This window comes from Allobosea sp. Root670, assembly GCF_001429415.1.
Lineage (GTDB): Bacteria > Pseudomonadota > Alphaproteobacteria > Rhizobiales > Beijerinckiaceae > Allobosea > Allobosea robiniae.
Genome location: NZ_LMJU01000001.1, coordinates 341,624 through 793,418 on the forward strand (window position 1 = coordinate 341,624; position 451,795 = coordinate 793,418).

At 67.0% G+C, this 451,795-nt stretch carries 423 protein-coding genes, 4 tRNA genes, 3 pseudogenes and 2 riboswitches (2 of these 432 cut by a window edge); of the genes and pseudogenes, 185 read left to right on the forward strand and 245 right to left on the reverse strand.

Going from position 1 to position 451,795, the window contains the following annotated elements; all coding sequences use genetic code 11:
- Positions 1–674: the 3' portion of a fumarylacetoacetate hydrolase family protein gene (locus ASE61_RS01490; protein ID WP_061963951.1), read on the forward strand. It extends 175 nt beyond the left edge of the window; only the last 674 of its 849 coding nucleotides appear in the window; its start codon lies beyond the left edge, outside the window; the stop codon is at positions 672–674.
- Positions 675–978: 304 nt separating this feature from the next.
- Here the strand turns inward: ASE61_RS01490 and ASE61_RS01495 are convergent, their stop codons facing one another.
- The 6 genes and pseudogenes from ASE61_RS01495 to rplM form a co-directional block, all read right to left on the reverse strand.
- Positions 979–2,079 (reverse strand): helix-turn-helix transcriptional regulator, encoded by a 1,101-nt coding sequence (locus ASE61_RS01495; RefSeq protein WP_156406949.1) that lies wholly within the window; start codon positions 2,077–2,079, stop codon positions 979–981.
- 105 nt (positions 2,080–2,184) lie between these two features.
- A complete protein-coding gene (gene argC / locus ASE61_RS01500; protein ID WP_061963955.1) occupies positions 2,185–3,120 on the reverse strand; it encodes an N-acetyl-gamma-glutamyl-phosphate reductase in 936 nt (311 codons plus the stop codon).
- Positions 3,121–3,496: 376 nt separating this feature from the next.
- Positions 3,497–3,775, reverse strand: a complete 279-nt coding sequence (locus ASE61_RS01505; protein WP_061963957.1) for a hypothetical protein — start codon at positions 3,773–3,775, stop codon at positions 3,497–3,499.
- Positions 3,776–3,825: 50 nt separating this feature from the next.
- Positions 3,826–4,574, reverse strand: a pseudogene (locus tag ASE61_RS01510) (SDR family oxidoreductase).
- Positions 4,575–4,671: 97 nt separating this feature from the next.
- On the reverse strand, positions 4,672–5,151 hold the full coding sequence (gene rpsI, locus ASE61_RS01515) for a 30S ribosomal protein S9 (protein WP_061963959.1): 480 nt from the start codon (positions 5,149–5,151) through the stop codon (positions 4,672–4,674).
- Between the two features lie 2 nt (positions 5,152–5,153).
- The gene (gene rplM, locus ASE61_RS01520; RefSeq protein WP_061963961.1) at positions 5,154–5,615 is read right to left on the reverse strand and encodes a 50S ribosomal protein L13; all 462 of its coding nucleotides are present in this window, start codon (positions 5,613–5,615) and stop codon (positions 5,154–5,156) included.
- Positions 5,616–5,951: 336 nt separating this feature from the next.
- On the opposite strand from rplM, the gene ASE61_RS01525 reads away from it, so the two are divergent.
- Together ASE61_RS01525 and ASE61_RS01530 are read left to right on the forward strand one after the other, a co-directional pair.
- Complete coding sequence (locus tag ASE61_RS01525; protein WP_061963963.1) at positions 5,952–6,383, forward strand: MerR family transcriptional regulator; 432 nt, start codon at positions 5,952–5,954, stop codon at positions 6,381–6,383.
- A complete protein-coding gene (locus tag ASE61_RS01530) occupies positions 6,286–6,723 on the forward strand; it encodes a carboxymuconolactone decarboxylase family protein (protein WP_244492688.1) in 438 nt (145 codons plus the stop codon). Before ASE61_RS01525 ends, ASE61_RS01530 begins: the two co-directional genes overlap by 98 nt.
- A gap of 23 nt (positions 6,724–6,746) precedes the next feature.
- Here ASE61_RS01530 and ASE61_RS01535 read toward each other — a convergent pair whose 3' ends face one another.
- Positions 6,747–7,175 (reverse strand): PaaI family thioesterase, encoded by a 429-nt coding sequence (locus ASE61_RS01535; protein WP_061963967.1) that lies wholly within the window; start codon positions 7,173–7,175, stop codon positions 6,747–6,749.
- Positions 7,176–7,265: 90 nt separating this feature from the next.
- On the opposite strand from ASE61_RS01535, the gene ASE61_RS01540 reads away from it, so the two are divergent.
- The 3 genes from ASE61_RS01540 (at position 7,266) to ASE61_RS01550 (ending at position 10,085) form a co-directional block, all read left to right on the forward strand.
- Positions 7,266–8,078, forward strand: a complete 813-nt coding sequence (locus ASE61_RS01540; protein WP_061963969.1) for an enoyl-CoA hydratase — start codon at positions 7,266–7,268, stop codon at positions 8,076–8,078.
- A gap of 111 nt (positions 8,079–8,189) precedes the next feature.
- Positions 8,190–8,720, forward strand: coding sequence for a CoA-binding protein (locus tag ASE61_RS01545; RefSeq protein WP_061963971.1), 531 nt, complete (start codon positions 8,190–8,192; stop codon positions 8,718–8,720).
- 87 nt (positions 8,721–8,807) lie between these two features.
- Complete coding sequence (locus ASE61_RS01550) at positions 8,808–10,085, forward strand: O-acetylhomoserine aminocarboxypropyltransferase (protein WP_061963973.1); 1,278 nt, start codon at positions 8,808–8,810, stop codon at positions 10,083–10,085.
- 111 nt (positions 10,086–10,196) lie between these two features.
- Here ASE61_RS01550 and ASE61_RS01555 read toward each other — a convergent pair whose 3' ends face one another.
- Entirely contained in the window at positions 10,197–11,282 is a 1,086-nt protein-coding gene (locus ASE61_RS01555) for a COX15/CtaA family protein (RefSeq protein ID WP_413813523.1), read from the reverse strand.
- 116 nt (positions 11,283–11,398) lie between these two features.
- On the opposite strand from ASE61_RS01555, the gene ASE61_RS01560 reads away from it, so the two are divergent.
- Positions 11,399–11,608, forward strand: coding sequence for a DUF2842 domain-containing protein (locus ASE61_RS01560; RefSeq protein WP_061963975.1), 210 nt, complete (start codon positions 11,399–11,401; stop codon positions 11,606–11,608).
- Between the two features lie 6 nt (positions 11,609–11,614).
- On the opposite strand, the gene ASE61_RS01565 is transcribed toward ASE61_RS01560, so the two are convergent.
- The gene (locus ASE61_RS01565; RefSeq protein ID WP_413813515.1) at positions 11,615–12,676 is read right to left on the reverse strand and encodes a polysaccharide deacetylase family protein; all 1,062 of its coding nucleotides are present in this window, start codon (positions 12,674–12,676) and stop codon (positions 11,615–11,617) included.
- A gap of 137 nt (positions 12,677–12,813) precedes the next feature.
- Here ASE61_RS01565 and ASE61_RS01570 point away from each other — a divergent pair, with 137 nt between their 5' ends.
- Positions 12,814–14,040, forward strand: coding sequence for a GNAT family N-acetyltransferase (locus ASE61_RS01570; RefSeq protein WP_061963979.1), 1,227 nt, complete (start codon positions 12,814–12,816; stop codon positions 14,038–14,040).
- A gap of 14 nt (positions 14,041–14,054) precedes the next feature.
- On the opposite strand, the gene ASE61_RS01575 is transcribed toward ASE61_RS01570, so the two are convergent.
- Positions 14,055–16,217: a GumC family protein gene (locus tag ASE61_RS01575; RefSeq protein WP_162260050.1), complete on the reverse strand. Its 2,163-nt coding sequence runs from the start codon at positions 16,215–16,217 to the stop codon at positions 14,055–14,057.
- Between the two features lie 95 nt (positions 16,218–16,312).
- On the opposite strand from ASE61_RS01575, the gene ASE61_RS01580 reads away from it, so the two are divergent.
- Genes ASE61_RS01580 through ASE61_RS01590 form a run of 3 tightly spaced genes read left to right on the forward strand, consistent with a single transcriptional unit; the run spans position 16,313 to position 18,334 of the window.
- Complete coding sequence (locus ASE61_RS01580) at positions 16,313–16,591, forward strand: hypothetical protein (protein ID WP_156406950.1); 279 nt, start codon at positions 16,313–16,315, stop codon at positions 16,589–16,591.
- Positions 16,591–17,151 (forward strand): polysaccharide biosynthesis/export family protein, encoded by a 561-nt coding sequence (locus ASE61_RS01585; protein WP_061963985.1) that lies wholly within the window; start codon positions 16,591–16,593, stop codon positions 17,149–17,151. Before ASE61_RS01580 ends, ASE61_RS01585 begins: the two co-directional genes overlap by 1 nt.
- Before the next feature lie 16 nt (positions 17,152–17,167).
- On the forward strand, positions 17,168–18,334 hold the full coding sequence (locus ASE61_RS01590) for a glycosyltransferase family 4 protein (RefSeq protein ID WP_061963987.1): 1,167 nt from the start codon (positions 17,168–17,170) through the stop codon (positions 18,332–18,334).
- Between the two features lie 9 nt (positions 18,335–18,343).
- On the opposite strand, the gene mdtI is transcribed toward ASE61_RS01590, so the two are convergent.
- Entirely contained in the window at positions 18,344–18,679 is a 336-nt protein-coding gene (mdtI, locus tag ASE61_RS01595) for a multidrug/spermidine efflux SMR transporter subunit MdtI (RefSeq protein ID WP_061963989.1), read from the reverse strand.
- Positions 18,676–19,029: a DMT family transporter gene (locus ASE61_RS01600; protein ID WP_082617017.1), complete on the reverse strand. Its 354-nt coding sequence runs from the start codon at positions 19,027–19,029 to the stop codon at positions 18,676–18,678. The genes mdtI and ASE61_RS01600 overlap by 4 nt, the downstream gene beginning before the upstream one ends.
- Positions 19,030–19,551: 522 nt before the next feature.
- Here ASE61_RS01600 and ASE61_RS01605 point away from each other — a divergent pair.
- Genes ASE61_RS01605 through ASE61_RS01615 form a run of 3 tightly spaced genes read left to right on the forward strand, consistent with a single transcriptional unit; the run spans position 19,552 to position 23,503 of the window.
- Positions 19,552–21,105 carry an undecaprenyl-phosphate glucose phosphotransferase gene (locus ASE61_RS01605; RefSeq protein WP_061963993.1) on the forward strand — a complete coding sequence of 518 codons (1,554 nt, stop codon included), beginning with the start codon at positions 19,552–19,554 and terminating at the stop codon, positions 21,103–21,105.
- Complete coding sequence (locus ASE61_RS01610) at positions 21,102–22,346, forward strand: O-antigen ligase family protein (RefSeq protein WP_061963995.1); 1,245 nt, start codon at positions 21,102–21,104, stop codon at positions 22,344–22,346. The genes ASE61_RS01605 and ASE61_RS01610 overlap by 4 nt, the downstream gene beginning before the upstream one ends.
- Entirely contained in the window at positions 22,343–23,503 is a 1,161-nt protein-coding gene (locus ASE61_RS01615) for an acyltransferase family protein (RefSeq protein ID WP_061963997.1), read from the forward strand. Before ASE61_RS01610 ends, ASE61_RS01615 begins: the two co-directional genes overlap by 4 nt.
- A gap of 52 nt (positions 23,504–23,555) precedes the next feature.
- On the opposite strand, the gene ASE61_RS01620 is transcribed toward ASE61_RS01615, so the two are convergent.
- Positions 23,556–24,374 carry a class I SAM-dependent methyltransferase gene (locus ASE61_RS01620; RefSeq protein ID WP_061963999.1) on the reverse strand — a complete coding sequence of 273 codons (819 nt, stop codon included), beginning with the start codon at positions 24,372–24,374 and terminating at the stop codon, positions 23,556–23,558.
- A gap of 231 nt (positions 24,375–24,605) precedes the next feature.
- A tRNA-Pro gene (locus tag ASE61_RS01625) sits at positions 24,606–24,683 on the reverse strand.
- A gap of 588 nt (positions 24,684–25,271) precedes the next feature.
- Here ASE61_RS01625 and ASE61_RS26245 point away from each other — a divergent pair.
- Positions 25,272–25,514: a hypothetical protein gene (locus ASE61_RS26245; RefSeq protein WP_091855531.1), complete on the forward strand. Its 243-nt coding sequence runs from the start codon at positions 25,272–25,274 to the stop codon at positions 25,512–25,514.
- 52 nt (positions 25,515–25,566) lie between these two features.
- Here the strand turns inward: ASE61_RS26245 and ASE61_RS01630 are convergent, their stop codons facing one another.
- A complete protein-coding gene (locus ASE61_RS01630) occupies positions 25,567–26,190 on the reverse strand; it encodes an alpha/beta hydrolase (RefSeq protein WP_061964001.1) in 624 nt (207 codons plus the stop codon).
- 106 nt (positions 26,191–26,296) lie between these two features.
- Complete coding sequence (locus ASE61_RS01635; RefSeq protein WP_061964003.1) at positions 26,297–27,229, reverse strand: ring-cleaving dioxygenase; 933 nt, start codon at positions 27,227–27,229, stop codon at positions 26,297–26,299.
- Positions 27,230–27,431: 202 nt separating this feature from the next.
- Here ASE61_RS01635 and ASE61_RS01640 point away from each other — a divergent pair, with 202 nt between their 5' ends.
- The 4 genes from ASE61_RS01640 (at position 27,432) to ASE61_RS26250 (ending at position 30,331) form a co-directional block, all read left to right on the forward strand.
- Positions 27,432–27,857 carry a DoxX family protein gene (locus tag ASE61_RS01640; protein ID WP_061964005.1) on the forward strand — a complete coding sequence of 142 codons (426 nt, stop codon included), beginning with the start codon at positions 27,432–27,434 and terminating at the stop codon, positions 27,855–27,857.
- Positions 27,858–27,904: 47 nt separating this feature from the next.
- Complete coding sequence (locus ASE61_RS01645) at positions 27,905–28,870, forward strand: LysR family transcriptional regulator (RefSeq protein ID WP_061964007.1); 966 nt, start codon at positions 27,905–27,907, stop codon at positions 28,868–28,870.
- Between the two features lie 158 nt (positions 28,871–29,028).
- Positions 29,029–30,072 carry a peptidoglycan-binding domain-containing protein gene (locus ASE61_RS01650; protein ID WP_061964009.1) on the forward strand — a complete coding sequence of 348 codons (1,044 nt, stop codon included), beginning with the start codon at positions 29,029–29,031 and terminating at the stop codon, positions 30,070–30,072.
- An 88-nt stretch (positions 30,073–30,160) separates the two neighbouring features.
- On the forward strand, positions 30,161–30,331 hold the full coding sequence (locus ASE61_RS26250) for a hypothetical protein (protein ID WP_156406951.1): 171 nt from the start codon (positions 30,161–30,163) through the stop codon (positions 30,329–30,331).
- A gap of 10 nt (positions 30,332–30,341) precedes the next feature.
- Here ASE61_RS26250 and sugE read toward each other — a convergent pair whose 3' ends face one another.
- From sugE to ASE61_RS01685, 7 genes are all read right to left on the reverse strand, one after another.
- Positions 30,342–30,659, reverse strand: a complete 318-nt coding sequence (gene sugE, locus ASE61_RS01655) for a quaternary ammonium compound efflux SMR transporter SugE (protein ID WP_061964011.1) — start codon at positions 30,657–30,659, stop codon at positions 30,342–30,344.
- A gap of 155 nt (positions 30,660–30,814) precedes the next feature.
- The gene (locus ASE61_RS01660; RefSeq protein WP_082617018.1) at positions 30,815–31,354 is read right to left on the reverse strand and encodes a MerR family transcriptional regulator; all 540 of its coding nucleotides are present in this window, start codon (positions 31,352–31,354) and stop codon (positions 30,815–30,817) included.
- Entirely contained in the window at positions 31,351–31,665 is a 315-nt protein-coding gene (locus ASE61_RS01665) for an integration host factor subunit alpha (protein ID WP_047573001.1), read from the reverse strand. The genes ASE61_RS01660 and ASE61_RS01665 overlap by 4 nt, the downstream gene beginning before the upstream one ends.
- A 190-nt stretch (positions 31,666–31,855) precedes the next feature.
- A complete protein-coding gene (locus tag ASE61_RS01670) occupies positions 31,856–32,833 on the reverse strand; it encodes a beta-ketoacyl-ACP synthase III (RefSeq protein ID WP_061964013.1) in 978 nt (325 codons plus the stop codon).
- Positions 32,834–32,845: 12 nt separating this feature from the next.
- Positions 32,846–33,904, reverse strand: coding sequence for a phosphate acyltransferase PlsX (gene plsX / locus ASE61_RS01675; RefSeq protein ID WP_061964015.1), 1,059 nt, complete (start codon positions 33,902–33,904; stop codon positions 32,846–32,848).
- A gap of 114 nt (positions 33,905–34,018) precedes the next feature.
- The gene (locus ASE61_RS01680) at positions 34,019–34,576 is read right to left on the reverse strand and encodes a YceD family protein (protein WP_082617019.1); all 558 of its coding nucleotides are present in this window, start codon (positions 34,574–34,576) and stop codon (positions 34,019–34,021) included.
- Positions 34,566–35,111, reverse strand: coding sequence for a ubiquinol-cytochrome C chaperone family protein (locus ASE61_RS01685; RefSeq protein ID WP_061964019.1), 546 nt, complete (start codon positions 35,109–35,111; stop codon positions 34,566–34,568). Before ASE61_RS01685 ends, ASE61_RS01680 begins: the two co-directional genes overlap by 11 nt.
- Before the next feature lie 137 nt (positions 35,112–35,248).
- On the opposite strand from ASE61_RS01685, the gene ASE61_RS01690 reads away from it, so the two are divergent.
- Positions 35,249–35,743: an outer membrane protein assembly factor BamE gene (locus ASE61_RS01690; RefSeq protein WP_082617020.1), complete on the forward strand. Its 495-nt coding sequence runs from the start codon at positions 35,249–35,251 to the stop codon at positions 35,741–35,743.
- Positions 35,744–35,827: 84 nt separating this feature from the next.
- On the opposite strand, the gene ASE61_RS01695 is transcribed toward ASE61_RS01690, so the two are convergent.
- The 12 genes from ASE61_RS01695 to ASE61_RS01750 all read right to left on the reverse strand — a co-directional run bounded on the left by ASE61_RS01695 (position 35,828) and on the right by ASE61_RS01750 (position 47,676).
- Entirely contained in the window at positions 35,828–36,754 is a 927-nt protein-coding gene (locus tag ASE61_RS01695; protein WP_061964021.1) for a DMT family transporter, read from the reverse strand.
- Between the two features lie 226 nt (positions 36,755–36,980).
- Positions 36,981–39,137, reverse strand: coding sequence for a sodium-translocating pyrophosphatase (locus ASE61_RS01700; protein WP_061964023.1), 2,157 nt, complete (start codon positions 39,135–39,137; stop codon positions 36,981–36,983).
- A gap of 212 nt (positions 39,138–39,349) precedes the next feature.
- A complete protein-coding gene (allE, locus tag ASE61_RS01705) occupies positions 39,350–40,150 on the reverse strand; it encodes a (S)-ureidoglycine aminohydrolase (RefSeq protein WP_061964025.1) in 801 nt (266 codons plus the stop codon).
- Between the two features lie 33 nt (positions 40,151–40,183).
- Positions 40,184–41,386 carry an MFS transporter gene (locus ASE61_RS01710; RefSeq protein ID WP_061964027.1) on the reverse strand — a complete coding sequence of 401 codons (1,203 nt, stop codon included), beginning with the start codon at positions 41,384–41,386 and terminating at the stop codon, positions 40,184–40,186.
- A gap of 36 nt (positions 41,387–41,422) precedes the next feature.
- Positions 41,423–42,418, reverse strand: a complete 996-nt coding sequence (thiL, locus tag ASE61_RS01715; RefSeq protein WP_061964029.1) for a thiamine-phosphate kinase — start codon at positions 42,416–42,418, stop codon at positions 41,423–41,425.
- A complete protein-coding gene (gene nusB, locus ASE61_RS01720) occupies positions 42,418–42,885 on the reverse strand; it encodes a transcription antitermination factor NusB (RefSeq protein ID WP_061964031.1) in 468 nt (155 codons plus the stop codon). The genes thiL and nusB overlap by 1 nt, the downstream gene beginning before the upstream one ends.
- Entirely contained in the window at positions 42,882–43,391 is a 510-nt protein-coding gene (gene ribH / locus ASE61_RS01725; RefSeq protein WP_061964033.1) for a 6,7-dimethyl-8-ribityllumazine synthase, read from the reverse strand. Before ribH ends, nusB begins: the two co-directional genes overlap by 4 nt.
- A gap of 34 nt (positions 43,392–43,425) precedes the next feature.
- Positions 43,426–44,073: a riboflavin synthase gene (locus tag ASE61_RS01730; RefSeq protein WP_061964035.1), complete on the reverse strand. Its 648-nt coding sequence runs from the start codon at positions 44,071–44,073 to the stop codon at positions 43,426–43,428.
- Positions 44,073–45,170: a bifunctional diaminohydroxyphosphoribosylaminopyrimidine deaminase/5-amino-6-(5-phosphoribosylamino)uracil reductase RibD gene (ribD, locus tag ASE61_RS01735; RefSeq protein ID WP_162260051.1), complete on the reverse strand. Its 1,098-nt coding sequence runs from the start codon at positions 45,168–45,170 to the stop codon at positions 44,073–44,075. The genes ASE61_RS01730 and ribD overlap by 1 nt, the downstream gene beginning before the upstream one ends.
- 85 nt (positions 45,171–45,255) lie before the next feature.
- Positions 45,256–45,750 (reverse strand): transcriptional regulator NrdR, encoded by a 495-nt coding sequence (nrdR, locus tag ASE61_RS01740; RefSeq protein WP_061964039.1) that lies wholly within the window; start codon positions 45,748–45,750, stop codon positions 45,256–45,258.
- 41 nt (positions 45,751–45,791) lie between these two features.
- Entirely contained in the window at positions 45,792–47,090 is a 1,299-nt protein-coding gene (gene glyA, locus ASE61_RS01745) for a serine hydroxymethyltransferase (protein ID WP_061964041.1), read from the reverse strand.
- 121 nt (positions 47,091–47,211) lie between these two features.
- The gene (locus tag ASE61_RS01750; protein ID WP_061964043.1) at positions 47,212–47,676 is read right to left on the reverse strand and encodes a helix-turn-helix domain-containing protein; all 465 of its coding nucleotides are present in this window, start codon (positions 47,674–47,676) and stop codon (positions 47,212–47,214) included.
- 68 nt (positions 47,677–47,744) lie between these two features.
- Here ASE61_RS01750 and ASE61_RS01755 point away from each other — a divergent pair, with 68 nt between their 5' ends.
- The 3 genes from ASE61_RS01755 to ASE61_RS01765 all read left to right on the forward strand — a co-directional run bounded on the left by ASE61_RS01755 (position 47,745) and on the right by ASE61_RS01765 (position 50,131).
- Positions 47,745–48,956: an MFS transporter gene (locus ASE61_RS01755; protein ID WP_061964045.1), complete on the forward strand. Its 1,212-nt coding sequence runs from the start codon at positions 47,745–47,747 to the stop codon at positions 48,954–48,956.
- Positions 48,957–49,121: 165 nt separating this feature from the next.
- Positions 49,122–49,475, forward strand: coding sequence for a hypothetical protein (locus ASE61_RS01760; RefSeq protein WP_061964047.1), 354 nt, complete (start codon positions 49,122–49,124; stop codon positions 49,473–49,475).
- A gap of 272 nt (positions 49,476–49,747) precedes the next feature.
- Positions 49,748–50,131 carry an Ig-like domain-containing protein gene (locus tag ASE61_RS01765; protein WP_061964049.1) on the forward strand — a complete coding sequence of 128 codons (384 nt, stop codon included), beginning with the start codon at positions 49,748–49,750 and terminating at the stop codon, positions 50,129–50,131.
- Positions 50,132–50,207: 76 nt separating this feature from the next.
- On the opposite strand, the gene ASE61_RS01770 is transcribed toward ASE61_RS01765, so the two are convergent.
- The 4 genes from ASE61_RS01770 to ASE61_RS01785 form a co-directional block, all read right to left on the reverse strand.
- Positions 50,208–51,452, reverse strand: coding sequence for a L,D-transpeptidase family protein (locus tag ASE61_RS01770; protein ID WP_061964051.1), 1,245 nt, complete (start codon positions 51,450–51,452; stop codon positions 50,208–50,210).
- Positions 51,453–51,753: 301 nt separating this feature from the next.
- Positions 51,754–52,266 (reverse strand): transcriptional regulator LdtR, encoded by a 513-nt coding sequence (gene ldtR / locus ASE61_RS01775; RefSeq protein ID WP_061964053.1) that lies wholly within the window; start codon positions 52,264–52,266, stop codon positions 51,754–51,756.
- 230 nt (positions 52,267–52,496) lie between these two features.
- A complete protein-coding gene (locus ASE61_RS01780) occupies positions 52,497–52,937 on the reverse strand; it encodes a DUF6163 family protein (RefSeq protein WP_061964055.1) in 441 nt (146 codons plus the stop codon).
- A gap of 2 nt (positions 52,938–52,939) precedes the next feature.
- A complete protein-coding gene (locus ASE61_RS01785) occupies positions 52,940–53,995 on the reverse strand; it encodes an enoyl-CoA hydratase/isomerase family protein (protein WP_061964057.1) in 1,056 nt (351 codons plus the stop codon).
- Between the two features lie 224 nt (positions 53,996–54,219).
- Here ASE61_RS01785 and hemB point away from each other — a divergent pair, with 224 nt between their 5' ends.
- The 12 genes from hemB to ASE61_RS01845 all read left to right on the forward strand — a co-directional run bounded on the left by hemB (position 54,220) and on the right by ASE61_RS01845 (position 65,491).
- Positions 54,220–55,269 carry a porphobilinogen synthase gene (gene hemB / locus ASE61_RS01790; RefSeq protein ID WP_061964060.1) on the forward strand — a complete coding sequence of 350 codons (1,050 nt, stop codon included), beginning with the start codon at positions 54,220–54,222 and terminating at the stop codon, positions 55,267–55,269.
- Between the two features lie 169 nt (positions 55,270–55,438).
- On the forward strand, positions 55,439–56,779 hold the full coding sequence (locus ASE61_RS01795; RefSeq protein WP_061964062.1) for a branched-chain amino acid ABC transporter permease: 1,341 nt from the start codon (positions 55,439–55,441) through the stop codon (positions 56,777–56,779).
- Positions 56,780–56,821: 42 nt separating this feature from the next.
- Complete coding sequence (locus ASE61_RS01800) at positions 56,822–58,066, forward strand: threonine ammonia-lyase (RefSeq protein ID WP_061964063.1); 1,245 nt, start codon at positions 56,822–56,824, stop codon at positions 58,064–58,066.
- Positions 58,067–58,124: 58 nt separating this feature from the next.
- Entirely contained in the window at positions 58,125–58,598 is a 474-nt protein-coding gene (locus tag ASE61_RS01805) for an RDD family protein (protein WP_061964065.1), read from the forward strand.
- A 114-nt stretch (positions 58,599–58,712) separates the two neighbouring features.
- Positions 58,713–59,477, forward strand: a complete 765-nt coding sequence (locus tag ASE61_RS01810) for an arginyltransferase (protein WP_061964068.1) — start codon at positions 58,713–58,715, stop codon at positions 59,475–59,477.
- Positions 59,478–59,589: 112 nt separating this feature from the next.
- Positions 59,590–60,237 (forward strand): RraA family protein, encoded by a 648-nt coding sequence (locus ASE61_RS01815; protein ID WP_061965481.1) that lies wholly within the window; start codon positions 59,590–59,592, stop codon positions 60,235–60,237.
- Positions 60,238–60,267: 30 nt separating this feature from the next.
- Positions 60,268–60,582 (forward strand): UxaA family hydrolase, encoded by a 315-nt coding sequence (locus ASE61_RS01820; RefSeq protein ID WP_061964070.1) that lies wholly within the window; start codon positions 60,268–60,270, stop codon positions 60,580–60,582.
- Entirely contained in the window at positions 60,579–61,775 is a 1,197-nt protein-coding gene (locus ASE61_RS01825) for a UxaA family hydrolase (protein ID WP_061964072.1), read from the forward strand. Before ASE61_RS01820 ends, ASE61_RS01825 begins: the two co-directional genes overlap by 4 nt.
- Before the next feature lie 82 nt (positions 61,776–61,857).
- Positions 61,858–62,226: a hypothetical protein gene (locus tag ASE61_RS01830; protein WP_061964080.1), complete on the forward strand. Its 369-nt coding sequence runs from the start codon at positions 61,858–61,860 to the stop codon at positions 62,224–62,226.
- 35 nt (positions 62,227–62,261) lie between these two features.
- Complete coding sequence (locus ASE61_RS01835; protein ID WP_061964082.1) at positions 62,262–63,623, forward strand: PepSY-associated TM helix domain-containing protein; 1,362 nt, start codon at positions 62,262–62,264, stop codon at positions 63,621–63,623.
- Between the two features lie 154 nt (positions 63,624–63,777).
- Positions 63,778–64,800: a DUF2336 domain-containing protein gene (locus ASE61_RS01840; protein WP_061964084.1), complete on the forward strand. Its 1,023-nt coding sequence runs from the start codon at positions 63,778–63,780 to the stop codon at positions 64,798–64,800.
- Positions 64,801–64,891: 91 nt separating this feature from the next.
- Positions 64,892–65,491 carry an outer membrane protein gene (locus ASE61_RS01845; protein WP_061964086.1) on the forward strand — a complete coding sequence of 200 codons (600 nt, stop codon included), beginning with the start codon at positions 64,892–64,894 and terminating at the stop codon, positions 65,489–65,491.
- Positions 65,492–65,648: 157 nt separating this feature from the next.
- Here ASE61_RS01845 and parC read toward each other — a convergent pair whose 3' ends face one another.
- From parC to ASE61_RS01860, 3 genes are all read right to left on the reverse strand, one after another.
- Complete coding sequence (gene parC / locus ASE61_RS01850; RefSeq protein WP_061964088.1) at positions 65,649–67,895, reverse strand: DNA topoisomerase IV subunit A; 2,247 nt, start codon at positions 67,893–67,895, stop codon at positions 65,649–65,651.
- A gap of 121 nt (positions 67,896–68,016) precedes the next feature.
- A complete protein-coding gene (gene recO / locus ASE61_RS01855) occupies positions 68,017–68,778 on the reverse strand; it encodes a DNA repair protein RecO (RefSeq protein WP_061964090.1) in 762 nt (253 codons plus the stop codon).
- Positions 68,779–68,832: 54 nt separating this feature from the next.
- Complete coding sequence (locus tag ASE61_RS01860; RefSeq protein WP_061964092.1) at positions 68,833–69,216, reverse strand: tautomerase family protein; 384 nt, start codon at positions 69,214–69,216, stop codon at positions 68,833–68,835.
- Positions 69,217–69,328: 112 nt separating this feature from the next.
- On the opposite strand from ASE61_RS01860, the gene ASE61_RS01865 reads away from it, so the two are divergent.
- Positions 69,329–70,168, forward strand: coding sequence for a LysR family transcriptional regulator (locus ASE61_RS01865; RefSeq protein ID WP_061964094.1), 840 nt, complete (start codon positions 69,329–69,331; stop codon positions 70,166–70,168).
- Positions 70,169–70,216: 48 nt separating this feature from the next.
- On the opposite strand, the gene ASE61_RS01870 is transcribed toward ASE61_RS01865, so the two are convergent.
- The 3 genes from ASE61_RS01870 to ASE61_RS01880 all read right to left on the reverse strand — a co-directional run bounded on the left by ASE61_RS01870 (position 70,217) and on the right by ASE61_RS01880 (position 74,815).
- A complete protein-coding gene (locus ASE61_RS01870) occupies positions 70,217–72,427 on the reverse strand; it encodes a RelA/SpoT family protein (protein WP_061965483.1) in 2,211 nt (736 codons plus the stop codon).
- Positions 72,428–72,613: 186 nt separating this feature from the next.
- Entirely contained in the window at positions 72,614–73,003 is a 390-nt protein-coding gene (gene rpoZ / locus ASE61_RS01875) for a DNA-directed RNA polymerase subunit omega (protein ID WP_061964096.1), read from the reverse strand.
- A 102-nt stretch (positions 73,004–73,105) separates the two neighbouring features.
- Positions 73,106–74,815 carry an ATP-binding protein gene (locus ASE61_RS01880; protein WP_061964098.1) on the reverse strand — a complete coding sequence of 570 codons (1,710 nt, stop codon included), beginning with the start codon at positions 74,813–74,815 and terminating at the stop codon, positions 73,106–73,108.
- A 213-nt stretch (positions 74,816–75,028) separates the two neighbouring features.
- Here ASE61_RS01880 and ASE61_RS01885 point away from each other — a divergent pair, with 213 nt between their 5' ends.
- Together ASE61_RS01885 and acpS are read left to right on the forward strand one after the other, a co-directional pair.
- Positions 75,029–75,778: a pyridoxine 5'-phosphate synthase gene (locus ASE61_RS01885; protein WP_061964100.1), complete on the forward strand. Its 750-nt coding sequence runs from the start codon at positions 75,029–75,031 to the stop codon at positions 75,776–75,778.
- 70 nt (positions 75,779–75,848) lie between these two features.
- Positions 75,849–76,250 (forward strand): holo-ACP synthase, encoded by a 402-nt coding sequence (acpS, locus tag ASE61_RS01890; protein WP_061964102.1) that lies wholly within the window; start codon positions 75,849–75,851, stop codon positions 76,248–76,250.
- A 107-nt stretch (positions 76,251–76,357) separates the two neighbouring features.
- Here acpS and aqpZ read toward each other — a convergent pair whose 3' ends face one another.
- Entirely contained in the window at positions 76,358–77,071 is a 714-nt protein-coding gene (aqpZ, locus tag ASE61_RS01895) for an aquaporin Z (protein WP_061964104.1), read from the reverse strand.
- Between the two features lie 219 nt (positions 77,072–77,290).
- On the opposite strand from aqpZ, the gene lepB reads away from it, so the two are divergent.
- The 5 genes from lepB (at position 77,291) to ASE61_RS01920 (ending at position 81,031) form a co-directional block, all read left to right on the forward strand.
- Positions 77,291–78,058 (forward strand): signal peptidase I, encoded by a 768-nt coding sequence (gene lepB / locus ASE61_RS01900; protein WP_061964106.1) that lies wholly within the window; start codon positions 77,291–77,293, stop codon positions 78,056–78,058.
- The gene (rnc, locus tag ASE61_RS01905) at positions 78,010–78,786 is read left to right on the forward strand and encodes a ribonuclease III (protein WP_082617022.1); all 777 of its coding nucleotides are present in this window, start codon (positions 78,010–78,012) and stop codon (positions 78,784–78,786) included. The genes lepB and rnc overlap by 49 nt, the downstream gene beginning before the upstream one ends.
- Positions 78,779–79,696, forward strand: a complete 918-nt coding sequence (gene era / locus ASE61_RS01910; protein ID WP_061964108.1) for a GTPase Era — start codon at positions 78,779–78,781, stop codon at positions 79,694–79,696. Before rnc ends, era begins: the two co-directional genes overlap by 8 nt.
- Positions 79,697–79,713: 17 nt before the next feature.
- Positions 79,714–80,259: a sugar O-acetyltransferase gene (locus ASE61_RS01915; protein ID WP_061964110.1), complete on the forward strand. Its 546-nt coding sequence runs from the start codon at positions 79,714–79,716 to the stop codon at positions 80,257–80,259.
- A 139-nt stretch (positions 80,260–80,398) separates the two neighbouring features.
- Positions 80,399–81,031 (forward strand): NYN domain-containing protein, encoded by a 633-nt coding sequence (locus ASE61_RS01920; protein WP_061964112.1) that lies wholly within the window; start codon positions 80,399–80,401, stop codon positions 81,029–81,031.
- 12 nt (positions 81,032–81,043) lie between these two features.
- Here the strand turns inward: ASE61_RS01920 and smpB are convergent, their stop codons facing one another.
- Together smpB and dapA are read right to left on the reverse strand one after the other, a co-directional pair.
- On the reverse strand, positions 81,044–81,517 hold the full coding sequence (gene smpB, locus ASE61_RS01925; RefSeq protein ID WP_061964114.1) for an SsrA-binding protein SmpB: 474 nt from the start codon (positions 81,515–81,517) through the stop codon (positions 81,044–81,046).
- Positions 81,518–81,680: 163 nt separating this feature from the next.
- Complete coding sequence (dapA, locus tag ASE61_RS01930) at positions 81,681–82,574, reverse strand: 4-hydroxy-tetrahydrodipicolinate synthase (protein WP_061964116.1); 894 nt, start codon at positions 82,572–82,574, stop codon at positions 81,681–81,683.
- Between the two features lie 268 nt (positions 82,575–82,842).
- Between dapA and ASE61_RS01935 the strand changes: the two genes are divergently transcribed.
- The 5 genes from ASE61_RS01935 to ASE61_RS01955 all read left to right on the forward strand — a co-directional run bounded on the left by ASE61_RS01935 (position 82,843) and on the right by ASE61_RS01955 (position 88,997).
- Entirely contained in the window at positions 82,843–84,921 is a 2,079-nt protein-coding gene (locus ASE61_RS01935; protein ID WP_061964118.1) for a lytic transglycosylase domain-containing protein, read from the forward strand.
- Between the two features lie 228 nt (positions 84,922–85,149).
- Positions 85,150–86,304, forward strand: coding sequence for an amidohydrolase (locus ASE61_RS01940; RefSeq protein ID WP_061964120.1), 1,155 nt, complete (start codon positions 85,150–85,152; stop codon positions 86,302–86,304).
- Positions 86,301–87,596 (forward strand): MFS transporter, encoded by a 1,296-nt coding sequence (locus ASE61_RS01945; protein ID WP_061964122.1) that lies wholly within the window; start codon positions 86,301–86,303, stop codon positions 87,594–87,596. Before ASE61_RS01940 ends, ASE61_RS01945 begins: the two co-directional genes overlap by 4 nt.
- Positions 87,597–87,609: 13 nt before the next feature.
- A complete protein-coding gene (locus tag ASE61_RS01950; protein ID WP_061964124.1) occupies positions 87,610–88,035 on the forward strand; it encodes a MarR family winged helix-turn-helix transcriptional regulator in 426 nt (141 codons plus the stop codon).
- 71 nt (positions 88,036–88,106) lie between these two features.
- A complete protein-coding gene (locus ASE61_RS01955) occupies positions 88,107–88,997 on the forward strand; it encodes an alpha/beta fold hydrolase (protein WP_061964126.1) in 891 nt (296 codons plus the stop codon).
- 6 nt (positions 88,998–89,003) lie between these two features.
- Here ASE61_RS01955 and ASE61_RS27530 read toward each other — a convergent pair whose 3' ends face one another.
- From ASE61_RS27530 to ASE61_RS01985, 6 genes are all read right to left on the reverse strand, one after another.
- Positions 89,004–89,747: a hypothetical protein gene (locus ASE61_RS27530; protein ID WP_061964128.1), complete on the reverse strand. Its 744-nt coding sequence runs from the start codon at positions 89,745–89,747 to the stop codon at positions 89,004–89,006.
- A gap of 9 nt (positions 89,748–89,756) precedes the next feature.
- Positions 89,757–92,117 carry an OmpA family protein gene (locus ASE61_RS01965; protein ID WP_082617023.1) on the reverse strand — a complete coding sequence of 787 codons (2,361 nt, stop codon included), beginning with the start codon at positions 92,115–92,117 and terminating at the stop codon, positions 89,757–89,759.
- Positions 92,118–92,385: 268 nt separating this feature from the next.
- On the reverse strand, positions 92,386–93,681 hold the full coding sequence (locus ASE61_RS01970; RefSeq protein WP_061964132.1) for a porin: 1,296 nt from the start codon (positions 93,679–93,681) through the stop codon (positions 92,386–92,388).
- Between the two features lie 408 nt (positions 93,682–94,089).
- Positions 94,090–98,409, reverse strand: a complete 4,320-nt coding sequence (locus ASE61_RS01975; protein WP_061964135.1) for a translocation/assembly module TamB domain-containing protein — start codon at positions 98,407–98,409, stop codon at positions 94,090–94,092.
- A complete protein-coding gene (locus tag ASE61_RS01980; protein ID WP_082617024.1) occupies positions 98,409–100,421 on the reverse strand; it encodes an autotransporter assembly complex protein TamA in 2,013 nt (670 codons plus the stop codon). The genes ASE61_RS01975 and ASE61_RS01980 overlap by 1 nt, the downstream gene beginning before the upstream one ends.
- A gap of 105 nt (positions 100,422–100,526) precedes the next feature.
- The gene (locus ASE61_RS01985; protein ID WP_061964136.1) at positions 100,527–101,282 is read right to left on the reverse strand and encodes a hypothetical protein; all 756 of its coding nucleotides are present in this window, start codon (positions 101,280–101,282) and stop codon (positions 100,527–100,529) included.
- A 139-nt stretch (positions 101,283–101,421) separates the two neighbouring features.
- Here ASE61_RS01985 and ASE61_RS26755 point away from each other — a divergent pair, with 139 nt between their 5' ends.
- Positions 101,422–101,943 carry a DUF4142 domain-containing protein gene (locus ASE61_RS26755; protein WP_061964138.1) on the forward strand — a complete coding sequence of 174 codons (522 nt, stop codon included), beginning with the start codon at positions 101,422–101,424 and terminating at the stop codon, positions 101,941–101,943.
- A 13-nt stretch (positions 101,944–101,956) separates the two neighbouring features.
- On the opposite strand, the gene ASE61_RS01995 is transcribed toward ASE61_RS26755, so the two are convergent.
- The gene (locus ASE61_RS01995) at positions 101,957–103,222 is read right to left on the reverse strand and encodes an alkyl sulfatase dimerization domain-containing protein (RefSeq protein WP_162260052.1); all 1,266 of its coding nucleotides are present in this window, start codon (positions 103,220–103,222) and stop codon (positions 101,957–101,959) included.
- Positions 103,223–103,470: 248 nt separating this feature from the next.
- Between ASE61_RS01995 and ASE61_RS02000 the strand changes: the two genes are divergently transcribed.
- From ASE61_RS02000 to ASE61_RS02055, 12 genes are all read left to right on the forward strand, one after another.
- Complete coding sequence (locus tag ASE61_RS02000) at positions 103,471–104,607, forward strand: ABC transporter substrate-binding protein (RefSeq protein WP_061964142.1); 1,137 nt, start codon at positions 103,471–103,473, stop codon at positions 104,605–104,607.
- Positions 104,608–104,730: 123 nt separating this feature from the next.
- Positions 104,731–105,609, forward strand: coding sequence for a branched-chain amino acid ABC transporter permease (locus ASE61_RS02005; RefSeq protein WP_061964144.1), 879 nt, complete (start codon positions 104,731–104,733; stop codon positions 105,607–105,609).
- On the forward strand, positions 105,606–106,610 hold the full coding sequence (locus ASE61_RS02010; RefSeq protein ID WP_061964146.1) for a branched-chain amino acid ABC transporter permease: 1,005 nt from the start codon (positions 105,606–105,608) through the stop codon (positions 106,608–106,610). The genes ASE61_RS02005 and ASE61_RS02010 overlap by 4 nt, the downstream gene beginning before the upstream one ends.
- Positions 106,607–107,350 (forward strand): ABC transporter ATP-binding protein, encoded by a 744-nt coding sequence (locus tag ASE61_RS02015; RefSeq protein WP_061964148.1) that lies wholly within the window; start codon positions 106,607–106,609, stop codon positions 107,348–107,350. The genes ASE61_RS02010 and ASE61_RS02015 overlap by 4 nt, the downstream gene beginning before the upstream one ends.
- An 11-nt stretch (positions 107,351–107,361) precedes the next feature.
- Positions 107,362–108,099: an ABC transporter ATP-binding protein gene (locus tag ASE61_RS02020; protein ID WP_061964150.1), complete on the forward strand. Its 738-nt coding sequence runs from the start codon at positions 107,362–107,364 to the stop codon at positions 108,097–108,099.
- An 80-nt stretch (positions 108,100–108,179) separates the two neighbouring features.
- Entirely contained in the window at positions 108,180–109,304 is a 1,125-nt protein-coding gene (locus ASE61_RS02025) for a zinc-dependent alcohol dehydrogenase family protein (protein WP_061964152.1), read from the forward strand.
- A gap of 209 nt (positions 109,305–109,513) precedes the next feature.
- Positions 109,514–110,659 carry a CaiB/BaiF CoA transferase family protein gene (locus ASE61_RS02030; RefSeq protein WP_061964154.1) on the forward strand — a complete coding sequence of 382 codons (1,146 nt, stop codon included), beginning with the start codon at positions 109,514–109,516 and terminating at the stop codon, positions 110,657–110,659.
- The gene (locus ASE61_RS02035) at positions 110,656–111,510 is read left to right on the forward strand and encodes a MaoC family dehydratase N-terminal domain-containing protein (RefSeq protein ID WP_061964157.1); all 855 of its coding nucleotides are present in this window, start codon (positions 110,656–110,658) and stop codon (positions 111,508–111,510) included. The genes ASE61_RS02030 and ASE61_RS02035 overlap by 4 nt, the downstream gene beginning before the upstream one ends.
- Positions 111,511–111,621: 111 nt before the next feature.
- Positions 111,622–111,972: a hypothetical protein gene (locus ASE61_RS02040; RefSeq protein ID WP_156406953.1), complete on the forward strand. Its 351-nt coding sequence runs from the start codon at positions 111,622–111,624 to the stop codon at positions 111,970–111,972.
- Positions 111,973–112,075: 103 nt separating this feature from the next.
- Positions 112,076–114,019 (forward strand): putative bifunctional diguanylate cyclase/phosphodiesterase, encoded by a 1,944-nt coding sequence (locus ASE61_RS02045; protein WP_061964161.1) that lies wholly within the window; start codon positions 112,076–112,078, stop codon positions 114,017–114,019.
- Positions 114,020–114,060: 41 nt separating this feature from the next.
- On the forward strand, positions 114,061–115,098 hold the full coding sequence (locus ASE61_RS02050) for a hypothetical protein (RefSeq protein WP_061964163.1): 1,038 nt from the start codon (positions 114,061–114,063) through the stop codon (positions 115,096–115,098).
- Positions 115,095–116,000, forward strand: coding sequence for a hypothetical protein (locus ASE61_RS02055; RefSeq protein WP_061964165.1), 906 nt, complete (start codon positions 115,095–115,097; stop codon positions 115,998–116,000). The genes ASE61_RS02050 and ASE61_RS02055 overlap by 4 nt, the downstream gene beginning before the upstream one ends.
- A gap of 10 nt (positions 116,001–116,010) precedes the next feature.
- On the opposite strand, the gene ASE61_RS02060 is transcribed toward ASE61_RS02055, so the two are convergent.
- The 4 genes from ASE61_RS02060 to ccrA form a co-directional block, all read right to left on the reverse strand.
- Positions 116,011–116,751, reverse strand: coding sequence for an SIMPL domain-containing protein (locus ASE61_RS02060; RefSeq protein ID WP_061964167.1), 741 nt, complete (start codon positions 116,749–116,751; stop codon positions 116,011–116,013).
- A 100-nt stretch (positions 116,752–116,851) separates the two neighbouring features.
- Entirely contained in the window at positions 116,852–118,528 is a 1,677-nt protein-coding gene (locus ASE61_RS02065; RefSeq protein WP_061965489.1) for an acyl-CoA dehydrogenase family protein, read from the reverse strand.
- Positions 118,529–118,607: 79 nt separating this feature from the next.
- Complete coding sequence (locus ASE61_RS02070; RefSeq protein WP_061964169.1) at positions 118,608–119,489, reverse strand: DMT family transporter; 882 nt, start codon at positions 119,487–119,489, stop codon at positions 118,608–118,610.
- 191 nt (positions 119,490–119,680) lie between these two features.
- Positions 119,681–120,952, reverse strand: coding sequence for a crotonyl-CoA carboxylase/reductase (gene ccrA, locus ASE61_RS02075; protein ID WP_061964171.1), 1,272 nt, complete (start codon positions 120,950–120,952; stop codon positions 119,681–119,683).
- 200 nt (positions 120,953–121,152) lie between these two features.
- On the opposite strand from ccrA, the gene ASE61_RS02080 reads away from it, so the two are divergent.
- Positions 121,153–121,455: a hypothetical protein gene (locus tag ASE61_RS02080; protein ID WP_061964173.1), complete on the forward strand. Its 303-nt coding sequence runs from the start codon at positions 121,153–121,155 to the stop codon at positions 121,453–121,455.
- A gap of 36 nt (positions 121,456–121,491) precedes the next feature.
- On the opposite strand, the gene ubiG is transcribed toward ASE61_RS02080, so the two are convergent.
- A complete protein-coding gene (gene ubiG, locus ASE61_RS02085; RefSeq protein WP_061964175.1) occupies positions 121,492–122,253 on the reverse strand; it encodes a bifunctional 2-polyprenyl-6-hydroxyphenol methylase/3-demethylubiquinol 3-O-methyltransferase UbiG in 762 nt (253 codons plus the stop codon).
- Between the two features lie 132 nt (positions 122,254–122,385).
- Between ubiG and ASE61_RS02090 the strand changes: the two genes are divergently transcribed.
- Positions 122,386–123,624, forward strand: coding sequence for an aspartate kinase (locus ASE61_RS02090; RefSeq protein ID WP_061964177.1), 1,239 nt, complete (start codon positions 122,386–122,388; stop codon positions 123,622–123,624).
- A 240-nt stretch (positions 123,625–123,864) separates the two neighbouring features.
- Here the strand turns inward: ASE61_RS02090 and ASE61_RS02095 are convergent, their stop codons facing one another.
- From ASE61_RS02095 to ASE61_RS02110, 4 genes are all read right to left on the reverse strand, one after another.
- Positions 123,865–126,996: an efflux RND transporter permease subunit gene (locus ASE61_RS02095; protein WP_061964179.1), complete on the reverse strand. Its 3,132-nt coding sequence runs from the start codon at positions 126,994–126,996 to the stop codon at positions 123,865–123,867.
- Positions 126,993–128,186, reverse strand: a complete 1,194-nt coding sequence (locus tag ASE61_RS02100) for an efflux RND transporter periplasmic adaptor subunit (protein WP_082617028.1) — start codon at positions 128,184–128,186, stop codon at positions 126,993–126,995. Before ASE61_RS02100 ends, ASE61_RS02095 begins: the two co-directional genes overlap by 4 nt.
- A 15-nt stretch (positions 128,187–128,201) precedes the next feature.
- Positions 128,202–128,672, reverse strand: coding sequence for a MarR family winged helix-turn-helix transcriptional regulator (locus ASE61_RS02105; RefSeq protein ID WP_061964183.1), 471 nt, complete (start codon positions 128,670–128,672; stop codon positions 128,202–128,204).
- 109 nt (positions 128,673–128,781) lie between these two features.
- On the reverse strand, positions 128,782–129,573 hold the full coding sequence (locus ASE61_RS02110) for an enoyl-CoA hydratase/isomerase family protein (protein ID WP_061964185.1): 792 nt from the start codon (positions 129,571–129,573) through the stop codon (positions 128,782–128,784).
- Positions 129,574–129,744: 171 nt separating this feature from the next.
- Here ASE61_RS02110 and ASE61_RS02115 point away from each other — a divergent pair, with 171 nt between their 5' ends.
- The 3 genes from ASE61_RS02115 to ASE61_RS02125 all read left to right on the forward strand — a co-directional run bounded on the left by ASE61_RS02115 (position 129,745) and on the right by ASE61_RS02125 (position 132,882).
- The gene (locus tag ASE61_RS02115; RefSeq protein ID WP_061964187.1) at positions 129,745–130,836 is read left to right on the forward strand and encodes an NADH:flavin oxidoreductase/NADH oxidase; all 1,092 of its coding nucleotides are present in this window, start codon (positions 129,745–129,747) and stop codon (positions 130,834–130,836) included.
- A gap of 103 nt (positions 130,837–130,939) precedes the next feature.
- Positions 130,940–132,433 (forward strand): carboxypeptidase M32, encoded by a 1,494-nt coding sequence (locus ASE61_RS02120; protein WP_061964189.1) that lies wholly within the window; start codon positions 130,940–130,942, stop codon positions 132,431–132,433.
- A gap of 134 nt (positions 132,434–132,567) precedes the next feature.
- Positions 132,568–132,882 (forward strand): SelT/SelW/SelH family protein, encoded by a 315-nt coding sequence (locus ASE61_RS02125; RefSeq protein WP_047580587.1) that lies wholly within the window; start codon positions 132,568–132,570, stop codon positions 132,880–132,882.
- 33 nt (positions 132,883–132,915) lie between these two features.
- Here the strand turns inward: ASE61_RS02125 and ASE61_RS02130 are convergent, their stop codons facing one another.
- Genes ASE61_RS02130 through thiO form a run of 4 tightly spaced genes read right to left on the reverse strand, consistent with a single transcriptional unit; the run spans position 132,916 to position 135,487 of the window.
- The gene (locus ASE61_RS02130; protein ID WP_061964191.1) at positions 132,916–133,524 is read right to left on the reverse strand and encodes a thiamine phosphate synthase; all 609 of its coding nucleotides are present in this window, start codon (positions 133,522–133,524) and stop codon (positions 132,916–132,918) included.
- Between the two features lie 14 nt (positions 133,525–133,538).
- Complete coding sequence (locus ASE61_RS02135) at positions 133,539–134,309, reverse strand: thiazole synthase (protein WP_061964193.1); 771 nt, start codon at positions 134,307–134,309, stop codon at positions 133,539–133,541.
- A gap of 1 nt (position 134,310) precedes the next feature.
- Positions 134,311–134,508, reverse strand: a complete 198-nt coding sequence (gene thiS, locus ASE61_RS02140) for a sulfur carrier protein ThiS (RefSeq protein WP_061964195.1) — start codon at positions 134,506–134,508, stop codon at positions 134,311–134,313.
- Entirely contained in the window at positions 134,492–135,487 is a 996-nt protein-coding gene (gene thiO / locus ASE61_RS02145; RefSeq protein ID WP_061965491.1) for a glycine oxidase ThiO, read from the reverse strand. Before thiO ends, thiS begins: the two co-directional genes overlap by 17 nt.
- A 77-nt stretch (positions 135,488–135,564) precedes the next feature.
- A riboswitch (TPP riboswitch) is annotated at positions 135,565–135,666 on the reverse strand.
- Positions 135,667–135,878: 212 nt separating this feature from the next.
- Here thiO and ASE61_RS02150 point away from each other — a divergent pair.
- Positions 135,879–135,969: transfer RNA gene (locus tag ASE61_RS02150), tRNA-Ser, on the forward strand.
- A 222-nt stretch (positions 135,970–136,191) separates the two neighbouring features.
- On the opposite strand, the gene ASE61_RS02155 is transcribed toward ASE61_RS02150, so the two are convergent.
- Positions 136,192–136,650, reverse strand: coding sequence for an Lrp/AsnC family transcriptional regulator (locus ASE61_RS02155; protein ID WP_061964197.1), 459 nt, complete (start codon positions 136,648–136,650; stop codon positions 136,192–136,194).
- 166 nt (positions 136,651–136,816) lie between these two features.
- Here ASE61_RS02155 and putA point away from each other — a divergent pair, with 166 nt between their 5' ends.
- The gene (gene putA / locus ASE61_RS02160) at positions 136,817–140,518 is read left to right on the forward strand and encodes a trifunctional transcriptional regulator/proline dehydrogenase/L-glutamate gamma-semialdehyde dehydrogenase (RefSeq protein ID WP_061964199.1); all 3,702 of its coding nucleotides are present in this window, start codon (positions 136,817–136,819) and stop codon (positions 140,516–140,518) included.
- 70 nt (positions 140,519–140,588) lie between these two features.
- Here putA and ASE61_RS02165 read toward each other — a convergent pair whose 3' ends face one another.
- Entirely contained in the window at positions 140,589–141,143 is a 555-nt protein-coding gene (locus tag ASE61_RS02165) for a LuxR C-terminal-related transcriptional regulator (RefSeq protein ID WP_061964201.1), read from the reverse strand.
- A 118-nt stretch (positions 141,144–141,261) separates the two neighbouring features.
- On the opposite strand from ASE61_RS02165, the gene ASE61_RS02170 reads away from it, so the two are divergent.
- From ASE61_RS02170 to ltaE, 5 genes are all read left to right on the forward strand, one after another.
- Positions 141,262–141,984 carry a haloacid dehalogenase type II gene (locus ASE61_RS02170; protein ID WP_061964203.1) on the forward strand — a complete coding sequence of 241 codons (723 nt, stop codon included), beginning with the start codon at positions 141,262–141,264 and terminating at the stop codon, positions 141,982–141,984.
- 83 nt (positions 141,985–142,067) lie between these two features.
- Positions 142,068–142,343, forward strand: coding sequence for a hypothetical protein (locus tag ASE61_RS02175; protein WP_061964205.1), 276 nt, complete (start codon positions 142,068–142,070; stop codon positions 142,341–142,343).
- Positions 142,344–142,541: 198 nt separating this feature from the next.
- On the forward strand, positions 142,542–144,146 hold the full coding sequence (gene ggt, locus ASE61_RS02180) for a gamma-glutamyltransferase (RefSeq protein ID WP_061965492.1): 1,605 nt from the start codon (positions 142,542–142,544) through the stop codon (positions 144,144–144,146).
- Positions 144,147–144,176: 30 nt separating this feature from the next.
- Entirely contained in the window at positions 144,177–145,556 is a 1,380-nt protein-coding gene (locus ASE61_RS02185; protein ID WP_061964207.1) for an L-serine ammonia-lyase, read from the forward strand.
- Positions 145,557–145,635: 79 nt separating this feature from the next.
- On the forward strand, positions 145,636–146,667 hold the full coding sequence (gene ltaE / locus ASE61_RS02190; RefSeq protein WP_082617029.1) for a low-specificity L-threonine aldolase: 1,032 nt from the start codon (positions 145,636–145,638) through the stop codon (positions 146,665–146,667).
- Positions 146,668–146,677: 10 nt separating this feature from the next.
- On the opposite strand, the gene ASE61_RS02195 is transcribed toward ltaE, so the two are convergent.
- From ASE61_RS02195 to ASE61_RS02235, 9 genes are all read right to left on the reverse strand, one after another.
- Entirely contained in the window at positions 146,678–147,472 is a 795-nt protein-coding gene (locus ASE61_RS02195; RefSeq protein ID WP_061964210.1) for an ABC transporter ATP-binding protein, read from the reverse strand.
- Positions 147,469–148,512, reverse strand: coding sequence for a FecCD family ABC transporter permease (locus tag ASE61_RS02200; protein WP_061964212.1), 1,044 nt, complete (start codon positions 148,510–148,512; stop codon positions 147,469–147,471). Before ASE61_RS02200 ends, ASE61_RS02195 begins: the two co-directional genes overlap by 4 nt.
- The gene (locus ASE61_RS27010; RefSeq protein WP_061965496.1) at positions 148,509–149,546 is read right to left on the reverse strand and encodes an ABC transporter substrate-binding protein; all 1,038 of its coding nucleotides are present in this window, start codon (positions 149,544–149,546) and stop codon (positions 148,509–148,511) included. Before ASE61_RS27010 ends, ASE61_RS02200 begins: the two co-directional genes overlap by 4 nt.
- Before the next feature lie 212 nt (positions 149,547–149,758).
- A riboswitch (cobalamin riboswitch) is annotated at positions 149,759–149,971 on the reverse strand.
- A gap of 35 nt (positions 149,972–150,006) precedes the next feature.
- Entirely contained in the window at positions 150,007–151,185 is a 1,179-nt protein-coding gene (locus ASE61_RS02210; RefSeq protein WP_244492690.1) for a mandelate racemase/muconate lactonizing enzyme family protein, read from the reverse strand.
- Positions 151,186–151,196: 11 nt separating this feature from the next.
- Complete coding sequence (locus tag ASE61_RS02215) at positions 151,197–152,684, reverse strand: M81 family metallopeptidase (RefSeq protein WP_061964216.1); 1,488 nt, start codon at positions 152,682–152,684, stop codon at positions 151,197–151,199.
- A 17-nt stretch (positions 152,685–152,701) separates the two neighbouring features.
- Complete coding sequence (locus ASE61_RS02220) at positions 152,702–153,550, reverse strand: ABC transporter permease (RefSeq protein WP_061964218.1); 849 nt, start codon at positions 153,548–153,550, stop codon at positions 152,702–152,704.
- Positions 153,550–154,494: an ABC transporter permease gene (locus ASE61_RS02225; protein ID WP_061964221.1), complete on the reverse strand. Its 945-nt coding sequence runs from the start codon at positions 154,492–154,494 to the stop codon at positions 153,550–153,552. The genes ASE61_RS02220 and ASE61_RS02225 overlap by 1 nt, the downstream gene beginning before the upstream one ends.
- A 212-nt stretch (positions 154,495–154,706) precedes the next feature.
- The gene (locus ASE61_RS02230) at positions 154,707–156,245 is read right to left on the reverse strand and encodes an ABC transporter substrate-binding protein (RefSeq protein WP_061964223.1); all 1,539 of its coding nucleotides are present in this window, start codon (positions 156,243–156,245) and stop codon (positions 154,707–154,709) included.
- A 57-nt stretch (positions 156,246–156,302) separates the two neighbouring features.
- Complete coding sequence (locus ASE61_RS02235; protein WP_061964225.1) at positions 156,303–157,334, reverse strand: succinylglutamate desuccinylase/aspartoacylase family protein; 1,032 nt, start codon at positions 157,332–157,334, stop codon at positions 156,303–156,305.
- Between the two features lie 78 nt (positions 157,335–157,412).
- On the opposite strand from ASE61_RS02235, the gene ASE61_RS02240 reads away from it, so the two are divergent.
- Positions 157,413–158,171 (forward strand): GntR family transcriptional regulator, encoded by a 759-nt coding sequence (locus ASE61_RS02240; RefSeq protein ID WP_061964226.1) that lies wholly within the window; start codon positions 157,413–157,415, stop codon positions 158,169–158,171.
- Positions 158,168–159,361, forward strand: coding sequence for a mandelate racemase/muconate lactonizing enzyme family protein (locus ASE61_RS02245; protein WP_244492691.1), 1,194 nt, complete (start codon positions 158,168–158,170; stop codon positions 159,359–159,361). Before ASE61_RS02240 ends, ASE61_RS02245 begins: the two co-directional genes overlap by 4 nt.
- A 174-nt stretch (positions 159,362–159,535) precedes the next feature.
- Here the strand turns inward: ASE61_RS02245 and ASE61_RS02250 are convergent, their stop codons facing one another.
- Together ASE61_RS02250 and ASE61_RS02255 are read right to left on the reverse strand one after the other, a co-directional pair.
- Positions 159,536–160,903, reverse strand: coding sequence for a sigma-54-dependent transcriptional regulator (locus ASE61_RS02250; protein WP_061964228.1), 1,368 nt, complete (start codon positions 160,901–160,903; stop codon positions 159,536–159,538).
- On the reverse strand, positions 160,900–162,720 hold the full coding sequence (locus ASE61_RS02255) for a sensor histidine kinase (RefSeq protein WP_061964230.1): 1,821 nt from the start codon (positions 162,718–162,720) through the stop codon (positions 160,900–160,902). The genes ASE61_RS02250 and ASE61_RS02255 overlap by 4 nt, the downstream gene beginning before the upstream one ends.
- A gap of 207 nt (positions 162,721–162,927) precedes the next feature.
- Between ASE61_RS02255 and ASE61_RS02260 the strand changes: the two genes are divergently transcribed.
- Positions 162,928–164,262 carry a dicarboxylate/amino acid:cation symporter gene (locus tag ASE61_RS02260; RefSeq protein ID WP_061964231.1) on the forward strand — a complete coding sequence of 445 codons (1,335 nt, stop codon included), beginning with the start codon at positions 162,928–162,930 and terminating at the stop codon, positions 164,260–164,262.
- 75 nt (positions 164,263–164,337) lie between these two features.
- Here ASE61_RS02260 and ASE61_RS02265 read toward each other — a convergent pair whose 3' ends face one another.
- The 3 genes from ASE61_RS02265 to ASE61_RS02275 form a co-directional block, all read right to left on the reverse strand.
- Entirely contained in the window at positions 164,338–165,537 is a 1,200-nt protein-coding gene (locus ASE61_RS02265; protein ID WP_061964234.1) for a mandelate racemase/muconate lactonizing enzyme family protein, read from the reverse strand.
- A 72-nt stretch (positions 165,538–165,609) separates the two neighbouring features.
- Positions 165,610–166,377 carry an SDR family oxidoreductase gene (locus tag ASE61_RS02270; RefSeq protein WP_061965500.1) on the reverse strand — a complete coding sequence of 256 codons (768 nt, stop codon included), beginning with the start codon at positions 166,375–166,377 and terminating at the stop codon, positions 165,610–165,612.
- A gap of 7 nt (positions 166,378–166,384) precedes the next feature.
- Positions 166,385–167,134: a FadR/GntR family transcriptional regulator gene (locus tag ASE61_RS02275; RefSeq protein ID WP_061964236.1), complete on the reverse strand. Its 750-nt coding sequence runs from the start codon at positions 167,132–167,134 to the stop codon at positions 166,385–166,387.
- A 158-nt stretch (positions 167,135–167,292) separates the two neighbouring features.
- Here ASE61_RS02275 and ASE61_RS02280 point away from each other — a divergent pair, with 158 nt between their 5' ends.
- Entirely contained in the window at positions 167,293–167,499 is a 207-nt protein-coding gene (locus ASE61_RS02280; protein WP_156406954.1) for a hypothetical protein, read from the forward strand.
- Between the two features lie 409 nt (positions 167,500–167,908).
- Positions 167,909–167,984, forward strand: a tRNA-Phe gene (locus ASE61_RS02285).
- Positions 167,985–168,219: 235 nt separating this feature from the next.
- Here ASE61_RS02285 and ASE61_RS26260 read toward each other — a convergent pair.
- The 5 genes from ASE61_RS26260 to ASE61_RS02310 form a co-directional block, all read right to left on the reverse strand.
- Complete coding sequence (locus ASE61_RS26260; RefSeq protein ID WP_156406955.1) at positions 168,220–168,414, reverse strand: hypothetical protein; 195 nt, start codon at positions 168,412–168,414, stop codon at positions 168,220–168,222.
- Between the two features lie 138 nt (positions 168,415–168,552).
- Positions 168,553–169,515 (reverse strand): AMP-binding protein, encoded by a 963-nt coding sequence (locus ASE61_RS26265; RefSeq protein WP_156406956.1) that lies wholly within the window; start codon positions 169,513–169,515, stop codon positions 168,553–168,555.
- 75 nt (positions 169,516–169,590) lie between these two features.
- Positions 169,591–169,797 (reverse strand): DNA gyrase inhibitor YacG, encoded by a 207-nt coding sequence (yacG, locus tag ASE61_RS02300; RefSeq protein ID WP_061964244.1) that lies wholly within the window; start codon positions 169,795–169,797, stop codon positions 169,591–169,593.
- Positions 169,790–170,611 carry an SDR family NAD(P)-dependent oxidoreductase gene (locus ASE61_RS02305; protein WP_061964246.1) on the reverse strand — a complete coding sequence of 274 codons (822 nt, stop codon included), beginning with the start codon at positions 170,609–170,611 and terminating at the stop codon, positions 169,790–169,792. Before ASE61_RS02305 ends, yacG begins: the two co-directional genes overlap by 8 nt.
- A 97-nt stretch (positions 170,612–170,708) precedes the next feature.
- On the reverse strand, positions 170,709–171,317 hold the full coding sequence (locus ASE61_RS02310; RefSeq protein ID WP_061965502.1) for a Maf-like protein: 609 nt from the start codon (positions 171,315–171,317) through the stop codon (positions 170,709–170,711).
- A 303-nt stretch (positions 171,318–171,620) separates the two neighbouring features.
- Between ASE61_RS02310 and ASE61_RS02315 the strand changes: the two genes are divergently transcribed.
- The gene (locus tag ASE61_RS02315) at positions 171,621–172,004 is read left to right on the forward strand and encodes a hypothetical protein (RefSeq protein WP_061964248.1); all 384 of its coding nucleotides are present in this window, start codon (positions 171,621–171,623) and stop codon (positions 172,002–172,004) included.
- 20 nt (positions 172,005–172,024) lie between these two features.
- On the opposite strand, the gene ASE61_RS02320 is transcribed toward ASE61_RS02315, so the two are convergent.
- The 4 genes from ASE61_RS02320 to ASE61_RS02335 all read right to left on the reverse strand — a co-directional run bounded on the left by ASE61_RS02320 (position 172,025) and on the right by ASE61_RS02335 (position 176,456).
- Entirely contained in the window at positions 172,025–172,861 is an 837-nt protein-coding gene (locus tag ASE61_RS02320; RefSeq protein ID WP_061964250.1) for a CDP-alcohol phosphatidyltransferase family protein, read from the reverse strand.
- Between the two features lie 233 nt (positions 172,862–173,094).
- Positions 173,095–173,844 (reverse strand): phosphatidylserine decarboxylase, encoded by a 750-nt coding sequence (locus ASE61_RS02325; protein WP_082617032.1) that lies wholly within the window; start codon positions 173,842–173,844, stop codon positions 173,095–173,097.
- A 113-nt stretch (positions 173,845–173,957) separates the two neighbouring features.
- The gene (locus tag ASE61_RS02330) at positions 173,958–174,449 is read right to left on the reverse strand and encodes a hypothetical protein (RefSeq protein WP_061964254.1); all 492 of its coding nucleotides are present in this window, start codon (positions 174,447–174,449) and stop codon (positions 173,958–173,960) included.
- A 96-nt stretch (positions 174,450–174,545) separates the two neighbouring features.
- Positions 174,546–176,456, reverse strand: coding sequence for an ABCB family ABC transporter ATP-binding protein/permease (locus ASE61_RS02335; RefSeq protein WP_082617033.1), 1,911 nt, complete (start codon positions 176,454–176,456; stop codon positions 174,546–174,548).
- A gap of 177 nt (positions 176,457–176,633) precedes the next feature.
- Between ASE61_RS02335 and ASE61_RS02340 the strand changes: the two genes are divergently transcribed.
- Positions 176,634–176,972 (forward strand): hypothetical protein, encoded by a 339-nt coding sequence (locus ASE61_RS02340; protein ID WP_061964256.1) that lies wholly within the window; start codon positions 176,634–176,636, stop codon positions 176,970–176,972.
- A gap of 157 nt (positions 176,973–177,129) precedes the next feature.
- On the opposite strand, the gene cimA is transcribed toward ASE61_RS02340, so the two are convergent.
- Positions 177,130–178,728, reverse strand: coding sequence for a citramalate synthase (gene cimA / locus ASE61_RS02345; protein WP_061964258.1), 1,599 nt, complete (start codon positions 178,726–178,728; stop codon positions 177,130–177,132).
- A 103-nt stretch (positions 178,729–178,831) separates the two neighbouring features.
- The gene (cysS, locus tag ASE61_RS02350) at positions 178,832–180,292 is read right to left on the reverse strand and encodes a cysteine--tRNA ligase (protein WP_061964260.1); all 1,461 of its coding nucleotides are present in this window, start codon (positions 180,290–180,292) and stop codon (positions 178,832–178,834) included.
- Positions 180,293–180,621: 329 nt separating this feature from the next.
- On the opposite strand from cysS, the gene ASE61_RS02355 reads away from it, so the two are divergent.
- Positions 180,622–180,948 carry a hypothetical protein gene (locus tag ASE61_RS02355; RefSeq protein ID WP_061964262.1) on the forward strand — a complete coding sequence of 109 codons (327 nt, stop codon included), beginning with the start codon at positions 180,622–180,624 and terminating at the stop codon, positions 180,946–180,948.
- A gap of 107 nt (positions 180,949–181,055) precedes the next feature.
- Here ASE61_RS02355 and ASE61_RS02360 read toward each other — a convergent pair whose 3' ends face one another.
- The 4 genes from ASE61_RS02360 to ASE61_RS02375 all read right to left on the reverse strand — a co-directional run bounded on the left by ASE61_RS02360 (position 181,056) and on the right by ASE61_RS02375 (position 183,716).
- Positions 181,056–181,565, reverse strand: coding sequence for a CreA family protein (locus ASE61_RS02360; protein WP_061964264.1), 510 nt, complete (start codon positions 181,563–181,565; stop codon positions 181,056–181,058).
- A gap of 91 nt (positions 181,566–181,656) precedes the next feature.
- Entirely contained in the window at positions 181,657–182,055 is a 399-nt protein-coding gene (locus ASE61_RS02365) for a lysozyme inhibitor LprI family protein (protein WP_061964266.1), read from the reverse strand.
- A 23-nt stretch (positions 182,056–182,078) separates the two neighbouring features.
- The gene (locus ASE61_RS02370; RefSeq protein WP_061964268.1) at positions 182,079–182,612 is read right to left on the reverse strand and encodes a hypothetical protein; all 534 of its coding nucleotides are present in this window, start codon (positions 182,610–182,612) and stop codon (positions 182,079–182,081) included.
- Between the two features lie 93 nt (positions 182,613–182,705).
- A complete protein-coding gene (locus tag ASE61_RS02375; RefSeq protein ID WP_061964270.1) occupies positions 182,706–183,716 on the reverse strand; it encodes a fumarylacetoacetate hydrolase family protein in 1,011 nt (336 codons plus the stop codon).
- 62 nt (positions 183,717–183,778) lie between these two features.
- On the opposite strand from ASE61_RS02375, the gene ASE61_RS02380 reads away from it, so the two are divergent.
- Both ASE61_RS02380 and ASE61_RS02385 read left to right on the forward strand, forming a co-directional pair.
- The gene (locus ASE61_RS02380; protein ID WP_061964272.1) at positions 183,779–184,864 is read left to right on the forward strand and encodes a TRAP transporter substrate-binding protein; all 1,086 of its coding nucleotides are present in this window, start codon (positions 183,779–183,781) and stop codon (positions 184,862–184,864) included.
- Positions 184,865–184,884: 20 nt separating this feature from the next.
- On the forward strand, positions 184,885–185,382 hold the full coding sequence (locus tag ASE61_RS02385; RefSeq protein ID WP_061964274.1) for a MarR family winged helix-turn-helix transcriptional regulator: 498 nt from the start codon (positions 184,885–184,887) through the stop codon (positions 185,380–185,382).
- A 12-nt stretch (positions 185,383–185,394) separates the two neighbouring features.
- Here ASE61_RS02385 and ASE61_RS02390 read toward each other — a convergent pair whose 3' ends face one another.
- The gene (locus tag ASE61_RS02390) at positions 185,395–186,345 is read right to left on the reverse strand and encodes a phosphoribosylaminoimidazolesuccinocarboxamide synthase (RefSeq protein ID WP_061964276.1); all 951 of its coding nucleotides are present in this window, start codon (positions 186,343–186,345) and stop codon (positions 185,395–185,397) included.
- Between the two features lie 321 nt (positions 186,346–186,666).
- Here ASE61_RS02390 and ASE61_RS02395 point away from each other — a divergent pair, with 321 nt between their 5' ends.
- Both ASE61_RS02395 and ASE61_RS02400 read left to right on the forward strand, forming a co-directional pair.
- Positions 186,667–187,779, forward strand: a complete 1,113-nt coding sequence (locus ASE61_RS02395) for a DUF2865 domain-containing protein (protein ID WP_162260053.1) — start codon at positions 186,667–186,669, stop codon at positions 187,777–187,779.
- A 187-nt stretch (positions 187,780–187,966) separates the two neighbouring features.
- Positions 187,967–189,289: an MFS transporter gene (locus tag ASE61_RS02400; protein ID WP_061964280.1), complete on the forward strand. Its 1,323-nt coding sequence runs from the start codon at positions 187,967–187,969 to the stop codon at positions 189,287–189,289.
- A gap of 52 nt (positions 189,290–189,341) precedes the next feature.
- Here the strand turns inward: ASE61_RS02400 and gltX are convergent, their stop codons facing one another.
- Complete coding sequence (gene gltX / locus ASE61_RS02405; RefSeq protein WP_061964282.1) at positions 189,342–190,745, reverse strand: glutamate--tRNA ligase; 1,404 nt, start codon at positions 190,743–190,745, stop codon at positions 189,342–189,344.
- A gap of 153 nt (positions 190,746–190,898) precedes the next feature.
- Here gltX and ASE61_RS02410 point away from each other — a divergent pair, with 153 nt between their 5' ends.
- Positions 190,899–191,729 (forward strand): outer membrane protein, encoded by an 831-nt coding sequence (locus tag ASE61_RS02410; RefSeq protein WP_061964284.1) that lies wholly within the window; start codon positions 190,899–190,901, stop codon positions 191,727–191,729.
- Between the two features lie 77 nt (positions 191,730–191,806).
- Here the strand turns inward: ASE61_RS02410 and ASE61_RS02415 are convergent, their stop codons facing one another.
- The 3 genes from ASE61_RS02415 to ASE61_RS02425 form a co-directional block, all read right to left on the reverse strand.
- The gene (locus tag ASE61_RS02415) at positions 191,807–193,192 is read right to left on the reverse strand and encodes a class II 3-deoxy-7-phosphoheptulonate synthase (protein ID WP_061964286.1); all 1,386 of its coding nucleotides are present in this window, start codon (positions 193,190–193,192) and stop codon (positions 191,807–191,809) included.
- Between the two features lie 253 nt (positions 193,193–193,445).
- Positions 193,446–194,816, reverse strand: coding sequence for a glutathione-disulfide reductase (gene gor / locus ASE61_RS02420; protein WP_061964288.1), 1,371 nt, complete (start codon positions 194,814–194,816; stop codon positions 193,446–193,448).
- 9 nt (positions 194,817–194,825) lie between these two features.
- A complete protein-coding gene (locus ASE61_RS02425; RefSeq protein ID WP_061964290.1) occupies positions 194,826–196,082 on the reverse strand; it encodes an O-antigen ligase family protein in 1,257 nt (418 codons plus the stop codon).
- 225 nt (positions 196,083–196,307) lie between these two features.
- On the opposite strand from ASE61_RS02425, the gene ASE61_RS02430 reads away from it, so the two are divergent.
- The 3 genes from ASE61_RS02430 (at position 196,308) to ASE61_RS02440 (ending at position 199,364) form a co-directional block, all read left to right on the forward strand.
- Positions 196,308–197,273 (forward strand): Bug family tripartite tricarboxylate transporter substrate binding protein, encoded by a 966-nt coding sequence (locus tag ASE61_RS02430; protein ID WP_061965506.1) that lies wholly within the window; start codon positions 196,308–196,310, stop codon positions 197,271–197,273.
- A gap of 99 nt (positions 197,274–197,372) precedes the next feature.
- Positions 197,373–197,852: a tripartite tricarboxylate transporter TctB family protein gene (locus ASE61_RS02435; protein WP_061964292.1), complete on the forward strand. Its 480-nt coding sequence runs from the start codon at positions 197,373–197,375 to the stop codon at positions 197,850–197,852.
- A 12-nt stretch (positions 197,853–197,864) separates the two neighbouring features.
- Positions 197,865–199,364 carry a tripartite tricarboxylate transporter permease gene (locus ASE61_RS02440; protein WP_061964294.1) on the forward strand — a complete coding sequence of 500 codons (1,500 nt, stop codon included), beginning with the start codon at positions 197,865–197,867 and terminating at the stop codon, positions 199,362–199,364.
- Here the strand turns inward: ASE61_RS02440 and ASE61_RS02445 are convergent.
- Positions 199,345–200,388, reverse strand: coding sequence for an SDR family oxidoreductase (locus tag ASE61_RS02445; protein WP_061964296.1), 1,044 nt, complete (start codon positions 200,386–200,388; stop codon positions 199,345–199,347). The genes ASE61_RS02440 and ASE61_RS02445 overlap by 20 nt on opposite strands.
- Positions 200,389–200,562: 174 nt before the next feature.
- On the opposite strand from ASE61_RS02445, the gene ASE61_RS02450 reads away from it, so the two are divergent.
- A complete protein-coding gene (locus ASE61_RS02450; RefSeq protein WP_061964298.1) occupies positions 200,563–201,990 on the forward strand; it encodes an APC family permease in 1,428 nt (475 codons plus the stop codon).
- Positions 201,991–202,077: 87 nt separating this feature from the next.
- Here the strand turns inward: ASE61_RS02450 and ASE61_RS02455 are convergent, their stop codons facing one another.
- The 3 genes from ASE61_RS02455 to ASE61_RS02465 all read right to left on the reverse strand — a co-directional run bounded on the left by ASE61_RS02455 (position 202,078) and on the right by ASE61_RS02465 (position 203,886).
- Positions 202,078–202,575 (reverse strand): DUF2059 domain-containing protein, encoded by a 498-nt coding sequence (locus ASE61_RS02455; RefSeq protein WP_061964300.1) that lies wholly within the window; start codon positions 202,573–202,575, stop codon positions 202,078–202,080.
- 113 nt (positions 202,576–202,688) lie between these two features.
- Positions 202,689–203,390: a ribose-5-phosphate isomerase RpiA gene (gene rpiA / locus ASE61_RS02460; RefSeq protein WP_061965507.1), complete on the reverse strand. Its 702-nt coding sequence runs from the start codon at positions 203,388–203,390 to the stop codon at positions 202,689–202,691.
- 121 nt (positions 203,391–203,511) lie between these two features.
- A complete protein-coding gene (locus ASE61_RS02465; protein ID WP_061964302.1) occupies positions 203,512–203,886 on the reverse strand; it encodes a hypothetical protein in 375 nt (124 codons plus the stop codon).
- A 157-nt stretch (positions 203,887–204,043) separates the two neighbouring features.
- On the opposite strand from ASE61_RS02465, the gene gph reads away from it, so the two are divergent.
- Together gph and ASE61_RS02475 are read left to right on the forward strand one after the other, a co-directional pair.
- Entirely contained in the window at positions 204,044–204,742 is a 699-nt protein-coding gene (gene gph, locus ASE61_RS02470; protein ID WP_061964304.1) for a phosphoglycolate phosphatase, read from the forward strand.
- A 28-nt stretch (positions 204,743–204,770) separates the two neighbouring features.
- Positions 204,771–204,845 (forward strand) — tRNA-Val (locus ASE61_RS02475).
- Positions 204,846–204,913: 68 nt separating this feature from the next.
- Here ASE61_RS02475 and ASE61_RS02480 read toward each other — a convergent pair.
- Both ASE61_RS02480 and ASE61_RS02485 read right to left on the reverse strand, forming a co-directional pair.
- Positions 204,914–205,120: a hypothetical protein gene (locus ASE61_RS02480; RefSeq protein ID WP_061964306.1), complete on the reverse strand. Its 207-nt coding sequence runs from the start codon at positions 205,118–205,120 to the stop codon at positions 204,914–204,916.
- Between the two features lie 223 nt (positions 205,121–205,343).
- Positions 205,344–206,402: a hypothetical protein gene (locus ASE61_RS02485; protein WP_061964308.1), complete on the reverse strand. Its 1,059-nt coding sequence runs from the start codon at positions 206,400–206,402 to the stop codon at positions 205,344–205,346.
- Positions 206,403–206,556: 154 nt separating this feature from the next.
- Here ASE61_RS02485 and ASE61_RS02490 point away from each other — a divergent pair, with 154 nt between their 5' ends.
- From ASE61_RS02490 to ASE61_RS02500, 3 genes are all read left to right on the forward strand, one after another.
- A complete protein-coding gene (locus ASE61_RS02490; protein WP_244492692.1) occupies positions 206,557–207,489 on the forward strand; it encodes a lytic transglycosylase domain-containing protein in 933 nt (310 codons plus the stop codon).
- Positions 207,490–207,667: 178 nt separating this feature from the next.
- On the forward strand, positions 207,668–208,246 hold the full coding sequence (locus ASE61_RS02495) for a L,D-transpeptidase (protein WP_061964310.1): 579 nt from the start codon (positions 207,668–207,670) through the stop codon (positions 208,244–208,246).
- Between the two features lie 79 nt (positions 208,247–208,325).
- Complete coding sequence (locus ASE61_RS02500; protein ID WP_061964313.1) at positions 208,326–209,195, forward strand: hypothetical protein; 870 nt, start codon at positions 208,326–208,328, stop codon at positions 209,193–209,195.
- 42 nt (positions 209,196–209,237) lie between these two features.
- Here the strand turns inward: ASE61_RS02500 and ASE61_RS02505 are convergent, their stop codons facing one another.
- Positions 209,238–209,600, reverse strand: a complete 363-nt coding sequence (locus ASE61_RS02505) for a gamma-butyrobetaine hydroxylase-like domain-containing protein (RefSeq protein ID WP_061964315.1) — start codon at positions 209,598–209,600, stop codon at positions 209,238–209,240.
- 160 nt (positions 209,601–209,760) lie between these two features.
- On the opposite strand from ASE61_RS02505, the gene moaA reads away from it, so the two are divergent.
- The 4 genes from moaA (at position 209,761) to ASE61_RS02525 (ending at position 213,683) form a co-directional block, all read left to right on the forward strand.
- Positions 209,761–210,774: a GTP 3',8-cyclase MoaA gene (moaA, locus tag ASE61_RS02510; protein ID WP_170843325.1), complete on the forward strand. Its 1,014-nt coding sequence runs from the start codon at positions 209,761–209,763 to the stop codon at positions 210,772–210,774.
- A 75-nt stretch (positions 210,775–210,849) separates the two neighbouring features.
- Positions 210,850–211,449, forward strand: coding sequence for a hypothetical protein (locus ASE61_RS02515; protein ID WP_061964317.1), 600 nt, complete (start codon positions 210,850–210,852; stop codon positions 211,447–211,449).
- On the forward strand, positions 211,439–212,908 hold the full coding sequence (locus ASE61_RS02520) for a hypothetical protein (RefSeq protein WP_061964318.1): 1,470 nt from the start codon (positions 211,439–211,441) through the stop codon (positions 212,906–212,908). Before ASE61_RS02515 ends, ASE61_RS02520 begins: the two co-directional genes overlap by 11 nt.
- Before the next feature lie 10 nt (positions 212,909–212,918).
- Entirely contained in the window at positions 212,919–213,683 is a 765-nt protein-coding gene (locus tag ASE61_RS02525) for a hypothetical protein (protein WP_061964320.1), read from the forward strand.
- Positions 213,684–213,725: 42 nt separating this feature from the next.
- Here the strand turns inward: ASE61_RS02525 and ASE61_RS02530 are convergent, their stop codons facing one another.
- Positions 213,726–215,471: a methyl-accepting chemotaxis protein gene (locus ASE61_RS02530; protein WP_162260054.1), complete on the reverse strand. Its 1,746-nt coding sequence runs from the start codon at positions 215,469–215,471 to the stop codon at positions 213,726–213,728.
- A gap of 220 nt (positions 215,472–215,691) precedes the next feature.
- On the opposite strand from ASE61_RS02530, the gene ASE61_RS02535 reads away from it, so the two are divergent.
- A complete protein-coding gene (locus ASE61_RS02535; RefSeq protein ID WP_091855671.1) occupies positions 215,692–216,594 on the forward strand; it encodes a DMT family transporter in 903 nt (300 codons plus the stop codon).
- Positions 216,591–217,772: a multidrug effflux MFS transporter gene (locus tag ASE61_RS02540; protein WP_061964327.1), complete on the forward strand. Its 1,182-nt coding sequence runs from the start codon at positions 216,591–216,593 to the stop codon at positions 217,770–217,772. The genes ASE61_RS02535 and ASE61_RS02540 overlap by 4 nt, the downstream gene beginning before the upstream one ends.
- 23 nt (positions 217,773–217,795) lie before the next feature.
- Here the strand turns inward: ASE61_RS02540 and ASE61_RS02545 are convergent, their stop codons facing one another.
- A complete protein-coding gene (locus ASE61_RS02545; RefSeq protein WP_061964329.1) occupies positions 217,796–218,662 on the reverse strand; it encodes an NAD(P)-dependent oxidoreductase in 867 nt (288 codons plus the stop codon).
- A gap of 133 nt (positions 218,663–218,795) precedes the next feature.
- On the opposite strand from ASE61_RS02545, the gene map reads away from it, so the two are divergent.
- On the forward strand, positions 218,796–219,548 hold the full coding sequence (map, locus tag ASE61_RS02550; protein ID WP_061964331.1) for a type I methionyl aminopeptidase: 753 nt from the start codon (positions 218,796–218,798) through the stop codon (positions 219,546–219,548).
- Positions 219,549–219,555: 7 nt separating this feature from the next.
- On the opposite strand, the gene ASE61_RS02555 is transcribed toward map, so the two are convergent.
- The 4 genes from ASE61_RS02555 to ASE61_RS02570 form a co-directional block, all read right to left on the reverse strand.
- Complete coding sequence (locus tag ASE61_RS02555; RefSeq protein ID WP_061964333.1) at positions 219,556–220,272, reverse strand: ABC transporter permease; 717 nt, start codon at positions 220,270–220,272, stop codon at positions 219,556–219,558.
- Positions 220,269–220,979 carry an ABC transporter permease gene (locus ASE61_RS02560; RefSeq protein ID WP_061964335.1) on the reverse strand — a complete coding sequence of 237 codons (711 nt, stop codon included), beginning with the start codon at positions 220,977–220,979 and terminating at the stop codon, positions 220,269–220,271. Before ASE61_RS02560 ends, ASE61_RS02555 begins: the two co-directional genes overlap by 4 nt.
- Before the next feature lie 74 nt (positions 220,980–221,053).
- A complete protein-coding gene (locus tag ASE61_RS02565) occupies positions 221,054–221,827 on the reverse strand; it encodes a transporter substrate-binding domain-containing protein (protein ID WP_061964337.1) in 774 nt (257 codons plus the stop codon).
- A gap of 199 nt (positions 221,828–222,026) precedes the next feature.
- The gene (locus ASE61_RS02570) at positions 222,027–223,229 is read right to left on the reverse strand and encodes an MFS transporter (protein WP_082617037.1); all 1,203 of its coding nucleotides are present in this window, start codon (positions 223,227–223,229) and stop codon (positions 222,027–222,029) included.
- Positions 223,230–223,408: 179 nt separating this feature from the next.
- Here ASE61_RS02570 and ASE61_RS02575 point away from each other — a divergent pair, with 179 nt between their 5' ends.
- Positions 223,409–224,083: a hypothetical protein gene (locus tag ASE61_RS02575; protein WP_061965514.1), complete on the forward strand. Its 675-nt coding sequence runs from the start codon at positions 223,409–223,411 to the stop codon at positions 224,081–224,083.
- Between the two features lie 16 nt (positions 224,084–224,099).
- On the opposite strand, the gene ASE61_RS02580 is transcribed toward ASE61_RS02575, so the two are convergent.
- From ASE61_RS02580 to ASE61_RS02590, 3 genes are read right to left on the reverse strand one after another with little or no spacing between them, the layout of a single operon-like run.
- On the reverse strand, positions 224,100–224,879 hold the full coding sequence (locus tag ASE61_RS02580; RefSeq protein WP_061964338.1) for a hypothetical protein: 780 nt from the start codon (positions 224,877–224,879) through the stop codon (positions 224,100–224,102).
- The gene (gene speB / locus ASE61_RS02585; protein WP_061964341.1) at positions 224,876–225,928 is read right to left on the reverse strand and encodes an agmatinase; all 1,053 of its coding nucleotides are present in this window, start codon (positions 225,926–225,928) and stop codon (positions 224,876–224,878) included. The genes ASE61_RS02580 and speB overlap by 4 nt, the downstream gene beginning before the upstream one ends.
- A gap of 18 nt (positions 225,929–225,946) precedes the next feature.
- The gene (locus ASE61_RS02590; protein WP_061964343.1) at positions 225,947–226,459 is read right to left on the reverse strand and encodes a GNAT family N-acetyltransferase; all 513 of its coding nucleotides are present in this window, start codon (positions 226,457–226,459) and stop codon (positions 225,947–225,949) included.
- 188 nt (positions 226,460–226,647) lie between these two features.
- On the opposite strand from ASE61_RS02590, the gene ASE61_RS02595 reads away from it, so the two are divergent.
- The 3 genes from ASE61_RS02595 (at position 226,648) to ASE61_RS02605 (ending at position 229,594) form a co-directional block, all read left to right on the forward strand.
- Complete coding sequence (locus ASE61_RS02595) at positions 226,648–227,733, forward strand: TRAP transporter substrate-binding protein (RefSeq protein WP_061964345.1); 1,086 nt, start codon at positions 226,648–226,650, stop codon at positions 227,731–227,733.
- A 244-nt stretch (positions 227,734–227,977) separates the two neighbouring features.
- On the forward strand, positions 227,978–229,072 hold the full coding sequence (locus tag ASE61_RS02600) for a TRAP transporter substrate-binding protein (protein WP_061964347.1): 1,095 nt from the start codon (positions 227,978–227,980) through the stop codon (positions 229,070–229,072).
- A gap of 138 nt (positions 229,073–229,210) precedes the next feature.
- Positions 229,211–229,594, forward strand: a complete 384-nt coding sequence (locus ASE61_RS02605; protein WP_061964349.1) for a hypothetical protein — start codon at positions 229,211–229,213, stop codon at positions 229,592–229,594.
- A gap of 9 nt (positions 229,595–229,603) precedes the next feature.
- Here the strand turns inward: ASE61_RS02605 and ASE61_RS02610 are convergent, their stop codons facing one another.
- From ASE61_RS02610 to ASE61_RS02635, 6 genes are all read right to left on the reverse strand, one after another.
- Positions 229,604–230,230, reverse strand: coding sequence for a uracil-DNA glycosylase family protein (locus ASE61_RS02610; protein ID WP_061965516.1), 627 nt, complete (start codon positions 230,228–230,230; stop codon positions 229,604–229,606).
- Positions 230,227–230,694 (reverse strand): hypothetical protein, encoded by a 468-nt coding sequence (locus ASE61_RS02615; RefSeq protein WP_061964351.1) that lies wholly within the window; start codon positions 230,692–230,694, stop codon positions 230,227–230,229. The genes ASE61_RS02610 and ASE61_RS02615 overlap by 4 nt, the downstream gene beginning before the upstream one ends.
- Entirely contained in the window at positions 230,694–231,161 is a 468-nt protein-coding gene (locus ASE61_RS02620) for a hypothetical protein (protein ID WP_061964353.1), read from the reverse strand. Before ASE61_RS02620 ends, ASE61_RS02615 begins: the two co-directional genes overlap by 1 nt.
- Positions 231,161–231,772, reverse strand: coding sequence for a glutathione S-transferase family protein (locus tag ASE61_RS02625; protein WP_061964355.1), 612 nt, complete (start codon positions 231,770–231,772; stop codon positions 231,161–231,163). The genes ASE61_RS02620 and ASE61_RS02625 overlap by 1 nt, the downstream gene beginning before the upstream one ends.
- A gap of 96 nt (positions 231,773–231,868) precedes the next feature.
- On the reverse strand, positions 231,869–232,321 hold the full coding sequence (locus ASE61_RS02630; RefSeq protein WP_061964357.1) for a hypothetical protein: 453 nt from the start codon (positions 232,319–232,321) through the stop codon (positions 231,869–231,871).
- 99 nt (positions 232,322–232,420) lie between these two features.
- Positions 232,421–232,972 (reverse strand): thermonuclease family protein, encoded by a 552-nt coding sequence (locus ASE61_RS02635; protein ID WP_162260055.1) that lies wholly within the window; start codon positions 232,970–232,972, stop codon positions 232,421–232,423.
- A gap of 87 nt (positions 232,973–233,059) precedes the next feature.
- Between ASE61_RS02635 and ASE61_RS02640 the strand changes: the two genes are divergently transcribed.
- Positions 233,060–234,577 (forward strand): sensor histidine kinase, encoded by a 1,518-nt coding sequence (locus ASE61_RS02640; protein WP_061964359.1) that lies wholly within the window; start codon positions 233,060–233,062, stop codon positions 234,575–234,577.
- Positions 234,578–234,668: 91 nt separating this feature from the next.
- Complete coding sequence (locus tag ASE61_RS02645) at positions 234,669–235,787, forward strand: D-alanine--D-alanine ligase family protein (RefSeq protein ID WP_061964361.1); 1,119 nt, start codon at positions 234,669–234,671, stop codon at positions 235,785–235,787.
- On the opposite strand, the gene cobT is transcribed toward ASE61_RS02645, so the two are convergent.
- Positions 235,784–236,803 carry a nicotinate-nucleotide--dimethylbenzimidazole phosphoribosyltransferase gene (gene cobT, locus ASE61_RS02650; RefSeq protein WP_061965518.1) on the reverse strand — a complete coding sequence of 340 codons (1,020 nt, stop codon included), beginning with the start codon at positions 236,801–236,803 and terminating at the stop codon, positions 235,784–235,786. The two genes, ASE61_RS02645 and cobT, sit on opposite strands and share 4 nt — an antisense overlap.
- A 115-nt stretch (positions 236,804–236,918) precedes the next feature.
- On the opposite strand from cobT, the gene ASE61_RS02655 reads away from it, so the two are divergent.
- Together ASE61_RS02655 and ASE61_RS02660 are read left to right on the forward strand one after the other, a co-directional pair.
- Positions 236,919–237,764 carry an adenosylcobinamide-GDP ribazoletransferase gene (locus ASE61_RS02655; protein WP_061965520.1) on the forward strand — a complete coding sequence of 282 codons (846 nt, stop codon included), beginning with the start codon at positions 236,919–236,921 and terminating at the stop codon, positions 237,762–237,764.
- A complete protein-coding gene (locus ASE61_RS02660) occupies positions 237,761–237,964 on the forward strand; it encodes a DUF1289 domain-containing protein (RefSeq protein WP_061965522.1) in 204 nt (67 codons plus the stop codon). The genes ASE61_RS02655 and ASE61_RS02660 overlap by 4 nt, the downstream gene beginning before the upstream one ends.
- Positions 237,965–238,041: 77 nt before the next feature.
- Here the strand turns inward: ASE61_RS02660 and ASE61_RS02665 are convergent, their stop codons facing one another.
- The 8 genes from ASE61_RS02665 to ASE61_RS02700 form a co-directional block, all read right to left on the reverse strand.
- Positions 238,042–238,515, reverse strand: a complete 474-nt coding sequence (locus ASE61_RS02665; RefSeq protein ID WP_061964363.1) for a GNAT family N-acetyltransferase — start codon at positions 238,513–238,515, stop codon at positions 238,042–238,044.
- An 11-nt stretch (positions 238,516–238,526) separates the two neighbouring features.
- Positions 238,527–239,366: a sulfite exporter TauE/SafE family protein gene (locus ASE61_RS02670; RefSeq protein WP_061964365.1), complete on the reverse strand. Its 840-nt coding sequence runs from the start codon at positions 239,364–239,366 to the stop codon at positions 238,527–238,529.
- Positions 239,367–239,465: 99 nt separating this feature from the next.
- Positions 239,466–240,188, reverse strand: coding sequence for a DUF1428 domain-containing protein (locus ASE61_RS02675; RefSeq protein ID WP_061964367.1), 723 nt, complete (start codon positions 240,186–240,188; stop codon positions 239,466–239,468).
- 93 nt (positions 240,189–240,281) lie between these two features.
- The gene (locus ASE61_RS02680; RefSeq protein WP_061964370.1) at positions 240,282–241,034 is read right to left on the reverse strand and encodes a DUF899 domain-containing protein; all 753 of its coding nucleotides are present in this window, start codon (positions 241,032–241,034) and stop codon (positions 240,282–240,284) included.
- A 71-nt stretch (positions 241,035–241,105) separates the two neighbouring features.
- Positions 241,106–241,540 carry an SRPBCC family protein gene (locus ASE61_RS02685; protein ID WP_061964372.1) on the reverse strand — a complete coding sequence of 145 codons (435 nt, stop codon included), beginning with the start codon at positions 241,538–241,540 and terminating at the stop codon, positions 241,106–241,108.
- Between the two features lie 22 nt (positions 241,541–241,562).
- Positions 241,563–241,907: an ArsR/SmtB family transcription factor gene (locus tag ASE61_RS02690; RefSeq protein WP_061964374.1), complete on the reverse strand. Its 345-nt coding sequence runs from the start codon at positions 241,905–241,907 to the stop codon at positions 241,563–241,565.
- Between the two features lie 83 nt (positions 241,908–241,990).
- Positions 241,991–242,872: a PhzF family phenazine biosynthesis protein gene (locus tag ASE61_RS02695; protein ID WP_061964376.1), complete on the reverse strand. Its 882-nt coding sequence runs from the start codon at positions 242,870–242,872 to the stop codon at positions 241,991–241,993.
- A 207-nt stretch (positions 242,873–243,079) separates the two neighbouring features.
- Complete coding sequence (locus ASE61_RS02700) at positions 243,080–243,898, reverse strand: helix-turn-helix domain-containing protein (protein WP_061964378.1); 819 nt, start codon at positions 243,896–243,898, stop codon at positions 243,080–243,082.
- 143 nt (positions 243,899–244,041) lie between these two features.
- Here ASE61_RS02700 and hisD point away from each other — a divergent pair, with 143 nt between their 5' ends.
- The 6 genes from hisD (at position 244,042) to ASE61_RS02730 (ending at position 251,425) form a co-directional block, all read left to right on the forward strand.
- A complete protein-coding gene (gene hisD, locus ASE61_RS02705; protein WP_061964380.1) occupies positions 244,042–245,379 on the forward strand; it encodes a histidinol dehydrogenase in 1,338 nt (445 codons plus the stop codon).
- A 16-nt stretch (positions 245,380–245,395) separates the two neighbouring features.
- Positions 245,396–246,337: an ABC transporter permease gene (locus ASE61_RS02710; RefSeq protein WP_061964382.1), complete on the forward strand. Its 942-nt coding sequence runs from the start codon at positions 245,396–245,398 to the stop codon at positions 246,335–246,337.
- Positions 246,334–247,227 (forward strand): ABC transporter permease, encoded by an 894-nt coding sequence (locus tag ASE61_RS02715; protein WP_061964383.1) that lies wholly within the window; start codon positions 246,334–246,336, stop codon positions 247,225–247,227. The genes ASE61_RS02710 and ASE61_RS02715 overlap by 4 nt, the downstream gene beginning before the upstream one ends.
- A gap of 140 nt (positions 247,228–247,367) precedes the next feature.
- Complete coding sequence (locus ASE61_RS02720) at positions 247,368–248,864, forward strand: M81 family metallopeptidase (RefSeq protein ID WP_061964385.1); 1,497 nt, start codon at positions 247,368–247,370, stop codon at positions 248,862–248,864.
- Complete coding sequence (locus tag ASE61_RS02725) at positions 248,854–249,834, forward strand: aminotransferase class IV (RefSeq protein WP_244492693.1); 981 nt, start codon at positions 248,854–248,856, stop codon at positions 249,832–249,834. The genes ASE61_RS02720 and ASE61_RS02725 overlap by 11 nt, the downstream gene beginning before the upstream one ends.
- A 7-nt stretch (positions 249,835–249,841) precedes the next feature.
- Complete coding sequence (locus ASE61_RS02730) at positions 249,842–251,425, forward strand: ABC transporter substrate-binding protein (RefSeq protein ID WP_061964387.1); 1,584 nt, start codon at positions 249,842–249,844, stop codon at positions 251,423–251,425.
- A 100-nt stretch (positions 251,426–251,525) separates the two neighbouring features.
- Here ASE61_RS02730 and dusA read toward each other — a convergent pair whose 3' ends face one another.
- Complete coding sequence (gene dusA / locus ASE61_RS02735) at positions 251,526–252,551, reverse strand: tRNA dihydrouridine(20/20a) synthase DusA (protein ID WP_413813516.1); 1,026 nt, start codon at positions 252,549–252,551, stop codon at positions 251,526–251,528.
- Between the two features lie 298 nt (positions 252,552–252,849).
- Between dusA and ASE61_RS02740 the strand changes: the two genes are divergently transcribed.
- Positions 252,850–254,646, forward strand: coding sequence for an ABC transporter ATP-binding protein/permease (locus ASE61_RS02740; protein WP_162260056.1), 1,797 nt, complete (start codon positions 252,850–252,852; stop codon positions 254,644–254,646).
- Positions 254,647–254,680: 34 nt separating this feature from the next.
- On the opposite strand, the gene ASE61_RS02745 is transcribed toward ASE61_RS02740, so the two are convergent.
- The 4 genes from ASE61_RS02745 to ASE61_RS02760 all read right to left on the reverse strand — a co-directional run bounded on the left by ASE61_RS02745 (position 254,681) and on the right by ASE61_RS02760 (position 258,750).
- The gene (locus tag ASE61_RS02745; protein ID WP_061964391.1) at positions 254,681–255,511 is read right to left on the reverse strand and encodes an ABC transporter permease; all 831 of its coding nucleotides are present in this window, start codon (positions 255,509–255,511) and stop codon (positions 254,681–254,683) included.
- A 4-nt stretch (positions 255,512–255,515) separates the two neighbouring features.
- Entirely contained in the window at positions 255,516–256,406 is an 891-nt protein-coding gene (locus tag ASE61_RS02750) for an ABC transporter permease (protein WP_244492694.1), read from the reverse strand.
- On the reverse strand, positions 256,403–257,470 hold the full coding sequence (locus tag ASE61_RS02755; RefSeq protein ID WP_061965530.1) for an ABC transporter ATP-binding protein: 1,068 nt from the start codon (positions 257,468–257,470) through the stop codon (positions 256,403–256,405). Before ASE61_RS02755 ends, ASE61_RS02750 begins: the two co-directional genes overlap by 4 nt.
- Before the next feature lie 89 nt (positions 257,471–257,559).
- Complete coding sequence (locus ASE61_RS02760) at positions 257,560–258,750, reverse strand: extracellular solute-binding protein (protein WP_061964393.1); 1,191 nt, start codon at positions 258,748–258,750, stop codon at positions 257,560–257,562.
- A 178-nt stretch (positions 258,751–258,928) separates the two neighbouring features.
- Here ASE61_RS02760 and ASE61_RS02765 point away from each other — a divergent pair, with 178 nt between their 5' ends.
- Both ASE61_RS02765 and uxuA read left to right on the forward strand, forming a co-directional pair.
- Complete coding sequence (locus ASE61_RS02765; RefSeq protein ID WP_061964395.1) at positions 258,929–259,624, forward strand: GntR family transcriptional regulator; 696 nt, start codon at positions 258,929–258,931, stop codon at positions 259,622–259,624.
- A 47-nt stretch (positions 259,625–259,671) separates the two neighbouring features.
- Complete coding sequence (uxuA, locus tag ASE61_RS02770; RefSeq protein WP_061964397.1) at positions 259,672–260,868, forward strand: mannonate dehydratase; 1,197 nt, start codon at positions 259,672–259,674, stop codon at positions 260,866–260,868.
- Positions 260,869–260,926: 58 nt separating this feature from the next.
- Here the strand turns inward: uxuA and ASE61_RS02775 are convergent, their stop codons facing one another.
- From ASE61_RS02775 to ASE61_RS02800, 6 genes are all read right to left on the reverse strand, one after another.
- Positions 260,927–261,628, reverse strand: coding sequence for an urease accessory protein UreE (locus ASE61_RS02775; protein WP_061964399.1), 702 nt, complete (start codon positions 261,626–261,628; stop codon positions 260,927–260,929).
- A 110-nt stretch (positions 261,629–261,738) separates the two neighbouring features.
- Positions 261,739–262,767 (reverse strand): ABC transporter substrate-binding protein, encoded by a 1,029-nt coding sequence (locus ASE61_RS02780; protein ID WP_061964401.1) that lies wholly within the window; start codon positions 262,765–262,767, stop codon positions 261,739–261,741.
- Positions 262,768–262,840: 73 nt separating this feature from the next.
- Complete coding sequence (locus ASE61_RS02785; protein WP_082617042.1) at positions 262,841–263,728, reverse strand: DUF1003 domain-containing protein; 888 nt, start codon at positions 263,726–263,728, stop codon at positions 262,841–262,843.
- Between the two features lie 182 nt (positions 263,729–263,910).
- On the reverse strand, positions 263,911–264,258 hold the full coding sequence (locus ASE61_RS26270) for a hypothetical protein (RefSeq protein ID WP_061964403.1): 348 nt from the start codon (positions 264,256–264,258) through the stop codon (positions 263,911–263,913).
- A 125-nt stretch (positions 264,259–264,383) separates the two neighbouring features.
- Complete coding sequence (locus ASE61_RS02795; RefSeq protein WP_082617043.1) at positions 264,384–265,268, reverse strand: PfkB family carbohydrate kinase; 885 nt, start codon at positions 265,266–265,268, stop codon at positions 264,384–264,386.
- Between the two features lie 4 nt (positions 265,269–265,272).
- The gene (locus ASE61_RS02800) at positions 265,273–265,722 is read right to left on the reverse strand and encodes a VOC family protein (protein WP_061964405.1); all 450 of its coding nucleotides are present in this window, start codon (positions 265,720–265,722) and stop codon (positions 265,273–265,275) included.
- Between the two features lie 104 nt (positions 265,723–265,826).
- Between ASE61_RS02800 and ASE61_RS02805 the strand changes: the two genes are divergently transcribed.
- The 3 genes from ASE61_RS02805 (at position 265,827) to ASE61_RS02815 (ending at position 272,521) form a co-directional block, all read left to right on the forward strand.
- A complete protein-coding gene (locus ASE61_RS02805) occupies positions 265,827–267,275 on the forward strand; it encodes a cation diffusion facilitator family transporter (RefSeq protein WP_082617044.1) in 1,449 nt (482 codons plus the stop codon).
- A gap of 79 nt (positions 267,276–267,354) precedes the next feature.
- Positions 267,355–270,000: an aminopeptidase N gene (pepN, locus tag ASE61_RS02810; protein WP_061964409.1), complete on the forward strand. Its 2,646-nt coding sequence runs from the start codon at positions 267,355–267,357 to the stop codon at positions 269,998–270,000.
- Positions 270,001–270,361: 361 nt separating this feature from the next.
- Positions 270,362–272,521: a PAS domain-containing sensor histidine kinase gene (locus ASE61_RS02815; protein WP_244492695.1), complete on the forward strand. Its 2,160-nt coding sequence runs from the start codon at positions 270,362–270,364 to the stop codon at positions 272,519–272,521.
- 3 nt (positions 272,522–272,524) lie between these two features.
- On the opposite strand, the gene ASE61_RS02820 is transcribed toward ASE61_RS02815, so the two are convergent.
- The 23 genes and pseudogenes from ASE61_RS02820 to ASE61_RS02920 all read right to left on the reverse strand — a co-directional run bounded on the left by ASE61_RS02820 (position 272,525) and on the right by ASE61_RS02920 (position 294,593).
- The gene (locus ASE61_RS02820; RefSeq protein WP_061964413.1) at positions 272,525–275,479 is read right to left on the reverse strand and encodes a bifunctional [glutamine synthetase] adenylyltransferase/[glutamine synthetase]-adenylyl-L-tyrosine phosphorylase; all 2,955 of its coding nucleotides are present in this window, start codon (positions 275,477–275,479) and stop codon (positions 272,525–272,527) included.
- A gap of 16 nt (positions 275,480–275,495) precedes the next feature.
- Positions 275,496–276,998, reverse strand: a complete 1,503-nt coding sequence (locus ASE61_RS02825; RefSeq protein ID WP_082617045.1) for a sensor histidine kinase — start codon at positions 276,996–276,998, stop codon at positions 275,496–275,498.
- On the reverse strand, positions 276,982–277,665 hold the full coding sequence (locus tag ASE61_RS02830; RefSeq protein ID WP_061964415.1) for a response regulator transcription factor: 684 nt from the start codon (positions 277,663–277,665) through the stop codon (positions 276,982–276,984). The genes ASE61_RS02825 and ASE61_RS02830 overlap by 17 nt, the downstream gene beginning before the upstream one ends.
- Before the next feature lie 132 nt (positions 277,666–277,797).
- Positions 277,798–278,958 (reverse strand): annotated as a pseudogene (locus ASE61_RS02835) (trypsin-like peptidase domain-containing protein); the annotation flags it as partial.
- Between the two features lie 126 nt (positions 278,959–279,084).
- Positions 279,085–279,555, reverse strand: coding sequence for a cytochrome c-type biogenesis protein CcmH (locus tag ASE61_RS02840; RefSeq protein WP_061964417.1), 471 nt, complete (start codon positions 279,553–279,555; stop codon positions 279,085–279,087).
- 4 nt (positions 279,556–279,559) lie between these two features.
- Positions 279,560–281,536 (reverse strand): heme lyase CcmF/NrfE family subunit, encoded by a 1,977-nt coding sequence (locus ASE61_RS02845; protein ID WP_061964419.1) that lies wholly within the window; start codon positions 281,534–281,536, stop codon positions 279,560–279,562.
- Between the two features lie 7 nt (positions 281,537–281,543).
- Positions 281,544–282,059, reverse strand: coding sequence for a cytochrome c maturation protein CcmE (gene ccmE / locus ASE61_RS02850; RefSeq protein ID WP_061964421.1), 516 nt, complete (start codon positions 282,057–282,059; stop codon positions 281,544–281,546).
- Complete coding sequence (gene ccmI, locus ASE61_RS02855) at positions 282,056–283,159, reverse strand: c-type cytochrome biogenesis protein CcmI (protein ID WP_061964423.1); 1,104 nt, start codon at positions 283,157–283,159, stop codon at positions 282,056–282,058. Before ccmI ends, ccmE begins: the two co-directional genes overlap by 4 nt.
- A gap of 67 nt (positions 283,160–283,226) precedes the next feature.
- Complete coding sequence (locus tag ASE61_RS02860) at positions 283,227–284,606, reverse strand: ATP-binding protein (protein WP_061964425.1); 1,380 nt, start codon at positions 284,604–284,606, stop codon at positions 283,227–283,229.
- A 9-nt stretch (positions 284,607–284,615) separates the two neighbouring features.
- Positions 284,616–285,284, reverse strand: a complete 669-nt coding sequence (locus ASE61_RS02865) for a response regulator transcription factor (RefSeq protein WP_061964427.1) — start codon at positions 285,282–285,284, stop codon at positions 284,616–284,618.
- Between the two features lie 39 nt (positions 285,285–285,323).
- Positions 285,324–285,641, reverse strand: coding sequence for a PepSY domain-containing protein (locus ASE61_RS02870; protein WP_061964429.1), 318 nt, complete (start codon positions 285,639–285,641; stop codon positions 285,324–285,326).
- Between the two features lie 62 nt (positions 285,642–285,703).
- Positions 285,704–287,902 carry a baseplate megatron protein TIM-barrel domain-containing protein gene (locus ASE61_RS27460; protein ID WP_320409850.1) on the reverse strand — a complete coding sequence of 733 codons (2,199 nt, stop codon included), beginning with the start codon at positions 287,900–287,902 and terminating at the stop codon, positions 285,704–285,706.
- The gene (locus tag ASE61_RS27465; protein ID WP_320409851.1) at positions 287,883–289,637 is read right to left on the reverse strand and encodes a baseplate megatron protein TIM-barrel domain-containing protein; all 1,755 of its coding nucleotides are present in this window, start codon (positions 289,635–289,637) and stop codon (positions 287,883–287,885) included. Before ASE61_RS27465 ends, ASE61_RS27460 begins: the two co-directional genes overlap by 20 nt.
- Complete coding sequence (locus tag ASE61_RS02880; RefSeq protein WP_061964431.1) at positions 289,637–290,068, reverse strand: NlpC/P60 family protein; 432 nt, start codon at positions 290,066–290,068, stop codon at positions 289,637–289,639. Before ASE61_RS02880 ends, ASE61_RS27465 begins: the two co-directional genes overlap by 1 nt.
- Positions 290,065–290,946, reverse strand: a complete 882-nt coding sequence (locus ASE61_RS02885) for a DUF2163 domain-containing protein (protein ID WP_061964434.1) — start codon at positions 290,944–290,946, stop codon at positions 290,065–290,067. Before ASE61_RS02885 ends, ASE61_RS02880 begins: the two co-directional genes overlap by 4 nt.
- A 9-nt stretch (positions 290,947–290,955) precedes the next feature.
- Positions 290,956–291,594: a DUF2460 domain-containing protein gene (locus ASE61_RS02890; protein ID WP_061964435.1), complete on the reverse strand. Its 639-nt coding sequence runs from the start codon at positions 291,592–291,594 to the stop codon at positions 290,956–290,958.
- 11 nt (positions 291,595–291,605) lie between these two features.
- Positions 291,606–292,202 (reverse strand): phage tail tape measure protein, encoded by a 597-nt coding sequence (locus ASE61_RS02895; protein ID WP_061965538.1) that lies wholly within the window; start codon positions 292,200–292,202, stop codon positions 291,606–291,608.
- 36 nt (positions 292,203–292,238) lie between these two features.
- Positions 292,239–292,409, reverse strand: a pseudogene (locus ASE61_RS25835) (phage tail assembly chaperone); the annotation flags it as partial.
- A gap of 26 nt (positions 292,410–292,435) precedes the next feature.
- The gene (locus tag ASE61_RS02900; protein ID WP_061964437.1) at positions 292,436–292,777 is read right to left on the reverse strand and encodes a gene transfer agent family protein; all 342 of its coding nucleotides are present in this window, start codon (positions 292,775–292,777) and stop codon (positions 292,436–292,438) included.
- Positions 292,778–292,787: 10 nt separating this feature from the next.
- Complete coding sequence (locus ASE61_RS02905) at positions 292,788–293,198, reverse strand: phage major tail protein, TP901-1 family (protein ID WP_061964439.1); 411 nt, start codon at positions 293,196–293,198, stop codon at positions 292,788–292,790.
- Between the two features lie 80 nt (positions 293,199–293,278).
- Positions 293,279–293,689, reverse strand: coding sequence for a DUF3168 domain-containing protein (locus tag ASE61_RS02910; RefSeq protein ID WP_061964441.1), 411 nt, complete (start codon positions 293,687–293,689; stop codon positions 293,279–293,281).
- Positions 293,686–294,021, reverse strand: coding sequence for a phage head closure protein (locus ASE61_RS02915; RefSeq protein WP_061964442.1), 336 nt, complete (start codon positions 294,019–294,021; stop codon positions 293,686–293,688). The genes ASE61_RS02910 and ASE61_RS02915 overlap by 4 nt, the downstream gene beginning before the upstream one ends.
- 2 nt (positions 294,022–294,023) lie before the next feature.
- The gene (locus tag ASE61_RS02920; RefSeq protein ID WP_082617173.1) at positions 294,024–294,593 is read right to left on the reverse strand and encodes a head-tail connector protein; all 570 of its coding nucleotides are present in this window, start codon (positions 294,591–294,593) and stop codon (positions 294,024–294,026) included.
- Between the two features lie 112 nt (positions 294,594–294,705).
- Between ASE61_RS02920 and ASE61_RS02925 the strand changes: the two genes are divergently transcribed.
- Complete coding sequence (locus ASE61_RS02925) at positions 294,706–295,485, forward strand: S1 family peptidase (RefSeq protein WP_082617049.1); 780 nt, start codon at positions 294,706–294,708, stop codon at positions 295,483–295,485.
- A gap of 63 nt (positions 295,486–295,548) precedes the next feature.
- Positions 295,549–296,391, forward strand: a complete 843-nt coding sequence (locus ASE61_RS02930) for a S1 family peptidase (RefSeq protein WP_061964446.1) — start codon at positions 295,549–295,551, stop codon at positions 296,389–296,391.
- A gap of 6 nt (positions 296,392–296,397) precedes the next feature.
- Here the strand turns inward: ASE61_RS02930 and ASE61_RS02935 are convergent, their stop codons facing one another.
- The 9 genes from ASE61_RS02935 to ASE61_RS02970 all read right to left on the reverse strand — a co-directional run bounded on the left by ASE61_RS02935 (position 296,398) and on the right by ASE61_RS02970 (position 303,518).
- Positions 296,398–297,642 carry a phage major capsid protein gene (locus tag ASE61_RS02935; RefSeq protein ID WP_061964448.1) on the reverse strand — a complete coding sequence of 415 codons (1,245 nt, stop codon included), beginning with the start codon at positions 297,640–297,642 and terminating at the stop codon, positions 296,398–296,400.
- 22 nt (positions 297,643–297,664) lie between these two features.
- On the reverse strand, positions 297,665–298,165 hold the full coding sequence (locus tag ASE61_RS02940; RefSeq protein WP_061964450.1) for an HK97 family phage prohead protease: 501 nt from the start codon (positions 298,163–298,165) through the stop codon (positions 297,665–297,667).
- Positions 298,162–298,344 (reverse strand): hypothetical protein, encoded by a 183-nt coding sequence (locus ASE61_RS26275; protein WP_156406958.1) that lies wholly within the window; start codon positions 298,342–298,344, stop codon positions 298,162–298,164. Before ASE61_RS26275 ends, ASE61_RS02940 begins: the two co-directional genes overlap by 4 nt.
- On the reverse strand, positions 298,341–298,541 hold the full coding sequence (locus tag ASE61_RS02945; RefSeq protein WP_170843290.1) for a hypothetical protein: 201 nt from the start codon (positions 298,539–298,541) through the stop codon (positions 298,341–298,343). The genes ASE61_RS26275 and ASE61_RS02945 overlap by 4 nt, the downstream gene beginning before the upstream one ends.
- Entirely contained in the window at positions 298,538–299,719 is a 1,182-nt protein-coding gene (locus ASE61_RS02950) for a phage portal protein (RefSeq protein ID WP_061964452.1), read from the reverse strand. Before ASE61_RS02950 ends, ASE61_RS02945 begins: the two co-directional genes overlap by 4 nt.
- Positions 299,720–299,755: 36 nt before the next feature.
- Positions 299,756–301,018: a DNA-packaging protein gene (locus tag ASE61_RS02955; RefSeq protein ID WP_061964454.1), complete on the reverse strand. Its 1,263-nt coding sequence runs from the start codon at positions 301,016–301,018 to the stop codon at positions 299,756–299,758.
- Positions 300,996–301,397 (reverse strand): hypothetical protein, encoded by a 402-nt coding sequence (locus ASE61_RS02960; protein WP_061964456.1) that lies wholly within the window; start codon positions 301,395–301,397, stop codon positions 300,996–300,998. Before ASE61_RS02960 ends, ASE61_RS02955 begins: the two co-directional genes overlap by 23 nt.
- Before the next feature lie 160 nt (positions 301,398–301,557).
- Entirely contained in the window at positions 301,558–302,139 is a 582-nt protein-coding gene (locus ASE61_RS02965) for a TIGR00730 family Rossman fold protein (protein ID WP_061964458.1), read from the reverse strand.
- Positions 302,136–303,518 (reverse strand): M20/M25/M40 family metallo-hydrolase, encoded by a 1,383-nt coding sequence (locus ASE61_RS02970; RefSeq protein WP_061965542.1) that lies wholly within the window; start codon positions 303,516–303,518, stop codon positions 302,136–302,138. The genes ASE61_RS02965 and ASE61_RS02970 overlap by 4 nt, the downstream gene beginning before the upstream one ends.
- Positions 303,519–303,810: 292 nt before the next feature.
- On the opposite strand from ASE61_RS02970, the gene ASE61_RS02975 reads away from it, so the two are divergent.
- On the forward strand, positions 303,811–305,154 hold the full coding sequence (locus ASE61_RS02975) for an Nramp family divalent metal transporter (protein WP_061965544.1): 1,344 nt from the start codon (positions 303,811–303,813) through the stop codon (positions 305,152–305,154).
- A gap of 130 nt (positions 305,155–305,284) precedes the next feature.
- On the opposite strand, the gene ASE61_RS02980 is transcribed toward ASE61_RS02975, so the two are convergent.
- The gene (locus ASE61_RS02980; protein WP_061964461.1) at positions 305,285–306,829 is read right to left on the reverse strand and encodes a helicase HerA-like domain-containing protein; all 1,545 of its coding nucleotides are present in this window, start codon (positions 306,827–306,829) and stop codon (positions 305,285–305,287) included.
- Positions 306,830–306,983: 154 nt separating this feature from the next.
- Here ASE61_RS02980 and ASE61_RS02985 point away from each other — a divergent pair, with 154 nt between their 5' ends.
- The 4 genes from ASE61_RS02985 to scpA all read left to right on the forward strand — a co-directional run bounded on the left by ASE61_RS02985 (position 306,984) and on the right by scpA (position 312,507).
- On the forward strand, positions 306,984–307,367 hold the full coding sequence (locus ASE61_RS02985) for a DUF2267 domain-containing protein (RefSeq protein ID WP_061964463.1): 384 nt from the start codon (positions 306,984–306,986) through the stop codon (positions 307,365–307,367).
- Positions 307,368–307,534: 167 nt separating this feature from the next.
- A complete protein-coding gene (locus tag ASE61_RS02990) occupies positions 307,535–309,508 on the forward strand; it encodes a methylmalonyl-CoA mutase subunit beta (protein ID WP_061964465.1) in 1,974 nt (657 codons plus the stop codon).
- Positions 309,509–309,523: 15 nt separating this feature from the next.
- Positions 309,524–310,348, forward strand: coding sequence for a bifunctional hydroxymethylpyrimidine kinase/phosphomethylpyrimidine kinase (gene thiD / locus ASE61_RS02995; RefSeq protein ID WP_061964467.1), 825 nt, complete (start codon positions 309,524–309,526; stop codon positions 310,346–310,348).
- Positions 310,345–312,507, forward strand: a complete 2,163-nt coding sequence (gene scpA, locus ASE61_RS03000) for a methylmalonyl-CoA mutase (protein ID WP_061964469.1) — start codon at positions 310,345–310,347, stop codon at positions 312,505–312,507. Before thiD ends, scpA begins: the two co-directional genes overlap by 4 nt.
- Positions 312,508–312,569: 62 nt before the next feature.
- On the opposite strand, the gene ASE61_RS03005 is transcribed toward scpA, so the two are convergent.
- From ASE61_RS03005 to ASE61_RS03025, 5 genes are all read right to left on the reverse strand, one after another.
- Positions 312,570–312,842 (reverse strand): hypothetical protein, encoded by a 273-nt coding sequence (locus ASE61_RS03005; RefSeq protein ID WP_061964471.1) that lies wholly within the window; start codon positions 312,840–312,842, stop codon positions 312,570–312,572.
- 97 nt (positions 312,843–312,939) lie between these two features.
- A complete protein-coding gene (locus tag ASE61_RS03010) occupies positions 312,940–313,728 on the reverse strand; it encodes an ABC transporter permease (protein WP_061964472.1) in 789 nt (262 codons plus the stop codon).
- Positions 313,725–314,627 (reverse strand): ABC transporter permease, encoded by a 903-nt coding sequence (locus tag ASE61_RS03015; RefSeq protein ID WP_061964475.1) that lies wholly within the window; start codon positions 314,625–314,627, stop codon positions 313,725–313,727. Before ASE61_RS03015 ends, ASE61_RS03010 begins: the two co-directional genes overlap by 4 nt.
- Positions 314,624–315,778, reverse strand: coding sequence for an ABC transporter ATP-binding protein (locus ASE61_RS03020; RefSeq protein WP_061965546.1), 1,155 nt, complete (start codon positions 315,776–315,778; stop codon positions 314,624–314,626). The genes ASE61_RS03015 and ASE61_RS03020 overlap by 4 nt, the downstream gene beginning before the upstream one ends.
- Positions 315,779–315,804: 26 nt before the next feature.
- A complete protein-coding gene (locus ASE61_RS03025) occupies positions 315,805–316,917 on the reverse strand; it encodes a polyamine ABC transporter substrate-binding protein (RefSeq protein WP_061964477.1) in 1,113 nt (370 codons plus the stop codon).
- A gap of 165 nt (positions 316,918–317,082) precedes the next feature.
- Between ASE61_RS03025 and ASE61_RS03030 the strand changes: the two genes are divergently transcribed.
- A complete protein-coding gene (locus tag ASE61_RS03030) occupies positions 317,083–317,820 on the forward strand; it encodes a DUF3750 domain-containing protein (RefSeq protein WP_061964478.1) in 738 nt (245 codons plus the stop codon).
- A 13-nt stretch (positions 317,821–317,833) separates the two neighbouring features.
- On the opposite strand, the gene ASE61_RS03035 is transcribed toward ASE61_RS03030, so the two are convergent.
- Complete coding sequence (locus ASE61_RS03035; protein WP_061964480.1) at positions 317,834–319,117, reverse strand: cystathionine gamma-synthase family protein; 1,284 nt, start codon at positions 319,115–319,117, stop codon at positions 317,834–317,836.
- A 133-nt stretch (positions 319,118–319,250) separates the two neighbouring features.
- Here ASE61_RS03035 and ASE61_RS03040 point away from each other — a divergent pair, with 133 nt between their 5' ends.
- Complete coding sequence (locus ASE61_RS03040) at positions 319,251–319,721, forward strand: Lrp/AsnC family transcriptional regulator (RefSeq protein ID WP_061964482.1); 471 nt, start codon at positions 319,251–319,253, stop codon at positions 319,719–319,721.
- A gap of 6 nt (positions 319,722–319,727) precedes the next feature.
- On the opposite strand, the gene ASE61_RS03045 is transcribed toward ASE61_RS03040, so the two are convergent.
- The 3 genes from ASE61_RS03045 to ASE61_RS03055 form a co-directional block, all read right to left on the reverse strand.
- Entirely contained in the window at positions 319,728–320,612 is an 885-nt protein-coding gene (locus ASE61_RS03045) for a hypothetical protein (RefSeq protein ID WP_061964484.1), read from the reverse strand.
- Positions 320,613–320,623: 11 nt separating this feature from the next.
- Positions 320,624–321,631, reverse strand: a complete 1,008-nt coding sequence (locus ASE61_RS03050) for an alpha/beta hydrolase (protein WP_061964486.1) — start codon at positions 321,629–321,631, stop codon at positions 320,624–320,626.
- 134 nt (positions 321,632–321,765) lie between these two features.
- Positions 321,766–322,917: an alpha/beta hydrolase gene (locus tag ASE61_RS03055; protein ID WP_162260057.1), complete on the reverse strand. Its 1,152-nt coding sequence runs from the start codon at positions 322,915–322,917 to the stop codon at positions 321,766–321,768.
- A gap of 130 nt (positions 322,918–323,047) precedes the next feature.
- Between ASE61_RS03055 and meaB the strand changes: the two genes are divergently transcribed.
- Both meaB and ASE61_RS03065 read left to right on the forward strand, forming a co-directional pair.
- Positions 323,048–324,037, forward strand: a complete 990-nt coding sequence (meaB, locus tag ASE61_RS03060; protein WP_061964490.1) for a methylmalonyl Co-A mutase-associated GTPase MeaB — start codon at positions 323,048–323,050, stop codon at positions 324,035–324,037.
- 85 nt (positions 324,038–324,122) lie between these two features.
- Positions 324,123–325,493, forward strand: coding sequence for a TIGR03808 family TAT-translocated repetitive protein (locus tag ASE61_RS03065; RefSeq protein ID WP_061964492.1), 1,371 nt, complete (start codon positions 324,123–324,125; stop codon positions 325,491–325,493).
- A 4-nt stretch (positions 325,494–325,497) separates the two neighbouring features.
- Here ASE61_RS03065 and ASE61_RS03070 read toward each other — a convergent pair whose 3' ends face one another.
- Positions 325,498–326,496: an asparaginase gene (locus ASE61_RS03070; RefSeq protein WP_061965548.1), complete on the reverse strand. Its 999-nt coding sequence runs from the start codon at positions 326,494–326,496 to the stop codon at positions 325,498–325,500.
- A gap of 140 nt (positions 326,497–326,636) precedes the next feature.
- On the opposite strand from ASE61_RS03070, the gene ASE61_RS03075 reads away from it, so the two are divergent.
- From ASE61_RS03075 to ASE61_RS03095, 5 genes are all read left to right on the forward strand, one after another.
- Positions 326,637–327,461, forward strand: coding sequence for an alpha/beta hydrolase (locus ASE61_RS03075; protein ID WP_061964494.1), 825 nt, complete (start codon positions 326,637–326,639; stop codon positions 327,459–327,461).
- A gap of 52 nt (positions 327,462–327,513) precedes the next feature.
- Positions 327,514–327,750, forward strand: a complete 237-nt coding sequence (locus ASE61_RS03080; RefSeq protein WP_061964496.1) for an Lrp/AsnC ligand binding domain-containing protein — start codon at positions 327,514–327,516, stop codon at positions 327,748–327,750.
- Positions 327,751–327,963: 213 nt separating this feature from the next.
- Positions 327,964–330,264, forward strand: coding sequence for an NADP-dependent malic enzyme (locus ASE61_RS03085; protein ID WP_061964498.1), 2,301 nt, complete (start codon positions 327,964–327,966; stop codon positions 330,262–330,264).
- A gap of 144 nt (positions 330,265–330,408) precedes the next feature.
- The gene (locus tag ASE61_RS03090; protein ID WP_061964500.1) at positions 330,409–332,004 is read left to right on the forward strand and encodes a peptide ABC transporter substrate-binding protein; all 1,596 of its coding nucleotides are present in this window, start codon (positions 330,409–330,411) and stop codon (positions 332,002–332,004) included.
- A gap of 112 nt (positions 332,005–332,116) precedes the next feature.
- Positions 332,117–332,974, forward strand: a complete 858-nt coding sequence (locus tag ASE61_RS03095) for a D-amino-acid transaminase (protein WP_061964502.1) — start codon at positions 332,117–332,119, stop codon at positions 332,972–332,974.
- A 121-nt stretch (positions 332,975–333,095) separates the two neighbouring features.
- Here ASE61_RS03095 and guaD read toward each other — a convergent pair whose 3' ends face one another.
- A complete protein-coding gene (gene guaD / locus ASE61_RS03100; protein ID WP_061965550.1) occupies positions 333,096–334,421 on the reverse strand; it encodes a guanine deaminase in 1,326 nt (441 codons plus the stop codon).
- A gap of 117 nt (positions 334,422–334,538) precedes the next feature.
- On the opposite strand from guaD, the gene xdhA reads away from it, so the two are divergent.
- The 10 genes from xdhA to ASE61_RS03150 all read left to right on the forward strand — a co-directional run bounded on the left by xdhA (position 334,539) and on the right by ASE61_RS03150 (position 346,273).
- Positions 334,539–336,029, forward strand: coding sequence for a xanthine dehydrogenase small subunit (gene xdhA / locus ASE61_RS03105; protein ID WP_061964504.1), 1,491 nt, complete (start codon positions 334,539–334,541; stop codon positions 336,027–336,029).
- Positions 336,022–338,361, forward strand: coding sequence for a xanthine dehydrogenase molybdopterin binding subunit (xdhB, locus tag ASE61_RS03110; RefSeq protein WP_061964506.1), 2,340 nt, complete (start codon positions 336,022–336,024; stop codon positions 338,359–338,361). Before xdhA ends, xdhB begins: the two co-directional genes overlap by 8 nt.
- A complete protein-coding gene (gene xdhC, locus ASE61_RS03115; RefSeq protein WP_061964508.1) occupies positions 338,358–339,200 on the forward strand; it encodes a xanthine dehydrogenase accessory protein XdhC in 843 nt (280 codons plus the stop codon). The genes xdhB and xdhC overlap by 4 nt, the downstream gene beginning before the upstream one ends.
- Complete coding sequence (locus ASE61_RS03120; RefSeq protein ID WP_061964510.1) at positions 339,184–340,728, forward strand: ABC transporter ATP-binding protein; 1,545 nt, start codon at positions 339,184–339,186, stop codon at positions 340,726–340,728. The genes xdhC and ASE61_RS03120 overlap by 17 nt, the downstream gene beginning before the upstream one ends.
- Complete coding sequence (locus tag ASE61_RS03125) at positions 340,721–341,785, forward strand: ABC transporter permease (protein WP_142115050.1); 1,065 nt, start codon at positions 340,721–340,723, stop codon at positions 341,783–341,785. Before ASE61_RS03120 ends, ASE61_RS03125 begins: the two co-directional genes overlap by 8 nt.
- Positions 341,782–342,705 (forward strand): ABC transporter permease, encoded by a 924-nt coding sequence (locus ASE61_RS03130; protein WP_156406961.1) that lies wholly within the window; start codon positions 341,782–341,784, stop codon positions 342,703–342,705. The genes ASE61_RS03125 and ASE61_RS03130 overlap by 4 nt, the downstream gene beginning before the upstream one ends.
- Before the next feature lie 31 nt (positions 342,706–342,736).
- Positions 342,737–343,816, forward strand: a complete 1,080-nt coding sequence (locus ASE61_RS03135) for a BMP family ABC transporter substrate-binding protein (protein ID WP_082617050.1) — start codon at positions 342,737–342,739, stop codon at positions 343,814–343,816.
- Positions 343,817–344,136: 320 nt separating this feature from the next.
- Positions 344,137–344,409, forward strand: coding sequence for an HU family DNA-binding protein (locus ASE61_RS03140; RefSeq protein ID WP_061964514.1), 273 nt, complete (start codon positions 344,137–344,139; stop codon positions 344,407–344,409).
- A gap of 83 nt (positions 344,410–344,492) precedes the next feature.
- Positions 344,493–345,668, forward strand: coding sequence for a vWA domain-containing protein (locus ASE61_RS03145; protein ID WP_061964516.1), 1,176 nt, complete (start codon positions 344,493–344,495; stop codon positions 345,666–345,668).
- An 11-nt stretch (positions 345,669–345,679) separates the two neighbouring features.
- The gene (locus ASE61_RS03150) at positions 345,680–346,273 is read left to right on the forward strand and encodes a hypothetical protein (RefSeq protein ID WP_061964519.1); all 594 of its coding nucleotides are present in this window, start codon (positions 345,680–345,682) and stop codon (positions 346,271–346,273) included.
- A gap of 3 nt (positions 346,274–346,276) precedes the next feature.
- On the opposite strand, the gene ASE61_RS03155 is transcribed toward ASE61_RS03150, so the two are convergent.
- The 3 genes from ASE61_RS03155 to ASE61_RS03165 all read right to left on the reverse strand — a co-directional run bounded on the left by ASE61_RS03155 (position 346,277) and on the right by ASE61_RS03165 (position 347,642).
- On the reverse strand, positions 346,277–346,699 hold the full coding sequence (locus ASE61_RS03155) for a universal stress protein (RefSeq protein WP_061964521.1): 423 nt from the start codon (positions 346,697–346,699) through the stop codon (positions 346,277–346,279).
- Positions 346,700–346,899: 200 nt separating this feature from the next.
- Positions 346,900–347,220 (reverse strand): 2Fe-2S iron-sulfur cluster-binding protein, encoded by a 321-nt coding sequence (locus ASE61_RS03160; RefSeq protein WP_061965556.1) that lies wholly within the window; start codon positions 347,218–347,220, stop codon positions 346,900–346,902.
- 83 nt (positions 347,221–347,303) lie between these two features.
- Positions 347,304–347,642: an Hpt domain-containing protein gene (locus ASE61_RS03165; protein WP_061964523.1), complete on the reverse strand. Its 339-nt coding sequence runs from the start codon at positions 347,640–347,642 to the stop codon at positions 347,304–347,306.
- A gap of 262 nt (positions 347,643–347,904) precedes the next feature.
- Between ASE61_RS03165 and ASE61_RS03170 the strand changes: the two genes are divergently transcribed.
- Positions 347,905–354,147 carry a hypothetical protein gene (locus tag ASE61_RS03170; protein ID WP_082617051.1) on the forward strand — a complete coding sequence of 2,081 codons (6,243 nt, stop codon included), beginning with the start codon at positions 347,905–347,907 and terminating at the stop codon, positions 354,145–354,147.
- 88 nt (positions 354,148–354,235) lie between these two features.
- Here the strand turns inward: ASE61_RS03170 and ASE61_RS03175 are convergent, their stop codons facing one another.
- The 5 genes from ASE61_RS03175 to ASE61_RS03195 form a co-directional block, all read right to left on the reverse strand.
- The gene (locus ASE61_RS03175; RefSeq protein ID WP_061964527.1) at positions 354,236–354,949 is read right to left on the reverse strand and encodes a DNA helicase; all 714 of its coding nucleotides are present in this window, start codon (positions 354,947–354,949) and stop codon (positions 354,236–354,238) included.
- A gap of 195 nt (positions 354,950–355,144) precedes the next feature.
- On the reverse strand, positions 355,145–355,750 hold the full coding sequence (locus ASE61_RS03180) for an ABC-type transport auxiliary lipoprotein family protein (RefSeq protein ID WP_061964529.1): 606 nt from the start codon (positions 355,748–355,750) through the stop codon (positions 355,145–355,147).
- Between the two features lie 4 nt (positions 355,751–355,754).
- Positions 355,755–356,897 (reverse strand): MlaD family protein, encoded by a 1,143-nt coding sequence (locus ASE61_RS03185; protein ID WP_061964531.1) that lies wholly within the window; start codon positions 356,895–356,897, stop codon positions 355,755–355,757.
- A 3-nt stretch (positions 356,898–356,900) separates the two neighbouring features.
- Positions 356,901–357,731: an ABC transporter ATP-binding protein gene (locus ASE61_RS03190; RefSeq protein ID WP_061964533.1), complete on the reverse strand. Its 831-nt coding sequence runs from the start codon at positions 357,729–357,731 to the stop codon at positions 356,901–356,903.
- Between the two features lie 2 nt (positions 357,732–357,733).
- Positions 357,734–358,879, reverse strand: coding sequence for an ABC transporter permease (locus tag ASE61_RS03195; RefSeq protein WP_061964535.1), 1,146 nt, complete (start codon positions 358,877–358,879; stop codon positions 357,734–357,736).
- A 303-nt stretch (positions 358,880–359,182) separates the two neighbouring features.
- On the opposite strand from ASE61_RS03195, the gene ASE61_RS03200 reads away from it, so the two are divergent.
- The gene (locus ASE61_RS03200; RefSeq protein ID WP_061964537.1) at positions 359,183–360,040 is read left to right on the forward strand and encodes a hypothetical protein; all 858 of its coding nucleotides are present in this window, start codon (positions 359,183–359,185) and stop codon (positions 360,038–360,040) included.
- Between the two features lie 17 nt (positions 360,041–360,057).
- Here ASE61_RS03200 and ASE61_RS03205 read toward each other — a convergent pair whose 3' ends face one another.
- Genes ASE61_RS03205 through ASE61_RS03215 form a run of 3 tightly spaced genes read right to left on the reverse strand, consistent with a single transcriptional unit; the run spans position 360,058 to position 362,803 of the window.
- Positions 360,058–360,870 (reverse strand): ABC transporter permease, encoded by an 813-nt coding sequence (locus ASE61_RS03205; RefSeq protein WP_061965558.1) that lies wholly within the window; start codon positions 360,868–360,870, stop codon positions 360,058–360,060.
- A 59-nt stretch (positions 360,871–360,929) separates the two neighbouring features.
- Positions 360,930–361,736 (reverse strand): ABC transporter ATP-binding protein, encoded by an 807-nt coding sequence (locus ASE61_RS03210; RefSeq protein ID WP_061964539.1) that lies wholly within the window; start codon positions 361,734–361,736, stop codon positions 360,930–360,932.
- 35 nt (positions 361,737–361,771) lie between these two features.
- Entirely contained in the window at positions 361,772–362,803 is a 1,032-nt protein-coding gene (locus ASE61_RS03215) for an ABC transporter substrate-binding protein (protein WP_061964541.1), read from the reverse strand.
- A 148-nt stretch (positions 362,804–362,951) separates the two neighbouring features.
- Here ASE61_RS03215 and ASE61_RS03220 point away from each other — a divergent pair, with 148 nt between their 5' ends.
- On the forward strand, positions 362,952–363,752 hold the full coding sequence (locus tag ASE61_RS03220) for a creatininase family protein (RefSeq protein ID WP_061964543.1): 801 nt from the start codon (positions 362,952–362,954) through the stop codon (positions 363,750–363,752).
- A 3-nt stretch (positions 363,753–363,755) separates the two neighbouring features.
- Here ASE61_RS03220 and soxR read toward each other — a convergent pair whose 3' ends face one another.
- On the reverse strand, positions 363,756–364,211 hold the full coding sequence (gene soxR / locus ASE61_RS03225) for a redox-sensitive transcriptional activator SoxR (protein WP_061964546.1): 456 nt from the start codon (positions 364,209–364,211) through the stop codon (positions 363,756–363,758).
- 76 nt (positions 364,212–364,287) lie between these two features.
- Between soxR and ASE61_RS03230 the strand changes: the two genes are divergently transcribed.
- Both ASE61_RS03230 and ASE61_RS03235 read left to right on the forward strand, forming a co-directional pair.
- Positions 364,288–364,881: an NADPH-dependent FMN reductase gene (locus ASE61_RS03230; protein WP_061964548.1), complete on the forward strand. Its 594-nt coding sequence runs from the start codon at positions 364,288–364,290 to the stop codon at positions 364,879–364,881.
- 96 nt (positions 364,882–364,977) lie between these two features.
- A complete protein-coding gene (locus tag ASE61_RS03235; RefSeq protein ID WP_061964549.1) occupies positions 364,978–365,742 on the forward strand; it encodes an MBL fold metallo-hydrolase in 765 nt (254 codons plus the stop codon).
- 131 nt (positions 365,743–365,873) lie between these two features.
- Here ASE61_RS03235 and ASE61_RS03240 read toward each other — a convergent pair whose 3' ends face one another.
- Genes ASE61_RS03240 through otnK form a run of 3 tightly spaced genes read right to left on the reverse strand, consistent with a single transcriptional unit; the run spans position 365,874 to position 370,092 of the window.
- Positions 365,874–367,403, reverse strand: coding sequence for a malonate--CoA ligase (locus ASE61_RS03240; RefSeq protein ID WP_082617053.1), 1,530 nt, complete (start codon positions 367,401–367,403; stop codon positions 365,874–365,876).
- Positions 367,404–367,432: 29 nt separating this feature from the next.
- Positions 367,433–368,767 (reverse strand): malonyl-CoA decarboxylase, encoded by a 1,335-nt coding sequence (locus ASE61_RS03245; RefSeq protein WP_061964551.1) that lies wholly within the window; start codon positions 368,765–368,767, stop codon positions 367,433–367,435.
- A 59-nt stretch (positions 368,768–368,826) separates the two neighbouring features.
- On the reverse strand, positions 368,827–370,092 hold the full coding sequence (otnK, locus tag ASE61_RS03250; RefSeq protein ID WP_061964553.1) for a 3-oxo-tetronate kinase: 1,266 nt from the start codon (positions 370,090–370,092) through the stop codon (positions 368,827–368,829).
- A 302-nt stretch (positions 370,093–370,394) separates the two neighbouring features.
- On the opposite strand from otnK, the gene ASE61_RS03255 reads away from it, so the two are divergent.
- The 6 genes from ASE61_RS03255 to ASE61_RS03280 all read left to right on the forward strand — a co-directional run bounded on the left by ASE61_RS03255 (position 370,395) and on the right by ASE61_RS03280 (position 376,985).
- Entirely contained in the window at positions 370,395–371,900 is a 1,506-nt protein-coding gene (locus ASE61_RS03255; RefSeq protein ID WP_061964555.1) for an ABC transporter substrate-binding protein, read from the forward strand.
- A 27-nt stretch (positions 371,901–371,927) separates the two neighbouring features.
- Positions 371,928–372,872 carry an ABC transporter permease gene (locus ASE61_RS03260; protein WP_061964557.1) on the forward strand — a complete coding sequence of 315 codons (945 nt, stop codon included), beginning with the start codon at positions 371,928–371,930 and terminating at the stop codon, positions 372,870–372,872.
- Entirely contained in the window at positions 372,872–373,753 is an 882-nt protein-coding gene (locus ASE61_RS03265) for an ABC transporter permease (RefSeq protein ID WP_061964559.1), read from the forward strand. The genes ASE61_RS03260 and ASE61_RS03265 overlap by 1 nt, the downstream gene beginning before the upstream one ends.
- Before the next feature lie 17 nt (positions 373,754–373,770).
- On the forward strand, positions 373,771–375,570 hold the full coding sequence (locus tag ASE61_RS03270) for a gamma-glutamyltransferase family protein (protein ID WP_061964561.1): 1,800 nt from the start codon (positions 373,771–373,773) through the stop codon (positions 375,568–375,570).
- Between the two features lie 12 nt (positions 375,571–375,582).
- Positions 375,583–376,311, forward strand: a complete 729-nt coding sequence (locus ASE61_RS03275) for a DUF1028 domain-containing protein (protein WP_061964563.1) — start codon at positions 375,583–375,585, stop codon at positions 376,309–376,311.
- An 83-nt stretch (positions 376,312–376,394) separates the two neighbouring features.
- Positions 376,395–376,985, forward strand: a complete 591-nt coding sequence (locus ASE61_RS03280; RefSeq protein WP_061964565.1) for a hypothetical protein — start codon at positions 376,395–376,397, stop codon at positions 376,983–376,985.
- Between the two features lies 1 nt (position 376,986).
- Here the strand turns inward: ASE61_RS03280 and ASE61_RS03285 are convergent, their stop codons facing one another.
- The 10 genes from ASE61_RS03285 to ASE61_RS03330 all read right to left on the reverse strand — a co-directional run bounded on the left by ASE61_RS03285 (position 376,987) and on the right by ASE61_RS03330 (position 387,791).
- Positions 376,987–378,108 (reverse strand): alanine racemase, encoded by a 1,122-nt coding sequence (locus ASE61_RS03285; RefSeq protein ID WP_061964566.1) that lies wholly within the window; start codon positions 378,106–378,108, stop codon positions 376,987–376,989.
- Entirely contained in the window at positions 378,105–378,563 is a 459-nt protein-coding gene (locus tag ASE61_RS03290) for a RidA family protein (protein ID WP_061964568.1), read from the reverse strand. Before ASE61_RS03290 ends, ASE61_RS03285 begins: the two co-directional genes overlap by 4 nt.
- A gap of 47 nt (positions 378,564–378,610) precedes the next feature.
- Positions 378,611–379,120, reverse strand: a complete 510-nt coding sequence (locus ASE61_RS03295) for a GNAT family N-acetyltransferase (RefSeq protein WP_061964570.1) — start codon at positions 379,118–379,120, stop codon at positions 378,611–378,613.
- 6 nt (positions 379,121–379,126) lie between these two features.
- Positions 379,127–380,290 carry an amidohydrolase/deacetylase family metallohydrolase gene (locus ASE61_RS03300; protein ID WP_061964572.1) on the reverse strand — a complete coding sequence of 388 codons (1,164 nt, stop codon included), beginning with the start codon at positions 380,288–380,290 and terminating at the stop codon, positions 379,127–379,129.
- A 21-nt stretch (positions 380,291–380,311) separates the two neighbouring features.
- A complete protein-coding gene (locus ASE61_RS03305) occupies positions 380,312–381,247 on the reverse strand; it encodes an N-carbamoyl-D-amino-acid hydrolase (protein ID WP_061964574.1) in 936 nt (311 codons plus the stop codon).
- A 113-nt stretch (positions 381,248–381,360) separates the two neighbouring features.
- Positions 381,361–382,215, reverse strand: a complete 855-nt coding sequence (locus tag ASE61_RS03310) for an ABC transporter permease (RefSeq protein ID WP_244492723.1) — start codon at positions 382,213–382,215, stop codon at positions 381,361–381,363.
- 38 nt (positions 382,216–382,253) lie between these two features.
- The gene (locus ASE61_RS03315) at positions 382,254–383,195 is read right to left on the reverse strand and encodes an ABC transporter permease (RefSeq protein ID WP_061964578.1); all 942 of its coding nucleotides are present in this window, start codon (positions 383,193–383,195) and stop codon (positions 382,254–382,256) included.
- A gap of 133 nt (positions 383,196–383,328) precedes the next feature.
- Positions 383,329–384,924: an ABC transporter substrate-binding protein gene (locus tag ASE61_RS03320; RefSeq protein WP_061964580.1), complete on the reverse strand. Its 1,596-nt coding sequence runs from the start codon at positions 384,922–384,924 to the stop codon at positions 383,329–383,331.
- 213 nt (positions 384,925–385,137) lie between these two features.
- Complete coding sequence (locus ASE61_RS03325) at positions 385,138–386,550, reverse strand: amidase (RefSeq protein WP_061964582.1); 1,413 nt, start codon at positions 386,548–386,550, stop codon at positions 385,138–385,140.
- Positions 386,551–386,561: 11 nt separating this feature from the next.
- On the reverse strand, positions 386,562–387,791 hold the full coding sequence (locus ASE61_RS03330) for a M20 family metallo-hydrolase (protein ID WP_061964584.1): 1,230 nt from the start codon (positions 387,789–387,791) through the stop codon (positions 386,562–386,564).
- Between the two features lie 145 nt (positions 387,792–387,936).
- Here ASE61_RS03330 and ASE61_RS03335 point away from each other — a divergent pair, with 145 nt between their 5' ends.
- The 3 genes from ASE61_RS03335 to ASE61_RS03345 all read left to right on the forward strand — a co-directional run bounded on the left by ASE61_RS03335 (position 387,937) and on the right by ASE61_RS03345 (position 391,239).
- Positions 387,937–389,343 carry an MATE family efflux transporter gene (locus ASE61_RS03335; protein WP_061964586.1) on the forward strand — a complete coding sequence of 469 codons (1,407 nt, stop codon included), beginning with the start codon at positions 387,937–387,939 and terminating at the stop codon, positions 389,341–389,343.
- A 182-nt stretch (positions 389,344–389,525) separates the two neighbouring features.
- Positions 389,526–390,287: a L,D-transpeptidase gene (locus ASE61_RS03340; RefSeq protein ID WP_061964587.1), complete on the forward strand. Its 762-nt coding sequence runs from the start codon at positions 389,526–389,528 to the stop codon at positions 390,285–390,287.
- 154 nt (positions 390,288–390,441) lie between these two features.
- A complete protein-coding gene (locus ASE61_RS03345; RefSeq protein WP_082617176.1) occupies positions 390,442–391,239 on the forward strand; it encodes a DUF2076 domain-containing protein in 798 nt (265 codons plus the stop codon).
- 98 nt (positions 391,240–391,337) lie between these two features.
- Here ASE61_RS03345 and ASE61_RS03350 read toward each other — a convergent pair whose 3' ends face one another.
- Together ASE61_RS03350 and ASE61_RS03355 are read right to left on the reverse strand one after the other, a co-directional pair.
- Positions 391,338–392,156, reverse strand: coding sequence for a L,D-transpeptidase (locus ASE61_RS03350; RefSeq protein ID WP_061964591.1), 819 nt, complete (start codon positions 392,154–392,156; stop codon positions 391,338–391,340).
- A gap of 169 nt (positions 392,157–392,325) precedes the next feature.
- Positions 392,326–393,756, reverse strand: a complete 1,431-nt coding sequence (locus ASE61_RS03355; RefSeq protein WP_061964593.1) for a lipopolysaccharide biosynthesis protein — start codon at positions 393,754–393,756, stop codon at positions 392,326–392,328.
- Between the two features lie 217 nt (positions 393,757–393,973).
- Between ASE61_RS03355 and ASE61_RS03360 the strand changes: the two genes are divergently transcribed.
- Both ASE61_RS03360 and ASE61_RS03365 read left to right on the forward strand, forming a co-directional pair.
- Positions 393,974–394,465, forward strand: coding sequence for a GNAT family N-acetyltransferase (locus tag ASE61_RS03360; RefSeq protein ID WP_061964595.1), 492 nt, complete (start codon positions 393,974–393,976; stop codon positions 394,463–394,465).
- A complete protein-coding gene (locus tag ASE61_RS03365; RefSeq protein WP_061964597.1) occupies positions 394,462–395,304 on the forward strand; it encodes a DMT family transporter in 843 nt (280 codons plus the stop codon). The genes ASE61_RS03360 and ASE61_RS03365 overlap by 4 nt, the downstream gene beginning before the upstream one ends.
- On the opposite strand, the gene ASE61_RS03370 is transcribed toward ASE61_RS03365, so the two are convergent.
- Both ASE61_RS03370 and ASE61_RS03375 read right to left on the reverse strand, forming a co-directional pair.
- The gene (locus ASE61_RS03370) at positions 395,301–395,771 is read right to left on the reverse strand and encodes a PaaI family thioesterase (RefSeq protein ID WP_244492696.1); all 471 of its coding nucleotides are present in this window, start codon (positions 395,769–395,771) and stop codon (positions 395,301–395,303) included. The two genes, ASE61_RS03365 and ASE61_RS03370, sit on opposite strands and share 4 nt — an antisense overlap.
- A gap of 72 nt (positions 395,772–395,843) precedes the next feature.
- Positions 395,844–396,299, reverse strand: a complete 456-nt coding sequence (locus tag ASE61_RS03375; RefSeq protein WP_061964601.1) for a MarR family winged helix-turn-helix transcriptional regulator — start codon at positions 396,297–396,299, stop codon at positions 395,844–395,846.
- A gap of 228 nt (positions 396,300–396,527) precedes the next feature.
- Here ASE61_RS03375 and groES point away from each other — a divergent pair, with 228 nt between their 5' ends.
- The 5 genes from groES (at position 396,528) to ASE61_RS03400 (ending at position 403,165) form a co-directional block, all read left to right on the forward strand.
- A complete protein-coding gene (groES, locus tag ASE61_RS03380) occupies positions 396,528–396,815 on the forward strand; it encodes a co-chaperone GroES (RefSeq protein ID WP_061964603.1) in 288 nt (95 codons plus the stop codon).
- A 48-nt stretch (positions 396,816–396,863) separates the two neighbouring features.
- The gene (groL, locus tag ASE61_RS03385; RefSeq protein WP_061964605.1) at positions 396,864–398,501 is read left to right on the forward strand and encodes a chaperonin GroEL; all 1,638 of its coding nucleotides are present in this window, start codon (positions 396,864–396,866) and stop codon (positions 398,499–398,501) included.
- A 142-nt stretch (positions 398,502–398,643) separates the two neighbouring features.
- Complete coding sequence (phnD, locus tag ASE61_RS03390) at positions 398,644–399,558, forward strand: phosphate/phosphite/phosphonate ABC transporter substrate-binding protein (RefSeq protein WP_162260058.1); 915 nt, start codon at positions 398,644–398,646, stop codon at positions 399,556–399,558.
- A gap of 175 nt (positions 399,559–399,733) precedes the next feature.
- The gene (locus tag ASE61_RS03395; protein WP_413813517.1) at positions 399,734–400,846 is read left to right on the forward strand and encodes a branched-chain amino acid ABC transporter substrate-binding protein; all 1,113 of its coding nucleotides are present in this window, start codon (positions 399,734–399,736) and stop codon (positions 400,844–400,846) included.
- Positions 400,847–401,071: 225 nt separating this feature from the next.
- The gene (locus ASE61_RS03400; protein ID WP_061964609.1) at positions 401,072–403,165 is read left to right on the forward strand and encodes an ABC transporter ATP-binding protein/permease; all 2,094 of its coding nucleotides are present in this window, start codon (positions 401,072–401,074) and stop codon (positions 403,163–403,165) included.
- Positions 403,166–403,276: 111 nt separating this feature from the next.
- On the opposite strand, the gene ASE61_RS03405 is transcribed toward ASE61_RS03400, so the two are convergent.
- The 8 genes from ASE61_RS03405 to ASE61_RS03440 form a co-directional block, all read right to left on the reverse strand.
- Positions 403,277–403,762: an META domain-containing protein gene (locus ASE61_RS03405; protein ID WP_162260059.1), complete on the reverse strand. Its 486-nt coding sequence runs from the start codon at positions 403,760–403,762 to the stop codon at positions 403,277–403,279.
- 137 nt (positions 403,763–403,899) lie between these two features.
- A complete protein-coding gene (gene hisG / locus ASE61_RS03410; protein WP_061965564.1) occupies positions 403,900–404,877 on the reverse strand; it encodes an ATP phosphoribosyltransferase in 978 nt (325 codons plus the stop codon).
- A gap of 5 nt (positions 404,878–404,882) precedes the next feature.
- Entirely contained in the window at positions 404,883–405,995 is a 1,113-nt protein-coding gene (locus ASE61_RS03415) for an ATP phosphoribosyltransferase regulatory subunit (protein ID WP_061964614.1), read from the reverse strand.
- A gap of 135 nt (positions 405,996–406,130) precedes the next feature.
- Positions 406,131–407,705: a histidine--tRNA ligase gene (gene hisS / locus ASE61_RS03420; RefSeq protein ID WP_061964616.1), complete on the reverse strand. Its 1,575-nt coding sequence runs from the start codon at positions 407,703–407,705 to the stop codon at positions 406,131–406,133.
- A gap of 192 nt (positions 407,706–407,897) precedes the next feature.
- The gene (gene glcF / locus ASE61_RS03425; RefSeq protein WP_061964618.1) at positions 407,898–409,271 is read right to left on the reverse strand and encodes a glycolate oxidase subunit GlcF; all 1,374 of its coding nucleotides are present in this window, start codon (positions 409,269–409,271) and stop codon (positions 407,898–407,900) included.
- A gap of 3 nt (positions 409,272–409,274) precedes the next feature.
- Entirely contained in the window at positions 409,275–409,910 is a 636-nt protein-coding gene (locus tag ASE61_RS03430) for a DUF2585 domain-containing protein (protein WP_082617055.1), read from the reverse strand.
- Positions 409,910–411,097 (reverse strand): glycolate oxidase subunit GlcE, encoded by a 1,188-nt coding sequence (gene glcE / locus ASE61_RS03435; protein ID WP_061964620.1) that lies wholly within the window; start codon positions 411,095–411,097, stop codon positions 409,910–409,912. The genes ASE61_RS03430 and glcE overlap by 1 nt, the downstream gene beginning before the upstream one ends.
- Positions 411,094–412,530 carry an FAD-binding oxidoreductase gene (locus ASE61_RS03440; protein ID WP_061964622.1) on the reverse strand — a complete coding sequence of 479 codons (1,437 nt, stop codon included), beginning with the start codon at positions 412,528–412,530 and terminating at the stop codon, positions 411,094–411,096. Before ASE61_RS03440 ends, glcE begins: the two co-directional genes overlap by 4 nt.
- Positions 412,531–412,667: 137 nt before the next feature.
- Between ASE61_RS03440 and ASE61_RS03445 the strand changes: the two genes are divergently transcribed.
- Together ASE61_RS03445 and ASE61_RS03450 are read left to right on the forward strand one after the other, a co-directional pair.
- Positions 412,668–413,573 (forward strand): LysR family transcriptional regulator, encoded by a 906-nt coding sequence (locus ASE61_RS03445; RefSeq protein ID WP_061964624.1) that lies wholly within the window; start codon positions 412,668–412,670, stop codon positions 413,571–413,573.
- A gap of 60 nt (positions 413,574–413,633) precedes the next feature.
- The gene (locus ASE61_RS03450; RefSeq protein ID WP_061964626.1) at positions 413,634–414,569 is read left to right on the forward strand and encodes an SMP-30/gluconolactonase/LRE family protein; all 936 of its coding nucleotides are present in this window, start codon (positions 413,634–413,636) and stop codon (positions 414,567–414,569) included.
- Between the two features lie 9 nt (positions 414,570–414,578).
- On the opposite strand, the gene ASE61_RS03455 is transcribed toward ASE61_RS03450, so the two are convergent.
- The 4 genes from ASE61_RS03455 to mscL all read right to left on the reverse strand — a co-directional run bounded on the left by ASE61_RS03455 (position 414,579) and on the right by mscL (position 418,985).
- Complete coding sequence (locus ASE61_RS03455) at positions 414,579–415,934, reverse strand: protoporphyrinogen/coproporphyrinogen oxidase (RefSeq protein ID WP_061964628.1); 1,356 nt, start codon at positions 415,932–415,934, stop codon at positions 414,579–414,581.
- 134 nt (positions 415,935–416,068) lie between these two features.
- Positions 416,069–417,130, reverse strand: coding sequence for an AbrB family transcriptional regulator (locus ASE61_RS03460; protein WP_061964630.1), 1,062 nt, complete (start codon positions 417,128–417,130; stop codon positions 416,069–416,071).
- Positions 417,131–417,249: 119 nt separating this feature from the next.
- Positions 417,250–418,443, reverse strand: coding sequence for a pyridoxal phosphate-dependent aminotransferase (locus ASE61_RS03465; RefSeq protein WP_061964632.1), 1,194 nt, complete (start codon positions 418,441–418,443; stop codon positions 417,250–417,252).
- A 122-nt stretch (positions 418,444–418,565) separates the two neighbouring features.
- On the reverse strand, positions 418,566–418,985 hold the full coding sequence (gene mscL / locus ASE61_RS03470; RefSeq protein WP_061964634.1) for a large conductance mechanosensitive channel protein MscL: 420 nt from the start codon (positions 418,983–418,985) through the stop codon (positions 418,566–418,568).
- 272 nt (positions 418,986–419,257) lie between these two features.
- Between mscL and ASE61_RS03475 the strand changes: the two genes are divergently transcribed.
- Positions 419,258–422,830: a PAS domain-containing hybrid sensor histidine kinase/response regulator gene (locus ASE61_RS03475; RefSeq protein WP_061964637.1), complete on the forward strand. Its 3,573-nt coding sequence runs from the start codon at positions 419,258–419,260 to the stop codon at positions 422,828–422,830.
- 4 nt (positions 422,831–422,834) lie between these two features.
- On the opposite strand, the gene ASE61_RS03480 is transcribed toward ASE61_RS03475, so the two are convergent.
- Positions 422,835–423,395: a thioesterase family protein gene (locus tag ASE61_RS03480; protein ID WP_061964639.1), complete on the reverse strand. Its 561-nt coding sequence runs from the start codon at positions 423,393–423,395 to the stop codon at positions 422,835–422,837.
- Positions 423,396–423,501: 106 nt separating this feature from the next.
- On the opposite strand from ASE61_RS03480, the gene ASE61_RS03485 reads away from it, so the two are divergent.
- The 4 genes from ASE61_RS03485 to ASE61_RS03500 all read left to right on the forward strand — a co-directional run bounded on the left by ASE61_RS03485 (position 423,502) and on the right by ASE61_RS03500 (position 426,043).
- A complete protein-coding gene (locus ASE61_RS03485) occupies positions 423,502–424,014 on the forward strand; it encodes a tyrosine phosphatase family protein (protein ID WP_061964641.1) in 513 nt (170 codons plus the stop codon).
- A 148-nt stretch (positions 424,015–424,162) separates the two neighbouring features.
- Positions 424,163–424,627, forward strand: a complete 465-nt coding sequence (locus tag ASE61_RS03490) for an Lrp/AsnC family transcriptional regulator (RefSeq protein WP_185745280.1) — start codon at positions 424,163–424,165, stop codon at positions 424,625–424,627.
- Between the two features lie 76 nt (positions 424,628–424,703).
- Positions 424,704–424,961 (forward strand): exodeoxyribonuclease VII small subunit, encoded by a 258-nt coding sequence (locus ASE61_RS03495; RefSeq protein ID WP_082617056.1) that lies wholly within the window; start codon positions 424,704–424,706, stop codon positions 424,959–424,961.
- Between the two features lie 161 nt (positions 424,962–425,122).
- Complete coding sequence (locus ASE61_RS03500; RefSeq protein ID WP_061964643.1) at positions 425,123–426,043, forward strand: pirin family protein; 921 nt, start codon at positions 425,123–425,125, stop codon at positions 426,041–426,043.
- Between the two features lie 7 nt (positions 426,044–426,050).
- On the opposite strand, the gene ASE61_RS03505 is transcribed toward ASE61_RS03500, so the two are convergent.
- Complete coding sequence (locus ASE61_RS03505) at positions 426,051–427,280, reverse strand: MFS transporter (RefSeq protein ID WP_200959586.1); 1,230 nt, start codon at positions 427,278–427,280, stop codon at positions 426,051–426,053.
- A 181-nt stretch (positions 427,281–427,461) separates the two neighbouring features.
- Here ASE61_RS03505 and dxs point away from each other — a divergent pair, with 181 nt between their 5' ends.
- Together dxs and ASE61_RS03515 are read left to right on the forward strand one after the other, a co-directional pair.
- The gene (gene dxs, locus ASE61_RS03510) at positions 427,462–429,372 is read left to right on the forward strand and encodes a 1-deoxy-D-xylulose-5-phosphate synthase (RefSeq protein ID WP_061964645.1); all 1,911 of its coding nucleotides are present in this window, start codon (positions 427,462–427,464) and stop codon (positions 429,370–429,372) included.
- 10 nt (positions 429,373–429,382) lie between these two features.
- Positions 429,383–430,111 carry a TlyA family RNA methyltransferase gene (locus ASE61_RS03515; protein WP_061964647.1) on the forward strand — a complete coding sequence of 243 codons (729 nt, stop codon included), beginning with the start codon at positions 429,383–429,385 and terminating at the stop codon, positions 430,109–430,111.
- Here the strand turns inward: ASE61_RS03515 and ASE61_RS03520 are convergent, their stop codons facing one another.
- Positions 430,112–430,612, reverse strand: a complete 501-nt coding sequence (locus ASE61_RS03520) for a hypothetical protein (RefSeq protein ID WP_061964649.1) — start codon at positions 430,610–430,612, stop codon at positions 430,112–430,114.
- A gap of 87 nt (positions 430,613–430,699) precedes the next feature.
- Here ASE61_RS03520 and ASE61_RS03525 point away from each other — a divergent pair, with 87 nt between their 5' ends.
- Together ASE61_RS03525 and ASE61_RS03530 are read left to right on the forward strand one after the other, a co-directional pair.
- Positions 430,700–431,467: an SOS response-associated peptidase gene (locus ASE61_RS03525; RefSeq protein ID WP_061964651.1), complete on the forward strand. Its 768-nt coding sequence runs from the start codon at positions 430,700–430,702 to the stop codon at positions 431,465–431,467.
- Positions 431,468–431,520: 53 nt separating this feature from the next.
- The gene (locus ASE61_RS03530) at positions 431,521–433,116 is read left to right on the forward strand and encodes a gamma-glutamyltransferase family protein (RefSeq protein ID WP_061964653.1); all 1,596 of its coding nucleotides are present in this window, start codon (positions 431,521–431,523) and stop codon (positions 433,114–433,116) included.
- 105 nt (positions 433,117–433,221) lie between these two features.
- On the opposite strand, the gene ASE61_RS03535 is transcribed toward ASE61_RS03530, so the two are convergent.
- Positions 433,222–434,631 carry an FAD-binding oxidoreductase gene (locus ASE61_RS03535; RefSeq protein WP_061964655.1) on the reverse strand — a complete coding sequence of 470 codons (1,410 nt, stop codon included), beginning with the start codon at positions 434,629–434,631 and terminating at the stop codon, positions 433,222–433,224.
- A gap of 9 nt (positions 434,632–434,640) precedes the next feature.
- Complete coding sequence (locus ASE61_RS03540) at positions 434,641–435,879, reverse strand: class I SAM-dependent RNA methyltransferase (protein ID WP_061964657.1); 1,239 nt, start codon at positions 435,877–435,879, stop codon at positions 434,641–434,643.
- A gap of 141 nt (positions 435,880–436,020) precedes the next feature.
- Between ASE61_RS03540 and ASE61_RS03545 the strand changes: the two genes are divergently transcribed.
- Complete coding sequence (locus tag ASE61_RS03545; RefSeq protein ID WP_061964659.1) at positions 436,021–437,085, forward strand: cysteine synthase A; 1,065 nt, start codon at positions 436,021–436,023, stop codon at positions 437,083–437,085.
- Between the two features lie 28 nt (positions 437,086–437,113).
- On the opposite strand, the gene ASE61_RS03550 is transcribed toward ASE61_RS03545, so the two are convergent.
- A complete protein-coding gene (locus ASE61_RS03550; RefSeq protein WP_061964661.1) occupies positions 437,114–438,481 on the reverse strand; it encodes a dicarboxylate/amino acid:cation symporter in 1,368 nt (455 codons plus the stop codon).
- A 289-nt stretch (positions 438,482–438,770) separates the two neighbouring features.
- Between ASE61_RS03550 and ASE61_RS03555 the strand changes: the two genes are divergently transcribed.
- A complete protein-coding gene (locus ASE61_RS03555; RefSeq protein WP_082617057.1) occupies positions 438,771–439,829 on the forward strand; it encodes a magnesium and cobalt transport protein CorA in 1,059 nt (352 codons plus the stop codon).
- Here the strand turns inward: ASE61_RS03555 and ASE61_RS26280 are convergent.
- The 6 genes from ASE61_RS26280 to ASE61_RS03580 all read right to left on the reverse strand — a co-directional run bounded on the left by ASE61_RS26280 (position 439,826) and on the right by ASE61_RS03580 (position 446,281).
- Complete coding sequence (locus ASE61_RS26280; RefSeq protein ID WP_156406965.1) at positions 439,826–440,827, reverse strand: nucleotidyltransferase domain-containing protein; 1,002 nt, start codon at positions 440,825–440,827, stop codon at positions 439,826–439,828. The genes ASE61_RS03555 and ASE61_RS26280 overlap by 4 nt on opposite strands.
- Positions 440,820–441,488, reverse strand: coding sequence for an exonuclease (locus ASE61_RS25840; RefSeq protein ID WP_200959587.1), 669 nt, complete (start codon positions 441,486–441,488; stop codon positions 440,820–440,822). The genes ASE61_RS26280 and ASE61_RS25840 overlap by 8 nt, the downstream gene beginning before the upstream one ends.
- A 171-nt stretch (positions 441,489–441,659) precedes the next feature.
- Positions 441,660–443,438 carry an SLC13 family permease gene (locus ASE61_RS03565; protein WP_061964665.1) on the reverse strand — a complete coding sequence of 593 codons (1,779 nt, stop codon included), beginning with the start codon at positions 443,436–443,438 and terminating at the stop codon, positions 441,660–441,662.
- 33 nt (positions 443,439–443,471) lie between these two features.
- Positions 443,472–444,461 (reverse strand): magnesium transporter CorA family protein, encoded by a 990-nt coding sequence (locus ASE61_RS03570; RefSeq protein WP_061964667.1) that lies wholly within the window; start codon positions 444,459–444,461, stop codon positions 443,472–443,474.
- 103 nt (positions 444,462–444,564) lie between these two features.
- Entirely contained in the window at positions 444,565–445,425 is an 861-nt protein-coding gene (locus ASE61_RS03575; protein WP_061964669.1) for an SDR family oxidoreductase, read from the reverse strand.
- Positions 445,409–446,281, reverse strand: a complete 873-nt coding sequence (locus ASE61_RS03580) for an SDR family NAD(P)-dependent oxidoreductase (RefSeq protein WP_061965576.1) — start codon at positions 446,279–446,281, stop codon at positions 445,409–445,411. The genes ASE61_RS03575 and ASE61_RS03580 overlap by 17 nt, the downstream gene beginning before the upstream one ends.
- 89 nt (positions 446,282–446,370) lie before the next feature.
- Here ASE61_RS03580 and ASE61_RS03585 point away from each other — a divergent pair, with 89 nt between their 5' ends.
- Positions 446,371–447,165 (forward strand): class I SAM-dependent methyltransferase, encoded by a 795-nt coding sequence (locus ASE61_RS03585; RefSeq protein WP_061964670.1) that lies wholly within the window; start codon positions 446,371–446,373, stop codon positions 447,163–447,165.
- Positions 447,166–447,182: 17 nt separating this feature from the next.
- Here ASE61_RS03585 and ASE61_RS03590 read toward each other — a convergent pair whose 3' ends face one another.
- A complete protein-coding gene (locus ASE61_RS03590) occupies positions 447,183–448,958 on the reverse strand; it encodes an acyl-CoA dehydrogenase (RefSeq protein WP_061964672.1) in 1,776 nt (591 codons plus the stop codon).
- A gap of 187 nt (positions 448,959–449,145) precedes the next feature.
- Between ASE61_RS03590 and ASE61_RS03595 the strand changes: the two genes are divergently transcribed.
- Both ASE61_RS03595 and ASE61_RS03600 read left to right on the forward strand, forming a co-directional pair.
- The gene (locus ASE61_RS03595; protein ID WP_061964674.1) at positions 449,146–450,114 is read left to right on the forward strand and encodes an L-threonylcarbamoyladenylate synthase; all 969 of its coding nucleotides are present in this window, start codon (positions 449,146–449,148) and stop codon (positions 450,112–450,114) included.
- Between the two features lie 84 nt (positions 450,115–450,198).
- Positions 450,199–451,098 (forward strand): LysR family transcriptional regulator, encoded by a 900-nt coding sequence (locus tag ASE61_RS03600; RefSeq protein ID WP_061964675.1) that lies wholly within the window; start codon positions 450,199–450,201, stop codon positions 451,096–451,098.
- A 3-nt stretch (positions 451,099–451,101) separates the two neighbouring features.
- Here the strand turns inward: ASE61_RS03600 and ASE61_RS03605 are convergent, their stop codons facing one another.
- Positions 451,102–451,795, reverse strand: the 3' portion of a protein-coding gene (locus tag ASE61_RS03605) for an MDR family oxidoreductase (protein ID WP_061964677.1). The gene runs 293 nt beyond the window's last position; only the last 694 of its 987 coding nucleotides appear in the window; its start codon lies beyond the right edge, outside the window; it ends in the stop codon at positions 451,102–451,104.

Genomic DNA, 451,795 nt, shown 5'->3' on the forward strand with positions numbered 1-451,795 from the left:
GCTCGCCGCGCATCGGCGCCTGCGTCGCGGATGTCCGCAACTTCATCGCCGTCGGCCTGAACTTCGCCGACCACGCGGCGGAGACCGGCGCCGAGATCCCGAAGGAACCGATCCTGTTCAACAAGGCCCCGAACTGCATCGTCGGGCCCAATGACGACGTGATCATCCCGAAGGGCTCGCAGAAAACCGACTGGGAAGTCGAACTCGCCATCGTGATCGGCGATGGCGGCTCCTATATCGAGGAGAAGGACGCGCTTGCCGCGATCGCCGGCTTCTGCGTCTGCAACGACGTCTCGGAGCGCGCCTTCCAGCAGGAGCGCGGCGGCCAGTGGGCCAAGGGCAAGGGCTGCCCGACCTTCGGCCCGCTCGGTCCGTGGCTCGTCACCACCGACGAGGTCAAGGACATCCAGAATCTCGGCATGTGGCTCGAGGTCGATGGCGAGCGCGTGCAGAACGGCTCGACCAAGACGATGATCTTCGGCGCGGCCTATCTGGTCCACTATATCAGCCAGTTCATGCGCCTCGATCCGGGTGACGTCATCACCACCGGCACGCCTCCCGGCGTCGGCCTCGGCTTCAAGCCGCCGCGCTTCCTCAAGGGCGGCGAGGTCGTCACCCTCGGCATCGAGGGGCTCGGCGAGCAGAAGCAGAACTTCGTGCCCTACAAGGGCTGATCCAGGAGGGGCGCTACGGCGCCCCTTTTCATGTCAGCGGGAAGCCTCGGCATGCGGGCAGCGCGAAAAGGCACTGCCGAAGCTGCTTGACCCGGCTTCGGCAGTGCAAGCTGTGCCCGCCTCCAGGCCCTGCGGCCTTGTCGAGCCCCACCACCATGGCTGCACAGAACCGATTTTCCACCCCCAAATGGGGGCTTTTTTGCTTTCTAGACGGAATATCCGGCGGAAAAATCGGCTTACTCCGGCCGATCCACCGACTTTCCCGATGGTAGCGAACGGATTTCCCGATCTGCTCGCAACGACCTCAGCGCGGCCCGGCCGCGCTCTTCAGCAGGCCGACGAGATCGGCCTGCCGGCGCGTGCCGGTCTTGGCGAGGATGCGTTTCAGCGTCGTGCGCGCCGTGGCCTCGGTCACGCCGAGACGCACGGCCGCAGCCCGCGGCGGGTGTCCGGCGGCTATGGCCGCTGCCAGCCGCGCCTCGGCCGGAGTCAGATCGAACAAGCCGGCGATCAGGCCGGCATCAGGCCCCGCCCCCGCTGCAACCGGCGTGGCGACGATGATGGCCCCCGCAAAGGAGAAGATGTCGCGCGCGCGGCCCCGCACGGGCGCGACATGCACGACCATCGGATTCGTACCGCGCCAGGCCGGAATCGGCAGGGAACGGACGGGCTGGGGCAGGTCCGCGCGCGAGAAGCCCGCGATCACCGTCGCGAGCATGTCGTCGGCCGGGCCGTAGGCGAGGGAAAGGCGCGCCGCGCGATCGAGAAACACCCCTGGAATCAGGTCCTGGAACAGGGCGTTGGCATCGAGCACATGGCCACGCAGACCGAGAACCGCCGCCGGAAGCCCCATAAGCTCGAGAGCCTGCGAAGCGGCGCGCGCACGCTCCATCGCCAGCCGGCGCCCAAGCAGCCCGGCCCGGGCGAAATGCGGGCGCAAGCGATCCAGCGCGGCGATGGCCTGCCCATCGACGGTGCCTTCGGCAAAGGTCCGCTCGCAATGGACGATCGTGGTGTCGCCGGTCGGAGCCGCAATCACCGTCGCGACCCCGGAGCCGTATCCGGCCGGGATCAGGAAGTCCTGATAGACCGGCTCGCGCGCGAGCTCGTCGCGGCTGAAAACATCCTCGTCGGTGATAAAGCCGTGGCGTCCATGCGCGAGCAGGCGCTGCGCCCGCTCGTTGACCCCAAACGGGATGCGGCGCAGGACTTCCTCGTAGTCGTCACCGAATTCGGGCGACGAGGCGAGCAGACGCACGTCGTCATGCAGAACCGTTCCGAGCAGCGCCTCGCGGCAGCTGGCGATCCGGGCCGTGTCGCGGAGCACGGCGGGCCAACTCTCAGGCACGATCGCGGCTTCGTAGATGCCGTCGATCAACGCATTCTCGAACTCGCTGCCTGCCACGTCCATCCCTCTCGCGGGACCAACAATCTAACGCTCCGCGCGCAAATGTCTCCTTCAAATGATGGAGATCAGATGCATTTTTAGGTGAAAGCCACAGGCTGCGGCTCAGCCCTCCGGCAGGCCGAGCATCAGGCGGATGTTCTGCACCGCCGCACCCGACGCGCCCTTGCCGAGATTGTCGAGCCGCGCGACCAGCACCGCCTGGCCGAGATCGTCCTGCCCGAACACCGTGAGCTCCAGCTTGTTGGTGTCGTTCAGCGCTTCCGGCTCGATCTTGCCACCCTTCCCGTCCTGCGGGACGACGCTGACATAGGTCGAGCCGGCATAGCGCTCGGCCAGGGCGTGGTGGAGATCGGCGATGCCGGGCCGTCCGGGAAGCGCATCGAGGTGCAGCGGCACCGAGACCAGCATGCCCTGCCGGAAATTGCCGACGGAAGGCACGAAGATCGGCCGCCGGGTCAGGCGGGCATAGGCCTGCAATTCAGGCAGGTGCTTGTGGCGCAGGCCGAGGCCGTAAAGCTCGAAGGCCGGAGCGACGCCGGTCTCGAAATCCTCGATCATCGACTTGCCGCCGCCGGAATAGCCGGAGACGGCATTGACCGTGACCGGATGGTCCTGCGCCATCAGCCCGGCATCGACGAGCGGGCGCAAGAGCGCGATGGCGCCGGTCGGATAGCAGCCGGGATTGGCAACGCGGTCGGCTTTGGCGATCTTCCCGGCATGGCCGGGCTCGAGCTCGGCGAAGCCGTAGACCCAGCCCGGAGCGACGCGATGTGCGGTCGCGGCATCGACGATCTTGGGCGCATCGGAGCCAAGCTGATCAGCCAGCGCGACCGATTCCTTCGCAGCCTCGTCGGGCAGGCAGAGCACGACGAGATCGACGCTCGCCATCATGTCCTTGCGCGCGGCAGGGTCCTTGCGCTTGTCGGGGTCGATGCTCTTGACCGCGACCTCCGGCACCGCGGCCAGACGTTCGCGGATGCCGAGCCCGGTGGTGCCGGCTTCGCCGTCGATGAAGATGGTTTTCAGGTTCTGGCTCATCGGGATCCCCGGTGGCTGGGCAGACACAGCAATGGATGGGCTTCGGGCATAAAAAAACCGCGCCTCGGGCGCGGTCGCGGGCATTCGGGCTTCAGCCGAACGTCATCGCGGGCGCGCCGGGGCGGCCTGACAGGGGCGACGTCGGGTGAAGCTCGTCATCATGGCCTCGTATATGTTCGCGCTTGAGCGAGCTGTCAATCGGAGCTTGCGCTCCGGTCCCGTCACTGCGAGCACAGCGAAGCAATGACGATGGACTTGTCGGGCACGAAAGTTGAAGCGCGGGAATCGCTTCGCGGTCTTTCCTCGCAAAGCGATTCAATGCTTTCGCGGATCGTTTCGACATGCCGGTGGCTTCGTCCGTGGACGTCTCGAACGGTCAGCGGCGCGCGGTCAGCCAGACATAGAGGCACCAGGGCAGGATAAGGGCGAGCGCGGTCAGGACGAGCCGCAGCATCGTCCAGGCATTGGGGTTGTTGAGCGCCCGGCCATCGAGGTCCGACACGCCGTGGATCAGCCCGAGCGCCACCGCCGGAGCGAGGAAGACGAGTAGTGCCCGGCCGATGCGCTGCGCGCGCGGGAGTTCCTCACGCGCCAGCATGAGCAGGGCCGGCACCGCGATCATGCCGAAGGCGATCAGGACAAGAAGGACGCGCATGGGCATTTGCTACATCAGAGGCGCGGATTGCGCGAGGCCTGCCGCCGAAGCTAGCGCCCGCCAGCGACCTTGAGAATGATGCCGGTCGTGTAGCTCGATGCCTCCGAGAGCAGGAACAGCACCGCCTCGGCGATCTCTTCGGCGGTCGCAGCGCGCTTCAGCGGAATCAGCGGCGCGATCCGGGCGACGCGACCAGCCTCGCCGGTGGACAGCGCATGGATCTCCGTCTCGGTGATGCCGGGTGCCACCGCGTTCACGCGGACACCGTGCGGCGCGAGCTCCTTGGCGAGGCCGATGGTCAGGGAATCCACGGCTCCCTTCGAGGCGGCGTACCAGACATATTCGGCGAGCCCAGCTCGGCCGCAACGGAGGAGATGTTCACGATCGCCCTGCCCTGCACGCCTTCGTTCGCCATCAGCGCGCGGGCCGCCTCCCGCGCGACAAGGATCGCCCCGGTGACGTTGACGTCGATGCATTCGCGGATGAGGGCGGTATCGGCGTCGACGAGCGGCCCCGACTTGCCGGTGATGCCGGCATTGTTGACGACATGGGTCAGCGGGCCCAGCGCCGCCTTCGCCTCGGCAAAGATGCGGATGATGTCGGTGACATCAGCCATGTCGCCCTGCAGCGCCACAGCCTTCGCGCCTGCCGCCTCGCAGGCCGCGACGACTTCGGCCGCGGCCTTGGCGTTGCTCTGGTAGTTCACCGCGACGTCGTAGCCGCGCCCGGCAGCCATGATGCAGATCGCGGCGCCGATGCCGCGGCTGCCGCCGGTGACGAGAAGAACGGGGCGGCTCATGGCAGGCTCCTGCTGATTGGGCGCGACAGGGACAGCCAATACGAAAAGGGCGGCTCTTGCGAGCCGCCCTTCCGCATACCGGATGATCGGGAAACGATCAGCGCTTCGAGAACTGGAAGCTGCGGCGGGCCTTGGCCTTGCCGAACTTCTTACGCTCGACGACACGCGAGTCGCGGGTCAGGAAGCCTTCCTTCTTGAGCGGGCCGCGAAGCTCCGGCTCGTAGAAGGTCAGCGCCTTGGAGATGCCGTGGCGCACCGCGCCGGCCTGGCCGGAGAGGCCGCCGCCCTTGACCGAGACGACGACGTCGTACTGGGTCACGCGGTCGACGAGCTGCAGCGGCTGCTTGAGCACGAGGCGCAGCACCGGGCGGGCGAAGTAGACCTCCTGGTCGCGGCCGTTGACGGTGACCTTGCCCGAGCCGGGCTTGATCCAGACGCGAGCGATGGCGTTCTTGCGCTTGCCGGTGGCATAGGCGCGGCCCTGCGCATCGACCTTCTTGACGTGGACGGGAGCGGCGGGCTGCTCGGGCTTGGCGACTTCGCCGAGCTGGGAGAGAGACTGAAGAACCTCGGCCATCGTCAGACCCTCTTGTTCTTGCTGTTGAGCGCGGCGACGTCGAGCGCCTCCGGCGACTGAGCAGCATGCGGATGCTCCGCGCCCTTGTAGACGCGCAGGTTGCCAAGGATCTGGCGGAAGAGCGGCCCGCGCGGCAGCATGCGCTCGACGGCCTTCTCGAGGATACGCTCAGGGAAGCGGCCTTCCAGGATGAACTTGGCCGAACGCTCCTTGATGCCACCCGGGAAGCCCGTGTGGTGATAGTAGTTCTTCTGCTCGCGCTTGCGGCCGGTCAGGGAGACCTTCTCGGCGTTGATCACGATGACATTGTCGCCGCAGTCGACATGGGGGGTGTACGCCGCCTTGTGCTTGCCGCGCAGACGCATCGCCACAACGGAGGCGAGACGGCCGACGACGAGCCCGGAGGCGTCGATCACAACCCACTTCTTTTCGACATCGGCGGGCTTGAGCGAGACGGTCTTCATCGCGGCACCCTTCGGTTGCGTTAAAAAAGGACAAGCCGCCGGAGAGCCCGGCGGCGGTGTGGCGTCGGGATAGGGGCAAGGAAGCCGGCTGTCAAGCATTCACGAAAACGCAAAACCCGAAAAATGCAATTTTCTCATAGCGATGAACGAAATGGTATCAGGATACCGCTTTCATCTCCAACGCCGCACCATTCCCTGCCCCATCACGCGCTCGCCCGGCAAATTGGAACACAGGATGTGCTTGAGGCATCGCCAAACCAATGCCGTGGCCCGCCCTTGACTTAGAGTGCACTCAAAGATGTAGCTAGGTCTGCGTCACGACGAACAAGGCGAACCATGAAGATCGGGGACCTCGCGAGGCGCACCGGGCTGTCGGCGCATACGATCCGCTATTACGAGCGAATCAAGCTGCTGCCTTATGCCTCTCGCGCCTCGTCCCAACACCGCGAATACGACGCCTCCATTCTGTCCTGGATCGACTTCATCGGCCGTCTGAAGACGGCCGGAATGCCGATCCGCGACATGCTGCGATATGCACGCCTGCGCGAACGCGGCCCTGCAACGGAGGAAGACCGCCGCCTTCTGCTGATGGAGCATCGAGCCAAGGTCCAGGCTCATGTCGCCGAGCTTCAGGCCTGCCTTGCCGTCCTCGACACCAAGATCGCCGGCTATGCCGGCCTGGACACGGTGGAGACGAACCATGACGCAACAACAGAACGACACGAACGAGCGGTTCGAGAGAGGCTGGCAGGCCCTGGCGGCCATTGACGGCGAAGCCGGAACCAGGGTGATCGACCAGCTTGCCGATATCGCGCCCGACTTTGCACGCTACATCGTCGAATTTCCCTTCGGCGACATCTACACGCGCTCGGGCCTCGATCTCAGACAGCGGGAGATCGCGACGATTGCGGCCCTGGCCGCGCTCGGCAATGCGACATCGCAACTGAAGGTGCATATCGAGGCTGGGTTGAATGTCGGGCTCAGCCGCGACGAGATCGTGGAAGTGCTGATCCAGATGGCCGTCTATGCCGGTTTTCCCGCCGCCCTCAACGGGCTCTTCGCCGCAAAGGAGGTCTTTGCGGCGCGGGCTCTCCAGCAAGCGGCCTGAGGCGGCACAAGAGCGGCAAGCAGTTACCGCGCGACTGGGATCGAATAGGTCCCGGTCGCGTGGCAGACCAGCTCGGTCTCCCCTTGCGAATAGAGGCAGACCTCGCCGACCGCGAGCCGCTTGCCGAGCTTGAGCAGCTTGGCTTCGCCGATCAGCGCCGTCTGGCCGGGCTTGCGCAGGAAGTTGAAATTGAGGCTCGTCGTCACCGCAAGGCCGACCGGCCCGATCTGGGCGAGGATCGCCGCATAGAGCGCGAGATCGGCCAGTGCCATCATGGTCGGGCCCGAGATCGTGCCGCCCGGGCGCAGATGCTTCTCATGATAGTCGCAGCGCATCCGGGCCGTCATCAGCCCGACCGCCTCGATGAAATAGGTGCGCCCGCCATAATGAAGCTGCGGGAAGACCTCGTCGAGATAGGCATCGATCTCGGAGGCGCTCATGCGGGTCGTCATGCGGAAAACCGAAGGCTGAGGCGGGACTTCTCCCCTTGCAGCATGGCGGGCCGGCTCCGACAATAGGCGGAAATGCGGAAAGGAAGCGCCATGAACGCCCATCATCAGCCGGAGGCCGCGCCCGTCCTGCTGCGCCAGGACGCCGGCGGCATCGCGACGCTGACGCTGAACCGCCCGCAAGCGCGCAACCCGCTGAGCGAGGCGATGCTGGCGGCGCTGAGCGAGACCTTTGCCGCCATCGCCACCGATCGATCGGTCAAGGTCGTGATCCTCACGGCGGCCGGACCAGTATTCAGCGCCGGGCACGATCTCAAGGAGATGACCGCCCATCGCGCCGATGCCGATCGGGGGCGAAGCTACTTCACTGACATTCTCGGGCGCTGCTCGGCCATGATGCAGCAGATCACCGCCCTGCCCCAGCCGGTGATCGCAGCCGTCGAGGGCACGGCGACGGCCGCAGGTTGCCAGCTCGTCGCGAGTTGCGACCTCGCGGTGGCAGGCGAAGGCGCCCGCTTCTGCACGCCGGGCGTCCATATCGGGTTGTTCTGTTCGACGCCGATGGTCGCGCTCTCGCGCAACCTCTCGGCCAAGCATGCGCTGGAAATGCTGCTGCTGGGCGAGATTGTGCCGGCGGACGAAGCGGCCCGGATGGGGCTGGTCAATCGCGTCGTGCCGGCCGGCGACGCACTGGCGGAGGCGCGGCGGCTTGCTGCGATCATCGCCTCGAAGTCACCGGCGACCGTCAAGATCGGCAAGCGCGCCTTCTACGAGCAGAGCGAGATGGGGCTGAAGGCGGCCTATGATCACGCCTCAGCCGTGATGGTCGAGAACATGCTGGCGCGCGACGCCGAGGAGGGCATCGGCGCTTTCGTCGAAAAGCGCGCGCCGGTGTGGGAGGGGTGAAGGCCGTCGTGCCCGGGCTTGACCCGGGCATCTCGTAAACCAGAAACCCCTATCGAAGAGATTCTCGGGTCTGCGCTTCGCTCCGCCCGAGAATGACGCAGAGTGTCCCCCATGACCCACGACGCCTATCCCGACAGCCTGATCCGCGACATCCTGAAATCCGTGAAGCGGGTCGCGCTGGTCGGCGCCTCCGCCAACGAGGCGCGGCCAAGCTGGATCGTGACGAAATACCTGCTCGACCGCGGCTATGACGTGATCCCGGTCAATCCCGGCCTCGCTGGCCAGACGATCCTCGGCAAGACGGTCTATGCCGCGCTGAAGGACATCCCCGGCCCGATCGACATGGTCGAGATCTTCCGCAACTCGCAAGCCGCCGGACCGATCACCGACGAGGCGCTGGCGCTCGATCCGCTGCCCAAGGTGATCTGGATGCAGCTTTCGGTGCGCAACGACGAGGCCGCGGCCCGGGCCGAGGCGAAGGGCGTCACCGTGATCATGAACCGTTGTCCCAAGATCGAATACGGCCGTCTTTCCGGCGAGATCGGCTGGCAGGGCATCAATTCGCGCATCCTGTCGTCGAAGAAGCCGGTGCTCGCCGGCAAGGGCTTCCAGAAGCTGACGATCCACCGGCCGGGCACCTGACCCCGCCGCCTGCTCCGAATTGACGCCTCGCGAGCCGTTCGTTAAATCGAACGATCCGTTTTCGACGTCAGACCATAGGGAGCAGCCATGACCGACCGCGCACCGGGGTTCCACACACTCGCCATCCATGCCGGAGCGGCTCCCGACGCAGCGACCGGCGCACGCGCCACGCCGATCTATCAGACGACCTCCTTCGTCTTCGACGATGTCGACCATGCCGCCTCGCTGTTCGGCCTGCAGGCCTTCGGCAATATCTACACCCGCCTCGGCAACCCGACGAACGCGGTGCTGGAAGAGCGCGTCGCGGCGCTGGAGGGCGGCACGGCCGCGCTCGCCGTCGCCTCGGGCCATGCGGCCGAGTTCCTGTGCTTCCACGCGCTGCTGCAGCCGGGCGACGAATTCGTGGCGTCGCGCAAGCTCTATGGCGGCTCGATCAACCAGTTCAACCATTCCTACAAGAACTTCGGCTGGAACGTGATCTGGGCCGATCCTGACGATCTCGAAGGCTTCGCCGCCGCCGTGACGCCGAAGACCAAGGCGATCTTCATCGAATCCATCGCCAATCCCGGCGGTGTCATCGTCGATATCGCAGCAATCAGCGCGATCGCGAAGAAGCACAACATCCCACTCATCGTCGACAACACGATGGCCTCGCCCTACCTGCTGCGCCCGTTCGAGCACGGCGCCGACATCGTCGTGCATTCGGCGACCAAGTTCCTCGGCGGCCATGGCAACTCGATCGGCGGCCTGATCGTCGACGGCGGCTCGTTCAACTGGGTCGGCGACGACCGCTACCCGATGCTCTCCAAGCCGCGGCCGGAATATAACGGCATGGTGCTGGGCGAGACCTTCGGCAATTTCGCCTTCGCCATCGCGACCCGCGTGCTCGGGCTGCGCGATCTCGGCCCCGCGCTCTCGCCCTTCAACGCCTTCATGCTGCTGACCGGCATCGAGACCTTGCCGCTGCGCATGCAACGCCATTGCGAGAGCACACAGAAGGTCGCCGAGCACCTCCAGAAGCATCCGGCGGTAGAGTGGGTCAGCTATCCCGGCCTGGCCGGCGATAAATACGAGGCATTGGCCAAGCGCTATACGCCGAAGGGCGCCGGCGCGGTCTTCACCTTCGGCCTCAAGGGCGGCTACGACGCCGGCGTCAAGCTGGTCTCGAACCTCAAGCTGTTCTCGCATCTCGCCAATATCGGCGACACGCGCTCGCTGGTGATCCACCCGGCCTCGACGACGCATCGCCAGCTCACCGACGAGCAGAAGACCGCGTCCGGCGCGGGGCCGCAGGTGGTGCGCCTCTCGATCGGGCTCGAGGATGTCGAGGATCTGATTGCGGATCTGGATCAGGCGCTGGCCTAAGCGAGTGCGTCATTCTCGGGCTTGACCCGAGAATCTCATGACAAAGGAGGCGTCGGCAACGGCGCCTTTTTCTTTGGGAGATGCTCGGGTCAAGCCCGAGCATGACGCTCTTTAACCCCGCGACGCCTGCTCGGTGCGGGTGAGGTGGACCACGCCCATCGCCAGCACGGCGAAGCCGAGCGCCTGATGGGCGAGCCCGGCCCAGAGCGGCACCACCAGCAACAGCGTGACGACGCCGAGCGCCGATTGCGCCAGCACGAGCCCAGCGATGGCAGTCGAACGCTTGGCGCTGCCCGATCCTGGCGCCGCCCGGCGCAATCTCAGCACATTCCACGACGCGACGGCGAAAAGGATGTAGGCGCCGATGCGGTGGTTGAACTGCACCAGCGCGACATTGTCGACGAAGTTCTCCCAGAACGGCGTCCGGGCGAAGAGCTGTGAGCCGGGCGGCACCAGCGCGCCATCCATCAGCGGCCAGGTGTTGAAGGTGAAGCCCGCCTTGGAGCCGGCGACGAGCCCGCCGAGCGCGATCTGCACGAAGATCAGGAGCAGCAGGAGCCATGCGGTTCCCCTGCCTCGCGCCGGCTCGATCCGGCGCAGCGGCGTCAATGTCGTCGCGAAGGCGACGACCGAGGCGAAGAACAGGCCGGCGAAAGTCAGATGCAGCGTCAGCTTGACCGGTGCGACCGCGACCATGCCGGGCTGGAGACCCGACGCGACCATGATCCAGCCGATCGTGCCCTGCAGGCCGAGCAGCAGACCCATGCCGAACAGCGTCGCGATCTGCCGGGCCGGCAGAGCGCGGCGCAAGGCGACGACGAGGAAGCCGGCGAGATAGATCAGCCCGATGAAGCGGCCGAGCTGGCGGTGGCCCCATTCCCACCAGTAGATGAACTGGAACTGGCCGAGGCTCATGCCCTCGTTGAGGAGCTGGTATTGCGGGCTCGCGCGGTACTTGCCGAATTCCTCGGCCCAGGCATCGGCGGAAAGCGGCGGCATCGCCCCGGTGATCGGCTTCCATTCGGTGATCGAGAGGCCGGAGCCGGTGAGCCGCGTCGCGCCGCCGACCACGACCATCAGGAAGACGAGGCCGGCCACGATCCAGAGCCAGCGGCGGATGCCGGCATGATCGGCCTTCGCTTCGGCGCGTGTCTGATCGAGGGCGAGGGTCACGGGCGGGCTTTCGGTCGCAGGCAGGGATCTTTGGGCGCGCATCGCTTCACAAGCGCGGCTGCCGGTGACATAGACCCGTCGCTCCGGCGCGACAACGCCCGCATTGCCGCAGCAGCCAGGTCTGCCCCGTGGAGAGCCCGATGAAACAACGCAACCGCAAGCTGCTCGGGACCGTGCTGATCCTCGTCTTCGTCTGCGTCTATGCGCTCGTCGCGATGGCGCTGGCGCAGGGGCGGATCACCGAGGCGTCGAAGCCGGTGCAGACCATCGCCTATATCGTGCTCGGCCTCGCCTGGGTGCTGCCGCTGCTGCCGCTGATCAAGTGGATGGAGAGGAAAGACGAGGCTTGATCGTTATCAGGCGACGTCCAGTTTCCGCCCCCTACTCCGTAACCAGAACGGCAGCCCCGACAGCAGCGCCCGCAGCGCTGCATCGTTCTGGTGAAGGCCGTTGAGCGAGACCCGCGGCAGGGCATGGAGATGGGCGGCATGCTCGGGGAGGAGATGACCCGGCCGCGTGGTCACCGCGCTCTCGAAGCCCGCCTCCGCGACAAGCGCGAAATCGCGCGGCCCGGCCGAGCCGGGATCGCCGACCGGATAGGCGAAATGGCGGATCGGGATGCCCAGTTCCGCCTCTAACCGCTCCTTGCTCCCCACGATCTCGCGGCGCGCGACATCCGCGTCGTGCTTCGCCAGCATCGGATGCGTCAGGGTATGGGCGCCGATGGTCACGCCCGGTGCGCCGGACAAGGCCCGCAGCGTCTCCCAGGGCAGGCACTCGCGCTCGACGAGAGCGACCGAATCGATGCCGGCTTCGGCCGCAAGATCGGAAATCACTGAGAGCAGAATCGCTTCCGGGCCACGGCGCAGACGCCAGTAGAGTTTCGCAAAGGCGCGGTTCTTCTCGGCATCGGTCTCTGTCCGGGCGGTGAAACGGCCATCCGGCAAGGCGAGATCGAGCCGTCGCAAGGCCCGGATCGCCTCCTCCAGCTCCAGCCACCAGAGCCGCGCCGTGCGGTCGGCAAAACCCGGTGTCACGAACAGCGTCCAGGGCGCCTCGTGCCTGGCCAGAACTGGCCAGGCCTCCTCGACATTGTCGCGATAGCCGTCATCGAAGGTCAGCGCGACGAAGAAGCGGCCGGGCTTCGGATTGCGCAGGCGCGCCAGCGCCTCCTGCAACGAGACGATGTCGTAGCCCTCGGCCCGGATCAGGCGAAGCGCTCGGTCGAGGAAATCCGGGGTGATATCAAGCAGGGCGTTCGGCGCGAAGCCACGCGTCTGCGCCGCCCGGACATGATGCAGGGTCAGGATCACGCCCTGCCCTTGCGCGACGCCGCGGCTCCAGCGATCGGCGCCCGTCGCCGCCATCATCCGGAATGCGGCCGCGATGGCCCTGTGACGCCCGTTCATCGCCGCCAACTTTTGCCGCCCCTTTGCAACCCCCCGCTAACGCTATCGCGCGATCGCGCAGTCGGGCCGGGCGAGTGTGGCCGATCCGTTCACAATGACGGGTTAAGGACGCTTACATCTGTTCTGCTCGCATGGGCGAAGGACGCATGCCCACCATCGCCGCACCAACGCCGGCCCCGCCGGACGCGATCACCGCCAGCCGCCCCGCAACGCGCCCTTGGGCCTCGATCGCGATCGAGACAGATGTCGCCGCGCTGGCGGACACATGGCGCGCCTTCGAGGCGAGCGCGCTGGTGACGCCCTATCAGAGCTATGACTGGGTCAGGCATTTCGCCGAGACGATCGGGGCGGCGCATGACATGACCTTCCGCTACGCCCTGGTGCATGACGCCGCCGGGGCGCTCTGCGCCCTGCTGCCGCTTATCGTCACCGGGCGCAGTGGCTTCCGCTTCGCCGAGTTCATCGGTGGCAAGCACGCGAACTACCATATGGGGCTCTACGCTCCGGGTTTCGCCGCACAGCTCGATGCAGCGCTGACCGCGCAGATGCTGACGGAGATCGGCAGGGCGATCGGCGGGCTCGATGCGCTGGCCTTCGTCAACCAGCCTGTCACCTGGCAGGGCGTCACCAATCCCGCGGCGCAACTCGCCGCCGGTCCGAGCCCGAGCCGCGCCTACAAGCTCGCCCTGATCGCCGGGGACGGGGACGCGACGCTCAGGCGCTCGATGAGCAGCCATGCCCGCAAGAAGCTCAAGAACAAGCACAGCCGCTTCAAGGATTTCGGGCCATCGACGCTGGTACGAGCGGCAACGCCCGAAGAGATCACGCGCATCATCGACGCCTTCCTGTCACAGAAGGCCGAGCGCTTCCGCAGCATGGGCGTGCCCGACCCCTTCGCCGAGCCGGCGATGCGCGCCTTCCTGGAGCGCGCGGCGATAGCATGCGGCAGCGCTCGCCCGTCGATCGAACTCTATTCCCTCGACCTGGCCGGCCGCTCGGTGGCGACCTATGTCGGCACGATCCAGGGCGAACGCTTCTCCGGCATGGCGACCTCGTTCGACATGGCCAGCGAAACCGTCAAGACCAGCCCGGGGGAGTTGCTGCTGGCCGAACTGATCCGCCTGAAAGCCCGTGAGGGTGTCGCGGTCTTCGATCTCGGCGTCGGGGAGGCCCGCTACAAGACCACCTTCTGCGACGACCATGACGATCTCGTCGACAGCTTCCTGCCCCTGACCTTCAAGGGCCGCGTCTTCGCCCGGATCGCCCGGACGAAGCGCGACTTGAAGCGGCGGATCAAGCGCTCGCCGATGGCGCTGAAGCTCGCCCAGCGCGCATCGGGCTGGCTCAGGAGCAGGCGCTCCGAGGAGGAGTAGGGCCGCCCTGCTCCTCAGGCGCCGACGGGCATTTCCGTGCGCGAAACCGGGGGCATGGGCACGCCGCCCTCGGCGTCGAGGATCAGCGTGACCGGCGCTTCGGTCAGTTCGCTCAGGCGGTAGGCCGTCTCGAGGGCATGGCCGTTGCCGACCTGCCCGCTCATCACGAGCCCGGCCTGCGCCCGACGGGCGACCGGCGCCAGCACCGTGCCGTCGTCGTTGGAGGCGGCGGCGACCAGCACCCAGTCATAGGTTTCGCAGAGCGCATCGAGCGCGACGTCGACCAGATCGGGTGCCGCCAGAACCGCAGTGCGGCCGGCGCGGCCGGCGCCGATGCGATGCAGCCGCGAACCCGACGCGCGGGTGATGATGTCGGAGAACAGGGCCTCACCGGCAAGCAGCTCCGAGAAGCCGGCCTCCCCGCCCCCGTGATCCGATGACAGGTCGACGAGCACGCAGCGGCAGCGCTGGGCGAGCAGTTCGGCGAGATCGCGCGGCCTGGCGGCCCCGTCGCCGGCACCATCCAGGACCAGCGCCAGCGGCGCCATGCCGCGCGCCGGCTCATGGGTCCGCTCGGCGATCTCCGCCAAGGTCAGCTCGGGCCGGTCGAGGTCGAGCCGGGCCTGACCGAGCTTCCCGGCATGTGTGAGCAGACCGGCGACACGCGCATGGCGCGGCGCACCCGGCACCGGGTCAGGCGCCTCCATCTCATCTTCCGAGGAGCCGGCGGACACCCAGCGCGGTCCGCGCGGAGCGTCCGGCAGAGACCTGCCCTGGCCGTTGAGCAATTCGCGGGTCACGATCGTCGCAAGCGCGATCAGGAAGGTCGCGAGCGTCGCGACCAGCACCACCGGCACCTTCTTCGGGAAGGAAGGTTCGGTCGGCTCCACCGCGCGCGAGATGATGCGCGCATCGGCCGGCGTCGCATTCATCGTGTCGCGCGCGACCGCCTCGCGGTAGCGCTGCATGTACTGCTCGAGCTGTTCGCGGAGCGTGCGGGCCTCGCGCTCCAGCGCGCGCAGCTGCACCTCGCTGTCATTGGCGCTGGAGACGTTCTTCTTCTGCCCGTCGAGCGCGGCCTGGAAGCTCTCGACGCGCTGGCCGGCGATCTTGGCCTCGTTCTCCAGCGTGCGCACCGTGCGCTCGGCAGCGGCGCGGAGCTGGCCTTCGAGATCGAGAAGCTGGGCGTTGAGCTCCTTGATCCGCGGATGCTCCGGCAGGAGGCTGCGTGATTCCGCCGCGATCTGGGCGCGCAGGTTGACGCGCTGCTCGATCAGCCGGCGGACGAGGTCGTTATTGGCGACATCCGGAATCTCGAACGTACGCCCCTGCTTGATGGCGTCGCGGATCAACCCCGCCTTGGCCTGCGACTCCGCCTGCTGGCTGCGAGCGCTGGAGAGCTGCGCCGACAGGTCGGTGAGCTGCTGGGACGAGATGGTCGTGTTGTTGGGGCCGGAGAACAGACCGTTCTTCGAGCGGTAATCCTCGACCTTGGCCTCAGCTTCGGCGACGCGCTTGCGCAGGGGCTCGATCGTGGTCGAGAGCCAGTTCGAGGCGCTGCGGGCGTTCTCCTGCTTCGCCGCTTCCTGGAGCTCCAGATAGGTCTCAGCGATGGTGTTGGCGCCCTTGGCGGCGAGCGCCGCATCGCGCGAGGTGAACTCGACGGAGACGATGCGCGAACGGCCGACGGGGTAGACCAGCAACCGGTCATAATATTTCTCGAGGACACGCTCCTCCGGAGAGCGGTCGGCAGGATGGCCGCCGAGCCCGATCATCACGGCGAGCTTGCGCACGGCGCTCAACGCACCGACGCCCGAATCGAATTCGCTGTTGCCGACCAGCCCGATCCGCTTGATCGCCTCGCGCGCAAGGTCGCGGGACATGATGACCTGGACCTGGCTCTGCACGGCCTCCGAATCGAACTGGCCGCTATCGGTCTGGGCCTGGCCCGGCAGGGCATAGAAGCCGCCGCGGCTCTCCAGCAGCAGCTTCGCTTCGCCGGTATAACGCGGTGTCACCACGTTCACCGCGACGAAAGACAGGCCGAGCGCGGCGAGCGTCGGCGCAATGATCCAGAACTTGCGGCGCTTGATCGCCGCCCAGAGGGTGGAGAGATCGAGCATGTCGCCCCGGCCTTCTCCGGCGCCGCGCGCATCAATCCCAGCTTGAGCGGTCATGGGCCCACCTATCGACGCAAAACTCTCGCCCCCTGGAAGGGACGCGGGCGACATTGAACGCTCAGTAAGCCTAATGAACTGCTAACAATCTCAATTTGTTAATCATGATCACTGGCGGCATCGGGTATCTATCTGGAGGCATTCTACCTCAAGACTTGCCGTTGTCGGTGCAGGCGTTCGACTTGGCCATCGGGCTTATTGACGGCCGTCGCCAGTCCGCCGAGCGCGACATTCTGGGCCTTGATCTCGACGGCCGGACGGCGGCGCTTGAACCATCCTTCCGCCGCCCCGGCACCCAAAACGGCCCACGGGAAGCCTTTGTTAACCATACCGGGCCTAAAGATCGGGCGAGTTCTGCACGGGTAAGCCAGTGATGAGTCGACGTCTCGCCTCTCTCGCCTTGGCCGCCGCCATGATGGCGGGCGCTTGCGCGCCCCGCTATCCGGCGTCGGACTACGCGCTCGCCGAACCGGCGGGGCCTTATCGGCTCGCCAGTGGCGACCGGCTGCGCATCATCGTCTTCGGGCAGGACAATCTCTCCAATATCTATGCGGTCGACGGCGCCGGGCGCATCGCCATGCCGCTGATCGGCTCGGTCGAGGCGCAGGGACGCACGACGGTGCAGCTCGCCCAGGCGGTCGAGGCCAAGCTGCGCGGCGGCTATCTGCGCGAACCCAAGGTTTCGGTCGAGGTCGATACCTACCGGCCGTTCTTCGTGCTCGGCGAGGTCACCACGTCCGGCCAGTTCCCCTATGTGAACGGCATGACCGTGCAGACGGCCGTTGCCATCGCCGGTGGCTTCACGCCGCGGGGCCTGCGCTCCTCTGCCGAGGTGACGCGCCAGATCGAGGGACAGACCGTGACCGCGACCGTGCCGATCACCTATCCGGTCCAGCCCGGCGACACCATCGTCATCAAGGAACGCTGGTTCTGAGATCGCGCCGCGCCCCATGACGGACAGCCCGGCTTCCCGCCCCTTGAAAATCCTGCATGTCTTTCGGGCACCGCTTGGCGGGCTGTTCCGACACGTCCTCGACGTCGCCCGCGGCCAGGTCGAGCGCGGGCACGATGTCGGCATCTTCTGCGATTCCAGCACCGGCGGGGCACGAGCCGACGAAGTCTTTCGCGAGCTCGCCGGGCAGTTGACGCTGGGCGTGACGCGGGTGCCGATGTCGCGCTATCCGAGCGCCACCGACCTCAAGGCGCAGCTGTCGGAGATGTCGCTGCGGCGGCGCCTCGCGCCGGATGTCGTGCATTGCCACGGCTCGAAAGGCGGGGTCTATGGCCGCATCCCCGCCCTGTTCTCGCCCGGTAGGCGCTATGTCACCGCCTACACGCCCCATGGCGGCAGCTTCAACTACAAGCCCGGCAGCGTGGAGCATAAGGTCTATATGAGCGTCGAGCGCCTGCTCGAAGGCGCGACCGACATGTTCCTGTTCGAGAGCCGCTTCATCGCCGGGCGCTTCGAGGCCCATGTCGGCCATGTGCCGCGCACGGACCATCGGGTGGTGCTCAACGGCGTCTCCGACGCGGAATTCGAGCCGATCGATCATGGCGCGGCGGAATTCGACCTGCTCTATCTGGGTGAACTGCGCTCGGCCAAGGGCGTCGACACGCTGATCGACGCGCTGGCGTTGCTGCGCCGCCGCGACGGGCTGACGCCGCGGATCCTCATCATCGGCTCGGGACCGGACGAAGACGAATTGCGGCAGATGACGCGCGAACGCGGCGTCGCCGACCAGTGCGTCTTCGAGCCGCCGGCACCCATCCGCAAGGCCCTGGCTCGCGCCCGCGCCATGGTGATCCCGTCGCGGGCCGAATCCCTGCCCTATGTCATCCTGGAAGCAGCCGCGGCTGCCCAGCCGCTGATCTCGACCGATGTCGGCGGTATTGGCGAGATCTACGGCCCCAACCATCGCCAGCGATTGATCCAGGCCAACGACCCGACGATCCTTGCCGGGGCGATCCGGGCGATGCTCGATACGCCGGAAGCCGAGCGCCTCGCCCAGGCGGCCGACCTCGCCGGCCATGTCCACCAGAACTTCCGCCTGGACGTCATGATCGACGGCGTCATCGCCGCCTATCGCGATGCGCTGAAGACGCGCGGCATCGCCTGAAGCCTTGCTTCAAACCAGCTTGAGCGCGACGACGCCGCAGACCACCAGCAGGATGCCGAGCCAGCCCACCGGCCTGATGCGCTGGCCGAAGACCAGCGCGCCGATGATCGCGGTGATCACCAGACCCGCCCCGCCCCAGACCGCATAGGCGACCGACAGGTCCATGCCCCTGATCGCCTGGGCGAGCGCCGCGAAGGCGCCCATGACGAGCACGATACCGCCGGCGCCCATCGTGCGACGGGTCATGCCGTCCGAAAGCTTGAGCAGATAGGTGCCGCCGATTTCGAGCGTGACGGCCAGCAGCAGCCAGAGGAAAGGCGCAGCCTGCGTGAAGGAGGCGGTCACACGAGCCTCCCGTCGCCCTCGCTGCGTTCGTGCCCCACTCCGTTCTCGATGAGGAGAATGCCGGCCAGGATCGCGGCCAGGCCGGCCGCGCGGGCAGCCGTCAGATGCTCTCCGAAGAGCACATGGCCGATCAGCGCGATGCCGACGATGCCGAGCCCTTCCCAAACGGCATAGGCGACCGCCATCGGAATGACCCGCAACGCGATGCTGAGCAGGATGAAGGAGAAGCCGATCAGGATCAGCGGCAGCGTGCCGACGAGCCATGAGGTGGAGACAGCCGACTTCAGCGCGGCCGTCGCGACGATCTCGACGGCGATCGCCGCGAGCAGAACCAACCAATGAAAAGACATGTTGCACACGGGCGAAGCCGGCGCTGAACGTCACGGGTGCGACGCAGGGACAGCCAAGCAATCGTTAGAGTTTTAAATCGACAGATCCGAAAAGAAGACAGAGCCGGAGCTTAACTCCAGCAACCGACGCCATAGGCAAAAACACCTGTCGGGGCGCGGCGCTCTTCTTGAGCGTTATATGCTTCTCAGACACTCATCGACAGCCAATATGCCTACGCCACTCTATTCTGTCAACACACGATCACTTGCAATAACAATCACTTGCGGGAAATCGCAACTTTTTCAGACGGTTTAAACCTGTGCCAAATCACTGGCCGACCAAGACAAAATCCACTTTTTCGCCATCGCGTTTTGGCACCCTCCATAGAACATGCGGCAAGCGCCTTCGCGGCGCTCCGGAGCCTTACGAATCCGCCGAAACAGCAAGCGGTCGGGTTAAACGTTCCGAGAGCAATTTCGGATACAGCCGAACCGGGATCGCCGCACTCCGGCGCGACGCTCCGAGTTGAGGGTGTATGGGTCATGGGGACTTTCGACGTCCGCGATATGATGAAGGCGGATGCGGCCGCCTCGGCCTCGCCGACGATGTTCGGCGGGTCCGACAAGGGCCAGACGCGGCGCTTCCACCCGCTGGCCGAGCGCATCGCGGCCATTCCCGTCAAGCCGACGCTGTCGCCCGTGATGATCGAAGGCGCGGCCCGGCTGCTCGACCTGATCGCCGTGCTCGGGACTGGCGGGCTGATCTACTGGCTCTATGCGGCCGGCAAGGTCGAGTACACGCTGCCCTATCAGGTGACGGTCGCGGCGCTGGCTCTCGGCTCGCTTGCGGTCTTCCAGGCGCTGCAACTCTACCCGATCGGAGCTTTGCGCCATTTCGTCGGCAGCGGCGTGCGCCTGGTCGCCGGCTGGACGATGCTGTTCCTGGTCGCGCTCGCGGCCTTCTTCTTCCTGAAGATCGGCGATCAGGTTTCGCGCGGCTGGCTGATCGGTTTCTATTTCGCCGGTGCCGGCGCCCTGCTCGCCGGGCGCGTGGTCACCACGGCGGGCGTGCGCTATCTCACCCGCACCGGCCGGCTGGAGCGACGCACGGCCATCGTCGGCGGCGGCGAGGCCGGCGAAGCGCTGATCCGCGCCCTGGAAAGCCAGAAGGATACGGGCCTGCGCATCTGCGGCGTCTTCGACGACCGCAACGACGAGCGCTCGCCCGATCTCGTCGCCGGCTATCCCAAGCTCGGCACGATCGACGACCTCGTCGAATTCGCACGCCGCACCAAGCTCGACCTCGTCATCTTCACCCTGCCGATCTCGGCGGAGGCGCGGCTTCTGACCATGCTGCGCAAGCTCTGGGTGCTGCCGATCGACATCCGCCTCTCGGCTCATCTGTCGAAGCTGCGGTTGCGGCCGCGCTCCTATTCCTATTTCGGCGCCGTGCCTGTGCTCGACGTGTTCGACCGGCCGATCGCCGACTGGGACATCGTCGTCAAATGGGCGTTCGACAAGGTCGTCGGCACGCTCGCCCTGATCGCGCTCTCGCCGGTGATGCTGGTGACGGCGATCGCGATCAAGCTCGATACCACGGGGCCGGTGTTCTTCCGCCAGAAGCGCTACGGCTTCAACAACGAGACCGTCGACGTCCTGAAGTTCCGCTCGCTGCGCAACGACATGGCCGACCACGCCGCTGCCAAGCAGGTCACCAGGGACGATCCGCGCGTGACGCGCGTCGGCCGCTTCATCCGCAAGACCTCGATCGACGAATTGCCGCAGCTCCTGAACGTCGTGTTCAAGGGCGACCTGTCGCTGGTCGGCCCGCGGCCGCATGCCATCCATGCCAAGGCCTCCAACCGCGCCTATGAGCAGGTGGTGGACGGCTATTTCGCACGTCACAAGGTCAAGCCCGGCATCACCGGCTGGGCCCAGATCAACGGCTGGCGCGGCGAGACCGACACCGAGGAAAAGATCCAGCGGCGCGTCGAGCACGACCTCTACTATATCGAGAACTGGTCGGTGCTGCTCGACCTCTACATCCTGGTGAAGACGCCGTTCTCGCTCCTGACCAAGAACGAGAACGCCTATTGAGCGCGCTGGCGCAAAACCCGCCGCAGGCAGGCCGGGCCTCGCGCCTGGCGATTTCCTACGCCGCCATCAAGCGCGGCACCCTCTGGCTGCTCGGCGCCGCCAGCGGCCTCGCCCTGGTCGAGCCCTCGCCCTACGAGGTCGTCTTCCTGCTGGCGCTGTTCGTCTTCGCGCTCACCGGCATCCGGTTCTCGCAGAAGCTTCTGCCGCTCGCAGTCCTGCTGCTCGGCTACAATATCGGCGGCATCCTCTCGCTCATACCCTGGATGGGCGACGGCGACTCGGTGCGCTTCACCGCGGTGTCGGTCTATCTGATGATCACCTGCGTCTTCATCGCCGGGATCATGTCCCAGGATGCGGCCGGCCGGCTGGAGACCCTGCGCCGCGGCTGGCTGTTCGCCGCCTGGGTCGCAGGGTTTGCGGGGCTGCTCGGCTATTTCGACATTGCCGGGCTCGGCTCGATCTTCACGCTCTATGGCCGCGCCGCCGGAACGTTCAAGGACCCCAACGTGCTGGGCCCTTATCTGGCCCTGCCGATCGTCTATGTGCTGCAGCGCATCCTGACCGGCCAGGTCGGCATGGCGCGCGGCCTGGTCACGCTGAGCATCCCGCTCGCCGCGCTGTTCTTCACCTTCTCGCGCGGCGCCTGGGGCGTGCTCGTCGTCTCGACGGCGCTCATGATCGCCCTCACCTTCCTGACCGCTCCGAGCGCCGCCAGCCGGCGCCGGATCGTCACCATGTCGCTGGCAGCGCTCGTCGCCATGGTGGCCGCGCTCCTGGTCGCGCTGTCCTTCGAGGATATCCGCAACGTCTTCGACGCGCGCGCCAGCCTCGACCAGGAATATGACCAGGGCGTCACGGGGCGCTTCGGCAACCAGTTGCGCGCCATCCCGATGCTGCTGGACGCGCCGAACGGTTTCGGACCGCTGCAGTTCCGCTGGCTCTTCAACCAGGCCGACCCGCACAACGTCTATATCAACGCCTTCGCCTCCTATGGCTGGCTCGGCGGGCTGTCATGGATCAGCCTGATGGTGGCGACCTGCTATGTCGGCTGGCGGGTGGTGTTCCGGCCCGGCCCGACCCAGCTCCACGCCATCGCGATCTGGTCGGTGCTCTTCGTCACAATCCTGCAGGGCTTCCAGATCGACAGCGACCACTGGCGGCATCTCTACCTGATGCTCGGCCTGATCTGGGGCCTGGCGGCACTCGGGCCGGGCGACGGCGGCGCGGAGGGGCGCTCATGACGGCGGCTGCGCCATTGGCCAGCGGAACGGCGCCATCCGGCCAGATCGAGAGCATCCAGGCCCTGCGCGCGATCGCGGCGCTGCTGGTCGTCCTCGGCCATGCCGCCCATGAGACGGAAGCCATCGGCGCGCGCGTGGGCCTGCCCGCCATCGACCTGTCCTTCATGCGCTGGGGCATCGGCGTCGACATCTTCTTCGTGATTTCCGGCTTCATCATGGTCCACACCTCAGCCGATCTGTTCGGCCGGCCAGGGGCATGGCGGGTATTCCTCACCCGGCGGATCGCCAGGATCGTGCCGCTCTACTGGCTCCTGACCAGCATCCTGCTGCTCGGCGGCCTCGCCGCTCCCCAACTCCTGAACGTTCCGCTCGGCGACTGGCAGCACATCCTCGCCTCCTATCTGTTCATCCCGAGCCTGCGCGGCAGCGACGAGACCAGGCCCGTGATGGCGCTGGGCTGGACGCTCAACCTGGAAATGTTCTTCTACGTGCTGTTTGCCGGCGCGATGCTGCTGCCCCTGCGGCGCGGAATGGCCGCACTGACGCTCGTCATCGGCGGCCTCGCCCTGGCGGGGATGCTGCTGCAGCCGGCGCAGGTCCAGCTCGCCTTCTGGACGCAGCAGATCATCCTCGAATTCCTGTTCGGCTGCCTCCTGGCACTGCTCCACAGGCAAGGCGTGAGCCTTCCGGGGCCGGGCGCTGCGCTGCTCGTGGTCCTCGGCTTCGCCGCCATCCTCAGGATTCACGGCCTCGACGCCGGGGAAACGACCCTGCCGGCGCTGCGCTGGGGCATCCCGGCCGTGATGATCGTCGCAGGAGCGGCGCTCTATCGCGGCGCCACGCCGCGGCTGGCGCTGCTCCTCACCGGGCTCGGCAATGCCTCCTACAGCCTCTATCTGTTCCACCCCTTCGCGCTGCGCCCGCTCCGGGAGGTCTGGATCAGGCTGGTCGGCGGGGCGCTGCCACTGGAGATCTACATCGCGGTCGCCATCGCGGTTGCAGCCGTCGCATCCACCCTGCTCTACCGCTGGGTCGAACGTCCGATCGGGCGCAGGCTGCGTTTCCCCTCCACCACGGGTACGGCGCGCGAACAGCGTCCGGCCATGGACAGATCACGCTGGGCAAAAGACAGCGAAGCCGGCCATACCGCAGGCTGAGGCAGGTCTTCTCCAGCCGGGTTGATGCCGTCTCGAAGCTGGCGAAGCGTGCTCAGCCCCGGCCCTTGCGGACGACGACATAGGCATAGGTCGTCACGAAACTCCAACCGACACGCGCCGCCAGCGCATTGAAGACGTGGTCGACCTGCTTCAGACCCGGCATCCGGTCGAAATAGCCGTGCCCCCAGAAGCGCTGGACATGGGTTTCGGCGAAGCCCGCCCGCTTCAGCATCGGCTCGAGCAAGACGGGGTTGCCACGGCACCAATCGTAAAGCGCGGGGAATTTCGGATCGCCGCCGCCGTCGCGACGTGCCGGGAACAGGGCGTGGACGATGGCGTGCGAGACCTTCTCCGGCAGGACATGGTTGAGGGCAAAGACCGGCGCCCAGAGCGTCGGGAAGAAGGCCAGCGCCACGCCGCCGGGAGCCAGCAGTTCATGGATATTGGCCCAGGCCCGCTCGACCCCGTCGACATGTTCGAAGACCATGCGCGACACCATCATGTCATAGCCGCCACGCGTGACATCCGGCTCGCTCAGGTCCCCGGCGATGTCGAAGCGTGCGGTCTTGAGTCCGCGCGCCGTCAGCGCCAGCTCGCCGGCATCGATATCGTTGACGATGAGATCGATGCCGTTGCGGGCGGCCTGCTCCTGGGTGAACAGGGGATCGCGGCCGCCGCCGATCTCGCAGACGCGGCGCAGGCCGAACTGATGCGCCAGTCCGAGGATGGTCGCCTCATAGTGATCCCAGGCCCATTGCGAGTGCCAATCGGGCTTGATCCCGGTGAAGAAATTCGCAAGTGAACCGGCGGCTTCCGTCATCTCCCGACGGCCCGGCTCGGCGGCCGTGATCGCAAGACTCGCCATGGACATGATCGCTTCCGCCTCTTCGTGCCCTGCCCGCCCCGATCACGACATTGGCTGCGCGACGGCGCGAGAGCAACGACAAGCCTAAGGAAGGGTTAATCACGGGAGCCGCAACGGCGCGAGCGAAGGGCGAATCCATCGCCTCGAATCAGGCTCGGCTCATAGCACCGCAAAGGCGCCTCGCGACGCCCGAAAGCATGCGAGAGATGGCTGGCCGTTGATTTTCAGGGATTTGAATGGTCGGAGCGAGAGGATTCGAACCTCCGACCCCTTGTCCCCCAGACAAGTGCGCTAACCGGGCTGCGCTACGCTCCGACGGGTCGGCTTATAGTGGCGAGGCGCGGCAGATGCAATGCGCTTCGAGACGATCATGAACAATCCCGTCGCATGACGGCAACGGCTCGTATCGCCCAGGCGATTGCCGTCAGGCCGACGGCGCCGAACCCGCCTTCTAGAGCGCCGGATCGGCGATCAACGGGCGCGGCCCTGATCCTCATTCTCGGAACCGGATCCGGACATCGCATCGGCCTTTCGAAAGCGGACACCCCAAATGGGGGCTGCGCGAACACTTGCGTTGGAGCGATGATGAAAGTGCGGCTCCGGGTCATTCGATCATGAAACACAAGCAACAGATGTCGCTTATCGCGCGGCGTGCCCAAATCCGGCGTGCGGCCGCCGGGCGGAAAGATCTCGCTTCGGCGCAGCCGGCGGTCCGCCCGGTCCTGCGCCTGGTCTCTTCGCGCTCCGAAGCCGAGCGAAACCAGCATAACCAGCATCGCGAACTGACCTCCACCGTCGAATAGCCGCCGGCTTCCGATCACGAAGCGCGTTCAGGCAATGGTCATCTGCGATGGCCTTTGATGCCGACGCGGCACGCGGATTGCCGCTGCGTCGACGATCAGCATGGACGGTATCGCGTTGAGACAAAATGGTTTCCATTGCGGGGATTGCGGCTCGCCGGGCGTCTCGGTTCCGCACGCGCTCAGCGATGCGAGCGTGGTCTCCTGCGCCAATTGCGGATTGAGCCTGGGGTCCTGGGCGGAGTATCGCCAACGGATCGACATGGCCCTGATGGCCGAGCAGGCCGGGAAGGCGCGCCGCCTCATCGTGGCGGATCCGGTCGGAAACGTGCTCGCCCGGGCCTAGAGCACCGGACTGGATGCCGTAATCAGTCCGATGCTCCCGATGCCGCCCTTGATCAGTTGCGCGCCAGCCAGTCGCCGAGAAGGCCGATATCGGCCTGCCCGAGACCATGCCCCGCGGGCAATGCGCGATGCTCGACGGCGGCGCCGCTCTCACCGAGTTGGCGCGCCAGCGCTTCGGCATTGGCTGTCGGCACGATCGGATCGAGCGCGCCCGACAGGATCAGCACCGGCTTGCCCGTGAGATCGGCGCGCGGCGGCTCGGCGAAGGGAACCATCGCGCGCAGGAGCGCGGCACCGGCCAGGATCTCGGGCCGCTGCAGCAACAGCGCCGCCGCAATATTCGCACCATTGGAGAAGCCGAGCGCGATCGGCGCCGGCAGGCCGTAGCGCTCCCGGGCCAAGAGCACGAAATCGGCCAGCTCGTCGGTGCGCTGCCTGAGATCAGCCTCGTCGAAGACACCCTCGGCCAGGCGGCGGAAGAAGCGCGGCGCCGCTCCTTCGAGAACCTTGCCGCGCGGCGAAAGCAGGCTGGCGCCCGGTGCAACGGTGCGGCCGAGCGAGAGGAGGTCGCGCTCGTCGCCGCCGGTGCCGTGCAGGAGCAGGAGCGGCCTGCGGGCCGGATCGCTACCCGGCTCGAAGACATGGATGAAATCGGTATCGACGGTCGTGGCGGTCATGGTCGTCTCCCTTCATCGAGCGGAACCGCCCTGCCCCTTGCGATAAGCAGGCAGGGCGTCGTGGTCTCGCTCCGCCGCCCGCCTGAACGGCGGGCGGCGGGTCTCGTCAGCCGAGGTCGGGCAGGACCGCCTCGATCTCCTTGCGATGCGCTTCGTACTGAGGCGGCAGCTTCAGCGAACGGCCGAGTTCGGCCGCGGGCTCGTCGATCGCGAAGCCGGGGATATCGGTCGCGATCTCGAACAGGACATGGCCGGGCTCCCGGAAATAGACCGAGCGGAAATAGTTCCGGTCGCGCTGTTCCGTGGGGCTGATGCCGTGGTTCTGAACGAGACGGCGCACCATCTCCCCCTGCGCGGCGTCATCGGCCGCCCGGAAGGCGATATGGTGGACCGAGCCCGCGCCCTGCCGGGCCGGCAGGAAGCCGCCGGCGACGCGCAGGTCGATCACCCCGCCGATCGCCGTGCCCTTCGCGGCATAGCGGATCAGCGTGTCCTCGCGCCCGATCTCGGTGAAACCGAAAACGTCGCTCAGGATGGCCCCCGTCGGCGCGGCATCGGCCAGCAGCAGGCTGACACTGTGGAAGCCGCGCAGCGCATGTTCGACGGGAATGCCGCCGTCAGCCCAGGCCGGCTCCTTCTCGACACCGGGCAGGCCGACGAGGGCGAGCCTCATGCCGTCCGGATCGCGGAAGCTCAGCACGGTCTCGCCGAAGCGCTTGACCGGCACCTCATGCGGCACGCCCTGCTCGACGAAGCGATGCGCCCAGAAGCCGATCGAACCTTCCGGAACCCGGAAGACCGTCTCCTGCGTCTCGCCGACGCCGAGGCGGCCCGGAGCGGCATGCTCCCACGGGAAGAAGGTCAGGATCGAGCCGGGCGCGGCATCCGCATCGCCGAAATAGAGGTGATAGGTGCCGGGATCGTCGAAATTGACGGTCTTCTTGACGAGGCGCAGGCCGAGCACCCGAGCATAGAAGTCGAGATTGCGGCGCGCCGGGCCAGAGATGGCGGTGACGTGATGAAGGCCGTTGATCTGCATGGCAAGCTCCTCCGTGTTCTCGATCGCGATGGGCAGATATCCGCCCCGTTAGCTGGAAGATCGGCATGGAAGCGGCCGAGCGCCAGAGGCAATTCATTGCATTGATGCAATGTGACTATCGCCATTCTACAATTTGATTTGCGCACAAGTCCGATCGATCTTCTGCCTCGAGACCAACCGGTCCTGTTTCAGGAGACGTCCCATGATCGACAATCGCCTCGCTCCTTATGGCGCCCTGACCTTACGCGTCGCGCTCGGCCTGATGTTCATCGCCCACGCCTATCTCAAGCTCGTCATCTTCACGCCCGCCGGCTTCGCCGGTTTTCTTGAGCAGGTCGGGCTGCCCGGCTTCCTCGCCTGGCCGATCATGCTGGCCGAGCTCATCGGCGGCATCGCCATCCTCATCGGCTTCCATGGCCGTCTCGTTTCAGCCGCGCTGCTGCCGGTCCTGCTGGGCGCTCTCGCCATCCACGCCCCGAACGGCTGGGTCTTCAATGCGCCGAATGGCGGCTGGGAATATCCGGCCTTCCTTGCGCTCACCGCCTTCGCGCATGTGCTGATCGGCGATGGCGCGCTTGCCGTCACCGGCACGCGCTCGGCCATCAGCGCCAAGCCGGCCTTGGCGTGACGCGAGCCCGCCTTGAAGGGGAGCGTCCCTTGGCCGAGAGTGAGCGGATGAATCAAGCCGCGAAGCCTCTGGCCTGGGACGATTTCCGCCTAATCAAGGCGATCGCCGACAAACGGGCGCTGCCGGCCGCCGCGGCAGCGCTCGGCGTCAACCACTCGACAGTGTTCCGTCGCCTCGGCCAGATCGAGGAGGCGCTCGGCACCAAGCTGTTCGAGCGTCACCGCAGCGGCTATGTCGCGACGCCAGCCGGCGAGGAGATGATCCAGCTCGCCGGCCGCGTCGACGACGACATCACCGCTTTCTCGCGCAAGCTCGCGGGGCAGGAGATCAAGCCGGCCGGCGAGTTGCGCGTCGCCACCAACGACTCCCTGCTGGTCGACCTGCTGACGCCGCTCTTCGCCCGTTTCCTCGCGCAATGCCCGGACATCCGGCTCGATATCCTGATCGGCAACCAAGCCGCCAATCTCTCCAAGCGCGACGCCGATGTCGCGATCCGCGCCACCGACAATCCGCCGGAGACGCTGGTCGGCCGCAAGCCCGCCCGGATCGCCTGGGCGCTCTATGGCCGTGCCGCCGATTTCCCCGATGCGGAGCTGCCCTCTCGCGAAAGCCTGTGGGAGCGCAGCTGGGTTTCGCTCGGCGACCAGTTCACCATGCTGAGCGCGGTGCGCTATCTCGCCCGCCACGTCACGCCGGAGCGTGTCGTCTACAAGCTCAATACCGTGCTCGGCCTTGCCGAGGCAGTCGAGGCCGGGATCGGCATCGGCTTCCTGCCCTGCTTCATCGGCGACACGCGCCCCGGCCTCAGACGATTCGGCGAGCCCGATCCCGATCTCGCAGCCGACCTCTGGCTGCTGACCCATCCGGACATGCGGCATACGCCCCGCGTCCGGCTCTTCCTCGATTTCCTGGCGGTCGAGCTCGGGCGGTTGAAGCCGCTAGTCGAGGGGGAGCGCCCGATCGGCCGGACCGCGGCGCCGGCCGGTGCGCCTGCGGAATCCCAGCTTCCATAGCAGGGTCCCTCGCCGCTCATCCCTCATGTGAATGACGAGGCCGGAGCTTCCGCAATGTTAGCTCTGGACGAAGGCGGCAGCCTGTTTCGGGCGCTGCCGGAATCGCGGCGCTGGCGGCCGCCCGCGATTGTCAGGGCCAGCCGCGACGGGGGCCGAACATGCCGGAGCCTGCCAAGAAATCGATCGCCAAAGGGGCGCGCTGCAACAATACAGCCTCGGTCCAGCACACGATCAACATGGTCAATGGCGGCAAGAACAACCTCAAGGTCGACGGCATCTTCGGTGACAACACCGAAAGCGCGGTCAAGACTTTCCAGCGCGCCTGTGGGCTTGGGGACGATGGCAAGGTCGGCAACGACACCGCGACCCGTCTGTTCGACGAACATTCGCTGACGCAGACCATGACCTTGATGATTCCCGAGAAGGCCTTCGAGCTTACCGGGAAGAGCCTGCCGCCGCCGCCGCTGCTCGACGCGGCGGGCGCCCTGCTATCGCGCGACAAGCTGGTCAAACTCTGGACCGATGCGCCGCGGCTCGAAAAGACAGGGCTCGAACTGCCCCAACTGGAGCTACGGCAGCCGGGACTGCGCACCGCGACGATGATCGCCCACGGCGTCAAGCAACTGGGGCCGTTCCATGTCCTGGACAAGCTGCCGACATTCGACCCTCGGCTGCCCCATACCCTGTATCTTTACGGCGAGTTCAAGGATTTCAAAGGCTTTTCCGTCAGCTATTCGGTCGACAAGGTCCTGCAACCGCAGCTACCCGGTTTCATACGACCTTATTTCAAGAGCGAGTTCGTGCCTAAAGCCAGCATCGAAGATCGCAATCTCTCGGTCGAGTTTCGTTCGTCCGCCGGCATCTCGACACCTGTGATCAATGTCGCCAACCGCTTGCAGTTGGGAGCCCAGGCCAATTTCTGGACGACGATCAAAGGAGCCATCGGCCTGGGCGGGGCTATCGGCCAGGCCTCCGCGGGGGCCAAGATCGAGACGAAGGCAATCGCCAACATCACGAAATCGGAAGTGCGGCTTGGCCCAGTCCGGCAGATTCAGATCGATGCCGTCGTAGGCTTCGATGCGGGCGTCTCGATCCAGGCCTCGGTCTGGTCGGACCGGGCCAGGATCAACATCCTTCCGCCGGGCTTCGATTTCTCCTCCACCGTGGGCCTGCGCGTCGGAATCGAGTTCCAAAAAAAATAGCGCCGGCAGCCTTTGGCAGAATCCCGGCCGCCGAGCGAGGGCGACGGAAAATTTCCCATCGACCGGCTCCGTGCTGTAGGCTCGCCCGATGGAGATCGTCATTCCCCTGATCATCGGCCTCAGCCTGATCTGGCTGATCGGCCGCGGCGTGCCCTGGAACGCGAAGCTCATGACCATCCTGGTCACGCTGGCGATCATCGTCCTGATCGTCATGATCGAGCGCGGCGGCTACTGGCCGGAATCCTGGCGCCGGAGCTGAGCCTCGGCGCTTACGCCGAGACCAGCTTGAGTCCGACGATCCCGGCCACGATCAGGCCGATGCAGGCGAGCCGCAGGGCGCCCGCCGGCTCGCCCAGCAGAGCGATGCCGAGGATCGCCGTGCCGATCGTGCCGATGCCGGTCCAGACCGCGTAAGCCGTGCCGACGGGCAGCGATTTCAGGGCAAGGCCGAGCAGGCCCAAGCTGACGACCATGCTGGCGCCGGTGAACACGGTCGGGACGAGCCGGGTGAAGCCTTGCGTGTATTTCAGGCCGATGGCCCAGCCGACCTCGAACAGGCCCGCGATGAACAGATAAAGCCAGGCCATGCCGGCGCTCCCCAGTGATGAGGCGCGACGATCCGCGCCGGAAACGGGACGTGCCAGGTCGTCCTCGGCCTTGAAGCTATGGTCAGGAGCGGAGCGATCAACCCGCGTCGCGCCTGCATCGGCGCAAACGCCCCGGGCGCGACCGCAAGTCTGGATCAGGCCGTGTCCGGCGCCGGCTGCAAGGCCTGTTCGAGGATGCGTCGGCACTCGCCGAGTTCCTTCAGCACCGCCGTGAGGACCGAGATGTCGTCAAGCCCTTCGGGAACGGGCTGCCGGTAAGGCGCCAGCCGTTCGGGCCCCGCCTCTGCAGCGGCGCCAGGCATGGCGCCCGGACCGCCCGGCGTGACCGCCGGCGCTGCGCTGCTCATCGCCCCGATCGGCGCGCCCCGGCCGATCGCCTGGACATGGCGCGGCCCCTGCTCCTTCAGGATGCGCTGCAGGCCCTTGATCGTGTAGCCTTCGCCATAGAGCAGGCGCCGGATGCCCTTGAGCAGGGCGACGTCGTCAGGCCGGTAATAACGGCGTCCGCCGCCGCGCTTCAGCGGCTTGATCTGGCTGAAGCGGGTTTCCCAGAAACGCAGGACGTGCTGGGGTATGTCGAGGTCTTCGGCGACCTCGCTGATAGTCCGGAAGGCATCTGGGCTCTTGGTGTCCAATTCGGCCTCTGTATCGCCGGCGTGGAACTCCAGGCTCACTCAGTCTCACCCTCACCCGTCTGCCCGTTGATGCGGGCCTTCATCACGTTCGAGGGCTTGAACACCATCACGCGACGCGGCTCGATCGGGACCTCAACGCCAGTTTTGGGATTACGCCCGATTCGTTCGCCTTTGTCTCGCACGACGAACGATCCGAACGAGGACAACTTCACATTCTCGCCGCGCGCGACCGCGTCGCAGATCTCGTCGAGCACCGCCTCGACAAGCTTCGACGACTCCGTCCGCGACAAGCCGATCTTCTGGTAGACAGCCTCGCACAGGTCCGCACGAGTGACCGTTTGCCCCGCCATTCATATCCTCCAAGGCGTATTGCGGGCGGCGGCCTGAAACCGCCAACCCTTCGCCATTATGGACGGCGGACGCTAGGCGCCCCCGTCGCGCGGGTCAATCCTCAAGCGCGGCGATTGTGCCGGCTTAGGCCAGAACCGACCCGAAATGACGATGATTCATGACAATTTTCGTGAATTATCTACCGCTGGGTCACCAGCGGATCAGGGCCGAGCCCCAGGTGAAGCCGCCGCCCATCGCCTCGATCAGGACGAGCTGTCCGCGCTTGATGCGGCCATCGGCATGGGCTTCGGCCAGAGCAAGCGGGATCGAGGCCGCAGAGGTGTTGCCGTGGCGGTCGACGGTGACGACGACATGGTCGTGGCTGATGCCGAGCTTGTCGGCCGTGGCGTCGATGATGCGCCGGTTGGCCTGGTGCGGCACGAACCAGTCGATATCGGCGCCGGACAAGCCCGTCTGCTCGAAGGTGTGGCGTACCGTCTCGGCGAGGTTGGTGACGGCGTGGCGGAAGACCTCCTTGCCTTCCATGCGCAGGAAGCCGACCGTCTTGGTCGAGCCCGCGCCGCCGTCGACATAGAGCTTGTCCTTGTGGCGGCCGTCCGAGCGGATATGGGTGGTGAGGACGCCGCGATCGGCAAGCGTCCCCTCGCCCGGCGCGGCTTTCAGCACGACGGCGCCAGCGCCGTCGCCGAACAGCACGCAGGTGGCGCGGTCCTCCCAGTCGAGGATGCGCGAGAAGGTCTCGGCGCCGATCACCAGGGCGGCGCGGGCACCGCCCGTGGTCAGGAACTTGTCGGCGGTCGCGAGCGCAAAGACGAAGCCCGAGCAGACCGCCTGCAGGTCGAAGGCCGCGCCGCCGGTGATGCCGAGTGCCGCCTGGATCTGCGTCGCCGTGGCGGGAAAGGTGTGATCCGGCGTCGCGGTCGCGACGATGATCAGGTCGATCTCGGACGGATCGATGCCGGCGTCGGCGATCGCCGCCTGCGCCGCCTTGAGGCCGACCACCGAGGTCGGCTCGTCATCGGCCGCGACATGGCGCTGGCGGATGCCGGTGCGCTGGACGATCCACTCGTCGCTGGTGTCGACGCGGGCGGCCAGCTCGGCATTCGTGACGATGCGCGCGGGCAGGTAGGAGCCGCAGCCGACGACTTGAGAGCGCAGGATGGACAAGAAGGTTGTTCCCTATTCCGCCTCGGCGGGCTGCGCGGCCATCAGCTCCGGACGCGTGCTCGCGGCGACCATTTCGCGGACCTTCGCCATCAGGTCCTCGCGTGCCATCTCATAGCCCAATTCGGCGGCGCTGGCGAAGCCGATCGCATCCGTGCCGCCGTGGCTCTTGATGACGATGCCTTCCAGCCCGAGAAAGACGCCGCCGTTCGACTTGCGCGGGTCGAGCTTGTCTTTCAGCGCCGCGAAGGCGCCACGGGCGAAGACATAGCCGATCTTCGCCATCAGCGAGCGGCTCATCGCGGCGCGCAGGTAATCGGCGATCTGACGGGCGGTGCCTTCGGCCGTCTTCAGAGCGATGTTGCCGGTAAAGCCCTCGGTGACCACGACATCGACCGTGCCCTTGCCGAGATCATCGCCCTCGACGAAGCCGTGATAGGCGAGATGCGGCAGGTTGCTTTCGCGCAGGATGCGGCCGGCTTCCTTGACCGCCTCGACGCCTTTGATCTCCTCGACGCCGACATTGAGCAGGCCGACGGTCGGCCGGTCGAGATCGAGCACGACGCGGGCCATGGCCGCGCCCATCACGGCGAGGTCGACGAGATGGCGCGCATCCGCACCGATGGTGGCGCCGACATCGAGCACGATGCTCTCGCCGCGGGCCGTCGGCCACAGGCAGGCGATCGCCGGCCGGTCGACCTGCGCCATCGACTTCAGGCAGAATTTCGACATCGCCATCAGCGCGCCGGTATTGCCGGCCGAAACCGTGACATCCGCCTCGCCCGTCTTGGTCGCGTCGATCGCGCGCCACATCGAGGATTTGTAGCGGCCATAGCGCAACGCCTGGCTCGGCTTGTCGTCCATCTTCACCGAGACCTCGGTGTGGTGGAATGTCGTGACCGCCTTGAGCTTCGGGTGCTGGTCGATCAGCGGAAGCACCTGCTTCTCGTCGCCGAAGATGACGAATCGGGCATCCGGACGGCGCTCGAGCATCAACGCGGCGCCGGGTATGACGATGGTCGGGCCGTGGTCCCCGCCCATCGCATCGAGCGCGATTGTAACCGGTCTTGTCATGGAATTCTGGCGTGTCCCGGAGATGGCCGACCTTCAATCCGGGGCGGCTCAGTGCCGGCCGGACAATAGCGGTTTGGGCCAGCGCCGCAAGCCGCGCAAGGGCCGCGAAGCGCTTCAGTCACCGCGTTTCAACTTTGCCAGCGCCGCGAAAGGCGATTCCACGGCGGCGTCGCCCGCGGACGAGTCGAAGCTGGCACCGGGCTTGCGCGGATAGGGATCAAGCGCCAGCGCGAGGAACTCCAGTGTGACCCCGCCGAGATCGATCACGCCGTCGATGATCGGCTCGGGCGGATCGTCCTCGTTCAGCAGCACTTCGATATCGATCTCGGTATCGTCCCGCTCGTTGCGCCGGGCGAAGGCCGCGCTCTCCTCCTCCGATGTGAAATCGAGCTTGACGGGTATGTCGAGCTGAACCGGGAACGGCTCGAGCGTCACGACGCAGGCCTGGTGGAGCCGGGCCGCGATGCGCCCTTCGAGCTTCACGCGCTCGCCATTGCGCGACAGGACATGGCGCGCCTCCAGGAATTCGATGGACACGAGGCCGAGCTGCGCCGCGATGGCCGGCAGCTGCGCGGCCTCCGCCCGCACCACGACCTCGGTGCCGCGGGTGCGGATCGCCTCGATCCGGATCGGATGGCTGAGCGGCAAGGCTGGGGCACGATCAGGCGTCATGAGCGACCTCCCGGGCCGAGAAGGCGGGAAAGAGATTGTCCCGGTTCATGATGCCGTCCAGATCGGCGGTGGCGAGCGCCTCCTGTACGGCACGAGCATAGGCGGCCAACGCAGGCGCCGCTTCCGGTGCGCAGGCGTTGCGCCCCAGCGCTTCGGCCAGAGCCTCCAGACCGGGAGCGGCCAGCGCGGCCTCATAGGCCTGCACCCGGCCGTAGAACATCTGGCCGATCTTCTTCATCTTCTTGGGCACGGCGACATCGCTGATGCCGCCATTGCGGAAACCGAGCTCGAGATAGGCGAAGCAGGCATCGATGAATTCCTGCGCCAGTTCGGCGGCCGGAGGCGGCAATTCACGCAGCCGGCGCAGCACCAGCAGGACATGCAGGGTCAGCGATTCGAAACGGCCTTCGAAGCTGTCGGGAATCCCCCCATCGATATAAAGCGCAGGCAGGCGCGAAGCTTCGGCGACCCGCCCGAACAGCGTGTCCACAGGAGAGCGCCGATTGGCACGCTTGCCGAACAACCCGAAAATCACCTGTTTACTCCCGCCCGCTGCTGCCGGGGCGCACTCGCCTTGCCAAAGCCATTCTCGGGCGTTACGCCAACCCTTACCCTTTTGACAAGCGGCTTGGGATCGTCCCGGGCCGTGCTCGCCTTTCGGATCGTGCCCGCATGACCCAGATCACCCGCCGCACGGCTCTGCTCGGAGCCCTCGCGACCACCTCCCTCATGCTTGCAGGCTGCGGCCCCGATGCAGGTGGCTTCGTGCTGCCGACCTCGGCGGGCATCAACGAGGTGTTCAACCGCGGCTTCGTGATGGACGATGCGCTGATCGCGCAGGTCAAGCCGGGCATGGACGTGCAAGCCGTGCTGACGACGCTCGGCACCCCGTCGACGACCTCGACGATCGGCAACCGGACCTTCTATTATATCAGCCAGACGATGCGCCGCCGGTTCCAGTTCCAGGATCCGCAGACCATCGACCAGCAGGTGCTGGTGATCTATTTCAACAAGAGCTTCAAGGTCGAGCGCATCGCGCATTACGGCCTGCAGGACGGCATCATCTTCGACTTCATCAGCCGCACCACCCCGACGGGCGGCGAGGAGCAGAGCTTCCTGCGCAACCTGTTCAAGGGTGTCACCAAGTTCAACCCGCTCGGCTCGTAAGCGGGCGCCTTCAGGTCACCGGACATCAAAAGCCCGCGGTGCGAACCGCGGGCTTTTTTGCGCCTTCGCAGCACTGAGGGTCGATCAGGCTGCCGGCGAGCGACTGCGCAGCGGCAACGTCATCGCCAACACGCCGGCGATGACGAGGACGAGCCCGGCCCAGGCGGTCGGCACCAGCGCCTCGCCGAGGAAGACCATGCCGATCAGCACGCCGGTGGGCACCCGCAGATAAGCGACCGATGTCGTCGCGACCGAGCCCAGCCGCGCGATCAGCCGGAAATAGATCACGAAGGCCAGAGCGGTCGAGACCAGCGACAGCGCGACCAGCGCCTGGATCGATTGCACCGAGGGCGACAGCGTCCAGGGTCGGTCCAGCACCAGGCTGAGCGGCAGCAGGACGAACGCGCCGCAGAGGAGCGAGCCCGCAGCCGGCATGATCGGATCGAGCCCCTTGAAGCTGCGTCCGAACAAGGCCGCCCCGCCATAGCAGATGCTGGCTGCGACCAGGGCGAGCTGGGCCCAGAGCTGCTCGCCGAAACCCGACATCGCCTGCCTGCCGACGATCAGGACGGTGCCGGCGAGACCGGCGGCGATTCCGGCCAGGCGCAGGCGCGGCAGGCGTTCCGCCGAAGCCGACAGGCAGGAGAGCAGGACGACGAAGATCGGGCTGGTCGAGCTCAGGATCGTCGCCAGCCCGGCATCGACGCTGCGCTCGGCCCAGGCGATCAGAGTGAAAGGCACGACGCTGTTGAGGCAGGCCTGGACGATGAACAGTCGCCACGTCGCGAGGTCGCGCGGCAAGCGCAGGCCGCGCCAGCGGACGACCATGAGCAGAACGAGGCCAGCGATCAGGGTCCGGGCGGCGATCAGCGTCAGCGGCGGGATCGTCTCCACGCCGAGCTTGATGAAGGTGTAGGAGCCGCCCCAGAGCACGGCCAGCACCAGCAGGAGTGCGAACTCCACAGCGCGGTTGGGGGCAGCGGCGGGGCGGTCGAGCGTTTGCGTGGACATGGGTCCTCCTGGGGTTGGCGGGACCATGCCAGCGGGGCGGCACCGGCGCATGCGGGAACGCTACGGACCCGGCCGTAGCTTCGGAGCTTGATTCAAGAGGTTGTCGAACCGATTCAAGTCAGGTCCGCAAGCTATTGCCTTCAAACATTTTCCGCTCTCCGGCGAGCCCAAAGAAAAACCCGCGGCTTTCGCCGCGGGTTCGCGATCGTCTCGATGCTGCCTGCGATCAGGAATGCGCCAGGATCGCCAGGAGCAGCAGGGCAATGATGTTGGTGATCTTGATCGCCGGGTTCACGGCGGGGCCCGCCGTGTCCTTGTAGGGGTCGCCGACGGTATCGCCGGTCACCGAGGCCTTGTGCGCCTCGGAGCCCTTGAGATGGCGCACGCCGTCCTTGTCGACGAAGCCGTCCTCGAAGCTCTTCTTGGCGTTGTCCCAGGCGCCGCCGCCCGAGGTCATCGAGATCGCGACGAAGATGCCGGTGACGATCACGCCCATCAGCATGGCGCCGACGGCTGCGAAGGCGTTGTTCTTGCCGGCGATCCAGTAGATCACGAAATAGGTCACGATCGGCGCCAGCACTGGCAGGAGCGAGGGCACCACCATTTCCTTGATCGCGGCGCGCGTCAGCATGTCGACGGCGCGGCCGTAATCGGGCCGGTCCGTGCCTTGCATGATGCCGGGCTTCTCCTTGAACTGCCGGCGCACTTCCTCGACGACGGAGCCCGCAGCGCGTCCGACCGCCGTCATGCCCATGCCGGCGAAGAGGAAGGGGATCAGGCCGCCGAGCAGCAGGCCGACGACGACATAAGGGTTCGACAGGGTGAAATCGACCGTGACGCCCCTAAAATACTGGAAGGTCGTCGATCCCGCCTTGTTGGCTTCCCCGATGAAGAAGTTCAGGTCCGAAGTATAGGCCGCGAAGAGCACCAATGCGCCGAGGCCGGCCGAGCCGATGGCATAGCCCTTGGTGATCGCCTTGGTGGTGTTGCCGACCGCGTCGAGCGCGTCGGTGGAGTGGCGGACTTCCTTGGGCAGGCCCGCCATCTCGGCGATGCCGCCGGCATTGTCCGTGACCGGGCCGAAGGCGTCGAGCGCCACGACGACACCGGCCAGCGCCAGCATGGCCGTCGTCGCGATGGCGATGCCGAACAGGCCGGCGAAGCTGTAGGACACGATGATGCCGGCGATGATGACGATGGTCGGCAGCGCCGTCGATTCCAGCGAGACCGCTAGGCCCTGGATGACGTTGGTGCCGTGGCCGGTCACCGAGGCCTGGGCGATCGAGACCACCGGGCGCTTGCCGGTGCCGGTGTAGTATTCGGTGATGACGACGATGAGCAGCGTCACCGCGAGGCCGACCAGCGCGCAGGCGAAGAGGCTGCCCGAGGTGAAGGTGACGTTCTGCGTCGTAGTGAAGGAGGCCGAGAAGCCGCCGAACATGGCGTAGTTCACCGCCGCGATCGCGCCGACCGACAGCACACCGGCGGCGATGAAGCCCTTGTAGAGAGCCCCCATGATCGACTGGTTGGCACCGAGCTTCACGAAGAAGGTGCCGATGATCGAGGTGACGATGCAGGCCGCGCCGATCGCCATCGGGTAGAGCATCATCGTGCCGAGCACCGGCTGGCCGGCGAAGAAGATCGCGGCGAGAACCATGGTCGCGACCAGCGTCACCGCATAGGTCTCGAACAGGTCGGCGGCCATGCCGGCGCAGTCGCCGACATTGTCGCCCACGTTGTCGGCGATGGTCGCGGGGTTGCGCGGATCGTCTTCGGGGATGCCGGCCTCGACCTTGCCGACGAGGTCGGCGCCGACGTCAGCACCCTTGGTGAAGATACCGCCGCCGAGACGGGCGAAAATCGAGATCAGCGACGCACCGAAGCCCAGCGCCACCAGTGAATCGATCACCGTGCGGCTGGAGGGCTCGAAGCCGAGATAGGAGGTCAGGACGCCGTAGTAGACCGCGACGCCAAGGAGCGCGAGGCCGGCGACGAGCATGCCGGTAACCGCGCCCGCCTTGAAGGCGACGTCGAGGCCCTCGCCCAGCGACTGCATCGCAGCCTGGGCGGTGCGGACATTGGCGCGTACCGAAACGTTCATGCCGATGAAGCCGGCGACGCCCGAGAGCACCGCGCCGATCAGGAAGCCGATCGCCACCCATTTGCCGAGCAGCCAGGCGAGTGCGATGAAGAGCACGACGCCGACCATGGAAATCGTGAGATACTGGCGCTTGAGATAGGCCTGCGCGCCTTCGGCGACCGCACCGGAAATCTCCTGCATGCGCTGGTTGCCGGCATCGCGCTTCATCACATCGCCATAGGCCCAGACGCCGTAGGCTATGGAAAGCGCACTCAATATGATGATGAGAAGCAGAGCTGACATTCGATTTCCTGACCCTAGAGCTTGCAGTCGGCGGGAGCGCTGTCGCTCCTCATTTTGCAGCGTTGGACGTCAGGCAGCGAAAAAACGGGCCCTCAAGACTCAGGGCCCGCTCCGCGTCGCCAGTGTCAGGCAAATTTGTGGCAAGTTTCCGCGAAGAGCGCAAACGCTCCGGCTTACAAATTTGGTCGAATGTCAGGCGAACCGGTAGATCGTCAGAGCGCGAGGTCGCGATTGACGTTCTTGTAGAGCAGATAGCAGGCGTCACCGTAGCCGGTCGGATAGAATTGCTGCGGGCAAAAGCCGCCCATCCAGATGAAATCCCGCTCCCAGATCTCGTGCCAGTCGGCGCCGAGCAGGTAGAGTCCCTGCCCTTCCAGCATGTAGAGGCCGTGCTCCATCACATGGGTCTCGACCGCCGGGAAGCAGACGCCCGGCTTGAACCACATCAGGTTCATCTCGAAATCGAAGCGCATGTCGCCATAGGGCAGCAGGAACTGGAAGCCGCGCCCTTCCATGCCGGTGTGATTCGCCATCGGCACGGCGTCCTGATGCGAGACGATCGGCTCCGGCACGGCGAGCCCCGGCGCCGGCTCGTAGCGCTTGCGCAGGGCGAGCACGCGGACGCCTTCCGTCGATTCGTTGCGCAGGGTGAACGCGGTCGCCGGCGGCAGATAGGCGAACCCGCCCGCCGTGAGCGCCTGCATCGCACCGCCTGCGACGGCGATCCGGACTTCGCCGGAGAGGACATAGAAGAAGTGCTGGATGCCGTCTTCGCTGAAGGCGGCCGGCGTACCGCCGCCAGGCGCGATCTCGAGGACGTATTGAGCGAAGGCCGCGCCCATGACCGGCCCGGTGAGGACGCGCACGATCGTGTCGCGATATTGCGGCAGGCGGCTGACCAGCACGCCCTCCGGCGGCATGAAGGCGTAGTTGGATTTGATGACACCGCGATTATGCCCGATGGCGCCGGGCGGAACCTGGCCGGTCGCGGGCGGGAAGGCGCGGTTGTTCATCAGTTTGCTCCGATCGAGGTTAGCGGGCCTGGCTCAGGCCGTGGCGGGCCGCTGGAAGCGCTGCCATGCCACCAGCAGGAGTGCAACCATCACGGGCGGGAAGACCAGCCAGTTCACCGCGTTCCAGCCGCCATGGCTGAGCAGGCCGCCCGACGAGAAGGAGGCGATGGCGACCGAACCGAAGACGAGGAAATCGTTGGCCGCCTGGACCTTCACCCGCTCCTCCGGCCGGTAGCAATCCGTCACCAGGGCGGTGGCGCCGATGAAGCCGAAGTTCCAGCCGACGCCGAGCAGGATCAGCGCCAGCCAGAAATGGCCGACGCTCAAGCCGGTGAGGCCGACGACGGCGGCGAGTGCCGTCAGGCCGAGGCCAACCGCCGTAACCGTCCCCTTGCCGAAGCGGGCGATCAGGCGGCCGGTGAAGAAGCTCGGCCCGAACATCGCCAGCACATGCCACTGGATGCCGAGCGTGGCGTCGCCGACCGAATGGCCGCAGGCGACCATCGCCATCGGCGCGGCCGTCATGACGAAGCTCATCAGCCCGTAGGCGACGAGCGAGGCCGTGACCGAGGCGATGAATTTCGGCTGGCGCATGATCTCGCCGAGCGGACGCCCCCCGCCGGAACGGACTGCGGCCATCGGCGGCGCACGCAGGCGCGAGACGATCAGGATCGCGACCAGCGCGAGCATGCCCTGGGCGATGAAGCTGGCGGCAAAGGGCGCGGTCGGCGTCAGGTCGCGCGTCCAGTAGACCGATTGCGGGCCGATGACGCCTGCGGCAAGGCCGCCGATCATGACCCAGGAAATCGCGCGGGGCCTGAAATGATCGGTCGCGGTATCGGCCGCCGCGAAGCGGTAGCTCTGGACGAAGGAGCCATAGAGCCCGCAAACGAAGGTGCCGAGGCAGAACAGCCAGAACAGGCGCAGCGAGACACCGCCGGCCGCAATGCTCGCACCCGCCGCGCCGACGAGCGCTCCGATCAGGTAGCCGCGGCGCCGGCCCAGCCGGCGCATGATCATCGCAGCCGGGATGACGCCCGCAGCGATGCCGAGTTGAAGCAGGCTGACCGGCACGGTCGCAAAAGCCTGGTCGGCCACGAGCTGCGCCCCGACAATACCGCCGAGCGAGACGATGATCGCCGGATTGGCGCCGCCGAGCGCCTGGGCACCAGCGAGGACCAGCGCATTGCGCTTTGCGAGCCCGTCGCCATCAAGAGCCGGAACATGCTGATTCATCACAACGCGCCTCGCGGTCGCCGTGATGCGCCGCCGTCAGAAATGAGAGAAGGAGCCCTGCGCGAAGCTGTGCGCCCCACCCTTCCCGCGATAAGTCACCACGCCGGCCTCGTCCGATATCCGCCCGATCGGCGTCAGCAGAAGCATTGATCCTTCCGCCGCTGCAATCAGAGCAGGATATTCCCTTTCCGAGGCCGTGCAGAGAATTTCGTAGTCGTCTCCGCCGGTCCAGGCCAGTTCCGCCAGTGCGGGAGCGGCCATGAGCGCGGCGCGGGCCGGGCCCGAGAGCGGGATCGCGTCGAGATCGATCTCGGCGCCTGCACTCGAGGCTTTCAACAGCTTGGCGAGATCGCCGACGAGTCCGTCTGAGATGTCCATCGCCGCCGAAGCATGGCGCTGCAAGGCGTCCGCCAGAGCATGGCGCGGCTGCGGATGCAGATAGCGATCGGCGAGGAAGGCGCGATCCTCGGCGCCGAGCGTAGCGACCCAGTCCGGCTTGTCGGGGCCATGGACCTTGAGGCCAAGCGCGCCGTCGCCGATGCTGCCGGAGACGAGCACGATGTCGCCTGGCTTCGCGCCGGAGCGTTTCACCATCCGCCCGGCCGGAACCGTGCCGAATGCGGTGATCGAGAGGGTAAGGGGCCCGCTGGTCGAAACGGTATCGCCGCCGATGAGCGGGCAGCCCGCCGCCTCCGCCATGCGGGCGAGGCCGCCCGCGAAATCGGCGAGCCAGCCTTCGGTCCAGCCGCGCGGCAAAGCGAGCGTCAGGACGAAGCCTTCGGGCTTGGCGCCCTTGGCGGCGAGATCGGAGAGATTGACGGCGAGCGCCTTCCAGCCGATCGCGTCCGGCGGATCGTCAGGAAAGAAGTGGACGCCGGCGACGAGAGCGTCGGCGGTGACCACGACCTCGTAGCCGCGGCCGGGCCGCAGCAGCCCGGCATCGTCGATGAGACCAAGCCCGCCCGGCCCGGCGATCGGCGCGAAATAGCGGGCGATCAGCTCGAATTCGCCGGGGCGGGACGGTTCGGTCATCAGGCGCTGGCTGGGTCGAACTCTTCGGCGCGGAAGTCGCGGGCCATGCGGTCGAGCACGGCATTGATCATGCCGATCTCGTCGCCCTCGTAGAAGGCGCGCGCAACCGCGACATATTCGGAAATCACGGCGCGGGCCGGCACATCCTTGCGGAAGGCGAGCTCATAGGCGCCGGCGCGCAGGATCGCGCGCACCACCGCCTCGACCCGCTTCAGCGGCCAGTCCTTGGCCAGCAATTCGTCGACCGTGCGGTCCACCAGGCGCTGCTCGCGGACGACGCCGCCGAGGATGTCGCGGAAGAAGGCGATCTCGGCTTGCGGCAGTTCGATCTCCTCGACCTCCTTGCCGATCCAGAAATGCTCGAACTCGGCCATCGCCTCGACGACGCCGCGGCCGCCGATTTCCATCTCGTAGAGCGCCTGCACGACCGAGAGCCGCGCCCCGCGCCGCTTCTCGGCGCGGCTCATTGGGACGGCTCCGCCAGGGAGCGCTTGTAGCGCAGCACGGCGAGCGCCGCTTCGGCGGCCCCGCCGCCCTTGTTCATGTCCGAGCGGTTGGCGCGAGCCCAGGCCTGCGCCTCGTTCTCGACGGTGAGGATGCCGTTGCCGAGCGGGAGCGCAAAAGCGACCGAGAGGTCCATCAGCGCACGCGAGCTTTCGCCGGCGACGATGTCGTAATGGCCGGTCTCGCCGCGGATGACGGTGCCGAGCGCGACGACCGCCTCATAGGGATCCACTGACTCGTCGGCCGCACGCAGGCCGATGACGATCGCCGAGGGGATTTCAAGCGCGCCGGGGACGGTGACGACGTCGACGCGGCAGCCTGCCTCTTCCAGCACGGCGGTCGCGCCGGCCAGCAGTTCATCGGCAAGCTTATCGTAGAAACGTGCCTCGACGACGAGGACGCGGGCGCCGTCGATCTCGACGGCAGGAGTTGCGGCCTTGTCGGCCGAGGTCTGCCGGGGTCCGGCCATTTCTTGTGTCCTTCTTGGAACGTGATCGGGCTCGTTACCCTTGCGGGCGCGCCTCCGCAAGCCGCGCGGCATACCGTGCCATCAGATCGACCTCGACATGAACGGAGTCACCCTCCTTGCGCTCCCCCCAGGTGGTGACCGCGAAGGAGTGCGGGATCAGCAGCACGGTGAAGACATCATCCTCCACCGTGTTGATGGTGAGCGAGGTGCCGTCGAGGCAGATCGAGCCCTTGGTCGCGATGAAACGCTCCAGCCCCTGCGGGGCGCGGATGTGGAAGCGTGCCGTCGCACCCCAGGGCTCGTCGGGATCGGGCTCGATCGCGTCGATCTTCAGGATGCGGCCGGGGCCGTCGACATGGCCGACGACAAGATGGCCGCCGAGTTCGTCGCCAACCTTGAGCGAGCGCTCGAGATTGATGCGCGTGCCCGGCTCCCAGGTGCCGACGACCGTCTTCGCCAGCGTCTCGGCTGCAGCCTCGACCTGGAAGATGCAGCCGGGCTCGCCATCCGTGCGGGCGCGCAATGCGGTGACGGTGAGGCAGACGCCGGCGCAGGCGATCGAAGCGCCGATCGCGATGCCTTCGGCCTCATAGGGGCAGGCGATGGCGAGGCGCTTGAGGCTCGGCCCCTTGCGCTGCGCCTCCACGACCTCGCCGATGGCGGTGACGATGCCGGTGAACATCAGCCTCTCCTCGTGAAATGCTCGAAACGGTCGTGACCGATCTGACCGGCCTCGACAAGGGCGTATAGATCGGGGTCGGCCAGCGCAGCGGCAAGCCCCGGACGCACGGCAAGGATGCCGGGCTGCCCCAGCGTTTTCGGAGAGGTCGAGACGATGACCTCATCCGCTAGACCCGCGAGTGCCAGCTTCTCGCCGATGCGCGGGCCGCCTTCCGAAAAGACGCGGTTGATCCCGCGTGTGCCGAGCAAGGTCAGCGCCTCGCCGAGATCGAGATGGCCGTCGGAGGCCATCGAGACCCGCATGACCTCGACGCCGGCGGCGACCAGCGCCTGTTCCGGCTCGATCGGCGCGGTCTCGGCCGCGATCACCCAGACGGGAATCTCATGGGCCGTGCGGACGAGCTTCGAGGTCAGCGGCAGGCGCAGATGGGTGTCGAGGATGACGCGGATCGGCGAACGGTCAGCCATGCCAGGCAGGCGCACCGTGAGCTGCGGATCGTCCGCCAGCACGGAGCCGATGCCGAGCATGATGACATCGTGATGCGCGCGCTGGAGATGGACCCAGCCGCCGGCAACCGGGCTCGACACGGCGAGCGGAACGCCCCCTGCTCCGCCGGCATAGCCATCGGCGGTGCGGGCGATCTTGAAGGTCACCATCGGCCGCCCCTGCGTGATGCGCGTGAGATAGCCGCGGTGCGCCTGCCGCGCCTCTTGCTCCAGCACGCCGACCGTGACCTCGATGCCAGCCGTGCGCAGCAACGCATGGCCGAGCCCGGCGATGAAGGGGTTGGGGTCGGACATCGCCGAGACGACGCGCTTCACGCCCGAGAGGATGGTGTGCTCGACGCAAGGGATGCCGCCGCGCACCGAGCGATGCGAGCAGGGTTCGAGCGTGACATAGAGCGTGCCGCCCATCGAGGCGGCGCCCGCCCGCGAGAAGGCATGCGCCTCGCCATGCGGGCGGCCGCCGGGCTGGGTATGGCCACGCGCGACCACCACGGGACCGTCCGGCGTATCGCGGGTAATGATGGCGCCGACTGACGGGTTCGTCGAAGTCGTGCCGAGACCCCGCGCGCCATAGGCGAGCGCCTGGCGCATGAAGGCGCGGTCGATCGCAGATTTCTGTTCTGGCGCATTTTCCCGATGCGGAGCGGTGCCCGCTTCGCGCGAAAATGCTCTGGGATCAGTCATCGGCGCGCGGCGGCGGGGCGGAGATGCCCTCCTCGTCGATGGTGCCGAGCTGGCCGAGCAGTTCCTCGAAATCCTTCGCCTCGCGGAAGTTCTTGTAGACCGAGGCGAAGCGGACATAGGCGACGTCGTCGAGGCCTTTCAGCCCCTCCATCACCAGTTCGCCGACGGTCGAGCTCTGGATCTCCGCCTCGCCCGAGCTTTCGAGCTGGCGCACGATGCCGTTGACCATGCGCTCGATCCGCTCCGGCGTGACCGGGCGCTTGCGCAGGGCATGCGCGATCGAGATCTCCAGCTTGTCGCGGTCGAAGGGCGTCCGCCGGCCCGAACGCTTCACGACGGTGAGCTCGCGCAACTGCACGCGCTCGAAGGTGGTGAAGCGGCCGCCGCAATCGGGGCAGACCCGGCGGCGGCGGATCGAGGCGTGATCGTCGGTGGGACGGGAGTCCTTCACCTGCGTGTCGAGGGAGCTGCAATAGGGACAGCGCATTCCGGTTCGCCAGCCTTTCTCAGAGCCCCTTCAACGAAGCCTCAATAGATCGGGAAGCGCGCGGTGAGCGCCTTGACCTTGGCGGTCACAGCCTGCTCGACAGCGGCATTGCCTTCCTCACCATTCTGGCTGAGGCCGTCCAGCACCTCGGCGATCAGTTCGCCGACCTGCTTGAACTCGGCGATGCCAAAGCCGCGCGAGGTCGCCGCCGGGGTGCCCAGGCGGATGCCGGAGGTCGTCATCGGCTTCTCGGGGTCGAAGGGGATGCCGTTCTTGTTGCAGGTGATGTGGGCGCGGCCGAGCGCGGCTTCCGCCGCCTTGCCGGTCAGTTTCTTCGAGCGCAGGTCGACCAGCATCAGGTGGTTGTCGGTGCCGCCGGTGACGAGGTCGAAGCCCTTCGACTTCAGCGTCTCGGCCAGCGCCTTGGCATTGGCGACGACGGCGTGGGCGTAAGTCTTGAACTCCGGCTGCAGTGCTTCGTGGAAGGAGACCGCCTTGGCCGCGATGACATGCATCAGCGGGCCGCCCTGGATACCCGGGAAGATCGCCGAGTTGAACTTCTTGGCCAGAGCCTCGTCATTGGTCAGGATCATGCCGCCGCGCGGGCCGCGCAGGGTCTTGTGCGTCGTGGTGGTGACGACATGGGCATGCGGGAACGGCGAGGGATGCGCGCCGCCGGCGACGAGCCCGGCGAAATGCGCGATGTCGACCATGAAATAGGCGCCGACCTTGTCGGCGATCTCGCGGAAGCGGGCGAAGTCCCAGTGACGGGCATAGGCCGAGCCGCCGGCGACGATGACCTTCGGCTTGTGCTCGACGGCAAGCCGCTCCATCGCGTCGTAGTCGATCATCTGGTCGACCACGCAGACGCCGTAGGAGACGACGTTGAACCACTTGCCGGACTGGTTGACCGGCGCGCCGTGGGTCAGGTGACCGCCGGCGGCGAGGTCGAGGCCCATGAAGGTGTCGCCCGGCTGCATCAGGGCCATGAAGACGCCCTGGTTGGCCTGAGAGCCGGAGTTCGGCTGAACGTTGGCGTAAGTGCAGCCGAAGAGCCGGGTGGCGCGCTCGATCGCGAGCTTCTCGGCGATGTCGACGAACTGGCAACCGCCGTAATAGCGGCGGCCCGGATAACCCTCGGCGTATTTATTGGTCATCACCGAGCCCTGCGCCTCGAGCACGGCGCGGGAGACGATGTTCTCGGAGGCGATCAATTCGATCTCGTCGCGCTGGCGACCGAGCTCCAGGTCGATCGCGCGGGCGATCTCGGGATCGGCGTCATGCAGCGAAGCGCCGAAGAAGGAGTTCGAGAGGTGCTTGTTCAGCGCGGCGTCGGTCATGTCCGGCTCCTGAAGTTCAACGGCCGGTGGGCGCCCGGCTTCGTCGCGGCTCCCCTATCATGCGGCGGAGGGCTGTCCAAGCGATAGATCGCGCGCGGGAAAAGCTGCATCGCCGCAGCGGTCAATTGCCCGGAGCGCGCCGCTTCGACAGCATTTTCTTCTCCTTCTCCGGCCGGGACGGCGTGTAGGCGAGCTGGCGGCGCGAAGCCGTGCGCAGCAGCGCCCGGAAGGTCGGGCATTCCAAGTGAGTCGGCGCACGGCAATCCGCGACATGGCGCAGAGCATCGCGCAGGGTCCTCAGCCCGACCATCTGCCGCTGGAGCTCGTCGGCCCGGGCCCGCAACTGCTCGCGCGGGATGTTCGGCGTCCCGTCCGCGCCGAACATCGCGGCGATCTCGTCCAGCGAGAAGCCTGCGGTCTTGCCCAGCCCGATCAGCGACAGTCTGAGCAGGACATCGGGGTCGAACTGCCGCCGCAGGCCGCGACGCGCCTCCGAGCGAATGAGGCCGACCTCCTCGTAATAGCGCAGGGTCGAGGCCGGCACGCCCGAGCGCTCCGCGACCTTTCCAATATCCAGCAACAGCATGCTTGACCTCAAGTCGACTTGAATTCGTAGGCTCTGCCGAACGCATGAGCTCGGCAAGAGGAAAAATCATGGAAAGCATTGTCACAACACGAGAAAGTCCGATCTGGGCGGACTCGCGCGCCATCGCCCTGCTGATGGCCGCATCGCTCACCACCATGGCGAACGCGACGATCAGCCCCGCGCTTCCGGGCATCGAGCGCCTGTTCGCCGACGACCCCAACGCCGCGCTGCTGACGCGGCTCCTGGTGCCCGCGCCCTCGCTCAGCGTCGCTCTGTTTGCTCCGCTCGCGGGTTTCGCTGCCGACCGGATCGGCCGGCGTGCGATGCTTCTCGTCGGCGTCGTGCTGTTCGTGATCGCGGGCAGCGCCGGGCTTGTCCTGCCCGACCTGCCGTCGATCTTCGCGAGCCGCCTCGTGCTCGGCGTCGCCGTCGCGCTGATCATGACGGCGCAGACCGCGCTGATCGGCGATTATTTCACCGGCGACGACCGCAACGCCCTGACCGGCCTGCAGATCTCGGCGCGGAATTTCGGCGGGCTGGTCTTCATTTCGCTGGCCGGCTGGGCGGCGACGCTGTCACCTCGCCTGCCCTTCGCGATCTACGGGCTGGCCGCAATCTTCCTGCCGCTGATGTGGCTGGCCATCGTCGAGCCGCCACGCGTCGCTGCCGCTACGGGCGCCATGCCCGCCAGCGACCATGACGGACACCCGTCCTGGCGCAGCCTGCTCGCTGGGCTCGTCCTGCTGCAGGGCGCGACGAACATGATCTTCTTCCTGATGCCGACGCAGATCTCGTTCTTCCTGGAGAGCCGGGGCTATGAGAGCGCGGTGATGACCGGGACGGTCCTCGGCCTGCTGATGATCTCCGGCGGCTGCACCGCCCTGCTCTACCGGCATGTCCGGCGGGCGAGCGGTGCGGCGGGCGTTTTCGCGATCGGCTACGCGGCGATGGCGCTGGGCTTCCTGCTCCTGTCGCGCACGGCATCGATGCCGGGTCTGTTTGCGGCGGCGCTCCTGATCGGGGCCGGCTACGCGCTGGTTTCGCCGAGCTTCGTCGCCATGGCGCTCGATCTCGCGCCCCGGCGCTCAAGGGGCATGGCGGGAGGCATCCTGACCGCGTCGATCTTCATCGGCCAGTTCTGCTCGCCTCTGGTCAGCACGTCCCTGATCGCCGCCCATGGGTATGGCGAACTGTTCCGCGGGACGGCCTGGCTTCTGACGATCATGGCGCTTGCAGCCCTGCTGGCGAGATTCGGGGCGATCGTCCGCTCGAAGCGTTGATCGTCCTCTCGCAAGATGAGGAGCGGTCGGCCGGCTCCCCTCCTGCCCGCATCGCAGGAGCCGGAACCGGACGTCGACGCAAAGACATCGGGCCGCCATCATGGTTAACGATTTATGGCTTGCAGCTTGCTGCGCATGACCTAGCGCAACACTGGATGCCTCTCGATGACACAGAACGCCCCAAAACAGAACGCGAGCCGTGTTCCAGCTTCGACTCTGCCGATCTCCAAGCAGATCAGGAAGGCATTTCTCGGCAGTGCGAGCGTCTTCGTCCTGTCGATGCCGCTGATCAGCCAGGATGCCGCAGCCGAAGGCTGGCAGGTGACCACGCAATACTACCCGGGCGGCTCGACCAGCGTCCATCGCTGGTTCGACGGCGACGGCGACGGCAGCATCACACGCCTCGGCAACCCCGCGCCGCGAAACAACTGTCCCGTCCCGGCCTTCGAGGTCATGAATCCAGGGCCTGGAGAAGCGCGCTGCGTCGGTTACGTCATGCCGTCGTGGCTGACGCGCTGAAGCTTGCGGCACCGGTCTCGGAAGCAACCGGCACAGCTCAATCGCAGTGCAATATCTCATTGAGCCGCCTCTGGCCTGTCCTGTCGTAGAGTGCGGCAGTCAAGATCCCCGCCTCGCCAGCATCCTTGGCGGTGAACCCGCTATTGAGCGGGCGATAATCACTTTGTTGCCAGCCTTGCATTTCCGGCGTGGCCCCTCAACCTCACGAAACGCTTGCCGTTGCTCCTCTCCTGCCCGAAAGTAGTCTCTGTATAGATTCAGGGAGGAAAGATATGCGCGCACTCATCACCATGATCACCTACGTCGCCGTCGGATATTCGACACTTTCGGCCGCCCAGACGGCCTGCGCCGGAACCAACGGAAGGGGCTGGGGCACCGGCAACGGGGCCGGCCAATTCGAGATGAGCATGGCGGACAAGACGTGCCGCATAAGCTTCCCGGGTGTGATCAACGAAACCGCCAAGACGAGAATCCCGGCAACCCAGGTCACCGTCACCAGAGCACCCGGCTCGGGCAAGGTCGCTGTGACAAGGAGCGGACTGACCTACACGCCCAACAAGGGTTTCCAGGGCAGCGACACGTTCTGCACCAGCAACACCACGCCGAAGGTACCGGGCGTCACCCTTTCGGGATGCATCACAGTCACCGTGCGCTAAGCCCCGCGAAGCCGCTCTCAAAGAAAAACCCGCCGGATCACCGGCGGGTTCGAAAAGCACAGCCGAAACCGGAGCGTCAGATGTCCTGATCGCCCTGCAGCGCCGCGACGGGTGCCGGCCCGAGGCCGTCCTTGTTGTAGATGTCGTCGCGGAACTGCACGCCGCCATCGGGCGTGGCCCAGGCGGTGATATAGACCCAGTAGCACGCCACCGGATCGGCGATGCGGGCGTTGACGCGCTGGCCGGACTGGATCGTCTCGTCAATCTTGGCGCGATCCCAGCCGGGCGTGTTCTTCAGGAGCCAGGCGACGTAGTCGCGCACGTTCTGGACACGCATGCAGCCCGAGGAGACGAAGCGATAGTCGTCGCCGAAGATGCCCTTCGACGGCGTGTCGTGCATGTAGACGCCGTGCGGGCTCGGAATGTTGATGCGCACGAAGCCGAGCGAGTTGAACTCGCCGCCCGGGTCCTGCCGGAAGGTGTAGCGCGTCGCCTCGTCCGAATTCCAGTTCACGCTGGCGGGCGAAATCTCACTGCCGCTGGACGAGATGATGCGGATCTTGTTCTCGGTGAGATAGCCCGGCTCCTTGCGCATCTTCGGGATCAGATCCTTGCGGATGATCGAGGCGGGAACCGTCCAGGTCGGATTGAAATTGACTTCGGGGATCCGGGTCTGGAGCAAGGGCGACTGGCGGTCGATCTTGCCGACGCCGGCCGCATGGCGCGTCGCGACATGGCCGTTCTCGACGGTCTCGACCATAGCAGCCGGGATATTCGCGACGACATAGCGGCCGCCGAGATTGCCGGACCAGCTACGCAGCCGGACGACATTGGTCTCGAGCTGGCGGATACGGCGGTCGATCGGCACGTTGAGGGCAGCGACGGTCGCACGATTGATCGCGCCCGTCGTCGACAGGCCGACGCGCGACTGGAAGCGGCGCACGCCCGCCTCGACATAGGAATCATAGATGTTGCTGTCGCCGGCCGCGGCATCGAGATCGCCGGTGATAATCAGGCGGCGACGCAGGGTCACGACACCCTGCCCCTTGGCGCCCACGCCCATGCGATCGGGCAACTGGACCTGCGGCCAGCCGCCGCGTGCGGCGAGGTCACGATAGGCCACGATCGCCTGCTCGGTCGCCTGCAGAGCCTCGGCCGACAGCATCGGCGTCGAGGATCGCGCCACGGCATTGCGCGCGCCGGCATCGTAGCTCTGGCGCCACTCTGCCTGCTGGGCGAGCGCCGGTGCAGCGGCGACCGTGGCGGCGCCCGAAAGCAGGGCCAGCACCGTTTCGCGGCGGGTCAGGCTCAATTGCGACATCTCTTCCCTCTTCAAGGCTTCACGCTTGCAACGCAGGCCACAAGAAAACGCCGCCTGATGGGGCGACGCTGGCGACGCAATGGTGCGACGGCGACCTCTCGGCGATCGACGGTGTCCTAGCACAGTTAACGAGGCGTCATGACAGCGGCGATTTTAGGGCATGGCCACGTTTTGCCGCATGCATGGCAGCCAAACCACAGTCGAGGCTCAGCGCCGACCGAAAACGCGCCGGCGCGACCGGGACGTCGTCCCAGCCGCGCTCAGGCAGGCGGATATGATGCGGTCAGGAAAACCGCTTATCTCAGAGCTTGTAGCGGATCTGGTCGGTCCAGAAGCGCTCCAGGCGCAGCAGGGCGTTGTTCATCCGCTCGAAATCGTCGGCCGCGATGCCGCCGATCTGTTCGACCGTGCGGACATGCTTGTCGTACACGCCCTTCACGATATCGTGCACGCTCGCGCCCTTCTCGGTCAGGCTGATGCGAACCGAGCGGCGGTCGATGCGCGACCGGGCGTGGTGGAGATAGCCGAGCTCGACCAGCTTCTTGACGTTGTAGGAGACGTTCGAGCCGAGATAGTAGCCGCGGGTCCGCAGCTCGCTGGCCGAGAGTTCGGCATCGCCGATATTGTAGAGCAGCAGCGCCTGCACGCTGTTGACGTCGTCACGGCCGCGGCGCTCGAACTCATCCTTGATGACGTCGAGCAGGCGGCGATGCAGACGCTCCACCAGCGTGAGGGACTCAAGATAAAGAGGCTTCACGTTGAGATCTGCATCACCAGTCTTGGCAACCTCAGAAGTCTTGACGCTCGCTTTCATGGTATATCCCGCCTGTTGTGTGTCGGCCAGGATTTGTCTCCCGGTCCGCTTCTGAAACACACCATAAGCTGGACCGGATGAAAACGAGTTTAAATATCAGGATGAATCAGGGATTTACCCCTTTGGGTGAATCGTAAGTGAAGCCAGAAACGCTTAAGCTAAAGCGATTCTTACCATGACTCGGCGCAATCGACCGGCCGCGCGTGGTGGCCGGGCCGTCGCGGCACCCGCTATTCCGCCTCGTTCTCGGCCGCCCAGGTCGCCAGGAAATAGACGGCGATCAGCCCGATATAGAGGCCGACGAGCCAGGCCGTCATCGGCACGAAGCGCGGGAAGAGGAAGCCGAGCAGCATCTGGCTGATCGCGGCCAGCAGCCAGAGCACGCCACCCCAGGTCGAGGTCAGCCAGAGGCCGACGGCGGCGACGAGGTCGATCACCGCGAAATAGACGATGATCGCCTGATAGCTCAGCAGGCGGTTCTCGAAGGGCGGTTGCGGGTTTCCGGGCAGGCCGAAGATCACGGCCCAGGCCGTCAGTCCCTTGGCGAGCCAGAAGGCCGAGAGCAGGCGCAGGAACCAGACGAGGACAAGCCGCCACCGATTCGCCTGCCTGCCTTCGGCCTCGCCCGTCCCGGTGCCGCGCAGGGCCTCGCCGTTCCCACCCAAACCCAAGCTCAGCCCTCCAGCTTCAGTTCACCGGTGCCGAGCGGCGCGAAATAGGCAGCGATAGCGGCCGGATCGACCGCATCGAGCGTCGATGGCTGCCAGCGTGGCGCCTGATCCTTGTCGATCACCACGGCGCGCACGCCCTCATAGAAATCATGGCCGCGGGCGATGCGCGAGACGATGCGGTATTCGGTGCGCATCGCTTCCGCGAAATCGAGGCCGCCGCCGCGGCGCATCTGCTCGAAGGCGATGGCAACGCTTGTCGGCGATTTGACCGCGATGGTCTGCAGCAGCTTGCCGGCAAAGCCACTTCCGCTTTCGGCAGCCTGGCGCAGGCGCTGGATCACCTCCGGCAAGGTCGCTGCCGTGAAGGCCTCAGCCATCATCGCCCGCTCGCCATGCAGGGGGCCGGGCCCGCGCTGCAAGGTGAAGCCGGCGAGAATATCGTCGATCGCGCCCGGCCGGGTCAGCGCATCCGCGAGTTCCGCCATCCGCTCGCTGGGCACACCATGGGTCGCCAGCCCGGACGAAATCGCATCGGCCGCGCCGACGCGCTCGCCGGTCAGGGCCAGGAAGCTGCCGAAGCCGCCGTCGAGACGCGGCAGGGCATAGGTCGCGCCGACATCCGGGAAGAAGCCGATACCAACCTCCGGCATGGCGAAGAGATAGCGGTCGCCAGCGATGCGGTGGCTGCCATGCAGGGAGATGCCGACGCCGCCGCCCATGACGATACCGTCGATCAGCGCGACATAGGGCTTGGGATAGGTCTTGATGCGGTGGTTGAGGATGTATTCCTCGCCCCAGAAGGCCAGCATCTCGTCATGCCGCCCGGCCTTGCCACAATCATGCAGCCAGCGGATATCGCCTCCGGCCGAGAAGGCCTTCTCGCTGGTGCTGATGACGACGACACGCGCGACCTGCGGATCGTGCTCCCAGGCGTCGAGCGCACGGGCGAGCTCGCGGACCATGCCGAGGCTCAGCGCATTCAGCGCCTTCGGCCGGTTGAGCACCACGACGCCGGCGGCGCCGCGAATCTCGCAGATGATCTCGCGATCCTGAATCATGGTCCGATCCCGCTTCGATGGGCTGCGGTTCTGGAAGGCGGGGCAAGGCTTGTCAACGCGACGGATCGGCGGGCGGCAGGCGGCCATGACCAGGGCGACGCCGGTAAACTTGCGACCATGCGCCCTGTTTTGGAATCGTTCCGATGTGTTATGGAAAGCGTCGGCCGGTTTCGCCCGCATGACGAAAGCCGCGCCTGTACCGATTATCGCTTGAGGCAATTGCCATGGAATCCCGGGTCGTGCGGCCTTTCCCCACTCCCCTGTCCCGCCAGGATGAGGCGCCTTCGCTCGGTCTGACGCGCCGCATGCGGCGCAACCGCAAGGCGGATTGGTCGCGCCGGCTGGTGCGGGAATCGGCGCTGACGACCGACGACCTGATCTGGCCGATCTTCCTGATGGATTCGAGCGAGGCCCGCTCGCCAGTGGAATGGATGCCCGGCGTCGACCGGCTCAATATCGACGAGGCCGTGCGGCAGGCGGCGGAAGCCGCCGCGCTCGGCATCCCCGCCATCGCGCCCTTCCCCTTCGTGGACAAGGCCCTGCGCGACCCGACTGGCTCGGAGGCGCTCAATACCGGCAACCTGATGTGCCGCGCCGTGCGCGCGATCAAGCGCGAGGTGCCGGGGATCGGCATCATCTGCGACGCTGCGCTCGACCCCTATACCTCGCATGGCCATGACGGCGTGATGGAGGGCGAGCGCGTCCTCAATGACGCCAGCGTCCAGATCCTCGTCGGGCAGGCCTTGGCGCTGGCCGATGCGGGGGCCGACGTCATCGCTCCCTCCGACATGATGGACGGGCGCATCGGTGCGATCCGGGCCGCGCTCGACGGCGACGGCCATGAGGACGTGCAGATCATGGCCTATGCGGCGAAATATGCTTCGGCCTTCTACGGCCCGTTCCGCGACGCGATCGGCACCAATGCCACGCTCGTCGGCGACAAGCGCACCTACCAGATGGATCCGGCCAATTCCGACGAGGCGATCGCGGAAGTGATGCTCGATCTCGAAGAGGGCGCCGACATGGTCATGATCAAGCCCGGCCTGCCCTATCTCGACGTGGTGGCGCGGGTGAAGGACCATTTCCGCGTGCCGACCTTCGCCTACCAGGTCTCCGGCGAGTACGCGATGATCATGGCCGCCGCGAACAATGGCTGGCTCGACGGCGACAAGGCGATGCTGGAGAGCCTGCTCGCCTTCAAGCGCGCCGGGGCCGACGGTGTGCTCACCTATTTCGCGCCGCGCGTGGCGAAGAAGCTGAAGGCCGGCGCGTAACGGGGCATCCCGCACGCGCTGCGGCACGACAGTGCTGCTGCGCAGATGCGGGACCGTGCTCCGCAAAAGCGCCTTCTCGTCATACGGTCCCGTGTCTGCGGCGCAACGCTGCGCGCTGCATCGCCCACGGGATGACAGCGCGCCCCGGCAAGCGCTACCGTCGCCCGGCATGCGCCCGCTCCTCCTGTCGATTCTGGCCGTCGTCACGCTCGCCCTCGCGGGCTGCGGCAGCGATTTCGATACCGACCAGATGCGGCTCTGCCGGCAGGCGATCCCCCCGCTCAATCCGCCGAACGCCCGTATCGAGATCGAACGGACCACCAACGGTCCGGTGCCGCGGGCGCTGCGGCTGTTCTACCGGGTCGAGCTCGGCGACGGCCTCTCGCGCCACCGGAGCATCGACTGCCTCTTCGCCGGCGAGGGCAGCGGGCCGAGCCGCGGCGCGCTTGTCGGCATCGCTTCCGATGGACGGCCGATGGCCGATGCGAGCTTCTACCTGCTGCGACGCTTCTATCTGGAGGATCGGGCCTCGCCGCCGCCGGACCCGGCCGAACCCGCTGCCGAGACGCTGCCGGCGATCCCGGCCGGCCTCGCCTACGGCCTGCAGCAAGGCCTGAGCGCCCTGCCCTCTGCCGCGATCTACGGCATGCTCGCGGCGGCCTATGCGCTTGTCTACGGCCTGACCGGGCGGATCATCCTGAGCTTCGGCGAATTCGCTGCGCTCGGCGCGCTCGCCTCCGTCGTCGGGGTCGCGCTATTGCTCTCGCTTGCGATCTCGACGCCCATCTCGGGCCTTGTCGTCGCCTTCACCGTCGCGATCGCTGTCTGCGCCCTGCACGGCTTTGCCATGGGCCGCTTCGTGCTGCGTCATCTCGAACGCGCCACCGGCCAGCAGATGCTGATCGCCACGATCGGGCTCGCCATCGCGATGTCCGAATATCTCCGGCTGGCGCAGGGGCCTGAACTGCGCTGGCTGCCGCCGGTGTTCAACACGCCGATCGCGCTGGCGCATGCCGGCGATTTCGTGGTCACGCTGAATCCGCTCGCGCTGGCACTTGCCGCCATCGGCCTTGGTGCCACGCTCGGCGTCGTCCTGCTGATCCGGCGTACGGCCTATGGCCGGGCCTGGCGGGCGGTATCGGACGATGCGAAGACCGCCGCGCTCTTCGGCGTCGATGCCCGCGCCGTCCATGACGTCGCCGTCATCATCGCCTGCGCGGCCTGCGGCATCGCCGGTGTCATCGTCACCGCGATCTATGGCGGCATGGGCTTCGCCGGCGGCTTCTCGCTCGGGCTGAAGGCGCTCGTCGCGGCAATCCTCGGCGGCATCGGCTCGGTCAGCGGGGCGGCGCTCGGCGGCCTCTGCATCGCCGCCTTCGAGGCGGTCTGGTCGGCGACTCTGCCGATCGAGCAGCGCGACCTTGCCGTCTATTGCCTGCTTGCCATCGTGCTGATCTGGCGCCCCGGCGGCTTTTTCGGCGATGGCGAATTGACGCCGCGACGGGTGTGAGGCCTGTTCTCCACCTGCGTCGACCGGAATCGAGACCCGAGCATGAGCGAGAGCTTCGCGATCACCCCTGAGGATATCGACGCAGCCGCCGGCCGGATCGCGGGGCATGTGCTGCGCACGCCGCTGGTGCCGGCGCCGCGCCTGTCGGAGCTCACCGGCGCGACCGTACTGGTGAAGCACGAGAACATGCAGGCGACCGCCTCCTTCAAGGAGCGCGGCGCGGTCAACAAGCTGCTTTCGCTGAGCGAGGCCGAGCGGGCGCGGGGCGTCATCGCGATGTCGGCCGGCAACCATGCCCAGGCCGTCGCCTACCACGCCAGACGCTTCGGCACGCCTGCGACGATCGTGATGCCGGAGACGACGCCGCTGGTGAAGGTCGAGAATACCCGCGCCCATGGTGCCCGCGTCGTGCTGCATGGCGAGACCCTCTACGAATGCGCCGACAAGGCTCACGAGCTCGCAGGCAGCGAGCAGCTCACCTTCGTCCACCCTTATGACGACGCGGCGGTGATGGCGGGGCAAGGGACGATCGCGCGCGAGATGCTCGCCGACGAGCCTGATCTCGACGTGCTGGTCATCCCGCTCGGCGGCGGCGGGTTGATGGCCGGCAACGCGATCGCAGCCAAGGCGATCAAGCCGGGCATCGAACTGATCGGCGTCGAAGCCGCGCTCTACCCGTCCTTCTTCAACGCCGTGCAGGCGCAGGACAAGCCGATCGGCGGGCCGACACTGGCCGAAGGCATCGCGGTCAAGACGGTCGGCCAGCTCGCCCTGCCGGTGATATCGAGCCTCGTCGGCGACATCGTCCTCGTCGGCGAGGACCTGATCGAGCGCGCCGTCAATGCCTATGCGAGCCTTCAGCACAGCCTGGCCGAGGGGGCGGGCGCGGCGGGCCTCGCCGCGATGCTCAAGGAACCGGAGCGCTATGCCGGCCGCAAGGTCGGACTCGTGCTCACCGGCGGCAATATCGACACGCGCCTGCTCGCAGCGATCATGGTGCGCGAGCTGGAGCGCGAGGACCGCATCGTCGCCTTCCGCCTGACCACCAGCGACCGGCCGGGCCTGCTCGGCCGGATTGCGAGCCTGCTCGGCGAGGAAGGCGCCAATATCCTCGAGGTCAGCCATGGCCGCCTCTTCCTCGACGTGCCCGCCAAGGGCGTCTCACTCGACGTCACGGTGGAGACGCGCGGGGCAGCGCATTCGCGCGCGATCGAGGATGCGCTCGCCAAAAACGGCTTCGCACCACGGCGGATTCTGCCGCGCGGTCTTGCGGAACCGGCCCGTTGATCAAACATTATCTCCCGGGCGCCAATTTCCCGCGCGCCGATGGAGGATCGAAATCCCGATGAGCGATACCCGTTATGGCCAGCCGCCGATCACGGCGCTGGAGCCGCGTCCCTACCAGAACGTCAGCGGCGTTCTTGGCTCGCGACTGTTCGCCTGGCTCGTCGACATCGTCGCGTTGTTCTTTCTGGGCTGGCTGGTCTTCTTCCTGCTGTTCGCGCTCGGCATCGTCACCTTCGGCGCGACCTGGCTGCTGATTCCGATCGCCACCGTCGCGACCGCGCTCGGCTATGCCGCGCTGACGATCGGCGGGCGCAAGCAGTCGACCTGGGGCATGCGCATCGCGGGCTTGCGGGTCGAGACCGCTTCCGGCGGACGCCCCGACGGGCTCGCCGCTGCCGTGCATGCGCTGCTGTTCTATGTCGCGGCCGGCACCTTCCTGCTCTGGCTCGTCGACGTCGCCTGCGGCTTCGCCCGCGCGGACCGGCGCATGGGCCACGACCTGCTGACCGGACTGGTCGTCGTGCGCTCCTGACCGGTTGAGCCAGATCAAAAAGCCGAGAACCGCTTCCCGATCGGCCGCGCCGCGCTTGTTGCCGGTGCGGCCGATGCTACATTGAAGGTGGAAGCTTCCGGGGAGCCAGCCGACGTGACGCGCCCATTGCGGGATGCCCCGCAATTCTACCTGACCTCGCCGACCGCGTGCCCCTATCTGCCGGGGCGCGAGGAGCGGAAGGTGTTTACGCACCTCGTCGGCTCGCAGGCGCGCGAGCTCAACGACGTGCTCTCGCAAGGCGGCTTCCGGCGCTCGCAGAGCATTGCCTACCGGCCGGCCTGCGAAATCTGCCGGGCTTGCGTCTCGGTCAGGGTCTGCGTCGACGATTTCCGCCTGTCGCGTAGTTTCCGCCGCGTGCTTGCACGCAACAGCGACCTGATCGGCGAGGCCCTGCCGCCGCGACCGCGCTCCGAGCACTATTCCCTGTTCCGCTCCTATCTCGACGAGCGCCATCCCGATGGCGGCATGGCAACGATGTCGGCGCTCGATTTCGCGATGATGGTCGAGGACAGCCATGTCGAGACCAGCCTGATCGAATACCGCCGCCGCGGGCCCGATTCCGGCTTCACCGGACGCGGCGAAGGCGATCTCTTCGCGATGGCCCTGACCGATACGCTCAGCGACGGGCTCTCGATGGTTTATTCGGTCTATGACCCCGGTCTGGAGCTGCGCTCGCTCGGCACCTTCATGGTGCTCGACCATATCGCCCGGGCGCGCCGGCTCGGCCTGCCCTACGTCTATCTCGGCTACTGGGTCGAGGGCTCGCCCAAGATGGCCTACAAATCGCGCTTCCTGCCGCAGGAGCGCCTGATGCCGCAGGGCTGGGAGCGCGTCGAGCGCCACGATTCAACCGATTGAAACGCATTCGCGACGCGCGGAAAACGCGCTTGCCGCGCCTCGCTCCTCCCGACACTCTATCTCTAGCGGCCCGGCAGCAGATCCGCGCGACAGGGGCCGAACCGGAGGAATGATGAGCCAGGAACTGACCGACAGGCTGGAACGCTGCTATACCGGCATCATCCACGACACGATGCGGGCGATGGGCCTGAAGGACTTCGTCCTGCCGCCGGAACTGCGCCCGCTCCTGCCCGGCCAGAAGCTCGCTGGCCCCGCCTTCACGGTCGAGGGCAAGACCGGCGAGTTCGATGCGCATGAGACGCTACTGGGCTGGACCGGCCTGCTCTCGGCCGCCAAGCCCGGCCATGTCTGGGTCTGCCAGCCGAACACCAACGAGATCGCGCTGATGGGCGAGCTCTCGGCCGAGACGCTGAAGAACAAGGGCGTGCGCGGCTGCGTCATCGACGGGCTCTCGCGCGATACCGAATTCATGGTCGAGATGGGCTTCCAGGCCTATTTCAAGGCCTATACGCCGCGCGACATCGTCGGCGCCTGGCTGCCCAAGGCGGTCGACGAGCCGATCAAGATCGGCGAGGTCTGGATTCGGCCGGGCGACTACATCCTCGCCGACCGCGACGGCGTCGTCCGCATTCCCGTCGAGATCATCGAGGAGGTGCTGGACAAGTCGGAGACGGCGATCTCGGCCGAGAACAAGGTCCGCACTGCGATCCTCGCCGGCACCGATCCGCAGAAGGCCTATCTGCAATACGGCAAGTTCTGACGCGATCCCTCCTTCGAAGGGCGGCTCACCATGACCCACGATCCGCGCCTCATCCTGCTCGATCCGCGCGACAATGTCCTCGTCGCGCGGGTTCGGCTGAAAGCCGGCGAGAGCGTCGAGACCGGCGCCGGCCCGGCCGCGCTCGACCGCGACATCGCGCTTGCCCATAAAATCGCCCGCCGTGCCATCGCCGTCGGCGAGAAGATCCTGAAATACGGCGCGCCGATCGGCGTCGCGACCGAGGCGATCGCGCCGGCCGCGCATGTCCACGTCCACAACATGCGCAGCGACTACACGCCGACTTATCATCTCGAAGACGAACGCAAGGCGGGAGCCTCGGCATGAGCACGATGCGCGGCTATCTCCGGTCCGACGGGCGCAAGGGCATCCGCAACACCGTCGCGGTCGCCTATCTCGTCGAATGCGCCCACCATGTCGCCCGCGAGATCACCCTGCCCTGGCGCGAGGAAGGCGTCCACGCCATCGGCTTTCCCGGCTGTTACCCGAACCCTTATGCCGAGCGGATGATGGAGCAGCTCTGCACCCATCCGAATGTCGGCGCCGTGCTGCTCGTCTCGCTCGGCTGCGAGAGCTTCAACAAATACGCACTGGAGCGGGCCGTGCGCGCCAGCGGGCGGCCGGTGAAGACCATCATCATCCAGGGCACCGGCGGCACCCGCGCCTCGATCCGCGAAGGCCGCGCCTGGGTCGAGGAACAACGCGCCCTGCTCGACGCGCAGGAGACGGTGCCGATGGCGGTCTCCGAGCTCGTGGTCGGCACGGTCTGCGGCGGCTCGGACGGCACCTCCGGCATCACCGGCAATCCGGCCGCCGGACGCGCCTTCGACCAGCTCATCGCGGAAGGCGCCGCCTGCATCTTCGAGGAAACCGGCGAGCTGATCGGCTGCGAGCACATCATGGCGGCACGCGCGATCACGCCCGAACTCGGCGCCGAGCTGGAGAAATCCGTGGCCAAGGCGGCGCGCTATTACGCGACGCTGGGATACGGCTCCTTCGCCGCCGGCAATGCCGAGGGCGGGCTCTCGACCATCGAGGAGAAATCGATGGGCGCCTATGCCAAGTCCGGGGCTTCGCCGATCTCCGGCCTGATCAAGCCCGGCGACGTGCCGCCGCATGGCGGGCTCTATCTGCTCGATGTCGTGCCGGATGGCGAGGTCCGCTTCGGCTTCCCCAATATCAATGACAATGCCGAGATCGCCGAACTGATCGCCTGCGGGGCGCATTGCGTACTGTTCGTGACGGGGCGCGGCTCGGTCGTCGGCTCGGCGATCTCGCCGGTGGTAAAAATCTGCGCCAATCCCGAGACCTATCGCCGGATGTCCGAGGACATGGATGTCGATGCCGGGCGCATCCTCGAAGGCCGCGCCGGGCTCGACGAGGTAGGCACCGAGATCCGCGATCTCGTCGTCTCGCTCGGCCAGGGCGGCCGGACCAAATCGGAAGAACTGGGCCATCAGGAGTTCATCCTGACCTACAAGAGCTTCGAGCCGCTCGGCCCGGCCTGCCTGCCGGCTTAAGTCGAAGGCGCGTCACAGCGCCCGCTTCCGCCACTCGCGCGGATTGGGTAAGCGTCGTTCTATGACGGGAGCGACGGGACGGATGAACTGGCGGAGGAGCGCGATCGCGCTCGTCGCCGTCTATGTCCTCGTGCTGCAGACGACGCTGGTCGCGCTTGCGGCCGGCTTGTCGGCGCAGCCTTCGCCCGGCCTCCTGCATCCGCTCTGCGCGCCCGGCCAGACGGCCCCGTTCGACCCGGCTTCCGATAGCGGCGGCGCGAAGCTGCCGGATTGCTGCGCGACGCTGTGCCTGTCAGCGGCAATCGCCTTGCCGCCGCCATCTCCGGCCGCTGTCTTCGTGGCGCGCCGGCCCGCCGTCGCATTCGCCCGCCACCTGCCGTCCGAGCAAGTCTCGGCGCCGCCTGCGCCGGGCTATCCGCTCGGTGCCCGCGCTCCCCCTCTCCCGGTCTGAAGCCCTCCCCCTTCAGCTCAGACCAGGATTTATCCATGACAATCGTCTCAACGGCGACGGCCGCGCCCGAACGCGCGGGCCGACCAGTCGCATCCGTCTATCGCGCCGTCTGGCGCTGGCATTTCTATGCCGGCCTGATCACCCTCCCCTTCCTCATCCTGCTGGCCGTGACTGGCGGGCTCTACCTGTTCAAGGCCGAGATCGACGGCCTGATCCATCGCGACGTCAAACAGATCGAGGCCCGCATGACGGGCGAGCGGCCGCCCAGCGAAATCGTGACGCAAGCGGTGAAGGCCTTCCCCGGCCAGGCCGTGAAATATACCCCGCCGGAAAGCGCGACCGCCTCCGCCGAGGTCACCATCCGCGACGCGGGCGGGACGCGGATGGTCGTCTATGTCGATCCCTACGATGCCCGCGTTCTCGGCCAGATTCCGGAAAAGGGCACGGTGATGTGGGTGATCCGGCAGATCCACAGCCTCGCCTATTTCGGGCCGGTCGCGAACGGGGCGATCGAGATCGCCGGCGGCTGGGCGATCCTGCTCGTGCTGACCGGCCTCTATCTGTGGTGGCCGCGCAAGCAGAGCGGCGGCGTGGTCACGGTCAGGGGCAAGCCGCGCCAGCGCGTGTTCTGGCGCGATCTCCATGCCGTGACCGGGCTCGTCGCGGGCGGCTTCATCCTGTTCCTGGCGATCACCGGCATGCCCTGGTCGGTACTGTGGGGCAACAAGGTCAACCAATGGGCCAACGGCCATAATTTCGGCTATCCGGCCGGTGTCCGCGTTGCCCTGCCGATGTCGGACGAGCATCTCGCCCATGTCGCACCGACCACATGGTCGCTGGAGCAGGCCAAACTGCCGGTATCGCAGGTTGCAGGGGGCGAACCGATCGGCCTCGACGCCGCCGTCGCGGCCTTCGACCGCCTGGGCCTGACCCGCGGCTATGCCGTCAATCTCCCGGGCGGTCCGGGCGGCGTCTATACCGGCTCGGTCTACCCGAAGGACATGGCGCTCCAGCGCGTCATCCATCTCGACCAGTATAGCGGCAAGCCTCTGATCGACATGAGCTATGCCGATTACGGCCCACTCGGCAAAGCGCTGGAATGGGGCATCAACGTGCATATGGGCCAGGAATTCGGGCTGGCGAACCAGCTCGTGTTGCTGGCTGCCTGCCTGGCTATCGTCCTGCTCTGCGTCTCCGCGCTGGTGATGTGGTGGAAGCGGCGCCCGCAAGGGTCGCTCGGCGTGCCGCCGCTGCCAGCGGAGAAGGCGACGCTGCGGGGGGTCGTCGCACTGCTCGCCATCGGTGGGCTCGTCTTTCCGCTGGTGGGGCTGTCGCTCATCGTCATGGTCGCGGTCGACGGTATCTTGGTAAGAAAAATGCAATCTATAGGTGTATAAATGAAGGTGCCTGCCTCTCCGAGCGGCAGGCCTCCACGGTCTGAACAACGGGGCACCATCGCCCCGTTGTTCAGATAAAGAGCGTTGTCGCCTTAAGAGTAAATCAAGCCGGACCTGCGCAGAGTGCTGCCACTGCTTTGCCGTGGGAGCCATCATGCTGCGTAACCTGACCCGGATGCCGGCGGACATGTCGTCGGATTCGCGCCGGCAGCTTCTCCATGCCGTCACGGACCTGTTCCTGCTCGACCACGACCCCAACGAGGCCGCGAAGGAGCATTACGGGGAGATCGCGACGGGCTCGCTCGGCCATCTCGGCGACGAGGATCGCAAGGGCTATGCCGACCGCGTCGCCACCATGCCGACCCTGCCGCATAACGTCGCCGTCACGCTCGGCGGCGACAGCAATGCCGAGGTCGCGCGGCTGGTGCTGTCGCTTTCCCCGGTCCTGACCGATACCGACCTCGCCGCTATCGCGGTTACCCAGTCGCAGCAACACCTCGTCGCCATCGCCGAGCGTGCGCGCCTGTCCGAGGGCGTCACCGACATCCTGGTCGAGCGCGGCGACCAGAAGGTGCTGCACACCGTCAGCGCCAACGAAGGCGCGGCCTTTTCCGATCGCGGCTTCGACCGGCTGCTCGAACGCGGCGAGGGCGACGCCGCCATTACCGACGCGCTCGCCCGCCGTTCCGATCTCGCGCCGAACCGGGCCCAGCGCGTATTGCGGATCGTCGAGCAATTCTCTGACGGCGGCGGCGCGGCGCCTGCCTCGGACGCGAATGTCTCGCTCGCCCGGCAGGCCCGCCAGCAACGCCTCGAGGTCAAGCTCCTGCTCTCCGACCTCGCCGCCAAGGTGCGCGAAGTCGACGACGTGCTCACCATGCTGGCGGACGAGGATCGCGCCTATCACCTCTCGCAGGTGCTCGCGGAAATCGGCGGCATCTCGATCGAACAGGCGCTGCGCGTGCTGATGCAGCGGGATTCCAGCGGCATCGCCGTCGCCTGCCGCTCGCTCGGCATCGGCGCTACCGCGTTCCGCGCCATCCTGCAATTGCGGGCACGGCGGCTCTATTTCTCCTCCCGCGACGTCGACGACGATGTCGACGCCTATGACAAGCTCGACCTCGCGACAGCGGAACGCACCCTGCGCTTCCTCAAGCTCAGGACCAAGATCGCCTGAGCCGCGGTCGGGCCCGGCCACAAAACCGCGACATTCGCCCCGCTCCATGCTAGCTTCCAACGGGGCACGCTGTCGCGAGGACGCTTTCGACGTGAGATTTCCGCTTCTTTCCGCCGCGACGCTCGCCGCCTTGCTGGGAGCGGGCGCATCGGCTGAGGCGCAGGCGCTCCTGCCTCTCTCCGGCTTCGCGCCGCTGCCCTCCTTCGCCTGGGACCAGCCCAGCCTCTCGCCGAAATGGGAGGGGTCCTATGCCCGAATCTCCTCGGGCTTCCAGGTCACCAGCGGCAAGCACATGCGCACCAGCGCCGGGCCGACGATCGGGCTTGAGGCCGGGACGATGCGGCGGGAAGGCAATTTCGTCTATGGCATCGCCGGCGCGATCGACTACATGCCGGCCATGGGCGGCTACGGCTATCCGAGCTTCGGCAATGCCGCCTATACGCGCGACCTCGCCGGCGCCTTCAAGGTCAAGGCCGGCGTCCTGGTGACGCCTGACGTCATGCTCTACACCACGGTCGGCATGAGCGCGGCCAACGAGACCTGGCGCTTCGGCCCCACCAATTTCTCCTCGCCCTTCAGCCGCAGCAGCATCGCCGTGCGGCCCGAGGCGCGCGCCGGCGTGCTCTGGGCCGTCACCGACAAGATCACGATGGGTCTCGAAGTCGGCGTCGTCGGCGAGGCGATCCGCTGAGGATTTGATTCAGGCGGTTACGGGATTGATTCCGCTTTCCCGCATAAGCTTTTGATCTGGTGTCGTTCTCAGGCTTGACCCGAGAATCTCGTGCCGGGAGTGCGCTGGTTTCCGAGATGCTCGGGTCAAGCCCGAGCATGACGCGGGCGCCTCTCCCTCATCCCCCGAACGTATTGCTCTTCGGGAAGCCCTTGGGCGGCAGGCGGCCGGCTTCGGCGCGGTGGCCAAGCCATTCCAGCAGGTCGGCCTGCGTCACCGTCCAGGTCCGGCCGGAAGTGTCGAGCCAAGTCAGCCCCTCGGCAAGGTTGAAGGTCTTCGCGTCGGAGAGGCCGCCATCCTTGTAGCGCTGCAGGCGCACGCCCTTGCCGCGGCCCATCTCCGCGACTTCCGAGATCGGGAAGCAGAGCAGTTTGCGGTTCTCGCCGATGATCGCGACATGGTCGCCATCGGCCGGCACCGCCAGCACCGCGACCGTCTTGCCATCGACATTGAGCACCTGCCGCCCTTTACGGGTATTGGCGACGACATCGTCGGCCGGCGCGACGAAGCCCCTGCCCTCGCTCGTGACCATCAGCAGCTTCGAGCCCGGCTTGTACGGGAAGGCAGAGACGATCTCGGCCGTCTCCTCCAGTTCGATCATCAGGCGGATCGGATCGCCGAAGCCGCGCCCGCCGGGGAGCTTGGAGGCATCCAGCGTGAAGACCTTGCCGTTCGAGGCCAGCACCAGCACCTTCGCCGTGGTCTCGGTGAAGAAGGCCGTCTGGAGCGCGTCGTCGCCCTTGAAGGAGAAGCTGGAGCGGTCCTGGACATGGCCCTTCAGCGCCCTGATCCAGCCCTTCTTCGAGATCACGACCGTGATCGGCTCGCGTTCGACCATGGCCTGGGTCAGGTCGATATCGGTGGTGTCCGGCATGTCCGCGAAATCGGTGCGGCGCTTGCCGATCGCCGTTTCCGGGCCGAAAGTCTTCTTCACCTGCCGGATATCCCAGGCGATCGTCTTCCACTGCGTCGCCTCGGAGGCGAGCAGGCCTTCGACCTGCTCCTTCTCCTTGGTCAATTCGTCGAGCTCCGTCTTGAGCTGCATCTCCTCGAGCTTGCGCAAGGCGCGCAGCCGCGTATCGAGGATCGCGTTGGCCTGCACTTCCGTGAGCTCGAAATACCGCATCAGCTCGATCTTCGGCTCGTCCTCCTCGCGGATGATTTTGATCACCCGGTCGAGGTCGAGATAGACGATCAGCAGGCCGCGCAGGATTTCGAGGCGCTTGTCGATCTGGCCGAGCCGGAAGCGTGAGCGCCGCTGCAGCACCTCGCGGCGATGGTCGAGCCAGGCACGCAGCGCCTCGGCAAGGCCGAGCACGCGCGGCACCAGCCCACCGGTCAGCACGTTCATGTTCATCGAAATACGCGCTTCGAGCTCGGAGAGCCGGAACAGCGATTCCATCATCAGGTTGGGATCGACATTGCGGGCGCGCGGCTCGATGACGATGCGGATGTCTTCGGCGGACTCGTCGCGCAGGTCGGCGACCAGCGGCAGCTTCTTGTCGTTGAGCAGTTCGGCGATCTTCTCGATCAGCCGGCCCTTCGAGACCATGTAGGGGATCTCGGTGACGACGACCTGCCAGGCACCACGGTCGAGATCCTCCTTCACCCAGCGGGCGCGGGTGCGGAAGGCGCCGCGGCCCGTGCGGTAGGTCTCCGCCATCGAGGCGCGGGTCTCGACGATGATACCGCCGGTCGGGAAATCCGGGCCGGGGACGAAGGTCATGAGCTGTTCGGAAGAGGTTTCCGGATGCTGGATCAGGTAGAGCGCGGCGTCGCAGAGCTCGGCCGCGTTGTGCGGCGGGATCGACGTCGCCATGCCGACCGCGATGCCCTGCGAGCCGTTGGCGAGCAGATTCGGGAAGGCGGCCGGCAGCACGACCGGCTCCTCATCCTCGCCATTATAGGTCTCGCGGAAATCGACCGCGTCCTCGTCGATGCCCTCGAGGAGCAGGCGCGCGACCTCGGTCATGCGCGCTTCGGTGTAGCGGTAAGCGGCGGCGTTATCGCCGTCGATATTGCCGAAATTGCCCTGCCCGTCGACGAGCGGATAGCGCTGGGCGAAATCCTGGGCGAGACGCACCAGCGCGTCGTAGACCGACTGGTCGCCATGCGGATGGAACTTGCCGATGACGTCGCCGACGATGCGGGCGCATTTCTTGTGGACCTGGCCGGGGTCGAGCCGGAGCAGCCGCATCGCATGCAGGATGCGACGGTGGACCGGCTTCAGGCCGTCGCGCGCATCCGGCAGGGCGCGGTGCATGATGGTGGAGAGCGCATAGGCGAGATAGCGCTCTTCGAGCGCCGATTTCAGATCGATGCGCTCGGCTTCATCTTCCGGCGGCGGATCGACCGGTTTGCCCATGCTGCGTCAGCCCTCGTCTCGTCGTATTTCGCGCGGTCTCTATGGCACAGCGCGAGTCGCCCCGCCAGAACAATGCAGGTACGAAGCGGCCCGCGCAAACGCGGAAGCCGCTATTTCGCGCTTAGTCGGTGGATGATTCGGCCGAGGGCGAATTCGCCGCAGCGCGCGTCGCCAATTCGACCAGCCGCGCCCGCTCCGGAGGCTCGCGCAGGCCGCGCGGATCCAGGATGTGGCGGCGCAGGAAGAAGCCGGTCAGGGCGAAGCCCGCGAGGATATCGGCCGGCGAAGGGCGGCGCCCGCCCTGCCCCTCGACGAGGAACGCCGGCAGCTTCAACAGGCGATCGAGATAGGGTTGCGCTGCCCGCCGGCTGACGGCCTTGCCGGATTTCGGCGAGACATGGCTGAGATCGTCAGGCGAGCCAGTGACGGCGCAGCGCGCCAGATCGAGCCCGAAGCCGAGTTCGGTGAGCATCGCCAGTTCGAAGCGGATGACCAGGGCCGGTGCCATCTCCGCCTCGTCGAGATGAGCGACGAGAACGGAGAGCCCTTCATGGAGGCCGGGATGCGGATCGCGCTCCGGCAGGAGGCGCAGCAGGCCGGCGATCGTGCCGAGGCCGTAGAGCGCGACCGGCGCGGCGATCAGGCGGGCAGCGTGAGAGGTCAGGAGCTCGACCCTGTATTCGCCGAGATGCTCGTCGAGCCGGGCGCGCCAGGTCAGCGAGACATGGTTGCCTGGCTGGAGCGAGGCTTGCGCCTTGGCCGAGCGCCCGCCCCTGACCAGGCCGAGATGGCGGCCGTGCCCGCGCGTCATCGCCTCCAGGATCACGGCGCTCTCGCCATGAGCCTTGAGGCCGATGATCGTGCCCTCGTCGGTCCATTCCATGAGGACAGGATTTAGGGCAGGAGCGCTTCGGAGGGAACCGCGGGCGCAGCGCCTTCAGGCTACGTATTGCGCGATGCCGCCGCCGAAGGACCAGTCCTCGCGCTTGACCTCGACGAGGTTGATGAAGACGTCGTCGGGCCTGAGGCCCGGTTCGCGGGCGAGGTTCGCGGCGATAGCCGCATAGAGCTTCTTCTTCTGCGTCACGCCGCGGGTATTGGCGACGGTGAGCTGAATGATCACCAAGCTCTCGCTGCGGTTGAAGCCGAAATAGTTGGCGTCGAAGACGAACTCGTCGGCGTCGTGCTGGTGGATGATGGCGAAGAGGTCCTTCTCGGGAACCTCGAAGGTCTCGCGCAGCGCCTTGTAGACGCCGTCGACGATGGCGGCGGGCTCGGAGGCCGGGCGGCCACGGCGCATGGAAATCCGGATCAGGGGCATGGCTCGTTTCCTTGTCGAGACGCGACAGCGCCTTTCGAAGGCAACCCTAGGCCAGCTCCCATGATCTGAAAACCACATCTATCTCTATATCAATGATATGGTATCATGATGTATGACTTCACTGGATATCGACGCCGTCGCCTCCTTCCTGCGCGCGGCCGAATTGAAAAGCTTCACCCGCGCCGCTGAGGCGCTCGGCACGACGCAGTCGCTGATCAGCACGCGCGTGAAACGGCTGGAAGACGGGCTCGGCCGTTTGCTGCTGCAGCGTCATCCCCGGCTCGTCCGCCTGACGGCCGAGGGCGAGCGCTTCCTGCCTGCCGCGCGCGACTTGCTGGCGGCGCATGGCAAGGCGCTCTCGGCCTTCACGGTGGCGCCGGAGCATATTGCGGTCGGCATCAGCGAACAGGCTGTTGGTGCCGAGGTTCCGGCGGTGCTGGCGCGCCTGGCCGCCCATGATCCCGGCATCGTGATCAATCTCAGGATCGAGCCGTCACGGGCTCTGGAGGAGGCGTTCGAGCGGGGCGAACTCGATGTCGTGGTCGTCCGCCGGCTTGGGCCGGGCCGCACCGGAGAGGTCCTGCGCGATGATGCCGTCGGCTGGTTCGCGGCACCCGATCTCGTAAGGCAAGCCGACGCGCCGGTGCCGCTCGTCAGTCTCGTCGCCGAATGCCGCCTGCGCCGGCACAGCATGGATACGCTCGATCGCGCCGGCATCGCCTGGCGCGAGGCCTTCGTCGGCGGCGGCATGGCGGCGGTCGCGGCGGCCGTTCAGGTCGGGCTCGGCGTCTCGCCGCTGGCCGCGCGGATCGCGCCGGTGGGCAGCGTGGATGTCGGGCCCGCATGGGGCCTGCCGTCGCTCGGCGGGTCGCAGGTCGTGCTCAGAAGCAATGTCGCGACGCCACGCGCGAGCGCCTTCGTGCGCGAGCTGGCGGCGGCGTTCCGGGGATAAACCCGTCATGCTCGGGTCAAGCCCGAGCATGACGGCTGGACTTTGGCCCTACCCGACCACGCGCTCGACGCGGCTGATCACACGCTTCTCGCGCAACTCGCTGATGATCGCCGAGAGGTGCTTCAGGTCCCAGACCGTGAGGTCGATGGTGACGTCGGTGAAGTCCGGGTTCGGCCGGTTCATCGAAACGGAGTCGATGTTGCCGTCATGCTCCGCGATCGTCGTGGTGATCTGGGCGAGCGAGCCGGGCTCGTTGATCGACTTCAGGGCGATGCGGGCCGGAAAGCGCTGCGGCGCCTTGTCGTCCAGGTCCCAGCGGACATCGAGCCAGCGATCGGGCTCGTTGTCGAAGGCGGCGAGCGCCGGCGACTGGATCGGATAGATCGTCACCCCCTCGCCCGGCGTCAGGATGCCGACGATGCGATCGCCCGGCACGGCCCCGCCCTGCGGCGCGAAGCGCACCGGCAGGTCGCCGCCGAGACCGCGAATCGGGATGGCAGTGTCCGGCTCCTCGCCCGGCAGTTTGAACTTGAGGTTCTCGCCCTTGCGCAATTCGAACCAGCCCTTGCCATCGGCAGCGGCGCCCGGCTTGCCCTCAGTCGAGACACGCTTCTCCGGTTCGAGATCCGGGTAGACCGCCTTGACCACGTCGCCCGAATACATCTCGCCGCGCCCGACTGCTGCCAGCACGTCGTCCACGGTGTTGCGGGCGAGGCGCTTCAGCGCCGCCTTGAGCTTGTCGTCCGAGAAGGCGCGCTCGGCGCGCGAGAAGGCGCGTTCGAGAATCTGGCGGCCGAGGCCGGCATATTGGCGGCGGACCGCGGTGCGGGTGGCACGGCGGATGGCGGCACGGGCCTTGCCGGTGACGACGAGCGATTCCCAGGCGGCCGGAGGGGCCTGCCCGTCGGCGCGGGTGATCTCGACCTCGTCGCCGTTCTGCAACTCGGTCAGCAGCGGGGCGATGCGGCCATTGATCTTGGCGCCGACGGCGCCGTTGCCGACATCGGTATGGACAGCATAGGCGAAGTCGATCGGCGTCGCGCCGCGCGGCAGAGCGATGAGCCGCCCCTTCGGCGTGAAGCAGAAGACCTGGTCGTGGAAGAGCTCGAGCTTGGTGTGTTCGAGGAACTCTTCCGGGCTGTCGCCCTCGGCCAGCAGGTCGACGGTGCGGCGCAGCCATTGATAGGCCCGGCTCTCGTCAGCCAGGCTGATCGGCTCGCCGGCCCGGCCATCCTTGTAGTGGGCATGCGCGGCGATGCCGTATTCGGCGATGCGGTCCATGTTGTCGGTGCGGATCTGCAATTCGACGCGGCTATGGCCGGGGCCGACGACGGTCGTATGGATCGAGCGGTAGTCGTTCTGCTTGGGCGTCGAGATGTAGTCCTTGTAGCGGCCCGGCACCATCGGCCAGGTCATGTGGACGATGCCGAGCACGCGGTAGCAATCCTCCGGCTTCGCGACGATGACGCGGAAGCCGAAGATGTCGGAGAGCTGCTCGAAGGAGACGGATTTCCGCTCCATCTTCTTCCAGATCGAATAGGGCCGCTTGCGGCGCCCGAAGACCTCGGCCCGGATGCCGCTGGCGGCGAGCTTGCCCTTCAGGTCCTCCTCGATCTCGCCGATGACCTTGCCCTCCCGCACGGTCACCTCCTCCAGCCGCTTGGTCACGGTGGCATGGGCCTCGGGCTTGATGTGGCGGAAGGAGAGTTCCTCCAGCTCCTCGCGCAGTTCCTGCATGCCCATCCGCCCGGCGAGCGGGGCGTAGATCTCGATCGTCTCCTCGGCGATGCGCAGGCGCTTCTCGGGCGGGACGAAATGCAGGGTCCGCATGTTGTGCAGGCGGTCGGCGAGCTTGACCAGCAGGACGCGGATATCGTCGACGATGGCGAGCAGCAGCTTGCGGAAATTCTCGCCCTGCGCCGCCTTCTTCGAGACGAGGTCGAGCTTCTTGATCTTGGTGAGGCCGTCGACCAGCCGGCGGATATCCGGCCCGAACATGGTCTCGATCTCTTCCAGCGTCGCGGCCGTATCCTCGACCGTATCGTGCAGGACGGCGGCGACGATGGTGGCGTCATCGAGCTTGAGATCGGTCAGGATCGCCGCGACTTCGAGGGGATGCGCGAAGAACGGATCGCCGGAGGCGCGCTTCTGCGTGCCATGCGCGCGCATGGCATAGACATAGGCCCGGTTGAGCAGGTCCTCGTCGGTATTCGGATTGTAGCTCCTGACCCGGTCAACGAGCTCGTATTGCCGCATCATGCCCATGCGGGCCCCAGCCTCATCCTGCGATCATTGCAACACATTATTATTTGCACAGGCATTGGCGGCAGCAAGGCGTTTTCCGGAAGGGGGCCATGAAAAAAGCCCGGCACTGCCGGGCTTTAGCGGGAACCGGTGAACAATCGATTCACATTCGATCAGCGCACCGGATTTCCTGACCGAGGATCAGTCCTCGTCGTCGGCGCTCTCGGTCGGCGGCACGAGGCCGTCGAGGCCACGCAGAAGGTCTTCTTCGCTCATCCGGTCGAACTGGACTTCGCTGTCGGGCGTCGCAGCGCTGGTCGGGCTGGCGAGCAGCGGAACGGTCTCCAGCTCCGGCTCATCGACCTCGACATGCTTCTGCAGCGAGTGGATCAGGTCTTCCTTCAGATCCTCGGGCTTGAGCTTCTCGTCGGCGATCTCGCGCAGTGCAACGACGGGATTCTTGTCGTTGTCGCGGGTGACGAGGATCGACGAGCCCGACTGGATCATCCGCGCGCGATGGCTGGCGAGCAGCACCAGCTCGAAGCGGTTCTCGACCTTGTCGATGCAGTCTTCAACGGTAACGCGAGCCATGGCCGGCTTCTTCCGATCTCAGCGATGCAGGGAATGGATTGAGCACGGCCTTACAGGCAAAGCCACAGCGATGCAAGAATTTCACTCGCCGCCGGCACCGTGTCAGGAGCCCATGCGGCGCACCATGTCGTCCAGCGTCGGTTCGAACCGGCTCGTGACCTCGCCGCCGCGCGCGCCCATCGCCGGCAGCTCGTGCGGCTTGAGCTCGGCGAAGCGCATCCGCATCGTGGTGGCGACGCCCTCGCCGAAGGCGATCGCCTCGCGATTGCCGATCGAGGACAGGAAATTGATCGTGCTGGCGGAGGCGTCGGAGATCGCCGAGCGGATGATCTGCTGGTCGCGCTCGTTGGCCAGCCGCATCGCGAAGATGGTCGAGCATTGCGACAGGATGGTCGGGTCGAGCTCGCCGGGGCGCTGCGTCACGATACCGAGATAGGCGCCGTATTTGCGGCCTTCCTTGGCGATGCGGGCAAGGGCCTGGCGCGTCGGGGAGAAGCCGAGCGAAGGGTCCGAGGGGACATAGCGATGCGCCTCCTCGCACAGCACCAGGATCTCGCAGGCGCCCTGACTGGCGGTGGCGAGATCGAAGGCCAGGCGCGACAGCACCGAGGCCACTGCATTGACGACCTCGCCCGGCAAGCCGCCGAGCTGGAACGCCGTGATCGGCCGGCCATGCATCGGGATGCGGAAGATCTGGGCCAGGATCGGCGCGACGGTCTCGTACATGTTCGCCCGCCCGAACATGAAGCGGTAGCGCGGATCGGCATGCAGCGATTCCAGCCGCACCTTGAGCGAACGCAGGGCCGCGCGGGGCCAGCGCTGCTCGTGCAGGCCGATCAGCTCGTCGATGACCGTGAAGACGTCCTTCAGCCGATAGGGGGTGACCGCATCGACAGGCCCGACCTGCGGTGTATCGACCGACTGGCGCGCGATGCCGAGATCCAGCGGACGCTTCAACAGGCTCGAGCCGAGATCGCGCGCCCTATCCTGCGCATTGGGCATGCGGTAACGCGCCCGCGCGGCCGAGACGACCTCGCGCAAGATGTCCGGCTCGTCGTCGAGGGCGGCGCGCGCCCGAAACACGACATCGGCCAGCTCATCCTGCTTGAACATCCAGAATGGCAGATCGAGGCTTTCGCCGTCGATGGTCAGGGCGAGGTCGGGAAAGGCGCTGGAATATTCGTTGTGCGGATCGAGGATCAGCACGCGCAGGCGCGGCCGCACCGAGACGGCACGGCGCAGCAGCAGCGCAACCGCGCTCGACTTGCCGACGCCGGTCGTCCCGACCAGGGCGAAATGGCGCGAGAGCATGTCCTGGACGCTGACGGTCGCAGGGATGCTCGCGTCCTGCGTGACATGGCCGATCTCGACGCCGGCGCGGTCGCCGAGGTCGTGCACGAGCGCCAGATCGCCGGAGCGGATGCGATGGGCGATCGCGCCGATGGGCGGAAAGTTGCTGATGCCGCTCTGGAAACGCAGCCGGCCCTCGGCGCTTTCCAAGACCTCGCCAAGAAACTCCACCTCGACCCGGATCGGGTTCTCCTCCGCCTCGTTCCAGGCGTCGTCGACGGCCTGCAGCTTGTAGACCAGCGCGACGATGCGGCTCGAACCCAGGTTGATCGACACCATACGGCCGATGGCCCAGGCATCGGTCGCCAGCCAGTTGCCGGTCGAGACCGCGCTGAGGATCGTGGCACGCGAGCCGTCGCAAGCGATGACGCGGCCGAGCGCCCGATCCGGCGGCTGATGGCCATCGCGCCTGTCCGGCTGAACATCCGTGTGGAAAGTCGCGTTCTTCAGTGGGAGTTGCATCGGCCCGATTGAATTCTGCAATGTCGGATGTCGACGTTACGGAGTTCCGGTTACGATTACCTTCACGCGGAGCGTTTATTCCGCTTCATCGAATGGTAATGGTTCGGCACGCTTTCGGACCGATCACAATTCGTGAGCCCGGCATCACAATCCCTGCATTGAGCCGGTGCGCTGCTTTCGTCTAAGCAGGACGCAAGAACACAGGGGGGCATCATGGCCGATCGGCTGCGTCTTGGCATCAATATCGACCACGTCGCCACGGTGCGAAACGCGCGCGGAGGCGCCCTGCCCGATCCGGTCCGGGCAGCGCATCTCGCGATTGCCGCCGGCGCGGACGGCATCACCGCCCATCTGCGCGAGGACCGGCGCCATATCCGCGACGCCGACATGGAGCGCCTCGCCACCGAACTGACCAGGCCGCTCAATTTCGAGATGGGCGCCACCCCCGAAATGATCGCGCTGGCGGAGCGGCTGAAGCCGCATGCGGCCTGCCTCGTGCCGGAGAAGCGCGAGGAGCGCACCACGGAGGGCGGGCTCGATGTCGTCGGGCAGGAGAGCCACCTGACGCCTGCGATCGCCCGGCTGAAGGCGGCCGGCTGCCGCGTCTCGCTGTTCATCGAGCCGGACGAGGCGCCGATCGCAATGGCCGCCAAGCTCGGCGCGCCGGTCATCGAACTGCATACCGGGAGCTGGTGCCATGCCGTCCTGGATGGCGAGGCATCGAAGGCGAAGGTCGAGTTCCAGCGCCTGGCGGACGGCGCCGCTCTGGGTGCGAAGCTCGGCCTCGAGGTCCATGCCGGGCACGGGCTCGACTACGACACGGCCCGCTCGCTCGCCCGGGTACCGGCCTTCGTCGAGTTCAATATCGGCCACTTCCTGATCGGCGAGGCCATCTTCATCGGCCTCGAAGCCGCGATCCGCCGAATGCGGCAGGCGATGGACGAGGGCCGCGCCGGGGGCTGAACGACCGCTCCCCGCCTTTTCAGCTCCGGAAGCGGTTCCTGTCGGGCGAAAAGCGCGCTACATCGCGAGCATGATCCTCGGCATCGGCTCCGACCTCTGCGACATCCGCCGGATCGAGCGCTCGCTCGAACGCTTCGGCGATCGCTTCACCGAACGCGTCTTCACCGAAGGCGAGCGGACGAAATCCGATCGTCGCGCGACCCGTGCCGCCTCCTATGCCCGACGCTTCGCCGCCAAGGAGGCCTGCTCGAAAGCGCTGGGCACCGGCTTGCGCGCCGGTGTCTTCTGGCGCGACATGGAGGTGGTCAACCTGCCGGGCGGACGCCCGACGCTGCGCCTGACCGGAGGCGCCGCCGAGCGGCTGAAGGCCATGACCCCACCGGGCCATGAAGCCTTCGTCCATGTCTCGCTGACAGACGACCCGCCTTTGGCGCAAGCCTTCGTGGTGATCGAGGCCCGGCCGGTCGCCTGAGGCACCCTCGTTTCGTGCGAAAGCCGCCGCCATTCCGGGGCACCGCATCGCGATGCGCCCGGGACGACGACGGCTTTCCTCGAGGCTCTACCTGCCTGCCCGGCCGCTCAGCGGCCGGTGATTTCGCCTTCCGGCTCGTTGCTCAGCCAGCGATAGATCACGCCGCCGAGCACGCCGCCGATCAGAGGCGCCAGCCAGAACAGCCAGAGCTGCTGCAGCGCCCAGCCACCGACGAAGAGCGCCGGGCCGGTGCTGCGGGCCGGGTTCACCGAGGTGTTGGTCACCGGGATGCTGACGAGATGGATCAGGCAGAGACCGAGGCCGATCGCCAGCGGGGCGAAGCCGGCCGGCGCCTTGCCATGGGTCGAGCCCATGATGATGAAGAGGAACATCATGGTCATCACGACTTCCATGAGGAAGGCCGAGACGAGGTTGTACTTGCCGGGCGAATGCTCGGCATAGCCGTTCGAGGCGAAACCGCCGGCAAGATCGAAGCCCGGCGCGCCGCTGGCGATCTGATAAAGAACGGCCGCCGCCACGACGGCGCCGACCACCTGCGCAATGATATAAGGAACGACCTGCCCCGCCGGGAAGCGCCCGCCGGCCGCGAGGCCGACCGTCACCGCCGGATTGAGATGGCAGCCGGAGATATGGCCGATCGCATAGGCCATCGTCACGACCGTGAGGCCGAACGCCAGCGAAACGCCGAGCAACCCGATACCGACATTCGGAAACCCCGCGGCGATGACCGCGCTGCCGCAACCCGCAAAAGTCAGCCAGAACGTGCCGATGGCTTCGGCGGCTAATTTCTTCGTGCTCATGAATGATTCCCCCATTAACGCGCGATCGTGATGCTGTTGGCGAAAATCCGGGCCGTCAATCTGCGTCCGTGGCAAAAGCCGCCCTGATATCGCCACTCTCCCATTCTCGATTCGCATGCGCCATCCGCCGATGCCCTCCCCCCTCCCGCTCTTGCGCGTTGTCGCAGGCGCGATAGTCGGCTAGACCGCGCGCAGGATCGCAGCCTCAGGAGCGCCCGCGTGGCCAACGACGTCGACAGCAAAAGCAAGGCGGCCAAGGAAGAGGGCGGTGTCCTCGAGACGATCAAGGTCGTCGTTCAGGCGCTGCTCATCGCGCTCGTCATCCGCACGCTGCTGTTCCAGCCGTTCAACATCCCGTCCGGCTCGCTGATTCCGACGCTGCTGATCGGCGACTATCTGTTCGTGTCGAAATACACCTACGGCTATTCCAAGCACTCGATCCCGTTCAGCCCGCCACTGTTCTCAGGGAGGGTGTGGGCGGCCGAGCCGAAGCGCGGCGACATCGCCGTGTTCAAGTTGCCGAGCGACAATTCGACCGATTACATCAAGCGCGTCATCGGCCTGCCCGGCGACCGCATCCAGATGATCGACGGCATCCTGCACATCAACAACACGCCCGTGAAGCGCGAGCGCATCGCCGATTTCGTCACGACCGACAATTGGGGCCGCAGCGCTCCGGTGATCCAGTATCGCGAGACCCTGCCCAACGGCGTCAGCCACCAGATCATCGAGCGCGAGGGCGATACCGGCACCTTCGACAACACGCAGGTCTTCATCGTGCCGCCCGGCCATTTCTTCATGATGGGCGACAACCGCGACAATTCGCTCGACTCGCGTGATCGCAGCGTCGGCTTCGTGCCGTTCGAGAATTTCGTCGGGCGAGCCGAGATCATCTTCTTCTCGATCGACGACGGTGCCTCGGCCTGGAAGATCTGGGAATGGCCCTCCACGGTTCGCTGGAGCCGCCTGTTCAGCTCCATCAAGTGAGCAAGGTGGGCGACGGCGGGCGCAAGGCCCCGGATACGGCGCGGCTCGAGGCCGTGCTCGGGCATCGTTTCGCGGACCAGAGCCTTCTCGCGACGGCGCTGACCCATATGAGCGCAGAGGACTCGCGGCTGGCGAGCTACCAGCGTCTCGAATTCCTCGGCGATCGCGTGCTCGGCCTTTCGGTCGCCGAATTGCTGTTTCGGCAGTTTCCGCAGTCGGAAGAAGGCAATCTCTCGCGCCGGCTCGCCGATCTCGTGCGCAAGGAGACCTGCGCGGAGGTGGCCGAAGGCTGGAATCTCGGCCAGTTCATGCGACTCGGCGAAGGCGAGATCCTCGGCGGCGCCCGCAAGAACAAGGCGATCCTGGCCGATGCCTGCGAGGCGATCATCGGCGCGGTCTTCATCGATGGCGGCTACGAGGCGGCGCGCGCGCTGATCGAGCGCGCCTTCGGCGAACGCATGCTGAAGCCGGTCCGACCCTTACGCGACGCCAAGACCGCGCTGCAGGAATGGGCGCAAGGCAAGGGCTACCCGACGCCGACCTATAGCGAGCGCGGCCGCTCCGGCCCCGACCATGCGCCGGTCTTCGTCGTGGCCGCCAAGATCACGGGGCTTGCCGACGCCGAGGCGCGCGGCCCATCCAAGCGACTGGCCGAGCAGGCCGCAGCCGAAGCCTTTCTCAGGCGAGAGGGCCTGTGGAACGACAACCCGGAAGGCGACAATGTCTGAATCCGACCAAGCCACGCACTGCGGCTTCGTCGCGCTGATCGGCGCGCCCAATGCCGGCAAGTCGACCCTGCTCAACCAGCTCGTCGGCGCCAAGATCTCGATCGTCTCGCGCAAGGTGCAGACGACGCGCACGCAGGTGCGCGGCATCGCCCTTTCCGGCACGGCGCAGGTCATCTTCGTCGACACGCCCGGCATCTTCGCGCCCAAGCGCCGGCTCGACCGCGCGATGGTAACGAGCGCCTGGGGCGGCGCCACCGATGCCGACCTGATCGGCGTCCTCGTCGATGTCGCGCGCTTCGACCACGAGGAAAACACGGCGCTGTTCGAGAAGCTCGCCGAGCTGAAGCAGCCGAAATTCCTGATCCTCAACAAGATCGACACGGTGCCGAAGGAGAAGCTGCTCGAAATCACCGCCAAGGTGAACGAGCTCGGCAGCTTCGAGACAACCTTCATGGTCGCGGCGCTGACCGGCTACGGCGTCAAGGACATCCTGGCCTGGCTGGAGAAGCGACTGCCGCTCGGCCCCTGGCTCTATCCGGAAGACCAGATCTCGGACGCGCCCTTGCGCTTCCTCGCCGCCGAGATCACCCGCGAGAAGATGTTCGAGCGGCTGCACGACGAACTGCCCTATCGCTCCACCGTCGAGACCGAGAGCTGGCAGCAGAAGTCCGACGGCTCCGTCCGCATCGAGCAGACGATCTATGTCGAGCGCGAAGGCCAGCGGAAGATCGTGCTCGGCGAAGGCGGCCAGACGATCAAGGCGATCGGCCAGAAGGCCCGCGTCGAGATCGCGGAAGCCGCCGAGGCCAAGGTGCATCTCTTCCTGTTCGTGAAGGTGCGCGAAAACTGGAGCGACGACCCGGAACGCTATCGCGAGATGGGGCTGGAATTTCCGAAGGGCAAAGGCTGAGCGGCACGGAAGGCGCGATGCGCAGCGAGAAGGACAAGATGCTGGCCGGCGAGCTCTATCGCGCCGACAGCCCCGAACTCGTCGCGGATAATCTCCGTACCACCGCCTGGATGGAGCGCTTCAACGCGCCCGGTACGGCGCCAGAACAGCGGCTGCCGTTGCTCCGCGAGGCGCTCGGTCACGTCGGGCAAGGCGTCGTCATCCGCCCGCCCTTCCATTGCGATTACGGCTACAATATCAGCCTCGGCGACGGCGTTTTTCTCAACTTCAACTGCATCATCCTCGACGTCGTCGCGGTCACCATCGGCGACGGCACGCAGATCGGGCCCGGTGTCCAGATCCTGACCGCCGATCATCCGCGCGATCCCGGCCAGCGCCGGCAGATGCTGGAATTCGGGCGCCCCGTCAGCATCGGCAGCAATGTCTGGATCGGCGGCGGCGCGATCATCCTGCCCGGCGTCACGATCGGGGACGATGCCATCATCGGCGCGGGCAGCGTCGTCACGCGCGACGTGCCGGCCAGCGGCACCGCGGTCGGCAATCCGGCGCGCCTGCGGCCCTGACGTAGCGGAAAACCGAACTGCGTCAGTGTGCCACGGCTGCTCCTTGTAACTTGTCAAATTTCAGTCGCAAAACGACATTGTTAGAACGCGTTTGGTGCCCATTTTCATACCTAAAGATATTTTAGCAGGAGTGATTGCCATGAGCGCCGCACCGCGCATCGCGCTGTTCATCGACGGCGCCAATCTCTACGCGACTTCGAAGCAGCTCGGCTTCGACATGGACTATCGGCGCCTGTTGCGGGAGTTCCAGGGCCGCGGCAACCTGATCCGCGCGTTCTATTTCACCACATTGGTGGAAAGCGAAGAGTATTCCTCGATCAGGCCGCTGGTCGACTGGCTCGACTACAACGGCTACCGGGTCATCACCAAAGCGGCGAAGGAGTTCACCGACGCCACTGGCCGGCGCCGCGTCAAGGGCAACATGGATATCGAGCTGGCGATCGAGATGCTCGAACTCGCGCCGCATCTCGACCAGATCTACCTGTTCTCCGGCGACGGCGATTTCCGGCCGCTGGTCGAGGCCGTGCAGCGCAAGGGCGTCAAGGTCTCGGTGGTCTCGACGATCTCGACCAACCCGCCGATGGTCTCGGACGAGTTGCGCCGGCAATGCGACGAATTCGTCGACCTCGCCCAGCTCATGCAGAAGATCGGCCGCGACCCGGCCGAGCGCGCCAGCCGCACCGGGGCCGGCGCCGCACCGGGCACTCCCGGAAACCCGTCACTGGAGCGGCGCTACGGCATTCGCCAAGGCGACGAGCCGGTCGAGGGGTGAGGCCAGCGGCCTTTACCCGCCCGTCTTCAGCAGGCGCTGCTTGTCGCGGTTCCAGTCGCGCTCTTTCTCGGTCTCGCGCTTGTCGTGGAGCTTCTTGCCCTTGCCGAGGCCGAGCTCAACCTTCGCCCTGCCCCTGTCGTTGAAGTAGACCTTGAGCGGGATCAGGGCCATGCCCTCACGCTGGACCGCGCCCATCAGCTTGTTGATCTCCCGCCGGTGAAGCAGGAGCTTCCGCGGCCGGCGGACCTCGTGATTGAAGCGGTTCGCCTCGAGATATTCCGGAATATGGGCGTTGAACAGAAAGAGCTCCGTCCCCATCGGGCCGGCATAGCTCTCTCCGATCGTCGCCTTTCCGCCGCGCAGTGACTTGATCTCGGTCCCCTGCAAGGCGATGCCCGCCTCCACGGTTTCCTTGATCTCGTAGTTGAAGCGCGCCTTGCGGTTGTCCGCTGCTAGGCGATAGCGCTCCGGATCAGGTTTCTTCATGCCGTTCCGCTGAATCCATGCTGCTCGACCGGCGCTGCCAGAACCTGAGAATCCGATTCGCGATCGGCACCCAAGCGCCTGGAAACGCCGACCTTGTCGTTCTACCGCCCGCCGCGATCGGCCAGCGAATAACCGCGCCGGGCGGCGCGGCCACCTATCTCACTTAAGCATTCAACAGCCCGGCGAAAACCATGGCCTCGCGAATGACCTTGCCCGTCGCCGGGGTCACCGGCATCAGCGGCAGGCGGACCTCCTCCTCGATGCGGCCGAGCAGCGCCAGGCCATGCTTGGCCCCGGCGAGGCCGGGCTCCTTGAAGATCGCGTCATGCAGCGGCACCAGCCGGTCCTGCACCTTCAGCGCGCCGGCATAATCGCCCTTCTGGACGGCCTCCATCAGGTCGGCGCAGAGGCGCGGCGCGACATTGGCGACGACCGAGATGCAGCCATGGCCGCCGGCCGCCATATAGGACAGCGCAGTCATGTCCTCGCCAGAGAGCTGGATGAAATCCGCGCCTAAGGCATGGCGCTGCTGCGAGACGCGGGCGAGGTTGGCGGTGGCGTCCTTCACGCCGGCGATGTTCTTGAGCTCGTAGAGCCGCGCCATCGTCTCGACCGACATGTCCACCACCGAGCGCGGCGGGATGTTGTAGATGATGATCGGAATCCCGATCGCATCGTTCACCGCCTTGAAGTGCTGGTACATGCCCTCCTGGGTCGGCTTGTTGTAATAGGGCGTGACCACGAGCACGGCATCGGCGCCAGCCTTCTCGGCGTGGACGGCGAGGTCGATCGCCTCGATCGTGTTGTTCGAGCCGGCGCCGGCGATGACCGGGACGCGGCCCTTGTTCTGGTCGATGACGATCTCGACGACGCGCTTGTGCTCGTCATGCGATAGCGTCGGGCTCTCGCCGGTGGTGCCGACGGGCACGAGCCCGGTCGAGCCGTTGCCGATCTGCCAATCGACCAGCGCGCGCAGCGCCGCCTCGTCGACCTTGCCGGCTTTGAACGGCGTGACCAGAGCGGGCATCGAGCCGGTGAAGGCAATGTGCTTGGTCATGGGACGATCCTGGGACGAAAACGCGGGTTGCGGGGCCGCCACACATAAACCGTCATCCCGCCAAGGCAAAGCCGGCAAGCCATGAAAATGCGTGGCCTCATAGTTAAGCGTTCATCAACCCGCTTCCCCGACCATCACAGATATCCGCATTAGATCGCCGAGCGCCCTAACCGGCGCGAAGTGGCGATCTAGTTCTTGGTTCAGCATCGGATTGTTCCGAAAAGTGGATTCCACTTTTCGGTCCGATGCTCCAGCCTGGAGTTCCGCCATGGCCTCGCCTGCCGCCGCGAGGAGACTGATCGGCCTGCTGCTGCCTGCCCTGCTCTCCGCCTCGACGACGCAGGCGGGCGACGACGGCATGCTCGCCAGCCAGCGCAAGCTCGCCATGCTCGGCGATGTCGAGACGACGAGCGCGCTGCCGCCCTATCCCGCCGACGCCTTGCGTGGCGAAAGCCCGATCAATGCGGAGGCCGTGAAGGCGGCTGTCGCCGCCTATCGTCGCAATGCGCTTGCCGAGGGCGACGATCTCGCGGCACGCATCGATGACCGCACCGCGCGTTCGTTGCTCGAATGGGTGGCGATCCATGCCAATGCCGGCGCCGTTCCCTTCACGCGGATCGACGCCTTCCTGCGCGAGCATCCGAACTATCCGGCCACGACCCGTTTTCGACGCCGCGCCGAAGAGGCGCTGATCGCCGAGAAAAAGAGCCCGGCGATCGTGCGCGCCTTCTTCCATGGCCAGCAGCCCGTCTCGGCAGCCGGGCGGATCGCGCTGGCGCTCGCGCTCAAGGAGGAAGGCAAGGCCGAAGAAGCCGCCGACATCATCCGCCAGAGCTGGCGCAAGGATTTGTTTGGGCAGGCGCTCGAAAAGATCGTGCTCAAGGATTTCGAGGCGGCGCTGACCAAGGACGATCACCGCCTGCGCACCGAGCGCTTCCTGTTCCGGGAGAGCGGTCAGGCGGCTCTGCGCAATGCCGCCCGGGTCTCGCCCGATTATATCGTGCTGGCCAAGGCGCGGCTGGCGAGCGCCAAAGCGCGTCGGCCGATCTCCGAGAAACTGATATCGGCGGTGCCAGCCTCACTGCGCGGCGATGTCTCCTTCGCTTTCCTGCAGGCCCAGCAGGCGCGGCGCGGCGACAAGCTCGACGACGCCGTGAAGGCGCTGACCGCGATCCCGCGCGACCCGGCCCTGCTCGGCGACGGCGATGGCTGGTGGGAGGAGCGGCGCATCATCGCGCGCAAGCTCCTCGATGCCGGCCAGCCGCAGAAGGCCTATGAGGTTTCGTCCGGTCACAGCGCCGAGGATGCGGCCGAGCGGATCGAAGCCGAATGGAGTGCCGGCTTCGTCGCGCTGCGCTTTCTCAAGAAGCCGGATGTGGCGCTGAAGCACTTCGATGCCGCTGCCGGTATCGCCGAGACACCGATCTCGGTCGCACGCGCCACCTATTGGCAGGGCCGCGCCTATGAGGAACTGGGCAAGGCGGATGAGGCCAGGGCCGCCTATGGCAAGGCCGCGGAGCAGCCGGTCGCCTATTACGGGCAATTGGCCCGGGCGAAGCTCGGGCTTCCCGGCCTGCCCTTGCGGCGCACAGTCGCGGCTGGGCTCGAGACCCTGCCAGGGCACCGGGCCGTGCGCCTGCTCTATCGTATCGGCGAGCGCGACCTCGCCACGCTGATGCTGAAGGACCTGGCGCAGCGCCTGCATACCACCGAGGCGCTGGAGGCGATCGCCGCCATTGCCCGGCGCGAGACCGATGCGCGTGCGCTGGTCGGCATCGGCAAGGCGGCGCTGCAACGCGGCTTCCCGCTCGACATGGCGGCCTATCCGGTCGATGGCATCCCGGAATTCGACGTGCTCGGCGATCCGATGGAGCGCGCCATCGTCCATGCAATCGCAAGGCAGGAGAGCGCCTTCGACCCGACCGCGATGTCGCATGCCGGCGCGCGCGGGCTGATGCAGATGATGCCGGCGACCGCGCGCGAGACGGCGCGCCGCGCCGGCCTGCCCTTCGACTGGCAGAAACTGGGCCAGGATCCGCTCTATGCGGCGCGGATGGGCGCGGCCCATCTCAACGACCTGCTCAAGGAGTGGCGCGGCTCCTATATCCTGACCTTCGCCGCCTATAATGCCGGCTCGCCCAATGTGAAGAAATGGATTGCGGCCTATGGCGACCCGCGCGATCCCGAGGTCGACGCCGTCGATTGGGTGGAGCGCATCCCCTTCTCCGAGACGCGCAACTACGTCCAGCGCGTGATGGAGAACCTGCAGGTCTATCGCGAGCGGTTGAACCAGCGCACGGCCTACCTGATCGACTACGACCTGAAGCGCGGCGGCAAGCGGGACTAGCAGCGCTTCTTCCCAACCGCACGGTCATCCCGGACAAGCGGCGTCAGCCGCGCCGATCCGGGATCCATTCCGGAGCCTTTCCAATACTCGCTCCGGAATGGATCCCGGCTCTCCGCTTCGCTGCGCCCGGGATGACAACCGTCGTTGTCCAGCCCGGCAACGATCTTTCCTGACGATTGCAATATTTGAAACTTTCAACTATCTCTGCGGGGCAGCGGAGGAATTTCGATGCTGCAAGACATTGCCGATTTCGCGCCCACGCTTGAGGCCTGGCGCCGCGACCTTCACGCCCATCCCGAAATCGCCTTCCAGGAATTCCGCACCTCGGATTTCGTCGCGAAGACGCTCGCCTCCTTCGGCATCGAAGTGCATCGCGGACTCGGCGGCACCGGGCTCGTCGGCGTCATCAAGGGCGCGGCGGAGGGGCCGGCCATCGGCCTGCGCGCCGACATGGACGCCCTGCCGATGGAGGAGGATACCGGGCTCGACTACCGCTCGACCACCAAGAACCAGTTCCACGGCTGCGGCCATGATGGCCACACCGTGATGCTGCTCGCCGCGGCCCACCATCTCGCCGCCAATCCACCGAAGCGCGGCAAGGTGCATCTGATCTTCCAGCCGGCCGAGGAGATCGGCCAGGGCGCCCAGAAGATGATCGAGAATGGCCTGTTCGAGCGCTTCCCCTGCTCCGAGGTCTACGCGCTCCACACCATCCCGCTCTATGAGGAGGGTACCGCCGCTGTCCGCCCCGGCCCGACGCTCAGCGGAACGACCGTTTTCCAGATCACGATCAAGGGCAAGGGCGGCCACGGCGCGGCGCCCCATACGACCGACGACCCGCTTCAGGTCGCGGCGCGGCTGGCGATCGAAATCTCTTCCGTGGTTGGCCGGCATGTCGATCCGATGCAGCCGGCGGTCATCAGCCTCGGCAAGCTCGTCGCCGGCACCGCCTCGAACATCATCCCCGACTCGGCCGAGCTCAGCGGCACGATCCGCACCTACAACCCCGAGACGGAAGCCCGCATCGTCGACAAGCTCGACGCCGCCTGCCGGGGCTTGGCGCTGATGTCCGGTTGCACGATCACCTGCACGAATAAGGCGAGCTGCCCGCCCTGCCTCAACGATCCGCGCGCTGCGGCTGCGGCGGCCTCTGCCGCGGGACAGGTGCTCGGCGAGGCCAATGTGCAGACCGACCTGACGCCCCTGCCCTTCTCCGACGATTTCGCGCTGATGCTGCGGCAATGGCCCGGCGCCTATATCTTCCTCGGCCAGCCCGGCGCGATGTGCCACCATCCGACCTTCGATTTCGACGACCGCCTGCTACCGGTCGGCGGGAGCATCCTGTGCCGCCTCGTCGAGCGCCAGACCGGAGCCAACGCATGACCGCCGCCGCGATCCCGAGCGCCGAGCCGCGCTCCCCGGCCATGGTCCGTCGCGCCGTGATCTCCTCGGTGATCGGTAACGGCCTCGAATGGTACGATTTCCTGGTCTACGGATTCTTCGCCACGATCATCGCCCAGGTCTTCTTCCCGACCTCGGACCCTCTGGTCTCGGCCCTGCTGACTGCGGCAACCTTCGCAATTTCCTTCCTCGTCCGCCCCATCGGCGGCGTGCTGCTCTCGACCTATGCCGACCGCTTCGGCCGCAAGCCGATCCTGACGGTGATGATCCTGATCATGGGCTTCTCGACCGTGCTGATCGGGCTAACGCCGGGCTATGCGACGATCGGCATTCTCGCACCCATCCTCGTGATCCTCGCCCGCATCCTGCAAGGCATCTCGGTCGGAGCCGAGTTCGCCTCGGCCACCGCCATGCTGGTCGAATACGCGCCGCCCGGCCGCAAGATGATGTTCGGCAGCTTCCAGATGTGCTCGCAGGCGCTGGCGCTCGCGCTCGCCGCCTTCTCGGGTTACGCGCTGGCGACGCTGCTGACGCCGGAAGCTCTGCAGGGCTGGGGCTGGCGCATCCCCTTCCTGCTGGGCTCGCTGATCACGCCGCTCGGCTTCTACATCCGCCGCTTCGTCGACGAATCCCCGGAATACGAGAAGGACACCAAGCAGAGCACCGGCCAGACGCCGTTCCGCACAGTGCTGGCCGAGCACCGCAACGCGCTGCTGCGCTGCTTCGGCATCATGATCCCCGGCACGGCCTCGAACTATGTCTGGTTCATCTTCCTGCCGGGCTATGTGATCCGCCAACTCACGCTGCCCTTCACCAGCGCCATGCTGAGTTCGCTCATCGGCGGCATCCTGCTCTTCATCTTCGTGCCGATCATGGGCCATCTCGCCGATCGCTGGAGCGCCTTCCGCGTCTGGCTCCTGGGCATGCTGAGCTTCGCGCTGCTCTCCTACCCGCTACTCGCCTATGTCGTAGCGGAGCCGAGCTTCGAGCGGCTCCTGACCGCGCAAGCGATCTGCGCGCTCTCGATCGCCGCGATCTGGGCACCGACGCCGGGTCTCCTTGCCGGCATGTTCCCGACGCAGGTGCGCTCGACCGGCATGTCGATCGCCTACAATGTCGTGGTGCTGCTGTTCGGCGGGCTCGCGCCCTTCACCCTGACCTGGCTGGTGGCGAAGACCGGCTCGGACATGGTTCCGTCCTATTATCTCCTCGCTTGCACGGCAGTCTCCCTGCTTGCGCTGGGCCTGGCGAACCGGACGCGCACCCAAGGCTGAGCAAGGGAGCAAGATGGCCCGCGACTCGTTCCTGACCTTCCGGCTCGACCAATTGAGCCAGACCGCGATGGCGAAGGCCTCGCAGGTCTACAAGGAGCGGCTCGGCCTCAATATCCGTGAGCTCAGGGTGATGCGGGCCATCGGCGACCAGCCGGGACTGTCGTCCCGGGCCTTGTCGGAAGCGACCTTCATCGAGCAGACGCTTGTCTCGAAACACCTGCGCAAGCTGGTCGAGGCGGGGTTGGTCCAACGCGCGCTGGAAAGCGCCGATGCGCGGCGCGTGGCGCTGCATCTCACCGCGCAAGGCGAAGTCATCCGCGAGGAAGCCGACCGGCTGGGCAAAGAGATGGAGCGCGACTTCCTCTCGGTGCTGACGCCGGAAGAACTTGCCCAGTTCAACCATTGCCTCGCCAAGCTGCGCCGCTGGGGCGCCTCCTGAACCGAAAGCCGGCTTCCGCAGGCGCCGACGCCATGGTTAGGTGCGTCCCCCTGCATCCTTCGAGTCCCCTGATGCCCGAATCCGGTTTCACCTCCCGCTTCGTCAGCGCCAGCGACGGGCTCAAGCTGCATTTTCGCGATTACGGTCCGCTTGCCGAGACCGCGCTGCCGGTCGTCTGCCTGCCGGGCTTCGCCCGCACCGCGGCCGACTTCCACGAGCTGGCACTGGCCCTGTCCCAGGACGAGGCCAAACCGCGCCGCGTGCTGGCGCTCGACTATCGCGGTCGCGGGCTCTCCGGATACGACAAGGACTGGAAGAACTACGACATCCGTATCGAGCTCGACGACCTCGTCCAGGTGCTGGTCGCAAGCGGGATCGAGCAGGCCATCTTCGTCGGCACCTCGCGCGGCGGCCTCCTGACCATGGCGCTGGCGGCGGCACGGCCGGCGATGATCCGCGGCGTCGTCTTCAACGATGTCGGCCCGGTGATCGACGCGCGCGGCCTGCTGCGCATTCGCGGCTATGTCGGCAAGCTGCCGGTTCCACGGAGCTTCCAGGAAGGCGCCGAGATCCTGAAACGGCTCTCCGACCAGCAATTCCCGATCCTCGGCGAAGCAGAGTGGGAGATGATGGCGCGCCGCACCTGGACCGATCGCGACGGCGCCCTCACGCCCGATTACGACGTCAAGCTGATGAAGGTGCTGGAAGAGCTTGATCTCGAAGCGCCACTGCCGGTGCTCTGGACCTATTTCGACGCGCTCAAGACCGTGCCGCTGCTGGCGATCCGCGGCGCCAATTCCGATCTCCTGGCGGAGAAGACGCTGGAGGAGATGGCGGAACGCCATCCCGATTGCGAGATCTACACCGCGCCTGGACAGGGCCATGCCCCGCTGCTCAGCACGAAGGACATGATCCGGCGGATCGGCAAGCTGGTCGCGCGGGCCGAGCGGCGCGCGGGCTGATCCGTTTCAGGGTTTCGAACGCCCATCCTCGGCGATGTCGGCGACATTGCTCTGCCCCGCCGTGCCGTCATCGCGCGAGCTTTCGACCTCGCCCGCCTTGGCCCGCCTGGCGAACTCGGTCTCTGTTCCCGCCGCCAGGAGCTTTGCCTGGCCAACCCAGTCCTCGCGCTCGATCCGGCCGGGAAAGGCGAGATAGCCGCCAACCCATTCGACGTTCTCGGAGGTCCAGCCGGCGATCTGCTCGAAATGCCAGATGCCGAGGCCATGCAGACGGCCCTCGTTCTGCCGGCCGATGCCCTTGATCAGCTTCAGGTCATCGGCCTTGCCGTCGCGGGCCGCGACGAATCCCGCCGGTCGCTGGCCGGGCAGTTCAGCCTCGTTCTCGACAGGCGGCAGTTGGGCCTGTGGTCGCGCGGGCGATACTGCCGGCGAAGAGGCGGCCGCGACCGGCGCGATGTCAGCTTGCGAGGCGCGTCGGGCGGCCGGCTTGCGAAGAAGGCTCGCGCAGACGCAGCCCACCCAGTAGGCCGCCGTGAACAGCAGCGCGGTCTCGACCCAGGTCGCCGGCATGCCGTTCAGAAGCTGCAGCCAGGTCAGCGCGGCGCCCGCGATCCAGAATGCGGCGACCACCGTCCAGGCGCCGCTCCAGAAGCGGGCCTTGCCGCCATCATGGCTGATCCAGCCCATGGCGAAGCCGAGGCCGAAGGCGGCGACCAGGAACCAGAGGAACTGGCTGGCGAGATAGAGCATGTCGGACTCCTACTTCGCCACGGTGAACTGCACGCGGCGGTTCATCGCTCGCGCTTCCGGCGCTTCATGCGGCACAAGCGGCCGGGTACTGCCATAGCCTTTGACGGCAAGCTGGCCTGTCTCGATACCGCGCCGCGCCAGCTCGTCGCGCACGCGCAAGGCCCGGCGCAACGACAGATCCATATTGTCGAAGCCGCGCCGCTCGCCATCGCGATTGGCGTGCCCCTCGATCACGACAGGGGAGCCCGGGCACTTCTTGAGAATGGTCGCGGCCTCGCCGATGACGCGCTCGGTCGTGGCATCGAGTTCCACCACCGAAGTCCCCTGGCCGAACAGAACGGTGTTGCTTTTGGTCAGCCCGTCGAGATCGTTCTGGCAGCTTGCCGGCGGATCGACCACGCAACCGGTCTGGCGCAGGCTCACCACCGCATCGGCCTTGTAACCCGCTGGCAGGCCGGTTGCGGCGCTGGTCTCGATCTCGCTTCTGATCAGGTCACGGCAGGTCAATCCGCGCAGCGTCACGCGGTCGTCAACGATGGAGGCCGAACCGAGATCGAGCCGCAGCAGATCGGCGAGGACGGCGCGGGCCGCCTCGGCGAAGCCGGCCGGAGCGCCCGGAATGAGGGTCGTCGCGTCCTCGAAGCGGTCCTTCAGCGGGGAATCCGCGACCAATGCCCGCAACGCAGCCTGCGCTGCTCGGTCAGGCAGATATCCGGAGAGCCGCAAACCGGTCCGATCCGCCGATAGCGACAAGCCGTATGGTCGCACGACGACGCTCTCCGGCATGGCGGCCAATGCCAGGCCGGCGGGAGCATTGCGCGCGAACAGGTCGCGCAGCGCCGCAAGGCTCGCGGCATCCGCAGCCTCGCCGGCAATGGCAAAGACCTTGTCGCGGATGCTGACGGAGCCGGTCCGGAGCTTCGACAGAGCCTCGAGCGCAAAGGCGGTCGAGGCCGGCAGGTCGAGATCGGAGCGCAACGCCGGCTCGACGGTCATGCGATCGTCGACGGCCGTGTCGCCGAAGAGACCCCGCACCGTGGCGAGCAGGTTCGTGCGCGCCGCCTCATCCGGCAACTTCCCGTTCAGGCGCAGGCCGCTGTCACTGCGAGCCGCGCTCCATTCCAGCGGCACGGACGCCGCCACACGGGGCGGCACCACCGGCGTGCTCGCTGGCGGCGTGCTTGCCGGCGGCGGGACAGGGGTTTGCGGCGTTGCAGGAGCTGGTGCCGGAGCGGACGCAGAACCCTGCGGCTTGGGCGAAGCGGGCAGCACGTCATGCAGGATCAGCCCCGGCACCTCCGGCATCGGCACGACGACCGGCACTGGCGGTGAGGGCATTGGGGGACATTCGATCGCAGCCCGAGCCACCGAATCCGGCCCGTCCATCTGGGCGATCTGCAGGCGCAAGGCCTGGCAGGCCTCGTAGGTCTCGGGCCCCTTCCCGGTCAGGGCGTAATTCTCACCGTCGATCTCGGCTTTTCCTTGCCGAAGCCGCGCCAGATCGCCGAGGGCGCGCGTCACTTTCACAAGGAAGGCCGAAGGCGCCCCGAGCGCCGGCTTCATCTCGTCGCGAAGAGCAGCCCCGGCGCCGAAGGCCTGCCGCGCCGCCGCGAGCATCTGCTTGCGCGCGTCCTGATCGGGGTAGAAGCCGCGCACGACCAATGCTGCGCCGGCCTCATGCTCGGCGCTCCAGCGATAGGGGGCCACGGTCGGCGGCTCGATATCGCATTTGACGGAGCGGAAGCCCGGCCGCTGCGCCTGTGCCACCGCCGCCTCGAGGGCCAGGAACGAATCCGAGCTGGCCGCCTTGCCTTCGATGCAGAAGCGGCCGTCGTCGAGGGCGACGCGGCCCGAGGCCAGTTTCGGCAGCTCGGCGAGCATCGCCACCGCCATTGCGGCAAAGCCCTCGGGCGCGCCGAAGGCGACGGTCTGGCGATCGTCGATCCGCAGGCCGGGCAAGGCTGCCGATGCCACCGCCATATTGGCGGCCGCAGTGTCGAGGTCGGGCACGAAGCCGCCGAGCGTCACACTGTCGGACTGGCGGCTGGCGAACCAGGAATAGGGCTTCTGGGCGACGACCTGCGACAGCCCGCCGAGCGTCCTGCGCACGCCGAATTCGCCATGCAGCCGGGCCATCGCCTTGTTCGCCCCGTCCGAGGACAAGACCTCGCCGCCGATGGTGACGTCGCGGCCATCGACCTGGGCAACGACCGGGCGGGCACCAGGCGTCGTGCCGGCGACCGCAGCGACGGCCTGCTCGGCACGCAGCCCGACATCACGTTCGATCGCGGTATCGAGCGCGAGATTGCCGGCTCCCCACAACAGGCCCAATGGGATCAGGCCCCAGAGCCAACGCGCCGGTTGAGACATGCACAGCCCCCTGTGCCGCGCCGACCGAGGGCCTGGCGCGGTACCCCATGACCGGGATCACCCTCGTTTTCTCAAAGGCTTGTCGAGCGATCCGCAGATATCGATTCAACGGGCGCCCGTAGACGATCCCTGGCGGGATCGTGGCTGGGACGCCTATGCCAGATCAGGCCGGGGGACGGGCTCCCGTCAACAGTGAAGCCGGAACAACCCACATAAAAAAGAAGCCCCGGGTTTCCCCGGGGCTTCCTGACTAGAGATCGGAGACCGATCAGAAGTCGCGCTGAATGCGCAGACGGCCGGTCCAGGCGTCGTCCGACTTGATCGTACGACCGTTGACGGCGAAGGCCTTGGCGTCCGGAACGCGAACACCGTACTCGGTGCGCGAGTAGAGGACCTCGACACCGATGTCGAGACCGGCGACCGGCATCCAGACCAGGTTGGCGCCGAGCATCAGCTCCTTCGGGTCGACCGACTTGATCGCGAAGTCGTTCGTCTGAAGAGCCGAGTACGAAGCCAAGAAGTCCGAACGGATCGACGGGGTCCAGAAGTGGCGCAGAGCCGCGACCAGGTTGTAGCCGGTGTTCGACTTCAGGTTGCCGAAAGCGTTGGCGCCGAAGTTGTTGACCGTGTAGGCAGCCAGGCGGCCGTGACCGGCCGTGCCACCCCAACCGAGGTACTCGAGAGCGCCGTCGGCGTAACCGGCCTGCAGGAACAGGGCGTCGCCAGCAGCCAGCATCGGCAGGTTGAACTTCACGCCGGCCTGGATTGCCCAGCCCATCTCGTCCTTCTTGGCACCGTTGCCGGCGGGAACCGCCCACGGCGACGAGTAGATGCCACGGTCACCGATGGCGCCCGACAGCTGAGCCGAGCCCCAGCCCTGATCGACGCGCAGCGAAGCGACGACGTCAGGATAGGTCGTGCCCTGATAGGCCAGAACCGAGGCGCGACGGTTGGTCGTCTTCGGGTCTTCGAGCGAGATCGTGGCGCTGAAGCCGCCGCCGAACGTGGCGGTGTAGGCGAGCGTGTTGACCTGGCGGTCAGAGGTGCGCAGGACCTGGAAGCCGTAGTCGTTCGCGTAGAACGAGTAGAACGACTGGATCTTACCAGCGGTCAACGGGCCGAGCTGAACGAAGGCGCTATCGAGGAAGGCAGCGTCGTCGTTGACGCCGTTGACGCCCGAGAAGCGGTTGGCGCCAGCGTTCGAGCCGCCGTAGCGGTACGAGCCGGTGCTGGTCGTCAGGTCGTAACGAACGAACGTGCGCAGCGTGCCATAGGCAGTCTGGTTACGAGCGTCGATGTAGATACGGCCGCGAGCGCGGGTGCCGTACGAGTCCTGACCAGCGTTCCAACGCTCACCGAAGGTGTACTCGGCGCGAACACGACCACCGATGCGAAGGCAGGTGTCGGTGCCCGGGATGTAGAAGAAGCCGGCGCCGAAAGCGGAGCAGACACGAACGTATTCGACCGGAGCGGCCTTCCGCGAGGGAAGGTCGGCGGCCTGAGCCCCGGCGACCGCGGCGATGCCGGCGGCGGAACCGAGGAGGAGGCTCTTGACGAGCTTCATTTGGTAACCTCCAAAAGAGTTTCGAGACCCTCGGGCTTCAGCCTGCCCCCCGCCCCAAGCTTTCTAGCCTGATCGCAGAACCTGCCTGTTCCCGGTCTTTCGCCTGCGTCACCGACCTATTTCGGAGGCGAAGGCGAAAAACAGCGACCGGGAACGTCCCGACGCATTCCCACCATACGAAAGCCGCCCCGCCGATCAACCTCGATCCGCCGCCCGAGCCTGTGAATGGGGTGCTTTGGAAACCGGTGTTGCAGGGGAGCCACGCTTTGACCGGCAAAATTCACCAAGCATTAACCGAAACGGCACCGCACAAGAGGTTTTCGGCTTGCCTCGCCCGGGAATCGCATCTCTGAAAAGCAGAATCGGGCCGAATCCCTTCGCGCGCCCTTTTCGGGCGACGCGGCCTGCTCAGTACTCCCACTCGGCCCCGATTCCGACAGCAGCGCTGCCATCGGCCCCGGTCTCGGCCTGGAGCTTCAGGCGCTTGGTCACGTCGATGCCGACCGAGACGCCGCTATCCTCCGGCTTGGAGCCGACCTTCACGCCAACGGAGACATTGTCGCTGATATAGCGCGAGGCTCCCACGGTCGGCCCGCCCTCGCCCATCTGGATGTCGAGATTGTCGACGCCGAGCGATTTGCGCAGCCGCTCGAAGGTATCGTCACCGCCGCCGCCGGCGAACTGCGCCGCCGCCTGGGCGAGCTGTAGGGCCTGGAACGCCGAGAGCGAACCCGAGGCACGGGCGAAGAGCAGCCGCGACAGCACCTCGTCAGGCGGCAGTTCGGGCTGCGAGGTGAAGGCGAAGACCGGCTGGTCGGCCGGGCCGCTGATGATGATGCGAGCGGTGACGTCGCCGGCGCTGGTCTGGGCAATGAAGTCGAGGTCGGGAATCAGCCCGCCGGCAAAGGTCAGCCGGCCGCGGCTGAAATCGAGCCGCTGGGTCAGGACGCTGAGCCGCCCGCGGCGCAGTTCGAAGCCGCCGTCCAATGCGGGCGCGGAGGAGGTGCCGCCGACACGAATCTCGCCGCCGAGCTCGGCATCGATGCCGCGACCGCGGATGAAGACCTTGCTGGGAGCGGAGACCGTCAGGGCGAGCGCCGCATCGAAGGCCGGCGCTGCACGGCCACCGCGCCCCTTGGCCTTCTGCGCCTTGCGCGCGGCGGCGAGGCGGGCAGCCGCCGCGCCCTTGGCATTGACATGCTTGATGCCGTCGACCGGCCGAAGCGTCGCCGGCAGGCGATCGGGCACGGAGACTTCGAGCGAGGCGATATCGATCCGGCCGCCGAGGCGGGGACGCTGCGCCAGCGGGCCGGTGATTTCGAGGTTCAGCCCTGCCACGGCGGTGACCAGTCCGCTCGAGACGAGCTGGGCGCGATCGCCGCGAATCCGGATACTGCCGGGGAAGCCGGCGACCGGATCGACCTTGACCTGGCCGCTGGCGGAGATCGTGCCGCCATTCGGCGTCCGGGCGGAGGCGCGCTCGATCGTCAGGTTGTCGCCGTTGGCGGCGATCCGCGCTTCGATGGCATTGAAGCGGATGCCTTGCAGGGCGTCGGTGAAGCTGCCGCCCGTCAGGGTCGCATTGCCGCTGAGGCGGGGGGCGGAAGCGGTTCCGCCGGCGCGCATGTCGAGGGCGACCGCGCCCGTGACGCGCTGGCCGCCTGCGGCCAGCATGGTGTTGGCGAGTGCGGCATCGACCCGGCCTTGTGCGGTGAGGTCGAGCGGGCCGGTGGCGTTGAGCGGCGCAGTACCGCGCAATGTCAGACTGGCGCCCTTGCCGGCGTTGACGGTCGCGGAGATGCCGGCGGCATCGCCCTTGAGCGCGCCCTCGCCCTGGATCTCGACCGGCGGCAGGCCGGCCTGACGGGTTTCGGGCGTAACGAGCTGCGCGATCCGAAGCTTCCACGGCCCGGAGAGGTCGCCAGGCCTGCCCTTGATCTGCGCTTCGGCGTTCAGCGTGCCGCCGAGCTTCAGGCTGGGCACTGCGATGCTCGCGGCGGACAGCGGCACGTCACGGGCAGCGAAGCGCAGATCGAGCGTCTCACCGGCGCGACCGTCGAGCGTCACCCGCCCCTTGTCGATCCGCAGGGCGAGATTGGCGATCTCGACGCCGGAGGCCGGGAAGCTGAATGCAGCGGGATTGGCGAGCGTGATCGCGCGGCCATCGCGGCGCGCGTCGAAAGAGGCGAGCTCCAGCTTCAGCGGCTCGCCCGGAACCAGCCGACCCGCCCCCTTCAACGCGAAACCGCGGGCATTGGCGCTGAGCGTAAAGGCGCTGGCGTCGGGCGCGCCCTTCGAATCGAAGCGGATGCCGCTGATCGCCTCGCCAGCCGCAACGGCGCGGTCGATGGCGATCGCTGCGTCGAGCATCGGGCGGCCGTAGATATCCCTGGCATTGGCGCGGGCATCGAGCTTGTCGATGGTCAGCGAGGGACCGGCGAGACGCGAGCCGCGGGCCGTCAGGTCGATATCCTGCCGGCCTTCCGGCGCCGCCAGCACGATATCGGCATCGAGCTGGCCCCCGAGCTTGGTCAGCGCCAGGGCCGAGAGATCGTCGAGATTGCGGGCGGCCAGCGTCAGGCGGCCGGCGGCACGGCTCGTCGGATCGATGGTGAGGCCGCCATTCAGGCGGACCGAGCCGAGGGCGAAATCGAGCGTCGAGAGGCTCCAGCCATCGTCAGGTTGGCGCGCGAGATGCAGCGAGCCGGTCGCGGGCTTGGAATCGACCTCGCCGGCCAGGGTGACGCTGGCGTCGAGCGCGCCTTGCAGATCCTTCGCGACGGCATCGATGGTCAGGCGCGGGATCGGCCGGGCGAGCGCGGTGGCGTTGGCGACGGCGATGCGGGCGGTGGCATCGAGCCTGTTCTGCGGGCCGGTGATCTGGGCGGTGACGTCACCACGGCCGGACAGGCGCGGATCGGCGCGCTTGAGATCAGGCAGGTTCAGCGCAAGCTTCAGGTCGGATTGCTGCTGTCCGATCGAGCCGTCGGCGGTGAAGGCCGCGTGCTGGCCGGCGACGCGCAAGCCGCTCACCGTATAGTCGCCGGCGAGCGCATTGACGCGGCCGGCCAGCGTCAGGCTGCCGGCGAGCAGGCGGTCGAGCGCGGCTTCGCCGGTCGCAAGGCGCTCGGCCTTGCCCGCGAGCGACGCGGTGTAGTTGTTCGTGCGCGGGGTCGCGTCGAGATCGGCAGTGATATCCGCCCTGCCCCCTAGGGGTCGGCCGGCCAGGCCGCTCAAGCGGGCGAGATCGGGCAGCACCGCCTTGAGCTGTCCGAGCATGCGGGCCTGGCCGAGCTTGCCCTTGTAATCCAGCTCGACGCCGGAGAGCGCGAGCTTCAGCATCTCGAAATCGGCCGTGCCGTCATCCTGCCCGGTGCCGCGCAAGGTGAAGGTAACCTTGTCGCCGACCGCGCGCATCAGTGCCTTGTCGGCCAGCACGATGCCGCTGGCCTCTCCGTCAGAGGTCAGAGCGATACGGGTGCCGGGCTCGCCGATCGTGCCGGTCGGCGTCGCGTTGAAGGAAAGAGCGAGCTTGCCGAATTGCCCGGCCGGTAGCTTGGCGTCGTTTGCGTCGAGCTTCGCGACGACGGTCGGTCCGGCCACCGGGCCGCGGATCGTCGCGTCGAAGGCGAGCTTGCCGATCTCGGTGCCGGACGCGACCGTGCGGCCGCCCTCGTTGGGACGCGAAGCCGCGGTGACGCGCAGATCAAGCGTCTTGTCGGAATTGTAGCGGCCGAGCACGTCGAGCCGCGCCAGCGCCGAGACCAGCGCGAGATTGCGGATGTCGATGCCGCTATCGTCGCGGAAGCCGACCGAGCCATCGAGCCGGGTCGAGCCGGCGAAGACCGGCGCCACCGGCGCCGGCATCAGCCCTTCGATGCGGGCATCGAGGGCCAGCGCGAGCTGACGTTCGGTCCCGGCGCGGGTAAGCGTCGCGGAGCCGTCGGCGCCGATGGTCGGGCCCGCTGTGAAGACGAGACTGGAGCGGAAGGAATCGAGCGGGCCATCGCCCTTGAGGTCGAGCTTCACCGGCGGCTCGCCCGGCAGGCCGGCGACCTTCGAGATCAGGCCGCCCGCCGGCTCGTCGAGCTTGGCGGCGAGCTGCAGGCGCGTGCTTTCGGGCACGAAGGACATGGTGACGTCGAAGAGTCCGCCCATATCGAGCCGCTTCGCCTCGAGCTTGAGGTCGAGCCCCTCATTGGGCGGCCCCAGCCGCGCCGCGCCGCTGGCGCTCAAGCGGGCGGCGACGCCGAGCACCGGTTCGCCCAGTGCAAGCTCGTTGAGCTGGAGCGCCCGGATGATCACCTTGAGCGGCAATTCGGGCAGGATCGGCTCATTGCTCGGCGGAGCCGCGCCGGCCGGCTGCGGCGCCGGCTTGCGCAGGATTTCGAGCTTGCCGATCTCCAGCCGGTCGACATCGAGCCGGCGCAGCAGCAGGGCGCTGCGCGTCCAGATCAGGCGAACGCGGTCGAGCCTGAGCCAGGCGCCATCGCGATCCGAGAGCACGATGTCGCGGATCTCGACATCCGAGGAAAGCGCACCGTTGACCTCTCCGATCGAGACCTGGCTCGTACTGCTCGACAGGGCCTTGGAGATCAGGTCGGCGATGACGCCGCGATCGGTCTGGGCGTTCTGGGCGAAGCCACCGAAATGCGCCGAGAAGAGGAAGCCCGCCGTCAGCAGCAGGGCCAGGAGAGCGAGACGCGGAATGGTCAGGAGCCGGCGCATCAGAAGGCCTGCCCGATGCTGACATAGAGCGCGACCGGCTTGTCGCCCTTGCGCGGATTGAGCGGCGCGGCGATGTCGACCCGGATCGGCCCGATGCCGGTATAGTAGCGGAAGCCCAGGCCGGCGGCCATCTGCAGCTTCTGCTTGCCGTCCGGCAGGCTCGACTCGAAGGCGGTGCCGGCATCGAAGAAGGGCACGATGCCGATGGTGTCGGTGACCTTGATCCGGGCCTCGACCGAGGCTTCCAGCAGGCTGCGGCCGCCGGTGATCTGCCTGAAGGGGCCGAGCGGCGACAGGCTGCGATAGGCATAGCCGCGCACGGAGCCGCCGCCGCCGGCATAGAAGCGCCGCGTCGCCGGGATCTCGTCGAGGCTGGCGCCGGAAATCGAGCCGAAGCCGACGCGACCGGCGAGAACGTAGCGCTTGTCCTCGTCGAGCGCGTAATAGCCGGAGACCGCCGCCTTGGTCTGATAGATGCCGACCGTTGAGCCGAGGAAGGTCGGATAGGGCGTGAAAGAGGCCGTGGCGCGGAAACCGCGCGTCGGATCGAGCAGGTTGTCGGTGGAATCGTATTTCACCGAGAGGGGGATGCCGACCAGCGTGTAATCGACCTGCCCCAGCACGTCGCTGGTCTGGCCGCGCTCGACCTCGATGCCGGCCTGGACCGAGAAGGTATCGCTGAAGCGGTGGCGGATTGCCGAGGTGACGTTGCCGTAGCGCGCCGTATAGCCGCCATAGCGGTTGAGGCCGACGCGCTCGCGCGTCGCGACGCCGTCGAGCAGCCAGTCATTGCGGCTGCCGCCGAGCGCCGGCTTCATGAAGCTGAAGGCGAAGCGGCCGCCGAGATCGGATTCCTTGAAGTCGCCAAAGCGCTGGATCTTGGTGCCGTCGATGCGCGGCGCGAAGAAGACGCTGGCCTCCAGCCGCAGGCGCTCGGCGCCGCCGAACAGGTTGCGGTGCTCCCAATAGGTCTTCACCGCCGGGCCGTCGATCGTCGAATAGCGGGCCGAGAAGCCGAGCAGGCGCTTGGGCCGCTCGGTCACCTCGACGAAGATCGGCAGATTGCCGGCACCGTCGAGCTTGTCGCCCTCGCGGAACCGGACCGAGCCGACAGCGGGGATCGTCGCGATCGAGCGACGGGTATCGGCCAGCGCCTTCGGCGAGTAGGGATCGCCCGGTTCGAGATAGATGAAGGAGCGCACGACCTCCGGCGGGATCTCGTCGGTTTGGCCGACCGTGATGTCGCCGAAGCCGGCGAGCGGCCCGGGCGCGAGGACGTAGGTCACGTCCATGATGCCGGCGGCATGATCGACGACCGGGCGCAGCTCGACGACCTTGGCAAGCGGACGCGATTGCGCCCGCATATGATCGACCAGCGCCGCCTGCGCCGCCCGCAGCGCCGCAGCGGTGGCGGGATCGCCGGCCTTCAGACGAGAGACCTTGACCGCATCGGCGATCGCGGGGGAGCCGGACTCGTCGCGCTCGACGATGTCGATCCTGCGCAGGCCGAAGATCTTGCCGGGCCGGGCGACGACCGTGATCGGCACGGCGTCGCGGTTGCGATGCGCCTCCAGCGCCCGCACCAGCGTGGCGTTCGGCTCGGCCCCGACCTTGAGCGGGACGCCGTCGACGATCAACGTCACATCGGCGTTGAAATAGCCCTGCGACCAGAGCGCATCGAGCATCGGGTTGAGATCGGTCGCCATCCGGCGCGACAGGCTCTCGCCGTCGGGCGGGGCGTCCTGGCGCAGGCGATAGAGCAGCGAGGCGTCCTGCAGCGAGCGCGTCAGGGCCTTGGCATCATCGGCCTCGCCGAGATCGAATTCGAGCTTGTAGGGCAAGGCAGACGGGCTCGGCGCCGGCGGCTCGTCCTTCTTGGTGAAGAGGCCGAACACGTCGAGCGACGAAAGATCGAAAGCCCGGGCAGGTTCCGCCTGCAGGCTCAGCAGTGTGGCAAACGCACAGCCGCCGCTCAGCGCGACCGCATGCCTTGCCCTACGCCAGAACCGCATCCACCCTCCAAGCAACCCCCGCCACACTCAAAATCATGCCCATGCCCGCCGCCATCATAGGCAGCGAGCCCACATGCGCAATGCTCAAGGACTCGACCGTTCCCGCTAACGAACGGTTAAGGTCACCGTCGCGAGCGGCGAAAGTCGCGTCACGACCTCGCCCTTGCCCGGCGAGAGCACGCCGCCGCAGAGGCTGCCCGTAGTCACGATCTGGCCCGCCTTCAGGCTGCCGAGATCATCGCTCTTGCGGTTCGCCCAGGCGAGGAAAGGCGTCATCGGGTCGCCGTTACCGTGAACGGCCGGCTGGTCGTAGATCGTCACGCCGTTGAGCGAGATGAAGCAGCCGAGGCCAGTGAGATCGTCGAGCGTGGCGATGTCGAGCTCGGGGCCGACGAGGTAGCCGCCATGGCCCATCGCGTCGGCGAGCCAGAGCGGGAATGCGACATTGCCGGACCAGTTGGCGAGGCGGCTCTCGACGATCTCGATACCGAGATAGGCCTTGTCGCAGCAGCCCAGCAATTCGGCGCGCGACCAGGGCTGGCCCGGGCGGAACGGCACGTCGCGGGCAAGCCTGAGCGCGATCTCGATCTCGATGCGCAGTTCCGCGCCGATCGCGCCTTCATAGACATCGCCGGGCGCCAGATAAGGTCCGGGCATCAGGCCGGCGACCGCCGTGCCATCCTCGGCGATGCCGACCTTCCAGCCGGCCTCGGGCAGGCCCAGCGCCTCGCCCACGGCCGCCTGCGCCTTGAGCCCCTCGGACAGGGTCGCCGGCACCGGCAGGCTCGCGATCTCGGCCAGCGAGCGGTCGCGGCGGGCCTTCACCAGCGCATCGCGCACGGTCTCGACGGTAGTCGGCATGGGAATTCCTCTGCATCCGGACGGGCAAGCGCGTCACGTCCTGCTATCGCAGCCGGCCGGGCGCGACAAGGCGAGGCGATGCACCGGTGCCCGGCTTCGGCGCCATGGAACCTCCGGGCGGCTTTTCGGTTCCCCGAACATGACCCAGATGATCCTTCGTACCCGGCGGACGCTTTTGCAGGGGGTCGCCGGCCTCGTTCTGCTCGGCTCCGCCGCCACAGCGCAGTCCGCCGTTCCGGCCGCGGAATTCGTGCGCCAGACCGCGATCGCCCAGATGTTCGGCATGGAATCGGCGACACTGGCGCTGCACAAGAGCAGTTCGCCCGCGATCAAGGATTTCGCGCACGCTCTCGCCAGCGAACAGGGCGCGGTGACGAGCGGCCTGCGCCGCATCATCGCCAAGCGTTCGGATATCGCCCTGCCCGACCGGCCGGACGGGCGCCATCTCGACCTCCTGCGCGACCTCACCGACAAGCAAGGCGCCGCCTTCGACAAGGCCTATGTCGAAGCCCAGCGCAACACGCATCGCGAAGCCGCGCTGATGATGGAGCGCTATGCCAACGAAGGGGACGACGCCGAGTTGAAGAGCTTCGCAGCGCAGTCGCTGCCGGTGTTCCGCGCGCTCGACCGGAAGTCCCAGGAACTGGCGGTCACGCCATAGACAAAACCCGCCCTCAGCCCTTCGAGCGCCCTTCCGCCTCGCGCTCGTAGACGGCAAGGAAGGCCTTGCCCATCAGCGAGGATTCGCTGTCGATCAGCTTGCGCAACGTCGCGGCGCGGATCGCCTGGAGCTGCGGATCGCCCGGTGCGGCCGCCACCGCGAGTTCCGCCAGCGCCACGGCGAGCCGGCTCTGCCCCTGCCCCGCCAGAGCCTCGGCGCGCTCAGCCAGCTTGCGGGCGCCACCGGCCAGTTCGGCGAGTTCGGCGGCAAGTTCCGCAGTCCGGGCCGGTTTCAGATGGGCGGCGTTGCCGTCGAACCAGCCGGCATTGAGATGATAGATGCTGCGGACCAAGAACTCCGGATCATCGTATTTCGGCAGCAGGTAGGGCTTGGCGAGATAGCTCTCGGGAACCTTGACCTTGTTCAGGACGTCTTCGAGCGTCGCTCCCGCATTCATCAGCGCGAGCGTCTCGCGGACAAGATGCTCCAGCGCCTCGGCGCCGTCGCTCAGCATCCGCGACACCCGTTTCGCGCCGAAGACGACGGGCCCGTGGCCGGGGATCAGCGTTTCCGGCTTGAGCGCTTCCATCCGCCGGAGCGCCTGTGCCCATTCGGCGGCGTAACGCTGGACTTTGCGGGGGTTGCCAGCATTGGGGAACACCCAGATCACGAAATCGCCGCTCGCCAGCACGCGCCGCTCGGGCAACCAGACGAAGGTCGCGTCATCGGTCTCGCCGCGGCCATGGAAGAGTTCGAGCTTCTCTCCGCCGATCGAGAGCGACAGGGTGTCGTCATAGACCGCGTCCGGGCGGCGCTGGCCGATCGGGTAGACATAGCCGGGCATGTTGAATTGCTGGCCCTGGACGAAGCTGTTGAAGCCGTGCGTGTCGACATAGCGCTGCATGCGCCGGGCGACATTGCGATGGGCGACGATGCGCGGACGTGGAACGCCCCGGCGCTCGGCTTCCTCGTCGATCAGCTTGATGCCGCTGGTATGGTCGATATGGCCATGCGTGAAGATCACCGTGTGGATCGGAGCATCGTCCCAGGAGCGGATGACGTCGAGTGTCTGCTTGGCGGTGTCGGGCTTGGCCGTGTCGATCAGCACAAGGCCTTCCGCCGTGCGGATCGCCGTCACGCTGCCGCAGAAATAGGTCGTGTGAACGGTGATGATGTTGTCGTCCACCTGCGTGATCGCGCCATGCGAGACCGAGGCCGTCCATTCCTCCATCGCGGCGGTGCCATCCCAGAGGCGTTCGAACAACGGGTCCTGTTTCATGCGGGGTCCTCCGGCTAGGCTCCTTCTGTCTAGCACCATCGGCCCGTCGCGGCAGGCCGATCCGGCTACATGCTGACAGCCCGCGTCAGCGGCCGTTCCAGCGCCATCCCCGGCAAAGCGAAAGCCTCGACGCCGCCCGGCCTCGACGCCTCTGGACATCACGCCCCAAAGCCGCGCAAAAAGCCGACGAGCGCCCGCGGCATCAAGACCGCGCATGCGACAAGACACGTCCGGGAGGAAACAGGAACATGAAATCGCTTTGGGTCATGGCTGCCGCGCTCGGCGCCACCCTCAGCCTGCCCGTGCAGGCACAGGACAAGGTCAAGCTGGTCGACGTCATCGAATTGTCGGGTGCAGGCGCCGCCGCCGGGACCAACTGGAAGAACGGCGCCGACATGGCCGCCGCCGACATCAACGCCAAGGGCGGCATCCTCGGCAAGCAAGTCGAGATCGTGCATTACGACACGCAGACCAATCCGGGGAACACCCGCGCCGCTGTGCAGCGCGGCATCGACGAGGGCGCCTATGCCATTCTCGGCCCGATCTTCTCCGGCCCGATCGGCGCCTCCATGCAGATCTCGCAGCGTGCCGAGATCGCCCAGATCGTCGGCGGCGAGGCGGCCGGCTTCACCAAGCAGGGCAACCCCTACATCTTCCGCACCTCGCTCAGCCAGACGGCGGCGATGCCGAAGATCGCCAAGTACCTGAAGGACACCGTCAAGGCCGGCTCGATCGCCGTGGTCTGGGTCAATAACGATTTCGGCAAGGGCGGCCGCGACGCCATCCTGCCCGAACTCGAGAAGGCCGGCATCAAGGTCGCCGTCGACGTCGCGACCGAGCAGGGCCAGGCCGATTTCACCGCCGATGCGATCAAGGTGAAGAACGCCAATGCCGACGCCGTCTTCGTCTATCTGAACGAAGAGGAGAGCGCCCGCTTCCTGCGCGCCGCCAAGCAGCAGGGCATCGCCAAGCCGATGATCGGCGAGACCACCCTGCTCGGCGCCAAGGTGCTGGAGCTGGCCGGCGACGCCGCCAATGGCGCCAAGGGCCATGTCGGCCTTTCGACCGACGCGCCGATCCCGGCCTTGCAGGAATTCGGCAAGCGCTACCGCGAAAAGTACGGCTTCGCCTCCGACCATAACGGCGTGAAGGGCTACATGGCCGTGTTCATGGTGAAATGGGCGACCGAGAAGCAGAAGAAGCTCGACAAGAAGGGCCTCGCCGACACGCTGCGCGGCGCGACCATCAAGGCGAGCGAGGAGCCGGGCATCCTGATCGACACCGTGATCGAGCAGAACGGCGATCTCGACCGCGAGAGCTTCCTGGCTGAAGTCGTCAACGGCAAGCAGGTGATCAACACCACCCTGCCTCGGATCAAGCCGTAAGCTAAACCGTCATTCCCGGGCGGCGCGTAGCGTCGACCCGGGAATCTCAGGACTAGAAGCTGGTTTCCGAGATGGCCGGGTCAAGCCCGGCCATGACGCTTCCTGCACCACACAAGATCAGCCATGGCCGAATTCATCGCCTATCTCATTGCCGGCATCGCCACGGGCGCGATCTACGCGCTCGCCGCGATCGGCTTCACGCTGGTCTGGCAGACCTCGCAGACGATCAACTTCGCCCAGGGCGAGTTCGTCATGCTGCCGGCCGTGCTGATCCTGCTCGCGGTCAAGCTCCTCGGCCTGCCGCTCTGGGCCGGGGGATTGCTCGGTATCGCGGTCTTCCTGCTGATCTTCGGCGCGGGCTTCAAGCTCGTCGTCGTCGACCCGATGATCAAGCATGGCGTGCTGCCGCTCGCCATCGCCACCATGGCGCTCTCGATCGTGATGAAGGAAGGCGCCAAGGACGGCTTCTCGGCCGAGGCGCAAAGCTTCCCCTCGCTGGTGCCGACCGACATGATCAACCTGCTCGGCGTATCGATCTCGCTGCAGCATCTCGCGATCATCGTCGTCGCCTTCGCCGCGATCGGCCTGCTGCAATGGTTCGTCGGCGGCACGAAGCTCGGCCGGCAGATGCAGGCGACGGCGCAGAACCCGACGGTCGCGCGCATCCTCGGCATCCCCGTCGAGCGGATGGTGCTGCTCACCTTCCTGCTCAATGCCGCGCTCGCGGTCGTCGCCTCGCTCCTGATCTCGCCGATCTATCTGGCGAAGTTCTCGAACGGCGAGACCATCGGCCTCTTCGCCTTCATCGCGGCCATCGTCGGCGGCTTCAACCAGGTGCGCGGTGCCCTCGTCGGCGGCCTCTTGATCGGCGTCGCGGATTCGCTCGCTGCGGCTTATGTCTCGTCGCAATACCGGCTCGCCGTGCCGCTCGTCCTGCTCGTCGCCATCATCCTGGTCAAGCCAGAAGGGTTGATGGGTCGCAAGGAGGAGCGCCGCGTATGAGCGCCCCTGCCGTCCAGAATTCCGCGCCCCCGCGCCGCGTCACCGGCCGCATCGATGCCGCGCTGATCGGGCTCTTGCTTGGCGCCGTCATCCTCTGGTTCGCGCCTGTCGGGATGGGCCGCTACGGCACTTATGTGCTCTCGCTCTGGCTCGTCATGAGCATCGGTGTAATGGGACTCAACCTCACGCTCGGCTACGCCGGCCAGACCTCGCTGGCGCAGGCGGCCTTCATGGGGCTCGGCGCCTATACGACCGCGATCCTGACGACGAAATACGGGGTAAGCTGGTATGCCGCCTTCGCGCTGTCGGGCCTGCTCACCTTCACGGTAGGCCTCCTGCTCGGCTTCCCGGCGCTGCGGGTGCGCCACCATTACCTCGCCTTCGTCACGCTCGCCTTCTCGACGCTGATCTGGCTGGTGCTCCGCAACGAGCAATGGCTGACCGGCGGCGTCTTCGGCATCTCCAACATCAATCGCCCCGATTTCCTGGGCATCAAGCTGTTCGGTGCGCTGGAATTCCATCGCTTCGTCGTTGTCGTCACGCTGATCCTGTCGCTGGGGCTGTGGTGGCTCGTCCGCTCGCCCTGGGGGCGTGCCTTCACGGCGCTCCGCGAAAACCCGGTCCGGGCCGCGAGCCTCGGCATCGATACCCGCGCCTACACCTTGCTCGCCTTCGCCATCGGCTCGGCCTATGGCGGCTTCGCCGGCTCGCTCTATGCGCCGCTGGTCGAGTTCATCGACCCCTCCCCCTTCTCGCTGTCGCAGAGCCTGTTCCTGCTGCTGATGGTGGTCGCGGGCGGTGCCGGCTATCTCTTCGGCCCCTTCGTCGGCGCACTGCTCGGCGTCGTGCTGCCGGAATGGCTGCGCTTCGCCGGCTCGCTCTACCTGATCATCTTCGCGACGATCGTGCTGGCACTGCTGGTCATCTGCCCGCAAGGCGTTAGCGGCCTGATCGAGCGCGGCTGGAACGCGATACGACGCAAGGCCGGAGGCGCGCGATGAGCCCGGTCCTCGAAGTCCACGACCTGCACAAGGCCTTCGGCGGCATCAAGGCCGTGAACGGCGTATCCTTCTCGGTCAACGAGGGCGAAATCCTCGGCATCATTGGGCCGAACGGTTGCGGCAAGTCGACCCTGTTCAACTGCATCCTCGGCCAGCTCGAACCGACGCAGGGCGCGGTGAAGCTCGACGGCCGCGATGTCACCAACATGCGCCCGTCGGCGCTCAACCGGCTCGGCGTCAGCCGCACCTTCCAGCTGCTGCAGGTCTTCCCGGAACTCTCGGTGCGCGAGAATCTGATCCTCGCCGGCCAGGAGCATCAGGGCTCGATGCTCAGGCGCCTGTTCGGTGCGCGCGATTCCGGCCTCTCCGACAAGGCCGAGCAGATGATCGGCTTCTTCAAGCTCGGCCATCTCGCCGACGCCAAGGCCGGCGGGCTCTCCTATGGCCAGCAGAAGCTGCTCGACGCGGCGATGGCCTTCATGGCCGGCCCGCGCCTCGTGCTGCTCGACGAGCCGGCCGGCGGCGTGAACCTCACCATGCTCGGCGACCTGAAGGAGCGCCTGCGCGCGATCAATGCCGAGCAGGGCGCGACCTTCGTGGTGATCGAGCACAACATGGATTTCGTGATGTCGCTCTGCACCCGCGTGATCGTGCTGGCGGAAGGCAAAGTGCTGTCCGAGGGCACGCCGGCCGAGGTCCGCGCCAACCCGGCCGTGATCGAAGCCTATCTGGGTCATTGAGGAGCGCGGCGATGAGCACACCGATCCTCGAACTCGACAGCGTGGTCGGCGGCTATGGCGCCATGACCATCCTGAACGGCACCTCGTTTGCGGTGAAGCGCGGTGCGATCACCACGGTCATCGGGCCGAACGGTGCCGGCAAATCGACCGTGTTCAAGGCGATCTTCGGCCTGCTCAAGCTGCGCGAAGGCCGCATCCGCTTCGACGGTCGCGACATCACCGGCTGGAATCAGCGCAAGCTGCTCGAAGCCGGCATCTGCTATGTCCCGCAGGGGCGCAACATCTTCCCCGAACTCTCGGTGCGCCACAATATCGAGCTCGGCACGGTCGCCGCGGGCTCTGCGATCACCGACATGCCGCAACGGCTGGAAGCGGCGCTCGATCGCTTCCCGGCGCTTCGCGCCAAGGCCGGCCAGCAGGCTTCGACGCTGTCAGGCGGCGAGCAGAAGCAGCTCGAAATCGTGCGCGGGCTGCTGCTCGACCCCAAGTTGGTGTTGATCGACGAACCCTCGATCGGCCTTTCTCCGCTGATGGTGCAGGAGACATTCGGCATCCTGAAGGACCTTCGTGCCAAGGGCGTCTCGATCCTGATGGTCGAGCAGAACGCCCGCTCGGCGCTGGAGATTTCCGACGAAGGGCTGGTGCTCGAACTCGGCCGCACCCGCATGCAGGGGCCGGCGGCGGAGATCCTCGCCGATCCGCGCATCGGCCAGCTCTTCCTCGGCGGCACATTGACCGACGCGGCCTGAAGGCTAGCCCTGAGGCTTTGACAGCGGCGCCCTCTCCTGTCGGGATGGCGACGGATATCGAGACCGGAGCCCGACGCCCCATGAAGATTCGCGCCGCCGTCCTGAACGCGAGCCCGGTTGCGGCGCCCTATGCGCAAAGCCGCCCGCTGCGGATCGAGGAGCTCGACCTCGCCCCGCCCGGGCGCGATGAGGTTCTGGTTCGCATCCGCGCCGCTGGTCTTTGCCATTCCGACCTCTCGGTGATCGACGGCAACCGCCCGCGCCCGGTGCCGATGGTGCTCGGCCATGAGGCCGCCGGCGAGGTCGTCGAGACCGGCGAGGGCGTCAATGACCTGAAGCCCGGCGACCGGGTGGTGATGGTGTTCGTGCCGTCCTGCGGGCATTGCGCACCCTGCGCCGAGGGCCGCCCCGCCCTGTGCGAGCCCGGCAATGCCGCCAATGGCCGTGGCGAGATGCTCGGCGGCGGGCGGCGACTCTCGGTCGCCGGCCAGCCGGTACATCATCATATCGGCGTCTCCGCCTTTGCCGAGCATGCGGTGATCTCGCGCCACTCGCTGGTCAAGATCGAGGCCGATATTCCGCATGAGATCGCCGCGCTCTTCGGCTGCGCTGTGCTGACTGGCGTCGGTGCCGCCGTGAACACGGCGCGGATCAAGGCCGGCGAGACAGTCGCGGTGGTCGGGCTCGGCGGCGTCGGGCTCTCGGCCCTGCTCGGCGCCATCGCCTGCGGCGCCTCGCGTGTCGTTGCCGTCGATCTCGCGCAGGACAAGCTCGATCTGGCGCTGGCGCTGGGCGCGACTGATGCCTTCAAGGCCGACACGCCGGATGTCATCGAAGCGATCAAACAGGCAACCAAGGGCGGCGTCGATCACGGGCTGGAGATGGCCGGGTCGGTCAAGGCGCTAGATCTCGCCTATCAGATCACGCGGCGCGGCGGCACGACGACCACCGCCGGGCTCGCCAACCCTGCCCATACGCTCTCGCTCTCGCCTGTCAGGCTGGTCGCGGAGGAGCGGACGCTGAAAGGCTCTTACGTGGGCTCCTGCGTGCCCTCGCGCGATATCCCGCGCTTCATCGAGCTCTACCAACGCGGGCGACTGGCGGTGGACAAGCTCTGGACCAGCTCCGGCAGCCTCGACGAGATCAACGAGGGCTTCGACGCGCTGAACGAGGGCCGCACGATCCGGCATATCGTCAGGATGTGAGGCGGGCAAAGCCAAGCTTGGGCAGCGGCTCTTTCAGCATTCCATCAGTGACATAGCACCCATTCGTGACATGTTGATTCAAGTTGCGCCGGCCTCGCGGGCGCCGCGCTCCCATCTGTCGAGGCGCCACATCCCGCGCCAACCAGCCGCCCCATTTGACTTGCAGTCACCGGGGCGCTCTTCCTCTCCACTCTGCCCAGGGGATGCCGATGTCGAATGCGCTCGAAGGAATCGTCGTGGTCGCGCTGGAGCAGGCGGTGGCCGCGCCGGTCGCGAGCTGCAAGCTCGCCGATGCCGGCGCACGCGTGATCAAGCTGGAGCGGCCGGAAGGCGATTTCGCGCGCGGCTATGACGCCTTCGCCAAGGGCCAGTCCTCCTATTTCGTCTGGATCAACCGGGGCAAGGAATCCTGCCGGGTCGACCTGCGGCAGCCGGAGGACCTCGCGCTGGTCGAGGCTATGATCGCGTCGGCCGACATCTTCATCCAGAATCTGGCACCCGGTGCGGCCGACCGGCTCGGGCTCGGCAGCGGGACGCTTCGACAACGCCATCCGCGGCTGATCACCTGCGACATCTCCGGCTATGCGCCGGGCACGCCGCATGAGCGGCGCAAGGCCTATGACCTGCTGATCCAGGCGGAATCGGGCCTCTCCGCCATCACCGGCACGGCCGAATCCGGTCCGTCGCGCATCGGCGTCTCGATCGCCGACATCGCCACGGGACAGGCGGCCTATGCCGCAATCCTCGAGGCGCTGCTGAAGCGGGCGCGCACCGGCGAGGGCTCGGCGATCGCGCTCTCGCTGTTCGACACGCTCGCCGAATTGATGAACGTGCCCTATCTCACCCGCCGCTATGGCGGCATCGAGCCGGCGCGGGTCGGGCTCGCCCATCCCTCGATCGCGCCCTATGGCGTGTTCTCGCTCGCTGACGGCGAGGTTCTGGTCTCGATCCAGAGCGAACGGGAATGGCAGGTCTTCGCCCGCGACGTGCTCGAAAGCCCCGAGCTCGCAGCCGATCCGCGCTTCGCCTCCAATGTGCTGCGGGTGAAGGAGCGCGCGCCCCTCGATGGCGAGGTGCAGGTGCTCCTTGGCCGGCGGCGCTTTGCCGATATCGCCGCCGCGCTGGATCGCCATGCCATCGCCTATGGCACGGTGTCCACCGTGGGCGGACTGATCGACCATCCGGCGGCGACCGCCCTGCCCGTCCCGACACCGAACGGCCCCGTCGAGGTGCTGGCGCCATCCGCTATCGTCGATGGCGAGCGCGTTGCAATGCGGCCGGTTCCGGCGCTGGGCCAACACGACGCGGCACTGCGCGCCGAATTCGCCCGCCAGACAGAGGAAAGCCCCTCATGAGCATCGACATCGCCAAGCTCGCAGCCTGGACCGGCAGGACAGAGGAAGCGCAGGACATCGTCACGCCGCGGCTGGTGCAGAGCTTCGCCGCCACCTTCGGCCGCCATCTCGCCCCTCACCATCCCGGCGAGGCGCCGCTGGCGCTGCACTGGTGCCTGGCGCCGCCGATCTCGGATATCGACGCCTGCGGACCCGATGGGCATGCCGCCAAAGGCGAGTTCCTGCCGCCGGTGCCGTTGCCCCGGCGGATGTGGGCCGGCGGGCGGATCGAGACCCTGTCGCCGCTGCGCGAGGGCGACCGCGTCATCAGGCATTCCCGGATCGGCGAGATCTCCTACAAGGAAGGTCGCAGCGGCCCGCTCTGTTTCGTCGCCGTCCACCACGACTATACGACCGAGCGCGGCGTGGCGCTGCGCGAGCGGCACGACATCGTCTATCGCGAAGCGGCGCAACCGGGTGCTTCCGCGGCCGGCGCCCCGGGCCCCGCCGCCGAGGGCGAGCCTGCCGACCTCACCTGGGAGGTCGAGGCCAACCCGCTGCTGCTGTTCCGCTACTCGGCGCTGACCTTCAACGGCCATCGCATCCACTACGATTTCCCCTATGCGACCGGGACGGAAGGCTATGCCGGGCTGGTCGTGCACGGGCCGATCCAGGCGACATTGATCGCCAACATCCTGGCGACATTGACCGGAGGCGCACCGATCCGGCTCGACTACCGGGGCCTGAGCCCGCTCATCGCGGGCGGCACCTTCCGGGTGAAGGCGAAGCGGCAGGCGGATGGCAGCGTCCGGGGCTGGACCGAGGGCGCGGACGGGCGGGTGCGCATGGAAGGCTTCCACCGCCCGGCGTGACAGCGTCTCAACCGCCGCAGGACGCTCAAGGCCGGAGCCGCCATCCCCGCTGGCCCGCCGGCGCTGAAGAGTATCGCCGACATCTGCCTGTACCCGAATACGGTGCAGATCGTGAAAGTCAGCAACACTGACGTAAGGGAATATTCGGATCGCGTTGCCGGCATCTTCAACCGCATCGCCTCCGCTGAGAGAGACGAGCAGCCGCTGATCAGCCCAGTCTGCCCCGCATGCGATTTCGCCGTGATCGACGGCGTGACCTATCGGATCGATGTCACGCAAACCTCGCGCTACGGCGCCGATGGCCAGCGCATCGCGCCGGAAGCGCACCGCATCCTCGACCTCGCCCACGGCGCCGGAAAATGGCCCGCAGGCCTGAAGGCGGAGCCGATCAGAGGCGAGTTTGAAGATTTCGCCAAGTACCGTCTGCGCAGCCGGCCGCGCTATATCGGCGTAGAATTATAATTTGTCGGCGAAACCTCCGAAGCGACATACAGTTCTTTAATAGATTTTTAGCGAGAATAGCACCTACGCCGGCCAAAAAGCAGACACAGCGACGGGACGCCTGATGATCGTCGACGTTCACGAAAACGATCTCGCCATGAAATCGGAACTGGTGGCAGCACTTTATGCCACGCCAGGCACGATTTTCATCGGCACCGTCACGGTCGCGGCCGTGATGGCCGCGAGCGCGTTACTGACCGGCGGCGATATCGTCTTCCACCTCATGGCAGCAGCGATGGTCGCGATCGGCGTGTTCCGCTACCTGTCGCACCGCTACTACACGGGCATCCACCTCGCGACGTCGACGGAACGCCAGATCGGCACGCTCGAAAACCTGGCCATGGCCGGCGCCTGGTCGACCGCCGCCCTGATCTCGGCCTTCGGCTGCTATGCCATCCTGCGCTATACCTACGAGCCCGTCGCGGCGCTGGCGATCGCCCAGACGATCGGCTATCTCGCCGGCATTTCCGGGCGCAACAGCTCGCGGCCGGTGATCACCCGCGTACAGGTGCTGGCGGCGGCCACGCCTTTTACGTTCGCCCTGCTGTGGACGCGGGACCCCGCTTATCTGGTGATCGGGCTTTCAGTCGCGCTCACGGCCGTCCTGACCTTCTCGAGTGCCCAGGTGATCCACCGGATCTTCCTCGCCCGGCTGCGCACCATGCGCGAACTCGAGCATCTGGCCGTCAACGACACGATCACCAGCCTCTACAACCGCCGCGGCTTCATGCGCGAGATCCGGCAAATGGCCGCTTCCGGCCGCCCGGTGACCCTGATCTCGATCGATATCGACCGCTTCAAGAGCATCAATGACAGCCTCGGCCACGATATCGGCGATGCGCTGCTGCAGGGCTTCAGCGAAACTCTGCTCGCCGAGCTCGGCGTCGGCGACATCGCCGCGCGCACCGGCGGCGACGAATTCATGGTCGCCACCACGCGCGATGCCGAGGGTGCCAGCGCGCTGGCGGCCCGCCTCGTCATGATGCTCGCCAGCCAGCGCGTCATCGGCGGACGTCACGTCACCGCCACGGCCAGCATGGGAATCGCGCCCGCCGGCTGTGCCGCCTCGATCGACGAGGCCCTGAAATGCGTCGACATCGCCCTCTATCGGGCCAAGCTCGACGGGAGGAACCGCTTCGTCATGTATACCGATGCGATCCGCAATGAGCATGAAGACGGCGTGGCGCTCGAAACGGAACTGCGCGACGCCATTCGCCGCGGCGAGTTCGAGCTGCATTTCCAGCCGATCTACAACCCTCGCTCCGGCACCGCGACCATGGCCGAGGCGCTGCTGCGCTGGCAGCATCCACGGCGCGGCATGATCAGCCCCGCGATCTTCATCCCGCTGGCCGAGCGGACCGGGCTGATCACCGTGCTGGGCTCCTGGGTGCTCGGCGAGGCGATCCGGTCAGCCTTGTCCTGGCCGCGCAGCGTCGGCGTCAGCGTCAACGTCTCGGCGCGCCAGTTCGATCATGGCCACGACATCGTCGGCGTCGTCGAGGCGCTCCTGCGGATGAGCGGCATCGAACCTCACCGGCTGACGATCGAGATCACCGAAAGTTCGCTGATCGACGATCCCGACCATGTCGTCTCGCGCCTCGTCGCGCTGCGCGCGCTCGGCGTGCGGATCGCCCTCGACGATTTCGGCACGGGCTACTCCTCGCTCAGCTATCTCGCCCATCTGCCGATCGACACGATCAAGATCGATCAGGCCTTTACCCAGGAACTCGGGACCTCGCGCAAGGCGGATTCGCTGATGAACGCAATCGCCCAGCTCGCGCATGACCTGAAGCTGCGCCTGATCGTCGAGGGCGTGGAAACGCAGGAGCAGCTCACCGTCATCGAAAAGCACGCCGTCCACGGCATTCAGGGCTATATCTTCGCCCAGCCGATGACAGCGGAGGATTTGCTGCCCATGATCGGCGATCGTGTGGCGACGGGGCGAATGGGGTCGACGCGCTCGCGTTCCGGCTCGCGCAAGCCGGGCCGCTTCAGTCAGGTTGCCTGACGCGCCCCGGACGCAGACGATCGCGCGAGCCGGAGGCCTTGATGCGCCCGAACTATCCGAGCGGGAAGGATCTGCTGAGCGCCGATGCCGTCTCGCGCTTCGATCTCGACGACATCATCGCGCGTGCCGAGCGGCATCTCCACGAAGAAGAGCTGGAAAAGGCCGGACTGCCCCTGCCCGAGCAGCCGCCCGCCCCGCGCCGCCGGCCGAAGGTGATCGCCACCCTGTTCGACCAGCGCAGCACCCGCACCCGCCTCGGCTTCCAGACCGCGGCCGCCCGGCTCGGCCACCAGTCGATTGACGCCTATGACACCGACCGCAGCCGCATGGGCACCGATACCGGCGAATCGATCGAGGACCATATCCATACGGTCGAGCTCTACAGCGACGTGCTGATCGTGCGCTCGCATATGGAGGACATGCCCTACCGCGTCGGGCGGCTGAGCTATCTGCCGGTCATCAATGCCGGCAACGGAGCCGACGAGCACCCGACCCAGGCTCTGGTCGACATCTTCGCGATCCGGCAGATGCGCGGCGCGATCGAGAATCTCAGCATAGCCCTGTCGAGCGATTCACGCGCCCGCTTCGCGATCTCCTTCGTGAAGATGCTGCGCCTTTCCCCGCCGAAGCGCTTCACGCTGTGCTGCCTGCCGGATACGCCGCTCAACCCGGCGATGCGCGAGGCGATGACCGTGCTCGCCGATCTCGGCACGCAGGTCGGGCTCGTCCACGACATCCGCCATACGCTCGACCATGACGTGCTCAGCATCCAGATGCAGGACATGAGCAAATTCGCCCACGCCTCCCTCGGCAACGAAGCCGTCGACAAGGAAAAAGAGAGCGAGCCCTTCACACTGACCGCCCGCAAGGTCCTGGATGCCCGTTCGGACACACTGATCCTCAACCCTCTTCCGCGCTTCTCGGAGCTCGACACCTCATGCGACAGCCTCCCGAACGCAGGCTATTTCCGTCAGGTCCAGCTCTCCGTGCCGATGCGAATGGCCATCCTGGAGCGCATGTTGCTGGGCATTCCCTGGACGGGGCAGGTCGAGGATTTCCGGCCTTCCTCGGGTGGATGAGCGCCTATCTCGCCTCCTATCTCGCGATCGCTCTCTCCATCCGGCTGCTCTCGGGCTATCTCACCGTCATCGAGATCGGGCTCTTGCGCTCGATCGGCAGCCTTGCCATCGCAGGCTCGGCCGTCTGGGCCGGCGGAGCGGAACAGCGTCGCACCATTCTCCCCCCGAAGCTGCGCGAGGATATCGCCCGCAGCATCCTGCATCTCGTCGGCTCGCTCGCGCTGATCTGGAGCCTGGCACATCTGCCGCTCGCGCTCGTCACCACCATCGAGTTCACCGGTCCGCTCTTCGCAGGCGTGCTGCTCTTCCTGATCCTGCGCCGCCGACCCGGCACCGGTGCAACCGTCGGCCTTGCCGTGCTCGCGACCGGGATCGGCTTGCTGGTGTTCAGGCTCGACGCCGTCCCCAATCGCGACCTCGCCATCGCCATCGGCGCCGTCGCGGCGCTGACCAGCACCAATCTCATGCTGGCACGGCTGGCGGCACAGCGCAGCACGCTGTCCATCGTGCTGCTGATGCATACGATCCAGCTGCCGCTTTATCTGCTGCTCTGGTTCTTCGTGCCGGAGCAGTGGTCGCCGCCGCCGCAGCCGTACCGGCTGGCCTTCGCCTTGCCCGAGCTTGCCGTGATCGGCGGCGCCGTGCTCGCGCTGATCGTCGGCGGCTTCGTCTCGCAGGCCGCGCTGGCCAACGCCTCCCGCCATGCCACGCCGCTGCAACTTTGCAGCGGCGACACCCTGCGCGTGCCACTGATCACGCTCGCCGCCTATCTCCTGCTGGCGGAATTGCCGCCGGCCGAGCTTCTGCTGCCGGGGCTCTGGGTCCTCTGCGGCGTCGTCATCACCAGTTTGCCGGCCGCCCCCGGATCGAAGCTGCGCCCGGAACAGGCCGGGCGCGCCTAGAAACGCGAGGTCAGGGCGCGATCTCGAAGATCACGTTGACCTGCGTCCGGTAGGTGCTCTCACCGCTTTCCAGGGGCACGGAGGCATCCTTCGCCGCCATGCGCACGCCACCGCCATAAGGCATCGGGCGCGGCATGATCGACTGCTCCTCGATCGACAGGATCTTGCCGAGCTTCACATCGGCCGCTTCCGCCAGCGTCTTGGCACGTGCCACCGCATCGGCAACGGCGCGCTTGCGCGCCTCGGTGAGCGTCGGCTTGATATCGTCCTTGACGAAGGCGATGCCGCCGCCCTGGTTGACGCCGAGCCCCACCACCTTGTCGAGAATGCCGCCGGCATCCGCGAGATTGCGCACGCGCACGGTCAGCGCGTTGCTGACGCTGTAGCCCACGATCTTCGGTTCGCCATTGCGGTCCTTGCCGGGCTGGGTATAGCGCGGCTGGATGTTGAGGCCTGCGGTCTGGAGATCGCGCTCGGCGATTCCGGCTTCCTTCAGCGCGGCCAGCACCTGCTTCATCGCCTCGTTGTTGGCGGTGAGTGCAGCTCGGGCCGTATCGGCCTCGCGCAGGACGGTGAGGTTGAGGATCGCCATGTCCGGCGCGACGCCGACCTCGCCTTCCCCGATCACGCTGATGCGCGGGCTCGGCTGCTGACCGGCCGGATTCTGCTGGGCCATCGCGGGAGCGGAGAGCAGCGCGGCGGCGCCGACGAGCACGGTTCCGGCCAGAGCGAAGGCAAGGCGATTCGACATGATGTCTCCTGATCTGCCGGCTCCATCGGCCGGCCGCGCATCCGAGCAAGGACATCTTGTCGAAATTATCACGATGCGACGCGGCAGGCCGCCGCGCCGGCTATTCCTCCACCAGCCGCCGCGCGATCACCTGCGCCTGGATCTCGGCCGCGCCCTCGAAGATGTTGAGGATGCGGGCGTCGCAGAGCACGCGGCTGACCGGGTATTCCAGCGCGAAGCCGTTGCCGCCATGGATCTGGAGCGCGTTGTCGGCGGCTGCCCAGGCGACGCGGGCGCCGAGCAGCTTGGCCATGCCGGCCTCGAGGTCGCAGCGCCGGTCGGCATCCTTCTCGCGCGCCGCGAAATAGGTGAGCTGCCGGGCGATCAGGATCTCGGCCGCCATCATCGCGAGCTTGTCGGCGACGCGCGGGAAAGCGATCAGCGGCTTGCCGAACTGGATGCGCTCCTGCGCATAGCGCAAGCCGAGATCGAAGGCCGACTGCGCCACGCCGATGGCGCGCGCGGCAGTCTGGATGCGGGCCGCCTCGAAGGTCTGCATCAATTGCTTGAAGCCCTGGCCCGGCACGCCGCCGAGCAGGTTTTCGCCCTTGACCTCGAAGCCGTCGAAGGCGAGCTCGTATTCCTTCATGCCGCGATAGCCGAGCACCTCGATCTCGCCGCCGGTGAGGCCTGCGACCGGGAAGGGATCGGCATCGCTGCCGCGCGGCTTCTCGGCGATCAGCATCGAGAGGCCCTTGTAGCCGGGCTCCGTGGGATCGGTGCGCACCAGCAGCGTCATGATGTCGGCGCGGACGGGATGGGTGATCCAGGTCTTGTTGCCATGGACCTTCCAGACATCGCCCTCCTTCACCGCCCTGGTTCGCAGAGAGGCGAGGTCGGAGCCGGTATTGGGCTCAGTGAAGACGGCGGTCGGCAGGACCTCGCCGGAAGCGATCTTCGGCAGCCACTTCTCCTTCTGCGCGAGCGTGCCGCCGCACAGGATCAGTTCGGCCGCGATCTCCGAACGGGTGCCGAGCGAGCCGACGCCGATATAGCCGCGCGAGAGCTCCTCCGAGACGACGCACATCGAGACCTTCGACAGGCCCATGCCGCCGAATTCCTCGGGAATGGTCAAGCCGAAGACGCCGAGCTCGGCCATCTTCTCGACCACCGGCATCGGGATGTACTCGTTCTCCAGATGCCATTCATGGGCGTGCGGCGTGACCTCGGCGGCGCAGAAGCGGCGCATCTCCGAGCGGATCGCTTCCAGCGTCTCGTCGAGACCGGTATCGCCGATGCTGGCCGCACCCTGGTCCTGGCTGAACAGGGCGACGAAGCGGGCGCGGTTCTCGGGCGTGTTGCCCTCCGCGATCAGGGCATCGACGGCTGCCGAGCCGGCGGCGGCAATGGCTTTCTGCGAGAGGCCCAGCGCCGGCAGCCTGACGATCTCGCCCTGGCTCATCGGAATGCCGCCGAAGATCTGGGCGGCGAACTCGCCGGCGCCGATGCGCAGGGCGTAATCCTCGATTGCGCCGTAGCGGCCTTCGGCCTCAAGGCGTTCGCCATAGGCCTTGAGTTCGCGCAGGGCCGTGACGTAGGTCGCGAGCCAGGACAGCCCGTGGGCGGCGTGCTGCTCGGCCTCCAGGCGGGCGGAGGAGATGCGGCCATCGACCAACACCTTCTGCCGCACTGCCGCAACGGCCTCCTGGAACAGGGTCTCGAAGCCCGGCAGCGCCGCCGCGATCAGCGCGATCGCATTCGCGCGATTCTCAGCCTTTGCGGCCGTATTGGCGTTCATGGTCTTCGACCTCCCTTTGTTGCGACGCAGCATAAAGCGAGATCGAAGGAAACCGAAACCCTCCTTTTTGGGGAGAAGCCTACTTCCGGCTGGCGAGCACGACGCCGAGGATCGTCACCGCCATGCCGCCGATCTGGAGCGGGGTCAGCGTCTCTCCGAAAAGCAGCCACGCCTCGACCGCGACGAGCGCCGGCACGAGATAGAGGAAGGTGACGATGCGCGAGACCTCGCCGCGCCTGAGCATGAACAGATAGAGCCAGATACTGCCGATCGAGAGCACGATCACCGACCAGGCCAGCACGAGCAGCATGGTCAGATTCCATTCGATCCGCATCGGCTCGAAGGCGACGGCGAAGGGCAGCACGACAAGCCCTGCCGCGACATACTGGATCGCGGTGATCGTGCGCAGATCACCGGAGACGACCCGGGCCTTCTGGTAGAACGAACCGAAGGTCACCGCGAACATGCCGCCGATATTGATCAGCATCGGCACGGCGATGCCCCAGAGCGCGGCCGGCTCGACATTGGCGAGCTGCGGCTCCAGCACCAGTGCGATCCCGAGGAAGCCGCAGGCGATGCCGAGCCAGCGGATGCCCGAAATGCGCTCGCCGACGAGCGCGGGCGCGAAGAGCGCCGTCAGGATCGGCTGCAGCCCTGCGATCAGGCCGGAAATGCCGGCAGGCAGGCCATGGCGCACCGCCCACCAGACGCCGGCGAGATAGATGCCGTGCAGCAGGATGCCGGTGATCGCCACGTCGATGACGGCGCGGCGGCTGCGCGGCCATGGCGCGCCGGTCGCAAGCGCGATCAGCGTCAGCAGCGCCGCGGCGCAGGAGAAGCGCACGACGAGGAAGGTCAGGGCATCGGCATGACGGGCCGAATAGCCGGCGACCACCCAGCCCGTGGACCAGAGGAAGGTGAAGAGCAGCGGTATCGCGCGCAGAATGAGAGGCGAGGACATCGAAACCCGGAACCGCTGGACCTCACCGTCTCTAGCGCCAATCGACGGCACCTGACAGAGCGCCAGCGCCCCCACCCCATGCTTCCATCGTCGATGGGTTCAATCGCGGACCGACGACAATTCGCAGCCTCGGAACAGACAATCCGATTGCGTATTACAAGCCGTTTACGCCCGCGGCCCTTCCGCGACGCTCAGCCCGCCAGCGCCTCGGCAACATCCTCATAGGTCCGCAGGCCCGTGCGCGGCGCATAGACCAGCACGGACATGTTGCCCGGCGCATGCTCGTTCTTCCACATCTTGTGATGAGCGAGCGGGATTTTGTCCCAGGGGAAGACCTCGGACATGCAGGGGTCGATGCGCCTGTCGATGACGAACTGGTTCGCCGCGCTCGCCTGCTTGAGATGGGCGAAATGCGAGCCTTGCACGCGCTTCTGCCGCATCCAGACATAGCGGGCGTCGAAGGTGATGTTGAAGCCCGAGGTGCCCGCGCAGAACACCACCATGCCGCCGCGCTTGGCGACGAGGCAGGAGACGGGAAAGGTCGCCTCGCCCGGATGCTCGAAGACGATGTCGACATCCTTCTTGCCGGTGATGTCCCAGATCGCCTTGCCGAACTTGCGGGCCTCCTTGGTCCACTCGTTGTACTCGGGCGAATTGACCTTGGGCATCTGGCCCCAGCAGTTGAAGTCCTTGCGGTTGATCACGCCCTTGGCGCCGAGGCCGAGCACGTAGTCGCGCTTGGTCTCGTCCGAGATCACGCCGATGGCGTTGGCGCCGGAGGCCGCGCAGAGCTGGACGCCGAAGACGCCGAGGCCGCCCGAAGCGCCCCAGACGAGAACGTTGTCGCCCGGCTTGATCGTGTGCGGGGCATGGCCGAACAGCATGCGGTAAGCGGTGGCCAGCGTCAGCGTGTAGCAGGCGGCCTCCTCCCAGGCGAGGTGCCTGGGCTTTTGCATGAGCTGACGCGACTGCACCCGGCAGAACTGGGCGAAGGAGCCGTCCGGTGTCTCGTAGCCCCAGATGCGCTGGGTCGACGAGAACATCGGGTCGCCGCCATTGCACTCCTCGTCGTCGCCATCGTCCTGGTTGCAGTGGACGATGACCTCGTCGCCGACCTTCCAGCGCTTCACCTTGGAGCCGACGGCCCAGACGATGCCCGCGCAATCGGAACCGGCGACATGGAACGGCGCCTTGTGCACGTCGAAGGGCGAAATCGGCTGGCCCAGGCCCGCCCAGATGCCGTTGTAGTTGACACCGCCGGCCATCACGAGGAGCAGGACCTCCTCCTCGCCGATCGACCAGGTCGGCACGACCTCGACCTGGAACGAGTCCTGCGGCGGGCCATGGCGCTCGCGCCGGATCGCCCAGGCATACATCTTCTCCGGGACATGGCCGAGCGGCGGCAATTCGTCGAGCTCGTAGAGATCCTTGAGCGGCTTCACGGCGGCCTGCGACTTCGACATGGTCGTCTCCCTGCTCTGTTCCGTCGTTGCCCAGCCCGGAGCGTGTCGGCGGTATGGGATGCCGATCATGCATCTTATGCTGCGCTGCGCCATTACTCTAAGGAATCACATTGCAGCGCAAAACCCTTTCTTTCCGGCGCTTGCGCTTTCTTCATCGTTTGCTGAGATGCTGACGTCCTGCGCGGCGCCAAGGAGAAACGATGCGCGGCTTGTTCCTGATGGTCGGCCTGCCCGATATGCCCCTGATGTCCGTGGTCATCGTCCTCGCGATGATCGTGCTCGGCGCGATGCTGTTCGGCTGGCTCGCCGACCTGCTGCTCGGCGACGGCGGTTTCGGCGTGATGCTGAACACCGGCATCCTGCTGGTGGGCGCTTTCGCCGGCGCATGGCTCTGGCACCGCTACGGCATTCCGACGCGTTTTCCGGCCGAGGCCCTGCGGGTCGTGATCGCGACAGGGTCGGGCCTGCTGCTGCTGATCGGGATGGCCGTCATCCGGCCGTGAGAGGCATCTCTCACGCCCAAGCTCGGCCAGCCCGTGCTATGGCCGGCCACCCCGGCTGGCGGCGAGCATGTAGTTCACGTTCATGTCGCGCGCGGCGGTCCAGCGGCCGGTCAGCGGATTGAAGACCACCCCGGTCTGCGTTCCCAGCGCGAAGCCATTGCCTTCGATCGCGCCGCCGAGTTCAGCCGGCGTCACGAACTTTTCCCAGTCATGCGTGCCCTTCGGCAGCCAGCGCAGGACATATTCGGCGCCGACGATGGCCAGCGCATAGGATTTCAGCGTGCGGTTGAGCGTCGCCATGACGAGCAGGCCATCCGGCTTCACCGCGGCGCAGCAGGCGGCAACGAAGGCCTCGACATCGGCGACATGCTCGACGACCTCCATCGCCAGCACGATGTCGAAGCGCTTGCCGGATTCCACGACCGCCTCGATCGTCTGCTCGCGATAGTCGATCGAAAGCCCGCCCTTCTCGGCATGGGCACCGGCGACGGCGATATTGGTCGGCGCCGGATCGAGGCCGGTGACCTCTGCGCCGAGCCTTGCGAGCGGCTCGGACAGCACGCCGCCGCCACAGCCGATATCAACGAGGCTCAGGCCGTCCAGCGCCCGCATCCGCCTGGGATCGCGGCCGAAATGCGCGCAGGCCTCATCGCGGACGAAGGCGAGCCGGACCGGATTGAACTTATGCAGGACGGCCATCGGGCCCTTCGGGTCCCACCAGTCGCGGGCGATCGCATCGAAGCGCGCGACCTCGGCCGGGTCGATCGTCGAGCTTGTGCGCTGGGTCTCAGCCGCCATGAACCGGTCCTTCGCTGATGCGATGCCGCATTGACACCGCGCCTGACGCCCGTCATCTACACCCGCCCCGCTGCAAGTGCGAGGGCGACCTTTCGACCCGGCTTGCCGGGGACAGCTATCGAAAAGACCGTCATGGCCCGTCTGGTGATGAAATTCGGCGGCACCTCAGTCGCCAACGTCGAGCGCATCAGGAACGCGGCGCGCCACGTCAAACGCGAGTTCGACGCCGGCAACGAGGTCGCGATCGTGGTTTCCGCCATGTCCGGCAAGACCAACGAGCTGGTCGGCTGGTGCAAGGAAGCGGCCCCGGCCTTCGACCAGGCCGAGTACGATACCGTCGTCGCCTCGGGCGAGCAGGTCACCTCCGGGCTGATGGCCATCGTGCTGCAGGAGATGGGCCTGCCGGCGCGCTCCTGGCAGGGCTGGCAGATTCCGCTCTACGGCTCCGACGCGCATGGCTCGGCCCGGATCGAGAGCGTCGACGGCGCCGGCATTCTTGCGGGCTTCGACCGCAACCGCGAGATCGCGGTCTGCTCCGGCTTCCAAGGCGTCAATCCGCGCACGCACCGCATCGTCACGCTCGGCCGCGGCGGTTCCGATACCAGCGCGGTCGCGCTCGCCGCCGGCCTCAAGGCCGATCGCTGCGACATCTACACCGATGTCGACGGCGTCTACACCACCGACCCGCGCGTGGTGCCGAAGGCCAAACGCATGGACAGGGTCTCCTTCGAGGAAATGCTCGAAATGGCCTCGCTCGGCTCCAAGGTGCTGCAGGTACGCTCGGTCGAGATCGCCATGACGCAGCGCGTGCCGACCTATGTGCGCTCTTCCTTCGACGACCCCGAGAACCCCAATCCTGGCACCCTCATCTGCGACGAGGACGACATCGTGGAACAGCCCATCGTCACCGGCATCGCCTTCTCCCGGGACGAAGCCCAGATCACCCTCCGCCGCGTGGCTGACCAGCCCGGCGTCGCCGCGGCGATCTTCGGCCCGCTCGCCGATGCCAACATCAATGTCGACATGATCATCCAGGTCGTCTCGGACGACCAGGCGACGACCGACATCACCTTCACCGTGCCGACGGCCGATTACGAGCGCGCCAAGGCGCTGCTCGAAAGCAAGCACGACACGATCTCCTACCAGGAGATCCAGGGCGCGACCGATGTGGTGAAGATCTCGGCGATCGGTGTCGGCATGCGCTCGCATGCGGGCGTCGCCGCCCGCGCTTTCCGCGCGCTGGCCGAGAAGGGCATCAACATCCGAGCGATCACGACCTCCGAGATCAAGTTCTCGGTGCTGATCGACGCCGCCTATACCGAGCTTGCGGTGCGCACGCTGCACTCGCTCTATGGGCTCGACGCGGCCTGAGGCAGCGATCGGACTCATACCTCTCCCACGAGACCGGCTCGACACAGGCCGCGCGGGCCTTTCTCCGGCAAGAGGGAGAGAGGCGGGCGGCGAAATTTGGGCCGTTGGACTGGTAGAGCGTTCCCTCCTCGGTTGAGCGGGTGGGTTCCGGCCAAACTGTCCAACGGCCCCTCCCCCTATCCTGCCCTCTTTCTGCCGGAAGAGGTTTTCAACGCAGTCCCTTCTTGGCTGGACAACGGCTCACTCCGCCGGATGCGTGACGGGCGGAGCGTGCTTCGTGCCGCGGAAGAAGCCGCCGAGCTTCACCAGCCCTTCCGACAGCCTGTCCATGTAGAGGAACAGGACGGGCGTGATGAACAGCGTCAGCACCTGCGAGATCATCAGGCCGCCGACGACGGCGATGCCGAGCGGCTGACGCAGTTCGGCGCTGGCGCCGGCGCCGAGCGCGATCGGCAAGGTGCCCATGAGGGCCGCCAGCGTCGTCATCAGGATCGGCCGGAAGCGCATCACGCAGGCCTGGTGGATCGCCTCCTGTGCCGATTTCCCCTCCCGCCTGAGCACCAGCGCCACGTCGATCATCATGATCGCGTTCTTCTTGACGATGCCGATCAGCATCAGAAGGCCGATGATCGCGATGACCGAGAGTTCGAGGTCGAAGAGCCGGAGCGCTCCCAGCGCCCCGACCGCCGCCGACGGCAGGCCGGTCAGGATCGTCAGCGGGTGGATGAAGCTCTCGTAGAGGATGCCGAGCACGATATAGATCGTCAGGATCGCACCGGCGATCAGCAGGCCCTGATTGGCGAGCGAGTCCTGGAAGGTCTTGGCGGTGCCGGCGAGCGTGGTCGAGATTGACTTGGGCAGGCCGAGCTCGTCCTTGATCCCCTCGATGCGGTTGACGCTGTCGCCGAGCGCGACGCCGGCCGGCAGGTTGTAGGAGATCGTCACCGCCGGGAGCTGGCCGAGCTGGTTGACCGTGAGCTGGCCGGCCGTACGCTCGATCCGGGCGATGGCGCCGAGCGGCACCAGCGTGCCGGATCTGGTGCGGATGCGGATGGCGTTCAGCCGCTCGGGCGTCCAGTGCTCGTTCGGGTTGAACTCGACGACCACATCGTAGCTGTCGCCGGCGGTGTAGATCGTCGAGACCTGACGGACGCCGAAGCCGGAATAGAGCGTCGAGCGCAGGATATCGGAGCCGATGCCGAGCGCATTGGCCTTGTCGCGGTCGACGATGACGGTCGCCTGCAGGGCATTGTCCTGCAGGTCCGTGGTGACATCGACGAAGGCCGAGCGGTCGCGGCTCATCGCGTCGGCGAGGCGGACCGCCCAGCCGTTCATCTGCTGCTGGTCGAGCCCCTGCACGACGAGCTGGTACTGGCTCTTCGAGGAGCGCGCGCCGATGCGCAGATTCTGCACGGGGGTCATATAGGTGTTGATGCCCGCCACCTGGGCGAGATCGCGCCTGAGCGAGGCCAGCACCGCCTGGATATGAGGCCGCTCGTCGAGCGGCTTCAGCTCGACGAAGAGGCGGCCGGCATTGAGCGCGCTGCCGCCGCCGCCATTGCCGCCGACCGTCGAGGCGACATGCGCAACGTAAGGCGACTTGCGGAAGATATCCGCGACCTCGGCCTGCAGCTTCTGCATCGCCTCGAAGGAGATGTCCTGCCGCGCCTCGGTCGAGACCTGGAGCTGGCCGATATCCTCCTGCGGGAAGAAGCCCTTCGGCGCGCTCTGGAGCAGCCAGACGCTGCCGGCCATGGTCAGGAAGAAGGCGAGCAGCATCAGCGGCTGGAAGCGCAGGCAGAATTTCAAGCCGGCATCGTAGCCGGCGAGCAGCTTGTCGAAGCCCTTCTCCAGCCAGCGGCCGAGCGCGTTCTCCTGGTGGTGCTCGGAATAGCCCGAGAGCAGGCGCGAGCAGAGCATCGGCGTCAGCGTCAGCGAGACGAAGGCGGAAGCGAGGATCGAGACCGTCACCACCACCGCGAACTCGTTGAAGATGCGACCGATGACGCCGCCCATCAGCAGGACGGGGATGAAGACCGCGACCAGCGAAAGCGAGATCGAAATGATGGTGAAGCCGATCTCGCCGGCACCCTTCAGCGAGGCTTCGAAGGCGGACAGCCCGTCCTCCTCCATGTGCCGGACGATGTTCTCGAGCATGACGATGGCGTCGTCGACGACGAGGCCGACCGAGAGCGTCAGGCCCAGCAGCGAGATGTTGTCGATCGAGAAACCGAGCAGATACATCGCCGCCAGCGTGGCGATGATCGAGATCGGTACAGCCACCGCCGGAATGAAGGTGGCCGCCACCCGGCGCAGGAAGACGAAGATCACCATGACGACCAGCGCGATGGTCAGCAGCAGCGTGAACTGCACGTCGTCCACGGCCTGGCGGATCGAGGTCGAGCGATCGTTGAGCAGCGAGAGCGAGGCCGCTGCCGGCAACTGGCCCTCGAAGGCGGGGATCATCGCCTTGACGCGGTCGACCACCTCGACGGTGTTGGCGTCGGGCTGGCGCTGCACGGCGAGCACGATCGCCGGCGTGCCGTCATAGGTGCTGCGGGTCTGGGTGTTCTCGACGGAGTCGATGACCTTGGCGACGTCGCCGAGCCGCACCGGCTTGCCCGAGCGCGTGGTGATGATGACGTTGGCGAACTGCGCGGCATTGGCGAGCTGTGTTTTCGCTTGAATCGTCAGCTGCTGGGCCGTGTTCTGGATCGTGCCGACCGGCGTATTGGCGTTGGTCGCGGTGATCGCGGCTTGCAACTCGTCGAGGCCGATGCCGCGCGCGGCGAGTGCGGTCGGGTCGATCTGGATGCGTACCGCATATTTCTGGCTGCCCCAGATCAGCACCTGCGCGACGCCGTCCACGGTGGAGAGCGCTGGCGAGATGACCTGCTGGGCGAAGGCGTCGAGCTGCGACAACGGCACCACGTCGCTCTTCAGCGCCAGCAGGATGATCGGCGCATCGGCCGGGTTCACCTTGCGGTAGCTCGGCTGGGTTGTCATCTCGGCCGGCAATTGCCGCTGGGTGCGGGCGATCGCGGCCTGCACGTCGGCGGCGGCCGCGTCGATATCGCGGTTCAGCACGAACTGGATGGCGATCGAAGTGGAGCCCTGCGAATTCGTGGTCGAGATCGAGTCGATGCCGGCGATGGTGCCGAATTGCTTGATCAGCGGCGTCGCGACCGAGGTCGCCATCGTATCCGGCGAGGCGCCCGGCAATTGCGCGGAGACGTTGACGACCGGGAACTCGGCGCGTGGCAGCGCCGCGACCGGGAGGAAGCGGTATGCAAAAAGCCCCGCCAGCACCAGCGAGACCGACATCAGGATGGTCGCGACCGGGTGGCGAATGCAGAAACCGGAGACGTTCATGACCGCGCGCCCTCCGCGACCGGCGTGGCCTGCGCCGGCTTCTCGCCCGCAGCCGCCCGCTCGCGCACCCGCGTGCCCTGCTTCAGGCGCATCTGCCCGTCGGTGACGACGCGCTCGCCCGGCGCGATGCCCTCAGTGACCGCCGTGCGCTCGCCATCGCTGAGCGCGACCTTGATCTGGCGAAGATCGACCGTGGAATCCGGCTTGATGACGAAAGCGTAGGGCCCCTTCTGGCCGGTCTGCACGGCGACGGTCGGGATCACCGTGACGCCGGTCAGCGTCTCCGGGATGATCTCGACATCGACATATTGCCCCGGCCAGAGGCTCAGGTCGTCATTGGCGAAGGCGGCCTTGGCAGTGATCGTGCCGGAGGTGACGTCGACGGTCGAATCGACGAAATTGAGCTTGCCCTCGGCCGCCGTTCGGGCGGCATTCGGCACGCGCGCGGTGACCGGCACGGGCTTCGCGGCGGCGAGCGCGCCTTGCAAGGTCGGCAATTCGCTCTCCGGCATGGCGAAGGAGACGCGCAGCGGCTTCATCTGCGTGATGGTCAGGAGGCCGGTGCCGTTGCTGTTGGCGCTGGCATTGACGAGGTTGCCCGGCGTGACCTGCACCGTGCCGATGCGCCCGTCGATCGGCGCGGTGATGCGGGTGTAGCCCAGCTTGAGGCGGTCGGCATCGAGCGTCGCATGGTCGCCCTGGATGGTGGCGGCCGAGATTTTCTCGTCGGCCGTCGCCTGGTCGACCTGTTGCTGGGTGCCGGCATTGCGGGTGAAGAGCTGCCTGTAGCGGTCGAGATCGGCGAGATTGCGGGTATGGGTCGCCTCGTCGCGGGCCAGCATCGCCTCGTCCTTGGCGATCTGGGCCTTGAGGTCGCGATCATCGAGGGTGAAGAGCAGGTCGCCGGCCTTGACGAACTGTCCGTCCGTGACGTGCTGGGCCATGATCTGGCTGTCTATGCGCGAGCGCACGAGCACGCTCGCCGGGGTCTCGACGAAGCCGATGGCGTGCTTGCGCACCGGGAAATCGGCCTGGATCGCGGCGGCGGACACCACCGCCACGGCGGCCCCCTCGCCTCTCCCGCCACGCGCGCTGCGAGCGGCCTCTGGGGTGCGCGAATGCAAATACCAGGCGCCGCCGGCAGCGAGGCCGACGACGATGACGCCGATGATCAATCCTGAACGCTTCATTGTCTGTCCACTCGCTCAGGCTGCGTTGCCGGCAGAGGCCGGCGCCTTATCTTCGGATCGGGTACGGGTCTGTTCGCGGATCGCGGACAAGGTTTCGAGCGCCGACAGGATCGCCGCCTCTTCGACGCCGCCGAGCACCTCCTGAGCGATCTCGGTGCGCACCGAATCGAGATCGTCGACCAGCGCCCGGCCTTCCGGGGTGAGAAAGAGGCGGTAGGCGCGGCGGTCGGCAGGGTCTTCGCGGCGCTCGATCAGATTCTGGCTCTGCAAGCGGTCGAGCAGGCGGGCGAGCGAGATCGGCTGAAGGTCCATCTGCTCGGCAAGGGCGGCCTGGTTCAGCCCTTCCTGCCGCCTGAGCCGGGACATCACGCCCCATTGCGCCCGCGTCGTGCCGTGCTGGCGGGCGCGTTGCTCGACATAGGTCCTGAGCAGGCGCGAGGTTTCGACGAGCTGGAACATCAGCTCTCGCCGCAGGGGTCGTCTCATTCACAGGCCTCTCAACCGTAAGCCTGCTTATCATATGTCCGATTACGGCATTTTCAGGAGCGGGTTGTGCAACGCACGCAAAGGTGAACACGCGCTGCAGACATGCCCATCACCGGCCGGTGAAGGCGGCTGACCGCTTTTCCAGAAAAGCCGTCACGCCCTCGCGGAAATCGGCACTCGCCGTCGTCTCGCGGAAGGCGTCGCGTTCCGCATCGAGATGGGCTGCGAGATCGGCATCCGGCGCCTCCGTCAGGAGGGTGCGGATGCGGCCATAGGCGCCGGTCGGCCCCGCCGCGAGCTTGCGGGCCAGCGCCAAGGCTTCGTCACGCGCCTGAGCAGCCGGCACGACGCGGTTGACGAGGCCGATCTTCAGCGCGTCCTCCGCTCCGAAGGTCTCCGCCAGAAGCGCGATCTCGCGCGCCTTGCGCTGACCGACGAGGCGGGCGAGCCGGTAGGTGCCGCCGAGATCGGGCGTCGCGCCGATCCGGGCGTAGGCCATGGTGAAGCGGGCATCGTCGGCCGCGACGGCGAGATCGCAGGCCAGCGCGAGGCTGAAGCCGCCGCCGGCGATGGCCCCGTGCAGGCATGCAACCGAAGGCTGCGGTAGGGAATCGAGCAGACGCAGCGCCTCATGCAGCGGCGCCATGATCGCCTCGATGCCGGCCGCGATGTCGCTGCCCACGAGGAACTGCGAGACGTCGCCGCCGGCGCAGAACGCCCGGCCATTGCCTTGCAGCAGGATAGCACGCACGTCGCCGCTGGCCGCGATCGCCTTCACCTGCGCGAGGAAGCGTTCGGCCATCGGCGCGTCGATGGCGTTCAGCACGGCCGGCCGGTTGAGCGTCAGGATGGCGACGCCGCCGTCACGGGTGAGCTCAACGGAATCGGAAGCGTCGGACATGGCGGTCTCCAAGCGCGAAGGGTCGCGTCGAGGCTAGCATCGAGAGCGCCGGCGCCGCGAGGTGCATCTGCACGCATCGGGCATCGCGTTTGCGCGAGGGCCACTGGCCTTGCCGGCGCGAAGGCTTCTAGACTGTGCCGGAAACCTGCCCCTTCGAGACCCATTCCCGACATGAGCCAGCTCTTCAGCCCCTATCAGCTCGGCAGCCTTACGCTTGCCAACCGCATCGTCATCGCCCCGATGTGCCAGTATTCGGCACAGGATGGCTGCGCCAGCGACTGGCACACCATCCATCTCGGCCATCTCGCGCTGTCCGGCGCCGGCCTCCTGATCATCGAGGCGACAGCCGTCGAGCCGGATGGCCGGATCAGCCCGTTCGACCTCGGCCTCTGGTCCGATGAGACCGAAGCCGCGCTCGGCAAGGCGCTGGATTCCGCCCGCCGCTGGTCGGACATGCCGATCGCAATCCAGCTCGCCCATGCCGGGCGCAAGGCCTCTCTCGCCCAGCCCTGGAAGGGCGGCGGCCAGCTCGGCCTCGACCAGGGCGGCTGGACGGTCGAAGCCCCCTCGGAAATCGGCTTCGAGACCTATCCGCGGCCGCCCCGTGCCCTCACAAGCGACGATATCGGCCGGCTGATCGAAGCCTTCGCGGATTCGGCCCGCCGGGCCGTCCGGCTCGGCTTCGCCGCGATCGAGCTGCATGGCGCGCATGGCTATCTGATGCACCAGTTCCTCTCGCCCTTCTCGAACAAGCGCGAGGATGAGTACGGCGGCTCGCTGGAGAACCGGATGCGCTTCCCGCTCGCGGTGCTCGATGCTGTGCGAGCCGTGGTGCCGGCAGGCTATCCGGTCGGCTTCCGCGTTTCGGGCACGGATTGGGTCGAGGGCGGCTGGGACATCGAGCAGAGCATCGCCTTCGCCCAAGCCGCCAAGGCGCGCGGCGCCGATTTCATCGACATGTCCGGCGGTGGGCTCTCGGCCACGCAAAAGGTTCCGCTCGGCCCCAACTATCAGGTGCCGCTGGCGCGGGCCGTGAAGCAGGCGACCGGCATCGCCACCATGGCGGTCGGCCTGATCACCGAGGCCGAGCAGGCCGAGGCGATCATCGGCACCGGCGAGGCCGATTTCGTCGCATTGGCGCGCGGCATCCTCTACAACCCGCGCTGGCCCTGGCATGCGGCGGCACAGCTCGGCGCCACCGTCAAGGCGCCGAACCAGTATCTGCGCTCGCAGCCGCGCCAATATTCCAAGCTGTTCGCCTGAACCGGACCAGCATCGTCATTCCGGCCCGGCGCTGCTGACGCAGCTTGTCCAGGCCGGGAAAAACACTTCAATTGCGCCGCCCCTTCCCACATCAGAGAGCCGCATGACAGCCTATTCCGACCTCTCCGCCCATTTCGGCCGCATCGCTGCCCTGTCGAATGCCATCGGCATCCTGCAGTGGGACAACGACGTGATGATGCCGAAGGGCGCGGCCGAGACGCGGGCCGAAAGCATGGCCCTGCTCCAGGTCATGCGCCACGGTCTCTCCACCGATAGCCGCATTGGCGATTGGCTCGGCGAGGCCGAGAGCGACGGCAGCCTCGGCACCTGGGAGAAGGCCAACCTGCGCGAGATCCGACGCGTCTGGACGGTCGACACCGCCCTGCCCTCCGAACTGGTGGAAGCGTCGAGCAAGGCGATCTCCGCTTGCGAGATGCGCTGGCGCCAAGCGCGGGCCGATGCCGATTTCGCCGGTCTCCTGCCCTATCTCGCCGAAGTGCTAAATCTCCAGCGCCAGATCGGCCGGGCCAAGGGCGAGAAGCTCGGGCTCTCCGCCTATGACGCGCTGCTCAACGATTACGAGCCGGGCGGCCGTTCCGCCAAGATCGACGGGCTGTTCGACGATCTTGCCGCCTTCCTGCCGGGCTTCACGCAGGAGGCGATGGCGGTGCAGGCCCGCCGGCCTGCCTTGCCCGCGCTGGAAGGCCCTTTCGCGACTGAGACGCAGCGGGCGCTCGGCCTCAAGTTCATGGCGGCGCTCGGCTATGATTTCGAGCGCGGCCGGCTCGATATCTCGACGCACCCTTTCTGCGGCGGCGCCGACAACGATGTCCGCATCACCACGCGCTATGACGAGACCGATTTCACCAAGGCACTGATGGGCGTGCTGCACGAGACCGGACATGCGCTCTACGAGCAGGGCCGGCCTCAAGCGCATCTCAACCAGCCGGTCGGCGCCGCGCGCGGCATGAGCCTGCATGAGAGCCAGTCGCTGCTGATGGAGATGCAAGCCTGCCGCTCGCGCCAGTTCCTGGCTTACGCCGCGCCGCTGATGCGCGAGAGTTTTGGAGGTGTGGGGCCGGCCTGGGAAAGCGAGGCGATGTGGCATCGCTATACCCGCGTCGAGCCCGGCTTCATCCGCGTCGATGCCGACGAGGTGACCTACCCGGCCCATGTCATCCTGCGCTACCGGCTGGAAAAGGCGCTGATTGCCGACGAGATGCCGCTCGCCGAATTGCCTTCCGCCTGGAATGCCGGGATGAAGTCCTTGCTCGGCGTCACCGTTCCAAACGACCGGCTCGGCTGCCTGCAGGACATCCACTGGCCGTCCGGCGGCTGGGGCTATTTCCCGACCTATACGCTGGGTGCGATGACCGCGGCCCAGATCTTCGATGCCGCCTGCAAGGCGGAGGCCTCGATCCTGCCCGGCATCGGCAAGGGCGATTTCGGTCCTCTGGTCGGCTGGCTGCGCGCCAATATCCACGGCAAGGGCTCGCTGCTCCCGACCGACGAGCTGCTGACGGAAGCGACTGGTCGCCCGCTCGACGCCGCGGTGTTCAAGGCCCACCTGCGCCGGCGCTATATCGACGAGGTCTAAGCGAACTCATTTTATTTATTCGAAACAAAGACTTAGACAAACGCCTCGTGCCGATCGGCCATGCAGCTTTCGGACTTGCATCCGGGCTTCCGAAGCGGGATGTCGGAGACGACCTCCTGCTTCGGTGACCGCTCATGACCCAGACCAAGCCCGCCCCCCGCATCGCCATCACCTATTGCTCGATGTGCAACTGGATGCTGCGCTCGGCCTGGCTCGGGCAGGAACTGCTCTCGACCTTCGGGCAGGATCTCGGCGAGGTCGCGCTGATCCCGCGCACCGGCGGCATCTTCCAGATCCATTATGACGGCGAGCTGATCTGGGACCGCAAGGCCGATGGCGGCTTCCCGGATTCGAAGGTGCTGAAGCAACGCGTGCGCGATCGGCTCGATCCTGAACGCAGCCTCGGCCATGTCGACGGTCACACGATGTCGGCCGAGGCGGAGAGCTGAAGGCCCCTCGCCCCGCCCGAGACTGCGGCCCTCTCAGGCCGCGTGCTTCCGCGTCGCCGCGACCCAGGCCTTCAACCGTCCCTCGGGATCGGCGCTCAGCGTGATGTCGGTCACCGCTGCGACGATATCGGCGCCGGCCTCGAAGACGCCCGGCGCCCGCTCCAGCGAGATGCCGCCGATGCCGACCAGCGGCAGGTCGCCGATGCGGCGCTTCCACTCGCCGAGCCGCTCCAGCCCCTGCGGGCCGAAGCGCATCTGCTTCAGGATGGTCGGGTAGACCGGGCCGAGCGCGACATAATCAGGCTTCGCCGCCAGCGCGCGCTCCAGCTCGGGCTCGTCATGGCTGCTGATGCCGAGCTTGAGGCCGGCCTTGCGGATCGCATCGAGGTCGGCCTCGTCGAGATCCTCCTGGCCGAGATGGATGAAGTCGCAGCCCTCGGCGATAGCGAGCTTCCAGTAGTCGTTGACGACGAGCACGCAGCCGGCCGCAGCGCAGAGTGTCTTCGCCCGCGCGATCTCACGCGCGACCTCGGTCTCGGGCCGGTCCTTGACGCGTAACTGCACCAGCTTGACGCCGAGCGGCAGCATCCGCTCCAGCCAGTCGGCGCTGTCGAAGATGGGGTAGAACGGATCGAGCTTCATGCGGGAGCGGTCTTTCAGGCCAGGAAGGCTTTGCCCATGACGGGCGTGGAGGGAGCGGCCATGTCGCGCGCCTCGATCGGTTGCGCGGCAAAAGCCTGGCGGCCGGCGCGGATGGCGAGCGAGAAGGCCTCCGCCATCGCGGCGGGATCGCCCGCCTTGGCGACTGCGGTATTGAGCAGGATGCCGTCATAACCCATCTCCATCGCCTGCGCGGCATGGGACGGCAGGCCGATGCCGGCATCGACGACAAGCGGCACATCCGGGAAATGCTGGCGCAGGCTGCGCAGGCCATAGGGGTTGTTGAGCCCCCTGCCCGACCCGATCGGCGCACCCCATGGCATCAGCACCTCGCAGCCGGCATCGAGCAGGCGCCCGCCGACCACGAGATCCTCGGTCGTGTAGGGAAAAACCTTGAAGCCGTCATCGGCGAGAATGCGCGCGGCCTCGACCAGCGCGATCACGTCCGGCTGGAGCGTGTCGTCCTCGCCGATCACCTCGAGCTTGATCCAGTCGGTACCGAAGACCTCGCGCGCCATCTGCGCCGTGGTCACGGCTTCCTTGACGGTGTGGCAGCCGGCCGTGTTCGGGAGCACCTTGACGCCGAGCTCGCGGATCAGCGCCCAGAAGGCTTGTCCTGCGCCGCCCGACGATTCCCGCCGCAGCGAAACGGTGACGACCTCGGCGCCCGAGCGCTTCACGGCCTCGGCCAGGATGGCGGGCGACGGGTATTGCGCGGTGCCGAGGAAGAGCGGGTTGTCGGGCTCGAAGCCATAGAAGGATGCCATCTCAGCCTCCCTGCATCGGCGCGACGATCTCGATGCGGTCGCCTTCGCTCAGGGCCGTTTCGGCGCGCTTGCGGGCCGGCACGAAATCGCCGTTCACCGCGGTCGCGACGATGCGGCCGCCGAAGCCCAGCTCCGCCAGTGCCTCGGCCAGCGTCTTCGCCGCGACGTCCTGCGGGGCGCCGTTAAGCAGCAAGGTCATGCAGCATCTCCGGTGTTGCTTGCGGGTTCAGCACGGCATCCGCCGCCATCCGCGCCATGGCGGGACTGAGCAGGAAGCCGTGGCGATAGAGCCCGTTGACATGGATCACCCGGCCGCGACGCGTCAGCCGCGGCAGGTTGTCGGGAAAGGCCGGGCGGGCATCGGTGCCGATCTCGACCACCTCCGCCTCGCCGAAAGCAGGGTGCAGCGCATAGGCGGCGCCGAGCAGTTCCAGCATGGCGCGAGCGGAGATGCGACGCCGCTCGCCGCTCTCGATCATCGTCGCGCCGACCATGAAGAGCCCGTCCGCGCGCGGGACGATGTAGAGCGGAATGCGCGGATGCAGCAGCCGGACAGGGCGCGACAGGCTGATATCGTCGCTGCGCAGCAGCAGCATCTCGCCCTTGACGCCGCGCAGGTCCGGCAGGACATCACGCGCCGCCAGCCCCCGGCAATCGAGGACGATATCGGCATCGAGATCGACGGGCTCGACGGCGCTGTCGAAATGGATTGTGCCGCCGTTCGCGACGAGGCGCTCGGCCAGCGCGGCGATGGCTTCACGCGGATCGAGATGTCCTTCACCCGCAAAGAACAGGCCGCGCGAAAACCGTCCGGCGAGATCGGGCTCGAGCACGGCGACCGCATCGCCATCGATCTCCTCGAAATGGCTCGTGCGCTGCCCGAAGCGGCGCAATTCCGAACGATCCCGGCTCGGCGCGACCACGAGCGTGCCGTTGCGGACGACCCCGCCGGCATGGCGCTCCCACCAATCGGCCGCCTGCTGTCCGAGCCGGATCACAGGCTCCTCGGCGCTCTCGCCCTCGCACCACGGGGCGAGCATGCCGCCGGCATACCAGGAACAGGCCTCGGCGCCGATGCGCGGACCGCGCTCATGGATGGTGACCTGTGCGCCGCGCGCCAGCAATTCGGTGGCGCAGGCCAGGCCGACGACACCAGCGCCGACCACCGCGACCTTCAGGCTGGAATGAGGGCGTTCTGCCGTCATGCTCTTCCCTGCTCCCGGGAAGGCAGCGGCCTGGGCACGAGCAAAGTGTCTGCGAGCCGAAGACCGTTCCCTTCGCCGGCATTACCCGGATCAGGTACGATGGGTTGGCGCTGACCACGCCTCTCAGCCTCTCGGCACCCCAACGGACAGGCTCAATCTAATGGCTGCCCTGCGGCGGAGCAAGGCGAGCCGGCGCAGGGCTTGGTTGTCAGAGACGCCGCTTTGCGGAGACCAATTTCTGATGTGCCCTCCCTTCACACGGGAGTGCTCGGTGGCCCACTGAGGAGCATGCACAGGCGAAGCGAAGGAAGTTGCCGACGAGGCTTGTCAAACGGCTCTGCAATCGGGCATAGAGCCTCTCGCCGGAGACGTGGCCGAGAGGCTGAAGGCACTCGTTTGCTAAATGAGCATACCCCACAAGGGTATCGAGGGTTCGAATCCCTCCGTCTCCGCCACTCTTTTTCTGCCCCTCCTTCGTTCGCTTGAACTTGAATTCGCACGCGGTTGCGTCGCACGGGCGCGTGCACTCTCATGCATCGGCGAGCGTCCGGTCGGGCCTTGTTCATCGCTGCGGCGATCTCCCATCCCGGCAGGTGCGCTGGTCGGCGGCTGGATTGGGTCGTCGCGATCAAGCAGGGCCGCCGACCGGCGATGCCGACACTGCAAGCGCGAGGGCCTCACCAGGTTTCCTTGACCGTTTCCATCGCGACATTGGTCGAGGTGTTCGCGACATGGGGCAGGTTCGAGATCTTCTCGCCCAGCACGGCCCGGTAGCGCCGGATATCCGGCGTGCGGATCTTCAGGAGGTAGTCGAAGCGGCCCGCGATCATGTGGCATTCCTCGACCTCCCTGATCTTCTTGACCTCCTCGTTGAATTTCGTCAGCGCCTTTTCCGTGGTGTCGGACAGCTTGACCTCGGCGAAGGCGATGTGATCGAGCTTCAGCTTCGCCGGGTTGAGCGTTGCCCGGAAGCCCTCGATATAGCCGTCGTCGACAAGCCGGCGGAACCGGATCTGGCAGGGCGTCTTGGAGAGGCCGATCCGCGCGCCGAGCTCGGCGATCGAGATCCGGCCGTCCTCCCTGAGCACGTCGAGGATCTTGCGATCCAGCGCGTCCAGATCGCCTTCGATTGGCATTTCCTTAGGCTTTTTCACTTGCAATCCTCAAATCTGAAGTCTGAACGGACTGCAAGATAACAAAATTTAGACCGCCTGAGAATCGCGCTCATGATAAGCTCCCGCGCAAAGAACGGGAGAGGGTATCGCCCCCGGCCCGTCGCGTTCGAACCCGCCGGGACAAGCCATGAGCCAAGCCACCGCTGCCGCCGCCAACACCGCCTCCAGCCCGGCGCCTTTCGAGGGCTTCGCTCCGCCGATCCGCGAGCAGTCAGCGCTGCGCCAGGCGATCACCGCCGCCTATCGCCGTCCCGAGACTGAATGCCTTCCGCCTTTGCTGGAAGCGGCGAAGCTGGCGCCAGCGAGCAAGCAGGAGATCGCGCGCACGGGGCGCAAGCTGATCGAAGCGTTGCGGGCCAAGCACAAGGGCACGGGCGTCGAGGGGCTGGTCCAGGAATATTCGCTCTCCAGCCAGGAAGGCGTCGCGCTGATGTGCCTCGCCGAGGCGCTGCTGCGCATCCCGGACACCGCGACGCGCGACGCGCTGATCCGCGACAAGATCGCCGATGGCGACTGGAAGTCCCATGTCGGCGGCGGCAAGTCGCTCTTCGTCAATGCCGCGACCTGGGGCCTCGTCGTGACCGGGAAGCTGACCTCCACCGTCAATGATCGCAGCCTGGCCGCTGCCCTGACGCGCCTCATCGCTCGCGCGGGCGAGCCGGTGATCCGCCGCGGCGTCGACATGGCGATGCGGATGATGGGCGAGCAGTTCGTCACCGGCGAGACGATCGACGAGGCGCTGAAGCGCGCCCGCCCGCTGGAGGCGCGCGGCTTCCGCTATTCCTACGACATGCTCGGCGAGGCCGCGACCACCGCCGCCGATGCCGCGCGCTACTACCGCGACTACGAGAACGCGATCCACGCCATTGGCCGGGCCGCGAACGGGCGCGGTGTGTTTGAAGGCCCGGGCATCTCGATCAAGCTCTCGGCCCTGCATCCGCGCTATAGCCGCGCGCAGGCCGGCCGGGTGATGTCGGAGCTTCTGCCGCTCGTGCGCGAGCTCGCGCTGATCGCCAAGAGCTACGATATCGGTCTCAATATCGATGCCGAGGAAGCCGACCGGCTGGAGCTCTCGCTCGACCTGCTGGAGGCGCTGAGCTTCGATAACGCGCTGCAAGGCTGGAACGGCCTCGGCTTCGTGGTGCAGGCCTATGGCAAGCGCTGCCCCTTCGTTCTCGACTGGATCATCGACCTCGCCCGCCGCTCCGGCCGGCGCATGATGGTGCGCCTGGTCAAGGGCGCCTATTGGGATGCCGAGATCAAGCGCGCCCAGGTCGACGGGCTCGCCGATTTCCCGGTCTATACCCGCAAGGTCCATACCGACGTCGCCTATGTCGCCTGCGCCCGCAAACTGCTGGCCGCGCCCGACGCGATCTTCCCGCAATTCGCGACGCATAACGCCCAGACGCTGGCGACGATCTATCATCTCGCCGGCAGCGACTTCGCCGTCGGGAAATACGAGTTCCAGTGCCTGCACGGCATGGGCGAACCGCTCTATGACGAGGTCGTCGGCAAGGACAATCTCGACCGGCCCTGCCGCATCTATGCGCCGGTCGGCACGCATGAGACGCTGCTCGCCTATCTCGTGCGGCGCCTGCTCGAGAACGGCGCGAACTCGTCCTTCGTCAACCGCATCTCGGACCCGAAGGTGACGATCGACTCGCTCGTCGCCGATCCCGTCGATGTCGTCGAGGCGATGCCGGTCATCGGCATGCTGCACGACCAGATCGCGCTGCCGGGCGACCTCTACGGCGCCAACCGCGCCAATTCGAAGGGCATTGACCTCTCCAATGAAGCATCGCTGGCCGAGCTGGCGAGCAATCTCGCGGCGACGGTCGGTCAGAGCTGGCACGCCATGCCGCTGCTTGCGGACAACTCCGCCGCTGGCACGACGCGGCCGGTCCTGAACCCGGCGGATCATGCCGACATCGTCGGGCAGGTCACCGAGCTTGCGGTCGAGGATGCCGCCAGGATCGCGCGTCTCGCCGCCGAGGGCGGCAAGGCCTGGGCCGCCGTGCCCCCGGCCGAACGCGCCGCCTGCCTCGACCGCGCCGCCGACATCATGCAGGCGCGCATCGAGACGCTGATGGGCATCGCCATGCGCGAGGCCGGCAAATCGGCTGCCAACGCGATCAGCGAGGTGCGCGAGGCCATCGACTTCCTGCGCTATTATGCCGACCAGGCGCGCAAGACGCTGGGCCCGGCGCATGCGCCGCTCGGGCCGATCGTCTGCATCAGCCCGTGGAACTTCCCGCTGGCGATCTTCACCGGGCAGGTCGCCGCAGCGCTGGTCGCGGGCAACGCGGTGATGGCCAAGCCCGCGGGCGTCACCCCGATCATCGCGCATGAGAGCGTCAAGATCCTGCATGAGGCCGGCGTCCCGCGCGGCGCCCTGCAGTTCACGCCGGGCAGCGGGCGCCTCGGCGCCGCTCTGGTCGGCGCGGCGGAGACGGCGGGCGTGATGTTCACCGGCTCGACCGAGGTCGCGCGCGGCATCCAGGCCCAGTTGGCGGAGCGCCTCTCGGCCGAGGGTAAGCCGATCCCGCTGATCGCCGAGACCGGCGGCCAGAACGGCATGATCGTCGATTCCTCCGCGCTGGCCGAGCAGGTCGTCGCCGACGTCATCGCCTCGGCCTTCGACAGCGCCGGCCAGCGCTGCTCGGCCCTGCGCGTGCTCTGCCTGCAGCAGGACATCGCCGACCGCACGCTGCACATGCTGCAGGGCGCGCTCAAGGAACTCACCATCGGCCGCACCGACAAGCTCAGTGTCGATATCGGCCCGGTGATCAGCGAGGGTGCCCAGCGCGAGATCGACGAGCATGTCGCGCGCATGCGCGGCCTCGGCCGCAAGGTCGAGCAGCTCCCGCTGCCGGAGAGCGCGGTGAAGGGCACCTTCGTGCCGCCGACCATCGTCGAACTGAAGAGCCTGACCGACCTGAAGCGCGAGGTCTTTGGGCCGGTCCTGCACGTCATCCGCTATGAGCGCGAGGATCTCGACAAGCTGATCGACGAGGTCAACGGCTCCGGCTACGGCCTGACCTTCGGCCTGCATACGCGGCTCGACGAGACGATCGCCCATGTCACCAGCCGCATCAAGGCGGGCAATCTCTATGTGAACCGCAACATCATCGGCGCCGTCGTCGGCGTGCAGCCCTTCGGCGGCCGTGGCCTCTCCGGCACCGGGCCGAAGGCCGGCGGGCCGCTCTATATCCGACGCCTTGTGCGCAAGGCGCCGGTGCCGCCCCAGCACAGCTCGGTCCATATCGATCCGGCGCTGCTCGAATATGCCGCCTGGCTCGCGAGCAAGGGGCTGAAGGCGGAAGCGGATGCCGCCCGCGAGACCGGCGGCCATTCGGCGCTGGGCTTGCATGTCGAGCTGGCCGGCCCGGTCGGCGAGCGCAATCTCTATGCGCTGCACCCGCGCGGCCGCATCCTGCTCGCACCGCAGACGGAAGCAGGCCTCCATCGGCAGGTCGCGGCGGCGCTGGCGACCGGCAATCAGCTCGTCATCGACGCAGCTTCCGGGCTGAAGGGCGCGCTGTCGGGCCTGCCGGCTGCGGTGGAAGCGCGCGTGAGCTGGACTTCCGATTGGGAGGCCGACGGCCCGTTCTCTGGCGCGCTGGTCGAGGGCGATACCCAGCGGATCGGCGAGGTGAACCGCCGGATCGCCGGGCTTTCCGGCCCGCTCGTGCTGGTCCAGGCGGCGAGCACGGAGGAGCTGAAGCGCGATCCCGATGCCTATTGCCTGAACTGGCTGCTGGAGGAGGTCTCGACCTCGATCAACACCACGGCAGCCGGCGGCAATGCCAGCCTGATGACGATCGGCTGAGGCTCCCGGAGACGGAAAGCGCTCGAGCCGGCCCGGCCGTGGGCATCATCCCCCACGGCCTGCCGGACGGTCAGCCGCTCAGCAGAAGCTCGACCAGTCGCCTGGTGCTGTTGACGTTGTATTTCCGGAGCAGCCGGGCGCGATAGATGTCGACGGTGCGCGGGCTGATGCCCAGTGCCTTCGCGGCTTCCTTGCCCGTCCTGCCCTCGATCAGGAGCGCGGCGACGTCGCGTTCGCGCGGCGTCAGCGACGTTCGCAGCGACGGCCCGGCAGCTTCAGCCTTTGCGAGCTCGGAGAACACCCACAGCGCATGTCCGTGCGCATCATCAGGCGTATAGGTGAAGCCGCTGACCCTGACCCAGAACAGGCTGCCGTCGAGGCGCCGCATCACGCGGTCATCGGTATAGCTGCGCTCATCGGACAGGCGCGCGCCGACGCGCTTTCCGGTCTCCTCGTAATCGGATTGCGTCGGGTAGAACCGCTCGAAGGTCTGGCCGACGAGATCGCCGATCGATCCGCGGAATATCCTGGCGAACTCATGATTGCAGGCCAGGATGATGCGATTGCGGCCCACGACAAGCCCGACCGGGGCATTCTCGAAGGCCTGCCGGAAATCCACATCCATCGGAACCGCCTCCAGCCCGGTTTTCAGGCCGACAAGTCAGCCGCACACTTAAGTGTCCGATACCTATAGAATTAGGTATTTAGGTAGCCTAGCCTTTTTCGGAGAAGGGACAAGACCGATGCAACTGACCGACTTCAAGGCTCTGACCTTCGACTGCTACGGCACGCTGATCGACTGGGAAACCGGCATGTTCGAAGGGTTGAAGCCGCTCACCAGCCGGCTCGCGACCCCGCCCACGCGTGATCAGGTACTGGAAGCGCATGCGCGGCATGAATCGTCGCAGCAATTGCAGACGCCGACCCGGATCTACCGGGACCTGCTGCCGATCGTCTACAAGCGCCTCGCCGAGGAATGGGGCCTGTCGGCGTCCTGGGAGGAATGCGTGGCGTACGGGCAATCGGTCAAGAACTGGCCGGCCTTCCCCGATTCCGCTGAAGCGCTCCGATACCTCAAGCGCCACTACAAGCTCGTGATCCTGTCGAATGTCGACAATGAGAGCTTCGCCGCAAGCAATGCGAAGCTCCAGGTCGCCTTCGATGCGATCTACACGGCGGAGGATATCGGCTCCTACAAGCCGGCAGATCGGAATTTCGACTACATGTTCGAAAAGCTGGAGACGCTGGGCATCCGGAAGCACGAGATCCTGCACACCGCCGAGAGCATGTTCCACGACCATGGCCCGGCGAACCGGCACGGACTGGCCTCCTGCTGGATCTATCGCCGCCACGACAAGGACGGCTTCGGCGCGACGATGCATCCGGGCGACATGCCGAGATATGACTTCCGCTTCAACAGCATGGCCGATCTCGCGAAGGCGCATCGGGAAGCGCTCGGCGGCTGATCCCGCCGGCAGCCGGGCATCGGCAAGGCTTATTCGGAACCCGATCGGCCCCGCGGAGGTTCACCTCCGAGGAGGATCGATCGATGAGCAAGGTTTCCGATCAGGCGAGCGGCGTCCCGGCTGTCTTCAGCACGGCTCGCAGGCCCGGGCAGCCAGGAGACGAAAACGAAAGCCGCGCCGGCCCGAACCCGCGCTCGGCTCACGCCACCGGTCCCCATGCTCCCTACGAGCCGCACGATCCCGAAGGCCTGGCGGCCGAGAAACATCATTCGGACCCCGTCGAGATTTCCGAAGATGCGGTGAATGAACGCAAGCCGAGCGGAACGATCAAGATCGTCGACCTCAGGAAGCCGGCCTAGACCATCGGACCCGTGACGATGGTCCCGCTCGGCCGCCTCGCCCATGTTCCAGAAGGATGCCTGTCCCGCCGCAGGCCGCCGGCATCAGGATGGACCCCGCGCCGCATTATGAGGCAGTGATGGGGTCGCAGGATTCGCAGCGGTGCGGATGATGCCGCCAACGCGAACCGGGATGGGGAAACGCCACCGATGCCGACGATGAAGAACGCGATGATCGTCGCGCCGCAGCCGGAAGCCGCGGAGGCCGGGGCCGAGGTTCTGGAGCGCGGCGGCAACGCCATCGACGCGGCGATCGCCTGCGCCTTCATGCAGGGCGTGGTCGATCCGCTGATGTGCGGCATCGGCGGCTTCGGCTCGATGCAGGTCTACATGCCGCGCCGCGGCGTCCATGAGATCGTCGAGTTCTATGCAAAAGCTCCGCTGGCCGCGACGCCGGACATGTGGCTGCAGCATCTGCAGGGGCAGACGCGGGACGGTTTCGCCTTCCTGCTCAAGGGCGGGATCAACGAGTTCGGCCATCTCGCCGTCTGCACGCCGGGCAGCGTCAAGGGCTATGCCCATGCGCTCTCGCAATTCGGCACGATGAACTGGCGCGACGTGATGGCGCCCGCGATCAGGCAGGCGCATGAAGGCGTGCTCGTCCGGCCGCACATGCACTGGTTCTGGAGCCAGGACCAGAGCGGCGGCGGTGAGGTCAATACCGGCGACAAGCTGCGCTACAGCAAGACCGGACGCGACGTCTACTTCCGGCCCGATGGCAGCCCCAAGCGCGTCGGCGACACGCTGGTCAATCCCGATCTCGCCGCCACGCTGGAGCATCTCGCCAAGAGCGGCCCGGACGATTTCTACCATGGCGCGCTGGCCGCCCGGATGGCGGCGGATTTCGCGGCCCAGGGCGGGCTGATCAGCGAGCGCGACTTCGCGGCCTATGAACTCTCGGTCGCCGAGCCGATCTGGGGTTCCTATCGCGGCCACCGGATCTCGACCTCGCCGCCGCCGGCGAGCGGCATGTCGATGCTGCAGATCCTGCACATCCTCGAGAATTTCGACATCGGCGCGCTCGGGCATGGCAGCGCCGAGCATATCACCCTGCTCGCCGAGGCGATGCGCCGCATGACCATCGACAAGGACCGCTTCATGGGCGATCCGGCCTATGTCGACGTGCCCGTCGACCGGCTGATCTCGAAGGCGCATGCGGCCGAGCAGGCCGAGGCGATCCGGCGCGGCGAGCGCGCGGTCATCGACAGGCTGGACAAATCGCAGCGCGAGACGACGCATGTCACCGTCGTCGACCGCGAGGGCAACGCCGTGGCGCTGACCCATACCCTGGGTAGCCCCTCCGGCGCGATCTCGGACGGGCTCGGCTTCATCTATAACGGCACGATGAGCCGCTTCGACCCGCGCCCCGGCCGGGCGGCGTCGATCGCGCCCGGCAAGCGCCGCGCCTCTTCCGCCGCGCCGACCATCGTCTTCGACGGCGAGACGCCCCGCATCGTCATCGGCGCGCCCGGCGGCAGCTATATCGCGCCGGCGATCGCGCAGGGCATCATGAACATGCTCGATTTCGGCATGTCGCCCTTCGAGGCCGTCGCCGCACCGCGGGTCATGGCCGTCTCGAACACGATCGACATCTCCAACCGCATCCGCCGCAATGTCAGCGCCGAGCTCACCGCCGCCGGATATGACGTCAAACGTTCGGCCCAGACATTCCCTTTCGCAGCCCTTCATGCGATCGGGATCGTCGATGGCACATGTTCGGGCGGGGCCGACCCGCAGCGCGACGGAATGGCGATCTCCGTCTGATTTCCGGGCCGGCTTCGACAGGGGGCGGGAATGTTCCTGAGCGTATTCGACGTCTTCAAGATCGGTATCGGCCCCTCGTCCTCGCATACGATGGGCCCGATGACGGCGGCCGGGCACTTCCTCGACCTGCTGCGCCGGGACCCAGCGCGCGATCGCGCGGCAGCCGTCAAGGCGACGCTGTACGGCTCGCTCGCCTTCACCGGAAAGGGCCACGCTACCGACCGGGCCGTGGCGCTCGGCCTGCTCGGCTGGACGCCAGCAGCCTTCGATTTCGATGTGGCCGAACGCCAGATCGACGAACTCGGCCGCAGCCACCTGCTGCGCCATGACGGCCTGCCGTCACTGGCCTTCGATCCCGCGACCGACATCGTCTTCGACTACGGGCCGCCTTTGCCCGGACATGCCAACGGGCTCGTCTTCTGCGCCCGCGATTCTGCCGGGGCGGAGTTGTTGTCCGAGACCTATTATTCGATTGGCGGCGGCTTCGTGGTGACGGCGCAGGAGCGTGAAGCGCCGGCCGCTTCTACGCAGACATCGTCCTGGCCCTATCCATTCGCGAATGCGGCAACGATGCTGCGCATGGCCAAGGAGAGCGGCCTCTCCATCGCGGAGATGAAACGCGCCAACGAGATCCATCTCCAGCCGGCGGAAGAGGTCGACAGTGGCCTCGCCCGCCTCTGGTCGGTGATGAACGACTGCATCGAGCGCGGCATGAATCAGGAGGGCGAACTGCCCGGCGGCCTGCGCGTGCGCCGCAGGGCAGCGCATATCCACCGGCAACTGGCGGCCGAGAAACTGGCCAACCGCTCGCAGCCGCATGCGTCGACGGACTGGCTCAGCGTCTATGCGATGGCGGTGAACGAGGAAAACGCGGCCGGCGGCCGCGTCGTCACCTCTCCGACCAACGGGGCCGCCGGCGTCGTGCCGGCGGTGCTGCGCTATTATCTCGACCATTGCGTCGGGGCGGAGCCGGAAAAGGTCTCCGATTTCCTGCTGACGGCAGCCGCGATCGGCGGATTGATCAAGCACAACGCCTCGATCTCCGGTGCCGAGGCCGGTTGCCAGGGCGAAGTCGGCTCCGCCGCCGCGATGGCCGCGGCCGGGCTCTGCGCCGTGCTCGGCGGCTCGCCAGCGCAGATTGAGAACGCTGCCGAGATCGCGCTGGAGCACCATCTCGGCATGACCTGCGACCCTGCGGCCGGCCTCGTCCAGGTGCCCTGCATCGAGCGCAACGGCATCGGCGCGATCAAGGCAGTCGCGGCCGCGTCGCTGGCGCTGCGCGGCGACGGCTCGCATTTCATGCCGCTCGACAACTGCATCGAGGCGATGCGGCAGACCGGCGAGGCCATGAACGAGCGCTTCAAGGAAACCAGCCTCGGGGGGCTCGCAGTCAACCTGCCGGAATGCTGAGCCCTCCCCTGCCATTTTTGCATGATGGATCGGGCGAGCGCCCGATAGGGTGGACGCACAGCCTGCAAGGATCGGATCGATGATCGTGGATGACTTCCGTTCGGATACGGTGACGCGCCCTGGCGAGGGGATGCGGGCCGCCATGGCCGCGGCCGAGGTCGGCGACGCCGTCTATGACGATTGCCCGACGACGAAGCGGCTGGAGGCGATGACGGCCGAGCGGCTCGGCAAGGAATCGGCCCTGTTCTTCCCGACGGGTACGCAGGCGAACCTCGCCGGGCTGATGGCCCATTGCGGCCGCGGCGAGGAATATCTCGTCGGCCAGATGGCCCATACCTATCGGCTCGAAGGCGGCGGCGCGGCCGTGCTCGGCTCGATCCAGCCGCAGCCTCTTCCGAACGAGGCCGACGGCACGATCGCGCTCGATGCCATCGCCAATGCGATCAAGCCGAACGATTTCCACTTCGCAATGACGCGGCTTCTGGCGCTGGAGAACACCTTCAACGGCCTCGTCCTGCCCGATGCCTATCTGGAGGCTGCGACCGGGCTTGCCCGCTCGCGCGGCCTCGCCACCCATCTCGACGGCGCCCGCCTGATGAACGCGGCCGCGGCGAGCAACCGGGACGCCGCCTGGATCGCGGGGCAGTTCGACACGGTTTCGCTGTGCCTCTCCAAGGGCCTCGGCGCACCGGTCGGGTCGATCCTCGTTGGCCCGAAGGATTTCATCGAGAAGGCCCGGCGGATCCGCAAGATGCTGGGCGGCGGCATGCGCCAGACCGGCGTGATCGCCGCAGCCGCGATCTACGCGCTGAAGCACAATGTCACGAGGCTCAGCGAAGATCACCGGCGCGCGGCCGATCTCGCCAACGTGCTGGCGCGCTTCCCGGAGCTCGGCGCCGGGCCTGCCCGCACAAACATGGTGTTCATGTCGCCCAAGGCGCTCGACACCGCCGCCTTCGCCGCCTTCCTGCGCGAGCGTGGCATCGCCGTCAGCGGGCGGTACGGCACATTGCGCTGGGTGACTCATCTCGATGTCGACGACGCCTCCGTCGCGCGCGTCGCCGAGGCCTGCGAGCGCTTCTTCGACAAGCGGCAGGCGGCTGCCGAGTAAAAGCCCCGCCTCAACCGCTTCCGGGCACGCCTTTCCGCGGCTCGGCGTCGATCAGATACTCGATGTGCCGGCGGCCTGAATCTCCCAGTCGGATCGAGACCGCAACGCCGAAAATGTCCTTGATCGCTTCGGCGGTCAGGACCTCCTCCGGCGCGCCGGCCGCCTGCAAGCGCCCGTCATGCAGCAGCGCGATCTCGTCGCAGAACATGGCGGCGAGGTTGAGGTCGTGCAGCGCCATGATGCAGGTGATGCCGAGGCGGCGAACCAGGCTCAGGATCGAGAGCTGGTGCTGGATATCGAGATGGTTGGTCGGCTCGTCGAGGATCAGCTCGCTCGGCTCCTGCGCGAGCGCGCGGGCGATATGGACGCGCTGGCGCTCTCCACCTGAGAGTGTGTGCCAGTGCTGGTCATGGCGCTCCGTCAGCCCTACCCGCGCCAGCGCCTCGTTGACCGCAGCCTCGTCGGCCTCGCTCCAGGAGGCGAGCGCGGCGCGATGCGGCGTGCGGCCGAGGCGGACGACGTCGCAGACGGATAGCTGGATCTCGGTCGTCGCCTGCTGCTCGACGAAGGCGAGGCGGCGGGCAAGTTCGCGGCGCGGCACCCCGGCAATGTCATAGCCGTCGAGGGTGACGACACCGCTTGCGACATTGCGCAGGCGGCAGAGCAATCGGAGCAGGCTCGACTTGCCGGAGCCGTTGGGACCGATCAGGCCGAGCACCCGGCCGGGCGCCGCTTCCAGCGTCACGCCATCGACGATCATCCGGCCGCCGGCGCCCCAGCGGACCTCGCGGGTCGCGAGCGTCATGCCGGCCTCCGGGCACGGTAAAGGATGAGCGCGAAGACAGGGGCGCCGAACAGCGCGGTCACCACGCCGATCGGCAGGATCTGCTGCGGGATCAGGATGCGGGAGAGGATGTCGGCGAGGATCATGAAGATCGCGCCGACGACGAGGCAGGCCGGCAGCAGGCGGGCATGGCCGGAGCCGACGAGGAAACGGGCGGCATGGGGGATGATCAGCCCGACGAAGCCGACCGTGCCGACGATCGAGACCATCACCGCCGTCATCACCGCCGTCGTGGCGAAAAGCACGACCTTGACCCGCGTGACCGCTACGCCAAGCGAGGCTGCGGCATCGACGCCGAAGGCGAAGGCGTCCAGCGCCTTGGCGTGCAGCATGCAGATGCCGAAGCCGATGAAGGCGACCGGCGCCGCCATCCAGATATCGGGCCAGCGCACGCCACCGAAATTGCCGAGCAGCCAGAACATCACGCCGCGGGCCTGTTCGGCACTGGCGAGCGTCGTCACGATCGTCGCCGTCGCTGCGTTGAACAGCTGCGAGGTGGCGACGCCGGCGAGGATGACGCGGTCGCTCGCCCCGCCCGCCCCCGCCGCCAGCATGGCGACCACCACGAGCGCGGCGCAGGAGCCGATGAAGGCGCCGGTCGAAACCGACAGCACCGTGCCGCCGATGCTGATGCCGAGGATCAGCACCGCGACGGCGCCGGTCGAGGCACCGGCCGAGATGCCGAGGATATAGGGCTCGGCCAGCGGGTTGCGCAGCAGCGCCTGCAGGATCGCGCCCGAGAGAGCGAGCGCGCCGCCGCAGAGCCCCGCCATCAGCGCGCGGCTCAGGCGATAATCGAAGATCACGCCCTGCTGGATCGCGCTGACCGGGAAGTCGAGCTCGAACAGCCCGTTGCCGAGTGCCTTCAGGGCCGTGTCCAGCGGGATGCGCATCTCGCCGATCGTCACCGCCAGCGCGACCGAGACGATCAGCGCCAGCAGCGAGGCCAGCGCGATGCCGATCCGCGCCGGCCAGTTCGGCCCATGGGCGGCGTGGCTCAACGCGAAAGCCCGAAGCCGGCGATCGCCTTGGCGAGCGTCTCGATGCCGTCGATGGTGTCGAGCCCGGCGCGGGTCGCCCCGACATCCATGATGACGACGCGGTTGTTCCTGACGGCGTCGAGCTTGCTGGCGACCGGGTCGGTCTTCAGGAAGTCCAGCTTCTTCTCGATATCGTCGGCCGGGAAGCGGCGGCGATCCATCTTCACCGTGACGATCACGGCCGGGTTGGCGGCAGCGATGCTCTCCCAGCCGACCAGCGGCCATTCCTCGTTGGTCGCGATGATGTTGCGGGCTCCGAGCTTGGACAGGATATAGGCGGGCACGCCGTTCCTGCCGGCCATGAAGCCGTCGCCCTTGATGTCCTTGCTGGAGAACCAGACGACGACCGGCACCTCCTGCGCCTTCAGCTTGGCGACCTGCTCGACCGCCTTGTCCTCGCGGGCCTTGAGCTCAGCGACGAGCGTCTCGGCCCGGTCGGCGACATCGAAGATCGCGCCGAATTCGCGGATGTTGCGATAGACCAGCTCCATCGTGAACATCTGCGTACGAACGCCGTCGCCGGCACCGGAATTGTCCTTGCCGATGCAATCGGTCGGCGAGACATAGGTCGGCACCTTGACCTTGGCGAACTGGTCGCGCTTGCCGACGATGCCGTTGGGCCCGACATGCCATTCGAACATCGCGGTGACGAGATCGGGCTCCTGCGCCAGCACCGCCTCGAAGCTCGGATCGTTGTCGGCGAGGCGCTTCACCTTGGCGTTGACCGCCTCATAGGGCTTGGCGACCGGCGAGAACCAGACCGCGGTGCCGACGACACGATCGCCAAGACCGAGCGCATAGAGGATTTCCGTCTGGGTCTGACCGATCGCGACGACGCGCCTGGGCGCGGCGTTGAAGGTGATCGTCTCGCGGCAATTCTCCAGCGTCAGCGGATATTTGGTGGGCGCCGCAGTGGCCGTGCCGATGGCGAGAGCGCCGAACAGCGCGGCGGCAGACAGGCGAAGAAGTGAATTGAAGGGGCGCGCAGCCGGCATCGAGGCCATCCGAAATGTAACAATGTTGCATTTCTGATAGAGTGCGCGGCAGGCAAACGTCAAGCCGCCTTGAGTGGCCTGTGCAGTGGACTTCATGAACATGGACTTCATCGCTCCCCGAGATGACGGCCGGGGGAGCTTTGGGCATGTGGGGCGGACAAGCGGCGCAGGGCCACCATCGACACACAGGCTCCGGAACACCCCGTCCGAAAGACGTCTTCGACGACCGGGGCAGGTCTCCTGGCTCGCGGGTCGATGCCGGTTCCGCCCGGCCTTCCCGGCGCGGCAAGCGCCAGTGGACGATGGACGGAGAGCTCGCCGCTTACAGTTGCGGGGGCAGCCTCGGCTTTGGCACTGGAAGTGCCTCACCGAATTCCCTCTTAGCTCCGGGAGCAACCCGGAGAACCTCGATCGGCGCACACCCTATAAGGGTGCGGCGCGCCGTCAAGCGAACATCGCTTCAGAGGCGCGGCGTCCTGTAGAGCCGCTTGCCGCCGACGGATATCTCGACGTCCTGGAGATAGCCACGCAGCGCGGTGGTCGCGACCTCGATGCCGAGGCCCGGCGCATCGGGGGCCGCGACCTGCCCGTTCGCGTCGCGCTCCAGATGATTGGCGGAGATCGCGGTCGCGAGCGGCTTCGGCATCGCCGGGTATTCGCAGATCTCGTGGGCAGCGAGACCGGCATAGGGCTGGAGCGAGGCCGAGAGCGCGAGATGCGAGGTGAAGGTGTGGTTGACGAAGGTCACGCCCTTCGCGACCGCATAATCCGCCACCGCCTTGGACGGGCCGATGCCGCCGATCCGGCCGCAATCGATCTGGACATAGCCGATGCCGCCATAGTCGATGAGCTGCCGCGCCATCGACTCGTTATGGGCGCCCTCCCCGCCGGCCAGCCGGACCTTGGGGCTGCGTTTGGCCAGAGCGCCATAGGCTTCGAGCGCGCTGGCGTGGAACGGCTCTTCGAACCAGAGCACGTTGGCCTTCTCCATCGCGGGCAAGCGAGCGGCGGCGCGCTCGACATCCTCGATGAAGATCTGACCGGTATCGACGAGCAGGATGCCGTCCTGCCCCAAACCCTCGCGAGCGGCGACGAAATGCTCGGCATCGGCCTCGACGCTGCCCCGCCCGATCGGCCCCCAGCCGAACTTCGCGGCGCGGAAGCTGCGCTTGCGGGCATCGCGGGCGCGTTCGAGGGTTTCCTGCGCCGTGTCGCCGAAAAGGACCGAGGCATAGGGCGTCTTGGGATGGCTTTTCGTGTAGCCGAGCAGACGCCAGACCGGCTCGGAGCGCATCTTGCCGAGGATGTCCCAGAGCGCCATCTCGACGCCGGAGAAGGTGTGCGGTGCCTGGAGCAGGTCCATCGAGTTATAGGCGACGGCTGCGGCGATGCGGGCGATGTCCTGCGGGCTCTCCAGATTCTGGCCCAGCACGGAATCCGCGACCGGGCGGCAGACGCCATGCGACATCGGGCAGATGAAGGCGGCGATGGAAGGCAGCGGCGCCGCCTCGCATTCGCCCCAGCCGACATGGCCGCCGGCGGCGACCCTGACCAGCAGCGCATCCTGGCTGCCATCGGCCTCGTCGGTGACGACGGGCATGGCGAGATAGAAGAAATCGACGGCCTCGATCCTGGGCACGGGCTTCATCCTCACAGTTCGTAGATCGTGGCGCGCGGGGCGAAGGTGACGCCTTCGTCGAGCGGATAGATCGGCCGGGCGCAGATCGTGTGGCCGAGACTCCGGAGATTGGCGGAGGTCGCGCCGGGTGCGTCGATGTTGAAGTTCCGCGCGCACCACTGGTCGAACATGTGGAATTCGGTGTGGGGCGACTTCACCACGATCAGGTCGAAATCGGTCGGGTCGATGCCGTTGGCATAGTACATCGCCCGGTCGAACAGGCTGACCGAGCGGCTCATCACGACGACGGCGACATTGCCCCAGGTCAGCACGGCGGTCGGCCCGGCGCTGAGCGGCGCCTTCATCGTCTCCAGAGCGGCCTCGCCATCGGAGAGCAGCTTGACCTTGGCTTTCACCTGCATCGGCGGGAAGCGCGCGGGATCGATCGAGCCGCCGAGCGTGATCTCGATCGTCGCCCCAACGCCCGCCTTGTGCGCGGCAGCCGCTGCCGGCGCATCGACGATCTGGGCGAGCACGCGCTTGCCGTAGCCGGCCTTGCGCAGGGCCGCGAGGATCGCGTTGCTGTCGCCCGAGGCGCCGGACGAGGTCGCGTCGGCAGCGTCGGTGAAGATCACCGGGCCGTCGATGCTGCGGGCCTGCGCGATGGCGCGCTCCAGCGGGACGAGCTTGCCCTGCATGCGGAAGCGCAAGGGCCAGAATTCCTCGGCGAGCCGGATCGCCTCGCGCTCGGCCGTCGCCTTGTCGCCGTCGGTCAGGATCAGCACCTGCGAGCAGAGCTCGGGCACGTCGGTGAACGGGTTGCCGATCATGATGCCGGCCGCGAGCGCCCGTCCCTCCTCTTCCAGCCGGCGGCATTCGGCCAGAAGCTCGCCATAGCAGCCGGTCTTGGTGATCAGTTCGTCGCCGCGCACCAGCGCGGGAATGACGACACGGGCGGCCACCGGCCTGATCCCGCCAGCCATCAGCTTCAGCAGCAATTCGGCGGCGCGGCGGCCGGTATCGGCGAAATCAACATGGGGATAGGTCCAGTAGATCGCGAAGCCGTCGACATTGCGCAGCATCCGGTCGGTCAGGATGCCGTGCAGGTCGAGCGAGATGACGATCGGCATGTCCGGCCCGACGCGCTGGCGCAGCTTTTCCAGGAGGTAGCCTTCCGGGTCGAGCTCGCCATCGGCGCCCATCGCGCCATGCAGCGAGACATAGATGCCGTCGATGCGGTCGAGCTTGGCGAAGATCGCGGCGAGGATTTCCTCGGAGAGCTTCTTCCAGCCCGTAGCCGAGAGCGGCCCGGCGCTGCCGGAGCGGGCGCAGATCGTCGGGACGATCTCGATATCGGGCCTGGCCTCGAAGACCGCGAGCGCGCCGCCGAGTTCCTGGTTCTGGCCGCGCTGGACGTAGAGGCTCTCGCCATGGTGGATCAGGAAGTTCTCGTAATGCGACGGCAGCGGGTTGAAGGAGGAGATCTCCTGCTTGCAGTCGGCGATCAGGATGCGCTTCATCGGGCGGCTCCGGCGGGTCAGAATTTCAGGCGGGGGTCGAGCACGTCGCGCAGGCCGTCGCCGAGCAGGTTGAGGCCGAGCACGCAGGTGATGATCGCGAGGCCCGGGAACACCGTGATCCACGGCGCTTCGCGCATGAAATCGCGGCCTTGCGCGATGATCGAGCCGAAGGAGGCGGCCGGTGGCGGCGGGCCGGCACCGACAAAGGACAGAGCCGCTTCGGCGAGGATCGCGATGGCGAAGACATAGGTCAGCCGCACGATCAGCGGGCCGGCGACATTGCGCAGCACATGCTTGAACAGGATGGTCCATTCGCCGACGCCGATCGAGCGCGCCGCGGCGATGTATTCCTGCTCCTTCTCAAGCAGGACCGAGGCGCGCACGATGCGGGCGGTATGCGGCGTCGTGGCGATGGCGAGCGCGATCACGACATTGGTCAGCGATGCGCCGAGCACCGCCGAGACGACCATGGCGAGCACGATCGACGGAAACGCCATCAGCGCGTCCATGATTCGCATGATCGGCTGGTCGAGATGGTAGAAATAGCCGGCGATCGCGCCGCTCAGCGTGCCGGCGATCCCGGCCAGCACCACGGTGCAGGCGCCGATGGCGAGCGAAATGCGGGCGCCGATCATCACGCGGGAGAGGATATCGCGGCCGAAATGATCGGTGCCGAACCAGTGCACGGCACTTGGCGCGGCGAGCCGGGCGCGGACATTGCTCTTGAGCGGATCGAAGGGCGTGAGCCAGTCGGCCGCGAGCGCGACCGCGACCATTGCGAGCACCAGCGCCGCCCCGATCACGAACGAGCGGTTGCGAAAGAGGCGCCCCCAGAGGGCGCGGCCGACGAGTGGCGTGCCCTGCATCAGGCCAACCTCACCCGCGGATCGACCACGGCGTAGAGGATGTCGACGACGAGATTGATCGCGAGATAGACGACCGCGAGGAAGAGCAAGCCACCCTGCAGCACGGGAAAGTCGCGGGAGGCGATGGCACCGACGATCAGGCGCCCGATGCCGGGGATGGAAAAGACCTGTTCGACGATGACCGCGCCGCCGAGCAAGGCTCCGGAGACGATGCCGATGACGGTGAGGATCGGGATCATCGCATTGGGCAGCGCGTGGCGCAGCACGACATGGAGCTTGGCGAGCCCCTTGGCATCGGCAGTGCGGACATAGTCCTGCGAGAGCGTGTCCAGCATCGAGGCGCGCGCCATTCGGGCGATGAAGCCGACCTGAACCAGCCCCAGCGTCAGGGCCGGGAGGATCATGCCGCGCAGCCATTCGGTGGGCGATTGCAGGAAGGGCGTGAAGCCACCGCTCGGCAGCCAGCCAAGCGACACCGCGAAAACCAGCACCATGACGAGGCCGAGCCAGAAATCCGGGACCGAGAGCCCGAGCAGCGCCGTGGTCATCACGGCCTGATCGGGCCAGCGGTTGTGATTGACGGCGGCGATGATGCCGGCCGCTACGCCGAAGAACACGGCGAAGGCGAGCGCCAGTGCCGCCAGCGAGAGCGTGACCGGCAGGCGCTCGATCAGGGCCGCCGTCACCGAGCGGTTGAGCAGGATCGACTGGCCGAGATCGCCGCTGAGGATGCGCCCGTACCAGCCGAACATCTGCTGCGGCAGCGAGAGGTCGAGACCGAGCGCGCTGCGGAGCTTGGCGACCTGCTCGGGCGTCGCCGAGGCGTCGAGGAAAGCCGCCGCCGGATCCCCCGGCACCAGCCAGATCAGCGCGAAGGACATCAGCGAAACCAGGACGAGCACGAGAAAGGCGCCCGCGAGCCGGCGGATCAGGAAGCTTCCCATGCCGCCCTCCTTCCGAGCGTTAGGCCTTAGTTCTGATAAGTGCGCGTCATCCCGGGCGACCGAAGGGAGAACCGGGATCCATTCCGGAACGCTTCCGGCAAAGGTTCAGGAATGGATCCCGGATCTGCGCCGCTTTGCGGCTTGTCCGGGATGACACGGCTAATGTGACGGCGATCGATACTTACGACGGCTGGCATCGACCTCGCATGCGCTCAGGGCTCCAGCCAGACGCCCCACATGCGCGGGATGCGATAGGGCTTGAAGTTCTTGAGCTTGGACGTGGAGGCCTGGAAGATCCCGTAATTGCCGGCCTTCATCGCGACTGCCGCGTCGTACATGTGCTTCTGGAAGGCGTCGTAGAGCGCCTTGCGCTTGCCCTCGTCCATCTCGGCGTTGAAAGCGGCGGCGATGCGGTCGATCTCGGGGTCCTTCGCCTGCTGCGAGAGGCCGTTGACCCAGGGCGCCATCACCGAGCCCGGGCCTTCATAGGGCTCGATGCCGAAACCGTGCGTCCAGAAGGTCCAGCCCGTCGGCGTGAAGCCGATCTTCGAGACGGTCGGCCAGTCGGCGACGGAGATATCCACCTCGACGCCGATCTCCTTCAGCTTCTGCTGGACCAGCGTCGCGGTGTCGACATTGGGGCGCAGATTGTCGGTGATGAAGGTGACCTTGCCGCCCTTGTAGGACGACTTGGCGAGAAGCTCCTTGGCGAGCTTGACGTCGTTCTTGTTGTACTTGTCGCTGCCGACAGTCGAATGGAAGGCGGAGCCCGGATAGAGCCAGCTCGGGTCCATCTGGTAGATATCGGCATAGGAGATCGCCATGATCTCCTCCATGTCGAGCGCCGCCTGGACAGCCAGCCGGAAGTTCACGTCATTGGCGGGTGCCTGCGCCTGGTTGAACTTGATCACCTGCAGGCCGAACGGCACCATCTTGTGGATGGTGAAGCGGTTGTCGGTGCCGAGCCGCTTCGCGGTCGGGCCGTCGACCGTCTCGTTGAACTGGATCTGGCCGGCTTCGAGCGCCGCGGTGCGGGCGCCGCCTTCCGGCATGAAGCGGAAGGTGACGGTATCGAGGAAGGCTTCCTTCTTGCCGGCGAAGCCGTCGCGGCCGGTGCCCTTTGGATTGGGCGCATAGCCGTCATAGCGCGTCAGCTTGACATGGCTGTCCGGCTTGTACTCGACGAACTTGTACGGACCCGTGCCGATGATCTCGATCTTGCCGGCTTCCTTGGCCGCCTCGCTCGCGGGATAGATCGCGATCGGCGCGCGCGGCGAGGAGAGATTGTCGAGGAAGGTCGATTGCGCCTGCTTCAGCGTGACCGTGACCTCGTGCTCGCCGCTCGCCTTGATCGTGTCGATCGCGGCGACCAGCGCCGGCGAGGCGCCGACCTTGCGATAGCGCTCCAGCGAGGCGACGACATCGGCGGCATCGAGCTTCTTGCCGTTATGGAAGGACACGTCCTTACGGATCGGGAAGACATAGGTTTTGCCATCCGGCGAGACCGTCACGCCCTCGGCCAGCTCCGGCACCGGCTTGGCGTTCTCGTCGCGGGCATAGAGCGTCTCGAAGATATGGAGCGTGACGTTGCGCGAGGCCTGCGCCGAGGTGATCTGCGCATCGAGCGAAGGCGGTGCCTGGCTGATGCCGATGACGACGTCGCCGCCCTTGCGCTGGGCCAGCGCGCCTTGTGCCCCTCCGAGCATGAGCGCCGTCGCGAGAGCGGCGCCGACGATGATGTGCTTTGCCATGTTCTTGTCCCCTCAGGATTGATGGTCAGGCACGTGGTGGTTCAGGCGTAAGTTTGGTCAGGCGGCGGCGCGCACCGCGTCGTAATCCTCCATCAGGACGGCAACCGCATCGCCGCGCTGCACCCGGCCCGGGCCGGCGGACATCCAGAGCACGCCGTCGCGGCGGTAGCGCACCTCCAGCGGGTCGCGGTCGATGTCCTCGATGAAATGCAGGTAGCCCGCGAGATCGCCGGCGCGGCAGATATCGCCGACGACATTGCGCGGTTCGAACAAACCGCCGGCCGGCGCGAAGGAATAGCCGGCGGCATCGCGCACCATCATGTGGCGGGTGCCGGGCGAACCGTCGCGCTGCGTCGTGTCGGGTTTGCCGTCCATCAGGCCGAAATGCTTGAGGATGTTGGTCAGCGCCCGGTCGGCGATGCGCACACCCTCGACATTGACCCGGCCCCAGCCGCCGAGCTCGGTGCCGAGCGAGAGGATGCCGCGCCGCTCGACCGATGAGGTCAGCGTCGCGCCCTCATCGACGCCCCAGAACACGACATTGTAGGGCGCGCCGAAGGCCGCTGCGGCTGCCATGGTGCGCTCGCGCAATTTGGCGTCGGCGACGTAGTGCATGTTGGTCGAGAGCGCCGAGTCGCCGGAATGGCCGGCTGTGTGGAGATCGACGGAGACATCGACCAGCGGCAGCACGACGGTATCGACGAAATGCGCCAGCATCTCCGAGAATGTACCGCGCGGATTGCCGGGGAAGCAGCGATTCATGTCGCGGTTGTCGACCGGCGAGAGGCGCGTATCGTTCAAGACGGCAGGCATGTTGAGCGCCGGGATCATGATGACTCGCCCCTGCACCTTCGCCGGATCGAGGCTGCGGGCGAGGCGCGAGACAGCGATCTGACCCTCGTACTCGTCGCCATGGACGCCACCGGTGAGCAGGATCGTCGGGCCGGAGCCATTCTTCACGCTGATCACGGGGATTTCGACGACGCCCCAGCCGGACGTATTGCGCGACAGCGGCGCCCGCAGATAACCGGCCTGCCGCCCGGATACCTCGAAATCAATCTCGCAACGAACCCGGCTTTCGGACGCCATGGCGAACCCCTCTCGCTCTTGCGTTTCGTATGATTGTATACGATCATACGACCTGTCAAGCGAGAGGCAGAGAGCCGGATGACGGATACGGGCGGACAAGTGCGGGCAGCCGAAACAGCGACATCGGAGCGAGCGAAAAGCGCCGCCCTCGATTGGCAGCCGCTGCAGCCGCAGACGCTCGTCGACCATGCGATCGAGGCGATCATCGCCGGGGCCGCCGCCGGGCTGATCCTGCCGGGCGACCGGATCGTCGAGGTCGATCTGGCCCGCAAGCTCGGGGTCAGCCGCGTGCCGGTGCGCGAGGCTTTGCGCCTGCTCGAGAGCCAGGGCGTCGTGATCAGCGAGCCTTACAAGGGCATTCGGCTCCGCCCGGTGACGAACGAGCGCGTCTCGGACCTGATCGAGGCGCGCATTGCGCTCGAAGCCAGCGCGGTGGTGCGCGCCGTCGCGGCCGGTCGCAACCGCGGCCATCATCTCGACGAGTTGCGCCGCGCCGTCGCCGAGATGGAATTGATGGCAGCGCGCAGCAGCGCCTATGGCGTCGCGGTCGCCGATACCAACTTCCACCGTGCGCTCTGCCGGCTCGGCGGCAACAGCGTCACCTTCGACCTGTGGGAGACGCTGGCCCCGCAATGCACGATCATCTTCGGCCTCGCCACCTTCGGCAAGCCGATGGCCGGCGTGGTCGAGGAACATGTCGACCTGCTCGCCGCCTTCGAGGCCGGCGATATCGCGGTGATCACCCGCACGCTCGACGAGCACATCACCGTCATGAACCACGCGATGGATTACGAGACCATCGTCGCCCAGCGCCGCAGCGAAAGGGATTTGCCGTGAACGACCAGCCGATCCAGACGCGCGCAGCAAGCCGGGCGGGGTTGCCGCCCTTCCGCATCACCCGGATCGAGGCTGCTCCCCTCTTCGGCGAGAGCCCCAAGGGCGGCTGGTCGGCGGAGATCCGGCCGGAGGATTCGATCCATGCGCTGATCGCGGTGCATACCGACCAGGGCCTGATCGGCTATGGCAGCGTCTTCACCGATGGCCGGCTCGTTCAGGCAGGCCTGAAGGTGCTGGAGCCGCTCTTCCTCGGCGCCGATGCGCTCTCGCCCGATTTCGTCAGCGAGAAGCTGCACCAGAACACCTTCTGGATGGGGCGCGGCGGCACACTGACCCATACGATCAGCGGTATCGACATCGCGATGTGGGACATTCTCGGCCAGGCGACGGGGCTCAGCGTCGGGCGCCTGCTCGGCGGGCGCTACCGCGAGCGCGTGCAGCCCTATTGCTCGCTGCTGATGGAAGAGCCGGCGGCGATGAAGGATGTCGTCGCTGGTTATCGCGACAAGGGTTTCAGCGCCTTCAAGATCGGCTGGGGGCCGTTCGGCCGGGCGCTCGACGTCAAGCTCGACGAGGCGATCGTCCGCGCGGCGCGCGAGGCGGCGGGCGAGCGCTCGAAGCTCTTCGTCGATGCCGGCGCCAGCGACGCGCTCTGGCCGCATGGGCTGAAATGGGCCAAGCGCACGGCCGAGATGCTGGCCGATTACGAGGTCGGCTGGTTCGAGGAGCCGGTCAGGCCCGACGCCATCGACGATTACCGCGAATTGCGCCGCTCCTCGCCCGTGCCGATCGCCGGCTGCGAGGTCCTGACCCGTCGCCAGAGCTTCATTCCCTGGCTGACGACCGGCGCGCTCGACATCGTCCAGCCCGACGTCACCAAGGTCGGCGGCATCTCCGAGCAGCGCCGCATCGCCTGGATGGCCTATGATCTCGGCATCAAATATGTCGGCCATGGCTGGAACACGGCGCTCGGCCTCGCCGCGGACCTGCAGATGGCTGCGGCCTTCCCGGATGCCGATCTCGTCGAGTTCATCGGCGGCAGCCCCTATGTCGACGGTATCCTGGCCAAGCCCTTCGCACTCGATGCCGAGGGCTGGCTGACGATCCCGGACCTGCCGGGGCTCGGCGTCACGATCGATCGCGACAAGCTCGGGCGGTATACGCCCGACCCGCAGGCGCTGTTCGCCTGACGTCCCGAGAACTGGCCGTCTTGTAAGAAGGCGCGAGTCATCCCGGACGCAGCGAAGCGAAGATCCGGGATCCATGCCTGAACCTCAATCGGAAGCGTTCCGGAATGGATCCCGGGTCAAGCCCGGGATGACCCGCGTGTTTCCGAGAATAGTCGGCAGGTTATTGCGACCAATTCACTCCGTTATCGCGTAAGCCGCCCGATCGATGCCGTGCCGCGCGAGCTTGTCATAGAAAGTCTTGCGGGGGATACCGAGCATCTCCAGCGTCGCGCGGACATCGCCGCGATTGGCCTCCAGCGCCTCGCGGATCAGGTTCGCCTCGATCGCATTGAGGCGATCCGGCAGGCTCGCGACCGGAACGTCAGGGCGGGCTGATTGCGCCGGCAGATCGCTGGAGAGGCCAAGCGCGACACGCTCGGCGAAATGGACGAGCTCGCGGACATTGCCGGGCCAATCGTTCTCGACCAGATGGCGCTCGACCGCGCGATCCAGCGCCGGCACCGGCCGGCGGTATTTCTCGGCCGCACGAGCCAGGAAGCGGGTGAAGAGCAACGGAATGTCGCGGCGGCGCTCGCGCAAAGGCGGGATACGCAGCGTCACCACGTTCAGCCGGTAATAGAGGTCCTCGCGAAAATCGCGGCGCTGGGCGGGGTCTCCGAGATCGGCCTTGGTCGCGGCCACGACGCGGAGATCGACACGGCGCAGGTCGTTCGAGCCCAAGGGCGCGATCTCGCGCATCTCCAGTACCCGCAGCAGCTTGACCTGCGCCGAGGGCGGCATGCTCTCCAGCTCGTCGAGGAAGAGCGTGCCGCCGCTCGAATGCTCGATGCGGCCGATCCGCTTTTTCTGCGCGCCGGTGAAGGCGCCGGGCTCGTAGCCGAACAGCTCGCTCTCGATGACGCTGTCGGGCAGCGCACCGCAGTTCAGAGCAACGAAAGGTTTTTCCCGCCGGCGCCCAAGCCGATGCAGCAGGCTGGCGACGACCTCCTTGCCGGTGCCGGTCTCGCCGAGCACGAGCACGTCGACATCGACATCGGCGAGCTCGCGGATGGTCTGGCGCAGGCGGGTGATCGCGGCGGTCTCGCCGATCAGCGCGGTTTCCTCCTCGCCCTGCTCGGCCAGCGCCCGCAAACGCCGGTTCTCGAGGACGAGCGCCCGCTTCTCGGCGGCGCGCCGGAGCGTCTCGACGAGGCGCTCTCCGGCATAGGGCTTGGCGATGAAGTCATAGGCGCCCTCGCTCATCGCGCCGACGGCAGTGGCGATATCGGCATGGCCAGAGATCATGATCACCGGGATATCGGGATCGAGCGCCCGCAAGCGCCGGAACAGTTCGATCCCGTCCATGCCGGGCATGCGGATGTCCGTGACGACGATGCCCGCGTAATCCGGCCCGATCCGCTCCAGCGCCGCCTCCCCGGACGGCAGCGCCACCGCCCGGAACCCGGCGAGGCCCAAGGCCTGGACATTGGCGTCGCGCAGGTCGGGATCGTCGTCGACGAAGGAGACCTCGATCGCGGCGATGGAGCCTGCGGAATCGCTCATGCCGCCGCCCTTTCGAGATTGATGACGAAGCTGGCGCCGGCGCCGGGAGCGCTTGTCGCGGTCAAGGTGCCGCCGAAGGAGACGATCATGTCCTGCGAGATCACCAGCCCGAGGCCGAGCCCCTTGGGCTTGGAGGTGCTGAACGGCGTGAAGAGCTGCGCCAGAGCCTGCTCCGACAGGCCGGGGCCGCGATCGGTGATTGCAATCTCGACCCGGTCGTCGTGTGGAGTGACGGCAATCGCCAGCGCGGGCTCGCCGCCCTGCCCACCTTCCATCAGGGCCTCGATCGCATTGCGCAGCAGATTGACGAAAACCTGTTCGAGTTCGATCGGGCGGGCGATGACGTGGACCGGCTCCGGCGGAGCGATGACGTGCGGCGTCACGCCGGCCTGGCGCAGAGGGCCTTCGAGCAGGGTCAAAGCACCGTCGATGATCGTGCCGATCGGGACCGGGGCGAGCGGTTCCTTGCCGCGCCGGGCGAAACCGCGCAGTGCCTCGGTGATCGCGCCGATCCGGTCCGTCAGCGAGACGATGCGGATCAGTGCGCCGTCGGCATCCGCCGGCTCGGCGCGCTTGAGGAAGCTGCGCGCGTTCTCGGCATAGGTACGCAATGCCGCCAGCGGCTGGTTGACCTCATGGGCGACACCGGCCGTGATCTGGCCGAGCGTCGCGAGGCGGTTCGCCTTGGCCAGCTCCTCGCGGAGATTGGAGAGGCGCTCCTGCGCGCGGGCGCGCTTCGCCATCTCGGCCATGAGGCGCTCGTTCGCACCGGCGAGCTCGGCCGTGCGTTCGGCGACGCGGTCCTCCAGCTCGGCTTTGGAGCGGGCATCGGCCTCCTGCCGGGCGAGGTTGCGCTGGCGGCGATAGAGGGCGAAACCGGCCAGCGCCGCCCCCGGCATCAGCAGGAGCGCGACCAGCGCCTGCGATTGCGCCCGCCCGCCGGTGATCGCCGCATCGACGGGCTGAAGCACCTCGAGCAGCCAATCCGTCGTCGCGACGGGCTGGCGCATGCGGACATAGCGGCCGGCGAAGGCGCCGGCGCCCTGAACGAGATCGCCGCGCTCCTGCAGGGGCAGCAAGGTCAGCGGCGCGGTGCCGAACTGTAGCGAATCCCGGATCGCCGCCGCGGTCGCCGGATCGAGTGGCGCTTCGACCCCGAAACGCCAGTCCTCGACCGTCGAGAGCAGCACGACGCCGCGCTTGTCGACGACATAGGTCTGGCCGCCGAGCGCGCGCCAATCGGCCTCGACGCGATCGAACTCGGCCTTGACGACGATGACGCCGAGGCTGCGGCCGCCCTCCTCGATCCGCCGGGTGACATAGAGGCCGGGGCGCTGGCTGACGGTGCCGAGCGCGAACTGCTCGGCCGCTCCATTCGCGACCGCGCCCCTGAAATAATCGCGAAAGCTGTAGTCGTTGCCGACGAAGCTCGTCGGCTCGTTCCAGTTGCTGGCCGCGATCGCGACACCGTCCGGGCCGAGCAGATAGATCACCGCTGCCCGGGCCTCCTTCGCGATCGCCTCCAGCTTGAGGTCGAGCCCATGGCGGCTGCCGCCGGTCAGGGCCTGCCGCACATCGGGGTCGCGGGCGAGGATCACCGGCAGGGCGCGCTGCTTCTCCAGCTCGCCACGCAGGATCGCAAGCGCCAGCGTGCCGCCATCCGTCGCCCGGCTCTCCGTCGCGGCGATGGCGCGGCTGCGGCCGATCTCACCGGCGGTGAAAAGCGAGGCGACCGCGAGCCCCGCGACGACCAGCCCGAAGACCAGCCAGCGCAGCGTCGCGGCACTCTTCCACGGATCGCGCCCGGAACGGCTCATCCATCTGTCGTTGTGCGGAATCCCGCACAAATCAAGAGGCGGGGTGCGGAATTCCGCCCGCAACGCTCGCAAAACGATTCCGAAATGAACCGCAACTCATTGGTTTATTTGGATTTCCGGAAAACGGTCTGGTTGGCACGTGGGTTGCGAAAGAGGGGCAGCGGTTTCGAACAAAACCAAGACGACCGCCGACCCAAGGAGCAGAACATGGCGACCCCGATCGACATCGCGCCCGCTCATCCGGCGCATCCCAGAAAATTCTATCAGCATCTCTATGTGCAGGTGCTGTTCGCCATCGCGGCGGGCATCCTGCTCGGCCATTTCTGGCCGGACCAGGGCACGGCGATGAAGCCGCTCGGCGACTCCTTCATCAAGCTGGTGAAGATGATCATCGCGCCGGTGATCTTCCTGACGGTCTCGACCGGCATCGCCGGGATGACCGACATGAAGAAGGTCGGGCGCGTCGCCGGCAAGGCGATGATCTATTTCCTCTGCTTCTCGACGCTGGCGCTGATCGTCGGCCTGATCATCGGCAACGTGGTCCAGCCCGGCGCCGGCCTGCATATCAGCCCGGCCAGCCTCGATGCCAAGGCCGTCCAGGGCTATGCCGCCAAGGCGCATGACGCGAGCGTCGTCGGCTTCCTGCAGAACATCATCCCGGACACGATCGTCGGCGCCTTCGCCTCGGGCGACATCCTGCAGGTGCTGTTCTTCTCGGTGCTGTTCGGTCTGGCCCTGGCGATGGTCGGCGAGCGCGGCAAGCCCGTGCTCGACTTCCTGCAGGCACTCTCGACGCCGATCTTCAAGCTGGTGGCGATCCTGATGAAGGCCGCCCCGATCGGCGCCTTCGGCGCGATGGCCTTCACCATCGGCCGCTACGGCATCGGCTCGGTCGCCAATCTCGCCTTCCTGATCCTGACCTTCTACATCACGGCGGCGGTCTTCGTGCTCGGCGTGCTCGGCATCGTCGCGCGCTATAACGGCTTCTCGATCCTGGCGCTGATCCGCTACATCAAGGACGAGATTCTCCTCGTCGTCGGCACCTCCTCCTCGGAAGCGGCCCTGCCGAGCCTGATGGAGAAGATGGAAGCGGCCGGCTGCAAGCGCTCGGTCGTCGGCCTGGTCATCCCGACCGGTTATTCCTTCAATCTCGACGGCACCAATATCTACATGACGCTGGCGGCGCTGTTCATCGCCCAGGCCATGGACATCCATCTGCCGCTCGGCGACCAGATCCTGCTGCTGCTCGTCGCGATGCTCTCCTCGAAGGGCGCGGCCGGCATCACCGGCGCCGGCTTCATCACGCTCGCGGCGACGCTCTCCGTCGTTCCGGCCGTGCCGGTCGCCGGCATGGCGCTGATCCTCGGCATCGACCGCTTCATGTCGGAATGCCGCGCGGTGACCAACTTCATCGGCAATGCCGTCGCCACGGTCGTGGTGGCGCGCTGGGAAGGCGAACTCGACGAGAACCGCCTGAAGGCGGCGCTTGCCGGCAAGCTGCCCGATTTCCTCGACGAGCCGCTGATGGCTCCGGCCGAGTAAGCCGGGCCCGCTAAAAAGACGAAAGCCGCCGCCGGCATCCCGGCGGCGGCTTTTTTGTTTCCGAACGCTGCGCTCTCAGAGCGTCGAGCGGCGCACGGTCAGATCGGAGCGCTCGTAGACGGCCGGCAGCAGGTCGACGCCGAGGCCGGGCGCTTCCATCGGATAGACATAGCCGTTCTCGATGCGCGGCATCTCGGTGACCAGCTCCAGATACCAGCCGCGATAGAAGGCGCGCACCGATTCCTGGATCAGCGTGTTCGGCTGGCTGAAGGAGGTGTGGACCGCCGCGACGAAGCCGACCGGACCGATGCAGTCATGCGGCGCGAAGGGGCGGTGCCAGGTCTCGGCCAGCGCCGCGATCTTGCGGCCCTCGGTCAGGCCGCCGGTCCAGCACAGGTCGACCATCACGACATGGGCGGCGTCGCGCTCCAGCATGTCCTTGTAGGGCCAGCGCGAACCCAGCGTCTCGCTGGCGCAGACCCAGACATCGGTCGAGCGGGCGTATTCCGCCAGCGCCTGCGGCGAGTTCATCCGGATCGGATCCTCGTACCAGGTCGGCTTGTAGGGCTCCAGCACGCGGGCGATCTGCTTGGCGGTCGGCAGGTTCCAGAGCGAGTGGAACTCGACCATGATCTCCATCTTGTCGCCGACCGCCTTGCGAATCTTTTCAAAGGGCTCGACCGCCTTCTTCATCTGCTCGGCGGTGATGTGGAGGCCGTGGTTCTCGATCGCGGCGGGGTCGAAGGGCCAGATCTTCATGGCCGTGATGCCCTGCTCCAGCAGGCTTTCGGCAAGGACATCGGCGCGGTTCATGAAGCCGTCGAGATCCTCATAGGGGCTGGCCTCGTCGCCCAGGCTCCAGTTCGAGACCGGCTTGATGTTGGCGGAGCGGACATAGCGGGTGCCGGCGCAGGTGTTGTAGATGCGCTGCTTGTCGCGGCAGAGCCCGCCGAGCATCTGATGCACCGGCTGGCCGCAGACCTTGCCGAAATGGTCCCAGAGCGCGATGTCGATCGCCGAGGTCGCACGGGATTCCGCGCCGGTCGAGGACTGCGCCATCGGCAGGTTGGTCATCTCGCGATGCAACGCCTCGATATGCAGCGGGTTCTTGCCGAGCAGGCGCCCGGCCAGCGTGTCGTGGATATGCGCCTCGACCGAGCGGGCACCGTAGAAGGTCTCGCCCAGGCCGACATGGCCGGAATCGGTGTGCACGCGGACCCAGAGCACATTGCCGAATTCCTCGGCGCACAGGGTTTCGATGGCGGTGATCTTCATGGCGTTCCGTCCTGTTGGATCTTTTCGGGAGCGGGCGCCAAGGCCCCTCGCCGCTTGTTGGCTATTGGAGGCTCACAGCACCGAGATCATGCCGCCGTCGACATAGATGATCTGGCCGCTGACATAATCGGCGGCCGAGGAGGCCAGGTAGACGCAGGTGCCGGCAAGCTCGTCCGGGCGGCCCCAGCGGCGTGCCGGGGTGCGACCCTTCACCCAGGCGTCGAAGGTCGGGTTGTCGATCAGAGCCTGGTTCATGTCGGTGATCATGTAGCCGGGGCCGATCGCATTGGCCTGGATGCCGAGCTCGCCCCATTCGGCCGCCATGGCCTTGGTCAGCATCTTGATGCCGCCCTTCGCCACCGTGTAGGGCGCGACCGTGGCGCGGGCGAGCTCGCTGGTCAGCGAGCCGATATTGATGACCTTGCCATGGCCGCGCTTCGCCATCCGGCGGGCGGCCTCGCGGCCGACGACAAAGGCGCTGGTCAGGTTGGTGTCGAGCACGCGGCGCCAGTCTGCCGTCTCCAGCTCCAGCATCGGCTTGCGGAACTGGATGCCGGCATTGTTGACGAGGATGTCGACCGCAATGCCCTCGGCATCGAGCGCGGCGAAGGCGGCCACGACCGCCTGCTCGTCGGTGACGTCGAAATTCAAGCCGCGGGCCTTGTGCCCGGCCGCGTTCATCGCCGCCACCGCCTCCGCCAGACGACCAGCATCGGCACCGTTGAGGATGATGCTCGCGCCGGCTGCCGCGAGCCCTTCGGCCATGGCACGGCCGAGCCCGCGCGAGGAACCGGTCACGAGCGCGGTGCGCCCCGAGAGATCGAAAGGTGAGGTCACGATGGAGGTCCTATTTCGCTTTGGTCTGGAGCGCCGGGTGGGCCGGCATCGGGCCGCCCGCGGCGAGCTGGGCTGCGTAACGGCGATAGGATTCGCCGATATGCTTGCGCATCGCCTCGCCGGCCCCGGCCGGGTCCCTGGCGCGGATGCGGTCGAGGATCGCAGCATGATCGGCGCGGCGGATCGCGACGTTGGCCTCCTCGCCGCGATCCTTGTCGCGCATGCTGCGGATCGAGTTCAGCAGCGGGCTCGAGACGAACTGGAGCACAGTCAGGAAGAGCGGGTTATGCGCGGCCGTGGCAATGGCGAGATGGAGCGCCAGGTCATGGGCGGAGCTGTCCTCCCCCGCATCGTCGGCAGCATTCAGCGCGGCCTCGGCAGCGCCCATGTGCTCAAGATTCTCAGGCGTATGGCGCAGCGAGGCCAATTGCGCCGCCTCCACTTCCAGCCCGAGGCGGAACTCCAGGAATTGCAGGATCGACTGCTCGGAAGCCGCGATCTCCGCACGCCGCAGGCGCAGGGAATCCTGCTGGTTGACGAAGAGCCCGAGCCCCCGGCGGGTTTCAACGATGCCGTCGGCCTTCAGATAGGCGATGGCCTCGCGCACCACCGGCCGGCTGACGCCAAGCTGGCGGGCGAGCTCGGTCTCGGAAGGCAAACGCGCGCCGGGCTGCAAGGCGCCCGAGCGGATCGACGTCGCCAGCGCGGTGGCGGCATCGCTCGCGAGATTGGGCCTGGATCCGATGGACGACAGCTGCATGGCGGTTTCCTGCTGAGCGCAGCATTGTCATGTTATCAGTTGTCTGACAACCATACTTCTGCGTTTCGCAGGTTCCGAACGTCATGTCGGCTTATCGATCGAAGCCGGCGATGAACCTCGTTTGCGGGCAAAACTTGCCCGATTCCCGCATTGGGACCATGCTCATCCAGATGAAGCCCCTGCTCGTCCTCGGGATCGTCGTGAGCTGCGGCCTCGCGATCTGGCTGGCGCTGGAGGGCAACGCCGTGATCGCGTTGCCGCTGGTCATCGTCGTCAGCGCCCTCGTGCGGACCCTGGTCCGCGTCATCAACGGCAAGCATTTCCGCCCCGCCGAAACGCCGATCGCCCAGGATTCGGAAGACTGACCGGTCGCTCACGGTCGCCGGGGCCAGCCCGAGTTGACCGCCACCGGCTGGAGGCGCGAATCCTGCGAGCTGGACGAAGCTTCGTTCCAGGTCATGAGCCATGTCATCGGCTTCGCCCGGTCGCGTCATGGGGCCATGACGCGACCGGAGAATCGGGCAGGCCCGCGCGGCGCCTGCCGCCATCGATGGCCTCGCTACGGTGCTCGGCCGCAGCCGATCCCGGAAGCAGCGGCGCCTTCCTGGATCGCATCCGCCGCCAGGCGGCACCGGATTGCATCGATCCGATCCACAGGCCGGAAGCCCGTTGGCGGCCGCGGTGAAGAAAGCCGGCTGAAGTGACTGGACAGGCCGAGCGCCTGCCTCTATATCGCCCCCACCAACACGGACGGCCCCGCGCCGCTCCCGGTTCGCCCAGGTAGCTCAGTTGGTAGAGCATGCGACTGAAAATCGCAGTGTCGGCGGTTCGACTCCGTCCCTGGGCACCATTCCTTTTCAAGGCTTTAGGTGTCAGGATTTCAACGGTTTTATGAACCGTTGTTACCGCCGTCTGTTCTGGCGGCGTTCCGCTTCGCGGTTCTGAGCTCGGCAACGCTGCTCGACTGAACGACGGCGGCGCGGTTGTAGCCCATCGTCGCAGACATCTGCGTTTGGGTAGCAGCCTTCATGACGTCGGCCGGTTCTGCGCCAGCTTCGAACGCCTCGGACACTGCCCCGGCCCGGCTATCCATGTTCCAGACGCCCTTCGGCCAGCCCGACTTCGTCGCGAGCTTGCGGAACTCGCGCGAGAACGTCGGCCGGCGCTATCGGCTCGCGGTCGATGAGCGCGGCTATTTCAAGCGGCGAGAGCGCGGGGAGCGCGTCACGCCGGTGTTCGCCATGTCGAAGGGCTTTGATCTCGATGCGCTCGTCCCGCAAGCCGATTTCCCGACCACCGGCGCCTATGTCGTCAGCGACTTTTACTGGGAGGAGGGGAGAAGATCACCGGCTGGCGCCATGTCGCGGATGCCGCGCTGCTTGATGAGGGGCGGCGTGATGGCCGATATCATGAAGGAGCTAAGATGTGGCCTGAATCATCGAATCAATTTTGGATTTTGCAGCGAACAGATCATCAAGCTCTCTCGATTGAAATTCTCTAACTTTCTCATTCCATTTGAGCGCTTCTTCGAAAGCTTGCTGCAGCGGCCGCGCGCTGGCGTCAGGCGGAGTTCCGCTCGGTATGTTGATCATAATCGAGTACTCTAGGTCTCTAATCGCCTCGGCGTGATTTCGACGTGCGTTCGTCAGCGGCCTGTGATCTTCATCGGGAAATTGCCCGGAATAGGCAAAACCATTCCGAAGCGTGTTTTGGTCGTTAAAGAATTGCCCGCCGAAATCCTGTTCTGCATCGGTCAGCGCTCGGTAGTCCACTCTCTGATAAATGGCCTCGAAGCGACTAATGCAGGCTTGCAACTGCTTCGCGGCTCCCATGACGCCCAGGCCAGCTTGGATATCAGCGGCTAATTGTGTCCGATGGGCAAGCGCCGTTTGGAAAGAAACATCACGCATCTGCCGAATAGCCGTCATCACAATAAAAATAGCTACAACTACCGAAACCCCGGCCGCAACCAGGGTTTGATAGCGATTGAGCCAGAATTCGATGCAGCCATTGGCATCGACAATCTTCAGCGCCGCGCGCTTATTAACGTTGGCGCACGCCAAGCCTGCTTTATAAATCGCAAAAACCAGCAGGACCATAACGGCGGCAGTAAAGCCGCAGAGTGCAATCTTCTGCCACGGTTTCATACCTGTCCCCCCCGCCAGCATATTAGCGAGGCTCTCGCATTTGGCGAGGGCAGCGTGATGAATTGGCTCGGCTACGCCATGCCCGGCTTGATTGCTCTCGTATATGGCGGGTGGGGTCTCTACCTCCTGATCAGGAGGTCGTGTTGATGGCACGCGCGCCAGATTGCGCGCAGCTTCCAGTCTGCCGAAGCCGGCATCGACAATGACGATATGAGGTTCAGTGTTGTTGCTCATGATGTCGGATCGCTCGGGAGCTGGTGGATCGCCGCCGCGCTGACCCCACCAGCGTGTAACCCGCTCAACGCGTTCCTAGTCCTCGCGCTCGCGCTCCTGCGGCGCGCCCTCTTCCGCCTCGTCGACCGGCTCGCCGGGAATCACGTAGCTGCCCTTGAGCCAGCGGCCGAGGTCGATATCGGCGCAGCGCGCCGAACAGAACGGCTTGAAGCGCGCGACCGCCGGCTTGCCGCAGATCGGACAGGGCTTCGCGGCCGGCGGAGCGTTTTCGGTGTCAGTCATATTTGAGCGTGATTCCTCCATCCACGACGAGCTCGATGCCGGTGACATAGCGCGCCTCGTCGCTGGCGAGGAAGAGCGCGGCATTCGCCACGTCCCAGGCCTCGCCCATATGCCCCATTGGCACCTGCGCGGCGCGCGCCGCCCACATCGCATCGACATCGCCCTTGCCGTAGACGGCGGCGAGGCCGGCGGAATGCTCGACCATCGGCGTCTTCATCAGGCCGGGCAGGATCGCGTTGACGCGAATCTTCTGCGGGGCGTATTGCGCCGCCGTCGTGCGGGTGAGCTGGTTCAGCGCCGCCTTGGTCGCGGAATAGCTGGCATAAGGGACGCCAGTGTGGCGGATCGAGGCGATCGACGAGATGTTGATGATCGAACCGCCCTCGCCCGTCTCCTCGAACTGGCGCTGCATCACCGGGATGACGTGCTTCATCGCCAGGAACGGGCCGGTGAGGTTGACCCTGAAGACGCGCTCCCAGACCTCCTCCGCGAGATCGACGACGCTGCCGACTTCGGCGATGCCGACATTGTTGTCGAGGATGTCGATGCGGCCATAGCGGCCAAGCGCATGGGCGACGAGTTCGGCGACCTGCTCCGCCTTGGTGACATCCGCCTGCATGGCGAAGGCCTCGCCGCCCTCGTTGCGGATGATGCCGGCCGTCTCCTCGGCTGCATCCCGGTTGATATCGGCGCAGACGACCTTGGCGCCCTCGCGAGCGAAGGTCGTCGCCGTCGCCTTGCCGTTGCCCCAGCCCGGCCCGATCGATCCCGCCCCGGCCACGATCGCGACCTTGCCGCTCAGACGTCCCGTCATCTCCACTTCCCTCTTGTCGGCGCGTTCCAGCGCGTCGCGTTTCCCGGTGGCAGGATCAGCCGCGAGACGCGTTCAGGCAACCCGCATGGACGCTGTGTCAGGCTGCGTTCATCCAGCCGAAGCGGATGGGGAAGCCCTCGCCACCGAGGAGATTGACCGTCTCGTAGAGCGGCAGCCCGACGACGCCGGTATAGGAGCCGACAAGCTTGACGACGAAGGAGCCGGCGATGCCCTGCACGGCGTAGCCGCCGGCCTTGCCGCGCCATTCGCCCGAGGCGAGATAGGTCTCGATATCCTCGCTGGAGAGGCGCTTGAAGCGCAGGCGCGTCTCGACGATGCGGTCCCGGACCGTGCCTGAGGGCGTCACCAGCGCGACGCCGGTATAGACGCGATGCGCCCGCCCCGAGAGCAGGCGCAGGCACGCCGCCGCCTCGTCAACGATCTCGGCCTTGGGCAGGATGCGCCGGCCGACGGCGACGACCGTATCGGCGGCGAGGATATAGCAGCCCTCGAGATCGGCGCGGGCCTTCGCGCCCTCACGCGCGGCCTGCGCCTTCTCACGCGCCAGCCGGCGGGCGAGATCGCGCGGGCGCTCGCCCTTCAGCGGGGTCTCGTCGAGATCCGCGGGAAGCAGCGCATCCGGCTTCAGCCCGGCCTGTTCCAGCAGCGCGAGGCGGCGCGGCGACGCCGACGCGAGAACCAGCATCGGCCGCCAGCCGGAATGTTTGGGAGTGGAGAAAAGGCTCAACAGGCTGCTCGACAGGAATCCGGGCCGCAGGGTTTCGGCGCGGATCAAGCCTTAGAGCATTTCGGCAGGGCGATAAATCCATCCACGACGGTATCGGCCGGAACATCGCCTTCCGGGTTTCGGACGGAGCACGCCGGTTCCATGCGGTCACGGTCGACGGCTCTGGTATACTAGGCATTGCCAAGCCGGGCCTTTGACGGCAGACTCCCTTCCCCTCGGCGTTACGTCTCCTGGTTTCGTCGGCTTACCGGAGTCCTAACCATGCCGAGATCGCGCAAATCGACGGGCTCCGCCCTTGCGACCGGGGCGGAGGCGCAGGTTCTTGCGGCGCGCCTGATGTCGATGCAGGCCGACGCCGGCCTGACCATCGCCATGCGGATGCCGTTGCTGATGAAAGGCGCCTTCGGCGACAGTCGTGGTCAGCGCGAGGCCACCAAGGCCGTGATGGAGAAGGCCTCGGCCGTGTTCGAGAGCAGCCTTGCCGCCATGCAGGCGACGACCGCGTTCTGGTGGGGCCTTGCCCTCCACCCGCCCGGCCAGTTCGATCTGGCGACGGCGGCGGTCAAGGTTGCCGACAGCACGCTGGAGCCTTTCGCGCGACGCACCCGCGCCAACGCCGCCCGGCTCAGCGGATATCGCCGCTAAACCGACCTGTATTCAGACGGTCAGGCCTGGCTATCGGAGGCGGTTTCCGCGACCGGCGCCGGCAGGGCATGCGCGCGCTCCAGCTTGCGGTAACGCACCACGCTGACCGGAATCAGCGCGAGATAGGCGACGACGACGACCGTCAGGACCTCGAAGGTGTAGGCGAAGAGCAGGCCTGCGACGATCACGACCGCGACGAAGATCGGCAGCACCTGGGTGCGCGGCACGCGCGTGCCGAGCGTCTTGCCGGCATAGCAGGGAATCCGCGAGATCGTCAGGAAGGCGATGAACAGGATGTAGATGCCGACGAAGAGCGCGCCATATTCCTGCACGGGCACACCGATGATGTGCAGATAGACCGGCAGCATCGCCGTGATCGCGCCGGCAGGGGCCGGCATGCCGACGAAGAAATCCTTCTGCCAGTCCGGGCGATCGGGATCGTCGATCATCACGTTGAAGCGCGCCAGCCTGAGCGCCATGGCGCAGGCCAGCGTCAGCACGATGATCCAGCCGAAGGATTTCAGGTCGTGCAGGACGAAGATCCACAGGACATAGCCGGTAGCGACGCCGAAATTGACGAAATCGGAGAGCGAATCGAGCTCGGCGCCAAAGCGCGAGGTGCCCTTGAGCAGGCGCGCCAGGCGACCGTCTATGCCGTCCAGCGCCGCTGCGATCAGGATGCAGATCGTCGCCGTCTCCAGCTTGCCCTCGACGATGAGGCGCATCGCGGTCAGGCCGAGGCAGAGCGCCAGCAGTGTGATGACGTTCGGCGCCAGCAGCCGGAAGGGAATCGGCTTGAAGCGGGCGCGCTTGGACTCGACGCGCTCGGGCTCGAAGGGAGGAAACAGGTCGCTCATGTCAGCCGGAATACGCGGTTTTGGGAGCGCAGGCTAGGCTCCGCCAAGCGTCATCCCGCACGCGCTGCGGCGCGAAGTGCCGCTGCGCAGATGCGGGACCGTCATCAGGAGAGTGAGTTCTTCCCGGCAGCGTTCAGGTGGGGGCGCCCCTTTCGGGGGATGGTCCCGTGTCTGCGCAGCGGCATTCGCATGCCGCAGCGTGCACGGGATGCCCCTGCCCTTCGGTCGCGCCCTCAGATGTCGCGGAAGCTGCGCGTGACCAGCTCGTTGCCGCTCATGTCGGCGAGCACGGTCTCGCCGGCGATCGCGGTCTGGCCCTCGCCGACCAGCGGCACGACATGGGTCGGCAGATAGACGTCGACGCGCGAGCCGAAGCGGATCAAGCCGAAACGCTCGCCGGTGCCGAGCACATCGCCTTCCTTGACGAAGGGCACGATGCGACGGGCGATCAGCCCGGCGATCTGGACGACGCCGACGATGCCGGATGTGGTCTCGATCGCCAGCGCATTGCGCTCGTTGTCGTCGCTCGCCTTATCGAGCTCGGCATTGAGGAAGAGGCCGGGCGTATAGGCGATCTTGGCGATGCGGCCGGGCACCGGCGCCCGGTTCACATGGCAGTCGAAGACGTTCATGAAGATCGAGATGCGCGTCATCGGCTCGGCCGGCAGTTCGAGCTCCGGTGGCGGCAGGGCCTGCGCGATCTGGCTGATGCGGCCGTCGGCCGGCGAGATCACCAGTCCTTCGCGTTGTGGCGTGACCCGGACGGGATCGCGGAAGAAGTAGCAGATCCAGATCGTGACGATCGCGCCGATCCAGCCGAAAGGCGACCAGAGATTGGCGAGGATGATCGTCGCCACCAGGCCGATCGCGATGAAGACATAGCCCTCCTTGTGGATGGGCACGATCACCTTGCGGACGGAATCGACGAGGGACATGAAGCGGGTTCCGTTGGGCTGCCGGCGCCGGGCGCACGGGAATGGCATGGCCGCCGCCGGGGGCCGGCAGCAAGCGTTGCGCTGATTTAGGAGGTTCCGCCGCGAAGGGAAAGCCCCCGGCCGGCGTCGATGGACGGCGCGCGATGTCGCGGCTGCTCCGGTCAAGCCGCCCGGTGCGGGACCTGAACGAAGCGCACCGCCACCTTCCAGGTCAGCAGCGCGAAGATGACGAGGACGATCCCCTGGGCAACGGCAAAAGGCGGCCCGGATTGCGTCGGCGCCAGGGCATGCAGGGCCGGGACCTTTCCGAAGAGCTGCGCGATCAGCACGAAGATCAGCAGATAGAAGGAGAGCACGGCCATGATCGCATAGATGCGGCGCCAGCCGCCTTCCAGCCGCCGCCCATAGAGCGCGTAGCCCGCGATCGCGACCAGCACGATATGGATCGCCCCGACAATGTGGGAGGGCAACACGCCATTGAACGGAAAGCCGAAGCCGGTCGCGCTGGTGGCGAAGGCGGTGGAGAGGAAGACTCCCGTCCAGCCCGGCCGCGTGTGTCCATGGAGCAGCCCGGCCGTCACCGGGAATCCGGCAACGATGGCGACCAGGCTCAGCCAGGTGTGGAAACCCACGAATGTGGTCGGATCGAACATGGCAGCCCCCAGCTTCACCCTGCCGGAGCAGCATGCAGGAAAGGGGCCGTGCTTGCGAGCGGTTTCAAACTGGCCGGCGAGCCAGCAACCTGGCTCTTACGACAGCGTCACCCTGACGCTCTCGCCCTCGGCTTCGGTGGCGCGCTGGAGCGTGGCCTTGGCTTCGTCGACCTCGCGCTGGCGGTTCCACATCGCGGCGTAGACGCCGTCCGCGGCCAGAAGGTCGCGGTGATGGCCGCGCTCGACGATCTGGCCCTTGTCGAGCACGATGATCTCGTCGGCGTTCACGACAGTGGAGAGCCGGTGCGCGATGACCAGCGTGGTGCGGCCTTCGCTGACCCGGTCGAGCGCATCCTGGATCTCCTTCTCGGTGAAGGAATCGAGCGCCGAGGTCGCCTCGTCGAGGACGAGCACCGGCGGCCCCTTCAGGATGGTGCGGGCGATGGCGACGCGCTGCTTCTCGCCACCGGAGAGCTTCAGCCCGCGCTCGCCGACCGAGGTGGCGTAGCCTTCCGGCAGCGTGCGGATGAAGCGGTCGATCTGGGCGAGGCGCGCGGCCTCCGCAACCTCCTCCATCGATGCCTCGGGGCGGCCATAGAGGATGTTGTACTCGATCGTGTCGTTGAACAGCACCGTATCCTGCGGGACCATGCCGATCGCGGCCCTGAGCGAGACCTGCTGGACATCGGCGATCGGCTGGCCGTCGATCAGGATGCGGCCCTTCTGCGGTTCGTAGAAGCGGAAGAGCAGGCGCGAGATCGTCGATTTGCCGGCGCCGGACGGGCCGACGATGGCGATCGTCTGCCCCGGCAGGACCTTGAACGAGACGCCGCGCAGGATCGGCCGCTCCGGCACATAGGCGAAATGCACGTCCTCGAAGGCAACCTCTCCCGCCGGGACCGCGAGCGGCAGGGCGCCGGGCTTGTCCTGGATCTCGGGGTCGCGGCCGATCAGCGAGAACATCTGGGCAATGTCGAGCGTCGCCTGCTTGATCTCGCGATAGACGGTGCCCATGAAATTCAGGGGAATGTAGAGCTGGATCAGCATGGCGTTGATCAGGATGAGGTCGCCGACCGTGTTGGTGCCGGCCTGGAAGCCGCGCACCGCCATCACCATCGACAGCGTCAGCCCCACCGCGAAGATCGCGGCCTGGCCGAAATTCAGCCAGGCGAGCGAGGTGTAGGACCTGATCGAGTTGCGCTCGTAGCGCGCCATCGACTGGTCGTAGCGCGCGGTCTCGCGGGCCTCGGCGCCGAAATACTTCACCGTCTCGTAGTTGAGCAGCGAGTCGATCGCCTTGGCATTGGCGTCGGTATCCGACTCGTTCATCGCCAAGCGGATGGCGATGCGCCACTCCGTCGCCTTGATCGTGTAGGTCATGTAGGCCGTGACCATCGCGACCAGCACGGCGACATAGCGCCAGTCGAACAGATACAGCAGCACGGCGATGATCAGCGAAACCTCGATGATCACCGGCACGAGCTGATTGAGGCCGAGGCGCACCATCTCCTCGATGCCGTTGCGGCCGCGCTCCAGCACGCGCGTGAGCCCGCCGGTCTTGCGCTCGAGGTGGAAGCGCAGCGAGAGGTGGTGGAGGTGGCCGAAGGTCTGCAAGGCGAGCGTGCGCACCGCATGCATGAAGACCGGGGCGAAGATGGCATCGCGCAACTGCACGAAGGCAGCCGCGCCGACCCGGGCGAGACCGTAGAGGATCGTCAGCGCCAGCGGCGCGCCGACCAGCCAGGGCAGCCATTTCTCCAGATTCGAATAGGAACCGGCCAATGCATCCGTCACCCATTTGAAGGTGAAGGGCACGCCCATCAGCACGAGCCGGCCGGCCACCATCAGCGCAAAGGCCGCGACGACGCGGCCGCGCAGATCGGCGCGCTCCGCCGGCCACAGATAGGGCCAGAGCGCACGGAAAGTGGCGAAGAAGCCGGACCCGGGCTGGATCACGGCAGAGCGATGAAAGCTCGGCGCCGGGGACGGCGCAGACGGCGCGGACATTTTCAAACGATTCCAGTTAGAGCGCCCGTATAGACGCAATCGCGCGCCTTTGCATGGGAATGTCGTTGCGCCGGGGACATGCGGCAGGCTGCCCGAAAGCTGCCTTGCCAGCGCCCCATCCCGGGTATCTGATCCCGGCCATGGCGCTCGACGCCCGCCATCGGGGAAGGAAACACCATGAAGGCTCAACAGCTTGTCGCTTCCGGGATCGGCATCGCCGCCGCCCTCTTGCTCGCCCTGCCCGCCACGGCGCAGAATTCCCGGCCACATCCGCAGATCACGATCACCAACCAGCGCGCCGTGCCGCTGAGCACTTTCGCGATTGCCACGCCCGGCGATCAGCCGCGTCTCGTCGCCAAGCTTGCCAAGCCGCTGGCGCCCGGCAAGAGCATCGCGCTCAAGCTCAACAAGCCGCAGGGCTGCTCCTATACGGTGCAGGCGCGGTTCGACGATGAGGCCGAGAGCGACGCCGATATGGACCTGTGCAGGGACCGGGTCATTCGCCTAACGGAGTGAGCGTCTAACCGCCTCCCACACGGTCATCCCGGACAAGCGGCGAAGCCGCGCCGATCCGGGATCCATGCCAGAGCGCTCCCGGCAAAGGTTCAGGAATGGATCCCGGGTCTGCGCTTCGCTTCGCCCGGGATGACCAGCGTTTTCGGCGAGAGGCTCTTCACGCCGTCGCGCCGGCCTTCACCAGCTTGTAGGTGATCGAGTCGACCAGTGCCTGGAACGAAGCGTCGATGATGTTGGCGCTGACGCCGACGGTGGTCCAGCGCTCGCCGGTCTCGTCGCCGGATTCGATCAGCACGCGCGTCACGGCATCGGTGCCGCCCTGGAAGATGCGAACCTTATAGTCGACCAGGCGCAAGCCGCCGATCAGCGACTGATAGCGGCCGAGGTCCTTGCGCAAGGCGATATCGAGCGCATTGACCGGGCCGGCATCGCCCTCCGCCGCCGAGATCAGCACCTCGTCGCCGACCTTCACCTTCACGATCGCCTCGGAGAAGGTGACGAGCTCGCCCAGCGCATTGTGGCGGCGCTCGACATTCACGGCGAAACGCTCGACCGCGAAATAATCCGGGACCTCACCAAGAATGCGCTTCACCAGCAGGAAGAACGAGGCGTCGGCGCCCTCGAAGGCATAGCCCTGCGCCTCCTTGTCCTTGACCTCCTGCAGCACGCGATTGAGGCGGGGATCGTCGCGGCCGAGCGTGACGCCGATGCGCTCCAGCTCGGCGACGAGGTTCGACTTGCCGCCCTGATCGGAGATCAGGACCTTACGGGTGTTGCCGGTCGCCTCCGGTGCGACATGCTCGTAGGTGCGCGGGTCCTTCAGCACGGCGGAAGCGTGGATGCCGGCCTTGGTGGCGAAGGCCGAGGCGCCGACGAAGGGCGCATGGCGGTTCGGGGCGCGATTCAGCATCTCGTCGAGCGCGCGCGAGACATGAGTCAATTCGCCGAGTTGGTCCTCGCTGACGCCGAGCGCGAAGCGGTCGCGATAGCGCTCCTTGAGCTTCAGCGCGCCGATCAGCGTGACCAAGTTGGCATTGCCGCAGCGCTCGCCCAGACCGTTGAGCGTGCCCTGGATCTGGCGTGCGCCGGCCTCAACCGCCGCGAGCGAATTGGCGACGGCGCAGCCGCAATCGTCATGGGCGTGGATGCCGAGATTGCCGCCGGGCACGGTCTTGGCGACCTCGCGCACGATCGCGCCGACCTCGTCAGGCAATGTGCCACCATTGGTGTCGCAGAGCACGACCCAGCGGGCGCCGGCCTCATAAGCCGTGCGAGCGCAGGCGAGCGCGTAATCGGGATTGGCCTTGTAGCCATCGAAGAAATGCTCGCAATCGAGCATCACCTCGCGGCCGGCGGCCTTCGCCGCTTCGACGCTCTCGCGGATGCCGGCGAGGTTCTCCTCCAGCGAAATCTCGAGCGCGACATGGACATGATAGTCCCAGGCCTTGGCGACGAAGACGATGGCGTCGGCCTTCGCCGCCAGCAGGGCGGCGATGCCGGGATCGTTGGCGGCCGAGCGCCCTGCCCGCTTGGTCATGCCGAAGGCGGCGAATTTCGCCTGCTTCGTCGCTTTCTGCTCGAAAAAGGCGGTATCCAGCGGATTGGCGCCGGGATAGCCGCCCTCGACATAGTCGATGCCGAGCCGGTCGAGCAGCGCCGCGACCGCGCGCTTGTCGTCGAGCGAGAAGTCGACGCCCGTGGTCTGGGCGCCGTCGCGTAGCGTCGTGTCGAAGAGATGGACGCGTGCCGCGCTCATCGTTCCCGCCTCAATTTGAAGCGGACGATGCGCGGCACGACCATCGCCAGCATGACCAGCTTGATGGCGAAGGAGAGCGAGCCCGCCGGGCGGATCTTCGGGCTCATCGCTTCACCTCCCAGGCGGTCGTCGGCTCGCCGGTCACCGGGTCCTTGCCGTCCTTGAGCGCGATGCCCATCGCCGCGAGCTCGTCGCGGAGGCGATCGGACTCGGCGAAGTTCTTGGCGCGGCGGGCGTCGAGGCGGGTGGCGATCAGGCGCTCCACCTCGGGCGCGACGACGGCGGGGGCCGCCACCTCCGGCAGAGCGATGCCAAGCAGGTCGAGGCCGGCCAGCAGCGCCGGCAGGTCCCCCGCCTTGCGCAAGGCATGCAGCTCGGCCAGCACGCGGGCGGTATTGAGATCGTCCGCGAGCGCGTCGAGCAGTTCGGCCGAGGGCTTGGACGCCAGCGCGCCCTGCGCGGCCTCCGCCCAGTCCTGCAGCGTCTTCTCCGCCTCCTCCAGCGCCTTCACCGTCCAGTCGATCGGCTGGCGGTAATGCGTCTTGAGCATCGCAAGGCGCAGCACCTCGCCTGGCCATTTGCGGCCGCCGAAGACATCCGTTTCCAGCAGTTCGTTGATGGTGACGAAGTTGCCGAGGCTCTTCGACATCTTCTCGCCTTCGACCTGCAGGAAGCCGTTATGCATCCAGATATTGGCCATGCGCGGCTGACCCTCGCCACCGCCAAAGGCGCAGCAGGACTGGGCGATCTCGTTCTCGTGATGCGGGAAGACGAGATCGATGCCACCGCCATGGATGTCGAAGACGTTCTTCATGGGGTCGTCGCAGGCGAGCCCGCCGCCGAAAGGCGTCAGCAGCTTCGCCATCGACATAGCCGAGCATTCGATATGCCAGCCGGGACGGCCGGGCGTGGCGATGCCGGCCGGCGACGGCCAGCCGGGATCGATGCCGTCACGGCTCGGCTTCCAGAGCACGAAATCCATGGCGTCGCGCTTATAGGGCGCGACATCGACGCGGGCGCCGGCCAGCATCTCGTCGAGCGAGCGGCGGGCGAGCGTGCCGTATTTCGGCGCCTTCACCAGATGCGCGACGGCCGGGACGTGGAAGAGCACATGCTCCTCGGCGACATAAGCGACGCCGCGCGCGATCAGGCGCTCGATGATCGCCTTCATCTCCTCGACATGCTCGGTGGCGCGCGGCTCCGTCGTCGGCCTGAGCGTGCCGAGCGCATCGATATCGGCATGGAACTGCGCCGTCGTCGCCTGCGTGACCCTGGCGATCGCCTCGTTCAGGGGCAAGCCGGGATAGTCGCGCGCCGCGCGGGCGTTGATCTTGTCGTCGACGTCCGTGAGGTTGCGGGCATAGGTGACGTGCTCCGCGCCGTAGATATGGCGGAGCAGGCGGTAAAGCACATCGAAGACGATGACCGGGCGGGCATTGCCGATATGGGCGTAATCATAGACCGTCGGGCCGCAGACATACATGCGGACATTCGACGGATCGATCGGCGCGAAGTCCTGCTTCGTGCGCGTCAGCGTGTTGTAGAGCCTCAGGGTCGGCGACATCGGGGCGAAATCCTGGAACGAAACGAACGGCGAAATACGAAAAAGGGCCTGGCCGCTGGCCGGGGCGCTTTTGTCGGTTCGTTTTCAGGACGAGGACGTGAGCAGCCGGCCAGCGAAAGCTAGCGGCAAATAATGCAGAGGCTGTTGATGGCGGCTCGCGTCATGGGAGGAACTGATTGCCTTTCCGCGGGCTTTCCGTCAAGAGGGCGCCCGATTGCTGCAATGCAGCATCGCCTCGATATTGCCGCAGTTCATTCAAATTTAACCGGGCGGAACCATCCTCCCGATTCGCGGGCTCTCCGTCCGCGATCCATCAGGAACTTCACCTCATGCGCCGCGCCGTGGCCTTTGTCGGATTGCTCGGGGTCGTCGCCGCCGGCATCTCGCTCTCGATCATGCCGAGCAGCCGCTCAGCCGCCGCAAGCGAGCCGCGCACCTTCCTGATCCCGGCCAGCGACGGCTACGGCGTCGCCGACTGCATCTCCTCCAGGGCCGAATGCGGCCAGATCGTCGCGAACGCCTGGTGCGAATCGCAGGGCTTCGGCAAGGCGGTCACCTTCGGCGTCGCCGCCCGCGAGGATTTCACCGGATCGGTGACGAAGCAGAGCCCGGCGCAACTGGCCGAGCAGCCGCTCAGCATCACCTGCGGCGAATAACTCTCGCTAGATCGCGGCGTCCTGTCGGACGCAGAGTGGCGATCTAACTCTTTAGTCTGCGATCAGATTTATCCGAAAAGTGGAATCCACTTTTCGGTCTGATGCCTTCACCGAATCCACTCCGAGCATTTCGGCGGCTCACCCGAATTGCCCCAGGGCATGATCGGCACGGTCGAGGTCGAGTTCTGCGGCGAGCCGTCGATCAGCTTGTCTGTATAGACGAGATAGACCAGCACGTTGCGCTTGGCATCGCAGCCACGCACGATCTGCATCTTCTTCCAGACCAGCGAACGGCGCTCACGGAAGACGACATCGCCCTGCTCGGCCTTTTCCTTGAACTTGATCGGACCGACCTGACGGCAGGCGAGCGAGACCTCGGAGACCTCCTCGGCAACGCCGAACATGCCGGAGACGCCGCCCTTTTCGGGCACGGTGTAATGGCAGGCCACGCCCTCGACGATGGGATCGTCGACGCCATAGACGGCGAGCTTGTCGTTCGGCGTCAGCATCTTCCAGACGGTCGACTTGCGGAAGATCAGGTCTTCCTGCGCCATCGCCGGACCGGCGCAGGCGAGACCGAGGAGGAGCATGGCTGGCAGGCGGCGGGACAGGCTCATCGTGAACTCCGGCAGATCTCGAACGGGGCAGGCTTCGGGCCGACGCGATATGGTAGCGCTCGCGCCGGAATGCCAGCCTCGCAGCGCGCCGTCACTGCTTGAAGAAGGTGCCGTAACCTTCCAGCGCCTTGACGCGCTCGGCGATCACCGCCGCACGGCAGAGCGGGAAGTGCAGCACCTGCCCTTCCCGCCCCCAATCGTCGCTGCGGTAGAACAGGCAGCTCGTCTCCTTGAAGGCGTTCCAGGCGCGCTGCTCGTCGAGCAGGTTCTTTCGCGTCTCGTCCGGCAGCCCGGCAAAGACCCGCTTCCAGGCTCCGTTGAGTCGCCCGTCCTCGCGCTTCAGCAGGTCAGCGCCGCAGGTGGCCCAGGACGTGTTCGTGCCGTCGGACGCGGCGATGCAGCGGTCATGCTCGGCATCGGCCACCGCCGGCCGAGCCAGGCAGAGGCACAGGCCTCCCCAGAGCAGAAGCGCAGGCAGTCGTCGTCTCATCACGCATCTCCCTCGAGCGGCCATCAACCCGCCAGCGGCTTGAAGACGAGATAGGCGGCGGCGAGCGCACCGACGACGCCGAGGGCGAAGAGAACCAGCTTCAGCCGTGTCATGGTGCTGGCGAAGGCGACATTGCCGCCATCGACCTGGGGATAGCGATCGAGCAGCCGCGCCACGGCGAAATTCTCCGCGACATCGCAGAGCCCGCCCAGAAGCCAGCCGCCGCCACAGAGCGCCGCCACCCACCAGGGCTGGCCACGCAGGCTGAGGCCAGCGACGATGAGGGCGCCGACGATCGCATAGGTGAAGGCGCAGGCGACATCGGCCGGCAGCACGCGGTTGCGGTAACGCGCGCGCTTGTCCTCGCCATAGAGCGTGAAGAGCTTCTCGACATCGGCGACGCTGTAGCCGTCCCAGTCGCTTTCCAGCATGCGCGGCACGCCCTGACGGTTCGACCAGACGCCGACCGCCCAGAACAGCACCACCACCAGGACCGGCCCCCAGACGAAGAAGGCCAGCGGGATGGCGGTCGAATAGAACGGCACGGTCTCGGTCATGGCGTCTCGGCTCTCGCGTCTGGGATCGGCGCTGCGGTCGCAACGTTATCCGGCCGCCCGGCTGCCGCCAAGCCGTGGCAGCCGGGAACTCGATCAACCGTGGGGCAGGATTTCCTGCTCGATCGCACCGAAGATCGAATGGCCGGAAGCGTCCTTCATCTCGATGCGGACCGTATCGCCGAACCGCAGGAAGGGCGTTTTCGCCTCGCCCTGCCGGATCGTCTCCACCATGCGCTGCTCGGCGATGCAGGCATAGCCGCGCCCGCCCTCGGCGACAGGCCGGCCGGGCCCGCCATCGGCGTCGCGATTCGAGACCGTGCCGGCGCCGATGATCGTGCCGGCCGAGAGGCGGCGCGTCGCGGCGGCATGGGCGATCAGCGTGCCGAAATCGAAGGTCATGTCGGCGCCGGCATCGGGCTTGCCGAAGAGCGTGCCGTTGACCAGCGCGAGCAGCGGCAGATGCAGCCGGCCGTCGCGCCAGGCCCCGCCCAGCTCGTCCGGCGTCACCGTGACCGGGGAATAGGCCGAGGATGGCTTCGACTGAACGAAACCGAAGCCTTTCGCCAATTCGCCGGGAATTCGATTCCGCAGGCTCACGTCGTTGACGAGCATGATGAGACGGATCGACCCGAGCGCTTCCTCGCGGGTCGCGCCCATCGGCACGTCGCCGGTGACGACCGCGATCTCGGCCTCGAAATCGATGCCGTCCTCCTCGCTGCGGGCCTGCACGGCCTGGCGCGGGCCGAGCGAGGCGTCGCTGCCGCCCTGGTACATCAGCGGATCGGTCCAGAAGCTCTCCGGCATAGTGGCACCGCGCGCCTTCCGGACGAGCTCGACATGGTTCACATAGGCCGAGCCGTCGAGCCACTGATAGGCGCGCGGCAGGGGCGCGGCGCAGTCATGCTCGTGGAAACGGAAGGACGGGACAGAGCCGTGCTCGAGCCCTTCGGCAAGGTCGGCGAGGCGCGGGGCGTGGCGGGCCCAATCGTCAAGCGCCGCCTGCAGCGTCGGCACGACCGGAAAGGCATCGGTGGCGCGGGTCAAATCCCTGGAGACGACGACGAGACGGCCGTCACGGCCATGCGCGAGCGAGGCAAGCTTCATGTCTTTTCATTCCTTCCCGGACGCGCCAATAAAGGCATAACCAGCCTTCGGGAGGAAACCATATGGAACGTCGCAGCTTTTTGAAATCGGGGGCACTGGCCGCCGCCGCGACAACGGTCGCGATGCCGGCGCTCGCGCAGTCGCAGCCCGAGGTGAAATGGCGGCTGACGTCGAGCTTCCCGAAATCGCTCGACACGATCTTCGGCACGGCCCAGCAGTTCTCGAAGCTCGTCTCCGAGGCGACGGACGGCAAGTTCGAGATCCAGGTCTTCGCGCCCGGCGAGATCGTGCCCGGCCTGCAGGCACTCGACGCGGTCTCGTCCGGCACGGTCGAATGCGCGCATTCGCCGACCTATTTCTATATCGGCAAGGACCCGACGCTGGGCCTCGGCACCGGCATCCCCTTCGGACTCAACGCCCGCCAGCAGCATAGCTGGTGGTTCTTCGGCGGCGGCGAGCAGATCGTGAACGGCGTGCTCGACCGCTTCAACGCCTATGCGATCCCCTGCGGCAATTCCGGCTGCCAGATGGGCGGCTTCTTCCGCAACGAATTGAAGAGCATCGACGATCTCAAGGGCCTGAAGTTCCGTATCGGCGGCATGGGCGGGGCGGTTCTCGCCAAGCTCGGCGTGGTGCCGACCCAGATCGCGCCCGGTGACGTCTATCCGGCGCTGGAGCGCGGTGCAATCGATGCGGCCGAGTTCGTCGGCCCCTATGACGACGAGAAGCTCGGCTTCATCCGCGTCGCCAAATACTACTATTATCCCGGCTGGTGGGAGGGCGGCGCGATGCTGCACCTGATCATCGGCAAGGACGCCTGGGCCAAACTGCCGAAGCACTATCAGGCGATCGTCCAGAACGCCTGCGAGGCCGCCAATAACTGGATGCTGGCCAAATACGACTTCGTGAATCCCGGCGGCCTGCGCCGTCTCGTGGCGCAGGGCGCGCAACTCAAGGCCTTCCCGCTGCCGGTGATGGAAGCGGCGCTGAAGGCGGCCGAAGAATACTATGCCGAGACCAGCGCCAAGAGCCCGGACTTCAAGAAGGGCTATGATTCGATGGTCGCCTTCCGCGGCGAGAACCTGCTCTGGTGGCAGATCGCGGAACTGTCCTACGACTCGTTCATGAACCGGCTGAAGGCGCGCTGAAGCGTGGCCGGATCATCGCCATGACAAGGAAACCGTCCGCCCCCCCGGAAGAACAGGCGCTCCACCTGGAGCGCTTCCTGCCCTATCGCCTCAACGTCGTCGGCACGCTCGGCGGACGCGCGCTCGGGCGCATCTATGGCGAACGCTTCGGCATCGGCATCCCGGAATGGCGGGTGGTCGCGCAGCTCGGCGAGTTCGGCAAGCTGACCTCGCGCGACATCGGCGAGCTCGCCCAGATGCACAAGACCAAGGTCTCGCGCGCCGTCGGCGAACTGGAGAAGCGCGGGCTGGTCTCGCGCGCCGAGAACCGGCAGGACCGGCGCGAATCCTTCGTCGCGCTGACGCCGGCGGGAAAGCGCATCTACGACCAGATCGTGCCGCTGGCGCTCGGCTTCGAAGCCCGCTGGATCGACGGCATCGCGCCCGACGAGCTCAAGGTGTTCGAGCGCGTGCTCTCGACCCTGACCGAGCGGGGCCGCCACCTAGCCGGGAATTATCGCGAGGAAGACGGGGCTTAAGCGCCCCGCCGCTCAGAAGTACTGCGCCAGATTGCGCCGGATGCGCTGCGCCGGGTCCTCGCCCTTCGGCGGATAGGCGAAAGCCGTGCCCGTGATCGCCTCATAGGCCCGGACATAGACCGCCGACGTCTGGTCGATCAGCTCCTGCGGGATCGGCGGCAGGTCCTGCGTATAGGGATCGCAGCGCGCCACGACCCAGTTGCGCACGAAATCCTTGTCGAAGGATTCGGGCTTGCCACCGGCAGCGAAGCGCTCGGGATAAGTTTCAGCGAACCAGTAACGGCTGGAATCCGGCGTATGGATTTCGTCGGCCAGCACGATGCGGCCCTCGGCATCGGTGCCGAACTCGTATTTGGTGTCGGCGAGGATCAGGCCGCGCTCGCGGGCGAGCTTCTGGCCGCGGGCGAAAAGCGCCAGCGCATAGGCCGAAACTTCGTCCCATTGCTTCTGCGTCAGCAAACCCTCGCCGACGATCTGAGCGGCCGAGAGCGGCTCGTCATGGCCGCCGTCGAAAGCCTTGCTGGTCGGGGTGATGATCGCCTGCGGCAGCGCCTCGTTGTCGCGCAGGCCCTCCGGCAGCGTCATACCGTACATCTCGCGCCGGCCCTGCTTGTACATGGTCAGGATCGAGGTGCCGGTCGTGCCGGCGAGATAGCCGCGCACCACCATCTCGACGGGCAGGATCTCCAGCCGCCGGCCGACCACCACGTTCGGGTCCGGGTATTCCAGCACATGGTTGGGGCAGATATCGGCGGTCTGCTCGAACCAGTAGCGCGCCGTCTGCGTCAGCACCTGGCCCTTCAGCGGAATCGCGGCGATCGCCCGGTCGAAGGCGGAGAGCCGGTCGGTCGAGATCAGGATGCGGCGGTTGTCGGGCAGGTCGTAATTCTCGCGAACCTTGCCGCGATAATAGTTCGGCAGCTCCGGGATGACGGCTTCGTGAAGAGGCAGATAATCGGACATGGGCGGGGCTTGCCTCATTGGCGCTGCACGGAAGGCCGGCGCGGCCTTGCCGCTGCCACAGGTCTTCTAACCAGAACGGAAGTTTTCCACCATCGGCGCGGCGCATGCGTCCCCGGATTGCTGCGCCTGCCTGAATGTGGCATGCGAGGCCCTCGCGATGGAGCGTCCCCGCGGCCTATCAGGCGAGGCTCCGCTCCATAGTTCCGTCGTGTTTGGCGGGTGTTCTAGACCAAAGCTCCCGACCAGAGCCGGCCTGCCGGCTCGACCATGGATGACGTGACCCGACCCGCGATGATGCTGCGACTTTCCAGACGCTTCGGCATGGCCCTTCTGATGCTGGCGGCCCTCGGTGGCACCGCTGTGGCGCAGTCGGCGTCCTGCAATGCCTGGCGAGCCGAGCTGGACGGCCTTCAGGGCCGGAGTGGCAGCGATCCGCGTGCGGCGCAGGCCGCGCGGCGCGTCGGCGCCCAGCTCGCGCAACTGAGCAACCAGTACCGCTCGATGGGTTGCGACCGCGGCTTCAGCTTCTTCGATTCGGCGCCGCCGCAATGCAATTTCATCCGCCAGCAGCTCGGCCAGTTGCAGAACCAGTACGGCGCGCTGCAGCGCCAGGCGGAAGGCGGCGGCATCGAGCAGCGCCGGGCCCAGCTCGCGGCGGCCATCAACAACAACTGCCGGGGGCAGCCGCGCGGTTTCTTCGACACGATCTTCGGGCGCGATCCAGGCCCCGGCGAAATCGATTCGACCCTGCCCGAACTCGACCCCGAGCAGCCGATCGAGCCAGCCAAGCCGCGCCTGGGCGGCCCGCAGACCGTCTGCGTCCGCACCTGCGACGGCTTCTTCTTCCCGCTCTCGAACAATACCGGCAATGGCGACGAGATGTGCCAGGCGCTCTGCCCGGGCACCGAGACGCTGGCCTATGGCATGAGCACCGGCGGCGACATCCAGAACGCTGCCTCGCGCGCGACCGGCCAGCCCTATTCCTCGCTGGCCAATGCCGGCAAATATACCCGCAGCTTCGATCCCGCCTGCACCTGCCGCGGGCAGGGACAGAGCTGGTCGGCCGCCCTCAAGGATGCCGAATACCTGCTCGACAAGCGCAAGGGCGACGTCATCATCAGCGAGCAGCGCGCCGCCGAACTGTCGCGCCCGAAGCCCGATCCCAAGCGCAAGGGAGCGGCCGCCCAGGCGGTGGCGCCGGCGCCAGCGCCCGTTCCGGAGGTCCCGGACGAGAAGCCGATGCCATCCGAGGATTCGCCAACATCCGGCACCGAATCGGCCGGCGTCGGCCCCGATGCGGTGGGTGAGAAGGTGCTCGACAAGAAGGACGGACTGAAGAGCGAATCGCGCAGCACGACCGGCGAGCGCCGCGCGGTGCGGATCGTCGCGCCCAATCTCGCGCCCAACCTGAGCCCGCAGGTCGCGCGGCCCTGAAGGCGAAAAGTTCCATGCCAGCGACGCATGGAAGACCACCCCGGAACGGCACGCCGGCTGCTGGACGCATAGCCGAAACCGCCGCATAACAGGGCCATCCAAGCCGCCTCCGGGAGGCCGCCAGACCCGTCCCGCGGTCCTCGCGCCGCGCGCCCGCTTCTGACGCTCCCCAGCTCAGAAGGCCGCCATGTCCGAGACGACTGCGACACCTCCCGCCCATCCCATCGAATTCGGCGATGCCAAGCGCCGCCTCAAGGCGATCTTCATCGGCTCGGTCGGCAATCTCGTCGAGTGGTACGATTTCTACGCCTATACGGCGTTCGCGCTTTATTTCGCGCCGGCGTTCTTTCCCTCGCATGATCCGGTGGTGCAGCAGCTCAACGCCGCGACCTTGTTCGCAGCGGGCTTCATCGTGCGGCCGATCGGCGGCTGGCTGTTCGGCCATCTGGCGGATCGCTACGGGCGGCGGCTGTCATTGACCCTGTCGGTGGTGATGATGTGCTTCGGCTCGCTCATCATCGCGCTGACGCCGACCTATGCGACGATCGGCTTCGCGGCACCGGCCCTGCTGGCGCTGGCGCGCATCATCGAGGGCCTGAGCCTCGGCGGCGAATACGGGGCGAGCGCGACCTATCTCACCGAAATCGCCGATCCCGAGCATCGCGGCTTCTATTCGAGCTTCCAGTACGTGACGCTGATCGGCGGGCAGCTTACCGCGATCCTGGTGCTGCTGCTGCTCCAGAACGTCTTCCTGACGCATGAGCAGCTCGTCGACTGGGGCTGGCGCATCCCCTTCGTCATCGGCGCGATTCTCGCCGTCACCGCGATGTTCATGCGCCGGCATATGCACGAGACCGAATCCTTCGAGGCCGCCAAGGCGACGATGAAGAAGGAAAGCTCGCTCAAGGGCCTGCTGAAATATCCGCGCGAGGTGGCGATCGTGGTCGGCCTGACAGCCGGCGGCACCGCCGCCTTCTACACCTTCACCACCTATATGCAGACCTTCGTCAAGCAGACGGTCGGCCTCTCCGACATCACCACGACCTATGTCATCGCAGGCTCGCTGATCTTCGCGGCGGTGCTGCAGCCGATCTATGGCGCGATCTCGGACCGGATCGGCCGCAAACCGCTGCTGATCTTCTTCGGGCTCGCCGGCACGCTATTGACCGTGCCGATCCTGACCACACTGGCCGGGACGAAATCGGCCTTCGTCGCCTTCCTGCTGCTCTGCGGCGCCTGGCTGTTCACGGCGGGCTACACCTCGATCAACGCGGTGGTGAAGGCCGAGCTGTTCCCGACCGCGATCCGGGCCACCGGCGTCGCCGTGCCTTATGCCGTGACGGTCTCGATCTTCGGCGGCACCGCCCCGGCCATCGCGCTGTTCTTCAAGCAGCAGGGCCACGAGCAGTGGTTCTACTACTACCTCGCCGGCATCATCTTCCTGTCGTTCCTGGTCTATTCGACCATGCGCGACACCAAGCACGCCTCGGCGATGGAGCGGCACGAATGAGGAAAGAGCCGTCATGCCCGGGCTTGACCCGGGCATCTCGGAAACCACGGCTCTATCCTGACCGAGATTCTCGGGTCCGCTGCGCGGCCTGAGAATGACGGCGGGAGCGCTCAGGCGCTCTCGCCCGCCACGCCTTCTCCCGCCCGATCAGCGGCAGCAGCGCGGCGAGCTCCGGCCCGTGGTCGAGCCCGGTCAGCGCCTGGCGCAGCGGCATGAACAGCGCCTTGCCCTTGGCGCCCGTCGCGGCCGCGACAGCTTGCGTCCAGCTCTTCCAGGTCGTGGCATCGAAGGGCTCGGCCGGTAGCAACTCAGCCGCCGTCGCGGCGAAGCCGGCGTCGGCGATCACCGGTGTGACCGGTCCCTGCACGACGCGCCACCACTGGGCGGCCTCGTCCAGCTCGGCGAGATTGCCGCGCACGGCCTGCCAGAACGCCTCGTCGACCGGGAGGCCGAGCGCAGCCAACCGCTCCGATACCGCTGCCAGCGGCAACTGATGCAGCGTGCGGGCGCTCAGCGTCTCCAGCTCGTGCTCGTCGAACTTGGCCGGCGCGCGCGAGACATGGGCGAGTTCGACCAACCCGGCGAGTTCGTCGAGGCTCGCGACCGGGCGTACCGCATCGGAGGTGCCGACCAGCGTCGCGAGCGCCGCCACGGCCAGCGCCTCGACGCCGGTCTCGCGCAGGCCGCGCAGCGAGAGATGGCCGAGGCGCTTGGACAGCCCCTCGCCGCTCGCCGTGGTCAGCAGGTTGTGATGGCCGAAGACGGGCAGGCTCGCGCCGAGTGCCTCGAAAATCTGAGCCTGGACCGCAGTGTTCGTGACGTGATCCTCGCCGCGGATGACATGGGTCACGCCGGTCTCGATGTCGTCGACGACGGAGGGCAGCGTGTAGAGATAGCTGCCGTCTTCGCGGACCAGAACCGGGTCCGAAAGCGAGGCGCAATCGACATGCGAGGCGCCGCGGACCAGATCGTCCCAGGCGACCTCGCGGGCCTCCAGCAGGAAGCGCCAATGAGGTTCACGTCCTTCCGCCGCGAAGGCCGCCTTCTGCTCGTCGGTAAGCTTCAGCGCGGCGCGGTCGTAGATCGGCGGCAGGCCGCGGGCGAGCTGGCGCTTGCGGCGCCGGTCGAGTTCGTCTGCCGTCTCGTAGCAGGGGTAGAGCCGCCCTGCCCCGCGCAGGCGCTCGACTGCGGCGTCATAGATCGCTAGCCGTTCCGACTGGCGGATCACCTGATCGGGCACGATGCCGAGCCAGCCCAGGTCCTCGGCGATGGCCTCGGCATATTCGGCCTTCGAGCGGGCGATATCGGTATCGTCGTAGCGCAGCAGGAAGCGGCCGCCATGCCGGCGGGCGAACAGCCAGTTGAACAACGCCGGCCGGGCATTGCCGATATGGAGGTAGCCGGTGGGCGACGGCGCGAAGCGAACCAGAGGCCGAATTGCAGCAGACAGTGTCATGGCCCGGCTTATGGCGCGTTTGTCGGCACGCGACAATCGCGTCGTTGACCGAAGTTCCCCACCGTTAACCCGACATTAGGGTTACCGAGGCATGAATCATCCTCGGAGCAGGGTGAAACGGGTGGAACCGGACCGCTGCTCGGGGAGATCAGGATGCGCATCCGTTCCATCGCGCCAAGCTTCGGGCTCATCGCCCTCGCCGCCACGACACTTACCGCCCCCGCGCTGGCCGCCGATTATCCGGTGCTGCGCGGCTCGCAGATCGAGGACGCGCCACCGGCTCCTACATTCTCCGGCGGATCCTACAATTGGTCGGGTTTCTATCTCGGTGGCTTCGGTGGCCTCTCGCAAACACGTTTTCGCACCGACAAGGGCGTTCTCGACATCGCCAGAGGCGCCTATAACGGCACCACTGTCCTGAACGAGCTCGATCCAGGACAGCTCGTCCTCACCTCGCCCCGCAGCGATCGTGGCACAAGCTTCGGCGTGTTCGCCGGGTACAACATGGCTTTCGGCGATGCGGTCATCGGCTTCGAGGCGGAGTACTCCCGCATCGACCAGTCCACATCCGCATCCACGCTGGAAGCGCGCCTGCTGGGCTCTGGTGCAATGGCGATTGCCTCCGTCCAGAATGCGCGATTGAACGACTACGTCAACGCCCGTATCCGCCTCGGCTATGCCTACGGCATGTGGATGCCGTACTTCACGGCCGGCGCCGCCGCCGGCCGCTTCGACACCAACGTCGCCGTCGCTGCCGGTTGGGCAAACGCCAACGGAAACAATTACTTCGGCTGGCCGCGCATTCTTGGCGGGGCGAAGAAGGACGTCTGGGGCTACGGCTATTCGGTGGGCGGTGGTTTGGAAGCCGCCCTCACCGACAACTTTGTGGTCCGCGGCGAGTATCTGTTCAGCAGCTTCAACGACGTCGAAGGCGTGACGGTCAACGTCAATACCGCCCGTGTCGGCGCCGCCCTTAAATTCTGAGCGACCATCGACAGACTGCAAAAAAAGGCCGGGGCGAAAGCCCCGGCCTTATCTTTTTCGTTCGCTGGCGAAACGCCCTACTCGGCCGCCTCGACCTCGGGCCGCGCCCGGCCGGCGCGCTGGCGCTTGACCAGCTCGGCGACGATGAAGGCGAGCTCCAGCGCCTGCTCCGCGTTGAGGCGCGGATCGCAGAACGTGTGGTAGCGGTCGTTGAGGTCCGCATCGGTCATGCCGCGGGCGCCGCCGGTGCATTCGGTGACGTTCTTGCCGGTCATTTCCAGATGCAGGCCGCCGGCATGGGTGCCTTCGGCCTCATGGACGGCGAAGAAGTTTCTCACCTCGCCCAGGATCAGGTCGAAGGGCCGGGTCTTGTAGCCGCTCGCGGCCTTGACCGTGTTGCCGTGCATCGGGTCGCAGGACCAGACGACGTTGCGGCCTTCGCGCTTCGTCGCCCGCACCAGCGCCGGCAGATGGTCGAAGACCTTGTCGGCGCCGAAGCGCGCGATCAGCGTCAGCCGCCCCGCCTGGTTCTGCGGATCGAGCACGTCGATCAGCTTGAGCAGGCCATCGACCGTGGTCGAGGGGCCGCATTTCAGGCCGATCGGGTTCTTGATGCCGCGGAAGAACTCGACATGGGCATGGTCGATCTGACGCGTGCGGTCACCGATCCAGACCATATGGCCGGACGTGGCGTACCACTCGCCGGTCGTCGAATCCGTCCGGGTCATCGCCTGCTCGTAGCCGAGCAGCAGCGCCTCGTGGCTGGTGTAGAAGTCGGTCGTGCGCATCTCCGGATGGGTCTCCGGATCGATGCCGATGGCGCGCATGAAGTCCAGCGCCTCGGTGATGCGCTCGGCCACCTCCTGGTAGCGATGCGACTGCGGGCTATCCTTGACGAAGCCGAGCATCCAGCGATGCGCGTTGTCGAGATTGGCATAGCCGCCGGTCGCGAAGGCGCGGATCAGGTTCAGCGTCGCCGCCGACTGACGATAGCCCTCGAGCTGGCGGCGCGGATCCGGGATGCGCGCCTCGGCCGTGAACTCGTTGTCGTTGACGATGTCGCCCTTGTAGCTCGGCAGCTCGACGCCGCCGATCGTCTCGGTCGGGGCCGAGCGCGGCTTGGCGAACTGGCCGGCGATGCGGCCGACCTTCACCACCGGCGAGCCGCCGGCGAAGGTCAGGACGACCGCCATCTGCAGGAACAGCCGGAAGAAATCGCGGATGTTGTCGGCCGAATGCTCGGCGAAGCTCTCGGCGCAGTCGCCCCCCTGCAGCAGGAAGGCCTCGCCGGCGGCGACCTTGCTCAACGCCCGTTTGAGCTTGCGCGCCTCGCCTGCAAAAACGAGCGGCGGAAAGCCGGCGAGCTGCTGCTCGACCGCCTTCAAGGCTGCCTGGTCCGGATATTCCGGAATCTGCTGGACGGGCTTGGCCCTCCAGCTCTCTGGCGTCCACCGCTCGGACATGGGACTACGTGCTCCTGACTGTGAGATCGCGCAACGTTAACCTCTTGGTAGCGCGAAGGGGCGGCTATACACCGATGATGTGGGAATGACCACCATCTGGCGGAAGGCCGCGCTCCCGGCAGCGTCGCCGCCCAGCGAACGCATCGGGAAAGACGATTCTCCGCAACGGGATAGCGCAAGCCGTTGGCCTATCGCGGCAACGGCCTGCCATCCAGATTCAGGCGCTTCACAAGGCGATTCAACGCGGCGGACGCTAGCCCGCCCGCGGCGTGCGCATCGTTACCAGCTCTTCCGCTGCGCTGGGATGCAGCGCGACGGTGCGGTCGAAATCGGCCTTGGTCGCACCCATCGTCACGGCGATCGCGACGGCCTGGACGATCTCGCCGGCATCGTGGCCGAGGATATGGACGCCGAGCACCTTGTCCGACTGCGCGTCGACGACGAGCTTCATGTAGATGCGCTCCTGCCGGCCGGAGATCGTCGCCTTCATCGGGCGGAAACCGGATTCAAAGACGGTGACCTTGTGCCCCGCCGCCACGGCCTGAGCCTCCGACAGGCCGACGGTGCCGATCTCCGGCGTCGTGAAGACGGCCGAGGCGATGGTGGCATGGTCGACGGTCCAGTTCCGGCTGCCGAAGGTCGAGTCGGCGAAGGCGTGGCCCTCGCGGATCGCCACCGGCGTCAGGTTGACCCGGTTGGTCACGTCGCCGACGGCATGGATCGAGGGCACGCTGCTGGCTGATGCCGCATCGACCTTGATCTCGCCAAGCGAGCCCATCGCGACGCCGGCCTGCTCCAGGCCAAGGCCGCGCGTGTTCGGCCGGCGGCCGGTGGCAACGAGGACGATATCGGCGTCGATCGGCGCCCCCTTGGCGCAATGGGCGCGGCGGGCACCGTCCGGCAGTTCCTCGATCCGCTCGATCGTGCAGCCGAGCCGCAGGGTGATGCCGGCATGGACGAGCGCGTCGCGCAGGCGGTTGCGGATGTCCTCGTCGAAGCCGCGCAGGATGTTGTCGCCCCGGTGCAGCACCGTCACCGCGACGCCCAGGCGGGCGAAGAGGCTGGCGAATTCCAGCGCGATATAGCCGCCGCCGACGACCAGCAGGCGCTTCGGCAGCGCCGGCAGATGGAAGATCTCGTTGGAGGAGATGCCGAGCTCGCCACCGGGGATCGGGGGGTCGAAGGAGGGCCAGCCGCCGGTCGCGACGAGGATGTGACGGGCGCGGATGATCTCGCCGCTCTTCACCAGCCGGACCCGATGCGGCCCCTCGACGACGGCGCGCTCCTCGCGGATCTCGACCTTGGCGCCCTCAAGCCCCTTGCGATAGAGGCCCGACAGGCGCGTGACCTCGTTGGCCACGGCATCGCGCAATGTCGGCCAGTCGAAGACGGGCGCCTGGGGCAGCGTCCAGCCGAAGCCGGCAGCGTCCTCGAAATCCTCGGCGAAGCGGCTGGCATAGACGAAGAGCTTCTTGGGCACGCAGCCGCGGATGACGCAGGTGCCGCCGATCCGGTCCTCCTCGGCGATCATCACGCGGGCGCCGTGGCCGGCAGTGATGCGCGCCGCACGCGTGCCGCCCGAACCCGCCCCGATGACGAAGAGATCGACGTCGAACTCAGCCATGATATCCTCTCAATCGTGCCGATCGGCAGACGGCACGCCGCAGAAAAACCAGACGGCCGCCAGCGCCAGCGCGGCGATCCACCACCCCTGCCAGGCCCCGTGCGCCACCGTCGCCACCCCGAAGGCGCTGGCGGCCAGCGCCAGGCGCGGTGCGAGGTCGCGCGCCGGCAGATGCCTCAGGCGCCACAGCAGCGCCAGCCCAGCCAGCGTCAGCAGGGCCGCACCGATCGCCCCCGTCTCGACCCAGGCCTGGACCGGCGCACTGTGCGGATGACCGACCGCGAGCAATTGGCGGCGCGGCGGCGAAACTTCAAGCGCCACCGGATGACGATCCAGTGTGGGCGACGTGCCGAAACCGGAGCCCAGCACGGGGCGCGCCCGGATGGCCTCGCCGAAGCTCAGCCAGATGTCGACCCGGTCGCGCGAATGGGAATTGGCGAGCCGTTCATGCAGGGATTGCGGCAGCGCTTCATCACCGAGGCGCCCCATCACCGGCGCCAGCGCCATCGTGGCGACGAAACCCAGGGCGACGAGCGCGAGCATCAGGCGGGGCAGCAGTCGGGCGGCGAGCCAGGTCAGCGCGAGAAGCAGGAAACCGAGGCCGGCCGCCCCGCTCTCGGAATCGAAGGAGATCATGGCGACGACCACGACCGCAGCCGCCGCCAGCAGCCAGTCCAGCGCGCTGCCGCGCCACCGCAAGGAGAGCCCCGCAACCGCGACGGGCAGCAGGACAAGGCAGGTCAGCACGGGGCGGTTGAAGATGTAGGTGACCTGCTTGCCTATATCGAGCGCGATGCGTACGGACAGGTTGGTTGCGAGTTCTGCCATCATCAGGACCCCTGCAAGGGCGATCGCAACCGCCAGAGCGCGGCTTTCCCGCCGATCCGGATGGAAGCGGCCGCTGGCAGCGATGACGAGGCCGCTCGCCATCGGCAGGGCGAGCTCGCCCCACATCGCCAAGCTCGGCCCCATGCGGTGGCTCCAGGCGATGGTGGCCAGCGACCAGAGCAGGAAACCGCCGAGCGCCAGCCCGGCCGGCGCAAGCAGCCGTGCCCGGAGACGCGGCAGAAGCGAGGACCAGCCCTCGGCCGCGATCACCGACGCGAGAAAGCACAGGGCAGCCAATCCCAGGACAAGCGGAGCGGAGCGGTTCGCGAGCCACATGGCCAGCGGCAATGCGATCAACAGGCCCGTGCCGAGACGCACGAGACGCCGCGACAGAATCGGCTCAGAAGGCGGGAAGCCGGGAATTATCGGGAGGCTCATGGCCTGCGCTTACGCGATCCTGCCGGGCGCGGCCAGTGGCCGCCCTGAACAATCGATCGAGTCGTAGAACCAAAGGCATAGAAGATGCGGCGAAAACGCCCTGTCGTCGAAAATTCTTGACTTCCGATTATGCAATCAGGCGCAATTGACGACCGGCGCGGCAAGGTGCCACAGGCGGAGCGCCTCAAGAAACCCGGGGGCAAAGCCCCGCAAGCGGAGGAATTCATGCTGACATCCATCCTGAAGCGCACGGCCCTGACGGCGGTGGCCCTGGCTGCCCTCTCGACGGCGGCCTTCGCCCAGCTCGCCGAGCTGAAGATCATGGCCCCCGCGGCGCCGGGCGGCGGCTGGGACGGCACGGCCCGCTCGATGCAGCAGGCGCTGACGGCCGCCGGCATCGTCAAGAGCGTGCAGGTCAACAACGTGACCGGCGCGGGTGGCACCATCGGCCTCGCGCAGCTGATCGGCGCCAAGAGCGCCGGCGACCAGCTGATGGTCAACGGCTTCGTCATGGTCGGCGCCATCCTGCTCAACAAGTCGCCGGTCAACCTGACCCAGGTCACGCCGATCGCGCGCCTCACCGCCGAGGCCGAGGTCATCGTCGTGCCGACGGAATCGCCGCTCAAGACCGCCAAGGACCTGGCCGAGCGCCTGAAGGCCGACCCGGCGAAGGTGACCTGGGCCGGCGGCTCGGCCGGCGGTACCGACCACATCCTCGCGGCGCTGTTCGCGAAGGCTGTCGGCGCCGACGCCAAGAAGATCAACTACATCCCGTTCTCGGGCGGCGGCGAGGCCCTGGCGGCGATGCTCGGCGGGCGCGTCACGGCCGGCGTCTCCGGCTATGGCGAGTTCGAGGGTCAGATCAAGGCCGGCAAGCTGCGCGTGCTCGCGGTCTCCTCGCCCAAGCGCCTAGAGAACGCTCCTGACGCGCCGACGCTGCAGGAGCAGGGCATCGATCTCGAGCTCCTGAACTGGCGCTCTGTCGTGGCGCCTCCCGGCCTCTCCGCCGAGCAGACCAAGGCCCTGACCGACACGGTCGAGAAGATGGTCAAGTCGAAGGAATGGCAGGAAATCCTCAAGGCCCGCGGCTGGGACGATTCCTTCCTCGGCGGCGCCGCCTTCGACACCTTCCTGAAGGGCGAGATCGAACGCGTCTCCAAGGTCATGGTCGATGTCGGCCTGGTGAAGTAAGCCAGCATCGCACCAGAACCAGCAGGGGCCGGGAAACCGGCCCCTTTTCCAACCGCCAGAAGCGCCAAGAACGACGCCGGCCACCACTGCGGGAACGCCATGACCAACGACACGCGCACGCAAGGTGCCAACAAGCCGGCCCTGCTGGTGGGCGTCCTGCTGCTGATCGTCGCCGCCTTCGTCGGCTACGACGCCTCCCAGCAGACGATCACCTCCACATACGGCGTCGGCCCGACGGCCATGCCCTATGTCGTCGCGGCGGGGCTCGTCATCCTCGGCCTGGCGCATTTCGTGGTCGCCTTCCGCGAGGGCCTGCCGCGGCCCGAGGAGGCCGACAGCAAGGCCCTGCTCTGGATCGCGGGCGGCCTGATCTTCCTGATCGCCTGCATCGGGCTCGGCGGCGGCTTCATCATCGCCATCGCCGTGGTCTTCGCCTGCACCGCCCGCGGCATGGGCCGGCAGGGCCTGCTGGTCGACGCCGTGATCGGCTTCGTGCTCGGCCTCGTCATCTACCTCGTCTTCGCCAAGCTCCTGACGCTGATCCTGCCGTCGGGTCCGCTCGAGCGCCTGTTCCTCTGAGGAGAGCCCGACATGGATACGATGCTCTCCCTGATGCACGGTTTCGGCGTCGCCTTCGAGCCCGCCAAGCTGATGTTCTGCCTGATCGGCGTCTTCCTCGGCACGGCCGTCGGCGTGCTGCCGGGCATCGGCCCGGCGCTGACCGTGGCGCTGCTGCTGCCGGTGACGTTCAAGCTCGATCCGGCCGGGTCGCTGATCATGTTCGCCGGCATCTACTATGGCGGCATGTATGGCGGCTCGACCACCGCGATCCTGCTCAATGCGCCGGGCGAAAGCGCCTCTCTCGCGACCGCGCTCGAAGGTTCCAAGATGGCCAAGGCCGGCCGTGGCGGACCGGCGCTCGCGACCTCGGCGATCGGCTCCTTCGTCGCCGGCCTGATCGCGACGATCGGCCTTGCGTTCCTGGCGCCCTGGCTCGTCCAGATCGCGGTGAAATTCGGGCCGTGGGACTATTTCGCGCTGATGATCGTCGCCTTCGTCACGGTCTCCGCGACATTCGGCGACTCGCCGCTGCGCGGCCTGACGAGCCTGTTCCTCGGCATCACGCTGGGCCTGATTGGCATCGACAAGCTCACCGGCCAGGCGCGCCTGACCTTCGGCGTGCCGGAACTGCTCAACGGCGTCGAGGTCACGACGCTCGCCGTCGGTCTGTTCGCGGTGGGCGAGGCCTTCTACGTCGCCTCCAAGCGCTTCCGCGACCCCGAGGAGATCATTCCGATCAAGGGCTCGCTGTGGATGACCAAGGAAGACTGGAAGCGCTCCTGGGCGCCCTGGCTGCGCGGCACCGCCTTCGGTTTCCCGATCGGCGCCCTGCCGGCCGGCGGCGCCGAGGTGCCGACCTTCCTGAGCTATTCGACCGAGAAGAAGCTCTGCAAATACCCGGACGAGTTCGGCAAGGGTGCGATCGAGGGCGTCGCCGGGCCGGAAGCGGCCAACAACGCCTCGGCCGCCGGCACGCTGGTGCCGCTGCTGACGCTCGGCCTGCCGACCTCGGCGACGGCGGCGATCATGCTCGCCGGTTTCCAGCAATACGGGCTGAATCCCGGCCCGCTGCTCTTCGCCGAGAAGCCTGACCTGGTCTGGGGCCTGATCGCTTCGCTCTTCGTCGCCAACGTCATGCTGGTGATCCTCAACCTGCCGCTGATCGGGCTCTGGGTCCGTTTGCTGGCGATCCCGCAGCCCTGGCTCTATGCCGGCATCATCGTCTTCGCGACGATGGGCACGCTGGCGGTCAACAGCTCGCCGGTCGAGCTCGGCATGCTCTTCGCCTTCGGCTTCATGGGCTATCTGATGCGCCGCTACGACTATCCGGTGGCACCGATGGTCGTCGGGCTCATCCTCGGCCCGATGGCGGAGGCGCAGTTGCGCCGCGCGCTGCAGATCAGCCTCGGCGATCCGATGATCCTGCTGGAGAACCCGATCTCGGCGACGCTGCTCGGCATCGCCTTCCTGGCGCTGGTGGCACCGTTCGCGATGAAGGGGCTGAACCGCTTCAAGGCTTCCGAGGACTGACGAAGCCGAGCCGGATGAGGCTCTCGCCCGTGGCGACGAGAGCCTCCGCGGCCGGGCGCGGCTGCCAGCCCAGCATGGCCTGCGCCTTGGCGCTCGTCGCATTCTTGCTGCGGCCGAGTTCGGGCGTCGCCGCCTGACGCGCGGTCGCGCTGAAGCGCGCTGCAAAACGCACCAGCCAATCGGGCAGCACGCGGGTCGAAACCCGAGCCGCGTTCTCGCCAAGGCCATCCTTCAGCGCCTGGGCAATCGCCTGCATCGTCATGAAGTCGCCGGCCGTGGCCAGAAAGCGTTCGCCGGCTGCCGCCGCGTCGGTCATGGCGCGCAGATGCAGGTCGGCGACATCGCGCACGTCGACCACGCCGAACATCAGGCGCGGCACCGCCCATAGCCGGCCGTCCAGCATGGTCTTGACCAGCAGGATCGAAGCCGACAGGTCCCGACCGAGCAGCGGTCCGAAGATGCCGACGGGGTTGACGACCGAGAGCTCCAGCCCCTGCCCTTCGCCGTCGACGAAATCCCAGGCAGCCCGTTCGGCCAATGTCTTGGATTTCGGATAGGCAGCCAGCTCCGGCGCAGCCGCGTTCGTCCAGTCGCGCTCGTCATAAGGGCGCTTCACGGCGCGACCATAGCCGATCGCGGCAAAGGACGAGGTCAGCACGACGCGCCTCACCCCGGCCCGGTGCGCAGCCCGCAGGACGCGCAGCGTCCCGTCCCGCGCCGGGCGGATCAGTTCGTCCTCATCCTTCGGTGCGGCGGCGGCCAGCGGCGAAGCCACGTGCTGGACATAGGCGCAACCGGATGCTGCCTCGTCCCAGCCTTCGTCCCTCATCAGGTCTGCGACCGCGACCTGCAGGCGGTCGCCGGCATCCATCCCCGCCGAGCGCAACGCTTCCCGGAGAGGGGCTTCGCGGGCGGGGTCGCGCAGCGTCGCGCGGACGTCATAGCCGGCTTCGAGCAGCGACAGGATGCAGTGCCCGGCAAGGAAGCCGGAGCCTCCGGTCACGAGGACGAGATCGCGGGTCATGTCGCCGGCTCCGGTGTTTCAGTTCGAGCGTCCGGCCATAACGCCCGCTTCGCCATGACGCCAGAGCGCAACCGGCCAGTGGACAGAGCAGGCCAGCCGATGAACCATCGCGGCGAAACTGTGTTGTCCCAGAGCCGGCATCGCCATCGATGCCGCGGCAGAGGGAGACTATCGATGAGCGACACCACGCTTGGCGCTCCGGCCGGAAAAGGCCAGACCGCCGCCGAGCCCAGCCTGCACCGCGTCATGGGGCCATGGCTGCTCCTGCTCTTCATCGTCGGCGATATCCTGGGCACGGGCATCTATGCCCTGACCGGGCAGGTCGCGAACCAGGTCGGCGGCGTCGTCTGGCTGCCGTTCCTCGTCGCCTTCGCGGTCGCGATGGTGACGGCCTTCAGCTATCTCGAACTCGTCACGAAATATCCGCAAGCCGCGGGCGCCGCGCTCTACACGCACAAGGCTTTCGGGGTGCATTTCATCACCTTCATCGTCGCCTTCGCGGTGATGTGCTCCGGCATCACCTCGGCCTCGACCGCCTCGCGCGCCTTTGCCGCCAACATGTCCAACGCGTTCGGGCTGGGGCTCTCCGGCGGCATCGGCATCACGCTGATCGGACTGGGCTTCATGGTGATCGTCGCGATCGTGAACCTGCGCGGCGTCGGCGAGAGCGTGAAGGCCAATGTCGTGCTGACCTGCGTCGAGCTCACCGGCCTGCTGATCATCATCACCATCGGCATGATGGCGATCGCCGCCGGCCAGGGTGATGTCTCGCGCGTGATGCAGTTCAAGACGACGGCCGATGGTGGCGTGTTCTGGCCGGTGATCGCGGCGACGACGCTGGCCTTCTTCGCCATGGTGGGCTTCGAGGACTCGGTCAACATGGCCGAGGAGACCAAGGACCCGAGCCGCATCTTCCCCAAGATCCTGCTCGCCGGCCTCTTCATCACCGGCGTGATCTACGTGCTGGTCTCGGTCTCGGCGATCACGCTCGTCCCGCCCGAGCAGCTCGGCGAGGGCGAGACGCCGTTGCTCAAGGTGGTGCAGGCCGGCGCGCCGAACTTCCCGATCTGGATCTTCGGCTTCATCACCATGTTCGCGGTCGCCAACAGCGCCCTGATCAACATGCTGATGGCGAGCCGGCTGGTCTATGGCATGAGCCGCGAGCATGTGCTGCCGCCCATCCTCGGCAAGGTCCACCCGACCCGCCGCACGCCCTATGTCGCGATCGGCTTCACCAGTCTGCTTGCGTTCGCGCTGATCACCTTCGTCGGCGAGGTGCCGGCGCTGGGCGGCACGACGGCGCTGCTGCTGCTTTGCGTCTTCACCGTGGTCAACGTCGCCGTGCTGGTGCTGCGCAACGACAAGGTCGAGCACGGACATTTCCGCACGCCGACCTTCCTGCCGATCGTCGGCGCGATCTCCTGCGCCTTCCTGGCCGGGCCGTGGACCGGACGCGCGTCGGTCCAGTACACGATCGCCGGCGTGCTGATCGGTGTCGGCGTGGTGCTGTGGGTCGTGACCGTCATCGTCAACCGCAAGACCGGAACCCTGCCCAGCGACCCGCTGATGGAAGACATCGGCGGCCGCGGCCCGGTCAACTGACCGAAGCGGGACGCTCCGCAACGAGAAAGGGCCGGCGCATGCTCGCCGGCCCTTTTCGACATCGTGCGGCTCAGGCCACGCCTGGGCTCAGAAAGTGTGGCCGCGCTTGCGCATCTCCTGCGAGAAGCGGTCGAACAGATACTGGCTGGTCTGCACGGTCCAGGGCTGCAGGACGAGCAGCAGATCGTCCATCGCCTCGCGCCGCAGCGCATTGTAGCGCTGGCCGACCGGAGACTTGAAGAAGGCCGCGATCTCCTTGAGATCCGCCTCGGTCATCTTCCGGGCGAAGACCTCGGCCGCGGTCTTGGCCATCTCGTCGGCGCGCTTGTCGGCTTCCGGCTTCAGGGCGGCGACGACGGCGTCCGCGTCCTTCTTCATCTCGGGTCGGGTCGCGAGGATGTCCTGTACGCTCTTCTCGAACTCGCCGTAGATGTTCGTGATGCCGGCCGTGACGCCGGTCACGTCCGCGACCTCGCGCGCCACCTGCAGATGGCTCGGCGTCAGCGCCGGCGCCTGGGCAAAGGCGGGCGCTGCGCAGATGAGCGCCAGACCAAGGGCAGCCCGGGCGAGAGAACGACGGATCATGCGTTGAAACCCCTTTATCAGCGACCCACCGCCGGAGCGCGCGATTGCGCCTCCGACAACGATGAATCGGTCATTGTGGCGCGTTCCTTAGCGTGTCTTGCGCCGGAATGGAATCATTCGATCTTGCCGAGCAGCCGGAGCCCATCGGCACCGGCCAGGATGGCGCCCGAGGCCAGCCCGATGAACAGGCCGTGTTCGACGACGCCAGGCACGACGTTCAGCGATTGTGCGAGCAACTCAGGGCGCTCGATCGTGCCGAGATGGGCGTCGAGGATATAGTGGCCACCATCGGTGACGAGCGTCGTGCCGTCCGCCCGCTGGCGCAGCGAGAGCCGGCCTGCCGAGCCCGCGGCGGCGATGGCCGCCGCCACGGCCCGGCGCGTCGCCTCGAGCCCGAAGGGCACAACCTCAATCGGTAGCGGGAAACGCCCGAGCGTTTGCACCAGCTTGCCGTCATCGGCGATCACGATCATGCGGGCGGAAGCCGCCGCGACGATCTTCTCGCGCAGCAGCGCCGCGCCCCCGCCCTTGATCAGGCGCAGCTGGGGATCGACCTCGTCGGCCCCGTCGATGGTGAGATCCAGCTCCGGCGTCTCGTCGAGCGTCGACATCGGAATGCCCAGCGCAACCGCCTGGGCCTGCGTCGCCTCAGAGGTCGAGACGCAGAGAACCTCGAAGCCGGCTGCGACACGCAGGCCAAGCAGATCGACGAAATGCTTCGCCGTGGAGCCGGTGCCGAGGCCAAGGCGCATGCCCGGCCGCACGAGCTCGAGCGCGCGGGCGGCAGCCAGCTTCTTCAGGTCGTCGGCAGTCATCAGCTTCGTCCGGCTCAACTTGTGGAAAACACCCGCCGCCCATCCTAGCAGCCTTGGCGGACGACGGCGCTCTCCTGCCCCGCGGCCGCGTTCGAGTCCAGCGCGCGGAGGGCTCCCGGCTTCATTTCGTCTGGGGCGTGCACACCGTCTTGTCGTCGAAGACGTAGCAGATGCTCATCTCGCCGGTGCGGATATTGACACGGAAGATGCCGCCTTCCTTCTCATGGCGCGACGGCATCAGGCCGTAATCGCTGGGCGCCTGCGGGCCGGCCCCCTCGCCCGAGGGAAAGCAGACCGTCAGGCCGACACCGCCCTCCTTGAGCTGGAACTGGCAGGCGCCGACCTCGCCCGTCGCCTTGTCGATCCGATAGACGCGGTTGAGATCGTTCTGCGGCGCGGGCGCGAACTCGAAAGGACCGGCCCAGGCCGGCGCCGCGCCCAGCAGCGTGCCCGCAATCCCCAGCACCGCGCCTGCGATTCCCGTAATCTTCGACATGACAATCTTCCCTGTCGCCGGCCGCGCGACGAATCGCGGCAACGATACCATCCCGTGCGGCAAATTTGGGGAGGCGTCATCACGGGACTTGCCAGCCCGGCGCCGAAGACCTTTAACCGAAGCTCTTCCCCCTCGCATCGCCTCGAAAGTCCCGACCATGAGCCTGCCTCCCATCGTCGTCTTCGATCTCGACGGAACCCTTGCCGAGACGGCGCCGGACATCATGCGGGTCCTCAACGTGATCCTGGTGCGCGAAGGCCTCGCGGCGCTGCCGCTGGAGCGGGCGCGCGAACTGGTCGGCGCGGGCGCCCGGGCCCTGATCGAACGCGGCTTCAAGGTTTCGGGCCGGCCGCTCGATGCCGAAACGCTGGAGCGGCTCTTCGCGGATTTCCTGACGATCTATGCCGAGGATACCGCGGCAAACAGCCATCTCTTCGACGGCGTGCTCGAAGCGCTCGATGCGCTCGCCGCCGACGGGTATGCGCTCGCGGTCTGCACCAACAAGCCGATCCTGCACACACGGCTTATCCTTGACCATTTCGGTATTTCCGGGCGCTTCGCCGCGGTCGCCGGGCGCGACTCTTTCCCCTATTTCAAGCCGGATCCGCGCCATCTCACCCTGACGATCGCGGCAGCCAAGGCCGATCCGGCGCGGGCCGTGATGATCGGCGATTCCCGCACGGATATCGCGACCGCGCGCGCCGCCGGCATCCCGACGATCTGCGTGCCCTTCGGCTATACCGATGTGCCGATCGAGACGCTGGAGCCGGATTTCGTCATCCAGCATTTCGACGAGCTGGCCGGGGCAGTCGACCGCGTGCTCAAATCTCCTTCCCGCGCATCCTTGACGGCATGAGGCGCGCCGACTAGGAGAGGCCGGGTTCGGGCGATTAGCTCAGCGGTAGAGCACTCCCTTCACACGGGAGGGGTCACAGGTTCGATCCCTGTATCGCCCACCATTTTCCCGGACGCTCCCAAACCTCATCATCTATCGGCGTGCGGCGTCCAGCCGCAGTCTGCCTCGGCGTCAGCCGGCCTTATCCGACGACGCCCGCTCCAGGGTCGCCACGACCTCGTCGACACTCTCCCTGACGCCGAGAAGGAAGTCCTTCCGGAAGGCGATGATCGTGTCCGGCGGCTCACCCTTGAACTGATAGACGACCGCCACCTGCTCCGGATTGACGTAGACGGGCTTGCCATCGGCAGGCGAGGTGAACTTGCAGAGCTTCGGCATGATCGGTTTCAATCCTGTGCTGATGGGCGTCCGACGGCAGCACGGCAGAGTTCGGCATGCGCCACCCATCACGCTCCAATACCGGCCGCTCCCCGCGAACGCAAAAAGCCCGCCGGCGCGAGCCAGCGGGCAAAGTCAAAAACAGGATTGTGCATCCGTGAGGTAGTCGCTGCGGCAGGGTAACCGGTTCAACGCCGCAGCTCAGGCCTGCCGATCGACCCGGTCAGCGCAATACGATCGCTGCGCCATCGTCCCGCGCCGTACCACCCTTGCCGATCTGCGCGAGTTCCTCGCCGAAGCGAGCCGCGATCGCCAGCCGGAAATGCAGCGGGTCCCAATAATTGGCATCCTGCGCCGTGATCGGCGAGGCGTGGGCGTAGTCGACGACCACCGCGCCATGGCGGCGGGCCAGCGCGGCGATATCCGCCTTGCAGCGGACATAGCGCTGCCAGGCGGCCGAGCCCTGGCGCGGATAGGCCGCAAGATGAGCGGGCGGCAGCACCAGCATCACCTGCGTCGCCTTCGGAAAGGCTGCAATGCTCTCCTCCAGCCAGGACAGGGCCGGGAAATGCCAGCCGGCGCTCTCGGCCGGCGCTATGGCGGCCGCAGGCGACAGGGGCGCCAGATCGGCGATCGCGCCGCCATGGCTCGCATAGATATGGCTGCGCGCCCGGGCGAGATCGTAGCTCGCCTCCGGCGGTGTGAAGACCTCGTAGCCGTCGCCGCGGATGCGCTCCCGCGACCAGCCGAGCTTATAGGTCATCAGCCGGCCGGCGATCTCGAGATTGGTCAGGTTGAGCAGTTTCGGCCAGTCGCTCCAGCCGACCTCGCGGGAGAGCCAGCCCGGCACCGGTCGCGGTGTCAGGCGCCTGGCCTCATCGGTCGCGTCCGCCTCGCACCAGGTCGTGTCGATGCCCCAGATCAGGCGCTTGGGCACCTGGACATGCTCCCGGAAGAGCCGCGCCATCTGCACCTGCTCCCAGGGGGTTGCCGCATTCATCGCGAGATTGACGAAGCGGGCGTCGAGGCCGCGCGACAGGACTTGCGGGTCGAGCAGGCGCATCGTCGAGGTCCCGACCACCGCCGCGTCGAAGCGTCCGGAGCGGACGAGCTGCGGGTACATGAAGCGCTGGTTGATATCCATGATCGGCCGCGGCGCCTGCCCGGCATGAACGCGCATGCCGAAGGGATCGAGCGTCGCGACGAAGGCGAAGAGCACGCCTGCGCCGACGACCGCTGCCCCCAGGAACCATCGCGACCACTGAATCCAGGCCTTCGCCATTCCGGCCTTCCGCTGCGAGCTTCACCGAACCGAGGCACGGCCACTCGATGACCCGGCGACCGCGCGGCGTCCTCATCGCACAGGCCGGCACCTCGTCACAACGCGAAAGGCGCGCCTGATGGCCGCAAGCGACCGAACATGGCAGAGAGGGCGGATGATGCCGGGCCGTTTCCACCGTTCGATCCGCTTGCGGCGCGGGCTTGCAGCCCTGCTGCTCGCCTTCGCGCTGTCCTGCCCCGCACAGGCGGCGGAAGAGCCGTTGCCGGCATCGTCCGGCATCCAGGATGCGCTGTGCCGTCTGATCGACGATGCCGCGAAGGCGCAAGGCGTACCCGCCGCCTTCCTGACCCGCCTGATCTTCCAGGAATCGAGCTTCCGCTCTGGCGTCACCAGCCCGGCCGGCGCGCAGGGCGTCGCCCAGTTCATGCCCGGCACGGCGCGCGAGCGCGGCCTCGCCGATCCCTTCGATCCCGAGCAGGCCGTGCCCAAGGCAGCGCATTTCCTGGCGGAACTGCGCGACCGCTTCGGCAACTGGGGCCTTGCCGCAGCAGCCTATAACGGCGGGCCCAATCGCGTCGCGGGCTGGCTTGCGGCGCGCAAGGCCGGGCAGGCCCGATTCCTGCCGGGCGAGACCGAAAACTACGTGTTCGCCATCACCGGCCGGACCGCCGAGGACTGGGCCGACGAAGCGATCGACCGCGCCAATGGCGACGGGCGCTCGCCGCCGATGCCGCCGGCAACGCGCGACAGCGATGCGCAGGCGAGCTGTGCGCCGACGCTCGTCGCGATCCGACGGTCTCGCCCTGCCCTTCCCGCTATCGCGGAAGCGCCCTTCGCACCCTGGGGCGTTCAGCTCGCCGGCAATTTCTCGAAGGCGCGGGCGCTGGCGACCTTCCAGCGGGCCGGAGCCCGCCACCGCGCCATCATCGGGGCGTTGCCGCCGATGGTGATCGGGACGCGCCTGCGCAGCCGCGGCACCCGTGCCTTCTATCGGGTGCGCCTGCCGGCCGCGACGCGGGCCGAGGCGATCGCCTTGTGCCGGCGCATCCAGTCCGATCGCGGTGCCTGCGTCGTATTGCGGAGCTGACGGCAATCCAGCGATGTTGCATGCGCGCAACGCATCGCGGCAAAGCTCGATGGCTCCCGGCGATGTGATTGCGGCACGATTGCACGGTCACGGGGAAGCTGACAGGACGTTGATGAGACGTTGACTTTTCTGCGTCATTCTCGCGATCCGCCGTCCCGACCCGCCCGAGGTTCCTCCGATGATTCGCTCCCTCCGTCTGGCCTCGCTCGCGGGCCTTGGCCTGCTCGCTCTGGGCTCCGCCGCCCGAGCCGAAATCGACCCCCTGACCCGCCAGCCGCTGGTCCAGTATGTGGACCCGGCCAAGGCACAGGCCACAGCCATTCCGCGCGAGATCGTCGACTATCCGACGAAGCAGAGGCCGGGCACGATCGTGATCGATTCGGCCGAGCGGCGCCTGTATTTCGTGATGGCCGATGGCAAGGCGATGCGCTACGGCGTCGGCGTCGGCCGCCCGGGCTTCGACTGGGCGGGGACCCAGACCATTTCGCGCAAGCAGGAATGGCCGACCTGGACGCCGCCGGCCTCGATGCTGAAGCGTCGCCCCGACCTGCCGCGCTTCATGGCCGGCGGCCCGGACAACCCGATGGGCGCGCGCGCGCTCTATCTCGGCTCGACCCTCTACCGCATCCACGGCTCGAACGAGCCGGAGACGATCGGCCAGGCGGTCTCCTCGGGCTGCATCCGCATGCTGAACGAGGACGTGATCGACCTTTACGAACGCGCCAAGGTCGGCACCCGCGTCGTGGTCGCCCGCTGAGCGGAACGCACGGTTGGAACGAGGCCGGCGGCGACGCCGGCCTTTTTCGTTGGCCGCCCCTGCCCGGAACGACCATCCTATGGCGCTTGCCCGCTTTCTCACCAGCCGGCTGCATAAGCTGCTGGAACCCTGGCAATCCGCAGCGCGCAAGTCGCGGTTGCGGAATTTCGACCTCTCGCCCGGCGCCGCCCTGCCGATTGCCCATATCCGTGCGGAAGCGCCTCACCGCTGCGACCATCCGCTCTGCGGGCTCCTCGTCGACGACGCGATCCGGTTTCACAGCCGCAACGCCCCGCGGGCGGGTTTTCGGCGCCGGGGCGTGCCGACGGCGATGCTCCTCGACATGGGGCGCTATCCCACGGCCGAGGCCTATCTGCGCGCCGTGTCCAAGCGTTCGCACGGCAATATCCCGCGGGCTGCAAAGAAGGCGGCGCGCCTCGGGATCACCTGCGCGCCTATCCGCCCCGAAAGCTACAGGACGAGCATCGCGGCGATCGGCGCCTCCAAGCGCTTCCGCTCAGGCGGGCCGGTGCTGAGCGCATGGTTCCGCCCGGCTTCCGTCATCGCCGATACGCGGGAGCCGCCCTCGTCCCCGCCCTGTCCCAGCCACTGGACGATGGCCTGGGGCGCCTTCGTGCAGGAAGAAAGCGGCCCGCGACTGGTCGCCCATCTCTCGTTGCGGCGCGTCGGCGACCTCTGCCGCACGCATGACATCATGTGCCATGGCGACTACCTGCAATCGGGCGCGATGAAGCTGTTGTTCCTTGAGACCACACGCTGGCTGCTGGACCGGCAGGCGCCGGAAACCCAAGGCCTGCGCTGGTTCATGTATGGCGCCATGGAGCACGGCTCGCCCGGCCTGCATGAGTGGAAGCGGCTGATGTGCTTCGAACCCGCCAATCTCGCTTTCGAGCGCAATCTCCACTCCGGCGGCGTGGCACCATCCTGAGCTGGCGCCGAAGCGGCGTCGGCGGAAAGCCGGAGCCTTTCCTTACCGCCGCCGCTCGCGCGACAACCCCTTCTCGGCCAGGGCCGCGACATAAGCCCGCATCTTCTCCTCGCCCTGCTCGCCGAGATCGCGCAGATAATCCCAGGCATAGATGCCGGTATCGTGCATGTCGTCGAAGCCGAGCCTGACGGCGTAGTGGCCGACCGGTTCGACCCGGAGGATCTCGACCTCGGCCTTGCCGGGCACGATGGTCTTCTGGCTGGGATGGTGGCCCTGGACCTCGGCCGAGGGGCTTTCGACGCGCAGAAGCTCGGCCGGCAGTGCGAAATGCGCACCGTCCTCGAAGGCGACATGGAGGGTCCGGCGGTCCTTGGAGAGGCGCAGTTCGGTCGGCCAGGATGACATGGGCGGTATTCGTCCTTCGCAGGCTACCATGATCAGGCGCTTGACCTTCACGGGCGCAGTGCCAATGTCATGCTATAGCAATGTGAAGGCGCGCCCGCATCCTGTGCGGACCGGCCGCTCCACAATGCGGGAACGTGAGGCAGACGTGCTGCTCGACGACATGAAGCCGCTGACGCGGTCGCCCCTGGTCGACCCGTTCGGCCGCAAGATTTCCTATCTGCGCATCTCGGTGACGGATCGCTGTGATTTCCGCTGCGTCTATTGCATGTCCGAAGACATGAAGTTCCTGCCGCGCAAGGAACTGCTGACGCTCGAGGAGCTTGACCGGATCGCCAGCGCCTTCGTCGCGCGCGGCACCCGCAAGCTGCGCCTGACCGGCGGCGAACCGCTGGTGCGCCGCGATATCATGAGCCTGTTCCGCTCGCTCTCGCGCCATCTCACTTCCGGCGCGCTGGACGAATTGACGCTCACCACCAACGGCTCGCTGCTGCATCGCTATGCCGCCGAACTCGCCGGATACGGCGTGCGCCGCATCAACGTCTCGATCGACACGCTCGACCCCGACAAGTTCCGCGAGATCACCCGCCGAGGCGATCTCAAGGTCGTGCTCGACGGCGTCGAGGCGGCACGCAAGGCCGGCATGCGGGTCAAGATCAACGCGGTGGCGCTGAAAGGCGTCAACGACGACGAGATCGAGCACCTGATGCTGTGGTCGCATGGGCTCGGCATGGACCTGACCCTGATCGAGGTCATGCCGATGGGCGAGATCGAGGTCGGCCGCGTCGACCAGTACCTGCCGCTCTCGGTCGTGCGCGGGCGGCTGATGGACAAGTACACGCTGGTCGACGATCCCTACCGCACCGGCGGACCGGCGCGCTATGTCCGCGTCAAGGAGACCGGCGGGCTCGTCGGCTTCATCACGCCGCTGACCCATAATTTCTGCGAGAGCTGCAACCGCGTGCGGCTGACCTGCACCGGCACGCTCTATATGTGCCTCGGCCAGGAAGACGCCGCCGACCTGCGCGCACCCGTCCGGGCCTCGCAGGATGACGCCCTGCTCTTCCGCGCCATGGACGAGGCGATCGCGCGCAAGCCGAAGGGCCACGATTTCATCATCGATCGCCGCCATTCCGGCCCGGCCGTCGGCCGTCACATGAGCGTCACCGGCGGCTGAGCCCGCCGGGGCGCCCGCCCCTCGCTTGACCCTTCGGGCGAATGCGGTCACCGTCCCTGCGACGGGTGGAGTTGCATGCGGTCACAGTTCAAGGCGATGGCCCGCCGGATCAAGGCGGCCGCGAGCGCGATCGATGATGCCATCAGGCAGACCCATGCGGCGCGGCTCGCCATCATGGCTGCTAGCCTGCGGCGCGCCCTGCCCCTTCTCGCCATGCTTCTTCTCGCGACGCTGCTGTTCTGCCTGTTCCTGGCCTGGTCTTCGGCGCGCAGCGTCTTCTTCGTGCTGTCGCCAGCCTCCCCGACCGGAATCATGGCCGGTATCGCGGCTGTCGTTGCGGGGCTTGCCGTGCTCGAACTCTGCGCGGCCTTCGCCATCGTCATCATGACCGCGGCCCTGCAACTCGCCTACGACACCGGGCGCCACTGTGTCCTCGCCTTGCTGGCGATCGCGAGCGCGCTCGGGCTGGCGCTGATGGCTTCGCATCTGTCTGCCGAGGGAATTCCAGCTCTTGCCGGCGCGATCCTGCCGACGCTCGGCCTCTGCGGGCTCGTGGCACTGACGATCTGGTTCAAGCGCGCCTATCTGCGCCCGGCCTATCCCGGTTTCCGCGACTTCTGGGTCGATGTCGTCGAGGCCCGCCATTTCCTGATGCGAGCCGCCCATGGCGAATGACGATGGCGCAACTTCGCGGGTCGTGCGCATGACGCCTGCTCCGACGGCCCATCATCTGGCCGAGTCGGTCAAGGCCGGGCATCACGGCGCGAGCGATGCGGTCGAGAACCAGCCGCCTGCCCACGCGACGATGCTCTCGCAGACCGAGCAGACGCTGGTCGCCCGGGCGCGCGAGCATTTCGCCACGCTGCGGCAGGAGGCGGCGGAGCGGCTCAATGCCATCCAGGCGGAGATTACCAGCCGGCGCGAATTGTTCACGCAGCAGCGCTTCGAGGGGCGGGTGCGCGGCGTCGAGGCGACGATGCGCGCGATGCTGAGCAAGCATGGCGGCGAGCTGGAGCAGCGCGTCTACGATGCTCTCCGGGCCAAGCGCGAATACGCCTTCTTCAATTACGAGAACAAGCGCCGGGCCGATCCCAAGCTCGACAAGTGGCAGTTCATCCTGTTCTTCCTGGTCGTGCCGCTGGTGATCGAGAGCCTGCTCAACGGCAATTTCTTCGCCGAGGCCAGCGATTTCGGCCTGGTCGGCGGTGCTGCGACCGCGGTCATCATCTCGGCGCTCAACATCGCGCTCGGCTTCTTCATGGGTGTCGGCCCGGCGCGCTACTGCCAGCATGTGAAGAGCTCGCACCTGTTCTGGGCCCTGCCGGCCTATGCCGGAATGATCGGGCTGATCGTGCTGTTCAACCTCGCCGTCGGGCATTACCGCGAGATGCTGATCGCCAACCCGGATGCGCGCTCCTTCCAGGTCATGCCGCGAATGATGGAAAACCCGTTCGCGATCTACGACATCAAGTCGGTCGCGCTCGTTATCATCGGTTGCCTCGTCGCCTTCATCTCGGCGACGAAGGGCTATACCGCCTTCGGCACCTATCCCGGCCATGCCACCGCCTATAAGCGCTGGCGCCAGCGCTGGAGCGCGGTCGAGGAGGAGCGGCGCCGGCTCGATGCCGAATTGCTGCCGGAGCTGGAAGCGATCCGGACCCAGGTCGACGGCTTCCGCGAGGATTGCCGTGACGAACTCGGCAAGCTGCAGGGCGTGAAGGCGGCAGCCGAGAAGGCGCGCGACCTCTATACCTCCCGCCTCGGGCAACTGCGCGCCGCCAAGGACGCCGCGATGATGCAATATCGCGAGGCCAATCTCAGGGTCCGCACCGACCTGCCCCCGGCCTATTTCACGCAATCGCTCAATCTGGCCGAGATCGACCAGCCGGCGGAGCTGCCGGAATATGTCGCCGCTCGCCGCCAGATCGACGACTTCGAGCAGCAGCTCACCAGCATGCCGGCCCTGATCGAAGCCAAGCTCAAGGACCGGCTGGTATTGCTGCGCGGCGTCGACCTTGCCGGCGAGATCGAGCAGGTGAAGCTCAGGGCGGCGCAGGCGGGGCGCGAGGCCTTCGAGCAGGACGAGGCGGCCCAGAAGCAGGCGGCGGAGGATTTCGCCGCAATGCCGCGCTAAAGGTCGACAGATGAAGACCGAGAACTGGGCGATCGTCGCCTCCGTGCTCGCCGGGCTTGGCCTCGTCGGCTTCTTCGCGGCGCCCTCCCTGCTGCGCGGCCCGCCGCGCGACCAGGAAACCTTGTGCCCGAAGAGCGGGCCCGTCGGGCACACCCTCATCCTCGTCGACAAGAGCGATCCATGGAGCGAGGTGCAGGCCGGGCGTCTCAAGACATTGGTCAAGCAGGTCGGTGACGAATTGCCGACGGACAGGATGCTGTCGATCTATGTGTTCAACGACGTGTTCGAGCCGGGTTTTCCTGCGCTGGTCTCGCTCTGCAATCCCGGCAAGACCGCGAGCGAACTGATCGGCAACCCGCGGCGCGAATACGTCAAATGGGTCGAGAAATTCGGCCGCCCGCTCGACGAGGCCTTGACCGTGCTGACCCAGCCCGGAAAGGGCAATCAGTCCCCGATCGTCGAGGCGATCGGGGATGTCGTCTCGCGCCGCGAGAACCGCGTCCCGAGCGGAGACCGCAAGCTCCTGCTCGTCTCCGACATGCTGCAGAACTCGGGTCAGTTCACGATGTTCGGCAATGCCGCCGGCGCGCGCGATCCGGAGCGTTTGCGGCGGCTGCTCGGCAAGGTCTGGCAGGATTCGGGCGCAGGGACCTGGGAGCTGAGCGTACATCAAGTCCAGGGCGTCTACGATCCGGCCCGGCTCGAGCAGACCGCCACGCTGTGGAAACAAGTGTTCCAGAAGCTCAATATCAGCGTGAACTGGGACCGGTTGTAGACAGGCGAGACCGGGTCACGCCCTCAGCGCGACGATGTCCCATCAAAGCCGATAAGCCATCCGCACGCCGCCCCAATGGCGGCCGCGGACGCGCAGCGGGGCGTTGATCTCGCTCAGCAGTTCGGCGCGGCCATCCTCATGCTCGTACCGACTGAGCTGGACGAGGAAGGGACGGACGGAGCGCCCGGCGCTCAAGCCCGCGCGGCTGTCGACGATCCGGCGATTGCGGGCATACGCGGCGTTCCAGGCGGGATCGCCGGAGCGCGGCGACTGGGACCAGGCGGCATGATGCACCGGGACATAGCCGTTGCGATCGCTCGGCACGGCGAAGACCAGACGCCGGTCGGAGCCGAGCGCATCGGCGAGCAAAGGCGGCAGGACCGTTTCGAGCACCGGCAGGCTCGGGCTCAGATATTGCCGCGGCTCGACTTCGGGGACCGGCACATAGCGGAGATCGAACAGATCATTCTCGGAGAGCAAACCGCGGTCGATGGCGTCTTCCATCGCCGCCGCGGTATCCCGTGCGAAATCCTGGGCGCGCTCGATCAGCGGACGCCAGGAGCGTTCGATCTCCTCGATCATGCCCGCCAGTTCGCCGCAGCCGGCAGCGGCATCGCCCGCGAAGGCAAGGTGCAGGCCGAATTCGCTGGTGCCCGTCATGCGGCAAGGTAGCGGGGGCAAGCCCTCGATCGTGACCACGCCGGCGCCACCGATCGGCAACCGGGCCTGATGCGAGCCGGCCAGCAAGGCCCCGCCCCGGCCAAGGTCGACCAGCCGGCCGGACACATCGGCACTGCCGAGCGCAAGATGTGCGCTGCGGGCCGTGGGAAAGCGATCGAAGCGACGCCGGTCCGCGAAGGCCGAATGGCGCAGCACGGGCTTGAAGCGCCTGAGCATGTTGCCGACCAGGCGACTGCCCTTTTGAGTGGCCCGGCGGGCGCGCTCGCTCTCGGCCACCGTCTCATGCGCGACCCGGTCGATCTCGTCGGCCCGGCGCGCAACGCCCTCGACGAAGAGCGCCGTTTCCCGCGCGTTGCGGGAAAGTTCCGCGGTCGAATTCACCTGCTCCTGGGACGCCCGTCCGATCGTCGCCATGATCGGATTGACGCCCCGGACGATCTCCAGGGTGTCGTTGACGATACCGGTCGAACCCTGCGCGGCACGGGTCAGCCGGTCGACACGCTCGCGGATATGGCCGACGGCGTCGCTGACCTCCACGGCGAGGGTCTTGACCTCGTGGGCGACGACCCCGAACCCCCGCCCTGCCTCGCCGGCGCGGGCGGCCTCGATTGCCGCGTTGAGTGCAAGGAGATTGGTCTGGCGCGCGATCTCGGCGATCGAATCGACGATGCCCCTGATCTCTCCCGTTGCGTCGGCCAGGCCATCCAGCATCACCGCAGCCTCGCCAGCCCGCGACACGGCGGCATCAAGCCTGTCGCGAACGCTGACCATCGCTCCGTCGACCTGCTCCGCCGCCTGCGAAACCTGATGGGTCGCGGCAGCAAGAGCGGAGGCGTTCTCGCTGGCGGCACCGACGGCGCTGCGCATGCTGCCGGCATTCTCGAGGATGGCACGCGAGCCGCTTTCGGACTCGGTCGAACGCTGCTCGACCTCGCCCAATTCCTTCGTCAGTCGCTGCATCGCGAACAGGATGTCACGCTCGATATCGTCGACGGCATCGTGGGCGGACACGTCATAAGGCTGGGTCGCGGCGGCCTGCCGAGACGTGACGTCCTCCACAGGCAAGGGCGCCGCGGGGACTTCCTCCACCGGAGTTCGGGCGCCCAACCAGCGTCGAATCCTGCCCTGCATCCCCTACCCAGTCTCACCATAGGTCAAGCTCGGGTCCGGTTATGGTCCCGGCTGGTTAACAAAGGCTTCCACGCTGCCGCGCGCCGCCCCTGCCGGAGACGCATTGGACCCGCATCGCCAGCCCCTGTATGGCTGGGTTTCCGCGCCATACGGACAGGCTGCCGGCCTGAAGCCTCCCGAACAGGATTTTCATCCCTTGGCCAGCGCTGCCGAAAACCGCCGCGGCATCATCTTCATGCTCGTCGCGATGTCGCTTTTCGTCGTCAACGACGTGTTCATGAAGCTCGCTCGCGAGATCTATCCGGCCGGACAGGCGATCGCACTCAGGACCGGTTTCGCGGTCGTGGTCGGACTCGCGCTCGTTTTCGCGGCGCGGGAAAGCGACCGGCTGCACCTTGCGTTCCGTCCGCGCGTGCTGCAGCGGGGCGTTCTCGAGGCCTTCAGCGCGCTGACCTTCGGCTGGTCGCTGGGCCTGATGCCGCTCGCCAACCTCACCGCGATCAACATGGCCTCTCCGCTGCTCATCGTCGCGCTGGCGGTGCTGCTGCGGATCGAGAGCGTTGGCTGGCGGCGCGCGATGGCGCTGACCGTCGGCTTCATCGGCGTGCTGTTCGTGGTGCGCCCGGGTGCCGAATCCTTCAATGCCGCCGCCATCGTCGCCGTGATCAGCGCCTGTCTCGTCGCCGGCCGGGACCTGACGACCCGCACCATCGGCGCCGAAGTCCCCTCGACCGTGGTGTCGCTGACGACGACGATCCTCGTCGGCCTCGTCGCCCTCGCCTATGGCCTCACCGAAGAGTGGCTGCCGGTCTGGCGGCTGGAAACCGTCTATATCGCGCTCGCCGCCGTTCTGGTGACGATCGGCACCTTCTTCATCATCAGCGCCTTCCGGCGCACCGATGTCGGCGTGATCTCGCAATATCGCTACGCCATCATCGTCTTCGCGACCGTGCTGGGTTACGTCGTCTGGGGCGACGTTCCGGATCTCTACGCCGCCATCGGCGTCGCGCTCATCGTCGGCAGCGGCCTCTACACCATGCACCGCCAACGCGTGCGGCCGGATTCCAACCTGAAGCTCACGCGAAAGCCGGCGGCGTGACGGCGGCAGTCAAGCCGACACTCGCGATCCTCGTCGCGATCTCGGCGCTGCAGCCGATCGCACTCAACCTGCTCGCTCCGGCCACGCCGGCGCTCGCCCGGCATTTCACCACGAACTACGCCACCATCCAGCTAACGCTGACGCTGTTCCTGGTCGCCGTCGCCGTAACGCAGCTCATCATCGGGCCGCTATCGGACCGCTTCGGACGCCGCCCCTGCGTCAATGCCGGCGTGACCCTGTTCGTGCTGGGCTCGGTGCTCGGCGCGCTCGCTCCCTCGACCCATATCCTGCTGATCGCGCGGGTGCTGGAAGGCGCCGGCGGCGGCGCGGTCTTCGCCTTGTCGCGCGCCATCATCCGCGACACCGCCGACCGCGACCATGCCGCAAGCCAGATCGCCACGGTCACCATGGTGATGGTGGTGGCGCCGATGCTCGCGCCCTGGCTCGGCGGCCAGATCGAGACCGCCTTCGGCTGGCGCGCGATCTTCTGGTTCATGACGCTGTTCGGCGTCGCCGTGCTCGTCTTCACGCTCGCGCGCCTGCCCGAGACGGCGCCCAATCTCGGCCGGCAGAGCTCACTGCTCGGCGTCTTCCGCGTCTTTCCGGAGCTCGTGCGCAACCGCGACTTCACGCTGAACGTCGTGGCTGGGTCGTCTGCGTCCTCGGCCTTCTTCGTCTTCATCGCAGCGACGCCCTATATCGTCGTCGAGACGATGGGCCGCGGCTCGGACGTCTACGGCGCCTATTTCATCCTGAATGCGCTCGGCTACATGCTCGGCAATTTCGCGATGTCGCGGCTGGCGGTGCGCGTCGGCACGCAAACGATGGTGCGCCGCGGCCTCGTGATTTCCTTCATCGGAACGGCCGTGGCGATGGCCCTGTCGTTCACGCCCTGGTGGTCGCCCTTGGCGCTGTTCCTGCCGCTGGCCGTGAATGCGATGGGCAACGGCATGACCATCCCCGGCGCGACGGCCGAAGCGCTGTCGGCCCGCCCGGAACTGGCCGGCTCGGCAGCGGGATTATTGGGGGCTGTCCAGCTCGGCTTCAGCGCAGCGCTAACCGTGCTGATCAGCTGGCTCGTGACGCTCTGGCCACAATCGATGAACCTGATGATCTGGCTTCTGACGACGGCGGGCCTCGCCGCCGTCGGTTTCGTGCGGACGCGGCCCGGTCGCTGATGTGAGACCGGGCCAGCGTGATCTCAGCCTTCGAGGCGGGCGATCAGGCTCGACGTATCCCAGCGCTTGCCGCCCATCTTCTGGACCTCGGCATAGAACTGGTCGACCAGCGCGGTGACCGGCAGTTGCGCGCCGTTGCGGCGGGCCTCGTCGAGGACGATGCCGAGATCCTTGCGCATCCAGTCGACGGCGAAGCCGAAATCGAACTTGTTCTGGTTCATCGTCTTGCCGCGGTTCTCCATCTGCCAGGAGCCGGCGGCGCCCTTGGAGATGACCTCCAGCATGGCCTCGACATCGAGCCCGGCGCGCTTGGCGAAATGCACGCCTTCCGACAGGCCCTGCACCAGTCCCGCGATGCAGATCTGGTTGACCATCTTGGTGAGCTGACCGGAGCCGGCCGGACCCATCAGCTTGCACATGCGGGCGAAGCTCGCAATCACCGATTCAACCCGGGCATAGGTCTCGGGCTCGCCGCCGCACATCACGGTCAGCACGCCGTTCTCGGCGCCGGCCTGCCCACCGGAGACCGGCGCGTCGACGAAGCCGAAGCCGCCCTGCTTCGCGGCCTCGTAGAGTTCGCGCGCGACATTGGCCGAGGCCGTGGTGTGGTCGACGAAGACCGCGCCCTTCTCCATGCCGGCGAAGGCGCCGTTCTCGCCGATCGTCACGGCGCGCAGGTCGTCATCGTTGCCGACGCAGCAGAAGACGATCTCCTGGCCCTTGGCCGCATCGGCGGGGGTCGGCGCCGAGAGGCCGCCATGGCGGGAGACCCATTCCTGCGCTTTCGTCGGGTTGCGGTTGTAGACGGTGACCTCATGCCCCTTGGCCTTGAGATGGCCGGCCATGGGAAACCCCATCACGCCGAGACCGATGAATGCGACTTTGGCCATGCCGAGCTCCCGCTTTTCTCCGAAGATGTCCACGCTTTAGCGTGCGCACGCCGGACGGGGAAGGCGATTGCGCGCCATCCGCCCATGCGGCTTTTCCCTTGCGGCCGGAGGACCAGCGGCTTAGCTCCGGCTCATGACGATATCGAACGACGACGAATTGCAGGCGCTGAAAGAGATCGGCGGCATCGTGGCCCGCGCGCTCGCGGCCATGGGCAAGGCGATCGAACCCGGCATGACCACGGCCGAGCTCGACGCGATCGGCCGCGACTATCTCGAACGCCATGGCGCGCGCCCTGCCCCGGAACTCGCCTATGAGTTCCCCGGCGCGACCTGCATCAGCGTCAATGAGGAGGTCGCCCACGGCATTCCCGGCGAACGCCGCATCCTCGCGGGAGACCTCGTCAATATCGACGTCTCCGCCGAGAAAAACGGCTTCTTCGGCGATACCGGCGCGTCCTTCACCGTGCCGCCGGTCAGGCCGAAGCTCGAACGCCTGTGCCGCGACGGCCGCCGCGCCCTTTGGGCCGGCATCGGCCAGGTCGGCGCCGGCAAGCCGCTTGCAGGGATTGGGCAGGCCGTCGGGCGCTTCGCCGAGAAGAACGGCTACACGCTGGTGCGCAATCTCGCGAGCCACGGCGTCGGCCGCTCGCTGCACGAAGAGCCGACGGAGATCGCGACATGGCCGGATCGCAAAGAGCGCCGGACCATGACGAACGGGCTCGTCTTCACCGTCGAGCCCTTCCTGTCTCTGGGCGCGGACTGGGCCGAGCATGGCGACGGCGACCGCTGGACGCTCTACAGCGATCCTTGCGCGCCCACCGTACAGTACGAGCATACCGTCGTCGCGACGCCTCGCGGCGCGGTGGTGCTGACCCTGCCGGGTTGAGGCCGGGTCAGCGCAATGCCATGTGGCGGCTCAGCCGGATTTCGAGCCTGTCCCAGACACGCCGGATGATCTCGACCAGCACGAGATAGATCAGCGCGGCATAGAGATAGATCGAAAGATCGAAGGAGCGGGCGAAGGCCAGCCGCGTCGCCCCCATCAGGTCGAACAGGGTCACCAGCGAGACGATCGCGCTCGACTTGATCATCACGATCAATTCGTTGCCGAGCGGGCGCAGCGCCAGGATCATCGCCTGCGGCAGCACGACGCGGCGCAGGGTCGCCCAGCGATGCAGGCCAAGCGAAAGCGCCCCCTCGAACTGCCCGCGCGGGACCGACTGGATGGCGCCGCGCAGGATCTCGGCCTGATAGGCGGCCGTGTTGATCGTGAAGGTGAAGGCCGCGCAGTAGAACGGCTCGCGGAAGAACCACCACAGGCCGGTATCCTGCCAGAACTCGCGGAACTGGCCGAGGCCGTAATAGACGAGGAAGAGCTGGCAGAGCAGCGGCGTGCCGCGCAGGAAGGTGGTGTAGCCGCTGACCGCCATCCGCGCCCAGCGCGGGCCATAGAGCCTGGCAATGGCGAGGCCGAGCGCCAGCACGAAGCCGATGGCGACCGTGATCACCACCAGTTCGAAGGTGACCCAGAGGCCGCTCGCCATCCGGCAGCCGTAGTTCTGCAGGACCTCGCTGCCGACGAGATAACCGGGATATTCGCACCAGTTCATCGCGTCGCTCCGCCGAAGGCGGCCTGGCCGCGATTGGTGCGCTGTTCGAGCTTATCGATGCCCCAGGCGGAAACCAGCGAGAAAAAGAAATAGAGCAGCATCGCCGTGCCGAAGAACAGGAACGGCTCCTTGGTCACGACATTGGCCCGCGTCGCGATGAACATGATGTCCTGCAGCGTGATGACCGAGATCAGCGAGGTCTCCTTCAGCAGCACCATCCAGTTATTGCCGAGGCCGGGCAGCGCCACGCGGATCAGCTGCGGGAAGACGACGAGCCGGAAGGCCTGCGCCTTCGACAGGCCGAGCGCCGAAGCGGCCTCGCGCTGGCCCTTCTGGATCGAGTTCAGAGCGCCGACCCAGACCTCGCTGGAGAAGGCCGCGAGCACGAGGCCGAGCGCGACCATGCCGGCGACGAAGGGCGGGATCGAGAAGCCGGTCCAGATTCGCTGCATCAGCACCTGGATGCCGAAATAGATGATGTAGAGCGTCAGCAGTTCCGGCACGCCGCGGAAGACGGTGGTGTAGATCGTCGCCAGCGCGCGCAAAAACACGCTGTCGGAACGTTTCAACAGCGCGATGATCAGGCCGAGGGCCAGGCCGAACGGCAAGGTCGCGAGCGCGACGGATATGGTGTTGGCGGCACCTTGCAGCAGGGCCAGGCCCCAGCCGCCGGCCCCGAAGCCAAGCAGAGCGAATTTGTCGAACATGGGAGGGCCGGCGCGCGAGGAACTGAAGCCCGCCGGCCCGGTACGGCCGACGGGTGATCATCGTCGATGTCAGATCAGTCGAACTTGAACCACTTGTCCTCGAGCTTCTTGTGCGAGCCGTCGGCCATGGTCTCGGCGATGGCCTTGCTGATCATGTCCTTCAGCGCCGTGTCGGACTTGCGGACCGCGCCGGCGACGCCGGGACCGTGGATGGCGTCGTCGCGCTTCACCTCGGCGATCTTCTTGCAGCAATCCTTGCCCTTCCCCTTGAGGAAATCGGCAAGGGCGAGCGCGTCGGCGACGATATAGTCGAGACGGCCGTTGAGCAGATCGAGATTGGCCTCTTCCTGGGTCGGATAGAGGCGCGCGGTCGAATCCTTGTAGAATTTCTCGACGTAGTTGGCGTGGATCGTCGAGCCCTGCGCACCGATCGACTTGCCCTTGAGAGCGGCCGGCGAGATGTCGTCCGACTTGGTGGTCTTCGGGCCGATCACCCAGATCGGAGTCTTGCTGTAGACCGAGGTGAAGTCGACCTGCTTCTTGCGTTCATCGGTCGCGTTCATGCCGGCGAAGATGACGTCATACTTGTTGGCCTGCAGCGCCGGGATGATGCCGTCCCAATCCTGCACGACCCAGGTGCATTTCACCTTCATCTTCTCGCAGAGCAGGTTGCCGTAATCGATCTCGAAGCCTTCGAGCTCCTTCTTGGCATTCAGGTTGTTGTAGGGCGGATAGGCACCCTCCGTGCCGATCCGGATCTCCTTCCACTCCTTGGCCTGGGCGAGCGCCCCTGTCGCGCCGACGACCGTCAACGCCGCCGCCGCGATAAAACGAACGAAACTCTTCATGGGACCTCCGCAGATTCAGCCGGCCGGTCTTGCTGTTGTCCCGGTCCGGTTCTGTGGCGACAGATTGGGCGCAGTTTCATTCCACTCGCAAGAGGGAGCGATGCAGCTTTTCGCAGCTTGCGCGTCCAAATCCGCGCCTGGAGCCGGGATGCGACCAAAGAAGCAGGGCTATAGGCGGGGCGGAGACCCGCCGCCCTACTCAGCGGCGAGCGTCGAGAACCGCGACGATCCAGATCGCGAGCCCGCCGAGCGCCAGCGCCGCACCGACCCAGCCGGTCGAGGTCCAGCCGTAACCAGCGGCGATCGCCATGCCACCGAGCCAGGGGCCGAGCGCATTGGCGGTGTTGAAGGCGCTGTGATTGAGCGCGGCAGCCAGCGTCTGCGCGTCGTCGGCGACATCCATCAACCGGGTCTGCAGCATGGCACCGAGCCCGCCGCCGCTGCCGATCATGAAGATGACCAGCGACACCGCCCAGATATTGCCGGCAGCGAAGGGAAAGGCCGCCAGCCAGAAGGCGCTCCAGAGCAGCATGCCTGCGGTTGCGGGAACGAGCGCCCTGTCAGCCGCCCAGCCGGCGACGAGCGTACCTGCCGTCAGCCCCAGACCGAAGACTGCGAGCACGACCGGGACCAGCGCGGGCGAGACCCCGGTCACCGCCATCAGGGTCGAAGCGAGATAAGCGTAGACGGCGAAGAGCCCGCCGAAGCCGATGGCGCCGGTCGCGAGCGTCAGCCAGACCTGCCGGCGCCTCAGCGCACCGAGCTCCCGCAATGGGCTCGCGCCAGGCTGCACTGCATCGCGCGGCGCAAACAGCGCGATCAGGAGGGCCGTCAGCAAGGCGAGCGCGGAGACGATGGCAAAGCCCGAGCGCCAGCCCAGGACCTGCCCCATCCAGCTTGCGACGGGAACGCCGATGATCGTCGCGACCGTCAGACCGAGCATGACGCGCGCCACCGACTGCGCCCGCCGGTTCGGCGCCGAGAGGGAGGCTGCGACCAGCGCCGCGACCCCGAAATAAGCGCCATGCGGGAGCCCACTCAGGAAACGGAAGACCAGCATCCAGTGATAGTTCGGGGCGAGCGCGCTCAGCCCGTTGCCGAGCGCGAACAGGCCCATCAGCCCGATAAGCAGCGTCCGGCGCGGAATCCGCGCCGCCAGCACCGCGATCAGCGGCGCGCCAACGACGACGCCGAGCGCATAGACGCTGATGACGTGGCCGGCCGTCGGCTCGTCGACGCCAAGCCCCGCCGAGAAGTAAGGCAACAGGCTCATCGCCGCGAATTCGGTGGTGCCGATGGCGAAGCCGCCCATGGCCAGCGCGAACAGCACCAGCCCCACCGAGGCGGGCGTACGGGCGGATACCGGCGCATCCAGGCTGCGATCGTTCGCGGCGAGTGTCATGACGGGCTTTCACGGAGAAGCAGGCGCAATGCTGCGCCGCAACATGAGATAGCCATGCAGCATCGACCGATCAACGTCGTGCGTGACGATATTTCATGCAATCAGCGCATATCGTTTTGGCTTCCAGGCGTTCGAGCCGAATGCGCTATAAGGCGGCTTCCCAGACAGGCGAGAGCAACGTGATACCCTGGACCACCCTCGATACCGCAGCGCTGCCGGACGGCAGCGGCGACCTCCGGCTGAAACAGCGCGGCAGCGAATTCTCGATCATGCTCGGCAGCAACGAGCTGATGAACAGCCGCCTCAGCGGCTCGGAGGAGGCGCTGGCGACCCTGGTCTGCGACCGGCTGGGACAGCGCCGGCAGCCGAGCATCCTGATCGGCGGCCTGGGGATGGGCTTCACCTTGCGGGCCGCGCTTGCCAAGCTGCCTGGCGACGCGCAGGTCGAGGTGGCCGAGTTGATCCCGGCCGTCGTCGCCTGGGCGCGGGGGCCGATGGCCGCAGTCTTCGGCGGCAGCCTCGACGATGCCCGCGTGCAGATGCGTGTCACCGACGTCGCCGCGGCCATCGCGGCCGGCAAAGGGCGCCACGACGCCATCCTGCTCGATGTCGACAATGGTCCGGAGGGGCTGACCGTGGCCGGCAACGACCAGCTCTACGGGGCGGCGGGGCTGCAGGCCGCCAAAGCGGCGCTGCGGCCCGGCGGCATTCTCGCGGTCTGGTCCTCGGGGCCGGACCGCGGCTTCACCCGGCGGCTGCGCCAGGCCGGCTTCGCCACCGAAGAGGTGACGGCACGCGCCCGCCGCACCGGCGGCGGGGCGCGCCACGTGATCTGGCTGGCAACCCGGCCCTGAAAGGGCCGGGCCTGTCTCAATTGACCTTGCAGAAGCCTTCGCAGGGAGCGGCGGCCACGACAGAGGCAAATTCCGCAACCGCCTTCTGCGCTTCCGGCTTCAGGGTCGGGCTCACCGCCTGGAGCGCGCCGACGAGGGCGTTGCGGTCCGGCGGTGCGAGCGCGGCGGCGATGCCCCCGGCATTCTCCGCGAAAGCCTGCGCGATCAGCAGGCGATTCGCATCGCTCAGCCCGGCGCCGCGCAGCGCCAGCGCCGCGCCGACGACGATCTCCTGCAGGCCGAGCCGCATCTGCCGCAAGCCTTGCGCCCGCGCCTCGGTCTTGTCTTCCTCCTTCAGCCTGAAGGAGAAATCGTTGATCGCCGACAAGGTGCCGCCGGCCGCCTTGAGCAGGAAGACGCGCGCGCGGGTCAATTCATCCTGGAATTCGACGGCGTTCGCGGCCAGGTCCGGCTCCTTTCGGCCCTGCCCCGGCTGGAACAGCGCGTAGACCTGAAGGACGCGGGTCTGCTTCTGCACGATATCGTGCAGCGCCGGGAGATCCGCGGCGCCATAGGGTGCCTTGCCGAGAATCGCCGGCACATTCCAGACATCGGCGAGAACCTTGCCATCGACCGGATCGGACAGGCGCGGCAGAGCTCCCTTGCCATCGTAGAGCCTGAGCAGCGATTCGACGGAAGCGAGGGCCGCATCCAGATAGGCCTGCCCATTGGCCGGCACTTCTGCACGCGCAGCCGGGGTCAGCAGGCACAACCCGCTCAGCGCGGCGATCCGCGCGATCGATCGAATCCGAATCATGGTCTTCCTTTTCCCGAAGCGCGCGCCTCAGCCAACAGGCAGAGCTCCGTAAAGAGCACCTGGGCCGCACATTGCGCCGTATTGCTGGTCGCGTCGTATTGCGGCGCCACCTCTACGACATCCGCAGCGACGATGTCGCGCCCCTTCAGCGCCCGCAGGATCGCGAGGGCCTCGCGCGGGCTCAGGCCGCCGACTTCCGGCGTCCCGGTGCCGGGCGCGAAGCCGGGATCGAGCGAATCGACGTCGAAGGACACATAGGTCGGCCCATCGCCGATCACGGCCAGCGCCTTGGCGATCACCGCGTCGAGGCCGAGATCGTCGACCTCGTTGGCATGGATCACGGTCATGCCGGATTCGTAGGAGAACTCCCAGAGATATTCGGCACCGCCGCGGATGCCGATCTGGATGACCCGCTGCGGGTCGAGCACGCCGTCGAGCACGGCCTGCCGGAACGGCCCGCCATGGTGGAATTTCGAGCCCTCGTAAGGGCCGGAGGTGTCGCAATGGGCGTCGATATGGACCATGCCGACCGGACGCTTCGCGCCGACCGCCTTCAGGATCGAATAGGTGATCGAGTGGTCGCCGCCGACGGCAAGCGGCGAAACGCCGGCCTCGACGATCGTCCTGAAGGTCGCCTCGATATCCTCGTGGCAGCTCTCCAGCGAATAGCGCGAGCGGAACGGCACGTCGCCGATATCGGCCGCCTTGAGCATGGTGAAGGGCGCGGTGCCCAGCGCATGGTCCATCGGCCCCATGCGCTCGATCGCGCGGACGGCGCGCGGGCCCAGGCGCGCGCCGGCGCGGTTGGTGACGCCGAGATCCATGGGCACGCCGATGATCGCGACATCGAGGCCGCCGAGGCCGGGCGCGGCAAGGGCGTCAGGGCGATAGGGCGCGCTGAGGAAGGTCGCGACATCCGCGAAGGGCCATTTGCGCTGGTCGCCGGTGAACTGGCCGGCAGCCACCTTGGCGAAATGGGGGTCGCGGATTTCGCCGCCGCCACTGCCGGAATAGCGCTCCCGCAGCTTCGCGAGCCTGTCCTGATCCATATTTCCCGCTCCGCTTCGTCAGCCGGGAATGCGTTCGAGCATCACCACCGGCCCGTTCTGGTAATCGACCTGTCCGAAGCTCTTGTAGCCGAGCTTGTGCGCCACACGGAAGGAGGCAAGATTCTCGGGCGCGATGATGCAGACGCTGCGCTGCTCGCCATGTGCGACGGCGAACCAGCGATGCGCAGCCGCCGCCGCCTCCCCCGCATAGCCCTTGCCCTGCGCCTCGCCGGCCAGAATCCACCCGGCCTCCGGCGCATTGTCGAAATCCGGGGAGAGACCCCTGCAACCGTCGAACAGGCCGACCTCTCCGACCAGGGCGCCGCTGCGCTTATCGACGACCGCGAACATGCCATAGCCGCGCAGGGCCCAGTGGCCGACGATGCGGGTCAGCCGATGCCAGGCTTCCTCGCGATTGAGCGCCCGGCCGCCGAGAAAGCGGACGATGGCGAGATCGCTGCGCATCGCATGGATCGCTTCGAGATCTCCGATTTCGGGACGGCGCAGGCGCAGGTTTTCGGTCTCGATCATGCCCGCTTTAACCACTGCCGCAGAAGCCCGCCAAGATGGGGATGAAAACTAGCCGAAAGTCGCAGGAATCGGCGATGAAATCCCTCGCACTTCGAAAATCCATTCGCTACAACCCGATTCCGAACGCCGGGCGGCAGAACCTGTTTCGAAACGCCCGCATCCGCCAAACATCCGAGGAGAATGTCTAGATGAAGCGTCGTCAGTTTATCCAGACCGCCGCGGCTGGCGCTGCCGCGACCGCCGTCGCCATGCCGGCCGTCGCCCAGTCTAACCCGGAAATCAAATGGCGCCTGGCGTCGAGCTTCCCGAAGTCGCTCGACACGATCTATGCCGGCGCCGAGATCATGGCCAAGATGGTCTCCGAGCTGACCGACGGCAAGTTCCAGATCCAGGTCTTCGCGGCCGGCGAAATCGTTCCGGCGCTGCAGGCCCTCGATGCGGTCACGAACAACACCGTCGAGATGGCGCATACCGTCTCGTATTACTATGTCGGCAAGGACCCGACCTTCGCGATCGCCGCCTCGGTGCCGTTCGGCCTCAATGCCCGCATGCAGAACGCCTGGCTGTTCCAGCATGGCGGCAACGAGATGTTCAACGAGTTCTACAAGAAGTTCAACGCCTACGGCCTGCCCTGCGGCAATACCGGCGCGCAGATGGGCGGCTGGTTCCGCAAGGAGATCAAGTCGGTCGCCGACATCCAGGGCCTGAAGATGCGCATCGGCGGCATCGCCGGCTCGGTGCTGCAGAAGCTCGGCCTCGTGCCGCAGCAGCTCGGCGGCGGCGACATCTATCCGGCGCTCGAAAAGGGCACGATCGACGGCGCCGAGTGGGTCGGCCCCTATGACGACGAGAAGCTCGGCTTCGCGAAGGTCGCGCCGTACTACTACTATCCGGGCTTCTGGGAGGGTGGGCCGACCGTCCACGCCTTCGTCAACCTGGAGAAGTGGAACGCCCTGCCGAAGGCCTACCAGGCCGCGCTGACCGCCGCCTGCACCTATGCCAACACGCAGATGGCGGCGAAGTACGACGTGGTGAACCCGCCGGCGCTGAAGCGCTTGGTCGCGGCCGGCACGCAGCTGCGCCCCTTCCCGCAGGACGTGATGGAAGCCTGCCTCAAGGCCTCCAACGAGCTCTATGCCGAGATCTCGTCCAAGAACCCGGACTTCAAGAAGGCGATCGAGGCCATGGCCGCCTTCCGTTCCGACCAGTATCTCTGGTGGCAGGTCGCCGAACTCAGCTTCGACGTCTTCCAGGTCCGCACGCGCGCCCGCTGAGCGATCAGGCGCCACGACGGCTCATCGACAGGAGGCCCGGCGAAAGCCGGGCCTTTTTTCATCGAAACGGCGCAAACGCGCGGCTTCATCGATCGCGCTTCGAAAAGGTTCGCAGCCGACTCATGACGAATTTGCATGATTGCCATGCAAATTCCTCTTGCGCCCGCCAACAGACCTGCTTTCCTCACAGGCGTTCGCGACGACCGGAAAACCGGCGCGCATGGCCTTGGGGAGGGCAAAATCGATGAGTCGTCGTCATTTCCTGAAGGTTGCCGGGGCCGGGGCTGCTGCCGGGGTGATCGCCAGCCCGGCCATCGCGCAGTCCATGCCCGAGGTGAGATGGCGCGTCACATCATCCTTCCCTAAATCGCTCGACACGATCTTCGGCGCATCGGAGGTGCTGGCGAAGGCGGTCTCGGAAGCGACAGACGGCAAGTTCCAGATCCAGGTCTTCGCGGCCGGCGAGATCGTGCCTGCCCTGCAAGCCGCAGATGCGGTCACCAACGGCACGGTCGAGATGTGCCATACCGCATCCTATTACTATGTCGGCAAGGACCCGACCTTCGCCTTCGGCACCGCGGTACCGTTCGGGCTGAATTCGCGCCAGCAGAATGCCTGGTTCTACCATGGCGGCGGCAACGAGCTTCTGAACGAGTTCTACAAGAAGGCGAACATCTACGCCCTGCCCGGCGGCAATACCGGCTGCCAGATGGGCGGCTGGTTCCGCAAGGAGATCAAGACGGTCGCCGACCTGCAAGGCATCAAGATGCGCATCGGCGGCTTCGCCGGGCAGGTGGTGAGCAAGCTCGGCGTCGTGCCGCAGCAGATCGGCGGCGGCGACATCTATCCGGCGCTCGAAAAGGGCACGATCGATGCCGCCGAATGGGTCGGCCCGGCCGATGACGAGAAGCTCGGCTTCAACAAGGTTGCGCCCTACTACTACTATCCCGGCTGGTGGGAGGGCGGCGCGGCGCTGCATTTCTTCATCAACGACAAGAAATGGAACGAGCTGCCGAAGACCTACAAATCGCTGCTCACCACGGCAGCCGCCCAAGCCAATATCGACATGCAGGCGAAATACGATGCCCGCAATCCGGCCGCGCTGAAGCGCCTCGTCGCCGGCGGCGCGCAGCTCAGGCCGTTCTCGCAGGAGATCCTCGAAGCCTGCCTGAAGTCCTCGAAGGAGGTCTATGCCGAAACCTCCGCCAAGAACCCGGACTTCAAGAAGCTCTACGATTCGATGGCGGCGTTCCGCGGCGACGAATATCTCTGGTTCCAGATCGCCGAATACACGTTCGACAATTTCCTGATCCGCTCGCGCGTTTCGAACCAGCTCTGATCCAACGGAGCCGTAGCGCGAGGGACACTCACCCCGGCGCAAGCCGGGGTTTTCTATTGGCGGGCCGAGAGCCCGCGGCCTTGCCACAACTGCGCCTTGCTGGCTCAGTAGCAGGGATCGTCGCCCCGGATTCCAGCCATGCTCCGCACTGCCCTTGCCCTGCTTCTGTCCGGCCTCGCGTCCGCAGCCTCGGCGCAGTCGATCGGCGAGCCGCTGCCGCGAAAGCCCGCGCCGCATGAAGCCTACGCCAAGCCCGCACCCAAGCCCGGCGCCGCCGCCCGCCCCTGCCCCGAATACGGTGCCGGCTTCGTCCGGGTGGAGGGCTCCGCATTCTGCGTGCGGGCCGGCGGTTCGATCCGCGCCGAGTTCGGCAAGAGTTCGCGCAACGGCTACGGCAGCCGGGCCGATGGGCTGGTCTATCTGGAAACCCGGGGAGAGACGGCGCTGGGGCCCGTCCGCTCGGTCGTCGGCGTGCGCGGCCAGGTCAATCGCGGGCTCGATTCCAGCCCCTTCCGCTACTGAACCAATCTGTCAGCGCAGCAGCCGCGCCACCTCTTCCCGCAGGACCAGTACGAGCTCGTCCTCGAACCAGGGATTGCGCTTGAGCCAGGCATTGTTGCGCCAGGACGGGTGCGGCAAAGGCAGGACGCGCGGCAAGACCGGCCTGGCGAGGATCTCGCGCCAGTTGGCGACGGTGGCGGAGAGATTGGCGGCCTCCTTCGGGCCGAGATGCCAGTTCTGGGCATAGCGCCCGATTGCCAGCACGAGTTCGATCCGGGGCAACGCCGCGAAGACGCGGGTTCGCCAGGTCGGCGCGCATTCCCGCCGCGGCGGCTTGTCGCCGCCCTTGGCATCGAGGCCGGGAAAGCAGAACCCCATCGGCACCACGGCGACCTTCGCCGCATCGTAGAAAATCGTCTCGTCGATGCCGAGCCAGTTCCTGAGGCGCACGCCCGAGGGGTCGGTGAAGGGCCGGCCGCTGGCATGGACGCGCGTGCCCGGCGCCTGGCCGGCGATGCAGATCCTGGCCGTCACCGATGCCTGGATGACCGGGCGGGGCTGATGCGGCAGGGGCGGCAGGTAGCGAGGCTCGTCGCGGCAGATGCGGCAGGCACGCAGCTCCGCCAGCACCTCGTCGAGCCGCTCCGTCGCGTTCATCGGCGCGCCAGCCGCGACCGGCCCGGCACCTGCGAGATCAGCCCGTCGCAAACCCAGTCGGATTTCCTCGCGGCGTAGCCGTAGGGATCGCCCTTCTCGACGCGGGCGAGGCCGTTGATGCGGCCGCTCGGGCGGCTGCGGATGACGATGAGGTCACCGCTGGTCTCGATGGTGAAGCAATAGGTGCGGCGCTTCTCCTGCGGGCCGTAGTAATAGCAGACGGCGTCCGGGGTCGTGATCCAGCAGGCATCGGTGTTCGGCACGTTGCGATTATGCCCGCTCGCCCGGCCATCGGCGTGATGATATTCGCTGAACGGCAGGTTGCTGCCGGAATAGCGGCCCGAGACGGTGTTGCCCTCGAAGAGCTGCCTGATCTGCTCGCCGCTCAGTCGCTCGACGGCCGCGGCCTGGGCCGCCGCCAGCAGACTCAAGGCAAGAATCGCGAGGCCTGCAAACCGGGACATCAGCGCCGCGCCAGTTTCCGGCTCATCGGGGGCTCGGTCCCCCGCGAGATCAGCCCGTCGCAATACCACGGCGTGCCGTTGTCGGTATGACCACGGGGATTGCCGGGCTCGATCTTCGCCAGAGCATTGACCATGCCGTTGCCGCTGTTGCGCAGGACATAGAGATCGCCGCTCATCTCGACCGAGAAGCAATGCACCGTCCGGTCGCTCTGCGGACCGTAATAATAGCAGATGCGGTCAGGCTTGGTGATCCAGCAGGCATCGGTATTGGCCTGCCAGCCATTGTGGCCGAGCGCCTGGCCATTCGGGTCGTGATACTCGGTGAAGAAGCCGCCATTGGTGTAGCGGCCGGAGACCGTGTTGCCGCGAAAGGCGCGCTCGATCGCCTCGCCGCTCAGCCTTTCGGCGGCCGAGGCCGGAACGGACGAGGCCAGGGCGGCAAGCAGGGCCAGGACCAGGCGAAGCATCAGACCTTCCAGCTCGGCCGGGCCGAAAGCGCGCCATGCCAGCGGCGGATATGGACGAAATCCTCCGGCAGCGGCACGCGCGACGGCTTCATGAAGTCGATGGCGATGCCGGCGGTGATGTCGGCCACCGTCAGGGCCTCGCCGCAGATGAAGGGATTGGCCGCGAGCTGCAGCTCGATCAGCCAGAGATGGTCGTCCATCTGGTCACGATTGGCTTCGGCCCATTCCGGCACCTGGTCCTCCAGCTCCGCCATCGAGGGGTGGCTGTGGCGGAAGATCGCGGCGACGCTGGCGAACAGGCCAAGCTCGACGCGCCGGTTCCACATCTCGATGGTGGCTTGTTCCTTCGCATCCCGGCCAAACAATGGCGGCTGCGGGTGCAGCGCCTCGAGATAGCGGCAGATCGCGATCGTCTCGGCGAGCGCGGTGCCGTCGTCGAGTTCGAGGACGGGCAGGCGCTGGGCGGGGTTCAGCCTGGTGAAGGCCTCGGTCCGGTGTTCCTTGCGGGCGATGTCGACCGGCACGAGCTCCGGCAGCGGCACACCCTTCTCCGCGAAGAAGATGCGGACCCGCCGTGGATTCGGCGCCCGTCCGCCATCATAGAGCTTCATCGAACAGCCTCCGTGTCGGAGGGCACCCGATCACGACGGCGGCGCAGCGGTCAACCATGTTGAGCGTATGCGGCGTGGGCGGACACCGGGAGCGGCTCAATCTCCCTTGGTGTCGTGAAAGATGTCCCTGATCGCCTGTTTCACAAGGGCCGGGCAGCCGGACACCCGGTCGACGCGAGGGTAGTCCACCCCCTCTTCAACGACGAGATCCATGTTGATCGCGTATATCGTATAGAGCTTCCCGTTCGTGTTGGCGGGAACCAGATTGATCTTGCCGTCAGCCGTCAGGCCGGCCCGGCATTTCTGGTAGGCTCGGATCGCCGTGACGAGCTTGTCGCCTTCCCGGCCAGCGCAGGGCTCGCCGACGGCGATGGATTTGATCGCGGCGTTCAGCTCAGCGAAGGGACTGCGCCTCGCCAGAATCTTGAAAGCAAACTGGATGAACTGGACATCCTCGCTCTTGTTGGCGCCGTTCAACCCGACCGAGCCGCTCAGATTGAAGATGAATTCGGGGTGGCCGAAGAAATTATAGGTGAACGGCGCGACCATGTTTCAATCCTCCCAGCCCGGCGCTTCCGCCTGATCGGAAGATCGCAACTGCCGCGGAACAGGACGTCCGTCATTTGAACGATTTGCGATGGGCTCTTCCTAACGGCCCTGGCTGCGGCGCCAGGCCTCCGGGCGCTCGAACTGCGTCGCCCAGATGCCGCGACCGGCCGCCCGCGCCGCGTCCTCCTCGGCGCGATAGGCGCCGTAGGAGACCGCGTGGCCTTCGCGGACCAGCGTCGCGTTGATGTCGGTCTCGCCCTGCCAGCAGCGGGCGAGCCCGCGGCCGTAGCGGTCGGCCTTGCCGATCTCGCAACGCGTGACCCCGCGCGCGAACAGCGCCTGCAGGGCGCGCCGCGCCTCACGCCCGCAGGCCACCCGTCTGCCGTCGCGCGCGGTGCAGCTCTGGCGGTATTCGGGCGCGTCGATCCCCTCCAGCCGCAGTTCCTCGCCGAGCAGGCGCGCCGAATCGCCGTCGATCGCCTGGGCCGCTCCGACGAGTTCCCTCGCCGGGCCGAGGCGATATTGCAGGATCGCGCCGGCGAGACCGAGAAAACCGAGCAGCCCGAGCGCGACCACGAAGTCGACCGGCCGGCCGACACGGCGCCAGCCGAAAGGTCCATAGCGGGAGCGACCGAATCCGAAGGGTGCCATCAGGAAGAGCTTAACGATTTGGTGTCCATGATGGCGAGCCGGCCCCTGCATGTCGCAGCGGCCGAATGAGGATACACGCTCCCGACCATGACGGAAGTGACGGCCGAACAGGTGCAGCGCGGGCGCGGACCCGACCCCTCGGCCGTGGCGCGCCGGAAGCTGGTTACGCGCGAGGTCAGATCCGCGCGCGAACGGCTGACCTCGTCGACCGGGCTGGAACGCGCCTTCGACAACGAATTGCTGCGTGTCTTCGCGCAGTATCGGATCGCCGGCTCGGCCGGCACGTTCGTTCTGGTGCTCGGCATCGCCGCCGCCGCCTGCCTCTGGCTGCCGACCCCGATCGTCGCGGTGTGGAGCGGCGCGGTGCTGCTCACGACGCTGATCATCGTGCTGATCGCGCGGCGCTTTCTCGCCCAGGTCCCCGACGACGTCCGGCTGAAGCTCTGGCGCCGGCTCTTCGCCTTCGCCGAGGGCCTGCACGGCCTGGCCTGGTCGCTGCTGCTGCTCTTGTTCGTCCCGGTCGACGCGCCCGGCGCCAAGGTCTTCGTCACCACCGCCCTTTTGATCGTCAGCGCTCTCACCGTGATGCTGTCGGCGACGATCCCGATCGCGGTCTATGCCGGGCTGACCCCGATCATCGCCGGGATCATGGTCTTCTTCTGGGACCGGCGCGACATGGACAGCGTCACCATGGCGCTGATGGCGGCCTCGGCCCAGCTCTTCTTCATCTTCCTCGCCAACCGCCTCTATGCGAGCTCGGTCGATTCGATCGTCTTCCGGGCCGAGAAGGACGCGCTGATCGCGGAACTGGAAACCGCCAACGCCAATTCGGACGAGGCGCGGCGCAAGGCGGAAGAGGCCAACCTCGCCAAGTCGCGCTTCCTGGCCACGATGAGCCACGAACTGCGCACCCCGCTCAACGCCATCCTCGGCTTCTCCGAGGTGATGAAGAACGAGATCTTCGGCGAGCATGCCAATGCCGCCTACAAGGAATACTCGGGCGATATCCACGGATCGGGCCAGCATCTGCTCGACCTGATCAACGAAATCCTAGACCTGTCGCGGATCGAGGCCGGCAAATACGAGCTGAACGAGGAGGCGCTCTCGCTGCCCAGCGTCGTGGAGGACTGCCAGCACATGCTGGCGCTGCGCGCCAAGGCGAAGGGCCAAAGCATCCGCGCGCTGGCAGAGCCGCAATTGCCGCGCGTCTGGGCGGACGAACGCGCCATCCGGCAGGCCGTGCTCAACGTGCTCTCGAACGCGATCAAGTTTACGCCCCAGGGCGGCGAGATCACGATCAAGGTCGGCTGGACCGCGACCGGCGGGCAATATGTCTCCGTCGCCGATACCGGACCGGGCATCCCCGAGAACGAGATCCCGATCGTGATGCAGAGCTTCGGGCGCGGCTCGCTCGCGATCAAGACCGCCGAGCAGGGCTCGGGGCTCGGCCTGCCGATCGTCAAGGGGCTGATCGACCTGCATGGCGGCGGCTTCCATCTCAAGTCCAGGCCGCGCGCCGGCACCGAGGTCACGATCACGCTGCCGGCCGAGCGCGTGATGGACACGCTCGCCGCCCTGCCCGAGCCGAAGACCCGGGCGGCGTGATCGCGAGCGCCCGAATCTCGCCCCACCCGTCGGCGACATCCTTTCACCGCCTCGTCGAAGCATTTCCTCCAGCCTCTCGGACTATCGGACCATGAACCGGAAAACGCGCGTCGCCGTGCTCTATGGGGGCAAGTCGGGCGAGCATGAGGTGTCGCTGAAATCCGCGGCCTCCGTCCTGCGCTATATCGACCGCGACCGGTTCGAGCCCGTTCCGGTCAGCATTGACAAGCAGGGCCGCTGGCAATGCCACGACCTGCGCCGGATCGAGACGGCCAATACCGAGAGCCTGCCGATCCCCGCCGATTCACCCGCGATCCGGCTGGAGCCGCAGGGCGGGCGCACCGCCATCCTGCCGGCCGACAGCACGGCACCGGCGATCGCGCCGGTCGATGTCGTGTTTCCGGTGATCCATGGCCCGCTCTGCGAGGACGGCGCCATGCAGGGCCTGCTGGAGCTGGCCGGCGCGGCTTATGTCGGCTCGGGCGTGCTGGCCTCGGCTGTCGGCATGCACAAGGACATCGCCAAGCGGCTGGCCGCGCTCGCCGGGCTGCCGGTAGCGCCCTATCTCGCCCTGTCGCGGCGCGACTGGCGGCGGGATCCGGAAGGTTCTGCCAAGGCGGCGCAGGGGCGGCTCACGCTCCCCGTCTTCGTCAAGCCCTGCAACATGGGCTCCAGCGTCGGCGTCCATAAGGTCAAAAGCTGGGAGGCGCTCGGCTCCGCGCTGGACGATGCCTTCCAGTACGACACCAAGGTTCTGATCGAGCAGGGCATCGACGCCCGCGAGATCGAGGTCGCCGTGCTCGACGGCGACCCGCCGGTGGCGAGCGTCGCCAGCGAACTCAATGCCGGCCCGCAGCACGAGTTCTATTCCTACGAGGCCAAGTATCTCGACCAGGACGGCGCCAGCGTCGACCTGCCGGCGAAGCTCGATGCCGAGCAGATGGCGCGCGTGCGGCAGCTCGCGATCGACGCCTTCCTGGCGCTGGAATGCAGCGGGATGGCGCGCGTCGACTTCTTCCTCGACCGCCAGAGCGGCGCCTTCTTCTTCAACGAGATCAACACGCTGCCGGGCTTCACCGCGATCAGCATGTATCCGAAGATGATGGAAGCCTCCGGCCTGCCCTACCCCGCCCTCATCACCCGCCTGATCGAGCTGGCGCAGGAGCGCCATGCCGAGCGGGCGGGCCTGAAGACGGACTACGAAGGCTAATCCTTCCGCGCGACCTGCGCCTGCTCGAAGGTCGCCATGCCCGAATGGACCGCCGCCGCCGCCTTGACGAGGCCGGCGGCGAGCGCCGCGCCGGAACCCTCGCCGAGGCGCATGTCGAGCGCCAGCAACGGCACCTTGCCGAGGCGGGTGAGCACATCGGCATGGGCACCTTCGGACGAGAGATGGCCGGCGATGCAATGGTCGATGGTGGACGGCTCGATCGCGTGCAGGATCGCGGCGGCAGCCGTCACCACATAGCCGTCGAGGATGACCGGGATGCGCTGCGAACGCGCCGCGATGATCGCCCCGCAGATCGCCGCGACCTCGCGCCCGCCGAGGCGGCGCAGCACTTCGAGCGGGTCCTTGAGATGGGCGCGATGCAGGGCAAGGCCGGCTTCCACCGCCGCAACCTTGCGCTTCAGGCCCTCGTCGTCGACGCCCGTGCCGCGGCCGCACCAATGCGCAGCCTCGCCGCCATAGAGCGCGGCATAGATCGCCGCCGCCGAGGTGGTGTTGCCGATGCCCATCTCGCCCAGGCAGAGCAGGTCCGTGCCGCCGACAAGCGCTTCCATGCCGAAGGCCATGGTGGCGACGCAGGCGCGCTCGTCGAGCGCATCGGTCTGGGTGAAATCGCCGGTCGGCAGGTCGAGCGCGAGATCGAAGACCTTGAAGCCGAGATCGTAGGCCGCGCAGATCTGGTTGATCGCCGCGCCGCCCGCCGCGAAATTCTCCAGCATCTGGCGCGTCACCGCCTGCGGATAGGCCGAGACGCCCTGCGCGACCACGCCATGATTGCCGGCGAAGACGCAGACCAGCGGCCGGTCGACCGCGGGTTTCCCCTTGCCCTGCCAGGCCGCGAGCCATTCGGCGATCTCCTCCATGCGGCCGAGGCTGCCGGCCGGCTTGGTCAGGTTGGCATCGCGGGCGCGGACCGCGTTCGCGGCTTCCATATCGGGACCGGGCATCGCGGCAATGAGCTCGCGGATATCGTCGAAGGGCAATCCGGAGGCGGCCATGGTCAAATCCATCACGCGAGGGCGCCGCATCAGCGCATCGGCATGGCGGCAGGATTGACGCTGCTGCTATAGGGTCGGAGGCGTGAAGACAATCGAATGGAGCAGCGCGGCGGACATGGCTGAGGCCGAAACGACGATCGAGACGCCCCCGCCGAACTGGCCGGGCTGGGGAATCGCGACCGCGATCTGCCTGCGCTTCTGGTCGCGCCTGCCGGTGCCGTTGCTGCCAGGCGAGAGCGACGGCCACGCCATCCCGGATTTCCGCGAGGTGCCGCGCGCCCTGCCCTTCGCCGCGCTGGCCATCGCCGCGCCGGCCGCGCTCGTCGCGCTGGGCGCGGGGCTGGCGGGCCTCAGCGGCTTCGTCGTCGCGGCGCTCGCGCTGACCGCGCTCGCCCTGACGACCGGCGCCTTCCATGAGGATGGGCTCGCCGACAGCGCCGACGGCCTGTTCGGCGGGCATACGCCCGAGCGCCGGCTGGAGATCATGAAGGACAGCCGCATCGGCTCCTATGGCGCGCTGGCGCTGGGGCTGTCGCTGCTGCTGCGGGCGAGCCTGATCGCGATGATCCTCGACCGCTCCGGCGCCTGGGCGGCGGCGGCGGCGCTGCTCGTCGCGGCCCCCTGGTCCCGCGCCGAGGGCCTTTTCATGCTGGCAACCCAGCCGGCTGCACGCAGCAGCGGTGCGGCCGCCGCCGTCGGCCAGCCGACCGTGCTGACGGCGCGGATCGCGCTGGGCCTCAGCCTCTTCCTCGCGACCGGGATCGGGCTTGCGGCTGAACTGCCGATCGCCGGCCTGCTGATCGGCTTCGGACTGGCGCATGGCGCGGCGGCGGTGCTGTCGCGCATGGCGCGGCGCCTGATCGGCGGGCAGACCGGCGATATCCTCGGTGCTGCCCAACAGCTTGCCGAGATCGCGATCTATCTCGGCCTTGCGCTCGCGATCGGGTGGCCGGGGCGATGAGCGGCGCCTCGACGCCCTGCATCAAGGTCTGCGTCATCGATCCCGTGACCAAGCTCTGCGAGGGCTGCGGCCGGACGCTCGCCGAGATCGCGCAATGGGGATGCCTGAGCGAGGCCGAGCGGCTGGCGATCATGGCGGTGTTGCCGAAGAGGCTCGCCGGAAAGCCGTCCGAGCCACATGCGCGTCAGGCTCGGGCTTGACCCGAGCATCTCGGAAACCAGTGCCTTCTGGTCATGAGATCCCCGGGTCGAAGCTGCGCTTCGCCCGAGAATGACGGCTAGGCTTTCGCCAAGTCGGCCAGCGCGTCTCCAGTCAGGCGATAGAACACCTTCTTCGGATAGGCAGCCGCACCGAGCCCGTCATAGAAGCGCAGCAGCGCGGCGTCGTCGGCATCGGCTGTCCAGTCGATGCGGCGATGACCGCGCTCCAGGGCGAGCTCCGCCAGTGCCGTCATCAGCTTGCGGCCGAGTCCGGCGCCCCGTGCGGCATCGGCGACATAGATCTCCTTGAGGAAATAGCCGGTCTTCAGGCCCGGTCCCGGATAGAGATTGCAGGCCGAGGCGAAGCCGAGGACCGTCTCGCCCTTGACGGCGATGAGGATATCCACGCCGGCCGGCAAAGCCGCGAGCCCGGCCAGAATTTCGGCGGACGCCGGGCACGGCACGCTGTAGTGCCCCTGCATCTCGACCATCAATGCGACCAGCGGCTTGTGGTCCTCGGGCTGCAGCAGCCGGATCGCGATCTCGCTCATCGGCGGCGGCCTCAGTGGATGAGCGACCAGACGAAGCGGCTGGCGACGACGAGCAGGAACAGGCCAAAGGCAATCTCGAGGCGGCGCTTGGAGAGCCGATGCGCCAGCCGCGCGCCGATCGGCGCCGTCCAGATCGAGGTCGGGATGAACAGGATCATGCCGATCAGCGAGACATAGCCGAGCGAGAGCGGCGGCAGCGTACCCAGGGCCATCTGCGGCCAGCCGGCATAGATGAAGCCGAGGGCACCGGGGATCGAGATCAGCACGCCGAGCCCCGAGGAGGTCGCGACCGCCTGATGGATCGGCCGACCATAGAAAGTCATGAACAGGCTGGAGAGCTGGCCGCCGCCGATGCCCATCAGCGCCGAAAGCACGCCGATGATGCCGCCATAGGCGACCATCAGCGGCTTGCCGGGCATGTCCTCGCCGAATTTCCAGCGATCCGCCGCGAAGAGCAGGCGCAGCGCCGAGACCGTCGCCACCGCCACGAAGACGATCTTGAAGAGATCGGCGGGCGCGAAGCGAGCGATCCAGCTGCCGGCAAGCACGCCGACGATCACCGGCACCGCCCAGACCTTGAGGATCGAGAGATCGACCAGCCCCTTGGCCCGGTGCGCGTTGAAGGAGCGGATCGAGGTCGGGATGATGATCGCGAGCGAGGTGCCGACGCTGAGCGGCATGCGGATCTCCTCGGCCACGCCGATGACGCGGAAGATCTCGTAGAGCACCGGCACGATGACCGCGCCGCCGCCGACGCCGAAGACGCCGGCCAGAAGCCCGGTAACCGCGCCGGCCAGCACGAGCGAGACGGCGAGGAAGGCGAGATCGCCGAGGGGAATGCCAGCAAACATGACGAGAGATCCGGTGAAGCCGCCCGATCTCTCGGCTATTTGACCAGCGGGGGCAAGATGCCCTCCGCATGGCCGTTGCGTGAATCCTGGGCGGCGGGCTCAGCCGCGGCCGGTATCGAAGATCGGCGCAAAGCCACCATAGACGACGCGCTTGCCGTCGAAGGGCATCTTCAGCGCCTCCATGCGTGGGTCCGCCATCATCTTGCCCCATGCGGCGGCGCGCACCTCCTTGGACGGCCACTCGACCCAACTGAACACGACCGTTTCGCCGGCTTCAGCCTTCACCGCGCCCTTGAAATCGGTGAGCTTGCCGTCCGGCACATCATCGCCCCAGGCATCGACGATGCGGCGGGCGCCGTATTCCTTGAAAAGCTCCGCGTGCCTGGCCGAGAAATCGCGGTAATCGGCCTTGCTCCCGTCGGGCACGGCGACGAGGACGCCATCGAGATAGCCCATCGCGCCGCCCTCGCCCTCGTCGAGGATCGGGGCGAAGCCGCCATAGATCATGCGCTTGCCGTCGAAAGGCATGGCCTCGCCCATCGCCTTCATGCGCGGATCGCTCATGATCTTCTCGTTGGCGGCATCGCGCGTCGCCCGGTCGGGATACTCGAACCAGGAGAAGACCACGACCTCGTCCGGCGTCGCCTTCACCGCCCCCTTGAAATCCGTCACCTTGCCGTCCGGGACATCGTCGCCCCAGGTCTCGACATGGCGCCGGACGCCGAATTCCTGGAACAGCGGCGCCGCATCGGCAGCCTGCTTGCGGTAGGCCTCCTTGTTCGCCGCGGGAACCGCGAGGACGAAACCATCGACATAGGCCATTGCATCTCTCCTTGCTCGCAGTCGCCGGCGGCGGCCGCATCCAAAATGTTGATATCAACCCTACGGACCCGGAATGGATCCGTAAAACCGCTGTCAGTCGCTGCAGGAACTCACCGCGAGTTCCGGCTGGAAGCTCGCTGCGCCCAGCGGCTTGCTCGGATAGCGGTCGTGATGGCGGACCCAGTCCATGATTCCGACCTCGTTGCGTCCCTTCGGGGTCATGTCGAGGAAGTTATGGGCGCCGATCAGGAGGTCGCCGCCGCGAGCATAGGTCGAGTAGGTGTGGAAGATCTCGCCCGCGTCGTTGCGATAGAAGACGCTGAAACCCGGCATCTCGCCGCCCTGCCCGTCATGCATCGCGTAATTGTATTCGTAGCGGCCGGCCGCCTTTTCCTCAGGGCTCGGCGAGACGTGGAAATCATAGTTGAAGTCGCTATTGGCCGATGAGACCCAGGGGAAATCCCAGCCCATACGGTGCCGGAAATTCTGGAACTCGGCATAGGGCGCCCGCGAGACCACGACGAGACTGACGTCATGGTGCCTGAGATGCCGGTTGGCGCCGTCGAAATGATCGGCCAGGAACGAGCAGCTCGGGCAGCCCTCCCGGGCGCCCGGCCCGAACATGAAGTGATAGATGATCAGCTGGCTGTTGCCGGCGAAGAGATCGCCCAGCGAGAGCCCGCCATCCCAGCCTTCGAAGGTGTAGTTCTTCTCGACCCTGACCCAGGGCAGCGCGCGCCGCTCGGCCGAAAGCGCGTCGCGCCGCCGGGTCAGCTCCTTCTCGTTGGCGAGGTGGGCTTTGCGCGCGGCAAGCCACTCCTCACGGGATACGATCCTGTGTTCCATCGTCTCCTCTCCTCTGCTGTCCGCCGGCGTGGTGCCGGCGGCTTCTTCGGCGTGCTCCCACACGCAATCGCTCAGGCGAAATAGGCCTCGAGTTTGACCATGGTCCCGGTCCAGCCATGGGTGTGACCACGGACAGCGGCATCGTCGGCGAGCTTCTCGTGCAAAAGCGTCAGGATCGTGCCGTCTCCGTCCGGCTTCAGGGTGACGGTGACGCGCGAGACGCGCTCGGGTGTCGTGATCCATGACCAGCTGAAGACGAGGCGCTCGTTCTCGACCACCTCCAGATAGCGGCCGAGAACCTCGTGGCGCTCGCCGGTATTCTCGATCATCACGACATGATAGGCGCCGTCGACGCGCGGATCGATCTCCGCCTCCTGCGCCACGACATTCTCCGGACCGAACCAGCGGACGAGCAGGTCCGGGTCGGTCCAGGCCTTGTAGACTTCGGCCGGCGACGCATTGAGGCGGCGCTTCATCGTGAGGCTCGGTGTCACCGGTTGATGCATGCGCCCTGTCCCTCTCCCGTCCTCAACCTTCGCCCTTGCGCCGCGCTTCGAGCAGCGCCTCCAGCGCATCGAGCCGCTCGGTCCAGAACCGCTGATAGCGCGCCAGCCAGCCCATCGCCTCCTCCATCGGCTCCGCATTCAGGTGGCAGGACACGGTGCGCCCGGCCTTGGTCCGCGTCAGCAACCCGGCATCCGAGAGGACGTCGAGATGCTTCATGATCGCCGGCAGCGAAACCGGGAACGGTTTCGCGAGCTCGCTGACGGACAGCCCGTCCTCCCGCTCCAGCCGCGCCAGCAGGGCCCTCCGCGTCGGGTCCGCCAAGGCGGAGAAGGTCCGGTCGAGCTGCGCATCCTGAAACTTAACCATCGAGTTAAGTTTAAGCAGCCGCGACCACACGTGTCAAGGACGGGCGATTGTGCCTCTGCCCAGCGACAATCCAGAGATTGCGATCAGACCGCGTGGTCGTCCGCCGACATGACCTCGCCACCGAGGAGGCAGCCGACAGGCCGACCGTCGGCGAAGCCGATCCTGACCCGGATTTCCGAGAGCGCATTCATCGCCCGGCCCTGCAGGATGGTGATGCGGCCGCTGTCGCGGGGGACGAGATCGTTCTTGAGCAGTCCGAAGGCCAGTGCTGCAGCGGCGATTCCGGTCGCAGCATCTTCGGGATAGCCGGAGGATTTCGGGAACTGCCGGGCCTCGAAGCGGCGCTGCGCCTGATCCGCGACGGCGTAAGGGTAGAGCCCAGTCGAGCCGATGCGCTCGCAGCATTTTTCGGTGAGAGCCATATCGGTCGTCAGCGCCTGCAGATGCGCGAGGCTCTTCATCGGGATCAGCGTCTTGACGCGCGAGGTCACGGCATTCTGGATCGGCAGGTCGAGCAGGTCGCTGCGCGAAATCCGGAGCGTTGCGAGCACGTCCTCCTCCTGCGCGCGCTTGAGGTCGACGATCTTGCCTACCGGCTGGCTGATCTCGACCGTCGGGTTCTCGGTCTCACGGTTCTCGACATAGCCGGTCACGGAGCCGCTGCGCGTCTCGATCCGCATCTGCTCGGCATCGAGGCGGCCGGCCGTCGCCAGGCACCAGAGCGCGCCGATCGTGGCATGGCCGCACATCTCCATCTCGTGGCGCGGCACCCAGAAGCGGAAGGTGAAATCGGAATCGGCGCCGGAGGGCGGTCGGACGAAGCCGGATTCATGGCCATAGCGGGCCGCAATCGCCCGCATGTCCTCATCCTGCAACGCCGCCGCATCGATCACGATCGGACAGGGATTGCCGCCCTGCCCCTGATGCGTGAACACGTTGACCAGCCTGATCCAGTCCTGCGCCATCACCCTGCCCGTCCCGTCGAAGCTGGAATCGCCCCCATGTTCCGGGAGACTGCTACGGCTTCGCAGCAAATCGCGTTTCCCGCAACGAACCGGCGCGATCAGGCGGCGGCTGCGGCCTCGTGGCGCGACACATGGGCTATGGCAGCGCGCAGATCGTCCAGCATCGCTTCTCCACCCCGTCTGCGCATGCGACGCGGTCTGGATGCCTCAACCGGCTCTCAACATATCCCCTCCATCGCCCAGATATTGCAGGATGTCGCGCGGGATGGAGGGATCGTCCGGCGGCAAGGTCGTCGCGACTATCATGTCTTCCTTGCGGATCAGTCCCGAGCGCCGATAGTGCAAGGCTGTCCTGGTGGCGTAGGGCTCGCGCAGCATCGTCGCCGCGACGCCGCTGGCGATGCCGAACATGAACCTCGTCTTGCTGCGCTGGACGGGCATCAGAATCGATGTCGTCAGCTCGTTCTTCTGCACGCTTTCGAAATCGATGAAGAAAATCCTGCCGGCGAGCGGAAACGTAAAGCCGTGATACTTGAAGATGTAATCGGTCCTCGGGGGAGAATCCACGCTCGGAAATCGCTCGATATAGCAATGCTGATAGAGATTCTCATTGTTGTATATGCACAGAAGAGAGCGAATGATCGCTCCCTTGTAGATCGATGAATACTGATATCGATCGTAAACACCTGTTATATCAAGGGATTCCTGCTTGGAGGCGAGGACGGCGGCGTTCATGAAATCGTCGAACTGGCGCGAGCCCCGCAAGCGATCCAGAACCGGGAAATAATTGCCATCGACGAGCATCCGGACTTCGTCGGTCTCGGCGAAGAGGACGGCCGGCCCCAGCCCGAAAAACTGCGAGATCCGCCGGATATTGCCCGGCGACGGCAAGTGAACACCCGAGAGGTATTTGTTGAACTGCTGCCGGTTGAGCCCGATCTTGCGGCATACGGCGGTGATCGAGCCGTGCCGCTCGCAGAGGAACCTGAGGTTCGCGGCGAACCGTTCCACATCGTGCGGTTTCAAGGCGTTCCCGCTCCCCTTTTTGCCCAGCAGCAGGTCGACGCAACTACTGCGTCACTTTGCGTCAGCAATCAAGCCGTTGCGAAATTGCCAGCCGACGCATCGGCACAGGACACTCGCCGGATCAGATTTCGCGGAAGGCCAAGATGATCAAGCGCTTGAAGACGGCTGCAGGTTCCGGCGATGCGGTTCAGGACAAGGCCCTCACCAAGGCGGTGGAGGACTTGCTGGAGCAGGTCGAGACGGGTGGCGACCAGGCCGTTCGCGCGCTAGCCAACAGGCTCGACGGGCTGGACCGTCCATCGTATCGGCTCAGCGACAGTGAAATCCAGGCTTGCGTCGACAGTCTGACGACGCGGCAGCGGGAGGATATCGAGTTCGCCCAGGCTCAGGTCCGCAATTTTGCGCAGGCCCAGCGCGCTGCGTTCCGGGACATCGAGGTCGAGACGCTTCCCGGCGTCGTCCTCGGACACAGGAACATCCCGATCGCCAATGTCGGCTGCTACGTCCCCGGCGGCAAATATCCGCTGCTCGCCTCGGCGCATATGTCAGTCGTCACGGCCAAGGTCGCGGGCTGCGAGCGCATCATCACCTGCGCGCCGCCGTTCAAGGGCGAGATCGCCCCCCTTATCGTCGCGGCCCAGCATCTCGGCGGCGCCGACGAGATCTATTGCCTCGGCGGTGTCCAGGCGATCGCCGCCATGGCGTTCGGAACGGAAAGCATCAAGCCGGTCGACATGCTCGCCGGCCCCGGCAATGCCTATGTAGCGGAAGCCAAGCGCCTGCTGTTCGGCAGGGTCGGCATCGATCTTTTCGCCGGCCCGACGGAGACGCTGGTTATCGCCGACGAGACCGTCGACGGCGAAATCTGCGCCACCGATCTGCTCGGACAGGCGGAGCATGGCGTCAATTCGCCCGCCATCCTGCTCACGACCTCGGAGAAGCTGGCCCGCGAGACCATGCGAGAGATCGAGCGGCTGCTCGCCATCCTTCCGACGGGAGAGATCGCGCGCAAGGCCTGGGAAGACCATGGCGAGGTCATCGTCTGCGACAGCCGCGACGAGATGGTCGAGGAAGCCGACCGGATCGCCTCCGAGCATGTCCAGGTCATGACGGCGGCCCCGGACTATTTCCTCGAGCATCTCAAGAACTACGGCTCGCTCTTCCTCGGCGTCCGCACCACCGTCTCCTATGGCGACAAGGTGATCGGAACGAACCACACGCTCCCGACCAAGAAGGCGGCACGCTACACTGGCGGGCTCTGGGTCGGGAAATTCCTGAAGACCTGCACCTACCAGCGTGTGCTCACCGACGAAGCCTCCGTTCTGATCGGCGAAGTCTGCTCCCGGCTCTGCATCATGGAGGGCTTCGTGGGCCATGCCGAGCAGGCCAACATCCGCGTCCGGCGCTTCGGCGGACGCAACGTCCCTTACGGCGCCGCCGTGAGCACGGCGGCCGACGGCCCCGGAGCGACAACCCCGTAACCGACGCGAAACAGACATGCTGTCTTTCATGATCAGGCGCATCGTCGCGACCATCCCGGTGATGGCCTTCGTCGCCCTCCTCGTCTTCTCGCTGCTCTACATCGCCCCGGGAGACCCGGCGGCCGTGGTCGCCGGCGACCAGGCCTCACCGGCCGAGGTCGAGCGCATCCGGCAGAGCCTTGGCCTGGATCGACCCTATCTGATCCGCTTCGGGGAATGGGCCGGGCGCGTCGCGCAGGGCGATCTCGGCGCGTCGATCTTCACGGCCCGGCCGGTGACGCAACTCATCGCCCAGCGCATCGAGCCGACGCTGTCGCTGATGGTGCTGACCCTGATCGTCGCCGTGTTCGTCGCGGTCCCGATGGGCGTGCTCGCGGCGTGGAAGGCGGGAAGCCTCGTCGACAAGGCGGCGATGGGCTTTGCCGTGCTCGGCTTTTCGGTGCCGGTCTTCGTCATCGGCTACCTGCTCGCCTATGTCTTCGCGCTCAAACTCGAATGGCTGCCGGTACAGGGCTATGCGCCGCTGGCGGAGGGCTTCTGGCCCTGGCTTCGCAGCCTGCTCCTGCCCGCTCTCACGCTCGGCTTCGTCTATATCGCGCTGATCGCCCGCATCACCCGCGCCACCATGCTGGAGGTGCTCCAGCAGGACTATGTCCGCACCGCCCGCTCCAAGGGGCTGGCCCATCGGCAGGTCTTCTTCCTGCATGCCCTCAAGAATGCCGCCGTGCCGGTGATCACGATCATCGGCGTCGGCATCGCGCTCCTGATCGGCGGCGCGGTCGTCACCGAGAGCGTCTTCGCGATTCCCGGGCTGGGCCGGCTGACGGTCGATGCGATCCTGCAGCGCGACTACCCGGTCATTCAGGGTGTCGTTCTGATGTTCAGCTTCGTCTATGTGCTGGTGAACCTGCTGATCGACCTCGCCTATACGCTCGTCGACCCGAGGATCAGCTATTGACCGCGCTCTCCAGCACTGAAGCGGGCGCGACCCGGCTCTTCGCGAGCGCGACGCGGCAAAAACGCTTCCTGCACTATCTGCGCCGGCACCCCTCGGTTGCGATCGGCGGCGGGCTGCTGCTCGCCATCGCCTTGGGCGCCATCCTCGCCCCTCTGCTCTGGACGATAGACCCGACGCAGCTCTCCCCGGCCCGGCGTACGCGAATGCCCTCGGAGCAATTCTGGTTCGGGACCGACATGCTGGGGCGCGACGTCTATTCGCGCGTCGTCTACGGCGCCCGCGTCTCGCTCGTCGTGGGATTTTCCGTTGCGGTGCTCGCCTCGGTCGCCGGGCTGGCGATCGGCGTGCTCGCAGGCTTCGTCAGGAAGCTCGACGGCGTCATCATGCGCGCCATCGACGGCATGATGTCGATCCCGCCGATCCTGCTCGCCATCGCCCTGATGGCGCTGACGCGGGGATCGGTCGGCAACGTCATCCTGGCGATCACGCTCGCTGAAATCCCGCGCGTCGCCCGGCTGGTCCGCGGCGTCGTGCTGTCGCTGCGCGAGCAGCCCTATGTCGAGGCAGCCGTCGCCTGCGGCGCAGGGGTGCCGCGCATCCTCGTCAGACACATCCTCCCCAACACAGTCGCGCCGATGATGGTGCAGGCGACCTATATCTGCGCCAGCGCGATGATCGTCGAGGCGATCCTGTCCTTCATCGGGGCTGGCATCCCGCCCGCCACGCCGTCCTGGGGCAACATCATGGCCGAGGGCCGCGCGCTCTGGCAGGTCCGGCCGCATATCGTGCTGTTTCCCGCGATCTTTCTCTCGATCACCGTCCTGGCGGTCAATCTCCTCGGCGACGGACTGCGTGACTCGCTCGATCCGCGCATCGCCAAGCGCCTTTGAAGGGAACCGAAACACCGGGGTGGCGCGATGCGCCCCTCCTCGCGAACCGAGAACCGAAGCTGCCGAGAAACAAGGGAAGCCGGCAGCCTTCGATCCGGATCGCGTCCATCGCCAACCAGCTATCAAAGGGAAGGACGTTCATGCGCGTCGCATTGGCCAGCTTCGAATTCGAAGGCAACACGCTCTCGTCGCAGATCAACCGCCGGGATACGTTCAGCCGCAAGGTGCTAGTCGAAGGAGACGGCGTTCTCCCGGCGATCGAGGGGCGCGACCTCGCGGTCACCGGCGCACTCGAAGCGTTGCGCAAGGAGGGGCTCGAGATCGTCCCCATCCTCGTCGCCCATGGCGGTTCCGGCGGCGTCGTCGAGGGCGCCTTCTACCGCGAGACCTTCGACAGGATCGTCGCGGGCATCCTGAAACAGCCTGTCGACGGCGTCTTCCTCGCCCTGCACGGGGCCATGATCTGCGAGGGCGAAACGGATCCCGAAGGCGCCCTCATCGCGGCCCTGCGTGCGGCGCTCGGCCCGGGCATCCCGATCGCCGCGAGCCTCGACCTGCATGCGCATGTCACGCCGCGCATGGCCGACAATGCCGACATCCTCGTCGGCTACGAGACCTATCCGCATGTCGACGCCCATGGCACCGGGCGGCGCGCCGCAGAATTGCTCGCGGGAGCGCTGCACGGGCGCATCAGGCCGGTGACGCGCATCCGGCGCATCGACGCCCTGCTGCCCGTCGTCGGTGGCTCCACCAATGGCGATGCGCCGATGGCCCAGGTCCGCGAACTGGCTCGCCGGATCGAGGCGGACGGGCGCGCGCTCGCCGCGAGCTACTTCCCCGTCCAGCCCTGGCTCGACATCGACGATCTCGGCATTGCCGGGGTGGCGGTCACGGACGCCGACCCTGCCGCGGCAACGGCTGTCGCCGAAGAGATCGTGCTGGCGATGTGGGACCGGCGCCGGACCTTCGAGCTTGCGTGCCTGTCTCCCGACGAAGCCGTTCGTGAAGCCCTCGACCGACCCGCCCGCGTCCTGATTTCCGATGCGCCCGACTGCGTCGGGGGCGGGGCGCCCGGCGATGCGCCGGCCGTGCTGGCGGCTCTGCTGCGTGCCGGCCCCGATGCGGAGTCGGCCGTCCTTGTCGTCGATCCGGCCGCGGCGGCAGAGGCCTTCGACCTCGGCATCGGCAAAACCGCCCGCATGCGCATCGGCTCCTCGCTCGACCCGCGCTTCCACCCCCCGGTCGAGACGGAGGTCGTCGTCGAGAGCCTGCATGACGGCCACTTCACCTATACAGGCGGCATCAGCGCCGGCACGCCGGGCCAGATGGGGCCGACCGCCGTCCTGCGGGCGGGCAGGCTGCGGATCGTGGTGCCGACCTACGCGACCTACGAGTACGGCGACGAGCAGTATCGGGCGGCGGGCGTCGATATCCGCGATTGCAAGATCGCCGTCCTCAAGAACCCGATGAACTTCCGCACCCTGCTCGATGCCGACACCTCCTGGGTGATGGTCGGTGGCGCCGGCCCGACAGCGCCGGACCTCGCGAGCATCGCCTGGCAAGTGAAGAAGCGCCCTTTCTGGCCCTGCGACGACCAGCAGCAGCCCGTTTTCATGGAGAACCACCGTGACGCCTGACACCTTGCTCTCCTGGCCGACGCCATCGCGCAGCCGGAACGCTCCTCCGGTCGAGGCCCGCTTCGCCGCGGGCACGGCCTGGATCGACGGCAGGATCGTGCCCGTCGCCGAAGCCAGCCTGCCGCTGCTCGATTGGGGCTTCCTGCGCTCCGATGCCTGCCAGGAGACGATCTCCGCCTGGGACGGGCTGCTGTTCAGGCTCGACGATCATCTCGACCGCTTCTGGCGCTCGCTGGAGCGCCTGCGCATGACCTCCCCGCTCAGCCGGGACGAGATCCGTGGCGCGATCCATGCCCTGATCGCCACGGCCGGCTACGACAACGCCTATGTGCAGATCATCATGACGCGCGGCCGGCCCCCGATCGGCAGCCGCGACATCCGGCTCTGCACCCAGCGCTTCCAGGCCTTCTGCATTCCCTATGTCTGGATCGCGACGCCCGAGGTGCAGCAGCGCGGGCTCCACGTCCATATCGGCAGCCGCCATCGCGTGCCGGCAACCTCGGTCGACCCGATGGTCAAGCATTATCACTGGCTCGACTTCGAGCTCGGCCTGCTCGAAGCCTTCGACCATGGCGCCGAAACCGTCGTGCTGACCGATGGACAGGACCATCTCCTCGAAGGCCCCGGCTTCAACATCTTCGTCCGCAAGGGCGAAAAGCTGCTGACTCCGCGCAGCGGCATGCTCGACGGCATGACGCGGCGGACGGTGATGGAACTCTGCGCCGATCTCGGCATCTCGGTCGAGGAAACCGACGTGCCCGTCGCCGCCCTGCGCGATGCCGATGAGGCCTTTCTCACGACCACGGCCGGCGGGGTTCTCCCCGTCGCCTCGGTCGACGCCAAGGCCATCCGCAACGGCCCCGGCCCGTTCACCGCCCGCATCCACGCCGCCTACTGGCAGCGCCGCGCCGATGGCTGGCTCGGCGAGCCCGTCGACTACACCGTTCCCGCCGCCCTCGCCTCGGAGTAGAACCATCATGCTCAACAGACGTCAGTTCATCGGCGCGGCAGGTGCTGCCGCCATCGCCCGCCCCGCTATCGCCCAAGGCACGGCGGCACGCACGCTGAAGTTCATTCCGGAAACCAACCTCGCCATCCTCGACCCGGTGGTGACAACGGCAGCGGTCTCGACCACGCATGGCTACTGCGTGTTCGACAACCTCTTCGCGGTCGACGACCAGTTGCGGCCGCAGCCGCAGATGGCCGCTGGCGCCACGACCGCCGACGACGGCAAGACCTATGAGATCAAGCTGCGCGACGGCCTCAAATTCCACGATGGCGAGCCGGTCCGTGCGCGCGATTGCGTCGCCAGCCTCAAGCGCTGGAGCACGCGCGACAGCTTCGGCCAGGCGCTGGGCACGGTCGTCGACGAATGGCAGGCCGTCGACGACAAGACGATCCGCGTCAGGCTGAAGCGACCCTTCCCGCAATTCCTGCGCGCGCTCGGCAAGCCGCACTCTTCGGCCGCCTTCATCATGCCGGAGAGGATCGCGAATTCCGACCCGATGACGCCCGTCAAGGAGATGGTGGGATCGGGGCCGTTCCGCTTCGTCGCCAACGAATTCGTCCCCGGCTCGCGGATCGTCTACGAGAAGTTCGAAGGCTATGTGCCGCGCCAGGAACCCGCCAACTGGACGGCGGGCGGCAAGCGCGTGAATTTCGACCGCCTCGAATGGCATGTCATCACCGATGCGGCGACGGCAGCGAGCGCGCTTCAGCGCGGCGAGGTCGACTGGTGGGAGCGCCCCCTGCCCGACCTCATGTCGACGCTCACCTCGGACAAGAACGTCACCACCAGCACGCTCGATCCCTACGGCCTCATCCTCGGGATGCGCTTCAACCATCTCGAGGCGCCGTTCAACAACCCTGCGCTGCGGCGGGCCATCCTCGCGGCCGTCACGCAGGACGACTACATGCAGACGGTGATGGCGGGCGATACCGACAGCTATCGCGTCTGCCGGGCGATGTTCCCCTGCGGCCTGCCGGGCGTGAACGAGCTCGGCGCCGGGATCATGAAGCAGCCGCCGGACCTGAAAGCTGCCCGGGCCGCGATCGAGGCCTCCGGCTACAAGGGCGAGAAGATCGTCATGCTGCACGCCGCAGACCATCCGCTGATCGCGCCGCTCGGCGACATCACCGCCGATCTGCTGAAGCGCCTCGGCCTGAATGTCGACGTGCAGACCATGGACTGGGGCACGGTCGTCCAGCGCCGCACCTCGAAGGAGCCGGTGGAACGCGGCGGCTGGAGCATCTTCCACACCAACTGGCCGGGTTCCTCGGTCACGAATCCGGCGGAGAACCTCTATATCCGCGGAGCCGGCGCATCCGGCTGGTTCGGCTGGCACGACAGCCCGGAGATGGAGAGCCTCACCGCGCAGTGGCTGGCCAGCACCGACGAGGGGCAGGCACAGAAGCTGCTCGACGATATCCAGCGCAGCGCGCTCAACACCGTGCCTGTCGTGCCACTTGGGCAGATCATTCCGAAGACGGCCTATCGCAGCAACCTGCAAGGCATCCTGACCGCGTCGTCTCCGTTGTTCTGGAACGTTCGCCGGGCCTGAAAACCTGACGCATTCACCAGGCGTGCGGCATTGCCCGTGCCCATATGGAAAAGCCCGCCGGATAGTTCCGGCGGGCTTTTCCTTTCCCAGCAGGGCCGGTTCAGGCCGCCGCGGCGGCCTCGTGGCGCGACACATGGGCGATGGCAGCGCGCAGGTCTTCCAGCGTCGCCTCGGCGCCGACGCAGCGCTCGGCGAGATGGCGACGGAACATGCGCGCGCCCGGACGGCCCGGGAACAGGCCGACGAGGTGGCGCGTGAAGGCATGCACGCGCCCGCCCCGCTCGATATGCGCAGCGATGTACGGCTCCAGCGCCTCCAGCATGGCGAAGGCGTCCGTCACCGGCGCCTCCTGCCCGAAGAGCAGCGGATCGGCCTGAAGCAGGATCTCCGGGTTCTGATAAGCCTCGCGGCCGATCATCACGCCGTCGAGCTTCTCCAGATGCGCCGGCCACTCGGAGGACGCCTTGATGCCGCCGTTGATCGCGATCGGCAGGTCCGGATTGGCCACCTTCAGGCGATAGGCACGCTCGTAGTCGAGCGGTGGGATCTCGCGGTTCTCCTTGGGCGAGAGCCCCTGTAGCCAGGCCTTGCGGGCATGGACGATCAGGGCATCGACGCCGGCCGCGCGCACCGCGGCCGTCAGCGCATCAAGCGCGCTTTCAGGGTCCTGATCGTCGACGCCGATCCGGCATTTTACGGTGACGGGAATGGAGACCGCCGCCTTCATCGCGGCGACGCAGTCGCCAACCAGAGCCGGCTCGCGCATCAGGCAGGCACCGAAGGCCCCGCCCTGCACCCGGTCGGAGGGGCAGCCGCAGTTCAGGTTGATCTCGTCATAACCGAAATCGGCGCCGATCTTCGCGGCTTCCGCCAGCAGCGCGGGATCGTTGCCGCCGAGCTGGAGCGCGACGGGATGCTCCATCGCATCGAAGCCGATCAGGCGCTGGCGATCGCCCCGGATCACGGCCTGCGCCGTCACCATCTCGGTATAGAGCAGCGCGTGGCGCGACATCAGGCGGTGGATGACGCGGCAATGCCTGTCCGTCCAATCCATCATCGGCGCCACGGAGAAGCGCCAGAAGCTCGCCTCGACACGAGCTGCGGTGATCTGGATGTGTGTATTCAACGCGCGTGGCCTGCCGGTGCCTGGTTCATTCATGCGGAGACGCTGCCATGGCGACCGTGCCGTCAAACGGTACCGAGGCAGCGAAACTTGGGCGTATATGGCTCAATTCGCGGAGATGCGCGAGGGGCGCGGCGAAACTCCGGCTCCGGCCGGAGCATCGTCCGAGACGAACGCCATGGAACTGTGCCGCCGGCCTGCGGTTGGAAGGGCAGAGGTCGCGCGTCACCTCGTCCCGCACAGCCCTGGAAGAAGCGGAGTTGGTATGGCCGAAGCTCCGCGCGTTTTGCGACGCTCGCGTATGCGTCAGTTCTTCGGGATCGCGCTGCGCTACTGGCGCGGCAGGGCACGGTGGCGTGCCTGGGTCCTGACGATCACCGTCCTCGTCTTCATCGCAGCGCAAACCGGCGCCGCGGTCGGCATCAACCGCTGGAACCGCTGGTTCTTCGATGCTCTGGAAAAGCGCGATGTCGGCGCCGTCTGGGCGACAGTCGGCTGGCTGCCTTTTCTCCTTGGAGCCGCCGCTCTGTCGATGTCCGGCCTCGTGGTCAGCCGGATGCTGCTGCAGGTGCGCTGGCGCGAGAACCTGACGCGTCGCCTCGCCGGCTGGTGGATCGCCGACCAGCGCTATTATCGCCTGGGCTTCCTGGCCAACAACATGACCGCTCCGGAGTACCGCATCGCCGAGGATGTCCGCCTCGCCATCGAGCCCCTGGTCGAGCTCGCGATCGGGCTGATCAGCGCCTTCGTCACAGCGGCGACCTTCGCCGCAATCCTCTGGCAGGTCGCCGGCTCGGCCGAATTCGCGCTCGGCGGAACCACGATCGTGATCCCCAGCTATATGGCGCTCGCAGCCGTAGTCTATGCCGTGGTCGCTTCGCTTGCCGCCTATTTTGCCGGCCGCCCCCTCGTTGCGCGTGTCGCCCACAAGAACGAGATGGAGGCGCAGTTCCGGGCGGAGATGACGCGATTGCGCGAAAATGCCGAGAGCATCGCGTTGATCCGGGGTGATGCCGACGAGCGCAGCTCCGCCGGGAAAAGCTATGGCCACGTCGTTGCGGCCTGGCTCAGGATCGTGCGCCAGCAGGGTGTGATCGCGCTGGTGCTCAACACCAACGCCGCGCTCTTCCCGATCGTGCCGCTCTTGCTGATCGCACCGAAATTCCTGTCCGGTGACGTCACGCTGGGCGCGGTCGTGCAGGTCGTCGCAGCCTTCAGCGCGGTCCAGGCCGCATTGATCTGGTTCGTCGACAATTTCGTGCGGCTCGCCGAATGGTTCGCCTCGGTCACCCGTGTCGACGAGCTGATGGAGGAGATCGAGGCGCTGGATATCGGCACGATCATGGACAAGGACACCGGCATCGAGCTCGGCGAAAGCGATGACGGCGCGATCCATCTCGACAACCTGTCCATCGCCCACAGCAATGGCCGCGTCGTCCTGGCCGATGCCACCGTGACCATTGCGCAAGGTGCGAAGGCGCTGATCGCGGGCGAGAGCGGCTCCGGCAAGAGCACGCTGATCCGCGCGATAGCCGGGATCTGGCCCTGGGGCTCCGGCTCGATCAGGGTACCGGCCGGCCAGTCGATCGCCTTCGTGCCGCAGAAGCCCTATCTCCCAAAGGGCACTCTGCGCACCATACTGCTCTATCCGGATGCGGACCGCGCCGTGACGGACGAGGCTGTCCTTGCGGCGCTTCAACGCTGCGGCCTGAGCTATCTCGCAAAGAAGCTCGACGCAAAGGAAGACGACTGGGACCGCATCCTGTCCGGAGGTGAGCGTCAGCGCGTCGCCTTCGCCCGCCTGCTGCTGCAAAAGCCCGACATCATCGTGATGGACGAGGCAACCTCGGCGCTCGACGAGGAGAGCCAGGCTTCGTTGCTGAACCTGTTCCAGGAGGAACTCGCGGCGGCGACGCTGATCAGCGTCGGCCACCGTCCCGGCCTCGAGGATTATCACGACCAGAAGATCACGCTGGAGCGCAGGCCTGCGGGCGCTCACATGACGTCCAGGCGCCTGCGGAAATCGCTGTGGCGGCTGTTCAGGAGCCGCGGCGCCGACAATGAGGACGAACGCCCGGAACCTTACGACAGTCCGTGACGGCGGCGCTCGTCTTAAGCGCCGCCGATCCGGGTCATTTCTTCGCCCTGGCGACGATCTGCGTCGGATTGACGAAGCGGAGCGCGATCACCAGCCAGATCAGGGTGGTGACCATGTAGATGACCGCCATCGCGTCGATCGACTGCACGGCGCGGACACCGGAGGCGAAGACAGCGTAGTAGAGCGCGACGACGAGCGTCTGGCTGGTCGGGCCGGCCGTCAGGAAGGTCAGTTCGAACATCGCGAGGGTGCGCACCAGCACCAGCAGCAATGCGGCGAGGATACCAGGCAGCAGCAGCGGCAGCAGCACATGCACGAAGAGCTTGAAGGTGTTGGCGCCGAAGACGCGCGCCGCCGACTCGATCTTGGTGTCGATCTGCTCGATGAACGGGATCATCACCAGGATGACGAAGGGCACGGTCGGCACGAGATTGGCCAGCACAACGCCCGACATCTGGCCGGCGAAGCCCGCCTGGTAGAGCACCGTCGCCAGCGGAATGCCGAAGGTGATCGGCGGCACCAGGAGCGGCAGCAGGAAGAGCAGCATGACGAGCTTCTTGCCCGGGAAGTCGCGGCGCGCCAGCGCATAGGCCGCGGGCACGCCGATCAGCCCTGAGAGCGCCACCACCAGGAAGACGATCTGGAAGGTGACGAGCAGCACCTCATAGAGCTGGAACTCCGACCAGGCGGCCGCATACCAGCGCGTCGTCCAGCCGGCCGGCAGCCAGGTGCCGAGCCAGCGCGTCGAGAAGGAGGAGGTCACCACCGTCGCGATCATCGCGAAGAGGTTGACGATGAAGAAGCCGATCAGCGTCCAGTTGGCGGCGGCCCAGAGCTTCGTCGAGAGACGGGTATCCTTGACCATCGGATCAGCCCTTTCCGCCGCCGGCAGGGCCGCGATACAACATGCCGCGCGCGGCCAGGACCACGACGACGATGGCGAGCTGAACCACGCCCATGATCATCGCGACGGCCGAAGCCATGGAGTAGTCGTATTCCTCGAAGGCCGCCTGATAGGCCGCGATCGAGATCACCCGGGTCGGCCCCGAGGGCGCGCCGAGCAGCACGGCCGAGGGGAAGACCGAGAAGGCCTGCACGAAGCTCAGGCAGAAGGTGATCGCAAGCCCCGGCAACAGGAGCGGGAACAGGATGTGCTTGAAGCGCTCCCACGGCCCGGCACCCAGCGTCGCGCCCGCCTGTTCCAGCGCCGGATCGATGCCGGAGAGGTAGGACAAGGTCAGCAGGAAGGTGAAGGGGAAGCCGGTGATGACCAGCGAGAGCATCACGCCCCAGTAATTATGCAGCAGCTTCACCGGCGAGGAGATGATGCCGAAGGTCATCAGCACGCGGTTGAACCAGCCCTGCGGCCCCAGATAGTTCAGCAGGCCCTCGGCGACGAGCACGGTGCCGAGCGTGATCGGGATCACCAGGATCGTGGTCAGCAGGCGCTGGTTCTTCATGAGCCGGACGCGGAAGGCGATCGGGATCGCCAAGAGCAGCGTCGCGACCGTCACCGGCAAGGCGAGCCAGAGCGTGGTGCCGATCGTCCCGTAGAGGAAGGAATCGGAGAAGAAGCGCTGGTAGTTGGCGAAGATGCCGCCCTGCTTCGGCTCGAAGGAGAGCACGAGCCCGTACAGGAACGGGTAGATGAACAGCGCCAGCAGGAACAGGATCGCGGGGACGACGAGCAGCGTCAGCCCGTCCAGCCCGCGCGCCGCCAGCCGCTGCTTCAGCGGGATGGAGGTGATGTCCGCACTCACGCCGCCGCTCCATAGACGAGGACGCGCTCGGGATCGGCGGCGAGTGTCACAGTCTCGCCCGGCGCCAGCTTGTCATGGGCGAGGAAGGACAGATCCGTGCCATCCGCCATGCGGGCGAAGCCGACGAATTCGCGGCCGCGGAACTCGGTCGAGACGACCTGCGCCTTGAGGCCGGCCTGGCCGGCCGCGACCGGATGCAGATCCTCCGGGCGGATCGCCAGATAGCCTTCGGCACCAGCGGAGAGTGTGTGACGCGCGCGGCCCGAAAGCTGCGCATCGCCGACAGCGACCGTCGCCCTGCCCTCGCCGACGGAGGCGACCTTGCCCTTGACCTTGTTGCGGAAGCCCATGAACTCGGCGACGTCGAGGTGGTCCGGCCGCATGAACAGGTCTTCCGGCGCGCCGACCTGGCGGACCTGACCGTCGCGCAGCACCACGATCCGGTCGGCGAGCGAGAGCGCCTCCTCCTGGTCGTGGGTGACGTAGATCGTGGTGGCGCCGAGCGTGTTGTGGATGCGGCGGATCTCGGCGCGCATCTCCAGACGCAGCTTGGCGTCGAGATTCGACAGCGGCTCGTCCATCAGCACCAGCGGCGGCTCGACCACGATGGCCCGCGCGATGGCGACGCGCTGCTGCTGGCCGCCGGAGAGCTGGCCCGGCAGCTTCTCGGTCTGGCCCTGGAGACGCACCAGCGCAGCGGCTTCCGCCACGCGCTTGTCGATCTCGGCGCGCGGCAGGCCGCGCATCTTCAGGCCGAAGCCGATGTTCTTGTTCACGTTCATATGCGGGAACAGGGCATAGCTCTGGAAGACCATGCCGAAGCCGCGCTCTTCCGGGCGCAGCGGATCGATGCGCCTGTCGTCGAGCCAGATGCCGCCACCGGTCGCCGGAAGCAGCCCCGCGATCAGGTTCAGCGTCGTCGACTTGCCGCAGCCGGACGGGCCGAGCAGCGCGATGAACTCGCCCTTGCCGATCGTCAGCGAGACGTCCTTGAGCGCGTTATGGGTGCCGAAGTCACGGCTCAGACGGTCGAGCCGAAGCTCGCGGAACGAAGCTGCGTTGATGGTCATGGCTTCCGGATGGATCTGAGAAACGGGATCGAAGGACGGCGGCGGTCCCCCGGCGCGTGCCGGAGCCCGCCGCCGCACCAGTCTTACTTCTTCTTGGCGCCGCCGACCTGCTCGTCCCAGATGCGGAAGGCGATCACCATCTTGTCGGGGTTGAGCGGGGTTTCCATCGGGTTGTCGGCGATCAGCTTCTCGTATTCGGGGCGGCCGAACTCGGCGATGGCCTTCTGGCTGGAGGCAGGCGCCATCGAGAGCGGCACGTCCTTCACCGCCGGACCCGGATAGAAATAGCCTTCGTCATAGGTGTAGGCCTGCTGCGCCGGGGTCAGCATGTGGCGGATCAGGTCGAGCAGCACGTTGAGCTTCTCGTCGGAAACGCCCTTGGGGATCATCATGTACTGGGCGTCGGTGACCCAGTGGAACCCCTTCAGGGCCTGGATCTTGGCTTCCTTCGGCACGATGCCGAGCACGCGCGGGTTGATGTCCCAGCCAGTGGTCGAGATGATGATGTCGCGCGAGCCGTCGCCGAGCTCCTTCATCGTCTGGCCGGTGCCGGCGGGGTAATACTCGATGTTCTCGCCGAGCTCCTTTAGATAGGCCCAGGTCTTGTCCCAGCCCTTCTCGGGATCCTTCGGGTCCTTGTCGCCAAGGAGGTAGGGCAGGCCCATGATCCAGGTGCGGCCGGGGCCGGAATTGGCCGGGCGGCCGTAGAAAAAGCGATTCTTGTTCTGCTTGGTCCAGGCCAGCAGTTCCTCGGCGGTGGTGGGCACCTGCTTGACGCGCTCGGGCATGTATTCGAGCAGCGGCCCGGAGGGGTAATAGACCATCGCCATGCCCTGGCCCTGGCCGAGATTGTGCATGGCCAGCGCCGGCTTGAGGAAGACATCCTCGGGCTTCGGCAACTCGGATGCGTGGCTCGGCAGCAGCTCGACCCAGAGCTTCTGCTCGATGCCCGCCGAAAGCACGTCGAGGCCGCCGATGACGAGATCGATATCGACGCGGCCAGCGTTCTGCTGGGCCTTGATCTTCGCCGGCAGCTCTGGCGCCGGGGCCTTGGTGAAGACCATCCGCGAGACGGCCTTGGGATTCGCCTTCGGATAGTTCTCCAGCGGCGTCTGGACGAGGGCGAGCGCCCCGCCGACGTCGATGACGCTGATGGTGAGCGGAGCCGCCGGCAGCTTGAGCTGCTGCGCGAACACGCCCGGCGCATGCGCTGCGACACCGAGTCCGGCGACGCCGCCGATGAAATGACGCCGATTGATGCTGTCGTGAGCCATGATTTCTCCTCCCGATGCGGATGCCCGCTTATGAACTTTATTATGCTGCGCCGATCCGGCCGCCGCGATCCCGTTCCTGCCCCTTGATCCAGGAACTTACCAAGTCGACGAACCTGCCAAGTTGACGCAGCCCCCGGTTGATCAGTATCCTAGTATACTAGTCGTCGAGAGCTTGGCAATGGCCCACCCTGCAACCCGTCATAGCACGGACCAGATCTACAGCGTGCTGCGCACCGACGTGATCAGCGGCGCGCTGAAACCGCGTGAAGCGATGTCGGAGGCGCGGATGGCTTTGCGCTTCGGCGTCAGCCGCACACCCGTGCGCGAGGCGTTCAAGCGGTTGGTCGACGAAGGCTTCCTCGTCGCCGTGCCGCAGGTCGGCACCTTCGTCGCGCCGATCGACCTCGCCGCCGTCCATGACAGCCAGTTCGTGCGCGAGACGCTGGAGTGTCGCACCGTCGTGCTGGCCGCGCAGCGCATCGGCGACGCCGATTGCCGCCGGCTCGCGGCGCAGGTCGAGGAGCAGGCGGAGGCCGTGCAGCGGGGGGACCGGACCGAGATCTTCCGCCTTGACGAGGTGTTCCATGCCGAGATCTCGCGCATTGCCGGCCATCGTGCCGTCTGGAGCATGATCGAAGGCATGAAGGCCCAGATGGACCGGGTGCGCTGCCTCTCGCTGGAGACGCCGTCCTGGTCCGAGGTGATCCTGAACGAGCACAGGATCATTGCGGCCTGCGTCATGAAGCACGACGCGAAAGGCGCGGAGGCCGCGATGCGCGCGCATCTGCGCACCGTCTTCGCGACGATCGACACGATCGCGAAAGACCATGCGGACGCCTTCGACGATTCCCGCCTCGCCCACGAAGCCTCCTGACGTCCCGCGTCCCCGACCAGCGACATCTCTTGCAAGGATATCACACCATGGAACAATGCTGGCGCTGGTTCGGGCCGGACGATGTCGTGACTCTGGCGCAGGCCCGGCAGGCCGGCGCGACCGGCATCGTCAACGCGCTGCACCAGATCCCTTACGGGGTGGTCTGGAGCGTCGAGGAGATCGAGAAACGCCAGGCGATCGTGCGCGCCGACAAGAGCCTCGGCCTGGAATGGAAGGTGGTCGAGAGCCTGCCGATCCATGAGAGCGTCAAGATCGGCGAGGGCGACCTCGAAACCATCTTCGAGAACTACCGCCAGTCGATGCGCAACCTCGCCGCCTGCGGCCTCGAGGTGATCTGCTACAATTTCATGCCGGTGCTGGACTGGACCCGCACCGAACTCGCCCACAAGCTGCCGGGCGGCGGCACGGCTTTGCGCTTCAACCTGCATGAATATGTCGCGCTCGACCATTTCATGCTGAAGCGCAAGGGCGCCGACGAGGGCCATTCCGCCGCGGTGATGGACAAGGCCAAGGCCTGGTTCGAGGCGTCCTCGCAGGCCGATCGCGACCGGCTGCTCTCCAGCGTGATGGCCGGCCTGCCCGGCGCGTTCGACCGCTACGACCTGCCCGGCCTCGCCCGCATCCTCGATCGCTATGCCGGCATGACGCATGACAAGCTGCGCGCCAATCTGAAGCGCTTCCTGGAGGCGATCATCCCGACCGCCGAGGAGGTCGGCATCCGGATGTGCATCCACCCGGACGACCCGCCGCGCTCGCTGTTCGGCCTGCCGCGGATCTGCTCGACGGAGGAGGACATCGCCTACATCCTCGGCTCGGTGGAATCCCCCGCGAACGGGCTGACGCTGTGCTCGGGCTCGCTCGGCGCCAATCCCAGGAACGACGTGCCCAAGATCGCGCGGCGCTTCGCCGACAAGATCTGGTTCGCGCATCTGCGCAACGTCGCCAAGGACCCGGACGGCTCGTTCATGGAGGCCGAGCATCTCGGCGGGGACACCGACATGGTCGCGCTGGTCGATGCGCTGATGGCCGAGGAGCAGCGCCGGAAGGCTGCCGGCCTCAGCGCCTGGCAGATTCCGATGCGGCCGGACCACGGCCACGAACTGCTCGACGATGTCGGCAAGGGCAGTTTCCCGGGCTATCCCGCCGTCGGGCGTCTGCGCGGGCTGGCCGAGCTGCGCGGCGTCATGGCCGCCCTTGCACAGGTCAAGGGCTACGCGGCCTGAGACGCGAAAGGCGGGCCAAAAGGCCCGCCTTTGCTAAACTATCGAAGCGCGCGCGGCCTCAGTGATCGTGGGAATGGCCCTTGTGGCCATGGGCGGCGCCATGGCCGTGGCCATGATCGTGGTGGCCGTGCCCGTGATGATCGTGGTCATGGCCGCAGCCGCAACCCTCGCCATGGGCATGCTGGTGCTCGTGACCATGCTCGTGCTCGTGCTTGTGCCCATGCGCATGATCGTGGCCGTGATGGTCGTGATGATGCCCATGGCCGTGGTCATGGCCATGATGGTGGTCGTGGTGGTCGTGCCCGCAGCCGCAATCATCGCCATGGGCGTGGTGATGGACTTCCGCCTCCGGTTGGAACGGACGCTCGACCACCGTCATGGAGCAGCCCTGCCCACGCACCAATTCGCCGAGCGCCGCATCGTTCGGGATGTAAAGGGCATCGGCCGCCATCTCGGCCGGGACGTGATGGCCGCCGAGATGCCAGGCGAGACGCACCAGCCGCAGCGGGTTCTCGGCGCGGATTTCCAGCAGGCTTTCCGGCGCGGCCTTGATCTGGACCAGCGTGCCGTCTTCCAGCTTCAGGGCGTCGCCATCGTTCAGCGTCGCCGCCTTGTCGAGCGAGATCGCGAATTCCAACCCGCCCGTCGCGCGGACACTGACGCCATTGATCGTGCGGTCGCGGTGACCAAGGGCCAGCGTATCGACGACGCGCTCGGCCTTGACGGCGGCCTTGCGAAGGACGGAGGTGGCGCGGAGCATCGTTGGCGATCCCATGGCTTGAGGCCAGGGCGCCACGCGCCCGAGCCCGGATCGCAGCTTAGTAGCACAAACCGGCGGCCGTGCTACCAAGCTCGGATGTCACAGGGGCCTCAGCGCGGCAGCGCCTTGACCTCGGTGTCGAACTTCTTAAGCAGGCGCGAACGCTCGGCCGGCGAGCCCCATCGCGGGGTGTCGTAGTCAATCAGCTTCATCTCCGAGAATTTCGGCGCGTCCGGCGAGAGCAGCGAGTTCTTGTTCGACGGGATCGAGTTGATCTTCAGCTTCGCGTTGATGTTCTGGGCATCGGGCGAGAGCGTGAAATCGACGAATTTGCGCGCCGCCTCGGGGTTCTTGCCGCCCTTGATGACCGAGACCGAGCCGGTCTCGTAGCCAGTGCCCTCGCAGGGAGCGACCGTCTCGATCGGCGCGCCCTGCAGCTTCTGCGTCAGCATGTCGTGGATGAAGGCGATGCCGACCGCCGTCTCGCCAAGCGCTGCCGCCTTGACCGGGGCGATGCCGGACTTGGTGTACTGGCTGATGTTCTTGTGCAGGCTCTTGAGGAACTCGAAGCCTTTCTCCTCGCCGAGGCGCTGCACCGTCGTCGCCAGGAAGACATAGGCCGTACCGGACGAGCTGGGATCGGCGATCTGGACCTCGTCGCGCAGCTTGGGATCGAGCAGGTCGGCCCAGCATTTCGGCGCGGCGATGCCCTTCTTCTTGAGGACCTCGGTGTTGTAGCCGACGCCGAGCGCGCCGAGATAAATGCCGTTGGTGCGGAACTTGGACTGCTCGGCATGGCGCTGCGCCCAGTCATGCAGCTCCGGCAGCTTCGGCGACTTGTACTCGTCGAGCAGGCCTTCGTCGGCCGCCTGGAGATGCGGCTCGCCCGGCCCGCCCCACCAGACGTCGCCGCGCGGGTTGCTCGCCTCGGCCTTGACCTGCGCATAGACCTCGCCGGTGCTCTTGCGGACCATCGCGACCTTGATGCCGGTCGCCTTCTCGAACATCGCCGCGCCCTCGCGGCATTGCTCCTCGAGGATCGAGCAATAGACCGTGACCTGACCCTGGGCGAAGGCCGGGGCCGTGAAAGCCAAGCCGGCCAAGAGCGCGCCAAGAGGCGCAAAACGCGAAGCAACCATGGTGATCCTCCCGATCGGATTCGTTTGCCGACGAAATGACCGGCGGGAGGATGGGGAGTCAAGCGAGGGGCGACTAAGCCTCGCCTTCCGGCTTGTCGGCCGCGGCGATGACGACCGTCTCGGCCGGCTTCGCACGCTTCTTCTTGGCCACCGGCTTCTTGCGTCGCTTCGCCCGCGCCTTCGGCAGCTGCGTTTCCTGCAGCATCTCGAGCTGGACCTGCTGGATCTCGGCGAGGCGCTGCCATTGCCGAGTGACGAGATGGTCCATCTTCTCGTGCAGATGCCGGATTTCGAGCTCGGCCTTGAGATTGACCTGATAATCGTTGAGCGAGCGCAACCGATCCTTCGATTCCTGCCGTTTCTGGCTCATCATGATGATCGGCGCCTGCACCGCCGCGATGCAGGACAGCACAAGATTGAGCAGGATGAAGGGATAGGGATCGAAGGCCTTGGCGTCCCCCATCAGGCCGTTGATCGCCATCCAGACGACGAGCACGAACCCGAAGCTGATCAGGAAGGCCCAGGAGCCGCCGAAGCTCGCGAGATTGTCGGAGAAGCGCTCGCCCAGCGTGCGGTGCTCCTCGAAATCATCCTCGGTATTCTCGGCGATGGTCTCCTGCCGGGCGATGCTTTCGGCGACCTCGCGATCGAGATCGGAATATTCGCCGTGCTCCTCGCGCAGGATTTCCTCGACATAGCGGGTCCGGTAGCGCGCGAGTTCCTTCAGGCTGATCAGCGCGTGATCGGGCATGTCGGGGAAATCGGCGCGGATATGGTCGGCGAGCGCCGGGCGCAGCGTGCCGACCTCGACGAGGTTCCGGCGCGCCATCTCCTGGCCGCTGATGGCGCAAATTCCGCGCTTCTTACTGGCCGCGCCGGCGAGGCTCGCCGGATCGGCCAGGGTCGCGAGTGCGCCCGACGACGCCTCCGCGACCCGATCGTCATCCTGTTCCTGTGTCATTCCCTGCCCGTCATCGCGTCTTGAGCCTTGCGCAGATTGCACCTGATCCCCGCGCCGATACCAGCACCCGAAAAAGCCGCGCCGATGGCAGCCACGACCCAAAACAGCTCGCCCGGCGAGGCGGCTGCCTCTCCGGGCTCATGATCGTCGCGGGGCTGGAAGAGCCCTCTTCAGGCGGGGCCTCAGCCCTTCGGCTTGTCGTCCTTGCCGGTCTCGTCAGAATCCTCGTCATCCTCTTCGGATTCGTCGGCTTCCTCTTCCTCCTCACCCTCGTCTTCGTCTTCATCCTCTTCCTCGCCTTCTTCGTCGAGGTCGAGATATTCGTAGCCGAAGACGATCTCGCCGGTTTCCGGATCGAAGGCGCTGGCCGAGGAATCCTCGAAGGCCTCGATCAGCAATTCGGCATCCTCGGCCCCGTCGACATCGAAGCGGCGCACGGCCTCCTCGCCATCGGCCCGGAGAACGAGCTCAATCGACCAACCCTTCCCCGTGGTGTCGTAGATGCATTTCAGACCCTGGATCGCCAGCATGATGCTCTCTCCTGAGCTCGACCGATGCGCGGCAGCGCGCGCCGGGTCAGATGCCCGACGCGCGTGACGGCTGCGCGACGCTGGAGGAAAGAGGGAAGAGAGCGGCGAAACAGTTAGGCGCCCGCCTACGCGAGGAAGCGCTCGACCTCGTCGCGGCGCGGGGCGCCGCTGCGGCCGCCGAAGCGGGTGCATTTGATCGCGGCCGCCGCGGAGGCGAAGCGGATCGCCGCCGGCTCGGCTTGCCCTTCAGCGAGCGCCAGCGCGAAGGCACCGTGCCAGACATCACCGGCACCGAGCGTATCCACCGTCTCGACAACGAAAGCCGGACTGTGCCGGACCTCGTCGCCCTCGACGAAGAGCACGCCTTCCTTGCCGAGCGTGACCGCAAGCCAGGTCGGGACGCCGGCCGCGACCTTCGAGAGGCCGGCACGCGGATCGTCCTCGCCCGAAATCTCGCGCAGGGCCTGCTGGCTGAAGGCGACATGGCTCGCCGTGCCCACCAGATCGGGATGCGGCGGCCTGCGATCGCCGTCGAGCACGCCGGGCACACCGGCAGCGCGCGCGAGCTTGAGGGCGGCAAGCGCCCCCTCCCCCCAGCGGGTATCGGCAAGCACGGCGCCTGCTCCCGCCGGCAAGCGCGAAGGTAGCCAAGCGACATCCTCCGGCATGGCCGGATCGGAATAGGAGATCACCATGCGCTCGCCTTCGGCATCGACCAGAATGGCAGAGACGGGCGAGCGCAGGCCGGCGACGCGGCGCGCGAAGGCCGCATCGACGCCTTCCGCTGCGAGATCGGCGACGATCTGGTCGCCGGTCAGGTCATCGGCGAGGCGCGTCGCCAGCCAGCAGGCGCCACCGAGCCGCGCGATCGCGACCGAGGCATTGCCGGCGCAGCCGCCACCGACCACGGCGAGCCCGCGCGAGCGGTATTTCTCGCCGCGGGTCGGCATGGTCTCGACGCTGTAGACATAGTCCAGCGTCGCGATGCCAAGGCAGAAGACGCCGGCCAAGGCCTTACCAGTTCCCGGTATTCGGCATGCTCGCCCACGGCTCGGCCGGCGGCTTCGGATCGCCCTTCTGCAACAGCTCGATCGAGATGTTGTCGGGCGAGCGGATGAAGGCCATGTTGCCGTCGCGCGGCGGGCGATTGATGGTGACGCCGGCCTTCATCAGCTTGTCGCAGAGCGCGTAGATGTCGTCGACCTCATAGGCGAGATGGCCGAAATTGCGGCCGCCGGTATAGGTTTCCGGGTCCCAGTTATAGGTCAGCTCCAGCGTCGGGCTGCCGCGCGAGGCACCGGCCTTCGCTCCCGACAGGTCGTCGGAGGCTGCGAGAAAGACCAGCGTGAAGCGGCCCTTCTCGTTCTCGATGCGGCGGGTTTCGACCAGCCCGAACTTGTTGACGTAGAAATCCAGCGCCTGATCCAGATCGGTCACGCGCACCATGGTGTGGAGATATCGCATCGGTCGTCCTCGTTGTGTGGCGGCAGGGTTGATCCGTTTCCTAAATCAGGCAAGAGCATCGGCACTTCAGACCAACTCGCCAAGCCATCCGAACAGGACGCGCCATGACGACAACGCAAGACGGGCCGGAAACGGCACCGGCCGTGCGCGCCACGCCCGCACAGATCGCGCAGATCAAGCAGCGCGCTGCGATCCTCTCAGTGATGGCGACGATCCTGCTGACGGCAGCGAAGATCGTCGGCGCCATCATCTCCGGCTCGCTCGCCCTGCTCACCGACGCGCTGCAGGGGCTGGTCGATGTCGGCTCGACGCTGTTCACCTGGTTCGCCGTCCGCGCCTCCGACAAGCCGGCCGATGACGAGCACCATTACGGCCACGGCAAGGTCGAGGCGCTGGCCGCGCTGGTCGAGACCGCGATCCTGTTCACGCTCGCCGGCGCGATTCTGTGGGAGGCCGGCAACCGGCTCTGGACCAACGTCATCGCGCATGTCGAGGTGACGCCGCTCGTCATCGGCGTGCTCGTGCTCTCCATGATCGTCGACGCAATTCGCTGGCGCTCGCTGACCAAGGTCGCCAAGGAGACCGGCAGCGAGGCGCTTGCCGCCGAAGCCACGCATTTCTCGGCTGATTTCGTCGGCTCGACGCTGGTGCTCGTCGGCCTCATCGGCGTCTGGTACGGCATCGAGCGGGCCGACACCGCAGCCGCCTTCGCGATCGCGGCCTATACCGCCTTTTCGGCCTATCGCCTCGCCCGGCGCGTCCTCGATACATTGATGGACACAGCTCCCGAGGGCATGAGTGAAAAGCTGCGCGAGATCGCGCGTGGTGTGCCGGGCGTGGTCGGCGTCAACTGGCTCCGGGTGCGTCCGACCGGCGGGCGCGTCCATGGCGAGATCGGCATCAGCGTCTCGCGCACCCTGCCGCTCGACCGGGTGGTGGCGATCAAGGCCCAGCTCGGCGAGGCGCTGGTGAAGGTCGAGCCCGATGCCGAGATCACGATCACGGCCGATCCCGTGCAGGTCGACGACGAGACGGCGCTGGAGCGCGTGCTGCTGATCGCGCTCAAGCTCAAGATCCCGGTGCACCATGTCACCGTCCACTCGATCGGCGACAAGCTTTCCGTCAGCCTCGACATGGAGGTCGACCAGAGCCTGCCGCTCGGCGAAGCCCATGAGATCGCCACCCGGCTGGAAAGCGCGATCCGGGCCGAATTCGGCGGCGAGACCGAGGTCGAGACCCATATCGAGCCGATGGAGACGGGCCAGCCCGCCGGCCATAACGCCGCCTGGGAAACGGTCGAGGATATCGGCAAGGCGCTCGCCGGCGAGGCCGCGAAGCTCTCCGGGCCGATCCACGACATCCACAGCGTGCGCGTGCGCCAGACCGCCAAGGGGCTGGTCGTCAACTACCATTGCCGCGTCGACCCGGGGCTTAACGTCGCCGCCGTGCATGATGCGGTCGATGCGATCGAGCGCGCGGTTCGGATCGCCCGCCCGCAGGTCTGCCGGCTGGTGAGCCATGCGGAACCGGCGGTTCCGGCCGGGGCAAACTGACCCGTCGCGCCGGACGAGGCTTCCGGCCCCGTCCGGCAAAGGCTACACACGCACCCTGACTCTCGCCATCAGGGTTCCCATGCGTACCGAAGATGCCCCGCTGATCCGCCTTGAGGATTACCGCCCCAGCGACTGGCTGATCGACACCGTCGATCTCGATGTCAGCTTGCACCCGCAGAAGACGCGGGTACGCGCGCTGCTGGCGCTGCGGCCCAATCCGGAGGGCCAGCCCGGCGCGCCGCTCAAGCTCGATGGCGACGAGCTCGTGCTGAAGTCGCTCGCCATCGACGGCAAGCCGCTCGACGCCTCCGTCTACACGGTGACGCCGCAAGCGCTGACAATCCCCGCCCCGCCGGCACATGATTTCACGCTGACGATCGAGACCGAGCTCGACCCCTCCGCCAATACCAAGCTGATGGGGCTCTACCGCTCCTCGAAGGTCTATTGCACGCAGTGCGAGGCGGATGGCTTCCGCCGCATCACCTATTTCCTCGATCGACCGGACGTGATGAGCGTCTATACCGTCCGGCTCGAAGCGGCGAAGGCGGAAGCGCCGGTGTTGCTCTCCAACGGCAATCTCGTCGCGGCGGCGGAGCTGCCCGGCGGCGACCGGCACTTCGCCGTCTGGCACGACCCGCACCCCAAGCCCGCCTATCTCTTCGCGCTGGTCGGCGGGGCGCTCGACCATGTCCGGCAGGATTACGTCACCGCCGACGGCCACAAGGTCGAGCTCGCCGTCTATGTCGAACCGGGCAAGGCCGATCGTGCCGGCTGGGCGCTGGATTCGCTGGTGCGATGCATGCGCTGGGACGAGCAGGTCTTCGGCCGCAACTACGATCTCGACATGTTCAACGTCGTCGCCGTCTCCGATTTCAACATGGGAGCGATGGAGAACAAGGGCCTCAACATCTTCAACGACAAATACGTCCTGGCCGATCCGCAGACTGCGACCGACGGCGACTACGCCTCGATCGAGGCGATCATCGCCCATGAGTATTTCCACAACTGGACCGGCAACCGCATCACTTGCCGCGACTGGTTCCAGCTCTGCCTGAAGGAAGGGCTCACCGTCTTCCGCGACCAGGAATTCTCCGCCGACGAGCGCTCGCGCCCGGTGAAGCGCATCGCCGATGTCCGCACCCTGCGCTCGACGCAGTTCTCGGAGGATGCCGGCCCCCTCGCCCATCCGGTCAGGCCGCGCGCCTACAAGGAAATCAACAACTTCTACACGCCGACGGTCTATGAGAAGGGCGCGGAGGTGATCCGCATGCTCAAGGTCCTGATCGGTGACGACGCCTTCAAGCGCGGCATGGACCTCTATTTCGAGCGCTGCGACGGCACGGCCGCGACGATCGAGGAATTCCTCGGCTGCTTCGCCGAAGCCTCGGGCCAGAACCTCGATCATTTCGCCCGCTGGTACGAGCAGGCGGGCACGCCGACCATCGTCGCCTCCGGCCGCTACGATGCCGCGGCGAAGCGCTACACGCTCGACCTGGCGCAGAGCACGCCGCCGACACCCGGCCAGACCGAGAAGCAGCCTGTCGTGCTGCCGATCAAGCTCGGCCTCGTCGGCGCGAAGGGCGACCTGCCGCTGAAGACGGCCTCGAACGCCTATGCCGGCGACGGGCTCGTGGTGCTCGACCAGCCGTCCCTGTCGGTCACCTTCGAGGATGTCGCGGAAGCGCCGATCCCCTCGCTGATGCGTGGCTTCTCGGCGCCTGCGCGGCTCGACCTCGATTTGTCGGATGCGGACCTGCTCCGGCTGTTCTCGGCCGACAGCGATTCCTTCAATCGCTGGCAATCGCTCCAGAGCGTCGCGACGCGCGTGCTCGTGGCTGCCGGCAAGCCCGGTGCCGATGCGGACGTGCTGGCAGCGACCGCCGGCAAGCTCGGCGAAGCACTGCGCAGCTTCCTCAAGGCGGATGGGCTGTCCGACCCGGCCTTCGCGGCGCAGGTGCTGCGCCTGCCCGCGCCGGCCGATATCGCTCGTGAGATCGGTGGGGATGTCGACCCCGATGCGATCTTCGCCGCCCATCGCAAACTGTCGACCGCGATCGGCACCGCCCTGCTCGGCGAATTGCCGGGCCTGCGAGGCGCGCTCGCAGCCAGCGGCGCCTATCGCCCCGATGCGGCCTCGGCGGGACGGCGGGCGCTGCGCAACGAATTGCTCGGGCTCGCCGCACTGGCCGCTCCGACCGAGGCTGCCGATCTCTGTGAGCAGCAATTCGCCGATGGCGACAACCTGACCGATCGCCTCGCCGCGCTCGCAGCGATGACGCTTATCTCCGGCGAGCGCCGGGAGTCGCTGATCGCGCGTTTCGCCGAGGCCTATGCCAACGAGCCGCTGGTGCTCGACAAATGGCTGATGGCGCAGGCGCTGATCGCCGAGCCCGGCACGCTGGAACGCGTCAAGACGCTGATGCAGCACCCGGCCTTCTCGCTCGGCAATCCCAATCGCGTGCGGGCGCTGATCGGCGGCTTCGCGGCGAACCTGACCCAGTTCAACCGGGCGGATGGCGCAGGCTATGATTTCGTCGCCGATATCGTCGTCGCGCTCGACAAGACCAATCCGCAGGTCGCCTCGCGACTGCTCGGCTCGTTCAAGAGCTGGCGCATGCTGGAGCCCGGCCGAAAGCGCCTGGCGCGGGAGGCGCTGAGCACCGTCGCGGCCCTGCCGAACCTGTCGCGGGACGTCGCCGACATCGCCGAAAGAGCGCTCGCCTGAGCGCTCTCCGGGAATCGTTAACGCCGACCTGTCCAAAAGATTAACGTTTCATTACCCGCGCAGGATTCATCGGCATAAGCACTGCAACCTAAAGGAGAATTCGACACTCCTGACTCAACTCAGGGCTAGACAAACCGTGGCGCCCGGATTCAACTGACGGTGATTCGCGGGGATGCGGCACGTCTCCCGATCTTACTGACGGTAAAGTTCCGAAGGGGGACCGGGCATGTCGCGTGCAAACGCGGGCTGCGCACCTGTGCGCGCCGATACGATTCTGGGTGTGGCGCGCTCGCTGACGCACCCTCTGTATCATCGCTTCGAAAGCTTCGAACCTGCCTTTCGCACCGCAATCCCTGCGTTTGTGGGACTTTTCCTCATCATTCTCGGTGCCGGCGCGCTGATCCAGACCTCGGCCATGCGCGACGACGCCCTCATCGACGCGGCCGGCGACATGGACCTGGTGTCGGCTCTGGTCGCCCGGGAGCTCGACGCCGCCACGCTGGCGGGCAAGGAGCCCACCGCCGTCCTCGCAGCACTCACCGCCCGCCACCTCGCGGCCCATGGCCGCTTCGTCCATGTCAGCGGCGCCGATGGCCGCGTGATCGCCAGCGAACCGGTGATCGGCCAGACGCAGCGCACGCTCGTCGACTTCCTCGGCCAGACCCAGCCTCTCACCGTATTCGGCGACCGCGCCGGCGTGATGCGCATTACCCTGCCGAACGGCGCCGACGCCTTCGCCAGCGTGCGCAACCTCGCCGCCCCCCTCGGGCAGGTCGCGGTGCTGCAGCCGGTCTCGCGGGCGCTCTCGACCTGGCAGATCCGCCGCTCGGGCCTGATCATCCTGTTCGGCTCCGCCGGCCTTATCCTCGGCGTCACCACGCTCGCCTTCATGCTCCAGTCGAAGCGGGCGAGCGCCGCCGACCAGGATTGCGACTGCGTCCGCGAACGCATCGATACCGCGCTCAACCGCGGCCATTGCGGCCTGTGGGACTGGGACCTCGCGCGGGGCCGGATCTACTGGTCGGATTCGATGTACGCCCTGCTCGGCTATGACCGCACCGGCGAATACATGTCCTTCGGCGAGGTCTCGAGCTTCATCAACCAGGACGATGTCGACCTCTATGCGCTCGCCGACGCGATCAGCCGCGGCGAGGCCGACCATCTCGACCGCGAGTTCCGCGTCCGCTCCGCCACCGGCGAATGGATCTGGCTCAAGGCCCGCGCCGAGCTCGTCATCGACCGCCGCACCCGCGCGCGCCATCTCGTCGGCATCGTCGTCGACATCTCCGAGCAGCGCCGCATGGCCGAGCGCACCGCCACCTCCGATGCCCGCCTGCGCGACGCCGTCGAGGCGATCTCGGAAGCCTTCGTGCTGTGGGATGCCGACAACCGCCTCGTGCTCTGCAACGCCAAGTACCAGCAGCTCCACCAGCTCCCGGCCGACGCCCTGCAATCCGGCGCCTCCTACGACGAGATCATGGAGCTCTCGGCCCAGCCGCAGATCGACCGCGAGCCGATGCGGGTGCAACGCGGCATGGCCGGGGCCTCCTACGAGGCCCGCCTCTCGGATGGCCGCTGGCTGCAGATCAACGGCCGCCGCACCAAGGATGGCGGCTCGGTCTCGGTCGGCACCGACATCACCAAGCTGAAGCAGCAGGAAGAGCGGCTGACCCAGTCCGAGCACCAGCTCCTGATGCATGTCACCGACCTCAAGGCCTCGCGCCAGAAGCTCGAAGCCCAGGCCCAGCAGCTCGCCGATCTCGCGGAGCGCTATCTCGAGCAGAAGGCTTCCGCCGAAAGCGCCAACCGCGCCAAGTCCGAATTCCTCGCCAATATGAGCCACGAGCTGCGCACGCCGCTCAACGCCATCATCGGTTTCTCCGAGATCATGGAGAACGGCCTGTTCGGCCCGCTCGGCGAGAAGTACACCGACTATGTCCGCGATATCCGCTCCAGTGGCGGCTATCTCCTGAGCATCATCGACGACATCCTCGACATGTCCCGCATCGAATCCGGCCGGCTGCGGCTGGAGAAGAGCGAGATCGCTCTCGGCCCGGTGCTCGACCAGGCGCTGCGGAAGGTCCAGCCGGAGGTCGAACGCAAGCAGCTCGTGCTGGCCATCGAAGGCCCGCTCGACACCCATCTCGAAGCCGACCCGCACGCGCTCTACCAGATCCTCGGCAACCTGCTCGACAACGCCGCCAAGTTCACGCCGGAAGGCGGGCGGATCGCGGTCCGCACCCGCCATGTCCCCGGCGCGCTCAACATCTTCATCGAGGATACCGGCATCGGCATCCCCAAGGAGAAGATCGACCGCGTCGGCCGCCCGTTCGAGCAGGTCGAGGGCGATCTGGTGCGCAGCTACAAGGGTTCGGGCCTGGGCCTCGCCATCGCCCGCTCGCTCGTCGAGCTGCATGGCGGCTCGCTCCGCTTACGCTCGGCGATCGGCGCCGGCACCATCGTCATGATCCACCTGCCGCTCGACGGCGGCGCCGACCGCATCACCGCGCAGGCGGCTTGAGCGTCAGCCAGCCTTCGCCTTCGACAGCACGCGGGTGAAGATCGCCCTCACCGCGCCGCGAACCTCGTCGAGCTCCGCTTTCATCACCTTCGCATCGGGCCGGCCGACGGCCGTCGCGATTCTCCTGAGCACCCGGGGCGGCACGGCCTTGGGATCGAAGGCCTCTTCGACGGTGAAACGCTGCCAGAGCTGGACGTCGCCGATCAGGCGATGCGCTTCGAGCAGAACAGAGGCATCTCCGTCCGAGAGCAGGCCAGCCGCCTTGGCCGCTGCGAAGACCGAGGCCGTGTCGTTGACAATCAGGCCGGGGTGTTCGCTGGCATAGGCCAGCAGCAGGAACTGGGCGAGGAAGTCGAGATCGGTGATACCGCCGGCCGCGAGCTTCAGGTCCCAGGGATCCTTCTCGCCCTTCTCCCTGGCAATCAGTGCGCGCATCTCGGCGACCGCCGCCGCGACCTTGGCCGGCTCGCGCTTGCGCGACAGGATCGCGCGGATCGAAGCTTCCACACGCTTCGCCAATCCGGCATCACCGGCGACGACGCGGGCGCGGGTCAGCGCCATCTCCTCCCAGATCTCGGCCTCGCCCTGATGATAGGCCTCGAAGCCGGCGAACTGGGTCGCAGCCGGGCTCTTGTTGCCGGTCGGGCGCAGGCGCATGTCGACCTGATAGAGCGTGCCGCGTCGCGTCGGCACCGTCAGCGCCGCGACGAGGCGCTGGGTGAAGCGGACATGCCAGGTGACGGGATCGAGGCTTCTGGCGCCGTCGCTCGCGCCGGCATCCTCCGGCCGGTCGTAGAGCAGGATCAGATCGAGATCGGATGAAGGCGTGAGTTCGCCTGCACCGAGCCGGCCAAGGCCGAGCACGACCGTCTCCGCCCCTTCGATGGCGCCATGATCTTCCGTGAAGGATCGGCGGGTGTCGGCAAAAGCGACGCGCAGGCAGGCCTCGGCGACAGCGCAATAGGCCTGCCCCGCCCCTTGCGCCGGGTAGACGCCGGAGAGGAGGCGCGCGCCGACCAGGAAATTCTCCTGCCGGGCCGCGTCGCGCAGACGGTCGAGCCCGTCCTCGACGCTGGGCGGTGGCGAGCCGACATGATTGCGGATGCGCCGCTCCAGCGCCTCGACATCGAGCACCGCCTGCCCAAAGGCCGGGTCGATGACGCCGTCGAGCACATGCGGGTGCAAGGCCGCGACCTTGGCGAGGCGCGGCGCACTACCGAGGATCTCGGCGAAGAGCGTCAGCAGGGAATCATGCGAGCGCAGCAGCGTCAGTAATTCGACCGCCGCCGGCATGCGGACGAAGGCGTTGTCGAGATGCGCGAGCGCGCCGTCTGGGTCGGCGGTGCGGCCGAGCGCGACGAGCAGCGCCGGGGTCAGCTCCGTCAGTACCTCGCGGGCGCGGGCGCTGGTCACGGCGGCGCGGCGGCCGAAATGCCAGCCGCGCACCGTCTCAGCCGCGGTCGCGCCATCGCGGAAGCCGAGCTTGCCCAGCGTCTCGATCGTCTCGGGATCGGCTTCCGAGCCGGTGAAGCTCAGCGTCCCCGCCTCGGAGGCAAGACTCGGCCCTTCCTCGAAGAGCAGGGCGTAATGCCCTTCGACGCACTTCGCATGCGCGGTCAGCGCCTTGCCGAAGGCGGCCGTCGAGGGATAGCCGCAGAAGCGGGCGAAGGCTTCGAGATCGCCCGCCGCCTTGGGCAGGGTCTGCGTCTGCTCGTCGGCCTGCATCTGCAGGCGGTGCTCGATGGTGCGCAGCCAGCGATAGGATTCGGAGAGTTCGTCGCGGGCCTGCGGCGTGATCCAGCCTTCGGTGGTCAGTTCGCCGAGCATCTCCAGCGTGCGCGGGCCGCGCAGGGCCGGGCGGCGGCCGCCGAAGACGAGCTGCTGCGTCTGGACGAAGAACTCGATCTCGCGGATGCCGCCGCGCCCGAGCTTCACGTTATGACCGGCGACCGCGATGGTCTCGTGGCCCTTCACCGTCTGGATCTGGCGCTTCATCGCATGGATGTCGGCGATGGTCGCGAAGTCGAAATATTTGCGCCAGATGAAGGGCGCGAGATCCCCAAGGAAGCGCCGGCCGAGCTCGATATCGCCCGCGATCGGCCGCGCCTTGATCATGGCGGCGCGTTCCCAGTTCTGGCCGACCGTCTCGTAATAGGAATAGGCCGAGGGCAGCGAGACTGCGACATGGGTCGAGGCCGGATCGGGCCGCAGGCGCAGGTCGACGCGGAAGACATAGCCGTCCGGCGTGCGCTCCTGGATGATGCGCGCGATCTGCTGGGTCAGCTTGACGAAGAAGCTGGTGGGTTCGCCGACGCCGGCGGCCTCCGCTGCCTCGGGATCGAAGAAGACGACGATGTCGATATCGGAGGAATAGTTCAGCTCGCCGGCGCCGTGCTTGCCCAGCGCCAGCACGACGAGGCCGGAGCCGGGGCCGGGATCGGCCGGGTCGGCAAGGTTGATCCGGCCAAGATCGGCGGCCTGCCGCAGGACATGGTCGGTGGCGAGGCGCGCCGCCATGTCGGCGGTTTCGGTCAACGCGCCCGTCACGGTCTCGACATCCCAGGCACCGCCGATATCGGCGAGCGCGATCAGGAGTGCCATGGCGCGGCGGAAGCGGCGCAATTCGCGCATCAGGTCCGCAGTTTCACAGCCCGCCTCGGCGAAGGCCGCGATCCCGGCCAGCAGCGCGTCGCGACGGACTTCCGGCGCTTCCGTCAGGCTGGCGAGCAGCCCGGCCGGGTCGAAGCGCATGATCTGCGTCAGGAAGGGCGAATGGGCGAGGATGCCGGCGACCAATGCCGCGCTGCGCGGATGCTCGGCCAGATGCGCCTTGAGCGCCTCGGCCGCTTCCTCGTCATGGAGGCGCTCGATCAGCTCTCGCTTCAGCAGCGCATCGGCCTTGGCCTTCGCTGGCAGGACCGGCGCAGCCTCGAGCCTGTCACAGAGCCGTTCCGCCATCGTTCATCGTCCTGCCTCAGTGGATCGGCACGCCAGCAGGGTTTGGCGCCGCTGTCGAGGCGGCAGGCTCGGCGAGGGCCGGCGTGTCCACAGGCTTGGGGCTGCCGACGGGCAGGAGGATGACGACGCGCAGGCCCGGCGCATTATCCTCCAGCGTGAGGCTACCGCCATGCAGGCGCACCACGCCGGCCACCAACGACAGGCCGAGCCCGAAGCCCGGCTTGCTGCGGCTGGTATCGAGCCGGACGAAGCGGTCGAAGACGCGGCCGCGATCGGCCTCCGGAATCCCTGAGCCATGGTCGGCGACGGAGAGCTCGACCTGATCGCCAATCGCCCGGGCAGAGACCGCCACGGTGCCGTCGCCGCCCTGCTCCGGCGCGCCGTATTTCAGGGCGTTGTCGATCAGGTTGTTCAGGGCCTGCCCGATCAGTTCGCGATTGCCGCGGACCTTCAGGCCAGGGGCGACGTCGCTGGCGAGCGACAGGCCGGCTTCCTCGGCCAGCGGCTCGTAGAGCTCGGCGAGGCCGGAGACGATCTCGGAAATGTCGAGCTCGCTCATGTTGTCGCTGACGCGACCGGCCTCCAGCCGCGCGATCATCAGGAGCGCGTTGAAAACACGGATGAGGTTGTCCGCCTCCTCGATCGAGCCGTCGAGCGCCGCCCGCAATTCATCCGGCGATTTCGCAGTCCGCAGCGCCTCCTCCGCCCGGTTGCGCAACCGGGTCAGCGGCGTCTTGAGGTCATGGGCGATATTGTCGGTGACCTGCTGCATGCTGGCCATCAATTCACCGATGCGGTCGAGCATGGCGTTGAGGTTGAGCGCGAGCCGGTCGAGCTCGTCGCCGGTGCCGGTGATGGCGAGCCGGCCTTTCAGGTCGCCCTCCATGATGCCATGCGCGGTTTCGCTCATGCCGTCGATGCGCTTCAGCACACGCCGGGCCACGAACCAGCTGGCGAAGCAGCCGAGGATAAGGACCAGCGCCAGCGACCAGCCGGCGGCGCGCCGGATGACGATGCCGAGCCGATCGCGCTCCTCGAGGTCGCGGCCGACGAGCAGGCGGAACCCGGCCGGCAGCAAGAACACGCGCACCAACGCGCGGCTCGGTGTGTCGACCGTCTCGCTGGAGCGGGCATATTCGATCTCGCTCTCGCCGGTGCGATCGAGCGTGCCGGGCGGGATCGCTTCGACATTGCCGGCGATGCGCTCTCCCACCGGCGTGGTGACAAGGTAGAGCGAGGCGCCCGGCGCGCGCGAACGGCGCTCGACGATGTTGACGATACGGCGGATACCGCCCTGGCGCTGCTGCTCGGCCAGGCCCTGGATCTCGGCATCGATGGTCGAGCGGATCTGGTCGTCGAGCAGGCGCTTGGCGTTCCAGGCGACATAGCCGAGGACGAAGGCGGCAAAGAGCGCGAAGATGACGAGATAGGCCGCCGTCAGCTTGAAGGCGGTCGTGCGGAACAGCGTGGGCAGGAAGCGCTGGCGCTTGTGCGAGGAGGCGTCAGCGGGCGCTGTCACGGACCATGTATCCCGCGCCGCGGATGGTGTGGATCATCGGCAGCTCGAAACCCTTGTCGACCTTGGCGCGCAGGCGGCTGACATGCACGTCGATGACATTGGTCTGGGGATCGAAATGATAATCCCAGACGTTTTCCAGCAGCATGGTGCGTGTCACGACCTGCCCGGCATGCTTCATCAGATATTCGAGCAGGCGGAACTCGCGCGGCTGCAGGACGATCTCCTGGCCCTCGCGCGTGACGCGATGGGCAAGCCGGTCGAGCACCAGCTCGCCGACGCGATAGGTCGTAGGCTCGGCGGCTGGAGCACCGCGGCGTCGCGCCAGCACCTCGACGCGGGCGAGCAGCTCGGAGAATGCATAGGGCTTGGGCAGGTAGTCGTCGCCGCCGGCCCGCAGGCCCTTCACCCGGTCGTCGACCTGGGCAAGTGCGGAGAGGATCAGGGCGGGCGTATCGTCCTTCTGCTCGCGCAGGGAGCGGATCAGCGAGAGCCCGTCGAGGCGCGGCAGCATGCGGTCGATGACCAGCACGTCGTAGCCGCCGCCCTCGGCCATGGCATAGCCTTCCAGCCCGTCCGCGGCATGGTCGGCGACATGGCCGACTTCGCGGAAAGCCTTGGTCAGATAGGCCGCAGCCTCGGCATCATCTTCGACGATCAGGAGTCGCATAGACCAACCCTATCTCAAGAAACGCGAAAACGGCAGGCCGGAGGATACGCATCCGGCCTGCCGCCGCGACGGCGAAGTCCCTGGGCTGGGGCGACAGGGAACCGAGGGACCCGCCAGCTCCGATCAGGCCGCCGGCTGGCGGCCGACCTCGAAGGTCACGTCACGCGACTTGCCTTCGCGGAAGAGAGTGATCGTGGTCTTGGTACCCGGCGCGAAGGTCGCGATCTTGCGCGAAAGCTCGCGAGCGTCCTTGATCGCCTCGCCATTGACGGCGGTGATGGTGTCGCCGCGACGGATGCCGGCCTTGGCGGCGGGGCCGTTGCCCTGTGCCTCAGCGACGAGCGCACCCTTGGCATCCTTCAGGCCGATCGCATCGGCCATTTCGCTGGTCACCGGCTGGATCTGCACGCCGATGAAGCCGCGCGCCACCGTGCCGTCCTTCTTCAAGGAGTCCACGACCTGACGGACGGTCGAGGCGGGGATGGCGAAGGCAATGCCGACATTGCCACCCGAGGGCGAGTAGATCGCGGTGTTGACGCCGACGACCTCGCCGTTCTGGTTGAAGGTCGGGCCACCCGAATTGCCGCGGTTGATCGGCGCGTCGATCTGGATGAAGTCGTCATAGGGACCGGAGCCGATATCCCGACCCTGCGCCGAGACGATGCCGGCCGTGACCGTGCCGCCGAGGCCGAAGGGGTTGCCGATCGCCAGCACCCAGTCGCCGATGCGCGCCTTGGCATCGGAGAGCTGGACATACGGATAGTTGCCGGCGTCCTTGACCTTGAGCAGGGCGAGGTCGGTGCGCGGATCGGTGCCGACGACCTTGGCATCAAGCGTCTTGCCGGAATCGGTGACGAGCTGGACCTCGACAGCGTTCTCGACGACGTGGTTGTTGGTCACGACATAGCCGTCCTGGCTGACGAAGAAGCCCGAACCCTGGGCCATGCCGACCTGCGGCTTCGGCCTGCCCTGGCGGGCCCCCTCCTGATCACGGAAGAAACGGCGCAGCTGCGGGGGAATGTCTTCGAGGCTCTGATCGTCGCCGGCGGCGGCGGTCTGCGTCTTGACGCGGACGGAGACGACGGCGGGCTTCACCTTGTCGACGAGGTCGGCAAAGGAGGGCAGCGCCGTCTGCGCGCCCGAGAGCTGGATCGGCTGGGCGATGGCATTGTGGTTCTGCATCAGGGCGCTGTCGGCGATGCCGGCGGCGAGGCCGATGCCGAGGATGGCGGTGCCGGCAAGAAGAGCGCCGCGCTTCAGGATGGACTTGCGATTTTCAGTGTGTGTCGTCATGGCGGGAACCTCGTGGAGCGACAGGGTGCTTTCCCCTGCTCGTGACGAGGACCATGAGACCCGCCGCCTTACGTGGCTTTGGCCTGAAGATGACGATTTCGTAAGGTTGGCCCGGCTGGCCGCGCCTTACCCCTGCTCGTCCCGCAGCAGCTTGTCGACGCGATTGCGCTCCTCGTCCGTCAGGGGCGCTGGCGTGACGTTTTCCTCGCCGGCGCGCTGCCGGCCTCGACGCCAGACGAAAGCGGCTCCGGCCAGGAAAATCAGGAAAGGCGCGCCCCAGAGCAGCAGCGTATGCGCGTTGAGCGGCGGGCGCAGCAGGACGAAATCGCCGTAGCGGGCGACGACGAAATCGACGACGGCCTTGTCGTCGTCTCCAGCGACGAGACGCTCCCTGACGAGGATGCGCAGGTCGCGGGCCAGAGGCGCGTCGGAATCGTCGATCGACTGGTTCTGGCAGACGAGGCAGCGCAATCCGCCGGAGATGTTGCGCGCACGCTGCTCAAGAGCGGCGTTGGGCAGGATCTCGTCGGGCTGCACGGCCTGAGCCACCGGCGCGACCAGCAGCATCAGACCGAGGATGAGAGCGATCCGCCGCATCGGCCTATTCCGCCGGCTGCACGGCGGCCGCGGGCGCGGCGCGCTTCGGTGCCGCCAGCCGGAAGCGCCGGTCGGTCAGCGACAGGCCGCCGCCGAGCGCCATCACGAGCGAGCCGATCCAGATCAGCAGGATCAACGGCTTGTCGTAGAGGCGCACCGCGACGCCGCCATCCTGCGCCTCGCCGAGGCTGACATAGGCCTGGCTCAGACCATCCGTCCGGATACCCGCTTCGGTCGTCGGCATGGCGCGCGCCGTATAGATACGCTTGGAGGCCTCGATCGGCGCCAGCTCGCGATCACCGGAGAAAACCTGGAAGCGGGCGATTTCGGCGCGGAAATTCGGCCCCGTGCGAGGCGACATGCCTTCGAGCATGATGGTGTAGCGGCCGCTGGTCAGGCGCTCGCCCGGCTTCAGAACCGTGATCGCCTCGCTGCTCCAGGCCTGGGCGGCGATGCCGATGATGCTCAAGCCGACGCCCGCATGAGCCAGCGCCGTGCCCCAGGCCGAGCGCGGCAGCCCGCGCGCCCGCGACAGCATCGCCCGCCAGCCGCTGGCGCGGGTGACGATGCGCTCGGCGAGGTCGAAGCCGGCACCGAGCACAAGGAAGACGCCCAAGCCCACGCCGAGCGGCGCCAGCACCGGCCCGCCACGGGTGAAGGACAGCAGTGCCAGAGCCGCCAGCACCGCGACGCCGAAGGCAAAGGCATTGCGCTGGGCCGCGCCGAGCAGGTCGCCGCGCTTCCAGGCGAGCGACTGGCCGATCGGCAGCAGCAGCAGCAGCGGCACCATCACCGGCACGAAGGTCGCGTTGTAGAAGGGCGGGCCGACCGAGATCTTGTCGCCGGTGACCATCTCCAGCAGCAGCGGATAAAGCGTCCCGACGAAGACGGTGGCGCAGGCCGTCGCCAGGAAGACGTTGTTGACGACCAGCGCGCTTTCCCGGGAGACCGGGGCGAACAATCCGCCCTGCCGCAGCAGAGGCGCCCGCCAGGCGAACAGCGCGAGCGAGCCGCCGACGAAGAAGATCAGGATGAAGAGGATGAACAGGCCGCGCGCCGGATCGGTCGCGAAGGAATGCACCGAGGTCAGCACGCCCGAGCGGACGATGAAGGTGCCGAGCAGCGAGAGCGAGAAGGTCAGGATCGCGAGCAGGATCGTCCAGACCTTCAGCGCGTCGCGCTTCTCCATCACCACGGTCGAGTGGATCAGGGCCGTTCCGGCAAGCCAGGGCATGAAGGAAGCGTTCTCGACCGGGTCCCAGAACCACCAGCCGCCCCAGCCGAGCTCGTAATAGGCCCAGTAGGAGCCCATCGCGATGCCGAGCGTCAGGAAGGTCCAGGCCAGCAGCGTCCAGGGCCGGACGGCGCGCGCCCACATCGCGTCGATGCGCCCGTCGATCAGGGCGGCGACCGCGAAGGCATAGGTGATCGAGAAGCCGACATAGCCGATATAGAGCAGCGGCGGATGGATCGCGAGGCCGAGATCCTGCAGGATCGGGTTGAGGTCCTGCCCCTCGGCCGGCACCGGGACCAGCCGCTGGAACGGGTTCGAGGTCAGCAGGGTGAAGGCGATGAAGGCGACGGCGACGAGCCCCTGCGCCGCAAGCGCGCCGGCCCGCAGGCGCGGTGGCAGCGAGCGGCGCGACAATGCGACCAACGCCCCGAACAGCGTCAGGATCAGCACCCAGAGCAGCATCGAGCCTTCGTGGTTGCCCCAGACGGAGGTGAATTTATAGATCAGCGGCTGCGCCGAATGGGAGTTGGCGACGACATTGCCGACCGAGAAATCGGAGCGGACATAGGACGTCACCAGGGCGGCGAAGGACAGAGCGACCAGCGCGAACGAGACCAGCGCCGCGCTGCTGCCGACCGAGGCCAGCGTCCGATCCTGCCGGAACACGCCCCAGAACGGCACCACCGCCTGGATCACGGAAACGCCGAGCGCGAGCGCCAGCGCGTAATGGCCGATCTCGACAATCATGAACGGCTCACGGTTTCGCCGGCGCGGCAGCGGGTGAGCCGGAGCCCCCAGCTTGCCAATGCCCCTGCTTCTTCAGCGCGTCGGCGACCTCGCGCGGCATATAGGTCTCGTCATGCTTCGCCAGCACTGAATCCGCCTTGAAGCGTCCGGCGCCCTCGAAAACGCCTTCGGTGACGACGCCCTGCCCTTCGCGGAAAAGATCGGGCAGCAGGCCATCATAGCCGACCTTGATCGAGGTCTTGCCGTCGGTGACGCTGAAGCTGATGCGCTGGCCGCCATTGCGCTGGACCGAGCCGGCTTCGACCAGCCCGCCGAGACGCATGCGGGTTCCGGGCTGGACGCCCTTCTCGGCGATCTCGGTCGGCCCGTAAAAGAAGACGATGGTGTCGCGCATCGCGAAGAGGACGAGTCCGGCCGCCAGGAACAGGACGGCACCGGCCGCCGCGATCAGGGTCAATCTGCGCTGCTTGCGGGTGAGGCGGCGTTTTGCGGGGAGCGGCCGCGTCGGCTGAGCTAGGGTCATGGCGCGGCCTCCTTCAAGGCCAATTCATCGGCGAGAGCGTCGATGGCTGCAAGCGCCGCCTTGTCTTCAGCCAGACGCTCGCGTGCCGTCTTCACGGCCTGAAGCGCCGCAGGCTTGTCCCCGAGGACGGTGCGGGCGCGGATCAGGCGGCTCCATTCGGGCAAGCTGCCGCCCCCGGTGCTCAAGCGTTCGGCAAGCCCGTCGACCATCCCCTTGATCGCCTGCTGGCGCTCGGCTTCGGGAAGGGCGGCGACCGCCTTGCGGCCGGTATCGGCCTGCATCCGCTCCAGCCGGGCGCGAACGGCACCGGACCAGTCGGCATCGGCGGGCGCTTCGGCGAGGAGCTGGGCAAGCGCCGCCTGCGCGCCCTCGCCGTCGCCGTCCTGCTCCTTGGCGAGGGCGAGATAGTAGCGGGCTCGCGGGCTTTTCGGATCGAGCTTGACGGCCTCGGAAAGTGCTTCGCGCGCCGCGGCGGTCACGATGCCACCGGTTTCCATGATGCGAGCTTCGCCCAGGCCGGCGTAAAGCTCGGCATCGGGCTTTCCGGCGCGGACCGCGGCGGCGAAGGCTTTCGCGGCCTCGTCGTAGCGGCCCTGGCGGAGATAGATCGGCGCCAGCAGCCCCCAGCCCTTCGCATCGCCGGGATTGGCGGCGAGATGGGCCTCCATCCGCGCGAGCACGATGGCGAAATCCTGCTGCGGCCCGGCCTTCTCCAATCGCGCCGCCAACGGCTGGTCGGGCTGCCCGGGAGAGCCGTAGAGGCCGTAGATCAGCAGCGCCAGCAGCGGCACGACCGAGAGCATCAGCGCGGAGCTTGCCCGGCGACGGCGCAGCGACGGCTCGGTCTCGCCGGTAGGATCGGCTTCGTCGCCTGCGGCGCGCAGAAGGCGGCGGGCGGCTTCGGTACGGGCGGCCTGCGCTTCCTCTTCGCCGATCAGCTTGCGGGCGAGATCGCGGTCGATCTCCTTGAGCTGAGAGCGGTAGAGGCTGCGGGCATCGGCCGCGTCAGCGAAACCCTGCGCCCGGCCACGGCTGAGCGGCCAGAGCAAGGCGAAAACCGCTGCTCCCGTCATCGCTGCAAAGATGGCCCAAATCATCATGCGGCGTTCTTACTCAATCGTCCGCTCGGGTTCATGGTGACAAAGGGTCACGCGACAAAGAATTCCTCTAAACCGAAGGCAATTCGAGCCGCGCCCTCAATCCGCCCAGCGGAGAGCGATCAAGGCTCAGGCCGCCACCATAGAGCTTGGCGAGATCGACGACGATGGAGAGCCCGAGGCCTGAACCCGGCGTCGTCTCGTCGAGCCGGCGGCCACGCTTCAGAACCTCGGCCATGGCCTCGGCCGGCAGACCGGGACCGTCGTCGTCGATCAGGAGCGCGATCCGCTCGGTATCGGCCGTCTTCTCACTGGCAAGGGAAACCTCGACTGCCGAGGACGCCCATTTGAAGGCGTTGTCGAGGAGATTGCCCAGCATCTCCTCCAGATCCTGCTTCTCGCCACGGAAGCGCAGGCCGGGCGGGATCGCATGCGAGCCGGAAATACCTCTCCCCTGCGAGATCTTGGTGAAGGTACGCAGCAAGGCATCGAGCGAGGGCGCGATCTCGGTCACGCCGCCGAGCGCACCCGAGAGGGCCGCGGCCCTGGCGCGGTCGAGATAGTACTGGACTTGGTCGCGCATGATCGCAGCCTGCGCGCGGACGGTCTGGGAGAGCTGGCCGTCGCCGCTCGTGCCGGCCTCGTTCATCATCACGCTGAGCGGGGTCTTGAGCGCATGCGCGAGGTTGCCGACCTGGGTCCGGGCGCGGTCGAGGATCTCGTGATTGGCGTCGATGAGCTGGTTGAGCTCGCTCGCGAGCGGCGCGAGATCGGGCGGGTATTGCCCGACGATCCGCGGATTCTCGCCGGTCCGCACCGCCCCGACAGCAGCGCGCAGCCGCACCAGTGGGCGCAGGCCGAACCGCACCTGCACGAGCGTCGAGGCGACCAGGGCGATGCCGAGCAGCAGGAAGGTCATCGCCAGCGCGAAGCGGAAATCCTGGATGTCGCCCTCGATCTCGTCGGCGGGCGCCGCGACCGCGACGGTGAAGCGCCCGTCCTCGCCGACGTCGATCTCGCGCTCCAGCACGCGCAGGCGGCGATCGTCGGGCCCAGAAACATAGCTTTCGCGCAAGCCCCGGCTGTTCGGCACGATCGATTGGTCGAGCAGCTTGGGGAGTTGCCCGCCGACCAGCGAGCGCGAGGCGCGGACATTCGGCCGCTCGCCGTCGAGCCTGGTGATCTGCCAGTACCAGCCTGTCAGCGGCAGGTCGAAGCGCGGCTCACCGAGATCGCCGACCGTTTGGCGCTCGGTCTCGGGCGGCGCGGCGAGGTCGGCGACCAGCTGCTTGATATAGACCGACAACCGCTCGTCGAAGCCGCGCTCAGCCGAGCGGCGATAGAAGGTGGTGAGGCCGACGCCGGCCAGCACCAGGATCAGCACGCAGCAGACGGCCGCCGAGAAGAACAGCCGCGCTCCCAGCGAATAGCGATGGGATTTGAGCGGCATCGCCCGCGATCAGACCTTTTCCGGAGCGGCGGCGATATAGCCTAACCCCCGGACGGTCTCGATGACATCGACGCCCAGCTTCTTGCGCAGGCGGCCGACGAAGACCTCGATCGTGTTGGAATCGCGGTCGAAATCCTGATCGTAGAGATGCTCGACCAGCTCGGTCCGCGAGACGACCCGCCCTTGATGGTGCATCAGATAGGAGAGCAGGCGGTATTCATGCGAGGTGAGCTTCACCGGGTTTCCATCGACGACAACGCGGCTCGCGCGGGTGTCGAGCCGGACGGGGCCGCAGACCAGTTCCGAGGTCGCGTGCCCGGTGGCGCGGCGCAGCAGCGCCCGGACGCGGGCCAGCAGTTCCTCGATATGGAAGGGCTTGACGACATAATCGTCGGCGCCGGCATCGAAGCCGCCGACCTTGTCGCTCCAGCGGTCGCGCGCGGTCAGGATCAGCACCGGCATGGTCTTGCCGGCGCGGCGCCAGCCCTGCAGCACGGCGACGCCGTCGACCTTCGGCAGGCCGAGATCGAGGATCACCGCGTCGTAGGGCTCGGACTCGCCGAGATAAAGCCCCTCCTCGCCGTCGAAGGCCTTGTCGACGGCATAACCGGCATTCTCAAGCGCGGTCACGATCTGGCGGTTGAGGTCCTTGTCGTCCTCGACGACGAGCAATCTCACGGTCGGCTAACTCCAGTTGTCGGATGGCCGCGACGGCTGTCAGCGGATGGTGGCGATCTTGCCGGATTGTCCTTCCAGCGTCACCCTTGCGACGCGGCCATCACGTTTCAGCGTCGTCACCACATAGACGAAATCCTCGCCCTGGCGACAGAGCCTGATGCGGACGACCTCGCCGGGAGCGGCATGGCGGGCGTGGCGCGAGGCTTCCGCCGGTTGCATGACGCGACCGTCGGCCACGGCATCGCGCGTCTCTTCGGAGGACAGGCAGGAGATCGGCGTCGCATCGTCGACCCGAACGATCGGCGAAGAGGCGATGAGCGCAAAAGCAAGGATCGGTTCGACCAGCATCGTCGACATGGCTAAGCCTGCCCGCGTGAATGCGCCATGAATGCATCGCCTCGTTCACAAGCTACAGTAGATCAGCGCACGGGAATCCGTCCACGCCATTCGCGCCCGCGCCCGACAGTGGTGCTGAGCTGGCGGAGCGAGAGCCCGATTTCCTGCTGTTGCGCGCCGAAATCGGCGAGCTCCTGCGCGGCCGGATAGGACCAGGCGGGGGTATTCACGATTTCGGCATGGAGCAGATTCTCGCCATCGAGGATGCCGATTTCATAGCGTTCGTTCTCCTCGCCCAGGGGTACCTCCGCCAACTCCCAGGAATCGCCGTCGATTCGCGTCCGCCTGAGCCAGGCCAGCGCAATGCCGCCCGCGGTGCGGACCGCCGTCGGCCGAACCGGGGATCGCGGGACAAGCGCTTCCCCGGCGACCGAGGTTTCGAACTCGACCATCGTCGCATCACCGACATCGTCGCGAGCCGGCCCGACGCGATAAAGCTGCGCCCGGCCAAGATCGGCCAGATCGCTCGTCAGCGAGACGGCTGCTCCGTCCAGCACCACGACCCGGGCTCCGGCCGGCAGAAGGCGGCCTGCCGCTGGCTCGCTGCCGCCAATCCCGCGAACCAGGCCGGACAGGCGGAAGCGCTGCGGTCCGATGAGGTCGACCTGAGACACCGTTACGATCTCAATCGCGCCGTCAGCCCCAATCAGCGCAAGTGCATTCGCGCCGGCCAGGGCTGCTTCCGGCGAAACGGAGGACAGCACGCCGCCGCGCAGCCTGACCTCCAGCACGGCACGCCGATCCGTCCGCCAGAGCGGCCCCGGCGGCAATGCCGTCAAGGTCTCGCCGACGATCGAGGGCGCCTCGACGAAGCCGTCCAGCGCGAACAGCCCCGCCTCGTCGGCACGCCAGATCGCCAGCGCGCCGGGCCATGGTGCCGCAAAGGCGGCGAGCGACAGCAAGGGCGGCGGCTGCACGGTGACGATCGGCAGAGCCAGCGGCACCGCGAGCGGACGCCCGGGCAATGCAGGTGGCGTTCGCGGCGGGCGCGTACCACCAGTCGCTCCGGTCGAGACATAGATCGCCGGTTCGACAGCCCGGGCACTGACCCGCCGAGTCGGGCCGTCGGCGATGCGGGTGACGCGAAACAGGCGGTTGCCGGCCTCGGTCGAAACCGACACGACATCGCCCGGCTCGATCACGATACAACGTGGCGAGAGTTCGCATTCGAGGCTCTCGCGAGCCGCCCAGGCCTCCTGCAGGCGCTGGTCGGCCAGGCGGCGCCCCTCAGCGGAGCGGGTCACGATCGCGGTTTCGACAGCGACCTCGCGCCGGGCCGCCCCGGCCAGCCGGCGCGAGCGCGCGGCAGCATTGCGATAATCGGCCTCGCTGTCGCTGAAGCTAAGGCGCAGTTCGAGCGGCAGCTCCGTCTCCTGGCTGCGCCGCAGCGCAAACGGCTCGCCATCGCGATCGGGAACGAGATCGTCGGGGCCGAGCAGGCGCGAGACCTTGCCGCCCCTGCCCTCGAAACGCAGCATGCCCGCGCTCATGATCGCGTCGAAGCCGAAGCTCTGGGCCAGCGGTTCCAACGCCTGCCGGGCCGATAGCGGGCGATCCAGCACATAGCCATCGGCGAATCCGTCGACGGTGATCGCGTCGGCCGCAGGCAAGCCGAAATCAGCCAGCAGTTTCGCGACGAGCCGATCGACCGGCGTGCCTTCGAGGCGCCCGTTCAGCCAGTGACCGGTTTCGAAATTCGCGCCGTCGGCCCAGATGCCGGAGAGATCGGGAAAGGCGGGGAAAGGCCGCGTATCCCAGTTCCACACGAAGATCCTGTTGGGATCGACCATGCGGATGCCGCTGACCGGGTGGACCGGGTTGCGCGTGGCATCGAACCCCACCCGCGCCGGGTCGAAGCCGGAGATGATCGCCTCCAGCGCCCGCGCCTGCACGAGATCGTCGCGCGCGCCGCTCGAAAACGGCGGATAGCCGCCCTCGTCCGATTTGGGATCGGGGAACATGTTGGGCGCATTGGCGCCCTTGTCGACGGCCGGCACGCCGATCTCGGTCAGCCAGATCGGCTTTGCGCCCGGCACAAACGGGGTCGCACTCGTCTCGACGCCGCCCGCGCGGCGGATATGAGCCTGGCTCCACCAGCCCCAGAGGTCCTTCGGCCGGAAGATCCACGGTTTGTCATAGGCGCCGTCTTCGATCGGCAAGCGCGTCTGCGCGGCCCGGCCGGCCTCGTCGGCATAATACCAGTCATAGGCCTCGCCTGTCATAGGCCTCGCCTGCGGTCAGGCGCTGGCGCAGATAGGCGAGATCGGCGGGGCCACGCGCGATGGTCGCATCGGCATGGCCCGCGGAATCGCGCCAGTCCGAGAGTGGTGGATAGAAATCGATGCCGATCGCGCCGATCGCAGGAGAGGCCCAAAGCGGGTCGAGCGGAAAATCGACGCTATCTCCGCCTTCGCGGACAGCCGCGCCATATTCGGTCCAGTCGGCGGCATAGGTCGCCACCGTGCTCGGCAGCATCGCCTTTACGTCCTGCGCGATGGCGGCAAGCTGGTCGACCATCGGATAACCGGCCGCGCCGCGCAGATGCGTCAACCCGACCATCTCGGAGCCGATGACGAAGCCCTCCACGCCGCCGGCGGCCTTTGCCAGAGCGGCGCAATGCATCACGAGGCGACGATAGGACCATTCATCCGGCTTGGCGCAAACAACGGCCTCCCCCACGACGGAGATGTCGGCCGTAACAACCGTCCCCACGAAGGCTTCGATCTGTGCGGTAACGGCCGCACGGCCTTCCGGACTTCCCAGGCGGCCAGGCGCCGGATCGCAGGTGATGCGGCCGCGCCAGGGATAGCGCGGCTGGCTCGCCGCGACCGAATAGGGGTCCGGCAGCGCGTTTCCAGCCGGGATATCCATCATCAGGAAGGGGTAGAGTACGACCTCGAGCCCGTAATCGAAGCGCAGGCGCCTGATCAGCGCGACGATGCTCTCGTCCGAAGGCGTCCCGCCGAAAGCAGGCCGGCCGTCAACCGCGCTGACGATGCGAGCCGACGACCGCGTCAACCCGGCGACCGACCACTGCGCCCCGACCGTCGGCTTGTGTGCGATCTCGGCCCGCGGAGCCACGCTGCACGTCCCGGCGCGCAGATCGTCTCCGAACCAGGAGACGACAAGCGACACACGGCGCAGATTGGGGCAAAGCGCCACGAGGTGGCCGAGCGCGGTATCGACGTCGCTGCCGCCATAGAGCTGGTGGCGCGTCAAGCTTTCGGTGACGCCGGCCTCCGGCTCATGGCTGACCGGGCGGATATCATAGACGAATTCGCCCGCACCGGGCGTCAGCGCGACCGCCCGGATCATGCTGCCGAGCCCGTCGACGGCGCGCACCACCTCGAAATCGAATTGCGGCACGCGATTGCCGTAATCGGCCAGCGGAAAGCGCTCAAACACGACATAAGCGAGTCCGCGATAGGCCGGCGCCTCGCCCGCCTCCTTCGCCGCGATCAACGGATCGAGCTCCTGCGTCTCGTAGCCATGGTGCACACGCATCTGGACAGTCTGGACGTCGAGTTCGCGGCCATCGACCCAGATGCGCCGGATGAAGGCGATCGGTCCTTCGCACAAGCCGATCGCGAGATTGGCGTGGTAGCTGTAGATCGTCTCGTAGGTCTTCTTCGAGCGCCCCCCCTTGCCGCCGCTCTTCGAGCGCGTGACCGAGACGGTGACCTCCTCCTCGAAGCGCGTCGCCCAGATCAGTTGCCCGCCGAGCCGCGCGCGGCCGTAGAGGCGCGGGATCGCGGCGCCCTCGGTCGCCGCGAGGCCATTCACCTCCTTGAGGCGCGGGCCGTCGACGACCTTGTTGCCACCGGCACTGCCGAGCCAGGCCTGGTCGATGCTCGCGCCGGCGAGCCCGCCCAAAGCCTGGCCGATAACGCCGCCCACCGGCCCGCCCAAGGCCGTTCCGAGGGCAGCGCCGGCAACCTGGAGAAGAAGCGTCGCCATCAGTCGGTCACTCCGGGGAAGGAAAAGGCATGGCTGAGATGGCGCCGCCACCAGGGCGTGAAAGCGACCTCGGCGACGGCCGCGCCGTCATGGGCATGGATGATGCGGTCCGGCCCCGCGAGGATCGCGCAGTGCTTCGCCGGCAGATGCTCGCGCCAGCGGAAAAGCAGGACGTCGCCCGGCCGCGCTTCGATCGCCGCGAGCGATCGCAGATGCCGCGCAGCCGCCAACGCCAGCGTCTCCTGCCGCAGGCTTTCCGCCCAGCTCGGCGAATAGGGCGGCGGCGTTTCCGGCTCGTCGCCACAGAGATCGCGCCAGACGCCGCGCACCAGCCCGAGGCAATCGCAACCGACGCCGCGCAGCGAGGCCTGATGATGATAGGGCGTGCCCAGCCAGAGCCGCGCGGCGTCGACGATCTCGTCGCGCGTCATCGGAACAGGCTCCCGCCGTCGAGCGCCCCGTCGCCGGGTCGTACGCCGCCGATGATGAAATCGTTCGTCGGCATATGCGGGAAGCCGCGGAAATTCACGCCATTGGCGAATTTGGCGCGGCAGGTGGCGAAGCTCTTGTTGCAGCCCGGCGTCACCCTGAAGCCGTCGCCGGGGAGAATCTCCGCCGCCGGCGCCTGCCAGAGCTGGAACAGCGCCTGCGCGCCTTCCCGGCCATGGCGCTTCACCTCGACGGCGAAGCCGGCATTCGCGCCGCTGGTGAAGATCAGCCGGCCACCGGTGAAATGGCCATCGGCATAGGAGACCATGCCCCCGGCCAAGAGCGAGAGGCGGCCGTCACTTTCGACAACATGGCCTTCCGTCGCGGCGAGCGCGACACCGCAACGCGCGTCGCCAAGGTCCGCGGAACAGGAGCGCAGGTAGAGCCGGCCCCGCTCCTCGTCGAACGCCTTGGCAAAGCTGCGGATCTCGGCGGTGAAGCTCGCCTCGCCCCGCTTGATCTCGCCGACGAACCCCTCTTCCATCAGCACGCGCTGGTCGGAAACGGCCCAGTTAACCAGCCAGATGCGCACCCGCGCATCGTCATAGAGCCCGCGCGCCAGATCGGATTCATTCAGCCCGAAGGCGGCGAAGGCGCCGGCGACCTCGCCGCCGCCGATCGCGAAGCCGAGCTCCGCCGCGCTTTCCGCCGCTTCCAGGCCCGTCGTGGCTGCGAAATCGATACCGTCGAAGGACAGCCTGCGATCGTGATCGGTGAAGCCGAGCACAAGGCCGTCGCGGCGCGTCAGGCTCCAGCAATGGCAGAGCGTCGTCGCGGCCGTCTCGATATGGGCAGCGAGGCCGGATGGAATGTCACGCATGGGGCAGCCTCAGGGGATGATCTCGACCACGGGAACGCGCGGGATCTCGCCGGCCGCGAAGGCGGAGAGGTCGACCTCGATCGCATCGGTGTCGAAACGAACAGGCACGTCGAAGGCGAAGCCGGCGGTCAGGACGGCCGCCGATGGCGGAATCGAGCCCGCGGCGATGGTGACCTGCCCGGTCGAGAGGTCGCAGGAGAAGGCGCTGCCCGCCAGCTCGACACCATCCACGGCGACCCGGATCGTGCCCTCGCAGGGCTTGGTGATCTCGCGGCTATAGGCCGACGCGCCGCTCCCATAGGCTTTGGAAAGCTGGAAGACGGCAGTGACGCCATCGCCGATCCCGATGATCTGATCGGTCGCCGCCGGCTCCTGCGAGGGTGGACAGCTCTTCCAGTCGAGCTGGTCACGCCAGCGAAACCCATGGAGGCGGCCGCGGCGCTCCTCGAAGAAGCTCACCACCGCCGCCAGGGCATCGAGATTGCGGATGCCGAGCCCGGCATCGTAGCGGCGGCGCGAATGCGCCCAGCGGCTGTTGCGCACCTCCCGGCCGGAGGCGAGCGTCACGATCTGGGTCTGGCGCTCCGGCCCGCCGCGCGCCCCGCGTGCGACATCGAGCGGGAAGCGAACCTCATGGAAATCCGGCATGCTTTGCTCCTTCAGAGCGCGCGTCTGCCGCGTGCGACCGCGCGGGCGATAGCGGCCGAGACCTGCGCCTCCGAGCGGCGGAAACTATCGGCATCGGGCGTCGAGACCTGCACGACGACGTTGAGCGGCCGGGCCTGCCCGCCGCCGCCGGCACGCACGCCGAGCCGCCCGTCCGGGCCGCGAGCGAGCGGCATGATCGCCTCGGCGCCGCGCTCGCCCATCAGGCCGAGGCCGCGCCCAGTCGGGAAATAGGAGGGCGAGGCGACGATGCCGCCCTCGGCGAAAGGGGCGACCGGAACGCTGCCACTGGCCCCACCCAACCCGATGCCGCCGAACAGGCCGCTCAAGCCCTTGATGCTGCTCCCGAGCAGGCTCGACAGCCCGGTCTGCAGCGGTTTCAGCGCGGTCTTGAGCAGGCTGTCGGTCATCGAGCGGCCGACGCTGCGCAGCACGTCCTCGAAGCGCTTGCCCTCGACGGCGCCGCGCGAGAAGGCGCTGACGATCGACTTCCCGAAACTCTCCGAGGATCGGTTCAATGACTGGGTCAGCCGGTCCATCGTCCTGAGATCGGAAAGGTGTCCCGCATCGATGCCGTCATCATCCGTCATGACCATCACCTCGATAGGTTGGTTGGAATTGCCGCCTCAGGCGTCGGGGAAGGCGTCCATCAGCGCCGTGAGTGCCGGGCGCTCCGGAGGGAAGCCTCGGGACCCGCCCTGATGGGCCCGCAGCGCCGCCGCGATCTCGCGCGGCGTTGCCGCCCAGAAAAACTCGGGCGGCCAGGCCAGCCGGCCCAAGCCGAAGGCCATCACCTCGTCCCAGGGAAAACCCGCCGGCGCACCTACGCCGGCGGCTGCGGAGGGCGGGGCTCATCGCCCTCGCCGAAAGTGGCTTCGAGCAAGGCGACCGCCGCCTTGATCACGCCGTTCAGGCCGCCGTCGAAGGAGAGTTCCGCGACATCCTCGTCACGGATCGCCCTGCCCGCTCCACGCAGGCCGGCGGCGATGATGCGGATGATGTCGCGGGCGGAGAGCCTGCCCTCGACGAAGCGCTCGCCCAAAGCCGGCAGGCTGTCGACGGCGAAAGCATGTTCGAGCTCGGCGAGAGCGCCGAGCGTGAGCCGCATCGGCAGGGTTTCGCCGGAAACCATGAGCGCGGTTTCGCCGCGATGACGATTGACCATGTCCGCCTCCTCAAAGCGCCGCGAAGGCCAGGAGCCCGGCCGATTCCAGCGACAGGTCGAAGGTGACCTCGCCGGCATGGTCGCCGCGATATTCGAGGCCCGTGAGCTGGAACGGACCCGCGATCGTGCCGAAATCCGGCACGACGATCTGCCAGTCCCGGATCGACCCGTCGAAGAAGGTCTGGCGGACGAGCGCGTCGGAGGCCTCGTCCTTGAAGATGCCGGCGCCGCTGATGCTGGCACGGCGCACCCCGGCACCCGCCAGCAATTCGCGCCAGCGCCCGGCCGATTCCGAATGCGTCACGTCGACGGTCTCGGCGTTGAAGGCGATCTGTCGCGCCCTCAGGCCGGCGACCGTGACGAAGCCGCCGGCGCCATCCGCCGCCTTGAGCAGCAGATCCTTGCCCTTCTGTGCCGTCATGCGGCTCTCCTTTGTATCTGAAGCATTTTCGAGCGAAGTGGGAACCGGTTCGCGTGAAGAAAATGCGATAAAACAGGGCCCTAAAGCGTTTCGGTGACGGCGCGGAAGCGGATCGTCACATGGGGGAGGCCGTTGCGCGTCTCGCGAGCGAGCCGGCTCGACAGCCAGCGCAGATTGACCAGCGCATGCCCGTCCAGGGGGAGATCGACCTGATCGAGCACCGCGACGATCAGGCCGGCCGCCTCGAGCGCCTGGCGCGACGAGCCGCTCTGTGCGGCCCAGACGACGAGCGCGAAGTCCTGCTCGCAGCCCCGGTCGCTGCCAGTCGACCAGTCGCGCGCCTCGACCTCGCCATGGACGACATAGAGCCCGCGCGCCGCGCGCGGGGCTTCGTCGAAGATCCGATCGGAGCCGATCAGCGTGGTCAGGCCTGAATCCGCGACGAGGCGCCCCTGAACGGCGGCACGCAGCGCAAGGATGGCGTCACTCATGGCGTCACCTCCTCGACTAGGCAGACCAGCCGCCGGCGCGCGCCATCGGGATCGGCGGCGGAGCGGATATCGAACAGGCGATCGCCATCGCGCAAGCGCCGGCCGGCATCGACATCACTGCGCCAGCGCATGGTGATGCGGTAGTTGCGGGACTGCTCCGGCCGCCCCTGACGCCAGACCTCGGCGCCCGAAATCCACTCGACCTGCGCCCAAAGTGCAGCAACAGTCTCGAAGCTCTGCGTCTCGCCACCAAGGCCATCAGGCGAAGCCACCGGCGCCTCTAGCACGAGCCGGCGCCGCATCCGGCCAACGGCGGCAGATTGCTCCGCCATGATCACAGCCTCCCACGGCGGAACGGCGCGACCAGCGCGGCAATGGCAGCCGGCAGCGCCTGCGCATCGCGCCCGGCGACATCGCCGCGCTGCTCGAACCAGCGGGCGGCGAGACGCAGGACCGCCTGCCGCAACGGCGCGGGAACGGCGACGGCGGTCGCCCCGTAGCCGGCAGCGACGTCGATCTCGATCGCGCCATGCGCACGGCCGATCTCGGGCACCTCTCCCGTCAGGCGAATGACCGGCGGGTCGGCGGCCTCGTCCAAGGTCAGGGACGCGGTCGCCACCTCCTGCGCCGCACCCAGCACGTCGTAGACACGCGCGGCCTCGATCCGCAGCAGTGGCGAGAGCGGCATGCGGATCTCGCCGCCGGCCGGCCAGCGGTCGAGCACGATGCGCCAGGGCTGCTCGACCAGGCAGCGGCCCGACGCTGCCTCGATCATCAACCGGGCGGCCGTGATCAGGGTGGCGAGCAGGGCGTCCTCGTCGGTCTGGTCGAGGCGCAGGAACTGGCGAGCTTCAGTGAGCGTCACCGGCTCCATCGCCGGCGGGCCCAGGGCAAGCGGCGTCATGAGCGCTCCCTTCATCGGTTCGATTTCATGGAACGGCTGCAAAGAAGCAGCCGAGAGGGTTCATCTGGGGCGCCGGGCGCGCTATCAGCGCTCTCTCGGAGAGGAGCCCCCGATGCACATCGCCAACCGGATCGCCGCCATCGGCTTCGCCTGTGCCGCGGCCAGCAGCTTCGGTCCCAGCCCCGCGCAAGCTGTTGTGGCCGGGCAGGAGGGCGGACCGGCAGCCGCCTCGACCCTGATGGTGCTCAATGCCCGCGGCGGGGTTTGCACAGGCATCGTCCTGTCGGCGCGCGCCATCCTGACCGCCGCCCATTGCGCGGCCGGCGGTGCGGAATTGCGCGTCCATTGGCGTGACGCCGGCGAACCGGTCCTGATCGTGCCCGCCTCGGTCGCACTGCATCCGGAATTCGACGCGGGCGCGATTCGCAGCCGCCGTCGCACGATCGACCTTGCGCTGATCCGCCTGACCGAGCCCCTGCCCGGCCGGTTCAGCGCGGCTAGCCTCGTCGACGGCTCGCTGCCACGCGCCGGCAGCAGCATCACGCTGGCCGGCTACGGCGTGTCCCGCGAGGGCGAGGCCCGCAGTACCGGCACCTATCGCTCGGCGGCGCTGACCGCCGTGGAGCCCTATGGACCCGGCCGCATCCTGCTCTGGGCGGCAGACAATGCCGGCGGTGGCAAGCGGCCGGGCGCCGGCGCCTGCCAGGGCGATTCGGGCGGGCCGATCTTCAACGAAGGCGGAATCGTCGCGGTCACGAGCTGGTCGACCGGGCCGGCAGGGCGCCAATGCGGCCTGCTCAGCCAGGGCGTCCTGGTCGCGCCGCAGCGCGGCTGGATCGACAAGACCCTGTCGAAATGGGGCGAAGCTGCCCGCTGGACTCGTGACCGCTGACGGAAAGGCTGGACTGTGGCGCGCCACTCCCTAGATTGATCGGCCGGTCCATTGGTTTGCTTCATGATCTCTCGCTCACTGCTCGCCCTTGCCTGTTTCCTTGTCGTCGGTGCCGCTCATCCGGCACGCGCCGTGGTCGGCGGCGTCGTTTCGCGCGATGCGCTCGGCGCCCGCGCCTCGACCGTCAGGATCGAGACGAGCCGGGGCGAACTCTGCTCGGGCGCGGTGATCGCGCCCGAGATCGTCCTCACCGCGGCGCATTGCCTGATGGGCGGCGGCTCGATCAGCGTCGTCAGCCTCGACGCCCGCTTCCGGGCGCGGCGTCAGCTCGTCGTCGCGGTGCTGCCGCATCCGAGCTTCGTGCCCGGGACGACGCCCCGCACCCAGCCCGGTACGGACCTCGCCCTGCTGCGCCTGGCGCAACCGCTGCCCGGGGATATCGAGCCTTTGACGCTCGGCAGCGGCCTCTGGCAGGGCGAGACCATCACCATGGCCGGCTACGGGCTGTCGGCGGAGAACAACAAGCGCACGGCCCGTCGCCTGCGGGAGACACAGCTCGTCAACGCCGGCAACTACACCACGCAAAACACGGTCAAGGTCGCGGTCGACGCCGAAGCCCGCGGCGAGACGGAGGGGGCCGGCGCCTGCCGTGGCGATTCCGGCGGACCGGTGCTGCGGGGCGGAGCCCGCTCGCGCGAACTCGTCGGCATCGTCAGCTGGTCGAGCGGCCCGCTGAAGACACGGGCGAAGCGGATCTGCGGCGGCTTCACCGCGATCACGCCCGTCAGTGAATACCGCAACTGGATCGCTGAGGGCAGCGCACGACTGCGCTCGCTCGGCCGCGAGCCGCCGCCGGAGCAGGCGGCCGAGCCGCGCGCCGCCTTCAGCTGGTGGTTTTCGCGCTGAAATAGCTCAAACCGCGAACTTCAGCCCCTTGATCGCGGCGAAATCCTGGATGCCGCCGCCGACGCGCTTGGTCGTGTAGAACAAGACATAGGGCTTGGCCGAATAGGGATCGCGCAGGATGCGCACCCCCGCCCGGTCGACGACGAGATAGCCGCGCCGGAAATCGCCGAAAGCGATCGAGACCGCGCTGGTCGCGATATTCGGCATGTCCTCCGCCTCGACCAGCGGGAAACCGAGCAGCGTCGCCGGCGCGCCGGCCGAGGCCGGAGGCTGCCAGAGGTAATGGCCGTTGGCGTCCTTGAACTTGCGGACCGTCGCCTGAACCTTGCGGTTCATCACGAAGGAAGCGTTCTGGCGATAGCCGGCCTTCAGCGCATAGACGAGATCAATGAGCACGTCGGCCGGGTTCGAGGCCGGAAAGGCCCCGGCCACACCGGTGTTGAGCACGCCGATATTGCCCCAGCTCCAGCTCGCGTCGGCGATCGTCGGATAGGCCAGGAAGCCCTTCGGCTTGTCGACGCCATCGCCGGTGACGAAGGCCGCGCCCTCCTGCTCGGCGAAGGCGCTCTCGACCTCCTCGGCAATCCACTGGTCGATATCGACGATGGCGTCGTCGAGCAGGGTCTGCGTCGCTGCCGGCATGGCGTAGAGTTCCATGGCCGGGAAGGAAAGCTCGGCCAGGGTCGGCGAAGACCCTTGCGGCCGCGCCGCCGTCTCGGCCACCCAGCCGGAGGCCGGACCCGTGGTCGAGAAGGCCTTCTTGTAGGTGCCCGACGAGATCGTGCGGACCGTGGCGAGCGAGCGGATCGGCGAGACATTCGCCAGGCGGCGCAGGATCTCGCCCTCGACGGTCGCCGGCGCGAGGTAGCCGCCATCCGGACCGGAACCGGCCGAGAGCGCCTTGGCCTCAAGCCGCTTCAGCCCGCCGGCCTCGCCGGTACGGACATAGGAGGCGAAGGCTGCCTTGTGCTCCGCCGTCAGCGGATCGCGCGGGCCGTCCTGGCCCAGCGCCGGACGGGCGCGCTCCAGCGTCAGCCGGTCGATGCGGCGCATGGTGTCGTCGAGCGCCGCGTCCATGCGGACGAGCTTCTCCTCGGTCAGCGGGTCGGCGCCCTGGCGCGCTTCGAGGCCCGCAAGGCGCTCCTCGTTGGTGGCGCGGTAATTCTCCAGCGTGTAGCGCAGATCCTCGAAAGCCAGTGCGAGATCGGCGCCGGCAGCCTTGGTCTCAGGCGCGGTGTTGAGATGGCTCATGGTCTCTCCTCGGGGTGATCAGTCAGATGAAGGCGGAAGGCCGCATCGCCTTGACGGCGGCGATCCGGGCCTGGGGCAGCATGGGGAAGGTCACGACCGACACTTCCCAGAGATCGATGCGTTCGAGTCGACGCAGGCCGGTGCGGGGTTCGGTACGGGCCTTCTCGTGGCGAAAGCCGATCGACAGCCCGTCGACCGCGCCGTCGAGCATGAGCGCGTGGATTTCGCGGGCGCGGGCGACGGCGAGCGAGAGCCGGCCGCGCACGAACAGGCCGCGACCATCCTCGATGAGGCTCGACCAGCGCCCGATCGGCTCGGCCGGATCATGCTGCCAGAGCATCCGCACGCCGCCCGGCCCGCGCCGCTGCAGGCTCTCGCAGAAGGCGCCGGGTTCGACGATATCCTTGCCGAGGTCGGGAATGCGGAAGAGGCTGGCATAGCCTTCGAACAGGCCGTCCAATCCGACCCGGGCCGGCTGGACCGGCAGCAGCTTGGATTCGAACGAGGCGCGGGCTGGCGTCATCGCTCTCCCTCCGCACCGTCACGGCCGCCCTTCGTCCGTTCGCTCTCGAGCTTGGCGAGCTGGCTGACGAAGCGGCTGAAGGTCTCGACCGGCGCGCCGTTGCGCGGCGCCCTCCCCGCGCGACCGGCCGCCGCGGGAGCCTTGGGCGGAGGCTTGGCCACACCGTTTCTGCCTTTCATGACGGGTCCCCTTCGTGGCGTGCGTTGAAGCGGTTGAGCTCGCGGACGAAATCGTCGAAGCGGCGATTGGCGGCGGTCAGCTCACGCAGGACGAGCCATGCCAGCCCCGAGGCGCTCGCCGCCCAGAGCAGCAGGCCGAGATGGCCGACATCGGCACGGCCGACAAAGGCCGCGACGACCTGTTCGAGCATGTTCATGAGACCTCCTTCCCGGAGGCGCGCCGGCCATAGCCGACGGCCTCCCGCTTCTCGTCCTCGTCGAGGAAGCTCGCAGCACCGAGCCGGCGCCAGAGCGATTCCCGCTCCTCGGCAAGCGCCTCGATGGCATCGAGATCGGGCTCCAGCACGAGTTCATCGCCGAAGGCCGGGCCGAGCCATTGCGCCAGCGACTGCGCCGTCCGGCGCACCAGCGGAATGACGGTCTGGCGCCAGAGCGCACGGTTGGCCTCGGCGAAATTCGCGTGGGTGTTGTCGCCGGGCAGGCCGAGCAGCAACGGAGGCACACCGAAGGCGAGCGCGATCTCGCGGGCGGCGACGCCCTTGGCGGCGACGAAATCGAGTTCCGCCGGCGTCAGCGAGAGCGGCTTCCAGTCCAACCCGCCTTCGAGCAGCAAGGGGCGGCCGGCATTGCGCGCGCCCTGGAACGAGTCCTCCAGCTCCTGCTTCAGCCGCTCGAATTGCGCCTCGGTCAGCGTCGCGCCTTCCGGCCCATCATAGACCAGGGCGCCGGACGGCCGCGCGGCGTTGTCGAGCAGGGCCTTGTGCCAGCTCCCGGCGGCGTTGTGGATGTCGAGCGAGACCGCCGCCGCCTCGATCGGAGACAGGCCGTAATGGTCGTCGACGGGATGGAACAGCGTCAGATGCAGGATCGGCGGCAGGCCGCCCTCGTCCTGCCGGAAGCGCACGGTGTCGCCTCCGACCGTATAATCGTAGGCCTCGGGCCAGCCGTCGCGGCCGGGCACCACACGCATCCGGTCGGGCCGCAGCGCATAGAGCTCGCGCGGCTCGCGGCCAGCACTGACCGCCTCGACATAGGCGTTGCCGGCGACCATCAGGTGGCCGACCAGCATCTCTCGGAAGGCAATGCCGCCCTGGCGCGGATTGGGCCGCTCGATCAGCGCGAGCGCCGGATGTTCCGGCACCTCGCGCGAGCCGAGCTTGGCGACGAACGGCGTCTGCGCCGCCGCTTCCGCGATCAGGCGGATGCAGCGATGCACGACCGGGTTTCGCTCATAACCCTCCCGCGAGAGAGCAACGTAGTCGCGCGGCGTCCAGACGGCGCGCCCTGTCTCATGCAGCGCGATCAGCGGCCCGACGCGCGAGCGCTTCTGGCCCGGCGCGGCTCGGCCGCGCAGGCTGCGAAGGAAATCGAACATGGATATCTCGCTGTTGGAGCGTGAAAGAAGCGAGGGCTAGATCCCCCTCACCCGCGGCCGGGCCTTTGGCGCGAGCATCAAATGCGTGAGCGCCCAGACGAGCGCATCAAGCCGGTCCGGCGAGCGGCCGGTTTCGAGGCCGCGCGGACCGAAGGCGCACATCTCGTCTTCGAGCGCGGGAAAGGCCCCGGCATGGCGTACCCGACCCTGCGCATAAAGCGCCGCCACCGGCTCGGCCCGGAGATACTTGCCACGCGTCGCCCGCACGGAAACAACGGGCACGCCGGCATCGACCTCGCGGATGATGCTTTCGACCATCTCGCCACCCTGGTTGACCTCGACGACGAGCGCATCCGCCTCGTGGCGGCGATAGAGCGCGACCGCCTTCTCCGCCCATTCCTGCGGCCGGGCGCCTGCCAAGGTCGCGTCTTCCAACACATGGCCGATGCCGTCATGATCGACACCGGCAACCACCAGCCCGCAGCGGTCGGCCCGCTGCGAGGAGGTGGCGGGCGGATCGACCGCGACCGCGATGCGGGCCAGTGCAGGCTTCTCGCGCTCGCGGGCCGCCTCGATCATCGCCCGCGTCCAGAGCGCGTCGGCGCTTTCCTCGACGATCTCGCCGTCGAGTTCCTGCCGGCCGAGCCGCGTGCCGCCATAGGTTTGCGTGACCGTGCGGACGAATTCGGCGGCGAGGTTGTAGCGGTTGTCCTGCGTCCGTGCCCGGCTCACCGCGACATGCGGCTCGACCAGGAGGCGCTTCACCAAGGGCAGCGGGCGCGGCGTCGTCGTCACCACCTGGCGGGGATGATCGCCGAGGCGCAGGCCGAATTGCAGCATATCCCAGCACTCCCCGAGGTTCGGCCATTTCGCCAGTTCATCGGACCAGGCCGCGCCGAATTGCGGGCCGCGGAGCCCTTCCGGGTCCTCGGCCGTGAAGACCTGCGCGATCGCGCCGTTCGTCCATTGCAGGCGTCGCAGCGAGGGCTGCCAGACCGGCCGCTCCCAGCGCGTATGGATCGAGAGCAATCCCGAAACGCCCTCGATCATGACGTCACGGACCTGCGCTTGCGTCTCGCCGACGAGGGCGATCCGCTCCGTCGGCGCATCCGCGAAGGGCGGATGCCCCAGCGCCATGCCTTTGACCCATTCGGCGCCGGTGCGGGTCTTGCCGGCACCGCGCCCACCCAGCACCAGCCAGATCGGCTTCAGCGGTTCGGGCGGCAATTGGTCGGGGCGCGCCCAGATGTCCCAGGTATTCCGGATGAGTTCGACCTCATCCGGCGTCGCCGTCGGCATCAGCTTCTTGAGAATTCTCACTCGCGTCCCGAGCGGCAAGGGCCTCAAGACGTCGAGCAAGATCCTGACGGAGCTGTGCGACATGTCGCAGATCGTCGGCAGCGGAAGGCTCATCCGTATGCTTGTCCTTCCTTGCGGCCGGGGGCTCCTCGATCGCGACCAGCTCGCGGACGGTGCGAGCGAGCACCGCCAGCGCCTTGGCGTCGGCCTCGCTCGCGGTTGTGCCCTTCGGCAGGTCGGCGAGATGTTCCTCGTGGGTGTCGATCTGGCGCTTGGCGGCACGCCAGAGCTGACCCACAACCGCTTTGCGGGACACCGTCGTACGTTTCGGCTTCGGCTCGGAGGGCGATTGCGGCGGGGCGCAGTCCTGTTCGGCCATGACGTCCCTCTCGGATGACAGGCACGAAAAAGCCGCCGGCTGCAGAGCGCGGCGGCTTCGTTCGGGCAGATTTCGTGAGCGTTCCTGATCTCTACCGGATCAGCGTCACGATGTCAAGGATAAAATTCCTACAATCCTGAGAGGCATCGCCTCAGAGCTGTCAGGCCTGTTCCTTCTCGATCCACTTGTAGGTCGCCGCGGGAACGTAGGTTTCCATCCGGTCGAGCAGCGTCGCCGGCTCGGTATCGGTCATCGCCATCGCCCGGTGGTTCTGCTTCAGGAAACCGGCCTCGACGGTGCGATCGAGGAAGGTCGCCAGCGGATCGTAGAAGCCAGCGACATTGAGCAGGCCGAGCGGCTTGGCATGGATGCCAAGCTGGCCCCAGGTCCAGATCTCGAACAATTCCTCGAAGGTGCCGATGCCGCCGGGCATGGCGATGAACCCGTCCGAGAGTTCGGCCATGCGCGCCTTGCGGGTATGCATGGTGTCGACGACCTCGAGCCGGGTCAGCCCGACATGGCCGACCTCCTTGTCCTTCAGCGCCTGCGGAATGACGCCATGGACCTGGCCGCCGGCCTCCATCGCGGCATTGGCGACGATACCCATCAGGCCGACCGCGCCGCCGCCATAGACCAGCGTCAGGCCGCGCCGGGCAATCTCGGCGCCCATGGCGCGGGCGCCTGCCGCATAGACGGGGTCATTGCCGGGGTTGGAGCCGCAGAAGACGCAAACCGATCTCATGAACCGAGAGCCTGCAGGATGCGGGCCCAGGAACGCTGGCCCTTGTGGAAGGAGGACAGGTCGTATTTCTCGTTGGGCGAGTGGACCCGGTCATCGTCGAGGCCGAAGCCGACGAAGAGCGTGTCGATGCCGAGCGTGCGCTTGAAATCGCCACCGACGGGGATCGAGCCACCGCTGCCGATCGAGACGACGCGCCCGCCCCATTCCTCGGCGAGCGCGACGCGCGCCTTCTGGAGCACGGGCGAATCCACGGGAACCGCCAGCGCCGGCGAGCCGGAATGGCTGATGAATTCGGCGGTCACATCCTCCGGCAGGCGTTCGCGGATGAACTGGTGGAAAGCGGCGGCGATCTTCGCCGGGTCCTGGTCGCCCACAAGGCGGAACGAAACCTTGGCCGAGGCCTGGCCTGGAATGACGGTCTTGCTGCCCTCGCCGGTATAGCCGCCCCAAATGCCGTTGACGTCACAGGTCGGGCGCGACTGGATCTGCTCGATCAGCATCCGCCCCTTCTCGCCGATGGAATGCTTCAGCCCCACCTGCCCGAGGAAGTCCTTCTCCGTCAGGTTGAGATCGGCCCATTCGGCCTTCTGCGCGTTGGTCGGCTCGCGCACGCCTTCGTAGAAGCCGGGAATGGTGATGCGGCCGGTCTCGTCATGAATCTCGCCGAGGATGCGGGCGAGGAGATGGATCGGGTTGGCGGCCGCGCCGCCGAACAGGCCGGAATGCAGGTCGCGATCGGCGGCCGTCAGCGTGACCTCCTGATAGACCATGCCGCGCAGCGTCGAGGTGATCAGCGGGGTCTCGCGGTCCCACATGCCGGTGTCGCAGACCAGCGCATAGTCGGCCTTCAGCTCGGCCGCATTGGCCTTGATATAGCCGGGCAGATTGACCGATCCGGATTCCTCCTCGCCCTCGACAAGGATGGTCAGGCCAATCGGCAGGTCGCCGGTCTCGGCCAGCGTCGCACGCACGGCCTCGATGAAGGTCATCACCTGGCCCTTGTCGTCGCAGGCGCCGCGCGCCGAGATGATCTTGCGGCCGGGCTCGAGCTCGCGCACCACCGGCTTGAACGGGTCAGTGTCCCAGAGGCTGACGGGGTCGACCGGCTGCACGTCGTAATGGCCGTAGAACAGCGCATGCGGCGCGCCGGGCTTGGGACGATGGGCGAGGACAACGGGATGCCCGCCGGTCTCGCGCAGCTCCGCCTTGAAGCCGAGGCCTTCCAGGTCGGCCCGCAGCCATTCGGCCGCGGCGCGCGTCTGCGCGTTGTAGGCCGGATCGGTGCCGATCGAGGGGATCTCGAGCCAGGAGGAGAGACGGTCGAGCGAGGCATCGAGCCCGTCGTCAAGGCGAGCGAGAATAGCGGGAAGCTTGGTCATGACAGCCATCGGATGCGATTCAGATGACGCCATCATGGCAAGCCCCGCTGCGGGCGTCAGCCTCTATTCGCGCATTGCCGCCCGGCGCCCTCCCCGCCATCCGTCATTGCGAGCGCAGCGAAGCAATCCCGGGGGACCGGGTGAGAGGTTTAATCCAGTCCCTCTGGATTGCTTCGCTTCGTTCCTCGCAATGACGTCCAGATCGCTAATTGCCAATCATTCGCAATTGCGTTGACACAGCGATGGGAAGCCGATACCCCTTATTGCAACCAAGTTGCAGCAAGGCATCGTGATGACGCAAAGCGGCCCCGAATCCTCGTCGATCTGGCTTCGATCGCGGGGCGAGCCGTCCCTGACGGATGTCTTCCGCACCATCAAGGTCACGCCGACCTCGTCGACCTGGCGCAAGTTCCTCGCCTTCTTCGGGCCGGGCTATCTCGTCGCCGTCGGCTATATGGACCCCGGCAACTGGGCTACATCGCTCGCCGGCGGCGCCCAGTATGGCTACACGCTGCTCGTCGTCGCTCTGGTCTCGAACCTGATGGCGATCATCCTGCAGTCGCTCTGCGCGCGGCTCGCCATCGCCTCCGGCCGCGATCTCGCCCAGGCCTGCCGCGATGCCTATCCGCCCTATATGGCCTGGCCGCTCTGGCTCTTGGCCGAGCTTGCGATCTGCGCGACCGACCTCGCCGAAGTGATCGGCACCGCGATCGGCCTCAACCTGCTCTTCGGCATCCCGCTCGAGATCGGCGTGCTGATCACCGCCTTCGACGTCTTCATCATCCTCTGGCTGCAGACGCGCGGCTTCCGCTGTATCGAAGCCTTCATCATCACGCTGCTCGGTGTCATCGCGCTGTGTTTCGGCATCCAGATCGCGCTCGCCGATCCGAACTGGGGCGAGGTCATCCGCGGTTTCGCGCCGACGACCGAGATCGTGACAAACCCGAACATGCTCTACATCGCGCTCGGCATCATCGGCGCGACCGTGATGCCGCATAACCTCTACCTGCATTCCGGCATCGTGCAGACCCGCGCCTATGGCGAGACGCTGCCGGAGAAGCGCGAGGCGCTGAAATTCGCGACGATCGACTCCACCGTCGCGCTCTGCTTCGCGCTGCTGATCAATGCCTCGATCCTGATCCTGGCCGCCGCGACCTTCCACAAGGCCGGCCACCATGACGTCGCCGAACTCGGCAAGGCGCAGGAGCTCCTGCAGCCGCTGCTGGGCGCCTCGATCGCGCCCTCGCTCTTCGCGATCGCCCTGCTCTGCTGCGGCCTGAACTCGACGGTGACCGCGACCATGGCCGGCCAGATCGTGATGGAGGGCTTCCTCCGCATCCGCCTGCCCGCCTGGATGCGTCGGCTGGTGACGCGCCTGGTCGCGATCGTACCGGCGATCGCGGTCACGCTGATCTATGGCGAAAGCCAAACGGCGAAGCTGCTGATCCTGAGTCAGGTCGTGCTCAGCCTGCAACTGCCCTTCGCGGTGGTGCCGCTCGTGATGTTCACGGCCTCGAAGCAGAAGATGGGTGCGCTCGTCGCGCCCCGCTGGCTCAGCCTGACCGCAGGCATCATCGCCGCGATCATCATCGTGCTGAACCTCAAGCTGATCTACGATTTCGCCACGGGGGCGTGAGGGGCGATAGTGCCACTTGCCCCGACAGGCGTCATGCTCGCCCTTGTGGCGAGCATCCACGTCTTGAACACCGCCCGCGATCAGCGAAGACATGGATGGTCGGGACAAGCCCGACCATGACGAAAAACCGTCAGCGCTTCCCCGACATCGAGCCGAGAATACCCCGCAGGATCGCGCTGCCGACCTGCCGACCGATCGAGGTCGCGGCCGAGCGGGCGGCCGAGGTGATGATCTTCTCGGTCATGCTCTGCGGCAGCGGACCGCCACGCGAGCCCGGCCCCGTCTTCGGGCGCTGCTGCGGCGCCCCGCCACCGAGCCAGCCGCCGATCGTGTCGAGGATGCCGCCGCCCCCGCCGCCATCCGTCGACGCCTCGACCGGCGAGCCATCCGGGTTGAGGTTCTTGCGCTTCATCAGCACTTCATAGGCCGACTCCCGGTCGACCATGGTGTCGTATTTGCCCTTCTCGGGCGAGGCGTTGATCGCCTGCTGGCGCTGCTGCGGGGTGCAGGGGCCGACCTGCGCCATCGGCGGCGCGATCAGCGCGCGCTCGACCATCTCGGGCGAGCCCTTGCCTTCGAGCATCGAGATCAGGGCCTCGCCGACGGCGAGCTGGCTGATTGCCTCCTCGGTGTTGATCTTCGGGTTCTGGCGGAAGGTCTCGGCGGCGGCACGCACCGCCTTCTGGTCGCGCGGGGTGAAGGCACGCAGCGCGTGCTGGACGCGGTTGCCGAGCTGGGCGAGCACCGTATCGGGGATATCGAGCGGGTTCTGCGTGACGAAATAAACGCCGACACCCTTCGAGCGGATCAGGCGCACGACCTGCTCGACCGCCGTCAGCAGCGCCTTAGGCGCGCCGTTGAAGAGCAGATGCGCCTCGTCGAAAAAGAAGACGAGCTTCGGCTTGTCGAGATCGCCAACCTCCGGAAGCTGCTCGAACAGCTCGGAAAGCAGCCAGAGCAGGAAGGTCGCGTAAAGCCGCGGATTGTTCATCAGCTTGTCGGCGGCGAGGATGTTGACGATGCCCCGCCCGTCGCGATCCGTCTTCATCAGGTCGTTGATGTCGAGCGCCGGCTCGCCGAAGAAGAGATCGCCCTTCTGGTTCTCCAGAACGAGCAAGGCGCGCTGGATCGTGCCGACCGTCGCCGAGGTGACGTTGCCGTATTTGGTCGTCAGCTCCTGCGCATTCTCGGCGATGAAGCTCAGGATCGCACGAAGATCCTTGAGATCCAGCAGCAGCAGCTTCTGCTCGTCGGCGATGCGGAAGGCGATGTTGAGCACGCCTTCCTGCGTGTCGTTGAGGTCGAGCAGGCGCGCCAGTAGCAGCGGCCCCATCTCGGAAATCGTCGCGCGGACCGGATGGCCCTGCTCGCCGAACACGTCCCAGAACACGGTCGAGAACTGGTCAGGCTCGTATTTCAGGCCGAGCTCCTTGGCCCGGTTGACGAAGGGCGGCTTGGAATCGCCGGGCGCCGCGATGCCGGACAAGTCGCCCTTAATGTCGGCCGCGAAGACCGGGACGCCGTTGCGGGCGAAACCCTCGGCCATCACCTGCAGCGTCACCGTCTTGCCGGTGCCGGTGGCGCCCGTCACCAGTCCATGGCGATTGGCGAGCTTGAGCAGGAGGTTTTCGGGCTTGCCGCTCTTGCCGATCAGAATCGCGCCGTCATTCGCCATTGAATTCGCCCATCAGGTTTCAAATCGGTCCGGCAAGGGTGTAACCAAACGACGCAGAAGGCGGAAGCCCGGGGCCGTTGGAAATCAGATCGTAAACATATAAACTATTTTGGAGGCTTCGTGGCGAAGCCATTTGACGAGGGGTTTTGGATCCATGGAAGAATTGCTGACGCGCGTGGCTGGGGCCGCCGGCATCAATGAGGAGCTCGCTCGCAAGGCGGTCGGCATCATCCTCGCCTTCCTGCAGAAGGAAGGCCCGGCCGCTGAGATCGGCCAGTTGATGGCGGCGTTGCCCGGCGCGCAGGCGCTGGCCGATGCCGAAGGCGGCGCCAAGGGCGGCATGCTCGGCGCGATCGGCGGATTGATGGGCGGCGGCGGCGTCATGGCCCTCGGCGGCCAGCTGATGGGCGCTGGCCTGACGATGGGCCAGATCCAGAGCGTCTCGAAGGAAATGTTCACGGTCGGTCGCGAGAAGGCCGGCGAGGATGCGATGGGTGCCATCGTCGGCGCGATTCCGGGCCTCGGCCAGTTCGTCTGATCCCCTTGGAATTCCCAGAACGCCGCGGCGCTGTCTCAGGATAGCGCCGCGGCGTTTTTGCATTCTCGCACCTGCCTTGCGACGAAGTAGGGGTGGCGGTGCGCGCGCCCCCATGGCAATCAGCGTTCCACGACTGCACATTATGCGGAAGAGGAGCATCGGCGCGCATGAACTCGGCTGCCCCATCCGACCTTCCCTATCTCGACGCTTTCGCAGCGCCGTCACATGACGCCTGGCGAGCGGCGGTCGACAAGGTCCTGAAGGGTGCCGATTTCGAGAAGAAGCTCGTCGGCCGGACCGCCGACGGCATCCGCATCGAGCCGCTCTATCCCGCTGCCTCCGCGCCTGCACGGGCGCTGCGCGCCGAGGCCGGACGCTGGCATGTCGCTGCCCGTCTCGACCATCCGCATCCGCACGAGGCGCGGACACTGGCTCTCGCCGATCTCGAAGGCGGCGCCGACACCCTGACCATCAGCTTCGCCGGAGCATTGGGTGCGCGAGGATACGGCCTCGTCGCCGACGACGTGTCGACGCTCGATGCCGCGCTCCACGGCGTGATGCTGGATCTCATCCATCTGCGGCTCGATCCGGCCCCGCAGGGCCGCATCAATGCGCTGCTGCTGGCGGCCCTGATCCAGAAGCGCGGGCATGCGCCGAGCGAACTCTCCGTCTCCTTCGGCCTCGATCCAATCGGCGTCTTCGCCAGCCGCGGCTCGCTGGCGGCGCCCTGGCCCGAGCTTGGCCGCCGTCTGGCGGCAACGATCCGCACGCTCAAGGAACGCGGCTTCGCCGGGCCCTTCATCGAGGTCGACAGCCGGCCCTATCACGAGGCCGGCGCCAGCGAGGCGCAGGAGCTCGGCGCGGTGCTTGCCACGGCCGTCGCCTATCTGCGCACGCTCGAAGCGCAGGGCATGACGCTGTCCGAGGCGCGCGATGCGCTGGCCTTTACGCTGGTCGCGGACACCGACGAATTCCTGACGGTGGCCAAGTTCCGCGCCGCGCGACTGCTCTGGAACCGCGTCCAGCAGGCCTGCGGCCTCACGCCGAAGCCGGCGCGCATTCATGCCGAGACCGCCTGGCGTTCGCTGACGAAGCGCGATCCCAACGTCAACCTGCTGCGCGGCACCGTCGCCACCTTCTCTGCTGGAATCGGCGGCGCGGATTCGATCGCCGTCCAGCCCTTCACCGCCGCGCTCGGCCTGCCCGATGCCTTCGCGCGCCGCGTCGCCCGCAACACCCAGCTCATCCTGCTGGAGGAGAGCAATCTCTGGCGCGTTGCCGATCCCGCCGCCGGCGCCGGCGGTTTTGAGACGCTGACGCAGACGCTCTGCGAGCAGGCCTGGCAGATCTTCCAGGAGATCGAGCAGCAGCGCAGCGGCGATCTTGCCGGCATCGTCGCAGCCCTGGTCGACGGTCATCTCCAGAAGATGCTGGCGGAGCAGCGCGCGGCCCGCGCCAAGGCCGTGGCGACGCGGCGCGAGCCGATCACCGGCACCAGCGAATTCCCGAATATCCACGAAAACGTCGCTGCGGTACTCGCCGTCACGCCAATCAGGTTGGACAGGCAGCGCACGCAGGGCAGTCTCGCCGAGCGGAACCAGAGCGAGATTATCCGCTCCTTCGCCGGCGGAGCCGGCCGGGCCGATGCGCTGGCCGCGCCCGGCACGGCCCTGCAAGCGGAGCCTTTGCCTTCGCTCAGGCTGTCGGAGCCGTTCGAGGCGCTGCGCGACAAGGCCGACGCCCAATCGAAGCGCCCGGTCGTGTTCCTGGCGACGCTCGGCCCGATCGCCGATTTCACCGCCCGCGCCGGCTTCGCCCGCAACCTGTTCGAGGCAGGCGGGCTCGCCGCGCCAAGCGGCGACGGCTTCGCCAAGGACGGAGCAACCGATCTCGACGCCCTCACCGGCGCCTTCCGCGCTTCGGGTGCGAAGCTCGCCTGCCTGTGCGGCTCGGATGCGGCCTATGCCGCCGAAGGCGCGGCGGCGGCCGAGGCGCTCGCCAAGGCTGGCGCGACGGTCTGGCTCGCCGGTCGACCGACCGAGCCCGAGGCCTTGAACAAGGCGGGCGTCGCCACGTTCATCTATATGGGCTGCGACGTGGTCGAGACGCTCACGCAAGCGCAGGCCATCGCAGGCGCCTGACCGGAGACTAAGAGTTTGACTGCCATCGCCCTCACCATCGCCGGTTCGGATTCGAGCGGCGGCGCCGGCATCCAGGCCGATCTCAAGACCTTCGCGGCGCATCAGGTCTATGGCGCCAGCGTCATCGTCGCGCTGACCGCGCAGAACACCAGGGGCGTCAGGGCCATCCATGCCGTGCCGCGCGATTTCGTCGCCCAGCAGATGGACGCGGTGTTCGAGGATCTGGACGTCGGGGCGGTCAAGATCGGCATGCTGGCAACGGCCGAACTGATCGAGACCGTCGCGGCCGGGCTGAAGCGCCACGGCGCGAAGAACATCGTTCTCGATCCAGTGATGATCGCCGCTTCCGGGGCACGGCTGCTGGAAAGCGCGGCCGTCGAGGCGATCCGCACGCATCTATTCCCGCTTGCGACCTTGATCACGCCGAACCTGCCGGAGGCCGCCGCCCTGCTCGGCACCAGCCCGGCCGAAACCGATGAAGCGATGGACGAGCAGGCCGAGAAGCTCGCGGCGCTCGGCGCAGCGAACGTTCTCGTCAAGGGCGGGCACGGCACCGGCGAGATCAGCAGCGACCTTCTGTTGCTCGCAGGCGGCGCGCGCCAGCGCTTCAACGCGCCACGGCTCGAAACGCGCAACACCCATGGCACCGGCTGCACGCTGTCATCCGCCATTGCCGCCAATCTGGCCAAGGGACTGGAGCTGCCGGAGGCCGTCGGCCATGCCAAGACCTATATCTCGGCAGCCATCGCTGCCGCCGATCAGGTTGCGGTTGGCCAAGGCCACGGACCGGTGCATCATTTCCACCATTGGTGGGACAGGACCGAGGGGAGCCAGTCATGACCGCGATCCCGGATTTCACGAAGCTCGCCTTCGCAGGGGCTCGCCCCGCCGCCAGTGCCTTGCCCACGGGCGAAGCCTGGCAGACGCCCGAGGATATCCCGGTCAAGCCGGTCTATACGGCGGCCGACCGCGACGGCCTGCCCTTCGTCGACAGCCTGCCGGGCATCGCGCCCTATCTGCGCGGCCCCTACCCGACCATGTATGTCAACCAGCCCTGGACGATCCGGCAATATGCCGGCTTCTCCACGGCCGAGGATTCCAACGCCTTCTACCGGCGCAACCTCGCCGCCGGGCAGAAGGGCCTCTCCGTCGCCTTCGATCTCGCGACCCATCGCGGCTACGACAGTGACCATCCGCGCGTCGCCGGCGATGTCGGCATGGCCGGCGTCGCGATCGACTCGATCTACGACATGCGCACGCTGTTCTCAGGCATCCCGCTCGACCAGATGAGCGTGTCGATGACGATGAACGGCGCCGTGCTGCCGGTGCTGGCGCTCTACATCGTCGCGGCGGAAGAACAAGGCGTACCGCAGGCCAAGCTCTCGGGGACCATCCAGAACGACATCCTCAAGGAGTTCATGGTCCGGAACACCTATATCTACCCGCCCTCGCCCTCGATGCGGATCATCGGCGACATCTTCGCCTATACCTCGGCGAACATGCCGAAATTCAACTCGATCTCGATCTCCGGCTATCACATGCAGGAAGCCGGAGCGACGCAGGACCTTGAGCTCGGCTACACGCTCGCCGACGGCGTCGAGTATATCCGCGCCGGCCAGCGCGCTGGCCTCTCCGTCGACGTCTTCGCGCCGCGCCTGTCCTTCTTCTGGGCGGTCGGCATGAACTTCTTCATGGAAGTCGCCAAGATGCGGGCCGCCCGGCTGATCTGGGCGAAGCTGGTCAAGGATTTCGGCGCCGAGAACGAGAAGTCCCTCCCTCTGCGCACGCATTGCCAGACATCCGGCTGGTCGCTGACGGCGCAGGACGTGTTCAACAACGTGCCGCGCACGATGATCGAGGCGATGGCGGCGACCCAGGGGCATACCCAGTCGCTGCACACCAACGCGCTCGACGAGGCGCTGGCGCTGCCGACCGATTTCTCGGCCCGCATCGCCCGCAACACCCAGATCCTGCTCCAGCAGGAGAGCGGCACGACCCGGATCATCGATCCCTGGGGCGGCTCCTATTATGTCGAGCGGCTCACCGCCGAGCTCGCCGAGAAGGCCTGGGGCCATATCCAGGAGGTCGAGAAGCTCGGCGGCATGGCCAAGGCGATCGAAGCCGGCATCCCGAAGCTGCGCATCGAGGAGGCCGCCGCCAAGACGCAGGCGCGCATCGATGGCGGCCAGCAGGCGATCATCGGCGTCAACTGCTACAAGCCGGAAAGCGAAGCGGCGATCGATGTGCTCAAGGTCGACAATGCCGCGGTCCGTGCCCAGCAGCTCGACAAGCTCAGGCGCCTCAAGGCCGAGCGCAACGAGACCGAGGTCGAAGCTGCCCTCACCGCGCTGACCAATGGCGCGTCCGGCAACGGAAACCTGCTCGACCTCGCGGTGAAGGCCGCCCGCGCCAAGGCGACGGTCGGCGAGATATCGCTCGCGATGGAGAAGGTCTTCGGGCGCCACAGGGCCGAGATCAAGGCGATCTCGGGGGTCTACAAGCGGGAGGTCGGCGACATGAACCCAGCCGTGACGCGCGTCCAGTTGCTCTGCCAGGATTTCGAGGAATCGGATGGGCGCCGCCCGCGCATCCTCGTCGCCAAGATGGGCCAGGACGGGCACGATCGCGGCCAGAAGGTCATCGCCTCGGCCTTCGCCGATCTCGGCTTCGACGTCGATATCGGCCCGCTCTTCGCGACTCCCGACGAGGCGGCACGGCAGGCTGTCGAGAACGACGTCCATATCGTTGGCGTCTCGTCGCTCGCGGCAGGACATCTCACGCTGGTGCCGGAGCTGAAGGCGGCGCTGGCCAAAGCCGGCCGGCCGGACATCATGATCGTGGTCGGCGGCGTCATCCCGCCGCAGGATTTCGATACGCTGATCGAGGCCGGCGCCTCGGCGATCTTCCCGCCGGGCACCGTCATTGCCGACGCCGCCGAGAAGCTGCTGCAGGAACTGAACGAGCGTCTCGGCTACGCCCAGCGGACGGCGGCTGAATAAAAGAAGGCGGGCGCTGCCAGCCGGCAGCGCCCGCCCCATGATTACGACCGACGTGGCGACACTTACCGCCAGCCGTAACCATAGCCGTAGCGCGGCGCAGGCTGCCGCATGCCGTAACTGTCGGAATAGCGATGCCAGCGGCGCTGGCCCCAGAAGCCGTGGACGGCGGGCGGCGCCGGGCGCCAGCCATAGCCGTAGGCCGGGCGCTCGTAGGAGCGCTCATAGCGGCCACCGAAGGCCTGCGCCTCGCCCACCCCGGCGAATGCCGAAACTGCGAGTACCGCGCCGCTAAGCGCAAGGGCTGCCAAACCGATCCGGGCGCGATTGCCAAACATGGTCTCATGTCCTGTTCCGGCAGGGATCACCCTGCCACGGATCGGACATTCGCAGGTCGTGGCTGAACGGGCTTTGAGGGCGCCGTTCAGCCGTCGTTTATCTGCCCGACGCTTGCTCGCGCTTCAAAAGCAGCGAAGCCGCGATCACGACGACGGCGACGGCCCCGATCATGATCGTGCAGGCGGCATTGATCTCGGGCGAGACGCCGAGCTTCACCGCCGAATAGAGCCGCATCGGCAGCGTCGTCGCGCCCGGCCCGGTGGTAAAGCTCGCGATGACGAGGTCGTCGAGCGAGAGCGTGAAGGCCAGCATCCAGGCTGCCGCGACCGCCGGCCAGATCAAGGGCAGGGTCACGGTCCAGAAGGTGACGAAGGGCGTGGCTCCCAAATCCTGCGCCGCCTCTTCCAGCGAGCGGTCGAAACCAGCGAGCCGCGACTGCACGACGATGCAGGCGAAGCCGAGGCTGAAGGTCGCGTGGGCGATCGTCACCGTCCAGAAACCGCGCTCGACATCGACGGCGACGAAGAGCAGCAGCAGCGACAGCCCCGTCACCACCTCGGGCATGACGAGCGGCGCCAGCACCATGCCCGAGAACAGCATGCGCCCGCGGAAGCGGCCATGCCGTGCCAGAGCGAGTGCCGCCAGCGTGCCGAGGATCGTCGCCAGCGTCGCCGAGACGAAACCGAGGCGGATCGAGAGCCAGGCGGCATCAAGCAGCGGCTGGTTCTGCATCAGCGCGTCGTACCAATGGGTCGAGAAGCCGCCCCAGACCGTCACCAGCCGCGAAGCGTTGAAGGAGTAGGCGACGAGCGTCAGGATCGGCAGGTAGAGAAAGGCGAAGCCGACGATCAGCGCCAGGATCAATCCGGGACCGAGCCGGCTCATGCCGCCACCTCCCGCTGCAACCGCGCGCGCTGGAGCAGGACGAGCGGCAGGACGAGCACGACGAGCAGCACCACCGCCACGGCCGAGGCCAAGGGCCAGTCGCGGTTCGAGAAGAACTCGCTCCAGAGCAGTTTGCCTATCATCACGGTGTCGGGGCCGCCGAGCAGGTCGGGGATAACGAATTCACCCACCGCCGGAATGAAGACCAGCGCGGAACCGGCCAGAATGCCCGGCAGCGAGAGCGGCAGCGTCACTGTCAGGAAGGCCGTGACCGGCGTGGCGCCGAGATCTGCAGCCGCCTCCAGCAGGCCGCGGTCAAGCTTCTCCAGCGTCGCGAAGAGCGGCAGCACCATGAAGGGCAAGTAGGAATACACCATGCCGAGCAGCACGGCCGTCTCGGTATTGAGCAGACGCAGGGGTTCGCCTTCGAAGCCGAGCAGGCCGAGCGTCGCATCGAGCAACCCCTCCGGCCTGAGGATGCCGATCCAGGCGTAGACGCGGATCAGGAAGGAGGTCCAGAACGGCAAGATGACGAAGACGAGCAGGAGGCCGCGCCAGCGCGCGGGAGCCGCGGCCATGGCATAGGCGAGCGGATAGCCGATCGCGAGCGCGAAGACGGTCGTCAGCGCCGCGATGCGCAAGGAATAGAGATAGCTCTGCCAGTAGAGCGGATCGTCGCCCAGCAGGCTGAAATTCGTGAGGTCGAGCTGCGAGAGAAACTCGCCGAGCCGGGCGAGGCCTTCCCAATGCGGCGCATAGGGCGGCAGAGCCATCGCAGACTGCGAGAAGGCCATGCGCAGCACGATGGCGAAGGGCGCGAGGAAAAACAGCGCCAGCCAGAGATAAGGCACGGCCACGACGAGCCGGCGAAGCCGCTGCAGCGAAGCGACCGCGCTCATGGCGGCAGCACTACGCCGGCCTCGACATCCCAGGAGAGCCAGACCTTGTCGTCCCAGGCGAAGGGGCGGGCCATCCGGCGCGTGCGGTTGGCGAGCGCGACCTTGACGAGCTGGCCACCCTCGCCGCCGAGCATGACCTGGATCATGGTGAAGTCGCCGAGATAGCCGATATCCCAGATCTCGCCCGCGACCTTGTTGACGGCCTGCCCCGGCTCGTCATGACCGATCTCGATCTTCTCGGGCCTGATGCCGACGACAAGCGGCTCACCCGGCTTCAGCGCCAGCGCCTCCTCATCGAGCTCGACGGTGCCGACATGCGGCATCTCGGCCCGGACCAGCTCGCCGTCGACGGCTGCGATCCGGCCCTCGAAAATGTTGATGTCGCCGACGAACTCCGCGACGTGGCGGTTGGCCGGCGCCTCGTAGATCACGTCGGGCGGACCGATCTGGACAAGCTTGCCATGGTCCATCACCGCCATGCGGTCGGCCATGGTCATGGCCTCGTCCTGGTCGTGGGTGACGACCATGAAGGTGAGGCCGAGCTCGCTCTGTAGGTCCATCAATTCGAACTGGGTCTGCTCGCGCAATTTCTTGTCGAGCGCCGCCATCGGCTCGTCGAGCAGCAGCAGCTTCGGGCGCTTGGCCAGCGACCGCGCCAGCGCGACGCGCTGGCGCTGGCCGCCGGAGAGCTGGTGCGGCTTGCGCCCGCCCAGGCCCGAGAGCTTGACCAGCGCCAGCATCTCCTCGACGCGCCGTTCGATCTCGGCGCGCGGCAGCCCTTCGCGCTTCAGCCCATAGGCGATGTTGCTGGCCACGCTGAGATGCGGAAACAGCGCATAGGACTGGAACATCATGTTGATCGGCCGCAGATGCGGCGGAATGCCGGTGATGTCCTGCCCATCGAGCAGGATCGTGCCGGCATCCGGCGTCTCGAAGCCGGCGAGCATGCGCATCAGCGTGGTCTTGCCGCAGCCGGAAGGCCCAAGCAGCGCGAAGAACTCTCTGCGGTAGAGCGCGAGCGAGAGATCGCCCACGGCGGTAACGTCGCCGAAGCGTCTGGTCACGCCCCGGAACTCCACCAGCGGCTTCGCCGCCGGGTCGTTCCAGGGCTGGAAGGCCCGGCGCACGCTGCCGGGCGAGGTCTTCTTCATGGTGCTCGCGACCTGTCCGGAGCCGGTCACTTGCCGGTCTTGACGCGGGTCCAGAGCCGGTTCACCAGCCGCTGGGACTTCTGGTCATAGGGCGTGATCGTGTAGAGCCGCCCCATCACTTCGTCCGACGGATAGATGCCGGGATTGTCGCGCACCGCCGCCGACAGGAACGGCTTCGAAGCGAGGTTGCCGTTGGCATACTGGATGAAGTCCGAGTTCTTTGCGGCCATCTCCGGCTTGTTGACGAAGTCGATGAACTTCATCGCTGCGTCGACATTGCCGGCATCCTTCGGGACCACGAAGGAGTCGAACCACATCAGCGCGCCTTCCTTCGGGATGGAATAGGCGATCTGGACGCCGTTCTTGGCCTCCTCGGCGCGCTTCTTCGCCTGAAGGATGTCGCCGGAATAACCGACGGCCAGGCAGATGTCGCCGTTCGCCAGCGCGTTGATGTATTCCGAGGAATGGAACTTCTGGATATGCGGGCGGATCTTGCGCAGGAGCTCGCCGGCCTTGTTGAGATCGGCCTCCTTCTTCGAGTCCGGATCGAGCCCGAGATAGCGCAGGGCCGCCGGGAACATCTCCTCGACTGCGTCGAGCACATGCACACCGCAGTTCGACAGCTTCTTGAGCTGCTCGGGCTCGAAGACGATCTTCCAGGAATCGACCACCGCATCGGGGCCGAGCCGCTCCTTCACCTTTGCGACGTTGTAGCCGATGCCGGTGGTGCCCCACATGTAGTTCACGGCGTATTTGTTGCCGGGATCGTACTTGCCGAGCCGTGTCTGGATTTCCGGCCAGATATTCCTGAGGTTCGGCGCCTTGTCCTTGTCGACCGGCTGGTAGAGGCCCAGCGGGATATGGCGCGGCAGGAAGGAAGCGGTGACGACGATCAGGTCGTAGCCGGTCTTGCCGGCGAGAAGCTTGGTCTCCACCGTCTCCATCTGGTCGAAGGTGTCGTAGACGACGGTGATGCCGGTTTCCTTCTTGAAGGCGTCGAGCACCTCCGGATCGACATAGTCCGACCAGTTGAAGATGCGCAGCTGCTTGTCCTGCGCGGCCACTGGTGTGGCCAGAAGTCCCAGTCCGATCGCGCAAGCCGCAATCGCCTCGGTCAGTCGCTTCGCCGTCCTACCCAATCCGCCCCTCCATCGTGTTGGCGCGCGCACGCTACCAGCTTTCCCCCAGGCATCAACCGCCAGCGGGGCGCGACGGAACGCCCGCGCACAGGCAAGCTGCGCCTGACGCAAGCGTGAACGACCGCATCCTTGCCGGCTCGCGCCGCCATACACATACCGTACCGCATGCGCCTGTTCCGCCGCTTCCTGCTGTTCTTCGCGATCGCCTTCCTGCTGCCGCTCGCGAGCCATGCGGGCTGGTGGTACTGGCAGACGCACGCGCCGGACTGGCGACGCGCCGACTGGACGAGCGCAAAGCTGCTGCCCGCGGCTTCCGTCGAGCCCGAAGCGACGGTGCATGTCTTCGCCGCCCGCGTTGGCCGCTGGCGCGGCATCTTCGCCCATCATTCCTGGATCGTAGTGAAGGAGCGCGGCGCCAGCGCCTATACGCGCTTCGACGTCGTCGGCTGGGGTGCGCCGCTCAGGGTCAACCATCGCGAGGCCGATGGCCGCTGGTTCGGCAACATGCCGGAATCCGTCGTCGAAATCCGGGGTGAGGCAGCGGAGCGCCTGATCCCGCGCATAAGGGCAGCCGTGGCGGATTACGCCTATTCCAGCCCCGGCAGCTATCTCGCCTGGCCGGGCCCGAACTCGAACAGCTTCGTCCAGCATGTCCTGGCCGAGGTGCCCGAGCTCCATCAGGCGCTGCCGCCGACAGCGCTCGGCAAGGACTGGCGCGACGACGGCCTCTTCGCCGGGCTGACCGCCAGCCGCACCGGCATCCAGGCCTCGCTCTATGGCCTCGCCGGCGTGACCGTGGGCTGGGTCGAGGGCGTCGAGATCAACCTGCTCGGCCTCGTCGCCGGGCTCGACCTGCGCAGCCCGGCGCTGAAGCTGCCGGGCTGGGGACGGATCGGGGTCTAGGGCTTCGAAGCGGTCAGACCGCCTCGAAGGCCTGCGCCAGATCCGAGATCAGGTCCTCGATATTCTCGATACCGACCGAAATGCGGATCAGCGCATCGGTCAGGCCGATTTCCTCGCGCAGTTCGCGAGCGACGCCGGAATGGGTCATCGCGGCCGGGTGAGAGACCAGCGTCTCCGTGCCGCCGAGGCTGACCGCAAGCTTCATGATCTGGAGGTTGTCGAGCAGCGCGAAAGCCTCCTTCTCGCCGCCCTTGACGTCGAAGGCGAAAGTCGAGCCCGCCGCCGTGCACTGGCGGTCGAAGACGGCCTTGCGCGGGTCGCCGTCCTTGAGATTGCCGAGATAATGGACCCGGGCGACCTTCGGATGGCTCTCCAGGTATTCCGCCACCAGCTTGGCGTTCTCGTTGGCCCGGCTCATACGGATGTCGAGGGTCTCCAGCGAGCGCATCAGCATCCAGCAGGAATTCGGATCGGCCTGTGTGCCGAGCGAGCCGCGCCAGGCCTTAACCTGCCGCACGAGGGCTTCCGAGCCGCTGATCGAGCCGCCGACGAGGTCGGAATGGCCGCCGACATATTTGGTCAGCGAGAGCAGCGAGAGATCGGCGCCCTGCTTCAAGGGCTTCTGGTATTTCGGGCCGAGCATGGTGTTGTCGACGACGACCGGCGGGCGATGTCCCTGTGACTTCTCCAGCTCGTCCGCAATCATCTTGCAGGCGGCGAGGTCGACGAGGCCGTTGGTCGGGTTGGCGGGCGTCTCGACCAGGATCATCGCAACGCGGCCCTTGGCGGCGGCGGCGCGCGCGACCTCACGCATCTGCTCGATATCGAGACCATCGGTGAAGCCGAAGGGCGTGACGCCGAAAGCGCCCATCTGGTTCTTCAGCAGCGTCTCGGTGCCGCCATAGAGCGGGCGGGAATGCAGGATCGTGTCGCCCGGGCGCAGGAAGGCGAAGCAGGTCGTCGCGATCGCGGCCATGCCCGAGGCGAAAACGGCGCATTTCTCGGCCTCGTCCCAGATCGCCAGACGGTCCTCGAGGATTTCCATGTTCGGGTGGTTGAAGCGCGAATAAACCAGGCCGGGCTTCTCGCCAGGCTTGGGCTGGCGCCGGCCGGAGGTGAAGTCGAAGAAGTCCTTGCCCTGCTGGGCGTTCTCGAAAACGAAGGTCGAGGTCAGGAAGACCGGCGGCTTCAACGACCCCTCCGACATGGCCGGCGAATAGCCGAAGCCCATCATCAGCGTCTCGGGATGGAGCTTGCGGTTGGCGATCCGGTCCTTGTGGTAGTTGTCTGCGCTCATGGCCGTCTCCCTTTAGATCCTGCAACGCAGGCCGGTTTCTGCCGCCAGATTATTCCGATCAGCGCGCCATTGCTTGGCCGATCAGCATCATCCTACTATGCGTTGAGCAGCTTTCTGCTCAATTTTGACAGGGATGGAGCATATCGTGCTCGACAGCATCGACCGCCGGATTCTCGCCGTGCTGCGCGAGGACGGGCGCATCACCAACCAGGACCTGTCACAGCGCGTCGGGCTGTCGCCGACGCCCTGCCTCAGACGCCTGAAGCGGCTGGAGGAGACCGGCGTCATCCAGGGTTACACGGCCGTGGTCGATCCGAAGGCCTATGGGCTGCCCTTCAGCGTCTTCGTCTCGGTGCGGCTGACCCAGCAGAACCAGGAGCAGATATCCGAGTTCGAAAAAGCCGTCGAAAGCTGGAGCGAAGTGGCCGAATGCTATCTGATGACCGGCTCGCAGGATTACCTGCTGCGCGTCGTCACGGACGGCATCGAGGGCTATGAGCGCTTCCTGAAGCAAAAGGCGACGCGGCTGAAATGCATCCAGTCGGTCGAATCCAATTTCGCGCTGGCGACGATCAAGAAGCGCTCCGGCCTGCCCCCGGTCTAGACGCTATCAACGGACGCCGAACAGCTCGGCTCCAGCAGCCTCGGCCATGCCGCTCTGCTGATGTGCCACGCCCGGTACGACGACCTCGCGCCAACGAAGCGTCACTCCGAGGCGGCGCGCTTCGTCGCGGGCCGCGGCCATGAAATGCTCGCCGCGCGCGAAGCGGGTCGGCCCCTGCTCCTCGGCACCGCGGGATTTGTTGAGCTGGGGATGGTCGGGATCGGTGTCGCGGTCGCCGAGCATCACCAGCATCGGCTTGGACAGCGCGGCTGCGAGCGTGGCGTCCACAGCCGGGGTGCCCTTCAGCGAATAGGGATAAGCGCGCTCGCCAGCGAGAACCGGCAGCGTGTAGTAGCCGGCATTCGCCACGGCCGCCGTCGCAATCCTCGCATCCGGCATCAGCATGACCATGCGGTGCACGAACTGGGCACCGGCGGAGTGGCCGAAGATCGTGTAGCTACCTCCGGCGACGCGGCCGCTGGCGCGGGCGACATCGAACAGCCTCTCGATCAGGCCGAATGTCCATTTCGCCTTGTCGGGTTCGCCGCGCACATTGCCTTGCTGGAAGCGGCGGCTCGAAAACTGCTCCTTGTCGAAGCGTGGGGCGAGGACGAGGAAACCGCCTCGGTCGGCAGCGGTCTTCCAGGCGTCGCGGGCGCCTCTCGCATTGCGGCCCATGCCGTGGATCGCAATCAGCAGCGGGCAGGGCTTGGCCGCGCAGGCCGGCGGCGCATAGGTCGAAACCGCGACCGTGGCCGGCAGCGGATCGACATAGCTGCTTTCGGCCGGCCCGGTCCCGGCGAAGAGCGGCGGCGTCTCGGCAAAGGCCGAGGAGAGGCCGAAGCCCGGCGCAAGCACGACGACCGCCAATGTCCCGATCAGCCGCAGCATTCTGCGCTCCTTCAGGCGCCGCCACGGTCCATGGCGCGGCGCACGACCTGGGTGACTTCGCTGTTGGACAGGAAGAGATCGTGACGCAGCATGCTCCAGCCCCGGCCGGAGGTGTCCGCGACCCGGACGCCCAATGCTTCCAGCCGCGAGCGATCCGCGGCGCCGGCCCGCGCGACGCCGCCGGCGATGCGGGCGGAGACGGCCAGTGCCCGGTCACCGGGATCGATGATCACGGTCATGCGCTGGGCCAGGGGGCCGATCTTCTTCACCGTCTGCTCGAAGGCGTCGATATCGACATCGGGCGAGGCCAGCACGACCGAACCGATCCGGGCGTAGATTTCCCGGGAATCGCGCAGCTCGCGCAAGCCTTCCAGCGTCAGGAAGGTTCCCATGGAATGGGCAACGATGTGGATGCGGCCGACGGTCGGGTTGGCGACAAGCGCCTGCAGCGACTGGACGAAACCGTCGCGCGACCAGAGCGCGCTCTCGCGGTCGTAGGCGTAGTCGAAGAGCTTGCCGCCGGAGGGCCAGGTGAACAGCACCGTGCGCCCCTGGAACTCCAGCGAATGGGACAACTGGCCGGCGCTGCGGGCGGCCGTCTCGAAGCTCTCGTTGAAGCCGTGGATGTAAAGCAGCACATCGCGCCCGTTCACGGCGTCCGAGAGTGCCCGCGTCGCGTCCGCCGTCGTTTCATGCGAAATGCCGAGCACGGCCCAGTCGCCGCTCACCGCCGAGGAGACACGCCCCGCGATGCCGCGCCCGGGCGGCGACAGTTGCGCTTCGGCGAAGGTCAGCGGGCCGCGATCGGTATTGAAATAAGGCGTCGCGTTGCCGGTCGAGCGGCGCGTCGTCATGACGAGCAGCCGCGGGTCCTTGCCGAGCGCCGAGATATCGGCGCGTTCCGGCTCGGAGAAGGGCGACACGCTCGCCTCGCTCTGCGCGCAGGCGGCAAGCCCGAGCGGGAGGAACGCGGCGAGCGCCAGCGAACGGCATGAGAAGGCGCGCCTTGTAACGGGCATGGAGAGAGGCATCCGGTCAGAATTTGAGGGGCCGAACTGGCAGCCGCACCTCTAAAGGCAGGCCAACGCGGCCAGAATGGGGCGAGAGTGCTGCCGCCTGCACGAAGCAGCACCCGCGTTGCATCAAGGCGACATCACTGCGTGGCGCCGGAGATGATGGTGATCGGTGCGGTGACGACGAGCCCGACGGTCGATCCCACCGTGCCCATCACGCCGCCGGCGACGTCGCCCAGCCTGTCGCCGAATTGCGGCCCGGCGAAGCCAATGCCCTTGTCCTGCTGCAGCCGCTGGCCGATCATCTGCACGACCTTCGGCGAGGATGCGAATTTCGCATGGTTGAGGCTGTCGCCGGAGGAGACCTCGGAGAGGTCGATCAGCCTCACGCCGAGCTTTTCCAGCTCCGCGATCGTCTCGGTATCCTTGCTCGACACCGCGCCCAGCCGCTTCTTGTCGCCGGCGAAGCGTCGGGAGAAATCGAGCGCCCGGTCATCGGCCGAGACGAAGACCGTCACCGGCCGCCGGATTTCGCGCATCTGCGTCTTGAAAACGTCGAGATCGACGTCGGGCGCTGCGAGCATGACATCGCGCAGCTTGCCGCCAAAGGTCCCGTCGCCGCGGATTGCAGCCTGGCGGAGCGTCTCCAGCGTCAGCAATGTGCCCATTGAATGGGCGAGGATGTCCATGCGCGACGGGCCGAGATCCCGGGCGATGGCCCGCAGGTTCAGCTCGAGGAAATCGCGCGAGTAGAAGGCGCTTTCGCGATCATAGGGATAAGCAAGGAGCTGTCCGCGCGAGGGCCAGGTGAACAGCACCGGCACGCCCTTGAAGCCGGAATCATAGACGATCTGGGCGAAGCGATAGGCCGCATCGGCGAAATTCGTGTTGTAGCCGTGGACGAAGACCAGCACGTCGCGCTGGGAGGCTGGCCGCCGCGCCAGTTCCTTGCGCACGTCGGAAACGATCGGCGCGAGATCGAGCTTCTGGAGGTTGGTCGCGGTGAAATGCTTCGCCGGGTCGCCCGGTCCCGAATCGGGCAGTTCCAGCTCACCGGGCTTGTGATTACGCGGCACGGTGATGTCGAGGCGGGCGAAGGAGAGCTTCGGCCCGCGCTCGCCGCTGAAATAGACCGGCTGCGCCGAGGCCTCGCGCGTCGTCGCGACGTAAATCTGGACAGTCCCTGCGACCTCCGCCTTCGGAGCGGAGCTCAGCTCCAGCACGCGCGGCGTGCCGCAGGCTGCGAGCGCCAGCGGCAAAAGCAGGACCAACAGGAAAACACGAAGCCGCATCGCCACGCACATCATCGCCAAGTCGTCTCACTGCAACAGCGAATTCACAAGATGCGCACATGACACAGTGATGAAGCAAGTGGTGCAAGGACGCCTTGTCGCCCGCGCCGGCAGCTTGCTAACTGGCGGCATGGTCGACAGCAGCAGCTCCCCATCCGACACCCTGCGCGATGCCATTCTTGCCGGCGAGCGCGCTGCGCTGGCCCGTGCGATCACGCTGGCGGAATCGCGCCGCGCCGATCATCGCGAGCAGGCGCAGACCCTGATCCAGCAATTGCTCCCTCACACCGGCCGAGCGATTCGGGTCGGCATCACCGGCGTACCCGGCGTCGGCAAGTCGACCACGATCGACGCGCTCGGCAGCCACCTGACCGCAGCGGGCCACAAGGTTGCCGTGCTCGCGGTCGACCCCTCGTCTTCCCGGACCGGCGGCTCGATTCTCGGCGACAAGACGCGGATGGCCCGACTCGCGGTCGATCCCAACGCCTATATCCGCCCCTCCCCCTCCTCGGGCACGCTCGGCGGGGTCGCGGCCAAGACGCGCGAGACCATGCTGCTCTGCGAGGCAGCCGGCTTCGACGTGATACTCGTCGAGACGGTCGGGGTCGGCCAGTCGGAGACCGCCGTCGCCGACCTCACAGACTTCTTCCTCGTGCTGATGCTGCCCAATGCCGGCGACGAATTGCAGGGCATCAAGAAGGGCATCATCGAGCTCGCCGACATGATCGCGGTCAACAAGGCGGACGGCGACGGCGCCATGGCCGCGCGCGCAGCCGCCGCGCAATACAAGGCCGCGCTCCATATCCTCGCCCCCGCCTCGCCCCTGTGGAGCACGCCGGTCGTGACGATCTCGGGGCTGACGGGGCTCGGGCTCGACAAGCTCTGGGCCAGGATCGAGGACCACCGCACCCGCTTCGAGACCAAGGGTCTGATCGCCGAAAAGCGCCGCCGGCAGGATGTGAAATGGATGTGGGCGATGGTGCAGGATCGATTGCAAGCCAGGCTCCGGCACGACCCGGCCCTGAAAGCCCGCACGCCGGAGCTGGAGGCGGCCGTCGCCGCCGGAAAGCTCCCCCCGACATCCGCCGCCGACGAGATCGCGCGGGCGCTGGGGCTGTGATCCCGGCGCAGCGAGCCTCGGTGCCAGATCGACACAGGTGAAGCTGGCACAGTGCTTGACCCGCGCCGGCCGAACAGGAGCTTCCATGGCGCTTTCCCGACGCAACGTGCTCGCGATGGGCCTTTTCGGCACGGCCTCGGTCGTTCTGCCCGCCGCTGCGCAATCGCGCGGCGCGGCCACCGGCCCGCTCGGCCAGCTTGGCCTAGACGCCGGCCAACTCGGATTGCGCCCCGGTGCCGCGGAGGATCAGTCGCGGCAACTCCAAGCTGCCCTCAAGCAAGCTGCTGCGCGCGGCGCGCCGCTTCTCCTGCCGCCCGGCCGCTACCGGATCGGCGGCGTCGCCCTGCCCGAGAGCGCCAGGATGATCGGCGTGCCCGGCGAGACGCATCTCGTCACGGCCAGTGGCCAGCCCCTCCTGATCGCACGCAATATTGGGCGGGCCGCGCTTACCGGCCTGAGCTTCGACGGGCTCGACATCCCCGCTGCCCAGCGAAGCGGGTTGCTCATGGCCGAGAACGTCGGCGAGATCACCATTTCCGGCTGCGCCTTTGCCAAGGCCGGCTCGGTCGGCCTGACGCTTGACCGCTGCGGCGGGCGTGTCACCGCGAGCCGGTTCCGCGACATGCGGGAGGCAGCGCTGTTCGCGATCGATTCGAAGGGCCTCACGGTCGAGCAGAACCAGGTCGAGGATTGCGGCAATAACGGCATCCAGATCTGGCGCAGCCAGCCGGGCGACGACGGCTCGATCGTTCGCGGCAACCGTGTGCTGGGGATCAGGACCGATGGTGGCGGCAGCGGCCAGAACGGCAACGGCATCAGCGTCTTCCGCGCCGGGGGCGTGATCATCGAGGGCAACCAGCTGCGCGACTGCGCGCTGAGCTTCATCCGCAACAATTCCGGCTCCGGCGTCCAGATCCTCGGCAACCAGGGGCGGCGCTGCGGCGAGGTCGCTCTCTACAGCGAATTCGCCTTCGAGGGCGCGATCATCGCCAACAACCATGTCGAGGACTGCGCGTCGGGCGCCTCGATGACCAATCTCGACCAGGGCGGGCGCATGGCGGTCTGCGCCAACAACATCATCCGCAAGGCGACGCGCAAGGCTGTGCCCTACAGCAAGGAGCCGACCGGAGGCTACGGCATCCATGTCGAGGCGGAAGCGGCAGTGACCGGCAATGTCATAGAGGACGCCAGCGATATCGGCATCGCGCTCGGCTGGTCATGGGGCATGCGCAATCTCGCCGCCACCGGCAACGTCATCCGCAAGACCGGGATCGGCATCTCGGTCTCGCTGGTGCCCAAGGAACGCAACGCGCTGATCGCCAACAACGTCATTTCCGAGGCTCGCGACGGCGCCGTGATCGGCACCGAATACGGCAAACCGGTCACCGGCGACCTGACGAAGGCTCCCGACGCGAGAGCCTCCGGCATCGTGGTCGCGAACAACGCGGTGCGCTGAGGCCTCAGGCCGCCGGCGCGCGAATCCGGCCGACCTCGATGCCGTTCCAGTTCTTCAGTACGGTCTCACGCAGCGGCGCGAAGGCTGCCTGCGTGGCATCGTCCATCGGCAGGAAGCGGGCGATCAGGGCGCCAAGCGCGATCTCGGCGGCACGACCGGCGCCATCGTCGCATTTCAGGGCGATGCCGTAGCCGAGTTCCGGCAGCGCGGCGCAATAGACGCCCTCGGCCCCGGTCTTGGTGAAGGCGCGCGCGCCGAGCAGATCCATCAGGCGCGTGTCGTAGCGGCCCGTGCCGGCGACCATGAAGGGGTGGGCTGCAGCGGCCGCCCGGATGCGCGCCGCCGCCTTTGCCCGCTCCGGCCCGAAGCCACGGCCGGTGCCGAGCCGGGCGAAACCCAGCGCCAGCGCCGACAGCGGCACGGCGTAGGATGGGATCGAGCAGCCGTCGGTGCCCATCCGATCGGCACTATGGACGGCGCCGGTCACGGCTTCCAGAGCGCCGCGCACGGCCTGCTGCACGGGGTGGCTCGCCTTCACATAGCCGGCAGGGTCCTCATCCATGTTGCAGGACAGGCAGACGAAGCCGGCATGCTTGCCCGAGCAATTGTTGTTGAGGGCGCTCGGCTCGGCGCCAGACTTTGCCAGGGCGCGGGAGACGACCTCGTTCGACGGCCAATGCGCGCCGCATTCGAGGCAGCCGGCATCGCGGCCGGCCTTGCGCAGCATCGCCAGCGAGGTCTCGGCATGGAGCGGCTCGCCGGAATGCGAGGAGACGGCGAGCGCGATCTCGGCCTCGGTCAGCCCGTAGCGGTCGGCGGCGCCGCTCTCGATCAATGGCAGTCCCTGGATCGCCTTGACGGCCGAACGCGGAAACACCGGGCGCTCGACATCGCCCGCCGAGAAGACCACGCCGCTATCGGCATCGACGACGATCGCCGCGCCGCGATGGCGCGATTCGACGACATTGCCGCGCGTGACCTCGGCGAGAACGGGATTTTCCATGGCGACCTCCATTGCCCTTTGCGCCGGGCTTGCCGCCTTTTGGAGCCGGAGCGGGGTCCTGTCAAAAGCGCTGGCGCGAAGGGCGCCGGGCTGCCACGGTGCGGCCCAGCCAACCCACGCCCTTCAGCGATGGAAGATCGATGTCGCCGGACTACGAGACCGAGTACAACAACCGCGCCCGCGTGCCGGAACATCCGGGAATCATCGCCGGCTGGCAGGCCGATGCCGCCGCCTACCGTGCCGAGGCCCTGCGCGAGCTGGACGTCTCCTATGGCGAGGGCGAGCGCCAGGCCTACGACCTGTTCAAGCCCGAGACGATCCGCGGCAACGCGCTGGTGATGTTCATCCATGGCGGCTACTGGCAGGCGCTGGACCGCAGCTATTTCTCGCATATGGCGCGCGGGCTGAACCGGCTCGGCCTGCCGGTCGCGGTCGTCGGTTACGATCTCTGCCCGCAGGTCCATCTCGGCCACATCGTCTGGGAATTGCAGCAGGCGGCTGCGGCGCTGTGGCGGCGTTTCGGCCTGCCGGTGATCGCGACCGGGCATTCCGCCGGCGGCCATCTCAGCGCCTGCACGCTTGCCACCGACTGGAAGAATGTCGACCCGGACCTGCCAGACCAGCTCGTGCCGGCAGCCTATGGCATCTCCGGCCTCTACAACCTGAAGCCCCTGACCGAGACCAGCATCAACAAGGCGCTGAATCTCGACCTGGCTGCCGCGGAACTGGAAAGCCCGCTGTTCTGGCCGGCACCGTCGCGGCTGACCATGGATGCCGTGGTCGGCGGCGCCGAGAGCGACGAGTACCACCGGCAGAGCCGCCGCCTCACCGATGTCTGGGGGCTGGAAGGCGTGACGACGCGCTACGAGGAAATCCCCGGAGCCAACCATTTCACCGTGATCGCCGGACTGACCGATCCGGAGAATGCGATGACCCGACGGATCGCCGCGCTCGCCGGCGCTTGATCTTACCACGCAGAGGATTCTATCCAGACCCAACAGAGTTTCGGAGCGCGCGATGCAGACCTTCTTCGTCGAGATCAAATGCAGGCTCGGCAAGACCTATGAGGTCGCCAGCGAACTGGCCGATCGCGAGATCGCCTCGGAGATCTATTCGACCGCCGGCAACTACGACATCCTGGCCAAGTTCCACGTCGCGGCCGATGTCGATATCGGCCATTTCGTCGCGCAGAAGGTGCAGTCGATCCCCGAGATCGCCGACACCCATACGATCATCACCTTCAAAGCGTTCTGAATTTCGCGCCGACGGCGCTGGGGATTTATCGAATCGTTTCCGGCGCTTGCGTGCGGATTCTCGCATGCCGATTCAGCATCTTGCCAAATTGATTCAAGTTCGCGCCCGCCTCATCCTTTCCGCCCCGGCGAAACTGCTGGCGGCGCCGACGGCTTGACGGCGTGGGGGCTTTCGCGCGACCAGCATCCTTCGGACTGCAGGGATCCTCGCGCCATGAAAAGCACGCTCTCCACTGATCTGCGCTCGGGCGCGCTCGTCTATCACCGCCAGCCTCGGCCGGGTAAGCTCGAGATCCAGGCGACCAAGCCGCTCGGCAACCAGCGCGACCTGGCGCTCGCCTATTCACCCGGCGTCGCCGCCGCCTGCGAAGCGATCGTCGACGATCCCTCGGAAGCCGCCGAGCTCACCTCGCGCCAGAACCTCGTCGCCGTCATCACCAACGGCACCGCCGTGCTCGGCCTCGGCGATATCGGTCCCCTCGCCTCCAAGCCGGTGATGGAGGGCAAGGCCGTCCTCTTCAAGAAATTCGCCGGCATCGACTGCTTCGACATCGAGGTCGAGCAGAAGAACATCGAGAAATTCGTCGAGGTCGTCGCGGCGCTGGAACCGACCTTCGGCGGCATCAATCTCGAGGACATCAAGGGGCCGGAATGCTTCGAGATCGAGGAGCAGCTCAAGGCCCGGATGCAGATCCCCGTCTTCCATGACGACCAGCACGGCACGGCGATCATCGTCTCCGCCGCGGTGCTGAACGGGCTCGACCTCGCGGGCAAGAAGATCGCCGACGTCAAGATCGTCGTCTCCGGCGCGGGTGCCGCCGCGCTCGCCTGCACCAACCTGCTGGTCGAGCTCGGCGCGCAGCGCCAGAACATCTGGCTCACCGATATCGACGGCGTGGTCTACAAGGGCCGCAACACGCTGATGGACCGCTGGAAGGAGGTCTACGCGCAGGAGACCGATGCCCGGACGCTCAGCGACGTCATCGGCGGCGCCGACGTCTTCCTCGGCCTTTCCGCGGCCGGCGTGCTCAAGCCCGAGATGGCCAAGCAGATGGCGACGAAGCCGCTGATCCTGGCGCTGGCCAACCCCAATCCCGAGATCACGCCGGAAGATGCGCTTGCCGTGCGCCCCGACGCGATGATCTGCACCGGCCGCTCGGACTATCCGAACCAGGTCAACAACGTCCTGTGCTTCCCCTATATCTTCCGCGGCGCGCTCGACGTGCAGGCGACGACGATCAACGAGGCGATGAAGCTCGCCGCGGTGCGCGCCATCGCCTCGCTCGCCCGCGAGGCGACCTCCGACATCGCGGCCCGCGCCTATGGCGGCGAGGCTTCGACCTTCGGAGCGAACTCGCTGATCCCGAACCCCTTCGACCCGCGCCTGATCATGCGCATCGCGCCGGCTGTCGCTGAGGCAGCGATGGTGACCGGCGTCGCCCGCAAGCCGCTGGTCGATGTCGAGGCCTATCGCGAGCAGCTCTCGCGCTTCGTCTTCCGCTCCGGCTTCCTGATGAAGCCGCTGTTCCAGAAGGCCAAGGCCGACCCCAAGCGCGTGATCTACGCCGAGGGCGAGGACGAGCGCGTGCTGCGCGCCGCCCAGGTCGCGCTGGAGGAAGGGCTCGCCGTGCCGATCCTGATCGGCCGGCCGAGCGTGATCGAGACGCGCATCCAGCGCTTCGGCCTGTCGCTCAAGCCCGGCGTCGATTTCGAGGTGGTGAATCCCGAGGACGATCCGCGCTATCGCGACTATGTCCAGACCTATCTCGATATCGCCGGCCGGCGCGGCATCACGCCGGAGGCCGCCCGCTCGCTCGTGCGCACCAACAACACCGTGATCGCGGCGCTCGCCGTCGCCCGCGGCGAGGCCGATGCGATGATCTCGGGCCTCGAAGGGCGGTTCATGTCGCGCCTGCGGCATATCAAGGACATCATCGGCATGGCGCCCGGCGTCTGCGACCTTGCGGCGATGACCCTGATCATCACCAACAAGGGTGCCTTCTTCATGTCGGACACCCATGTGAAGCACGATCCGACGGCGGAGGAGATCGCCGACATGACCGTGCTGGCGGCGAGCCATGTCCAGCGCTTCGGCATCGACCCGAAGATCGCCCTGCTGTCGCATTCCGATTTCGGCGCGGCCGACACACCCTCCTCGCTCAAGATGCGCAAGGCGCTGAAGCTGATCCGCGAGCGGGCGCCGCATCTCGAATGCGACGGTGAGATGGAGGCCGATACCGCCCTCGTGCCCCTGATCCGCGAGCGCGTCCTGCCCTCCTCGACGCTGAAGGAGATGGCGAACGTCCTGATCTTCCCCAATCTCGACGCGGCCAACATCTCCTACCAGTTCGCCAAGGTAATGGCCGATGCGCTGCCGGTCGGCCCGATCCTGATCGGCACGGCCAAGCCCGCCCATATCCTCACGGGATCGGTGACGGCGCGCGGCGTGGTCAACATGACGGCCGTCGCGGTGGTCGAAGCCCAGGAAAGCGCGGCGGAAGCGGCCAGCCGTTGAGCCTATAGCCACCCCCTGACAAACAACGAGCGAAAACCACGGCCCTGCCGTCGTTTTCGCGCTTGGCAGACTCAATTCGACAGGGTCTACTCCCTCTGAAGTCGGGCATCGCTCGCAACGACGCCCGGCTTGAGGGAGGTTGCCATGCTCGACGTCACGCGCCGCCATGCCCCTTTGGCCTTCGCCGCCATCCTGGCCGCGACCCGCGCCGCCGCCCAGGGCCGGATTGTCTTCCACCGCGGCAATGACGGCGATCCCGAGACGCTCGATCCGCACAAGACCTCCACCGTCGCCGAAGCGCATCTGCTGCGGGACCTGCGCGAGGGCCTCGTCATCCACAATATGATGGGCGAGGTCGTACCCGGCGTCGCCGAAAGCTGGACAATGAGTCCGGACGGCAAGAGCTGGCGCTTCAAGCTGCGCGGCAACGCGAAATGGTCGAACGGTGACCCGGTCAGGGCCTCGGATTTCGTCTATTCCTTCAGGCGTATCGTCAATCCGGAAACCGGCGCGAAATACGCCAACCTGCTCTTCCCGATCCGCAATGCCCAGGCGATCCACAAGGCCGCCGCCGGCTCCTCGTTGGAAACGCTCGGCGTCACCGCTCCCGACGAGAGCACGCTGGAGATCGCACTGGAGCAGCCGACGCCCTACCTGCTCGAGCTCCTGACCCATCAGAGCGCCCTGCCCGTGCACCCACCCAGCGTGGCCAGGGCGGCGCAGGAGCCCGAGCGGCCGGAGAACTGGATCACCAACGGCCCCTATATGCTCAGGGAACTGGCGCCGAACTCGCATATCCGGCTCGACCGCAACCCGCATTTCCATGCGGCCGCCGATGTGCAGATCGATACCGTGATCTTCTATCCGGCATCCGACCTCGCGGCGGCGGTGCGGCGCTTCCAGGCCGGCGAACTGCATCTCACCACGGACATCCCGGCCGACCAGTTCAAGACCCTGAAGGAAAAGCTCGGCGACCAGGTCCGGATCGGCCCCTATCTCGCGACCTATTTCCTGATCATCAACAGCGCCAAGCCGCCCTTCGACGACGAGCGCGTCAGGCGGGCGCTATCGCTGCAGATCGATCGCGAATTCATCGCCGACCGGATCTGGGGCGGCACGATGCTGCCGGCCTATGGCGTGATACCTCCGCATATCGGCAATTACGGCGAGCGTGCCGAACTCGATTTCCGCCACGCTTCAGTGCTCGAACGCGAGGACGAGGCCAAGCGCCTGCTCGCTTCGGCCGGCTTCGGCAGCATACCGCTTCAGGTCGAGTTCCGCTTCAACACCACCGACAACAACCGTCACACGGCCGAGGCTATCGCAGAGCAATGGCGCGCGATCGGCGTCGAGACCCGTTTCGTCCAGACCGATTTCCGCACGCATTTCGCCTATCTGCGCGATGGCGGCGATTTCGACGTCGCCCGCTATGGCTGGATCGGCGACTATTCCGACCCGCAGAACTTCCTCTTCCTGTTCGAGAGCGACAATGCCGGCTTCAACATCGGCAAGTACAGCAATCCGCAATTCGACGCGTTGATGAAGCTCGCGACCGAGGAACTCGACATCGCCCGGCGCGCCGCGATCCTGCGCGAGGCCGACAGCATCGTGATCCGCGACGAGCCGTGGATTCCGGTCCTGCACTACTCGACCAAGAACCTGGTCTCGCCGAAGCTGACCGGCTTCGAGCAGAACCTGCGCGGCGCGATCCCGACGCGGTTCCTGAGCCTGAAGGCCTGAGGCCCGGCCCTGCACCAGACGCCGGGCCGTTTCCACGCCTTGAGGCTCGCAACCGGCGCCAAGCTTCGCTAGGAAGGTCCGGCGTTCCCTTCCAATCAGCGAGTCCGCATCGATGAGCCGCATCGTCTACGTCAATGGCGCCTATCTTCCCGAGGAAGAGGCCAAGATCTCCGTTTTCGACCGCGGCTTCATTTTCGGCGACGGCATCTACGAGGTTTCGGCCGTGATCGGCGGCAAGCTCGTCGATTGCGAGGCGCATCTCGCGCGCCTCGAGCGCTCCTGCGGCGAAATCCGCCTCGGCCTGCCCTGGTCGAAGGCCGAGCTCGTCGCGATCCATCAGGAGCTGATCAAGCGCAACAATCTCGATGAGGGCGGCATCTATCTGCAGGTCTCGCGCGGCGCTTCCGATCGCGATTTCCCCTTCCCGAAGGATGTCCAGCCAACGCTGGTGATGTTCACCCAGGCCCGCAACTTCGTGAATGCGCCGACAGCCAAGACCGGCATCAAGGTCGTCTCGACGCCGGACCTGCGCTGGGCCCGCCGCGACATCAAGAGCGTCAATCTGCTCGCCCCGGTGCTGGCCAAGCAGTTCGCGCTGGAAAGCGGCGCGCAGGAAGCCTGGCTCACCGAGGACGGCGTGGTGACCGAAGGCGCCTCCTCCACCGCCTGGATCGTCAAGGGCAAGACACTGATCTCGCGCCCACTCTCCAACAAGGTTCTGCCGGGCATCACCCGCAAGGCGGTGCTGGCCTATCTCGCGGAATCCGGTTTCACCTTCGAGGAGCGCGAGTTCACGCTGGAAGAGGCGCTCGACGCCGAGGAGGCCTTCATCACCTCTGCGACCAGCCTCGTCATGCCGGTGACCACGATCGACGGCCACACGATCCATAACGGCGCGCCCGGCCCGACGGCGCTGCGCCTGCGCGAGATCTATATCGACTACGCCCGCAAGGGCGGCGTGCTGGGCTGAGGCATCGGGCCCGTTCAACGGCGTCATGCTCGCCCTCGTGGCGAGCATCTACGTCTTGGATAGCGCCCTCGATAGGCGAAAGCGTGGATGGTCGGGACAAGCCCGACCATGACGGATGGCGCTACGCGCCGCCCGAGAATGACGTGCCAGCAGCCAATTCCCCCATCACATAGGTCGCGGCGACATTGCGCTCGTCGCCGAGTGTGACGAGCACGAACAACTCCTCCGCGAGATCGCGCACCGTCTCTAGGCGGTGCGCCATCGCCCGCGTCGCGCCCGTATCGAGCACGACGACATCGGCCTCGCGGCCCGTCTCGAAGCCGCCGATCAGGTGATCCATACCGAGCGCCACCGCATTGCCGCGCGTGATCGCATGCAGGGCGCCCAAAGCCGACAGGCTTTGCCCCTGGAGCTGCAGCACCTTGTAGGCCTCGGCCATGGTCCGGAGCATCGAATAGGACGTGCCGCCGCCGATATCGGTCGCGACCGCGACCTTGACGCCGCGCTGCCGGGCATGCGCCCAGTCGAACAAACCTGAACCGAGGAAGAGATTCGAGGTCGGGCAGAACACCGCGACCGCGCCGGTGTCCGCAAAGGCCTGCCATTCATTGTGGGTCATGTGGATGCAATGGCCCATCAGGCTTTTCGCACCGAGCAGGCCATAACGCCGGTAGATATCCGCATAGTCCGCAGCTTCCGGATAAAGCTCGCGGGCAAAGGCAATCTCGGCTCGGTTCTCATCGATATGGGTCTGGACATGACAGTCGGGATGCTCGGCCGCCAGCCTCCCCGCCGCCGCCAGTTGCTCCGGCGTCGAGGTGATCGCGAAACGCGGGGTGATCGCATAAAGCTGGCGGCTCTTGCCGTGCCAGCGCGCGATCAGCGCCTTGGAATCGCGATAGCTGCTCTCGGCCGAGTCCGTCAGCGCTTCCGGCGCATTGCGGTCCATCATCACCTTGCCGGCGATCATGCGCGTGTTGCGGCGCTCCGATTCCGTGAAGAAGGCCTCCGCCGATTGCGGATGGACCGAACAATAGACCCCCGCCGTGGTCGTGCCGTTGGCGAGCAATTCATCGAGGAAGAAGCGCGAGAGCTTCTCGGCATGGCCCTGCTGAGCGAGCTTCTGCTCCTCGACGAAGGTGTATTTGTTCAGCCACTCCATGAGCTGGGCGCCGTAGGAGGCGACGACCTGCGTCTGCGGCATGTGGATATGGGCGTCTATGAAGCCCGGCATGATCAGATGGGGACGATGATCGACGATCTCCGCATCGGCCGGCAGCGTCCGCAGCAGGTCCCGCGCCTCACCCGCCGCCTTGATCAATCCGTTCTCGATGACGAGCAAACCGTCTTCGACGTAGCGATGCGCGGCCTCGCCCGCGGTCTCCGGATCGTCGACGAACCAGAGCAGGCGGCCGCGCAAGGCGCGCAATCGGGTGGAGGTGGTCACGTCGGGCGGCTCCGGCACAATTCCACATCACATCTGCACCAAATCGAAGCTTCCGGCCAAGGCCGGATCATGCCTAATCTGCGGGCATGATTTGGCTTTGCGAGTGGAGCGAGAGGGATGCGTGAGAGCTTGCGCTTCCTGCTCGGCGACAGACTGGTCGAGATCGACCACTGCGATCCGACGCTCACCGTGCTCGACTGGCTGCGCCTCGACCAGCGCATGACCGGCACCAAGGAAGGCTGCGCCGAGGGCGATTGCGGCGCCTGTACTGTCGTCGTCGGGCGGCTGGATCGCGGGCGGCTGCGCTACGAGGCGATCAATGCCTGCATCCGCTTCCTGCCGACGCTGGACGGCTGCCAGCTTCTCACAGTCGAGCATCTGAAGGGCGCCGACGGCAGCCTGCACCCGGTCCAGCAGGCGATGGTCGAGTGCCATGGCTCGCAATGCGGCTTCTGCACACCGGGCTTCGTGATGTCGCTGCTGGCGCTGAGGCTCAACGAGGCAGAGCCCAGCATCGGCCGCATCGAGGATGCGCTGGCCGGGAACCTCTGTCGCTGCACCGGCTACGAGCCGATCATCGCCGCCGGCCGCCGCATGGACGAGATCGCGCCGCGCGAGGCCGATCGGTTCCTGCGGGAACGGGAGGCCGTTGCGGCGCGGCTTGCCGCCCTGGATGATGACGAGACGCTGTCCCTGCAAGGTGGAAGCCGACGTTTCTATGCACCCACGACGGTGGAGGCGCTGGCCGAACTCGTCGCCGCCCACCCACAGGCGACGCTCGTCGCCGGCGCGACCGATGTCGGGCTCTGGGTCACCAAGGCGATGCGGCGGCTCGACCCCGTGATCTATCTCGGGCGGATCGAGGCGCTGCGCACCATCGCCGACGAGGGTGACCATCTGCGCTTCGGCGCGATGGCCAGCCATATCGACGTCCGCACGGCGCTGGCCGCCCTCTCGCCGCAGCTCGACGAATTGATGCGGCGCTTCGGCGGCGAGCAGGTGCGCAATGTCGGCACGATCGGCGGCAACATCGCCAATGGCTCGCCGATCGGCGACCTGCCGCCTGCCCTGATCGCGCTCGATGCCACGCTGGTCCTGGCAAGGCGCGGGGAAACCAGCCTCGAACGCCGTAGCATCCCGCTCGAAAGCTTCTTCATCGAATACCGCAAGCAGGACCGGCGGCCCGGGGAATTCGTCGAGGCTGTGCTGGTGCCGAAGCTGGCGGAGGGCGTGCTGTTCCATGCCTCCAAGGTCTCGAAGCGCTTCGACGAGGATATTTCCGCCGTCTGCGGCGCCTTCCGGCTCGCGCTGGCCCCCGATGGCCGGGTCAGCGACGCCCGCCTCGCCTATGGCGGCCTGGCCGGCATCCCGAAGCGCGCGGCGGCGGCCGAAGCTGCGCTCGTCGGCCAACGTTGGGACGACAAGGCCATCGCAGCCGCCATCGCCGCCCTCCCACAGGATTTCACGCCGCTCGACGACATGCGCGCCTCGGCGCATTATCGACTCAAGATCGCCGGCAACCTGCTGCTGCGCTTCCTGATCGAGACGACGGAAGCTGAGACGCAAACGCGGGTCGCCGGCCTGCTGGCGGAGGTCGCCCATGGCTGACGCACGCCGCAAGCTCGATATCGGACTGGAGAGCGGGCCGGTCGGCAGCTCCCGCACCCATGATTCCGCGCCCAAGCATGTCGCGGGCGAAGCTGTTTATATCGACGACATCGCCGCGCCCGATGGACTACTACACGCCTATCTCGGCACGAGCACGATCGCCCATGGCCGGCTGCTCTCGCTCGACCTCGATGCTGTCCGCGCCGCGCCGGGCGTCGTCGCCGTGCTGACCGCAGCGGACATCCCCGGCGCCAACGACATTTCCTCGACGCATCTCCATGACGAGCCGCTCTTCGCGACGCAGGCTATCCTGTTCCACAGCCAGCCGCTTTTCGCGGTCGTGGCTGAAACGCGCGAGCAGGCGCGCCATGCCGCGACGCTGGCGAAGGCGGATTATGCCGAGGAACCGCCGCTGATCGACATCGCTGCGGCGCGCGAAGCCGGGGGGAAACTCGTCACCGAACCGCTCAAGCTCGAACGGGGCGATGTCACTACCGCGCTGGCAGCGAGCCCGCGCCGGCTGAAAGGCGCGATGGCGATCGGCGGGCAGGAGCATTTCTACCTCGAAAGCCAGGTCGCGCTCGCCATCCCCGGCGAGGACGAGGACATGGCCGTGCTGGTCTCGACCCAGCATCCAAGCGAGGTCCAGCACATGGTCGCGGCCGTGCTCGGCGTCGGGTCGCATGCGGTCACCGTCGAGGTCCGGCGCATGGGCGGCGGCTTCGGCGGCAAGGAGACGCAGGCCAATCTCTTCGCCTGCATCGCCGCGCTCTGCGCCCGCAAGCTGAAGCGCCCGGTGAAGCTGCGTCCCGACCGCGACGACGACATGGCGATCACGGGAAAACGCCATGACTTCATCTGCGATTACGAGGTCGGCTTCGACGATGATGGCCGCATCCATGCGGTCGACGCCGTCTATGCGGCGCGCTGCGGCTGGAACGCCGATCTCTCCGGGCCGGTGACCGACCGCGCCCTGTTCCACATGGACAATTGCTATTTCTACCCGGCGGTGCGCGCACGTTCGGAGCCGCTCTTCACGAACACCTGCTCGAACACCGCCTTCCGTGGCTTCGGCGGCCCGCAGGGCATGGTCGGGGCAGAGCGCTTCATCGAGGAGGTCGCCTACGCGACCGGGCTCGACCCGCTGGAGGTGCGCCGGCGCAATCTCTATGGCGCCGGTCGCGATGTGACGCCCTATCACCAGACGGTCGAGGACAATATCGCAGCGGATGTCATCACCGAACTGGAGCAGCGCTGCGACTATCAGACCCGCAAGACCGCGATCCGCGAGGCCAACAGGACGAGCCCGATCGTCAAGCGCGGCATCGCGCTGACGCCTGTAAAATTCGGCATCTCCTTCACCGCGACCTGGTTCAACCAGGCCGGTGCGCTGGTGCATGTCTATACGGACGGCACGGTCGCGCTGAACCATGGCGGCACCGAGATGGGGCAAGGGCTCTATATCAAGGTGGCGCAAGTGGTGGCCCATGCCTTCGGCATCGGGCTCGACCAGATCAAGATCACGGCGACGACGACCGGCAAGGTGCCGAACACCTCGGCGACCGCTGCCTCCTCCGGCTCCGATCTCAACGGCATGGCGGCGCTCGATGCCTGCGAGGCGATCAAGAAGCGGCTGACCGAATTCGCAGCAAGGCACTGGCAGGTCGAGGCAGACGACATCGCCTTCCTGCCGGGCCGCGTGAAAATTGGCGCCCGCGAGATCGCCTTCAAGGAACTGGTCGCCGCCGCCTATATGGCGCGCGTCCAGCTTTCGGCGACGGGCTTCTACGCGACGCCCAAAATCCACTGGGACCGCAAGGCCGGACGCGGCCACCCGTTCTACTATTTCGCCTATGGCGCAGCGGCGGCCGAGGTCGCAATCGACACGCTGACCGGGGAGTACAAGGTCGAGCGGGTCGATATCCTCCATGATTGCGGACGGTCGCTGAACCCGGCGATCGACAAAGGCCAGATCGAGGGCGGCTTCGTGCAGGGCATGGGCTGGCTGACGACCGAGGAACTGGTCTGGGACAAGAAGGGCCGGCTCTGGACCCATGCCCCCTCGACCTACAAGATCCCCGTCGCCTCCGACCGGCCGCGCATCTTCAATGTGCATCTGCTGGAGAACGTGCCGAACCGCGAGCCGACGATCCATCGCTCGAAGGCCGTCGGCGAGCCGCCTCTGATGCTGGCCATATCGGTGCTGCACGCGCTGTCGGATGCGGTGGCGAGCGTTGGCGATCACCGCATCTGCCCGCGCCTCGATGCACCGGCAACGCCCGAGCGCCTGCTGGATGCGGTCGAGAGGGTCAGGGCGGAGGCAGCATCATGACCCTCGCCGCCTTTCTCGCCACCCATCAGCACGACGGCATCGTCCTCGTCCGGATCGAGACCGCCGAAGGATCGACGCCGCGCGAGGCTGGTGCCTGCATGGCGGTCAGCCCCAGCGCGATCGCTGGCACGATCGGCGGCGGGCAGCTCGAATTCCACTGCATCGACCTCGCCCGGCACATGCTCGGCGAAGGCGCCGGGGACCAGTTGCTCGACATCCCGCTCGGCCCCCAGATGGGGCAGTGCTGCGGTGGGCGGGTGCGTGTGTCGCTCCGCCATGCGGGAGCGGCCGAGATCGCCCTGTTCAGCGCCCGCGAGAAGGCGGAAGCCGCGGCGCGGCCGCCCGCCCTGATCTTCGGCGCCGGCCATACCGGCCGCGCGCTGGCAAAGGCACTGGCACCGCTGCCCCTCTCGGTCTCCCTGATCGACGATCGCGACGACGTCATGAGCGGGCTGCCGGCAGCCGTCACCTGCATCCGCATGGCCGATCCCGTCGATGCGATCGCAAGCGCTCCGGCAAAAGCCGCCTTCGTCGTGCTCTCGCATAGCCACGCGCTCGACTACCGGCTGGCGGAAGCGGCGCTGGCCCGTGGTGATGCGGCTTATGTCGGCATGATCGGCTCGGCCACGAAGCGCGCCCGCTTCGAATCCGGCTTCCTGCGCGCTGGTGGCCGGCGCGAGGCTCTGGCGCGCTTGACCTGCCCGATTGGCGGCTGCGATGTGGACGACAAGCGCCCGGAGGTGATCGCGGCCTTGACGGCAGCCGAGCTGGTGCGTTGCTTGCTTGGCCGCCGGGAGCCGGCGAAAGGGAGACGGTCGCGACATGAATCAGCCGCGTGAGCAGAAGGTGCCGCCGCGGCTGGCGCTCGCCCATGTCTCGAAGAGCTTTCCCGGCGTCAAAGCCAATGAAGACATCAGCCTGAGCGTCTCTCCGGGCGAAATCCATGCCCTCCTCGGCGAGAACGGCGCGGGCAAGTCGACGCTGGTCAAGATCATCTACGGCGTCCAGCAGGCCGACGAGGGCGCGATCTCCTGGAACGGCTCGCCCGTTTCGATCCCCTCGCCCAAGGCGGCGCGCAAGCTCGGCATCGGCATGGTCTTCCAGCATTTCTCGCTGTTCGACGCGATGACGGTGATCGAGAATATCGCGCTCGGGCTCGACGAGGCGGTCGATCGCGAGGAGCTGAAGGCCCGCGTCGCGGCGATCCTGCAATCCTATTCGCTACCGCTCGATCCGAAGCGCGAGGTTCATACGCTCTCGGTCGGCGAGCGCCAGCGCATCGAGATCGTGCGCTGCCTGCTGCAGAAGCCGAAGCTGCTGATCATGGACGAGCCGACCTCGGTCCTGACGCCGCAGGAGGTCGAACGGCTGTTCGCGACGCTGCGCCAGATCGCGACTGAGGGCTGCTCGATCCTCTACATTTCCCACAAGCTGCACGAGATCAAAGCACTGTGCGACAGCGCCACGATCCTGCGCGGCGGGCGCGTCGTCGCGACCTGCGACCCCAAGGTCGAGACGACCAAGCGCATGGCCGAGCTGATGATCGGCGCGGAACTGCGCAAGATCGAGCACGGCAAGGCGGCTGGCTCCGGCGCCGTCCGGCTGGAAGTCAAAGGGCTGTCGCTGCCGGGTGAGCCCCCCTTCGGCACGGATCTGGAGAGCGTTTCCTTCGAAGCCCGGGCCGGCGAGATTCTCGGGATCGCCGGTGTCGCCGGCAATGGACAGGCGGAGTTGCTGACCGCCCTCTCGGGCGAGCAACTCGCGGCCGGCTCGGAGGCAATCAAACTCGACGGCAAACCCGTTGGTCTTGAGGGCGCCGGCACACGCCGGACGCTCGGCCTCGCCTGCGTGCCCGAGGAGCGCAACGGCCACGCTGCCGTGCCGGATTTCTCGCTCGCCGATAACGGGATCCTCACGGCGCGTCACCGGCTCCCGCTGGCGCCGCACGGCTTCATCAGCCGTAGCAGCGTGAAACGCTTTGCAGATGGCGTCATCAAGCTCTTCGACGTCCGGACCACCGGCAACGCCGCGCTCGCCCGCTCGCTCTCGGGCGGCAACCTGCAGAAATTCATCATGGGTCGCGAAATCGGCCAGCAGCCGGCCGTTCTTGTCGTCTCGCAGCCGACCTGGGGCGTCGATGCGGGTGCTGCCGCCGCGATCCGACAGGAACTTGTCGACCTCGCGGCCAAGGGCTCGGCCGTGGTGGTGATCTCGCAGGATCTCGACGAATTGCTGGAGCTCGCCGACCGGCTCTGCGTCATCAACGAAGGTCGGCTCTCTGTGCCGCGCCCGGTCGCGAGCCTCGGCATCGACGAGATCGGCCTGATGATGGGCGGCGTCCATGGCGCGGAGGCAGCCCATGCTTGAATGGCGCCGCCGCCGCGAGCCCAGCCTGCTGATGCTGGGCCTGAGCCCAGTGATCGCGATCGGGCTCACCATGCTCATCGGCATGATCGTCTTCACCGCCATGGGCTATGACGGCTTCCACGCGGTCGGCAGCATCTTCCTGACCCCCTTCCTGGAGCCGCAACGCTGGGGCGACATCGGGGTCAAGGGCGCGCCGCTCGTCATGATCGCACTCGGGCTCGCCATCGGCTTCCGAGCCAATGTCTGGAATATCGGCGCCGAGGGGCAATACGTCATGGGCGCTATCGCCGGCACCGGCGTCGCCCTCCTGACCTATGACATGACGGGATGGTGGATCCTGCCCGCCATGGTGCTCGCCGGCATTCTCGGTGGCATGGCCTGGGCCGCGATCCCGGCTTTCCTGCGCGTCAAGCTGCAGGTCAGCGAGATCCTGACCAGCCTGATGCTGACCTATGTCGCGGTGCAGTTGCTGTACTTCCTCGTGCGCGGGCCGTGGAAGGATCCGGGCGGCTTCAATTTCCCGCAGACGCGGATGTTCACCGCCGATCAGACGCTGCCGACAGTGCTGGAAGGAACGCTGGTCCATCTCGGCATCCCGGCCGCGCTGGTGCTCGCGATCATCGCCTGGCTGCTGATGGAGAAGACCACGGCAGGCTACGCGATCAAGGTCGTCGGCCTTGCGCCCGCAGCCGCCCGCCATGGCGGTTTCAGCGCGGCGCGCACGACCTGGGCGACCATGCTGATCAGCGGCGCGCTCGCCGGCCTCGCCGGGCTGTTCGAGGCGGCCGGTCCGTTCGGGCAGCTCACGCCGCAATTCCCGGTCGGCTACGGCTTCACCGCGATCATCGTCGCCTTCCTCGGCCGGCTGAACCCGCTCGGCATCGTCTTCGGCGGCATCGTGCTGGCGGGAACCTATGTCGGCGGCGAGATCGCGCAATCGACGGTGAGGCTGCCGCAGGCCGCGACCGGCCTGTTCCAGGCAACGCTGTTGTTCATGCTGCTGGCAACCGACGTGCTCGTGCGTTGGCGTATCGGTTTCAAGCGGAGGGCGGCATGACCTCCGCCATGTTCATCTCCATCCTGATGACGCTGATCGCGGCTTCGACGCCGCTGCTGCTCGCATCGCTCGGCGAGCTCGTCGCAGAGAAGGCCGGCGTGCTCAATCTCGGCGTCGAGGGCATGATGTTGTGCGGCGCGGTCGCGGGCTTCGCGGTCGCCTTCTCGACCGGCAGCACCGGTATCGGGCTGGTCGCGGCGGCTTTCGCAGGCGTCGCGGCCTCGATGGTCTTCGCCGTGCTCGCGCTCTCGCTGATGGCCAATCAGGTCGCCACGGGGCTTGCGCTGACGATCTTCGGCATCGGCGCCTCCTCGCTGATCGGCGCGGGCTTCGTCGGGCGCACCGTTACGCGGCTTCAGCCGGTGTTTCCGGAAGTGCTGTCGGAACATCCGCTGCTGCGGGTGATCTTCGGACACGACATCCTCGTCTATCTCTCGCTTGCGCTCGTTGCAGCCGTGGGCTGGTTCCTGCGCCGGACGCGGCCGGGGCTGATCCTGCGCGCCGTCGGCGAGAACGACGCCTCGGCCCATGCGATCGGCTATCCCGTGATCGCCATCCGCTACGGCGCCATCGCCTTCGGTGGCGCCTTGGCAGGTCTCGGCGGCGCCTATTTCTCGCTGGCGCTGACGCCGATGTGGGCGGACCGGCTGACAGCGGGACGCGGCTGGATCGCGCTCGCGCTCGTCGTCTTCTCGGCCTGGAAACCGGGGCGGCTCCTGCTCGGCGCCTACCTCTTCGGCGCCGTCATGACGCTCGAATTGCAGGCCAAGGCGGCCGGCGTCAGCTGGCTCGCGCCCGAGGTTCTGGCGATGGCCCCCTACCTTGCGACGATTGCGGTTCTGACCATGATGTCGCTAGGACGAAAGACCGGCCGGCTCGACGCGCCCGCCTGCCTCGGCAAACCCTTCTCGGCGTCCTGACGCCGCAACCGACAACGGGGAGTTTTAGGACATGACCAGCATCATCACCCGCCGCAAGCTGACCTTCGGCGCCGCCGCCGCCTCGACCCTGCCGCTGCTCGGCCGCGGCGCCTCGGCGCAGGCCCCGCTCGGCGTCGGCTTCATCTATGTCGGCCCGATCGGCGACCACGGCTATACCTGGACCCACGACCAGGGCCGGCTGGCGCTGGAGAAGGAATACGGCGCCAAGATCAAGACCAGCTTCATCGAGAACGTCGCCGAGGGTCCGGACGCCGCCCGCGCGCTGCGCCAGCTCGCCCAGGCCGGCAACCAGCTGATCTTCGCGACCTCCTTCGGCTTCATGAACCCGACGATCCAGGTCGCCAAGCAGTTCCCGAAGATCAAGTTCGAGCATGCCACCGGCTATATGCGCGCCGAGAACGTCGCGACCTACGATGCGCGCTTCTACGAGGGCCGCGCCGTGATCGGCACCATCGCCGGGCACATGTCGAAGACCGGACAGGCCGGCTACGTCGCCTCCTTCCCGATCCCGGAAGTCGTGATGGGCATCAACGCTTTCCATCTCGCCGCCCGCAAGGTGAACCCGAACTTCAAGACCAAGGTCGTCTGGTGCTCGACCTGGTACGACCCGGCCAAGGAGGCCGACGCCGCCAAGGCGCTGATCGACCAGGGCGCTGACATGATCACCCAGCACACCGATTCCGCCGCCCCGCTCCAGGCGGCCGAGCAGCGCGGCGTCTTCGCCTTCGGCCAGGCCTCCGACATGAAGTCCTTCGCGCCCAAGGCCCATCTTTCGGCCATCGTCGACGACTGGTCGGGCTACTACATCAAGCGCGTCAAGGAGGTCATGGACGGCAATTGGAAGAGCGGCGCGGTCTGGGGCGGCATCAAGGACGGCTTCGTCAAGCTCGCCCCGTATAACGATGCGATCACGCCGGCTGCCCGTGCCGCCGCCGACGAGGTCACCAAGGCCATCGTCGCCGGCACGCTCCACCCCTTCACCGGTGAGCTCAAGGACCAGAAGGGTGAAGTCCGCCTGAAGGCCGGCGAGAAGGCCAGCGACGAGATGCTTTCGAAGATGGATTGGTATGTCGACGGCATCCAGGCCTGACGATGAATTCTCGCTGCGGCGGGCTGCTCGCGCCGCCGCAGCGATTCGCAGGCTCCACCCGCCTGACGCTCCGTCAATCCACCCCGTCAACCTGTTTTCGTTCTCAACTGGGCCGTTACCGGCCTGAAACCGATGGATCGAAGGCGTTTCCTGTGCGTATCTACCGCCGCGGCCATCGTCTTTCCGCGGTAACCGTGGCAACTGCGTGAGTTGCGCGCCGCGAATGGCATCCATGTGTCGCGGTCGCTCGTGTCGGAAACGAGCATGAACGGCCGTCATCCAGCACGCGACGCCTGAACCACCTTCTCTAGGAGGAATTCATGACCAAGAACGAACTGATCGCCGCCATTGCCGAAGAGACCGGCAAGACCAAGGCCGACGTCTCGGCCATCCTGGCCTCTCTCGGCGCGACCGTCGCCAAGTCCCTCAAAAAGGGCGACGACGTCACGCTCGGCGGCATCGGCAAGCTCTCCGCCGCCAAGCGCGAGGCCCGCGAGGCCCGCAACCCCTCGACCGGCGCGACCATCAAGGTGCCCGCCAAGACCGTCGTGAAGTTCAAGGTCACCAAGGACCTCGCCGACGCGGTGGCGTAAGGCCATCATCGGGCTCAGGCAGCGTTCGCGCATGAAACGTGGACGCTGCTTGACCCTGCGCCCCATGCCCTCACATTAGCGGCATGTTTCTCCGTCTCTTCACCGATCTGCGCGCCGCCAAGGTCCCAGTGACCTTGCGCGAATACCTGACGCTGCTTGAAGGGGTGGAGGCCGATCTGGCCGAACACAGGGTCGACGAGTTCTACTATCTCGCCCGCGCCACGCTGGTGAAGGACGAGCGCCATCTCGACAAGTTCGACCGCGTCTTCGCCCAGGTGTTCAAGGGCATGGAGACGCTGCAGCAGGCGATCGAGGAAGCCGGCATTCCCGAGGAATGGCTGCGCAAGCTCGCCGAGAAATTCCTGACCGACGAAGAGAAAGCCCAGATCGATGCGATGGGCTGGGAGAAGCTCTGGGAGACGCTGAAACAGCGGCTCGACGAGCAGAAGGGCCGCCACCAGGGCGGCAACAAGTGGATCGGCACCGCCGGCACCTCGCCCTATGGCGCCTATGGCTACAATCCCGAAGGGATTCGCATCGGCCAGAACAAGAACCGCAATTTCCGGGCGGTGAAGGTCTGGGACAAGCGCGAGTTCAAGGATTTCGACGACACGCGCGAGCTCGGCGTTCGCAACATGCGGATCGCGCTCAGGCGCCTGCGCCGCTTCGCCCGCACCGGCGCGGCCGAGGAACTCGATCTCGACAACACCATTTCCGAGACCGCCCGGCACGGCTACCTCGACGTGAAGCTTCGCCCCGAGCGCCGCAATGCCGTGAAGGTGCTGCTCTACCTCGATGTCGGCGGCTCGATGGACTGGCATATCGAATTGGCCGAGGAGCTGTTCTCGGCGGCGCGGGCCGAGTTCAAGCATTTCGAGCATTTCTACTTCCATAACTGCCCCTATGAGCGGGTCTGGAAGGAGAACCGCCGGCGCCACGACCAGCAGATCGCGACCTGGGACGTTCTCAGGACCTATCCCTCCGACTACCGGCTCGTCTTCGTCGGCGATGCCTCGATGAGCCCCTACGAGATCGCGATGCCCGGCGGCTCCGTCGAGCACTGGAACGAGGAGGCCGGCGAGGTCTGGATGGAGCGTCTGGCGACCAAATTCCCGATATCGGTCTGGCTCAATCCGGTGCAGCAGAACCTCTGGAACTACACCCAGTCGATCCGCCAGATCGGCGGTTTGATGGGCGGGCGCATGTTCCCGCTGACGCTCGACGGACTGGATGGCGCGATGAAGGTTCTGGCACGGTGACGAAAGCGATCATGGACGAGGACGATGACGGCCCCGCCCCGAGCTGGCGCCAGCGCCCCAAGCCGGTGGGCTTCGAGATCGCCTACAAGCTCGACGGCGATACGCTCGAGGTCGATCGGACGCGCCGGGTCGACAGCATCCGCCTGAGTGCGGTCGAGCAGGTCCGCTTCGTCTATGCGCCCGGCAATATCTCGTCGAAGGGCTACAAGACGCAACTCCGGCTCAGCGACGGCCGCACCGTGACCTTCGGCAACCTGTCCTGGCGCTCGCTCACCGATCTCGACCGCGACGATCCGCGCTATCGCCGCTTCGTCACCGCGCTGTCGGCCGCGATCGCGCGGGCCAATCCGCGCGCGCGCTTCGTCGCCGGACGACCCAGGCCGATCTGGCTCGGCGTCGCCGCCCTCGGCGCGCTGTCGCTGCTGATGCTCGCGGCCTTCACGCTGCGCGCCTTCCAGCAGGGCGCGAACAGTGCCGGGCTGCTCGGCATCCTGCTGATCGCCGCCTCGTTCTGGCAGGTCTGGCCGCTGGTCAGTCTCAACCGGCCGCGCGAACTCGCGACCGGCGAGGTGCCCGACAGCCTCGTCCCGGGTGGGACGAGCTGAGGCTCAGCGGACGACCAGCACAGAGCATTTCGCCCGGCGCACGATGGCCGAGGCGTTCGAGCCGATGACATAGGCGAGCATGCCGGGCTCATGCGAGCCGATGACGATGAGATCGGCGCCGCTGGCGTCGGCCTCGGCCAGCACCTCGCCATGGACGGAGCCGATCAGGACCTTGGCCGAGACCTGCTCGGCTGGGAGATCGACCTTCGCTGCGATCTCGGCGAGCTTCGCCTCGGCATCTTCCTGCTGCTCGGAATCGAAATCAGCCGGCACGAACTCCATGTAGGTGACCGGGATGAGCGAGCGGACATAGACCAGACGCAGCCTCCCGCCCGAAGCCTTCGCAAAGGAGACGGCCGCTGCGAGCGCCGGCTGGGCAAGCTCGGCTTCGGCGAGATCTACGGGGACCATGATCGATCTGTACATCGCATCCTCCTAGGCATCGGGCCGAAAAATGGGCGCCACTTTTCGGGAGTCCGGATGATATCACAAATGCCTGGATCGCTGTTGCCGCGCCCGGTGGAATGCGCGCCGATCCAGACGGGTGTGCAACCATCATGGAGTTTGCCAGCATCGGCGCCATGATCCAGCGCAAAATGCCGGATGCGGTGCGATGCCGCGCGGGTCTAGCCCTGGCGCTCGGGCGTACGGACGATCAGCCCGTCGAGATCGTCGCGGATGCGGATCTGACAGGAGAGGCGCGAATTCGGGCGAACGTCGAAGGCGAAGTCCAGCATATCCTCCTCCATCGGCTCGGCAGGGCCGACCGCCGCGGTCCAGGCATCGTCGACATAGACATGGCAGGTGGCGCAGGCGCAGGCGCCGCCGCATTCCGCCTCGATGCCAGGAACCGCGTTGCGGATCGCCGTCTCCATCACGGTCGAGCCGGTTTCGGCCTCGACGGTGCGGCTCTCTCCATGAGCGTCGATGAAGGTGATGTTAGGCATGGGAAACTCCGGCGGCGCGATCTCCGGCACCGCTTAGAGCATTTCAAAGCGGCACGGAACGGGTTTTCCCGCCGCAGGCGTGCTCAGGCGGCGCAATCGGAGCGTGCGATCACCGCCCTCGCCTCGGCGGCCGCGAGGGCGAGCGCATCGAGAGCGCTTTCGCTCGCCTTCTGCTCCGGCCCGGCAAGACCCTCCTCGATGCGGTCGGCAGCCTCGGCGACCTGCCAGGCGCCGACGGCCCGCGCCGCGCCCTTCAGGCTGTGGGCGGCATCCATCCGCACCTGCCGGTCGGTGCTGCCGTGGATGGCTCGCAGATGGACGACGCATTGCTGGGCGAAGAGCACCAGCAATTCGCGCTCCAGCTCGTGGTCGCCTGCGGTCTGGCGGGAGAGATAGGCGAAATCGATGGCCTTCTCGGTCATGTCAGGAACTCTTCGACATCGGTCATCAAATGGCCGCACGGGCCGGTCTCATGCCCTTCAGGAAGCGCCCGGATGGTGAACGAGGCGTTAACGACGTTTGTGAATCACGTGGTCAAATGGGTTTCCAAGGGTCCAGGGGTCCACTACCCTTCCAATTGGTAAATGATGGGCGCAGTGTCTCCGTTCACCCGGCCAGAGGCGGCATGGGGCGACGGTGGTCATCGTACGCGCCCATCGTCAGTAGCGTGACGAGGCGGCAACGATGAATCGACCCAAGAAGCTCCAGGACCCCACTGAAGCTGCGATGTCGGCGATCGAAGAGGCTCTTCGCCTTGACCAGTCCAAGGACGGCGCCGAGACGCCGGTCGAGACCGAGCCGCGACTGCCCTCGACCAGCGAGAACGACCTGAAGCTCGAATTGCCGCGCGTCGAGCCGGCTCCGGCGTCGCCTCCGCCGGCCCTTGCCACTCCTCCCCAGCAGCCGGCGCAGCCGCGTGCCGCGATCGCGCCCGATACCAGCCGCGTCGCCAATGACGACCGCCGCGATTCCAGCTCGCTGGTCCAGGCCTTCGCCGTGCGCCCGTCGCGCAAGCCCTACTGGTTCGCCGCGCTGTCGTCGCTGGCCTGGCTGGGAGGCGCCGCCTTCGTCCTGCTCGGCCGCTACGGCTCGTTCAGCAACGGCCTGCCCGAGCCGGTCGCCAGCTTCGGCATCGGCGAATGGACGCTGCTCGCGCTCTCGATCGGCGCGCCGGTCGTGTTCTTCTTCGTCCTGGCGGCGCTCTATCGCCGCACCCAGGAGATGCGCCTGATCTCGCGCGCCATGACCGAGGTTGCGCTGCGCCTGGCCGAGCCCGAGGTCGCCGGCGCCGATTCCGTGCTGTCGCTGAGCCAGACCATCCGCCGCGAGGTCGCCGCCATGGGCGACGGCATCGAGCGCGCGGTTGCGCGCGCCGGCGAACTCGAAACCATCGTGCGCGGCGAAATCTCGACGCTGGAGCGCGCCTATGCCGATAACGAGATCCGGCTGCGCTCGCTGATCGACGAGCTCGTCACCCAGCGCGAGGCCGTGGTCGGCAATGCCGAGCGCGTCAAGATCGCCATCAGCGGCGCCCATGACGGGCTCGCCAAGGACCTCGACAGCGCCAGCCGCGCCATCGCGGAAGCCGTCTCGCAGGCCGGCGACCGCGTCACCGGTTCGCTCGGCGCCAAGGGCGACCAGATCACCCAGGCGCTCGGCCGCGCCGGCGAAAAGATGATCGAGGAGATCAGCGGACGCAGCCACGACCTGGTCGAGCGCCTGCAGGTCACCTCCGGCGAGGTTTCCGAGCGGCTGGCAGGAGCCAGCGACAATCTCTCGACCATGCTCGACGGCCGGGCCAAGGAAATCGCCGGTTCGCTGGAGCGCACCGGCGCCGTCCTCACCGAGGGCCTGACCACCGGCGCCCAGGACGTCACCCGCGCCATCAGCGAGACCGGCAACCAGGTCGCCGAAACGCTGACCGGCCGCGTCGAGACCGTCAACGAACTGCTCAAGAACACCGGCGAGACGCTCGCCCGCGACATCTCGGCGCGTGGCACGGAAGCGGCCGAGCGCTTCGAGGTCAGCAGCCGCAGCATGGTCGCGCTGATCGAGAGCCAGAGCGAGGCCCTGCAGGCGCGTCTGGCGGAATCCGGCGAGGCGCTGCGCAGCGCGCTTTCCGACGAGGGCGAGAGCGTCACCACCCGCCTCGCCGAGGTCGGGCGCGGGGTCAACAGCCTGCTCAACCGCCAGAACGAAGCCATCGCCACCCGCCTCACCGAGGTCGGCGAGAACGTCCACGGCCTGATCGGCACGCATGGCGATACGCTGGTCAGCCGCCTCAACGAGACCGCCCGCACCGTCGACGACGTGCTGCGCGAGCGCAGCGAGGCGATCATCCTGCGCGTCAACGATGCCAGCCAGTCCCTCAGCGAGTCTGTCGCGCAGCATGGCGACGCGCTCACCGGCCGCATCACCGACGTCGCGGGCCAGGTCCACGGGCTCTTCACCGACCAGGGCAGCAAGCTCGTCGACCGCCTCAACGAAACCGGCCAGACCGTCCATACCCTGCTCGACCAGCAGGCCGAGAAGCTGGTCGGCCGCGTCTCCAGCGCCGGCAGCGAGCTCGCCGATCTCGTCGGCCAGCAGAGCGACGGCGTCGTCGAGCGTGTCGCCGAAGCCGGCCGCAACCTCGCCAGCCTGATGGGCGAGCACAGCGACGCAACGGTCTCGCGCGTCTCCAATGCCGGCGCCGATGTCGCCAAGCTATTGTCGGAGCGCAGCGAAGCTCTGGTTTCCAGCGTCTCGGGCGCCGTCAACACCGTCGAAACGCGCCTGCGCGACGAGAGCGAGCTGCTCGTCAGCCGCCTGACCCAGGCCGGCCAGGAGGTCGGCACCATCGTCGGCAACGAGAGCGAGCGCCTGATCACCGGCCTGTCCGAGACCGGCATGCGCGTCAGCGCCCTGCTCGACGAGCAGGCCGGCGCGATGACCGTCAAGGTTTCGCAGGCCGGGCTCGAGATCAAGGACCTGCTCGGGAACGAGAGCCAGGCCTTGGCCAGCCGCGTCGCCGATGTCGGCCGCTCGGTGCATGGCATCCTGTCGGAGCGCAGCAACGCCCTGATCTCCCGCCTCGCCGAGACCGGCGCCAGCATCGACCAGCAGCTGGACGAGCGCGGCGCCCATCTGGCCTCCCGCATCACCGGCAGCATCGAGGCGGCGCAGAACGCCCTCGAACAGCAGCAGACCGGCTTCCTCGCCAGCGTCAGCGACACGGCTGAGAAGGTCGGCTCCCTGCTCGGCGAGCAGCGCGAGACCATGGTGCGCGACCTCGTCAGCACCGGCCGCGAGGTCCACACCCTGCTCGGCGAGCAGAGCGAGGATCTGGCGCGCCGCATGACCGAGGCCACCCGCACGCTCACCGAGACGATCAATGTCGACGGCCGCCATGTCGCCGACCGCGTCACCGAGGCGACGCAGGGGCTGCGCGACACCTTCACCGTCCATGCCGAGGATGCGCGCACCCTGCTCGCCGGCACCGGCCGCGAGATCGTGCTGGCGCTGACCCAGCAGGGCGGGCGCGTGAACGAGGCGCTCTCGGCCAATGCCGAGTCGATGCTGCGTTCGGTCGAGGGCCGGGCCCAGGCGCTCAACGAGGCGCTGGCGCTGCGCCACGACGCGCTGACCAAGCTCTTCGACGAGCGTGGACATGAGATCGAAACCGCGCTCGGCGGACGCCTCTCGGCGTTTGCGGCGCTGTTCGACACGCAGGGCCGCGACGTCGAGAATGCGCTCGCCGCGCGTCTCGGTGCCTTCGAGGACCTGATCGTCGTCCAGGGCGGCACCCTGACCGCCAAGATCTCCGGCGATGCTCAGCAGCTCACCACCGCGCTGCATGCCGGAATCGCGCAGGTCGAGAAGCTGATCTCCGAGGACGGCGTCGCGCTGGCCGACAAGGCCGGGACGCGTGCCCTCGAAGCGGCCGAGCTGCTCGCCAGCCGCACCCGCGAGGCCGCTGACGCGATGGAGAGCCAGATCAAGCTGTTCGAGGATCGCTCCGGCGCCAAGAGCGCCGAGATCGCCGGCACGCTCGACAGCCTGATCGCGCGCATCGACGGCAGCCTCGGCTCGCGCGCCACCGCCCTCAACGAGGCGCTGGTCGAGCGCACGGTCGACATCGCCCGCGTGCTGGCCGAAGGCGGACGCGAGGTGACCAAGGCGCTCGCTGCCAAGGCCGACGAGATCGGCGAGGTCGTCACCTCCAAGAGCGAGTCGCTCACCCGCACGCTCAGCGACAAGGCCGATACGATCAACGCGACGCTGGGCGGCCGGGCCCTCCAGATCGCCGACACGCTCGACCAGAGCGTCGCGCGCTTCGAGGAGCGCGTCGTCAACCGGCTCGACACCGTCTCGCATACGCTCGACACGCGCGGCGACGAGATCGCCACCACGCTGCAGGGCCGGTCCGAGGCCATCGCCTCCGTGCTCGCCGAGCGCGCGCAGGAATTGCGCGCCCTGTTCGACGACCAGGGCGGCGGCATGGTCTCGGCGCTCGCCGGCCAGAGCGAGGCCATCGCGGCCGCGCTCACCGAGCGGGCCGAGCAGTTGCGCACCCTCTTCGACGATCGCGGACTCGGCATCGTCGCGGCGCTCGGCCGCCGTGGCGACGCCATCTCCGGCGCGCTCGACCAGCGTGCTGAGCAACTGCGCGAGATCTTCGAGGGCCAGGGCGCCGGCCTCGTCACGGCGCTGGAGCGCCAGGGTGCGGCCGTGGCCTCGTCGCTGGAGGAACGGACGAGCGCCCTGCAAGCAGCCTTCGACGCCAGCGGCAGCGGCCTCGTCGCTGCCCTCGGCCGCCAGGGCGAGACGATCACGCAATCGCTCGACCAGCGCGTCGATGCTCTCCACGCAGTCTTCGACGCCAAGGGCAACGGCCTTGTCGCCGCTCTCGGAGAGCAGGGTGCAACCTTCAGCCAGTCGATCGACGAGCGCATCGCGGCACTGCGCGCCGCCTTCGACGCCAAGGGCAACGGTCTCGTCGCTGCGCTTGGACAGCAGGGTGCGACGCTCACCCAGTCGATCGACGAGCGCGTCGAGACCCTCCGCGCCGTGTTCGATGCCAAGGGCAACGGTGCCGTCGAGGCGCTGAATGAGCGCGGCGAAGCGCTGGCCAACGAGTTCGCCACGGTCGGCGAGACGGTGGTGCGCGCACTCGAAAGCCGCGGCAATGCGCTTGTCGCCGGCCTGCGCGATCGCGGCGCCGCCATCGCCAACGCGGTCGAAGCCTCGTCCAACGCGCTGCGCGAAACGTTGGAATCCGGCTCGAAGCAATCGGTCGACGCGCTGGTCGGCACCAACGAGCAGCTGCGCGAGGAACTCGGCGGCATGCTCGGGCGTCTCGGCGAGGCCAACAAGCTGATGCAGCAGATCGTCAACGGCGCGAACAAGAACCTCGCCGCTGTCGAGAACAGCCTGTCGACCCGCGTCGGCGAATTGCAGACCGTCATCGGCACCGTGATGGCCGAGGCCGGCTCGGCCTCGCAGCAGGTCACGACGCAGATCGCCGAGCTGAAGAGCTTCTCGGAAGGCACGCTGCGGGAGACGACCGCGCTGATCGGCCAGCTCGACGATCGCGGCACCTCGCTCAACGAGGCGACCCAGGCCAGCAGCGCGGCGCTCAACGCCGTCGCCGGCCGGCTGGAGCAGATCGAGGGCCGCGTCGGCAAGGCGCTGTCCGAGCGTCGCGAGGCGCTGGAGCAGTTGCACGGGCTCATCGCCAACCGCACCGACGATGTCGAGGCGATCACCCGCTCCTTCGCCTCGCTGATCGACGATTCCCTCAACACAGCGGAATCGCGGGCCCGTCAGATCGGCACGGTCCTGTCCGACTCGGCGGAATCGACGACGAACGCGATCGCTCAACAGTTCGAGGCGATCCGTTCCGCCACCGGCCAGGAGCGCGAGCGCACAGCGGAGGCCCTGCGTGCGGCCTATGCCCAGGTCTCGACCGAGATCGGCGGCGAGATCGCCAAGGTGACCGAGCGCTTCCAGAAGGCGGCGCAGGACATGCGCGGGATCACCGGCGACATCCAGCGCGAGCTGGAGGCGACCCGCGCCGAACTGAAGCGCGGCGTGCTCGAACTGCCGGCGGAAGCCCAGGAATCGACCTCGGCCATGCGCCGGGTCGTGGCCGAGCAGATCAAGGCACTGAACGATCTCACCGAGATCGTGACGCGCGCCGGCCGGCGCGGCGATGTCTCGCTGCCGATCGACCATGCTGCCAACCGGCGCTCGGCCGCGACTGCGGCTGTGACCGCCGCCGTTGCCGCCCCTGCCCCGGTAGCTCCGGCCCGGCCTGCCCAGGTGCTCTCGCCTGTAACCCAGCCCGCCCCGGCCGCGGAGGAACCGCTGCTGCGGCCGTCCCTCGATGCCACGGCAAGCGAGCCCGAACAGCCCACCACGCCGCGCGGGAGCACGCGCGCCGAGCCGGCGCCTGCGCCAAGCCGCACGGCTCCGGTGCAGGAAGCGCCGCGCCGCCAGCCGGAGCCGATTGCGCAGCCGCCCAAGGCGGGCTGGCTCTCCGATCTGCTCACCCGCGCCTCGCGCGAGGACAAGCAGCCGGAGCCGAGCAAGACGACGACGCATTCGATCGAGAAGCTCGATTCGCTCTCCGTCGATATCGCGCGGATGATCGACCATGATGCCGCGGTCGAGTTGTGGGACCGCTACAAGCGCGGCGAACGAAACGTCTTCACCCGCAGGCTCTACACGCTGCAGGGCCAGCAGACCTTCGACGAGATCCGCCGCAAGTATCGCCGCGATGCCGAGTTCAAGGATACGGTCGACCGCTATATCGACGAGTTCGAGCGCCTGCTCGGCGAAGCCGCCAAGGACGACCGCGACTCGATGGTGGCCAAGACCTACCTGACCTCGGAGACCGGCAAGGTCTACACGATGCTGGCCCATGCCAGCGGGCGCTTCGAGTAGGCGTCCGCTTCCCGATCGAAACGAGAAAGGCCGCCCGAGAGGGCGGCCTTTGCTTTTCAGGGGCGCGCCGAAAGCGCCGAACGGCCGCCTAAGCCGCTGCCTGGAAACGCGCTTCGCCCCGGTTCACGAAGCAGGTCTTGTCGAACAAGGCAAGGTCGAGCGGATTGGGCAATCGCACATCCGCGATCTCGGGAAACGGCTTGCCCGAGGCTGCATAGGAGCGGTCGATCTGCGAGATGAAGACGAGGATCAGGCCCCTCGCCCGCGCGAAGGCCTTCAGCGCCTTCACCTGAAGCGCCAGCTCCGGTGTGTCGCGGCGCTGGTCGAGCAGTTGCAGATAATCGATCACCGCTACCGTGCCGCGCGGCGCGTTGCCGAGGGCCGCGACGATATAGTCCGCGCTGATCGCATCGGAGCAATCGCAGTCGAACCGGTCCGCGAACTCACGCGGCTCGATGTTGATCGCGCGCAAACGGGACAGCACATCCGCCGGCGTGTATTCGAGGGTGAGGAAGATGCCCCGGCGCCCTGCCCGCATCGCTTCCGCCAGCAGGGCAAGGCTCGCCAGCGTCTTGCCTTGCCCAGGCCGCCCCGCCATCAGGACGAGATCGCCCGGTTCCAGCAGAGGCCACAGCTCGCGGACGGATGTCATCCCGGGCTGCTTCGCCGTGAGCAGGCTCCAGCTGCGATAGCCTTCCTGAGCCGCGATGCGATCAAGCGCGACGTGGAGCGGAATGCGTTCTGCGCGGCTCTGCAGCTTGGCCTTGCGCTTCAACTCATGGATCGGGGCCGACAAATTCATGACGTGAACCTCCTATCGCGAGCAGCTGGCGCAATCCCTCCTCATGCGTGATGCCCGGACAGTCGGTCTGGTCGTCGGAAATGCCCCGCATGATGATGCTGCCCCGGCTGGAGGGGGGAGGCTCGGGCCGAGCCGGAATCAGAGCCTAGCGCAGAGGCGCAGTGAAGGAAATCGCGGCCTGCCGGCGAGACGCGCTCAGCGCGCCCAGCGCACGATCTCGACCAGCACCTGCGACAGTGCCCGGTCGAGCGCCTGGGTCGCGCCCGGCCCGTCAACCGCGCCGGCAGCGACACGGGCGGAGAACAGCCGCGCCCGCTGGATCTGCCCCGTGCGGTCGCCGACGATCCGGGCGGTGATTTCGACGACAGCCGTTCCCGTTGCAGCGTCGATGTTGAAGCTGCGGATATTGGTGTTGAGCTGGACATCGGGCGAGATGCGCTGGCCGGGCCCCGAGACCGACCCGACCCGGCCGGCATTCTCGAAGGTCTGGATCAGGCGGGCCTGCACCAATGCCGGAACCCGGTCTGCCCATTGCGCGCCGCCGACGAAGGAGAGCGCACCGCTCGAATCCTTGACGATGACGCGGTCGGAATCGAGCGCCTGGACCGCCGTCGGCTCGGCCACGACCATCGCGCCCCGCGAGCCGCCGACCTTGCCGAAGCCTCCGGGCGCCGAGAGGTCGAAGGTGGTCGGGGTCGCCCCGCCACCGCAGCCGGCAAGGAGAGCGGCCGCAGCCAGGGCCAGGGCCGGGAGGAAGCGGCGAGTCCGGCGGACCGGAGGAAGCTGAACCTCGGTGGTCATGACGCTAGCGGGATCCGTTATATTGGGGGAGCGGCGGCTTGCCGCCGAAGATGAACTGCTGCGGGTTGCGTTCGAAATTCCGCAAGGTGCGGTTGAGTTCCGTCAGGGTCTTCTTGCCGTCGGCAGCCAGCGATTCGACATCGCGCAGGCCCGGCCCGGTGAAGCGGCTGATGCCGGCCGTGATCTCGGCCGTGCGCTTGTCGAGGTTGTCGGCCAGCGTCCGGATCGACTTGGCGGCATCCGCGACCTCCTGGAAGGCGCTGCGACCATCGGGACCAGATCCGGATTCGAGGAAACCCTTCGCCGCCTGCAGCACGCCCTCGACCTGATCGGCCGCCTTGTCGAGCTTGGCCGAGATCGAGGCCGCGTCCTTGACCACCTTCGCGACGTCGGCGCTGGAGCCGCCGAGCGCGCCGGTGAACTTGTCGACATTCGCGATGATGTTGCTGACCTTCTCGCGATCGACCGAGCGGACCACGGCGGTCAGCTCCTCGCTCAGCGATTGCAACTTCTGCGAAAGCGGCTGGATCGTCTCGGCGATGTTGCCGAAGCCGGCCATCAGCTTGTCGAGACCCTCGGCATTGTTGCCGAGCGCCTGCGAGAACTTCTCGACGTTGCGGACGGTGTTGTTGATCGGCGTGGCGTTCTGCTTGATCAACCCGTCGAGCGACGTGAGCATCCCATCGGCCCTCTGCGCGACGTTGCGGACCGTCTCGATGATATCCTGCAGTTCGGAGCGCTCGGCGATGATCGTCGGCATCGGCTCGCCGGGCTTGGCGATCAGCACCGGCGCAGATGGATCGCCGCCGATAAGCTGCAGCGCGACCACGCCGGCCAGGCCTTGCGCCTCGATGCGCGCGCGCGTGTCGTCGCGCAGCGGCGTCGTGCTGGCGACCTGGATCACCGCGTAGATGCGGCGCGGATCGTCCGGCTGCAGCTCGATATTGGTGACTTCGCCGACCCTCAAGCCGTTGAACAGCACGCTCGACCCACGGCCCAGCCCCGTCACCGTGCCGGTGAAGATGACGCGGACATTTTCCTTGCGCCCGGTCCCGCCGCTGTTGAACCAGTAGACGAAGCCGAAAGCCGCCGCGAGGACCGCGAGCGTGAACAGACCGACGAGTGCGTAGTTGGCGCGCGATTCCATCGTCTAGCTGCTTTGTCCCTGCTCTCCCGCCGGCAGCCTGGCCATGGCGCGCTCCCCGCCGAAATAGGCCTTCAACCATGGATGATCGGACGCCAGCATCGTCGCCAGCGTGCCGACCGCGATCACCTTCTTGTCCGCCAGAGCGGCGATTCGGTCGCAAGCATGATACAGGCTGTCGAGATCGTGGGTTACCATGAAGACGGTCAGCCCCAGCGTCTGCTTCAGGGTCATGATGAGGTCGTCGAATTCGGCGGCGCCGATCGGGTCCAGCCCCGATGTCGGCTCGTCCAGGAAGACGATCTCGGGATCGAGCGCCAGCGCGCGGGCGAGCGCCGCCCGCTTGATCATGCCGCCCGAGAGTTCTGAGGGTGCCTTGTCGGCGGCGTCGCGCGGCAGGCCGACGAGATCGAGCTTCACCATCGCCAGCTCGTCGAGCAGATCGGGCGAAAGGTGAAGGTATTCCCGCATCGGCACCTGGATGTTCTGCTTGACCGTCAGGGCCGAGAACAGCGCGCCCTGCTGGAACATCACGCCGAAGCGCCGCTCGAGCACGCGGCGCTGCTGCAGGTTGAGATCGTCGACATCCTCGCCGAAGACCTCGATCGTCCCGCGTCGCTTGCGCACGAGGCCGAGAATCGTGCGCGTCAGCACCGACTTGCCCTGCCCGGAGCCTCCAACGAAGCCAAGGATCTCGCCGCGCAGCACGTCGAGATCGAGCCCGTCCATGATGACCTTGTCACCAAAGGCGACCTTGAGGTCGCGGACGCGAATGACGGTCTCGGGCTCGCCGGGCGCCTGAATCCGATCGGGGGACGGCGTGGTTTGTTGCACCATCGTCAGAACTCGATCGAGGCGAAGAACATGGCGAAGAGCCCGTCGACGACGATGACCATGAAGATCGCCTTCACCACCGAGGCCGTGACCTGACGGCCGAGCGATTCCGCCGAGCCCTTGACCGCGAGCCCCTCGATCGAGGCTATCAATCCGATGACGAAAGCCATGAAGGGCGCCTTGATCAGGCCGACGGCGAAATGCTTCCAGGTGATGACCGATTGCAGCCGGGCGAGGAAGGTATCGACACCGATGCCGCCATAGAGCCAGGCCACCAGCCCGGCGCCGACCAGTCCCGACATCGCCGAGATGAAGGTCAGGATCGGCAGCGAGATGATCAGTGCGAGGATGCGTGGCACGATCAGCACCTCGATCGGGTCGAGGCCCATCACGCGCAAGGCATCGATCTCCTCACGCATCTTCATCGAGCCGATCTCGGCGGTGAAGGCCGAGCCCGAACGCCCCGCGATCATGATCGAGGTCAACAGCACTGCGAGTTCGCGCAGGATCAGGATGCCGGTCAGGTTCACGACGAAGGCGGAGGCGCCGAATTGCTGGAGCTGGAAGATGCCCTGCTGCGCGACGATGCAGCCGACGAGGAACGAGATCAGCATGATGATCGGCGCGCCGTTGAAGGCGATCAGCTCGATCTGGTTGACCAGCGATGGCCCCCGGAACTTGCGCGGGCCGAGGACGACGCTGGCCGAACCGACCACGACCTCGCCGAGGAACATGGCACCGCCCACCATGTCGCGGCCGAAGCGCACCACCCCCTCGCCGATATCGACGAGGACATCGACGATCCTGAAATGCCGATGCGGCTTCGGAGGGTCGTCATCATGGACCTGGACCTCGGACAGGAGGATACCGTGCTCGGGCCTGCTGCTGACGAGCTCGACCGCTGCGCCGTCCCTCTCCTGCCGTGCCTTCAGGCGATTGAGGACATAGGCGCCGAGCGTGTCGAGCCGCGTCACCTCCGACAGGTCGATGCGGGCTCCGGGCGTTTCGTTCAGGCGCTCGGTGATCTCGCCGACCAGCTCTTCGATGCGGGGCCCGCGGTCGGCGCTCCACGAGCCCGAGAGCGCCACCGCGAGCGTGCCCGCATCATCGCGGAAGGTCGCCTGCGGTTCGGCGGTATCGAGGCTCGCCATGTCGCCGTGAGGTCCTTTGTCCCTGGCCAAAACAGCCTCGTGCGACCGCGCGTCGCCGGCCGCACCATCCTCCACCCCGTGCCCTGTATTGCCGTGCCGCGCCCACTTGGCAAGCATCGGGCATTCCAGCAGCTTCCGCTCCGTTGCCAAAGCCCCGGCGGCAGGGGAACCGGCCGCTTCGCCGGCGGTTTGCTCCAGATCGGGGCGCAGGCAGCAATTCCTTAAGAAATCGCAAGGCAGGCTCGGGCGATCCCGTCACGACCGCCTTGCTGATTCGGCCGGTCCTTCGAAGGCAGATTCGTCATGGGCGACGCGCGCTCGCTGACACCATTGACCGAAGCGGATTACGAGGCGATCGAAGCCGCGGTCATGGAGACGGCGCGTGGCCGCTGGTTCATGGTCGAATATGCCAAGCGCAACCGGCAGGCGGATACGCTGCAACTGCTCGGCGCGATCCAGCGGATCGAACGGGTCGTCGGGCTCGGCGTGCAGGAGACGAGCCGGGAAACCAACCTGATCGAGGCGGCCGCGCTGATCAGCGACCTGCGCACCGATCTCGAACGCATCAGCGGCAAGGCCGAGGCCCGCTCGTCCGGGCTCGCCGCCCAGATCGAGAAGGCTGCCGGCTCGGTGCTCGCCGCGACCGAGAGCATCCAGGAGGCCGCTTGGGGCCTGCGCGAGACTGGAGCGGACGACGAGGCCTGTGACGCGCTCGACCGCCGCGCCGCCGAAATCTCGACTGCGATCGGCATCGTCGACAGCGTGGTCCAGCGCATCGACAAGATCGCCGACACCATCGCCATGCTGGATTCGAGCCTGCGGGCCTTCGGTGAAGCCGCGCGCGAGAGCAGCGTGAGCTTCGAGGCGATGGCTGCCACCGCGGAAGCGATGACCGTGCCGGCTCCCTCCTCCGCGCCGCGCCATTATGAGGATATCGACGTCGCAACCGGAGGCCGCGAGCCGGTCCCGCTGGAGTTCACCGGCCGGATGGCGGCCGAAGCGCGTTTCGCCACCGTTCCGTTGCTCGACGACGATATCGTCTTCAGCGATCCGGCCGACACACAACCGGAACCCGCACGCCCGGCGGCGAGCCCCCGGGAAACCACCCTGCGCGAGATCGACGCTCTGCCGGCTGATCGCAAGCTCGCCTATTTCGTCTAGGTCCGGCTGCCAGCAGCTCAGTTCTCGCGCCGGATCGCGCTTTCGTGCCAGCGATGCAGCAGCAGGTGCGATATCAGGCTCGTGGCCAGGAAGATCGCGACGCCCGAGAGCGAGATCATCACCAGTGCCGCGAAGACACGGGGAATCTTGAGCTGATAGCCCGCCTCCAGGATGCGATAGGCCAGCCCCGAAGCGCTGCCACCGGTGCCGGCGACGAACTCCGCGACCACCGCGCCGATCAGCGCGAGGCCGCCGGATACCTTCAACCCCGCCAGAAAGTACGGTAGCGCCGCCGGCAGCTTGAGATAGCGCATCGTCTGCCAGCGTGAGGCGCCGTAGAGCTCGAACAGGTTGACCAGATTGTGGTCGGCCGAATTCAGCCCGAGGATGGTGTTCGAGAGGATCGGGAAGAAGGCGACGATCCAGGCGCAGATCAGCAGCGACAGGTCGATATCGTTGGCCCAGATGATGATCAGCGGGGCGATGGCGACGATCGGCGTGACCTGCAGGATGACGGCATAAGGGAGCAGCGCCATTTCCAGCCATTTCGACTGGCTGAACAGCACCGCTAGCGTCACGCCGACGACGACCGCCGCGGCGAGCGCCATGAATGTAATCTTCAGCGTGACCCAGAGCGAGCCGGAGAGCGTGCCCCAGTCCGCGACCAGCGTCTGGCCGACCAGGATCGGCCCCGGCAGGACATAGTGCGGAATCTCGTTCCAGCGGACCGCGAACTCCCAGAGCGCCAGCACGGCGACGCCGATCACCAGCGGGGCGAGGATGCGCGGCCAGACGCTGACCGGCAGGCCGAGGACGCGAGCCTCTGCCATGGCGACGGGCAGCGCCTGCGCATCCGTGCCACCGGACCTCTGCGTTTCGACAGGCACGCTCATTGGCCGATCGCCTCCTTCAGCTTGGTGGAGGCGACGCGGCAGAGATGGGCGTATTCGCCGGAGGTCCGGAACAGGTCGTCGCGCGGATAGGCGGCGTCGACCGAAAGGTCGGCCATGACCCGGCCGGGCCTGGCCGCCATCACCACGATACGCTGCGAGAGATAGACGGATTCGAAGACCGAATGCGTGACGAAGACGGCGGTGAAGCGCTCGCGCTCCCACAAAGCCAGCAGGTCGTCGTTGAGGCGGTGGCGGGTGATCTCGTCGAGCGCCGCGAAGGGCTCGTCCATCAGCAGGATCTTCGGCCGCATCACCAGCGCACGCGCAATCGAGACCCGCATCTTCATGCCGCCGGAGAGTTCGCGTGGGTATGACTTCTCGAAACCCTTGAGCCCCACCAGCGCCAGCATCTCGGCGGCGCGCGCCTCCGCCTCGGCCCTTGCAACGCCCTTGAGCTTCAGCGGCAGCATGACGTTGGCCAGCGCGCTGGCCCAGGGCATCAACGTCGGGTCCTGAAAGACGAAGCCGAGATCGCGCGCGCCATGGCCGGCGTTCCCTTGCGCCTCGCCGGTCTCGCCCGGCCAGGTGATCGTGCCGGAACTAGGCGCGCCCAGCCCTGCGATCATGCGCAGCAGCGTCGATTTCCCGCAGCCGGAAGGGCCGAGCAGGCTGATGAACTGCCCTGCCCCCAGTTCGAGATCGACGTCGCGAACGGCAAGCGTGCCGTTCGCGAATTGCTTGGAGACATGCCGGACCGCCACCAGCGGAGTGCTCGCGGCGGGTTGCGGCTTCGTCTCGTCCATCGTCGCAGTCATCTTTTCAGCAGCGCTCGTCCGGCTCAGCCCTTGCCGATGCCCTTGTTGACGAAGTCGAGGCTATAGGCCTTCTTCACGTCGACGCCGGCCGGAACCACGCCGGCCTCGCTCATCGTCTTGTAGAAGCTCGCCCAGCGCGCATCGGTCATCGCGCCGATGCCGAGCGTCTTGGCGTCGCCGGAGACGACGATGCCGCGCTCGTTCATCACCTTGAGCGCGTAATCGATCTTCTCCTGATCCATGTCGGGATTGTCCTTCAGGATCCGGGCATTGGCGGCTTCGTTGCCGGGGCCGCCCTTCATGTACTCGGCCCAGCCCTCCAGCGTCGCGTCGGTGAAGCGCTGCACCACGTCCTTCTTCTCCTGCACCATCTTCCGGGAAAGCGTGATCGTGGTGTTGTAGTTCTCGAAGCCGGCATCGGCGAGGAGATGCACCACCGGATCGACGCCCGCCTTGCGGATGACGAAGGGCTCGGAGGAGAGGAAGCCCTGCTGCGTCAGCTTCTTGTCGGCCAGGAACGGCGCCATGTTGAAGGTGTAGGGGCGGATCTGCTCGTCCTGGAAACCGAATTTCAGCTTCAGGAAGGGCCAGAAGCCGACGCGGGCCTGCGCCGCGATCAGGATCGGCTTGCCCTTGAGATCGGCGAGCGTGTCGTTGCCCTGGCCGGGATGCGAGATCAGGACCTGCGGGTCCTTCTGGAAGATCGAGGCGATGCAGAGGAAGGGCAGGTTCTCGTGGGCGAAGCTCAGCGCCTCCAGCGAGTTGCCCATGATCATGTCGACACGGCCGCCGAGCAGGAGCTGGGTCGGGTTCTGCTGCGGGCCGCCGGGGCGGATCTCCACGTCGAGCCCGTATTTCTTGTAGATGCCGTTGGTGGCGGCGAGATAGAAGCCGCCATGCTCGGTCTGGGCGCGCCAATTGGTCTGGTAGCTGACCTTGTCGAGCGTCTGCGCGTTGACGCGCGCGCCCGGCACGGGGATCAGCAGGGACGCGGTGGAGCCGCCGATCAGCCCGAGCGCGGCGCGCCGGTTCACGCGATATTTCATCGTCGTCATCTCGCTCTCTCCCCTCACGCTGCGGCCGGCCCGGCCACTGGCCCGTCTCCTTATCCCATGCGATAGGACGACGGGACAATGCAACGCCGTGCCGCCGGGTTTCTGCACAGAAACAAGGCGATCGCACCGGCTCCTGACAGGCCTGATCATGACCGCACGTTTCTGGGGCGACCTGAAGAGCTCCGACTTCGCCACGCTTTCGCCTGACCGCACCGTCGCGGTGCTGCCGCTGGCGGCGATCGAGCAGCACGGCCCGCATCTGCCGGTCTCGGTCGACACCACCGTGATGAACGGGATGCTGGCGGAGGCGATGCCGCTGGTGCCTGATGATCTCGACGTGCTCATCCTGCCGACGCAGGCCGTCTGCAAGTCGAACGAGCATCTGCATTCGCCGGGCACGGTCACGATCGGCTGGGAAAGCGCCGTCCGCTCCTGGATCGAGATCGGCGAGAGCGTGAAGCGGGCGGGCCTGCGCAAGCTCGTGCTGATCACCTCCCATGGCGGCAATGTCGACCCGATGAAGATCGCAGCACGGGAGCTGCGCGTCGACCACGGCATGCTCGCCGTCTGCACGGCCTGGATGTCCTTCGGCCTGCCCGACGGGCTCTATGGCGAACTCGACATCCGCCACGGCATCCATGGCGGCGATGTCGAGACCTCGCTGATGCTGCATTTCCGGCCGGACCTCGTCGACATGAGCCGGGCTGCGCTGTTCAAGCCGCATACCGTGACCATGGCCGAAGAAGGCTATACCCATCTGCGCCCGACCGGCCCGCATGCCTTCGCCTGGATGGCGCAGGACGTGAACCGCGCCGGTGCGGCCGGCGATGCCAGCCTCGCGACCGCGGCGAAAGGCAAGGCGACGGCTGCGCTGCAGGCGAAGGGCTTCGCCCAGTTGATGGCGGATGTCGCGCGGATGCCGCTCGATACGCTCTACAAGGCGGGCTGAGCCTCACTCCGGATCGAGGAGGCGCGGCCCCGGCCCCTCCTCGGCCAGGCGATCGAACGGATTGTGCAGCGGGCAATCCCGCACCGAGAGACAGCCGCAGCCGATGCAGCCGTTGAGCTGATCGCGCAGCCGCGTCAGCCGGTCGATGCGGCGTTCCAGCTCCTGCTTCCAGGCCGACGAGAGCCGCGTCCAGTCGGCGACGGTCGGCGTGCGCTCCTGCGGCAGCGCCTTGAAGGCCTCGCGGATGGTCTTCAGCGGAATGCCGGCGCGCTGCGCCACCTTGATGATCGCGACCCGGCGCAACACTTCGCGGGCATAGCGGCGCTGGTTGCCCGCGGTGCGGTGGCTGCGGATCAGCCCTTCCGCCTCGTAGAAATGCAATGCCGAGACGGCGAGCCCGCTGCGGCGCGCGACATCGCCGACACTCAACTCGCCCGGCAAACGCGCCTGCAGGGACATCGGAAACGCCTCTTGACCTTAACCTTACTTGAGGTTCTATAAGCCCCGCTCCCGTGATGCAAACCGGAGCGTTTCCATGCACCAGAAGGTCGATACGCGGATCAGGCTCGCCCTGATCTATGGCAGCAGCCGCGAAGGCCGCTTCTGCGACAAGGTCGCCGGCTGGGCGATCTCCCAGATCGCGGGCGACGGTCCGTTCGACCTCGCGGTCGTCGACCCTGGCGAGATCGACCTGCCCCCGCGCCATGTCAGCGGCAAGCACCCAGCGCTTGAAGAGCTCAGGAGCATCATCGGCTGGGCCGACGGCTTCGTCGTGGTGACGCCCGAGTACAACCGCGGCTATCCGGCGATTCTGAAGTTCCTGATCGACGCCGTCGGGCCGGAATGGCGCGGCAAGCCGGTCGGCTTCGTCTCCTATGGCGGGATCTCGGGGGGCCTGCGCGCCGTCGAGCAATTGCGCCTCGTCTTCGGGGAATTGCATGCCGCGCCGATCCGCGACGGCGTCGCCTTCGCCGATGTCTGGAGTCGCTTCGACGCGGAGGGCGCCTTGCGCGATGCCGACCGGGCCGAACAGGCGATGGCGACGATGCTGGCGCAACTCCACTGGTGGGCAAGCGCATTGCGCAAGGCGCGCGAAAGCGTGCCCTACGGCCAGTTCGCCGCGGCCTGATACGTCACGCGAACGTGGAAAGAGCTTCACAAATCCGAACTGGTCTCACCGTGGCGGGATGCGGAACAATGCCTGCCCCTGGGACGAGGAACGGATATGAAGCTCAAACTTCTCCGCAACGCGACGCTGAAACTCGATTTCGGCGGCAGGACCTTCCTGATCGACCCCGATTTCGGGCCGCGGCACAGCCGCCGCTCCTTCACCGGGCGGTCGCAGAACCCGATGGTCGACCTGCCCGAACCGATCGAGGATATCATCGCCGGCGTCGACACCGTGATCGTCTCGCATCTCCATGCCGACCATTTCGACGAGGTCGCCAAGGAGCGCATCCCGAAGAACCTGCCGATCATCTGCCGGCCCGGCGACGAGGCGGCGATTGCGCAGGCAGGCTTCTCCTCAATCACGGCGGTCGACTGCTATGTCAGGCTGGGACCGATCATCCTGAAGCGGCATGCGGCTCAGCACGGCACCGGCTCGGTCGTCGAGAAAATGGGGCCGGTGATGGGCCTGAGCTTCGAGGCGCCGGGCGAGCCGACGCTCTACTGGTGCGGCGACAGCGTGCTCTATCCGCCGCTGCGCGACGCCGCCACGGCGACGGGCCCCGACGTGATCGTCAGTCATTCCTGCGGGGCGATGTGGGACAACACGCTCATCGTGATGGATGACGAGCAGACGCTCGACCTCGCCGAGGCCTTCCCGCTCGCGACGATCATCGCGACGCATATGGAGGCGCTCGACCACGCCACCGTCAGCCGTGCCGCCTTGCGCAAGGCGGCGAAGGCACGCGGCGTCGACACGCGACGCCTGCGCATCCCCGCCGATGGCGAGACGATCGAACTCGGCGTGCCGGCGCTGGTGTGAATCACCCCGCACATGCCGTCATCCCGGGCGACCGCAGGGAGACCCGGGATCCATTCCGGAACAGTTCAGGCATGGATCCCGGCTCTTCGCTTCGCTCCGGCCGGGATGACACGCGATGAAGGTAGAGGGGCTTACTCCCCCGCCTTCAATTGCTTGGCGTAGATATCCTTGTACTGCTCGCGCAGCAGGTTCTTCTGGACCTTGCCCATGGTGTTGCGCGGCAGCTCGGCGACGACGAAGACCTGCTTGGGCTGCTTGAACTTGGCGAGACGCTGCTCCAGCGCCGCGGCGATCCCCTTCGCGGTGATCTCGGCGCCGGGCTTGCAGACCACGCACGCGGTGACGCCCTCGCCGAAATCCGGATGCGGCACGCCGATGACGGCACTCTCGATCACGCCCGGCATCTCGTCGATCTCGGTCTCGACTTCCTTGGGATAGACGTTGTAGCCGCCGGTGATGATCAGATCCTTGCCGCGCCCGACGATATGGACGTAGCCGGCGGGATCGATCTTGCCGAGATCGCCGGTGATGAAGAAGCCGTCGGGCCTAAACTCGGCGGCCGTCTTCTCGGGATTGCGCCAGTAGCCCTTGAAGACGTTCGGGCCCTTGACCTCGATCATGCCGATCTCGTCGCGGGCGATCTCCTTGCCGGTCTCGGGCTCGGTGACGCGGGCCGAGACTCCCGGCAGCGGAAAGCCGACCGTGCCGGCGACGCGATCGCCCTCGTAGGGGTTCGAGGTGTTCATGTTGGTCTCGGTCATGCCGTAGCGCTCGAGGATCGCGTGGCCGGTGCGGTCGCGCCATTCACGATGCGTCTCGGCCAGCAACGGCGCCGAGCCGGAGACGAAGAGGCGCATATGCTTCGTCGCCTCCTTGCTGAGGCGGACGTCCTGCAGCAGGCGGACATAGAAGGTCGGCACGCCCATCATGCTCGTCGCCTGCGGCAGGTACTTGAAGACCTGCTCAGGATCGAATTTCGGCAGCAGGATCATCGAGGCGCCAGCGAGCAGGATCACGTTGGTCGCGACGAAGAGCCCGTGGGTGTGGAAGATCGGCAAGGCATGCAGCAGCACGTCGCCCTTCGTGAAGCGCCAGTAGTCGACCAGCGCCAGCGCATTGGACGACAGGTTGTCGTGGCTGAGCATCGCGCCCTTGGAGCGGCCCGTCGTGCCGGAGGTGTAGAGGATCGCGGCGAGATCGTCCGGCCCTCGCGCGACGTCGGTAAAGTCGCTCGACGCGGCATTGGCCTTGTCGAGCAGGCTGCCGTTGCCGATGCCGAGCGTCTCGAGCTTCGCGCCGGCCTTCTCGGCATAGGGGCGCAACGGCTCGGCCTTGGCGGGATCGCAGACGAAGACGGCCGGCTCGGCATCGCCCAGGAAATACTCGATCTCGGCCGGGGTATAGGCGGTGTTGAGCGGCAGGAAGATCGCGCCGGCCCGGACCGTGCCGAGATAGAGCATCAGCGCCTCGAAGCTCTTCTCCACCTGGACCGCCACGCGGTCGCCTGGCTTGACGCCGAGCCCGACCAGCGCATCGGCGAAGCGCGCTGAGACCGCGACCATGTCGCCATAGGAGAAACGCCTGCCGTCATCGAGCAGCGCGAAGGGCGCGTCGGGCGCCGGCATGCGCGAGCGGATCAGGTCGAAGAGATGATTGCCCATGATTTCGGGTCCTTTCAGGCGTTTCCGTATCAGCTTGTGGCCGGGCGCAGCAGCTTGCGCACACTCGACGAGGCCACCACCGTGTTGCGGGTGGCGAAGGCTTCGTGATTGGTCTCGATGTCGTCGAGGTCATAGCGATAATTGACCATCACGCCATGCGACTCGCGCAGGCCCCGCGCGGAGAGATTGCCGCCGACATTGATCCGCTCCAACCGTGCGCCGTTGCCGAGATGGAAGCGCGCGACCGGATCGATCACGCGGCCAGACGCGGTGCGCGCCCGCAGCATGTACTGCGCCATCATCTGGCCGAGCAGCTTGTCGCGGCGCGCGCGTGTGGCCTCGTCGAGCGAAATCGTCTCGCCGGCCGGGCGGGCCAGTTCGGCGCGCTCTTCGTTAGTGAGAACGAGATCGCCCGGCTCTTCCGCAACGCCGGCGAGCCAGCGCGCGAAGCCGGGCACCGGCGAGAGCGTGACGAAGGTGTCGAGCCCCGGCAGTTCGCGCTTGAGGTCCTCGGCCACCTGCTTGATCAGGAAATTACCGAAGGAGATGCCGCGCAGGCCCTCCTGGCAGTTCGAGATCGAATAGAACACCGCCGTCGTCGCCTGCTGCGCGGGGAGGACCTCGCGCTCGGGCTCCAGAACTTCGCCGATGCTGCGCGGGGTATCGCCGGTCAGCGCGACCTCGACGAAGATCAGGGGGTCGTCGACGAGCTGCGGATGGAAGAAGGCGAAGCAGCGACGATCAGCCGGCTCCAGCCGGCGCCTCAGATCATCCCAGCCCTGGATCTCATGGACCGCCTCGTAGCGGATGATCTTCTCCAGGACGTTGGCGGGCGTGCGCCAGTCGATGCGGCGCAGGACGAGAAAGCCGCGGTTGAACCAGGAGCCGAAGAGATGGCGGAAATCCTCGTCGATGCCCTTGAGCTCCGGCTCGGCCGCAATGGCCTCGAACAGGGCCTCGCGCATCCGCACCAGCACATGGGTGCCCTCGGGGGCGAGGTTCAGGCGACGAAACAGCTCCTGCCGGCGCGGCTCGGACGCCTGATGCAGGGCAGCGACGGTCGCCGGATAGGGCTTGGCGCGATAGGCCTCGATCGCCGCGTCGAGCCGCTCGTGATCGGGACCGAAGCGCTCCCGCAGCATGGTGAAGAAGGCGAGCCGGCCAGGCTTGTCGAGCCGCTGGAAGGCTTCCAGCACGGCCTGCGCCAGCGCCATGCCCGACGCCTCGCCGCGGCCGGAGAGCAGGTCCTCGCAGAGCTTGTCGATCGGGCGCGAGCGGTTGCCGAGGAAACGCTCGAAGCCGATCAGCGCGCGGCCGCGATCCGCCACGTTGGTCAGGAGTTCGCCGAGAAATGCCATATCCATGCCGGCTCCCAGTTCGGAAGGCTGATCCTATACGAGATTCAGCGCAGGCAAATCGGGCATCAGCGCAGCAGGCTCCAGGCCTTCAGGAAGAAGTCCGGCGTGCCGAAATTGCCGGATTTCAGCGCCACGACCATCTCCGGCCCGTCGACCACGCGCGTCCAGGGCACGCCGGGATCGATTTCAGGGCCGATTTCCAGCGTGCGGATGCCAAGGCCCAGCACGGTCGCGCCCGAGGTCTCGCCACCCGCGACGAGAAGCCGCGTCACGCCGCCCTCGGCAAGCAGCCGCGCGACCTCGGCAAAGGCATGTTCGACGATGCTGCCGGCCTTCTCGCGGCCGAGCTTGTCCTGCACCGCCGCGACCTCGGCCGGGTCGTCGCTGGAATAGACGAGGAACGGCTTGTCGGCCGGCTGCGCCAGCGCCCAGGCGGCAAGGCCTTCCGCATTCTGGCTGCCATCGACCAGAGCGAAGGGAGCGACCTTGAGCGCGGGATAGCCGGCCTCCAGCGCCGCCTTGATCTGGCCGCGCGTCGCGGTCGAGCAGCTGCCGGAAATGATGCCGGCACGGCCGGCCGGTGCTTTCAGCTCCACAGGGCCGGGCCGCTCCGGCAGCAGGCCGGCGCGGCGGAAATTCTGCGGCAGGCCCATCGCGATGCCGGAGCCTCCGGTCAGCAGGACATGCTCGGACACGGCGTGGCCGAGCGTCATCAGGTCCTCGTTAGTCAGGGCGTCGGTCACGGCATAACGGACGCCGTCGGCCTGCAATTTGGCGAGGCGCGCCTTCACCGCGGCGGGGCCGGCGAGCACGGTGGCGTAGTCGACGAGGCCGACATCGGTCTTTGCCTGAACCGACATCAATCGCATCAGGTTCGAATCCCGCATCGGCGTCAGCGGGTGATCCTTCATCGAGCTTTCGTGGAGCGGCACCGCGCCGACGAAAAGATAGCCCTGATAGATCGAGCGGCCATTCGCGGGAAAAGCCGGGCAGACGATGGCGAGCTTCGCGCCGAGGCGCTCCGCCAGCGCATTCGCCACCGGCCCGATATTGCCCTCGGCCGTCGAATCGAAGGTCGAGCAGTATTTGAACAGGATCTGGCGCGCGCCGCCCTTCAGCAGCGCCTCGCAGGCGGCGAGCGAATCCGCGACGGCCTCCGCGACCGGGTTGGTCCGCGATTTCAGCGCGACGACGACGGCATCGGCCTCCGGCAGGGCGGAGCCGGCCGGGGGCACGCCGATGACCTGCACGGTCCGCATGCCCGCCCGGTTCAGCATCAGCGCGACATCGGTCGCGCCTGTCATATCGTCGGCGATCACGCCCAGCAGCATGCCCAATCTCCCCTGCCCGCGCGGGCCTTGCCTTGTCGAACGCGTTCTAGCCTCTGCCGATGCAGGTGACGACCGCCATGGCCGCATCGTGCACGTCCGCCCCGGACATGGAACCCCGTTTCCCGGCGAAGCCGCGCCTGCCCACGGGACAGGCAAGGCTGCCTGCGAATTGATGCGGCGCATCATCGACGGCGCGCGCGATCTGAGTCAGGTTAGTGCCACAAGGAACGAATTGAGCAGGACGACCCGCTGATGACGCGGCGGGAACGTTCGCCGACAACGTCCGGAACGAGGGGAAAAAGATGAAGCTTTTGAAGGTTGCGATCTCGGCTGCCGCGCTCGCGCTCGCGACGTTGCCGGCACTGGCACAGGCCCCGTCGACCCTGCGGATCGGATTGCAGGAAGACCCCGACATGCTCGACCCGCACAAGGCGCGGACCTTCGTGGGCCGCATCGTCTTCATGGGGCTGTGCGACCGGCTGGTCGACATCACGCCGGAGCTGAAGCTGGTGCCGCGGCTGGCGACCGAATGGAACTTCTCCTCCGACGGTCTGACGCTGACGATGAAGCTGCGCAGCGATGCGAAGTTCCACGATGGCGAAGCCTTCAACGCCGAGGCCGCCAAGGCCAATCTCGAGCGTGCCCGTACCCTGCCCGATTCGCTGCGCAAGGCCGAACTCGCCTCGGTCGACACAATCGAGGCGCCCGATGCCACCACGCTGGTGCTGAAGCTCAAGCGCCCGGACGCCACGCTGCTCTCGCAGCTCACCGACCGCGCCGGCATGATGCTCTCGCCCAAGAGCCTCTCCGGCGACGTCGCGGCCAAGCCGATCTGCTCCGGCCCCTACAAATTCGTCGAGCGCGTCCAGAACGACCGGATCGTGCTGGAGAAGTTCAAGGAGCATTGGGAGGCCGACAAATACAGCTTCGACCGCATCCTCTACCGCGCCATTCCCGACACGACGGTGCGGCTCGCCAATCTGCGCTCCGGCGAACTCGACATGCTGGAGCGGCTGGCCCCCACCGACGTGAAATCCGCGCAATCGGACAAGTCGCTCAAGGTCGAGAGCGTCGCCAATCTCGGCTACCAGGGCATCACCATCAACACCAACAACGGCGAGGCTGCCAACCAGCCGATGGGCAAGGACAAGCGCGTGCGCCAGGCGCTCTCGCTGTCGATCGACCGCAAGGTACTGAGCCAGGTCGTGTTCGAGGGGCTCTATGCGCCATCGAACCAGCCCTTCAACCCCGGCAATTTCTACGTCAGCGCCGATCTGCCGATTCCGGCCCGCGACCTCGCCAAGGCGAAGGCGCTGCTCAAGGAGGCCGGGCAGCCCAAGGTCTCGGTCGAGCTCTTCGTCACCAACAACCCGGTCGACGCCCAGCTCGGGCAGGTGATCCAGGCGATGGCGCAGGAAGCCGGCATCGACATCCAGATCCGCTCGACCGAATTCGCCAGCCAGCTGCGCGACCAGCAGCAGGGCAAGTTCCAGATGAGCCGCGTCGGCTGGTCCGGCCGCATCGACCCCGACGGCAACATCCACCCCTTCGCCCATTCCAAGGGCAACCAGAACGACGGCAAATACGCCAATCCGGAAGTCGACAAGCTGCTCGACGAGGCCCGCACGATCTATGAGCCGGCCGAGCGCAAGAAGCGCTACGACGCCGCGCAGAAGATCCTGCAGGACGAATTGCCGATCATCTATCTCTACAACCAGACGGTGTTCTTCGCGATGCGCTCCAATATCCAGGGCTTCGCGATCAATCCGGACGGGATGATCCGGCTGGCCGGGCTGAAGCGCTCGTGAGGGCGCTCATGCCGTGACGGGTGGCCCATGGCCACGCTCATCCTCCGCCGCATCCTGATCGCGATACCGACGCTCTTCCTGGTATCGCTCTTCGTCTTCGCCCTGCAGCGCGCGCTGCCGGGCGACCCTTTCCTCGTCATCGCCGGGGAGGAGCGCGACCCCGAGGTGATCGCGCGGCTGCGCGAGATCTACCGCCTCGACGATCCCGTGATCGTCCAGTTCTTCGCCTGGCTGGGGCAGGTCGTGCAGGGTGATTTCGGCCGCTCGCTGCGCACCGGCGAGCCGGTGCTCGGGCTGATCCTGCAGAAGCTGCCGGTGACGATCCAGCTCGCCACGGCCTCGATCCTCGTCGCGATCGTCATCGGCATTCCGATCGGCATCCTCGCGGCGCGGCACAAGGGCACGGTCGTCGACTACTCCGCCAGCGCGGTTGCGCTGTCGGGGCTGTCGATCCCGAATTTCTGGTTCGGGATCATGCTGATCCTGCTCGTCTCGGTGCACCTGAAATGGCTGCCAGCCTCGGGCTATGAATCGATCTTCGTCCATCCCTGGGAGGCGATCCAGCGGCTGATCATGCCGGCCTTCGTGCTGGGCAACGGGCTCGCCGCCTTCCTGATGCGCCATACCCGCTCGGCGATGCTGGAGGTGCTGCGCTCGGACTATGTCCGCACCGCCCGCGCCAAGGGGCTCGACGAGGATACCGTCATCCACCGCCACGCCCTGCGCAACGCGCTGATGCCGATCATTACGCTGACCACCCTCCTCTTCGGCGAGTTGCTGGCCGGCGCGGTGCTGACCGAGCAGGTCTTCACCATTCCCGGCTTCGGCAAGCTGATCGTCGATGCCGTGTTCAACCGCGACTATGGCGTGGTGCAGGGCGTGGTGCTGTGCACGGCCATCGGCTTCATCCTGATGAACCTCATCGCCGATATCCTCTACGTCGTCGTCAACCCGCGTCTGAGGGCTGGCTGATGGCATCGCTCGATTCCATCTCATCGACCGGCGCCGCAAGCGGCGTCAGCGCCCGCCCCGGCGTGCTCGCCCGGCTGATCCGCAACAAATCGGCATTGATCGGCGGCAGCATCGTGCTGGCCTTCCTGTTGATGGCGGTGCTCGCGCCAGTGCTGCCCCTGGCCGATCCGTTCAAGTCGAACTTCCTCGCCATCCGCAAGCCGCCCTCGGAACTCTACTGGTTCGGCACGGACGAGCTCGGCCGCGACCAGGTCACGCGGCTGTTCTACGGCGCGCAGGCTTCGCTCCTCGCCGGCATCGTCTCGGTGCTGATCGCGGTCGCGATCGGCCTGCCCTTCGGGCTGCTGGCGGGCTGGTATGGCGGCTGGATCGACATCGTGATCTCGCGCGTCACCGAGGCCCTGCTCGCCTGCCCGTTCCTGATCCTCGCCATCGCCTTCGCGGCGGTGCTCGGCCCGTCACTGACCAACGCGATGATCGCGATCGGCCTGTCGGCGGTGCCGATCTTCATCCGGCTGATCCGGGGCCAGGTGATGAGCGTCAAGGCGGAGGATTTCGTCGAGGGGGCACGGGCGGTCGGCGCCCGCGACCTCCGGCTGATGTTCCGCCATGTCCTGCCCAACACCCTGTCCCCCATCGTGGTGCAGTCGACATTGTTCATGGCGCAGGCGATCATCCTGGAAGCAGCCCTCTCCTTCCTCGGCCTCGGCCAGCAGCCGCCGTCACCCTCCTGGGGCCAGATGCTCAACGTCGCCAAGAACTTCATGGAGCAGGCGCCGTGGATGTCGGTGGCGCCGGGCATCTGCATCTTCCTCGCCGTGCTCGGCTTCAACCTGCTCGGCGACGGCCTGCGCGACGCGCTCGATCCAAAAGAAAACTAGGCTTCAGGGATACGCCCATGTTCACCACCCGCCCCGAAATCCTCGGCACGTTCGGCGTCGTGACCTCGACGCACTGGCTCGCCACCGCATCCGGCATGGCGATGCTGGAAAAGGGCGGCAACGCCTTCGATGCCTGCGCCGCCGCCGCCTTCGTGCTGCAAGTCGTAGAGCCGCATCTCGTCGGCCCGGCCGGCGACATGCCCGCCGTGTTCTATTCGGCCGAAACCGGGAAGGTCGAGACGCTCTGCGCGCAGGGACCGGCCCCGCAGGCTGCCACCATCGCAGCCTACAAGGCGCTCGGCCTCGACCTGATCCCCGGCTCCGGCCTGCTCGCGACCGTCATCCCGGGTGCCTTCGGCGGCTGGATGACGCTGCTGCGCGACCATGGCCGATTGAAGCTCCGCGACGTTCTGGAGCCGGCGATCGGCTATTTCGAGAACGGCCACCCGATGCTGCCGCGCGTCTCGGATTCGATCCGCGAGCTGACCGACCTCTTCACCAACGAGTGGACGACCTCGGGAGAGGTATATCTGCCCGGCGGGCATGTGCCGGAAGCCCGTAAACTCTTCGCCAACAAGGCGGCAGCCGAGACCTACAAGCGCATCCTCGCCGAGGCGGAAGCCAAGGGCAGCGACCGGCAGGAGCAGATCCAGGGCGCCTATGACGCCTGGTACAAGGGCTTCGTTGCCGAGGCGATGGACCGCTTCTGCCGCACGACCGAGGTGATGGATTCCTCCGGCCGGCGCAACAAGGGCCTGCTGACCGCGCAGGATATGGCGAATTACCAGCCGACCTACGAGACCCCGACCTCGGTCAGCTATCACGACTGGGAGGTCTTCAAGATCGGGCCGTGGGGCCAGGGCCCGGCCTTCCTGCAGACGCTGAAGATTCTCGAAGGCGTCGACCTTGCCGGGATGGGACCGGCGAGCCCGGACTTCGTGCATCACGTCGTCGAGGCGATGAAGCTCGCCTTCGCCGACCGCGAAGCCTATTACGGCGATCCGGATTTCGTGAAGGTGCCGCTGGCGACGCTGCTCTCCGACGACTACGCGGCCGGGCGGCGCGGGCTGATCGGCGAGCGCGCCTCGCTGGAGCTGCGTCCGGGCATCGTCTCGGGCTACGAGGCGCAGGTCGCGCATGCGATGAAGGCGCTCGGCGCCATCGCCCAACCGACCCAGGGCGGCGCCAGCGTCGGCGAGCCGACCATGGCCTCGATGGTCGCCGCCGGCCGCAAGGGCGATACCGTCCATATCGACGTCATCGACAAATGGGGCAACATGATCGCCGCGACGCCGTCCGGCGGCTGGCTGCAATCCTCGCCGGTCATTCCGGAGCTCGGCTTCCCGCTGAATTCGCGCGCCCAGATGTTCTGGCTGGAAGAGGGCCTGCCCGCCTCGCTCGCGCCGGGCAAGCGTCCGCGCACGACGCTGACGCCGACGATCGCCTTCGAGAACGGACGCCCGCGTCTCGCCTTCGGCACGCCGGGCGGCGACCAGCAGGAGCAGTGGCAGCTCGGCCTGTTCCTGCGCCGGGTCCATCACGGCCTCAACCTGCAGGAGGCGATCGACCTGCCGCTGTTCCATACGCAGCATTTCCCCTCCTCCTTCTATCCGCGCTCGTCGCGGCCCGGCCATCTGATGATCGAGGAGAGCATCGGCACTGCGGCACTCGCCGAGCTCGAGCGCCGTGGCCACGCGGTCGAGAAGGCGCCCGCCTGGACGGTCGGACGCCTGACTGCGGCAGAACGCGGCAATGACGGGCTCTTGCGCGCCGCCGCGACGCCGCGTCTGATGCAGGCCTATGCCGCCGGCCGCTGAGGAAGCAACCGCATGACCTGGTCCATCGTCGCCCGCGACGCCGCGACCGGCGCCTATGGCGTCGCCGTCTCGACCTGCGCCTTCGCCGTCGGCGCCCGCGTGCCCTATGGCGGCGGGCGGATCGGGGCGATCGCGACACAGGCCTTCGTCAATCCGCTCTACGGCATCGACGGCCTCAGGCTACTGCAGGAAGGCCGATCGGCGGTCGAGATCATCGCGACGCTGACGGCCGCCGACGAGGGCCGCGCGCATCGCCAGCTCCATGTCATCGACCGCGACGGCAAGATCGCCTCGCATACGGGCGCGGCCTGCATCGACTGGTGCGGCGCCGTCGACGGGCCGCAGGTCTCGGTCGCCGGCAACATGCTCGCCGGGCCTGAGGTCGTGCAGGAGACCCTGAAGGTCTATATCGCCTCCTCGGCACTCGATTTCGACGAGCGCCTTCTCGTGGCGCTGGAAGCCGGCGAGAAGGCCGGCGGCGACAAGCGCGGCAAGCAGTCCGCTGCGATCCGCATCTGGGCCGGTGAACCGGTGCCGAGCATCGATATCCGCGTCGACGACCACACGGACCCGCTGAAGGAGCTAAGGCGGCTCTGGCGCGTGGCGCATCAGCGCTCGGTGCCGTTCCAGCAGGCCTCGCCCTCGCGCGGGCGCCCCGCCGGTGTCACCGACCGGACCGAGCTCGATCGTCTCTGCACGGAATATGCGGCTGCCTGGAACGCCCGGCACCCGGAAAGCTGACCGGCCAATTGCATTCTCGCCGCGCTTGGCCCGTGATAGGGTGACGCTTCGTCATCCTGCCATGCCGACGAGCGGGGAATGCGATGGCCGATCCGAACACCGAAGCCCTCCAGAAGCGCATCGCCACCCTGGAGGCGCAGGTCTCAGCCCTGCTGCAGGCGATATCGGCGGATCGCGGCGGCAATGTCGTGATCAACGCGCCGGGCTCGCTGACCATCAATTGCGGGATGGGCATTGCGCTCACCGCGGGCAGCGTGATGACGCTGACCGCGGGCGCCAACCTCGCCGTGACCGCAGGCGCCAACGCCACCATGGTCGTCGGCAACCGCCTGCGCGTCAGCAGCGGTCATGAAGCCTCGTTCGAAACCCGGAGCTTCAACGTCGCTGCGGCGGTGGGCTGCGATATCGACAGCGGGCAGAACTTCGCCATCACGGCTGGCAAGGAAATGGCCATGAGCGTCGGAGCGGGCATGGCCGTCCATGTCGGCAAGACGCTTGCGATCGAAAGTGCCGATGCGGCAACGCTGAAAAGCGGCGATGCCAGGCTGGGCATGAAGAAGGATGGCAGCATCGAATTGCAGGGGCGCGATATCGCCCTCAAGGCTTCCGGACGCATTGAGGCCAAGGCGTCCGGCAATGTCACGATCAAGGGATCGAAGATCCTGCAGAACTGACTCAGGTCAGCTTGCCCCGCGCCGCGACCGGCAGTTCCCCGATCAGCTTGTCGCCGCGCACGGTGATCAGGCGATCGACCATGTTGACGACGACGCAGACATGGTTCGGCACGACGCGGACAACCTCGCCGACGAGCGGGCGCTTGTTCGAGGCGGAGAGGTCGAGGAAACCGTGCTCCTCGGCGAACTGCGCGATCCGTGCCGCCGGGTATTCGAGGATATAGCCGTGGCCGTCGAGATTGCCCTTGTCGCTGGTCAGCGTCTTCGAGCCTGAATCGAGGATGCCGCGCTCCGGACCTGCCCGGCTCACCACCGTCGCGTAGACGGTGAGCGCGCAATCCTCGAGCGTGGCGACGCCGGCCGCGATCTGCATGCGATCGTTGAAGATCGAGGTGCCCGAGCGATGCTCGGTCGAGCCCTTCAGCTTGCCCATGTTGGGGATGTTCGGCGAGCCGCCGGTCGAGACGATATCGGCCTTGAGGCCGGCATCGCGCAGGCCGGCATTGACCGTGTCGAGGAAGGCTTGCGTCCGCTCCCAGCCATCCTCCGGCGGGTACATCAGCAAGCCGGCGAAGCGCAGGCCGGGCGAGGCCGCGACCATCTTCGCCAGCTCGATCGCCTCGTTCGGCGTCTCGACGCCGGCGCGCTTGCGGCCGGTATCGCATTCGATGACGACTTCCAGATCGCGGCCCGCGATCTCGCCGGCCCGCGGCAGGCCGGAGATGGTGACCGGGTTGTCGGCGGCGACGATCATCCGGACGCGCCTTTGCAGGGCCCCCAGCCGCCCCAGCTTTTCTTCGCCGATGATGTTGTAGCTGATCAGGATGTCGTCGATGCCGCCATCCGCCATCACCTCGGCCTCTCCGAGCTTCTGGCAGGTGATGCCCCGCGCGCCCGCCTCGATCTGGAGCCGCGCCAGCTCGGGCGATTTATGCGTCTTGATATGCGGGCGATTGGCGACGCCAGCGGCGTCGCAGGCCGCCTGGAGGCGGGCGATATTGGCATCGACCTTGTCGAGATCGATCACCACGGCGGGCGTACCGTAGACGCGGGCTATCTCGGCCGCGAGCGGGGTGGCGGCCGGCTGGTCGACGGCCTTGGAGGTGGTTGCGGTCACGGTCATGGCAGCACCTTGATGATGACTTCGATCTCGACGGTCATGTTGTTGGGCAGCGAGCCCATGCCGACGGCCGAGCGGGCGTGGCGGCCGCGGTCGCCGAGCACGGCGACGAACAGGTCCGAGCAGCCATTGATGACCTTGGGTTGATCGGCGAAATCCGGGACGGCGTTGACCATGCCGAGCAGCTTGACCACCTCGACCTTGTCGAGCGAGCCGACCGCCTTCTTCATCGCGGCGAGCAGGCCGAGGCCGGTCTGGCGCGCGTGCTGGTAGGCTTCCTCGATCGTGACGTCCTTGCCGACCTTGCCGGTCGGATAGGTGCCGTCAGCCCGCTTCGGACCCTGGCCCGAGAGATAGACCAGATCACCGACCTGCTTGAAGCTGACATAGGTCGCGACCGGCGTCGGCACGTCCGGCAGGGTCAGCCCCAGTTCCTTCAGCCTGTCTTCGGCGCTCATGGCGTTTCTCTCCTCACGTCGGTCTTTTCTCGCCGATGCCTGTCGCATCAGCCGTTGATATCGCGGCGCATATAGCGGGCCGCATCGTCATAGCTCGCAAGCTTGCGATCAAGCGCGGGCTCATGCACCTCGCGAAAACCCTGCCGGCGCCAGAAGCCGGTCGAATCGTTGACCGCGACCAGCGCCAGGCTCGTATAGCCGGCTCCGGTGGCATGACGGGCGATCGCCGCGACGATCGCTCCCGCCACGCCGCTGCCGCGCCCTGCCGGCAGCAGCGCGAGGTCGTGAAGATACCAGTTGGCGACGCCAGGCGGGATGCCTCCCAGCAGGGAATTCAGGGCCGGGACGGCGCCGGCCGGCCAGGGATGGCTGACGAGATAGCCCTGTAACGCCCCGCCTTCACCGGACAGCACATGACACCCCTCGGGCGCCAGTTTCAGCCGCTCGGCGAAGACCGCCTCGTCCTCGGGATAGTCCGGATGCACGACGGCCGCGATCGCCATCACCGCCGGCAGATCGGCCGGCGCCATGCGGCGCCAGCCCGTTTCGCGTGACATGGAAGCCTACGCCGCGACCTTCGGGAACTTGCCGGTCCGCTTCGGGTGCCACCACTTGCCCTTGAGCACGACACCCTCGGAGACGAACTTCCTGTCGCCGATCAGGTGCTCGCCGACGACGTCGACATAGTCGAACTTGCCTTCCTTCACGGTCAGGATCGTCGCGTCGCCGAGCGAGCCGACCTTGAGGGAGCCGTATTCCGGGCGCTTCAGCGCCATGGCGGCGTTCACCGTCGAGGCGGCGATGACGTTGCTCAGGCTCATGCCCATGCAGAGGAACTTCGACATGGTGGTGACCTGGTCGAAGGCGGGCCCGTCGATGCAGAGCTTGTGCACGTCGGACGAGATCACGTCCGGCTCGAAGCCGTTGGCCAGCATGGCGCGGGTGGTCTTGAAGGAGAACGACCCCTTGCCGTGGCCGATGTCGAAGATGACGCCGCGCTTGCGGGCGGCCAGCACTTCGGGCTTCACCGTGCCCTGCGCGGTCGCGGGCGCGTTCGGGAACGGACGGAAGGCATGGGTCAGCACGTCGCCCGGCCGGAGCATGCCGATGACTTCCTCATAGGACGGCGGCGGATGGTCGATATGGCACATCAGGGGCATCCCGACCTCGTCGGCGACCTGCAGCGCGATGTTCAGCGGCTTGGTGCCCTGGTCGCCCGAGGCATGCAGGCCGACGCGGACCTTGATGCCGACGATGTAGTCGCGGTTCTCGTCGGCGACCTTGGCGCAGTCGATCGGGTTCATCATGCGCATGTCGCCGCTCTCGCCGACCATGACGCGGTGGTCGAAGCCGTAGATGCCGGCATGCGAGACATGGAGATAGGCGAGGATGCGGGCCTGGCTCGGCTCGATGACGTGCTTGCGGAAGCCGGCCCAGTTGCCGGGGCCGGCCGAGCCGGTATCGACCGAAGTGGTGACGCCGGAAACGCGGCAGAATTCGTCCGCATCGATGCCGAGCGAGGTGCCGCCCCAGTAGACATGGGTGTGCAGGTCGATCAGGCCGGGCGAGACGATATAGCCGGAGACGTCGCGGACTTCCTTGGCGCCCTTCAGGTCCTTGCCGAAGCCGGAGACCTTGCCGTCCGTGAAGGCGACATCGAGGATGCCGTCATGCTTCTGGGAGGGGTCGATGACGCGGCCGCCCTTCAGGATGAGATCGTGGGTCATGTCTAGTCCTCTGGATACGGATCAAACCGGGGAGACGGCGCCCTTGCGCTCGACGATCAGGCCATAGGCCTGGGGCTCGCGATGCCTGGCGAAATTGAAGGTCGAGGTCTTGTAGCTCTTGCCGAGATCCATGTCGCAGCGGGCGACGATGAGCTCGTCATCCTCGGTCACGGCCTGGGCCACGACCTCTCCGGTCGGCGCGATGATGCAGGAGCCGCCGATCTGGTCGACGCCAGCCTCCAGCCCCGCCTTGGCGACGCCGACGACCCAGGTGGCATTCTGGTAGGCGCCGGCCTGCATCACGAGCTGGTTGTGGAAATTGCCGAGCCGGTCATGGTCCGGGGCCGGCGGGTTGTGCTTGGGGGTGTTGTAGCCGAGCACGATCAACTCGACGTCCTGCAGGCCCATCGAGCGATAGCTCTCCGGCCAGCGGCGGTCGTTGCAGATCATCATGCCGATATTGGCGTCCATCGTCCGCCAGACCGGCCAGCCGAGCTCGCCTGTCTCGAAATAGCGCTTCTCCAGGTTCTGGAAGGGCGCGGCGGGACGGTGCTCGGGATGGCCGGGCAGATGGATCTTGCGGTACTTGCCGACGATCGCGCCCGATTTGTCGACGAGGATCGCGGTGTTGAAGCGGCGCTTGCGACCTTGCTCGAAAGCCAGTTCGCAATAACCGAGATGGAAACCGACGCCGAGGCGCTTGCTCTCCTCGAAGAGCGGCGCGGTCTCGTTCGAGGGCATGGCCGCCTCGAAATGGCTGTCGATCTCGGCTTCGTCGTCGATCCACCAATGCGGGAAGAAGGCGGTGAGCGCGGCCTCCGGATAAACCACCAGATCGGCGCCGTGGCTCTTGGCCTGCCGCATGAGTTCGATCATGCGGGCAACCGCCGAAGCCCGGCTCTCATCGCGCTGGATGGGACCGAGCTGGGCGGCGGCGACGGTGAGGATGCGGGTCACGTCAGAGGCTCCGGATGAAGATCACCCTTTAGGGCAAGGCTTCGATGTGCTGAGCCGGCGCGTCAAGCGCCGGCAATGCGGGGCGTGGGTTGTCCCAGCTGCGGGGCAAGCTCTCAGAGCGTCTTGGCGAGCCGCGGATCGAGCGAGTCGCGCAGGCCGTCGCCAAGCATGTTCACCGCGAGCACGGTGATCGAGAGGAACACGGCCGGGAACAGGATGATATGCGGCCGGACCTGCCAGAGCGCCCTGCCCTCGGCCATGATGTTGCCCCAGGACGGCGTCGCCGGCGGCACGCCCGCCCCGATGAAGGACAGGATCGCCTCGACGATCATGGCGCTGGCGCAGATATAGGTCGCCTGCACGCTCATCGGCGCGAAGGTGTTGGGCAGGATGTGGCGGAAGATGATGCGCGGTACCCGCGCGCCATTGGCCACGGCCGCCTCGACATAGGGCTGCTCGCGCAATGAGAGCACGACGCCGCGCACGAGCCGCGCGACGCGCGGGATCTCGGCGACGGTGATCGCGATGATCACGTTCTGGACCGAGCCGCGGGTCAGCGCCATCAGAGCGATGGCGAGCAGGATCGGCGGGATCGACATCATGCCGTCGATGATGCGCATGATGATGCCGTCGGACCAGCGGACGAAGCCGGCGAAGAGGCCGATGGTGAGCCCGACGATCGAGGACAGGATCGCGACGCTGAAGCCGACGAGCAGCGAGACGCGGGCGCCATAGACGACGCGCGAATAGATGTCGCGGCCGAGCATGTCGGTGCCGAACCAGTAGAGCTCGGAGGGCACGCGGGTACGCCTCGACGGCGCGATCGCGGTCGGGTCGACCGTGCCGAGCAGCGGCGCGAAGATGCCGATCAGCGCCATCAGGATGAGGAGTCCGCCGCCGATGGCGACGGAAGGGTGCCGGCGCAGATAGCGACGGAAGCGGGCGGCGCGGCCGAGTTCGGCCTGCACCGCTTCAGCGGCAGGAGCCGCAGTGAGCGATGGAGCGGTCAATAGCGGATCCTCGGGTCGACGAGGGTGTAGGTCAGGTCGATCAGCAGGTTCACCAGCACGTAGACCAGGCTGAACATCAGCACGACGCCCTGGATGACGGGGTAGTCACGGCGCAGGATCGCATCGACGGTGAGCCGGCCGAGGCCGGGGATGGCGAAGACGCTCTCGGTGACGACCGCGCCGCCGATCAGGAGGGCGATGCCGATGCCGATGATGGTGACGATCGGCACGGCCGCGTTCTTCAGGGAATGCAGGAAGAGCACGTCCTTCTGCGCCACGCCCTTGGCCTGGGCGGTGCGGACATAGTCCTGCTGGAGAACATCCAGCATCGTGGCGCGGGTGATGCGCGCGATCAGCGCGACATAGACCAGCCCCAGCGTCACCGTCGGCAGGATGAGATTCCGGAGCCAGGGCCAGAAGCCCTGCGAGATCGGCGTGTAGCCCTGCACCGGCAGCCAGTCGAGCTTGAGCGCGAAAAGATAGGCGAGGAGATAGCCGACGACGAAGACCGGCACGGAGAAGCCCAGCACCGCAAAGCCCATCGCCGCCTTGTCGACCCAGCTGCCCGCCTTCCAGGCCGCGACCACGCCCATCGGGACGGCGATCACGACGGCGAAGATCAGCGTCAGCACCATCAGGGAGAGCGTCGGCTCGATGCGCTGGGCGATGAGCTGCGTCACCGGCAGGTTGGTGAAGATCGAGGTGCCCAGATCGCCCTGGATCACGCGGAACGACCATTCGGCGAAGCGCACGAGATAGGGGCGGTCCAGGCCCAGGCTGGCGCGGATGCGCTCGACATCGGCAGGGGACGCCTGGTCACCCGCGATGATGGCGGCGGGATCGCCCGGCGCGATGTAGAGCAGCGAAAAGACGAACAGCGCCACGAAGGCCATCACCGGGATGGTCGTGACAATGCGTCTGACGACGAAAGCAAGCATAAGGCAGTCGGACCTCGTTCACAGCGGTACCAGGGATCGCGGCCCGGACTTCTCCCGGGTCGCGACGAAGCAAGGCAACAGAGCCGGGCGGCTCCGGAAGCGCGGAGCGGCAAAGCCGATCCGCGCGGGGCTATCAGTCCTTCTTGACGTCCCAGAAGAACGGCAGCGGCCCGCTGACCACGCCGGTGACGTTCTTCCGCCAGGCCTGGTAGCCGAGATAGAAGCCCGTCGGCGCGAAGACGACGTTCTCGACGGCGGCCTTGTTGAGGCGGCCCATCGCCGCCTTCTCCTCGGCCAGGTCCTTGGCGTTGAACCAGTTGGTGACCTCGGTCTCGACGGCGGGCACGTCGGGCCAGCCGAACCAGGCCTTGTCGCCATTGGCGCGGATCGCGGTATAGGCGGCCGGGTTGATGCAGTCGGCACCGGCATGCCAAGTGTGGAACATGCTCCAGCCGCCCTGCCCCGGAGGCGTCTTCTGGGCGCGGCGGGAGCCGACCGTGCCCCAGTCGGTCGCGACGAAATCGACGTTCATGCCGATGCTCTTGAGCAGCTCCGCCGTGACGTCGCCCATCGACTTGGTCGCGGCCATGTCCTGCGCGACGACGCAGACCACGGGCTCGCCCTTGTAGCCGGCCTCGGCGAGGAGCTTCTTGGCCTCGGCGACGTTGCGCTTCTTCAGGATCTCGCCGCCCTCCTCGGTGTAGAGCGGAGTGCCCGGGGTGAAGAAGCCGGGCAGCGGCTTCCAGAGCTTGTCGTCATCGCCGACGACGGCCCGCATGTAGTCTTCCTGGTTCATGGCCGTCAGCACGGCCTGGCGCACCTTCACGTTGTTGAAGGGCGGGAACAGGTGGTTCATGCGGAAGGCGCCGACATTGCCGAGCGGATCGCCGATATCGACATTGATGTCCTTGTGGCCCTTCAGTACAGGCACGAGGTCGGCGAGCGGCGTCTCCCACCAGTCGACCTCGCCATTCTGGAGGGCAGCGGCGGCCGTCGCCGGGTCGGGCATGATCACCCATTCCACGCGGTCGACGAGGATGTTCTTGCCGCCGGCGAGCCAATCGGCCTTCTCCGAACGCGGCTTGTAGTCCGCGAATTTCTCGAACACCGCCTTGGCACCCGGCACCCATTCCTTCTGGAGGAACTTCATCGGGCCGGAGCCGATATATTCGGTGATCTGGGTGAAGGGATCGGTCTTGGCGATGCGCTCGGGCATCACGAAGGAACAGGGCGCGTTGTTCTTGGCCAGCGCCAGCAGCATTTTCGGGAAGGGCTGCTTCAGCGACCATTTCCAGGTCAGTTCATCGACGGGCGCCAGTTCTACCTGGATGGCCCGGAGCATCAGGCCCATCGGATCGCGCGCCGACCAGCGAACGAGGCTCGCGACCACGTCCTTGGAGGTGACGGGCGTGCCATCATGGAACTTGAGGCCCGAGCGCAGCTTGAAGGTCCAGTTCAGGCCGTCGGAGGAGACCTCCTCGGCCTCGACCATCTGGCGTTGCGGCTGGAACTTGGAATCGATGCCGTAAAGCGTATCCCAGACCAGCGCCGCTGCGTTGCGGACGACGTATTGCGTCCCCCAGATCGGGTCGAAATTGGCGAGATTGGCCTGCGGTACGAAGCGTAGGGTCTTGCTTGGACTTTGCGCGAGGGCCGGCATCGCCAGCCCGCCGGTCGCGGCAGCCATGCCGGCACCCGTCGCGGATTTCAGAAACGTCCTGCGATCCATCTTGCTCTCCCCTGGAACGGCGCCTCTAGACGGGCTGCCTTGGCGCGAGTTTGGGCAGAAAAACTCCGCCTGACAACTCGCAGCAGCACCCGACCAGGGCCACCTCGCCGCCTGCACGGTTCGTGCCAGACGGAACTTTCGCGCGGGAGCCCGCTGTTTCGGTTCCGGACGGGCCATTTCGGGCCCGGTTCCGGAAAGAATGAAAAATCGCGATTAAATCGGTTTGACCGGTTCATCGACGCGCGCGAAGGGCCGTGCCAGCTCGAACGCCGCCGCAGCCCGCAGCACGAGCGCGTCCTTGCCGAAGGCGCCGACGATCTGGAGTCCGGCCGGCAGGCCTGCCTTCGTCAGACCGCAGGGCACCGAGATCGCCGGCTGCTCGGTGATGTTGAAGGGGTAGGTGAAGGGCGTCCAGCGCGTCCAGTCCTCGCCATAGGCGCCATGCTGGGGCGTATCGCAGCCCACAGCGAAGGCTGGCAGCGGCAGTGTCGGCGTCAGCAGCAGGTCGTATGTCTGATGGAATTGCGCCATCCGATAGGCAAGCGCATTGCGCCGGTTCAGCAGCGCGTCGACATAATCCGAGGCCGGGATACGCTCGCCCTGTTCCGCCACCGCGACGAGGCCGGGGTCCATCTGCTTGCGGCCAGCGGCGTCGATGCTCTTCAATGCCAGCGCCGCGCCCGAGGCCCAGAGGGTCATCAGGATCTCGATCGGATCGTCGAAGCCGGGATCGACCTCCTCCACCGTCGCGCCAAGCTCGGCGAAGACCTGCGCGGCGGCTGCCGTCAGCGCCGCGATCTCGGGATCGACGGTCACGTCCTGGCCAAGGCGCGGAGACCAGGCGACGCGCAGACCCCTCAGGCCGCCCTTGAGCCCGTCGACATAATCCGGCGGGCGATCGGTCAGCGCCGTCATGTCGCGCGCGTCGGGCTGGCCGATCACCTTCATCGCCAGCGCCGTATCGGTGACGGTGCGGGTCAGCGGGCCGAGATGAGCGAGGAAGCCCATGACCGAGATCGGCCAGGCCGGGACGCGGCCATAGCTCGGCTTCAGGCCGACGACACCGGTGAAGGCTGCGGGAATGCGGATGGAGCCCGCCCCGTCGGTGCCCATGTGGAGGCAGCCGAGATTGAGCGCGGCACAGACGGCCGCACCCGACGAGGAGCCGCCCGGCCCGGTGCCGGTGTTCCAGGGATTGCGGGTGATGCCGGTGAGCGGCGAATCGCCGACGCCCTTCCAGCCATATTCCGGCATGGTGGTCTTGCCGAGGAAGACCGTTCCGGCCTCGCGCAGCCGCGCGGTAATGGGGGAATCCTCGGCGAAGGGCGCATCGGAGGCGATGGCCGAGCCGCGCTGCATCGACCAGCCGGCGACGCCGAGATTGTCCTTGATGGTGACGGGCACGCCATCGAGCGGGCCGATCGCCTCGCCCTTCAGCCAGCGCCCCTGCGAGGCTTCGGCCATGGCCAGCGTCACCGCCTCATCACGGACGGCGAAGGCATTGACCGCGGGCTCGAAGCGCTCGATGCGGGCGAGCGTATCCTTCGCGACTTCGACGGGGGAGAGCTGCTTGCTGGCATAGAGCGGGCCGAGCTCGGCGGCGGAAAGCGAGGCGATCGTCGTCATCTGGGGACCTCTCAGGCGTTGGCGACACGCCAGGCGGTGGTGAGCAGGATGTTCGCGCCGGCGATCATGTCGTCATCGGTGCTGAACTCGGCCGGGTTGTGCGAGAGCCCGCCGATCGAGGGGATGAACACCATCGCCGTCGGGCAGAGCCGCGCCATCATCTGCGCGTCGTGGCCGGCGCCGGAGATCATGCGCCGGACGGCCAAGCCGAATTCGCCGGCGCTGCGCTCGACCTCGGCGATGATCTCCTCGGCAAAGGGCGTCGCCGGGAAGCGGGCGAGATCGCGGAAGGAGACCTCGATGCCGTCGCGCTCGGCGAGCTCGGCACAGAAGCGGCGCACAGCTTCCTCGGCCTTTGCGAGCGGCGCATCGAGCGGGTTGCGCAGGTCGAGCGTCATCACCACGGTTTCGGGCACGACATTGACGTTGCCGGGCTGGACGCGGATGACGCCGCTATTGGCGAGCTGGTTGGGAATCGTCTTGGTCAGTTCGTTGGCGAAGATGTTGATGCGCGCGGCGGCGAGCCCCGGGTCCTTGCGATAGGCCATCGGCGTCGTGCCGGCATGGCTCGGGCGGCCCTTCAGGGTGAGTTCCAGCCAGCAGATGCCCTGGATGCCGGTGACGGCACCGAGCCCGCCGCCCTCATTCTCGAGGATCGGCCCCTGCTCGATATGCATCTCGATATAGGCATGGGCCGGCAGGAAGCCCGGCTTCTCGGCGCCCTCGTAGCCGATGCGCTTCAATTCGGCGCCGAGGCCGATGCCGTCTGAATCGACTTCCCTGTGCGCCGCCTCGACACTCATGCCGCCGGCCCAGACATAGGAGCCGAGCATGTCGGGGTGGAAGCGCGCGCCCTCCTCGTTGGTGAAGGCGATCACCGCCATGTCGCGCTTCGGCGTCAATCCGGCATCGCGCAGCGCCGCGAGCACCTCGACGCCGGCGACGACGCCGAGCGCGCCGTCGAAGCGCCCGCCGGTGCCGACCGTGTCGATATGCGAGCCCATGATGACGGCCGGACCGTCCTGCTGGCCCTTCAGGATGCCGACGATATTGCCGATGGCATCGACGCGGGTATCGAGGCCGAGCGCCTTCATCTGGGCGACGAGCCAGTCGCGCCCCTGCCTGTCCTCATCGGTCAGGGCAAGCCGGCGGCAGCCACCTTCCGGCGTCGCGCCGATCTTCGAGAGTTCCGCGAGGCGCGAGGTCAACCTCGCGCCGTCGATCCTCAGATTGGTGCTCATCGGTTCAGGCCCTCCAGCAATTTCCGAGGCAAGATGCAGACCGCGGCGACGGTTGTCGACCCGCGTCCAGCGCATCGGCTCCGAACGGTGAAGCGCGTAGCGGCGGCTGTTTCGATGCGCCGATCGGGGGTAGAAGCAGCGCCCCATGTCCGAGATCGCCGAATCCCGCCCGCATCATTCCTGGCTCGGGGAAGCCCGCGCCATGCTGGCCCTGAGCTGGCCGATGGTGCTCACCAATGTCGCGCAGACGGCGATGACGGCCACCGACGTCATCATGATGGGCCAGTTCGGCCCGGATGCGCTGGCAGCCGGCGCGCTCGGCACCAATCTCTACAATGCAACCCTGATCTTCGGCATCGGCGCGATGGGCGCGGTCTCGCCGATGATCGCGATCGAGCTCGGCCGCAACCGGCATGCGGTGCGCGACCTGCGCCGCACGGTCCGCCAGGGCTTCTGGGCCGCGGCGACCATGGTCGGGCCGATGTGGCTCTTCCTCTGGCAGGCCGAATTCATCCTGAGAGCGATGGGTCAGGACCCCGCCCTGTCGAAGGCCGCCGCGTCCTATCTCCACACGCTGCAATGGGGGCTGCTGCCCTTCTTCCTCTATCTGTGCCTGCGCGGCTTCGTCGCCGCGCTGCAGCGGCCGCGCTGGGCTTTCATCGTCGTGCTCTTCGCGGTGGCGTTCAACGCCTTCGCCAACTGGTGCCTGATGTTCGGGCGGCTCGGCTTTCCGGCGCTCGGCCTGCCCGGCTCCGGAATGGCCACGGCCTTGTCCTCAACCCTCATGTTCCTCGGCCTCGCGCTCGTGGTCATGTGGGACAGGCGTTTCCGGCGCTATCAGCTGTTCGGCCGCTTCTGGGTGCCGGACTGGCCGCGCTACCGCGCCTTCTGGCGCATGGGCCTGCCGATCTCGCTGACGCTCTCCTTCGAATCGCTGATCTTCTACGGCGCCGCCTTCATGATGGGGCTGATCGGCTCGACCGCGCTCGCGGCCCACGCCATCGCGATCCAGATCGCCTCACTCGCCTTCATGGTGCCGCTCGGCATCGGCCAGGCCGGGACCGTACGGGTCGGGCGCGCCTTCGGCTCCGGCGACAAGGAGGGCATCCGGCGCGCCGGCATGATGGCGCTCATTCTGGCGCTGAGCTTCATGTGCTTCACGGCGCTGCTGATGGCGACCGTGCCGCATTGGCTGATCGCCCCCTTCCTCGACCGCTCGAAGCCCGGTGCGGAAGCGGTGGCCCAGATCGCGGTGGCCTTCCTGTTCTACGCCGCCCTCTTCCAGATCGCGGACGGGGCGCAAGTCATCGGGTCGTCGATCCTGCGCGGCCTCGGCGACACGCGCCTGCCGATGATTCTCGCCGGCATCGGCTACTGGGGCATCGGACTGCCGCTCTCCGCGGCGCTGGGTTTCCTGACCCCGCTCGCCGGCAGCGGCATCTGGATCGGGCTGGTGATCGGGCTTTCGCTCGTCGCCGTGATGATGCTCTGGCGCTGGTGGGCTCGCGAGAAGCTCGGCCTGCTCAAATGGGGATTGCGGGAAGCCACCTGAGCCGGCGAGGCGGCCATCCGCCCTGTTGCCGAACGGCAACAGCGTTGCACGGACACAATTTGGCCATCTCCTGTTCACCCCACGGCCATCTCGGCAACCTTGAACGAGGGTGAGCAACGGCGCATGGAACTCAAGGCGCCGCCCCGCCGTTCATTTCGCCCGTAACACCGAGTTGTCTGTCGATGTCCCCCGACCGCCCATCCGCCTCCCCCCTCGCCCGGCCGACCCGCCGCGTCTTCGCTGCGCTGAGCCCGCTCTTCCTTGCCGCCTGCGTCGCGAACCGACGCCCGGAGCCGTTCGAGGTCGCGCATCAGGGGCCGCATATCAGCGCCGAATATCTGGCGATGTATGGCGAGCGGCCGGATGAGCAGCACCCGCTGCCCGCGACGGACCTTTCCGAAGTCGAGCCGCAGTTCCTGCGCCGCATCGTCTCCTACCCGACCCGCGAGCAGCCCGGCACGATCGTCGTCGATACCGACAACCGCTATCTCTATCTCGTGATGGAAGGCGGCCGCGCCGTGCGTTACGGCATCGGCGTCGGCAAGCAGGGCATGTCCTGGCGCGGCCGCGCCACGGTCGCGCGCAAGGCGCAGTGGCCGCGCTGGACCCCGACCCCGGCGATGATCGCCCGCGAGCCGGAGCGGAACCGCCCCTGGGCCGGCGGCATGGCCGGCGGCCTCGAGAACCCGCTCGGCGCCCGCGCGCTCTATCTCTACCAGGGCGGCCGCGACACGCTCTATCGCATCCATGGCACCTCCGAGCCGTGGTCGATCGGCAAGTCCGTTTCCTCGGGCTGCATCCGCCTGTTCAACCAGGACATCATCGACCTCTATGGCCGCGTCCCGACCGGCACGACCGTCGTTGTGCTCAACCGCGGCACGCTGCAGGCACCGTCCGAGATCGACGAGGCGCCGCCGCCGGACGACGATTTCGGCAGCATCTGAGGCCGAACAGCCTGCCTGATGCCGCACCGGACTCCCGAAAAGTGAAATTCGCTTCTCGGTCCGATGCGGTCACGGCGCCGCCTTGATACCGTCACAGGCCGATCCCACCTCTTGAGCGCGGTGCATCCGCACCGCGCAACGAGAGGAGATGACGATGACGCCGCAGGAACGCGACGTGATCGCCGGGATTTTCGACCGCCTGAAGCAGGCGGCCAATCAGCCCCGCGACCCCGAGGCTGAGACCTTCATCGCAGAGCGGCTGCGCGAGCAGCCCTATGCGCCCTACGCCATGGCCCAGGCGGTCTATGTGCAGGAGCAGGCGCTCGCCAACCTGAACCAGCAGGTCGAGAGCCTGCAGGCGCAATTGCGGGAGGCGCAGACGCGCGCCAGCGAGGCGGCCCAGCCGCAGGCCGGCGGCTTCCTGTCCGGCATCTTCGGCGGCGGGTCGGTGCCGCGCACCGGCTCGATTCCACCCGTGCCGCAGCGCGCCGACGCAGCCGCACCCTCCGCCGCCTGGAACACGCAGCCGCAGGCGCAAGGAGCTCCCGGCCAGGCCATGCCGATGCAGCAGGCAGCCCAGCCCGGCCCGTGGAGCAACCAGCCGCAGCAGCAAGCTGGCGGCGGCGGCTTCATGGCGAGCGCGCTGACCACCGCGGCCGGCGTCGCCGGCGGCATGATGCTCGGCAATGTGCTGACCAATGCCTTCGGTGGCGGCAGCAAGCCCGCAACCCAGACCGCGAGCGACACCGCCAGCTCCGGCAGCAACGCGGCGGCGACGCCGCAACCGGCTGCCGACCAGGCAGCCGCAGCCCAACCTGCCACCGACCAGACCGCGCAGGATGGCGGCTACGGCCAGGGCTATGACGGCGAGGCCAGTTACCAGAACGCCGGCCATGACGACGCCGATCCCGGCTTCGACGATGGCGGCGGGGACGACGACAGCTGGGTTTGAGAGCGCCTTCCCCGTCTTGTCACCGGGATAGAATGCAAACGGCGGCCCGCGATGCGAGGCCGCCGTTTTTGTCGATCGGTGTCAGATGAGGCTGTGCCTCAGATCACCAGCACCTTGGCGCCGACGCGGACACGCTCGTAGAGATCGGTGACGTCGTCATTGGTCATGCGGATGCAGCCCGACGAGACCGCCTGCCCGATCGTGTTCGGCTCGTTGGTGCCGTGGATGCGGTAGAGCGTCGAGCCGAGATACATGGCGCGCGCGCCCATCGGGTTGTCGGGGCCGCCGGCCATGAAGCGCGGCAGATCGGGCCGGCGCTTCAGCATCTCGGACGGGGGCGTCCAGCTCGGCCATTCCGCCTTGCGGGTGATCGTCTTCATACCGGCCCAGGAGAAGCCCGGCCGGCCTACGCCGATGCCATAGCGCATGGCCCGGCCGCCCGGCTGCACCAGGAAGAGGAAGCGCTGCGGCGTGTCGATGATGATCGTGCCCGGCTTGTGCGGCCCGTCATAGGCGACTTCCTGCTTGCGGAAGCGCGGATCGACGATCTGCTGGATGCCCTGCTGCGGCTCGACCGGCTCGCCGAGCGCGGCCATGCGGCGTGTGGCACGCGGCTGGCGCGCCGCCTCGAACGGGTCCGGCTCGTAGCCGCCCTGCGGCTGCATGCGCTGGCCATAGGCATAGCCGCCGGGGCGGTTATAGACCGCGCCACCGCGACCATAAGGCGTCGGATCGCGCCCGGTCATCAGCATCTCGATGAAGCCTCCGCCATAATTGCCGTGCCCGCGGCTCGCGGCCATCGGGTCCCCCGGGGCGGCATAGCCGTAGTTCTGGCGAGTGCCCTGCGCGGCAGCCGGAGCGGCAACGGCCGTGGCCCCGACAACGGCGAGGAGCGGGAGAAGGATCTTTCGACGCATGACGCAAGCACTCTCGACATCAACTGCCGGAAGCCTGCGGCTTGCCTTCAAAGGAATGGTGAATCGTTGACTCTCGGGCGCAGAAACCGGCTCGAAGCCGCTGAATTCGCGGAATTAACCTTAGCAGGCGGTCAAGCGACAGGGTGAAGGAAACCTTGCCAGCGCAGCTTCACCGGCGCGCGGAGCGCCGGGCGAGCCAGCGCAGCTTCAGGCCCGTGCGCCAGCGGCCGACATCACACGCCAGGATCACCGCCGCATAGACCAGCCCGCCGAGCGCGACCTGGAGCGGCAGTTCGAGCGGCGCCGGCAGCGTGCCGCGCAGCGGCCAGATCGCGAGCCCCATCGCGGCGCCGGCGGCGAGGACGCATGCGATCTCGCGCCAAGGCGGCGATGCCGGAAGCGCGCGCGGCGCCACCACCGCGGTGACCAGCAGCGCCGTCAGATAGGCGGCGCTCTGCGCGATCGAGACCGTCGTCGGGGCGAGCGCGCCCGGCAGGGCGAAGATGATGACGAGGTCGACGGCCAACCCCGTCAGGGCAGCAAGCGCGGCAATAAGCGTACGCTTCGCCAGCAGGAAGACGGGCGCGAGCGCCGCCTGGAACAGTGCGATCGCGGCGAAGCCGGGCAGCAACAGCGCCATATGATCGGCGAAATGGCCGCGGAAGCCCTGGGGAACGAAGAGCCGCTCGAAGGCCGGCAGGATCAGCCAGAAGCCAAGCGCGACCGGCAGCACGCAGGCGATCACCACGACCATGTTGCGGGCGATGCGCTTCTGCGCGGCGATGCGTCCACGCGTCTCGTCGAGGCGGATGATCTCGCGCAGCAGCACGATCTCGAGCATCGAGGCCAGCACGGGGAAAAGCCGCAAGCCGATATCGGAGGCCAGCGAGAAATAGCCGGCTTCGGCGAAGCCATGGCGATCAGCCAGGATGGCGCGGTTGATAAGCGGGATCGCGGCGTAGACCGCATTGCCAGCGACCAGCGGCAGGGCATAGCGCACGAAATTGCGCATCAAATCCGTCCGCGGTGCGCCCGGTGCCGGCTTCGCATCGGCCAGACGGCCGCGGTTGGCGAGAACGGCAGCGCCCGCGCTGAGGACGCCGCCGAGCAGGACGATGGTCGGATCGCGGGTCCACCAGGCGCCGCCGACCATCAGCAGCAGGGCCGCCACGCTTCTGACCAGGACGAGCCGGGCATAGGCTGCATCGAGGAAGCGGGCGCGGGCGATGGCGGCGTGATAATCGAACCAGCCGGCAGCGATACCGCCGGCGACCGCAGCCACCAGCAGCGTGGACGGCAATCCGGTATCGACCCCGGCGAGCATCGCCGCCGCCAGAAGGGCCGAGAGCGACAGAGCGACACCGGCGAAGAGCAGATCGAGCGTCGCGCGAATGCCGGGGTCGCTTTCGCGGCTCTGCAGGGAGTAGAAGCGGACGACCGAGAGCTTCAGCCAGTCGAGCAGCGCCGTGTTGACGAGCACGACGGTGGCGGCGCCGATGGCGTAGAGCCCGAACGCCTCCGGGCCGAGGAACAGGGCGACGAGCAGCCCGAGGACGAAATTCAGCCCGGCATTGACGATGAAGGGCAGAAGAACGGTCATCGTGCCTTCGCCGCCTCGTCCCGATCTCTGCGTTGCCACGGTTGAAGCGCGCGACTCAAACCAGCCGCACCGCCCTTCGGATCGGGGGTAGCCGGACGGGGCGATATTTCCAAGGGGAAGCTGCGAAGGCGCTCCCGCCCCGCCCTGCTGCCACGGCATTGCGCAACGCCGTTCCCACACCTGTACGGCGGGAGGATTTGACCCTAAGGCAGGCGTCATGACCCCGCCCATCCGGCTTGCCCATGACGACGATTCCGGTCCGCTCTCCGCCCTGATCGCGGCGAGCTTCGCGGAATATCCGGGCTGCGTTTTCGTCGAGGCGGAGCTTCCGGAGCTGCGCCGGCCCGCGACCGCTTTCGCGGCCAAAGGCGGCATGCTCTGGATCGTGGATGGACCGGACGGACGCATTGCCGGCTCCCTCGGCATCGTGCCGGTTCCCGAGCAGAACGCGGCCGAGCTTGCCAAGGTCTATGTCGACCCCGCGTTCCGGGGCGCCGGGCTGGCACAGGCCCTCTTCGCCAGGGCGATCGACTTCGCCGAACAGGGCGGCTTCGCCGAGATGACGCTCTGGTCCGACACGCGCTTCACCCGCGGTCATCGTTTCTACGAGAAGCTCGGCTTCATGCGCTGGCCGGGCGAGCGCTATCTCGGCGATGCCTCGGAAAGCTGGGAGTATCATTTCCGCAAGCGGCTGCGCCCCGGCCCATGACCTTGTCCATCGCCTTCCGGGCCGCGCTCGGCATCGCCCTGCTGACTGCCATGGATGCGGTCATCAAGGGCCAGATGCAGCAGCATTCCTTCATCGTGGCGCTGTTCATGCGCTTCCTGATGGGCGGGCTCTGTGCCCTTGCGGTGCTGGCGATCGCGCGCCCCGCACGCCCGACCCGCGCCAGCCTCATCGGCAATATCGTGCGCGTACCGATCGTCGTGCTGACGGCAGGCAGCTTCTTCTACTCGGTCTCGGTGCTGCCCTTGGCGGAAGCGTTGACGCTGTCTTTCCTCGCGCCGGTCTTCGTCGCGCTGCTCGGGGGATTGATCCTCAAGGAGAAGATCGACAGGCGCATCCTGCAGGCGCTCGGCTTCGGGCTCGCCGGCATGCTGGTCATGGTCTGGCCGCGCCTGCAGGGCCATGTCAGCGGGGCCAGCCTCGGCGTCGCTGCCGCGCTGTTCTCGGCCGTCAGCTACGCCTTCAATCTGATCCTGCTCAGGCGCATCGCCGTGCGCGAGCACCCGACCGTCATCGTCGCCTTCCAGAATTGCGGGCCGGCGCTGTGCCTCGCCATTCCGGCCTGGTACGCCGTCGTGCCGATGAGCTTCGGTGACCTCGCCGCCTATCTCTTCGCGGGAGCGCTCGGCGTCGCCGGCCATCTCACGCTGACTTCGGCCTATGCCCACGCGGCCGCCTCGCGCCTGGCGCCGATCGAATACACGGCGCTGGTCTGGGCGAGCCTGCTCGGCTTCTTCGTGTTCGGCGAGGTGCCGCTCTACACGACCTATGCCGGCGCGCTGCTGATCGTCGCCGGGGCCGTCGCCGTCAGCCGGCGCTAGGGCTTAGTCTGCAAGATCAGGCAGGTCTCGGTGCCGTGCGCGAGCAGCTTTCCCCGCGCGTCAACCAACTTGCCTTCCGTCGTGATCACCGTGCCGCCGCGGTGGATCAGCCTGCCTTCGCAGCGCACCTTGCCGCTGTCCGGCATGACCGGGCGGACATAGTTCAGCTTCATCTCCAGCGTGGTGTAGCCCTCGCCCGGCTTCAGCGTCGCGTGGGCGGCGCAGGCCATGGCGGAATCGAGGATCGTCGCGGTCCAGCCTCCATGGATCGTACCCAGCGGATTGAAGAAGCGGGCAGAGGGCTGACCTGTGAAAACCACCCTGCCCTCATCGGCCTCGACCAGCTCGAAATCCATGGCGTCGGCGAAGGGCGGCGCCGGATTGGTGCCGGCGATGATCCCGCGCAGAAAGCTCAAGCCATCGCCCGCGACCAGTTCCTCGCGAGACACCACCCCAACAGCGCGCATCGTATCGATCTCCATTCGTGTATCTGCACGATAGAGATAGGGTCGGGCGATGGTCAACCGGTGAGCGCGACTTCAGCGCTCGCCGCGCGCAGCCCGGCGCAGCGCCCTAAGCCCGTCGCGGGTTTCGCGCCAGCGCTCCTCGCCGAAACCGCCCTCGATCTTGTCCTGTGCAGCGCGCCAATAGGGGATCGCGGCCTCGATCGCGGCTCTGCCCTTTTCGGTCACGGCGTAGACCGAGGCCCGCCCCCGGCACTCGACCGGCTCGACCATGCCCTCAGTCGCCAGAAGCTGGAGGTTGCGCGTCAGCGAGGTCCGCTCCAGCGCGAAGCGTTCCGCCAGCTCCGTGACCGATTTCCATTGTCCGGTGCTGAGCGCCGAGAGCAGGACGAACTGGGTGATCTTGAGCCCGCTCGGGCGCATCGCCTCGTCATAGGCCCGCGTCACGGCGCGTGCGGTCATGCGCACATGCAGCGCGACGCAGGAGCGGGCGATGGCGTCGAGGCGCGGGTCGGGCGAGGGCGTCGTCATTCCGCCATGTTAGCGTGTTCAAGCGCTGCTGCCAGCAGGCCTGCTGCGACCTGCGACATCGCATCCGCCGGCGTTCACTTTATCGCGGGGCGCTTCCTTGACTCTCCGGACGCCCGCGCCTATCTCCCCGCCATCTGTTAGCACTCCCATCGGGTGACTGCTAACAGCCTCCCCCGGGAGCCCTTCAGCGGCACCCGAAACGAATAAGACCGAGAGGAAGACAGAACCATGAAGTTCCGTCCTTTGCATGACCGCGTCGTGGTCCGTCGCCTGGATGGCGAAGAGAAGACCAAGGGTGGCATCATCATCCCCGAGACCGCCAAGGAAAAGCCCCAAGAGGGCGAGGTCATCGCCGTCGGTTCCGGCGCGCGTGACGAGGCCGGCAAGCTCGTTGCCCTCGACGTCAAGAAGGGCGACCGCGTCCTGTTCGGCAAGTGGTCGGGCACCGAGGTCAAGATCGATGGTCAGGACCTCCTGATCATGAAGGAATCCGACATCATGGGCGTCGTCGGCTGATAGCCGCCTGACCGCTCTCTTCCGTTTCCAGTTCAAGGAGTAGCTCTCATGGCTGCTAAAGACGTCAAGTTCGGCACCGATGCCCGCGACAAGATGCTGCGCGGCGTGGATATCCTCGCCAACGCCGTGAAGGTCACGCTGGGTCCGAAGGGCCGCAACGTCGTGATCGAGAAGTCGTTCGGCGCCCCGCGCATCACCAAGGACGGCGTCACCGTCGCCAAGGAAATCGAGCTTTCCGACAAGTTCGAGAACATGGGCGCCCAGATGGTCCGCGAAGTCGCTTCGCGCCAGAACGACCATGCCGGCGACGGCACCACCACCGCCACCGTTCTCGCCCAGGCGATCGTCCGTGAAGGCGCCAAGTCGGTTGCGGCCGGCATGAACCCGATGGACCTGAAGCGCGGCATCGACCTGGCCGTCGAGGCCATCGTCGCCGACCTCAAGAAGAACTCCAAGAAGGTCACGTCGAACGCGGAAGTCGCGCAGGTCGGCACGATCTCGGCCAACGGCGACGAGTCGGTCGGCAAGATGATCTCGACCGCCATGCAGAAGGTCGGCAACGAGGGTGTCATCACCGTCGAGGAAGCCAAGACCGCCGAGACCGAGCTCGACGTCGTCGAGGGCATGCAGTTCGACCGCGGCTACCTGTCGCCGTACTTCATCACCAACTCGGAGAAGATGGTTGCCGAGCTGGAAGACCCCTACATCCTGATCTTCGAGAAGAAGCTGTCCTCGCTCCAGGCGATGCTGCCGATCCTCGAGGCCGTGGTGCAGACCGGCAAGCCGCTGCTCATCATCGCCGAGGACGTCGAGGGCGAGGCCCTGGCCACGCTCGTCGTCAACAAGCTCCGTGGCGGCCTGAAGGTCGCGGCCGTCAAGGCTCCGGGCTTCGGTGATCGCCGCAAGGCCATGCTCGAGGACATCTCGATCCTGACCGCCGGCCAGATGATCTCGGAAGACCTCGGCATCAAGCTCGAGACCGTGACGCTCAACATGCTCGGCCGCGCCAAGAAGGTGCGCATCGAGAAGGAGAACACCACGATCATCGACGGCGCCGGCAAGAAGAAGGACATCGAGGCTCGCGTCGGCCAGATCAAGGCCCAGATCGAGGAGACCTCCTCGGACTACGACCGTGAGAAGCTCCAGGAGCGTCTGGCCAAGCTCGCCGGCGGCGTCGCGGTCATCCGCGTCGGCGGCGCGACCGAGGTCGAGGTCAAGGAGAAGAAGGACCGCGTCGACGACGCCCTGAACGCGACCCGCGCTGCGGTCGAAGAAGGCATCCTTCCCGGCGGTGGCGTCGCGCTCCTGCGCGCCCTGTCCTCGGTCAAGGGCATCAAGACCCAGAACGACGACCAGAAGACCGGCGTCGAGATCGTCCGCAAGGCGATCGCCGCTCCGGCCCGCCAGATCGTCGACAACGCCGGCGATGACGGCGCGGTCGTGATCGGCAAGCTGCTCGAGGCCAAGGACTACTCCTACGGCTACAATGCCCAGACCGGCGAGTACGGCGATCTGGTCAAGGCCGGCATCATCGACCCGACCAAGGTCGTGCGCACGGCGATCCAGGACGCGGCTTCGATCGCTGGCCTGCTGATCACCACCGAGGCGATGGTTGCCGAGCAGCCGAAGAAGGACGCCCCGATGCCTCCGATGGGCGGCGGCGGCATGGGCGGCATGGACTTCTGATCCATCCACCTACCGAGACTACGGAAGGCCCGGCGCAAGCCGGGCCTTTTCTCGTTTCACAGCACTGTCATCCGCCGGCCATCCGGCTGTCGTCGCGGGCGCGCATCGAGGCGCCTTCAACTTCACCGCGACAGAGATGATCATGCCCACACGCCGCCTCGTCCTTGCCGGCCTCGCCGCCGGCAGCATCGCCCCCGCCTTCGCGCAGGCGCCGGACTGGCGGCAGGGCATCAAGGAGGTGCGCTTCGGCGTCTCATCCGCCGAGAACGAGGCCGGCGCTATCGCCCGCACCCAGCCGATGGTGGATTACCTGTCGCAGCGCCTCGGCGTGCCCGTGCGCTTCTTCCGGGTCGCCGACTATGCCGGCCTGGTCGAGGCGATGCGCGCCGACCAGGTCGATTTCGCCCGCTTCGGCCCCGCGGTCTACGCGCTCGGCCGCCGCGTGCTCGGCGACAAGCTCCAGCCGCTGCTGCGCGATGTCGATAACCACGGGCAGGAAGGCTATTACTCCGTGCTGCTGGTGCGATCGGAGAGCCCCTACCAGAACCTCGCCGATCTCAAGGGCAAGGTGATGGCCTTCGCCGATCCGAACTCGACCTCCGGCTACGCCTTCCCCTCCTATTTCCTGCGCAAGCAGGGCATCGACCCGAAGACCCATTTCAGCGGCACGGTCTTCTCCGGCGGCCATGACAATTCGGTTCTGGCGCTGGTGCGCGGCCAGTTCGATATCGTCGCGACCCACCAGACCAATGCAGAGCACGGCGTCGCGCAAAGGCTCGCCGATCGCGGGATGATCCCGGCCGGCTCGACCCGCGTGATCTGGACCTCGCCGCTGATCCCGGCGAGCCCGTTCTCGACCCGTGCCAACCTGCCGCAGGGGCTGAAGGACGATTTCGTCGCCGCCATGAACGGGATGAAGGAGGCGGCCCCCGAGGCCTGGAAGAGCTTCACCGACGGCCATGTCTCGCACTATGCGCCGGCCCGGCACGAGGATTATCTCGACGTGATCGCCGTTACAGAGGAGCTGGAAGCCCAGCGCAAGGCGCGCAGCGGCTGAGCGCGGGCGGGGCCTTGTCCAGCCTCGCGATACCGCCTGCCGCACCGCCATGCATTTCCCGACAGGACTGATGAAAGCTTGGGCAGTGCCTTCCGCCGGCTTCCTGGCTTATACAGGCGGCAAGCGATCCCTGTCGGGTTCGCGCGCCAAAGTTGCATGTCGTAGGGAGATGCAGATGAAAAAGTCACAACTTCTGTCCGGCGCCGCCCTCGCTGCCGCGCTGTTCCTCTCCGCCCAGGCCGCGCAGGCTGACATCACCATCGGCCTCGTCGCGCCGCTGACCGGCCCGGTCGCCGCCTATGGCGACCAGGTCAAAAATGGCGCCCAGACCGCCGTCGACGTGATCAACAAGAATGGCGGCGTGCTCGGCGAGAAGCTCGTGCTGAAGCTCGCCGACGATGCCGGCGATCCGAAGCAGGGCGTCTCCTCCGCCAACCTGCTCGTCGGCGACAAGATCAAATTCGTGGTCGGCCCGGTGACCTCCGGCGTCGCCATGGCTGTCTCGGACGTGTTCTCCGAGAGCGGCGTGCTGATGGTGACGCCGACCGCGACCTCGCCGGCGCTGACCACCCGCGGCCTGACCAATGTCTTCCGCACCTGCGGCCGTGACGACCAGCAGGCCGACATCGCCGCCGCTTACGTCCTGAAGAACTTCAAGGACGCGAAGATCGCGATCGTCCATGACAAGGGCACCTACGGCAAGGGCCTCGCCGACGCCTTCCAGAAGGGCATCAATGCCGGCGGGCTCAAGGAAGTGATCGCCCTGACTGTCAATCCCGGCGACAAGGACCTCTCGGCCGTCGTGACGCGCCTGAAGGCTGCGAATGTCGACGCCATCTATTTCGGCGGCTACCATCCCGAGGGCGGCCTGCTCGCGCGCCAGCTAGCCGACGCCGGCGTCAAGGCGACGATCATCGGTGGCGAAGGCCTCTCCAACACCGAGTTCGCGGCGATTGGCGGCGACCGTGCCACCGGCACGCTCTTCACCAACGCGACGGACGCGCTGAAGAACCCCGACTCGGCCCAGGCCGTCGCAGCGCTGAAGGAGAAGGGCATCCCGCCGGAGGCCTTCACGCTCAACGCCTACGCCGCGGTCGAGGTGCTCAAGGCCGCGATCGAGAAGGCCGGCAAGCCGGGCGATGCCAATGGCGCCGCCAAGGCCCTGCATTCCGGCATGCCGGTCAAGACCGCGATCGGCACGCTGACCTATGGCAAGACCGGCGACCTGAGTTCGCCGAGCTTCTCGATGTACAAGTGGGACGCCGGCAAGATCGTCGCCGCCGAGTGATCGGCCGGCGGTCGAACCGCCCGTCTTTTCGAGCTTTGCGCCCCGGACGAGCCCTGCTCGTCCGGGGCGTTTCGCTTCAGGGTCCGCTGGATCGTGGACGGCTCGCCGCGACCTCTCCGGCAGATGACAATTTGCTCATCCGGGCGCGTCGCCATTGAAAGGCCACTCCCGCTGCGACATGGTCCGAATCGTGGCTTTCACCGTCTCCCGCCAGGATTCCCGTCTATGCGCTTGTTGAGCATCCTCGTCGCCGTGCTGGCGGCGGCCACGCTGATCGTCGGCCAGCAAGCCGGCTCGGCTGCCCTTATCGGAATGGGTGTCGTCGGCCTGCTGCTGGCGGTCGTGACATTTCGCTCGCCGGCCCTGCCCTTCTTCCTGCGGATATTCTCGGGCGTCTTCGCCATCGAGTACCTGGTGTTCGGTGCGGCCGCGATCGCAGCCCATCTCGGCTGGTGGCCTGCGACGCTTGGCGTTCCACCGATACCGACCAGCCTGCCGACGACGGTCGGCGTCTTCGCGATCCTGATCTACGCGATCTCCTTCGTGCCGGTGATCGCGCGCATCGCGCGCATCGCCTCGCCCTATTTCGAATCCGACCAGATCACCACCGCCAATCTCTGGCCGATCGGCCCGTTCAAGATCAGGCTCGGCACGCTGGCGGTCTCGCTCTTCGTCTTCCTGATCGTCCTCAACCAGATTCAGGTCGGCATCACGCTGCGCCTCTCCTTCTTCAACCGCGACATGTACGACGCGCTGCAGAACAAGGATGCGACGGCGTTCTGGTACCAGCTCTTCTACGTCTTCTGCGTCTGGGCGGTGCTCTGGGTCGCCTCGAACCTGATCGAGCTGTTCGCCAACTACACGATCCTGATCCGCTGGCGGCAGTTCATGGCGAACGAGTACACGCGGCGCTGGCTCGACCACGCTACGCATTACCGGATCGCGCTTGCCGGCAGCGTCGACAACCCCGACCAGCGTATCGCCGAGGACACGCGGTCCTTCGTCAACTCGACCTACGGCTTCGCGCTGCCCCTGCTCTCGCAGGTCTCCACGCTGGTCTCGTTCTCGATCATCCTCTGGAATATCCAGGTCAGCTTCACCCTGCCCGGCACCTCGCTTGCGATCCCCGGCTATATCTTCTGGGTGGCATTCTTCTATGCGGTGGCGGCGACCTGGCTCACCCATGTGATCGGCCGCCCGCTGATCCGGCTCGAATTCGAGCAGGAGAAGCGCGAGGCGAATTTCCGCTTCTCGCTGGCGCGCCTGCGCGAATATTCCGAGCAGATCGCGCTGATGGTCGGCGAACCGACAGAGCGCAGCCATCTCGCCCAGCGCTTCCGCGATATCGTCGAGAACTTCTACCGACTGGTCTGGCGCCGGCTGAAGCTGACCAGCTTCACCCTGTCCTACAACCAGCTCAGCGTCGTCCTGCCCTATATCATCCTTGCTCCGTACTATTTCGCGGGCACGATCACGCTCGGCATCATGATGCAGGTCGCCGGCGCCTTCGACCGGGTGCAGACGGCCCTCTCCTTCATCATCAACAGCTACTCCTCGATCGCCTCCTATCTCGCCTCGATCAACCGCCTGACCTCCTTCGAGACCGCCGTCGAAGAAGCGCAGCACGGCGCGATCAGCGAGGAGGCGCTCGGCCGCGAGACCTCTGATGACGAGAGCCTGCATCTCCGCGACGCCACGCTCCTCCTGCCCAACGGCAAGCCGATCGTGAAGCTCGGTGCGCTCGATCTCGGCAAGACACGCTCGACGCTGCTGATCGGCCCCTCCGGCTCGGGCAAGTCGACGCTGTTCCGCGCTATTGCCGGCATCTGGCCCTTCGGCGACGGCAAGGTCGGGATTCCCGCGGAGGCGCAGATCATGCTGCTGCCGCAGCGCCCTTATCTGCCGCAGGGTTCGCTGAGGGCAGCGCTCGCCTATCCGGCCGAGGAAGGCGCCTATGACGACGCCGCGACCCGAGCGGCCATGGAGAAGGTCAAGCTCGGCCACCTCGCTGACAAGCTCGACGAGGTCGACCTCTGGGGCCAGCGCCTCTCGGGCGGCGAGCAGCAGCGCCTGGCCGTGGCGCGCGCCCTTCTGAGCAAGCCGGACTGGCTCTTCCTCGACGAGGCCACCGCCTCGCTCGACGAGAAGCTGGAAGGCGAGATCTATGAAACGATCGACCGCGAGCTGCCGCAGACCCGGATCGTCTCGATCGGCCATCGCGCGACGCTGCGCAGCATGCACGACGCGATCGTCACCATGGAGCCCAATGCGGACGGCACCTTCACGCCGACGCCCACCGCGAAAACGCCGGCAGCCTAACCCCGGCGCGCCCTCCGCTTGCCGAAACAAAAAGGGTCGCTCGCGCGACCCTTTTCCGATTCATCTGCTGCGCAGGAGCCTTCTCCCCTCAAAGGGAAGAAAGCGCCTCGGTCAAAGCGACCGGCTCAGGGTCAACTCGCCCGCCCCGCCCTTCAGCACGAGGCGGCCGTTGACGAGATCCCATTTGTTTGTCGCGCGCAGCGCCATCAGGAACGCCTTCTCGAAATCGAGCGTGCCCTTGTCGCAACTGCGCTTGGTGATGGCGATCGGGCCGACCGCGAAGCCCTGCTGGCGCAGCGGATAGGCGGAGGCCGAGAAGGTGTTGCAGCCGCCGAAGCCGGTGCCGCGCAGATTCTGGTCGACGATCAGGGTCGCGCGCCGGTCCTGGACCGGCTTGCCGTTCATCGCCACGACGCTCCAGCTCGCGCCGAGCGGAAAGGTCTTCTCCTGCTGCGGCAACGGAATCGCCGTTGTCCCGCCGCCGAGTTCCTCTCGAGACGGCATCTGCTGGCGGCGCTGCGCCATCGCTTCGCCCGGCATCAGCATCGGCACGGCCAGGGTCGCAAGAACGGCCGCAAGGCCAAGGCGTCGGATCATGATCGTCTTACCCGCATTCATCACTCGCACGGCAACGCGACGTGCCGCCAAACCGGTTAACACGCCTAGAGGCCAATTGGTTCGGGATCAAGGCTGAACCGCTGGCAATCGCGTCATTCCGATGCGGCCGCGCGGCATCAGATGCGGGCGTTCAACCGCTCCAGCAAACGGTTCGCGCGGCGAAAGACATAGGCCGGAGCGCTGACGGTGATGTCGTCGGCGCCAAGCCCGTCGAGATGTTCGACCAGCGCGAAGACCGCCTTCTCCGGACAATGCAGCGTCAGCGGCGCACCCGTTGCCGGCGCCCCGAACGGCAGGCGGGCGCCGAAGCGCTCTTCCAGTACGGCCAGCGCATCGGCGGCAAGGTCGAGCCTGGCGCGGACCTCGCGGAGCGTGCGCCCTTCCTCCTCGGCCGCGATCCGCGACAGGATGGTCTTCGCCGCCGCCTTCGCCCGCGCGCCCCAGGGCGCCTGCATCGAGGCGACGAGGTTGGCTTCGGAGGCCAGCATCACGCCGTCGTCGAGCACTTTCAACGCATTGGCAGAAAGCGTCGCGCCAGTGGTGGTGATATCGACCACGATCTCGGCGGTGCCGGCAGCCGGCGCGCCTTCGGTCGCGCCGAGGCTTTCGACGATGCGGTAATCGGCGAGGCCGTGCTCGGCGAAGAAGCGGCGGGTCAGATTCACGTACTTCGTCGCGACGCGCAGCTTCTTGCCATGGCGCGCCCGCATCACTGACGCGACGTCGTCGAGATCGGCCATGTTGCGCACGTCGATCCAGGCCTGCGGCACGGCGACGACGACATTGGCATGGCCGAAGCCGAGCGGCGTCAACATCTCGACTGCCGCATCGGCGTCGGAGAGCTGCTCGCGAACAAGATCCTCGCCGGTGATGCCGATATGGGCGGCGCCGGAGGAGAGCTGCGCCACGATCTCGGAGGCCGAGAGGAATGCGACCTCAGCCCCATCGACACCGGCAATGGCGCCGCGATAGTCGCGCTCGCCGCGCGACTTAACGAATTTCAGACCCGCGCGGCCGAAGAAGGCCGTGGCGTTCTCCTGCAGCCGGCCCTTGGAAGGCACGGCGAGGACAAGCGGAGCGTCGTTATCTGGCATCTGGCTCATGTGGCGTCTCCCGTCAGGCGGTCGAGCCAGAGTGAAGCGCCGACAGCAGGAAGTGGCTGGCGCGCGCCGAGACGGCCGAGGACATTGTCATAGCGGCCGCCGCCGGCGACAGGCTTGCCGTCGCCGCGGGCCGTGTCGTGAAGCTCGAAGATGAAGCCGGTATAATAATCGAGGTTGCGGGCGAAGCCGGCCGAGAAGCGGATCGCGCCGATATCGACGCCGCGCGCGGCGAGGAAGCCGGTGCGCTCGTCGAAGGCGTCGAGCTGGCGGCCGATATCGAGCGAAGCCTGATCGGCGAGCCCACGCAGCGAGGCGGAAGCCGCATCGGGATCGCCGGAGACGGCGAGCACCTGCGCCAGCAGCGCCTTGACGTCGCCATTGACCGGGTTCTCCCGTTCGGCGGCGCGCGCCAGGAAGCGCTCGGCGATATCGGCGGCGGAGCGGCCCCCGACGGTCGAGATGCCGGCGATCGAGAGCACGTCCTCGACGAAGGCGCGGGCGGCCTTGGGGTCCTGCCCTTCGAGCGCCTTGAGCAGCCCGGCATGAGCGGCATCGCCCTCGGCAGCGGGCGGATCGAGCGCGTCGACCGCGTCCGCGCCCTTGCCCTGCACCACGGCACGGACAAGACGGCGGCGAGCGCCCTGCGGCACGTTCAGTCCGTCGAGCAATGCGCCGAGCACGGCGACATCGCCCATGACGATGCGCGGCTCGGCGAGGCCGAGCATGGCTGTCGCGTCGATGGTCAGCGCCATGATCTCGGCATCGGCGGCCGTGAAATCATCCCGGCCGAAGGATTCGAGGCCGGCTTGCAGGAACTCGCCCGGCTCACTGGCCCGCATGCGGAAGACGGGGCCGGCATAGGCATAGGCCGCCGGCTCGGTCTTGCCCGAAGCGATGTGATCGAGCGCGACGGGGATGGTGTATTCGGGACGCAGGCACCAGTCGCGGCCATCGGCATCCTGCGTCATGAAGATGCGGCGGCGGATATCCTCGCCGGAGAGATCGAGGAAGACGTCGGCCGGCTGGAGGATCGCCGGCTCGGCATGCGCATAGCCCTCGCCGGCGAAGAGCGCGATCACGGTCTCGATGCTGGCGCGGCTTGCGGGCACGGCTCGTCCTGTCCTGTTGCGAGCGCCGTCCTAGCAGCGATGCGGCGCATTTTCGAGGGATTTGAGGGAAATGGGTGAACGGGAATCGAGAGGCTGACCGGAAGCCTCTCTCAGAGAGAGAGGATTTTCACTGCCTCACGAATGTCGCGCCAGAACCCGCTTCACGCCCTCGACCAGTTCTGCGACCGGCACGGCGAACTGGGCCTCGGCCTGCTTGGCCTTGTGCTCGGCGGAATCCTTGACGTCGCGGCTGGCGGCGGCGAGCTCGGCGCCGAGGATCAGGTCCTTGATGACGACCGTTCCGGCCTCACGCTCGGACGAGCCTTGAATGATCGCGCAGGTCGCGCCGCGGCGATCGGCATATTTCATCTGGGCGTTGAAGCCGGAGCTACCCAGATAGAGATCGGCGCGCAGCAGTGGCTTGCCGTTGGCGTCCTTGGCCTGACGCAGGGCCGAGACCATCGCCTGATAGCCCGGCATGAATTCCGGCGACTTGTTGTCCATGGCAGTGACGACGACGAGGGGCAGCTCATTCTTCGTATCGACGATCGGCGACTTTACCGCCTTCAGAGCCGAGAAGAGCCGGGAGACGCCGATCGAGAAGCCGGTCGCCGGCACCGGCTCGGGCCGGAAGCGGCCCACAAGGCCGTCATAGCGCCCGCCGCCCGCAACCGAACCGAAGCGCACGACCTGCCCGTCATCATTGGTAACCGGGAAGGTCAGCTCCACCTCGTAGACCGGGCCAGTGTAGTATTCGAGGCCGCGGACGACCGAGGGGTCGATGATGATACGGCCGAGATAGCCGGCCGCCGTGATCAGTTCGCGGATCTGCTCAAGCTCCGCAATGCCAGCCTGACCATTCTCGGCGCCCTCGACGAGGCCACTGAGATCGGTGAGCGCAGCAGCCGAAAGTTTGGCCGAGCCTTCGCTGTCCTGAGCGTTCGTCTTGCCCAGCTCGGCGAGCTTCTGGCCGAGTTCGAGATAGCGCAGGATGCGGTCGGACTGCGCGTCGGAGAGACCGGCGCCCTTGGTGAAGTCGCCGCTTTCGTCCTTGCGGCCTTCGCCGAGGAGCTTGCGGACCTCTTCCAGTAGGAACTTGTCGGCCTTGTCGATCGCGCGCAGCACGGTGAGGCGCGCGGCGGGGTCGATGCCAGCCGCGTCCATCACGCCGTCGAGCACCTTGCGGTTATTGACCTTCACGACATAGTCGCCGCGCTTGATGCCGAGCTTCTCCATCGTGTCGGCGGCGAGCATGCAGATCTCCGCATCGCCCGCGACCGTGCCGCTGCCCACGATATCGGCATCGAACTGCATGAATTGGCGGAAACGGCCCGGACCCGGCTTCTCGTTGCGGAAGACATAGCCGACGCGATAGCTGCGATAGGGCTTCGGCAACGCATCGAAATTCTCGGCGACATAGCGGGCGAGCGGCGCCGTCAGGTCGTAGCGCAGCGAGAGCCACTGCTCGTCATCGTCCTGGAAGGAAAAGACGCCCTCGTTCGGCCGGTCCTGATCCGGCAGGAACTTGCCGAGCGCATCGGTGTACTCGACGAAGGGTGTCTCGACCGGATCGAAGCCATAGACCGAGAAGCTCTCACGGATGACAGAGAGCATGCGCTCAGTGGCGGCGACATCGGCCGGGCCACGATCGACGAAGCCGCGCGGCTGGCGGGCCTTCAGCTTGGCAGGGGCGGTCTTGTCGGCGGACATGGCGTGCGAAACTCGATCGGAATGGGGAGCGTGCATAACGGATTATGCATGGCGGGTTAGACCGCCGCGACCCATGGAGCAAGTCACCGAGCGTCATTCTCGGGCGAAGCGAAGCGCAGATCCGAGAATCTCATGACGAGAAGGCACTGGTTTCCGAGATGCTCGGGTCAAGCCCGAGCATGACGACCTTGATTATTCAGCCGCCGCCAGCCTTGGCTCCCGCAATGGCCGATCCTCGATCCCTGCCCGTGCCAGCTTCTCCGGCAGCGGCCCGCCGGTCGCCCAGTCCAGCAGTTCGGCCGTATGCACCACCGGCGTCGTCGCGCCCTTGTCGGCAAAGCCCTTCGCGAGCTGGGTCATGCAGCCGATATTGCCGGTCGCGACCAGCATCGGCTTGGTCCGTTCGATATTGCCGATCTTGCGCTCGCGCAGCCTCCCCGCGATCTCGGGCTGGAGGATGTTGTAGACGCCGGCCGAGCCGCAGCAGATGTGACCCTCCGGCACCTCCTTCACCTTGAAGCCGGCGCCCGACAGCAGGCGCTTCGGCCCGTCCTTGAGCTGCTGGCCATGCTGCATCGAGCAGGCGGAGTGATAGGCGATCGGCATCGCGACATCGCGGACGGTCGCAAGCTCAATCGTCTCCAGAAACTCGGTGACGTCCTTCGCCAGCGCAGAGACCTTCGCCGCCTTCTCGGCATAATCAGGCTCGTTGCGGAACATGAAGCCGTAATCCTTGATCGTCGTCCCGCAGCCGGAGGCCGTGATCAGGATGGCGTCGAGCCCCTCGCCATCGATCTCCGCCATCCAGGCGTCGATATTCTTGCGGGCGAAGGCGAGCGCATCGTGTTCCTGGCCCATGTGGTGGACGAGCGCGCCGCAGCAGCCCTCTCCCTTCGGCAGCACGACTTCGACGCCGTGGCGGTTTAGCAGGCGGATCGTCGCCTCGTTGATGGCGGGGTCGAGGACCGGCTGGGCGCAGCCGGAGAGCAAGGCGACGCGGCGCTTGCGCTCGACCGGCGGCGGGAAGCTCTGCGGGCCTTCCATGGCAGAGCGCGTCGGCAGGCGCGCGGGCGCCAGCGCCAGCATCGCCTTCAGGCGCGAGCCGACGACCGGGAGAACGCCCAGCACCGACACGAAGGGTTTTCCGATGAGCGCCATCAGCATCGCCGCGCGGAAGCGCCCGGGATAGGGCAGGATCGCCGCCAGTACCTTGCGCAGCAAACGATCATGCAGGGAGCGCGTATAGGTCTCCTCGATATGGGCGCGGGCGTGGTCGACAAGGTGCATGTAATGCACGCCCGAGGGACAGGTCGTCATGCAGGAGAGGCAGGAGAGGCAGCGGTCGACATGCTTCACCACCTCGGGGGTGGCGGGCTTGCCGTTCTCAAGCATGTCCTTGATCAGGTAGATGCGCCCGCGCGGGGAATCGAGCTCGTCGCCGAGCAGCAGATAGGTCGGGCAGGTCGCGGTGCAGAAGCCGCAATGCACGCAGGTGCGCAGGATCTTCTCCGAGGCCGGCATGCGCGGATCGGAGGCGAGGCGCTCGGGAGTGAAATTAGTCTGCATTGTTCAGGCCCCGCCCTGCCAGGCTTTGATCCAGTCCATCGGCCAGAGCAGCATGATGACGTTGAGGGTGAGGTTGTCGCGGATCAGCCAGCCGACGATCAGCTCCATCGCCAGCGCGCTGGTGACAGTCAGCCACACCGGCGCGAGGCGGGCGATCAGGAAACCCAGCACCATCGAGAGGATGTCGCTGACCGAGTTCAGGACGCTGTCGCCGTAATAGTCGAGCGAGATCGTCGCCGAGCGGTAGTGCTCGATCACGCCATTGGTGTTCTCCGTGATCTCCCAGGCGCCTTCGAGCAGGATCGAGAGCAGGAGCGCGAGGCCGAAGGAGATCGGGAGGCCGGTCAGGCGGCGCACCAACCAGAACAGGCCGTAGAACAGGAAGCCGTGGATGATGTGCGAGAAGCTGTACCAGTCGGCAATGTGCTGGGAGTTCTCGGAGGAGACCACCGTGCCCTGCCAGAACTTGATCGTGCCGCATTTGCAGATCGGCTCGCGGCCCATCCAGAGCAGGATCGCGGCGACACCCGCGATCAGCAGCGCGGCGACAAGCACGAGCGTCACGGGGCCGAGCCGGTTGGGTGCCCAGCTGGTGCGACTATCGCGGGTTTCGGCGGAAAGCGTGTCAGCGAGCGTCATCAGATCCCCGCATAGATCCGGCCGGGCTCGAAAATGCCGGCGGGATCGAAGCTTTTCTTGATGCCGGCGGTGACCCGCATCAGCGGTTCGGCCAGCGGTTGAAAGACATCGACGGCGGCGCGCACCGCGTCAGGGGCCCGCACCAGCGTGGCATGGCCGCCGAGCGGCTTCAGCGCGGCGCGGATGGCAGCAGCGCCGGCATCGCTGTCGGCCGGAACCGCGAGCCAGACCAGCCCGCCGCCCCAGTCGTAGAAGCAGCGGGCGCCTGGGACCATGCGGGCGATCGCGGCGGCGGCCTTCGGACCGCTGGTCGGCGCGAGCGAGAGGCGCCAGACCGCCTCATCGCTCCCGGCAAAGAAAGCGGCATCGCGGATATCGCGCCAGAGTTCGGTGGGTGCCGTTCCTTCGAGGCGCTCCGGCACGCCATATTCGCCCAGCAGCAAGGCGAGTTCACTGGCACGGTACTCAATCGAGTCCGAGAAATTCTCCAGGCGAAGCAGGGTCCGCGCCGTGTCACCCGCGAGCCCTGCGGGAAGATGCGCAGTCGCCATCGGCTCGAAGGGCGAGCCCAGTGCCTTCGACAGGAGCGCGACGCCGTCGCTGTCGGACAGGCCGCTCCATTGCAGCGTGACAAGGCGCTCCGGCCGGGGCAGCACGCGGAAGGTGACTTCGGTGAGGAAGCCGAGCGTGCCATGGCTGCCGCTGAGCAGCTTCACCAGATCGAGGCCGGTGACGTTCTTCATCACCCGTCCGCCAGACTTGATCATCTCGCCGCGGCCATTGACGAGGCGGACGCCGATCAGGGAATCGCGGGCGGCACCGGCATTGATCCGGCGCGGGCCGGAGATGTTGCAGGCGGCCACGGCCCCGATCGTCGGCTCGCCCTCGCTGCCATAGAGGGCGCGATGGTCCATCGGCTCGAACGGCAGCATCTGGCCGCGCTCGGCAAGGGTTTCCTGAACGAGCGCGAGTGGCGTGCCGGCGCGGGCGGCGATGACCATCTCGGCGGGTTCGTAGAGGGTGATGCCGGTGAGACCGGCGCTGGAGAGCGTGCTCGCGGCCTGGGCCGGGCGGCCGAGGCCGGCGCGCGTGCCACCCCCGCGCAAGGTGAGCGGCGTGGCGCTGTCGACGACCGACTTCACGACGGCGCAGGCCTGCGCCTCGGTGGTGGGGGTATGGACGATCACGCTGCCACCCTGCCTTCCAGCGGGAAGACCTTCGCCGGGTTGAGCAGCCAGCGCTCGTCGAAGACCGCCCTCACCCGCATCTGCTGGGCGAGGTCCTCGGGATTGAACTGGAAGGTCATCAGGTCGCGCTTCTCGATGCCGACGCCGTGCTCGCCGGTGAGGCAGCCACCGACCTCGACGCAGAGCTTGAGGATGTCCATGCCGGCATCCTCGGCCTTTTGCGCCTCGATGGGGTCGTTGCAATTGTAGAGGATCAGCGGATGGAGATTGCCGTCGCCGGCATGGAAGACATTGGCGACGCGCAGGCCATAGCCCTTCACGATCTCGTCCATGCGCCTGAGCACATAGGGCAACTGCCCGGTCGGGATCGTGCCGTCCATGCAGATATAATCGGCGATGCGGCCGGTGGCGCCGAAGGCGGATTTACGACCCTTCCAGATCGCCGCGGCCTCCATCGCCGATTTCGATTCCTTGACCGTCGAGACGCCGTGCTCCCTGGCGATCGCGACGATGCGGGCAAGCTGGGCATCCATCTCGTCGTCCGAGCCTTCGACCTCGATGATCAATAGCGCCTCGACATCCATCGGGTAGCCGGCCTTGGCGAAGGCCTCGCAGATCTCGATTGCCGGCTTGTCCATGAACTCCATCGCCACCGGGATGATGCCGGCGCCGATGATGGCGGCGACCGCCGCGCCCGCCTGCTCGCTGGTCGGGAAGCCGAAGAGCACGGGCCGCGCGCCTTCTGCCGTCCGCAGGATGCGCACCGTCGCCTCAGTGATGATGCCGAGCTGGCCTTCCGAGCCGTTGATCAGGCCGAGCAGGTCGTAGCCCGGCGAATCGAGATGGGCACCGCCGATCTCGACGATGCTGCCATCGAGCATGACCATGGTCACGCCGAGTACATTGTTGGTGGTGACGCCATATTTCAGGCAATGCGCCCCGCCCGAGTTCATACCGATATTGCCGCCGATCGAGCAGGCGAGCTGCGAGGACGGATCGGGCGCATAGAAGAAGCCCTCGGCCGAGACCGCGCCGGTGACCGCGAGGTTGGTCACGCCGGCTTCGACCCGCGCGACGCGGTTGGCATAATCGATCTCGAGGATGCGGTTCATCTTGGAGACGCCGATCACGACCGCGTCCTCCTGCGGGATCGCGCCGCCGGCAAGCGAGGTGCCCGAGCCGCGCGGCACCACCGGCACGCCCTCCTCCCGGCAATAGCGCAGGACGGCCGCGACCTCCTGCGTGGTCGACGGCAGCACGACGGCGAGCGGCATGCGGCGATAGGCGGTCAGCGCATCGGTCTCATAAGGGCGGCGCTCGTCGTCGCTGGTGATCAGCGCCTGCGGCGGGACGAGGCGCGCAAGGCCGGCGATGATCGATTCGCGACGGGCGAGAATGCCGGCATCCGGCACCGGAAAGGCTATCGCGCTCATCTCTCCCTCCACTCTCGACGACTCATCCACATCACTCACAGGGCATTTGTCTGCGCGGCAGATTAGATCAATTCAATGGCACTTGCAGCGCGGCCAAAGCCAGCCATTATTTCCAGATTGGAAAAGGTGGCGTGCCAATGGACCGGTTCGGCGATCTCGACGTGTTCGCACATGTGGTGACGACCAAGAGCATGTCGGCGGCCGGCCGGCAGCTCAACCTGTCGCCGGCCGTGATCTCGAAGCGCATCCGCCGGCTGGAGGAACGGCTCGGCGTGCGCCTGCTCCAGCGCACGACACGGCAGCTCGCCCTCACCGAGGCCGGGCAGGGCTTCTACGAGCGCGTCGTCTCGATCCTGTCCTCGATCGAGGAGGCCGAATCCTGGGTGTCGAGCGGGGCCGGACAGGTGCGCGGCACGCTCCGGGTCTCGGCGCCGACCTCCTTCGGCCGGATGCATGTCGCGCCGCATCTCAAGCGCTTCCTCGACGCCAATCCGCTGGTCACGGTCGAGCTCGTGCTGAGCGACGCCTTCGTCGACGTGGTCGGCGAGGGCTTCGACCTGGCGATCCGGATCGCCGACCTGCAGGATTCGAGCCTCGTCGCCAAGCGGCTCGCCCCCAACCACCGGGTGCTCTGCGCGACGCCGGGCTATCTGGCGGAGCATGGCATGCCGGCCGATATCGCCGAATTGTCACGCCACACGCTGATCGCCCATAACGCCGACCACTGGCGGCTTGACGGGCCGGAAGGACCGGTCTCGGTGCGCGTCAACGGGCCGTTGCGCACCAATTCGAGCGAGGTCGTGCGCGAGGCGCTGCTCGGCGGCGTCGGTATCGCCCTGCGCTCGACCTGGGATGTCGGGCCGGAGCTCAAGTCGGGCGCTCTGCAACGGGTCCTGCCGGCCTATGCCGTCGGCTCGCGCGTCGCGATCTATGCGGTCTATCCGAGCCGCCGGCACATGGAGCAGAAGGTCCGCGCCTTTGTCGACTATCTCGGCGAGCTCTATGGCGCCACGCCCTATTGGGATGCGGGGCTTGCATTGTAAGGCATTGCCCTGCCCCGTGCGGGCGAGGATGCTCCAGACGAAGCTTCAGGGAGATTTGGCATGTTCGGCGTGCTCGAAGGCACGGGGGTTACGGTCCTCGACCCGCGGTTTCATCGCGTCATTCCCGGCTCGGCCCGTGTCGAGCGGCTGTGGACCGGCGCGCGCTGGTCGGAGGGTCCTGCCTGGTTCCCGGCCCATAACACGCTGGTCTGGTCGGATATCCCGAACGACCGCATGCTGCGCTACGACGCGCTGAGCGGTCAGGTCGGCACGTTCCGCCAGCCGGCGCGCAATTCCAACGGCAACACGGTCGACGCGCAAGGCCGGCTCGTTACCTGCGAGCATGGCGGACGACAGGTGACGCGGGCCGAGCATGACGGGTCGATCACCGTGCTGGCGAGCCATTTCGGCGGCAAGCGCCTGAATTCACCAAACGACGCCGTGGTGAAGTCGGATGGCTCGATCTGGTTCACCGATCCCGATTACGGCATCCTCAGCGACTACGAAGGTGACAAGTCCGCCGGGGAGATCGGCGCCTGCAACGTCTACCGGATCGATGGGCGGACCGGCGAGATCGCCATCGTCGCTGATGATTTCGTCAAGCCCAACGGTCTCGCCTTCTCGCCGGACGAGAGCATTCTCTACATCGCCGATACCGGCGCGAGCCACGATCCCGAGAACGGCCCTCGGCATATCCGCAGCTTCCGGATGGGGCGGGACGGCATCGCGCTCGGCGAGTCGAAGGTGTTCGCGACCTGCACGGCCGGGCTGTTCGATGGCTTCCGTCTCGATATCGAAGGCCGGATCTGGACCAGCGCTGCCGACGGCGTCCACATCTACCACCCGGACGGAACGCTGGTCGGCAAGCTCGCGATCCCGGAAATCGTCGCGAACGTCTGCTGGGGCGGCCCCAAGCTCAACCGCCTGTTCATCTGCGGCACGACCTCGCTGTATTCGGTGATGACGCATACAAACGGGGCGGTGCGGCCGTCCTAGGGCGTCTCTTCAGACATCCTGCCCGACATAGCTGGCGACGTCGCTCATGCGCTTCAGCGTGCGCCAGTAGATGTCCTCCATCAGGAGGTGGGCGAACTCACCGTTGCGGCCGATGCTGTAGAGACCTGCGACGCCGGTCCTCTCGGCGAAATCCTGACGGCGCTTCTCGTAGCGCGCAAGATAGACCGGATAGGCCAAGGGCGTCTTCAGCATGCCGCCGGCGCCGATATAGCGCTCACGCAGATGCGGGTAGATCCGGCACAGGCCGTCGAGGCAGGCCTGCGCCAGCTTTTCGTCCGACATGGTCCACCAGGCGTCGCCGACCTCGCAGCCGATATCGAAGGTCAGTTGCGTGCGCCCCTCCGGCGCGAGCCAGGGCATGGAGAACGGAGCTTCGGTGACACGGAAGAAGGGCTGCGAGCGATCCGGCACCCAGAGCATCGTATCCGGCAGGAGGTTGCGCCCCTCGAAGCGCAGGTTGACGAAGATCATCGGGCGGTAGCGGAAGCCGCCGAGTTCCTCGAGCGCATCGGTGCCCTCGACGAGCCTGGGCAGGACATGGACCGGCGCCGTGCTGATCACGGCGGAGACGCCGATCTCGCGGCCGTTGACCTTGACGGCCGCGACCTTGCCGTTCTCGACGAAGATGCGCTCGACCTTCGATTCCAGCGCGATGCTGTCGCCGAGGCGAGCCACCGTGGGCTCGAGCAGCTTGGCGACGCCGCCTTCCGGATAGACATGGTAGACGCGCGGGCTCTCCGGCATCTCGTGCGAGTAGCCGTTGCAGACCGCGCGGCCCGACAGGCGCGACGCCGCCTTCAGGAGAAAGGTCTTCATCACCCCGGCCGCGAGCTTGTTGCCGACGGCGGGCGAAAGCTCGCTCGCCGGCGCGCCCGACCAGGCCTCGGCGAGCGGGATCGCGACATCCTCGGCGAGCGCCTCGCCATAGGCGTTGCGGAACCAGTCCGCCGCGCTCGCGACCGGCTTCGGTTTCAGGCGCGCGGACACTGCACTCGCGGCATAACGCGGCGAGAGCGCGAGGCCGAAGGGATAGCTGTAGCTTTTCTGCCCCAGTGCGACCGCCTCGCCATAATGACGGACGGTGCGCGAGACCGCGCTCGCTCCCATGGCATCGGCCAGGCGATTGCTGACGAAATGCGCCCCGAAATCGTAGGTGTAACCCTCGGCATCCTTGAAGGAGGAGGCCATGCCGCCGACGGCGCGGCCGCTTTCGAAGACCGTGGCGCGCAAGCCCCGGCGCTCGATGTCGAGGGCGGCGGTCAGGCCGGCAATGCCGGCGCCGACGATCGCGACGGGCTTGGCGAAGCGGCGCCAGACGTTCGGAGCCTGCACGGCGGTGGTCATGGCGGTCGCTCCGCGTCCATCGACCTATGTCGACGGCTCAATATATAGCAGGAGCGAATGAATTCGGATTTGCGGAAAAGCCGCAATCGTCGAGCCCGAATATAAGGGATCGTTAAGCCCAGCCCGGCCGCAGATCAGCGCGGCGGCACATTCTTCATGCGGCCCAGGACCAGCGGCATCGCCAGACCGATGATGACGAAGCGCACGAGGTGATGCGCGCCGACATAAAGCGTATCCAAGCCCATCGCGAAGGCCAGCATCGCCATCGCCTCCAGGCCGCCGGGCGCGAAGGCCGCCATGCCGCTGGCGTAGGAGACGCCGGCAAGCCAGGCTGCCGGCCAGGCGAACAGGAAGGCCACGACGATCGAGACGGCGAAGCCGCCGATAGCGAGCGGAAACAGTCCCTTCAGCTCGTTACGTGGGATATGCGCGATGCGCCCGCCCATGGTCGTGCCGAGCAGGACCTGCACGGCGATCTGGATCGGCATGGGCAACGCGCCCTCGACGAGGCCGCTGCCATGCAGGGCGGCGCTGGCGAAAGTGGCACCGAACATCAGCGGGGCAGAGAGGCCGAGCCGTTCGAAGACCAGCCCGAGCGTCAGTCCCGCCATCGTCACGCCGAACATCGTGCCCGCATCGACTTCCTGGACGGCGGGTGTCGGCATGCCGGTGGCGGCGCCGCTCAATTGCATCACGCTGGGCAGGAGCGCGACCAGCACGAGCAGGCGAAAGAGCTGGACGACCGAGATTCGGCCGATATTGGCGCCCTTCGCCTGTGCCACGGCGAGCACGGTCGACAAGGCGCCGGGCGCCGCGGCCAGCAGGGCATCGATCCAGGGCCAGCGCGCGACATGGCGCAGATAGGCGCCGGTCGCGAGCATGATCACCGCGACGCCGACGAGAAGAATGACGAGGGAGGCGGGATAACGCGCCGCCGCCGCCAGTGCCTCGGGCGTCGCCGCCGAGCCGAGGATCGCGCCCGACAGGACCATGGTCGAATCGAACCAGGGCCGGCGCAGGTTCGGCAACGGGCGAATCAGCGCCACCACCGCGCTCAGCAGCATCGAACCGGAGAGCCAGGCGGCGGGCATGCCGAGCAGGGCGAAGGCCCCGCCCCCGACCGCCGCCAGCGCGATGACCAGAGTTTCCCGCCAGAGCAGCGTCAGCCGGTTCGAAGGATAGCCGAACGCTTTCATCGCCTTCCCGCCGCGCCGAGGACAGGAGGCGCCGGGCGTTCATGGCGATGGTCCGGCGGCGGGTCAACCGACCGGCTGCCCGCCGGGCGCAGGGCGGCGTTGCGCCACCCGCTGCGGGATCAGAGGGTGGCGAGGGCCTTCTGCAGGCGCGCCACGGCCTCGACCAGATCGGCCGAGTTGCGGGCGAAGCAGAGGCGCAGCCCGGTCTCGCCGCCGGGGCCGAAGGCGGTGCCGGGAGCGAGGCCGACATTGGCGCTGTCGACCAGATCGACCGCGAGCTTGCGCGAGTCCTCGCGACCATCGACCGAGAAGAACTGGTAGAACGCGCCGACCGGGGCCGAGAGCGTGACGCGGTTCGTCGCCTTCAGCCCCTCGAACACGATCCGGCGGCCTTCGGCAGCGCGCGCGATCTGCTCGGCGACGAAGCCTTCGCCCTCGTCGAGAGCCGCGATGGCGCCACGCTGGACGAAGACCGGCGAGCCGGAGGTCGAGTACTGGATGAGGTTCTCGACGATCTGCCCGAAGGCGACGGGCACCTCGATCCAGCCGATGCGCCAGCCGGTCATCGCCCAGTTCTTCGAGAAGGTCTGGACGAAGATGACGCGGTCCTCGGCTTCCATGATGTCGTGGAAGGAGGAAGCGCGCTCCGCGCCGTCATAGACGAAGCGGCCGTAGATCTCGTCGGCGACGAGCCAGATGCCGTGCTTGCGCGAGAGCGCGAGCAATGCCTCCTGCTCAGCCTTCGTCGCCGTCCAGCCGGTCGGGTTGGACGGCGAGTTCACCAGGATGCCGCGGGTGCGCGGCGTGATCGCCTTCGCGAGCCGATCGAGATCGAGGGTGAAGCGGCCCTGCGCATAATCCATCGGGACGCAGACGGTCGCCGCACCGCTGACGCCGACGGCGGCGCCGAAATTCGGCCAGGCCGGCGTCGGGATGAGGATCTCGTCGCCGGGGCCGGCGATCATCCGCACCGCGATCTGGACGGACTGCATGCCTGAGCCGGTGACGTAGAAGCTCTCGGGCGAGAAGGCACGGCCGTAGAGGCGCTGGTGGTAGCGGGCGAGCGCCTCGCGCAGTTCCGGGATGCCGCGCTGCCAGGTGTAGAAGGTCTCGCCGGCCGCGAGCGAACGCGCCGCAGCGTCCGCGATGAACGAGGGGGTCGAGAGATCGCCCTCCCCGACCCAGAGCGGGATCAGGCCCGGCTTGAGCCGGCCGTGGTTGACCACCTCGACGATGCCGCTTTCCGGCGCATTCCGGGCTTCGGGGCGAAGCTCGGCAAGCAGGGTGCTGCCCGGCAGGATGGCGGTGTTCATCGGGATCGACCTCGCGAAAATCAGTGCTCCACCTTTAGCCGATTGCAGCGCGGCGAGGCATGAAATCGCGAGATCGGGTCGATCGGCGGCCGTGATGAATCACGGCCGCACGGATAGCGGGATCAGGCCTGCTTCTGCTTGAGGAGATCGCGGATCTCGCCGAGGAGGACAACATCTTCCGCCTTGGGCGCGGGGGCTTCGTCCACCGGCGCCGGCTTCTTCTGCAGCTTGTTGATGCCCTTGACCACGAGGAAGAGAACGAAGGCGATGATCAGGAAGTTGATCGCGACCGTAACGAAGTTGCCATAGGCCAGCACGGCGCCCTGTTTCCGGGCTTCCGAGAGGATCGGCGAGGTGACGCCGCTATTGAGGCCGAAGAAATAGTTTGAAAAATCGACGCCGCCGAGCGCGCCGATGAACGGCATGATGATATCGGTGACGAGAGAGTCGACGATCCTGCCGAACGCCGCACCGATGATGACACCGATGGCGAGATCGACGACATTGCCCTTCAGGGCGAATTTCTTGAATTCTTCCAACATGCTGCACCCCTTGAGAATCGGCAAGGCTACCCCAACAGCCTGGGCCGGACGCTAAACCAGCCGTACAGAGCAGGGAAAGCCCGAAAACACACCAAAGCCGGCCCAACGGCACCTGAAACGCAAAGAGTTGGGGATGAAACGCGTTTGAAGGCTTGCGCCAATGGCCTATGGCGAGCCGACAGGCCGTCCGATACTCTGCGCAAAATCCGGAAACCGAGCACTATGGCGCCTGCATCCCGGCCCCGTTCGCACCCAACCCCCATGAGGGCGGCATGATCCCCGCCTGGTCCGTGGTGCTGGTCGCGCTCGCCTATCTGTGCGGGCTCTTCGCCGTCGCCCATGTCGCCGATACCTCCGGGCGCAAGCTGATGACCGGGCGGGCGCGGACGACGATCTATGCGCTGGCGCTTGGCGTCTACTGCACCTCCTGGACCTTCTACGGCTCGGTCGGCTTCGCCAATCGCGCCGGCTTCGACTTCCTCGGCATCTATGTCGGGCCGATCCTCGTTATCGGGCTGGGCAACCGCTTCGTCGGCCGCATCGTCGGCATCGCCAAGTCGCAGAACATCACCTCGATCGCCGATTTCGTCGGCGCCCGCTATGGCAAGAGCGAGCGCGTGGCAGCGCTGGTCTGCATCGTCGCGGTGATCGGGGCTCTGCCCTATATCTCGCTGCAGCTGAAGGCGGTCGCCAATTCGCTCTCGGTCTTCCTGGCGGCGACCGGCGGCCATGCGCCGACGCCGGACGTGCCGGTGCTGAGCGACCTGCCCTTCCTGGTCGCGATCGTGCTCGCCGGCTTCGCCTGCGCCTTCGGTACCCGCCATATCGACGCGACCGAGCACCAGGACGGGCTCGTGCTGGCGATCGCGGTCGAATCCCTGATCAAGCTGGTCGCCTTCCTCGTGCTCGGCTTCTTCATCGTCTACGGGCTGTTCGGCGGCCCCGGCGACCTGCTCGCCCAGGCGGCGAAACCCGCCGACGGCGCCCTGCCGATCTGGGAACGCACATCGAGCTGGCCGAATTTCCTGACGCTGACGTTACTGTCGAGCTGCGCGTCACTGCTGCTGGCGCGGCAGTTCCACATGACGATCGTCGAGAACCGCGATGTCCGCGACGTGCGCCGCGCGGCCTGGATGTTCCCGCTCTATCTCGTGCTGATCAACCTGTTCGTGCTGCCCCTGGCGGCGGCCGGCGAGATCCTGATCCCCGGCAGCGGCGTCGACCGCGACATGACCGTGCTGCTGCTGCCCCTGCAGCGCGAGGCCGGGGTGATCGCCCTCTTCGTCTTCGTCGGCGGACTCTCGGCCGCGACGGCGATGGTGATCGTCGCCTCGGTCGCGCTGGCGATCATGATCTCGAACCATCTCGTGATGCCGCTGCTGCTACGTGGCCGGCGCGGCCTCAGCGACCCCGGTCGCGCGGTCAGGCTGTTCGGCGGGCGCAGCGCGGGCGACAGCAATCTCGGCGGCGATCTCGGCTCCCAGGTGGTGATCATCCGGCGGCTGAGCATCTTCCTCGTGATCCTGCTCGGCTATGTCTATTATCGCGCCTCCGGCGAGGCGGCCCTGGTCTCGATCGGCCTATTGTCCTTCGCGGCAACGGCGCAGATCGCGCCCGCCTTCTTCGGGGGCCTGTTCTGGCGGCGCGGCACGGCGCTCGGCGCCGTTGCCGGGTTGACGATCGGCACGCTGGTCTGGGCCTATACGCTGCTGATGCCGAGCCTGGCGCTGCCCGGCGGCTGGTGGAGCAGCGTCGTCGCATCAGGCCCGTTCGGAGCCGGCATCTTGAGGCCCGAAGCCCTGTTCGGAGTGGAATGGCCGTCGCTGCCGCATGGCGTGTTCTGGAGCCTCGGGCTCAACATCCTCGCCTATATCGGTTTCTCGCTGCTGCGTCCGGCCAATGCGATGGAGCGCTTGCAGGCGAATGCCTTCGTCGAGTCCCAGCCGGCGACGATGGCGCAGTCCTTCTCGCTGTGGCGCACCACGATCACCGAGGGCGAGCTGCAATCGACGATCGCGCGCTATCTCGGAGCGGAGCGCACGCAGCGCGCCTTCGAGAGCTTCAACAGCGGCCGCGGCGAGGCTTCCGAAAGCGGCCGCCAGGCCGATATCCACCTGTTGCGCTTCGGCGAACACCTGCTCTCCTCGGCGATCGGCGCGGCCTCCTCGCGCCTCGTGCTGTCGCTCCTGCTGAAGCGGCGGAACCTCTCGACCGAGGCCGCCTTCAAGCTGCTCGACGACGCCTCGGCCGCGCTCCAGTACAACCGCGACATCCTCCAGCACGGGCTCGACCATGCCGGCCAGGGGATCACCGTGCTCGACCGGGACCTCCGGCTGCTCGCCTGGAACCAGGCCTTCATCCAGCTCTACGACCTGCCGGCCTCGCTGGTGCGTTTCGGCACCGGCCTCGACGAGATCGTGCGCTACAACGCGGCGCGCGGCGCCTATGGCACCGGCGCACGCGACGAGCTGATGGCGGCGCGGCTGGAAAGTTTCATCAACGACCGCGAACCGGTGCGCCTGAAGCTCTACCCGTCGAAGAAGGTCATCGAGGTCCGCACCAACGCCCTGCCGGACGGCGGTTTCGTCACGACCTATACCGACATCACCGACACGGTCGCGGGCGAGGAAGAGCTCGAACGCGCCAACGAGGGCCTCGAACGCCGCGTCGCCGAACGCACCGAGGAACTGCTGCACGTCAATGCCGAGCTCCAGCGCGCCAAGGCCGAGGCAGAATCCGCCAACGCCTCGAAGACGCGCTTCCTCGCCGCCGCCAGCCACGACATCCTGCAGCCGCTCAATGCCGCCCGCCTCTATGCGACCTCGCTGGTCGAGCGCGACCGAGGCAGTGGCCAGCCCGAACTCGCCGAGAACATCGACGCCTCGCTCGACGCCGTCGAGGAGATCCTGACCGCGCTTCTGGAGATATCGCGGCTCGATGGTGGCGCGCTCAAGCCGGAGCTGTCCTCCTTCCGGCTCGACGAGTTGATGCGTCAGCTCCAGCGCGAATTCGAGCCGAGCGCCCAGGAAAAGGGCCTGAAGCTGGTGTTCATGCCGACCAGCCTGACGTTGCGCTCGGACCGGCGCCTGCTGCGGCGTCTGCTGCAGAACCTGATCTCCAACGCGATCAAGTATACGCCGGGCGGCAAGGTGCTGATCGGCTGTCGGCGCCGGGGCAACCAGGTCGCGGTCGAGGTGATCGATACTGGGCTCGGCATTCCCCAGAGCAAGCAGAAGACCGTGTTCCGCGAGTTCCAGCGGCTCGACCAAGGCGCCAAGGTGGCGCGCGGCCTCGGTCTGGGCCTCTCGATCGTGCAGCGCATCGCGCGGGCGCTCGACCACGGACTCACGCTCGATTCGGCGCCGGGCCGCGGCACGCGCTTCTCGGTCTCGGTCCCGCGCGCCGCGCCGCTGCCGGCGATGACGACGGCGACAGCGGCGCGCAGCGCGCCTGCCGGGCAGCTCGCCGGCATGCGACTTCTCGTCATCGACAACGAGCCCGCCATCCTCGACGGCATGAAGCGCCTGCTCGAAGGCTGGGGCTGCCGGGTCACGATCGCCGCCAGCCTCGAAGAGGCACTGCCGCATGTCGGCAGCAAGGGCGAGGCCGATGTCCTGATCGCCGACTACCATCTCGACCACGGCAATGGCCTGACCGCGATCAGCGCGCTCCGGGCCCGCGCCCGCACGCCGATGCCGGCGATCCTGCTCACCGCCGACCGGACGCAACATGTGCGCGAGGCAGCGAACGCGCTCGACGTGCACCTGCTCAACAAGCCGCTGAAGCCCGCTGCCCTTCGCGCGCTGCTCGCACAATGGCGGGCGACGCGGCTGGCGGCGGAATAACCGATTAGCCTGCGGCGGAAGCGGCGCTGCGCATGGCGTCCTCGGAGGCGAGGAAAGCCGCGATTTCCGGGCTCGGCTCCGGGCTCTCGGCAGTGACGCCGATCTCGCCGAGCAAACGCGCCACCGGGACATAGGCCCGCGCCTTCTTGTCGTAGAGCGCCGCCCGGACGAGCGCGACCGCCGCGACGATCTCGGTGCCATCGCGGCCCGCCATCAGCATGCGGTGCTGCATCACCAGCCAGCTCTCGCTCCAGCACAGGATTTTCGTCTCGACCCGGAACGGCCGGAACAGCCGCATCTCGCGGCGAAAGCGGATCGTGCCCGCATTGACCACCGGCAGCCAGCGATGCCGCAGTACCGCCCGCCACAGGCCGCTGCGCAGCATCAGGTCGAGCCGGCCGAGATCCATCAGCGACCAGTAGCGGCCATTGTTCATGTGCAGGCTGGTGTCGAGATCGTGGAACCAGACCCGGAAGGGCAGGACGGACGCGTCGGCCGGCAGGTCGAGCCGCTTGCGGAAGCGCGTCGTCAGCAGAAGCCAGATCAGGCGGAACCAGAGATTCATGGGGAGCTTTTTTTGCGCGGGATCGATCGGGGCAGCGCCTCCATGTCATGGAGACGCCGGCACTGTCGATCATGCTATCGTCTGCCCACCGTCACGGAGCCGGCCCTTGCCCACCCTTCACGTTTCCCCGCTGTCACGGCTGGATGAGACCGTTGCCGCCGTCCGCGCCCAACATCTCGTGACGCTGATCAATGTCGGCACGACAGTTCCCCGTCCGGCCGGGATCGCGCCCGAGCGGCATCTCTTCCTGGGGATGTCCGACATCAGCCAGACGCTCGACGGTCATGTCCTCGCCGGTCAAGAGCATATGACGCGGCTCCTCGCGTTCTTTCGCGATTGGGACCGCGCCGCGCCGATGGTCGTCCATTGCTGGGCCGGGATCAGCCGCTCGACGGCGGCGGCCTATATCGCAGCCTGCGCGCTTGGACCCGAGCGTGACGAAGACGAGGTAGCGGACGTGCTGCGCAGCGTCGCGCCCTCCGCCACGCCGAATGCCCGGCTCGTCGCCCTGGCCGATACGACGCTGGGGCGGCGCGGCCGGATGATCCGCGCGATCGAGCGAATCGGACGCGGCGCCGACGCCTTCGAAGGCACGCCTTTCGCCATGCCGCTCGCCTGAAATCCCATTTCAGGCCGCGCAGCTTCCTGCAGGCTTTCGCCGCCTGCGCTGTGAAAACGACGGCGCTCGCGCCAGATCGCTGCAGAAGATTGCTTGCATCGGACGAATTTTGCGACGATGCATCGCGCGGGAGGCCTTCACCGTGACCATGACGATCGAGCTCGATTCGCGCGACCGCTCCATCCTGCGGATTCTCCAGCAGGACGGGCGCATCACCAATTCGGACCTTGCCGAGAGGGTGCATCTCTCGCCCTCGGCCTGCCTCAGGCGCGTGCGCCAGCTTGAGGACAGCGGCCTGATCCGCGGCTATGCGATGATGCTCGACGACAAGATCGCAGGCTTCCCCGGCACGGCCTTCGTCTTCGTCACACTCGACCAGCAGGGCCGCGCCTCGCTGGAAAGCTTCGAGCAGGCGGTGCAGAGCCTGCCCGAGATCCTCGAATGTCACCTGCTCGCCGGCGCGCATGATTATCTAATGCGGGTGATCTACCGCGACAGCGCCGATTTCGAGCGCATCCACACCGACATTCTCACCCAGTTGCCAGGCGTGACCCGCGTGCAGTCGACGCTGACGCTGCGCACGATCAAGAAGACCTCCGCCCTGCCGGTCTGAGTCAGCAGCGCCGCGAAGCGGGTTGCGGCCGGGCTCGCTCCAGCCGATAAGCTCAGCGCAAAGAGGAATCAGGCCTGTGAGCGAAGAGAAGACCAACACTGATGTCGCCACCCTGCCCTTCGAGGCAGCGATGAAGGAGCTCGAAGGCATCGTTGCGCGGCTGGAGCGCGGCGACGTCCCGCTTGAGGAATCGATCGCGATCTACACACGCGGCGAGGCCTTGAAGGCGCGTTGCGATGCACTGCTGAAGCAGGCGGAAGCCCGCATCGAGCGCATCACGCTCGGCGCCGACGGCAAGCCGACGGGCGCTGCCCCGCTCGACGTCGAGAACTGAACCGACCCCGGCGGCGCCTTTAGCGCCTCGCAAGATCAATACGCAATGCCGCGGCGCCCCTGGTGTCGCGGCATTGCATTTCTGCCAGCGACCGGTTGCGAGCCGGCGCTTGCCTGCGCGCTTCCAGGGGGCCAGATTCTGCCTCAACCAAGGAGGCCATCATGTCGCAACTCCCCGCCGACGATCCGATCCTGGGCGATGCCCGCTCCTGCGAGGCGATCGAGAAGGTGATCGTGCCCCGCTCCCACGACCTCGGCGGCTTCCAGGTCCGCCGGGCGCTGCCGGCAATCGGCCAGCGCATGGTCGGCCCCTTCATCTTCTTCGACCAGATGGGCCCGGCCGAATTCCATCTCGGCGAGGGGCTGGACGTGCGCCCGCATCCGCATATCGGGCTCTCGACCGTGACCTATCTCTTCGACGGCGAGATCATGCATCGCGACTCGCTCGGCACGGCGCTCGCGATCAAGCCGGGCGCGGTCAACCTGATGACGGCCGGCCGCGGCATCGTCCATTCCGAGCGCACCGGGATGGAAGCCCGCGCCACCGGCCCGAAGCTCTACGGCATCCAGGCGTGGCTCGCCCTGCCGAAGACGCATGAGGAGGTCGCGCCCGAATTCAAACACCACGGCGCCGGCGATCTGCCGCGCATCGTCGAGGGCGGCAAGCGCATCAGCCTGATCATGGGCTCGGCCTATGGCCAGACCTCGCCGGTCCAATTCCCCTGGGACGCGCTCTATGCCGAGGCGGTGCTTTCGCCCGGCGCGATCCTGCCGCTCGACCCCGACTATGACGAGCGCGCGATCTACATCGTCTCCGGCAAGGTCGACATCGCCGGCGACGAGTTCGGCGCCGGCCAGCTCCTCGTCTTCAAGCCCGGCGACCGCATCTCGATCCTCGCTATCGACCAGGCCCGCGTGATGATCGTCGGCGGCGAGCCGATGGACGGCCCGCGCAACATCTGGTGGAACTTCGTCTCGTCCTCGAAGGAGCGAATCGAGCAGGCCAAGCAGGAGTGGAAGACCGGCCGCTTCGACACCGTGCCCGGCGACGAGAGCGAGTTCATCCCCCTGCCCGAGGGCTGAGGCCGCCTCAGACGGCCTCGGAGATGTCCCGCAGTTTCGGGACCCGCGAGAAGCCGATCACCAGCAACTGGACCAGGAAGCCTGTGGCCGCGAGGCCCAGGCAGGCGGCGATGCCGAGATGTGCCGCGACGGAGGCGCCGATCGCGGCCCCGATCGGCCGTGCGCCGAAGGTCGCGGTCATGATCAGGGCGGAGACGCGGCCGAGCATGGCGTTCGGCGTCACGGCCTGGCGCAATGTCATCGTCGAGATCGTCCAGATGATCGGCCCGACGCCGAACAGGAAGAAGCTCGCCGCGACCAGATAGACCGAGGGCATCCAGAGCGTCGCGAACATCACGCCGGCTGCGCAAAGCCCGGCGAAGGGCCCGAGCAGGATCAGCGTCCCGAAGGTGACCTGCTTCGCGATGGCCGGCGCGAGGACAGCGCCGACGATCATGCCCGCGCCGTAGATTCCGAGCGTGATACCGACCTGCGTGGCGCTCAAGCCCAGATTCTGGACGGCATAGGCGACATAGACCGCCTGGAAGATGAACCAGGAGACATTGAAGAACACGGCCGTCATCAGGATCGGCCGGAGCAGATCATGGCCGGCGACAAAGCGGGCGCCCTCCTTCAGATCATGCAGCAGGTCGCGGCGTGGACCGGACGGCGCCTCGTCCTTCGGCAGGCCGGAAAGCATGAGCACGGCTAGGATCGAGAGCCCGGCCGCCAGCCCATAAGCGGTGGAGACGCCGATCCAGCCGACGAGCGCCCCGCCGAGCGCAGGCCCGCCGGCATAGGCGGCGCTACGCGCCAGTTCCAGCCAGCGATTGGCGTCGGCAAGCCGCTCGCGCGGCACCACGGAGGGAACGAAAGCCGGCGCCGCGACGCTGTAGCAGACCGTGCCGATGGCGCCGAGCGCGCCGAGCAGGGCGAGCCAGGTCAGGTTGAGACTGCCGGCGGCGAGCAGCAGCGGGATCGCCAGCAGGGAGACCGCGCGCAGCGCCTCGGTGCCGACCATGAGGCGGCGGCGCGAGGCGCGGTCGACCATCAGGCCGGCGGGAATCGACAGCAGGAGGAAGGGCAAGGTCTGCGCCGTCTGCAGCCAGCCTGTCTCTGCCGGCCCGGCCGCAAGCAGCAGAACCGCGGCCAGAGGCGCTGCGGCGAGCGCGATCTGCTCCGAGAACTGGGCAAAGAGATTGGACCAGCCGATGCGGCGAAATGCCGTCGGCAGGGGCGTCATATCGGTCGATTGCATGACCTGGCGTCCTTGGAAACAGTCGTCAGCGTACTGAAACGCCTTGCCGGCACCGGAACCACCCGTTTCGTGGCAAGACGGGACGACCGCCGTCGGTCGACGCGGAAACGCAAGCACGGTTTGCCAGCGCGCCGCGCAGGCTCTATTTCGGGAGCGCCCCAGTGAAGGATCAGACAGCCTCGTGCCCCGTCCCGCCACGCCGCTCCTCGACACGATCCACGAGCCCGCCGATCTGCGCGCCCTCGACGACGCGAAGCTGCACGCGCTCGCCGACGAGCTCAGGCTCGAGACGATCGACGCCGTCTCGGTCACCGGCGGCCATCTCGGCGCCGGGCTCGGCGTGGTCGAGCTGACCGTCGCGCTGCATCATGTCTTCGATACGCCGCGCGACCGGCTGATCTGGGATGTCGGCCATCAGGCCTATCCGCACAAGATCCTGACCGGGCGGCGCGAGCGCATCCGCACGCTGCGCCAGCCGGGCGGGCTCTCCGGCTTCACCAAGCGCTCGGAGAGTGCCTACGATCCCTTCGGCGCCGCCCATTCCTCGACCTCGATCTCGGCCGGGCTCGGCATGGCCGTCGGGCGCGATCTTGCGGGTGGCAAGAACAATGTCATCGCCGTGATCGGCGACGGCGCGATGTCGGCCGGCATGGCCTATGAGGCGATGAACAATGCCGGTGCGCTCGGCTCGCGGCTGATCGTCATCCTCAACGACAACGACATGTCGATCGCCCCGCCGGTCGGCGCGATGTCGGCCTATCTGGCGCGGCTCGTCTCGGGGCGGACCTATCGCTCGATCCGCGAGGTCGCCAAGCAACTCGCCGAGAAGCTGCCGCGCTTCTTCCACGACAAGGCCAAGCGCACCGAGGAATATGCCCGCGGCTTCTGGACCGGCGGAACGATGTTCGAGGAGCTCGGCTTCTACTATGTCGGGCCGATCGACGGGCATAATCTCGACCATCTGCTGCCGGTCCTGCGCAATGTCCGCGACGCCGAGAGCGGGCCGATCCTCGTCCATGTCGTGACGCAGAAGGGCAAGGGCTATGCCCCCGCCGAGGCCAGCGCCGACAAGTACCATGGCGTGGTCAAGTTCGACCCCGTCACCGGCCTGCAGGCCAAGGCGCCGGCGAACGCGCCGAGCTACACCAATGTCTTCGCCAGCGCGCTGATCAAGCAGGCGCGGGAAGACGACAAGGTCGTCGCCGTCACGGCCGCGATGCCGTCCGGCACCGGACTCGACGCCTTCGGCAAGGAGTTCCCGGGCCGCACCTTCGATGTCGGCATCGCCGAGCAGCACGCAGTGACCTTCGCGGCCGGCCTCGCCACGGAAGGCTACAAGCCCTTCGTCGCGATCTACTCGACCTTCATGCAGCGCGCCTATGACCAGATCGTCCATGACGTGGCGATCCAGAAGCTGCCGGTGCGCTTCGCGCTGGACCGGGCCGGGCTCGTCGGCGCGGATGGCGCGACCCATGCCGGCTCCTTCGACATCGCCTATCTCGCCTGCCTGCCGGACATGGTGGTGATGGCGGCGGCGGACGAGGCCGAGCTGACCCATATGGTCGCGACCGCCACGGCTTATGACGACGGGCCGATCGCGCTGCGCTACCCGCGCGGCGAAGGCGTCGGCGTCGAGATCCCAGATGTCGGCGTGCCCCTCCCGATCGGCAAGGGCCGCATCGTCCGCGAGGGTACGCGAATCGCCTTGCTCTCGCTTGGGACGCGCCTCGGTGAAAGTCTCAAGGCAGCGGAATTGCTGGCGCAGCGCGGCCTGTCGACGACGGTCGCCGATGCGCGCTTCGCCAAGCCGCTCGACGAGGCGCTGATCCTGAAGCTCGCCCGCGAGCACGAGGTTCTGGGCACGGTCGAGGAAGGCTCGGTCGGCGGCTTCGGCAGCCATGTCCTGCACCTGCTGGCGCAAAATGGCGCGCTCGATGCCGGCTTGAAGGTGAGGAGCCTGACCCTGCCGGACGTCTTCCAGGACCATGACAAGCCGGATGCGATGTATGCCGCTGCCGGGCTCGATGCCGCCGGCATCGTCAAGGCCGTCGAAACCGCGCTGGGCCGGCCCAGCGCCGTGAAACTGGCCTAACGACCCTGCCATGAAGAGCCGGGCCGACCAGTTGCTCGTCGAGCGCGGCTTCTTCGAGAGCCGGGCGCGTGCGCAGGCCGCGATCGCGGCAGGATTGGTCACCGTCAATGGCGCAGCCGTACGCAAAGCCTCGGAGATGGTGGCCGACGATGCGGAGCTGACCGCGCAGGCGCCGCACCCTTACGTCTCGCGCGGCGGGCTGAAGCTCGCCGGCGCGCTCGATGCCTTCGGCTTCGATCCGCGGGGGCTCGCCTGCCTCGATGTCGGCTCCTCGACCGGCGGCTTCACGGACCTGCTGCTTCAACGCGGCGCGCGCCATGTCGTCGCCGTCGATGTCGGGCGCGAGCAATTGCACGCCTCGCTGCGCACCGATCCGCGCGTCACCAGCTTCGAGGGGCAGGATATCCGCACACTGGACGCCGCGGCACTGCCGGAGCAGCCGAGCCTCGCCGCGATCGATGTCAGCTTCATCTCGCTCAGGCTGGTGCTGCCGGCGGTCGCTGCCTTGCTTGCGCCTGAAGCCCGCATCGCCGCGCTGATCAAACCGCAATTCGAGGCCGGCCGCGCCGCGCTCAAGAAGGGCATCGTGCGCGACGAGGCGATCCAGCTTCAGGTCTGCGAGGAGATCGTCGCGGTGCTGAAGACACTTGGCTTTGCAGTGGATGGGCCGATCCCCTCACCGATCGAGGGCGGCGACGGCAATCGCGAGTTTTTGGTCGGGGCGCGTCGGCCAGCCTGATCAGCGCGCCAACAGCGCGTCGATCTCGGCTTGCAGGGCCGTATCCTCGAACAGCCCGATATCGATCGCGCCATTCGCGTTGATGAATTGGGTCGCGCGGGCGATCTGTCGGCGCAGCGCTTCACCAGCGACCTCGATGATCGCCGGCAATTCCGGCGGAGGCGGCGTTTCCGTGAGCAGCGCGGTGACCGTACGAATCAGGCGCGTCATCGCACGGCAAGCTTCGTCGAAGGCACGGGCCCTGTTCGGATTCAGCTCGTCATAGGCGGCGAGCGCAGAAGCAGCACAGCGCAGGGCCGATGCAGCGAAATGCTCGCGATAGCCGACAGCCTGCCAGGCCTGGAGATCGGCGAGGACGCTTTCGTCCATCGCGACCATCTCGATCAGCATCAGGGCTTCGCTGTAGCGGTTGAGAAAGTCGGTCGACAGGCGTGGAGAAGGGCCGGCGTCAAGCCGATAGGCCGCCGTTCCAGCCAGCATGTCCGTCGCGATGACGCTCATCCGCTACCCCAAACCGGGGCGACTATGTTGGCCCAACCGCAAATAAAGTGTTGATTCCGAACGCTCGTCTCGACGTAAACAGCGGGCATGTGCGGACGCTATGCGATCACCCTGCCCCCCGAGGCGATGCGCGAGACCTTCGGCTATCGCGAGCAGCCGAACTTCCCGCCGCGCTACAACATCGCGCCGACGCAGCCCGTGCCGATCGTCAGGCTGCATGACAGAGCACGGCAATTCCTGCTGATGCGCTGGGGCTTCATCCCCGGCTGGGTCAAGGATCCCAAGGATTTCCCGCTCGTCATCAATATCCGGATGGAGAGCGCCGCCGAGAAGCCATCCTTCCGCAACGCTCTGACGCGGCGGCGCTGCCTGCTGCCGGCCGATGCCTTCTACGAATGGCGGCGCAGCGGCACCGGCAAGCAGGCCCGCAGCGAAGCCTTCCTGTTCCGCAAGCCGGATCGCAGCCTCTTCGCCTTCGCCGGGCTGTGGGAGACCTGGCATTCACCGGATGGGTCCGAGATCGACACGGTCGCGATGATGACGGGGCCGGCGAACGGCACGATGGCTCCGATCCATCATCGCAGCCCGATCATCCTCGATCCCCGCGATCACGACGCCTGGCTCGATCCGCAGGCGACACAGGAGCAGACCGGGCGCCTGCTGAAGCCGCCGCCCGACGACCTGCTGGAGGCCATCGCCATAGGCAATGCCGTCAACAAGGTTGCGAATGACACCGCCGAGATCCAGTTGCCGCTGGCTGACCTTCCGCAAGAGGAGGCGCCTGAGGAACCGAAGCGCCATGCGCGCAAAGCGACCCGGCCTCCCGCAGATGACGGGCAAGGCAGCCTGTTCTAGCGCCGGATTCGTGCTCTGATCGTCGCCAGAAGACGACGAGGAGGAGATTGAAGATGCACGGCCGCCGCCCCACGATGACCTCTCGCCACGGCATGGTTGCCGCGGCCCATCCCTTGGCGGCACAGGCCGGCGCAAAATTGCTCGCGCAGGGCGGCAACGCCTTCGACGCCGCTGCCGCCACCGCCGCTGCTCTGAACGTAGTCGAGCCCTTCATGTCGGGGCTTGCGGGCATGGGCCTCTCGACGATGTGGGTCGCGGCCGAGAAGCGGGTGCGCGTGCTCGATTTCGTGCCGCCGATTCCGGCGAGCTTCCCGGCCGACCGCTTCAGCAAGCGCACCGATCTGGAGCGCGGCGCGCTCGCCATCGCCTCGCCCGGCAATCTCGCCGGCTGGTGCGAGCTGGTGAAGACCTATGGCCGCAAATCGCTGGCCGAGGTCTTCGCGCCCGCGATCGCGCTGGCGCGGGACGGCTTCGCGCTGGCCGAGTTCGGCGCGGCGGAGTTCGAGGAGAACGACCCGCTGCTGGAAAAGATTCCCGCGCTCTATCCGGCCTGGTCGAAGAACTACCAGCCCAACGGCGCGATGCATCTCGGCTCCGTGCTCGTCCAATCCGATCTCGCGAAGACATTGAGCGAGATCGCCGAGAAGGGGCCGGAGCATTTCTACCATGGCGCGCTCGGCGAGAAGGTCATCGCCCATCTCCAGTCGCTCGGCGGCTCGCTGACCATGGCTGATCTCGCAGCAGTGAAGATGGTCTGGCGCGAGCCGATGGCCGTGAGCTTCAAGGGGCTGTCGGTGCATGTGCCGCCGCCGCCCTGCGAAGGCTTCCAGTTCCTGCTGACGCTCAAGCTGCTCGACGGGGTCGATCTCGCGTCCAAGCCGCGGGACGGGGCGGATCATCTCGACCTCGTCTATCGCGCGATCCGCCTCGCGGCCGGCGAGCGCATCGCGCATAACAATCCCTCGCCGGAAAAGCTCGCCGAGATCATGTCGGAGGCCTCGGTCGCGCGCTTGCGCCAGCGCCTGACCGACGGCAAGCCGGTGACCGGGCCAACCGAACAATGGGTGCCGCAGGATAAGGAAGATCTGGCGCACACGACCTCGCTCTCGGTCGCCGACAGCGAGGGCAATCTGATCTGCATCACGCAGAGCCTCGGCAGCCCGTTCGGCAGCGGCGTCGTCGTGCCCGGCACGGGGCTCTGCTTCAACAACTTCCTGTACTGGGCCGATGTCCAGCCCGGCAGCCCGAACCGCTCGAAGCCCGGCGACGAACTGCCGATGTGCATGTCGCCCTCGCTCTCGACCCGTGACGGCAAGCCGGTGCTCGCGCTCGGCACGCCCGGCAGCTACGGCATCATGCAGACGCAGGCGCAGGCCATGGTCCAGCATCTCGTCTACGGCCTGCCGCTGCAGGAGGCGATCGAGGCGCCGCGCGCCCGGCTCTGGGACGGGCGTCTCGTCGAGATCGAGAACCGGATCACGCCGGAGACGATCGCCGAGCTGGTCAGGCGCGGGCACGAGGCACGCGCCTTTGATGTCGGCTGGACGATGCGCTGCGGCGGCATGCAGGCGGTAGCGGTCAATCCGGCGACGGGCGTGTTCACCGGCGCCGCCGATCCGCGCCGCGATGGCTATGTCGCGACGCCTTGAGGCGGAGGCCGTCATGCTCGGGCCTGACCCGAGCATGACGGAAACCAGCTTCTTCTCAGGAGATTCTCGGGTCGAAGCCATGCTTCGCCCGAGAATGACGGTGCCTTAGGCCTGAAGGACCGAGCCCGGGTTCAGGATGCCCTTCGGATCGAGCGTCTGCTTGATGGTCCGCATCAGGTCGAGCTCGACAGGGTCCTTCACGCCCGGCAGCAGGTCGCGCTTCAGGCGGCCGATGCCGTGCTCGGCCGAGATCGAGCCGTGCAGTTCGGCAACGATGGCGTGGACCGCCTCGTTCATCTCGCTCCAGCGGGCGAGGAAGCCGGCCTTGTCGGCGCCGACCGGCTGGCTGACGTTGAAATGGATGTTGCCGTCGCCGAGATGGCCGAAGGGCACGGGACGACAGCCCGGCACCATCGCCTCCACCGTCGCGATGGCGCGTGCCAAAAATTCCGGCGTTGCATGGATCGGCACGGAGATGTCGTGCTTGATCGAGCCGCCCTCATAGGTCTGCACCTCGGAGAGCATCTCGCGCAGCTTCCAGAAATCGGCGCGCTGGGTCAGCGAACCCGCCAAAGCCGCATCGGTGACGATGCCCTTCTCCAGCGCTTCGCCGAGGAAGGTCTCGACATGCTCGTCGAGCCCCGTGGCCTGCTGGGCAGAGACCTCCATCAGCACATACCAGGGCGACGGCTCGGAGAGCGGATCGCGCGTGCCGGACGCATGGCGCAGAACGAAGTCCATGCCGATGCGCGGCATCAGTTCGAAGGTGGTGAGCGTGCCACCGGCGCCAGCCTTGGCGGCGTTCAGCAGTTCCAGCGCCGCCGCCGGATCGGGCACGGCGAGGAAGGCAGTGGCGCGGGCCGCCGGCGCGGGGAAGAGCTTCAGCACCGCGGCGGTGATGATGCCGAGAGTGCCTTCGGCGCCGATGAAGAGGTTCTTCAGGTCGTAGCCGGTGTTGTCCTTGCGGAGCTGGCGCAGCCCATTCCAGATGCGCCCGTCCGGCAGCACGACCTCCAGCCCCATGCAGAGCTCGCGGGCATTGCCATAGGCCAGCACGGCGGTGCCGCCGGCATTGGTCGAGAGATTGCCGCCGATGGTGCAGGAGCCTTCGGAGGCGAGCGAGAGCGGGAAGAGCCGGCCGGCCGCTTCCGCGGCGTCCTGCGCGCGCTTCAGGGTGACGCCGGCCTCGACGATCATCGTATCGCCATCGGTGTCGACCGCGCGGATCTTGTCGAGGCGCTGCAGCGAGAGAATGATCTCCCGGCCCTCGGAGATCGGGATCTGGCCGCCGACGAGCCCGGTATTGCCGCCCTGCGGCACCAGCACCGTGCCGGTTTCGGCCGCGAGCTTCACCAGCTCCGCGACCTCGGCGGTCGAGCCGGGGCGGACGATGCCTTGCGCCTTGCCGCGGAAGAGATCGCGCCATTCCTTGAGATAGGGCACCATCGCGTCGGCATCGGTGATGACGTTCTTCGCGCCGACGATGCCGGCCATGCGATCGAGAATTGCGGTCATCCTGAAGCCCTAGCCCTTCCTGCCCCGCCGGAACACGCCGACGAGCTCGACATGAGCGGAATAGCGGAACTGGTCGACCGGCGTCACGGCCTCCAGCGCATAGCCGCCCGCGACGAGGGTCGCGGCGTCGCGCGCGAAGCTCGCCGCATCGCAGGAGACGTAGATCACGTCCTTGACCTTGGAGGCCGCCAATCGCTTGACCTGCGCCTCCGCACCGGCGCGTGGCGGATCGAGCACGACGGCGTCGAAGCCGTTGAGCTCATGCTCCAGCAGCGGGCGGCGGAACAGGTCGCGCGTCTCGGTCGCGATCGGCTTCAAGCCTTGCGTCGCGCCGGCCCCCTTGGCCAGCGCCAGCATCGCCGCCTTGTCGCTTTCGATGGCGAGCACCTGCATCTTCTCCGCGATGCGGAAGCTGAACGGGCCACAGCCGGCGAAGAGATCGGCCGCGCGCTTGCCCTTGGGCAGAGCCGCCATGACGAGCCCGGCGAGCGTCTCCTCGCCTGCCGCCGTCGCTTGCAGGAAGCCGCCCGGTGCGGGGGCCACAACTGCCTTGCCCATGCGCTGCAAGGGCGGGCGGCGCTCGACGACGATCTCGCCATGGTTGGAGAGCCGGGCAAGGTCGAGCCGTTCGGCGAGCTGCGTCAGGGCGAGCCTGAGCTTGTCACCGAGCGGGCCGTGGCCACGGATATCGACATCGAGCCCGGCTTCCGAGGTGGTGACCTGGATATCGAGCGGCTTGTTGGCACCGCCCATGCGGTTCGCCAGCATCAGGGCGACGGCAGGCGCGCGATAGAGCCCCGAGGCCAGCACCGGACAGGCTTCGACCGAAATCAGGTCATGGCTGCGCGCCGCCATAAAGCCGACGACCATGGTCTCGCCCTGCCGGCGGGCATGGAAGGTGACGCGGCGACGGCCAGCGCCATGGGCATCGACGAGGTCGCCGACCGGCGCCTCGATGCCGGCACGGCTCAAGGCGGTGACGACCTGCTGGCGCTTCCATTCGCGATAGAGGCCGGGCGCCATGTGCTGGGCGGCGCAGCCGCCGCAGCGGGTGAAGAGCGGGCAGATCGCCGCGATGCGGGATTCGGAAGGCGCGATGATCTCGACGAGCTGACCGCGCTCACCATCGACCACGGCACGCACGGTCTCGCCCGGCAATGCATAGGGAATAAAGATGCTGCCGGAGGCGGCCTGCACGATGCCATCGCCGCGCTGGCCGAGGTGATCGACGGTCAGGATTTCATTCATGGCGAGCTTCGGAGAAGAATTTTCTCCGGCCTGCGGCTTGGCGACTGACATTGTTCCGAACTCGGGGCGCAGAGCCCGCTCACTGATGACCTAAGCAAGGCTTTCGCCTATCAGGTCAGGGACGAATTGGGAAATCCGGCCATGACCATCCGCGCAAGCAGCGCCATTAAAGACGGCGTCATCGAAGCCATCGGCAACACCCCGCTCATCAAGCTCGAGCGCGCCTCGGCGGAAACCGGCTGCACCATCCTCGGCAAGGCCGAATTCATGAATCCCGGCCAGTCGGTGAAGGACCGCGCCGCACTCGCGATCATCCGCGACGCCGAGGCGAAGGGGCAATTGAAGCCCGGCGGCGTCATCGTCGAGGGCACGGCCGGCAATACCGGCATCGGCATCGCGCTCGTCGGCAACGCGCTGGGCTATCGCTCGGTCATCGTCATCCCGGAGACGCAGTCGCAGGAAAAGAAGGACATGCTGCGGCTGGCCGGCGCGACGCTGGTCGAGGTGCCGGCGGCGCCTTACGCCAATCCGAACAACTACGTGAAGGTCTCGGGCCGCCTCGCCGAGGAACTGGCGAAGACCGAGCCGAACGGCGCCGTCTGGGCCAACCAGTTCGACAATGTCGCGAACCGGCAGGGCCATATCGACACGACCGGCCCGGAAATCTGGGAGCAGACGGCCGGCCAGGTCGACGGTTTCATCTGCGCGGTCGGCTCAGGGGGTACGCTGGCCGGCGTCGGCATGGCGCTGAAGGCGCGCAATCCCAAGGTGACGATCGGGCTCGCCGATCCGATGGGCGCGGCGCTCTATTCCTTCTACACGGCGGGCGTGCTCAAGGCCGAAGGCTCCTCGATCACAGAGGGCATCGGCCAGGGGCGGATCACCGCCAATCTGGTCGATGCGCCGGTCGATACCGCCTTCCAGGTCCCGGATGCGGAAGCCGTGCAGATCGTCTTCGACCTGCTGGAGCATGAGGGACTCTGCCTCGGCGGCTCGTCCGGCATCAATGTCGCCGGGGCGATCCGGCTCGCGCAGCAGATGGGACCGGGCCATACCATCGTGACGGTGCTCTGCGACTACGGCACACGCTACCAGTCGAAGCTGTTCAATCCGGAGTTCCTGCGTTCGAAGAACCTGCCGGTTCCCGGCTGGCTGGAACGGGACAGCTCGGCGCTGAAGCAGGTCGTCAGCAAGGTAATGGCCTGAGGCCGCAGCCGCCCCAGGCCATTCGAGATCACGCCGCGCGCGGCGTCGCGTCAATCGCCTCGATATCGCCGGCTCGGTCGTACTGCGCCTGATCGAGCAGGCCCTGACGCTTGGCGACCAGCGTCGGCACCAGCGCCTGGCCGGCGACATTCACCGCCGTGCGGCCCATGTCGAGGATCGGGTCGATGGCGAGCAGCAGGCCGACGCCGGCGAGCGGCAAGCCGAGCGTCGAGAGCGTCAGCGTCAGCATCACCGTCGCGCCGGTGAGGCCGGCCGTCGCGGCCGAGCCGATGACCGAGACGAAGGCGATCAGCACGTATTCCTGGATGCCGAGCGGCACGCCGTAGAACTGCGCGACGAAGATCGCGGAGATCGCCGGGTAGATCGCGGCGCAGCCGTCCATCTTGGTTGTCGCGCCGAGCGGCACGGCGAAGGCGGCGTATTCGCGGGGCACGCCGAGGCTCTTCTCGGTCACGGCCTCGGTCACCGGCAAGGTGCCGATCGAGGAGCGGGAGACGAAGGCGAGCTGGATCGCCGGCCAGGCGCCCGCGAAGAAGCGCGCCGGCGACAGGCCGTGCAGCACCAGCAGCGCGGGATAGACGAGGAGCAGCACGATCGCGAGGCCGAGATAGATCGCGAAGGCGTACCAGGAGAGCTGCTCAAGCGTCTGCCAGCCATACTGCGCGACGGCATTGCCGAGCAGGCCGATGGTGCCGATCGGCGTCAGCCGGATCACCCACCACAGGACCTTGCGGACGATCGCCAGGAAGGACTCGTTCAGCGCGAGGAAGCTGTTGGCGCGCTCGCCGACCTTCAGCGCGGCGACGCCGACGACGATCGAGATCACCAGCAACTGCAGCACGTTGAAGCCGAGACGGGTGGTCGCGCCGCTACCCTCGACGCGCGTCGTCGCCTGCAGGCCGAACATGTTGGCGGGCACGAGGCCTTTGAGGAAATCGAGCCAGGAGCCGACATTGCCCGGCGCCTTGGCGCTGGCGGCTGCGACGCCGGCATTGATGCCGGGCTGGATCAGGAGACCGAGCGCGATGCCGATCAGCACGGCGATGAAGGCCGTGATCGCAAACCAGAGCAGCGTCTGCCAGACCAGCGCGGCGGCGTTCGAGAGCTGGCGGAGGTTGCTGATCGAGGCGACGATGGCGGTGAAGATCAGGGGCGGCACCAGCGCCTGCAGGAGCTGCACGAAGATCGAGCCGGTCGTCGCGAGCGTGACGGTGAGCCAGTTCGGCTGGCCCGGCGCGACCGGCCCCATGTTGCGGGCGACCCAGCCGAGGACGAGGCCGATCACCATGGCCGTCAGAACCTGGAAGCCGAAGCTGGAGTAGAACGGTTTCGAACCGGCTCCGGCTGTGCCGGTCCGGGGAATTGCGGTGGTCATGACAGGATCTCTTATGGCTCGGCCCCTAGCCGTAGATGAATGTTCCTATACACTGTCCGATCCGGCCTCCGCAAAAGCGGATATTTTCGTTTTTTGACCACTGTGCGATAAAAATATTCTCTTTCGCTACCCATCCCAAGCAGAAGGCCGGCTGCCGCGCGAATGATGTTCTCGTCAGGACCAAAACTGCCGCGCAGCAGCGCTCTCGCTTGTCGGAAAAGTGATTTCCACGGAGATCGAACAGTTCTAGCCTGCACTCCGATGATCCAGCGATCGGCGAGGTGGTCGCATGTCAGTGTCGGAAGTCCGGTTTACCTCCCCTGCCGCGCGGGCAACACCCCCTGCGGCCGTCCCGCCCGAACAGGACCATCTGCAGCAGGACGGCGTCATCGCGTCGGGCGTCTATGTCCATGGCGTGCGTGTCGCCGATATCCCGGTCACAGAAGCCGGCGAATGGGCGCGGAAGGATGACCATGTCGTCTGGATCGGCTTGCTCGAACCTGAGCCCGCGCTGCTGCGCTGCGTGCAGCAGCAGTTCAACCTTCATCCGCTCGCCGTCGAGGACGCCACCAACGCGCATCAGCGGCCCAAGCTCGAGCAATATGGCGACGCGCTCTTCGTCGTCGCCCGCACCGCCCAGTTGATCGACGGGCGCATCGCCTTCGGCGAGACCCATATCTTCGTCGGCCGCGGCTATATCGTCAGCGTCCGGCATGGCGCCTCGACCTCGTACAAGTCGGTCAGGCAGCATTGGGAGACCTGCCCGACCTCGCTGGCGAAGGGCGAGGATTTCATCCTCTACGCGATCCTCGATTTCATCGTCGACAACTACATGCCGGTGCTGGAAGCGATCCATGACGAGGTCGAGGAGATCGAGGACAAGGTCCTGGCCAGGCCGATGGCGCGCTCCGATATCGAGCGGCTCTACATGCTCAGGCGTGACCTGCTCCGCCTGCGCAATGCGGTGGCGCCGCTGGTCGATGTCTGCCAGCGCCTGATGAACGGCACCGTTCCGCAGGTTCGGCCGACGCTCGCCCCGATGTTCCGCGACGTGACCGACCATGTCCGCACCGTGCAGGAGAAGATCGACAGCCTGCGCGAGGTTCTGGCCTTCGCCTTCGAGGCGAGCCTGCTGGTCGGGCAGAGCCAGGAAAGCCTGATCACCAAGCGCCTCGCCTCCTGGGCCGCCATTCTGGCGGTGCCGACGGCGGTGGCCGGTATCTACGGCATGAACTTCAAGAACATGCCGGAGCTGGAGATGCCGTATGGCTATTACGGCGTGCTGGCGCTGATCGTGACGACCTGCGTCGTGCTGCACTGGCGTTTCAAGCAGAACGGATGGCTTTAGACAACAAGAATCCGATGAAAACGATTTCCTTGGCCGACAGAGCTTACAGCGTCGAACATGGCGTCACCAAATTCATATGCGCTCTTCATGTACTCTATAGATCGCTGCTTATCCTCAAAAATCTTCATCAACTCCTCCTCGGACACCGAAGTCTTCTCAAGGAATCTATCATACCCCGACAATAACGCCTGTATGTAACAATGAGATTCAGAAATACTTTCTCGCCCTAAAAGCCATTCTAAGCGCTCGGTTGGCGACATATCGATCATCGGCATGGCATCCGATGGCGACACCGTACCCTTCTCCCCAAACACCGCAAGCAAATAAAGCAGCCCAGAGTAGCACGTCAAAAGGCGGCTATGCTTTAGTTTATAGTTTTTTATTTTCCCTTTTATCTTTTTCTCGTCCGGCTCCCGCTCGGTTCTCGCCTCATAATTTATACAAAACGTCCTCCACAGTCGAAGGATGTCATTCGCCAGAAAAGCAGGGACAAAATCATTCTTGTGATCTTCATAATCCCGCCAGTATGCAGCCAAGACCTCCTCAATCACTTCAGATCTAACCTGAGATCCAATAAGCGGCGTACTCTCCAACAAAAGAAGAAGTCTGGCAGTAAACGTGTTGGTTACATCATCTTCCGGCGTTCCGAGAGTATTAGTAAATTCACCAACGGAATAATGAACCAGATACCTTCCGTCCCCATCAAAATCAGGAATTCCCATAGAACGAACAGAGCTTATCAATTCAGCTTTAACACAAATATCATCAAGTCTCTTAAGCTTACTACCCTCTACGCCGGACCTATCCTTCGACCCATTTCGAAGCCCAACAATGAACAAATCAAGATCGCTAGCCTCACCCGCCTCCCGCCTACCGAATGATCCAGTTGCGTAGACGCAGGCTTTTCCTGCAACAATTTCCTCTGCCGCAGTTAATTTTTTTCGCAGCACCTCAATACGTTTTATCGTACCTGCTCGGCGCCTCTCTATTTCAATCAATTCTTCCCTCCCACTCGAAAATATTAGCAAAAATCTCTGCTTGCTCTACCGCATCGTCTATCGCGTGATGCGTATGGGGGCGCCGCGAAGCAAGCGAAGAAGGAACCTTAGAGCGACCAGAATTCGCTATTGTTGTCTTCGCTTTTACAGCGAGTGCTGTTTTAATATCAAAGCACTGCGAATGACCAAAGGGTGAGCCGTCTGCCGAAAAATTCGTAAAGTACCAATATAACCACGCCCAATCAAAACTAACAGGGTAGGCTACCAATATAGGTCGAGCATTCCCCGCCACGTGCTTCACCCAACGAGAAGCCTCGGTCATAATTGCAGATGGGTCTGACCCAAAATGAACCAACCGATCGCGATCGATGCCATTAACGGCCAAAGCCTCTTGTTCAAAAGAGTTAGATATTGGCCTTAGCTCTGAATAGAATATTTTATCATACGCACTTGGGCGTTGAAAATTTTCGCCATCAAATGACCCCGCATAAACAAGAGCAAAAGATAACATGGAAAAAGGCCCCGGTATGGGCCCATCTGTCTCGATATCTGCTGAAAAATAAAAATCGACTGTTTCCGCCCTCGGTAAGCGCACACTAAACTCCCGATCTAAAACCGGATTGTTTGCATTCATCGACTGAAAGCTGGTCGTTTTTATCATTCGCGCATATCTTATTGATGTAACACTTCGATTGATTAGCGAATCAATCTCAAGCCAGCCAAGTCGGAAGCAACCCAGTGAGCCCTCAGATGTACCTATCTTCTGCGGCGGAAGATACTGATCTTCAAACTTGACACTCCGAATCGGGTTAGAAATTTCCTCAATCGAGCCCTATCTCAGCGGCCAGACCATCAGGATCATCGGCACCGCGAGCAGGATGACCAGCAGGGAGAGCGGGGCACCAAGTCCCGCATAGTCGCTGAAACGATAGCCGCCCGGTCCCATTACCAGCGTGTTGCACTGGTGCCCGATGGGCGTGAGAAAGTCACAGGCCGCGCCGATTGCGACGGCCATCAGGAAGGCATCGGGATTGTAGCCGAGGTTTTTCGCGAAACCGGCGCCAATCGGCGCCATGACCAGCACCGTCGCGGCATTGTTGAGGAACGGCGTCACCGCCATCGCCGCCACCAGGATCAGCGCGACGGATGCCCAGCCGGGCAGTCCGCCGCCGATCATCGCCAGCCACGAGGCGAAGAGATCGGTGGCCCCGGTCGTCCGCAGAGAGTCGGAGACCGGTATCAGCGCGGCCAGCATCAGCAGGATCGGCGCATCGATGCTGTGATAGGCCTCGCGCAGGGGCACGCAACGGCAGGCGATCAGGAGCACGGCGGCTGCGAAGAAGACGAGCGGCACCGGAGCCAGCCCCGCGGCCAGCGCAATGATGGCCGCCAGCACGATCGTCACGGTCAGGACGACGCGGCGCGTCGAGCCCAGCGGCACCAGCCGGTCGGCGAGCGGCAGCAGGCTGAGCTCAGACAGCTTCTCCGGCAGCAGCTTCTCGTCGCCCTGGATCACGACGATGTCGCCGGCCCGCAGACGGATATCGCGCAGACGCTGGCTGAAGCGCTCGCCCGAGCGGCTGATCGCGATCATGTTGACGCCGAAGCGGCTGTGCAATGCGATATCGCCGGCCGACTGGCCGATCAGCGTCGAATCCGGTCCGATGATGGCCTCGGCGATGCGATCGGGGTCGAGCGCATCCTCCTTCTGCGTCGGCCGGTCCTTGCCGGTGAGATCGAGCCCGCCTTCGGCGACGACCCGCTCCAGCACGGCGGCGTCGCCGCGCAGCAGCAGGATGTCGCCGGCCTTCAGCGAGGCATCCGGAAGGGGCGCCTGGACGCGGCGCTCGTTGCGCAGGATCGAGACGATCTCGATGGCCTCGCCGCCGATCGCCTTGAGATCGGCAACCGTCTTGCCGGCGAGCGGAGATTTCTCGCGGAGCTTGGCCTCGGTCAGATAGTCCTTGATGTCGATCGCCTGGTCGAGCGAGACGGCGCCGCGACGGTCGCGCGGCAGCAGGCGGTAGCCGACGCTGAGGAAGAGGCAGCCCGCCAGCGCCACCACGATGCCTACGGGTGCGAAATCGAACATGCGGAACGGCTCGCCGCCGAGTTCCTGCCGGACGCGCGCGACAATGACGTTGGGCGAGGTTCCGACCAGCGTGACGATGCCGCCGAGCAGCGAGGCGAAGGCCATCGGCATCAGGAAGACCGAGGGCGATTTCCCGCTCTTGCGCGCGAGCTGATAGGCGATCGGCAGCATCATCGCGAGCGCGCCGATATTCTTGATGATCGCCGACATCACCGCGACGACGAAAACGAGCAGAGGCACCTGCAGCTGCGTCGAGGTCAGGCCCGTGCCCAGCTTCGAGAACAGCCGCTCAATGATGCGTGAGCGCGCGACCGCAGCGCTGAGGACCAAAGCACTGCCGACGATGATGACGATGTCGTCGGAAAAGCCCTTGAAGGCATCGGCCGCCGGCACCAGCCCGAGCGCGACGGCGACGAGCAGCGCCAGCATCGCGACGATGTCGTAACGCAGCCGCCCCCATAGAAACGCCGCCATCATGCCGGCGACGACAAGAACGGAGAGAATCTGCGGCTGGGTCATCCGGTCTTCGACGTGTCGCGCACGCTTCTCATCTCACAGCCACTTCTTCCAGCGGAAGAACAGATAGGGCAGCACCGCGAACAGGATCATCAGTCCGATCGCCAGCGGATAACCCCACTGCCATTCCAACTCCGGCATCGTCTTGAAGTTCATGCCGTAGATCGAGGCGATCAGCGTCGGCGGCATCAACGCGACGGAGACGACGGAGAAGAGCTTGATGATCTTGTTCTGCTCGATCGAGACGAGGCCGAGCGTGGCGTCCATCATGAATTGCAGCTTGTTCGACAGGAAGGCGGCGTGCTCCTCGATCGCCTGCACATCGCGGACCGCGGAACGCCATTCGGCCGAGAAGCCGGTCTGCGCCTTTTTCGGGCGCGTGTAGTTGGCCGAAAGGAAGAGCAGCACCCGCTCGACCGAGACCATGCTCTCGCGGACGTTGGAGATGATGTGCTCGTACTGGCCGATCTTCTGGATCACGAGCTGATAGACGCCGCCGCGCTCGACATCCTGGCCGCGCCCGGCGAAGACGCGACGCGAGGCAATGTCGATCTTGTCGCCGACGCCGCGCAGCACCTCGGCGGCGCGGTCGACGATCGCCTCGATCAGCCCGTCCAGCACCGCTTCCGGCTGCTGGCCGCAGCCGCCGGGCTTGGTCGCGCGGTTGAGGAAGATGGTGAAGGCGCCCGGCTCGTCATAGCGCACGGTCACCAGCGCCTTGTCGGTCAGGATGAAGGTGACGTCCGCCAGCACCGGCACGATGGTGTCTGACTGGCAGATCACCCGCGCCGTCATGTAGCGCGCGCCGTTCTCGGTATAGATGATCTCGGACGGCTCGAGGTCGTGCATTTCCTCGCGTGTCGGGATCGAGATGCCGAGATGCCGCTCGACCCGCTTGTCTTCCTCGGGCGTCGGATTGAGCAGGTCGATCCAGACGATATCGTCGGGAAACGCGCCCTCCGTGCCAAGCGTGCCGGGGCGGAGCTTGTCGCGCGAATCGGGGCATGTGCCGTGGATCGTCAGCATGGGCGCGAATCTCGCTGCACGGTCGGGATGGAAACCGGCAGGAACTCCGATATGGGGCGCGTGTCAAACCGATGACAACGTGGATCGAAACGTTGCCGCGCTGTCAGACGCCGCCCTTCACGCCCTGCGGCGGCAGGCTGTCGGCCGGCACGAAGAAATCCGGCATCAGCGGCACCGACGGATCGACGCGATAGGGCGTGAAGTCGGTGACGCCCTCGCCGGCCATGAAGCTGTCGTCGATCAGGAAGTTGCCGGAGAACGCGCGGGACGGTTTCGAGAAGATCATATGGGCGGCGTCGGCGAGGATTTCCGGCGTGCGGCTCGCCTGCACCATCTTGTCGCCGCCGAGCAGGTTCTGGACGGCCGCGGTCGCGATGGTCGTGCGTGGCCAGAGTGCGTTGACCGCGATGCCCTTGCGCGCCAGCTCGCCGGCAAGCCCCAGCACGCACAGGCTCATGCCGTATTTGGCGATGGAATAGGCCAGATGCGGCGCGAACCACTGCGTCTTCATGTCGAGCGGCGGCGAAAGCATCAGGATATGCGGATTCTCCGCCTTCTCCAGATGCGGAATGGCGTATTTGGAGACCATATAGGTGCCGCGCGTATTGATCTGGTTCATCAGATCGTAGCGCTTCATGTCGGTCATCTCGGTATTGGTCAGCGAAATCGCGCTGGCGTTGTTCACGACGATGTCGATGCCACCGAAGGTCTCGGCAGTCTTCGCGATCGCATCAGCGACGCTCTGCTCGTCGCGGACATCGACCATCAAGGGCAGGCATTTGCCGCCGGCCGCCTCGATCTCGGTGGCGGAGGTATAAATCGTGCCGGGCAGCTTCGGATGCGGCTCCGCGGTCTTCGCGGCAATGGTGACGTTGGCGCCGTCCCGCGCCGCCCGAAGCGCGATGGCGAGGCCGATGCCGCGCGAGCCGCCGGTGATGAAAAGCGTCTTACCCTTGAGCGACATCCCCGCCTCCCTGTTCATTGCTGATGACGTAGCGGGCCGGCTGCGAACCGTCCCGGTCGGTAAAGCCATAGGCACGCGCGAGATCGGCCACATGCAGCATCCGGCCGGCATGGCGTGCGACGTCGGAGTCACCAGCCAATGCCGCGACGGCACGGCCGGCATAAAGCGGTGTCTCGGTGGTCTCGGCGCCGAGACCCGCATCGCGGACGCGCTCGGTCAGAACATGGCCCGGCGACAGGCCGAGCGCAGTGACGCCGAAGGGCTTCAGCTCTTCGGCCATCGCGAAGCTCAAGCGGTTCATCGCCGCCTTGGCGAGGTCGTAGAAGACATCGCCGAGATAGCCCCCGGCCATGTCGAAGCTCAGCGTGACGATGAGCCCTGAGCGCGTCTGCACCATGGCCGGCGCCACCGCTCGCGCCAGCAAAAGCTGGGCATAGACGCCGCTTTCGAAGCTCTCGCCCAGCCTTGCGACGGGACGGCGCCAGAACGGCGTGCCGAAGCCGGAGCCGTCGGGATAGCGCTCGCCGTCATAGCCTTCATTGCCGCCCCAGACCGCATCAACGACGCAGTCGAGCCGGCCGAAACGACGTAACGACCAGGCCACGAGCCCGTCGACCTCGCGCTCGCTGGTATGGTCGCAGCGATACGGATAGCCCTTGCCGCCGGCCGCCTCGACCTCGCGGGCGGCATCCTCGAAGGTCTCCAGGCGCTGGTCGGTGCGGGGACCCGCCTCGCTGGAGCGGCCGGTGACAATGACGGTTGCGCCGGCATCGCCCAAAGCCTTGGCGACACCGCGTCCGAGCCCGCGCGAGGCGCCCGCGACGAGGCAGATGCGGCCGGAGAGCGATGGTTGCATGGGGGTCATGAGCATTCCCGGCGAATCGCCGCTGGCCAGAGCCGACCCCCTGCTCTATAGCCCCGCTCCCCTCGCAACGGAGCCGCACCATGGACAGCACCGATGTCGCCGCCTGCTGGGAGGCCAATGCCGAGACCTGGACCCGGCATGCGCGGGCCGGCTACGACCTTTATCGCGATGCGCTGAACACGCCGGTCTTCCTGGCGAACCTGCCGGATATCACGGGGCTGAACGGTCTCGATATCGGCTGCGGCGAGGGCTCGAACACGCGCAAGCTGGCCGAAGCCGGCGGGAGCATGGTTGCCGTCGACATCGCCCCGACCTTCATCCGCCATGCGCAGGAGGCGGAAGCCGCAGCGCCGCTCGGCATCGACTACCGGTTCGGAGACGGCACCGCCCTGCCCTTCCCGGACGCCAAGTTCGACTTCGCGACTGCCTTCATGTCGATGATGGACATGCCCCGGCAGGACAGGGCGCTGGTGGAAGCGGCGCGCGTGCTGAAGTCCGGTGGCTTCCTCCAGTTCTCGATCCTGCATCCCTGCTTTGCGCCGCCCTATCGCAAGGTTCTGCGCGACGATGCCGGCCAAATCCGTGCGATCGAGGTCGGGCGCTATTTCGACGGCATCGACGGCGAAATCGAGACCTGGCGCTTCGGCGCCGCCCCAGCCGAGGTCAAGGCCAGCGTCGAGCCCTTCCGCGTGCCGCGCTTCCATCGCACATTGAGCGAATGGGTGGCGATGATCGTTGCGGCAGGGCTCACGATCGAGCACATGGCCGAGCCGCATGTCGATGCGCAGACGGCGCGGGCCATCCCCTATCTCGCCGATACGCATATCGTCCCGCTGTTCCTGCATATTCGCGCCCGCAAGGGCGCGACCGCCTGAACGGGGCGCCGCTGCCTTCACGCGGCGAAGACCGCAGCCGCGTCGGCGATGGCGCCGGCACCTTCCGTGACCGCGAGTTCCAAGGCCGGAGCCTCGGTCGCGATGCATTCGGCATAGAAGCGGGCGGTGGCGAGATCGGCGGTGCCGTCGGTTTCCGAACGAGTGGCGAGCGCCTTCTTGGCGAGGCCTGTGCCGCCCTGTGCCAGTGCGAAGAGCTTGAGATAGGGGGTGGCACCCGCCAGCGCGTCGGCCGGCTTGCCGCCAAGTGCGCCGAGCATCCACTCGGTCGCGCGCTCCAGCGCATCGACAGCCGCGCCGAGCCGGGCGGCAGCATGGCCGAAGCCCGGCGTGTTGGCACGCTCGACTTCCATGACGATGCCGCGCATCTCGTTGATCAGAGCATGCACCGCATCGCCCTGCGACAGCGGCAGCTTGCGGGTGACGAGGTCGATCGCCTGGATGCCGTTGGTGCCCTCGTAGATCGCGGCGATGCGGGCGTCGCGCAGATGCTGGGCGGCCCCGGTCTCCTCGACGAAGCCCATGCCGCCATGGACCTGCACGCCGGTCGAGGCGACATCGATGCCGATATCCGTCGCATAGGCCTTGGCGATCGGCGTCAGGATCGCGGCGCGTTCGGAAGCGGCCTTGCGCCTCGCCTCGTCGGTCTCGCGATGCGAGCGGTCGAGCGCCTCGGCGACCTGATAGGAAATGGCGCGAGCGCCTTGCGTCTTGGCGCGCATGTCCATCAGCATGCGGCGCACGTCGGGATGGACGATGATCGGGCTCATCGGCGCACCCTTGGGCGCATCGAGCGCAGCGCCCTGCTTGCGCTCATGGGCGAAGGCGAGCGCCTGCTGATAGGCGCGCTCGGCGATGGCGACGCCCTGCAGCGCGACGTTGAGGCGGGCGTTGTTCATCATCGTGAACATGCAGGCGAGGCCGCGGTTCTCTTCGCCGATCAGCCAGCCGATCGCCCCGTCCTTATCGCCGAAGGCCATCGAGCAGGTCGGCGAGGCATGGATGCCGAGCTTGTGCTCGATGCCGGAGCAGCGCAGGTCGTTATGCGCGCCGAGCGAACCATCGGCATTGACCATGAATTTCGGCACGAGGAAGAGCGAGATGCCGCGCGTGCCGGGAGGAGCATCGGGCAGGCGCGCCAGCACCAAATGGATGATGTTCTCCGTCAGATCATGCTCGCCATAGGTGATGAAGATCTTCTGGCCGGTGATACGATAGGTGCCGTCACCGACGCGCTCGGCCTTGCTGCGCAGCGCGTTGAGGTCCGAGCCCGCCTGTGGCTCGGTCAGGTTCATCGTGCCCATCCATTCGCCGGAGACGAGCTTGGCGAGATAGGTCTCCTTGAGATGGTCCGAGCCATGGGCATGGATCGCCTCGATGGCACCGACGGTCAGCAGCGGGCCGAGCGCGAAGGCGAAGGCGGCGGAGTTCCACATCTCGATGCAGGCCGATTGCAGCAGCGTCGGCAGGCCCTGCCCGCCATAGGCTTCCGGCGCCGGCAATGCGTTCCAGCCGGCCTCGGCCCAGGCCTTGTAGGCTTCCTTCCAGCCTGGCGGCGTGGTGACGGCGCCGTCCTTCAGCTTGGAGCCGTGGGCATCCCCCACGCGGTTCAGCGGTGCGATCACATCGGCGGCGAACTTCGCAGCCTCGTCGAGCACGGCCTCAGCGACCCCGCCTTCGAGCTCCGGCGCCAGTCCGTCAGTGATCAGTCGATCGAGGCCCGCGACATGGCGCATGGTCGAGAGCATGTCCGAAACCGGGGCGCGATAGCTCATCTCTCTCTCCTCAAGGCCGGCCTTAACCCGCAAGGGCAGCCGCAACCTGCATTTGCCATTGCCGCGATGGTAGCGAGGAACTATCGCCTAAGCCACGCGCAAGCGAGCGCGACCTTCGTTCGAAGGCCAGCTCGCCGATTAGTTTATATATAAACTATCTTCGGTCAATCTCGTCGTGAACCATCAGATGCTCGCCTCCCGCCCGACCAAGCTGCTCGCCGCCGATGCCTCCGGCATCACTGAGGCGGCGGCGCTGCTGCAGGCGGGCGGGCTCGTGGCGCTGCCGACGGAGACCGTCTACGGGCTTGCGGCCGATGCGACCTCCGGCACCGCCGTCGCCGGCATCTACGCCGCCAAGGAGCGGCCGAGCTTCAACCCGCTGATCTCGCATCTGCCGGATCTCATGAGCGCGCGCCGGCAGGGCCTGTTCGATGCGAACGCGCTGGCGCTGGCGCAAGCCTTCTGGCCAGGGCCCTTGACGCTTGTCGTGCCGGCCTCGCCGGGCTGCACGGTGAGCGATCTGGCGCGGGCGGGACTTCCCTCCGTCGCCTTGCGCGTTCCGGCCCATCCGGTCGCACATGCAGTGCTGGAGGCGGCCGGGCGGCCGATCGCGGCGCCCTCCGCCAACCGCTCCGGCCGGATCAGCGCGACCAGCGCGGCCCATGTGATGGCCGATCTCGATGGACGCATCGACGCCGTCATCGATGCCGGCCCGACCGAGGTCGGCGTCGAATCGACCATCGTCGCCTGCCTTGACGGCGCGCCGCGCCTGCTGAGGCCGGGCGGCGTGCCGCGCGAGGCGATCGAGCACGTGATCGGCCGGCCGCTCGTCATCGCGGGCGATGCCGGCCATGCGCCGATCTCGCCCGGCATGCTCGCCTCGCATTATGCGCCCGCGGCGCGCGTGAGGCTCGACGCCGACGCACCTCATGACGGCGAGGCCTGGCTCGGCTTCGGCCCCGAGGAGCGCGCTTACCCGGCCTCGCTCAATCTCAGCCCCACCGCCGACCTCCGCGAGGCAGCTGCCCATCTCTTTGGATACATGCGCCGGCTCGATGAGATCGGGCGGAAGACCATCGCAGTCGCCCGCATTCCCGAGCATGGGCTCGGCGAGGCGATCAACGACCGTTTGCGGCGCGCCGCCGCGCCACGCTGAGCCCTGCTCTCCGGGATTTGAATTCCTCCAGCTTGCAACGATGCAAGATATCGGCTTGCGTGCCGGCTGGAGGACGCCTTGCCGATGAATGCCAAGCTTGCCTGGGACGATTTCCGACTGATCAAGGCCATTGCCGATCATGACGGGCTGACCGGGGCGGCAGCGGCGCTCTCCGTCAACCATTCCACCGTGTTCCGGCGGCTCGGGCAGATCGAGGAACTGGTAGGACTGCCGCTCTTCGAGCGGCGCAAGACCGGCTATGTCGCGACGGTCGCCGGCGCAGAGATGGCGGCGCTGGCCAGCCGCATGGACGAGGATGTCACCGCCTTCGCCCGGCGCCTCGCCGGGCGTGACGTCGCTCCATCGGGCGAATTGCGGATCACCACGACCGACACGCTCTACCAGAACGTGCTGCTGCCGATCTTCGCGGCGTTTCGCCGGGCGCACCCGCTGATCCGGCTCGATGTCGTCATCGGCAACCAGGCGCTCAACCTGTCGAAACGCGACGCCGATATCGCGATCCGCGCCAGCGACACGCCGGGCGAGACATTGGTCGGCCGGCGTATCGCCACCATCGCCTGGGCGATCTATGGCCGCGCGCAGGACGGCATCACGACGGAGGAGGAAGCGAGCCCGGCGCTGCTCTACCAGCGCGACTGGGTCGCGCTCGGCGACCAGCTCTCGCATGTGAAGGCGGCCCGCTTCGTGCGCGAGCATGTCGCGCCGGAACGGATCGCGCTGAAGAGCTCGGCCGTTCTCGGCATCGCGGAAGCGGTCGCGCAGGGGCTCGGCATCGGGCCTTTACCCTGCTTCATCGCCGACCAGCGGCCGGACCTGATCCGGCTCCTGCCGCCCAATCCGGATTTCGCCACCGGCTTATGGGTGCTGACCCATCCCGATATCCGGCATGTGCCGCGGGTGCGCGCCTTCATGGATTTCTGCAGCAACGAGCTCGCACGGCAGCGCGCGCTGTTCGAGGGGTAGGCCTCAGCCGATCTCGACGACCACCCGGCCCTTGACCTTGCCCTCGACGATGGCCTTGCCGGTTTCGATCACGGCGTCCAGCGGGATCGTCGTGGTGATCAGAGCGAGCTTGTCGCGGTCGAGATCGCTGGCGAGGCGCGCCCACGCCTCGATCCGGCGCAGCTTCGGGCACATCACCGAATCGACACCGAGCAGCGCGACGCCGCGCAGGATGAAGGGTGCGACCGAAGCCGGAAGGTCCATGCCCTGCGCCAGGCCGCAGGCGGCGATGGCGCCGCCATATTTCGTCATCGAGAGCAGGTTCGCGAGGGTGTGCGAGCCGACGGCATCGACGCCGGCAATCCAGCGCTCCTTGCCAAGCGGACGGCCCGGCGCGGAAAGCTCGTTGCGGTCGATGATCTCGGCGGCGCCGAGGCTCTTCAGGTAATCGGCTTCCTCGGCCCGCCCGGTCGAGGCGATGACATGCCAGCCGGCCTTGGCCAGCAGCGCGATCGCGACCGACCCGACGCCGCCGGCCGCGCCGGTGACGACGACGGGACCGTCGGCGGGCTTGAGGCCGTGCCGCTCGAGCGAGAGCACGCAGAGCATCGCGGTATAGCCGGCAGTGCCGATCGCCATCGCCTCGGCGGGGGTGAGCCCCGCCGGCAGCGGCACCAGCCAGTCGCCCTTGACCCGGCTCTTCTGGGCGTAGGACCCG

Bases quoted from the DNA above. Each gene is read 5' to 3' on its own strand.
- argC (WP_061963955.1), bottom strand. From the start codon at position 3,120: ATGAGCCAGAACCTGAAAACCATCTTCATCGACGGCGAAGCCGGCACC.
- ASE61_RS01505 (WP_061963957.1), bottom strand. From the start codon at position 3,775: ATGCGCGTCCTTCTTGTCCTGATCGCCTTCGGCATGATCGCGGTGCCG.
- rpsI (WP_061963959.1), bottom strand. From the start codon at position 5,151: ATGGCCGAGGTTCTTCAGTCTCTCTCCCAGCTCGGCGAAGTCGCCAAG.
- rplM (WP_061963961.1), bottom strand. From the start codon at position 5,615: ATGAAGACCGTCTCGCTCAAGCCCGCCGATGTCGAAAAGAAGTGGGTT.
- ASE61_RS01525 (WP_061963963.1), top strand. From the start codon at position 5,952: ATGAAGATCGGGGACCTCGCGAGGCGCACCGGGCTGTCGGCGCATACG.
- ASE61_RS01530 (WP_244492688.1), top strand. From the start codon at position 6,286: ATGCCGGCCTGGACACGGTGGAGACGAACCATGACGCAACAACAGAAC.
- ASE61_RS01535 (WP_061963967.1), bottom strand. From the start codon at position 7,175: ATGACGACCCGCATGAGCGCCTCCGAGATCGATGCCTATCTCGACGAG.
- ASE61_RS01540 (WP_061963969.1), top strand. From the start codon at position 7,266: ATGAACGCCCATCATCAGCCGGAGGCCGCGCCCGTCCTGCTGCGCCAG.
- ASE61_RS01545 (WP_061963971.1), top strand. From the start codon at position 8,190: ATGACCCACGACGCCTATCCCGACAGCCTGATCCGCGACATCCTGAAA.
- ASE61_RS01550 (WP_061963973.1), top strand. From the start codon at position 8,808: ATGACCGACCGCGCACCGGGGTTCCACACACTCGCCATCCATGCCGGA.
- ASE61_RS01560 (WP_061963975.1), top strand. From the start codon at position 11,399: ATGAAACAACGCAACCGCAAGCTGCTCGGGACCGTGCTGATCCTCGTC.
- ASE61_RS01570 (WP_061963979.1), top strand. From the start codon at position 12,814: ATGCCCACCATCGCCGCACCAACGCCGGCCCCGCCGGACGCGATCACC.
- ASE61_RS01575 (WP_162260050.1), bottom strand. From the start codon at position 16,217: ATGACCGCTCAAGCTGGGATTGATGCGCGCGGCGCCGGAGAAGGCCGG.
- ASE61_RS01585 (WP_061963985.1), top strand. From the start codon at position 16,591: ATGAGTCGACGTCTCGCCTCTCTCGCCTTGGCCGCCGCCATGATGGCG.
- ASE61_RS01590 (WP_061963987.1), top strand. From the start codon at position 17,168: ATGACGGACAGCCCGGCTTCCCGCCCCTTGAAAATCCTGCATGTCTTT.
- ASE61_RS01600 (WP_082617017.1), bottom strand. From the start codon at position 19,029: ATGTCTTTTCATTGGTTGGTTCTGCTCGCGGCGATCGCCGTCGAGATC.
- ASE61_RS01605 (WP_061963993.1), top strand. From the start codon at position 19,552: ATGGGGACTTTCGACGTCCGCGATATGATGAAGGCGGATGCGGCCGCC.
- ASE61_RS01615 (WP_061963997.1), top strand. From the start codon at position 22,343: ATGACGGCGGCTGCGCCATTGGCCAGCGGAACGGCGCCATCCGGCCAG.
- ASE61_RS01620 (WP_061963999.1), bottom strand. From the start codon at position 24,374: ATGTCCATGGCGAGTCTTGCGATCACGGCCGCCGAGCCGGGCCGTCGG.
- ASE61_RS26245 (WP_091855531.1), top strand. From the start codon at position 25,272: ATGGACGGTATCGCGTTGAGACAAAATGGTTTCCATTGCGGGGATTGC.
- ASE61_RS01630 (WP_061964001.1), bottom strand. From the start codon at position 26,190: ATGACCGCCACGACCGTCGATACCGATTTCATCCATGTCTTCGAGCCG.
- ASE61_RS01635 (WP_061964003.1), bottom strand. From the start codon at position 27,229: ATGCAGATCAACGGCCTTCATCACGTCACCGCCATCTCTGGCCCGGCG.
- ASE61_RS01640 (WP_061964005.1), top strand. From the start codon at position 27,432: ATGATCGACAATCGCCTCGCTCCTTATGGCGCCCTGACCTTACGCGTC.
- ASE61_RS01645 (WP_061964007.1), top strand. From the start codon at position 27,905: ATGAATCAAGCCGCGAAGCCTCTGGCCTGGGACGATTTCCGCCTAATC.
- ASE61_RS01650 (WP_061964009.1), top strand. From the start codon at position 29,029: ATGCCGGAGCCTGCCAAGAAATCGATCGCCAAAGGGGCGCGCTGCAAC.
- ASE61_RS26250 (WP_156406951.1), top strand. From the start codon at position 30,161: ATGGAGATCGTCATTCCCCTGATCATCGGCCTCAGCCTGATCTGGCTG.
- sugE (WP_061964011.1), bottom strand. From the start codon at position 30,659: ATGGCCTGGCTTTATCTGTTCATCGCGGGCCTGTTCGAGGTCGGCTGG.
- ASE61_RS01665 (WP_047573001.1), bottom strand. From the start codon at position 31,665: ATGGCGGGGCAAACGGTCACTCGTGCGGACCTGTGCGAGGCTGTCTAC.
- plsX (WP_061964015.1), bottom strand. From the start codon at position 33,904: ATGACAAGACCGGTTACAATCGCGCTCGATGCGATGGGCGGGGACCAC.
- ASE61_RS01680 (WP_082617019.1), bottom strand. From the start codon at position 34,576: ATGACGCCTGATCGTGCCCCAGCCTTGCCGCTCAGCCATCCGATCCGG.
- ASE61_RS01690 (WP_082617020.1), top strand. From the start codon at position 35,249: ATGACCCAGATCACCCGCCGCACGGCTCTGCTCGGAGCCCTCGCGACC.
- ASE61_RS01695 (WP_061964021.1), bottom strand. From the start codon at position 36,754: ATGTCCACGCAAACGCTCGACCGCCCCGCCGCTGCCCCCAACCGCGCT.
- ASE61_RS01700 (WP_061964023.1), bottom strand. From the start codon at position 39,137: ATGTCAGCTCTGCTTCTCATCATCATATTGAGTGCGCTTTCCATAGCC.
- allE (WP_061964025.1), bottom strand. From the start codon at position 40,150: ATGAACAACCGCGCCTTCCCGCCCGCGACCGGCCAGGTTCCGCCCGGC.
- ASE61_RS01710 (WP_061964027.1), bottom strand. From the start codon at position 41,386: ATGAATCAGCATGTTCCGGCTCTTGATGGCGACGGGCTCGCAAAGCGC.
- thiL (WP_061964029.1), bottom strand. From the start codon at position 42,418: ATGACCGAACCGTCCCGCCCCGGCGAATTCGAGCTGATCGCCCGCTAT.
- nusB (WP_061964031.1), bottom strand. From the start codon at position 42,885: ATGAGCCGCGCCGAGAAGCGGCGCGGGGCGCGGCTCTCGGTCGTGCAG.
- ribH (WP_061964033.1), bottom strand. From the start codon at position 43,391: ATGGCCGGACCCCGGCAGACCTCGGCCGACAAGGCCGCAACTCCTGCC.
- ASE61_RS01730 (WP_061964035.1), bottom strand. From the start codon at position 44,073: ATGTTCACCGGCATCGTCACCGCCATCGGCGAGGTCGTGGAGGCGCAG.
- ribD (WP_162260051.1), bottom strand. From the start codon at position 45,170: ATGCGCCAGGCGCTCGCCTATGGCGCGCGGGGTCTCGGCACGACTTCG.
- nrdR (WP_061964039.1), bottom strand. From the start codon at position 45,750: ATGCGCTGTCCCTATTGCAGCTCCCTCGACACGCAGGTGAAGGACTCC.
- glyA (WP_061964041.1), bottom strand. From the start codon at position 47,090: ATGACCGACGCCGCGCTGAACAAGCACCTCTCGAACTCCTTCTTCGGC.
- ASE61_RS01750 (WP_061964043.1), bottom strand. From the start codon at position 47,676: ATGCTGTTGCTGGATATTGGAAAGGTCGCGGAGCGCTCGGGCGTGCCG.
- ASE61_RS01755 (WP_061964045.1), top strand. From the start codon at position 47,745: ATGGAAAGCATTGTCACAACACGAGAAAGTCCGATCTGGGCGGACTCG.
- ASE61_RS01760 (WP_061964047.1), top strand. From the start codon at position 49,122: ATGACACAGAACGCCCCAAAACAGAACGCGAGCCGTGTTCCAGCTTCG.
- ASE61_RS01765 (WP_061964049.1), top strand. From the start codon at position 49,748: ATGCGCGCACTCATCACCATGATCACCTACGTCGCCGTCGGATATTCG.
- ASE61_RS01770 (WP_061964051.1), bottom strand. From the start codon at position 51,452: ATGTCGCAATTGAGCCTGACCCGCCGCGAAACGGTGCTGGCCCTGCTT.
- ldtR (WP_061964053.1), bottom strand. From the start codon at position 52,266: ATGAAAGCGAGCGTCAAGACTTCTGAGGTTGCCAAGACTGGTGATGCA.
- ASE61_RS01785 (WP_061964057.1), bottom strand. From the start codon at position 53,995: ATGATTCAGGATCGCGAGATCATCTGCGAGATTCGCGGCGCCGCCGGC.
- hemB (WP_061964060.1), top strand. From the start codon at position 54,220: ATGGAATCCCGGGTCGTGCGGCCTTTCCCCACTCCCCTGTCCCGCCAG.
- ASE61_RS01795 (WP_061964062.1), top strand. From the start codon at position 55,439: ATGCGCCCGCTCCTCCTGTCGATTCTGGCCGTCGTCACGCTCGCCCTC.
- ASE61_RS01800 (WP_061964063.1), top strand. From the start codon at position 56,822: ATGAGCGAGAGCTTCGCGATCACCCCTGAGGATATCGACGCAGCCGCC.
- ASE61_RS01805 (WP_061964065.1), top strand. From the start codon at position 58,125: ATGAGCGATACCCGTTATGGCCAGCCGCCGATCACGGCGCTGGAGCCG.
- ASE61_RS01815 (WP_061965481.1), top strand. From the start codon at position 59,590: ATGAGCCAGGAACTGACCGACAGGCTGGAACGCTGCTATACCGGCATC.
- ASE61_RS01820 (WP_061964070.1), top strand. From the start codon at position 60,268: ATGACCCACGATCCGCGCCTCATCCTGCTCGATCCGCGCGACAATGTC.
- ASE61_RS01825 (WP_061964072.1), top strand. From the start codon at position 60,579: ATGAGCACGATGCGCGGCTATCTCCGGTCCGACGGGCGCAAGGGCATC.
- ASE61_RS01830 (WP_061964080.1), top strand. From the start codon at position 61,858: ATGAACTGGCGGAGGAGCGCGATCGCGCTCGTCGCCGTCTATGTCCTC.
- ASE61_RS01835 (WP_061964082.1), top strand. From the start codon at position 62,262: ATGACAATCGTCTCAACGGCGACGGCCGCGCCCGAACGCGCGGGCCGA.
- ASE61_RS01840 (WP_061964084.1), top strand. From the start codon at position 63,778: ATGCTGCGTAACCTGACCCGGATGCCGGCGGACATGTCGTCGGATTCG.
- parC (WP_061964088.1), bottom strand. From the start codon at position 67,895: ATGGGCAAACCGGTCGATCCGCCGCCGGAAGATGAAGCCGAGCGCATC.
- recO (WP_061964090.1), bottom strand. From the start codon at position 68,778: ATGGAATGGACCGACGAGGGCACGATCATCGGCCTCAAGGCTCATGGC.
- ASE61_RS01860 (WP_061964092.1), bottom strand. From the start codon at position 69,216: ATGCCCCTGATCCGGATTTCCATGCGCCGTGGCCGCCCGGCCTCCGAG.
- ASE61_RS01865 (WP_061964094.1), top strand. From the start codon at position 69,329: ATGACTTCACTGGATATCGACGCCGTCGCCTCCTTCCTGCGCGCGGCC.
- ASE61_RS01870 (WP_061965483.1), bottom strand. From the start codon at position 72,427: ATGATGCGGCAATACGAGCTCGTTGACCGGGTCAGGAGCTACAATCCG.
- rpoZ (WP_061964096.1), bottom strand. From the start codon at position 73,003: ATGGCTCGCGTTACCGTTGAAGACTGCATCGACAAGGTCGAGAACCGC.
- ASE61_RS01880 (WP_061964098.1), bottom strand. From the start codon at position 74,815: ATGCAACTCCCACTGAAGAACGCGACTTTCCACACGGATGTTCAGCCG.
- ASE61_RS01885 (WP_061964100.1), top strand. From the start codon at position 75,029: ATGGCCGATCGGCTGCGTCTTGGCATCAATATCGACCACGTCGCCACG.
- acpS (WP_061964102.1), top strand. From the start codon at position 75,849: ATGATCCTCGGCATCGGCTCCGACCTCTGCGACATCCGCCGGATCGAG.
- aqpZ (WP_061964104.1), bottom strand. From the start codon at position 77,071: ATGAGCACGAAGAAATTAGCCGCCGAAGCCATCGGCACGTTCTGGCTG.
- rnc (WP_082617022.1), top strand. From the start codon at position 78,010: ATGGCCCTCCACGGTTCGCTGGAGCCGCCTGTTCAGCTCCATCAAGTG.
- era (WP_061964108.1), top strand. From the start codon at position 78,779: ATGTCTGAATCCGACCAAGCCACGCACTGCGGCTTCGTCGCGCTGATC.
- ASE61_RS01915 (WP_061964110.1), top strand. From the start codon at position 79,714: ATGCGCAGCGAGAAGGACAAGATGCTGGCCGGCGAGCTCTATCGCGCC.
- ASE61_RS01920 (WP_061964112.1), top strand. From the start codon at position 80,399: ATGAGCGCCGCACCGCGCATCGCGCTGTTCATCGACGGCGCCAATCTC.
- smpB (WP_061964114.1), bottom strand. From the start codon at position 81,517: ATGAAGAAACCTGATCCGGAGCGCTATCGCCTAGCAGCGGACAACCGC.
- dapA (WP_061964116.1), bottom strand. From the start codon at position 82,574: ATGACCAAGCACATTGCCTTCACCGGCTCGATGCCCGCTCTGGTCACG.
- ASE61_RS01935 (WP_061964118.1), top strand. From the start codon at position 82,843: ATGGCCTCGCCTGCCGCCGCGAGGAGACTGATCGGCCTGCTGCTGCCT.
- ASE61_RS01940 (WP_061964120.1), top strand. From the start codon at position 85,150: ATGCTGCAAGACATTGCCGATTTCGCGCCCACGCTTGAGGCCTGGCGC.
- ASE61_RS01945 (WP_061964122.1), top strand. From the start codon at position 86,301: ATGACCGCCGCCGCGATCCCGAGCGCCGAGCCGCGCTCCCCGGCCATG.
- ASE61_RS01950 (WP_061964124.1), top strand. From the start codon at position 87,610: ATGGCCCGCGACTCGTTCCTGACCTTCCGGCTCGACCAATTGAGCCAG.
- ASE61_RS01955 (WP_061964126.1), top strand. From the start codon at position 88,107: ATGCCCGAATCCGGTTTCACCTCCCGCTTCGTCAGCGCCAGCGACGGG.
- ASE61_RS27530 (WP_061964128.1), bottom strand. From the start codon at position 89,747: ATGCTCTATCTCGCCAGCCAGTTCCTCTGGTTCCTGGTCGCCGCCTTC.
- ASE61_RS01965 (WP_082617023.1), bottom strand. From the start codon at position 92,117: ATGTCTCAACCGGCGCGTTGGCTCTGGGGCCTGATCCCATTGGGCCTG.
- ASE61_RS01970 (WP_061964132.1), bottom strand. From the start codon at position 93,681: ATGAAGCTCGTCAAGAGCCTCCTCCTCGGTTCCGCCGCCGGCATCGCC.
- ASE61_RS01975 (WP_061964135.1), bottom strand. From the start codon at position 98,409: ATGCGCCGGCTCCTGACCATTCCGCGTCTCGCTCTCCTGGCCCTGCTG.
- ASE61_RS01980 (WP_082617024.1), bottom strand. From the start codon at position 100,421: ATGCGGTTCTGGCGTAGGGCAAGGCATGCGGTCGCGCTGAGCGGCGGC.
- ASE61_RS01985 (WP_061964136.1), bottom strand. From the start codon at position 101,282: ATGCCGACTACCGTCGAGACCGTGCGCGATGCGCTGGTGAAGGCCCGC.
- ASE61_RS26755 (WP_061964138.1), top strand. From the start codon at position 101,422: ATGACCCAGATGATCCTTCGTACCCGGCGGACGCTTTTGCAGGGGGTC.
- ASE61_RS01995 (WP_162260052.1), bottom strand. From the start codon at position 103,222: ATGAAACAGGACCCGTTGTTCGAACGCCTCTGGGATGGCACCGCCGCG.
- ASE61_RS02000 (WP_061964142.1), top strand. From the start codon at position 103,471: ATGAAATCGCTTTGGGTCATGGCTGCCGCGCTCGGCGCCACCCTCAGC.
- ASE61_RS02005 (WP_061964144.1), top strand. From the start codon at position 104,731: ATGGCCGAATTCATCGCCTATCTCATTGCCGGCATCGCCACGGGCGCG.
- ASE61_RS02010 (WP_061964146.1), top strand. From the start codon at position 105,606: ATGAGCGCCCCTGCCGTCCAGAATTCCGCGCCCCCGCGCCGCGTCACC.
- ASE61_RS02015 (WP_061964148.1), top strand. From the start codon at position 106,607: ATGAGCCCGGTCCTCGAAGTCCACGACCTGCACAAGGCCTTCGGCGGC.
- ASE61_RS02020 (WP_061964150.1), top strand. From the start codon at position 107,362: ATGAGCACACCGATCCTCGAACTCGACAGCGTGGTCGGCGGCTATGGC.
- ASE61_RS02025 (WP_061964152.1), top strand. From the start codon at position 108,180: ATGAAGATTCGCGCCGCCGTCCTGAACGCGAGCCCGGTTGCGGCGCCC.
- ASE61_RS02030 (WP_061964154.1), top strand. From the start codon at position 109,514: ATGTCGAATGCGCTCGAAGGAATCGTCGTGGTCGCGCTGGAGCAGGCG.
- ASE61_RS02035 (WP_061964157.1), top strand. From the start codon at position 110,656: ATGAGCATCGACATCGCCAAGCTCGCAGCCTGGACCGGCAGGACAGAG.
- ASE61_RS02045 (WP_061964161.1), top strand. From the start codon at position 112,076: ATGATCGTCGACGTTCACGAAAACGATCTCGCCATGAAATCGGAACTG.
- ASE61_RS02050 (WP_061964163.1), top strand. From the start codon at position 114,061: ATGCGCCCGAACTATCCGAGCGGGAAGGATCTGCTGAGCGCCGATGCC.
- ASE61_RS02055 (WP_061964165.1), top strand. From the start codon at position 115,095: ATGAGCGCCTATCTCGCCTCCTATCTCGCGATCGCTCTCTCCATCCGG.
- ASE61_RS02060 (WP_061964167.1), bottom strand. From the start codon at position 116,751: ATGTCGAATCGCCTTGCCTTCGCTCTGGCCGGAACCGTGCTCGTCGGC.
- ASE61_RS02065 (WP_061965489.1), bottom strand. From the start codon at position 118,528: ATGAACGCCAATACGGCCGCAAAGGCTGAGAATCGCGCGAATGCGATC.
- ASE61_RS02070 (WP_061964169.1), bottom strand. From the start codon at position 119,489: ATGTCCTCGCCTCTCATTCTGCGCGCGATACCGCTGCTCTTCACCTTC.
- ccrA (WP_061964171.1), bottom strand. From the start codon at position 120,952: ATGTCGAAGTCGCAGGCCGCCGTGAAGCCGCTCAAGGATCTCTACGAG.
- ASE61_RS02080 (WP_061964173.1), top strand. From the start codon at position 121,153: ATGCGCGGCTTGTTCCTGATGGTCGGCCTGCCCGATATGCCCCTGATG.
- ubiG (WP_061964175.1), bottom strand. From the start codon at position 122,253: ATGGCGGCTGAGACCCAGCGCACAAGCTCGACGATCGACCCGGCCGAG.
- ASE61_RS02090 (WP_061964177.1), top strand. From the start codon at position 122,386: ATGGCCCGTCTGGTGATGAAATTCGGCGGCACCTCAGTCGCCAACGTC.
- ASE61_RS02095 (WP_061964179.1), bottom strand. From the start codon at position 126,996: ATGAACGTCTCCGGTTTCTGCATTCGCCACCCGGTCGCGACCATCCTG.
- ASE61_RS02100 (WP_082617028.1), bottom strand. From the start codon at position 128,186: ATGAAGCGTTCAGGATTGATCATCGGCGTCATCGTCGTCGGCCTCGCT.
- ASE61_RS02105 (WP_061964183.1), bottom strand. From the start codon at position 128,672: ATGAGACGACCCCTGCGGCGAGAGCTGATGTTCCAGCTCGTCGAAACC.
- ASE61_RS02110 (WP_061964185.1), bottom strand. From the start codon at position 129,573: ATGTCCGACGCTTCCGATTCCGTTGAGCTCACCCGTGACGGCGGCGTC.
- ASE61_RS02115 (WP_061964187.1), top strand. From the start codon at position 129,745: ATGAGCCAGCTCTTCAGCCCCTATCAGCTCGGCAGCCTTACGCTTGCC.
- ASE61_RS02120 (WP_061964189.1), top strand. From the start codon at position 130,940: ATGACAGCCTATTCCGACCTCTCCGCCCATTTCGGCCGCATCGCTGCC.
- ASE61_RS02125 (WP_047580587.1), top strand. From the start codon at position 132,568: ATGACCCAGACCAAGCCCGCCCCCCGCATCGCCATCACCTATTGCTCG.
- ASE61_RS02130 (WP_061964191.1), bottom strand. From the start codon at position 133,524: ATGAAGCTCGATCCGTTCTACCCCATCTTCGACAGCGCCGACTGGCTG.
- ASE61_RS02135 (WP_061964193.1), bottom strand. From the start codon at position 134,309: ATGGCATCCTTCTATGGCTTCGAGCCCGACAACCCGCTCTTCCTCGGC.
- thiS (WP_061964195.1), bottom strand. From the start codon at position 134,508: ATGACCTTGCTGCTTAACGGCGCCCCGCAGGACGTCGCGGCGAAGACG.
- ASE61_RS02155 (WP_061964197.1), bottom strand. From the start codon at position 136,650: ATGCCAATCGAAGGCGATCTGGACGCGCTGGATCGCAAGATCCTCGAC.
- putA (WP_061964199.1), top strand. From the start codon at position 136,817: ATGAGCCAAGCCACCGCTGCCGCCGCCAACACCGCCTCCAGCCCGGCG.
- ASE61_RS02165 (WP_061964201.1), bottom strand. From the start codon at position 141,143: ATGGATGTGGATTTCCGGCAGGCCTTCGAGAATGCCCCGGTCGGGCTT.
- ASE61_RS02170 (WP_061964203.1), top strand. From the start codon at position 141,262: ATGCAACTGACCGACTTCAAGGCTCTGACCTTCGACTGCTACGGCACG.
- ASE61_RS02175 (WP_061964205.1), top strand. From the start codon at position 142,068: ATGAGCAAGGTTTCCGATCAGGCGAGCGGCGTCCCGGCTGTCTTCAGC.
- ggt (WP_061965492.1), top strand. From the start codon at position 142,542: ATGAAGAACGCGATGATCGTCGCGCCGCAGCCGGAAGCCGCGGAGGCC.
- ASE61_RS02185 (WP_061964207.1), top strand. From the start codon at position 144,177: ATGTTCCTGAGCGTATTCGACGTCTTCAAGATCGGTATCGGCCCCTCG.
- ltaE (WP_082617029.1), top strand. From the start codon at position 145,636: ATGATCGTGGATGACTTCCGTTCGGATACGGTGACGCGCCCTGGCGAG.
- ASE61_RS02195 (WP_061964210.1), bottom strand. From the start codon at position 147,472: ATGACGCTCGCGACCCGCGAGGTCCGCTGGGGCGCCGGCGGCCGGATG.
- ASE61_RS27010 (WP_061965496.1), bottom strand. From the start codon at position 149,546: ATGCCGGCTGCGCGCCCCTTCAATTCACTTCTTCGCCTGTCTGCCGCC.
- ASE61_RS02215 (WP_061964216.1), bottom strand. From the start codon at position 152,684: ATGAAGCGCATCCTGATCGCCGACTGCAAGCAGGAGATCTCCTCCTTC.
- ASE61_RS02220 (WP_061964218.1), bottom strand. From the start codon at position 153,550: ATGCAGGGCACGCCACTCGTCGGCCGCGCCCTCTGGGGGCGCCTCTTT.
- ASE61_RS02225 (WP_061964221.1), bottom strand. From the start codon at position 154,494: ATGGGAAGCTTCCTGATCCGCCGGCTCGCGGGCGCCTTTCTCGTGCTC.
- ASE61_RS02230 (WP_061964223.1), bottom strand. From the start codon at position 156,245: ATGGCAAAGCACATCATCGTCGGCGCCGCTCTCGCGACGGCGCTCATG.
- ASE61_RS02235 (WP_061964225.1), bottom strand. From the start codon at position 157,334: ATGGCGTCCGAAAGCCGGGTTCGTTGCGAGATTGATTTCGAGGTATCC.
- ASE61_RS02240 (WP_061964226.1), top strand. From the start codon at position 157,413: ATGACGGATACGGGCGGACAAGTGCGGGCAGCCGAAACAGCGACATCG.
- ASE61_RS02250 (WP_061964228.1), bottom strand. From the start codon at position 160,903: ATGAGCGATTCCGCAGGCTCCATCGCCGCGATCGAGGTCTCCTTCGTC.
- ASE61_RS02255 (WP_061964230.1), bottom strand. From the start codon at position 162,720: ATGAGCCGTTCCGGGCGCGATCCGTGGAAGAGTGCCGCGACGCTGCGC.
- ASE61_RS02260 (WP_061964231.1), top strand. From the start codon at position 162,928: ATGGCGACCCCGATCGACATCGCGCCCGCTCATCCGGCGCATCCCAGA.
- ASE61_RS02265 (WP_061964234.1), bottom strand. From the start codon at position 165,537: ATGAAGATCACCGCCATCGAAACCCTGTGCGCCGAGGAATTCGGCAAT.
- ASE61_RS02275 (WP_061964236.1), bottom strand. From the start codon at position 167,134: ATGCAGCTGTCGTCCATCGGATCCAGGCCCAATCTCGCGAGCGATGCC.
- ASE61_RS02280 (WP_156406954.1), top strand. From the start codon at position 167,293: ATGCTCATCCAGATGAAGCCCCTGCTCGTCCTCGGGATCGTCGTGAGC.
- ASE61_RS26265 (WP_156406956.1), bottom strand. From the start codon at position 169,515: ATGAGCAACAACACTGAACCTCATATCGTCATTGTCGATGCCGGCTTC.
- yacG (WP_061964244.1), bottom strand. From the start codon at position 169,797: ATGACTGACACCGAAAACGCTCCGCCGGCCGCGAAGCCCTGTCCGATC.
- ASE61_RS02305 (WP_061964246.1), bottom strand. From the start codon at position 170,611: ATGACGGGACGTCTGAGCGGCAAGGTCGCGATCGTGGCCGGGGCGGGA.
- ASE61_RS02310 (WP_061965502.1), bottom strand. From the start codon at position 171,317: ATGCTGGTTCTCGCGTCGGCGTCGCCGCGCCGCCTCGCGCTGCTGGAA.
- ASE61_RS02315 (WP_061964248.1), top strand. From the start codon at position 171,621: ATGCCGAGATCGCGCAAATCGACGGGCTCCGCCCTTGCGACCGGGGCG.
- ASE61_RS02320 (WP_061964250.1), bottom strand. From the start codon at position 172,861: ATGAGCGACCTGTTTCCTCCCTTCGAGCCCGAGCGCGTCGAGTCCAAG.
- ASE61_RS02325 (WP_082617032.1), bottom strand. From the start codon at position 173,844: ATGCCATTCCCGTGCGCCCGGCGCCGGCAGCCCAACGGAACCCGCTTC.
- ASE61_RS02330 (WP_061964254.1), bottom strand. From the start codon at position 174,449: ATGTTCGATCCGACCACATTCGTGGGTTTCCACACCTGGCTGAGCCTG.
- ASE61_RS02335 (WP_082617033.1), bottom strand. From the start codon at position 176,456: ATGTCCGCGCCGTCTGCGCCGTCCCCGGCGCCGAGCTTTCATCGCTCT.
- ASE61_RS02340 (WP_061964256.1), top strand. From the start codon at position 176,634: ATGAAGGCTCAACAGCTTGTCGCTTCCGGGATCGGCATCGCCGCCGCC.
- cimA (WP_061964258.1), bottom strand. From the start codon at position 178,728: ATGAGCGCGGCACGCGTCCATCTCTTCGACACGACGCTACGCGACGGC.
- cysS (WP_061964260.1), bottom strand. From the start codon at position 180,292: ATGTCGCCGACCCTGAGGCTCTACAACACGCTGACGCGCACGAAGCAG.
- ASE61_RS02355 (WP_061964262.1), top strand. From the start codon at position 180,622: ATGCGCCGCGCCGTGGCCTTTGTCGGATTGCTCGGGGTCGTCGCCGCC.
- ASE61_RS02360 (WP_061964264.1), bottom strand. From the start codon at position 181,565: ATGAGCCTGTCCCGCCGCCTGCCAGCCATGCTCCTCCTCGGTCTCGCC.
- ASE61_RS02365 (WP_061964266.1), bottom strand. From the start codon at position 182,055: ATGAGACGACGACTGCCTGCGCTTCTGCTCTGGGGAGGCCTGTGCCTC.
- ASE61_RS02370 (WP_061964268.1), bottom strand. From the start codon at position 182,612: ATGACCGAGACCGTGCCGTTCTATTCGACCGCCATCCCGCTGGCCTTC.
- ASE61_RS02375 (WP_061964270.1), bottom strand. From the start codon at position 183,716: ATGAAGCTTGCCTCGCTCGCGCATGGCCGTGACGGCCGTCTCGTCGTC.
- ASE61_RS02380 (WP_061964272.1), top strand. From the start codon at position 183,779: ATGGAACGTCGCAGCTTTTTGAAATCGGGGGCACTGGCCGCCGCCGCG.
- ASE61_RS02385 (WP_061964274.1), top strand. From the start codon at position 184,885: ATGACAAGGAAACCGTCCGCCCCCCCGGAAGAACAGGCGCTCCACCTG.
- ASE61_RS02390 (WP_061964276.1), bottom strand. From the start codon at position 186,345: ATGTCCGATTATCTGCCTCTTCACGAAGCCGTCATCCCGGAGCTGCCG.
- ASE61_RS02395 (WP_162260053.1), top strand. From the start codon at position 186,667: ATGGCCCTTCTGATGCTGGCGGCCCTCGGTGGCACCGCTGTGGCGCAG.
- ASE61_RS02400 (WP_061964280.1), top strand. From the start codon at position 187,967: ATGTCCGAGACGACTGCGACACCTCCCGCCCATCCCATCGAATTCGGC.
- gltX (WP_061964282.1), bottom strand. From the start codon at position 190,745: ATGACACTGTCTGCTGCAATTCGGCCTCTGGTTCGCTTCGCGCCGTCG.
- ASE61_RS02410 (WP_061964284.1), top strand. From the start codon at position 190,899: ATGCGCATCCGTTCCATCGCGCCAAGCTTCGGGCTCATCGCCCTCGCC.
- ASE61_RS02415 (WP_061964286.1), bottom strand. From the start codon at position 193,192: ATGTCCGAGCGGTGGACGCCAGAGAGCTGGAGGGCCAAGCCCGTCCAG.
- gor (WP_061964288.1), bottom strand. From the start codon at position 194,816: ATGGCTGAGTTCGACGTCGATCTCTTCGTCATCGGGGCGGGTTCGGGC.
- ASE61_RS02425 (WP_061964290.1), bottom strand. From the start codon at position 196,082: ATGAGCCTCCCGATAATTCCCGGCTTCCCGCCTTCTGAGCCGATTCTG.
- ASE61_RS02430 (WP_061965506.1), top strand. From the start codon at position 196,308: ATGCTGACATCCATCCTGAAGCGCACGGCCCTGACGGCGGTGGCCCTG.
- ASE61_RS02435 (WP_061964292.1), top strand. From the start codon at position 197,373: ATGACCAACGACACGCGCACGCAAGGTGCCAACAAGCCGGCCCTGCTG.
- ASE61_RS02440 (WP_061964294.1), top strand. From the start codon at position 197,865: ATGGATACGATGCTCTCCCTGATGCACGGTTTCGGCGTCGCCTTCGAG.
- ASE61_RS02445 (WP_061964296.1), bottom strand. From the start codon at position 200,388: ATGACCCGCGATCTCGTCCTCGTGACCGGAGGCTCCGGCTTCCTTGCC.
- ASE61_RS02450 (WP_061964298.1), top strand. From the start codon at position 200,563: ATGAGCGACACCACGCTTGGCGCTCCGGCCGGAAAAGGCCAGACCGCC.
- ASE61_RS02455 (WP_061964300.1), bottom strand. From the start codon at position 202,575: ATGATCCGTCGTTCTCTCGCCCGGGCTGCCCTTGGTCTGGCGCTCATC.
- rpiA (WP_061965507.1), bottom strand. From the start codon at position 203,390: ATGACTGCCGACGACCTGAAGAAGCTGGCTGCCGCCCGCGCGCTCGAG.
- ASE61_RS02465 (WP_061964302.1), bottom strand. From the start codon at position 203,886: ATGTCGAAGATTACGGGAATCGCAGGCGCGGTGCTGGGGATTGCGGGC.
- gph (WP_061964304.1), top strand. From the start codon at position 204,044: ATGAGCCTGCCTCCCATCGTCGTCTTCGATCTCGACGGAACCCTTGCC.
- ASE61_RS02480 (WP_061964306.1), bottom strand. From the start codon at position 205,120: ATGCCGAAGCTCTGCAAGTTCACCTCGCCTGCCGATGGCAAGCCCGTC.
- ASE61_RS02485 (WP_061964308.1), bottom strand. From the start codon at position 206,402: ATGGCGAAGGCCTGGATTCAGTGGTCGCGATGGTTCCTGGGGGCAGCG.
- ASE61_RS02490 (WP_244492692.1), top strand. From the start codon at position 206,557: ATGATGCCGGGCCGTTTCCACCGTTCGATCCGCTTGCGGCGCGGGCTT.
- ASE61_RS02495 (WP_061964310.1), top strand. From the start codon at position 207,668: ATGATTCGCTCCCTCCGTCTGGCCTCGCTCGCGGGCCTTGGCCTGCTC.
- ASE61_RS02500 (WP_061964313.1), top strand. From the start codon at position 208,326: ATGGCGCTTGCCCGCTTTCTCACCAGCCGGCTGCATAAGCTGCTGGAA.
- ASE61_RS02505 (WP_061964315.1), bottom strand. From the start codon at position 209,600: ATGTCATCCTGGCCGACCGAACTGCGCCTCTCCAAGGACCGCCGGACC.
- moaA (WP_170843325.1), top strand. From the start codon at position 209,761: ATGAAGCCGCTGACGCGGTCGCCCCTGGTCGACCCGTTCGGCCGCAAG.
- ASE61_RS02515 (WP_061964317.1), top strand. From the start codon at position 210,850: ATGCGGTCACAGTTCAAGGCGATGGCCCGCCGGATCAAGGCGGCCGCG.
- ASE61_RS02520 (WP_061964318.1), top strand. From the start codon at position 211,439: ATGGCGAATGACGATGGCGCAACTTCGCGGGTCGTGCGCATGACGCCT.
- ASE61_RS02525 (WP_061964320.1), top strand. From the start codon at position 212,919: ATGAAGACCGAGAACTGGGCGATCGTCGCCTCCGTGCTCGCCGGGCTT.
- ASE61_RS02545 (WP_061964329.1), bottom strand. From the start codon at position 218,662: ATGGCCAAAGTCGCATTCATCGGTCTCGGCGTGATGGGGTTTCCCATG.
- map (WP_061964331.1), top strand. From the start codon at position 218,796: ATGACGATATCGAACGACGACGAATTGCAGGCGCTGAAAGAGATCGGC.
- ASE61_RS02555 (WP_061964333.1), bottom strand. From the start codon at position 220,272: ATGAACTGGTGCGAATATCCCGGTTATCTCGTCGGCAGCGAGGTCCTG.
- ASE61_RS02560 (WP_061964335.1), bottom strand. From the start codon at position 220,979: ATGTTCGACAAATTCGCTCTGCTTGGCTTCGGGGCCGGCGGCTGGGGC.
- ASE61_RS02565 (WP_061964337.1), bottom strand. From the start codon at position 221,827: ATGAAGAGTTTCGTTCGTTTTATCGCGGCGGCGGCGTTGACGGTCGTC.
- ASE61_RS02570 (WP_082617037.1), bottom strand. From the start codon at position 223,229: ATGACACTCGCCGCGAACGATCGCAGCCTGGATGCGCCGGTATCCGCC.
- ASE61_RS02580 (WP_061964338.1), bottom strand. From the start codon at position 224,879: ATGATTCGGATTCGATCGATCGCGCGGATCGCCGCGCTGAGCGGGTTG.
- speB (WP_061964341.1), bottom strand. From the start codon at position 225,928: ATGGATCAGGACAGGCTCGCGAAGCTGCGGGAGCGCTATTCCGGCAGT.
- ASE61_RS02590 (WP_061964343.1), bottom strand. From the start codon at position 226,459: ATGATCGAGACCGAAAACCTGCGCCTGCGCCGTCCCGAAATCGGAGAT.
- ASE61_RS02595 (WP_061964345.1), top strand. From the start codon at position 226,648: ATGAAGCGTCGTCAGTTTATCCAGACCGCCGCGGCTGGCGCTGCCGCG.
- ASE61_RS02600 (WP_061964347.1), top strand. From the start codon at position 227,978: ATGAGTCGTCGTCATTTCCTGAAGGTTGCCGGGGCCGGGGCTGCTGCC.
- ASE61_RS02605 (WP_061964349.1), top strand. From the start codon at position 229,211: ATGCTCCGCACTGCCCTTGCCCTGCTTCTGTCCGGCCTCGCGTCCGCA.
- ASE61_RS02610 (WP_061965516.1), bottom strand. From the start codon at position 230,230: ATGAACGCGACGGAGCGGCTCGACGAGGTGCTGGCGGAGCTGCGTGCC.
- ASE61_RS02615 (WP_061964351.1), bottom strand. From the start codon at position 230,694: ATGTCCCGGTTTGCAGGCCTCGCGATTCTTGCCTTGAGTCTGCTGGCG.
- ASE61_RS02620 (WP_061964353.1), bottom strand. From the start codon at position 231,161: ATGCTTCGCCTGGTCCTGGCCCTGCTTGCCGCCCTGGCCTCGTCCGTT.
- ASE61_RS02625 (WP_061964355.1), bottom strand. From the start codon at position 231,772: ATGAAGCTCTATGATGGCGGACGGGCGCCGAATCCACGGCGGGTCCGC.
- ASE61_RS02630 (WP_061964357.1), bottom strand. From the start codon at position 232,321: ATGGTCGCGCCGTTCACCTATAATTTCTTCGGCCACCCCGAATTCATC.
- ASE61_RS02635 (WP_162260055.1), bottom strand. From the start codon at position 232,972: ATGGCACCCTTCGGATTCGGTCGCTCCCGCTATGGACCTTTCGGCTGG.
- ASE61_RS02640 (WP_061964359.1), top strand. From the start codon at position 233,060: ATGACGGAAGTGACGGCCGAACAGGTGCAGCGCGGGCGCGGACCCGAC.
- ASE61_RS02645 (WP_061964361.1), top strand. From the start codon at position 234,669: ATGAACCGGAAAACGCGCGTCGCCGTGCTCTATGGGGGCAAGTCGGGC.
- cobT (WP_061965518.1), bottom strand. From the start codon at position 236,803: ATGGCCGCCTCCGGATTGCCCTTCGACGATATCCGCGAGCTCATTGCC.
- ASE61_RS02655 (WP_061965520.1), top strand. From the start codon at position 236,919: ATGGCTGAGGCCGAAACGACGATCGAGACGCCCCCGCCGAACTGGCCG.
- ASE61_RS02660 (WP_061965522.1), top strand. From the start codon at position 237,761: ATGAGCGGCGCCTCGACGCCCTGCATCAAGGTCTGCGTCATCGATCCC.
- ASE61_RS02665 (WP_061964363.1), bottom strand. From the start codon at position 238,515: ATGAGCGAGATCGCGATCCGGCTGCTGCAGCCCGAGGACCACAAGCCG.
- ASE61_RS02670 (WP_061964365.1), bottom strand. From the start codon at position 239,366: ATGTTTGCTGGCATTCCCCTCGGCGATCTCGCCTTCCTCGCCGTCTCG.
- ASE61_RS02675 (WP_061964367.1), bottom strand. From the start codon at position 240,188: ATGGCCTATGTCGATGGTTTCGTCCTCGCGGTTCCCGCGGCGAACAAG.
- ASE61_RS02680 (WP_061964370.1), bottom strand. From the start codon at position 241,034: ATGGAACACAGGATCGTATCCCGTGAGGAGTGGCTTGCCGCGCGCAAA.
- ASE61_RS02685 (WP_061964372.1), bottom strand. From the start codon at position 241,540: ATGCATCAACCGGTGACACCGAGCCTCACGATGAAGCGCCGCCTCAAT.
- ASE61_RS02690 (WP_061964374.1), bottom strand. From the start codon at position 241,907: ATGGTTAAGTTTCAGGATGCGCAGCTCGACCGGACCTTCTCCGCCTTG.
- ASE61_RS02695 (WP_061964376.1), bottom strand. From the start codon at position 242,872: ATGGCGCAGGACTGGATCAGGCTGGTCAACGTGTTCACGCATCAGGGG.
- hisD (WP_061964380.1), top strand. From the start codon at position 244,042: ATGATCAAGCGCTTGAAGACGGCTGCAGGTTCCGGCGATGCGGTTCAG.
- ASE61_RS02710 (WP_061964382.1), top strand. From the start codon at position 245,396: ATGCTGTCTTTCATGATCAGGCGCATCGTCGCGACCATCCCGGTGATG.
- ASE61_RS02720 (WP_061964385.1), top strand. From the start codon at position 247,368: ATGCGCGTCGCATTGGCCAGCTTCGAATTCGAAGGCAACACGCTCTCG.
- ASE61_RS02730 (WP_061964387.1), top strand. From the start codon at position 249,842: ATGCTCAACAGACGTCAGTTCATCGGCGCGGCAGGTGCTGCCGCCATC.
- ASE61_RS02740 (WP_162260056.1), top strand. From the start codon at position 252,850: ATGCGTCAGTTCTTCGGGATCGCGCTGCGCTACTGGCGCGGCAGGGCA.
- ASE61_RS02745 (WP_061964391.1), bottom strand. From the start codon at position 255,511: ATGGTCAAGGATACCCGTCTCTCGACGAAGCTCTGGGCCGCCGCCAAC.
- ASE61_RS02760 (WP_061964393.1), bottom strand. From the start codon at position 258,750: ATGGCTCACGACAGCATCAATCGGCGTCATTTCATCGGCGGCGTCGCC.
- ASE61_RS02765 (WP_061964395.1), top strand. From the start codon at position 258,929: ATGGCCCACCCTGCAACCCGTCATAGCACGGACCAGATCTACAGCGTG.
- uxuA (WP_061964397.1), top strand. From the start codon at position 259,672: ATGGAACAATGCTGGCGCTGGTTCGGGCCGGACGATGTCGTGACTCTG.
- ASE61_RS02775 (WP_061964399.1), bottom strand. From the start codon at position 261,628: ATGCTCCGCGCCACCTCCGTCCTTCGCAAGGCCGCCGTCAAGGCCGAG.
- ASE61_RS02780 (WP_061964401.1), bottom strand. From the start codon at position 262,767: ATGGTTGCTTCGCGTTTTGCGCCTCTTGGCGCGCTCTTGGCCGGCTTG.
- ASE61_RS02785 (WP_082617042.1), bottom strand. From the start codon at position 263,728: ATGACACAGGAACAGGATGACGATCGGGTCGCGGAGGCGTCGTCGGGC.
- ASE61_RS26270 (WP_061964403.1), bottom strand. From the start codon at position 264,258: ATGCTGGCGATCCAGGGTCTGAAATGCATCTACGACACCACGGGGAAG.
- ASE61_RS02800 (WP_061964405.1), bottom strand. From the start codon at position 265,722: ATGCGATATCTCCACACCATGGTGCGCGTGACCGATCTGGATCAGGCG.
- ASE61_RS02805 (WP_082617044.1), top strand. From the start codon at position 265,827: ATGACGACAACGCAAGACGGGCCGGAAACGGCACCGGCCGTGCGCGCC.
- pepN (WP_061964409.1), top strand. From the start codon at position 267,355: ATGCGTACCGAAGATGCCCCGCTGATCCGCCTTGAGGATTACCGCCCC.
- ASE61_RS02820 (WP_061964413.1), bottom strand. From the start codon at position 275,479: ATGGCGGAACGGCTCTGTGACAGGCTCGAGGCTGCGCCGGTCCTGCCA.
- ASE61_RS02830 (WP_061964415.1), bottom strand. From the start codon at position 277,665: ATGCGACTCCTGATCGTCGAAGATGATGCCGAGGCTGCGGCCTATCTG.
- ASE61_RS02840 (WP_061964417.1), bottom strand. From the start codon at position 279,555: ATGCGGCGGATCGCTCTCATCCTCGGTCTGATGCTGCTGGTCGCGCCG.
- ASE61_RS02845 (WP_061964419.1), bottom strand. From the start codon at position 281,536: ATGATTGTCGAGATCGGCCATTACGCGCTGGCGCTCGCGCTCGGCGTT.
- ccmE (WP_061964421.1), bottom strand. From the start codon at position 282,059: ATGACCCTAGCTCAGCCGACGCGGCCGCTCCCCGCAAAACGCCGCCTC.
- ccmI (WP_061964423.1), bottom strand. From the start codon at position 283,159: ATGATGATTTGGGCCATCTTTGCAGCGATGACGGGAGCAGCGGTTTTC.
- ASE61_RS02860 (WP_061964425.1), bottom strand. From the start codon at position 284,606: ATGCCGCTCAAATCCCATCGCTATTCGCTGGGAGCGCGGCTGTTCTTC.
- ASE61_RS02870 (WP_061964429.1), bottom strand. From the start codon at position 285,641: ATGTCGACGATGCTGGTCGAACCGATCCTTGCTTTTGCGCTCATCGCC.
- ASE61_RS27460 (WP_320409850.1), bottom strand. From the start codon at position 287,902: ATGACAGGCGAGGCCTATGACTGGTATTATGCCGACGAGGCCGGCCGG.
- ASE61_RS27465 (WP_320409851.1), bottom strand. From the start codon at position 289,637: ATGGCGACGCTTCTTCTCCAGGTTGCCGGCGCTGCCCTCGGAACGGCC.
- ASE61_RS02880 (WP_061964431.1), bottom strand. From the start codon at position 290,068: ATGACGCGCGACGAGATCGTCGACGCCGCGCGGCTCTGGCTGGGCACG.
- ASE61_RS02885 (WP_061964434.1), bottom strand. From the start codon at position 290,946: ATGCGTGACATTCCATCCGGCCTCGCTGCCCATATCGAGACGGCCGCG.
- ASE61_RS02890 (WP_061964435.1), bottom strand. From the start codon at position 291,594: ATGCCGGATTTCCATGAGGTTCGCTTCCCGCTCGATGTCGCACGCGGG.
- ASE61_RS02895 (WP_061965538.1), bottom strand. From the start codon at position 292,202: ATGACGGATGATGACGGCATCGATGCGGGACACCTTTCCGATCTCAGG.
- ASE61_RS02900 (WP_061964437.1), bottom strand. From the start codon at position 292,777: ATGGTCAATCGTCATCGCGGCGAAACCGCGCTCATGGTTTCCGGCGAA.
- ASE61_RS02905 (WP_061964439.1), bottom strand. From the start codon at position 293,198: ATGACGGCACAGAAGGGCAAGGATCTGCTGCTCAAGGCGGCGGATGGC.
- ASE61_RS02910 (WP_061964441.1), bottom strand. From the start codon at position 293,689: ATGAGTGACGCCATCCTTGCGCTGCGTGCCGCCGTTCAGGGGCGCCTC.
- ASE61_RS02915 (WP_061964442.1), bottom strand. From the start codon at position 294,021: ATGGCGGAGCAATCTGCCGCCGTTGGCCGGATGCGGCGCCGGCTCGTG.
- ASE61_RS02920 (WP_082617173.1), bottom strand. From the start codon at position 294,593: ATGACGCCGCTTGCCCTGGGCCCGCCGGCGATGGAGCCGGTGACGCTC.
- ASE61_RS02925 (WP_082617049.1), top strand. From the start codon at position 294,706: ATGCACATCGCCAACCGGATCGCCGCCATCGGCTTCGCCTGTGCCGCG.
- ASE61_RS02930 (WP_061964446.1), top strand. From the start codon at position 295,549: ATGATCTCTCGCTCACTGCTCGCCCTTGCCTGTTTCCTTGTCGTCGGT.
- ASE61_RS02935 (WP_061964448.1), bottom strand. From the start codon at position 297,642: ATGAGCCATCTCAACACCGCGCCTGAGACCAAGGCTGCCGGCGCCGAT.
- ASE61_RS02940 (WP_061964450.1), bottom strand. From the start codon at position 298,165: ATGACGCCAGCCCGCGCCTCGTTCGAATCCAAGCTGCTGCCGGTCCAG.
- ASE61_RS26275 (WP_156406958.1), bottom strand. From the start codon at position 298,344: ATGAAAGGCAGAAACGGTGTGGCCAAGCCTCCGCCCAAGGCTCCCGCG.
- ASE61_RS02945 (WP_170843290.1), bottom strand. From the start codon at position 298,541: ATGAACATGCTCGAACAGGTCGTCGCGGCCTTTGTCGGCCGTGCCGAT.
- ASE61_RS02950 (WP_061964452.1), bottom strand. From the start codon at position 299,719: ATGTTCGATTTCCTTCGCAGCCTGCGCGGCCGAGCCGCGCCGGGCCAG.
- ASE61_RS02955 (WP_061964454.1), bottom strand. From the start codon at position 301,018: ATGCCGACGGCGACGCCGGATGAGGTCGAACTCATCCGGAATACCTGG.
- ASE61_RS02960 (WP_061964456.1), bottom strand. From the start codon at position 301,397: ATGGCCGAACAGGACTGCGCCCCGCCGCAATCGCCCTCCGAGCCGAAG.
- ASE61_RS02965 (WP_061964458.1), bottom strand. From the start codon at position 302,139: ATGAGATCGGTTTGCGTCTTCTGCGGCTCCAACCCCGGCAATGACCCC.
- ASE61_RS02970 (WP_061965542.1), bottom strand. From the start codon at position 303,518: ATGACCAAGCTTCCCGCTATTCTCGCTCGCCTTGACGACGGGCTCGAT.
- ASE61_RS02975 (WP_061965544.1), top strand. From the start codon at position 303,811: ATGACGCAAAGCGGCCCCGAATCCTCGTCGATCTGGCTTCGATCGCGG.
- ASE61_RS02980 (WP_061964461.1), bottom strand. From the start codon at position 306,829: ATGGCGAATGACGGCGCGATTCTGATCGGCAAGAGCGGCAAGCCCGAA.
- ASE61_RS02985 (WP_061964463.1), top strand. From the start codon at position 306,984: ATGGAAGAATTGCTGACGCGCGTGGCTGGGGCCGCCGGCATCAATGAG.
- ASE61_RS02990 (WP_061964465.1), top strand. From the start codon at position 307,535: ATGAACTCGGCTGCCCCATCCGACCTTCCCTATCTCGACGCTTTCGCA.
- scpA (WP_061964469.1), top strand. From the start codon at position 310,345: ATGACCGCGATCCCGGATTTCACGAAGCTCGCCTTCGCAGGGGCTCGC.
- ASE61_RS03005 (WP_061964471.1), bottom strand. From the start codon at position 312,842: ATGTTTGGCAATCGCGCCCGGATCGGTTTGGCAGCCCTTGCGCTTAGC.
- ASE61_RS03010 (WP_061964472.1), bottom strand. From the start codon at position 313,728: ATGAGCCGGCTCGGTCCCGGATTGATCCTGGCGCTGATCGTCGGCTTC.
- ASE61_RS03015 (WP_061964475.1), bottom strand. From the start codon at position 314,627: ATGAGCGCGGTCGCTTCGCTGCAGCGGCTTCGCCGGCTCGTCGTGGCC.
- ASE61_RS03020 (WP_061965546.1), bottom strand. From the start codon at position 315,778: ATGAAGAAGACCTCGCCCGGCAGCGTGCGCCGGGCCTTCCAGCCCTGG.
- ASE61_RS03030 (WP_061964478.1), top strand. From the start codon at position 317,083: ATGCGCCTGTTCCGCCGCTTCCTGCTGTTCTTCGCGATCGCCTTCCTG.
- ASE61_RS03035 (WP_061964480.1), bottom strand. From the start codon at position 319,117: ATGAGCGCAGACAACTACCACAAGGACCGGATCGCCAACCGCAAGCTC.
- ASE61_RS03040 (WP_061964482.1), top strand. From the start codon at position 319,251: ATGGAGCATATCGTGCTCGACAGCATCGACCGCCGGATTCTCGCCGTG.
- ASE61_RS03045 (WP_061964484.1), bottom strand. From the start codon at position 320,612: ATGCTGCGGCTGATCGGGACATTGGCGGTCGTCGTGCTTGCGCCGGGC.
- ASE61_RS03050 (WP_061964486.1), bottom strand. From the start codon at position 321,631: ATGCCCGTTACAAGGCGCGCCTTCTCATGCCGTTCGCTGGCGCTCGCC.
- ASE61_RS03055 (WP_162260057.1), bottom strand. From the start codon at position 322,917: ATGCGGCTTCGTGTTTTCCTGTTGGTCCTGCTTTTGCCGCTGGCGCTC.
- meaB (WP_061964490.1), top strand. From the start codon at position 323,048: ATGGTCGACAGCAGCAGCTCCCCATCCGACACCCTGCGCGATGCCATT.
- ASE61_RS03065 (WP_061964492.1), top strand. From the start codon at position 324,123: ATGGCGCTTTCCCGACGCAACGTGCTCGCGATGGGCCTTTTCGGCACG.
- ASE61_RS03070 (WP_061965548.1), bottom strand. From the start codon at position 326,496: ATGGAAAATCCCGTTCTCGCCGAGGTCACGCGCGGCAATGTCGTCGAA.
- ASE61_RS03075 (WP_061964494.1), top strand. From the start codon at position 326,637: ATGTCGCCGGACTACGAGACCGAGTACAACAACCGCGCCCGCGTGCCG.
- ASE61_RS03080 (WP_061964496.1), top strand. From the start codon at position 327,514: ATGCAGACCTTCTTCGTCGAGATCAAATGCAGGCTCGGCAAGACCTAT.
- ASE61_RS03085 (WP_061964498.1), top strand. From the start codon at position 327,964: ATGAAAAGCACGCTCTCCACTGATCTGCGCTCGGGCGCGCTCGTCTAT.
- ASE61_RS03090 (WP_061964500.1), top strand. From the start codon at position 330,409: ATGCTCGACGTCACGCGCCGCCATGCCCCTTTGGCCTTCGCCGCCATC.
- ASE61_RS03095 (WP_061964502.1), top strand. From the start codon at position 332,117: ATGAGCCGCATCGTCTACGTCAATGGCGCCTATCTTCCCGAGGAAGAG.
- xdhA (WP_061964504.1), top strand. From the start codon at position 334,539: ATGCGTGAGAGCTTGCGCTTCCTGCTCGGCGACAGACTGGTCGAGATC.
- xdhB (WP_061964506.1), top strand. From the start codon at position 336,022: ATGGCTGACGCACGCCGCAAGCTCGATATCGGACTGGAGAGCGGGCCG.
- xdhC (WP_061964508.1), top strand. From the start codon at position 338,358: ATGACCCTCGCCGCCTTTCTCGCCACCCATCAGCACGACGGCATCGTC.
- ASE61_RS03120 (WP_061964510.1), top strand. From the start codon at position 339,184: ATGAATCAGCCGCGTGAGCAGAAGGTGCCGCCGCGGCTGGCGCTCGCC.
- ASE61_RS03125 (WP_142115050.1), top strand. From the start codon at position 340,721: ATGCTTGAATGGCGCCGCCGCCGCGAGCCCAGCCTGCTGATGCTGGGC.
- ASE61_RS03130 (WP_156406961.1), top strand. From the start codon at position 341,782: ATGACCTCCGCCATGTTCATCTCCATCCTGATGACGCTGATCGCGGCT.
- ASE61_RS03135 (WP_082617050.1), top strand. From the start codon at position 342,737: ATGACCAGCATCATCACCCGCCGCAAGCTGACCTTCGGCGCCGCCGCC.
- ASE61_RS03140 (WP_061964514.1), top strand. From the start codon at position 344,137: ATGACCAAGAACGAACTGATCGCCGCCATTGCCGAAGAGACCGGCAAG.
- ASE61_RS03145 (WP_061964516.1), top strand. From the start codon at position 344,493: ATGTTTCTCCGTCTCTTCACCGATCTGCGCGCCGCCAAGGTCCCAGTG.
- ASE61_RS03150 (WP_061964519.1), top strand. From the start codon at position 345,680: ATGGACGAGGACGATGACGGCCCCGCCCCGAGCTGGCGCCAGCGCCCC.
- ASE61_RS03155 (WP_061964521.1), bottom strand. From the start codon at position 346,699: ATGTACAGATCGATCATGGTCCCCGTAGATCTCGCCGAAGCCGAGCTT.
- ASE61_RS03160 (WP_061965556.1), bottom strand. From the start codon at position 347,220: ATGCCTAACATCACCTTCATCGACGCTCATGGAGAGAGCCGCACCGTC.
- ASE61_RS03165 (WP_061964523.1), bottom strand. From the start codon at position 347,642: ATGACCGAGAAGGCCATCGATTTCGCCTATCTCTCCCGCCAGACCGCA.
- ASE61_RS03170 (WP_082617051.1), top strand. From the start codon at position 347,905: ATGAATCGACCCAAGAAGCTCCAGGACCCCACTGAAGCTGCGATGTCG.
- ASE61_RS03175 (WP_061964527.1), bottom strand. From the start codon at position 354,949: ATGAATTTGTCGGCCCCGATCCATGAGTTGAAGCGCAAGGCCAAGCTG.
- ASE61_RS03180 (WP_061964529.1), bottom strand. From the start codon at position 355,750: ATGACCACCGAGGTTCAGCTTCCTCCGGTCCGCCGGACTCGCCGCTTC.
- ASE61_RS03185 (WP_061964531.1), bottom strand. From the start codon at position 356,897: ATGGAATCGCGCGCCAACTACGCACTCGTCGGTCTGTTCACGCTCGCG.
- ASE61_RS03190 (WP_061964533.1), bottom strand. From the start codon at position 357,731: ATGGTGCAACAAACCACGCCGTCCCCCGATCGGATTCAGGCGCCCGGC.
- ASE61_RS03195 (WP_061964535.1), bottom strand. From the start codon at position 358,879: ATGGCGAGCCTCGATACCGCCGAACCGCAGGCGACCTTCCGCGATGAT.
- ASE61_RS03200 (WP_061964537.1), top strand. From the start codon at position 359,183: ATGGGCGACGCGCGCTCGCTGACACCATTGACCGAAGCGGATTACGAG.
- ASE61_RS03205 (WP_061965558.1), bottom strand. From the start codon at position 360,870: ATGGCAGAGGCTCGCGTCCTCGGCCTGCCGGTCAGCGTCTGGCCGCGC.
- ASE61_RS03210 (WP_061964539.1), bottom strand. From the start codon at position 361,736: ATGGACGAGACGAAGCCGCAACCCGCCGCGAGCACTCCGCTGGTGGCG.
- ASE61_RS03215 (WP_061964541.1), bottom strand. From the start codon at position 362,803: ATGACGACGATGAAATATCGCGTGAACCGGCGCGCCGCGCTCGGGCTG.
- ASE61_RS03220 (WP_061964543.1), top strand. From the start codon at position 362,952: ATGACCGCACGTTTCTGGGGCGACCTGAAGAGCTCCGACTTCGCCACG.
- soxR (WP_061964546.1), bottom strand. From the start codon at position 364,211: ATGTCCCTGCAGGCGCGTTTGCCGGGCGAGTTGAGTGTCGGCGATGTC.
- ASE61_RS03230 (WP_061964548.1), top strand. From the start codon at position 364,288: ATGCACCAGAAGGTCGATACGCGGATCAGGCTCGCCCTGATCTATGGC.
- ASE61_RS03235 (WP_061964549.1), top strand. From the start codon at position 364,978: ATGAAGCTCAAACTTCTCCGCAACGCGACGCTGAAACTCGATTTCGGC.
- ASE61_RS03240 (WP_082617053.1), bottom strand. From the start codon at position 367,403: ATGGGCAATCATCTCTTCGACCTGATCCGCTCGCGCATGCCGGCGCCC.
- ASE61_RS03245 (WP_061964551.1), bottom strand. From the start codon at position 368,767: ATGGATATGGCATTTCTCGGCGAACTCCTGACCAACGTGGCGGATCGC.
- otnK (WP_061964553.1), bottom strand. From the start codon at position 370,092: ATGCTGCTGGGCGTGATCGCCGACGATATGACAGGCGCGACCGATGTC.
- ASE61_RS03255 (WP_061964555.1), top strand. From the start codon at position 370,395: ATGAAGCTTTTGAAGGTTGCGATCTCGGCTGCCGCGCTCGCGCTCGCG.
- ASE61_RS03260 (WP_061964557.1), top strand. From the start codon at position 371,928: ATGGCCACGCTCATCCTCCGCCGCATCCTGATCGCGATACCGACGCTC.
- ASE61_RS03265 (WP_061964559.1), top strand. From the start codon at position 372,872: ATGGCATCGCTCGATTCCATCTCATCGACCGGCGCCGCAAGCGGCGTC.
- ASE61_RS03270 (WP_061964561.1), top strand. From the start codon at position 373,771: ATGTTCACCACCCGCCCCGAAATCCTCGGCACGTTCGGCGTCGTGACC.
- ASE61_RS03275 (WP_061964563.1), top strand. From the start codon at position 375,583: ATGACCTGGTCCATCGTCGCCCGCGACGCCGCGACCGGCGCCTATGGC.
- ASE61_RS03280 (WP_061964565.1), top strand. From the start codon at position 376,395: ATGGCCGATCCGAACACCGAAGCCCTCCAGAAGCGCATCGCCACCCTG.
- ASE61_RS03285 (WP_061964566.1), bottom strand. From the start codon at position 378,108: ATGACCGTGACCGCAACCACCTCCAAGGCCGTCGACCAGCCGGCCGCC.
- ASE61_RS03290 (WP_061964568.1), bottom strand. From the start codon at position 378,563: ATGAGCGCCGAAGACAGGCTGAAGGAACTGGGGCTGACCCTGCCGGAC.
- ASE61_RS03295 (WP_061964570.1), bottom strand. From the start codon at position 379,120: ATGTCACGCGAAACGGGCTGGCGCCGCATGGCGCCGGCCGATCTGCCG.
- ASE61_RS03300 (WP_061964572.1), bottom strand. From the start codon at position 380,290: ATGACCCACGATCTCATCCTGAAGGGCGGCCGCGTCATCGACCCCTCC.
- ASE61_RS03315 (WP_061964578.1), bottom strand. From the start codon at position 383,195: ATGCTTGCTTTCGTCGTCAGACGCATTGTCACGACCATCCCGGTGATG.
- ASE61_RS03320 (WP_061964580.1), bottom strand. From the start codon at position 384,924: ATGGATCGCAGGACGTTTCTGAAATCCGCGACGGGTGCCGGCATGGCT.
- ASE61_RS03325 (WP_061964582.1), bottom strand. From the start codon at position 386,550: ATGACGACGATCGCCTCGCTTTCCGCCGCCGAGCTCGGCCCGCTCTAT.
- ASE61_RS03330 (WP_061964584.1), bottom strand. From the start codon at position 387,791: ATGAGCACCAATCTGAGGATCGACGGCGCGAGGTTGACCTCGCGCCTC.
- ASE61_RS03335 (WP_061964586.1), top strand. From the start codon at position 387,937: ATGTCCGAGATCGCCGAATCCCGCCCGCATCATTCCTGGCTCGGGGAA.
- ASE61_RS03340 (WP_061964587.1), top strand. From the start codon at position 389,526: ATGTCCCCCGACCGCCCATCCGCCTCCCCCCTCGCCCGGCCGACCCGC.
- ASE61_RS03345 (WP_082617176.1), top strand. From the start codon at position 390,442: ATGACGCCGCAGGAACGCGACGTGATCGCCGGGATTTTCGACCGCCTG.
- ASE61_RS03350 (WP_061964591.1), bottom strand. From the start codon at position 392,156: ATGCGTCGAAAGATCCTTCTCCCGCTCCTCGCCGTTGTCGGGGCCACG.
- ASE61_RS03355 (WP_061964593.1), bottom strand. From the start codon at position 393,756: ATGACCGTTCTTCTGCCCTTCATCGTCAATGCCGGGCTGAATTTCGTC.
- ASE61_RS03360 (WP_061964595.1), top strand. From the start codon at position 393,974: ATGACCCCGCCCATCCGGCTTGCCCATGACGACGATTCCGGTCCGCTC.
- ASE61_RS03365 (WP_061964597.1), top strand. From the start codon at position 394,462: ATGACCTTGTCCATCGCCTTCCGGGCCGCGCTCGGCATCGCCCTGCTG.
- ASE61_RS03370 (WP_244492696.1), bottom strand. From the start codon at position 395,771: ATGCGCGCTGTTGGGGTGGTGTCTCGCGAGGAACTGGTCGCGGGCGAT.
- ASE61_RS03375 (WP_061964601.1), bottom strand. From the start codon at position 396,299: ATGACGACGCCCTCGCCCGACCCGCGCCTCGACGCCATCGCCCGCTCC.
- groES (WP_061964603.1), top strand. From the start codon at position 396,528: ATGAAGTTCCGTCCTTTGCATGACCGCGTCGTGGTCCGTCGCCTGGAT.
- groL (WP_061964605.1), top strand. From the start codon at position 396,864: ATGGCTGCTAAAGACGTCAAGTTCGGCACCGATGCCCGCGACAAGATG.
- phnD (WP_162260058.1), top strand. From the start codon at position 398,644: ATGCCCACACGCCGCCTCGTCCTTGCCGGCCTCGCCGCCGGCAGCATC.
- ASE61_RS03395 (WP_413813517.1), top strand. From the start codon at position 399,734: ATGAAAAAGTCACAACTTCTGTCCGGCGCCGCCCTCGCTGCCGCGCTG.
- ASE61_RS03400 (WP_061964609.1), top strand. From the start codon at position 401,072: ATGCGCTTGTTGAGCATCCTCGTCGCCGTGCTGGCGGCGGCCACGCTG.
- ASE61_RS03405 (WP_162260059.1), bottom strand. From the start codon at position 403,762: ATGATCCGACGCCTTGGCCTTGCGGCCGTTCTTGCGACCCTGGCCGTG.
- hisG (WP_061965564.1), bottom strand. From the start codon at position 404,877: ATGCCAGATAACGACGCTCCGCTTGTCCTCGCCGTGCCTTCCAAGGGC.
- hisS (WP_061964616.1), bottom strand. From the start codon at position 407,705: ATGTCCGCCGACAAGACCGCCCCTGCCAAGCTGAAGGCCCGCCAGCCG.
- glcF (WP_061964618.1), bottom strand. From the start codon at position 409,271: ATGCAGACTAATTTCACTCCCGAGCGCCTCGCCTCCGATCCGCGCATG.
- ASE61_RS03430 (WP_082617055.1), bottom strand. From the start codon at position 409,910: ATGACGCTCGCTGACACGCTTTCCGCCGAAACCCGCGATAGTCGCACC.
- ASE61_RS03440 (WP_061964622.1), bottom strand. From the start codon at position 412,530: ATGAGCGCGATAGCCTTTCCGGTGCCGGATGCCGGCATTCTCGCCCGT.
- ASE61_RS03445 (WP_061964624.1), top strand. From the start codon at position 412,668: ATGGACCGGTTCGGCGATCTCGACGTGTTCGCACATGTGGTGACGACC.
- ASE61_RS03450 (WP_061964626.1), top strand. From the start codon at position 413,634: ATGTTCGGCGTGCTCGAAGGCACGGGGGTTACGGTCCTCGACCCGCGG.
- ASE61_RS03455 (WP_061964628.1), bottom strand. From the start codon at position 415,934: ATGACCACCGCCGTGCAGGCTCCGAACGTCTGGCGCCGCTTCGCCAAG.
- ASE61_RS03460 (WP_061964630.1), bottom strand. From the start codon at position 417,130: ATGAAAGCGTTCGGCTATCCTTCGAACCGGCTGACGCTGCTCTGGCGG.
- ASE61_RS03465 (WP_061964632.1), bottom strand. From the start codon at position 418,443: ATGAACACCGCCATCCTGCCGGGCAGCACCCTGCTTGCCGAGCTTCGC.
- mscL (WP_061964634.1), bottom strand. From the start codon at position 418,985: ATGTTGGAAGAATTCAAGAAATTCGCCCTGAAGGGCAATGTCGTCGAT.
- ASE61_RS03475 (WP_061964637.1), top strand. From the start codon at position 419,258: ATGATCCCCGCCTGGTCCGTGGTGCTGGTCGCGCTCGCCTATCTGTGC.
- ASE61_RS03480 (WP_061964639.1), bottom strand. From the start codon at position 423,395: ATGAATCTCTGGTTCCGCCTGATCTGGCTTCTGCTGACGACGCGCTTC.
- ASE61_RS03490 (WP_185745280.1), top strand. From the start codon at position 424,163: ATGACGATCGAGCTCGATTCGCGCGACCGCTCCATCCTGCGGATTCTC.
- ASE61_RS03500 (WP_061964643.1), top strand. From the start codon at position 425,123: ATGTCGCAACTCCCCGCCGACGATCCGATCCTGGGCGATGCCCGCTCC.
- ASE61_RS03505 (WP_200959586.1), bottom strand. From the start codon at position 427,280: ATGCAATCGACCGATATGACGCCCCTGCCGACGGCATTTCGCCGCATC.
- ASE61_RS03515 (WP_061964647.1), top strand. From the start codon at position 429,383: ATGAAGAGCCGGGCCGACCAGTTGCTCGTCGAGCGCGGCTTCTTCGAG.
- ASE61_RS03520 (WP_061964649.1), bottom strand. From the start codon at position 430,612: ATGAGCGTCATCGCGACGGACATGCTGGCTGGAACGGCGGCCTATCGG.
- ASE61_RS03525 (WP_061964651.1), top strand. From the start codon at position 430,700: ATGTGCGGACGCTATGCGATCACCCTGCCCCCCGAGGCGATGCGCGAG.
- ASE61_RS03530 (WP_061964653.1), top strand. From the start codon at position 431,521: ATGCACGGCCGCCGCCCCACGATGACCTCTCGCCACGGCATGGTTGCC.
- ASE61_RS03535 (WP_061964655.1), bottom strand. From the start codon at position 434,631: ATGACCGCAATTCTCGATCGCATGGCCGGCATCGTCGGCGCGAAGAAC.
- ASE61_RS03540 (WP_061964657.1), bottom strand. From the start codon at position 435,879: ATGAATGAAATCCTGACCGTCGATCACCTCGGCCAGCGCGGCGATGGC.
- ASE61_RS03545 (WP_061964659.1), top strand. From the start codon at position 436,021: ATGACCATCCGCGCAAGCAGCGCCATTAAAGACGGCGTCATCGAAGCC.
- ASE61_RS03550 (WP_061964661.1), bottom strand. From the start codon at position 438,481: ATGACCACCGCAATTCCCCGGACCGGCACAGCCGGAGCCGGTTCGAAA.
- ASE61_RS03555 (WP_082617057.1), top strand. From the start codon at position 438,771: ATGTCAGTGTCGGAAGTCCGGTTTACCTCCCCTGCCGCGCGGGCAACA.
- ASE61_RS25840 (WP_200959587.1), bottom strand. From the start codon at position 441,488: ATGATAAAAACGACCAGCTTTCAGTCGATGAATGCAAACAATCCGGTT.
- ASE61_RS03565 (WP_061964665.1), bottom strand. From the start codon at position 443,438: ATGACCCAGCCGCAGATTCTCTCCGTTCTTGTCGTCGCCGGCATGATG.
- ASE61_RS03570 (WP_061964667.1), bottom strand. From the start codon at position 444,461: ATGCTGACGATCCACGGCACATGCCCCGATTCGCGCGACAAGCTCCGC.
- ASE61_RS03575 (WP_061964669.1), bottom strand. From the start codon at position 445,425: ATGTCGCTCAAGGGTAAGACGCTTTTCATCACCGGCGGCTCGCGCGGC.
- ASE61_RS03580 (WP_061965576.1), bottom strand. From the start codon at position 446,281: ATGCAACCATCGCTCTCCGGCCGCATCTGCCTCGTCGCGGGCGCCTCG.
- ASE61_RS03585 (WP_061964670.1), top strand. From the start codon at position 446,371: ATGGACAGCACCGATGTCGCCGCCTGCTGGGAGGCCAATGCCGAGACC.
- ASE61_RS03590 (WP_061964672.1), bottom strand. From the start codon at position 448,958: ATGAGCTATCGCGCCCCGGTTTCGGACATGCTCTCGACCATGCGCCAT.
- ASE61_RS03595 (WP_061964674.1), top strand. From the start codon at position 449,146: ATGCTCGCCTCCCGCCCGACCAAGCTGCTCGCCGCCGATGCCTCCGGC.
- ASE61_RS03600 (WP_061964675.1), top strand. From the start codon at position 450,199: ATGAATGCCAAGCTTGCCTGGGACGATTTCCGACTGATCAAGGCCATT.